This window comes from Enterococcus sp. DIV0774 (assembly GCF_050539095.1).
Lineage (GTDB): Bacteria > Bacillota > Bacilli > Lactobacillales > Enterococcaceae > Enterococcus > Enterococcus faecalis.
The window spans coordinates 1,389,215-1,850,587 of the sequence record NZ_CP172923.1 but is presented as its reverse complement, the minus strand read 5'-3'; the positions used below and the strand labels follow the sequence as shown (position 1 = coordinate 1,850,587).

The following is a 461,373-nucleotide window of genomic DNA, read 5'->3' as shown; positions in this document are numbered from 1 at the left end:
CTGCCTTATACGCAGCGCAAAAATTAGGCGTGCCAATGATCTTCGCTCGTAAGGCAAAAAGTTTAACCATGGATGAAGAGCTTTTAACGGCTTCAGTTTATTCATTTACAAAACAAGTGACAAGTCAAATTTCCATTTCAAGAAAATTTTTATCTGATGCTGATAAAGTGTTGATTATTGATGACTTTTTAGCTAACGGACAAGCTGCTAAAGGATTGGTAGAATTATGCCAACAGGCTGGTGCAAAGGTTGAAGGAATTGGTATCGTAATTGAAAAATCATTCCAAGATGGTCGTCAGTTATTAGAAGACATGGGCTTAAATGTAGTCTCTTTAGCACGTATTGCTTCATTAAGTGAAGGAACGGTGACGTTTTTAGAGGAGGATGCATAATCTTGGAAACAAAACAATTGAATACACCACAACAGACGGAAACACCAAATGGGAAAGCCGCCGTTTTAGGATTGCAACATTTATTAGCGATGTATGCTGGAGCAGTTGCCGTACCTTTATTAATCGGAACCGGCTTGAATTTTGATTCGCAACAAATGACGTATTTGATTTCAATCGATATTTTTATGTGCGGCGTTGCGACACTTTTACAATTAACGGTGAATAAGTTTTTTGGGATTGGTTTGCCAGTCGTTTTAGGTTGTGCCATTCAAGCAGTTGCGCCTTTAATCATGATTGGTACGAACAAAGGGGTTGGGGCAATTTACGGTTCAATTATTGCTTCGGGCATTTTTGTCGTTCTTATTGCAGGATTTTTCTCAAAAATTAAACGTCTATTTCCGCCTTTAGTCACCGGCACAGTCATTACAGTTATTGGTTTGACCTTAATTCCTGTTGCTGTTGAAAAAATGGGTGGCGGCTTAGCAACGGACAAAAGTTTTGGTGATCCTAAAAACTTGCTCCTCGCATTTGTAACAATTGCCTTAATCATTGTTGTGCAAGTTTGGGGACGTGGCTTTATCAAGTCAATTGCCGTGTTAATCGGCCTAGTCGGCGGCACAATTTTAGCTGCGTTTCTGGGATTAGTGGATTTATCTCCTGTTGGTCAAGCTACGTGGTTTCATTTTCCACAGCCATTTTATTTTGGCAAACCAACGTTTGATCTTTCTTCTATTGTGTTGATGATTATTATTTCAATTGTTAGTATGGTTGAATCAACAGGTGTTTATTTTGCCTTAGGAGATATTACAGGGAAGAAAATTGGCGAAGATGATTTACGTCGTGGGTATCATGCAGAAGGTTTAGCCGTCATTTTAGGGGGGATTTTTAATACGTTTCCTTATACAGGTTTCTCTCAAAATGTCGGGTTAGTTCAATTATCTGGGATCAAAACACGTCGACCAATTTATTTTTCTGCTTTTTTCTTAATTATTTTAGGCTTATTACCAAAAATTGGTGCGATGGCCCAAATTATCCCAGAGCCAGTTTTAGGCGGCGGAATGCTGGTTATGTTTGGAATGGTGGCTGTCCAAGGAATGCGCATGTTGTCAAAAGTTGACTACTCAAATGACAAAAATTTATTAATTATTGCCATCTCAATTGGCTTTGGTTTAGGCTTTAATATTATGCCGACGCTCTTTAATAAAGTACCAGAAACTGTTAGCATGTTTACTGGTAATGGAATTGTCATGAGCAGCATTACCGCAATTATTTTAAATCTTTTATTCAATGGTTTAAAAGAAACCTCAGAAAGTAACGAATAGTTTCAAAAAAGTATGATAGATAAGGTCAGGTGGCTTTTCTTTCATACTTTTTTGACCTCATCATCGTTTAGAAAAATTTAATGTTTTCATCAATCTGAAGAGAAAAAGAGAAAAAAGCTTGGTTACAAAGAGACGAGTAGTAAGTTACCGCTGTTTTATCCTAAAGTATGTTAATAAATTCTGATGAGAAAACCTAAGGGAAACACTGCTGGCACTTGAAGTTGAGCCTTTTTCCTTGTATCATGTAAAAAGAGCACTCTTAAAGGCTAGACTGCGACGAGAAACCGCAGAAGGATTTTAAGGATAAAACTGTGATGGAAAGTTGTGATGAACTTGGATAAACCACTATTACCTGGTCAAGTGATTGGTATCATTGGTGGCGGACATTTAGCAAAAATGATGGCCCTTAGTGCAAGAGAAATGGGGTTTCGAGTGGGTGTGCTAGATCCACAAATTGATTGTCCTGCTGCACAAGTTGCCGATTGGCAATTATTAGGAGCATATAATGATCCTGAAGCGTTAGAGAAATTGGCAAAACGTGCCCAAGTGATTACGTATGAATTTGAACATGCAGATGTTGATGCGTTAACAGCGATTCAACATTTAGCGAATATACCACAAGGAACAGACATTTTAGCGATTACGCAAGATCGCTTAATGGAAAAAAGTTTCTTGGAAGATAATAATATTGTGATTGCACCTTATGCAACGATTGTTAGTCCGACTGATATTCAAGAAGCAATTGATGGCATTGGTTATCCGTGTATCTTGAAGAATACGCGAGGGGAAGGTCGTTATGTACTACATAGTACTTCAGACTTAGCGCCATCCATGAATCTTCTGAGAGAAGGAACCTGTGTCTTGGAAGCTTGGATTCCTTACGAAAAAGAATTATCTGTTCTGATTTCTGGTAATGGTCGTGGCGAATTTGCGACATTTCCAGTTGTGGAAACAATTAAAAAAGAGCGTAAGCTACATGAAACGATTGCACCAGCCCGAATTGATGACGAAGTCAGTGGTGAGTTGCAACGAATTGCTAAGGTGATTGCTAAAGCAGTTGGTTTAGTCGGCACCCTTTCAATTGAAATGTTTTATACAGAAACAGGCGGGATTTATGTAAATAAAATTTTACCTCGTCCAGAAGATGCTGGGAATTTTTCAATAGATGCTTGTTCTTTTAGCCAATATGATACGCATATTCGTGGTTTATGTAATTGGCCAATGCCAACGATTCAACTGTTGTCTGAAGCGATCACGGTCAATGTACTTGGGAATGAAGCCTATGAAACGATGGACATTATTAATGAACATCCAGATTGGCATTTCCACTATTATGGCCACAGTGAAGCAAAAGCGCAACGAGCGATGGGGCATATTACTATATTAACCAAAGAAATCGATGAAACACTGGAAGAAATTAAAGAAACAAAGATTTGGTCGTAATTATTTTTCAAAAATTGAGGAGTAAAGAGGGGATAAGGCACAATGATTGATCGTTATACAAGACCCGAAATGGGCGCAATTTGGACAGATGAAAACCGTTACAAGGCATGGCTAGAAGTTGAAATTTTGGCGGATGAAGCTTGGGCAGAACTTGGCGAGATTCCTAAAGAAGATGTACAAAAAATCCGAGAAAATGCATCATTTGATGTTGCACGTATTTTAGAAATTGAAGCAGAAACCCGTCATGATGTTGTCGCTTTTACTCGTGCCGTTTCAGAAACGCTTGGTGAAGAGCGAAAATGGGTGCACTATGGCTTAACCAGCACAGATGTTGTGGATACTGCCTATGGTTATCTATTGAAACAGGCGAATGATATTTTACGGAAAGATTTACAAACATTTACGGAGATTATCGGAGCCAAAGCTAAAGAGTATAAACATACGGTCATGATGGGAAGAACGCATGGTGTTCATGCAGAACCGACTACATTTGGTTTGAAATTAGCGTTGTGGTACTCTGAAATGAAACGCAATATTGAACGTTTTGAACATGCAGCCAAAGGTGTCGAAGCAGGTAAAATCAGTGGAGCCGTAGGTACCTTTGCCAATATTTCACCATTTGTTGAAGAATATGTTTGCGAACATTTGGGGATCCGTGCTCAAGAGATTTCGACACAAGTTTTACCACGTGATTTACATGCAGAATATGTTTCTGCCATGGCATTAATTGCGACAAGTATTGAAAAATTTGCAACAGAAATTCGTGGTCTACAAAAATCAGAAACACGTGAAGTAGAAGAATTTTTTGCAAAAGGACAAAAAGGATCTTCGGCAATGCCGCATAAACGGAATCCAATTGGTTCTGAAAATATGACTGGTTTGGCACGTGTGATTCGTGGTCATGTCATTACTGCCTTTGAAAATGTGAGTTTATGGCATGAACGAGATATTTCTCACTCGTCTGCTGAACGGATTATTATTCCCGATACGACGATTTTACTAAATTACATGTTGAATCGTTTTGGTAATATTGTCAAAAACTTAACGGTCTTCCCAGAAAATATGAAGCGTAACATGGATGCGACCTATGGACTAATTTATAGCCAACGTGTCTTGTTAAAATTGATTGACCATGGCATGACACGTGAAGAAGCGTATGATCTGGTCCAACCAAAAACAGCTTACGCATGGGATCATCAAACGGCGTTCCGTCCGTTGCTAGATGCGGATGAAAAAATTACTTCTGTCTTATCAAAAGAAGAGCTAGATGATGCCTTTGATTATCATTATCATTTAAAAAATGTTGACACGATTTTTGAACGTGTTGGTTTAGGATAAAAAAGAGCGTTCAGGAAAAAACAGTTTCTTCCTGAGCGCTTTTTTTGTTTTCAGAAAAAAAGTTGAAAAGTTATTTAGTAGAAATGAGAAGAAAAAGTATTAATTTTTAGCGAGCAAACGTCAAAAGGTATAATTCATTTATTTACCTTTTGACGTTTGCTCGCTATTTGTTTGGTTTTTCTTTAGATTATAAAGGAGATATTTTCAAAAAAAGATGGAATTTAGGTGTTTTCATAGGTGTAAAGCGCTATCAAACCCTTATAGGATAAGCATATATCATTTTTTAATTATGGGTTTAAAAATTCAAAATTTTTTTTTGTGTATCTTTAGCTATAATGAGTCTATTAACGATAATTATTAAAAGAATGGAGGGAAAGTTGATTGTAATGAAATTGTCACAAGTCCCAAATAAAACGACGGGGAATGGAATAAAAATATTCTGTTATCTCTGTTTTATAGTTAGCTGTTATCTAATCTTTTTACGCTTCGAAGTTGCTTTATCCCAACAACCAGAGCCACAGCCACTGGCGGGTTTCACAGTTGAAAGTGTGATACCAGATAATCAGCTAGATAAGAACCAAACTTATTTTTATTTAGGTGTTCAGCCAAGTAATCAGCAGATTATTCAAGTGAAAATCAGAAGTTTGCAAAAAGAGCCCGTAACTGTCGCTTTAAGTATTCATGATGCAGTGAACGGAACGGAAGGACAGATTGACTATACGCAGACGAGCCCCAAACTAGATTCTAGTTTGACAAATTCCATCACACAAATTGTTCATTTGCAAAATAAGGAAGCTACGGTCACTGTAAAAAACTTTGAAGAAAAAATAGTGAATTATGAAATCAAAATACCCAAAGAGCCATTTTCTGGAGTTAAATTAGGCGCATTACGGTTTATTAAACAATTAGAGGATGAATCATTAACAAGTAATCAGTTTACATCAACCTATGCGTATACTATTTCCGTCATGTTGACAGAAGATAAACAACCATTTGATGAAGGAGCAGAATTGCAACTAAAAAAAGTTGGTACAACGATCAGTGCTGGCCAACCTGTGGTTCAAGTAACATACCAAAATCGGCAACCAAAAGTTATGAAAGAAGCAACAATTACCAATTGGTTAACCAAAAAAGGTCAGACAAAAGAGTTACTAAAAAAAGTACAAGCAGATGTGACAGTGGCACCTAATTCGCTATTAGCTATGGATCTGCCATTGAATGACGTTGTCCTGCCAGCGGGAACTTATACTGTTCACAGCCAAGTAAGCGCTGGTAATCGCGAATGGCAGTGGCGAAAAGATTTTACAATTACACAAACGCAAATAAAACAATGGTCGACGAATACACCTTCAGCAAAAAGGCAACCGTTTTTGTTAGTGGGGAGTAGTGCAATGGTCCTCGTTGTAGTTAGCATTTATTTTTACCTTAAAAAGAGTAGAACTAAATAGTAAAGAAATAAAAAGGAAAAGCAGGTGTTGGTTATGAACAAGAAAATGACTAATCTAATCTGTGTCATATTATTAGGCACGATGATTTTACCAATTAATGGCTTAGCTGAGAGGACTGAGTCAACAACAGTAACGAGTGAAATGCAACAAATTATTGAAGATTCATTACCTAAGCTATCAGAACCGTCCAAGCAAACGATAGAAACAACTGAAACAACCGATTCTTCAATTGAAAAAACTCAAGCAACTGAAGCAACGAAAGAAGTAGAAACTGTTTCCTTTACTTGGTCACAACAAGAATCAGAACGTCAAGTAACTGCCGGAGCGGATTTTTATCTAAAAATAACTAGTAATGTAACTTGGGCGGAAATCCAATTGCCTCAGGAAATTCAATATAATCCCCAAAAGAACCAACAATTGCAGGAGTATAGTTCTTATAATCAAGAACAACATAGCTTGGTTTTAAGAGACTTAGCCCAGTTGGGGGAGAGTTACTTGCTGTTAACGACAACAAAAGCAGGAACCTTTACCTTGTCAGTCAAAGATAAAAACCAAGAAACGTTGGCTAATAATTTAGACGTGACGATTGTGAAAGAGCAAGTAGTAGTGCCACAAGAGACCCAGAAGAGTGGTGAGCAGAAGCAAACAAAGGAAAATGAAAAAAGCAACCCTGTCGTTAAGTCTAAAAACATTGCCGCTAAAGCGAATGGGATTACGGTCGGTTTGACTGCACCAGCCACTTATCGTACATATACTGACCCTGCGACAGGAACAGCACCAGATTACTTAACTGTTTCTTTACCAGTTTCCATCAGCCAAGCGGGCCTCACTGGTACTTCGATTGAGCTTCCTTATGGCTTTTATCCAAGTAAAAGTGACCCGATTTTTAAAGACTTTGATAGTACAGCACCGATATTTTCGTTGGTGACACCTAGTACACCTAGTGCTAACTCCATTGTGGCTTCGTATGTAAACGATACGGCCAATAAAAAATTAATTATTCGCTTGAAAGAAACCAAGACAACTTTAGAGACGATTAATTTACGTTTTAAATTTAATAATGTCTATGATGCCAAAATCCCACCTGAACAAATTGTGTGGAATAATCTCCAAGCGAAGGTGTTTGATAATACGGGGACACAAATAGCAAGTTCAGCGGCAAATAAAGTGTTAAAAACTGATGTGGCTGTTTCTAGTGCTTCATATGTGCTTTCTGGTTACGCAGTTCCTAGTGATGACAATTATTTTGATGGTGATATTGTTGTGACAAACTCTTATCGGTTTAATTATTTAGCTAGAGCGAATTTAGACACTAGTTATGAGCATCAAGTGTATGTTGAAATTCCCACAGGAGCTACATTAACGGGAACTTTAGCTAATGCGTTATTAAAAACTGGGGTCACAAATGCACAAGACCCTAGTGTGCCAGCGGGTTTTACTCGGTACTATCAGAAATTAGTAACTCTCTCACCAAATATTTTAGAAAACCCAGCAACTCGAATTGATTTAGCCTATACTAACACAAGGGTTACTTTGAATAAAACGTATGCAGAAGGGAGTACTTTTTCTGTCAATTTTGGAATGAAGGTAAAATTCCTAAATGGGAAAATAAATACGCTTACCACTACGAAACGTTATGTAAAACGTTCTCGGCCAGATTTTCAATTGTCAGGAACAGGCTATCATTCGACTGTCACAGGTTCTACTAACACAGTTAATAACTTAGACAATTTAGCGACAGCTGGAACTTTTTACACTTTTGGCTATGGTTCATTTAGCCGCTCTGCTACTATTAAGAATACTGGCGCTAAACCAATTCAAGGAGTGACATACAAATTACAAGAATTAACTGCAGGCTCAGCTAAGGGAAATTTTGATAATCTCTATATTTATGGTGTTACTGATGGAGTGAGTACCCCCGCCTATTATCGGCCTTTGTATCATATTAAAAATGCCGTAACTGGAACGAGTCGTTCTAGTTGGAGCAGTACGCCCGCTACTACTGGCTATTTTAGCCCTGCTTTGCCAATTTTAGCAACCAATGAGTATATTTCAACCATTGATATTATTCCTATGGGAACCGATGGTACAACCGCCAATTCGTTACCTCCAGGGAACGGAATGATTTTTCGATATGGCATTAAAAGTTGGCCAAATGGGCGGTGGCCAGATGGGACAGTACTTTCTAAGATGACTAATCCAATCACCTTTGGAGCCACAATGCAGTACCAAGATGCAACGGGGACTCCTACAGAGCTTAAATTAAACAATAATGTAGTATATTATAATAAAGGCGTGGCCTTACGTGTTTCTGCTAGACTTACCAGTGTTAATAGTGAAAATAAACTGCCTGGGGACACGATTAACTATGAAATAAGCGGGAGAAATAGTGGCTACTATACAGATACTTCTTCTGGGGATTGGGAGAATCCCATTATTACAATTAAAGTTCCCAAACAGTTACGTTTAAAAGCGACTACGAAAAAAGATTTTATTGATGAGAGTAATCAAGTGACCTATCCAGCTTCGGTGACCGTTGAAACCTTAGCTACAAATGATACAACTTACAATTATTATCGTTTTAAGACGTCCAGCACGGCTTATAAATCTAAAATAACGGGAGAGGCTAGTTTTTTTCGGATTCCTTTAGAATTTGTAGTGGATAGTTCAGCTGCTTCTGGAAGCTATCAAATTCCTTATATCGCCTATAGTAGCCCTAAGCCAACTGATTTCTTTCATGGTGTACTTACTCAATTATCCGCTGCAGAGGCTAAAAAAATCGGTGTAGACAACACGAAAGAAAATAGCTACGAGATCAACTCATCTCCTTTTAATGTCGGCTTTTCTGTTGTGGATTCTTCTAAGTTAGACAGCGCTACTAATGCTCGTGGCTCCGCGACGCAAGCTTGGTCAAATACGAATATCTTTGCGGTAGATCGCAAAGGCACCCCGCAAATGCAAACGGTCATTAAAAATTCTGGAAATACAAACTTCAATAACGTTCGCTTGTATAATATTTTACCTTCTTCTAGTGATGGTCGTGGTTCAACAGGCAGCATCGGGTTTACAAACTTGACCAGTAATAATGGGACAGCCAAAACTTACTATACAACTAAGCCTGTCTCACAATTGCCTAGTTATGCTAACAATGATTTGCAAGCGTGGAATGCCACTAAACTAACCAGTTTAGGGTTCACTACAACTAAACCCGCTAATTCAGCTTTAATCACAGCAATCTATGTCGATTTTGGCGCAACGACAATCAAACCAAGTGAGACATTAGATGCGATTATGAGTTTTTTAGTGCCAGATGCAGAGAATCAAAAAGCAATTAACCAATTTCAATATTCTGCTAAAGAAGCTAAGGCAGGAGCCACTTTAACAGCAGTTAGTGATGAAATTACCTTTAGCACAGAGTTTGCTCAAGTAGCCTATGAACAAAATTTACCGAGTATTACAGTTCCTGGAAGTGGAGTGAAAGATTTACCTTCTCCGCAAACAATCCAGTTAGATGTGAATGATGCCGGCAAAATTGTCATTCCAACAGCCAAACCAACGCTTAGTGGTTATACTTTTGTAGAATGGCAAGATGTTGAAACACCAACCAAAAAATATCAACCTGGAGCAACGATTAGCTTTACGTCTACGTCAACTACCACAAAAATAACTCTGAAAGCTATTTGGAAACCAATCTCAGTGAATGTGACTTTTAGTGCCAATGGGGGCTCGGGTGGTACGGCTGCTAAAGCCTATACTTTTGGGACAGTAGTTAATTTAAGCACGGTTGTGAAGCCAACAAGAACAGGCTATATTTTTCAAGGTTGGGCTACAACAGCCAGTGCCACAACACCAGATATTACAACAAACCCTCTCGTTAATTATGCCTCAGCTAAGACCTATTATGCTGTTTGGAAGGGGAACGCTTATACCGTAAAGTTTGATGCGAATGGGGGAACTGGTACTATGCCTAACGCTAGTTTTATTTATGGAACAGGCAAGCCATTACCAGCCAACACCTTTACGAAAGAGAGTAATACGTTCCTTGGTTGGTCAAGGACACGGACAAGTGCAGTTGTCTATACGGATAAACAAATAATTTCGACATTAACTGCTACTAATAATGGGACTGTAACTTTATATGCGAAATGGAGTGGGCAACGACCTGTATTGATGGGGACACCAAGTACGTTTGATTTTGGCAAACAAACGATTTCGCCAACGGCAAAAAGTTATGGACTAAATTCAGCTAGCTATGTAGGAAGTCCCGAATTACAACAAGCTGGTTTTATGTTACGTCTAGAAGATAATCGACCAACTAGCACAGGTTGGAAATTAAACGTTAGTTTATCTGAATTTAAAGATAAAACTGGTAAATCTTTACCACAAGGAGAAGGAATTACCTTGAACTTTGCGGACACTCAACTTCAAAAAGTTCAATATGCTAATACAGCCGAGGAATCAGTAACGACTGGTTTTACCAATGGACCGATGTTAGGTTCTCAAGCTTTTCGATCGGGTGCAACAGCCCAATCAATAATCACAGCAACTGGAGCACAAGGAAGTGGAACTTGGCAACTATATTTTCCTTTTGAAGAGATAAAATTAACTGTGCCTGCAAATGTAGGAGAAATATCAAAAGTATATCAATCGACAGTAACCTGGTCATTGGACGATGTAGTCTAATCTTAGTATGTTTCACTTGAAAGGAAAGTTAATTGTATTAAGAAAAAATATAAGTTTTATAGTAATATTAAAAAACAAACGTATTGTTAAATACGTTTGTTTTTTTCTATACTTTTTTCGATTTATCCTTTATAATGTAACTTAAATAGTTACATTAACTATTTAATGCAAACAAAGGAGGAGAAGTATGGATAAACAACAGCGAGGCATTCAAGTGATTAGAATTTGGCTAGGGGCGACGATGTTAATTCATGGAGTGATGAAAGTAACGTCATTGGAAGATACTTTAGCGTTTTTTGCTAGTATTGGTTTGCCAAGCCTTTTCGTGTATGGTGTAGCGGCAATTGAATTAATTGGTGGATTATTTATGATTATTGGCTTTTTAATTCCATTGGTATCAGTAGGATTCATAGCAGTTTTAGTCGGAGCTATTTTTTCTTTTGGTTTGGCAAGTGGTTTTAGTGGTTATGAGTACGAATTATTTTTAGCAATAACCAGTTTGGCTATTTTGGTTAGCCATGCCGATAAAAAGTATCTTACGTTAAAACTTTATTTTTAATAAATCAATGTAATAAAGAGTTGGTCAAACTAGTTGTTATTGCGAAAAAAGCCCTAAAACAGTGATATTTAACTGTTTTAGGTTTTTTTTTATCAAAAAGGTCAAAAAAGGTCAATTTATTTATTGACCTTTACTGACCAATAGGGTATAATAAATTTATAAGGTTTACGAATACCTTAACTTTTGAAGAAATCCATCAAAAGTCGGATAATAATAATTGTAAAGAATGTTAAAATAAAAAAAGACAAAACAATAAACGGGAGGGATCGTTTATGAATATTGAAAAAATGACAACAACGCTACAAGAGGCGATTGCTGAAGCTCAAAAAGTTGCGGTGACACGGCAACATCAAGAAATTGATATTGCACATTTATGGAAAATTTTTCTTCAACCAAACCATTTTGGGCGTAATTTTTACACAGATGCTGGTTTAGATGTTGATGCATTTGAACGAGAAGTAGATAACGCGTTAGATGAATATCCAAGTGTGGCAGGCGGTAATGTGCAATATGGTCAAAATTTAAGTCAAAATTTGTTCCATTTATTGCAAGAAGCTGATTCACTTCGAGAAGAATTCCAAGATGAATTTTTATCAACCGAAATTGTACTTTTAGCTTTAATGAAATTGAAAAATTATCGTTTAACAAAATATTTAATGCAACAAGGCATTACAGAAAAAGAGTTAAGAAAAAATATTGAAGAGATGAGAGGAGGAGATCGTGTGACTTCTCAAAACCAGGAAGAACAATATAAAGCACTAGAAAAATACGGTGTTGACTTAGTACAACAAGTAAAAGCAGGAAAACAAGATCCAATCATTGGTCGTGACGAAGAAATTCGTGACGTTATTCGGATTTTATCAAGAAAAACTAAAAATAATCCAGTCTTAATTGGTGAACCAGGTGTTGGTAAAACAGCGATTGTTGAAGGATTAGCACAACGAATCGTTCGTAAAGATGTTCCCGAAAACTTAAAAGATAAAACTATTTTTTCTTTAGATATGGGCGCCTTAATTGCGGGAGCAAAATTCCGTGGCGAATTTGAAGAACGGTTAAAAGCTGTTTTAAAAGAAGTGAAAAAAAGTGATGGCAAAATCATTTTATTCATTGATGAAATTCATAATATCGTCGGAGCTGGTAAAACTGAAGGCAGTATGGACGCCGGGAATTTATTAAAACCGATGCTAGCACGTGGTGAATTGCATTTAATCGGTGCCACAACGCTTGATGAATATCGCCAATATATGGAAAAAGATAAAGCCTTAGAACGTCGTTTCCAAAAAGTATTAGTCAAAGAACCAACAGTAGAAGATACCATTTCTATTTTGCGTGGCTTAAAAGAACGATTTGAAATTCACCACGGCGTGAATATTCATGACAATGCTTTAGTTGCTGCCGCTACTTTATCCGATCGCTATATTACTGATCGTTTCTTACCAGATAAAGCGATTGACTTAGTCGATGAAGCAAGCGCAACGATTCGAGTGGAAATGAATTCGATGCCTACAGAGCTCGATCAAGTAACACGTCGGTTAATGCAACTAGAAATTGAAGAAGCGGCCTTGAAAAAAGAATCAGATGATGCAAGTAAAAAACGGTTAGCCAACTTGCAAGAAGAATTAGCAGATTTGCGTGAAGAAGCCAACTCAATGAAAATGCAATGGGAAACGGAAAAAGAAGAAGTTAATGCGGTTTCCAACAAACGTGCAGAGATTGATAAAGCAAAACACGAATTAGAAGATGCTGAAAATAATTATGATTTAGAACGAGCGGCTGTTTTGCGTCATGGAACAATTCCACAATTAGAACATGAATTGAAAGAATTGGAAGAAAAGAACGCTAAAGATAACGTCAAAATGGTACAAGAATCGGTTACTGAAAACGAAATTGCGCAAGTGGTCGGTCGTTTAACCGGCATTCCTGTGACAAAATTAGTTGAAGGCGAACGAGAAAAATTAATGAAACTGAATGAAACATTACACAAACGTGTGATTGGTCAAGATGAAGCCGTCGATGCTGTTAGTGATGCGGTGATTCGTTCAAGAGCAGGCTTACAAGATCCAAATCGCCCACTCGGTTCGTTCCTTTTCCTAGGACCAACTGGTGTTGGTAAAACAGAACTTGCTAAAGCTTTAGCTGAAGATTTGTTTGATTCTGAAGATCATATGGTACGGATTGACATGAGTGAATACATGGAAAAACATGCCGTGTCTCGTTTGGTTGGTGCCCCTCCAGGCTATATTGGTTATGAAGAAGGTGGCCAGTTAACAGAAGCTGTTCGTCGAAACCCTTATACAATTGTCTTATTAGACGAAATTGAAAAAGCGCACCCAGATGTCTTTAATATCTTATTACAAGTTTTAGATGATGGTCGTTTGACAGATTCTAAAGGTCGGGTCGTTGATTTTAAAAATACGGTTTTAATTATGACAAGTAACATCGGCTCTCAGCTTTTATTGGAAGGTGTGACACCTGAAGGAACAATTCCAGAAGAAGTTGAAAATCAAGTCATGAATATTCTAAAAGGACACTTTAAACCAGAGTTCTTAAACAGAATTGATGATACCATTTTATTCACACCATTGAGCTTGGATAATGTGAAAGGAATCATTGGTAAAATGACCGCACAACTTGCTCATCGTTTAGAGCAACAAGAAATTGTGTTGGAAATCACTGATGAAGCTAAAACATGGATTGCTGAAAATGGGTATGAGCCAGCTTATGGAGCTCGTCCGTTAAAACGTTTCATTACTCGCGAAGTCGAAACACCATTAGCAAAAGAAATTGTTTCTGGACGAGTAATGCCAAAAACAAAAGTCACGATTAGTCTATTAGACAATCAATTAGTTTTTGAAAATGAACCAATAGAAGAAGTATAAAAAAAGAACGAGCGAATTCGCTCGTTCTTTTTTATTATGACAATCGTTGCTTAATTTCTTCCAACAAATCCTCTTCTGAAGAAACAACCCGACCATTCAATTTAATCAAACCAACTGTGTAAAGGTTTAAATAATGGAATTGATTTTCAGCGACTTCGTTCAAAGCATCCAGCTTTTGGTGATTATCAGCACCTTGTTGGCGGCTGTCTGTGTAAAGGGCAACTACCGGGATTCCTTTGGCATAAGCAACACCAATTTCGGAAGCTACGCCCGCATCAATGGTTGGGCCGTCTAATAAAGCAACCAATAAGTCGCTAGCAAGGACGTTTTCTGTATCTGCTAAGGCAATCATTTTACTATCGGCATAAGCAGATTTGTCGTTAATCGCCGCATTTTCTTGTGGTAAATAAAGATCGATTGTTTTATCCAATTGTCGAATTTGTTCGACTAAATAGGCATTATAACGTAAGTCAGCTTGCGAAAATAAAGGTCCTGCAAAATAAATTTTTGTCATTTGTCTGTCTCCAATCCAAGGGTTTAGAAATAATCACTGAAATAAGCTTCTTGGTCAGGAAAAATCCGTTCCAAAGAATTTAAAGTTTCTTTATCTGTATCAATGCGCTCAATTCGATGTAAGTACGAAGGGCGTCGGTAATTCATGACTAAACAAGTTAGTGTTTGAATATCTAAGTGAACGGCGGTGCCTAAAGGTTCATCCGTAATGGTCACTTGATCATTTTCATCCCAAATTAAGCCAAAAATACCATTATTCCACTCAGCCACAGGATCTTTAACGACAAAATGGAAGGGCTTAGCCGTACTTTCAAAAGGAAAATTTTCTAAAAAGGCTTTGACATCAACAATTCGAGCCATATAATAGGGCTCAATGCTTTCTTTAATTTGGCTGTCTTCTAAAAGAAAGGCTAGTGGTTCATTTTTATAGATATCGCCCTTGACCCAATAAACCATCGAAAAATGCGCAGTAATAAAATTCCACAAGCCATTTCGGGCTTCTTGGTTCAAGTAAAACATTTCCTTAATATGAAATACCTCATCGGCCACCCAATAGAAAAGTACTCCTAAAGGTTCTTGATTGGCACCATAATAGACAGCAGCAGTCCGCTCTTCCTCGTTTTCGAAACGCCAATATTCTTCCCAGTTGAAGGCACTACGAATGAGCGCGCCGTGATTTTGACGAGCGAATCGCGCATAGACATCAAAGACATCTGGGTGATCGACAGCTAACCGTTCAATCATTCCCGGAACAGGAACGGTTTTTGGTAATTGCGTATCCCGAATTTTAAAAGATAACTTGTCGGACATGATTTCCCAACCTTTACGTCGGTAATAAGGAATGTTGTAAGGGAAAAGATAAGAAATCCACTGTTTATCTTGGCGCATTTCTTCTAATGCCGTTTGAATCAAGTCTTTCATTAAACCGTGGTTGGCATATTCAGGATAGGTACCGACACCAGTAACGCCGCCCATTTTATACAAAGCACCATGGATATTGACTTCGCATGGATAGATAGCAATTTGTGAAATTAATTGATTTTCGTGAAACCAGCCAAATACTTTTGAAAGTTCTAAAATCGGTTGTTTTGATTTGATAAATGCGCGTTTGTTTTCAAAACCACTTTCTTCAATATCTGCTTCAGTTACTTGAAAAACATAGGAAAGAAGTTCATTAAATTGATCAATGTGTCCTTCCTCAACAGGCTTTAAGGTCAGTTGCTTTCGAAATTCTTGTTCATCCATTTTTCCATCTCCAATAAATTTACTGTTTTTAGTATACCAAATTTTTCGAAACTCTGTTAGCCTTTCGAAACCAAAAGAATAAAAGGGAAGTGCTTTAAATCTTCTTCAAAAATTGGTATAATGAAAAGTGCTGATTATCCTAGACCTTTAAACATGATAATTTGATAAAAAAGGCAACTAAAATATAACAATTGATTGATGAAGCTAGCAGGGAGCTAGCTTTTCTTAAAAGAAATGAGGCAAAAAATGAACAATAAAGAAATGAAAGCAAGACAAGAGAAAATTCGTAATTTCTCGATCATTGCCCACATTGACCATGGGAAGTCAACTTTAGCCGACCGGATTTTGGAAAAAACAAATACAGTTAGCAGTCGAGAAATGCAAGATCAATTACTTGATTCAATGGATTTAGAGAGAGAACGCGGCATTACCATCAAATTAAACGCAATTGAATTAAACTATACAGCCAAAGATGGTGAAACCTATACTTTCCATTTGATTGACACACCAGGGCACGTCGATTTCACCTATGAAGTTTCTCGTAGCTTGGCAGCTTGTGAAGGGGCTGTTCTAGTTGTTGATGCGGCGCAAGGAATTGAAGCGCAAACGCTAGCAAATGTCTATTTGGCATTGGATAATGACTTAGAAATTTTACCTGTTATTAATAAAATTGATTTACCCGCCGCTGATCCAGAGCGTGTTCGGACAGAGATTGAAGACGTAATTGGAATTGATGCATCGGAAGCTGTTTTAGCAAGTGCCAAAGCAGGGATTGGTATTGAAGATATTTTAGAACAAGTGGTGGAGTATGTACCAGCTCCATCAGGCGATATTGAGGCTCCTTTAAAGGCTTTGATTTTTGACTCTATTTACGATAGTTATCGGGGGGTCGTTTTAAACATCCGTGTAATTGACGGTGTCGTTCGTCCTGGGGATAAAATCCAAATGATGAGTAACGGTAAAACGTTTGATGTAACAGAAGTCGGCGTTTTTTCACCGAAACCAATTGCTCGTGATTATTTAATGGTTGGTGATGTGGGCTATATCACCGCTAGCATTAAAACGGTTCAAGATACACGGGTCGGGGATACAGTGACTTTGGCCGACAATCCAGCAGCAGAAGCACTACCAGGCTATCGCAAAATGAATCCAATGGTTTATTGTGGTTTATATCCAATTGATACGTCGCGCTACAATGATTTACGGGAAGCATTAGAAAAATTACAATTAAATGATGCGGCGTTACAATTTGAACCGGAAACATCGCAAGCCTTAGGGTTTGGTTTCCGTTGTGGTTTCTTAGGTTTGCTACACATGGATGTTGTTCAGGAACGTTTGGAACGAGAATTTAATTTAGAGTTAATTACAACAGCACCGTCTGTAATCTATCACGTTAATAAAACTGACGGAACAACCGTTGTTGTTGACAACCCAGCTGAATTTCCAGAACCAGTAACGATTGAATCTGTGGAAGAACCTTATGTTAAAGCGCAAATCATGGTGCCAAACGATTATGTAGGAGCAGTAATGGAATTATCACAACGTAAACGTGGCGAATTCATTACAATGGATTACTTAGACGATTATCGTGTAAACGTAGTTTATGAAATTCCGTTATCTGAAATCGTGTTTGACTTTTTCGATAAATTGAAATCAAGTACAAAAGGCTATGCATCCTTAGATTACGAAATGGCTGGCTATCGTACTAGCCGCCTAGTGAAAATGGATATTCTATTAAATGCTGAAAAAGTGGATGCGTTAAGCTTTATTGTTCACCGAGATTTCGCATTTGAGCGTGGTAAAGCGATTGTTGAGAAACTGAAAAAACTAATTCCACGTCAACAGTTTGAAGTCCCAGTTCAAGCGGCAATTGGTCAAAAAATTGTGGCTCGTTCAGATATTAAAGCCTTACGCAAAAACGTACTGGCTAAATGCTATGGTGGCGATGTTTCTCGTAAACGTAAATTGTTAGAGAAACAAAAAGAAGGGAAGAAACGGATGAAACAAATTGGATCCGTGGAAGTTCCTCAAGAAGCCTTTATGGCGGTTCTGAAAATGGATGAAGATGATCAGAAAAAATAACTTATCAAAAAAGTACCTCAGTCTGAGCTGAGGTGCTTTTTTTGAAAATATAAATTAAAGTAAACTACATTTTAAAATAAAACACGCAAAATTGCGTGCTTTTTTATATTGTGATAGAATATACATACAAAAGCTTATAAATAATCAAAATAATTTTGCAAATCAAGTAAATAAGGAGAGAACAAATGGCTGGAACAATAAAAGAAATTGCTGAAAAAGCAGGAGTATCTAGGGGAACTGTGGATCGAGCATTGAATAATCGCGGCCGAATCAATCCTGAGGTTGCTGAAAAAATTAAAACAATAGCGAAAGAAATGAACTATGTTCCGAAGAAAAAAAAGATGGCCAAAGAAGAACCAATCAAATTAGGTGTTGTGACACAATTGGCAAAATCTTCTTTTATGATTCCAATTCGATCAGGTTTACAAGCAGTTATAGGTGATCTAAAAAAAAGAAATATCGATTGCTTTTTAGAGGAAATAGACGGGGTCGATGAAGCGGCGCAGTTACAGGCACTTGAACGCTTGTTAGAACTTGGTGTAAAAGGAATTGCCATCATGCCAGTTGATAGTGTGGCGATTAGGGAAAAAATCAATCAGCTTACGGAACAAGGCATTAAGGTCATCACATTCAATTCGGACATTGTTGGTAGTAAACGTCAATGCTTTGTCGGAATGGATAACTTTAAAAGCGGGAAGACAGCTGCTGGATTATTAGGAATGTTGACAAAAGGAGAGGGAGATGTCCTAGCTATTACTGGATATTTTGGAAATAGTGTGAATAGTTTACGAGTTGCTGGTTTTGTTGAAGAATTGAAACAGTCATTTCCACAATTGAAATTAACAGGTGTTCAAAGCAGTTTTGATTCGAGCGATGAAGTCGAAAAGATTTTAAGTGATACATTAGAGAACTACACTAATTTAAAAGGTGTCGTTGTGTTTTCAGGAGGTCAAGCAGGAATTGCTCGTGTGTTGAAAAAAAGGGCAGGGAAAGACAGACCGTATGTGATTATCTATGATTTAACTGAGAAAAATATCGAGATGCTGAAAAAAAATCAAGTTGATTTTCTAATTGATCAAGATGGTTTTACGCAAGGCTATCGTTCTTTACTATTATTAGCGAATCAACTACAGAATAATAAATTTATGACAGAAGAGATGTTATTTACAGATATCATTATTAAAACAAAATATAATCTTTAACAGAAGTGTGAAGCTTGCTGTAAAGCAATTCATGCTTCTTTTTTTGCGTTCTTTTAAAATGCACGCAAAATAATGTGCTAATTTAATGTTGCACGCATTTTGAAAGCGTGCTATAATTCGTTTGTAAATAATAGAAGAACGAAGAAGAGGTGGATCTATGAGTTATATTAGCTTTGATCAATCAAAAGAATTTGATCTAGTTCTTTTAGGTAGAGTGGCTATCGATTTTAACCCTGCCTATAATGAGCAAGTTAAAGAAGAATTTAAGCCTTTAAAAGATGTTCATATGTTTGAAAAGTTTGTGGGAGGTTCTCCTGCAAATATTTCCGTGGGTATCACCAAACATGGGATGAAAGCTGGCTTCATTGGGAAAGTATCCGATGACCAGTTTGGAGAATATGTTATTGATTATTTTAATGAGCAAGGCATTGATACTTCTCAGATAAGTAAAGCGCAGCATGGCGAAAAGTTGGGTCTGACTTTTACAGAAATGCTATCACCTAAAGAAAGTAGTATTTTAATGTATCGGAACCAAGCTGCGGATTTACAACTAAGTGTCGAAGATATCGATGAAGATTATTTGAAACGTTCAAAAGCCTTATTAATTTCAGGGACTGCTTTGGCGGAAAGCCCTTCAAGAGAAGCCGTGTTAAAAGCTGTGATGTTAGCGAAAAAAAACAACGTCAAAATTATTTTTGATATAGACTATCGAGAATACAATTGGAAAAATGTGGATGAAATCGCTATTTATTATTCAATAGTTGCGAAAGAATCAGATATTATTATGGGCTCGAGAGAAGAATTTGATTTAACTGAAAGATTGATTCAACCAAATATGACAGATAATGAAAGCGCTGTTTTTTGGCATAATTGTGGCGCTCAAATAGTCGTTATTAAACACGGGATGAAAGGCTCAACAGCTTATACAGCAGATCAACAACAGTTTTCAATTAAACCATTTCCAGTGGAGGCACGCAAGGGATTTGGTGGCGGTGATGGCTATGCAGCTGGATTTTTATATGGTTTATTTGAAGGTTGGGAAATTATCGATTGCTTGGAGTTTGGCTCAGCGGAAGCTTCGATGATGGTCAAAAGTAACAATTGCTCAGATTCTTTACCAACGACGCAAGAAGTAAAAGAGTTCATTAAACTGGAGAAGGAAATATACGGCGAAATGATCGCTAGGATTTAAGGTGGATAAAATGGAAAAGACGATTCGTTTAACGACAGCACAAGCATTATTAAAATTTTTGAATCAACAATATATTAGCATTGATGGAAAAGAAACACCTTATGTGGAAGGAATCTTTCATGTATATGGTCATGGGAATGTTTTAGGGATTGGTCAAGCGTTGGAACAAGATCCGGGACATTTAAAAAGTTACAGTGGAAAAAACGAACAAGGGATGGCTCATGCTGCTATCGCTTTTGCTAGACAAAGTTTACGTAAGAAAATATTCGCAGTTTCAGCGTCTGCTGGTCCAGGTTCAGCTAATTTATTGACTGCTGCTGGAACCGCCTTCGCTAATAATATACCTGTATTGTTTCTGCCAGCAGATACGTTTGCTACTCGGCAACCAGATCCCGTATTACAGCAGTTGGAACATGAATCAAGTGTAACTTTTTCTACCAACGATGCTTTCCAAGCAGTTTCTCGCTATTGGGATCGTATTAATCGGCCAGAACAACTGATGTCAGCATTGCTACGGGCATTTGAAGTTATGACCAATCCTGCAACTACAGGACCTGCCACCATTTGTTTGCCACAAGATGTTGAGTCAGAAGCCTATGATTATCCAGTAGAGTTTTTTAGAAAAAGAGTTCATTATATCGATCGACGGATGCCGACAATTCGTGAGCTTGAAACAGCTAGTCACTTGATAAAGGATAGTAAACACCCAGTAATTATTGTGGGGGGCGGTTGCAAGTATTCAGAAGCAGGTGAGAGCCTTCAGAAAATTTCTCAAGTTCATCAGATACCTTTGGTTGAAACACATGCTGGTAAATCAACTGTTTCATGGAAATTTGAAAATAATCTTGGAGGCTTGGGAATTTTAGGTACCTCAGCTGCTAATAAAGCTGTTCAGCAAGCGGATTTGATTATTGGAATTGGCACGCGTTATACGGATTTTACCACTGCATCAAAAAGTATTTTTAATTTTGAACAATCAAAAATGATAAATATTAACGTAAGTCGACCACAGACTTACAAAATGGAAGCGTTTCAAATTGTGGGAGATGCTCGAGCAACCTTAGAAGGAATTCTGCCAATGATAGAAGGATATCGAACGGCTTATGGTGAAAAAATCACTGAACTGAAGAACGAATGGGTGAAAGAGCGGGAGCGATTAAAAACAACTCATTTTAAACGGAAAGATTTTGATCCGGAAATCAAAAACCACTTTACACAGGATATTTTAAATGATTATGCTGATTCTTTGAATACAACTCTGACACAAACAGAGGTTTTCGTTCATTTGAATGATTTTGTCGAAGATGATGCGATTGTGATTGGTTCGGCAGGGTCATTACCAGGAGATATGCAACGATTGTGGAATCCTGTAAAGGAAAATACCTATCATTTAGAGTATGGCTATTCTTGTATGGGCTATGAAATTGCTGGTGCAATGGGGGTACGTCTTGCTAATCCTGATCAAGAGGTTTACGCATTAGTCGGTGACGGTAGTTTTTTGATGTTGCATAGCGAACTGGTCTCTGCATTACAATATGACAAAAAAATCAATATTGTTCTGTTCAATAATTCTGGGTTCGGATGCATTAATAATCTGCAAATGGAGAATGGCGGCATAAGTCAAGGGACGGAATTTAGAAATACAAAAGGCGAAATTATGAATATCAATTATGCTAAAATCGCTGAAGGATATGGTGCCAAAGCGTATCAAGTCCATTCGATTGAAGAACTAAAACAGGCGATTGTCGACGCGAAAAACCAAACGCAATCGACATTGATTGAAATAAATGTTCTTCCTAAAACGATGACTGCTGGTTACGATGGTAGTTGGTGGAATGTCGGTGTTGCTGAAGTATCAGAAAAACCAGCGATTCAAGAAGCATACCAAGTTAAAAAAGAAAAACTTGCAACTGCTAGAAAATATTAGGTATTCGTCATACAACCAAAAAGTTAGGAGCGAATGAATTGAAAAAAACATTGAAACATCAACCGTTGATAAAAGAACTAGCTCCCGGTGTTCGACAAGTTCAAAATATTCGAAAAAACAACACTGATTTACAGTATATTGAGTTTCAAGTTCTTGAATTAGATAATGGAGCAATGTATCAAGAAGCTGGTAATGAACTGGAAGTTTGTATCGTCGTATTAACTGGCAAAATCAATGTTAAGGTGAGCGATAAATGGTACGAGAATTTAGGTAAACGAACCTCTGTTTTTGAAAAAATTCCGACAGATAGTATCTATATCCCAGCAAAAACGTCGTTTGAACTAATAGCAACTTCTGACACTGTTCGTTTGGCCCTTTGTTATTCGCCAGCTAAAAAAACGTTGCCAGTGCACGTGATTACCGCTGAGGAAAATACGGTTGAAAAACGAGGGATATATCAGAATAAACGACTAGTGCATAACATTTTACCAGACAATGTTGATACTGCCAGTAGTTTGTTGGTGGTTGAAGTCTACACTGAAGGTGGTAACTTTTCTAGCTATCCACCACACAAACATGACCAAGAAAATTTACCTGACGAATCTTATTTAGAAGAGACGTATTATCATGAGCTGAATCCAGAGCAAGGCTTTGTTTTTCAACGAGTATATACAGAGGATGGTTCTATAGATGAAACGATGACTGTAGAGCATCAAAATGTTGTGGAGGTACCTAAGGGATATCATCCTGTCGGCGTGCCAGATGGTTACACCTCTTATTATTTAAATGTGATGGCAGGACCTGAACGAATTTGGAAGTTTCATAACGAGAAAAAACACGAGTGGATTTTAAATCGGAACGAATTGACTAACAATTAGAAATAAAAAAATAAGTAGACTTTTTTAGGAGGAAAATAAATGACTCGATTTTTAAAGAATTATATAGGTGGCCGCTGGGTAACAAGTGCAGCCACTGAATTTGAAGAAGTGGTCAATCCGGCAACAGAAGAAGCATTAGTAAATGTTCCATTATCTAGTGAAGCAGAAACTGCAGAAGCAATCAGAGTAGCGGATGAGGCTTTTCAAACATGGAAAAAAGTAAGTGTTCCAGTTCGTGGCCGCTATCTTTTCAAATTGCATCATTTATTGATGACGAATAAAGAAGAGCTAGCACGATTAATTACGCTTGAAAATGGAAAATCTTTGTCAGAATCATTAGGTGAGGTTCAGCGAGGGATTGAAAATGTCGAGCATGCATCGGGCATTACGAATTTAATAATGGGTGATTCTCTATCCACAGCGGCTACAGATATTGAAATTACCAATTACCGTTATCCCATCGGTGTTGTTGGGGGAATTACTCCTTTCAATTTTCCGATGATGGTACCGTTTTGGATTTTCCCAATGGCGTTAGCAGCAGGGAATACGGTGGTGCTGAAGCCTTCCGAAAAAACGCCATTATTGATGGAAAAAATTGTTGAATTAATAGAAGAAGCAGGATTTCCAAGTGGCGTCTTTAATGTTGTCTATGGGGCACACGATGTTGTTAATACTTTATTGCGTGATCCATTAGTAAAAGGAATTAGCTTTGTGGGCTCAAAAAATGTTGGTGAATATGTCTATAAAGAAGGAACAAAAAATCTGAAACGAGTCCAGGCATTAACTGGCGCAAAAAATCATGTTATCGTTTTAAAAGATGCCAACCTTGATCGTGCAGTAAAAGACATTATCGGTGGCTCTTTTGGATCAGCGGGTGAACGCTGTATGGCTGCTTCGGTGATCGTTGTAGAAGAAACTATTGCAGATCAATTCGTTGAAAAATTTAAGGCTGCAGCACAGACGATAAAAATTGGAAATGGTCTGGAAGAAGGAGTCTTTTTAGGCCCCGTGATTCGAAAAGAGGCGCAGCAACGAACATTTGATTACATTCAAAAAGGTATTGATGAAGGAGCGGACTTATTGTTAGATGGCCGTGAAAATATTCCTGAAAAAGGCTACTTCGTGGGACCTACGATCTTTGATCGTGTCACGATGGACATGAAGATTTGGCAAGATGAAATTTTTGCACCCGTTGCCTCAATTGTTCGTGTGAAAAATCTAGAAGCAGCAGTTACACTGACCAATCAATCAGAATTTGCTAACGGTTCATGCCTCTATACGAGTAATGCTTCAGCTATCCGTTACTTTAGAGAGAATGTTGATGCAGGAATGTTAGGCATCAACTTAGGTGTACCAGCACCAATGGCTTGGTTTGCTTTTTCCGGTTGGAAACACTCTTTCTATGGTGACTTACACGCCAATGGAAAAGACAGTGTAGAATTTTATACACATCGAAAAGTTGTGACCGCTCGATACGCTCCTAGCGAAATAAACTAGTTTTACTTCGAAGCTCTGTCAAAGGAGCTTCGAGGATTCTATGATTAAAGCGGTGAAAGTATCTTTTGTTAGTACAAATGTAAGACAGGACTTTCTGAAAATAATGATTGACTGAATTGAATTGTAAGCGTATACATAATGCGCATAAAATAAAGAAATCGGAGGACAAATAATTGAAAGTAAAAGTAGGCGTAATTGGTACAGGGGCGATTGGAATCGAACATATTAACAGAATTAATCACAAGACACAAGGCGCTTTTGTAACAGCAGTATCAGATATTAATGTTGAAGCGGCAAGTAAAATTGCTGAGGAGATTGGGGCTCAATTTTTCAAAACAGGCGAAGAATTAATTGCTTCTGAAGAAGTGGAAGTTGTTGTTGTTACTTCCTGGGACCCAACACACGAAAAATATGTCTTGGAAGCAATCAAGCATGGAAAATACGTATTCTGCGAAAAACCATTAGCAATGGATGCCGCAGGATGTCGCCGAATTGTAGATGCAGAAGTCGCTTATGGTAAAAAATTGGTACAGGTGGGCTTCATGCGTCGATACGATCGTGGCTACATTGAGTTGAAAGAAGCAATTGAATCAAAACAGTATGGTGAAGCTCTGATGCTCCATTGTGCGCATAGAAATCCAAGCGCTGATGAAAATTATAAGACGCCAATGGCAATCAGTAATACTGCAATCCATGAAATTGATGTTCTTCGTTGGCTATTAGCCGAAGATTATGCCTCAGTGCAAATGATTTTACCAAAGAAAACCAGTCATACACATGCAGATTTACATGATCCTCAATTACTGATTTTCCAGACGAAATCAGGTGTAACAATTGATTTAGAAATTTTTGTTAATTGTCGTTTTGGCTACGACATTAAGTGTGACGTGGTTTTTGAAACGGCAGAAGTCGGAATGACGGATCCAGCCTATACCAAAATTAAAGCTGCGGAGAAAAATTACACACCAATTTCGCCCGACTGGCAAACGCGTTTTTTAGATGCGTATGATTACGAATTTAAGTTATGGGTTGATTCAATTAAAAACGATAAACTTGTTGGTCCAACTGCTTGGGATGGCTACGTGGCAGCAATCACAATGATGGCTTGTCATGAATCTCGTGAGTCAGGGGAAAAAGTAATGATTGAAATAGATGAACAACCAGCGTTATATACCAAATAATTCTTAAAAAAAGGAGGGGTTTTGTGGAAAATATTAGAGTAGGAATCGTAGGACTAGGTAGATTAGGCAAGGTACACGCAAAAAATTTATCTTCTGCTGTTAGTGGCTGTGAGCTTACGGCCGCCTGTAGTTTAGTTGAATCAGAATTAGCATTTGCACAGAAGGAGTTAGGTGTTAAGTATACGTTTTCTAGTTATGAAAAAATGGTTCAAAGCGCTGTAATTGATGCCGTTTTTATTGTTTCACCTTCAGGATTCCACTGTGAACAAGTCCGTTTAGCTATGGAAAATGGGAAACACGTATTTACTGAAAAACCATTGGGAATTGAAATTGAGGACATAAAAAAGACACAAGAGGTTATTGGAAAATATCCCGAGCAAGTATTTATGTTAGGTTTCATGCGCCGTTACGATGAATCTTATCAGTATGCCAAAAAAATGGTAGAAGATGGGGAAATCGGGGAAGTCACGTTAATCCGTTGTTATGGAATTGATCCGAGTGATGGGCTGGAAAGCTTCGTTAAGTTTGCAATGAACAATGATAGTGGCGGTTTATTTCTAGATATGGCGATTCACGATATTGATTTGGTTCGTTGGTTTACTGGTCAAGAGGTAGAACAAGTTTGGGCAATTGGTAAAAATGCTGCATATCCAGAATTAGATCAAGTCGGTGAATTGGAAACCGGAGCAGCTATGATGAGTCTTAAAGATAAAACAATGGCTTTACTAGTTGCTGGAAGAAATGCTGCACATGGTTACCATGTCGAAACAGAAATTATGGGCACCAAAGGGATGTTACGAGTAGCGCAAGTACCTGAAAAAAATTTAGTGACTGTTATGAATAATCAAGGGGTTGTGCGACCTTGCTCTCAAAACTTTCCAGAAAGATTTAGAGAAGCGTTCATTCGAGAAGCACAAGAATTTATTTCCTGTATTCAAGAAAAACGTCAACCAGCAGTTAATGCAGAAGATGGTCTACAATCAACAAAAATTGCATTAGCTTGTCAAGAATCATTTGATACGAATCGTTTGGTACAACTATAAATGAAGTAGGAGAGTGACATAATGGCGAAACAAATTCAACTAGCTATTGCGCCGATTGCATGGACAAATGATGATATGCCAGAGCTAGGAAGCGAAAATACGTTTGAACAATGCGTTAGTGAGATGGCGCTAGCTGGATTCAAAGGTACGGAGATTGGCAACAAGTATCCAAAAGATCCACAGGTTTTAAAACAATATTTAGATATTCGTGGACTAAAAGTAGCGAGTGCCTGGTTTAGTACATTTTTAACAACAAAACCTTTCGAAGAAACCGCGGAAGACTTCAAAAAACATCGAGATTTCTTACATGCAATGGATGCTAAGGTTATTGTTGTGGCTGAACAAGGACACAGCATACAAGGAATTATGACGGCTCCTGTTTTTAATGAAAAACCAATTTTTTCTGATGAAGAGTGGCAAAAACTAGCTGAAGGATTAGAAAAACTAGGAGACTTGGCACATGAAAAAGGTATGGAGATTGTTTACCATCACCATATGGGGACAGGAGTCCAAACGACTGAAGAAATCGATCGATTAATGAAAATGACGGATCCGACAAAAGTTAAATTATTGTTTGACACTGGCCATCTTGTCTTCTCAGGAGAAGATCCAATCGCAATCTATCAGCGCTATCAAGACCGGATTAAACACATTCACTTCAAAGATATTCGCCAACAAATGGCAGAGAAAGTTAGAACAGAAGAAGATAGCTTCTTAAAGGCCGTGAAAAAAGGCGTCTTTACAGTCCCTGGGGATGGTATGATTGATTTCAAACCAATTTGGTCAGCAATCGAAGAGAGTGGCTATGAAGGTTGGATTGTGGTTGAAGCGGAACAAGATCCGGCCAAAGCCAATCCGTTTGAATATGCCGTCAAAGCACGAAACTATATCCGAAAGGTCACCGATCTTTAATCTAATCGAGAAGGAGCTAGACAATGAATCTATTTTCAATAATCAGTTTCCTAGTAATTGTCATCTGCGTATGGATTTTTGCCTATTCTCGATCCAGAAGTGTAGATACTTCTGGATCAGAAGGTTTCTTCATGGGTGGCCGAAGCTTAACAGCCTTACCGATTGCTGGGACAATTATTATGACCAACCTATCCACAGAGCAAATTGTTGGACAAAACGGTCAAAGCTATCATGCAGGAATGGAAGTTATGGCTTGGGAAGTAACTGCTGCAATTGCAATTGTCGCATTGGCAGTCATTTTTTTACCAAAATATTTTAAATACGGTATTAATACGGTTTCAGATTTCATTGAAATTCGTTATGATACAGTTACAAAACGAATTATTTCAATCTTGTTTATTGTTACCTATATGATTTCTTTTTTACCAGTAGTTCTTTATTCTGGGTCACTAGTATTCAATAAGATTTTTCATATTGATGAGCTGCTGGGTGTCGAACCTATTGTCGCAATCATTCTTGTGGCGATGGTGATTGGTATTGTTGGGATTCTTTATCTGCTGATTGGTGGCCTATCTTTAAGTGCCAATAGCGATTCGATTTATGGCGTTGGTTTATTGGTTTGTGGTTTGTTGGTTCCAATACTAGGTTTAATGAAACTGGGTGATGGCAGTTTTATTGGTGGGATTGAACAGGTTGTTGAAAACACACCATGGTTACTGAACTCTGTAGGTGCAATTGATTCTGCTGTTGTACCATGGCCAACATTATTTACAGGGATGTTGTTTAATAATTTGTATTTCTGGTGTACCAATCAGATGATTGTTCAAAAAGCACTTTCAGGAAAAAATTTAGCAGAAGCACAAAAAGGGGCTTTTTTAGTGGGGATTTTCAAAGTGTTTGGTGCTTTATTCTTAGTATTTCCAGGAATTGTTGCAAGAAATCTTTTTGGGAATGCGTTGATGTCCAATCCTGATAACGCATATCCATATTTAGTAACTGAAGTTTTACCAAAAATGCTTTTCGGCATTTTTGCTGCAGTTATTTTTGGAGCAATTTTATCTTCCTTTGCGGGGGCTTTAAATGCAACCTCCACTCTATTTTCGCTAGATTTTTACAAACCAATTATCAATAAGAAAGCAGATGACAAACAAATTGCTCGTGCGGGAAAAACAGTTACAGTTATTGTAGGGATTATTTCGATTATCGTTGCACCGTTTATTTCTTTTGCACCAGCTGGATTGTATCAATTTGTTCAAGAGTTTAATGGATTATACAATATGCCATTGTTAGTGATTATACTTTTTGCATTTTATTCCAAAAAAGCAACTGCTTTTGGAGCAAAAATGACAATTGCTATCCATATTGTTTTGTATGCGCTATCAAAAGTATTTTTGAAAGATATCCATTTTTTATATGTCTTAAGCCTGCTCTTCTTCTTAGACATTCTTATTTTAATAGTAGTTTCTAAAATAAAACCAGATGGCGAATTTGTTTTAAATTCTTTTGATACGAAAGTAAATATTGAACCTTGGAAATATACAAAACTTGTCGCAAGTATATTAGTTGTCGTGGTTATCCTAACCTATGCAGCATTTTCACCAATCGGATTTGCTAGATAAAAATATTTCATGAATGAGGAGAGGTTTATGAGCAAAAACATATTGATTATTTGTGAGACAGGAATTAGTGCATCGCTGTTAGTTTCAAAATTACTTGAAGCAATTAGGGAAAAAGAGTTATCTTATGATTTAGATTATGCACCTGTTTGTCGGATTGAGGAAAAACTTGGTTATAAAGAGTATGATGTGTTAATGTTGACCCCACAAGTCGCTCGTGTCAAAGAAAAAGTGGAAAAATATTTAGAAGGCTGTCAGGGGCAGGTTGTTTTTATCGATCAAGAAGATTTTCGTTATATGAACACAGAGAAGATACTCGCAAGTATCGAAAAGTAAGATTTAGAGAGTGGGACATCAGTCAACTTTGGTTGATGTCTTGCTTTTTTATTGTGTTCAAAAAGAGCAGAATCAAAATCTTACGTTTTATAGTGAATATCAAATGCTTTTATAGAAATAAAGCTAAAGTCATTATTTTAGTAAAAAATAGATTAATTTACTAAAATAATATATAATAAAGGTAAAACTAGGAGGGAAGCATATGACGTGTATTTCATTATCGATTTTAAATCAAGAACAAGAAGTTAGAAAAGCTAAGATAGATGATTCAGATTCTTTGAAAGAGTTAACTATTACAGGAAAAGATTTTGTTTGTTTAGCTGCTCGGGATTGTCAATTACAAGACGGCGATGTGATTCAAGTTTGTTTAGATACGCCCAATACTTATTTAATGGTGAAGTTAGATGCTACGCTTGATAGCAGTTTGATTTATGTTCCAGAACAAAAATGGACGTTTCCAATCATAAAAAATGAAAACGCTATCGAAGCGCGAGCAGCGTATCGTTTTGAAACCAAGAAACCTTATATAAGTGTGCGTATTGCCACTAAAGAAGAAATTAAGAGTTATCGTAATTGGGCGTTAAATCCACATGATTTACAACATTTTACTGGTGCGTATCCTCATGCATCTGCCAACGTGGAAACGCGAAATGATGCCACTTTTTTTGCTTGCAATGCGATTGACGGTACCTTTGCTAATCTTTATCATGGGCCGTATCCTTATCAATCATGGGGGATTAATCAGCAATTAGATGCCGCATTAAAAATTGAATTTGGGCGTGAAGTCTTGTTGGATAAAGTGATCTTAACATTACGAGCGGACTTTCCCCATGATAATTATTGGCAACAAGTGACTTTAAAATTTTCCGACGGTACACATGAAGTTTTTAAAACTGTTAAGACTGAGCAACGCCAGAGCTTTACCTTTGCGAAACGGGCAGCGGAGTGGGTGATACTAACAGAGTTAATTCAAGCAGATGAACCATCACCATTTCCAGCATTAACACAAATTGAATTATTTGGTCAAAACAAATAAAAAATAAGGACGGTTCCTTTATAGGAGCGGTCCTTATTTTTTATTTCTGGCGTGGGCTAGTTGTCGATTGGCGGACAACCAATTCTGTGTTTAACAGGACTCTACGAGGAATGCTAGGCATTTGAATTCGTTTGTGCAATAAATTAATGCCTGTCTCGCCCATTTCTTCAGTAAAGGCATGGACAGAGGATAGCGGTGGTGAGACATATTGAGAAATAGAGATATCATTGATCCCCATGACACTAATTTCTTCAGGAACCTTTATACCGTGTGCGGCTAACGTATGTATCACACCGATTGCAAAGGCGTCATTATAAGCAAGAATCGCAGTAGGTAAATCATTTCCCCATTTCTCTAACGCTTCTTCTGTCAATTGTTCCCCCGTTTTGACATCCAACATGCCATTTTCTTTTAAGATAAAATAATCTTCGTTAAACAAGCGATAATGCTGCATAATGTCAAGATAAGCGTTGGTTGTCGGTGTTTTATAGCGACGGAAACCATACATATTTTCGCTTTCTTCGGCACCAATAAAGGCAATTTTTTCGTGGCCCAATTCCAAAAGATGGGTTAAGGCAATCTCGGTTGCTTGATAAAAATCAGTATTTACAGAATCAAATTCTTCCAGTGGGAAATTACTGCCAATTACACAAAGGTTTGGATGCAGTTGCTGCAACTCTTGTAACGTCTTTTGAGTGAATTTGCCAATTGCCAAAATGCCATCAATCCCTTGAAGGTTATGTTGTTCCAATTGAGAAACTTTTAGAATATTGTAACCTAACTCTTCGGCCCGTTTTTCAGCGCCTAAACGAATCGACATATAGTAAATATCCGTTAGTTCTTCGTCATCTGAACGCCACTGAACGACGGCAATCGAAGGCTCTTGCGGAGCTGTTTGTACGGAAAGGTTAGGTGTCAGTTGCTCCTGCTGTTTGTTTTTATTTTTAGTTTTATATTTCGTATAATTCAGGGTTTCTGCTGCTTCAAAAATTTTTCGCTTGGTTTCCTCTGTAACGGATAAGTTTGGATCATAGTTCAGAACTCGCGATACAGTTGAAATTGAAACATTCGCGACTTTTGCGATATCTGTGATAGTTGCCATTCTAAATGCCTCCTTCTCAAGTACTATTATAGCATATAGTATATTTCTTTTTAGTAAAAAAAAGCAAGAAAAAGCTTTTTTTACTTTTTTTTAGCAAAAACTATTGATTTTTTGACTAAAAAAATATACTATAAAGTCAAAGAAAGCGCTTTAATTCGATGGAGAAGGTGGTTTAGTGAAAAGATTTTCACTTTTTTTACTAATTTTACTTGCTTTAACAGGTTGTAAATCCGGTGAAAAAGAATTTGATGAAGAATCTCTTCAAAATCTAAAGGAAACGGCACAGTCTTATTCAGAAACAGAATTACAAAATGGTGACGTTCGTTTAAATGAATATATTTCTTTGAAAGGGGAGATTGTTGAGAGCGACAGTCGTTCCAGTTTAATAAAAAAAGGTGATCGTTTTATTTTGAAAAGTGGTTCTAGTAAATATCAAGTTTTTAATGAGCAAAAGAAAAAATTGAAAATTGGTGACGAAGTGACAGTTTACGGAGAATATTACGGCTTTTTGAAAGGGACATTAATTGAAAGTGAGGAGAATCATGATTCAGCCACGAATTAGACAGAATCCTTTTGAAACATACGAAGAAGTTGCAGAAGGATTTGAAGATTTATTAGCGCCACTGGAATTGTTTTTTGATCGAGAATATCAAGGTCATCTGGATTTAGGGACACACGGGACAGTTTATTCTAAAGGAACACGTGATGCGGAGGCATTTTTACGACCATTATGGGGACTAGGTCCTTATGTAACGCAAAATGAAAGTGAGTATTTGAATGACTTTCTAACGGGAATTATCGAAGGCACCGATCCTGAGAGTTCATCTTATTGGGGAAAAACAAAAGATTATGATCAATTGATTGTTGAGATGGCAGCATTAAGTACATTTCTTTTGTTAAACAAAGAAAAAACGTGGGACCAGCTAACAAAAGAACAGCAAAATAATTTACACAGTTGGCTGATACAAGCCAATGAAAACATTATTCCGCCAAATAATTGGCATTTCTTTAGAGTGTTGCTGAATTTAGCGATGAAACATTGTGAAATGCCGTATTCAAAAGAACAGATCGCTGTTGATTTGGCTGTAATTGATCGTTTTTATGTCGGTAATGGTTGGTATTATGACGGAGTCGAGACACAAGTTGATTATTATGTTTCTTTCGCTATTCATTATTATAGTTTATTGTATTGTCGTTTTGCCCCGGAAGATACCGCAAGAGTGGCTATTATGAAGGAACGAGCAACTTTGTTCGCGCAAGAGTTTAAATATTGGTTTACTCAGCCAGGAGAAGCGATTCCCTTTGGACGTAGCTTAACGTATCGTTTTGCTCAAGTGTCATTTTTTAGTGCCTTAGTTTTTGCAGATGTTGAAGCATTGCCGTGGGGTGAGATCAAAGGTCTAATCAGCCGACATCTTCATCAATGGATGAACAAAGATATTTTTACAACAGATGGATTATTGTCGGTAGGTTATGATTATCAAAATATGGTCTTTGCCGAAGGCTATAATGGTCCTGGTTCACCTTATTGGGCCTTTAAAACATTCATTTTGTTAGCGGTTCCAAAAGATCATCCTTATTGGCAAGCAGAAACACAGCCTATTAGCTTTCCAGAAAAACACTTACCTTCACCAGAAAGTCGGAACTACTATCAAGTAAATGATGCAGGGACACATGGTTTAATGTTTCCAGCGGGACAATTTATTAATTATCAAGCTCATGCGCATGATAAATATAGTAAATTTGTTTATTCTTCCCATTTTGGTTTCAGTACTATAAAGAGTGATTATTGGTATTACGAAGGTGCTTATGATAATTGCTTGGCTTTAGCTGAAGACGACCATTATTTCCGCACGAAAGGATTAGATGATCAGTACGAAATTCTTGATGATCGTATCATTCATCAATGGCATCCTTGGTCCGATGTAGCAATCAAAACGACAATTGTACCATTAGAAGGCCAACATTTACGGATCCACGAAATTGAGACACAACGTGCATTAGTGGCTTATGAAGGTGGCTTCTCAATCCCGCTCTTCGATGAAAAGGTCACTTGCGTTTCTGATCAAATGGCTGAGGTAAAAAATGCAAAAGGTGTGTCAAAAGTAGAAAATATCAACGGCTTTTCTGAAGCTGCGATTATTCGAACAGAACCGAATACAAATTTACTTTATCCGTTAACGGAGTTGCCATATTTGAAAGCAAACTTGTCGAAAGGGAAACATCTTTTAATTTCATTGGTGACAGGCGTACTACCGAATGAACAAATTGAGCCAGTTAAAGTTAGGTTAAAAGAAAATCAGCTTTTAGTTGAAGAGAAAGTTGTAATTTTGGGGAATTAGGGGGAGAAATACACAATGACAGAAAATGGACAGATTGAGTGGTTGCCGAAGCAAATCAGTTTTGCTTTAAACAAAGTTAGAGGAAATTTAGAGACATTTAAAGAATTAGTTCCACCCGCGGCAAGTTTAAATCAAATTTATTATCCTGAAGAAAATATTGACTGGACGGCCAGCTTTTGGCCAGGAATGTTATTTTTAGCAAAGGAATTAACAAATTCAACAGAGTTCGATGAGGTGATTGCCACACAGATGGCTTCTTTTCAACATCGCTTGGATGAACAAATTGAGCTGGAAACACATGATATAGGCTTTTTGTATATTTTAACAGCCATTGCTGATTATCAAGTCAATGGTCATGAGGCCTCAAAAGAAATGGCCTTGCAAGCTGCGGACTTATTAATGAAACGTTATTCACCAAAAGCCAAGATTATTCAAGCTTGGGGGAATTTAGACGATCCAGAGCAACGAGGTAGAATGATTATTGATTGTTTAATGAACTTACCATTATTATACTTTGCAGCAAAAATGACTGGCAAGCAAGAGTATTATGAAGCTGCCTACAATCATGCGAAACAAACACAAAAATATATTGTGCGAGAAAATCACACCACGTTCCATACGTATTATTTTGATACGGAAACAGGCGAAGCTTTATACGGTAAGACGCAGCAAGGATACTCAGACGATTCTTGTTGGGCTCGCGGCCAAGCCTGGGGAATTTACGGCTTTACGTTAAGTTATTTATATACAGGAGATAGTAGTTTTCTGGAAACAGCCAAAAATGTTGCTGATTACTTTATTCAAGAATTACCAGAGGACAAAATCTGTTACTGGGATTTAATTTTCAATGAAGGGAGTGAAGAAGAACGTGATAGCTCATCTGCTGCAATTGCTGCATGTGGCTTACTAGAATTATCTCGTCAGCTTCCATTAAATGATGAAAAACATGGCTATTATGAAAAGGTTGCGCTAGAACTATTACAAGCATTAGCGGAAAAGTATACAACGGTTTTACGACCAGAGTCGAACGGCCTATTGCTTCATGGTGTCTATGATAAAAAAACAAATACAGGAGTCGATGAATGCATGATTTGGGGCGACTACTTTTATTTGGAAGCGTTAACTCGTTTAGCGAAAAGCTGGTATTCTTTTTGGTAATTCATGGAGGAAAACTCCTAAAAAATAATAAATAGCGGAGGTAGTACAAATGAAATTTTGGAAAAAAGGCTTAACAGCGGCAGCGTTGTTAGCAGTGGCGGCAGTAACTTTAACAGCATGTGGTGGTTCAAGTGAAAAGAAAGCAACTGAAAAGAGTGAAGATGGCAAAACAAAATTAACAGTAACTACTTGGAATTATGACACGACCCCAGAATTTGAGAAATTATTCAGAGCTTTTGAAGCGGAAAATCCTGATATCACTATTGAACCGGTGGACATTGCTTCAGATGATTATGACACAAAAGTAACAACGATGCTTTCATCAGGAGATACGACGGATATTTTAACCATGAAAAACTTACTTTCATATTCTAATTACGCGCTACGCAATCAATTGGTGGATTTAACCGATCACGTTAAAGATTTAGATATCGAACCTGCCAAAGCAAGTTACGAGATGTATGAAATCGATGGTAAAACCTATGCTCAGCCTTACCGTACAGATTTCTGGGTATTGTATTACAATAAAAAAATGTTTGATGAAGCCGGAATTGCCTATCCCGATAACTTAACTTGGGACGAATATGAAGCGTTAGCGAAAAAATTATCTAAACCAGAAGAACAAGTATATGGTGCCTATCAACATACTTGGCGCTCAACCGTTCAAGCGATTGCTGCTGCTCAAAATAATGCCAATTTGATTGAACCGAAATACAATTATATGGAAACTTATTATGATCGCGCATTGAGAATGCAAAAAGATCAATCACAAATGGATTTTGGAACAGCAAAATCAACAAAAGTAACGTATCAATCACAATTTGAAAATTCAAAAGCGGCGATGATGTACATGGGTAGCTGGTACATGGGGACTTTATTAACCAACATTGATGATGGCAAAACAAATGTCGAATGGGGGATTGCCGAAATACCACAACAAGAAAAAGGCAAAGCAACTACCTTTGGCTCACCGACAAGTTTTGCAATTAATAAAAACAGTAAAAAACAAAAAGCTGCTCAAAAATTCTTAGACTTTGCTTCAGGTAAAGAAGGTGCAAAACTTTTAGCAGAAGTAGGGGTGGTTCCTTCTTATAAAACAGATGAAATTGATAAAATCTACTTTGCAAGAAAAGGAATGCCTTCAGATGAAGTCTCACAAAAAGCCTTTAACCCAGATACAATTAATTTAGAATTCCCATCTGATAAAAACGGTGCCGCAATTGATAAAGTATTACAAGAAGAACATGATTTAATTATGGTCGGCGACGAAAAACCAAAAGATGGTATTGTTAACATGGAAAAACGTGTCAAAGCAGAGATAGACTAATTATTATTTCCAGCAAAAACACAAAAGATTGATGAAAAAAATAAGCTGAAATGAGTAACCTACAATGAATTTCAGCTTATTTTTTTAAATAAAGAATGTAGCTTGAGTTTGGAAGGAGGGCCTGTTAAGTTCACTTAACAGAATACAATTATGGAAATTACTTCAAAAACAAAAACAGCAAATAAATTGAGACGAAAAAATACGTGGACTGCGTTATCTTTTATCGCACCAAACTTTATTGGCTTTTTCCTCTTCACTTTAATCCCGGTTATCTGTTCACTGATTTTAGCTTTTATGAGTTGGGATTCTTTTTCAACTCCTGAATTTGTCGGAATGAAAAATTTCACCAAAATGATTCATGATGATACGTTTTGGATTTCGTTAAAACAAACGTTTATCTATACGATTGGTGTTGTTCCGTTAACATTGATTTGCTCATTAGGACTAGCGATTTTGTTGAATCGTAAAATTAGAGGGATGAAATTTTTTAGAACGGCTTTTTTCTTTCCTTATGTAACGTCATTAGTTGCGATTGCGGTCGTTTGGAATATGCTATTTCATCCAACGATGGGACCAATTAATCAATTTTTGAAATTATTTATTGAAAATCCTCCTGGCTGGACATCTAGTTCTACTTGGGCTTTACCAGCAATTATCATCGTTAGTGTGTGGCGCTTTATGGGGTATTATATGATTTTGTATTTAGCTGGTTTACAAAGTGTGCCAAGAGAATTATATGAAGCAGCGTCAATGGATGGCGCGGGTAAATGGAATCAATTTTTAAATGTTACCTTACCTTCACTACGACCAACGACCTTTTTCGTGACTATCATGCTTGTAATTAACTGTTTCAAAGTGTTTGACTTAGTTCAAGTTATGACTGGTGGTGGACCAGGACGTGCAACGAATGTGTTAGTTTACGAAATTTACAATGAAGCCTTTGTCAAATTTAATTTTGGTTATGCATCAGCCATTGCGATGGTCTTATTCATCATCGTTCTAGCGATTACTGTGGCTCAATTTAAATGGAATCAACATCAAGAGAAAGTTTAGGAGGAGAAAAGATGGAAGCAACTTTTTCAAAAAAAGAAAATACTCGAAAAGCAAAAACGAAAAAAGCAGAAAAAGTCACACCTGGTGGGATCCTTGTAATCATTCTCTTAACTTTACTTGCGTTAATTACTTTGGTGCCTTTCATTTGGATGGTTTCAGCATCATTTAAAACAAACAATGAAGTTTTCACCATTCCAATTCAATGGATTCCTAAAAGTTGGCATCCAGAAAACTATTCCGTTATTTGGGAACGCATTCCATTGTTAACTTTCTTTAAAAATACGTTATTTTTAAGTATTGTGATTACGATTATTCAACTATTTACTTCAAGCTTTGCAGCATATGGCTTTTCAAAAATGAATTTTAGAGGAAGAGATACACTTTTTATTACGTACATCGCAACAATTGCTATTCCTTGGCAATCGTATATGATTCCACAATTTATTATGATGCGTCAATTAGGTTTGACTGACACGTTATGGTCACTTGTTTTATTACAAGCATTTAATGCATTTGGGGTCTTTTTACTGAAACAATATTACAGCAGTATTCCAGATTCACTATGTGAAAGCGCGCGGATTGATGGGTTAAGTGAGTGGGGAATTTATTGGAAAATTATTTTACCATTAACCAAACCAGCTTTAGCCAGTCTCACGATTATTACTTTTGTGAATACATGGAATGACTATATGGGACCTTTCATTTATTTATCTTCTACTGAGAATAAAACGATTCAGTTAGGTTTGAAAATGTTCGTCGGTTTATTTGATGCTGAATATGCCTTAATCATGGCCGCATCAGTGGTTTCTATTTTACCAGTAGGGATTGTCTTTTTAGCAATGCAAAAATACTTTGTTGAAGGTATTGCTACATCTGGAATGAAGAATTAGGAGGAAGTTTGAATGTTTACTAAGCAAACCTTTGATAATAATATCTATATGAAAATTTTTCGCTGGCTTTACATTTTATTTATCGGTAATCTAGGGCTTCTCTTAGTGAACATTCCTTTTTTCATAGCGGTGATTAGCTTAGACATTGATCCACGAAACCTCCCACTTTTTGTAGTAACGTTGCTGCCGATGGGGGCAGGGATGATTGCACTTTTAGGTTTAATCGATACTTTTAAAGAAGAAAAAGAGCTGGATCCGTTTAAAACTTTTTTCCAAAAGTTTCGTCAGTTTGGGTTAAGAGGCTTTCTTATCAGCTTGCTAGGCTTAGGAAGTAGCATCATCAGTGTGACAGATATATTCTTTTTTGCCAAAACAACGATTGGTAAATGGTTTATTCCATTGATGGTCCTTCTGTTAATTTTTGGGTTAGCTATTATGCTGAATGCTTGGTATTTTCAAGTACGAAACCCGCAAGCTTCTTTTAAAGATGTGTTTCGGATTTCAATTTACTATGGACTGCGGAAATGGTATGTCAGCTGTCTAAATGTTTTTTTACTATTCTCAATGTTTGCAATGATGTTTTTGAAGCCACAGTTTGGGTTTGTTGTAACCCCTGTCCTGTTCCTAGGGATTATTTATTTAAATACTGGGAAATTGCATGAAAAGCAAAAAAAGAATAAATAATTTTTACCTAATAAGTAATCTCGATTTTCAGGAAAATGAATGAAGGTGGGATTGCTTATTTTGTTCTTGCCTTGTTTATTAAAGTGGAGGGAGCGAACGAATGAAGAAAAAAATAATTATTTTAAGTAGCTTTTTGATAGGTGCTATTTTTGTGCTCGTTATTTTTACTACCAGCCAGCAAAGTATGATTAATAACGAAGCAATCCAAGTCGAAGAATTGATTGTTTATGGTGATAAAAATATGAATCGTGTAGCGAAGCAATTCTCTGATCAGAATAATTTAACTTCGTTTGGGAAAAATTTCTGGCGCAAAACGTATAACGGAAAATCACCCACTCAGGAACTACTGAAGGTTGCAACGAAGGATTTAGTACAACATAAAATGATTAAACAGCTGGCGACGGAGTTAGAAATAGCCCACTCACAAACATTTGGGCAAGAAAAAAAAGAATGGCAAGACCAAAAGAGCAGTTTAACGCTCTGGCAATTTCTAGATGCAAAAGATCAACAATTACAGGACCAAATAAAAGAGAAATTAATGGAGAAAGAAAAGCCAACGCAAAAAGAATTGCGGCAGGCCTTTGAGCAATTGGAGGATAAATATAAAAAGACCGATTACTTTATTGAAGCAATTGAAATTCCAACTTTTTCAGGTAAGCAAGCAGAATTAGAAAAAATAGCCGAAGCAATCTCTCCGAATCTATCTTATGAGGAGACGTTATTGGAGTGGCAAAATAAATTACCTAATCTTGTTATTGCATCGTATCAATTGAAGAGTGCAGAAATCCAAAAAGAGGATATTTATTCGTTGTCTGTTGGGGAGATTCTTAGTGAAAAAGCTGTTGGTACCGTGGTGAAAGGATACCACGAAAACCAATACTTTTATATTTTTAATAAGGAAGGAGGGCAACTTTTACAGTTTGAAGAAGCACCACAATTTGGCAAAAATGCCTATATCAACACATGCTACAAAGAGAAATTAGCTACGTATCAACAAGCAACCAAAGTAGACTTGTTGGAGAAAGACAGAGAAAAGTTTTTTCAAAATTATCAAAATAAAAACAGTTAAGGAGCAGAAAATGAGAAAAAAAGCGTATTTTAAAAGTGTAACCATTTTCCTTTCTATTTTGCTTGTTTTTTCCCAGCTTCAATTATTTAGTCTTCCTGCTTATGGGGAAACAGTGAGTGATCAACCGTTACTTTTTCGTTCAGTAGGTGTCGCTCAAAATGGAACGACCTACTATGTGGATGGGGAAGGAGGAAATAATGCCAATGATGGGCAGTCTCCAGCCAGTGCTTGGCGTGATTTTGAAAAAGTGAATCAGACGGAGTTTCAGCCAGGCGACCATCTTTTGCTGAATGCGCAAAGTACCTGGAATAACCAATTGTTGCATCCAAAAGGGAATGGGACAGCGGCACAAAAGATTGTCATTGATTTTTATGATACGAATGACAAAGGAGAAACCATTTTTGAAACAACACGGCGTCCGATTATTAACGGTGGTGGCACCTACAGCACAGGGACTTTCAAACGTGCAATCTCAGGGGCCGTGCAGTTAGTGAACCAAGAATATTGGGATATTTCAAACTTAGAAGTGACAAATACACCAGAGCTAGATAATCTCGAAGGCTATAAGAAACCAGGAGATGCTCAAAGAGCGGGGATATTAGTCCTAGGATATGAACAAAATCGAACGTTCAATAGTGTCACGATAAGGAATAACTATGTTCATGATGTTCAAACAGAATATTATTTGAATCTAAGTGGGAATACTGCAACCAAACGATTAAAAGCGGTAGGTGGAATTATTGTTTTAGGAAGTTGGTTTGATGAGAATGGCAATGTAGTAACGGCAGCTAATGATCATCGAACAACGACTGGATTTAATGATATTTTGATTGAAAATAATGTGATTCAGCGAGTGGGACTTGAAGGAATTAGAACAAAAGCTGATTCAGATACCTCAAGAGGCAACACTTTCTACAAAACGTTTTCTAATATTACGATTCGTAATAACTATTTAGAAGATATTGCTGGCGACGGAATTGTCTTGTCAGAAGCCAAAAGTGGCGGTGTCGTCGAAGGAAATGTTGCTGTCCGAATGTGCAATGCCGATTATGGTACACAAAATTACGCGGGCGTTTGGGCAATGTCTGTAGATGACGGACTGTTCCAATATAACGAAGTATACGGAATCAAATATGGATTTAACGATGCCGAAGCTTATGATGTGGACATGCAGTCAAACAATGTTATTTATCAATATAACTATTCACATCATAATACTGGCGGCTTTTTATTGCTTATGTCTGATCAAAAAAATTCGGTTATTCGTTACAATATCTCAGCTAATGACGGCGGTGGTAACCGAGGAACAGGTAAAGACAATCCAGGCGGAGCTGGTGGCTACAATTATAAAGAACAAAGCATTTTCCATTATTGGGTAAAAAATGATGGAGCGGCAATGCCAACTATCCACAATAATACGATTTATGTTGGCGACGGCATTTCAACGTCATTATTTGGTGAAGGAAATAGTTCTGACAACAGTGGTACAGTAGCCAATTTTTACAATAATATTTTATACAAAGAAGGTACCGGACAATTAAAATTCTTATCTAATTATCCAACAAATGGGACACAACCAATTGAACGTAAAATGGTCGATAATCCAGAAAAATATTTCAAAAATAATGTTATTTGGCCAAAAGAAATTGCTACAGAAAAAAGTGGTGCAACTGTTGCAAAATTAGTATCAAGTGGAAACATTTTTGAAAAACCACAATTAGAAATCACAGATAACCCTGAAAAAGTGAAAGAGTTGGCAGAGCAAGAATTTACGACATTGAAACCAACAAAAGATAATGTGGTTGAATTTACTTCCAAAGAACGCTTACGTCAGCGAGCACAAATGTTCCAATTAAAAGAAACCTCGCCAGCGATTGGTAAAGGCTTGTCGGAAGTGAACAGTGCGGCCGAAGACTTCTTTGGAAATAGCTTGAAAAATAAAGTTTTAGATATTGGTGCGCAACAAGCATCCACAATTGAAAAAAGTATTCGTTATCAAAATCAAGTGTTAGAAATTAGTTCGGCAACAGGTGTGTATCCTAATTTGCCAGAGCAAGTTGAACTAACGTACGAAGAAGTCGTTAATGAGGAAGTGGTTGCGACAGGCAAAAAAGAATTTAAGTTACAATGGGAAGCAATCCCTCAAGAAAAAATTAATACAGCAGGTACAGTTGAAGTTGCAGCAACAGTTATCGGCTTACCGATAGATGCTGTCAAAGTAACAGCCAAGGTCTCTTTTGAGGGTGAACTTGGTGAAGGAAAAGACACCGTTAAACTAAAAACAGCTCAAACTGCCTATGTTCAAAAGAGTGATGGTAACCGAGCATACTCTGCTATAGCAGGCGGTACCGCTGCCATTAGTTCAGGAGACGCCTATAAATATCCTTATGGAGTAAACTATACGGGCAATTACGCATTAAAATTAAAAAATGCTAGTTCTGCGGGGTATAATCGCCGGATTTACGTTGAAATTGATACACAAGAATTGAAGAACTATCAATCACTAAAAAGTGCCAATTTAGAACTAAATGTGATGCGTTATGATGTGTGGAATGGTGCTGGCAATACAAATGATGAACGTTTGAAAAATACGCAGTTCCAAGTAGATGTTTATGGAACAGATACTAATTGGATGAGTAACACCATTACTTGGAATAATGGTCCAAATAATTTAAATGTACCAAATGAAGAAGTTATTGCTCGACAATCTTTTACAAATAGTTCAATTATGAATAATCAAAATACAATCTCTATTGATATTAGTAACTATCTACGGAAGCTAATTCAAAGTGGTGAGACAATTCCAGCCAAGTTAAGTTTCTTATTAGCGATTACAGACAGTCGTTTGCCTGGTTATGATTCTGATAATGCTGGGTTTGATGCTTTTTCAAAAGAAGGCGCACAAAAGGCCTATCAAGACTTTTTAGCAGGCAAATTGACCTTGCCAACTGGTCAACAGCTAACAGAGGATAGTTTAGCTCCTAAAATTGTTTTATCGAATGTTTTCGAAGTCAAACATGAGTCGATTGAGGTTGCGACAGAAGCGGGTCAAGCCCCTAAACTACCAGAAAAAACAACTATTTTTTATTCGGATGGTTCACAACGAGAAGTGACTGTCAATTGGTCAGAAGTTCCAGCATCTTCTTATCAAAAAGAAGGAACATTCACTGTTGTAGGACGAGCAGCAGGTGTCTCAATGCCAATTATTGCCAATGTAAAAGTCACCGCTAAACATATTGTTGGATTCAAGGAATTGCCTACGCTGGATCGACTAACAGGCACCTCGCGAGGCGAACTGAATTTGCCAACTGAAGTAATTGCAAAATTAGATGATGGTAGCGAAACGAAATTGAAGGTTATTTCTTGGGATGACGATGTTAGTAATTATTCGCCAAGTAGCCCGCCAGGTACTTACCAGTTCCCTGCTGCAGTAGAAGAAAAAATAGGAATTGCGAATCCTGATGAACGAAAAATCTTCCAAGTCGTGCAAACTCATGCGATTCCTGAAAGAGTTCAATTTGCTACAGAAACAGCCACTATAAAATCAGGCGAAAATTATCAAATTCAATCTAAAGTGATTGGTCAAGCGCCGCACACAGAAACGGATGCTTGGAGCTCGCAAGTAACGTATGAGTTGGTTACACCAGATGCTGGCAATACAGTAAGTGTAGATGAGAACGGTCTGATTAGGACAGAAGCAACGACTGCTGCAGGAAATTATCAAATCAAAGTAACAAGCAAAGTTTTACCGGTAGTGACTGCACAATTTTCAATTAAAGTCACAAAATAAATAAACTGTTTGAAGAGACTGGAACAAGAATTGCTGTAGCTTGCAATCTTTCTAGTCTCTTCGATTATCTAGAATCAATAAATATTCTATTGCCTACTATTCATTCTTTTTAAAACAAGGTAAAATAATAAATGAAAGTAAACGATAAAGGTGTGTAGACAATGAATACTATCTTAACAGGTGATCGTCCAACTGGTAAATTGCACCTAGGACATTACGTAGGTTCCTTAAAAAAACGAGTAGAAATGCAAGCAGACCCTACAAATCAATTATTTGTCATGATTGCAGATTTACAAGCATTGACAGATAATGCAAAAAATCCCGAAAAAGTTTCAGCCAATGTTTTAGAAGTTGCTTTGGACTATTTAGCAGTTGGTTTAGACCCTACGAAAACAACAATTTTTATCCAATCGCAAATTCCACAGTTAGCTGAATTAACAATGTACTATCTAAATTTAGTGACCACGTCACGTGTACGTCGGAATCCAACGGTCAAAGCAGAAATTGAGCAAAAAAAATTTGGGGAAGGTGTTCCGACAGGATTCTTTATTTATCCCGTTTCACAAGCTGCTGATATTACTGCCTTTCAAGCGAACTTAGTCCCAGTTGGGGAAGACCAAAAACCAATGTTGGAACAAGCGCAAGAAATTGTGCATAGTTTTAATCAGACGTACGGTGAAGTTTTAGTTAGACCGGAAGCTGTGTTACCACCAAAAGGCATGGGACGCTTGCCAGGAATTGATGGAAACGGAAAAATGAGTAAGTCTTTAGGCAATGGTATTTATCTTTCAGATCCAGCTGAAGTGGTACAGAAAAAAGTAATGAGTATGTATACCGATCCAAATCATATTCGTATAGAGGACCCAGGACAAGTTGAAGGAAATATGGTCTTTACTTACTTGGATGTCTTTGGGAAAGAGAAAGAATATATTGAAGAATTAAAAGAGCACTATCGTCATGGCGGTTTAGGAGATGTGAAAATTAAACGTTACTTAATTGATGTCCTAGAAGAAGAACTCGCACCGATTCGTCGACGTCGTGAAGAGCTGGCTAAAAATCCAGAAGCGATTATGGAAATGTTGCATAAAGGAAGTCTTGCTGCTGAAAAAGTGGCAGCACAAACCTTAACAGAAGTCAAAAAAGCGATGGGAATTCAATATTTCTAAGCAATAAAAGAACTGGAACAAGTCAAAAGAAGAATGACTTGTTCCAGTTCTTTTTAAGTGGTTTGAAATTGACTATTATATAAGCTGGCGTAAAGAGTCGGAGCTTGTAATAGTTCCTGATGCGTTCCTTTTTCAATAATATCGCCATTTTTCATCACTAAAATTAAATCAGCATTTTCAATCGTAGATAATCGATGAGCGATAACGAAGCTTGTTCGATTTTCTGTGACAGTTTCCATCGCTTTTTGAATATGGGCTTCTGTTCGTGTGTCCACACTCGAAGTTGCTTCATCGAGAATAACAACGGGCGGATTTGCTAAAATGATTCGGGCGATGGTTAATAACTGTTGTTGCCCTTGTGATAATGCACCATTTTCGCTAGAAATAATTGTGTCATATCCTTGAGGAAGGGTCCGAATAAAATGATCACATTGAGCAATTTTAGCTGCTTCAATTATTTCTTCACGAGAAGCATCTTTTTTTCCATAGGCAATATTATCTGCTACGGTTCCTTCAAATAGCCAAGTGTTTTGTAAAACCATGCCAAATAAATTTCTTAGATTTTGTCGAGAAAGTTTCGTAATATCAATCCCATCAAAAGTAATGGCGCCTTGATTTATTTCATAGAAACGCATTAATAAGTTAACTAATGTTGTTTTACCAGCGCCGGTGGGTCCCACAATGGCCACTGTTTTTTTCGGTTGAACAGAAAAATCAACATTTTTCATTAAAATTTTTTCTGGTGTGTAGCCAAATTGAACATTTTTAAATTCAATGGCTCCTTTAGGAGAAGAAATAGTTTCTAAATGAGTTGCTTCTGGCTGTTCATCAGCTTCATCTAAGATAACAAAAATCCGATCAATGGAAGCCATCGCTGCTTGAATTGAGTTAATGACATAAGAAGCGGTAGAAATCGGCTCAGAAATTTGGTTGATATATTGCAAATATGCTTGCAAGAAACCAATCGTAATACCACCAGATAAAACGAGCATTGCGCCTAAGATAGCACTAATAATAAAAGCCAACTGATTGATAAAACGAATAGCTGGATAAATCGCAAAATTTAGAAACTGTGCTTTTTTAAAGGCACGATAATGTTGTTGATTAACAGCATCAATTGTTTTTTCAGCATTTTGCTGTTGATTAAAGGTTTTTGTGACCAAATTTCCTGCTAAATATTCTTCCATCTTATTATTTAATTGACCTAATTCAGCTTGACTTTGATCAGCAAACACCTTGTTTTTATTCGCGATTTTTGTCGTCATGAAAGTACTGCCGCCAATTAGGAGCAACACTAAAATGGTTAATTTTGCATCAATATAGAACAACATGATTCCTGCAAAAAGGATAGTCACGACGGAAGTGAAAAATTGGTTGATGCCTGTTAAAAGAACTTGTGACAATTGGTTTAAGCCAGTTGTTGAACGACTAATGATATCGCCCACTTGGTGATTGTCAAAGAAGGCCATTGGTAAAGTTTTAAACTTTTTTGTCACTTCTTTTCTAATTCTTAAAGTAACCCGTTCGCTTAAAGAAGCCATTGCTCGTTCCTGAATAAAAGAAGTGATACTACTAATGATTGAAAAGAGAATTAAAAGTAAGACGGGACCTAAGAGCGCTTCTTCAACTAAAGGAAGTGTCATACCTTTGAGCCCGACACGCTTGATAGCTTCTAAGAGGTTATCAATCCCGATTGCCATAATATAGGTCATGGCAACAATTAATAAGTTTCCAATTAAACTGCAGATCATTAGACCATAAAAGATTGGATGCTCAGGTTTAATCATTTTCCAGAAACGTTTAAAGCTTTGAAGATTCATTGTTTTTTTCATTGTATGGCTTGAAAAGAAAACTTTCTTTCAAGCAGTCACATCCTTTCTTTAGTTACTTGGGTAAGATACCTTGCGATTTAGCAAAGTCTTGGTAATAGCTATTAGTGGTAAGTAAATCAGCGTGGGTGCCTTGACCAACAATCCTTCCTTCATCTAGGACGATAATATTGTCAGCGTTCATGATTGTACTTAACCGTTGAGCAACAATGAGTAAAGTTTTGTCCGACATTTGTGCATGTAAAGCGGCACGTAGAGCGGCGTCAGTTTTGTAATCTAATGCGGAAAAGCTATCATCGAAAATATAAACGTCTGCCGGTTTGATTAAGGCTCGTGCAATACACATTCTTTGTTTTTGACCACCAGAATAGTTGGACCCGCCTTGTGCTACGAAACTTTCAATCCCTTGTGGTAAGGAATCGATAAATTCAGAAGATTGTGAAATTTCTAGTGCCGTTCTTATTTCTTCTGTAGTTGCTTTGGCATTTCCCATTAATAAGTTTGATAAGATTGTCCCACTGAAAAGAAAGGCTTTTTGTGGCACATAACTGATGACTTGGCGAATCGTTTGCTGAGATAATGAGCGGATATCTGTGCCAGAATAGCTAATCGTGCCGGCTGTGACCTCATTTATTCGTAAAAGTAACTTAACTAAAGTACTTTTACCAGCGCCAGTTGCCCCAACAATCGCCGTTGTTTTTCCTTTAGGGATGACAAAACTAACATTTTCTAAAACAGGATCAGCTGTTTCTGTGTATTGAAACGTGACGTGATCGAAGCAAATCAAGGCTTTCTCAGGATGATAAGCAATGGTTGCTTCAGTATGAGGATCGCTAATTTCAATTTCTTCTGACAAAACTTCTTGCAAGCGATTCAAGGAAGCAACGGACCGTGGAATGACAACTAATACCATAGCCGCAATCATTAAGTAGGCCAAAGTTAGAAGCGTATATTCAATCACAGCTGTAACGGTGCCAATTTGTAGGGTGCCTACTGCAACTAAATTACCGCCAAACCACAAAATAGAGGCGTACACAACGCCCATTAATAAAAAGGCAACGGGAGTAATCCAAGCAAAGATTTGATTCACTTTACTCATGCGTTCAGCATAATTTTTAAATGTTTGATTGGTTCGCTGCTCTTCAAAGTCTTGATTATTGAACGCACGAATCATATTAATTCCAGTAAAGAACTCTCGTAAAGTCGTAGTAATTCGATCCATTTTTGGTTGAATTTTTAAAGATAAAGGGGTACCTTTTTTCATTAAAAAATAAACAACGACTAAGTAAAATACGATGGAAGCCAATGTTACCCAAGCGAGTGAAACTGAATAAGAAAATGTCATCACTAAGGCAAATAAACTAATAATAGGCGCTGGAAAGATTAATTGGCAAAACAGCACAATCATTGTTTGAACATTGTCTACATCGTTGGTCATTCTAGTTAGCAAAGAATTTGAACCAAATTTATCAACATTTTTCATCGAGAATTGTTGAAATTTTTTAAAGAACAATCCTCTAACTTGAAAACCAAACTTAGCAGCTACTAAAGCAGACAAATAGCTAGAAATAATTGCGGCAATTGTTCCAATGAATGCCACAAGAAACATTTGTATGCCAATCGTTTTAATTACTTGTTGGTCACCGCTAACGATGCCCACATCAATCAACTTGCCAACTAATTTAGGGACGCCAAGGGTTCCTGCGATTTGCAAACAGATGGTTAAAGTTGTCGCAAGAACAATCCATTTATTTTCTTTAATAAACTCTTTCATTAATTTCATGAAATTTCCTCCTTAAACAATACCGTTTTAGCTGTTACAAAGAGTCATTGTACACGTTCAAGTAACTTGAATGTCAACAGTAGAAATGCTAAACTTTTTGATGGAGGGAACAGTATGGAAAAAAATTACACAATAAAAGATGTTTCTGAGTTGTTAAATATCCCTAAGTCCACGATTCGTTATTGGGACGAGCAAGGGTTGATTAGTACAACACGCAATGAAGAAAACGGATATCGAACCTTTGATTTAGAAGATTTGTTCAAAATATATGATATTGATTTTTATCGAAAAATGGGGATTCCTATCAAAGATATGTTGAATTTATATAAAAAGACTCCTACCGATCTCTATGCCACCATGGAAGCAACAGAAGAACAACTGGGGCAAGAAATAAAAAGGCTTCAGCATAAATACAAAGAAATCAAGAAAAGAAAATTACATTTACATGCGTTAATTGATTTAGAAACATTGGTTTTTTCAGATGAACCAATTCCTTTTGATAAAATTGTTGTTGTTGATATTGAGGATCCAGAAGAGATGAAAGTTTACATGGAACACATTTCAACTTTAGGTATTTACGGGGATTTAAGTGAATCCAATGAATTGACGTATGGGATTTGTTTGGCAAATCATGTGAATAAAAAAAGTTTAGACAAAGTGATTTGGCTCAAAGAACCAAGTAGCCAATACAAAGGCTTTATTTTAAAAGTCAATACACAAGATACCCGTTTGAATAATATCGAAGAAGTAAAAAAGCGTTTAGCAAAACAAGGATTTGAAACAGGCATCGTTGTCGGGGAGCATATCTTGACACAACTAGAAGAGGAAAATCAATATATTGAATATTATTATGGTTGGATTGAAATTTTAGGGGAAAAGTAAAACAATTAAAAAAAGGAACTAGCAATAGCAAATGTAGCTAAGCTAGTTTCTTTTTTTATTTATAACAAGAAACCCAACATATTGTGTGTGCATAAAGTCAAATAGAAAAATAGTAGTGAAATAGCTAGTAATAATAAAGAACCAGCTTGCATTAAAACTGCAAAAAAATAAACTACAATTAAACGAATTGCTCTAGTGTTTTTACGGATAAAATTCAAAAATAGTCCTCCTCAAAAATAATTAGAGGATAACCTTTGTGAAACTATCAAGTTCTCAGGTTTTATAAAACAAATACACACTAGCAAAATCGCTTTATGAGTGAGGCTTATCCAATTATTTTTAAGGTTCTTAAACAGTTGTAAAAAAAATATCAGATAAACGTTTTCACAAAGAACAGTCAATTCGGCAAATTTTTACCTTAAATGACACAAAATCTATAATTTGTTTCTCAAATCCTATAATTTGTTCCTTAAAAAGATATTATGAAAACGCTATTATATTTATGAAAGGAGCGAAACGAATGAAGAAGAAAAACGGGTTTTTTCAAAATGTATGGCGTTATAAGGCCTTAATCCTTATGGCGTTACCAGGATTTATCTGGTTTATATTTTTCTTCTATATACCAGTCTTAGCCAATGTGGTCGCATTTAAAGATTTTCATATTTCACCAGATGGTTTCTTAGCTAGTCTAAGAGAAAGTCCTTGGGTTGGTTTTGAAAACTTTAAATTTTTATTTGCGTCAAAAGATGCTTGGTTAATTACTAGAAACACCATTTTGTACAATGTCGTCTTTTTAGCCTTTAACTTATTCTTTGCGATTGCTTTTGCTATTATTATGAGTGAATTAAGAAATCGTCGCTTGGTTAAAGTTTATCACACGATGTCATTGCTACCATATTTCTTATCTTGGATGGTTATTAACTATTTTGTTTATGCCTTTTTAAGTCCAGATAAAGGGATTTTGAATCAATGGATTACTGGTAATGGCGGCACAATGATTAACTGGTATGCAGATCCACGTTGGTGGCCAGTAATTTTTGTCTTCCTAAATGTTTGGAAGAGTCTAGGCTACAACAGTATTATCTACTATGCTTCTGTGATGGGGATTGATCCGACATACTATGAAGCAGCGATGGTAGATGGTGCCAACAAATGGCAACAAATAAAAAATGTTACGATTCCACAAATTTTACCAATGATGTCTGTTTTATTAATTTTAAACATCGGCGGTATCTTCAGAGCAGACTTTGGTTTGTTCTACATCGTACCAAGAAACTCAGGTGCGCTTTACAACGTGACAAGTGTGTTAGATACCTATATTTACAATGGCTTAACGGCTACTGGTGATGTAGGCATGACGGCAGCTGCAGCGTTATATCAATCTGTCGTTGGGGCATGTTTGTTATTAATTGCGAATTTAGTTGTTCGTCGAATTGAACCAGATTCAGCACTATTTTAGGAGGAAGGATTATGAAAAAGAAAAAAGTCACTAGCGTTAACGTTCGATCCTTCAACCCGACAGCGAATTTGATTTTCAATATTGTCATTGCGATTTTTGCTATTTCCTGTGTGGTTCCGTTTTTCTTTGTTATTATGATTTCATTGACAAGTGAAGGATCATTAGCAGCAAACGGCTACCGGTTTTGGCCAAAAGAATTTTCATTGGAGGCCTATCGTTACATTTTCCAAGGGGCAATGAGTCAACGCATTATTCATGCCTTAGGAGTAACGGTCTTCATTACGGTGACAGGGACGATTGTCAATGCAACAATGACGTCATTATATGCCTATGTCATTTCTCGTTCCAACTTTCCATTTAAAAAATTCTTTACATTGTTTGCTTTAATTACAATGTTATTTTCACCAGGGATGGTTGCGAACTATTTAGTAATGACAAACTTATTGCAATTGAAAGATACAATTTGGGCGTTAATTTTGCCTTTAGCTTTAGGACCATTTAATATTTTAGTGATGCGAACGTTTTTCAAGAAAACCGTGCCTGACAGTATTATTGAATCGGCACGTATTGATGGCGCAAGTGAAATGCGCATTTTTGTCAGCATTGTGTTACCACTAGCCGTTCCAGGGATTGCCACAATTAGTTTGTTTGCGGCTTTGGGTTATTGGAACGATTGGTTCAATGCGTTACTTTACATTCAAAAAGATACCTTGGTACCATTACAGTATTTATTGATGAAAATTCAAAACAACTTAGAGTTCTTATCAAGAAGTACGGATATGGGTGCAGCAGCACAAGAAGGCTTAGGCGTTCTACCAAGTGAATCGGCTCGAATGGCGATTGTTGTCTTATCTACGTTACCAATTGCGTTAACTTACCCATTCTTCCAAAAATATTTCGTGGGTGGTTTAACAATCGGCGGCGTGAAAGAATAAAATTGTACAGGAGGAAATAAGGAATGAAAAAATGGCAAAAAGGATTAGCCGTAGCTGGCGCAGCAGCTTTAGCTGTAGGATTAAGCGCGTGCGGTAAATCTTCAAAAGATGCAGCGTCAAAAGGTGATGATAGTACACCAACGTTATTAATGTATCGTGTTGGGGACAAACCAGATAATTATGACCAATTAATCGATAATGCGAATAAAATTATCGAGAAAAAAATTGGGGCAAAATTAAAAATGGAATTTGTTGGTTGGGGCGATTGGGACCAAAAAATGTCAACAATCGTTGCTTCTGGTGAAAGCTATGATATTTCATTAGCACAAAATTATGCAACGAATGCACAAAAAGGCGCCTATGCTGATTTAACTGATTTAGCACCTAAATATGCCAAAGAAGCCTATGATCAATTACCAGATAACTATATTAAAGGAAATACGATCAATGGAAAACTGTATGCGTTCCCAATTTTAGGTAACTCTTACGGTCAACAAGTTTTAACTTTTAATAAAGAATATGTTGATAAATACAATTTAGATATTAGTAAAGTTGATGGTAGTTATGAAAGTGCAACCGAAGTTCTAAAAGAATTCCATAAAAAAGAGCCAAATATTGCTGCTTTTGCTATCGGCCAAACATTCTTTGCAACAGGTAATTATGACTTCCCTATTGGTAACCAATATCCATTTGCAGTAAAAACAACTGATACTGGCTCACCAAAAATTATTAACCAATATGCCGACAAAGACATGATTAATAACTTAAAAGTCTTACATCAATGGTATAAAGATGGCTTGATTCCAACAGATGCTGCTACAAGTACAACGCCATATGACTTAAATACCAATACTTGGTTCATGCGTCAAGAAACACAAGGACCTATGGATTATGGTGATACAATCTTAACACAAGCTGCTGGCAAACCACTTGTTTCTCGTCCACTAACAGAACCATTAAAAACAACAGCTCAAGCGCAAATGGCTAACTATGTTGTTGCAAATACGTCTAAAAACAAAGAAAAATCTGTTGAATTGCTAGGCTTATTAAACAGCAATCCAGAATTGTTAAACGGACTTGTTTATGGTGAAGAAGGCAAACAATATGAAAAAGTTGGCGATGATCGTGTGAAATTATTGAAAGATTACACACCAACAACTCACTTGAGTGCTTGGAACACAGGAAATAACTTAATCATTTGGCCAGAAGAATCTGTCACTGAAGACATGGTTAAAGAACGTGATAAGAGCATCGAAGAAGCAAAAGATTCACCAATTCTTGGTTTTACTTTTGTAAATGATAAAGTGAAAACTGAAATCACTAACGTTGCTACAGTTATGAATCGTTACGCAGCAAGCTTAAATACAGGAACTGTTGATCCAGAAGAAACACTTCCAAAATTAATGGATGACCTAAAAACAGCTGGCTGGGATAAAGTTCAAAAAGAAATGCAAACACAATTAGACGAATATATCCAATCTCAAAAATAATCACAGGAGGCTGAGGCATTAGCTGAGCGCTTTTGGCTCAGCCTTTTACATAATAGAAAGGAAGAGGAAGATGGAAAGTACAGGGATTCAACGGTTGTTTTACCTTTCCTGGACAGTAATCAAACTAAATTTACTGTTTGTTTTATTTAGTTTAGCTGGAGGGATTATTTTTGGTGTTGGCCCAGCACTCCAAATGATGACTGATTTCATTTTGGAAGAGGGCATGAATTATCAAGCAATCACCGTTAAACGAGCATTTGAATCATGGAAAGCACATTTTAAAAGAAGTAACTGTTATTTTTTACTTTTTCTCTTCACTTTAGGATTTGTTTTTTATAATATTTATTTAGCCGTTCAATTTACCGGAATAATGTGGTTAATTATTACATTTATTTTATTTTTTGTTTCCCTAATACTCGTTATTTTTTACATTTATATGCTACTATATGAAGGAAGCTATTTTATCTCAACTATTGATTTAATGAAGCTTTCATTTATCAGTATCTTTTTAAACCTCGGTGTATTTTTTAAAGTCTTATTCGGTGTAATTAGTATCGTTGCTTTAACTTGGAAAATGAAAGGACTGCTACTATTTGCTTCGTTTGCCTTAATTATGATGTGGTGTGCCTATGTCACGCGCAAAAATCGCCAGTTTATTGATGGAAAGTTGGAACAAAATGAAGCGAATCTTCAAAAAACTGTTTAAAAAAAAATATTTATTAAATCGATTAGTACAAAAATACAGTCTACTGTTAACAAGTATTATTTTGTTAACGGTGGCTGCTTTGTGCGTTTATGTTACTTATACAATTAACTTATCAATTGATTCACAAAAAAATAACGCCGTTTCCCAAATTGACAGCTATGTAACGAATAAAAATAATGCGGCGACAAATATGATTAATGAATTAGCTGGCTCTGCAAGTAAAATTGAAAACATGCGAAAATATATGGAACTTTCTCCTCCTGAGTATTTTGACTATACTTACAGTCAATGGTCGGAAGATCGGGTCAGTACCCACTTTGGAAATAATTTAAGTACATTATTTAGCACCTTTCCTGACTTAGAAGAAGTGATTATTCGCTTAGATGAATTTGATCAGGTTTTGTTCGCCAATCGCACAGCTACAAATGGGAAAAAAATGGATATGTCATCAATTAAAAAACATGGCTTTCAACTAATGCGAATTATCTCCGATCCTTATACAGGACAACCGCTGGGAGAATTGTACACTGTGTTTTCAAGTCAAGAGTTGCTAGGCAACCAAGCAGACTTATTGAAAAAATCAGGTATTAATGCGTTTATCTATGATAGTGCTGGAAATCAAATTTTTTCTGAAAAAGCGCAATTTACCAAAGAAGAAGAGCGGCAACTAGATAAAAGAATGCACACCGATAGTGACATTCAACAGGTTTTTCATAATCGCTACGATATTACGGAAATAGAAAGCAGTGGCCGGAGTACCATTCTCTTATTAACAAGCCGCCGAGTCTTATTTCAGCAATTGTTTATGAATTATACGGCCATTTTAGGGATTGGGTTACTTTTGATTGTTATTTTATTAGTGGGCTTAAACCGCCTATTTAAACGCTATTCTCAACAAGTCCAATTAATTTTAGAAGCGACACGAGCCATTGGCGATGGCAATTTAAAAGAACGAATTGACACGAATCAAGTTCAGGAAGAGTTGAATGATATTGCTTCCGCGATTAATTTTATGGTAGACAGTTTAGATCAATACATTCACGATATTTATACTTTAGAAATTAAGCAACGCGATGCTCACATGAGAGCGTTACAGTCGCAAATTAATCCTCATTTTCTTTATAATACGTTGGAATATATTCGTATGTATGCCTTGAGTCGGCAACAAGAAGAACTAGCTGATGTTGTCTATGCTTTTTCAACGTTACTTAGGAATAATATTAACCAAGAAAAAACCACGACCTTGGCAGAGGAAATCTCATTTTGCGAAAAATATGTGTATTTGTATCAAATGCGTTATCCCGATCAATTTGCCTATAAGTTCGAAATAGAAGAAACAATTGCTGATGTTGAAATTCCTAAGTTCATCATTCAGCCGCTTGTCGAAAATTATTTTGTGCATGGAATTGACTATCAACGACAAGACAATGCTATTAAGGTCCACGCCTACCGAGAAGGCGAAAAAATTATTGTGGCTGTTGTGGATAATGGAAAAGGAATCACCGCCAATCGGTTAGAGGAAATTCGCGCACGTTTAAATCAAACAGAAATAGAAACGGAACAATCCATTGGATTAAGAAATGTTCATGAACGTTTACAACGCTTTTTTGGGGAGAGTTATGGTTTAACCATTGAAGGGAAAGAAGGAGAAGGGACGACAATTCGTCTTTCGTTTGTAGCATAAGGGGTGAAAAGATGTATCGAGTGATGTTTGTTGATGATGAATATATGATTTTAGAAGGCTTAAAATGGATTATTCCTTGGCAAGAGTTAGGCTTTGAAATTGTTAAAACAGCGCGTAGTGCGCAAGAAGCATTGGCTTTTTTAGAAACAGAATCCATTGATGTTTTATTAACAGATATTACGATGCCAGAAATGAGTGGGATCGAATTAATTGAGCAAGCAAAGAAAAAAGGACATCAATTTATTAGTTTAATTTTATCAGGTTATCAAGAGTTTGATTACGTCAAAAAAGGCATGGCTTTGCAGGTCCAAGATTATCTTTTGAAACCAGTCAATAAGCAAGAACTATTAGCCAATATCCAAAGAATCAAAACAGAATTGGACCAACAAAAAAAATCCCATGCTCGCGTGCGTCTATATTTAGAAAATGGCTTGATGCGTTGGCTTAATGATGAAATCAGCGAAGGGGAATACGAAGAGTTAATGCAGCAATTTACGACTATAAAACCAGGTGATTTTACCGTTTTATTGGTTGAAGCTGAGATGCCATTTTTAGAAACAATCAAGGAACTATTTATGAAAAAAGGTCAACTGTTATTCATTGAAAGTTGGATGAGTACGTACCACCAATTGTTACTTATCTATAAAGGGGCCAGACAAGAAGCGTTCTTATTTATTCGTGAAATTGAAGCGATTCTAGCTGGTCAAGGTCAGATTTTTGTAGGGGAATCTGTCAATGAATGGGAAACGGTTTATGAAAGTTATGAGAAAGTAAAACAGTTGCAAGCAATTGAAACGTTCTATCAAGAATTTCTGCCAAATAATCAAAAAGAACAAATGAATCGTTCGGCAGAAGATTTTACTTTTCTAGCGTTTAACCAAGCCTTGATGATTGGGGATATGCAGACCATTCAACGGGAATTAGATGCCATTTTCAATCAGTTAAGTCAACAACACGCTACACCAGAATATGTACGCTATGTAGTCTTTTTACTTTTTTCAGATATTTCCCGTCAGTATCCAACTGTGTTAGAAGAAAACTATGAAAAAATCGTGGAAGAAATTCGAGCCAGCAACAATCTTAATACACTGTATGCGTTAATGCAGCAAGTCTTGGCAGAAGTGAAAAATAAACCTAAAATAAAAAAATATTCAGAAAGTGTTAGCCAAGCTGTAGAAAGAATTGAACAAGGCTATTTAGAAGAATTAAACTTAAAAACGGTGGCGGATGAGCTTCATTTGAATCCTAGTTATTTAGGCCAAATTTTCAAAAAAGAAACCAAGCGGAGTTTTTCTCAATATTTGAATCAAGTGCGTACCAAGCATGCCCAGAAATTATTATTGTACACGGATGATACAATCAACGAAATTTCAGAAAAAGTAGGATTTAACAATACCAACTATTTTTCAAAAATGTTTAAAAAATTAAATGGAATTACGCCAAAAGAATTTCGAGAGCAATACCAATCAAATTACGCAGGTGTCGAAGAATAAAAAGAAAGATGTTCAATTTTTATGAACATCTTTCTTTTTATTATTTTTCCGTACTTAATGAAAACGGTCGTTCTGCTGTGTTTTGTGGATTCGGGACGATCCCTAATTGATAATCTAAAGTCCCGCCATTTAATAGTTCTTGATGAGTAAAATAAGGCGCAGTATGTTTTTCTTGGTTTAACTGAATTTCATGAATAAATTGTTGTTGGACTTTGTTTGGTGATGTCTGAATGGTTAACTGTTTACCATTTGATAGTTTTACTTCCGCCGTCTGGACTAAAGGCATCCCGATTACATATTCACCAGTTCCTGGTGTGACGGGATAAAAGCCTAAGCTATTAAAAATATACCAAGCAGACATGCTACCATTGTCTTCATCACCTGGATAGCCAGTTGGTGAAGCATCAAATGTTTGCATTAGTTGTTTTAAAAGTGGTTGAGCCATCTCTGGTTTGCCGATGTAGCTGAATAGAAACGGATAATGGAAACTTGGTTGATTTGAGATGGCTAATTGACCAAAATCAATTGCGGCCATTTCACTCATTTCATGAATTTCAAAACCATAGCCTTCAACGTTAAAGTTAGGCGCTTGATTGCAGAGCTGAATTAATTTTTTTTCGAAAGCTAACTCGCTACCATATAGCTTAATCAAACCTGCAAAATCTTGATAAACCGCAAAACTTGATTGCCAAGCACTTCCTTCGGCGTAATCTTTGCCCCAACGAATATCTAAAAAGTCAGGACGGAAATTGCCTTCAGTATCCTTGGCTTGCATAAAGCCAGTTTCAGGATTAAAAAGTTGTTGATAATTCAAGGCTTGTTGACGATAAAACGTTGCGGTCTCTGAATCATTCAGTGTTTTTGCAACTTGTGAAATGCAGAAATCGCTGTACGCATAATCTAAGGTATGATTGACAGATTCATGATAGGTTGAAGGAACATAGCCATATTTTAGATAATCCAGAGTTCCTTGACGTCCATAATTTTCTCGTTCGCTTTGTTGTGTGGCGCCTTTTTTCATCGCTTCTAGGAACTGAGGCATCAAGTCAGGACGAATCTTTTTCACGGCGGCATCAGCAATGACAGCATCAATCAAGGTGCCGGGCATTAAACCACGCTCATCTGGAGATAACCATTTTGGCAAGAAACCTGTTTCGTTGTAACTATTTAAAAAGCCTTCTAGCATCTCTTCGTATTTTTCTTGAGCAATGAGTGAGAACAATGGGTAGACCGTTTTGTAAGTATCCCAAAAGCCATTATTGGTATATAGTACACCAGGACGAACCGTTTGCGAGAACGTATCATAATGAATCGGCTGCTGATTTTCGTCCAATTCATAAAAGGTTTGCGGAAATAGGAATGTTCGATACAGTGTATGATAAAACGTTTTAGTATGTTCAGGGTTTTCATGCGTTACTTTAAGGCGATCGAAATAATTATGCCAATCTGCGATTCCTTGTTGCAGCATCTCAGTAGAATGCAAAGAGATTTCTCGCGCTAAATTTAACTGCGCTTGTTTTTCAGAAATAAATGAACTACTAAAATGAACAACTTGTTGAGCAATATTTCCAAAAGAAAGAAGGATTTTGCCATCTTCACCTGAAGAAGGGGCAAACCATTTGGTTAAAGGCTGTTCAAAATGAAGCACGAAATAAAAACTAAAATCTGGATCTTCACAACCAGAATAGTTGATGACTTTTACAGCCACTTGATGGTCATCTAATTGTTTTACTTGATAACGTCCAGGCAGAGTTAGTAGTAAGTGATTATCTTTTTGTTGATAATCAATGGTTAAGATACCACCGTACATGCTTGGGATTAATTGAGAAGTTATTTGATAGCGTAATTGAGTTAAGTTAATTTCGACAGGAGAAAAAAGGCTTTCTTCTGGACGATAAGAACTTTGGGCATGGAATAAAGAAAGTTCCGACAATGAACCACTGACAGGGGTCATTAATAAATGGCTAAAATCACCCATCCAAGGACTTGGTTGATGCGTTACTCGATAGCCTTGAAATGTTCGATCTTCTGGATGAAACCACCAGCTGCCTTTTTGGTCAGTTGTTTGCGGGGCGTAAAAGTTCATCCCAAATGGCACGCCAGTATAGGGTAGACAATTCCCATTTGAAAAACTATGTTGGTTGGCAGTTCCGTGTCGCGTATCAATCGCTTGAATATTCATGAAAGTAGCTCCTTTGTTTTAAATGATATATCATATAGGCTGATTATAGCACAAAAAACGAGAAATGAAAGCGTATTTATTCGCTTTTTTATTTATTTTTAACGAATTGGTATATTCAATTTGGAGAGGGAATTGACAAGCATGTTACAATGGATAAGGAATCGATATTGGAGTGATTGTTATTTATTTTTTTAGTACAAAAAGTCAGCAATTTTTTGCGTATGTTTGGGCCATTTTCCCAGTCATCGCCTTTTTTTTGGTTAGTTTTTATACATTGGATTTTTTATTTTCCCCAAGCTATTTAATTATGGTGCCTGTATTTACTATTATGTTTAAAATTAACTATAAAAAAGATTATTCGTTTGTAGCGCTGCTCAAAATGAGTATCAGGCAATTTGTGATCAGTTTTTTAGCATTTATAGCTAGTAGTTCCTTTAGCTGGTCTATTATTTTAAATAGTAGTGTGACATTTTTAATTGTTTATTTATTTTATTCATCTGCGACACCCATGCGGTATCATAGTTATTTGATGATGTTTACGTTTTGTCAGTTAATCCAGGTTAAAGGAAATACATTTTTGATGCAATCTCAAGTTGTGGCCTTTTTAATTGGTCTTTTTTTATTGGCTGTAACATTAAACGCTTGGTGGCAAACAGGATTAAGTCAGTTAACCAGCTTAAAGAGTAGAGGCCATAAAAGCATTCAATTAAATATGAAACAACAAAAATTGGCGGTTGTTAATTTCTGGCACGACTTACAACAGACTTTTTTTGGGATCACAAGTTTCAAACAATTTTTAGAAAGTCCTGACGAAAGGGTGCAACGATTTCGTTTAGCTATTCGTATGAGTTTCACCATTACGCTGAGTTTTATTTTAATGTGGAGTGTAGGAGGCATTAAAATAATTTGGATTCCGATGAATGTTTTTCTACTCTTGCATCCAGTGAAAGCAGAAATGAACACGCGTATTAAGACACGTTTTTGGGGGACTCTTTTAGGATGTTTCCTTAGTCTGTTTGTTGTCAATTGGCTTCAATTGCCACTGACACACCTCGTTGTTTCTAGTTTGATTGGCATTTTTGTTTATTCCCTAAAACCAGGAACCGTGTTACAAGTGACAATGGCAACGATTTTTGGGTTATGTTTGGCAACAATTAGTTTACGAGGGATGTACGCCGCAGAGTTGCGGGTCTCTTTTGTATTATTGGCAATTTTTGTTGTTTGCTTAATTGATTTAGGTTTATTTGTTTATCAGCGTATTTTACGTTTTTAAAAAGTGTGGCACAGAGGGTGATTTACCCGTTGTGCCACACTTTTTAATTTTCTAAATTCGTTAATTTTTCTAAGTAATGATTTTCTATTTGCGGAAAATCTATTTTTTCTGGTGCTGCATCAGGGGTTTCAAGTACTTGCTTCAAGCGGTTGAGAACAATTGACCAACCAGCGATATCTTTATGGCGAGGTGTTGTAAAATTTTCTGGGAGAGATTCTGAGAAGACTAACAGGGTCTGATGAGGTGCTTGTTCTTTTAAGTCAAAATAGATGATACCAGTATCCCAAGTCACGCCCAGATATTTTTCCTCTGCATAATCAGTGAAAGGCATCGTTTCTTCAAAATCGGGCAGAATAAACCGCCAAAACCCGTTAACACCTAATTCACCAATTTCTAATTCTGGAAACCATTGTTTTAGCTTGTCTGTCTCAGTCAGGTAGCGCCAAATCGTTTGAGGGCTGGCTGAAATTGCTCGTTCTGTACCAAAATAAATCGTCTGGTTTTCTAAGCGAAAGGTATCTTTCATTTTGTTTCTCTCCTTTATTTATTATTCATGAAGTTCTAAAGGTAGTCCATCTGGATCAAAAAAGAAGGTCATTTTTTCACCCGTAAAATCATCTACTCGTAGCGGTTCTGTTTCAATTCCTTGCTCATTTAAAAAAGCAATCACTTCTTCAATATGTTCAACTTTAAAAGCTAAATGACGTAATCCTAAAGCTTCAGGATAAGAGGGGCGAGCGGGAAATTGATCAGAAATAAAAATTTCCAATTCTTGGCTGCCTAATTTTAAATCTAATTTAATATCGTTTTTTTCGGGACGATGATTTTCGCGAAGAACTTCAAAGCCCAACTTTTCGACATAAAAATTTTTAGTTACTTGATAATTTGAGGCATTGATTGCCACATGATGAATTTCTTTAAAAAACATTTTTCATACTCCTTTTCGTTTTTTCCCTCTGTAGTATAGCAATAAAGAAGCAGCTAAAAAAGCGTTCTGTTTGACTCTTTAAGAAAAGACAAGGGATTTGTAAAAAAATAAAATTATTTTTTTGGAAGAAAGCGCTTGCCAAAAAAAGAATAATCAAGTATGATGTATATACAACTTAATTGTATATACAAGTTTGAGAGGAGAATGTAAAATGGGTAAGTTTCAAAGCGATGCACAACAGTTGTTGAAAGCAGTAGGAGGCAAAGAAAATATTTCAGCTGTTTCTCATTGTGCAACTCGAATGCGTTTTGTATTAAAAGATCCAAAAAAAGCGGATGTACCTGTGATTGAAGATATTCCTTCTGTAAAAGGAACCTTTACCAATGCTGGACAGTTTCAAGTAATTATTGGGAATGAAGTCCCACAATTTTATAATGATTTTTCTGCAATTTCCGGTTTAGAAGGGGTTTCAAAAGAAGAAGGGAAAGCAGCTGCCAAAAGTAATTTGAGTCCTGTTCAACGAGTTGTTTCTGTTTTAGCTGAGATTTTTACACCATTAATTCCTGCACTTGTTATCGGGGGATTGATTTTAGGATTCCGCAATATTTTGGAAGGGGTTCCATTTGGCTTTCTTGATGGTCAAACAATCGTGGAAGTTTCTCAATTTTGGAATGGAGTCAATTCATTCTTATGGTTAATCGGCGAAGCAATTTTCCACTTCTTGCCAGTTGGGATTACGTGGAGTATTACGAAGAAAATGGGAACCACACAAATTTTGGGGATTGTCCTAGGGATTACATTAGTCTCACCACAACTTCTGAATGCTTATTCAGTTGCGACGACTAAAGCAGCAGAAATTCCTTTCTGGGATTTTGGGTTTGCTCAAGTTAACATGATTGGTTATCAAGCGCAAGTTATCCCAGCTATGTTAGCCGGCTTCTTGCTTGCCTATCTTGAAATTTTCTTTAGAAAAGTGATTCCTCAAGCAATTTCAATGATTTTTGTCCCATTGTTTGCTTTAGTACCAACAGTATTGGCTGCACATGTCATTTTAGGACCAATCGGTTGGACGATTGGTAGTTGGGTTTCTGATATTGTGAATGCAGGATTAACGTCAACATTTAATTGGTTATTTGGTGCCGTCTTTGGCTTTATGTACGCACCATTAGTCATCACTGGGTTGCATCATATGAGTAATGCGATTGATTTACAGTTGATTGCTGACTTTCAGTCAACCAACTTATGGCCAATGATTGCTTTATCAAACATTGCACAAGGTTCAGCGGTTTTAGCAGTTATCTTTATGCATCGTGGAAACAAAAAAGAAGAACAAGTTTCGATTCCAGCAATGATTTCTTGTTACCTAGGTGTGACTGAACCAGCGATGTTTGGGATTAACTTAAAATATGTTTATCCATTTGTTGCGGGCATGATTGGTTCGGCAATGGCCGGAATGTTTGCCACTTTAATGGGCGTTCGTGCGACAAGTATCGGCGTCGGTGGCTTGCCAGGAATTTTATCTATTGTGCCACAATATTACTTGCCATTTTTAGGCGCAATGGTGATTGCCATTATCGTACCAATGGGCTTAACTTATATTTTCAGAAAGAAAGGCATCTTTAATAAAGTTGATCCAGTTGATGAAGCAACAGGGATGTTATACAGCGAAGAAGGGTAATCGCTTTTTGAAGTAAAGAAGAATTCGTAGACATTTTTCTACGAATTCTTCTTCTTTTTATAGAAACTATTGGCTTTTTTCTCTCTTTCAGTTAGACTAAAAAGGTTGAGAAAAGGAGAGCGTAAAAATGGATATTTATTTAAAAAAAGCAATTTTACACATTATTGATCGAGAAACTGGGACGCCGGTTTTTTCTGAAAAGGAACTAGATTTAACGACCGAGTATATTCGAACGTATTTAACTGCAAAAATTTCAAAACTTTCGACTGCACAAACAAAGACTGGAACATTGGCGGAAAATAGTTCCTTTGTTGACACGTTACGTGGGATTCCTAGTGATTTTGTGAAGAAAAGCCAAGAAGTTACCCAACATTGGTATGATGTTTATTCAGGAAGCGAAGATGCGCCTAGTGCTGATATTTTGTTCATTTTATATGAATTAGATACGGTGTTACATGTCGCAATGATTAAATTAAACTATAAAGAAAGTTACACGCATTACGTCGACTATGAGGAAGAATCCGTTTATAACAAACTGATTATCAATCGAGCAATTTTGTCTTCAAAATCACAAAAACCAGATGAAGGAATTACGGTTGACTTAGATACATTAGCATTTGAATTACTAGAGAAAAGATATGAATTTTCAGGAGAAAAAATCTGGTATTTCTCTGAAAAAGTGATTGAGACGCAAGCGGCACCTTCCATGGAAGAAAATATCAAAGAAATTAAAAAGGCAGTCAAACGCATTGGAAAGAAATTTAACGAAGATGAGTTTGAACTAATGGCTTCGGTAAAAGAAGCGGTATATGATAGCATTGAGGAAACGGGAACGATTGACAATGAGCAAATTGCTGAGCAAGTGTTTAAAGAAAATGTATCAGCTAAATTAGCTTACCAAGAAGAAGTGAATGAGTCGAAGTTTGTCGACAAAACACCGCCAGTCAGAGAATCTCGCGAAATTTCTGAAAAGAAATTTGGCAAACAAAAGTTAAAAATGGATAACGGTATTGAATTAATTGTTCCGTTAGATGTTTACCGCAATGGCGATTTAATTGAATTCGTCAATAATCCAGATGGCACAGTGTCCATTATGCTAAAAAATATCGAAAAAATTAGTAATCAATTATAAAGAAAAAACCGTTGGTCGTTTGCCAACGGTTTTTTCTTTATTTTAATTTTTCTAAAGCTTTTTCAGGGACTTCTTTTTCTGTCACTTCATTCCAACTAATCACGCCTTTACGGGGATTGACTTTCAATTTTAGATAGGCTTTCATACGTAAAGGTTGATCACGGTATTCATTTAATTCCACGGTCTTTTCTTCGCCGTTTTTATTAAACGCAGGTTGTTGATAGTAATACATGGTCGTCGGTTCACCAGAATCTGATTTTTCATCTTTCTTTTCACCAGATGTTGTGATTTGTGTATAATAGGCTTCTCCGCCGTAATAGTAATTATAAACGCCCCAGCTACCACCGGCTAAAATGACTAAGGGGATTAATATTTTTAGTAATGTTTTCATTTTCCTCACCTCAAGGAATAGTATGCCTTTTTTTTGGGAAATTTGCCATATTTTTTTCCGTTAATTGAGTGACACTTTTGTTAGTTTTGGTACTTTCTTGAAAAATTCATCATTTTTTTAAACAAAAGACAACGTTTGTCGCTCCCTTTTTTTCACTATCATGCTACAATAAAGAAAAAAAGATGGAGGTAGAGGACAATGATGCCCTTTTATTTTGGAATCGATCCAACCTATATATTGGTAATTATTGGAATTGCGATTTCTGGTGCGGCCTCCGCATATGTTAACAGTACCTTTCGTAAATATGATCAAGTACGAAGCAGTAAACATGTTACAGGCACGCAGGCAGCACAATATATTTTACAAAAAGAACAAATTAATGATGTTGGAGTTCAGCAAATTGCGGGTGATTTAACCGACAATTATAATTCTGGAAACAAAATGTTGAGCTTATCCGAAGCCACTGCTCAATCGACATCGGTCGCGGCTATTGGCGTGGCGGCTCATGAATGCGGACATGCGGTACAAGATCATACGAACTATGTGCCTTTACGTATTCGTGCAGCCATTGTTCCAGTTGCCAACATTGGCTCAACCATCTCCTTTCCACTAATTTTGATTGGTGTTTTATTTAGTTGGAATCAAACATTAATCAACATTGGAATTTTGGCTTTTTCATTAGCCTTGATTTTTCAATTGGTGACTTTACCGGTGGAGTTTAATGCGTCTAGACGTGCATTAAGTATTCTTTCTGAAGGTGGGTTATTAACAGAAGAAGAAGTCCCAATGGCCAGAAAAGTTCTTTTTGCAGCTGCACTTACCTACGTAGCAGCGGCGCTTTCGACCTTTTTACAACTTTTACGTTTGGTTATTTTATTTGGTGGTAACAACCGACGAGACTAAGTGCTAGTAAAGGTCTTTCTATTACGCATAAAAGTAATAATATGTTATGATTAAAGTAGAAAATAACAGAGGAGCTGAAGGAAATGAAAGCATCAACAAAAATTGGTATCGGTTTAAGCATTGCTGCAGTTGCAAGTGTCTCTGTTGCAGTCATCGCTTCTGAAAAAATTATTAAGAAGGTATCTCATGTTTCCAATCGTTATAAAGTTAAAAAGTTTGTAGACGATAAATTTGATGGAAACCAAAAATTATTATCGATTGTCGATGATTTATCCGATGATGAATTAGATTCTGTTTTAAATGTTGTTGATCGTGTGAAAGATGGCGGTTCAAAATTAGCTGAATATGGCGAAAAAGTTAAAGACAATACAGATTCTTTAAAAGAACGCTTTTTCACATTTATTGAAGATGCAATGAAGTAAAAAAGATGGCCTAGGCCATCTTTTTTTTATAAAAATAATTCTTTTGTTTCAACATAATAGCCTCTGCCACCAACTAGAACTTGATCAATTGTCTTTTGGGATGTAGTGTTCAAACGCACTAAGACTTCTGAAGGAGCGTTTAAGGTATAACCTTGGGCAAAGGTGTAATTGGTTTTTTGTAAAATTTGGTGATGGTGCAGATAACAAGCTAACGCACCATTTGATGTACCAGTAGCGGCTTCTTCATCGATATCATAAAGGGGTGCAAAATTCCTACAAATGATATTTTCTTCAGACAAAGCAAAAAGATGCATCCCGATAACTCCATACTTTTGACTAAGTAACTTAATTTTTTCAAAGTTTGGTTGTAAATCCTGTAATAATTGCGCATTTTTAATGGGAACCAAAATATCTTTTAGGCCCGTTGACACAATCTGGATAGGAAAAGCAGTTGCCACTGCGTTTAAATCAAAGCATCCGCTCAATTCTTCTAAAGTGAGCGTATCATAAAAAGTTGGGACAGTTTGTTCCATAAATAGTTGTTCACCGTTCGCCGTGATTGCGAGCAAACCGCTGTTCGTTTCGATTGTATATTCTGTTTGCAATAATTTATTTAAGTGCTTCATAATGGTGAAAGCGCCAATTGTCGCGTGGCCACATAAGTCGACTTCTTCTTTTGGTGTAAAATATTCAAGGCGGAAATCAGCAATCTTTGAGTCTGAAATAAAAGCAGTTTCTGCAAATCCTAGTTCTTTGGCGATGGCCATTTTTTGGGTTCTCGTTAAGGGCTGTGTCATAAAAACAACGCCTGCTTTGTTGCCACCTTCGTGGTTTTTACTAAATGCACTAGTGACATATGCGGTAATTTTCATTGGAACGCCTACTTTCTAATTGGGAATAAAAAACATACGAGTACAAAATGGACGTACTACTTTCTTAATAACAAATAACAAAAGATTAAATCATCCATTTTTTTTAAAGATAAGCCAGTTTGTTCAAAAAACTTTTCCAACCGATAGTGTAAAGTATTTCGATGCATAAATAAATCTTTTGCAGTGGAGCTGATATTGCCTTGATTTTTCCACAAAGCGCTGATGATTGGCTGAATATCGGTGTCTTTATTTAATAAACGACGATAATACTCAACAAGTATATTTTGACTCATGGCTTCCTTGGTAAAATAGTGGAGGGCGACATCGGTTAAACTAAAAACAGTCGTCCGACTAGAGGAATTAAGTTCTTCTGAAAAAATACGTTGTTCTTCATGGAAACAACGCCGGAGAATGTCTTCAGAGGAATAAAAATTGCCAACAAATACAGCACTAGTGCAATCAAAGTCTGTATCTAATGTTAAAAAGATCCCTTGAATTTCTTCTTGTTGAAAGGTATTTTTTGACTGTTCTTCAACTAAAATATACATATTATTACTTGGACTGAAACAATCAACTGTATCTGGAAACATCTTTGTTAAATTAAATTGCCATTCAGCTTGTAATTCTTTTGGGACATTCGTTTGAATTTGCAACATACGAAAGGTCCCTTCGGCAGGTAATTTTGCCTGTTGAAATAAGTAACTGAACCAAGGATGGTTACCAGTAATTGTTGGGTTTTCAGAAATCGGGAAAAGCGCTTCCAACAAATGTTGTTCTTTAATACTTAAGAAAGCTTTATTCACAATGAAAAATTGGTCGTCAACAGGAATTGAATAGGTGGCTTCGGAACCAATTGTTTTTGATAAATAGCCTTTGGGATAAAGCTGAGATAAATTTTCAATAATCATAGACACACCTCACTGATTTATTGTACCATGAAGCAAGACAGAAGTTTAGTGGGAAAAAGCCGAAAGGTGGAAATTAATTGGGAAAAAAAGAAACAACGTTAACACAAGAAGAAAAAGAATTTTTTATGCGAGAAGCCATTGCAGAAGCGAAAAAAGCAGAAGGTTTGGCTGAGGTGCCTATTGGAGCTGTAATTGTTCGGCAAGGGGAAATTATTGGCCGCGGGCATAATCTGAGAGAAGCACGGCAAGAAGCAACGGCGCATGCAGAAATGTATGCAATCCAAGAAGCGTGTCGCGGGATAGAAAATTGGCGTCTAGAAGAAACCCAATTATTTGTAACTTTAGAGCCTTGTCCAATGTGTAGTGGGGCGATGCTTTTAGCACGAATTCCAGAAGTTTATTATGGCGCAACTGATCCTAAAGCAGGCACTGCTGGGACTTTGATGAATTTATTAGAAGATGAACGCTTCAATCATGTGGCCTATGTCGAAGCAGGCGTTTTAGAAGAAGAGTGTCGCTTATTGTTAGTTCAGTTCTTTAAAAAGTTACGGGCAAAGAAAAAAGAAGAGAAACTTTTAAAAAATCAAAAGAAAGACTAGTCAAAAGAATAAAAATACGTTATACTAGGTTTTGCCGAAAGGCTAGGACAATGGCGGGCTAGTGAATTGTGTCAGATCCGGAAGGAAGCAGCACTAAGCAAGTGCCGCCATGTGTCTGATTGAATAAGGAACGTATCAAGGCTGAGAAGCCTTTTTTTATTTGAAATAAAAAGAAGCAAGCCGTAAAAAATAACGGCTTGCTTCTTTTTAAATTTATGCCCAATCGCCATTTCTAAAAACTGGAACAATCGTCCCGTCTTCCTTAATGCCGTCAATATTCATTTTGTCAGATCCTACCATAAAGTCCACATGTGTTTGGCTACGATTTAAACCAGCTGCAGCTAATTCTTCTTCGCTCATCTCCGTGCCGCCTTGTAAGTTGAAGGCATAGGCCGAACCAAAGGCTAAATGATTAGAGGCATTTTCATCAAACAATGTATTATAAAAAATCAAACCGGATTGTGAAATTGGTGAAGGGTCTGGTACTAAAGCAACTTCTCCTAAGTGTTTGGCACCTTCATCAATAGCTAAGAGATTTTTCAATGCTTCTTCGCCTTGTTCAGCTGAGAAGTCAACAACTTTTCCATCTTTAAATGTAAATTTCATTCCCGAAATGATTGTGCCAGCATAACTTAGTGGTTTTGTACTAGAAACATAACCATCAACGCGGCGACTATCTGGGGCGGTGAAAACTTCTTCTGTTGGCATATTAGCCATAAATTCTTCCCCACGAGCGTTATAACTACCAGCGCCTTCCCATAAATGGTTTTTAGGCAAACCAATCGTTAAATCTGTCCCAGGAGCTGTGTAGTGTAAAGCAGTAAATTGTTGTTCGTTTAATTCAGCCGCTTTTTCTTGTAATTTTTTATCATGGATATCCCAAGCAATAACTGGGTTTTCTTCATAAATTCGTGTTGTTTTGAAAATTTCATTCCAAAGTGCATCAACTTGTTCTTCACTTGTTGCTAATTCTGGAAAAACTTTAGCTGCCCAGCCTTCACTAGCAGCAGCTACAACAGTCCAACTTACTTTGTTGGCTTGTGTTGCTTTTCGTAGGTTGACCAATGCTTTCCCATTAGCCGCTTGGAAAGCTGCTACACGTTGTGCATCCACGCCAGCTAATGCATCAGGATTAGAAGAAACCACGCTAATTCGGCTTGCGCCTTTGGCAATCCAATCATCGGTTTGATCAATTTTATATTGAGGAACATTTTCAATACGATCAGTTGCAGCATGAGCTAAAAATTCACGTTGAATGGTTTCGTCACTCCATTGAACAATTACTTCGGCCGCACCTAAGCGATAAGCTTCTTCCGTAATTAAGCGGGCAAGGGGCGCTTGATCGACACTGATTTGTAAAACAACCGTATGATTGTCCTGAACATTGACACCCGTTTCAGCAATTAAACGTGCATATTTCTTTAGATTTTCATTAAAATTCTCTAAGGTCATTCGTGATTCCTCCTTCATTTTGATGGGTAATGACTGCTCATATCATAACACGGAAGAGCAGGGAACTCAACGAAATAAAGCCTTTATCAACTGTTATTTTAAGTTGGGGTAAAAGTTGTCGTGCTCCCGCTCAGTGAACTTTTGTACAAAGAGTTGTTCTAATTTTGCATAATAGAAAAATCGTGTTACAATAACCATAAGCATTTATTTGGAAGCGTTGTATATGAATGAATAAAGGGGATAGGGAATTATGGCAAGAAAAAAAACCATTACGAAAGAGCAGATTTTAACAGCTGCCTATGAAGTAGTCGCCACTGAAGGATTTTCGAAGTTCACTGCACGTAATATTGCTAATAAAATGAAATGTTCCACCCAACCGATTTATTTGGAATTTAAAAACATGGATGATTTACGCGATGCTTTATTCCAAAAAATTCATAAATACTTAGCGAAAGAAGTATTTCCAGTAAAACATACTGGGAATACAATTGTTGATTTGGCTTTAAACTATATTCATTTTGCGACAAGTGAAAGTAAGTTATACCGTGCGCTTTATTTAGAAGAATATGGCGGCGGCAAAAAAATGCAAGAATTCTCTTATCACTATTTTACTGAAGCGGTAAAAGCTGATCCTGAGTATGCTAATTTAAACGATGTTCAAATTGACTCTTTACACATGGGAACATGGGTGGTCGCTACTGGTGTGGCTGCATTGATGACTTCTGGAATTATCCATCCTTCAGAAGAACAAATCATTCATTTAATGAAAGATAGTATTGAAGCAATTCTTGAACGAGATGAACCAATTGATATTGACCTATAAAAATTAAAAAAAAGTGTAACCTCATGCTGATAACTTCTGTGAGGTTACAGCAAAAGACTGTTTCTTAAAAGAACGGTCTTTTTTTGTTAAGTGTATTAATGGTAGATTATTCGCAACCATGCTACAGTAAAGAAGAGAAATAGAAAGGGGCAAAAAACATGAACCGAGTGAAAGATAAGCGTTTATGGCTAAGTATTGTAGGAATTACCGGACTAGGGCTCTTGTCGGGCTTATTTTCAGTAAATGCGAGAGAATATTATCAAGCGTTGAGATTACCAAGTTTTGCTCCGCCAGGCTGGTTATTTGGACCGGTGTGGTTGGTGTTGTATATTTTTATGGGCATTACTTTTTATTTCATCTTAGTTCATCCAAATAAACAACAGAAAAAACGGATGATTACGCTATTTATTTTACAATTTATTGCAAACTTTTTCTGGACATTTTTCTTTTTTTCTTTACAAAATAATTTATTATCTGTGATTGATATCTCATTGTTATGGCTATTATTAATAGTTCAACAGTGGGACTACTTGCGTTATAAATTAATAACGCGTGGCTGGTTGATGATTCCTTATATTCTTTGGGTTACTTTTGCGGCAGCTTTAAATTACAGTATTTTATTTTTAAATTAGGAATATCAAAACACCAGAGAAAAATGGGAACTAGCCATTTTTTTCTGGTGTTTATTTTATTTATTTCAACGTAGTTATTCTGCGGCAGTTGCTAATTTTTTCGCAAATTCTTCTAAACGTTGGATGTCGTCTTCTTCAGCGGCTAAATCAACTTTAACGCTGTCGGCGCCTTTTTTTGCCCCAATTTGAGTAAAGACTGCTTCGAAGTCGTCCACCGATTTACAAAAATCATCATAAAACGTGTCTCCTGAACCACAAACGCCGAAGATTTTTCCTGATAAATCAATCTCTTGTAAGTCTTCATAAAAGTCGACAATTTCATCAGGTAAATCGCCATCGCCATACGTATATGTAGCTACTACACAGATATCGGCCTCTTCAAAATCAGCGGCATCGACTTGCGTACACTCATCAATTTCGACCTCTAATTCTAAATCTTCAAATGCTTCTGCAACAATGTCGGCAATTTCTTCTGTATTCCCAGTCATGCTTGCATACACAATTTTAGCTAACGTCATAAACTTTCTTCCCCCTCATACAATTCTGTCACTTATTATAGCAGATGCGCATTTCTTATAAAAGACTAGCGAGTGCTTTTATTAAGGGACTTTTTGAAAATTGGTGTTTGAACAATCTTTTTTGCAAAAAATGTGATAAAATAATTTGAATGAAACAAGTTTAGGAGAGATAGTATGATTACATTAAAATCACCACGAGAAATTGAAATGATGGATGAATCAGGGGAATTATTAGCGGATGTTCACCGTCATTTACGGACGTTTATTAAACCTGGCATTACAAGCTGGGATATTGAAGTATTTGTGAGAGACTTTATTGAAAGTCATGGTGGCGTGGCGGCTCAAATTGGCTATGAAGGTTACAAATATGCTACCTGTTGTAGTATCAACGACGAAATTTGCCACGGATTTCCTCGTAAAAAAGTATTAAAAGATGGCGACCTAATCAAAGTAGATATGTGTGTCGACTTAAAGGGCGCAATCTCTGATTCATGCTGGTCTTATGTCGTGGGTGAATCAACACCTGAAATTGACCGCTTGATGGAAGTAACCAAAAAAGCGCTATATCTTGGGATTGAACAAGCACAAGTAGGAAATAGAATTGGCGACATTGGTCATGCAATTCAAACGTATGTAGAAGGAGAAGGCTACGGGGTAGTTCGCGATTTTGTAGGCCACGGCATTGGCCCAACTATCCATGAAAGTCCAATGATTCCTCACTATGGTGAAGCAGGTAAAGGACTACGTTTAAAAGAGGGAATGGTTATTACCATTGAGCCAATGGTTAACACAGGAACTTGGCGCATGAAAATGGACCCAAATGGTTGGACTGCTTATACTGAAGATGGCGGTCTAAGTTGTCAATATGAACATTCATTAGCGATTACGAAAGAAGGTCCAAGAATCTTAACGTCACAAGGCGAAGAATTGACTTATTAATAAGGAGAGTGTGTGATGAAGTTTCTCGACAACATCAAAAAGAATCAATCTTTGATGCGTTTTATTGAGACAACGCAAAGTCACATGGTCACAGCCGAAATAGGCAACAGCTCAGTGGTTGTTGCCTATTATTTATTACTCTCGCTGTTTCCATTACTGATTGCGGTAGGTAATGTCTTACCTTATTTAAGAATCGACCCTAATTCTGTGTTGCCTTATATTGCAGAGGCCATTCCGAAAGATGTTTATATGAACTTAGAACCAGCGATTCGTTCACTATTGACTCAACGTTCAGGCGGGTTGCTTTCTGTTTCCGCTTTAGCAGCATTTTGGAGTGCCAGTCAAAGCATTAATGCACTACAAAATGCGATGAATAAAGCTTTTGGTGTCGAACAAAGGAAAAATTTTATTCTCGTAAGAGTGGTCTCATTTTTAGTTATTTTGTTATTTATGGTAGCGATTGTTGGTGTAGTAGTAATTTTAGGTTTGGGTCAGTACATTATTGAATTACTGCAACCAATTTTCCACTACTCAACATCTGTGATCGATACTTTCCAAGCGTTAAAATGGCCGTTAACGACCGTTGTTTTATTAGTGATTATGTGTTTGATTTATGCGGTCGTTCCTAATCGGAAATTATCGTTACGTTCTATTTTGCCAGGGGCTATTTTTTCGACAGTCGGTTGGATGCTATTATCACAAATTTTTGGTTTGTACGTAAAATATTTTAGTTCTAGAATCGCAAGTTATCAAATCATCGGGAGTTTTATCATCTTGATGTTATGGCTGAATTTTGCTGCCACGATTATTATTTTAGGAGCAATTGTCAACGCTGTCGTTGATGAATACTTATCTGGAGATAAAGAAAAAAAACAACCAAGTTTTGAACAACGCTTGTTTAGATGGTTTAAAAAGAAAAAATAAATGGATTTCTTTAAAAAAGTCTAAACCGTTGCCAGAACACATGTTTCAGCTTGTAAATGCTTCAGTTTACGGTATAATATACCCTGAACGAGAAGAAAGTGGGTTCGACTATGTCACTATTTATTTATGAAGTTTTGATACGTTTATTTATGACATTTATCTTATCTTTGCTATTAACACCACTTGTTAAGCTTCTAGCGTTTCGGATTGGCGCCTATGATGCACCAGGAGAGCGACGAATCAATACCAAAAATATGCCTACAGCAGGAGGACTTGCAATCTATATTGCTTTTGCTAGTTCATGTTTATTGATTTTTCGTTCGATTATCCCACAAGATTATATTTGGCCGATTATTTTGGCTGGTGGAATGGTTGTTTTGACAGGCCTCATTGATGATATTAAAGAGATTACTCCAATGAAAAAAACAATCGGTATTTTGTTAGCAGCATTAGTTATTTATTTTGTTGCTGGAATTCGGATAGATTTTGTGACGTTGCCAGTCGTTGGAATGATTGATTTGCGCTGGTTTAGTTTACCACTAACTTTATTGTGGATTTTAGCGATTACGAATGCAGTAAATTTAATTGATGGTTTGGATGGTTTAGCATCAGGCGTATCCATTATTGGATTAACCACGATTGGTATTACAGGGTATTTTTTCCTACATGCTAAAACGGTCTATATCCCAATTGTTATTTTTATTTTAGTTGCGAGCATTGCGGGATTTTTCCCATACAATTTTTATCCGGCTAAAATATTTCTAGGAGATACCGGGGCGTTATTCCTCGGGTTTATGATTGCAGTAATGTCGTTACAGGGCTTGAAAAATGCTACGTTTATTACGGTAATTACGCCAATGGTGATTTTAGGTGTGCCAATTACGGATACGGTTTATGCAATTATTCGACGGCTGTTGAACAAGAAGCCCATTTCCTCAGCAGATAAAATGCATTTGCATCACCGCTTGTTATCTTTAGGTTTTACCCATAAAGGGGCGGTCATGACTATTTATGCATTAGCGTTAGTTTTTTCCTTTGTCTCTTTATTGTTCAGCTATTCAAGTACAGTAGCATCAATTTTATTAATTGTCTTTTGTTTAATTGGCTTAGAACTATTCATTGAACTAATCGGTCTAGTTGGCGAAGGACATCAACCGTTGATGTATTTGTTACGGATTTTAGGGAATCGTGAATATCGTCAGGAGCAAATGAAAAAGCGACTTGGCAAGCATTCTAAGAGAAAGTAAAGAAATCTTTAGGTTGCTTTGCGAGAGCGTAAACCTATGATATAATTCCATTAAACTTAAAAAAGTATATGTGTGAAACATATGCTTTTTTTTTAAGACGATGTTTCAGTAGTAAGGAGAAATGAGCATGCAAGAAATGGTAACAATCTCGATTGTCACTTATAATAGTCGTTACATTTTTAATGTACTAGACCAATTAAAAGCTGAACTAGGTACTGATAGTATTTATGATATTCATATCTATGACAATCATTCTGAAACAGCGTATCTTGAAAAATTAACAACATATGAACCATTTATTACTATCCATCGCGCTGAAGAAAATCAAGGGTTTGGTCATGGTCATAATCAAGTGTTATTCAATGCTTCGACAAAATATGCAATTATTTTTAATCCCGATGTTTTGGTTACTAAAGACGTGCTTGATCGTCTATTAGACCGTATCAAAATAGATAAGAACATTGCAGTCGTTAGCCCTAAAGTGTTAAATGAAGATGGCACGACGCAATATTTAGTTCGTCAAAAATTAGATGTCTTCGATTATATGTTACGTTTTATTCCCTTTCAATTTGTAAAGAAAATTTTTGATAAACGTTTGAGTATTTATGAATGTCGCGATTTGTCGGATACAGAAACAACGGATATTAAAATGGGCTCAGGCTGTTTTATGTTGATTGATCGTGAAAAATTCGTTGAAATTGGTGGGTTCGATGAACGTTTCTTCATGTACTTTGAAGACAACGATTTATGTTTACGTTTTGGCAAAGCAGGCTATCGGATTCTCTATACGCCTTTTGAAACGGTTGTTCACATGTATGAAAAGGGCGCCCATAAAAGTCGAAAATTGTTTAAAATCTTTATGCAATCAATGGGGAAATTTTTTAACAAATGGGGCTGGAGGTTCTTTTAATGAGTCAAAGATTAGCGGTTGTCATCGTCTTATATCAAATGAAAATGGCTGATACGCCGAATTATTTGTTATTAAAAGAAGTGGTAAATCATCCCGAATTGCACTTATTTATTTATGACAACAGCCCACTTCCTCAAGAAGATGCATTATTTTTACAACAAAATGTTACTTATCGACATAATCCTGATAATCCAGGCCTAGCGACCGCTTATAATGAAGCGATTGCTTTTAGTCAAGCGAATCAATGTGAATTATTGTTGCTCCTTGACCAAGACACAGAAGTGCCAGCCTCTTATTTTGATACGTTGATCATCATGCCATTAGATCCGACTGTGGCAGTCTATGTTCCAATTGTAGAAGCAAATGGACAACAAATTTCGCCAGTATATAGTGATCAATACGTTGGGCTTAAAGGAGCAAAGCCAGCAGCAGGGATAGCCAACCAACCGTTGATGGCTATCAATTCTGGTACAGTTATTACGGCAGAAACGCTACGCTGGTTGGAAGGATTTTCGGAAGAATTTCCTTTGGACTATTTAGACCATTGGTTCTTTTATCAATTAAATCAAGCCAATAAAAAGATTGAAGTCTTACCAATCCACCTAAAACAAGAATTGTCTGTTTTAGATTATCGTACAATGAGTCCTCAACGTTATCGCTCTATTATTGAAGCAGAAACGTTATTTTATCGTCGATATGATCAAGAAAAGTTTTCCCATCATCGACGCCATTTATTTTTACGCAGTAGTAAGCAATTTTTAACTGTCAAAAATCGCCAAATTTGGCGGCAAACATTGGCAGAATTTCTCAAGTTAATGAAAGGATAATCTATGATCTCAGTTTGTATTGCGACATATAATGGAGAAAAATATCTCGCGGAACAATTAGATAGTATTCTTTTACAAGTCAGTGAAGAAGATGAACTAATTATTTCAGATGATGGTTCTACTGATCATACGTTGGAAATTTTGAGGACGTATGCAGCGAATTATCCCCAAATTCAATTGTTACAAGGTCCAGGGCAAGGAGTGATTGCTAATTTTGCATTTGCGCTTACGCATACGAAAGGCGAAGTAATATTTTTAGCAGATCAAGATGACGTTTGGTTGCCAAATAAAGTAACGACGGTGACAGAATATTTTGAAACGCACCCTGACATCCAAGTGGTTATTAGTGACTTGAAAATTGTTGATGCGGATTTACAAGTTACCAATCCCTCTTATTTTAAGTTTCGAAAAGTCAAACCAGGATTTTGGCGAAATGCGATAAAAAGTGGCTATATTGGGGCAGGTATGGCCTTTCGTCAAGAGATGAAAAACGTCATTTTACCCATTCCGCCAGAAGTTCCTATGCATGATATGTGGATTGGCTTATTAGCTGCACGGAAGAAGCAAACGGGTCTCATTAAAGAACCACTAGTGCTTTACCGAAGACATGGAGCGAATGTCAGCCCCATTATTACCAAAACAAGTTTCCAACAAAAATTAAATTGGCGTGTGAATTTATTAAAAGCTTTACATCAGCGTTTAAAGGAACAACGCTAAACTTTTACAGATTTGTAAAATTTACGTAAAAAACATGACAAACCCTATGCTTAATGCGATAATAGGGAAGGATATTTGGTTTTATAGAAACTAAAAATAGAAGTATTTAAGGAGATTGTTCATGAAAGGAATTATTTTAGCAGGCGGAAGCGGGACACGCTTATATCCGCTAACAAAAGCAACATCAAAACAATTAATGCCAATTTACGACAAACCAATGATTTATTACCCAATGTCAACGTTAATGTTGGCGGGAATTAATGAAATTTTGATTATCTCTACACCAGAAGATACACCACGTTTTGAAAGCTTATTCGGCGATGGCCATGATTTAGGCATTCATATCGAATACGCGGTACAAGAAAGCCCAGATGGTTTGGCGCAAGCATTTATTATTGGTGAAGAATTTATTGGTGATGATAGTGTCTGCTTAGTTTTAGGGGACAATATTTATTATGGTGGCGGCTTATCAAAAATGTTGCAACGAGCGGCTTCTAAAGAGTCAGGGGCAACAGTCTTTGGCTACCATGTAAATGATCCAGAACGTTTCGGCGTGGTAGAATTTGATGAAGAGATGCGGGCGCTTTCTATTGAAGAAAAACCAGCACAACCGAAGTCAAATTACGCAGTGACAGGTTTGTATTTTTACGACAATGAAGTGGTTGAAATTGCGAAAGGGATCAAACCGTCAGAACGTGGGGAATTAGAAATAACAGACGTTAATAAAGTCTACCTTGAAAAAAATAAACTTTCTGTTGAGGTAATGGGCCGTGGCTTTGCTTGGTTGGATACAGGCACACACGAATCCTTATTAGAAGCGTCAACATTTATTGAAACAATTGAAAAACGTCAAAATTTAAAAGTCGCTTGTTTGGAAGAAATTGCTTATCGAATGGGCTATATTACAAAAGAACAATTGGTAGAATTGGCACAACCATTGAAGAAAAATGGCTACGGCCAATACTTGCTACGTTTAGCAGCAGAATAGGAGCGAAGAAACGTGAAAGTTATTGATACAAAATTACAAGATGTCAAAATTATCGAAATGGATGTTTTCGGTGATCATCGTGGCTTTTTTACAGAAAGTTATTCCAAAGCTAAATTTGCAGAACATGGATTAGACTTTGATTTTGTCCAAGATAATCATTCATTATCAACAGAAGCAGGTGTCTTGCGTGGATTGCATTTTCAAAAAGGCGAAGCTGCGCAAACAAAACTAATTCGCGTTGTAACAGGTGCGGTATTAGATGTGATTGTTGATATTCGTAAAGGGAGTCCAACCTATGGTCAATGGGAAGGCTACATTTTATCAGAACATAATCACCGTCAGCTTTTAGTACCAAAAGGTTTTGCCCATGGTTTTGTCACTTTGACACCGAACGTGAACTTTATGTACAAGTGTGACAATTACTATAATGCGGCAGCAGACGGCGGTATTGCTTTTAACGATCCAGCGTTAGCTATTGATTGGCCAATTGCGCCAGAAAAAGCGATTACGTCAGAAAAGGATCAAAAACATCCAACCTTAAAAGAATTTGAAGCGGAAAATCCGTTTATCTATGGCGAAATTTAAGAAAAAAGTAGGAGAGTTTCAATTATGAAAAAAATCATCGTAACAGGTGGAGCTGGTTTTATCGGCTCAAATTTTGTTCATTATGTTGTAAAGAATCATCCAGAAGTTCATGTAACTGTATTAGATAAATTAACGTATGCAGGAAATGAAAAAAATCTTGAAGGTCTACCAAGTGATCGTGTGGAATTAGTCGTAGGAGATATCGCTGATGCTGAATTAGTTAATCGTTTAGTCGCTGAAACAGATGCGGTCGTTCACTATGCTGCTGAATCGCATAACGACAACTCATTAAACGACCCATTCCCATTTGTACAAACCAATCTGATTGGGACGTACACATTGATCGAAGCTTGCCGTAAAAACAATGTTCGTTACCACCATGTATCGACTGATGAAGTTTATGGCGATTTACCTTTAAGAGAAGATTTACCAGGACATGGAGAAGGCGAAGGGGAAAAATTCACTGCCGAAACGCCTTACAATCCTTCAAGTCCTTATTCTTCAACAAAAGCAGGATCTGACTTGTTAGTCAAAGCGTGGGTTCGTTCTTTCAACTTACAAGCAACAATTTCAAATTGTTCAAATAACTATGGTCCATATCAACATATTGAAAAATTTATTCCTCGTCAAATTACCAATGTCTTAAGCGGCATTACACCAAAACTTTATGGTGCTGGTAAAAACGTTCGTGACTGGATTCATACAAACGACCATTCTTCGGCTGTTTGGGCAATTTTAACAAAAGGGCAAATTGGCGAAACATATTTAATCGGAGCCGATGGTGAAGAAGACAATAAAACAGTGATGGAATTAATTTTAGAATTAATGGGACAACCTGTTGATGCCTATGAGCATGTCAACGATCGTGCAGGACATGACTTACGTTATGCGATTGATTCAACCAGATTACGCGAAGAATTAGGTTGGGAACCAGAATTCACGAATTTCCGTGAAGGCTTGGCAGAAACAATCAAGTGGTATACAGAAAATGAAGACTGGTGGCGTGCAGATAAAGAAGCTGTTGAAGCAAAATATGCACAAAATGGTCAGTAATTTTTTCTGACATGTGAGATAACAGTCGAAAGGCGATGGCAAAGTACAAAAGCTACTTTGCCCTGCCTTTTTTTCAAGAAGGAGCGAAAAAAATGATTTTAATTACTGGTGGAAATGGCCAATTGGGCACAGAATTACGTCACCTATTAGACGAACAAGGAATTGAGTATGTTTCAACGGATTCCACAGAATTAGATATTACTGATGCGGATAGTACGTTGGCAAAAGTGAAAGAAATTCAACCAAGCGTCATTTATCATTGTGCTGCTTATACAGCTGTTGATAAAGCAGAAGACGAAGGCAAGGAATTAGATGAAAAAGTGAATGTAGATGGCACACGTCATGTTGCAGAAGCTGCTAAAGCAGTGGGGGCGACACTTGTTTACGTAAGTACAGATTATATTTTTGATGGAACTAAAAAAGAAGGCGTCTATGCGATTGATGATCAACCGAATCCTTTAAATGAGTATGGTCGGACGAAGTTATTAGGTGAACAAGCGGTACAAGAAATCCTGGACGACTATTATATTATTCGAACATCATGGGTATTTGGTCAATACGGTCATAACTTTGTCTTTACCATGCAAAAATTAGCGGAAACAAGAGACCAACTAACGGTAGTGGACGATCAGTTTGGCCGCCCAACTTGGACAAGAACGTTAGCCGAATTTATGGCATTTGTTATTGCAGAAAAAGCGCCATTTGGTGTTTATCATTTGTCTAATGAAAACAGCTGTAGCTGGTATCAGTTTGCTAAAGAAATTTTAAAAGATACTGAAGTGGAAGTACTGCCAGTGGATTCAACTCAATTTCCACAAAAGGCGCAAAGACCACAATATTCTGTCATGGATTTAAGTAAAACAGAAGCGTTAGGCTTTAAAATTCCTACTTGGCAAGAAGCCTTAGCACAAATGTTAGAAAATGTTCAACAATAAATTGTTTTGTGTAAGTGAGGGGTTTTGTTAGAGAAAAAGTGGAAAGGTGTTTCTCTTTATGAAGGTACTTTTAATCATTCCTGCTTACAATGAGGAAGAAAACATTTTGCGGACGATTGCTTCCATTGAAACATTTAAACAGGAAGTTACGCATTTTCAACATGAATTGGATTATGTGGTAATTAATGATGGCTCGACAGATGGAACCAAACAAATTTTAGAAGCCAACCAAATTAATGCCATTCATTTAGTGTTGAATTTAGGTATTGGCGGGGCGGTACAGACCGGCTATAAATATGCCTTAGAAAATGAGTATGATGTGGCGGTTCAGTTTGATGGTGATGGTCAACATGATATCAATAGTTTACCTATTTTACTGGAACCATTAGCAGAGGGTAAATGTGATTTTTCGATTGGCTCTCGTTTCATTCCTGGAAACGAAGCGTCTTTTCAAAGTACGAAAATGCGCCGTTTTGGTATTCGTTTGTTATCTTTTTGCATTCGAATGGCTTCTGGTAAAACAATTTATGATGTGACTTCTGGTTATCGAGCGGGAAATCGGAAAGTGATTGCTTTTTTTGCAAAGCGTTATCCGACAAATTATCCTGAGCCAGAATCGATTGTTCACTTAATAAAAAAACACTTTGTGATTGTTGAAAGACCTGTCAATATGATGGAACGGCTTGGTGGTGTTTCTTCGATTCGTGCATTGGCTTCTGTGAAGTATATGCTGGAAGTCGGCTCAGCAATTCTGATTGCTGCCTTTATGAAGGAGGGAGATTAATGCTACCAACCGTGTTATGGCTAGCTTTATTTTTATTTGCAATTGGCTTTTTCTTATACATTATTCGAGGAATTAATAAAAATATTTTTCTCCTAAAAAATGCTTTGATTTGGTTATTAATCTCAATTGTCTTAATTATTTTTGCTATTTTCCCGCATGTGGCAGAATGGTTAGCAATGGCCTTTGGGTTTGAAACAACATCAAACTTCTTATTATCAGCTGCGGTGATTGTCCTTTTAATCATGGAAATTAAAAATTCTGTGTTGATTTCAAAACACGAAAATCGCATTAAAACATTATTGCAAGAATTATCTATCATGAAATCTGAAGAAAATAAAAAAGATCGCTAATGTGTAGTGACCCTTAAAAGTTGGACCTGAAAGTCTAATATTTAAGGGTCAGCTCAATGAATAGCGATCTTTTTTATTTAAGATTCATAATCACAATGCCGACAATAATAACCACAGCACCAATAAGGGCATTCGTTGTAATCGTCTCTTTTAGAATCAGATTTGAAGCAATTAAAATAGCGATGTTTGTACAGGCAACGCCTAAAGGAACAATGTAAGAAACATCGGAACGACTAATAATTAACATCCATAAAATAAAACTAATTAAATAACAAAATAAACCTAATAAAGAAATAAGTGAGATATTCATTGAAAAGATTGTTTGTTGGAGTTGGATGTTCAAACTGCTAGAACCTAGTTTAAATAAGACCAGACCAGCAGAAGACAGAAATACGTAAATAATAAAAAGAACCATAATTTCCCTTCTCTCAAAAATAGTTTCCGTGCAAAAAATGCAAGACCTCCATTATTGTAGCATAATCTCCTAAAAATTGGACAAGATTTTTTAATATAGCGAAATCAGTTAAATTTTTCTTTATAAAAAGGGGTCTACTATTGAAAAGCTAGGCGTTTATCGATAAAATAGAAATGTTGTTTAAAATGGCATTTTTGTATCCAAAAATTTTAGATAAAAATAGTTTATTACGGAAGGAATAAGTATATGTTTAAAGAAACATTTTCAATTTTCAAGAATATTTTTCAGAACAAAAAATTGTTATTACAATTTTCATTTAATGATTTTAAGGCCAAGTATGCTGGTTCAGCACTAGGAATTGTCTGGGCGTTTTTAACGCCATTAGTAACTGTTTTGACGTATTGGTTTGTCTTTTCTGTAGGCCTTCGTTCTAGAGCTGGCGACAATATGCCATTCATTGTCTATTTAGTAACAGGGATGGTACCTTGGTTCTTCTTTTCAGATTCGTTATTATCAGCCACGAATGTGTTTCGTGAATATAGTTATTTAGTTAAAAAAGTCGTGTTTAATGTACAAATTTTACCAACGTCTAAAATTTTATCGAACTTGTACACCCACTTGTTTTTCATTCTAATTGGTTTTGTAATTACTACAGCTAACGGTTATTATCCAAGTTTGTACAGTTTGCAATTAATTTACTACTTAGCTTGTTTATTAGTCTTTTTAACAGCAATTACGTGGATTACTGCTTCAACACAACCATTTTTACCTGATATTATGCAATTTATCAATATCATTATGCAAACAGTTATGTGGACATTGCCAATTTTATGGCAACCAACTGGAATGATTGCGACAATCTTAAAAATCAATCCATTATATTATATTGTTCAAGGATACCGCGAATCTTATTTAGGCGGTGCATGGTTCTGGGAACATTGGCAATATAGCTTATATTTCTGGGGAGTTACTATTGTTTTACTATTAATTGGCTCAACCGTGTTTAGACGCTTAAAACCACATTTTTCAGATGTACTATAAGGAGAGAACGACATGTCAGAATATGCAATCGATATCCAACATATTACCAAAACATACAACATGTATAAAAAGCCGTCCGATCGGTTTAAAGAAGCGCTTAGTCCAACCAAAAAATCTTACCACGATTTGTTTTATGCGTTAGACGATGTCACGATGCAAATTAAAAAAGGCGAGATGATTGGCTTTGTCGGCGAAAATGGTTCTGGAAAATCAACCATGTTAAAAATTATTACAGGAGTATTAACGCCAACCTCCGGGTCCATGGTGATTAATGGGAAAATTTCAGCGTTGCTTGAATTAGGTTCAGGTTTTAACCCTGAATATTCAGGATATGAAAATATTTTCTTAAATGGAATGGTCTTGGGTTTTTCCCGAGAAGAGATGGAAGAGCGTGTCCAAGATGTCATTGATTTTGCTGACATCGGCGATCATTTGTATCAACCAGTTAAGACATACTCTAGTGGTATGTTTGTCCGCTTGGCTTTTGCGGTAGCCATTAACGTGGATCCCGATATTTTAATTGTCGATGAAGCGTTGGCTGTCGGGGATTTAGAGTTTCAATTAAAATGTATGGAAAAATTTACAGAAATTAAAAATTCTGGTAAAACAATTTTATTTGTTTCTCACGATGTAAACTCCATCCGTCGTTTTTGTGATAGAACTTTTTGGTTGCAACACGGGAAAGTCGTTGAATATGGAGATACGATGGACGTAACTACCAACTACGAAAACTTTTTGAAAAAGAAATCAATTAAAACGGTTGACCGCGAAGCAACCATGAAAGATGAAACCCCAACGCCAGATATTATTGAAGTGGATCATGCGGAACTTTTAAACGCGGATTATGAACCCTTAGAAATGGTAACGCAAGATGAAAAAGTGATTGTAAAAATTGAATATACTGTCAAAAACGACCAAATTAAGAAGCCTGTTTGTGGGGTCGCTATTCGAACAGTGGACAATCATTATGTCTGTGGCTTAAATACGTTATTAGATGGCGTGCAAATTCCTTGGAAAAAAGGACGGAATGTTTTTTATTTAGAATATGAAAAAATGTCATTATTAACAGGTGAATATTATTTTGATATTGCTTTCTTTGAGGAACATGCAACAGTCCCATTAGTCTACAAAACAAAATACGTGACGATGTTTATTACCGGTCGCTATGCCGGAGAAGGAATTGTCATCTTAGATCATAAATGGAAGGATACGACAAAAGATGAAGTATGATTTTGAAATGGAAACAGACGAGAGTACCAGTGTTGGGAAAATCGTAGCACAAATCAAAGAAAATAGTGATGTCTTGGAATTTGGTCCAGGTAATGGGCGAATGACTAGCTATTTGATGGAAGAAAAAAAGTGCCAGGTCTCAATTGTTGAATTAGACAAAGAACTTTATGATCATGTCAGTCAATTTTCAACAGATGCCTTTTATGGCAATATTGATGAAAATGATTGGGTCGAATACTTTGCTGGTAAGACGTTTGATTATATCGTTTTTGCGGATGTGTTGGAACATTTAATGAATCCTCAAAGCGCCTTAGCAAAAGTCAAACCATTTTTAAAACCAGGCGGTCAAATTTTAATCACTTTCCCTAATTTGGCACATAATTCTGTCTTAATTGATTTATTTAATAATCGTTTAACGTGGAATGAAACTGGGCTATTGGATGCTACGCATAAATCATTCTATTTACAAGAAGGATTTGAAAAAGTTTTTGCAGAAGTTGGTTTATACATTGCCAAAGAAGATTTTACATTTAATCAAGTTGGCTACAACGAAATTCCTACGACATATGAAGCGTTACCTGCAGAAGTGCAAGCAGCTTTTAAAGCGCGTCCCTTTGGTGAAGTGTATCAGTACTTTTTTGCCTTGACTGCTGAACCAGTAGAACAGCCAGAGCGAGTGACACCAGTAAATTCATACAATGAAAAAAACGTTCATATTTTAATTAATTGCGGCGAAGAAAAAGAGACTGAGTTGGATCAACCGGTTGATTTACAAAAACCTGAAACAAAACAGTTCCAACTGAAGATACCAGAAGACGTCCAACTGATAAAATTATTCCCAAGTTTAACGGGGGCAATTATTAAATTATCCATGACGATAGACGGCGAGACAGTCCCAGTCGCAGCCACGAATGCTTTTCTGGTACAAGAGAATATCTATTATTTCTTAGATACGCAAGTACCTGTAATCGAAGTAACCGATGCACAAATGGCAGGCAAAGACCTGACAGTAGACATTGATTATTTCTTTGAAGGCAACTATTCAGAACGTGAAAATACCTTTATTCATGCACTGTTAGATGAAAGAAATCAATTTTTAGAAGAAATGAATAAACAGACGGAGACTGCCCCTATGCCTACTGGAAAATATAAACGAATCACGTTAACTAAATTTGAAAAAATGATTAATTTAACCATCGACGATATTGCTCGCGATGTAGAAAATAACGTTTCTGTTATCAGAGGGTGGGCGTATGACAAACAAACAAATTATCCGCTAAGATTCAGCATTGCAGAAGCTAGTGAATCAGTCACTTATACGGTGGAAACAGAATATCGTCGTGATGTTATTGATATGTTTGAATTAGAAGGCGATCAAGATTATGGTTTTGTCATTACGATTAAAGATCCAGAAGATTTACCAGCCTACACGTTAAACATTGACACCAAATCAGGTCAGAAGGTTCAATACGTGGTGGAGCGTCCAAACATGGTTCAACCAGGTACGAAATTTGATCGAGCATGGCGTTCGATTCAAACACGTGGTTTGATGGGCTCAGTGAAGTGGTACTTTAAACGACAAGAAAAAGCAGAAGCCCCTGTTGACGTGGAGGCAGTTTTAGCGGAAATTAAAACGTTCCAATTCCAGCCTAAAATTTCTGTCGCTGTGCCTGTTTATAATGTCGAAGAAAAATGGCTTGCAGCATGTGTCTCTTCTTTACAAAATCAGTACTATGAAAATTGGGAGTTATGTTTAGCAGATGATGCATCGCCAAGCGAACATATTAAGCCCATGCTAGAAAAATATAAAGAACTAGATCAACGAATCAAAGTTATTTATCGCGAAGAAAACGGACATATTTCAGAAGCAACTAACTCAGCTTTGTCGATTGCTACTGGCGATTTTATTGGTTTCATGGATAACGATGATGAATTAGCGCCACAAGCATTATATGAAGTGGTTAAAGCTTTAAATACAGATCCAACGATTGATTTTCTTTATACTGATGAAGATAAAATTACAGAAAATGGTCGTCGCTTCAACGCGTTTTACAAATCGGACTGGAATCCAGAACTGATTTTAAATCATAATTACATTACACACTTTGTTGTTGTGAAACGTGATTTATTAGAAAAAGTAGGCGGATTGAACTCAGCATATAACGGTGCTCAAGACTATGATTTCGTATTACGAGCAACGGAACAAGCAACGAAAATCAAGCATATTCCTGGTATGATGTATCATTGGCGTGCCATTGAATCATCGACTGCTCTAAACCCTGAAAGCAAAGGTTACGCCTATGTAGCTGGTCAAAAAGCGGTCCAAGCGGCAACGGAACGCCGTGGCTTAAAAGCACAAGTAGAGATTGCCGAATTTTATGGTTCCTATAAAATTAACTATCTTTATGATCATGTGCCGATGGTATCATTGATTATTACGAATGATACAGAGAATATGAGTAGTTACTTACGTCAATTATTAGAAAAAACTGCCTATACAAATTATGAAATTCTATTGCCTGCACGCTTCGAGAATCAAATAAATATCCAAAATGACCGTCTTCGTTATGTTTCAACAGAAACTCGTCATGGCATGATTCAAGCTGCTAAGGGAGAATATGTGGCTTTATTAAATGCTGGATTGGTACCAACGAAAAATGATTGGTTAAAAGAGTTAATGAACATTGGTCAACAAGAGACCTCTGGTTTAGTGACTGGCCGCGTAGTTGACGCACGCTATCGCGTGGAAACAGTGGGAGTATCAGTTGATACAGACAAAGGTCGATTACTTTATCCTGAAAAAGGCACCCCTGGTAAAAGCTTAGGTTACTATTACAGAATTGCTTTACCAAGAAATATTCAAGCAGCAACTGAAGACTGCTTACTATTCAACAAACAACTTTACCTAAATTTAGAAGGAATTAACGAAAGCTTAGGAAAAGAATGGATGGGTGTCGATTTATCGTTACAATTTGCTAGCGCTGGTAAACGAAATGTATATGTGTCCTATGCAATTTTGAAAGCAGACGAAAAAATGCAAAACCATGATAAAAAAGGATCTTATAAAGAACTTGCGGAAAAATGGACCGCGGAAGCTTTAGTTGATCCCTACCGAAATCCGAAACATCTATAAGGAGAATGCACATGAATGAAGACATTAAGGTGATCTTTGATAGTATCTATCGCGACAAAACAACAAATAATTTAACCATTACAGGTTGGGCGTTGGATACAATCACTAAAGAAAGCCCAACTTTCACAATTAATAATGAAAACCAAGTGTCCGCTTATAACATTCAGCGCGTTTTACGTGAAGATGTTAATCAAATTTATCAAACAGAGCCTGCGATTGAAGCTGGCTTTGTTGTTACACTTGAAGGAATTAAACAAAAAAAAGTACTCCCTTTTCATTTTCAATCATCAGCACATGTTGTAACGGTGGATTTTCCCTTGAATAAAAAATATCCAGTGATTCCAGGGACAGAAGATAAAGTGACTCGTCTCTGGATAAAAGCCAAAAAAGGATTTAAGTATATGGCTAAAAATGGTATTTCTCATACCATTCAACGAGCGAAAATTGAGAAACTAAGAAATCAAGCTTCGTATCCTAACTGGTTAGCTAGAAATGAAGTACTAGACATAGAAGCGATGACGCAAGAAATCGCAACATTTCATTATCAACCTAAAATTTCCATTGCGATGCCAGTGTATAATGTTGAAGAAAAATGGCTTCGGTTGTGCATTGATTCTATTTTGAATCAAGTCTATACTAATTGGGAATTATGTATGGCCGATGACGCCTCAACAGATCCCAATGTCAAAAAGATTTTAACAGAGTACCAACAATTGGATGAGCGAATTCGGGTCGTCTTTCGTGAACAAAATGGTCATATTTCCGAAGCGACCAACTCTGCTTTAGCGATTGCTACCGGAGAATTTGTCGCCTTACTAGACAATGATGATGAATTAGCAATCAATGCTTTTTATGAAGTGGTTAAAGTGCTGAATGAAAACCCAGAACTGGACTTAATTTATAGTGATGAAGATAAGATTGACATGGATGGAAATCGTTCTGATCCAGCCTTTAAACCAGATTGGTCACCTGATTTACTTTTAGGAACGAATTACATTTCGCATTTAGGCGTGTATCGTCGGAGTATTCTAGAAGAAATTGGTGGCTTTCGAAAAGGTTACGAAGGTTCTCAAGACTACGATTTAGTTTTAAGATTTACTGAAAAAACGACAAAAGAACGCATCAAACATATTCCAAAAGTTCTTTACTATTGGCGGATGCTGCCAACCTCAACAGCAGTGGATCAGGGCTCAAAAGGTTATGCTTTTGAAGCGGGGCTAAGGGCCGTGCAAGATGCGCTCGTTCGTCGAGGAATGAATGGCCATGCAACGCACGGGGCGGCGAATGGCTTATACGATGTTTATTATGACATTGAATCTGAAAAGTTAGTCTCAATTATTATTCCAACTAAAAATGGCTATAAAGACGTACAACGTTGTGTTTCATCGATTATTGAAAAAACAACCTACCAAAATTACGAGATTATTATGGCTGATAATGGAAGTACAGATCCAAAAATGCACGAATTATATGCAGAATTTGAACAACAATTACCTGGTCGCTTTTTCGTTGAATCAATCGATATTCCATTCAATTTCTCAACTATTAACAATCGTGCAGCGAAAAAAGCGCACGGAGAGTATTTATTATTTTTAAATAATGATACCGAAGTGATTACAGAGAATTGGTTAACCTTGATGGTTTCATTTGCTCAGCAAGAACGGATTGGCTGTGTAGGTGCGAAATTATTGTATCCAAATAATACGGTCCAACACGCAGGCGTTATTTTAGGATTAGGTGGTGTCGCTGGACATGGTCATTATGGTTATCCCCATGGTGACTTAGGCTATTTTGGTCGGTTAGCTATTAATGTTAATTATTCAGCAGTAACTGCCGCATGCTTACTTATGAAAAAAGCAGATTTTGATGCAGTTGGTGGTTTTGAAGAAGCGTTTACCGTAGCTTTCAATGATGTTGATTTATGCCTGAAAGTCCAAGCTTTAGGACGTGACAACGTCTGGCTTCATGAAGCAGAGCTTTATCATTTTGAATCTCAAACTCGTGGATATGATGATAAAGGCAAAAAGAAAAAACGTTTTGAACAAGAAAAAGTGATGATGGAAGAAAAATGGGGACCTTCAATTGAAAATGATCCATTTTATAATCCTAATCTGACAAGGGATATTCCCAACTTTTCATTACGAATTGACTAGATGCAATTGCGGATGACGAAATGGAGCGAAAAGATGGAACAACAACTAACTACAAGAAAAGAAAAACAACCATTACGCAACCAAGCTGAGCAGAGCGCTCGCTTGGTTGATCATTTGTTACGCTGGCGCTATCTGCTAGCGGCAGTCATTTTTATTTTACTGGTCGCCTTTAAAGTCCATGGTAGTTCATTAAACATGTGGGATGCGTATGTTTCTGAATATGCGGATGGCCAAAAAAGTTCATTAATTGCTGGTGAACCAAGAGGTGTTCGCTCGGATGAATGGCTCGTTCAAACCCCATTTAGCCTCTCACAAACACAAACAGGTTTGAAAACACATAATGATGTGATTACGTTAAATGGGCAAGACATGGTGGTAGGCTATAATTCACCAGCGTGGAATCTGGCCACGTTAGCGAAACCTTTTACGTGGGGCTATGTACTATTAGGCAAAGAATATGGCTTATCATGGTATTGGAATCTTAAATTAATTGGCTTAATTTTATTTTCTTTTGAAATTGGCTTGATCGTCACACGGCGGAATAAATATTTAGCTTTGTTAGCAAGTGTTTGGATTCCGTTTTCTTCGGCCCTTCAATGGTGGTTTGTCTCGCCAGTTGGAGATTTAGTATTTTTTGGCTTAGGTTTTTTAGTGGGAATTTATAATTATTTCTATTATCATAGTAGTGTTCGACGTCGTGTCATTTGTGCGATAACGGCTGTTATTATGGCCTCAGGATTTGTTTTAGTTATTTATCCTGCGTTACAAGTACCACTTGGTTATTTGATTTTATTATTTTTAATTTTATTCTTTTTAGAATTTCGTAAAAAAATTAAGTTGGATAAGTGGGATGGGGTCCTGATAGGTGGGGCACTCTTGATGACGGCGATTATTGTTGGCGGATCGCTATATGGCTCATTGGATTCCTTAAAAGCAGTAATGGATACCGCTTATCCAGGAAAACGGGTAAGTTTAGGTGGCGATATGCCTAAACGCGATATTTTGTTATTTTTAACAAATTGGAAAATGCCGTTTCAAGATGTTCCATATTCCAATAATTCGGAAATCAGTAGTTTTTATCAATTATTTTTTGTTATTTTGCCGCTCTCACCATTTATTTTTTATAAAAAAATCAAAGAAAACATTTACGGTTTTGTCTTATTCGTGTATTGTTTATTTAACTTAGTTTGGATGAGCGTGCAATTTCCAACAATTTTTGCTAAGTTGACATTGTGGTCTTATGTGCCAGAACAACGGGCGATGTTATCCTTTGGGTTTGCCGCTGTGTTATTGAGTTTATGGTTCATCGATTATTTATGGAATCGCCAAGCAAAAATTCCAATGATGGCCTGGTTAGGGGCGCTAGGATTAAATGTTGTTCTGTATTTCTTTGTTTTATATACGGGCAATTTACGGTTATATGTTACACGAATGGACATCATTGGTGTCTTGGTTGTCGCTACCGTTTTAATTGTTGCTTTATTTAAACGTTGGCGCACGTTATTTGTCCTTGTCTTATTAGGAATCATTATGGTTTCTGGAGCCTTTGTAAATCCAATTTCTCGTGGCGTTTCTGCTGTCTATGGAAAAAAATTAGCGGTAGAAGTGGAAGAAATTAACAAAAAAGACCCCAACCAATTGTGGGTGGGCGAACGCTTGATGTATGGCTATTTGCCAATGTTAGGTGTGCATACATTTAACGGTGTCGCTTTTACACCTGACTTAGAGGCTTGGAAACCATTAGATCCAAAAGGAAAAGACACATTTATTTATAATCGCTATGCGCACATCAATGTTGAAGTAGGAAATCAGACTCCTGTTTTAGAGTTGATGCAAAAAGATGCGATTATTGCTCGTTTATCTCCAGAAAAATTAAAAGAATATGGGATTAAATATGCGGTCGTTTATAAACCATTAGAACCGTTAGACACACCAACGATTCATTTTGAAAAATTATATGGACCTGATCAGAACGGGGCATATATTTATCGAATAAACGACTAGTGATTCATTCATGGAATGAGGTTTGAATATGGGAAAAGTATTGAATAGAATCGGTCGACTTATTTTATTAGTTACAATGATCGGCTCGTATACGATGTGGGTCGTAGGAATTGATGCGCCAGTCACAAAATATATGTATGCCAATAGTTCAATTTTATTATTAATAGCAGTAATACTTGTATTGCTATTAAATTGTACGAAATTAAAATTTATTGACTGGCTGACCGTAGCGTTGGCGCTAGCCACCTGGCTCTTGTTTCACTTTACGGAATCAATCCGTCATAGCACAATGCAAACAGATACAATGATTCCTTTAATTATTTTGTTGGTCCTTTGTTTTAAAGTTTGTGTCTTTGATCGTTTGGATCAAACGCTTTTATTAATTGTCTCTTTAGTTGCTTTGAGCGCGACTTTGTATCGGATGTCCGTGGAGTTGCCTCAGTTGATTCCAGCAGACGAAATTTTTAAAGAATCAAATAAACTCGAAAGTATTTGGATTAATACCAATACGATTGGTGCAACGTTGATGTTTTCAACAATGATGGCCAGTAGTTTGATCAAAGCATATAGAAATAAGGTTTTTAACCTGCTGCTTTTACCTGTATACATTGGTGGTGTTTTAGGTACATGGGTCAGTCAATCCAAAACCTCTTTTGCCATTTTAGTTGGTTTTATTCTGGTGGATAATCTTTTACCAAAACGTTTCTTGCAACGTTCGAAAGTTTGGCTGTTTGGTTTTGTCGGAGTAGCTGCATTGGGACCATTGTTATTTTACTTATGTGCGGAATCGGATACTGTGGATTTATTTACAGGAAGAGAACGAATTTGGCATGAGTTTTTTGCTAAATGGTTATCTGATCCTCAACATATTAAAGTCGGTATGGAGCCTTTTGTGGCCTCATGGAAACCGCTGGGGACACATAATGCTTTTCTATTTACGTTAAGTAATTTTGGTGTCATTGGCTATCTGATTTTATTTGGTTTTTTAGTCAGTATGATTTTATTGATTGGTTTCCGCAAAAAAACATTGGATCGTTTGCAAGTTAGTTTACTTTTAGGCTTCCTTTTAATCTGGATTCATTCATTTATGGAAGATATTTTATTAGCGCCTCATTGGATGCCGATAGTTTATAGTTTCCTTGGGCTAGCCTTCTACTTCCGGCCAGAGAAAAAACGAGGAAGACATGAAAGACCAACGACACCTAAAAGAAGAAAACGAGTGAAACAAACAAGTCCTGTTAGCAATGAAGAGCGCCCGATAGCACCTGTTGACGAAGAGGGCTGGGACCAACCTGAAGAATTAAGTCGTGTCCAAAGACATCGCAGATAATTTTCATCCTATAGAACTTTCTTGTCCGCTGACATTATGGTAATATAGGGGTTGCATGTTATTACAAATAATGTAATTACTGGAAGTGAAGAGAGGAAGTTTTTAATGACATCAAAAAGTGAATGGAGTAATGCAAGACGAATTGTAATTATTTTAGCAGACGTTTTGCTCTATAATTTATCAATCATCTTAGGGTTTATGGTGAAATTTGGCCGAGAAATTCCTTCATTTAACTTTGTGGCTTATGAAAAATCTGCAATTTACATTTCAATCTTTTTTATCTTTTTGAATTTGTTGTTAGGTGCGTATATTTTTTATAATCGCAAAATTAGTGACATCATTTTTGTCACGGTGATTGGTCAAATTTTAATGACTTTAACGATTATGATTGTGACATTTGCCGGACGTTGGTTTACGTTCCCACGTTCTGTTTTAGGATATTCCTTTATAATCGGAATTATTGTTCTAAGTCTTTGGCGAATTCTTGTTTATTATCTTTACTTAAAGGTCAGCAATGAGCGAAAAGTTGTTTTACTAGGTAAAGAAAATCAAGTTATGCGGTCAATTCAAAACTTTATGTCTGATAAAAATAACAAGCATAAAGTAACGAGTGTTGTTGTCAGCAATTACTATGAAAACTTAAAAAAAATTATCGATGAAATCGATATTGTTTATATTTCAAGTAATGTTGATGAGAACGAAAAAGTAAAATTGTATCAATTAATTGTCAAACACAAGAAAAAAATCTTTTTAGATACAAGTTTTGAAAATCTAATTATGTTAAAACCAAACATGATGAACTTTGAAGATGAAAGTATTATCGAAGTCTCAAATTTTGAAATTCAACCAGAAGAGAATTTTATTAAACGTTTATTCGATATTTTAGTCTCTGTTTGCCTATTTGTGATTACCTCCCCCTTAATGCTTATTGCAGCAATTTTAGTCAAAGCAACCTCACCGGGACCAGTGATTTACAAACAAACTCGGATTACATTAGATCAACGTGAGTTCTCGATTTTAAAATTTAGAACGATGTCGGCAACAGCGGAAGCAAAATCAGGTCCAGTCTTATCTACAAGTAACGACAGTCGCGTCACTACAGTTGGTAAATACTTGCGTGCTTTACGTATTGATGAGTTGCCACAACTAATCAATGTTATTCGCGGGGATATGTCCATTGTCGGACCACGTCCTGAACGACCATTCTTTGTTGATCAATTTAATCAGGAAAACCCGAATTACTATTTACGTCACAATGTACGTGCGGGGATTACTGGCTATGCCCAAGTTTATGGGAAGTATGCTTCTGACTACAATAGTAAATTGAACTTTGATTTACTGTACATCAAGAATTATTCATTACTGTTGGATATGAAAATTCTGCTTCAAACCATCAAAATTCTCTTTGATAAAGTATCATCAAGAGGATTGGATGAGTCTGAAGAACGTGAAGAATTGACGATGGATTATTGTAAAGAGAATGCTATTAGAATTTACCGTTAAAAGTTTGAGACATAAGTTATTTAAGCTTATGTCTCAAACTTTTTTTGGAAACAAGGAACGTTGAAATAATAAAAGAGCTATGCGATAATATAAACTGTTACATTCTTACATAAAATGCAACGAGGAGTGAACAAATGGAAACAGCACTTGTTTCAATTATTATGCCCATGTACAATGCTGGCAAATTTTTATCAAAATCTATTGAAAGCGTTCTGGAACAAACCTACCAGAAGTGGGAATTATTACTCATTGATGATGGAAGTAAAGATGATTCTATTGATATTGCACTTGCCTTTATGGAAAAAGATTCAAGAATCTTTTTACTGAAAAATGAACAGAACATGGGCATTGCAAAGACCAGAAATAAAGGAATTGAAGCTTCAAAGGGACAATATATTGCCTTTTTAGATAGTGATGATTTATGGCTTCCTAATAAATTAGAAGTTCAAATCAAGTGGATGGAAGAAAAAAAACTTTTATTTACATGTAGTTCTTATTTTGTATGTAATGAAAATGGCAACATTACTCATGAGCGTAATTTTAGTGGGGGACCACAAACCTATCAAGATCTTTTAAAAACAAATACTATCGGCTGCTTAACGGTCGTAGTCGAATCTAAGCTGCTTAAACGCCATTTAATGCCGGATTTAAAACATGAAGACTATGCTACTTGGTTAAACATTTTGAAAGAAATAAATACGGTTTATTTTATTAACGAAAAATTAGCCATTTATCGTAAGCTAACCACCTCTACATCTTCTAACAAATGGAATACAATCAGTTGGGTTTGGAAAATTTTGCGTCAAAATGAACAGTTTTCAGTTATTAAGAGTTCATTCTACTTAATGCGTTTTTTATTCTATACAACATTTAAATATGCAAAGAATGAATAATGAATAGGGAGGAAAAATGCCAATACCAGTGGGCTACAAGCGCTACTTAACACAGGTTTTTGGGAATTATATGCAATTGCCACCAGAGGAAGATCGTCAACCTCATCATGAAGCGCTAATTGTTGATACTAAAAAATCGTATATAGAATATCTTAAAAAATAAATAAAAGATGAAAACAATCGATTAAAGATCTGTTTTCATCTTTTTACCATTTAAAAGTAAAAAATTGATATAGGAATGTTAAAAAAGCGTAATTGAATTTGAAATAAAGGTATGAGATAATAATTGGTGTTAGTTTTAAAATGTGAAAACAATTAGTTGAAGGTTATAGGATGCACATTTTTTGAGAGTGAATGGCAAGTGTTTAAGGAAAGATACATATTATTAAATATATAAGGAGAGTTTCATGAAAAAAATCATTTCAGGTATGTTAATTTGTACCGTATTATTAAATAGTTTTAGTTTGATTGCATCAGGAGAAGAGCTTGTAAAAACAGAAACAACGGGGGAGACTGGCTTGGTCACTCAAGCTACGTCAGAAACACCGACTAATTCAACGGAGGATACATCTTCTGTTACAGAAGAAAATACCTCTGAAAGAGATAGTTCTACTTCAAGCATAAAAGAAGAGTCTCTTGATTCTTCAACAAATAGTACAACCGAAGAACATTCTTCTGTTTCAGAAACAAACACAACAGATAGTAAAACAGAAGCCTCACAAAGTTCTGAAGTAGAAAAAAAGACCATTGACCAAGATGAAGCGGATTATCAAGAAGCAGCACGTGAAGGAACGAACCATAAAAAAGGAACATATGCTATGAAAAACGGCATTTCTTCTAGGGTAGCGCGAGCAACAGTTGCGAACGTCTATGCGAATGATCCTAATTTGCCTGGCAAGAATTTTATTGACGTTTCTAGTTGGAATGGAGACATTTCAGTAGCTGAGTATCAAAAAATTAAAAGCTATGGTGTAACAGGTGTCTCGGTTAAATTAACAGAAGGAACTTGGTATGTTAATCCATATGCTGCTGGCCAAATTAGAAATGCCAAAGCTGCTGGCTTAAAAGTTTCAGCATATCACTATAGTATGTATGTCTCTGCTGCGACAGCACAAGATGAAGCAAGATATTTCGCTCAGGCGGCGGCTAACTCTGGCTTAGATAAAAATACCATAATGTTTAATGATGCGGAAGATCCAACGCTTACAAACAATGGGCGAAACGCCCATGCTAATTCTGTTGCGTTTAACCAGCAATTAAAGGCACTAGGGTATAAAAATGATGCGTTGTATGTTGGCAAATGGTGGTTAACAAATGGCTATATCGACACCTCCGCCTTCGGAAGAGACAGAGTATGGGTAGCGCAATATCCATATACTCCAGATAGTTCCATGCAGTGGAATAATGACCATGGTGCTTGGCAATGGTCTTCGCAAATGTATTTCCCTGGTTTAGCTAATTATGAAGGGCGTCCGTTTGATATTTCCATGACCTATAGTAATTTTTTAGATATGGGTAATAATAGTAGCGGACCTGACTTAAGTAAGTATTACACAACTAATCCAGGTCGAGTAGTAGTAATGAAAGATGAAACGTTTTATAACAACGCCGATTTTACAAGCAAAGGTGCCGCAGTGAAAAAGAATACACTAGTAGAAGTACAAGGAATTGAATATTCATCAACTGGGTACCCTCGGTTAGTGACACCTCAAGGATATTTGACAGCGAGAAAAGATATCGTTTTAGCAGCAATTAGTAATATTGATAAGTATTACACAGCTAATCCAGGTCGAGTAGTAGTAATGAAAGATGAAACATTTTATAACAATGTCGATTTTACAAGCAAAGGTGCCGCAGTGAAAAAGAATACACTAGTAGAAGTACAAGGAATTGAATATTCATCAACTGGGTACCCTCGGTTAGTGACACCTCAAGGATATTTGACAGCGAGAAAAGATATCGTTTTAGCAGCAATTAGTAATATTGATAAGTATTACACAGCTAATCCAGGTCGAGTAGTAGTAATGAAAGATGAAACATTTTATAACAATGTCGATTTTACAAGCAAAGGTGCCGCAGTGAAAAAGAATACACTAGTAGAAGTGCAAGGAATTGAATATTCATCAACTGGGTACCCCCGTTTGGTAACACCTCAAGGATATTTAACGGCAAGAAAAGATATCGTTTCAGCAGCAATTAGTAATATTGATAGCTACTATACAAGTAATCCGAATAGCGTTAAACTTTTAGTAAACGATTATTATTATAAAGATTTAGAATTTAAAGTTAGTGATGGTGCGATAAAAAGAGGGTCAGTTGTTAATGTACAGGCAATTGAATATAGTTCCACAGGATTTCCTAGGTTGAAAACGGAGAAAGGCTATATAACTGCAAATAAAACTTATGTAGATAAAGTTAACTGAAGAACATCTATATTTTTATGAGTAATATAGATTTATAAGGAAGTAATGTATACCATACCGTGAGCTTTTGGTCTGCGTTACTTTTTTAATTAATGCTTATTAAACACATCTGTATAAACTAAGATTTAGCATAAGTTGAAGATATTGTGTTGGGTAAAAAAATAATAATTCTATTAAACTGATTGAAACTATTTAATACTTATGAGAAAATTGGGAGAGTGCCTAGTATTAGGTGTTTATGTATTGGATTTTAAGATAGGAGATTTTTATGGATAATCGAATAAAATTAAATAAACTGACAATGTGCCAAATAATATGTATTATTGTTTCAGTACCAATATTTATTTACGGAAAGATAAATATTCAGTTTAATACGCAATTAGTTGCGATAATGTTAGTTTGGCTGAGCAATTTACTTTTCAGTATTAATAAATTTAGGGAGCGTACAGTTTTTTTCTTTTTTAATATTACAATTTTTGTTTTTTTATTGAGTAATCCATTTATTACTATGTTTAGAACATGGGGTTGGTGGGTTTGGGGAAATGAATCAGCAGAATTTACTATGAATGTTATGTATATGACATTAATTTCTCTAGTAATAGGTGCGAATATCGCTAATTATTTAATTAATAAATTTTATGTGAGCAAATTAGTGATTCCTAAAAATTTAAGGTACCGAAAAGTCTTAGTATATGTGAGTGGTTTAGCTTATTTACTTTCATTTTCTATGAATATATTAACTGAACTTGAAAAATTAAAATTTGTAAAAGGAACTAATTATGAAAGTTTTTATTCATCATTTAATTCTGAATTACCTTTTTTTGTACGGTTAATTAGTTCTATGAATCCTTATTTATTATGTATATTTTTAGCATGTATGCCTAAAAAAATATATGGTTACATTGCTCTTTCTCTATCTATTATTGGTTCAATTCCGTTACTATTAATGGGCCAAAGAGGTCCGTTTATGTTAAAAGTTCTGTTTGCCCTTATATATTTCATCATTCGTGATTACTTGGAGGATGAAAAAAAATGGATTGGTAGAATAGAAAAAGTCCTAATAATAGTCTCAGCCCCATCTGTGATTATTTTAATGGGAGCATATAATTATATTAGAGCGCAGACCAATTTAGAAACTAAAGGTTTCGTATCGTTAATAGTAGATTTCTTTTATAAGCAAGGAACAACTTTTGATACTCTAGGTTTTGGATATAACATGTTACCTAAACTTCCATTTGTAGAAATAAAAAACTACACATTTGGTGGATTTATTGATTTTTTTAAATATAGTATTATTGGTAAAATATTTTTTAATGGAACTACAATCCCTACTAACAATAGTCCTGAACAAGGTATGATGACAAATAGTATGGCTCACAATTTGGCTTATGTTTATAGAAAAAATGAGTATTTAAATGGGAATGGAAATGGATCTTCATATTTATTAGAATTATTTGCAGATTATAATTATCTTGGAGTTATTATTGGAAGTATTTTATTGGGAATTATATTAGTTTATTTAGTCTTCTTAATGAAGAGAAATAATGCGTTTCTTTCTTCTTTGATTTTAATTTCAATCTCTAATATATTTTTTGTGCCAAGATCTGAAGCTACTGGCTGGATACAATTTATAATTAAGCCAAGATTTATTTTATCTATGGGTATTTGCTTTATAGGGGCATATTTAATATCAAAAATTTTAAGAAAATGTTATTCAGGAGGTAAGCTATGAAAAAGTTATTGCTAACTCTTGGTTTTTGCTCATTATTAGGGATGTTGACTGCGTGTAAAAATGATCCATATCCGATTATTGAATTGGATAGCTCTATTTTTCAAGCTACGAAAGATGGTAATGTTGAAATAAAAGGCAAGTTAATTCCTACTGATGGAGGATTTTTAAATAGTAATATAAATAGAGAAAATAAGAAATTGTTAGTAAATAAAAAAAATGGCGAATTCTCATTTATATATCATATGAATGAGGTAAATGACGATAAAGTTTATTTAGGTATCGAAAATAATGATAGTAGAATTGCTGTATCAACAGCGCAAATTGATACAGCAATTCTACAAGAAGAAATTGAAAAATTTGAAACTATTACATCTGATGATATTGTTAGATCTTTTGATAACTCAAACATTCCTTATGAAAGTGTTGAGGCTATAAAGAAAGGATCGCTAGAAGGATTAAAAGAAGGAATTGTATTTGATTTTGACAAAAGAATTGATGGATCCTCAATTAAAGCTGGATTTTTAATTTTTGATGAAGAAAAATATAAAGATAACGGAATACAATTTCCTCTGAATGTTTGGTGGAAAGACAATGTTGTTCAAAGTAATTATAAAAATCCTCTTGTTAACGAAAGTTATAATGTCTTTGCAGAACCGACGGTATATGAATTAATTGATAAAATGCTTTTTAAACAATCTGATTTTAAAAATCCAAATGACTTCGTCTGGGTTTTAAAACCAAAAAAATTAAACGTAGTATTAGTTTTGGATTCAGACATGTCTATCGATTTAAAAAGAAACATTACTTTTGCATCTCAAAATTTATTTTCTCAAAAGGTATTTGATTTTAGTCATAAAGATATAGATAAATCATAACAAAATTTATAAATTATTGGTGATTTTTTTGGAGTACATTTAGTGTATACAAAATAAAGGTTCAATCTTTCGTAAACAATACAATGTTGTATCAGAGTCACTGTAGAATATTTACATGAATTGAAATGATTAATGTAATCTGAACTTTGTTTTGCACTTTGTAACAGTTAGTAGTGTAACCTAATAAGAATTTGTTAAGTTAGAAATATCTTGTATAAGAAAATATATCCAATTTTCGTTGATTTCTTTTAGGAACAGAATACAAGCATACTTGTTAAAGCATAAAGTAGAGGCTTTAACAAGTATGTATAGTCACAAAATCTCATTCGGCTAATCAATCTTTAAATAAAAGTTTCTCTAGCGATTTAGAATTTCTAATTTTCTTGAGTTTTTAGTTGTTTTCTTTGACTTTTTCCAATTAAACTTGAAAGTTTTGGCAGGTTGTTTATTCAATTGATTAGATGATTTCAAAAAGTTCAGTCGATATGCGGTATAATTTATCAAAGGTGAAGGACAACTTTATTTTAGGGAACACACTCTCACTAGATAATCAATCATAGAAGTGTGTATGCTAATGTCGATAATATGATTACTTATTGCACAGACGGATAAAAATCACTAAAATAACATCTAATTAAGAATGTTGTTGGCTCTCGATGATATTGAATAAATTTCTTGTTTGTTCATTTGATTTAAGTGTTTTTTCAATTGTGAGTTAGTAGATTGTTTGACTGAGTGACTAGTAAACAATGTTTTTCTAAATGCATTTTTCAGCAATAAATGAGTGTTAGCACTTCTGATATTTACACTTTTTTTAGCTATGTTTTGAATATTGTGGCTAGATTTTAACTAATAACCAAACAGATGTGATTCATAAACGGATGGATACAGGGATAACTTTTATGACATTTACAGAAAGCTGGATATTGAGTTAATTTTTTTTGTAGACTTTGTAAATTTGTTTGTTTATTTTTTGATAAGTTAACTATCAGATATCTTAGTTCCTTTTTAGAATGGGCACAGCGACTTTAATTTTTCGGAACGCCAAGTTTTTTTGAAGCCATAAAAAGATGTTAGCAAATATACCAACATTAGAAATCATAGAAGTAGGTTCTTATCGAAACACTTTTAGATAAGTAGATGGTCTACATTCATAAACGGAAGCAGACATAACTAATGAATTCTGATTCACTAATTATAAAAATTATATAGAGTTTAATACTAGGAACACTTTTATATAAATTGAAAACTATCTATAGTTATATGGACGGACGCCTTATTAAATAAAAAAGATTTGAATTACGTTAATAAATTAAGTTTAGAGATGTATTTCAAAATAGATTATGATAGAATACATAGAGGATTATTGTTGAAATAGTTGAGATGTATTAATGAAATATAAAATTGTATTAGTACATAATACTATGAGTAAATTTGTTGGAAAATAAATATTAATTTTACAAAGGAAGGATTTTCATGAAAAAAGCATTAGTAGTTGGGGGTAGCAACGGGATTGGTTTGGCTATTGTCAACAATTTCATTGAGTTAGGGTATGAAGAAATCACAATTATGGATAAAAGAGAACCAGCGTTGACTTTGGATGGAAAAATAAATTATATACCAATGGATTTAACATTGGATGATTTTGATATATTTGATGAATATGTTTTTAAAATTGATACACTAATGATTACAGCGGGATATGGTCGTGTTGCACCTTTTGCTACTTTTGAAGATAGAGAAATTTATAATAACTTAAATGTGAATGGAGTAGCCCCTATTCGGATTTTAAATAAATTTTATCCTCAACTTGAAGGGGAAAATGATTTTTATTGTGGAGTAATGGGGAGTATTGCCGGGTTTATTAGTTCCCCTATGTTTTCGGTATATGGTGCGGGAAAAGCTGCTATTGATAAATTGATTGAAAGTGTCAATATAGAATTAGAAAAATCTGGAACAAAAAATCGGATTTTAAATGTATCTCCTGGTTCAATTAGAGGAACTAGTTTTTCTGGAGGCCAAACAGACACGAAAGTAATTGACACATTGTCTAAAAATATTATTAAAGAAATGCAAAAGAAAAATACATTGTATATCCCTGATTTAGAGATATATGGTAATGTACTTGCTAGATATCACAGGAATCCTTATAAGTTTGGCTTAGAAAGTTATGATTATAAATTATCTGGTGGTCGTATCAATACAAGACCACAATTGAAAATTGGTTATTTAAGTGGTACTTTTGATTTGTTTCATATTGGACACTTGAATTTACTAAGAAGAGCGAAGCAATATTGTGACTATTTAATTGTCGGTGTACATCAGGATGCATCACATAAAGGAAAAGAAACATTTATTTCTTTTGAAGAACGAATGGAGATTTTGAAAAGTAATCGCTATGTAGACAAAGTGGTTCCTTCTCAACCAGAAGATATTACAATCTGGAATGAAATTTATTACGATTATTTGTTTGTTGGTAGTGATTATAAAGGCACAGAACGTTTTAAATATTATGAAGATTTTTTTAAAGACAAAGATACTGAAATTATTTACTTTGACTACACACAAGGGACAAGTAGTTCTAAGTTAAGGATGTTAATTGATAAGAGCATAGAAGGAAAGGAAAAATAGAGTTTGAAAAATAAGTCTTTGAAAATGAGTATCATTATTCCTGTATATAACGTAATTAATACTCTGGAAAGAGCTGTCGAAAGCGTTATTGATCAAGGAATAAATGAGGATTACGAAATACTTTTAATTAATGATGGTTCAACAGATAGTAGTGGAGACCTTGCAGAGAGATTATCAGAGAAATATACACAGGTACATGTTTTTCATAAAGAGAATGGTGGTTTGGCATCTGCACGAAATTATGGACTAGATAAGGCGAAGGGAGAACTGATTTCTTTTTTAGATAGTGATGATTATTTTTTACCAGGTATTCTTAAAAAAGTATTACAAGCTTTCGAGGACTTAAAAACAGATATTGTGGTTTTTGGTTTAATAAAAGGTAACGAAGAAAAAGAAATTTCCTTAGTCCCAAGAGAACAAGTGATTTCAGAAAAAAAAGAGATAATACGTTTGCCTTTTATTGATAAAGGGGTAGATTTTTATGCTTGGAATAAAGTGTATTACCATACTCTTTTTAAAGAAATTCGTTTCCCAGAGGGAAAACTATATGAGGATATAATGCCTACATATGAAGTTATGAAGTTGGCTAAGCAAGTAAATTATTTATCAGTAGCAGGTATTTATTATTATCAGAATCATACTAGTATTGTTCACCAAGAATTTAGTGAAAGGCAGTATGATAATATAACGCAACGGGAACTTTTGCTAAAAGACATAGAGAATTCATTTCCAATTCTAACAAACTTAGCGGCCGATAAATTATTGGATGGATATTTATCAACTGGATTTAAAATAACAAGTAAACATTCAGGGAAAACTAATAAAAAATACTTATATTTTTCAAGAAAGCAAATTAGAAAGAATTTTAGCCAACTAATTAAAAATTCTGAAACCAGTATAGCCAAAAAAATAGGTTTGATTTTATATTTAGCGAATGGTTCCTTGTATAATTTTATGTATAGAAAAATTTTAGGAAAATAAGGAGTTCAACATGCCAGAAATTAGTATAATTGTTCCTGTTTATAATGTAGAAAAATATTTAGAAAAATGTGTTAAAACAATACTTTCGCAAAGTTTTACTAATTTTGAATTACTTTTAGTAGATGATGGTTCTACTGATACATCTGGTGTTATATGTGATAAATTAAAAGAATTAGATAGTCGAATAAAAGTGATTCATAAAGAAAATGGTGGCCTTAGCTCTGCTCGTAACGCAGGCATTGATATAGCAAAGGGGGAGTATTTAACTTTTATTGATAGTGATGATTTTATTTCGGATAGAATGATAGAATATCTGTATAAAAATATAAAGAATGAACATGCAGATTTATCAATTACGGGTGTAGAAAGTATTTATTCGGGTAAAGAACCAGAAGTTACTAAATCAGAGATATTTATATTGGATCAAAAAGAAGCAATTGAAATGATTTTAATTGGCAAAAAAATTCCTGTCTATGCAGTTGCTAAACTTTATAAAAAAACAATTTTTAAAGAATTGAGATTTCCTGTAGGAAAGGCTCACGAGGATGTTTATATTATTATGGATGTGCTTAAGCAGTGTAATAAAGTTGTTGCAGATACTTCCAAACAATATTTTTACGTCCATAGAAAAGGTAGTATTACTTCAGCTAAATTCTCTACTAGAGATTTAGATAGTATTGATTCTTGGGAACAAGTTTATAAAGTTATTCAGAATATTATGCCTGAATATAAAGACTTAGCATTTAAGCGTGTGTGCGCTGCAAACTTTTATGTGTTAGATAAAATCATGAAATCTGATAGCGAAAATGATTATTCTGAAGTTACTAAAAAAATAATCAAATTCCTTAAAGAAAATCAAAAGTTCATTTATGCTAACCCATATTTTACAAAAAATCGCAAGTTAGGACTAACATTTCTTAAAATTCACCCAATCTTTTATAAACCTTTTCCTAAACTACAACAAAAATATTTAAGAAAAATCAATCAATAAATATACCGAAGGACGAATAGAAGATGATAGAGAAAATTAGAAGAAATTGGAGATATGTAAGGACACGACTTTTATCTAGATTAATAGCTATAAGTATATTTTATTTACTATATCCTTTTTTGTATGCTATACCAATAAAAAAAAATAAGATTGTAGTTAGTAATTTTAATGGTAAAGGATATGGTGATAACGCAAAGTATATATGTAACTATTTAATTGAGACTAATGCACCTGTAGAGATTGTATGGTTGATAGATAAAAATTGGGTGGAAGGAAATGGAGGATGTCCAGAAGCGGTTAAGACAGTTTCTGCTAGATCTTTTAGGGCGTTATTTGAACTTTATACTGCTAAAATATGGATAGATAATTGTAGAAAAAGCTTTTATCCTCCCAAAAGAAAATATCAGTTTTACATTCAAACTTGGCACGCAGGGTTTTCATTGAAACAAATCGAACGGAATGTTGAAGCAAAGTTAACCAAACAATATGTTAAGTGTGCCAAAAAAGATTCAAAAATGTGTGATTTGTTGTTATTTGAAAGTTCTGATATGGTTGAAAACGTATCTTATACTTTCTGGTATGAAGGTGAAATATTCAGAAATGGCTTACCTAGAAATGATTTATTAATAAATTATGATCAGGCAATCATTGATAAAGTTTATACACATTTTAATATAAAACCTTATAAAAAAATTGTAATGTACGCGCCTACGTTTAGGCAAGAGTATGATTTAGAAATAGAACAAGGTTTCCTAGAAGAAGTATTACAAACTTTTAATAAAAGCTTTTCAGATGATTTTGTTTTATTGGTAAGACTACATCCAAATGATACAAAAAATAAACAAAAAATTTTAGGAAATAAACTATCAGATGGTTTTATTGATGGTTCTTCTTATGACGATATGCAAGAATTACTTTGTGCAATTGATACTCTGATAACTGATTATTCATCTTCTATGGGGGAAATGATGATTACAGAAAAAAAATGTTTTTTGTACGCTTATGATTATGAAGAGTATATAAAAGATCGTGGATTATTAATGGATTTAACTGAATTACCATTCCCGTTTTCTTTAAACAAACAAGATTTGTTAAGACAAATTAAATTTTTTTCCGAAGAGAATTATATTAGCAATTTGAGAGCCTTTAAAACAATTCATAATATATATGAAACAGGCAAAGCGAGTGAAGAGATTGGTAATCTGATTATTAAAGAGATGAATTTATCATATTATTTGTAAATAATAGTAGTTTAGTATGAAGTGTATCTCTAAAGTTAGACTAAAGAATATATTTTTTTGTCAAATATGGAAGTATTTTCCTTCAAACATGTAGTAATAGTCTAATTGATATATTGACTAATGAAACAGTGTTTTTCTGCAATGTTTGTATCCGTAACAACTGAACAGTTATCATTTCTCAGTGAATAATAGTGGAATGAGTTTTACAATGTTCACAGTTATCTGGAGAATAGGTTAATTTTTCTGCATAAACTTTACAAATTTGTCCGTTTTTTTCTTTTTGTAAACAATTTTCTTCGAAAGTAACATTTAGGTCTAGAATATTTAGGGTTTCTTTGATAAGTTCAGTATAGGACATCTTGATTCCTTCTTAGAACGGGTTTAGTGACTTTAATTTTACTGATTCCAATGTGTGTCTTTTTGTGAAGCAAATTAAAACCACCCGTTCATACGGGTGGTTTGTTCTGTACCTATAAGACTCTATTACCAGCTTAAGACTAAAAGGCTTACCGAAAAAGCTCCCTTACGCACCACATTTACTCACAGGTCCTTAGTTGATTACGAATATATTCTTCTAGCTGCTTTTGATTTCTTCTTACTGTATCCACTTATTAATCGTGACATCAGAATTTTTTATTTCCATAACGATTTTAATTCCTCATGCCTAGCAAATATCAAGCTGCTCTTTCATTTTAAATAACCAATGAATTGGGAGATTTAGAGGAATATTTACTAGCATATGAATATGATTTATACATGCATTTGCCTCTATTATCTCTACGTTTTTCCTTTCTCATAATTCTCAAATTTTTTTCAATACTCTCTTTATACTTTCTATAGACAATTTGTCGACGATATTTTAGTGCAAAAATAATATGATACTTACATTTCCATCTTGTGTGTGATAAACTTTTTATATGTCCTTTTTCATAAGGACTACCCCCTAAACTTTTGATGCGGTGATCGGGAAACCAACTTTATCTTAACAGTTTGGGAGGCTTTTTAATACATACTTTCTGATGTTGGTGAAAATAACAACATCAGAAAGTATAGAGCCAAAATTATCCATAATAAAGAGAAACTTCTATCGTCGATTGGATTATAGGAACTTTTTTTGTTTATATAATGGTGATTGAATTAATTTCTATTTTTAAATTTAACGATAAGTTTGTTAAAAATACTCATAACAAATTTAAATTCCTCTGTGCGATAAAATAAAATGACGAAGACTATCGCCCCAATCAAAATGCCAGCTAAGGATCTTAAAATGATCTCTAAGAGAGTTGTAGCTGATATTAAACTAAATAAGGGATAAGTTGTTAGAATACCTAGTGCTAAAGCTATGCAATACTTTAATGTAGTAAGCAAATACTTACTAAATTTATCATGTATACCATATTTTAAAACTACATAAGGTTCATACCAAGAAACTGAGGTTAAAGTAGATAAGATAGTGGCTAAAATAACTCCAGCTATCCCCATATCAAAAATTAATAAAAAAATTAAAGAAAATACAATATTTAAAATGGATTCCACAACAGATTTCCATCTTTGAATCCAAGCTAAACCATATGCAGCTATGAAGACTTGTGCAGAATTTCTAAAAACACCAATAACAAAGTTTAAGATGATTAAAGTGAAAATGAAATTATCTAGTTGGTAAGAAGAGCCTACCCACCAAGATATGAATGGTTGTATAGATAAAAACATGACAATCGTTGCAAAGTAAATCAAAATAAAATTTATAAAATAGTGTCTAAAAAATATTTGGCGACCATTTTCTCTGTCATCTGAGACAGCGACGCTCCCAATGCTAGCTGTTATAGAATTAGTAAACTGGTTAAAAATGCCTTTAATACTATTTACAATTAACACATAGTTGGAATAGCGTCCTACCGCAGCTAAACTAACAAATATGGAAATTAGGATATTATCTGTGCTCAAAACAACGACAGAACCAATTTTATTAGAGAGATTTCCGATGGTATTTTGTTTTAAAATCGTCACAGTCTCTCTATCTAGTTTTTTTATTTCAGGATATTGAAATACGTGTTTGTACCTTTTCTTTACTCGAAGAGAAATATCAATGTTTGAAATTACTGTACAAATAATTTGGATAAGTAAATAAAGTGCGTAGTTGCCAGTCATATATAATGTGAATATTTGAATAACTGTAGCAACAACTAAATAAGCAAACGTGTTAATCACATTTAGATATCCAAGCTGATCTGCATTAAGCAATGAGCGATTATAAGTAAAGAAATAGCTGAAAACAGAGTTTGCTAAGAATAATAAATATAAGAGTTGGATGTTCGGAATACTTACATCTTCACCAACTATCATAGGTAAAAAAGGAACAAGTAAACAACCTATAACACCTATTGCTACACCAATTCTATTATAAATTTTTTTGTATAGATGCATTAAAGATTTGATAATTGCGGTGTCCTTTTGCTGCAATGGTTTATATAGTGAGAAAATGATTGAGGTTCCAATACCTAATTCTGCTAATGATAACATACTAAGTATATTTGAAAATAATCCATTTAGTCCTAAGTATTCAATCCCTAAGAAACGAATGAATATCGTTCTAGAAATAAATTGAATCCCTATGGTCAAAATAAATATTATTGTTGAAATACTAGAATTAATGATAGAATATTCTAAACGTGATTTTTTTTCCATAATGTTCTGTTCTCCTTATTAAAATGGGTCTATTCAGGTAAATAAAGCTTTATTCAGTTGCAATCATAACTTAATGAAGGAAGAATATCAATCATCTAAGGGATTTTTTCGTAATATATTAATAATTTTTATTCACTAAGAATCGATGTGCTATGGTTAGAAATATGATAAAATATAATAGATTAATCATTTTAGAAAGTGGGGGTAAAGTGAAATCATTCTTAATCACAGGCGGCGCCGGCTTTATCGGCTCAACCTTAGCAAATTATTATAGTAAAGACAATCAAGTTGTGGTCATTGATGATTTATCAATGGGCCAAACTGAAAATTTAAACACATCTGAAAATATCACGTTCATTGAAGGTAGCGTGATTGATCAACAATTAATGGAAAAAGTACTGCAAGAGTATCAGTTCGATTACATTTTTCACTTAGCCGCGATTGCTAGTGTAGCAGATTCAGTAGCACGTCCAGTGGAAACACACCAAGTGAATTTTGAGAGTGTGTTACAATTACTGGAATTAATTCGGAAATACCAGAAAGATTTAAAACGTTTGGTGTTTGCTTCTTCTGCAGCGGTTTACGGCGATGAGCCAACTTTACCAAAACAGGAAGAATCAGTAATTCGTCCATTAACGCCTTATGCAGTGGATAAATTTGCTTCTGAAAAATATGTGTTAAACTATTGTCATTTATATGATGTTCCAACAAGCGCTGTTCGCTTCTTTAACGTTTACGGGCCAAACCAAAATCCTAATTCCCCTTATTCTGGCGTTATTTCGATTGTGATGGACTCTTACAAACGCTTATTAGCCAATCAAGAAGTGACATTCAATATCTTTGGCGATGGAAAACAATCCCGTGATTTTGTCTTTGTTGAGGACGTGGTTCAAGCGTTGAATCTTGTCGCTCATTCTGACCAATCACTTGGGGAAGTGTATAATGTCGGAACAGGGAAAGCAACCGATTTAAATGAGTTAATTTCTTCTTTAAATGATATTATGAAAGTCACTTTGCCAGTTGAATACAAAGAAGCACGAGCTGGGGACATCAAAGATTCCTTAGCGGATATATCTAAATTACGTGCCATTGGTTATGAACCAAAATATAGTATTCAGTCCGGTTTGGATAAATATGTTAATTATGAATTAAAAGAATAAATAAAACTTCTTGAGAACTATCAGCTCTCAAGAAGTTTTCAAGTAATTTGTACGAAGTAGTCATAGATAAAAAAAGTTTAATATGGTATGCTAAAATTTGTATGCAAGTATTAAATTTGGGGGATTTAACCTGTGGAAAAAAAAATTTTAATTTCAATACCCGCGTATAATGAAGCAAATAATATACGTCCTCTATATAAAAAATTAAATGAAACTTTAGAAAAAAAAAGAAACGAAGTTGATTTTGAAATATTATTTATTAATGATGGAAGCAAAGATAACACTGTGAGTGAAGTTTTATCATTAATTGAACAAACGGATAATGTTTCTTTAATTGATTTGTCCAGAAATTATGGAAAAGAGATAGCAATGAGTGCGGGCTTTGATTATTCTACACATGATGCTGTTATTACAATGGACGCTGATTTACAACATCCGCCAGCTACAATTATTGATATGATTGATCTTTGGCAGCAAGGTTATGAAGATGTCTATGCTAAAAGAAATCAACGCAAAGGGGAGTCATGGTTCAAAAAAACATCCTCTAAATGGTTTTATAAAGTATTAGGAAAACTAGCCAATACGCCTGTTTTACCAGATGCAGGAGATTACCGGTTACTTGATCGTAAGGTAGTAGAGGCGCTGAAGCAAATGAGAGAATCTCAACGTTATACGAAGGGGTTATATAATTGGGTAGGCTTCAAAAAGGTTGCGATTGAATTTGATGCGGATGAAAGATTACATGGTGAAACAAAATGGAGTTTTGGCGCATTATTGAAATTGGCAATTGAAGGAATTACTTCTTATACAACGGCTCCTTTAAAGATTTCAATGTATTTTGGCTTTTTAGTTTCTTTTGTTGCGTTTATTTACATGATATATGTATTAATTAAAACATTGATATTTGGAGCGGACACCTCAGGCTTCCCTTCGCTAATGATTATGATATTATTTTTAGGTGGCTGCCAATTGATTTCTGTAGGGATTTTAGGGGAGTATGTTGGCCGTGTATTTTTAGAGACTAAGAAACGTCCCTTGTATTTTGTAGAAAATATATACAGTTTACCAAAGAAAAATGAGACTAAAGAATCAGAGTTAAAAGAGATTGATTAATGAATATATTCATTTTACTTATAAAAAACGAGGTAGTAGTCGAATGACTGTATCTCGTTTTTTATATATTTGAACCCACCTCACTCCAATGGTACAATAAACAAGATTGGAGTGAGAGCATGACAGATATTATTGCACATCGAGGAAGTAAAGGCACCCATCCTGAAAATACGTGTATTGCTTTCAGAGAGGCTGTTCGTGTTGGTGCTGAAGGAATTGAATTAGACGTTCACTTATCTAAAGATGGTTATTTAATCGTTATGCACGATGAAACGGTGGATCGTACGACAGATGGTCATGGTGAAATCCAACAGTTAACATTAAACGAATTAAAACAACTAGATGCTGGAAGCTGGTTTCAGAAAAATCCTTCTGTTCAATGTGTTCCAACATTGGAAGATGTTTTAAATTGTCTTGTAGAAGAACAATTCAATGGTTTTTTGAATATTGAACTTAAAACGGACATTATCCATTATGAAGGAATTGAGAAAAAAGTCGTCCAACAAATGAAGCAAAAAAACTGGCCGTTTCGTTATTTATATTCCAGTTTTTATTTTCCAAGTTTAGTTAAATTAAAAAAAGCTGATCCTAAGACAGAAATTGCCTTTATTTATGAATCTGCAGAGGATTTAAGTCAAGCGGGACCGGCATTCGCGCTTGTCGATAGTTTACATCCAAAAATGTCTTGGGTGTTGGCTCATGAAAAAGAACTTATCGCAATTGGCAAACCGCTGCGGCCGTGGACTGTTAATCGGATGGAAGAAATGGAAAATTGTTTTCAGCTAAAATTGGCAGGCGTTCATACAGATTTTCCTGAGGAAGCAAAATTTGCTCGTCAAAATTGGCAAGAAGAAGGAGAAACATAATTGGAGAAAGTATTAGTTATTGTAGGACCCACTGCGGTGGGGAAAACAGCATTAAGTATTGCTTTAGCAAAAAAATTTAATGGTGAAATTATTAGCGGTGACTCCATGCAAGTTTATCGCTCGTTAGACATTGGCACCGCTAAAGTCACAGAAACAGAAAAAGAAGGAATTCCTCACTATTTAATTGATTGCCGTGAAGTCAGCGAAACATATTCTGCCGCTGATTTTCAGAAAGAGGGTCGTCAAAAAATCAAAGAAATTACTGAAAAAGGGAAACTACCAATTATCGTTGGAGGAACAGGTTTGTATATTCAATCACTCCTTTATGATTTTCAACTAGGAAGTCGTGAGATAGATGACTCGCCTGAAATTAGAGAAACGTACAATTTATTTGCGGAAGAAAAAGGGAATCAAACCTTATGGCAGTTATTACAACAAAAGGATCCTCTAGCGGCTGACAGCATTCATTTTAATAATCGCAAAAAAGTGATTCGTGCGTTAGAGGTCTTTGATAAAACCGGTTATAGTATTTTGACCCCGAAGGAAAAACCAGCTCGTCTCTATGATTATTATTTGTTAGGTTTGGAAACAGATCGCGCTTTATTATATGAACGTATTAATCAGCGGGTGGATCAAATGATGACAGAAGGGCTGTTGGAAGAAGCAAAACAGATGTTTCAGCAACCACATGCACAAGCAGCTCAAGGTATTGGCTATAAAGAATTTTTCCCGTATTTTTCCGGTGAACAATCATTAGAGATGGCGGTTGAAACAGTCAAACAGCAATCGCGGAGATATGCCAAACGTCAATTGACTTGGTTTAGAAATCGAATGACTGCGCATTGGTGGAATTTGGTTCAGCAGCCAACAGATTTGCCCAAGTTGGAAAAAGAAGTAGCAGAATGGCTACAACAGAAGGAGAGTGAGTAGGCGATGACCACTCATGAAAAAGTGATTCTAGTAGGAGTTGAAACGGAAAAAAATTATCAGACATTTTCTGCATCAATGGAAGAACTGGCGAATTTAACGGAAACTGCTAATGGAGAAGTGGTGTTTGTTTTAACGCAAAAACGACCACAAGTTGATCGACAAACCGTAATCGGTAAGGGAAAATTGGAAGAATTAATTCAATTAACAGATGCCTATGAAGCGGATCTTGTGATTTTTAATCACGAGCTCACACCGCGTCAAAATCAACTGTTATCTGAAGCGTTAGCTGTGCGAGTAATTGATCGTGTACAATTAATTTTGGATATCTTTGCTTTGCGTGCGCGCTCCAAAGAAGGAAAGTTACAAGTTGAATTAGCACAATTGGATTATTTATTGCCTCGCTTGGCTGGTCAAGGAAAACAGTTGTCCCGACTTGGAGGAGGTATTGGGACGCGTGGGCCTGGTGAAACGAAATTAGAGTCGGACCGCCGACACATTCGGAATAAAATCTTAGGCATCCGTCGTGAGTTAAAAGAAGTCACTGCTCATCGTGAACGAAGCCGCCAAAAAAGACAAAATTCAGAACTATTTCAAATTGGCTTGATTGGTTATACCAATGCTGGCAAATCAACCATTCTCAACATGTTGACAACAGCAGGAACTTATTCAGAGGATCAATTGTTTGCAACGTTAGATCCTTTAACCAAAAAATGGCAATTGCCTCAAGGCATGGAAGTTACTCTGACAGATACGGTTGGCTTCATTCAAGATTTACCAACACAACTGATTGAAGCCTTTCAATCGACATTGGAAGAAAGTCTGACGATGGATTTACTGCTCCATGTGGTGGATGCAAGTGCGCCAGATCGGTTACAACATGAACGCACAGTTCAAACATTGATGAAAGAATTAGCGTTGGAAAATATTCCATGCTTGACGGTTTATAATAAAAGAGATCAAGTGGACAGCAAAGAATTTGTCCCAACCTTATTTCCCAATGTATTGATCTCAACTAAAATTTCTGAAGATAAAGAACGACTGGTTCAAGCTATCCGTGCCCAAATGATGGAATTACTCGAGCCTTATCAATTAGAAATTAGCCCAACTGACGGACAAATATTAAGTGAACTTCGCCGGATGACACTAATGATTTCAGAAGAATATGCTGAAAATGAAAATCGGTATATCGTGAAAGGCTTTGCGAAAAAAGAGTCTAAATGGTTGGCTGAATCCGAAAAAGAATAAAAAATGGTAAGTTGATTAGAAATGATTTGTAAAAACAAATCATTTCTATTTTTTTGGTTAGCAGGAGAAAATCAGCCATGAAAAGATGGAAAAGTCCATATTTATCAGGTTTTTTGTTTTATGTTAGAAAATCTAACATAAGTTCTTGACAATTTGTCATTCTATTGTTATTCTAAGAAATAACTAAGAGAGGAGGATGGAGATGAGAGAAAAAGAGTTACGCCGTTCCATGTCAGTTTTTCCAATTGGTACAGTTATGAAACTAACGGATTTGACCGCTCGACAAATTCGCTACTATGAAGAACAGGGATTGATTCATCCAGAACGTAGTGAGGGCAACCGACGCATGTATTCTTTAAATGATATTGATGTTTTGTTAGAAATTAAAGATTATTTATCTGATGGATTGAACATGGCAGGGATTAAGCGTGTGTATGAAATGAAATTAGAGGAACAAAAAAACACCGCCGAGGCGACTCGTCCGTTAACCGATGCAGATGTTCGTCAGATTTTATACGACGAAATCCTTTCGCAAGGAGGACTTACTCAGCAAAATCCGTTCCAATCGAATGTACCAAGGCTTTAACGTTTCAGCAGCCAATAAAAATGAAGGATGGGGATCAGACCGATGACAAGAAAAGCCAAAACGGCAGAAGAGATTAAACATATTGCAGAAGAAGAAAACGTACGTTTTTTACGACTAATGTTTACCGACATTATGGGAACAATTAAAAATGTTGAAGTTCCTGTGAGTCAGCTAGATAAAGTATTAGATAATAAAATGATGTTTGATGGGTCATCCATTGAAGGATTCGTTCGTATCGAAGAAAGTGACATGTATTTATACCCTGATCTATCTACATGGATGATTTTTCCGTGGGAAAGCGACCATGGAAAAGTTGCGCGCTTAATTTGTGATATTTACAATCCTGATGGTACCCCTTTTGCCGGAGATCCCCGCGGTAATTTAAAACGTGCCTTAGCAGATATGAAAGAATTAGGCTTTACTTCGTTTAACTTAGGACCAGAACCAGAATTTTTCCTATTTAAATTAGATGAGAATGGTGAAATTACCACTGACTTGAATGATAAAGGTGGCTATTTTGATTTTGCGCCAACCGATTTAGGTGAAAATTGTCGCCGTGATATTGTTTTAGAGTTAGAAAGTTTAGGCTTTGAAGTGGAAGCTTCGCATCATGAAGTAGCACCTGGTCAACATGAAATTGACTTTAAATATGCTGATGTAGTTGATGCTTGTGACAATATTCAAACGTTTAAGTTAGTTGTGAAAACTATTGCACGCAAACATGGTTTGCATGCAACATTTATGCCAAAACCTTTGTTTGGAATTAATGGTTCTGGTATGCACTGCAATATGTCATTATTTAATGAAGAAGGTAATGTTTTTTATGACGAGTCAGGAGAGATGGGCTTAAGCCAAACTGCTTATCATTTCTTAGGTGGTTTATTAAAACATGCCCGTGCCTATACTGCGGTATGTAACCCAACAGTGAACTCTTATAAACGCTTGGTACCAGGTTATGAAGCACCTGTTTATGTAGCTTGGAGCGGCAGAAATCGTTCACCACTCATTCGAGTTCCTGAATCTCGTGGCTTATCGACTCGTTTAGAATTACGTTCTGTCGATCCTTCAGCGAATCCGTATTTAACAATGGCTGTCTTATTACAAGCAGGTTTGGATGGTATTCGTAATGAACTTACACCACCGCCAGCAGTTGATCGTAACATTTATGTGATGAATGAGGAAGAACGTCAACATGCACAAATTGAAGATTTGCCATCAACCTTACACAATGCCATCAAAGAATTACGTAAAGATCAAGTAATGATTGATGCATTAGGTCGTCATATTTTTGCCAATTTTGTAGAAGCGAAACGAATGGAATGGGCAGCCTTCCGTCAAACCGTTTCTGAATGGGAAAGAGAACAATATTTGGAGTTGTACTAAAAAAAGAGCCCTAGGGCTCTTTTTTTATTTTTTTTCCATCGGTACGAATGTAATCGTTATTTCTTGCGGAATGTTATAAAATGTTTTGTAACGGCGCATCCAATATTCTGAGGTTGTTCCTTTCTCCCAAAAGTATTCTCCATTTGGTAATAAAGGTAATTTTACGGAAGTTTCTTTATTAGCGATTGCCTCGTCAATAATTTCTTTTCTTTGTTGTTCTACCCTGTAGGTGTATGCAAACATCAAGGTATAAAAGATTAATAAGACAAGAATTCCTTGTTTAAGAATTTTCGTTATAAACAGTATTTCATGGTTGTTTTCTTCTTCACTTTGTAAATTAAAATAATAAGCGATAAATTGCAGAATAAGTATAATCCAAAAAACGTACGTAATATAAAATGACCGGGGACCGATAGGCTCAGCAATGAAAAGAGGCCCAGCTGTACATACGATAGATAAGAACAAGAAAAGTAGTTTTGCTTTTAAATTACCTTTAAATTGAATGAGTATAAATATAAATATTGAAAGGTAGTATAGTAAAGCTAATAGTGCAGTGAAATCTTGACTGCGATTATAGGATATTGTGAAATAAGGATAAATAAAGACAGAGAAAACCGTATAAGTACTTATAAAAAATAGAGCTCCTTTATTTATCAGTTGCGTTGCCTTTGATTGTAAAATATCTTTATCTTGTTTTTTAGAGATTAATAAAGTTAACGTTGCTATACAAAGATTAATGAAACGATTTTGATGAAAAATATTTTCTGCCATCGGTCCAATTGTTTTATAGTAAAAATATGAAAGCGATAAATTAATTTTTTTATAGCCATCAGTATTATTGGCAGCATTTAAGTAAGCTGGATTAATTAGCATAATAATCAAACTAAGGAAACTTGTAACTAGAAAAGCAAGTAAGAACGAATCAATCATCTTTCTGGTTTTCCAAGAATAAATACATAAAGCAATTGCAAGGAATGTGATATAAACGCTGATGTTTTCAGAAAAAAATTGAGTCCCTAAACTTAAAACAATACCTGTTAGAACAGGGTGTTTTAAATTAGCTGTTTCATTAGTAAATAAGTAATTCACTATTATGAAAAAAACCACTAAACTAATGACAGGAGGAACGAAGTTCACAAAAGCTGCCGGCCATCCATAAGTTTGTTGAAAAAGTTTTGTGGGAATTAATATAAGTAGAGCTAAGCCAAAAATCAAAAGAAATTTTTTATTTGCAGTTGTTTTTCTATCTAAACTTAGGTTAGTGAATTTTGTTAGTACTGTAAGTAATAATAGAATCGTGCCGCTCATGAACAAGCTTTTAATTAAAACACTACGAGTAATAATTAAAGCGAAGATATTTCCAAAGTAGCGTCCATTGTATCCTTGAAAGCCGTTTTTTAATAAATCAAGCCCTTCTTGACTTCCCCACATCCATTCATCGTGAGCGTAAGGGATAAAATAAAAAATAATGGTTAGTAGTAAAAAAGCAAGGATAATAAATTTATTTTTTTGAAGAGTTTTCAACATATTCTCCCTTTCTGTAGATCGTTATTTTCAGTTGTTATTATAAACTAATTATATATAAAAACATAGAGACAATTTGTAACTGGAAAAGGAAACTCTAAAGAACGTTTGTGAAAAATGTTTCAAATGTTTGGTTTTTACGCTATAATAAACAAGAATATGCGTGCAACTATTCTATTTTTTAGATATAAAGGATGAGAAAAACATGCGGAAAATGAAAACAATGGATGGGAATGCAGCAGCAGCTTATATTTCCTATGCTTTTACAGAATTAGCAGCCATTTATCCAATAACACCAAGTTCAACGATGGCTGAACTTGTTGATCAGTGGTCGGCCGAAGGTAAGAAAAATATCTTTGGTCAACCTGTGAAAGTAGTCGAAATGCAATCGGAAGCTGGTGCTGCCGGCGTGGTCCATGGCTCTTTAAAAACAGGCGCGCTTACCACGACCTATACGGCTTCACAAGGGTTACTTTTAATGATTCCTAATATGTACAAAATAGCTGGAGAACTATTACCATCTGTTTTTCATGTGGCGAGCCGAGCTTTAACTACGAATGCTTTAAATATTTTTGGTGATCAAGGAGACGTAATGGCCGCACGCCAAACAGGCTTTGCTATGTTGTCAGAAAGCAGTGTGCAAGAAGTGATGGATTTGGCACCAGTGGCTCACTTGGCTTCGATTGAAGCGAGTGTTCCATTTATGAACTTTTTTGATGGCTTTAGAACAAGTCATGAAATTCAAAAAGTGGCAGTTCTTGACTATGAAGAATTAGCACCCTTAGTAAATCAAGAGAAATTAGCCGAATTCCATCGTCGGAGCATGAATCCGAATCACCCTTCCGTTAGTGGAATGAACCAAAATCCAGATATTCACTTTCAACAACGAGAAACAATAAATCCTTATTATGAAAAATTACCTGGTATTGTTCAAAAATATATGACAGAAATTAACCGGTTACGGGGAACCAATTATGATTTAGTGACGTATTATGGCGCAGAAGATGCAGAAGAAGTGATCGTTACAATGGGTTCAGTTGCGCAAACAATTGAACAGACTGTTGATTATTTACAACAACAAGGAAGAAAAGTTGGCTTTCTTAATGTCCATCTCTATCGACCATTTCCAATTGAAACATTTCTCGAAAAAGTACCTCAATCAGTTAAAGCAATTGCTGTCTTGGATCGGACGAAAGAGCCCGGTGCTGGTGGTGAACCGTTATTATTGGATGTCCAAAGTGCGATGTATGAAGCGGACATTCGCCCAACAATTATTGGTGGGCGCTATGGGTTAGGTTCTAAAGATGTACTGCCAAATCAAATTGTTGCGGTTTTTGATGAATTAATGAAAGAACGTTCTGCCATGAAGAAGCGCTTTACAATTGGGATTGATGATGATTTAACTTATACTTCATTAGAAGTTGGCAAACCACTTGATTTGACGAATCCGAAAACCTATCAAGCTAAATTTTGGGGCTTTGGTTCTGATGGGACAGTAGGGGCGAACAAGTCAGCGATTAAGATTATCGGTGATCATACAGACAAGTATGCTCAAGGCTTTTTCTATTATGATTCAAAAAAATCAGGCGGGTTGACCGTTTCTCATTTACGTTTTGGCGAGACACCCATTCGTTCAACGTACCTCATTGAACATTCTGATTTTGTGGCCTGTCATACAGCCGCTTATTTGCATACCTATGATTTAGTAAAAGGGTTAAAAAAGGGCGGTACTTTCCTCTTAAATACCATTTGGAATGATGAACAACTAGCACGATTTTTACCAAATCAATTAAAACGGTATCTAGCTGAAAATGAGATTCAGTTTTATACAATCAATGCAGTGAAATTAGCTAGTGAAGTCGGACTAGGTGGGCGAATTAATACCGCGATGGAAACAGCTTTCTTCAAATTAGCGGAAATTATGCCTTTTGAGCAAGTGTTGCCAATTTTAAAAGAAGAAGCACTGAAAAGTTATGGTCATAAGTCCATGAAAGTTGTCGAAAAAAATATTCAAGCAATCGATAAGACCGTTGAATTGTTGCATCAGGTACCTGTTCCAGCAGAGTGGAGAACGCTTGAAGTTCAACCGCGAAAACGTTCAGAAAATGTTAGTGATTTTGTTCATGAAATTGTTGAACCGATTAATCGTCAAGAAGGGAATGCGTTATCTGTTGCGACACTAGCGAAAAATGGGATGACAGATGGGCGGATGCCTTTGGGAACTGCGGCAGTTGAAAAACGTGGAGTTGCATTAGAAGTACCTGAGTGGATTAGCGATCGATGTACTATGTGTAATGAGTGTGCCTTTGTATGTCCTCATGCGGCGATACGACCATTCTTAGCCGATGAAGAAGAAATGACTGAAGCGCCAGAAGGATTCATTGTGCGTGATTTACGTGGTGCCGACGGCTTGAAGTATCGTATCCAAGTCTCAGTCAAAGATTGTACTGGCTGTGGTCTTTGTGTTGAAGCCTGTCCAGCTAAAGGGAAAGCTTTAGTAATGAAACCTTATGAAGAAGAAAAAGAGCAGGCTATGAACTGGGCGTTTGCTATGACGTTACGTCAAAAGGAAAACCCAGCAAAACCGAATACTGTTTTAGGTTCGCAATTTAATAAACCTTTATTAGAGTTTTCTGGTGCTTGTTCTGGTTGCGGCGAAACGCCTTATGTTAAATTATTGACGCAAATGTTTGGTGACCGAATGCTGATTGCTAATGCAACAGGTTGCTCATCGATTTGGGGTGCTGCAGCGGGTGTGACACCTTACACTACTAATGAACAAGGACAAGGTCCAGCTTGGTCAAATTCTCTTTTAGAGGATAATGCCGAGTTTGGTTACGGCATGTTGTTAGCAACGCAAGCGCGTCGCGAACGTTTAGCTAGTAAAATGACCAAAGCTTTTTCTGTAGCCAGTGATTCTTTACGTTTATTGATGGAAGATTGGATAGCACATCTGTCCGAAAGTGAAGGTACGCAACAACGTGCAGCTAAATTACGTGCAGCTTTGCTTGAAGAAAAAACGAATCAACCTTTATTGGAAGCAATTTATGACGATCAAGATCTTTTTGTTAAACCAAGTCAGTGGATGATTGGTGGAGACGGCTGGGCTTACGATATTGGCTACGGCGGTATTGACCACGTGTTAGCTAGTGGCGCGGATGTAAATATGTTAGTTCTAGATAATGAAGTCTATTCCAATACAGGTGGCCAAACTTCCAAAGCAACTCCGGCATCAGCGATTGCGAAATTTGCTGCCAGTGGGAAGTATGCCTCTAAAAAAGATTTAGGGATGATGGCAATGACTTATGAAAATGTCTATGTCGCTCAAATTGCCTCAGGTGCAAACCAAATGCAGACGATTAAAGCTTTTGAAGAAGCAGAAAAATTCCCTGGACCATCGATTATTATTGCTTATACACCATGTATTACACATGGTTTAGCAGGTGGGATGAGTCAAACGTTGAAAGAAGCGAAAGACGCGGTTCATTCAGGTTACTGGTCTTTATATCGCTATAATCCATTATTGCGAGAAAAAGGCAAAGAACCAATGATATTGGATTTCAAAAAACCAGATTTTTCATTAATGAAAGAGTTTATGCGCCAACAAGTTCGCTTTGCGTCCTTAGAATCCAGTCAACCAGATACAGCGGAATTGTTATTTAATAAAACAATTAATGATGCTAAGAGACGGTTCTATAATTATGCTCGTTTAGCTGGTCAAGAAGAAAAAATTCGAGCAAAACTTGAAAAACAAAGTGAACCAGAAATAAATACGCCAGAGAACGAGAAGCCACGAGTGAAAAAAGAACGCGTAGTTGATCCGGAAGCGGAAGCAAGAAGGGCTGCCCGCCGCGCAGAACGAGCAGCCAAGAGAAAACAACGTGAGCAAGATTAAATAGAAGTCAAAAAAACGTGTCTGAGCTTTTTGCTTAGACACGTTTTTTAGTTAGAAATGCGATTTTTTGATGAAAAATTTCAAGTTATTTGAAAAAGTTCCTAAATTTTTTTGATGTTTCCGCTTGCGTTCTGTGATGAAAGAAAATAATGTGGTATACTTGTTAGGAAATCTTGAGAGAGAAGTGAGGGGTATGATGTCGTTTCAATTGAATCAATTATTAGATTTGAATTATTGGCAGCAAGTCATCTCAACGGATTTCTTATCTAAGGATTTTGTTATCAATATCATAGATATCCTAGTCGTATGGTACCTCGTTTACAAATTAATCATGCTTGTTCGTGGAACAAAAGCAGTCCAACTATTAAAAGGTGTCGCTGTTTTTATCATTATCCGCATTCTAAGTGAGATAATTGGTCTACATACATTATCTTGGTTAATGAATCAAGTCATCATGTATGGTGTAATCGCCGCGGTTGTTATTTTTCAACCAGAAGTGCGAAGAGGGCTGGAACATCTAGGGAGAAGTTCGTTTTTCCGCCCGAATAAAGGTGCGCAACAAGAAGATGAGCGTATTATTCAGGCCTTTGACAAAGCCATTCAGTACATGTCAAAACGGAAAATTGGTGCTTTGATAACCATTGAACGCAATACCGGTTTAGATGAATACATTGAGACAGGTATTGATTTGGATGCCGATATTACTGGTGAATTACTGATTAATATTTTCATTCCAAATACACCACTACATGATGGTGCAGTGATTATCAAAAATGAAAAAATTGCTGTTGCTAGTGCGTATTTACCGCTATCAGAAAGCAATTTAATTCCAAAAGAATTTGGAACGCGCCATAGAGCCGCAGTCGGTATCAGTGAAGTCAGTGACGCCATTACGATTGTTGTTTCTGAAGAAACTGGTGACGTTAGTTTGACATTGAACAATGAATTAATTCCTGGTCTAACGCAAGAAGAGTATTTAACAATTTTGCGTAAGGAGTTAATTTCGGAATCATCGGAAGATAAAAAAAGTGCTTTGCAGCATTTTATCGATGATGTAACAAAGGGGGTTAAACGCAAATGAGAAAAGCCTCCCAAAAAAGCTGGTTTAATGGTTTGCTTTCATTGCTGTTTGCATTGTTGTTATTTTTTAATGCCAATGCAACAGGCAATAATCCCTCCAATTCAGGTTCAAGCCAAACGTATAGTGAGACATTGAATAATATTCCTGTCCAAGTCCAATACGATAAAGACAAATATTATGTCTCTGGATTTGAAGAGAGTGTAAATGTTCATTTACGTAGTGCGAACCGCATTCAATTAAACATGGAATCAAATGCTGACACACGAAATTTCCAAGTGGTCGCAGACTTAACCAAATTGCCATTAGGAACTTCAGAAGTGCCTTTGACAGTTCGGGGACTAAGTTCTGCTGTTACAGCTGAAATTGAACCGAAAACAGTGACTGTAACGATTGAAAAGAGAGTAACAAAAAAATTCGATGTAGAAGCACAACTTTCTGATAACATTGAAAAAGAAGGCTACAAAGTAAAAAATATTTCTGTAGATCCAAAAACTGTAGAAGTAACAACTGGAGAAGAAACAGCGAAAGCAATTGACAAAGTGATTGCGCCAGTCTCAAGTGCCAAACAAACAATTGATACGATTAAACAAACGGTAAATGTCCAAGCGCTAGATGCCAAAGGTCAAGTCCTAAGTATCGAAAATCCAGCACCACAAGTCAAAGTAACAGTAGGCTTAACTGCGCCAACGAAAGATGTACCACTGAATGTTAGTATGACAGGTACGCCACCTGCTGGGATCGCTCATTACAATTATAGTTTATCAACGTACCAAGTTAGGGTCAGTGGCCCGCAATCAATTTTAGATACGCTAGAATCAATTGAGGTACCGGTAGATATTTCTGATATTCGCAAAGAAACAAAACAATCAGTGACTATTCCCGTTAATGGAGAATACGTAGTTACACCAGATGAGGTTGACGTTTCTTTGAGCCCCGTGTACAATCAACAACAGTCATCAAATACAAATGAAACTTCAGGGGAACCTGCAAGTTCAACAACGGTTGGCTCAGGTAGCCAAGCAGTACAACCAAGTACATCCAGTCAAGTAGAATCAAATACTTCTGAAACAACAAGTGAGGGATCAACAGTAGAAAGTACAACTGCTGGTTCAACTGAAAATACAGAGAATCAAGTGACTAAGGAGAATCAAAATGGGTAAATATTTTGGAACAGATGGTGTAAGAGGAATTGCAAATAAGGAGTTAACACCTGAATTAGCTTTTAAATTAGGACGTTACGGTGGTTATGTGTTGAGTCAACATGAAGATAGTTCAAGAAAACCTCGTGTTCTAGTAGGCCGCGATACACGTATTTCAGGTGAGATGTTGGAACAAGCATTGATTGCTGGATTATTATCAGTCGGAATTGAAGTTTTCCAATTAGGGGTGATTTCAACACCTGGTGTAGCATATCTTACTCGTTTACAAAAAGCATCCGCTGGCGTAATGATTTCAGCTTCACATAATCCTGCGGAAGACAATGGGATTAAGTTTTTTGGGGCAGATGGCTTCAAATTAGTAGACGATCAGGAAGCAGAAATTGAAGCATTGTTAGATGCAGAAGAAGACACCTTACCAAGACCTTCTGCAGAAGGCTTAGGCTCGTTAGATGAATTTCCAGAAGGCTTACTAAAATATTCGCAATTTTTAGTTCAAAGTATTCCTGGCGATTTAGCGGATATGACTGTTTGTTTAGATGCTGCCAACGGAGCAACCGCAACAGCAGTCAATCGTGTCTTCGCGGATTTAGAGACAGATTTCTATACAATGGGAACAAGTCCTAATGGATTGAATATCAATGATGGTGTGGGTTCCACTCATCCTGAAGCTTTGGCAGAAATGGTTGTTGAAAAAGGCGCAGATGCTGGTTTGGCTTTCGATGGCGACGGTGATAGAATTATTGCAGTCGATGAATTAGGACGAATTATCGATGGTGATAAAATCATGTATATTTGTGCCAAATATTTAGCTGAGAAAAAACGTTTGAAAAAAGATACAATTGTTACAACAGTGATGAGTAATCTAGGTTTCCATAAAGCTGTAGAAGAAATTGGCTTAAAAGATGTGGTAACGCAAGTGGGTGATCGCTATGTTGTAGAAGAAATGCGTAAAAATGATTACAATTTTGGTGGCGAACAATCTGGTCACATGATCTTTTTAGATTACAACACAACAGGTGATGGCATGCTTTCAGGGATTCAATTGTTGAATGTTATGAAGCAAACGGGCAAAAAATTATCTGAATTAGCGGATGAAGTGACGATTTATCCACAAAAATTAGTCAATATTCGTGTCACAGATAAAAATGGTGCAATGGAAGTTCCAGCAATCAAAGCAGTTGTCGAACAAGCAGAAACAGAAATGAATGGCGAAGGTCGTATTTTAGTTCGTCCTTCTGGAACAGAACCATTGTTACGTGTGATGGCTGAAGCGCCAACACAAGAAAAAGTTGATTATTACGTTGATAAAATTGCCGAAGTAGTACGTGCAGAAATCGGCGTTGAATAAGAAGAAATTAGAAACCAGACACTTAATGCTAGCTTGCGTTAAGTGTCTGGTTTCTTTGTTGAAAATCAAAAAAAGAAAATAGCTAATAAGCTCCGTCTATCATTGACATAGAGCGGTTAAAAGGGTACTATTTTAGAAGTAAGATGCACCGCGTATCTTCTTTTTTTATTTGATAAAATCAAGAAGGGAGCGGCTGTAAATCAATAGAGTTATAGAATGGAGGAGCGAAATGAAAGAAAAAATGTCCGTCAAGACAATTGTAGCAATTGGAATTGGCTCTGCAGTTTTTGTTATTTTAGGTCGATTCGTTGTGATTCCAACTGGGATTCCTAATACGAACTTAGAAACGTCGTATCCATTTCTTGCTTTAATGTCAGTTGTTTTTGGACCAGTAGCTGGAGGGCTAATTGGTTTGATTGGTCACACATTAAAAGATTTTACCACGTATGGTAGCGCTTGGTGGAGCTGGATTATTTGTTCAGGAATTATTGGTATTATTTTTGGCTTCGCTGGTCGTAAAATGGATCTTCAACATGGTGAATTTACAACAAATGACATGGTGCGTTTCAATATTTTCCAAGCCTTTGGTAATATCGTCGTTTGGGGCTTAATCGCGCCTAGTTTGGATATTTTGATTTATAGTGAACCCGCAAGTAAAGTGTTTACACAAGGAGTATTCGCGACTGTTTCAAATATTGTCGCTGTGGGGATTATTGGAACATTGTTGATGAAAGCTTATGCATCAACAAGAACAAAGAAAGGCAGTTTATCAAAAGATTAAGAAGCTGTCGAAATAATTTAAATGGTTAAGGGTCTGCCCTAGTAATTACTTTGCTAATGCTCAGACCCTTTCTTTTATGGAGAAACTGAGGTGAGGCCGAATGAAAAAACCAATCATTACTTTTAATAATTTTTCCTTTCAATATCATAGCCAATCTGAACCGACATTAAAGGGGATTCAATTAACCATCTATGAAGGAGAAAAGGTTTTAATCGTTGGGCCTAGTGGTAGTGGTAAATCAACATTGGCGCAATGTATCAACGGGTTAATTCCCAATATTTATGAAGGTGAGATTCAAGGAACAGCTACGGTTGCTGGTAAAAATATCCAAGAAACAAGTCTATTTGATTTGTCTTTTGATGTAGGAACTGTTTTGCAAGATACCGATGGGCAGTTTATCGGTTTAACGGTTGCTGAGGATATTGCTTTTGCTTTAGAAAACGATGCAGTTGAACAAGCAGAAATGAAAAAAGCGGTCCACAAATGGTCCGAGATTGTTGAGCTGAATCAGTTATTGCAACACCGTCCACAAGATTTGTCAGGTGGTCAAAAACAACGTGTATCTATGGCGGGCGTTCTAATTAACCAATCAAAAATTTTACTTTTTGATGAACCTTTGGCTAATCTTGACCCACGAGCGGGACAAGAAACAATGACTTTGATTGACACCATTCAACAAGAAACAAAAGCAACTGTTTTAATAATAGAACATCGCTTAGAGGACGTTCTTTGCGAATCAGTTGATCGAATTATTGTCATGAATGAGGGCGCAATTATTTCTGATACAACGCCAGATGAATTGTTACGTCAAGATACGTTGACCCAGCAAGGGATTCGTGAACCTTTGTACGTTACAGCCATGAAATATGCTGGGATTGATTTAACACAAGTTAGTCATTTAGACAAATTAGCCGAAGTATCAGGCGAAACGGTTTTGCCCAAAATGACACAGTGGTCTGTCCAACCTAGTTCAGTTAGTGCGGTCAAAGGAGCTGAACTATTACGTTTGGAACAAGTGTCCTATCAATATGATCGTCACGGTGAAAAAGTGTTAGATGACTTCTCAGTAACTATTCATCATGGAGAAATGATTAGCATTGTAGGAAAAAATGGTGCCGGGAAGTCTACACTTTCTAAAATAATTTGCGGGTTCATCACGCCTCAATCGGGCAAGATTTTATGGGAGGGACAGGATTTTTCCAATTATTCAATCAAAGAACGTGCAGATAAAATTGGTTATGTGATGCAAAACCCCAATCAAATGATTTCTAAAAAAATGATTTTTGAAGAAGTAGCTTTAGGATTAGTTTTACGAGATGTGCCACAAGCAGAAATTGAGGAACGTGTGACGAATATTTTACATATTTGTGGGCTGTATCCCTTCCGGAACTGGCCGATTTCCGCATTGAGTTTTGGGCAGAAAAAACGGGTAACTATTGCATCGATCTTAGTTTTAGAACCTGAATTATTAATTTTAGATGAACCAACAGCTGGGCAAGATTTTAAACATTATACAGAAATGATGACATTTTTAGAAGAATTGAACCGCTTAGGTGTGACTATTTTAATGATCACTCACGATATGCATTTAATGTTGGAATATACAACACGTGCGTTAGTAGTTTGTGATGGACGTTTACTAGCAGATGCGACTCCAGTTGCTGTTTTAACAGATGAAAAATTAATTCAAGCGGCTTCTTTAAAAGAAACGAGCTTGTTTACCTTTGCTAAAGCGTTAGGCTTGGAAAATCCCTTGCTATTTACGGAAAAATTTGTTGCTTACGATCGTGAGGTGCGTTTTGGATGAGTGAACGACAAATGTTAGGCTATCATCCTGATTCAACCTGGATTCATCGCTTAAACGGCACAAGCAAATTAGTCTTTTTAATCGTTGTCTCTGTGGCTTGTATGACCACGTATGATACTCGTTATCTGTTAGGAATGTCTGTGGTTTCGCTTGTTTTGTTAAAATTATCAAATATTAAATGGCATCAAATATCTTTTGTTATTAAATTTATTGCTATTTTTTCTTTGTTAAATATCTTAACGGTTTACCTTTTCGCACCTGAATATGGGGTTGATTTATATCAATCACGTACCGTGATTTGGGAAGGAATCGGACGGTTTACTTTGACACAAGAAGAATTATTTTATGAATTTAATTTAGTTTTAAAATATTTCTGTACGATTCCGTTGGCATTAATCTTTTTATTAACAACAAATCCTAGTGAATTTGCCTCCAGCTTGAATCGAATTGGTGTGAGTTATCGGATTAGTTATGCAGTAGCGCTGGCTATTCGTTATATTCCCGATATCCAAGAAGATTTTTTTAATATTTCTTTAGCACAACAAGCGCGAGGCTATGAGATGTCTAAAAAGGGACGGTTAGGCCAACGAATCAAAGGCGTAGCACAAATCGTTTTACCCTTAATCCTATCTAGTTTAGATCGAATTGAAACTGTGAGTACCGCTATGGAATTAAGGCGTTTTGGTCAAAAGAAAAATCGAACGTGGTATGCGCAACAACCTTTTCATCTGCGTGATTTTTCGGTAATGTTACTTGCCTTATGCTTATTAGGAATCAGTTTCTGGTTGTTCCATGTGAATGGTGGCCGGTTTTATAATCCATTCCAATAAATAACAAATTGATAAGGTTCTATAAATAGAACGGATATTTTTTTATTATTAAGAATCTAGTACTTTCTCTTACTATGAGTGTACTAGATTCTTTTTTTACAACTTTAAAGAACTAGACCAATTTTCGTTTTTTAGATTTTTGTTGACAAGTACCTACTTTTAATTGTATGATTGTTTATGTTTCTACGGAATATATTTACAAAGGAGGTATATAGACCAATATCGGATAGCGCCAGACCTGAACGTTCAGGTGACGAGGAGAGAGCTTATCGAAGATTCGGCGGGTGGCTCTAGGGACTGCACTCTACAGATAACAAAGAAAAACTAATTGTGAAGTTAGAACAAAGCGGTTATCACGCAGGTAGAAACATATAATGGGATTTGCTAGTTAAACAGGACCTAGTAAATACAGAATTTCAATTGGAAAGTAGGAATTAGCATTATGTGTGGAATTGTCGGAATGATTGGAAAAGAAAATGTCACGGAAAGTTTGATTCAAGGATTAACAAAATTGGAATATAGAGGTTATGATTCTGCTGGGATTTGTGTGAATGATCAAAGCCAACAGCCCCATGTAGTTAAGGCAGTTGGAGGCATTGCCGATTTAGCAGCAAAATTAACGCCAGAAATTGATGGAACAGTTGGTATTGGTCATACTCGTTGGGCCACTCATGGCGAACCAACTGTCGCCAATGCACATCCCCATGTTTCAAGCGATCAACGCTTTGCATTAGTGCATAATGGTGTCATTGAAAACTTTGAAGAATTAAAAGAACAATTTTTAAGTGGTGCTCACTTAATTGGTGATACAGATACTGAAATCGTCGTTCAATTAATTGCTCATTTTGCTGAAAATGGTTTTTCAACAAAAGATGCTTTTAAAGCGGCTTTAGCCGAAATTAAAGGTTCATACGCTTTTGCATTAATGGATAAAATGGACCCCAATACTATCTACGTAGCGAAAAATAAAAGCCCGTTACTTATCGGTCTAGGTGAAGGCTTTAATGTTATTTGTAGTGACGCGATGGCGATGATTAAAGAAACCAATCAATTTGTTGAGATTGTTGATGGTGAAATTGTAACTGTTACAGCGGACAAAGTAGTAATCGAAACGCCAGAAGGACAAGTAATCAACCGAGAACCTTTTGAAGCGCAATTAGATTTAAATGACATTGAAAAAGGAACATATCCGTTTTATATGCTCAAAGAAATTGATGAACAACCTGCAGTGATGCGCAAAATTGTTCAAGCGTATACTCAAGGTGAAAAAGTGACCTTAGATGAGGCGTTACTTGAAAAAATTAATCAATGTGACCGAATTTACATTATTGCTTGTGGAACAAGTTATAATGCAGGTTGGGTCGGAAAATCTTTAATTGAAACGATTGCCAGTATTCCTGTGGAAGTTCATTTATCAAGCGAATTTGGCTACAACATGCCTATTTTATCTGAAAAACCGTTCTTCATTTTCTTAAGTCAAAGTGGTGAAACGGCGGATAGTCGTCAAGTACTGGTACAGGTTAATGAATTAGGGCATCCATCACTTACATTAACAAATGTTGCTGGCTCAACATTATCACGTGAAGCGGACGATACCTTGTTATTACACGCAGGACCAGAAATTGCTGTCGCTTCCACCAAAGCTTATACTGCTCAAATCGCTGTCTTAGCTATTTTAGCAAAAGCAATTGGCGAAGAACGCCAAACATTAGCAGCCGTCTCATTTGATGTGGCTCACGAATTGAGCGTGGTAGCAGCTGTCATGGAAACCTTGATTGATGAAAAACAACAAATGAAAGCCTTGGTGGAAGATTATCTGACGTATACTCGAAATGCCTTCTATATCGGGCGAGGAGTCGACTATTATGTGTCGATGGAAGCGGCCTTGAAGTTGAAAGAAATTTCCTACATTCAAGCAGAAGGCTTTGCGGCAGGTGAATTGAAGCATGGAACGATTGCCTTAATTGAAGAAGGAACACCTGTGATTGGGATTGTGACAGATGCCAAAGTCGCAGCCCATACAAGAGGCAATTTAAAGGAAGTCGAAAGTCGTGGAGCAAGAAATATTGTGATTGCCTTGGAATCCTTGGCAAAACCACAGGACCAACTGATTATTCCAGATGTGCATCCGTTACTTTCTGCCTTAGTTAGTATTGTTCCAGGCCAATTATTAGCGTACTATGCAACCTTACAAAGAGGCTACGATGTTGATAAACCAAGGAACTTAGCCAAAAGTGTAACTGTTGAGTAAATCAAGAACCTGAGAGAAAGATGTTCAACGGGTTTTCATAAGTTTTAATATCTGAGGTCGGGACAGAAGCGTTTAACTCCGAGAAACGCGTAGTGTTGCTTCTGTTCCCGCCGTTTATAAGTTTTTGAGCGTGGAGCAAAAATCCAAAGTGATTTTTGTCCCACGCTCAGATATTTTTTATAAAAGAAAGATATTCAGTCAAAAATGAAAGATTCCAAAGAAATTCTTTTTTTCCGTTGAAAACTGTTTGCATTTTAGCAAAATTAGATATAATTAATAAGAACCGAAAAATAAGAATTAGCCAGTGAGGTAACTTTGTTTGAAAGAAAGCAAAAAGTAGGTTAAGCTGAAAAGTGCTAATTTATTTAACAAAAAAAGATTGTGAGTTGTTTGATATGGATCAGTTTAGTACATTAACTGAACAAGAATTTACTACCTTTGCAATGACACATCCTGCAGGTAACTTTTTAGAAACACCCGAAATGAAACATTTATTGGAACGACGTGGCTGGCATTGTGAATACGTTGGCGTCAAACGAGAAGGCCAACTAATTGCTGCGTGTATCCTAAGCAAGAAAAAAGTCAAAATTGGTTATGCTTTCGACATTGACGGCGGAATTTTGATGGATTATACAGATAAAAAATGTGTAGAAGCCTTTTTCACAGGCTTAAAAAAATATGTGAAAAAAAATGATGGCCTTTATTTAACCTTTACTCCAAATAAACAAATTTGTTTACGTGATTTTAATGGCGGTGAAGTTGAAAAGGTCAATCAAGAAACATTTGACTATTTCACATCAATTGGTTTTGAACACCAAGGATTTGATGTGCACAATTTTGATGGCGCGCCACGTTGGCTGTTTGTCAAAGATATGGCTGGATTAACAGAAGAAGAGCTTTGGAAATCTTATGGAAAAGATGCTAAATATGACATCAAGAAAACATGGGAATATGGCGTAACAACCCGAGAACTTCGTTACGAAGAGTTACCTCTCTTTAAGAAATTAACGGAAGAAACAAGTGCACGGCGTAATTTTGAAGATAAGGATTTAGCTTATTACCAAGCTGTTTATGAAGAGTTTGGCGAACGAGCGAAATTTATGGTGGCGGAACTAAACTTTGCTACTTATTTAGAAAATCTTCATGAGAAATTACGCAAATTACAAGAGACGCTCAACGAAGTCAATGAAGCGTTAATTGCCAATCCTAAAAGCCGTAAAAAAAATAACCAGAAACGTGAATTTGAAGATGAAGTTCGTACCGTGCGCAAACGGATTGACGAGGCTAAAGAAATGAAAACATCAGATGAACCTGAAATTTTAGCAGGTGCCTTATTCATTGTTCATCCACAAGAAGTTGTTTACTTGTTTAGTGGTACGTATGAAAAATATAAACAATACTATGCACCGTATTTAATTCAACATAAAATGTTAACTTACACAGTAGAAAATAACATTCCCAAATATAATTTTTATGGCGTTGACGGTGTCTTTGATGGAAGTGATGGGGTTCTTAAATTCAAACAATCCTTTGGCGGTCATGTCGAAGAATTAATGGGCAATTTCCAATGGAAAGCCAAACCAATGAAATATGCCTTATATCACGCATTAAAAACAATTAAAGAAAAAGTCTAAAATTAAAACCTAATCCTTAAAAGGAATGGACGAAGTGAGGCGTTTAAATGGAAAATCAAGTCGAGGTTATGACGTATGCACAGTTAAAAGAAATTATGCAGGCGTTAGAAGCAAACGAAGCGATTACAGAAGATACAAAGGTCTTTATTGATACAGGCTGGGATAGCGTGCAAGAAGTAGCCCCAGATGCGGTCAGTATTGAAAAAGTTGCTAAATTTACAGTAGCAGATGTTTTAACAAACGAAAGTTTTGCTGGGTATAGTTTAGAAGAAAAGGCGGAGAAGATGAACGCTGAGGGCGACCTAGAAACGGCAATTATTATTCGTAATCTTTACTAAAAAAGTCCGTTTGAATAGTTAAAATCGAGGTCGGGACAGAAGTGTATAGCTCCGAGCAACGCATAGTGTTGGTTCTGTTCCCGCCGGTTATCAGGTTTTGAGCCTGGAGCAAAAATCCAAAGTGATTTTTGTCCCAGGCTCATCTGCTTTAAATAAGAAATAAAGGAGGTTAGATATGAGTACCATTCATGAATTTCCAAAAAACTATGAACGTTTTATTGCACAAGGAGAAGAAGCACTTGTAGAACATAATCAGATCGCCGCTTTAGAAAATTTTCAACAAGCCTATCAGCTACAACAAACGCCGCCAGTAAACCAAAAAATTGTCCAATTATTGTTGGAAATGGGTGAAGCTGACGAAGCACTAGCATTGGCAGAAGCGTTCCAAGAGTCTTATTTTGAGAACCTTGAAACAGCGGCAATTTATATGCAAATTTATAGTCAAAGTCGTCGCTTTATTGAAGGGTATATTTTATTGAAGCAATTACTTCAAACTAAAAAAATAACGCTAGCACAACAAAAAACGTTAGAACAGCAATTAATGCAAGTGGAAGAGGCGTATCAACAATTAGAAACGCAGCAAATTCAAGCAATTAAAAGGAACTTGTTAGTAAGCGATCAATTGCCCGTTTATCAACAATTAGCGAACATTAAAACCAGTTTATATTTGCCTAAACCAGTATTTGTGGAAGTCGCAAAAGATTTAGTTATGAACCAAGCACTTAGTTATTTTGCTCGGGAATGGTTTATTGAAGAATTAGCACTGTTGCAATTTTCAGAACCACTGACTTTTCTTTGGTATGACAATCAGCCTCAGACAGTCTTACTAGAAGGAAAAACTGGACCGTTAAATACGCCAATCTATTCCGAAATTTATACTGAACTTAGGAATCGTTTAGAAAATGATGATCCAATTATGCTGCAGCATTTGGAAGAAGAAATTCGGTTGCATCTTACCTATTTGTATCCATTAGCAGAGACGGTTATTTCAGATCCAACTATCTGGGTCTTGGGTTATTTGGCAACCTACTATCCTGAATATATTGAAAAAGAATTGACTGAAGCAAAAGGCCATCAAATCGCTGCTGTTCAAAATGTTCAACAGGCGATACGAACAGCTTTTACACAAATAATGCTTTAAAAAATGGCACGTCCTAAAAGCGAGGACGTGCCATTTTTTCGGTTTCAGAAATTTGCTGAATCTGCTCTAATTGCTTTTCTTGACTGATTATTGCGGATAATAGAAAAAAGCAAGACAGAAATAAGTAAAAAGGATTCCTTGAATCAAGCAAATCACAACGAACAATGGCGTTGCTCCTGGAAAAGAATCAGAAATCCGTGTAATTAAAAATTCAACTAACCACAAAATCATTGAAAATAAAAATAATTTTTTCTGACGAGTTCTCATAGTCCGCAACAACCTTTCTGGTGATTTTCACTTCTCTATCATAACATAGAAAACGAGCTGTTTTTTCTCAAAAATTTTGTTACTTCATAAGAAAAATGGGAAATAAACAAGTTTCAGGAAGTAATAAATGTACCCGAAAAGAATACTTAATCCATCTTAATCAAACCATACAGTCACGTTTATTGCAAAAGAAGTGTTTTTGGATGGAACAAATTATTTCATAAACACAAATATTTCTTTGTTGTTTGTATAAATGTCATAAAAGTGATTACTTACTACTTTTTGATTTTTAGACATATCCGTATCTTTCAGTGGTGCCATCTCTACTCCTAAATTCGATGAAGTATTGAACCAAACGTAATTAGGGAAGTATAGACCGTCATTTGGTGGCACGATTTTTGAAAGAATTGGGTAGTTTCGACTTGTATTAGCATAAACAGTTGAATTTTTGAAAAACGTATTTAAATAAACTTTTTTTCGTTCGTTTGTTACAACATTTTTTAAATCATCTGTTAAAACAGCTGCTTGGCGATTGAATGCTTCTTTTTGATAGTTTAATGTGGAAGAATACACCAAAACAAACGATAAAATATAATAAGATAACAAGCTGGCCACAAGTAACGAAGTTAGATAAATTGCTTTCACTTGTTGATTGTTAAATAAACTTAACATGCTGATTGTAACGAAAACAGCAAATCCGTAAATATAGCGAGGCGCATCACCTGCGATATTTCTTGAATAGACAATAAAAATACCAAAACTTAAGAGAGAAGCAAGTCCTAAATACAAGATACAATAAAGGAAACTTAAGCCCAAGTTGATTTTGCTATTTGATAGATGACTAATAAAAAATAAAACAAGCAGTAGGAGCAGTAATAAAAGCCATAAACGATTACTCTGGTTCAATAGCTCTGAAAAATAATGGTAACTATTTTGATAAGCCACACTGGGAATATCGTGGAAACTTGGTAAGGCCTGACTGCCCCCAATGTTGTTTGTTGCGGAAGGTACAAATTTTAACTCGATAAGGTAGCTGACTATAGAAAGTAGATAAGCGATAGCAGCAAGTGCGACTTTTTTACAAAGAGCAATGAAATTTTCTCCAGCAAGTAACTGCTTGAAAGTAAGGAATAAGACGATAACTATATAAATTCCTGACGAGGCTTGGTAAGTATTAAACATAACAAACAGTGAAAAGACAGAAACCAAGAAAAACGTAAAAGAATTACGCTGCCACCAATAAAAAGGAAGAAACGAACAAAAAATACTCAATGCCATATAGGGACTATCAAACCTGAAACTAAGACATTGGAGGAACCAAGGATTGAGGCCAATTAAAGTAGCTACTAAAGAGGAACCCCAGCTAATTTTTTGGTCATTGATGATATAAATTGCCAGTATGCTTGTGAGAGATAAGATAAGACCTGTTAGAATCGGTGTGGTCAAGCCCAGATCTGTCAAATGACGACTTCCTTGAACAAACCATGAGAGAAATTCACTGCCCCAACGTGCGTAAGTCGTACCAAAATCTGTCATTCCAGCGACTTGGCGAGCATTATCATCTAAGTAAGGGAAATTGATAATGCCGATGGATAAAACTGCCACTTGATAAATTAAAATGATCAATAGAAGATAGGCTTTATTTTCAATACACCAATTCTTTAAATCAATTTTTTTTGATTCTGTAGGTAATTGTTTCATCATTGTACTCCACTCCAATAATTATTTAACAATTAAAATATACCATAACGAGTGGAATGAAGAAATTGCTTTTGTTATTTTCTCATCTTGACAGAACACTAAGGATAGGCAAAACAAAAAAATCCCAACTCTTTATTAAAGAGTTGGGATTTTACCAAAAAGCCACCTGCCGGGCTTGAACCGGCGACCCCCACCTTACCATGGTGGTGCTCTACCAACTGAGCTAAGGCGGCACTTTCAAAGGCTAAACTAACTCGAGGATTGCAACGAAGTGAAACCCATAGAGTTCACTTTCAAAGGCTACACTGCGACGAGTAATCGTCAAAGTTCCTTTTGAAAAATCGTACAAATCTCGTGCACAAGAAATAGAATAACGTATAGACGAAAGTTTGTCAATTGCTCTTTCGTAAAAAAAGAAAAATGATTTTTTTCTGAGAAAAACTGTTGACAATCTCTTTTTTCTCTAGTAAAGTGTAAATCAACATCACAGATAACTATTCATTCGTTGAAGAGAAGAGTAAATTTTGATGACCTTCAAAAGAGAGTCCTGATTGGTGAAAAGGGACAAGGTTCAGAAAAGTTGAAGATGGCCTCTGAGAATAAATTGCTGATAAGTAAGCAATTTCGGCTAAGCACCCGTTACCATGTGCACCAAGTTAATAAAGACTTGGATAAGAGATGAGATATAAAGAATCAGTTATATTTCGAAAAAAGGTGGTACCGCGAATTATTCGCCCTTTACTAGCAAAATGCTAGTGAAGGGCTTTTTGCTGTGAATCACTACGACTGGCGCGAAGCGACAGAGTAGATGATGAACAGTACAAGATGACCGGAGGGCAGGTTGTGTCATTTGCACGAAAGTGTTCCTACGATTCTCGCCACAGTCAAATCCTGTTGGGCACTACGACTGATGCAAAGAGAGAGAGCAGCTATTATCTGCGATTACTCGATGCTTGAAGGGGTAGGAACTCTAGTCTGTTTGATTTTGAAAATAAACGAAAATCAGTTTAGAATGAATAGAAATAAAAAAGCAGTGATATAGTAAGTACAAGACTTGATTTGTCTAACAGAGAGCCTAGGTAGCTGAGAATAGGTGACAAAGACGTTTTGGAAAATGGCTATTGAGCAAGCGCTCCGAGTGTTAAACACAAGGCGGCGACGGGGGCTCCCGTTATCGAGCTAGGGTATCGAACATATTGTTCCGTACTTGAAAAGGGAATTTGTGTGAGCAAATTCTGAACATGAGGTGGTAACACGCAAAAAAGCGTCCTCAACGATACAACTCGAGTTGTGTCGTTGAGGATGCTTTTTTCTTTTTTATGAAAAAATGCAGGTTGGTAAGAATGAAGGGGGATAAAGAATGATTGAACTAAAAAATATTAGTGTGACATTTCAACAAAAAAAACAAGAAATTCAGGCTGTCCAAGATGTTTCTTTGACGATTGATAAAGGGGATATCTACGGAATCGTTGGGTATTCCGGTGCTGGAAAAAGTACGTTAGTACGGGTAATTAATTTATTACAACGACCAACAGCGGGCACCGTTATTATTAACAAAGAAAATATTTTAACTTTTTCTAAAAAGGAATTACGACAACAACGAAAAAAGATTGGAATGATTTTTCAACATTTTAATTTGATGAAAGAGCGGACTATATTTAGTAATATCGATTTTTCATTAAAATATTCTGGGCTAAGTAAAAGTGAACGGCGTCAAAAAATCAGCCATTTATTAGAGCTAGTTGGACTAAGTGAAAAACGGGACGCTTACCCCAGTCAACTATCAGGAGGGCAAAAACAGCGGGTTGCGATTGCCCGCGCTTTAGCAAATGATCCTGAAATTTTACTTTGTGATGAAGCGACGAGTGCGTTAGATCCAAAAACAACGGGACAGATTTTAGCCTTGTTAAAAAAGTTAAATCAAGAACTGAACTTGACGATTGTCTTAATCACCCATGAAATGCAAGTGGTTAAAGAAATTTGTAATAAAGTCGCGGTGATGGAAAATGGCTGCGTTGTCGAATCAAACGATATTGTTTCGATTTTTAGTCAACCCCAACAACCTTTAACCAAAGATTTTATTCGGACAGCAACTCATATTGATCAAGCATTAACCACGATTCTTGAACATCCTAAATTAGCTGATTTAGATAAAAATCAAGAATTAATTGAGTTTTCTTATGTGGGAGATCAAACGAACGAGCCATTAATTGCACAATTGTATAGCCAATATCAGGTGTATACGAATATCCTTTATGGCAATGTCGAAATTGTTCAAAACGTTCCTATTGGCCATTTAATTGTGGTGCTTTCTGGTGATGAGGCCCAGCGTCAACAAGCCCTTACTTATTTAGCGAAACAAGGCGTGCGAACCAATGTTTTGAAAACCTATCAGCAAACGAAGCAAAAGCAGAATTTACAGGTGATTTAAAAAAGGAGTGAACTGAGAATGTATCAATTATTTGAGAAATATTTTCCGAATGTTGTCCAATTAAAACAAGAGTTTCTTCAAAGTACATGGGAAACAGTATACATGGTTTTTTGGACAGCCTTGATTGCTGGCGTGTTAGGAGTCTTATTGGGTGTCGTGCTTGTCAGTACTGGCCCCAGTGGTGTTTTGAAAAATCCACCCCTGTATAGTGTCTTAGAAAAAATTATTAATGTTTGCCGCTCTATTCCTTTCATCATTATGCTCGCACTGATTCAACCGTTAACACGAATTTTGGCAGGAACAACAATTGGTACAACCGCAGCGTTAGTCCCATTAGTTATTGGCGTAATCCCGTTCTTCGCGCGCCAAATTGAAAATGCGTTATTAGAAGTGGATCCTGGCGTTATTGAAGCGGCAGAAGCCATGGGGACGAGTCCCTTAGGGATTATTTTTCGGGTTTATCTAATTGAAGGGTTACCAAGTATTATTCGTGTTTCAGCAGTGACAATTATTAATTTAATTGGATTAACAGCCATGGCAGGAGCGATTGGAGCCGGTGGTCTGGGCAACTTAGCGATTACTCGAGGATACAATCGGTTTCAAACCGATGTGACATTTATGGCCACGTTAATTATTTTAATTATGGTATTTATCAGTCAAGCCATTAGTAATCAATTAATCAAAAAAACATCACATTAGAAAAAAGGAGAAATGACAAATGAAAAAATTTAGTAAATTAATTGGACTTATTGGGGTATTAGCTTTTACGATTGCAGGTTGTGCATCGGGGTCTGCGAAGGATACTAAGACAGAAACCGTTAAACTAGGGGTTGTAGGAACAAAAAATGATGAATGGGAATCGGTCAAAGACCGTTTGAAAAAGAAAAATATTGATCTACAATTGGTAGAATTTACAGACTATACGCAACCAAACGCAGCATTAGCAGAAAAAGAAATTGATTTAAATGCCTTTCAGCATCAAATCTTTTTAGACAATTACAATAAAGAACATGGGACGAAATTAGTATCAATTGGCAATACAGTCAATGCACCATTGGGAATTTACGCTAATAAATTGAAAGATATCACGAAAATTAAAGACGGCGGAGAAATTGCTATTCCTAATGACCCAACGAATGGTGGGCGGGCGTTAATTTTATTACAAACTGCAGGACTGATAAAAGTAGATCCTGCGAAACAGCAACTACCGACTGTCAGTGATATTACTGAAAATAAACGCCAATTGAAAATAACTGAATTAGATGCTACGCAAACAGCGCGTGCTTTACAAGATGTCGATGCTTCAGTGATTAATAGCGGCATGGCTGTCGATGCTGGGTATACACCAGATAAAGATGCTATTTTCTTAGAACCTGTAAACGAAAAAGCGAAACCTTATGTGAACATTGTCGTGGCCCGAGAAGAAGATCAAGAGAATAAACTTTATCAAAAAGTTGTAGAAGAATATCAACAAGAAGAAACGAAAAAGGTCATTGCAGAAACATCAAAAGGCGCCAATGTTCCAGCCTGGGAAACATTTGGTAAAAAATAAAGGAGGCATTTATAATGAGTACAACAACGATTCAAACAATCCAAGAAGCTATTGCTACAGAAAAGGAATGGATAATCCATTTAAGACGTCATTTTCATCAATACCCTGAAGCAAGTTTAAAAGAATATGAAACGATTAAGCGAATTAAAGAAGAACTACTAGCCTTAGCTATTCCTTTTGTAGAAGTAGGGGAAACGGGTGTTTTAGCAACCATTGAAGGAGGTCTTGGCGCTGGCAAAACGATTTTGTTACGTGCAGATATTGATGCGTTGGAATTGCCAGATGCAACAGGTGCTGCCTATGCTTCTAAAAATCCAGGACTCAATCATGCTTGTGGACACGATGGTCATGCGGCAGCATTGCTAGGTGCAGCTAAAGTGCTCAAAAAACATCAGGATACCTTTTCAGGAACGGTTAAACTGGCCTTCCAGCCAGCTGAAGAAATTGGTGCAGGCGCTCGACAATTTGTGGAAGGAAATTATTTAGAAGCAATCGACCAAGTGTTTGGGATTCATTTAGATTCTAGTGTGCCGGTCGGGAAATTAGTCGCTACCAAAGGCGCCACCAACGCCTCTTGTGATATTTTTAAAATTGAAGTCAGTGGTCAAAGTAGTCACGTCGCCCAACCACAGAATGGCCGAGATGCTGTTTTAGCAGCGGCCAGTATCGTTGTGGAATTACAAAAAATTGTAGCTCGCGAGATTGATCCTTTAGATTCTGTCGTAGTAGGAATTGGCGTTTTACAAGCAGGAACACGCTATAATATTGTAGCAAACCAGGCAACCATTGAAGGTACTGTTCGAACATTTAGTCAGGAAACGCGCCAATTTGTTTTACAACGAGTCGAAGAAATTGCCCATGAAATTGCCCAGTCTCATCGCACAGAAATTGCTGATTTTTCTGTTTATGCAGCAGCGAATCCATTAATTAATGAAGAACAAGCAACCATCCGTGCACAGCAGGTAGCCAGTGAAATTGTTGGTTTTGAAAATGTTGTGACCGATCATCCTAAAAGTTTAGGGGCGGATGATTTTGCTGATTACTTAGCGGTAATTCCTGGTATCTATGGACGGGTCGGTTCACGAAACCCTGAAAATCCTGCTACTCATTTTGGACACCATCATGAACAATTTGATATTGATGAACGTGCCTTACTTTTAGCAGCAGAGTACCACGTACGCTATGCATTAAATTATTTATCAGAATAATAGGGATAGGGAGCCGACAAAATGATGGTTTTTGGGCTCCTTTCGTTATAAACCAACGTGGCTTGCTTTCTTGTCATTCTATGGTAGAATACAAGCATAAGAAAGGTGATTCACATGTTTTTTGTTTTAACTGATAAATTAACAAGAAAAGTAGCTCCCGATAGTTTAAGAACAGATGAAGCACTGTTGTGGAGCCGAGCAATTAATTTCTTCATCGCTTGATAGGACATTTTTTGACTAGAAAAGCTAGTCTTATTTGAGTGTACGTACAAGCGGTTGTCGGGATTTCTGTCAGGATGGACGACGTGCAGACGTGGTTCTTTTTTTGTTGTCCCAAAATAATCAGTTAACAAGAAAGAAGTGACGAAAATGAGTATTTTAACTATTGAACATTTAACGCATCGATTTGGCGAAAAGGTCTTGTATGAAGAGGCTTCATTGCAAGTGAATAAAGGGGATCATTTAGGCTTAACTGGCCAAAATGGGGTCGGCAAATCCACCTTAATTAAAATTTTAACGGGGGAAGTATTGCCAGACGAAGGAACGATTCAGTGGCAAAAAAATTGCAAGATTGGGTACTTGGATCAGCACGTTTCTGTAGAACAATCACTAACGATGGTTGATTTTTTGAAACAAGCCTTTCAAGAACTTTTTGATAAAGAAGCGAAACTGACAAAGCTTTATGAAGAATACAGTCAAACGGCTTCGGAAAAACTTTTAGAACAAGCAGGCAAGTTACAAACAGATTTAGATGAAAGTAATTTTTACCAAATCGACACGATTATTCAGGATTTAGCCAATGGGTTAGGACTACAAGCAATTGGTTTGGATAAAAAGTTAGGGGAGCTAAGCGGTGGTCAACGTTCAAAAGTGATTTTAGCAAAATTATTGTTAGAGGCCCCTGATGTGTTACTTTTAGATGAACCCACCAACTATTTAGATGATACACATATTCAATGGCTTGTTCGCTATCTGAATAATTTTGAAGGAAGCTTTCTATTAGTCTCCCATGATTATCAATTTTTAAATGAAGTGACGAATTGCATCGCAGATATTGAGTTTGGCAAATTAACCAAATATACTGGAAATGTAGAAAAATCTTTTGCACAAAAAGAGCAGAATAAACAAACCTATTTGAAACAGTATCAGGCCCAACAAGAAAAAATTGAAAAAATGGAAGCCTATATTCGTAAATACAAAGCTGGAAATCGAGCAACGATGGCTAAAAGTCGACAAAAACAATTGGACCGGTTGGAACGATTGACTCCGCCAGGTTCCTTGACTAAGCCAGCGATTGAATTTCCTTATCAAGGGTTAGTTGCAACGCAAGCACTAACGACCCAGAAGTTAGTTGTCGGCTATCGGGAACCTTTGTTAGAACCGTTAGATTTAATGGTTCATGTCGGTGAAAAAGTCGCATTGAAAGGCTTTAATGGGATTGGCAAATCAACATTAATTAAAACATTGACGAAAGTGATTCCTTCATTAGATGGAGAATTTCATTATCCGCTGAATACAAAAATTGCTTATTTTACCCAAGACTTAGCGTGGCCTAATGAGCAGTTAACGCCGCTAGACTATTTATCAGATCGTTTTCCAGATACAACGATTAAAGAGCGAAGAAGTCATTTGGCTAGGGCAGGTTTACCAGATAAGCTAGCAATGCAGTCGTTAGCCCTGTTAAGTGGTGGTGAGCAAACAAAAGTAAAACTAGCGGAACTAATGATGCAAACAAGTAATTTGTTATTTTTAGATGAGCCAACCAATCATATTGATGAAGCGGCCAAAAAAAGTTTACAAGAAGCAATTCACGTTTACCCAGGAACGGTTTTTCTGGTTTCCCATGAAGCAGATTTTTATGAGGAAATTGTGGATCGAGTAATTGATATTGAGGAATTAGTTAAATAAAGAAGAAAGAACCAAGTTGAGGGGGAGTCAACTTGGTTCTTTCTTCTTTATTATTTATTTACTCATTAAGCCATCATGGATTTTTGTTAAATTCCAGTTCATCATGCTGTAGTACGTATCGCCTTCTGTTCCTTCTTTGGCAAGAGAGTCTGTGAAAAGTGTATCGTAAATTGGTCGTTTCACTTCTTTTGAGACCCGTTCCATACTACGTTTATCGACACTGGTTTCAACAAATAACACAGGTGCTTTTGATTTCTTAATGGTATCAATAATCGTGGTCATTTGTTCAGGTGTTCCTTGACTTTCTGTGTTAATTTCCCAAATATAAGCGGCATTTAAATCATAAGCTTTGGAGAAATATTTAAAGGCACCTTCACTTGTAACTAATAATTTTTTATCATCAGGAATATCAGCAAATTTAGCTTTGGCTTCCTCATGTAGTTTGCTAAGTTTTTCGGTATAATTTTTCGCGTTTTCTGTATAGAAATCTTTATTTTTTGGATCTTTTTCTACTAACACGTCACGAATGTTTTCTACATATTTAATGCCATTTTCAATGTCTAACCAAGCATGCGGATCTTCTGTTTGTTCTTGACCGGCACTTGTTAAATATTGTGGCGTAACATTTTTGCTTGTAGAAAAGTAATCTTTATTCTCAACTTTTTTGGCCGTTTTCATTAATTTGTTAAACCAGCCATTTCCGCCTGTTTCTAAGTTCAAGCCGTTAAAGAATAAAATGTCCGCTTCAGAAGCTTTCGCAATGTCTTCTGGTAACGGTTCATATTCGTGAGGGTCTGTCCCAATTGGCACAATACTATGCAGCTCAATTTTGTCTTGCCCAACATTTTTCACTAAATCAGATAGGATCGAGTTCGTTGTCACAATTGCTAATTTTTCTTTCTTTTCAGCTGCTTGATTCCCGCAAGCAGCTAACGTTAACCCTGCTAAAAGTGTTAAAAAAAATAAACTAAATTTTTTCATTCGTTGATTCCTCCATTTCTTTCTCACGGTTTACAAATACTAGGCCTTTCTTTGGTGAGAAAAAGAAAGCCAATAAAAAGAATAAGGCGGCGGTTAAAACAATCGTCGCACCAGAAGCTAAGTTATAAGAATAACTGAAGAATAGGCCAATCACTGAACTTAAAATCCCAAAAGTAGAGGCTAAGCCAATCATTGTCGGTAAGTGATTTGTTAATAGATAAGCTGTTGCTGCTGGCGTAATCAGCATGGCAATGACTAAAATAGTTCCGACGGTTTGTAAAGAAGAAACAGCGACTAGTGTTAGTAAAAACATCAATGCATAGTGGAAAAATTGAATATTTAAACCATAAGCCTGAGCCATTGTGGGATCAAAAGAAGTGAGTTGCAACTCTTTATAAAACAATGCCACAAAAATCAAAACAATCACGCCGACGACACAAGTAATTAAAATATCGGTATCTGCGACCGCTAATACATTTCCAAACAGAATATGATATAAATCGGTGGAACTTTTTGCAAAAGAGATAAAAATAATCCCTAAAGCAAAAAAAGAACTAAAGACAACACCAATGGCAGTATCATTTTTTAGTGGACTTTTTTGGGTAATAAAGCCGATTGATAATGCAGCTAATAAGCCAAAAATAGAAGCGCCAAAAATATAATTGAAACCAAACATATAAGAAACAGCGACTCCTGGTAAAACGGCATGGGAAATCGCATCACCCATCAAAGACATCCCACGTAAAATAATGAATGAACCAATTACCCCTGAAATGAGTCCGACAATTACAGACGTCAAAAGGGCATTTTGTAAAAATTGATAACGGAATAAACCATCAATAAATGCAGCAATCATTTTGCAACCCCCTGTATTAATAAATCACCTAACAAATCACCGTATGCTTCTTGGAGCGTTTCTGCAGTAAATGTTTGTTCAACAGGACCCGCAGCAATTAGCCGGTTTTTCAAAACGATTAATTCATCAAAATAGTGGGACACTTTGTGCAAATCATGGTGAACAATGATAATCATTTTACCTTGATTTTTTAATGATTTGAGAATATCCATAATCACTTTTTCACTAGACATATCAATGCCGACGAAAGGTTCATCTAAAAAAATCACCTCAGCACCTTGGGCCAAAACACGGGCGATAAACACACGTTGTAATTGGCCACCAGAAAGTTCGCCAATCTGGCGTTGCGCATAGTCTTCTAATTGCACCATTTTTAATGCAGCCATGGCTGCTTGCTTTTCTTTCTTTCCTGGGCGTTTTAATAGTCCCAAGTTTGGATAGGTTCCTAGCAAGACCGTTTCAAAAACGCAAATGGGGAAACTAAGATCCAAGGCGCTACGTTGTTCTACATAGGCAATGGTTGTTTTTTGTTGGTCAATCGCTTGATTATTTAACAAAACATCACGTTCCTTTGTTTTAATCAAGCCTAATAACCCTTTAATAAATGTTGACTTTCCAGCACCATTTGGTCCGATAATTCCAGTAATTTTACCGGAGGGAATAGTAACGTGGATATTATTTAAAGCGGTCCGTCCTTGATATTGAACGGTTAACGCTTGAACAGCTAAGTTAAAGCTTTTTCTCATGAAATTCCTCCTTTTTAGGTTTGCCTTAAAATCAGTATAAGGGATAGTTTAAGAAAATGCAAATAATTTTTAGGCACGCCTAAATACAAGCGCTTTTTTCACAAAGAAAACCGTTTCTTTCAATAAATTAAGGAGGATCCCATGATTTTTATGACAAAAAATGGTAGAATATGAATGAAAACGACTATTATTTTATATTGACGGAGGATATCATGACCGAAAACTATCAAGATGACACCTTACGCATCTTCAGTTTAAATGCAAATCGACCACTTGCTGAAAAAATCGCAGCATCAGTAGGAACAGAATTAGGAAAAAGCACCGTGCGCCAATTTAGTGATGGCGAAATTCAAATTAATATTGAAGAAAGTATTCGTGGCGATCATGTCTACATCATCCAAGCAACGAATGCCCCTGTAAATGATCATTTGATGGAATTGCTTATTTTAATTGATGCATTAAAACGTGCTAGCGCAAAAACAATTAATGTTATTTTGCCTTACTATGGTTATGCTCGCCAAGACCGCACAGCGAAACCAAGAGAGCCCATTACTGCGAAATTAGTTGCTAATATGTTAGTAGAGGCAGGCGCAACACGTTTGTTAACATTAGACTTGCATACTGTTCAAGTCCAAGGATTTTTTGATATCCCAGTAGATAATTTATTTACAATGCCTTTGTTTGCTCATTATTATCGTCAACAAGCATTAGTAGGGGAAGAAATTGTGATTGTTTCGCCTAAAAACAGTGGCGTTCAACGCGCACGTAGTTTATCGGAGTACTTAGATGCGACCTTAGCAATTGTCGACCATGAAGAGATTGATGGGGTGCGCCAAGAAGGTTACGTTATTGGGAATGTCGCTGGGAAAAAATGTATTCTTGTTGATGACATTTTGAATACTGGTCAAACGTTAGCCACAGCGGCGGAAGTTTTAATGAAAAATGGTGCGCAAGAAGTGTATGCTTGCGCCTCGCATGGTTTGTTATCAGAAGGCGCAAAAGCAACCTTAGAAAATGCGCCGATTAAGGAAATTAGTATTACTGACTCTGTTTATACGACAGCAGACCGCCAACCAGCAACCTTGAATATTATTTCTTGCGCTGAGTTAATGGGGGAAGCGTTACTTCGTATTCATGAAAATAAACCAATGAGTCCATTATTCCGTTTAGAACCAAAAGGAGAATAAGTGATTCCTTAAACTAGAAATAGGTCTAACAACTTTAATAGTGTTGGGCCTATTTTTCTTATCTCTTTTATAAATAGAAGAGAAAGTATTCTGATTTTGTGTTTTAAGCTTTTTATGCTAGAATAACGCCAGAACATAAGGAAAGGGACGAGTCATTTGGAACCCATTTATTTAGATCATGCGGCAACAACACCGCTTCATCCAACGGTCATTCAAGCGATGACTGAAAATATGCAAACGACTTTTGGCAATCCATCAAGTATTCATCAGTTTGGACGAAAGGCACACGGTCTTCTGGAAGAAGTGCGTCAAACGATTGCCGAGAGCTTACAAGCCAAACCCCACGAAATTATTTTTAATAGTGGTGGCACAGAAGGGGATAACACAGCCATCTTGGCAGTTGCTTTTTCTCGTCAAAAGGAAGGAAAACATATTATTACTACGGCAATTGAACATCCCGCTGTGTTACGAACGATGGAATACTTAGAAACGTTAGGCTTTGAAGTGACTTACTTGCCTGTGAATGAAAATGGTCAGATTTCAATGGATCAATTCAAAAAGTCTTTACGCGAAGAAACGATCTTGGTTTCAATGATGTATGGCAATAATGAAATTGGAAATCGATTACCGATTGCTGAAGTTGGTGCAATTCTTAAAAATCATTCGGCGATTTTTCATACAGATGCCGTCCAAGCTTATGGAAGTGAAGTCATTTTACCTCATGAATTAGGGATCGACTTATTAAGTATTTCCGCTCATAAAATCAATGGTCCAAAAGGCGTAGGTTTTTTATTTAAAAGCGATGCAATCCAATTACCACCTCTTTTACATGGTGGGGAACAAGAAGAAAAACGACGTGCGGGCACGGAAAACTTAGCTGGAATTATTGGCATGGGTACTGCCGTTTCATTACTAACTTCTGCAGAAAAGCAAGCAAGAAAAACAGCCTATCAAAGTTTTCAAACGATTATTTTAAAAGCGTTAGAAGAAGCCAATATTGATTTTTCAATTAATGGTGAACCAACCAATCGTTTAGCGCATGTCTTAAATCTTCATTTAAAAGGAATTCCCAGTGATTTGCTCTTAATGCATTTGGACTTAAGAGGTATTGCGATTTCAACAGGCTCGGCTTGTACAGCGGGAACTGTGGATCCTTCGCACGTGTTGACAGCGATGTATGGAGAAAATTCCTCGGCTATTAAAGAATCAATCCGGATTAGTTTTGGCTACGGGAACACACCAGAAGAAATTGCGACTTTTTCTGAAGTACTAGTTGCAGTGATTCAACAATTGAAAAAATAATCTGATTGCGGCAGCTACAGGTTTTCGCTATAATGAAGATAACAATGAAAATAATGAGGTGGAACCCATGGCATTTACAACAACGGCTGCTGTTGAAGGCTCAACAGTTTTTTACAAAGTACATCCTAGTGCAAAACGCTATACATTAAAAGATAACGGCTTTACTGAAACAAAATCAGGGAACTTTCAATTGATTCGTTCCTTAGATCCAACGCCTCAGAGAAATGAAGGCTTCAAATTAAAAATTACGATCACTGCTGATCTAAAAGAGTTGAAAATGTCCATTACAACGGCAAATGGTTTAAAACCAATGAATATTTTCAAGAATGAACAACATGAAATGAGTAAAGAAAAATACTTTTTCTTAATGGATGGCTTAATTAGCCGTGGTGTATTAGAGAAAGTAGAATAACTTAGAGAAACCTGAAGAAACAAGTGAAAGTAGCTTGTTCCTTCAGGTTTTCTGTTTATTTGAAAGCAACAGCTTGTTGGCTGTGTCTTTGTTCCAAGTATTTTCTCATTATACGCCCGGCTTGCTTTACTTATTTCAAAAAAATAGTATAATGAAAAGCACTGAAAAGTTACGACCTTCAAATCGTGGATGATTTCAGAATCTAATTGAAATGATGGTGATAAAATGGCAGATAACAGCAAAACGCGTGTCGTGGTAGGCATGAGTGGCGGTGTCGATTCATCTGTCACAGCGTTGCTTTTAAAAGAGCAAGGCTATGATGTAATTGGGATCTTTATGAAAAATTGGGACGATACAGACGAAAATGGTGTCTGTACCGCAACTGAGGACTATAAAGATGTCGCAAAAGTAGCGGATCAAATTGGGATTCCGTATTATTCGGTCAATTTTGAAAAAGAATATTGGGACCGTGTGTTTGAATATTTTTTAGCAGAATATCGGTTAGGACGGACACCAAATCCAGATGTCATGTGTAATAAAGAAATTAAATTTAAAGCATTCCTAGATTATGCTATGCAACTAGGCGCTGACTATGTTGCAACTGGCCACTATGCGCAAGTAGAAACGGATGAAAATGGCGTAGTGCATATGTTACGTGGAATTGACAATAATAAAGACCAAACCTATTTTTTAAGCCAATTATCACAAGCCCAATTGGCAAAAACAATGTTTCCATTGGGTGGCATGGAAAAATCAGAAGTTCGTGCAATTGCTGAACGTGCTGGATTAGCCACAGCCAAGAAAAAAGACTCAACGGGCGTTTGTTTTATTGGTGAAAAGAATTTCAAAGAATTTTTGAGTAATTATTTACCAGCTAAAAAAGGCAACATGGTGACAGAAGATGGCGAAATCAAAGGACAACATGATGGTCTGATGTATTATACTATCGGTCAACGCCAAGGCTTAGGAATTGGTGGCGGCGGTAAAACACAAGAACCATGGTTTGTAATTGGGAAAGATTTAACCACCAATACATTATATGTGGGACAAGGATTTCACCATGAAAAACTATATGCAACACATTTAGAAGCTAGTGAGGTTCATTTTACTGTTGATACACCAATGCCAAAAGAGTTTGACTGTACGGCTAAATTCCGTTATCGTCAAGCAGATATCCCAGTGCATGTTTCCTTATCTGAAGATGGCACAAAAGCAACCGTTACGTTTAAGGAACCAGCGCGCGCAGTCACTCCAGGTCAAGCTGTTGTTTTTTATGATGGGATGGAATGCTTAGGGGGCGGCTTAATTGATCGCGCCTACCAAGATGAAAAAGAACTACAATACGTCTGAAAAGTTTCACGAGTTGTGAAACAAAAAGGATGAAGTTAACCAAAAGAAAAGCGGATATGCTGGTTATAAAACCAGTAAATATCCGCTTTTCTTTTTTGTTTTATATGCCTATTTTTTTTAAAATAAGAAAAAGAGAAAAATTAAAAATTCAAATTGTGGATAACTTTTCTGTGTATAACTTAGTCATCATTTTTCTCTTTTTTTAATTCGGCGGTGCTTCGACGAACCCATAGAAGGTTAATGAGAACCAGACAAGAAGTGGAAATAAAGACCCCACGATAACCGAAAGCGGCAGATACGCTTGAACCAATCATAGGACCAATCACATTTCCTGTCGCTTGGAAAGATTGATTGTAACTGAAAATACGACCTGCAGCGTCACTTGGGGAATAACGAGTGATCAACGTTTGAACAGCTGGTAGTAAACAGGCATCGGAAATCCCAACTAAGAAACGAAGCATGGCAAGTTGCCAGACATTTTGAACAAAGGCCATTGGTAGGTAAACGAAAATGGCTAAAATTAAGCCAATTGTCAAGATACGTTCACTGCCAATACGATCGCCTAAGCGGCCGAAACGTGGGGCGGCTATTAACGTTGCAATCCCTGGAATAGAAGCAATGACTCCGCTAATTAAGGTGACATTTCCGTGACCACCCAACAATTGTTGAATATATAAACTGATGATGGGACTAATTGAATTATTGGAAGCTTGAATGATTAATGTCGTAATAAACATTCCAAGAATCACGTGGGGATGTTCTAGTTTTTTTAAAATTTGTTTCCCAGATGCGGCTTGATTTTTTTCAATTGGCACAAACTCTTCATGGACAAAGACGAGACTCAAAACAAAGACGAGTAATAAAATCGTACCAGTAATGAAAAAGGTTGGCCGATAACCGAAAATAGACGCAGTGACACCGCCCAAAAGAGGACCAAGCAACGTGCCGGTAACAGAACCAGTGGCTAAAGTACCAAGCACTTGACCGCTTTTTTCCTTAGGTGTGCCTGTAGCAACTAACGCAGTCGCATTACTGATATAACCAGAAAAAACACCTTGTAATAAGCGTAAGCCAATCAATTGATAAACACTTGTGACTGCGCCCATTAAACTAATGACGATAGCCATCCCTAATGAAGCGCGTAATAACATTAACTTGCGTCCTTTTCGGTCGGCTAAACGGCCCCACCAAGGTGAAACAATGGTCGTGACTAAAAAAGTGGAGGAGAACGTGATTCCGCTCCAAAAATTCAATTGTTGGTGGGTAAAAGTACCTAATGTGTTGATATAAAGAGGCATAAATGGCATCACTAAGCTAAAGCCAATACCAGCCATAAATGTGCCAAACCATAAAACAAGCAGATTTTTTTCCCAAGGTTGTCTTGGACGGAAAATTTTACTTTTAATTAATTCATACATTCTATTTCCTCACTTTCTAGTAAAGAAATTCAAATTTGGCTTTGGCGAGTCGTTGATCATTCAATGCTTGATGCAATTCATTCGCAAAAAAGCCTTCTTTTAAATTTAGTGGATTTTTTGTAGCGTATACATATAACGTATAGGTGTGCACACCAGAGCGAGGACTTAACCCCAGATAACGTTCGGTTAACTCAGGTAACGTTTCAGTGGCAAGCGCTGGAATCATCTGTTTCCCCAAAGGAGAAGCAAGACTATTTTTTCCTTGAATGGTAGGCTTGAGTGCTGTTCGACTAAAGTCTTCAGGAATCTCATTGGTTACAGGAACATTGGCAGCTAACCAATGAATAAAAGGGAAACCGATTAGAGGAATCGTGTCATAATCAATTAATTCCCAGGATAAATAGCGGGCTTCTTTAGGAATGGCCGCTAAAGAAATAGGAAAAGATAAAATAGGACGTTCGTGTAATAAAAATTCTGCACTGGTTCGTTTGCCATAACGATCGGCCAAATGAGAACGGTTGGTAATATGCATGCCAAACAGCCTTCTTTCAAAAATGATGTTTACAAATTATTATTATAAACTATAATTTATAGTTTAAAAAGAGTCAATAGATATGATAAACTAATACTTGTCCAAAATTTAAGAATTGGAGGCGTCAGAAAGATGGCAAAAAAACGGAATTTAACGAAAGCCAAAATCCTTGAAAGTGCCCGCAACCTAGCGGAAGAATTGGGCGTTCAACAATTAACCTTTCAAAATTTAGCCGTTGATTTAGGCATCAAGTATCCTTCACTCTATAATCACTTTAAAAATATTGCTGAAGTAAAAAATGCTCTAGTGGACTTGTTAATTCAAGAATTAAATGATGCATTGCGAAGAGCCTTAGTGGGTAAGAGTGGCGCAGAAGCAATTCGGATATATGCTGAAACGTACCAACAATTTGCTTTTGAAAATTCTGCAGTCTATGAATTACTTATCAGTGTGCCGAAAACGCAAAACCAACAATTAATTGAAGGCATCCATGAAACCAATCAAATTATCTTACAACTTTTAGCTTTTTATCCATTTAATAATGAAGAACGACTGCACAAAAGTCGAGAATTACGTAGTTTAATCCATGGCTATATTACCTTACGTTTTTTAGGTTATTTTCAACGCGAAGAAGCCACGCCGGAAGAAAGTTATCGTCGCATGATTGAAGATTTTATTGCTTCTTTAGAAGTAGCAGGATAAAATAAATTTCAAAAATTTCTCAGTCCGAAACCAAATCCTTGCAACTTTTTCAGAAAGTGACTATGATACCTACAGTAGCAAAAAAAGGAGCGGTTCAATGTATCAAGTAATTACAATGTATGGCGACAATGAACCTTGGTGGTTTTTTGATGATTGGCAAGAGGACATTGTTCAAGAAAAAACCTTCGATAACTTGACCGATGCAGAGACATATTATGTGGAAGTTTGGCAAAAACTTTCTCAGAATTATACATACGTCAACACAAAGCCTAATTATTTAACGGCTTTCTGGAATGATGGGGAAGAACGCTGGTGTGAAGAATGCGATGAAGATTTACAACAATACTTCGGTTTAGCATTACTAGAAAATCATCATGCAGTTACTTTTGAAAATAAAGCTGAGTTTACCACAATATCCAATCATTTTGGCAAAACAAAATTCTGCAAACGGAAAGTTATTTGAAACGCATGAGTTTAAAGAAAAACCTCAGGGAATTTTCTTTAAACTCTTTTTCTATTCTCGGAATTTAGAGAAAATCGAACCAATATTTGGTATAATACGAAAAGATAGCACTCAAAAAGGAGCGAAACTAGTGGTTGCAAAACAATTAATTATTGCTGAAAAACCTAGCGTAGCAAAAGATTTAAGCCGCGTTTTAGGAGCAAATCAAAAAAATAAGAATTATTATGAAGGACCCAACGTGATTGTCACCTGGGCTTTAGGCCATCTCTTAGGACTAAAAATGCCAGAAGATTTAAACAAAGAATGGCAAACGTGGCAAATGGAAACTTTACCGATGATTCCTAAGAATTTAGGGATTAAACCGTTACCGAAAACGGGACATCAATTAAAAGCGATTAAACAATTAGCTAATCGTAAAGATGTTTCTGAAGCCGTGATTGCCACTGATGCTGGTCGTGAAGGTGAATTAGTGGCCCGCTGGATTTTAGAATATGTCCGTTTTAACAAACCAGTCAAACGCTTATGGATTTCATCTCAAACAGACAAAGCCATTAAAGACGGGTTTAAGAAAATTCGCCCAGCGAAAGACTACGATAATTTGTATTACTCTGCCTTGGCGCGCGCAAAAGCTGACTGGTTAGTTGGGCTAAACGTCACACGGGCCTTGACAGTGAAATATCAAGATAACTTATCCGCAGGTCGTGTTCAAACACCAACTTTAGCAATGGTACGCCAACAAGAAAAAACGATTGAACAATTTAAGCCTCAAACTTATTTTACTATCTCGTTAACTGTTGAATCAGAAAAAGCAAAGATGACCCAAAAAAATCCATACGCTTTAAAAGAACGGCAGGAAGCAGAACAATTAGTCAAAGAACTCTCAAAACAAAAGGGCTTAGTTACCGATATCCAAGAAAAAGTTAAAACAGAAAATGCGCCGTTACCGTATGATTTAACCGAAATCCAGCGTGAAGCCAACCAGCGATTCCAATTTTCTGCAAAGAAAACGTTGTCTCTTGTACAAAGTTTATACGAAACCCATAAAATTGTTTCCTATCCTCGAACTGACAGCAAATATCTAACGACGGATATGAAAGGAACGATGAAAGAGCGCCTTCAAGCTATTGCTGATTTTTCACCAGAAGTGAAAGGCTACCTTAAAAATGGGGCCGTTGTTAAACAACAAAAAGTTTTCCAAAATGCAAAAGTCACAGATCACCATGGGTTGATTCCAACTGAACAACGTCCTCGTTATGAAAAGCTAAGTAATGATGAACAAAAAATCTATCAAATGATTGTTCAACGATTCTTAGGTTTGTTTGCTGAGCCAAATCAAACCAAACAAACAAAAGTTACAGTCGCTTTTGGAAAAGAAACATTTGTCTTTCATCAAAATAAAGTAGTTGTTGCTGGCTGGAAAACAACAGCCGAACAGCCGCTATCCACTGTCCAATGGCAAAAAGGCATGACCGTTGCGCCAAACTTTACCATTAACAAAGAATTAACGTCGCCGCCAAAACCATTAACCGAAGGAACGTTGTTAGGAAAAATGGAGAAACACAGTTTAGGCACACCGGCAACGCGAGCTGAAATTATTGAAAAACTGATTAAATCAGAATTGATGGAACGAACCAATAGCGGTTTAAGTGTCTCTGCCAAAGGAAAGCAACTATTAGACTTGGTGAATCCATCACTTGTGACACCTGAACTAACGGAAAAATGGGAAAAGTCGCTCGAAGCAATCGCTTCGGGTCAACAAAAGAGTCAACTTTTCTTAAAGGATATTGAAGAGGATACGAAAAAATTAGTCCGTGAAATTAAACAAAGCGAGAAAAAATATCAAGATTTTTCCATTACGCACAAAAAATGTCCAGATTGTGGCTCAAACTTACGGGAAAAAAATACAAAAGATGGGAAGATTTACGTTTGTACAAACCAAGAATGTTCTTATCGTCGGCGAAAAGATCCTAAAGTATCCAATCACCGTTGCCCACAATGCCATAAAAAAATGGTCATCATAGAAGGAAAAAATGGTCGTTCTTTCAAATGTAAATTCTGTTCGATTACTGAAAAAATTCCCGATAAAAAAGAACGAAAACAAAAAATGACTAAACATGAAGAACGTCGTTTGATGAAAAAATATTCACAACCAGACGAACCAGAAGAAAGTGCTTTAGCACAGGCCTTAAAAGCCGCTATGAAACAAGAGTAGCGATTTGACGAATGTTGGCTCTAAATAATCAAGTCATCCTTGTTGGTCTTTAGTAAACTTTCAAATAGAAAGAGAGGGACACGGATGCTCGCAAATTTAAATCAAGCAATGGATTATATTGAAGAACATTTAACGGAAGAAGTATCCTTCGATGAATTGGCAAAAAAGACAGGGATTTCTGTTTACCATTTTAAACGAACTTTTTCGTTTATTGCGGGAATGAGTCTGGCTGAGTATATTAAAAAGAGACGTTTGGCAGAAGCAAATTTAGCATTACTTGCTGGTGAAAAAGTGACAGATGTAGCTTTTAAATATGGTTATCAAAGTATTGAAGGATTCTCAAGAGCTTTTCGCGATTGGTCAGGACAAGCCCCTTCTGAAGTAATGAAAACACAAATCCAAAAAACGTTTCCTAAATTCTCTTTCTATATTGATATTAAAGGAGGACAATCAATGGATGTTAAATTGATTGAAAAACCAGCGTTTCAAATAGTCGGAGTTAGTCAGAAGGTTCCCTTGCAGTATCAAGGGGAAAATCAAGCAATCATGGAATTAGCACAGCGCATTACACCACAACAACGAGCGGAAATGCATACATTTGATGACATATATCCTCATCAAGTAGTAAATGCTTCTTTTGACTTTCAAGAGGGACGAACAACAGAAGGTGGAGAAATGACACACATGATTGGCTTTGCCACTTTGCAAGAAAATACCTATGAAGATTTGGAGCAACTAAGCGTACCTGCTCATACATGGGCGGTTTTTCCAAATGAAGGTCCTTTCCCACAAACTTTACAAGAAACCTGGGCAAGGATATTCTCCGAATGGTTGCCTTCATCTGGTTACCAAGTCGTTGCAGCACCAGAAATTTCGTTTACGCAATATCAAGGACCAGCAGAAGCTAAGTACAGTGAAATCTGGCTCGCTGTTACAGCTACTAAATAAAGAAAACCCACCATTGAAAAATGGTGGGTTTTTCCGCCAAGAAGGAAAAAGTTTGGTATAATAAACGTGAAGAAAAAAATTAGACCTTCTAAACTGAAATCTAGCTATGGATAAGTGATGCGAATACGGAATCATGGAGAAAAAATAATTCTCCGAGGTTTTAGAGTCATGTTGTTTAGAATGGTACCAAAACTTCATCAATGCTATCGAGTTTACAAATAAAGTTTTAGAGTCATGTTGTTTAGAATGGTACCAAAACTGATTGCAATGTGGCAATATATTGTGCATCGTTTTAGAGTCATGTTGTTTAGAATGGTACCAAAACTTACCCAATCTTCGTAGCGCGCATCTATTTGTTTTAGAGTCATGTTGTTTAGAATGGTACCAAAACCGCCAAAGAAATATGGAACACCTTACCAAAGTTTTAGAGTCATGTTGTTTAGAATGGTACCAAAACAAAGATCAGTGGCTAGTTACGAAGAAATAAGTTTTAGAGTCATGTTGTTTAGAATGGTACCAAAACATAGTTTTGAAGGAATGAAAAAGCTAGGTGGTTTTAGAGTCATGTTGTTTAGAATGGTACCAAAACGCCTACTTATTTTTTTGATTTGAGATTACAGTTTTAGAGTCATGTTGTTTAGAATGGTACCAAAACAACGTAGCATTATTTTTTACCCATATGCATGTTTTAGAGTCATGTTGTTTAGAATGGTACCAAAACGGATATTTTGAATTTATGTTATAATTATTGGTTTTAGAGTCATGTTGTTATCTTCGAATGAAGAAGAGGAGTGCTAAAAGGTTACTGTTTCCAGTAGCCTTTTTTGTTATTTTTATTTCTTTCATTAAAAAAGTTTAGTAAAATGAAAGTATCTTAAATTTTAAGTGAAATAAATTTAATAAAGGAGAACAATGATGGAAGGAAAGATTGTTTCAAGTACGAGTTCAGCCCAAAGTGCTGTCTCAAAGTTGACTGGTATCAACGAGCGTTTAGAAGCCCCAAAGGTAACCTTTTCAGGAAGTACAGTTTCAGGAATGACCAAAGGCAAACAAGTGAATGCTCAAGTTTTAACAAACTTAACGGATTTAGCCAATTGTGTCTGGAAACAAGCCGAGAAATTCCCTCAAATTGCAGAAAAAATTGCTTATCGTGACCAACAATCTGCGGAACAATTCTCAGGAGGTGGGCGTTAAGTATGAGTGAAAAAGAGAGAAACGATGAACTCCACGCCACAATCACAAGCCAAATTGCCCAAGTTGAAGAACAGGAAGAGACGTTACGCCGTGAAGAACGGAAGCAAATGGAACAATTAGCGAGCACGGTTCAAGAATTAAAAAGAGAAGAAGCTAGATACACGGATATTTTTCAACAACTACATTCATTAGGTGATGAAGATGCTCAGAAAACGAGCAGTTTGTTGCAAGCGGTTACTCGTGATGTCAGAAATTCCTGTCAGAGTCAGCAACAGACACTTGCTCAACACTATCGTTCACTCAAACGGAAATTAGACGATGACCGTGAAGCATTGTTCAGAGAGCGAGGGCAGATTCCATGGTAAGATATGTTCGAGCAGATTCTCAAGCGCTGGTTTCAAGTATGAAAACCACGATTCAGCAAGCACGGGAATTGACCAGCAAGTTAAATCAAGGCAGTCAACATTTGGTTCAGTCAGTGGATGGCAAACAACTTTCAGGAGCTGTTTATACCGCTGGCAAAGGACTTTTTGAACAAGTCATTATTCCCACAATCAAACGAGCTGATCAAGCCATTCAATCGTTAGAACAGGATTTAGCAAGATACCGTCATGCTGAAATGGCGGTGGAACGCTGGTCGCTGATTGACTCAGAACTGCAACAAGAATTGATTCGTTCGCTACAACGTCAGCTTCGAACCATTGATTATCAAATTGACATGGCGAGACAATTGGAATCTTCTTTGATTGGCGAACTGGCGAAACCGCTTCTTCACGCCATTCACATGGACACACAACGTCTCCATAATGCCAAAGTTGCCTTACTGGACAAGTTGAGAGAAGCCGAACAAAAGCTAAATGGACTCAAACAATTTGACCATCAAACTGCTTTGCTTTTTGAAAATAGTTTACAACAATTGAAAATCGTGACACAATCCATTCAAATACTTAATGGTACCAAAGTGGATTCAGCCACAGGAAAGTATACATTACCAGTTGGTTTTGATCATTCTTGGTTTACTTCCGTGAAAAAACAAAGTGTTACTGATGAAAAGAAACAAATTGCGTTAACCAAAGGCATGGTCCAGCTGAACTTGCCTGTGGAAGCGCAGAAATATTATCAAGAAATTATGCAGGAAGCGTTAAAAAACGTTCCTGTGAAGCAATGGGACAAAGTCATTCAAGAGCTAAATCAGCTGTTGTTATTTGATGAAAAAGGGAATATTTTACGTGTCCTGCCTGCGAATTTTGGAGCAGGCAATGGTGTTATTATTTTAAAAAATGGTAAAAATGACAAAGAACTGACCGAGCAAGCCAACAAAGAACTAGACAAAAAACAATGGGAAGCCTTGAATGACTCATTGTTGCAATTGGCAACAGGTGTGGTGACTGCTTTAACTGGTTTAGGAATTACCGGTTTGGACTTTGCAGGAACGTATTTCTCTGGAGGAACGCTGGCAGCTGTTGGTGTTAGCCAAGCAGGCATGGTGGCAGGCGCAACAACCATGGGTGCTGGTGCGGTTGCTGTCACAGATGCCATTCGGAAAATGGGCGTGGCGACTTCTTCGGTGAATTACAGCTTTGCACGGAATTATGGACACCAGCATAAAGATTTGAAACCAAATAATGAATATCAATCTGGAGAACATGATTATGGGTATAAGACAGATGAGTTGGGAAGGGTTTCAAATGCAGATGCTAACTTGAAACTCAAGACACATCAAGGTAGAAAACGACACAATCCGAATACACTAGATAAACAACCTGATGACCATGCGGGACATATTTTTGCAGATATGTTTGGCGGTTCTCCAGAATTAAACAATCTATTGTCGCAAGCTAAAAACGTAAATTTGAAAGAATATGGACGATTAGAACGAATCTGGAAGAAGGCTCTCCAGGAAGGAAAAGAAGTATTTGTAAAAGTGAAAATTAATTATGAAGGGAATTCTTTACGACCTAATTCGTTTGATGTGAATTATACTATTGATGGTTTAAGGAAATCTACAACAATTCAGAATGTAAATTAAGAAAGGAATAGATATATGACAAAAGTATTCGAAGATGAATTTATGGAATGGCAGATTGATATGCTTGAGATTGCCAATGATTATGTTGAGGGTAGGGCTGAAAAGATTTATATTTATGGTTCTATCGAAAATGGGGCGTATTTTTTTAATTTATTTTTTGAAATGAAAAATAAAATATTATTTATGCATCAAGTTAACACTGTGGTAGGTGAAAATGAATCTTTAATTGATGTGTCGCCAGAAGAACAAGATATAGTACTTCGTACAGGTGTAGAAGATTTGTTAAAAATTGCAGAGGTGTGTCAAAAATATCAAAAACCTGTCCCTACACAATTTAAGTTATTTTATGACATGACAAAAGAAAAATTAGACACAAAATACCAATATGATTTGCAATACTCTAATACAGAGGACTTATATACCGATGATATTTTCATGTCTTGGTACGAAGAAGTAAAAAATGCTGTAGAAAATCCCCAAGAATTTGGCTTTTAGTAACTCGTTGGTGTATATAATATGACAAAAGTATTTGAAGATGAGTTTATGGATTGGCAAGCAGATATGGTTGCCAATGCAAGAGAATATATTGACGATCGAGCAGAAAAAATTTATTTATATGGTTCAATAGAAGGTGGTAGCTATTCATTTAACCTATTTTTTAAAATTAACAATAAGATTGTTACCATGAATGAAGTAAATTCTGCTTTAAAACCTGGGGAAAAAAAGTATAATACTTCTGAAGAGCGACGATGGGAAGTTTTGGATGTAGGAATGGATGACTTATTAGAAATAGATGAAGTCTGTAAAAAGTATTCCAAACCTGTGCCGACACAATTTAAATTGTTTTATGATGTTAAAGAAAACAGTCTTAAAGCGAAGTATAAATATGATCTTTTTTATTCGAATTCTGATGATTTATCTAGCTATGATATCTTCATGTCTTGGTTCGAAGAAGTAAAAAGTGCTGTAGAAAATCCCCAAGAATTTGGATTTTAATAACTTGTTGGAGAAAGTTAGATGACAAAAGTATTTGAAGATGAGTTTATGAAATGGCAAGAAGATATGGTAGCCGTTGCGAACGATTTCATTGAAGGTAGAGCAGAAAAAATTTATTTATATAGTTCTATAGAAGAAGGTGGCTACTTTTTTAATATATTTTTTCAAATTAATGGTAAAGTTGTAACGATGGGGAAAGTAAACGCTGTATTAAATTCAGGAGAAGAACTATACGATGTTTCAGAGGATAGACGTTTTGCTGTGTTAGACATGGGGTTAGAAGATTTAATGAAAATAGAAGAAGTTTGTAAGGAATATAAAAAACCAATACCAACAGAATTTAAATTAATCTATAACGTTGAAACAACAAGCTTTAATACAAAGTATAAATATGACCTTCAATATTCCAATAACGATGCTTTAACTGATTATGATCTCTTTATGTCGTGGTATGAAGAAGTTAAGAAAGAGGTAGAAAATCCACCATTGTAATTTGGATTTTAATAAATTTTCATTTTTTCTATTTATTCGAACAAAAAAATGGCTCTTTGTCAAATAATGTTGGTAAAGAGAAAGTTTGGTATAATGAAAGAGTAGAAACGAATCAATACATTCTAAACTGAAATCTAGCTATGGATAAGTGATGCGAATACGGAATCATGGAGAAAAAATAATTCTCCGAGGTTTTAGAGTCATGTTGTTTAGAATGGTACCAAAACCGTTCTTAATTTTTTACAAACTGAATTACAGTTTTAGAGTCATGTTGTTTAGAATGGTACCAAAACATATGGTAAATTAGTAGTGTGAGAAGTGTAGTTTTAGAGTCATGTTGTTTAGAATGGTACCAAAACTTATCTGTTAACTTGTCAAAAATGAGAGAGGTTTTAGAGTCATGTTGTTTAGAATGGTACCAAAACTTACGTATATGTTTCGTCTGTTATGTGAAAGTTTTAGAGTCATGTTGTTTAGAATGGTACCAAAACTATCCTGAGCGAACACCACCAACACCAAAAGTTTTAGAGTCATGTTGTTTAGAATGGTACCAAAACTATTTATGGCGTGCGCGTTCGGTTTGACAAGTTTTAGAGTCATGTTGTTTAGAATGGTACCAAAACATTTCAAATGGATTATGCTTGGAACCATGAGTTTTAGAGCCATGTTGTTAAAAAACAAACTATCACCTCAAGCAATCCGTAATTTTCATCACAAGATTAGAATTTTTATCATCAAAGACGAGCTGCTTCAATTTTCAAAAACTAATCAAGTGATAAGTCAAAATGTTGATAGATTGAGATTAGTTCTTCCTTTTTTTAGGAAGGGCTTTTTTTATTGATAGAAGAAAGGGAAGAAATCTTGGGAGCACCTAAAAAAATTGTGAGAAATGCTTCTGTATTGTTTGGTTTCTGCCTCAGAAAGTTGTATACTTAGATTGGAATTATTCTATATTACATGCATTTTCACACTTTTTGGAAAAGTTCACTTGAATTTTCTTTTAGTTTCGTAGATAAAAGGAGTCATCGCTAATGGAAATGAACAATTCAGGTAAGCTTGTTTCTTTGTGTGGAGGCAAATCAGGGAGGAAATAATATGTTTGATATTGTAACATTGGCGAGAATCCAATTTGCGATGACAACAGTTTTCCACTTTTTCTTCGTACCGTTTTCAATAGGATTAGCACTTGTTGTAGCAATTATGGAAACAATGTACGTTGTGAAAAAAGAGGAACGTTATCGTAAAATGGCCAAGTTTTGGGGAAATATATTCCTATTAAGCTTCGCTGTTGGGGTTGTAACCGGGATTATTCAAGAATTTCAGTTTGGGATGAACTGGTCTGACTATTCTCGATTCGTCGGAGATATTTTTGGGGCACCGTTGGCGGTAGAAGCGCTCTTAGCTTTCTTCTTAGAGTCAACATTCTTAGGTTTGTGGATCTTTACTTGGGATAAAATGAATCCAAAAGTTCACGTAACCTTTATCTGGTTAGTCGTATTCGGTTCAATGATGTCTGCTTTCTGGATTTTAGTTGCCAATAGTTTTATGCAACATCCAGTAGGTTATGTCATCAATAATGGCCGTGCTGAAATGGTGGACTTTGTAGCTGTCATCAGCAATCCAAAAGTTTGGTATGAATTTTCACACGTTATCATGGGCGCCTTTACATTGGGCGGCATGGCAGTAGCTGGTATGGCTGCTTTCCAATTGTTGAAAAAACGGGATATTTCATTCCACAAAGCATCTATGCGCATTGGCTTATGGGTTACTTTGTTCGGTTCAATCGGCGTTTTATTAGCTGGCGACTTGCAAATGAAAGCTCTAATTGAAGGACAACCAATGAAATTTGCGGCGATGGAAGGGGCCTATGAAGACTCTGATGATCCTGCTGCTTGGACATTGATTGCTTGGGCAGATGAACGGGAACATAAACAAGTTTTTGGTATCGATATTCCGTATATGCTAAGTATTTTATCGTATAATAAATTATCAGGTTCGGTTGATGGGATGGATACAGTCAACAAGCGTTTGGTAGAAAAATATGGGGATGATAAAAATTATTATCCACCAGTTAACACTTTATTCTGGAGCTTCCGTATCATGGCTGGTTTTGGTGCCTTAATGTTATTGGTTGCTGCCTTAGGACTATTCTTTACAAGGAAGAAAAAACCATCGCTGTACGAGAAGAAATGGATGCTGTGGATTGTTGCTTTATGTACATTCGCACCATTCCTTGCCAATACAACAGGTTGGTTAGTCACTGAATTAGGTCGTTATCCGTGGACTGTCTATGGATTATTTACGATTGAACAAAGTGTTTCACCAAATGTATCGGTTGCTTCATTAATTACGTCAAATGTCATTTATTTCTTATTATTTGCTGGTTTAGGTAGTGTCATGGTTTACTTGGTCATTTTAGAATTACGTAAAGGACCAGACTATGAAGCGAAAAAATTAGCGAAAGAAAATGAACCAGCGTTGGATCCATTTGATAAGGGGGTATTTGGCGAATGAGTACACTACAATTATTATGGTTTGTCCTTATCGGCGTCTTGTTCTCAGGTTTCTTCTTCTTAGAAGGATTTGACTTTGGTGTTGGAATGGCCGTTCAAACGTTGGCACACAATGACGACGAAAAAGATCAAGTCGTTGCAACAATTGGACCTGTTTGGGATGGAAATGAAGTTTGGCTATTAACAGCGGGCGGCGCAATGTTTGCCTCTTTCCCATATTGGTATGCTTCATTATTTAGTGGCTACTATTTAATTCTATTTACGATTTTATTTGGCTTAATTATTCGCGGAGTTTCCTTTGAATTCCGCCACAACATGCCGGAAGGTAAACGTCGTCGGATGTGGAACTGGACGCTATCAATTGGTAGTTTCCTTGTACCGTTCTTCTTTGGTATTTTGTTTATCAGCTTAGTCCAAGGAATGCCTTTAGATGCAAACGGCAATATGCATGCGCAATTTACGGATTATTTTAATCTGTTTTCAATTGTTGGTGGAGTAGCCTTAACATTACTTTGCTACTTACACGGCATGAACTATATTGCTTTAAAAACAGAAGGCCCAATTCGCGAACGTGCTCGAAATTATGCAGAAATCTTATACGGCGTTTTATATGTCGGTTTAGTTGTTTTTGCAGTGTTGATGTACTTCAAAACGGACTTTTATGAAAAGAACTTTGCGGTCACTTTAATTTTAACGTTAGCAATTGTGGTCTTAACGGTCATTGCTAATGTTGGGGTGTTTAAACGCAAAGAGATGTTAGCTTTTCTAGCGAGTGGTTTAACATTAGTTGTACTAGTTGCTCTCTTGTTCAGTGGCTTGTTCCCACGTGTTATGATTGGTAGTGAAGGTTTTGATTTGTTGATTAAAGATGCAACAAGCACACCATATACACTAAAAATTATGACGTGGATTTCTTTAAGTATTTTACCATTCGTGTTAGCTTATACTGCTTGGTCCTATTATATTTTCAGAAAACGTATTTCACAGACAGCCGTACCAGAGGGGTATTAAATCTATGATTGATAAAGACATCTTACAGATGCCTAAAATCAAAAAAATTCTTGTCTTGCTTGCAGGTTTTTCTTTCCTGCAAGCAGTCTTTATAATTGGGCAAGCTTTTTTTCTTTCAAAAGCCATTGTCGGCCTTTGGAGTGGCGGGCATCTTAACCAACAACTACAGAGTATTTTACTCTTTTTTATTTTTTATCTTGGTCGACATGTTATTACGTATTTTCGTGAGAGAATGCTCGATACATTTAGTTATGAACGCTCGAAAGAATTACGCGAACAATTATTAACCAAAATTTTCCGTTTGGGGCCAAATGTTGTTCAAAAAAATGGAACTGGAAATATGGTTACCATGGCTTTAGAAGGCATCAGTCAAACCGAAAATTATTTACAATTGATTTTGACAAAAATGATGAATATGATGATTATTCCTTGGATTATTTTGGCCTTTGTTTTTACACAAGATATTCGTTCAGGCGTAACATTGCTGATTGTTTTTCCGATTATTATTATTTTTATGATTGTGTTAGGTTATGCAGCACAAAGTAAAGCGGACAAGCAATATGCGGCGTTTCAAATGCTTTCCAATCATTTTATTGATTCCTTGCGAGGGATTGACACACTGAAACTGTTTGGGTTGAGTAAAAAATATGCTGGGAGTATTTACCATACAAGTGAACGATTCAGAAAAGCGACCATGAGTACGTTGAAAATTGCTATTTTATCAACTTTTGCGTTAGACTTTTTTACGACATTATCGGTAGCTGTTGTGGCAGTTTTCCTTGGATTAAGTTTATTAAACGGCACGATTTTATTATTTCCTGCCTTGGTTACTTTAATTTTAGCACCCGAGTTCTTTTTACCGATTCGTGATTTTTCAAGTGATTATCACGCAACCTTAGATGGAAAAAACTCTTTTCAAGCGATCCAAGCGGTATTAGCATTGCCAGAAGCAGAACAGACCGATGTGCTCACGTTAGATGATTGGCATCAAGAAAGTCAGTTGTCAGTCACCGCGTTAAATTTTTCCTATGAAGATGCAACGCAAGAAGCAATTCAATCGTTGCAATTCTCTGTTGATGGTCGCAAAAAGATTGGAATTATCGGGGCGAGTGGTTCTGGTAAGTCAACGTTAATTAATTTATTAAGTGGCTTTTTATTACCAACAGAAGAAACGAGTCAATTGGCGATAAATGGTCAAACGATTCCACATTTTTTACAAAAAGACTGGCAAAAGCAAATCCTTTATATTCCGCAAGCGCCATATATTTTCCAAGATACTTTGGCAAACAATATTCGCTTTTATACACCTGAAGCAACAGATGAGGCGATTCAGCAAGCGATTCAGTTAGTTGGCTTAGACGAGCTGGTTAAAGATCTTCCCGAAGGAATTCATACCTTGATTGGGGAAAGCGGTCGAATGTTAAGTGGGGGACAAGCGCAACGAGTAGCGTTGGCCCGCGCCTTTGTTGATCAAAAACGCCACGTCTTGCTGTTTGATGAGCCGACAGCGCATTTGGATATTGAAACAGAAGTTGAAATGAAAGAGCGCATGTTGCCATTAATGAACAATCATCTTGTCTTCTTTGCGACACATCGTCTGCATTGGATGGAAGAAATGGATTACATTTTAGTGATGGAAAAAGGTCAATTAGTGGAACAAGGAACGCTAGCAGAGTTGATTGAAAAAGATGGCTACTATGTTCAATTAATGAAGCAAATGAGAGGAGGACGCCAATGATGGAAAAACAGCCGACAACGAAAGACGTTTGGAAAAACGATCAATGGGTTCGTCCTTTTTTAAAACGCTATAAAAAAACCTTGTATTTTGCCTTACTTTTAGGCTTCTTGACGTTCTTTAGCGCAGGGGCATTAATGTTTACGTCTGGTTACTTAATCAGTCGTGCGGCTTCCTTACCAGAGAATATTTTATTAATTTATATTCCCATTGTTTTAACAAGAGCATTTGGGATTGGCCGTCCTGTTTTTCGTTATGTGGAGCGTCTAACGAGTCATAACTGGGTGTTAAAAATGACCTCTGATCTGCGCTTGAAACTTTATAATGTGCTAGAAAAAGATGCGATTTTCTTTAAGACAAAATATCGCACTGGGGATATCTTAGGTTTGCTTTCGGAGGATATTAATCATATCCAAAACTTGTATTTACGAACGATTTTCCCAACTGTTATTGCTTGGATTTTGTATATCTTTTTAGTGATTGCGTTAGGTTTCTTTTCTTGGTGGTTTGCTTTATGCATGTTACTGATGTTAGGAGTGGTTGTTTTTCTATTACCACTTGTTTCAGTTCTAGTGAATGGTGCGCGTCAAGAAAAACATAAATATGCCAAAAATGAGTTATATCAAACACTAACCGACAATATTCTAGGTGTGTCTGATTGGGTGTTTAGCCAACGAGGTGCTGAATTCGTTGCTCGTTATGAAACAGATGAAGCAAACGTTCGTGCATTAGATGAAAAAATGAAGCAATTTAACCGTGGCCGAGACTTTGTTTTACAACTTCTGTTCGGTGTGATTGCGATTGCTGTCTTAGCTTGGACTAGTGTGCGGTTTCCAGGTAATCATGGGGGCGCAGCCAATTGGATTGGTGCCTTTGTTTTAACCGTGTTTCCGTTAATTGATGCTTTTGCTCCGCTTCCTGCTGCAGCACAGGAAACAACGATTTATAAGGATTCCATTCGTCGTTTTAATGAGCTTCCTGAAGGGGAAGATGACTCAACAGAAGCGCCTGTTCAGCCAAATGGCACCAGTTTATCGATAGAACATTTGTCTTTTGCATATGAAAATCAAGAGAAAAAGGTATTAAATGACTTATCGTTAACAATTCCTGAAAAACAAAAATTAGCGATTTTAGGGCGCAGTGGTTCCGGAAAGAGTACGTTGGCTTCGCTCATTCGTGGTGATTTACGACCTACTTCGGGAGAAATCCTTTTAGGAAACATCCCAACTGAGGCATTTGGTGAGACGATGACTGAATATATTGGGGTTATGCACCAAGCGCCGTACCTATTTCGAACAACCATTTTAAATAATATTCGGATTGGTAGAGAAGAAGCGAGCGAAGCAGAAGTTTGGGCGGTTTTAGAAAAAGTTGGCTTAAAAGAAATGGTTGCCCAATTACCAGAAGGTTTACAAACAATGGTGGATGAAGCAGGTTTGCGTTTCTCTGGTGGCGAACGACATCGCTTGGCGCTAGCACGGATTCTTTTGCAAGATACACCAATTGTGTTATTAGACGAACCAACTACTGGTTTAGATCCAATTACAGAACAGCAATTGCTGGAAACCTTTTTTGAGGCATTAAAAGATAAAACCGTCATCTGGATTACCCACCATTTGCAAGGCGTAACTTTGATGGATCAAGTGATCTTTATTGAAGATGGCCAATTAGAGATGAGTGGTACACCAGAAGAATTACTTGCAACCAATGCGCATTATCAAAAACTTTACCGAATTGATCGTGGCATTAGTTCTTTCGAGGAATAAAAAAACGACTGGTTGTTGATTAAAGCAAACAATCAGTCGTTTTTCTATTTCAATTAATGGCAATTCTTCCATAAAACGTTTAAAATGAACGATGTAATAAGAGCTCAGTTAAGGAAAGTAAGGTTTCTTTTGCTGTGCCATCAGGCAATTGTTGAATATCAGTGATTGCTTTGTTGGTTACTTTTTTAGCAAAAGCTTGTGCTTCTGTAACGCCATGATAGTCGTTGACTAGCGCCGCAACTTCAGCTGCTTCTTCTAAGGTAATGGCGCGTCCTTTATCCAAATAAGGGCTGAATACGTCAGGTGCTGCTTGGTAAGCGAAGAGAAGGGGTAACGTATAAACACCTTGTGACAAGTCTTCTAAAGCGGGCTTTTTCAAGGTTTCCGTGTCGGCAGTATAATCTAAAATATCGTCATAGACTTGAAAAGCAATGCCAATATGACGGCCAATTCGTTTAGCTAAACGTTGGACTTCTTTTGAACTATGACCGAAATAGGCCCCTTCAAGACAGCTTAGTGAAAAAAGTTCGGCTGTTTTGCCGTTGACACTTCTTAAATAAGCAGGAATCGACATGCGGCGGTCAAATCGATGACTCATTTGATCGAGTTCACCAAGTAATAACCGTTTCATTCCTTGTGCGTTGATTTTCATAAATTCAGAGCCATTCATGGCATCTGCAATCAAAGTAAAGAATTCAGTGAATAGTAAATCACCTGTGTAAACAGCCACGTCTTTACCATATTGTGATTGAATAGTCACAGCGCCTCGGCGCAATGGAGAATCGTCAATAATGTCATCGTGAATCAACGTAGCCATATGTAGGATTTCCAAAGATGCAGCTATTTTTAATAGTTGTTGTTTCTCTTGTTTTTCTTCATCACCCAGTTGAGCAAAAAGAAAGAAAAAAGCGGGGCGTAATAATTTGCCGCCAGAACGAGCCAAAGATACTAAGGCTTCTTCAATGTCTTCGTTGCGCGTATGCAACGTTTGTTCAATTAATTCACATGTTTCCGTTAAAGAACGTTCAACGTCAGGAAACGACTTCCAAAATGTGTTCATAAATATACTACGATCCTTTCAGTGGTTCAATACTATTTGATTGTATACGAATTGGCGACAGAAATACAGTAATTAAGTTTTAAAAGTAACAAAGTTTGTAAAAAAGTAGCGGAGGGATAGTTTGAATCGAGAAATATTTTTTGAATTAGTAGAATTAAAAGCAAAAACAGCTAGTGTTTTGCCATTTTTGTTAGGAATTTGTTTTAGTTGGTACCAATATGGGCGGCTCCATGTTGGTTATGTTTTAATTTTTTTCATTGCGATGTTTATTTTTAATATGGCGGTCGATATTTTAGATAATTATAATGATTACCATCATGCCACAGAAGTTCATGATTATAAGGAAAAAACGAATATTATCGGTCGAGAAAATTTATCTTTGCCATTAATACGCAAAATGATTTTTTGGATGATTCTCGTTTCTGCTTTAATGGGGATTGGGTTGTCATTTATTGTCGGCTGGCCGTTATTAATTATGGGTCTTTATTGTTACTTAATTGGTATTTTTTATTCATCAGGACCGAAACCTTTATCTAGTCTACCATTAGGGGAAGTTTTCTCAGGATTTACAATGGGGTTCATGATTACTCTTATTTGTGTCTACATTAATACGTTTGAAGTTTTCAATTGGTCAGCAGCTAATTTATGGGGGATTTTCTTAGTCGCCTTACCTAACACTTGTTACATTGCTAACTTAATGTTAGCAAATAATATCTGTGACTTAGAGGAAGATGAAAATAACAAGAGATATACATTAGTTCATTACCTTGGCAAAGCAAGTTCTTTGAAATTATTCGTCGGATTAAATACAATAGCAATGTTAGCCATTTTGTTAGCTGTCGGTTTAGGATTAACCCCGCCAACAATGTTACTCATGCTTTTAACTTTACCTTTTGTACGGAAACAAACCCAAGCCTTACTGAAGGAACAAGTGAAGAGTAAAACATTTGTTTGTGCTGTGAAGATCTTAGCTGTGGGAGCAACTGCACAAGTGCTATTTTTTGCCATAGGTTTGTGGTGGCTGTAAATTTTTTATAGAGTGGAAGGGAATCAAAATGAATAAGAAACATGTTGTTATTTTAGGTGCTGGTTACGCAGGCTTAAAAACATTACGCGAATTACAAAAAGGCGCCAAAGACGTCGAAATTACTTTAGTGGATCGTAATAACTATCACTACGAAGCAACGGACTTGCATGAAGTTGCTGCTGGAACACAACCAGCTGAAAAAATCACATACAATATTATGGATGTTGTCGATGAAAAAATGACAACCTTTATCCAAGGAACAGTTAAAACAATTGATGCTGCAACACAAACAGTTGCTTTAGAAGATGGCCAAACAATCAATTATGATTACTTAGTTGTTTCTCTTGGGTTTGAATCAGAATCATTTGGTATCCCTGGTGTGCAAGAACATGCTCTACAAATGGTAGATGTGAAAACGGCTTTAAACGTGTATGAACATATCCAAGAACAAATGCGTCAATACAAAGCAACTCAAAACGAAGAATTCTTAAAAATTGTTGTCTGCGGAGCAGGCTTTACAGGGATTGAATTATTAGGTTCTCTTGTTGAAAATAAACCAAAATTTGCTGAAATCGCAGGTGTCTCAGCAGATCAAATCCAAATTTATTGTGTCGAAGCAGTTACTCGCCTATTGCCGATGTTTAACGAAAAACTTGCGAACTATGGTGTGCAATTATTAAAAGATTCAGCTATTCATTTATTATTAGGTAAACCGATTAAAGAAATCAAACCAGGCGCAGTTGTTTATCAAGATAACGAAGCAGGCGACTTGGCAGAACTTTCTGCTAAAACAATTATTTGGACAACGGGTGTTAGTGGAAGCCACGTTGTAGGCGATTCTGGATTTGAAGCTCGTCGTGGTCGTGTCATGGTTCAACCAGATTTAACAGATGCGAACCATAGCAACGTCTATATTATTGGTGACTGCTCAGCAGTTATGGATACAGAAACTAATCGACCTTACCCAACGACAGCACAAATCGCCTTGAAGATGGGCGCTCATGCTGCTAAAAATATTCAAGCACAATTGAAAGGGGAAGCAACTAAACCTTTCAGCTTTAAATCACAAGGTTCTGTTTGTTCTGTCGGAAATACACGTGCTTTAGGAATTGTTGGTAAAACAGACATTAAAGGATACCCAGCTTCATTCATGAAAAAAATTATCATGAACAAAGCGCTCTTTGAAACAGGTGGTACCAAAGAAATGATGGCTAAAGGTCGTTTCGACTTATACCATTAAGAATCAGCAAAATAAGAAATAATGAGGTCGGGACAGAACCGTTTAGCTCCGAGAAATAAGAAGAAATTTCCGAAAATTGCTCTTTAATTTTTGGAGAATTTCGGCTTATTTCCGAAGGAGTTGGTTCTGTTCCCGCCGTTTATCAGTTTTTGAGCGTGGAGCAAAAATCCAAAGTGATTTTTGTCCCACGCTCATTTTTCTTAAATGAAAGTTTTTAAAAAATTTCCATGATTTTTCAAGTAAAATGAGGTGGGCACTTTTGTTCGATTCCATTTTTATGTATAATGAGAAGTGATGGAAAGAGGGAAGTTAAATGGCACAAAAAAGAGCAACAAATAAGAAAAAAAGTACGACAAAGAAAAAGACCAAAAAACAACAGCAACAACAAGAACGTTTAAATTATATGTTTCTTGGCCTGATTTTTATTTTATTCGGTGTCTTTGGACTCTTTCGCTTAGGGTTTTTAGGCACGTTATTAGCGAATTGTTTACGCTTAGTTGTAGGTAATACCTTTCCATTTGCAGCGATTTTACTAATCCTGTATGGCTTATTAGTCATGATTTATGGGAAAGATTTTCCGTTAAAAAGAGGGCGCCCTATTTTTGGGGCTGTTCTGATTTATATTAGTGTTTTGTTATTTTTCCATGCCTTTATGTTTCGAAATGTTAGTGGCAGTCAACCTGATATTTTAGGTAACACTTGGGAATTTTTGCAAAGCGATTTAAAAGCCAACCAAGTGACGCAAAACGTAGGGGGCGGTATGATTGGCGCGCTGCTTTATCAAGGAACGTACTTTTTGGTGGCACAATTTGGCAGCTATTTAATTGCCACATTGCTACTGTTAGCGGGTATTTTCTTGATGAGTATGTGGGATTTTCAGCAAATTGTTGATCATTTCCAAAGTATTCAAGATCGCCTAAGTCATGTTTCGGCAAAATCACAGGCGCGACAAGAAGAAAAAGAGGCGAAGCGAGCAGCGAAGAAAGAAGCCAAAGCTGCAGAACGCCAAGCAAAAATTGAAGCCGCTGCCCAACAAAAATTACAAGAGCGGGAACGCATGGAACAAGCGGCAGCCGAGCGCTTAACAAAAACACCAGTTGAAACCCACCAACCAATGGTGGAAGAACCGACTGCACCAACGCCTGTTCAAATTGATTCGTTTCAACAGCAAAATCAGGCGATGCCTGTACCACCAATCGCAGCAACAAAACCGCAACGAGAGCAGGAAGAAGAGGCGGCAGATGAAGCTGGTGTTCTCGAATTTGAAATTTCTGAAGAAGCGGAAGATCGTGATTATCAACTACCACCAACTGATTTGTTAGATACAATTCAAGCAACGGATCAAAGTGGTGAATATGAAAAAATCGAAAAAAATATTGGCGTCTTAGAACAAACCTTCAAGAGTTTTGGTGTTGATGCTAAAGTAGTCAAAGCTAGTTTAGGACCATCTGTCACAAAATTTGAAGTTCAACCCGCTGTTGGGGTAAAAGTTAGCAAAATTGTTAACTTGACGGATGACATTGCTTTAGCGCTTGCGGCCAAAGATGTTCGTATGGAGGCCCCAATCCCTGGCAAATCACTAATCGGGATTGAAGTTCCTAATAGTGCAATTAGTACAGTATCCTTTAGAGATATTGTTGAGGCACAACCAAGTCATCCAGATAAACTATTAGAAGTACCTTTAGGTCGAGATATTTCAGGGATGGTTCAAACTGCGGATCTATCAAAAATGCCGCATTTATTAATTGCGGGATCGACAGGGAGTGGGAAATCGGTTGCTATCAATGGCATCATCACAGGTATTTTGATGCAAGCGAAACCCCATGAAGTAAAATTAATGATGATTGACCCGAAAATGGTAGAATTGAATGTGTATAACGGGATTCCTCATTTATTAACGCCAGTGGTTACTAATCCGAGAAAAGCGGCCCAAGCCCTGCAAAAAGTAGTTCAAGAAATGGAATTTCGTTATGAAAAATTTGCAGCAACAGGCGTCCGAAATATCACTGGTTACAATCAACTAATTCAACAGAAAAATGCGGAAGATGGCGAAAATCGTCCGATTCTGCCATTTATTGTTGTCATTGTTGATGAGTTAGCTGATTTAATGATGGTGGCAAGTAACGAAGTAGAAGATGCGATTATCCGCTTAGCCCAAATGGCACGGGCAGCGGGCATTCATATGATTTTAGCGACACAACGGCCAAGTGTGGATGTCATTACAGGAATCATCAAAGCAAATGTCCCTTCTCGAATGGCTTTTGCAGTCTCAAGTGGGACAGACTCGCGTACCATTATTGATACTAACGGGGCGGAGAAACTATTAGGTCGAGGCGATATGCTCTTCTTACCAATGGGAGAAAATAAACCAATTCGTATCCAAGGGGCCTTTATCTCTGATCAAGAAGTCGAACGAGTGGTTGCGTTTGTAACGGACCAACAAGAAGCTGAATATCAAGAAAGCATGATGCCAACAGATGAACCGACCACTTCAGGCGGTGGCGAAGCTCCTCAAGATGAGTTGTTTGAAGAAGCGAAAAACTTGGTGGTTGAAATGCAGACAGCTAGTATTTCGTTGCTACAAAGACGTTTTAGAATTGGCTATAATCGTGCGGCTCGCTTAGTAGATGAATTGGAAGCACACGGAGTTATTGGACCATCAGAAGGTAGTAAACCAAGAAAAGTCTTTCTACAAGCGGAATCAGAAGAGGCAGCACCTGAGACGCCAGAACAATAAACAAAAAGAACAAAAATAGATAAATTTATCTATTTTTGTTCTTTTTTTATAATTTCAGCAAAGCATCATGTTATAATCATCATTTTCTGGTAAAATAGAAAGGAATAGTGCGGTTGGGAGGGAGCGTATCATGAGAAGAAAGAGCGTGCTTTATTTAGAAGTAGCAGATCAGATTAAAGAAGATATTTTGAGTGGCAAGTATCCAGTAGGAACGTTTTTACCAACAGAAACAGAATTGGAAGAGATGTTTAACGTTAGTAAAATTACGATTCGGCGGGCAATCGAAATGTTAGCAACAGAAGAATTTGTTGAGAAAAAAAGTGGCCGAGGCACAACTGTGTTAAGCAATCGTCCCTATAATAAACTATCAAAAGCAGGGACATTCACTGAATTTTTGAATGAATCAGGTCAGAAAGTCACTAAAAAAGTTTTACAAGTTGAAAACTTGACGTTGTCAAAAGAGATGCCGGCTTATCAATTTTTAGGAGAAGAAGTGGTTCACCTTTCACGGTTATATCTAATCGATGAACAACCCTATATTTATTTTAATTACTATTTGCCAGCTGCCATGAAAGACGTATCATTGACTGAATACAAAGAAGAATCCTTGTATCGTTTGATGGATCGACATGCCATTGAAATTTATAAATTTGAAGACCGTTTTGAAGTTGCAACTTTGACAGAAGCAGAGCAAAAAATGTTGCAAACAACTGAAACAACGGGCTTAAAAAGAATTCGGCGTTCGTTAAGCCCAACAGGTCGTTGCGTAGAATATTCAGAAGCTATTTATAATACGAAGATTCATCCTTATGTGATTGAATATGAAGCATAACTTTTAAAAGAATAACAGTGCACTTACAGTAATGTAAGTTCATTGTTATTCTTTTCTATTGTCGTTTTTTTTCGTTTTCGATACACTAAATGAGTGAGAAGAATAGGAGTGGAAAATATGTTAGAAGTACAAAATTTGAAAAAAGTTTACGGAAACGAAATTAAATATGAAGCTTTAAAAGGGATTAATTTAACTGTCCAAGATGGTGAATTTATTGGTATTATGGGACCTTCTGGAAGTGGGAAAAGTACACTTTTAAATTTGTTGGCAACAATCGATAGTCCAACAGACGGTGAAATACTTTTAAATGGAAAAAATCCAAACAATTTGAATCAAGAACAAATTGCTAAATTCCGTCGTACAGAATTAGGATTTGTTTTTCAAAGCTTTAATTTAATGCCAACATTAACTGTTGAAGAAAATATTATTTTGCCATTGACGCTTGATGGAGAAAAAGTCTCTGTAATGAAACGACAATTAGCAGAATTAAGTGAGCGTTTAGGTATCAATCATCTGTTGAAAAAACGAATTGCAGAAATTTCTGGTGGACAAGCACAACGGGTCGCCGTTGCTCGGGCAATGATTCATCATCCACAATTATTATTGGCTGATGAACCAACAGGAAACTTAGATACGAAATCATCTAAGGATGTGATGGGCTTGTTACAACAATTAAACGAAGAAGAAGCGGCGACTATTTTAATGGTGACCCATGATCCGCTAGCCGCAAGTTATTGCAAGCGCATTGTCTTTATTAAAGATGGTGAATTAATTGATGAAATTATCCAAAACGGCAACCAAAAAGAATTCTACGATTTAATCATGGTGAAACTGGCTGAGATTGAAGGTGTCGATAATGAATTTTAATCAGTTTGTTATAAGAAACACGATTCGAAATAAGCATTTATACTTGGCTTATTTCCTAAGTACAATGTTTTCTGTGATGATCTTTTTTACGTTCACTGGTTTTGTCTTTCACCCAGCCTTAGCTAATGGTTTAAATCCTAAAGCACAAATGGGAATGACGGCTGCGGCAATTATAATCTATGGTTTTTCTTTCTTATTCGTTTTATACTCGATGGATGTCTTTATCCAATCTCGGAAAAAAGAGTTTGGAACCTTGATGATTCAAGGGATGAGTCCAAAACAGTTAAAGAAAATGATTTTTATTGAAAACTTAGTGATTGGTTTCTTTGCTACAATTTTTGGTAGCATTTTAGGTGTTGGATTTTCACAGTTTATTTTATGGATTAGCAATTTATTGATGCATCTAGGTTTAGGTTTTTATTTGCCAGTGATGCCGTTTATCATTACTGTCATTTCATTTGCGGTCTTGTTCTTAGTAATTTCTTTCTTTATTCAATTCCGCTTGCCAAAAGCGACACTTCAAGAGCTATTAAAAGCAGGGGAAATGGGTAAAGGTGAAATCAAAAGCTCTAAAGTTAAATCTTTCTTAGCCGTGTTGCTTTTAGTTGTCGGTTATGGAATTGCTTTAGTTGCTAAGGGACAGTTAGTTTTAATGGTGATGTTCCCAGTAATTTTCTTAGTTATTTTAGGGACAAAATTCTTATTTGACCAATTGAGTGTTTCTGTCATTGAACGTTTAAAACGGAAACCAAAAATCTTTTGGAAAAAAACCAATATGGTCGTTTTATCAGATTTAGCATTCCGCATGAAAGATAATGCACGTTCGTTCTTCTTGGTTTCGGTGATATCAACGGTTGCTTTTGCTGCCATTGGAACGTTATACGGCGTGAACGAGATGATTTTTAAAGGAATAAGTTCTGTACCGTACGAACTGACATTGTCTGATTCGACCAACCCAGAAAATCAAGAAATGAAACAATTTGCGACAAAAACATTCCAAGAAAAAAATATTCAGTTTGATGAAGTGGAGTATCCACAATTTACAACAAATGAAGGTATCCGCTTAATTCAAGCATCAGAATATAATAAGTTAGCAAAAATGATTGACGAACCAACGATTGATGGGAATAGCGTTGTTAATTTAAAACAAGAAAATGTTCCTTCAGATATGTTTGTGGACGTAAAAACAGTTAGTTTAGCTAACAATCAAACTTTAAAAGTCGATAAAATCTCTAAAACCAATGTTTTGCCAACAGCTGGAGGGATTTTAGTTGTTCCTGATACAACACCGTTAGACGGAGTTAAAAGTGAAATAAATACCATTTGGCAGCCCAAAGCAGGAACTGATCGTGAAGAATTGATAAAAGCAGAAAATATCATTGGTGACAAGTACCCGATGTTACTAGGAACAGCTGCAATGTCGGCAGCCATTACGCAATTTTATACGCCAGTTCTTTTTGTCGGACTATTTATCGGTATCGTGTTCTTTGTTTCGGCGGGTAGTTTCTTATACTTCCGTTTATACAGTGATATGAATACGGATGTTGAAAAATTCAAGATGATTTACAAACTTGGCTTGACGAAAAAAGAATTGAAGAAAATGATTTACCAACAAGTAGGTATTTTATTCTTTACCCCAATTGTTGTTTCATTTATTCATGGAGCTGTTGCTTTGAAAGCAATGTATGCTGTCTTAGATCAGCCAATGCAATTAGCTGGCTGGGAAGTTTTAGGTGTTTTCTTATTGATTCAGGTCGTTTACTATTTAATTGCTAGAACGTTCTACTTCAAAAAAGTTTATCACTTAGTGAAAGATTAATTATAAAAAATCGTTAAGCATGCACGCTTAACGATTTTTTTTGATGTTCTTCGTGATATTGCATTCAAAGTGAGAATACGTTATAGTTATGAAGCGAATGTAATAGCAGAAATGAGGAAAAGAAATGCAGAAAGAATCCATTTATGGACTGACGAGAGAACAGCTTGTGGACTGGTTTTTAGCCCATGGCGAGAAGAAATTTCGCGCAACACAAGTGTGGGAATGGTTGTATACAAAACGTGTTGCTTCATTTAGTGAAATGTCGAACATTTCTAAATCGTTGATGACTTTATTAGAAGAAAATTTTTCATTAAATCCATTAAAACAAGTCATTGTGCAAGAAGCACAAGATGGTACCGTAAAATATTTATTTGAATTACCAGATAAAAATATGATTGAAACAGTCTTGATGCGTCAAGAATATGGATTATCTGTTTGTGTGACCACTCAAGTTGGTTGCAATATTGGGTGTACATTTTGTGCTAGTGGGCTATTAAAAAAACAAAGAGATTTAACTGCTGGCGAGATTGTTGCCCAAATTATGTGGGTGCAACATTATTTCGATGAACGTGGGTTGGATGAACGTGTTAGCCATGTCGTTGTGATGGGAATTGGTGAACCATTTGATAATTATGCCAATGTCATGAACTTTTTACGAACGATTAATGATGATAAAGGCTTGGCTATTGGTGCCCGTCATATTACAGTTTCAACAAGTGGTTTAGTGCCAAAAATTCGTGAATTTGCAGACAGTGGACTACAAGTAAACTTAGCAATCTCATTACATGCTCCTAACAACGAAGTCCGTACATCAATTATGCGGATTAATCGTAGTTTTCCAATTGAAAAATTAATGGCAGCAATTGATGAATACATTGAAAAAACCAACCGACGTGTTACATTTGAATATATTATGTTGAGTCAAGTGAACGACCGACCAGAACATGCTCAACAATTAGCAGATTTACTACGGAATAAGAAAAAACTTTCTTATGTTAATCTGATTCCGTATAACCCAGTGAGTGAACACGATCAATATAGCAGAAGCTCTAAAGAAGCGGTTTTAAAATTTTATGATGTACTCAAAAAGAATGGCATCAATTGTGTTATTCGTAAAGAACACGGAACAGATATTGATGCGGCTTGCGGACAATTACGCAGTAAACAAATGAAAAAAGAAAAAGTCAAAAACCAATAACATAGTTAAAATCGGATCAGAAAGGTTTCTTTTTGATTCGATTTTTCGTTTATTTAATAAAAAATCGTCGGTTTTTCAATTCTTTTTTATAAACAAAAGATGAATGCTCTAAAACTTTTATGACAAATTTTCTTTTTGTGGTTTTCAAACTTGAAATTCTAAAAGAAATAGCTATACTGAAAAGAGATCGTCACAGAATTTTTCATGAAAACAGCTATTATTTTCGTTATCTTTTCAAGAAAGTGAAATTTTGTTACGCTTGTTTAGTTTAAATGAAATGAGGGAGTCTATGGAGAAAAAGCAATTAAAAAGAGAGATAACAACGTTTGGTGCGTTATCCACGGTAATGGGTACGGTGATTGGCGCTGGTGTTTTCTTTAAAGCTGCGAGTGTCGTTGGACACGCACAGTCAGCTAGTTTAGCTATCTTTGCTTGGGTGTTAGGTGGTGCCTTAACCATTTGTGCAGGATTAACCAGCGCCGAACTTGCTACAGCAATCCCTGAAACAGGTGGCGCAGTGAAGTATATTGAATATACATATGGTAAATTAGCTGGTTTTCTTTTAGGGTGGGCACAAAGTATCATTTATTATCCTGCCAACATTTCGGCGTTATCCATTATTTTTAGTACACAACTAATCAATTTGTTTCATTTATCGGCAAATTTATTGATTCCAATTGCCATTCTTGCGGGAACCAGTATCACGATAATTAATTTATTAGGAACAAAAATTGCTTCTTTGGTCCAATCAACAACATTGGTGGTAAAACTGATTCCAATTGCCTTGATTTCTTTAGTAGGATTATTTACCCCAGGACAGGTAGCTGTTTCACTTTTTCCTGTTGAAACAACAGCGAATACTGGCTTTTTAGTTGCTTTTAGTGGCGCCTTAGTCGCCACCATGTTTGCTTATGATGGCTGGCTAGGTGTGGGTAACGTGGCTGGTGAAATGAAGCGACCAGAAAGAGACTTGCCTAAAGCCATTATTTTTGGTTTGTTATTGATTACTTTAATTTATGCTTTAATTAATTTTGTATTTCTAAAAACATTACCAATTGAGCAAATCGCTGGGAATTTGAATGCAGCTTCGGATGCTTCTGTGGCTATTTTTGGACCAATTGGCGGCAAAATCGTAACTATTGGGATTTTAATCTCTGTATATGGTGCGTTAAACGGCTACACAATGACAGGGATTCGGATTCCTTATGCCTTAGCCTTAGATAATCTGATGCCTTTTAGTCGTCAGTTTCAAAAGTTGTCTAAACGCTTTGTTGTTCCTTACGTTGCTGGAATTTTCCAGTTAGCTGTAGCCATTATCATGATGTTTTTCGGGACCTTCGATTTATTGACGGATATGTTAGTTTTTGTTATGTGGCTGTTTAATCTATTAATTTTCTTAGCCGTTTTTATTTTAAGAAAACGAGAACCTGAATTAAAACGACCGTATAAGGTTCCTGGCTATCCAATTATTCCAATTATCGCAAGTCTAGGTGGTATCTTCATCTTGGTTACAACGAGTATTACACAGCCTATTCTAGCATTGATTGGTATAGGAATTACGCTTCTAGGAATTCCAGTTTATTTAGTTAATAAACAAAAAACGAAGCCAAAAACGTAAACGATCCAATCGGATTATCATAGTTTTTCTCAAAAATTTTGTGATTCAGAGAAATTTTTGAAAACTAAACGCAAGATTTTTTTAGTATAATACTAAGTGTCTAGGAGTTCCACTATTTTGGGGAAGATAGATGGACAGCGCAAACTTCAAAAAAAGAACCTTCATCTTACTGGTGAAGGTTCTTTTTTTTGCTGAAATCATAAAATAAATGCGTAGTTTATTAGTGAGAGGAGGAAATGAATGACTGAAAATGTAAAAAAATTAGCTCATCAATTAATTGAATGGGGCGTCCTTCATGGGGCGCAAGACGTTTATTTTTTACCCAATGATACTGAAATAGCCATCTCTTTTCGGACAGGGATGCAACGGACACCTTACACACAAGTTTCCGCAGAAATAGGCGAAAAGTTAATTTTCCACTTTAAATTTATCGGCGGCATGGATGTCGGAGAAAGACGAAAAGCACAATTAGGCGCGACAACTTATCTAATTGGCGAGACGAAGCAACGCTTGCGTTTATCATCTGTGGGAGATTTTCAGAATCGAGAGAGCTTGGTAATTCGTTTTTTGCACCGATTTGGTGAACAAGCTGAACATTTTTTCTTTCCCCACCAGCTGAATGAAATTGAAGCATCTTGTCAGAAACGAGGACTTTATTTATTCAGTGGGCCAGTTGGTTCTGGGAAAACAACAACCATGTATCGTGTGGCTAAACAAAGAAGTGGCGAACAACAAGTGATAGCGATTGAGGATCCTGTTGAAATTGAGGAAAAGCAGTTTTTACAGTTGCAAACAAATGAAAAAATTCAGTTAACGTACGAAGCCTTGATCAAAGTTTGCTTGCGCCATCATCCTGATATTTTGATTATTGGTGAAATTCGTGATGGCGAGACGGCTCAAGCAGTTATTCGAGCCGCCTTAACGGGTCATACTATTTTTGCGACAATTCACGCCCGTAACTTATTGGGGGTGCAACGGCGTTTGATAGAATTAGGTGGCCCAGAGCATGAATTGGCTGAATGCTTGCAAGGTATCATTTATCAACAGATTTTGACAACCACGATTAATAAGGAACAAGCAACGGGAATTCTTTATGATTATTTCTTCTTTAAGGAAGCCGTTATAAAGAGTAGTTGGCAAAAGAATCTAAGAAAGGCGTGGGCGTATGGGTTTATTACAGAAAAAACGTATTTTCAAGCCATCGAATAAACTAACGAAAAAACAACAGCAGCTTTTTCTGAAACTATTAGCGGATTTACTTGCCAATGGTTTTAATATACAAGAAAGTTTTTCCTTCATGAAAAAATCAAACGCCTTACCTCAGCACAGTATAACTTTTTTAGTTGAAGGCTTTTCCTCAGGCATTGCCTTACAAGCTTTAGTCGAAGAATTAGGATTTTCAACAATGGTCTCGGCACAATTGTCGTTTGCTACTGCACACGGGGATTTGGTAGGGACACTACAAGCGATTTCCGAACATTTTTTTCAAACGGAAAAATATCGGCAACAGTTCTATAAAATAATTAGTTACCCGCTGCTCCTGATTGTTTTTTTGATTCTCGTCATTGTTGGTATCCGGCAATTTTTATTGCCCCAATTAATGGAAAATGATGCCAATAGTTATTCTAAAAATATTGGGATTCTTCTGATTGTTTACAGTCCATACATTCTGGTTACCTTAGTTTTTGTCCTCTCATTTAGTTTCTTCATTTTAAACCGTTATTTGAAGCATCAGTCTGCTATTCAGCGGGCCTTCGTATATCTGAAACTGCCAATTATCCGTGGCCTTTATCGGGAATACGTCAGTGCTTTTTTTGCACTAGAATGGGGGAAGTTGCTTGCACAAGGATTAGAAATGAAAGAGGTCATCGATTTGATGCGCCATACAACCAATTACCCCTTAATGAAAGAATTAGCTGGAGCAATTAGCGAAGGTCTGCTAGTTGGTGAAACCTTACATAGACAATTAACTGCTTATCCTTTTTTTACAAAAGCATTGGGTTTAATGATTCAACAAGGGGAAGTAAAAGGAAAATTAGGCAAGGAGTTGATGGTTTATAGTAATGTCTGTTTCCAAGGTTTTTTCAAAAAAATTGAACGAGTCATTACTCTCGTTCAACCACTTATTTTTATCATAATTGCTTGTTTAATTATCGGTGTTTATGGGGCAATGTTGCTGCCTATTTATGGCAATATGGAAGGAGTTTTATAATGAAAAAGAAACAAAAATACGCAGGGTTTACATTATTAGAAATGTTGATTGTCTTATTGATTATTTCCGTATTGATTTTACTTTTTGTCCCTAACTTAGCGAAACATAAAGAAACAGTTGACAAAAAAGGCAATGAAGCAATCGTAAAAATTGTAGAATCACAAATCGAGCTCTACACACTAGAAAAAAATAAGACGCCTTCCTTAAATGAATTAGTCAACGAAGGCTACATTACTAAAGAGCAGTTAGATAAATATACAGCAGAAAAGCAATGAACAAGTCAGCAGGATTCACATTAATGGAAACACTTGCTAGTTTAACGATTGTTTGCTTTATGACTATGCTCCCAACACTCGCTATTCACCGCTGGCAAGAAACGTTAAAAATTGAACAGTTTCTTGCTACGGTAGAAAAACAACTTCGTTTTACGCAACAGCAAGCAATTGTTTTAGAGGAAACACAAGAAGTTTGGTTTTTTGAAGAACAACAAAGCTTTTCATTTCCTGATAAATTGAACCAATCAGCTCGGAGGACTTTACTAGCTGTACCTGAAAAAATGACAGTGAGTGGCCCAAGCAAACTCAGTTTTCTTCATTCGTCAGGGAACAATGGCCGTTTAGTGAAATATATTTTTACTTGGACTGAAAAGAAACAGCAACTTATTTTACAATTTCAGATGGGGAGTGGCAAATATACGAAGAAAATTAACTATTTATAGCGGTTTTATTTTATTAGAGAGTCTCGTTAGTTTTAGTATTGTATGTGTGATAGCAGGGATATTCTCCCTGACTATTACACAATTAATTCAGCAAAATTATCAACGGGAGCAAGAATTAACGCGCACTCGTCTAGGATACGAAGCAATTTTATTTTTAGAGCAGACGGGTGATTTACGTTTCAAAGAGCGGATATATCAAGGAGAAACTTACCGATTTTCTTTGATGGAGAACGAGGGAAGAAGGATACTAAAAGTCACAGATTCAAGAGGAGCGATTTTGATTGGTGAATAAAAAATATGCGGGTTTTACGATGTTAGAGTGTTTAGTAGCACTAGTCGTTTTAAGTTGTATGTGTCAATTGTTTCAGTTGATGATTCAACAAAGTTTTATCGGAAATCAATATTTGAAAAACAATGATTCGAAATCCTGGCATATTTTTTTAATTCAATTAGAAAAAGAATGTCAAAAGCTCGTTTTTCAAACAGGCTCTGCTCAAGAGATTTCTTTCCTCGACTCAGAAACAAACAAGACTATTTCAATTCAAATCAAAGAAGATAAAATTATTAAGCGAGTCAATGGTAAAGGCTATCAACCGCTGTTAATTGGTATCAAAAATGGACAGTTTAAAAATGAAGGACAATCGTTTACTTTGGAAGTTACTTTTACTTCTGAAAAAACATTTGATAGTTTTTTTCCGATAAAGGGAGAATTTTAATGAGGCAAAAATATTCAGGAAACTTATTGTTCACGGCCATGGCCTTTGTTTATTTGATGAGTTTTCTCGCCCTTCAGTTACTAGAAGAACGTCAGTTAACACAAAAATTTACGCAAGCTACCCAGGAATACTATGCAGGGAAAAGTATCCTTCATTTATTTCTTGCAGATGTTAAACAAAATAGACGAAAGTTAAAAACAGAAGAAAAGCTCATGTACGAGCAAGTAACCCTCGATTATACATATAAAAATGAACAATTAAGAATAACTGTTTTATTAAACAAATCTGGTCGAAAATACCAATATCAAGAGAGAGTTTCTCATCAAAAAAAAGCGGAAACAATGCTGGAATAGCGTTGTTTTTCTACAAATTATTAGATTTTAGAAGAAAGACAGTAAAGGCATTGATTATTCTTTCTTTTTTCGTTAAAATAAAACAGGTATGGAAGTTGTTACATTTTGAATAGAATAGAGGTGCTAATTTGTTCCCAGAAAAAATTGAAGAGGCTTTCGAGCCAATGGAACAAGCAATCCAGTTATTGCAACAGTCATTGGATACTTCTTTTTTAGATGCGTATATTGAAAATGGTGAAAATATTTTAGATGATTTTCAAGTACGAGTACTTGACGGAGTACCTAATCCAGAGACAGTGAAACAATTAGAAACGCTGTATCATACGATTAAAAAAATTGATTTAGCTCCTGAAGATGTGCGACGCTTGTCCCAATTACTTTTGTTAAAAGGAACGAGAAAAGAGCAGCTTCAAGCAAATCATCAATTGACGCCAGACGGTATTGGCTTTTTGTTTGTTTATTTAGTAGAACAATTAACAAATAAATCAGAGCCATTAAAAATTTTAGATCCTGCTTCAGGAATGGGAAATTTACTGTTAACGGTTCTGCTGAACCTTGAAACAGCTGGTTACAAAGTTTCTGGTTATGGTGTGGATATCGATGAAACACTTTTGGCAGTATCTTCTGTGAACAATGCTTGGTCACAAGCCAATATTCAGTTGTTCCATCAAGACGGATTGCAAGATTTGTTATTGGATCCAGTTGATTTAGCATTAAGTGACTTGCCGATTGGCTATTATCCAAATGATGAGCGAGCAAAGGGATTTGCTGCTGCTGCGGAGGAAGGCCATAGTTATGCGCATCATTTATTAATGGAGCAAGCTATGAAATACGTGAAGCCAGCAGGGTTTGGCTTATTCTTAATCCCGACCAATATTTTAGAGACTGAGCAAAGTGAATTCTTTAAAAATTGGTTGACAAAAAATGTCTATTTACAAGGAATGATACAGTTACCTGATGAATTGTTTAAGTCAGAACAATCACGTAAAAGTATCTTGCTTGTTCAAAACAAGGGTGCAGATGCTGAGCAAGTGAAGGAAGTTTTGTTAGCAAAACTTGCCTCTTTGAAAGATATCAATAAAGTAACGGAGTTCTTTAAACAATTTGAAGCTTGGAAAGCTTCAAATTTAAAATAAAATAGTAACGAAGAGGAGAAAATTATGTCTAAAACAATTGCAATTAATGCAGGTAGTTCAAGTTTAAAATGGCAATTATACCAAATGCCAAATGAAGAAGTGATCGCTAAAGGAATCGTTGAACGTATTGGCTTAAAAGATTCTATCTTCACAATTAAATATGGTGAAGGACAAAAATATGAAGTAATTGTTGATATTGATAACCATGAAGTGGCTGTAAAAATGTTACTAGACCAATTAATCGACTTAAACATTTTAGGTTCTTATGATGAAATTACTGGTGTTGGTCACCGTGTAGTTGCTGGTGGAGAAGAATTTAAAGATTCTGTTGTTATTACAGACGAAGTATTAGAAAAAATTGAAGCTTTATCTGAATTAGCACCTTTACACAACCCAGCGAATGCAATGGGAATTAAAGCATTTAAACATATCTTACCAGAAATCATTAGCGTGGCAGTCTTTGATACGTCGTTCCACACAACAATGCCAGAACACAACTATTTATATAGTGTACCGCGTGAATACTATGAAAAATTTGCTGCACGTAAATATGGGGCACATGGAACAAGTCATCGTTATGTCTCTCAACGTGCTGCAGAAATGTTAGGTCGTCCAATTGAAGACTTGAAAATTATCACTTGTCACTTAGGAAATGGTGCTTCAATCACTGCAGTTGATGGTGGTAAATCAGTTGATACATCGATGGGCTTCACTCCTCTTGCTGGCGTTACAATGGGGACTCGTTCAGGGGATGTTGATGCGTCACTATTGCCTTATTTAATGACAAAACTTGGCTTGACTGATGTACAAGACATGGTTGATATTTTAAACAAAAAATCTGGTTTATTAGGTTTAACAAATGGTTTATCAAGCGACATGCGCGATATTCAATCAAACTTAGATAAACCTGAAGTTCAAACAGCATACAACATTTTTATCGATCGTATTCGTAAATACATTGGTAGCTATGTCACTGTTATGAATGGCGTTGATGCGATTGTCTTTACTGCTGGAATCGGTGAAAATGCAGTGGGCGTTCGTAAAGATATTATTGATGGCATGACTTGGTTTGGTTGTGAAATCGATGATGACAAAAATAATGTACACGGTGAAGAAGCAGTTATCTCAACTGATGATTCAAAAATCAAGCTTCTATTAGTACCAACTGACGAAGAGTTAATGATTGCCCGTGACGTAGAACGTCTAAAATAATTAAACGAACACACCTTGTGAGATGCTCTCACAAGGTGTGCTTAATAGGTAATAAGAAAAAACTGAGCCAACTATCAAAAGTGATAGTTGGCTCAGTTTTTTCTTATTTTTTATTTTTCTTCATTTTTTGGTAATTTGTTGTCTAAATCCGTCCGTACAACGAGAACATCGCAGCTAGCGTTACGGATAACTGATTCAGAGACAGAGCCAATAAATAAACGCTCAACGGCATTTAATCCAGTTGCTCCTAACATAATTAAATCAATGTTGTATTCTTTTGGTAATTCTTTGGCAATGATATTCTTAGGAGAACCATAGGCTAGAACGCTAGAGACTTTTGTTTGTCCCATATCCACCGCTTGTTGTTGGTAGGTGTCTAAGGTTTCTTTTGCCATTGACATTGCTTCTTCTGCTAGCGCACCATCAAAAGAGGACACTGATTGGAAAGAGCGCGTATCAACAACATGTGCTAATAGTAATTCAGCATCGTTTCGTTTAGCGACGTTGACCGCTTTTTTAAAGGCTAAGTCTGCTTCGTCAGAACCATCGATTGCTATCATAATTTTTTGATATTGTTGTAACATAATAACCGCTCCTTTCAGCGTAAAAAAATCATTAATTGTTTCTATAATAATTGTAAAACAAACAAAGAAAAAAAGAAACTGAAACCGCTTCTTTTTTTCTGAATATTGGCATTTTTTTGTAAAAAAAACTTCGTTCAAAAAAATCTTTTTGAACGAAGTTTTAAATTCATCGTCTTTTATGACATTTTTTTTGCAAAAGTTAAACTAAACAACGTTGAAAGTAATAAAACAAAAAAGATAAAACCAATTGACAATAACGGGCGATTAAAAATAGCCGCTAGAACACCTAGAATGGCGATAATCAAGTAATAACGCCCAAAACGTTCGATAAACTGTTGACTTTCTGTTGCAGTTTCTTTTTTTAAGAGTGGTAAAAAAGCTGCACTTTTCTTCATCAAATAATAACTGGCTACGCCTGTGACAACGGCGAGTAATAGTACGAGTATACGAATCATCTTGTCCTCCAAAAAAAAACAACTTGCCAGAGCAAATTGTTTAGAAATCTACATAAAAATGGTAAAATCCGTCGATGCCGGTAATCGTCCTAGAGTATTGAACCCGCAAGATAAGCAGGTGGGTTCCTCGATCGCAGTATTGAACTACCAAAAGAAAAGGCATGTTACCAACTTTGATACAAGCAGGATCCCTAGATATCAATAAAAATGTTCGGTCAACACAGTGAAAGGACAACGCGTACATCACAGATTTACCATCTTTATAATAGCATACTCTCTCAAAATCGGCAACGAGATTGTTTCTTTTTTTGAAAGCGTATTATTTTGTTATTTTTTCTGTTTCCATTCTTGGATACGCTTGAGTTGCTGATGTAAGGCTTGTTCATATTTACCAATATCAATCGGTTCGTAATAACGTGCCTCTTTTAATTTGTCAGGTAAGTATTGCTGATCGACCCAACCGTTTTCAAAATTATGTGGGTATTGATAACCAATACCACGGTTTAATTCTTTGGCTCCAGCATAGTGGGCATCACGCAAATGATCAGGAACATCTCCCACAGAGCCTTGTCGAATATCTGCCAAAGCAGCATCAATCGCTGTGACTGCAGAATTTGATTTTGGCGATAAACATAAATCAATGACGACACTAGCTAGAGGAATCCTAGCTTCTGGAAACCCTAGCTTTTCGGCGGCTTGAACAGCGGTGACCGTCCGAGCGGCGGCCGCAGGATTCCCAAGACCGATATCCTCGTAAGCAATGACCATTAAACGACGACAAATAATCGGTAAATCACCTGCTTCAACTAAGCGACCCAAATAATGAAGTGCAGCATCTACATCGCTTCCTCGAATCGACTTTTGGAAAGCGGAAATCACGTCATAATGGGCATCGCCATCTTTATCATGCGTTAAGGCTTTTCGTTGCACGCACTCTTCAATAATCGGTAAGGTGATCTTAATTTCGCCTTGTTCATTTTTGGGTGTTGATTTAACAGCTAATTCTAGTCCATTTAGCGCACTACGTAAGTCACCGTTCGTTGCGCGTGTCAAATGTTGTAATGCTTTTTCTTCTAAGTGGACAGGATAATCGCCTAAGCCACGTGTGCTATCGGTTAAGGCTTCTTGAATCGCTTGCTGAATGTCTGTTTCCGTTAAGGGCTTTACTTCAAAGATTTGCGTACGACTACGAATCGCAGGATTAATTGTGATATATGGATTTTCGGTAGTGGCTCCAATCATAATAATTCGTCCGTTTTCTAAATGAGGGAGCAAAAAATCTTGTTTTGTTTTATCTAATCGGTGAATTTCATCAAGCAGTAAAATCACTGTGCCACTCATTTTGGCTTCTTCAGCAACGATTTGTAAATCTTTTTTGGTGTCTGTGGCCGCGTTCAACATGCGAAAGGCATAATTTGTTGAACCAGCGATTGCGCTGGCAATACTGGTTTTTCCAGTGCCAGGCGGCCCATAAAGAATCATCGATGAAAGCATTTTGGCTTCGACCATCCGACGAATAATTTTACCAGGGCCGACTAAATGTTGTTGACCAACTACTTCGTCTAAGTGACGAGGTCGCATTCGATAGGCTAAAGGTTGTTGCATAAAAGGACCTCCTTTTTCATAATCATCTTATTATAACATAAAGAACGTACATTCGCTTTTTGGTGGTTTTTTGGGTTTTAGATGGATATAGCGGAAGGTTTCGTGTATGATAGGGAGTGGTGAAAGAAATGAAAGAAACGATAAATATCTTTAACACAAAAACAACTGAAGAAGTGGCACAATACTTGTTAGGGATGTATTTAGAGCACGAAACAGCAACAGGTGTTTTAGGTGGGTACATTGTGGATGCAGAAGCTTATTTAGGTCCTGATGATGAGGCGGCCCATAGCTTTGGCTTGAGAAAAACGCCACGCTTACAAGCCATGTATGACAAACCAGGCACGATTTATTTATATACTATGCACACGCATTTAATTTTAAATATGGTGACACAAGAACAAGGCAAACCACAAGGGGTGATGATCCGCGCGATTGAACCTGTTGAAGGTGTCGATAAAATGATTGAAAATCGCCAAGGACGTCAAGGCGTGGAATTGACCAATGGACCAGGTAAATTAGTTGCAGCCTTAGGAATTGATAAGCAATTATATGGGCAGTCGATTTTTTCTAGTTCGTTACGGCTCGTGCCAGAAAAACGAAAATTTCCGAAAAAAATTGAGGCACTACCACGAATTGGAATTCCCAATAAAGGTCGTTGGACAGAGTTGCCTTTAAGATACGTCGTGGCTGGCAATCCATATATTTCTAAACAAAAAAGAACAGCAGTAGACCAAATAGATTTTGGCTGGAAGGATGAAGAAAATGAAAAAAGCAACAATGCTCACATACTTAGAGGAACAACTTGAAAAACACTTAGCAGATTACGAAGTAGGCCTTGATTGGGATCGCAAAAACCATACCATCGAAGTCATTGTTCGTTTATATGCAGAAAACAATGAACAAGTGGCGATTGATGATGTTGACGGTACGCTTTCAGAAGAAGAATTCATTGAATTTGAAGATGGCTTGTTATTTTATAATCCGCAAAAGTCAGTCGTTGATGATGAAGAGTATTTAGTCACAATTCCTTATGAAGGAAAAAAAGGGCTACGCAAAGCAGTTTTAGACGGATTCATTCACTATTTAAAAGTGGTTTTAGATGAAGGGCAAAGTGATTTGTTAGACTTTTTATCAGATGAAACAGCGGAAGTTTTTGAATTGCATTGGGAGCCAGCAGATTTTGAAGCGATGATTAAAAAAGTGGCAGAAACAGAAAAAGAACAATGGATTGCGTATCCAAGTTATTAATTTAGAGGTGAGAACATGAAGTGGACAGAAGTAAAAGTAGAAACGGCTAGCGAAGCAGTTGAAGCAATTTCAAACATTATGATGGAAGCTGGCGCAAGTGGCGTGGCCATTGAAGATGCGTTGGACATTGAAAATTTTGAAAGTGATCTGTATGGGGAAATTTTAGATAAAGAGCAATTCACCCACATTAAAGAAGGGGCGATTGTGATGGCTTATTTTCCTGAAACAACCTTCTTACCAGAAATTTTACCATTTATGAAAGAAAATATTTTACGCTTGCCTGAGTACGGCTTATCCATTGGTAAAAACGAAATGACAATTAGTGAAGTAGCAGAAAGCGACTGGGCAACTGCTTGGAAAAAATATTATCATCCTGTCCGTGTCACACGATTCTTAACGATTGTGCCAAGTTGGGAAGCCTATCATGCACAAGATGAAGCAGAAAAAATTATCACATTGGATCCGGGCATGGCTTTCGGTACAGGCACGCATCCAACGACTCGTTTAACCTTGCAAGCTTTAGAAACTGTTTTACGTGGTGGCGAAACAGTTCTAGATGTAGGAACGGGTTCTGGTGTTTTGAGTATTGCCAGTCGCTATTTAGGGGCTAAAGACGTCTACGCATATGATTTAGATGAAGTAGCAGTTGCAGCGGCAAAAGAAAATATGGATTTAAATCCCATTGCGGCCGATGTTCATGTGTCAGCCAATGATTTACTAAAAGGGATTGACCATTCTGCTGATGTAATCGTCGCAAATATTTTGGCAGATATTATTGTGTTAATGATTGAAGATGCTTGGCGTTTGCTAAAACAAGACGGTACCTTCATTATTTCTGGAATTATTGAAGATAAAAAAGCAATGGTTTTAGAAGCACTAACGAAAGTCGGTTTTGTGGTGGACCAACTCTTTAATCAAGGCGACTGGTATGCGATTATCTTGAAGAAACCAGAGGAAGAGTAAAATGCAACGGTATTTCATGAAAGAAGATTATCAAGAAAAAGATTTGTATAAAGTCGCAGATGAAAACTATCATCATATTGTGCGGGTTATGCGAATGACGCCGAATGATCGTTGTTATTTAGTATTTCAAAATAAAACTGCCATTTTAGCTGAGATTGTGGAAATTGATCCAACGTCTGTTTACTTTAAAGAAATTAGTAAAGAAGAAATGGACAAAGAATTGCCAATTGAAGTGACGATTGCGTGTGGGTTACCAAAAGGGGACAAGTTAGAATGGATTGTTCAAAAAGGCACGGAGCTAGGTGGCAATCAGTTTATCGGCTTTCCTGCGAAAACTTCCGTTGTCAAATGGGACCACAAAAAAAGAGCAGCCAAAGAAAAAAGATTACAAAAAATTGCCACAGAAGCGGCGGAGCAATCGCATCGGCAGCAGACACCAAATGTTTCTTTGGTGGAAAAAACACAAGAAATCATTGCGCAATTTGACTCATATGACACAGTCTTGGTTGCGTATGAAGAATCAGCAAAACAAGGAGAAAAAAGTCAGTTAGCACAAGTATTATCCACTTGCCAGCCAGGCGCACGTTTGTGTGTGCTCTTTGGACCTGAAGGTGGCTTTGCGCCGCAAGAAATTGAACAATTTCTGCAGGCTGGGGCGAAACTTTGCGGGTTGGGTCCGAGAATTTTACGAGCAGAAACAGCACCGTTGTATCTTTTAAGTGCGGTTAGCTACCAAATGGAACTTTTAAATTAAACGAAAGCCCGCCTGTAAAATTCTTGTAGGCATTCTCTTTGAATAAACAGAGAGTAAAAAAGCGACAGTGATTGAAATTTAAGGGAAATTTAGTATAATAGAGTTGTTGAAAGTGCTACTGTTTCAAGTGGTACTTTTCTTTTTTATTAAAATAGATAAAACGTGAACGAAGTGTTCTTTATCCAAAGGTCACCTTCATAGAGGAGTGAATACCATGCCAAAAGAAGAAATACTGACAGGCCCAGCGGTCATCAAAATTGTAAGTACCTATATGGGACCAGAACATGTTGAGTTGGTTCAAAAAGCATTAACTTATGCTGAAAAAGCACACGAAGGTCAAGTCCGACAATCAGGTGAACCTTACATCATCCATCCGATTCAAGTGGCAGGCATTCTGGCTGAATTACATATGGATCCCCATACTGTAGCAACAGGATTTTTACATGATGTTGTCGAAGATACGGACGTAACACTGGACGATTTAAAAGAAGAATTTGGCGAAGACATCGCAATGTTAGTCGATGGCGTAACGAAACTAGGAAAAATTAAATATAAATCTCATGAAGAACAATTAGCTGAAAATCATCGAAAAATGTTATTGGCAATGGCGCAAGATTTACGGGTTATTATGGTGAAACTAGCCGATCGTTTGCACAATATGCGCACATTAAAACATTTACGTGAAGATAAGCAACGACGGATTGCACAAGAAACTTTAGAAATTTATGCACCTTTAGCACATCGCTTAGGGATTAGTCGAATTAAATGGGAATTAGAAGATACGGCCTTACGTTATATTAACCCCAACCAATACTATCGAATTGTTAATTTGATGCAAAGTAAACGCGATGAACGTGAAGCTTATGTGGCAGAAGCAGTCGAAGATATTCGTTTAGCTACGGAAGATTTAGAAATTTACGCAGAAATATATGGTCGACCAAAACATATTTATTCAATCTATCGTAAAATGAAGGACCAAAAGAAACAATTTAATGAAATCTATGACTTATTAGCGATTCGTGTTATTGTCGATTCCATTAAAGATTGCTATGCCGTGTTAGGGGCGATTCATACACGTTGGACACCAATGCCAGGTCGCTTTAAAGATTATATTGCTATGCCAAAAGCGAATATGTATCAGTCTATCCATACGACAGTTATTGGGCCAAAAGGGAATCCAGTAGAGGTCCAAATTCGGACCCATGAGATGCACCAAATCGCCGAATTTGGGGTGGCGGCTCACTGGGCCTATAAAGAAGGCAAAGCGGAAAAAATTGAAACAGATGAACTGACGAAGCAAGTCGATTGGTTCCATGAAATTATTGAATTACAAGATGAAAGCTACGATGCTTCTGAATTTATGCAAGGTGTGAAAGAAGACATTTTTAGCGACAAAGTCTATGTCTTTACGCCAAGTGGAGATGTAACCGAACTGCCAAAAGGCTCCGGACCACTAGATTTTGCCTACAGCATTCATACTGAAATTGGGAATAAAACAACCGGTGCGAAGGTCAACGGCAAAATGGTACAGTTAGACTATGTCCTAAAAAATGGGGATATTATTGAAGTCCTAACATCACCGAATTCTTTCGGACCTAGTCGCGACTGGCTGAAAATGGTTAAAACAAGTAAAGCCAAAAATAAAATCAAACGTTTCTTTAAAGAACAAGACCGTGAAGATAACATTATTAAAGGGCATGATGCTGTCATTAAATACATGACAGAAATCGGCTTTACACCGAAAGAATTTTTAACGAAGAATAAAATGGCGGAAGTGCTAGATAAATTTAAATTTCAAACGGAAGATGATTTATTTGCGGCAGTAGGTTATGGCGAAGTAAGTGCGCAAGTAGTGTGCAATCGTTTAACAGAAAAAGAACGCCGCGAACAAGAGTTGGAACGTCAACGCCAAGAAGCAGAAGAGTTGTTAAATCAGCCAGCTAAAAAAGAATCAGAAAAAATGAAAGTTCGTCATGAAGGCGGCATCGTGATTCAAGGGGTGGACAACCTATTGATTCGTTTAAGCCGCTGTTGTAATCCAGTGCCTGGTGATGAAATCGTTGGTTACATTACCAAAGGACGGGGCGTTTCAATTCATCGTGCGGACTGTCCTAACGTACAACATCAAGAAGAATTAGCACAACGTCTAATTGAAGTTGAGTGGGAAGATACCGAGCACAGTCGCAAAGAATACGCTGCCGATTTGGAGATTTACGGCTATGATCGTAGTGGCTTACTGAGTGATGTTTTACAAGTCATTAGTTCGATGACAAAAAATTTAGTCGGCGTTGAAGCTCGTCCATCCAAAGATAAGATGGCCCAGATTCATGTCACTGTGAAAATTCAAAACCTTTCTCATTTAAAAACCATCGTTGACAAAATTAAAAGTGTACCAGATGTTTATAGTGTTCGTCGAACCAATGGGTAAGTGTTAAAAGTGAGGCAAAAAAGATGAAAGTAGTTATTCAAAGAGTCAGTCAAGCACAAGTTGCGATAGAAGAGCAGATAGTGGGACAAATCAAACAAGGCTTCATGGTGCTGGTGGGCATTCATCAAGAAGACACGCCAGAAGATGTGGCTTATGTTGTTGGCAAAATCAGTAAATTACGTGTTTTTGAAGATGACGAAGGAAAAATGAATCGCAGTATTCAAGAGATTGAAGGATCAATTTTGAGTATCTCTCAATTTACCCTCTATGCAAAAACTAAAAAAGGCAATCGTCCCAGTTTTATTGAAGCGGCTCGTCCAGATGTGGCGATTCCTTTGTATGAATTATTTAATCAACAATTAGAAGCAGAAGGAATAGCGGTAGCCACAGGAGAATTTGGCGCAGATATGCAAGTGTCGTTGACCAATGATGGTCCAGTGACCATTGTGATTGATACACGAGAAAAATAATTGATTTTCCTGTCGGAACCCCTTGACTTTCTAAGAGAACTTTAGTAGTTTATAGATAATATTAAAAATCTACGAAGGAACGAGTAAGTTTCATCTGTCTGCGAAGAGAGAGTTGCCGTGGCTGAGAGCAACTTCAACAGTGAAAGTGAAAGACATTCTGGAGATGGACGGAAGAAAAGCCGTCCCGTTACGAGCGTTAATCGTTGAGGAAAGAGTCAAATCTTTCAAAACTAGGTGGTACCGTGTAAAAGAGACTTTTACGCCCTTGTATGTTCAACATACAAGGGCTTTTTTCATTTTTAGAAAAAAGAAAATGGCGCACACATTTTTGTGGAATGATAGAAGGAGAGAAAGACGATGAGTTATCAAAAACCAAAAGGAACAAACGATATTTTGCCAGGAACTTCTGAAAAATGGCAATTTGTGGAAGAAACAGCTCGTTTGATTTTTAAAGATTATCAATACCAAGAAATCAGAACCCCGATTTTTGAACATTATGAAGTGATATCTCGCAGTGTTGGCGATACTACAGATATTGTTTCAAAAGAAATGTATGATTTTTATGATAAAGGAGACCGTCACGTGACGCTACGTCCTGAGGGGACAGCGCCAATTGTTCGGGCCTTCGTTGAAAATAAATTATATGGTCCGGAATATACGAAACCATATAAAACCTATTACATGGGGCCGATGTTCCGCTATGAACGCCCACAAGCTGGTCGTTTGCGTCAATTCCATCAAATTGGTGTGGAAGCATTTGGTAGTGAAAACCCAGCATTGGATGTTGAAATTATGGCTATGGCTTTGGACTTCTTCAAACAATTAGGCATCCAACAAATCAAATTAGTTATTAATTCCTTAGGGGATAAAGAAACACGTGCTACGTACCGTCAAGCATTAATCGATTATTTAGAGCCCCATATGGCAGAATTAAGCGAGGATTCACAACGTCGCTTACACGAAAATCCATTGCGGGTGTTAGACAGCAAAGATAAAAAAGACAAGGTGATCGTCGCAGAAGCGCCCTCCATTTTAGATTATTTAAATGAACCATCTAAAGCACATTTTGAAGCAGTAACTGATATGTTAGATTTACTAGAAATTCCTTATGAAATTGATAGTAATATGGTTCGCGGCCTGGATTATTACACACACACAATTTTTGAAATTATGAGTGAAGCGCCTAAAATGGGTGCGCAATCAACTATTTGTGCAGGAGGCCGATACAATGGTTTAGTTGAAGAATTAGGCGGCCCAGACACACCAGGTTTTGGTTTTGGTATGGGCATTGAGCGAGTGTTGTTAACAATGGAAGCTGAAGAAGTTGTGATTCCAGCGTTATCTGAATTAGACGCATATGTGGTTGGGATTGGTTCAGAAACCAACGTCGCAGCTTTGCAACTTGTTCAAAGCATTCGTAACTTTGGTTTCTCAGCTGATCGTGATTACATGAATCGCAAACCAAAAGCGCAATTTAAAACGGCCGATAAATTACAAGCAAAATTAGTTTTAACAATCGGTGAAAATGAATTGAATGAAGGCATTGTCAACGTAAAATCAATGGCAACACGCGAAGAAAAAGCCTTCCCGTTAAGTGCTATTCATGATTCATTTGATGAAGTGTATGACGAAATGATGACAAAAATGATTGAAGAATAAAAAGGAGAGATTGAGAAATGGCAAAACGCACAACCTATTGCGGCAATGTATCTGCCGAATTTATTGAAAAAGAAGTTGTATTAAAAGGATGGGTTCAAAAACGTCGTGACTTAGGAGGCGTTATCTTTATTGATTTACGTGACCGTGAAGGAATCGTCCAAGTGGTCTTTAACCCAGAAAAGTCAAAAGAAGCATGGGAAATTGCTGATAAATGTCGTAGTGAATACGTCATCGAAGTTAAAGGTCAAGTCGTTTATCGTGATAAAGAAGCGATTAATCCCAAAATGAAAACTGGCGAGTTTGAAGTGATGGCGACTGACATTACGATTTTAAATACTGCGAAAACAACGCCATTTACCATTGAAGATGATAATAACGTTAATGACGAATTGCGCATGAAATATCGTTATTTAGATTTACGTCGTCCATCAATGACAAACAACATTAAATTACGTCACCAAGTAACGAAAACAATCCGTCACTATTTAGATAATCATGACTTTTTAGACATTGAAACTCCTTATTTAGGCAAATCAACACCAGAAGGCGCTCGAGATTATTTGGTTCCTTCTCGTGTCCATGCCGGTCATTTTTATGCTTTGCCACAATCACCACAACTCTTTAAACAATTATTAATGGGGGCAGGCTTCGATCGCTATTACCAAATCGTTCGTTGTTTCCGTGATGAAGATTTACGAGGCGACCGTCAACCAGAATTTACACAAATCGATATCGAAACGACCTTTTTAACACCAGAAGAAATTCAAACATATACAGAAAATATGTTGGCTGAAGTGATGAAAGAGACAAAAGGAATTGAGATTTCTGTTCCGTTTCCACGAATGAGCTATGACGAAGCGATGGCACGCTATGGTAGCGATAAACCCGACACTCGTTTTGCTATGGAATTAATTGATGTTGCAGATGTAGTGAAAGACGTAGACTTCAAAGTTTTCCAAGCAGCGTTGGAAAATGGTGGACATGTGAAGGCTTTGAATGCAAAAGGCGCCGCAGATAAGTATTCTCGTAAAGATATGGATAACTTAGGTAAGTATGTGAGTCAATTTGGTGCAAAAGGCTTAGCTTGGTTAAAAGTTGAAGAAGATGGCTTAAAAGGACCAATTGCTAAATTCTTAACAGAAGTTAGTGATGAATTAATTGCTGCTACCAATGCAGAAGTCGGTGATATTTTAATGTTTGGTGCCGATAAACCTGAAATCGTAGCCGCTGCTTTAGGTGCGGTACGTACACGTTTAGGTAAAGAATTAGGTTTAATTGATGAATCGAAATTCAATTTCTTATGGATTGTGGATTGGCCGTTGTTTGAATATGATGAAGAAGCTGGCCGCTATGTTTCTGCTCATCATCCATTTACACAACCAAAAGCAGAGGATGTGGCCCGCTTAGCAACAGACCCAGCCTCTGTGTATGCTGAAGCTTACGATGTTGTCTTAAACGGCTACGAATTAGGCGGTGGCTCATTACGGATCCATACACGAGAATTACAAGAAAAAATGTTTGAAACGTTAGGTTTTACAAAAGAAGAAGCACAAGACCAATTTGGTTTCTTGCTAGACGCATTAGATTACGGCTTCCCGCCACATGGAGGGATTGCTTTAGGGCTAGACCGCTTAGCAATGCTATTGGCTGGGGAAGAAAATATTCGTGAAGTGATTGCCTTCCCTAAAAACGGGAAAGCAATTGACCCAATGAACAACGCACCAAGTTTAGTTTCTCCATTACAATTGTTTGAATTAAACATTGATGTAACAGCCATTGACGAATAAATGTTAAATCTAAAGAAAGAGTGACTTCATTGACGGATGAGGTCACTCTTTCTTTGGGAAGGAAAAGGATAACAAAATAAAAAGTGGCTGAGCTAAAAATCTGCCAATTGGCTGTTTTTTCTTTTTAGAAAACTTTGTATGATAACTGAGTGTATAAAGGAGCGAAACAAATGACAAAAATAATTTTAACAATTGGCGGTTCCGATCCTTTTTCAGGTGGCGGGATTCAAACAGATTTAAAAACGTTTGAAAATCATCAAGTCTTTGGCTTATCAACTTTAACTTGCCTTGCTACAGCCCCCAAGAATCATTTTCAGATTCATGACCTGGAGACTTCTTTGGTGAAAGAGCAACTCGCTTCCATACCTGCCGGGAGTTTAGACGGCATCAAGATTGGCTTGATTCACAGTGAAGAAAGTATGCTACAAATTGCAACCTTTTTGAAAAAGCACGCAGGTCTGCCGGTGGTGTTGGATCCTGTCTTGGCTTTTAAAGAAACGACTTCAGTTTATGAAAAAAGATACATGCAGTTATTGATTGAAAAACTTTTTCCATTCGCAACGATTATAACGCCTAATTTAAAAGAAGCAGAATTACTCATTGGCAGAAAATTAACAACCGTCGAAGAAGTTCAACAAGCGGCGGAAGAGTTAAACTCTTTAGGAGCGGCAACGGTGGTGATTAAAGGTGGTAATCGTTGGCTTGGCCAAGAAGCACGTGACTTTTTTTATGATGGACAACAACATATTCAATTGGTCAAAGAAAAAGTAATGGCCCACACCATTGATGGCGCTGGTTGTTCCTTTGCCTCTGCAATTGGTGCGAATTTAGTTAAAGGATATCCGTTAATTGAAGCAGTTGATTTAGCAAAAACATACGTTCATGAAGCCATTGTTTCTGGGGTCCAGCTAAATGCAGCTTTTGGAAGTGTGTGGCATGAAGGATTACTAGCAGGAGGTGTGGCGGATAATGACAAGAAAAATTAGTCTATATGCAGTAATTACCGCTTTAACAGTGGCTGTGTCAATGGTCTTTATTATCCCCGTCCCAGCAACAAATGGCTTTGTTACATTGGCGGATGCAGGGATTTACATTGCTAGTTTACTTTTTGGTCCGATTGGTGGCTTGACAGTCGGAGCTTTAAGCGGTGGTTTAATTGATTTATTGTCAGGCTATCCACAATGGTTCGTTTTTTCGTTATTGATTCATGGCGGACAAGGTTGGTTAGCAGGGCACTTCTTTAATAAAAATAAAAAGATGCAAACGCTAGGATTACTTTTAGCCAGTCTCCTCATGATTAGCGGGTATGCTTTAGCGACTAGCTGGCTTTATGGCGTGGGTGCGGGGATTGCCTCATTACCAGGGAATATCATTCAATCCTTATTTGGGGTGATTGTAGCATTGCCTCTTAGTCAAACATTAAAACGTGTGTTACCAAAAAATGGTCGTTTAGAAGAAAGAAGGATGAACAAATGACTATCGATGAAAAAATGTTAAAAGAACAGTTAGTGACAATTACAGAAGAAGTCATTACAGCAGGAAATTTACAAAAAGGGGACCTATTTGTTTTAGGTTGTACCACTAGCGAGGTAGTAGGTGGCGTCATTGGTAAAAATTCCAGTGCCGAAGTAGGACAATGGATTGTCTCAACCTTAATTGAACAATTAGATAAAAAAGGCATCTCTTTGGCTGTCCAAGGATGCGAACATATTAATCGTGCTTTAGCGATGGAACGTCGTGTGGCTGAAGAAAAAGGCTTTGAAATTGTCTCGGTAGTACCACAATTACATGCTGGCGGTTCTTGTTCAGTGGCTGCCTTTGAAAAATTTGATGAACCTGTGGAAGTGGAGCATATTGTTGCTCAAGCAGGGATTGACATTGGCGATACATCTATCGGTATGCATGTAAAACATGTGCAAGTTCCTCTTCGCTTGAGCATTCGAACGTTAGGTGCGGCCCATGTTACAGCATTATATTCTCGTCCTAAATATATTGGTGGACCAAGAGCCCATTATGAAACAACCCAAGAACGAAATCGTTAAGATTTCGTTCTTTTTTCATTTCTATAAACATTTGATGAATCTTCCGTAATTATTATAGGAATCTCTTTTTTTCTCTCGGTAAACCACGTATAATATGAAAAGAAATGTAATTTATTGAAAACCTGAAACGAGGCTATTATTTATGAAAAAAATTTATGACGGACTGCCAGTTCATGACTATACAACAAAATTTTCCGTGTCGATTGTCTATGCTATTCTTGCATCAATTGCCATGAACTTTTTCTATCAACCAGGAAATATTTATTCCAGTGGCTTAACAGGCTTGGCACAAATTTTAACAACCCTCTCAACAAAAATTGTCGGTTTTAATGTGCCTGTCTCCATTACATTGTATCTTTTAAACGTGCCGTTATTCTTTATTGCGTGGAAAAAAATAGGTAAGAAGTTTACAATTTTTACTTTCATTACCGTGACTTTAACTTCATTATTTATGCATATTGTTCCGCAAACGGTGATGACTCAAGATCCAATTATCTGTGCTATTTTTGGTGGGGCGATTTCTGGATCAGGAATTGGTTTTGTTTTAAAAAACGGGGTTTCTTCTGGGGGCTTAGATATTCTAAGCATTACCATTCGGAAAAAAACGGGGCGTTCCGTTGGCTCGATTTCAATTTATTTTAACGCACTAATTGTCTTCGTTGCAGGTTATTTATTTGGCTGGCAGTACATGTTCTACAGTGCGTTATCAATTTTTGTAAGTGGGAAGGTCACAGATGCCGTTTATACTAAGCAAAAGAAAATGCAAGTTATGATTGTCACTAAAAACCCAGATCGAGTCGTGGATGAGATTCAAAAGAAAATGCGCCGCGGTATTACAATTATTCATGAAGCGGAAGGGGCGTATCGCCACGATCGCCAAACTGTTTTGCTAACTATTGTGACACGCTTTGAGTTGCCAAGTTTAGAAGCAGCCATGAAAGAAAGTGATCCGAATGCCTTTGTCAGCATCTCAGATAATGTTAAAATTTTAGGACGTTTTTACGAAGAAGATTACAAATAAAAGGATATGAAGCAACGAGAGAATGGCTGTGTCTATTCTTTCGTTGCTTTTTTTGAAAAATAAGTAAAAAAATGCTTTGTGTGAGGACCTGAAATTCCCATTTAAACAAGAAGTTAATTGAAAGACGTTCGTGAATTCCTTTGCTTTTGGTTTAATTAAATCTAATTATTCGGAAATAAGTCGCTATTGTTTCTCGCAAACGAATGCTTTGTTTGGATTTGAAAGAAAACGATGAAAAAAGAATCATTTTTATTGAAAAGACCCAAAAAAACTGGTACACTAAGTGTGTAATTGATAAGTACTTTTAATACTGTTATGAATAAATAGTAGGAAAAACGAACATCAATTCTATTTTTTTAAAGTTCATAGGTCGTTTTCAGTCTTACTTGGACATATTTCGACCCACAAAAGGAGCGCATCATGTTAAAAGAATTTAAAATGATTGAAGCAGTTGCTCCAGATATGCTCGATGTATTACAAGAAAGATTCCAAATTCTTCGCAATATTTATTGGATGCAACCTATTGGACGTAGAAGTTTATCAGAAACGATGGGAATTACAGAGCGAGTCTTGCGTACAGAAACAGATGTTTTGAAGCAGCTCAACCTGATTGAACCTTCAAAAAGCGGAATGACATTAACAGAACGCGGTTTGGAAGTCTACCAAGGCTTAGAATTAGTCATGAATCAATTGCTTGGCATGCACCAAATCGAAAAAGAAATGACACAGTACTTTGGCATTCAACGTTGTATCGTTGTTGCAGGAGATAGTGATATCCAAAAGAAAGTTCTTTCGGACTTTGGAGATGTCTTAACCAATACGCTGAATTTACTCTTACCAAATGGTGAGAATACAATTGCGGTTATGGGTGGGACAACAATGGCCATGGTGGCCGAAAATATGGGATCACTAGAAACTGAAAAACGTCATAATTTGTTTGTTCCAGCCAGAGGAGGGATTGGTGAAGCAGTTTCTGTCCAAGCCAATTCAATTAGTGCTGTAATGGCCAACAAAACGGGTGGTAACTACCGGGCGTTATATGTCCCAGAACAATTGAGTCGTGAAACGTATAATAGTTTATTACAAGAACCCTCGATTCAAGAAGTTCTTACGTTAATTAGTCATGCCAACTGTGTGGTGCACAGTATTGGTCGAGCGTTGCACATGGCGGCACGCCGAAAAATGTCTGATGACGAAATGGTTATGCTCAAACAAAAAAATGCCGTGGCAGAATCGTTCGGTTATTTCTTTGATGAAGAAGGAAAAGTGGTCTATAAAATTCCACGAATTGGTCTTCAATTAAAAAACTTACAAGAAATTCCCTATGTCGTCGCAATTGCGGGCGGCAAAACGAAAGCCAAAGCCATTCGCGCATATATGAAAAATGCACCAAAACAAACGTGGCTCATCACAGATGAAGCTGCTGCAAACGAGATTTTAAAAGGGGTAACCCTTTAAAATAAAAAATTTTTGATTTTCATAAGGAGGAAATCTTTAATGACAGTTAAAGTAGGTATTAATGGATTTGGACGTATCGGACGCTTAGCTTTCCGTCGTATCCAAGATGTAGAAGGAATCGAAGTAGTTGCAATCAACGACTTAACAGATGCTAAAATGTTAGCACACTTGTTAAAATATGACACAACTCAAGGCCGTTTCAACGGTACAGTTGAAGTTCACGAAGGTTCATTCAACGTTAACGGCAAAGAAATCAAAGTTTTAGCTAACCGTAACCCTGAAGAATTACCATGGGGCGAATTAGGCGTAGACATCGTTTTAGAATGTACTGGTTTCTTTACTTCTAAAGAAGCTGCTGAAAAACATTTAACTGCTGGTGCAAAACGTGTAGTTATTTCAGCTCCTGGTGGTAACGATGTACCAACAATCGTTTACAACACAAACCATGAAACATTAACTGGAGAAGAAACTGTAATTTCAGGCGCTTCTTGTACTACAAACTGCTTAGCTCCAATGGCTAAAGCTTTACATGACAACTTTGGTGTTGTTGAAGGTTTAATGACAACTATCCACGCTTACACAGGTGACCAAATGACATTAGACGGACCACATCCTAAAGGCGACTTCCGTCGTGCGCGCGCTGCTGCTGCAAACATCGTACCTAACTCAACTGGTGCTGCTAAAGCAATCGGCTTAGTAATCCCAGAATTGAACGGTAAATTAGATGGCGCTGCTCAACGTGTTCCTGTAGCTACTGGTTCATTAACTGAATTAGTTACTGTATTAGACAAAGAAGTTACTGTTGATGAAGTGAATGCAGTAATGGAAAAAGCTGCTAACGAATCTTATGGTTATAACACAGACGAAATCGTTTCTTCTGATATCGTAGGTATGACTTACGGTTCATTATTCGATGCAACTCAAACAAAAGTTATGACAGTTGGCGACAAACAATTAGTTAAAACTGTTGCTTGGTATGACAACGAAATGTCATACACTGCTCAATTAGTTCGTACTTTAGAATACTTCGCTAACTTATAAGATTTATTCTTATCATTAGTGAAATTTGAACAATTGTGAAATAATAAGCGGGGAAGCAACGCGCTTCTCCGCTTTCTTTTTTTAAAAAAGAAAAATCCTAAAATTGACAATACAGGAGGTCTACTCATGGCTAAAAAGACAATTAAAGATGTAGATTTAAAAGACAAAAAAGTCCTTGTCCGTGTTGACTTTAACGTTCCGTTAAAAGATGGCGTGATCACAAACGATAATCGTATCGTAGCGGCTTTACCAACAATCAAATACGTGATTGAAAATGGCGGAAAAGCAATTCTTTTCTCTCATTTAGGTCGTGTAAAAACAGAAGAAGACAAAGCTGGCAAATCATTAAAACCAGTGGCTGAACGTTTAAGCGAATTACTAGGTCAACCAGTTACTTTTGTTCCAGAAACACGTGGTAAAGAATTAGAAGACGCTGTTAACAATATGAAAGACGGCGACGTTTTAGTATTTGAAAACACTCGTTTTGAAGATGTTGACGGCAAAAAAGAAAGCGGCAATGACGCTGAATTGGGTAAATACTGGGCTTCTTTAGGCGATGTATTTGTCAATGATGCTTTTGGTACTGCACACCGTGCACATGCCTCAAACGTTGGAATTGCTTCAACTGGTATCCCAACAGTTGCTGGTTTCTTAATGGAAAAAGAAATTAAATTCATCGGCGAAGCTGTTGAAAATCCAAAACGTCCATTCGTAGCAATCTTGGGTGGCGCAAAAGTTTCTGACAAAATCGCTGTCATTGAAAACCTAATTGAAAAAGCCGACAAAATTTTAATCGGTGGCGGTATGGCTTACACATTCATGAAAGCACAAGGCTATAGTGTTGGTTTATCTTTACTTGAAGAAGATAAAGTGGACTTAGCGAAAAGCTTAATGGAAAAAGCTGGCGACAAATTAGTTTTACCGGTTGATACAGTTGTCTCTAAAGAGTTCAGCAATGACGCTCCTTTCCACACGGTTCCTTCAACTGAAATCCCAGATGATGAAGAAGGCTTGGATATCGGTGAAAAAACAATTGAATTATTCGCTAACGAATTACAAGGTGCGAAAACAGTTGTTTGGAATGGACCAATGGGCGTATTTGAAATGAGTAACTTTGCCAAAGGAACAATTGGTGTTTGTGAAGCGATTGCTAATTTAGAAGACGCAACAACAATCATCGGTGGTGGGGACTCTGCTGCTGCAGCAATTCAATTAGGCTACGAAAACAAATTCTCTCACATCTCAACAGGTGGCGGAGCAAGTTTAGAATTATTAGAAGGCAAAACTTTACCAGGTTTAGCTTCTATTAACGATAAATAATCAGTTTAAAAGACAATATTTTTAAAAAAAGAAAAGGATGTGCTTTTCATGCGCAAACCAATTATCGCTGGTAACTGGAAAATGAACAAAACTTTAAGCGAAGCACAAAGCTTTGCAGAAGCAGTAAAAAATGCTGTTCCATCAAACGACGTTGTTGACGCTGTGATTGGATCTCCAGCATTATTCTTAGCTCCTTTAGCTTGGAACCTAAAAGATTCTGAAGTGAAATTAGCTGCACAAAACTGCTACTGGGAAAACGCTGGTGCCTTCACTGGTGAAAACTCACCAGCTGCAATTGCCGATTTAGGTGTAAACTATGTGATTATCGGACACTCTGAACGTCGCGAATATTTCCACGAAACAGATGAAGATATCAATAAAAAAGCCAAAGCAATCTTTGCAAATGGTATGACACCAATCTTCTGTTGTGGTGAAACTTTAGAAACGTATGAAGCTGGTAAAACAGCGGAATGGATCGAAGGTCAAATCACTAACGGCTTAGTTGGTTTATCAAACGAACAAGTTGCTTCAATGGTTATCGCTTACGAACCAATCTGGGCAATCGGAACTGGTAAATCTGCAGATGCTAATATTGCAGATGAAATCTGTGGTGTTGTTCGTTCAACAGTTGAAAAATTATACGGCAAAGAAGTTTCTGAAGCTGTTCGTATTCAATACGGTGGTTCTGTTAAACCAGAAAACATCGCTGAATATATGGCAAAAGAAAACGTTGACGGTGCTTTAGTCGGCGGCGCAAGCTTAGAAGCAGATTCATTCTTAGCTTTATTAGATGCTGTAAAATAAGAAATCACTAACGGTAACGTTTTCTCAATGACTTTTGCAAAAAAATGTTTGCATAGTTTGCGAGAATTAACTACAATCATACATGAGGGAATCCCCTTAGTATAAATACAAACTCAAAGGAGAGACAAAACATGTCAATTATTACTGATATTTACGCACGCGAAGTCTTAGACTCACGCGGTAACCCAACAATCGAAGTAGAAGTTTACACTGAAAGCGGAGCTTTCGGCCGTGGAATGGTTCCTTCAGGAGCTTCAACTGGTGAATACGAAGCAGTTGAATTACGTGATGGCGACAAAGCTCGTTACTTAGGTAAAGGTGTTACTAAAGCTGTAGATAACGTAAACAACATCATTGCTGAAGCAATCATCGGTTACGATGTACGCGATCAAATGGCTATCGATAAAGCAATGATCGATTTAGATGGAACTCCTAACAAAGGTAAATTAGGTGCTAACGCTATTCTTGGTGTGTCTATCGCCGTAGCTCGTGCTGCTGCTGATTACCTAGAAGTGCCTTTATATCACTACTTAGGCGGATTCAATACAAAAGTATTACCAACTCCAATGATGAACATCATCAACGGTGGATCACATGCTGACAACAGTATTGACTTCCAAGAATTCATGATCATGCCTGTAGGTGCGCCTACATTCAAAGAAGCTTTACGTATGGGTGCAGAAGTATTCCACGCATTAGCTTCAATCTTAAAAGGTCGCGGCTTAGCTACTTCAGTAGGTGACGAAGGTGGTTTCGCTCCTAACTTAGGTTCAAACGAAGAAGGTTTCGAAGTAATCATCGAAGCTATCGAAAAAGCTGGCTATGTTCCTGGTAAAGACGTTGTTCTTGCTATGGATGCTGCTTCTTCAGAATTCTACGACAAAGAAAAAGGCGTTTACGTTTTAGCTGACTCAGGAGAAGGCGAAAAAACAACTGAAGAAATGATCGCGTTCTACGAAGAATTAGTTTCTAAATACCCAATCATTTCAATCGAAGACGGCTTAGACGAAAACGACTGGGACGGATTCAAAAAATTAACTGAAGTATTAGGCGACAAAGTTCAATTAGTTGGTGACGATTTATTCGTAACAAACACAACTAAATTAGCTGAAGGTATCGAAAAAGGTATCGCTAATTCAATCCTAATCAAAGTTAACCAAATCGGTACTTTAACTGAAACATTTGAAGCAATCGAAATGGCTAAAGAAGCTGGCTACACTGCAGTTGTATCTCACCGTTCTGGTGAAACAGAAGATTCAACAATCTCTGATATCGCTGTTGCAACAAACGCTGGCCAAATCAAAACTGGTTCATTAAGCCGTACTGACCGTATTGCTAAATACAACCAATTATTACGTATTGAAGATCAATTAGGCGATGTAGCTGAATACAAAGGCTTAAAATCTTTCTACAACTTAAAAAACAAATAATTCATTTAATGAATAACGCTTAAAGGGACAATTGGTTAATGAACCAATTCTCCTTATACTCGGACGTAAAAACACGCCTTTCTGCAAAGAAAGGCGTGTTTTTTTATATTTATAAAAATATTGAAAAAATAGATTAGAAATAACTTCAACCGTACATCGCTCTATAATCACTTGTTTAAAAATAACAAAACATTAACAAAACAACATTATATAAAAATTTAATAAAACAAAATAATTGTTATTTTATAATTTTAGTATTGACTGGTTTCAGATAACGCTGTACGCTTAAAGAAATAGTATAGAATTTCACAAAAAAATGAAAACACAAATTTAACTTGGAGGATGTTGAGTAGTGAGCAACGGGAAAAAGATTTTTATTAGTCATAGTTCAAAGGATCAAGAATATGTGGATGCGTTTATCCAATTGTTGAAAAAGTTTGGGTTTCGAACACAGGATATTTTTTATAGTTCCGCTATTGAAACAGGTGTACAGCCAGGAGAATTAATTTTTGACACGATTAAAAGGGAGCTAACCAATCAACCTGTCATGCTGTATTTTTTATCTGATCATTATTATCAGAGTATTCCATGTTTAAACGAAATGGGTGCTTCTTGGATGCTATCAGATAAACACTATCCAATTGCGTTAAATAATTTTTCTATGAAAGATATGAAAGGTATTATTAGTAGTGAGCGTTTGGCGATTGCGTTTAATGATAAGACAAGTACTAATGAAATAAACTGCTTATTAAAAAAGTTATCTCATGACACAGATGTACAAGCTGAGCCAGATTTTGAACTAAACGTTGAGAAAAATATTCAGCCATTCCAAAATAAACTGACACAACTGATTCGGCAAGCAAGTTATTTAAAACCTGATGAAAAGGGATATTTTGAAACGACTCTTAGCACTCATCGTCCTGTGTATGGCACAGCAAAAGGGGTGTATGACTGTTTCAAATTACCTAGCTTAATTGAGCCTAAAAGCTTAGGGTTAGACAGGCTATCAGAGGATGAAAGCCATTGGCTATTCTTTTTTCTTACGTGGGGAACTTTTCAAGAAGGCGAAAAAGTGCGGTTTAAATTGAAAAAGGATAAGGCGTATAACAATAGGGAATTCAGTGATATTGGTAAATGTAAAAATATTTACGTCTCTTATTTAGAGAAGGTAGAGTAATTGGAGGAGGTAATAAATGAAAATGAATTGGCGTCAGTTGGTTGGTACATATCGCATTTCTGATAATGGCAAACAATATCAAAATGACTGGTTAAATAAGCAAGTTGATTTAGCCACAGAACTTCGTAAATCTTTTGATAGTGACTATCGTAGAGTAATTAAAAGTGATGCATTTAGACGCTTACAAGATAAAACACAAGTTTTTCCTTTAGAACGTAATGATTTTGTAAGAACACGTTTAACACATAGCTTAGAAGTGGCAATGCATAGCAGGGATATACTTAGATTAGTTATTTCACAGTTGAACGAACGAAACATTGAGGTTATGGAATTATCAGAATGCTATCGGTTGTTAGAAACAGCTGCATTAATCCATGATATTGGCAATCCCCCTTTTGGACATTTTGGGGAAGAAGCCATTCGTATTTGGTTTGAAAAAAATGGTCCTTTGTATGCTTGTTGGTCTGATTTTTCAAAGCAACAACAAAATGATTTTCTTAACTTTGAAGGAAACGCTCAAACCATCCGACTTTTAACAAAACTGCATCATGATAATGGGACTTCTAAAGCAGGAATGAAACTAACTGCCACGACATTAGATACAGTTATCAAATATACGGCATCTTCAGATCAATTAAATAAGCAACAGCTTTTGTCTAAAAAAGTTGGCTATTTTTACTCGGAAAAACAAGTGTTTAACGCCATTAAATTTGCGACAGGAACACAAAATAAGCGACACCCATTAGTCTTTTTGCTAGAAGCCTCAGATGATATCGCCTATACTTTTTCAGATATCGAAGATGCCTATAATTATGGTTTATACAGCTATCAAGATTTAAAGCAGTTTGTTGATGGGCAAACAGGAACAAAAAAATTTTTAATGTTAGAAAAAGATAAAACAGAAGAAGCTACCTTACAAGAATTTTTGAGAAAGACACAAAGAGCTGTTTGTCAAAGCGTAGCGAAAAATTTTGCTAATCATTATGACTTAATTATGAGAGGTATCTATCATAATGAAATTATCATTGAAGATTGTGATGAAGTGAAATGCTTTCAGGCATTAAAAAACTTTTCTAGAGTCTATGTTTTTCAAACAAAAACAATTTTGGATCAAGAGGTATTGGGCTTCAATATCATCAATCGTTTACTAGATGAATTTGTTCCAGTCGTACTGAAATATGAAAAAGTTTCCATGAATAAGTATGAGGAGCGAATCTTTAATAATATTTCGGAAAGCGCGAAAGCGTTGTATAGAAGAGAAGCAAAGAACGCTACAGAAGCAGAAAAAGACTATTATCGTTTGAAAATGGCGGTGGACTTTGTATGTAATATGACGGATGGATATGCCAAAAAAGTTTATGATACATTATTCACTTAAAATTTGAGAAAAAGCTTCTCAGCGGTTGCCGCCGCTGAAGAAAACTAGTTCATTGCACAGGCTGATCGTTTCAGTAAAAATTTTAAAGATGCTAGTAATTTCACTGAAAATCGGGTACACTAAAATTAGCTAGTGTAACTAGCAAAAAAGGCAACTGGAATAGATAGGTTGTGCTGTCTATGAAGGGCTTTGTTTGTCAGGTGGTGCTGACATGCAAAGTGCCTTTTTTCTTTTTCTCAACATTTTAAGGACAAAAAACGATTGCAACATGTCACAATCGCTAACCTCGGAGAAAAAGGAATTTTTCTCCAATGGCCATTTCGATAACCTGTTGTGTGTTTCGAAACATTCAGAACGGTGGTGCGTTCTTTCAGTGCCTAATTATCCAATTCGTTTCTTGTTCCTCTATTTACAGTATACTGAATGAAAGCCTATTCTGCAATGATAGAATCAGGTTCCTGTGATTAAATAACATAAAAAATGGGCTCCTTATATAAAGAAAAATAACAAAAGAAATTTTTACTAGAAGAGTCAATTTTACTGCTTTTTAAAATTTTTTACGGCACTTATTCTTTTAACATGTATTAAAGTTTAAATTTAAGAGAAGTATAGTATAATGAGAAGGAGTTATTTTTTCAGAAAGTAGGAAAACCAATGACAAAACCGAAAATCTATACAATGACCTTTGCCAGTGTTTACCCGCTATATATCCAAAAAGCAGAACGTAAAAATCGAACGCAAGCGGAGGTTGACGAAATTATTTATTGGTTAACTGGTTATGATGAAAAAGGCTTGCAACAACAATTGGCTCAAAAAGTAACGATGGAAACATTTTTTGAAGAAGCACCCAATTTTAATGAAAATGCCCAATTGATCAAAGGCGTAATTTGTGGCTATCGCGTGGAAGAAATTGAAGATCCTTTAATGCAAAAAATCCGTTATCTAGATAAATTAATCGACGAATTGGCCAAGGGAAAAGCGATGGAAAAAATTTTAAGAACATGAAGAGGTCGGGACAGAAGTGTTTAACTCCGAGAACCAAGTAGGTACTGTTTAACATCTATTTGCTTTGCAAATAGTGTTTCTCAGCAATAAGAAGGAATTTCCGAAAATTGTTCTTTAATTTTTGGAGAATTTTGGCTTATTTCCGAAGGAGTTGCTTCTGTTCCCGCCGTTTATCAGTTTTTGAGCGTGGGACAAAAATTCAAAGTGATTTTTGTCCCACGCTCTTCATGTTTTCTTGTACACGGAATTTAACTATTTCCTGTATTAATGAAAGAGGTAACTCTTGCGTGTAGGGAAATTGAATGGCACCTTTCGAGGTTTTAAAAGGGCGTAATTCTTTGCTGAAACGTTGGATGGCTGATGGCATAGGATAGAAACCTAAATGTTGCTTGGCCGCCGCAAAATGCACTAAATTGCCATTTAAGTAAAAGGTCGGCATTCCATAAGCGATTTTTTCAGTAGTCTCCTGAGGAACAACCGCTAAAATTGCTTGATAGATTTCTGTTAACTGTGTTTGATGTTGGGGTTGCTGGCGAATATAGTTTGCAATGATGGTCATATAAAAACACCTCCGTTTGTTTCAGTATACTATGTAAAAAATAAAAGGCGAAGAAGATACAAAAAAACCGTCTAGTATTTTTTCTTTACTAAACGGCTTTTAGCTTAAATAACTACCTAAAGGGTCTTGCATGGAAATGTTTGTCACTCCTTAGTTTAATTGTTTTAAGTGTGCAATTGCTTCTTCAATTGTGTGACCAGTTGCTGTTTTACTTTCATTTTTTGCATCAAAAACAATGAAAATATTTTTGTCTGTGTCTAATTGAATACGGTATTGAATGTTTTTTACTTTGTAAGTCATAGTTATTCTCCTTTCATAAAGTACTCTAAAAAGGCGACGATAACTGATAACGAAATTCCATTGTTACTATACCACTGGAAAATTATTTTTGCAACAAATAACATTTTTTCTTTACCATTCCTTAGACTTCTTTGCTAGCTACTTCTTTACATTCTTTTTCAAGAAGCATAAAATAAATACATTACTAGTTTTTGAATAGGAGATTGATGTGAAAAAGAGAGTTGAGAAATTTAGACGATGGCCCTACCGCTACCTTTTGTATGGAATCGGGTTCATCTTATTAATTATTTTTAGTAATTTATATTTGCAATGGTGTCAGAATAACTTGTCTGTTGATTTAGCCTTCAAGTTTGCTTTTTCGTGGCATACGGAAAAGTTTTTCTTAGGTTGTTTTGTGCTAAGCGTTTTTTTACTTTTTTTATGTAGTTTGGCAGGTTCATTAGGAGTTGGCGCTCTTTTATATAGTGTCATAATAGGTGTTTTAGGATTTGCGGACTATCAAAAGATGTTTTATCGTGTCGAACCTATTTATCCAGACGACTTAAAAATGATCACAGAAGTTAGTTTATTAAAAGAAATGGTTGGTTTATGGCCGTTTATTTTTGTGGTTGCGTTAGGTTGTGTAGCACTTTTTTTCTTAGGAAAAGCCTTTTATAAAAGTTTCTTTTTATCGAAGAAAAAACAAACAATTCGTGTGTTAAGTCTTGTTCTTTCGATTGGTCTATTTTCATATATTGGTGATTTTAACAATCCGCAAAATTTGTTACGTAAAGCCTATAATAAAACCGCGTTATGGATTCCTTACAGCCAAAAAATGAATTACTACAATACAGGATTTATTGGTGGTTTTCTATATAATTTAAAAGTAGAGGCTATGGACCAACCAAAGGGTTATTCAAAAGAAGCTATTTCAGAAATTACTCAGAAATATCAAAAGTTGGCCGAGGCGAAAACAGTGCCGAGCAATGAGCAACCCAATATTGTGTTTGTCATGAGTGAAAGTTTTTCAAATCCAGATCATCTGAAAGGCTTGTCCATTATTGGTAATCCTTTAGCTGATTATCAGCAAATCGCTGATAAAACTTACAGTGGCCAGATGCTTTCACAAAACTACGGGGGCGGAACTGCGAATATTGAATTTGAAGCCCTAACAAGTTTTTCGATGGAATTAATGAATGCCCAAATGACTACACCTTATACAATGATGATTCCTAAGATGACGGAATTGCCTTCCATTGTTTCATTACTTAAGGAACAAAAGTACCAAACAACGGCTATTCATCCGTACAATACATCTATGTATAAACGAAAAGATGTGTATAAAATTTTAGGTTTTGATCAATTTATCAATGAAAAAACAATGAACTATACGGATAAACTAGAAAATAATCCTTACATTTCAGATCAAGCAGCGTATCAGGAAGTGACGACACTGCTTAAAGAAAAAGAGCAACCGCAATTCATTCATTTAGTTACTATGCAAACACATATGCCCTATGAAAATAAATACACAACGTCCAATTATTTTTCTCAAGGAAACGGCAATCAAGTCGCGCTCAATAATTACTTGCAAGATATTGCCTACAGTAGCGAAGCTTTGAAAAATTTCCTACAAGAAATCGAAAAAATGCCCAAACGCACATTAGTCGTTTTTTGGGGAGATCACTTACCAAGTATTTATGATGAAAACATTCAAGCGTTGAATGAAGGGGCAGCCCTTCACCAGACAGAATTTCTAATGTATGATACGGCGAACCAGTTAACAGAAAAAAATCAGCATCAAGCAACTATTAGTCCATTTTATTTTGCTCCCTCACTTTTCCAACAAAGCGGCTTACCGCAATCGGGATTTTACGCTATGCTAAATGAGGTACAAGAACAATTGCCTGCTTTTGAAAAGGGGAATTACTATCTCGGTGGGGAATGGAAAAAAACAGTAGAAATGAATAAAAAGCAAGAACAACTATATGAGGAATACCGACTGATTCAATATGACATTGTTTCAGGGAAGCAATATAGTTTAGAAAATCAATTTTTTAGCTAAAAAAAACACACGAAATATTCGTGTGTTTTTTGATTTTTATTTTAAAGTTTTACAATAAACAATGACATAATAGCTGAAAGCTAACAGGCAGGCAAAACTTAAAAAGTAAAGCGGTAAGACCCAAATGGTGCCATTGTGAAAGTAACTAATCAAATAGGTAAAGAAACTAACAAACAAGTAATAGACAAAACTAAAAATCCCACTGGCAGTACCAATTACAGATTCATAGCCTTTTAAGGCCATACTTAAGGCATTGGGCAAAGTAATATTAATCCCTAAGAAAAAGAGAAAAATAAACAAAATAAGACCAATGATTGATTCAAATTGTGTCATTATTAATAAACAGCAAGCCGCAAAGATACTTAGCAGCAAACCAGCAAAGGCAATTTTTTCCGCTGACCAATATCCTAGCAACCAATTGATAAGAACTGCAGCAAGAATACTAGACACAGCTAAAACTAAACCAAGAAAGCCATATTGGACACTGCTAAAGCCAAAGTGATTGATGAAAATAAACGGAGCTTCTGCATAGTAGCTAAACAATAAACCATTAATGCCCCCAATCAATAAGCCGTAGCACCAAACTTTCGAATCGAAGGAAAGGCGTTTCGCCACGGACCAAAAAGGCGCTTTCGTTAAGGTATTTCCTAAGTGAAAGGTTTCTGGTAAACGATAAAAACTATAGAAAAGTAATAGAACAGCCATGACAATTAAGGTGCTAAAGACATGCTGATAGCCAAAATAGGTTTGAACAAGTCCGCCGACTAAGGGTCCGATGGCAGGAGATAGCGATAGGGCAGCGCTTGTTTGAGCAAAAATTTTCCCTCTTTGAAGATCGTTAAAGCTTTCCCGCATCATCGATTGGGTAATAACAGAACCAACGCTTGCACCAAATGCTTGAATTAAACGGAAGAATAACAGCCAAGGAAACGTCGGACTCAAAAAAAGGCCAATATTTCCAATTAAATAGCATAAAATTCCTAATAACATAGCTGGGCGACGTCCAATCGTATCGGATAGAATTCCCCAGAATAAAACGCCAACGGCAAAGGCAACAAAATAAATACTCATGGTTAATTGTGCCACGCTATCGTGAATGTTAAAAGCAGAACTAAGCGCTGGCAAAATGGGTGTGAAAATCGACTCGCTGATTTGTGGAAATCCCACAAGCAAAATAATAATTAGTAATGATGGGACGGTGTTTCGGGTGTTTTTCATGATTTTTCTCCTTAAAAGTTTAATCTAATCAAAAACACCCATTGTCTTTTACAACCGCCAAATTTAAAATAAGTAAAATAATGTCACCAACTTTCCTTGAAATTTTTTATTATACAAAGTCTAAATGAAGAAGCGCTTCTTCTTGACTAAATTCATAAGTGTAGCGACCGGATAAACCGGCAAGCTCACCTGATGCTTGAAATAGTTCACCTGGGCAGTCTAAAAGACCCTGTGTAAACGTCCCTTTTTCGCAAGCAGTAAAGGTGCCTTTTTTTCCTAAATAAGTTCCTTCGAAATGTAGGAAACCGACCACTTGAGCCACAGCTTCAAGCCCATCTGCCATTGAAGAGCCTTGATAAGTCATTAAGTATTCCACAGAAGCTGTCCCAGATAAGGCCCCTGACAATTGATAAGTAGCGCTCGCTTGATTCACTGGGAAATTTTCATTAAGATTGTCAATCGGTTGTTCTTGCCAACTAGATACAGTAAATGATGCTTGCTCCATTGCTGTCCCTTCTTTCTTATTAATAAGAATAGGGTAGCGGGAAGCGCACTATTTGTCAACAATCCACCACTTTAACTCTTCATTTTTTGCACAAAAGAATGTAACGCTAAGCGGTTGATGTGATAAGCAGTTCCTTGTTTTTGAATAAAGCCGCGCTCTCGAAATTGTTTGAAGGTATAAATAAGATGGCGATAACTAACCCCTAAGTATTCGGCAATCTCAGTATGTTTTTCTTTATAAACATCTTCGTGATTAGCGGCAACCAATAGCAATTCCGCTAGCCGATAACTTAGTTCATAGGTCTGATTCGTTGTAAAGTGGTCCACCCGTTGGAGCATTTTTTTCCCTAGATAATGGCTGAGTTGCTGCATAAAAAGCACCTTGTTTTTTAAAACAGTTTCTGCGTAAGCTAAAGGTACAGCCAAACAACAGGTTTCACCTAAGGCGATAACGTCCTTGGTTATCGTTTCCGCTTGAACTAATGTTAAATCGCCAATTAAATCACCTGTCGTTAAAAACTGAACAATGGATTGGCGGCCATTGCGTTCTGTTTTTAAAATTTTCGCTTTTCCTTTGATTAAATAAAAAAGATAATTTAATGGCTCTGCTTGATGATGAATGAATTCTTGATTTTCAAAATCGATAATAAAACTGTGTTTTAAATCAGTTTTATTAAAAAAAGGCGTATTTTTAGCTAATTCTTGTTTCGGTGATTGTTGGTAGGCTGTTTTAAGCATTTTTTCTCCTTATAATAGGAGATATCTCCTATTTGTTTCTTCTATTGTAGCACATAATAGACGTATCAAGAGTAGAGGAGTTTTTATAATGTGGAAGAAAAAAATTGTACTATCGTTTCTTTTTTATTTAATTAGTGCATTGGGCATCAGTTTGACAATTCAAGCAGGCATCGGGGTTAGCAGTTTTAATGCGTTTAATGTGACCTTTGCAACACTTACTCATTTAAAAGTCGGAACTGTTACCACAGCTATTAATTTCGCTTTTTTAGGCACGTGTTGGTTGTTAGATCAGCAGCGTAAAATTCAGAACTATTTGATTATTTTGGTGGCGTTAATTGGCTTTGGTTTTGTCATTAATTTTTTCTTATATCAATTATTTGGTTCGCTTGTTTTTCAAAATTATTTGGTTAAAATTGTTCTATTTATTTTAGGGACAATCATAGCAGGAATCGGGACAGGACAGGTAGTTGCGCTAGGTGTTTTGCAATTTCCTATTGAAAAATTTTGTACACTTATTTCTGAAAGAACGCGCTATAGTTTTCAGTTTTATCGTTATTTAGTTGATATTTTTTGTGTCAGTTTAGCACTAGGATTGTCCATTAGTTATCATTTGCCGATTTTTGTTCGTGAAGGAACCGTGATTAGTCTTTTCTTACTTTCTTGGGTTATTAGTTGGTCGAGAAAGCGGGGACAACAGCGTATTTTACGAATACAAATCAAGAAACTGGAATCCGAATGAAAGGATTTCAGTTTTTTTCAAATGAGCAGAACTTTTATTTGAAAAAAAGAGTGGAAAACGGTATACTAATTAAGTAATTATTCATAACATTGGTTCTCCAATCAATGTTAAATAGTTTTTTCATGAGGGAGTAACTGACAGTATTTATGCTGTGACAACATCACCAACTCCGAAAGCAATTTCTGGTGTTGTCTTAAACGGTGAGACTTATGTATGTTCGACGAAGTAGCATACACAAGTCTATTTTTTTTCATTTATTTTTGATGAAATGTAAAATAGAACTTGGAGGATGCTGCAAAAAATAGAGGAGGAAGAACATGTCAGAAGAAAAGAAAACACAATTGTCTGAAGCGTTTTACGCACAAGACGACACAGTTGTTTTGGAGAAAATGAACACAACAACTGATGGATTAAGTGCACAGGAGGCTCAAAAGCGTTTAGAAACGTACGGGGAAAATGTGCTAGATGAAGGGAAGAAAAAATCACTTGCCGTGAAATTCTTTGAGCAATTCAAAGATTTTATGATTATTGTTTTATTAGCGGCAGCGGTCATTTCAGCCGTCTTTTCCCATGATGTGGTAGACTCGATTATCATCTTAGTGGTTGTTATCTTGAACGCCATCTTTGGGGTCATCCAAGAAGCCAAAGCGGAACAAGCCATTGAAGCATTAAAAGAAATGTCTTCACCAAATGCGAATGTTCGCCGTGATGGACACGTCATTACTGTTAAAAGTGATGAATTAGTGCCAGGTGACATTGTTTTATTAGAAGCAGGGGATGTCGTTCCAGCCGATTTACGTTTATTGGAAGCGAATAGCTTAAAAATTGAAGAAGCAGCGTTAACCGGTGAATCTGTTCCAGTTGAAAAAGAAGTAACCATCTTAGAGGGAACCGATATTGGTATCGGTGACCGAATCAATATGGCTTATTCCAATAGTAATGTGACGTATGGACGTGGTCTTGGCGTTGTGGTTGGCACAGGAATGAATACAGAAGTCGGTAAAATTGCTGGCATGCTAGCAAGCGAACAAGAAACGGAAACGCCTTTAAAACAAAACTTAAACCAATTGGGTAAAATGTTAACAATTGCCATTTTAGTCATTGCAGCGGTGATGTTTGTGGTAGGAATGATGAATGGTCGTTCATGGATTGACATGTTATTAACGTCAATTTCGTTAGCTGTAGCGGCAATTCCAGAAGGATTACCAGCGATTGTCACAATTATTTTGGCTTTAGGGACCCAAAAAATGGCCAAGAAAAATGCGATTGTCCGTAAGTTACCAGCCGTTGAAACATTAGGAAGTACAGACATTATCTGTTCAGATAAAACAGGTACGTTAACCTTAAATCAAATGACCGTTGAAGCGTTGTATACAGATGGTCAAGTTTTATCTGCTTCCACAGAAATCCCTACCGATAATATGGCTTTAAAAATCATGAACTTTACGAATGATACAAAAATCGCTCAAGATGGTTCATTAATTGGTGACCCAACAGAAACTGCCTTAGTACAATTTGGTTTAGATCATGCGTTTAACGTAACCGAAAAAGTAGCAGCTGAACCTCGTGTGGCAGAGATTCCTTTTGACTCTGATCGTAAATTAATGACTACTGTTCATGAATTAAAAACAGGTGGCTTCCTAGTTTCTGTCAAAGGTGCACCAGATGAATTATTGAAACGTTGTACAGAAATCTTATCAAATGGAGAAACAAGTCCATTAGATGAAACAAAACGTCAAGAAATTTTGAAAACAAACACCTCATTAGCGAAACAAGCCTTACGTGTTTTAGGAATGGCTTATAAATATGTTGAGACGATTCCAGCCGAAATGAGTTCTGAACTTGTGGAAAAAGATTTAACATTTGCTGGTTTAGTCGGTATGATTGACCCAGAAAGAAAAGAAGCTGCAGATGCTGTAAAAGTCGCGAAAGAAGCGGGTATTCGTCCAATTATGATTACGGGTGACCACCGTGATACAGCAGAAGCAATTGCGGCACGTTTAGGCATCATCAAAGAAGGCGACGACGATGCAGTCATTACAGGCGCTGAATTAAATGAATTGTCAGATGAAAAATTCTCACAAGTCGTGGGAAACTACTCTGTCTATGCTCGTGTTTCACCAGAACACAAGGTTCGGATTGTTAAAGCGTGGCAACAAGAAGGAAAAGTGGTTGCGATGACTGGTGATGGCGTAAATGATGCCCCAGCCTTAAAAGCTGCTGACATCGGCATTGGTATGGGGATTACCGGAACAGAAGTATCAAAAGGTGCTTCAGATATGGTCCTTGCCGATGATAACTTTTCAACAATTATTGTGGCAGTAGAAGAAGGACGTAAAGTTTTCTCAAATATCCAAAAAACGATTCAATATTTACTTTCAGCTAACTTAGGGGAAGTATTAACCTTGTTTATTGCAACAATGCTCAATTGGGATACCTTGTTACCTGTTCACTTATTGTGGATTAACTTAGTAACGGATACTTTCCCAGCGATTGCGTTAGGTGTGGAACCAGCAGAACGTGATGTGATGAGCCATGAACCTCGTGGTAAAAAATCGAACTTCTTCTCTGGCGGCGTTTTAAGCAGTGTTGTTTATCAAGGGATTACGCAAGGGGCATTGACTTTGATTGTGTATAAAATGTCAATTATGTTCCCAGCACATACCGCAGCTAACACAAACTTATCGGCGCAAGCGTTGTATGATTTACAACACGGCGATGCTTTAACCATGGCCTTTGCTACTTTGGGATTAATTCAATTGTTCCATGCCTTTAATGTGAAGTCGATTTATCAATCAATTTTCAAAGTTGGCTTATTCCGCAACAAATCATTTAACTATGGGATTCTTGTTTCGTTCTTGCTATTAGCTGCAACGATTGTTATTCCAGGATTTAATGATTTATTCAGCGTTACACATTTAGATGCATATCAATGGGCAATTGTAGCAGGTACTTCTTTTGCTATCATCCCAATTGTGGAAATTGTGAAGTTCTTCCAACGTAAAGCAGGTAAAGGTGCTTAATAAATAAAAAAAGAAAATTGGCTGGTACTTAAACCAGTCAATTTTTCTTTATGTAAGGAGTGAAAGGGCTTGAAACGGAAAATTATTTTCGAAACACAACGACTTATTGTCAGAGAATGGCAGTCGGAAGATGAAGTGGAATTGAAAAAATTTTTGCAAGATGAAAATGTGATGTATGCCTATGAACACGCTTTTTCTGATGAAGAGGTCGCAAACTGGCTAAAGTGGAACTTACAGTCCTATCAAGAATACGGCTACGGCTTATGGGCGTTAGAGAAGAAGCGAACAGGCGAAGTCATCGGCGAGTGTGGTCTCACCAATCAATTAGTAAAAGGTAAGAGCTATCCAGAAATTGGTTATCATTTATGTGTGAAAGAATGGCACAAAGGGTATGCGATTGAAGCTGCCGCAGCGACAAAACAGTACGCATTCGATGTATTAAATTTTCCAGAAGTTATTTCAACGATTCGTGATACGAACTTAGCCTCTATGAATGTCGCTATTCGAAACCAGATGCTTGTTAGGGATCGATACATTAAAACATACCGTGGCAAAACGATGCCTCACTATGTTTTCTCTGTTAAAAATCAAAAGAATAAAGACTGAAAAAGTGCCACTTGTCAGATGGAATAGAAAAAGTGTAAAATGGAGTGAAAGAGAAAAGGGAAAAGAGGGATGGTTATGAGACCAAATTTAGGATTTTACGTTCAAACAATTAATGATATCGTTAAAACAACAGAAGATATTGGCGAAGTCATGAATCCATATTACGAAGAAGTTCGTCAAGCGATCGATAAGAATAAAGTGAATGATTTAACAGCCGAACGAATTGCAGAAATTCAAGCAAAATTTAAAGAAGGTACTGAAAAATATGAATTAATGCTCAAAAAAGTCGGAACATTAAAACCAACACCACAAGTACTTGGCATTCACAAAAAATTTCAACATGCTTATACAGAATATGTAGCAGGATGCAATGAAATGATTTTAGCAACAGATCCAGAAACAGGCATTGATGCAGATTTATTTAATGCTTCAGAGGAAAAGCAGGATCAAGCAACGGATGAATTAACCTTTGCCATTACGCGAATGAGCAACATTCTTTTGAAAAAATAAAAAACTAATAAAAATAACTAACGAATTTAATATTTTTTTCATGTCTTTTTTATGGACAAAAGAGAAAGTGTATTGTATTATTAATTCATACCAACAACAACCTTTTTATTTTTCATTTTACTCTTATTGAGTAAATACTCCTTTTCCATCGGCAAAACTGCCGGTGGTTTTTTTTGTTATTTTTTTTATTTAATAATAAAACAACCTTTGATTTTATTAAAATCAAAGGTTGTTTTAGCTTGTTAATTTTCAACATTTCGCACATAATCATCAAAGTATTGAATTAACTCTTTCTTGATTTGTTGATAATCTGCTTCAGAATAGTTCTTTTCTTCTAGCGTACCATTAAAAAATGGCAAATTTAGTTCTTCTTTTAAACGTTCAATCACTTCTTCTTGCTTCATAAGGACCCCTTCTCAACGAATTGTTCTCTTCTATTATAGAACATTGTAGTCATCCGTCAATTGTTCAAAGGCAATTTTCATTTCCTCTAGACGTTCATTCAATTGATTGGTTTCATCTTCTTCATTGAAAAAATGTTGTTTTAATTCAAAATAAAAATTTTCGAAGGCTTGGAAAAAAGGCTCAGACTTGTTGTTTTCAAGAGCAGGAACACTTGTGTAGAGAACACGAGCGCTATGGTAGTAAGTGAAAACCTCGTTAATATTTAATAAAATACGCGCTTCTTCTGGGCGTGGTCGACTTGTAACTAAGTCATGTAAAGATAAACTTTTTGTATGGGTTTCAGATAAATAAAATAAAAATAGTTCCAATTGCTCTTTCGTTGCAGACATGAAAACTCCTCCTCAAACAGTAGTAACATTTATTATAAATGAAAATGAAAGTGCTTGAAAAGCAATGCGCTCAGCAAAAATAATTATTTTAAGGGAAAACTATAGTTGTTGCTTTAGCATTCTTTTTAATCATGATAAACTGAGAGAAGTATAATAGGTCCTGACAGAGGAGGAAACAAATGAAAATTGTGATTATTGGTGCATCATTCGCAGGTATTTCCGCAGCAATTGCTTCAAGGAAAAAATATCCCCAAGCAGAAATTTCTTTAATTGACAAACAAGCAACAGTGGGGTATTTATCTGGTGGCTTAAGTGCGTATTTTAATCATACCATCAATGAATTACACGAAGCACGTTACATAACGGAAGAGGAATTACGTCGTCAAAAGATTCAGTTGCTTTTAAATAGAGAAGTCGTGGCAATGGATGTTGAGAACCAATTGATTGCTTGGGCACAAAAGGAAGAGCAACAGTGGTATTCTTATGATAAATTGATTTTAGCGACAGGCGCGAGCCAGTTTTCCACGCAAATTCGTGGTAGTCAAACAGAAAAATTACTCAAATATAAATTTTTATCAGGTGCTTTAGCGGCTGTTCCATTACTGGAAAAGAGCCAGACAGTAGCCGTCATTGGTGCAGGACCCATTGGAATGGAAGCTATTGATTTTCTTGTGAAAATGAAGAAAACGGTCCATGTCTTTGAAAGTTTAGAAAATCTATTGCCTAAATATTTTGATAAAGAAATGGTTGCAGATGTTCAAAAATCTTTGGAAAAACAAGCAGTAATTTTCCATTTTGAAGAAACGGTCCTAGGAATTGAAGAAACAGCAAATGGTATTGTTCTTGAAACAAGCGAGCAGGAAATTTTTTGTGACAGTGGGATTTTTGCTTTAAACTTACATCCTCAATTAGCCTATTTGGATAAAAAAATTCAACGAAATCTGGATCAGACAATCGCGGTGGATCCTTATTTACAAACTTCAGTGCCGAATGTTTTTGCCATCGGAGATTGCATTTCAGTTATGAATGAACCAGTCGCGGAAACTTTTTATGCTCCGTTAGTGAACAATGCGGTACGAACTGGCTTAGTAGTCGCCAACAATTTAGAAGAAAAAACACACCGATTCATTGGCTCTTTGCGAACAATGGGAACAAAAGTGGGGGACTATTACCTTGCTAGTACAGGTCTAACCGAAACGGAAGGTTTATTTTTTCCGCAAACACTTGCTTCCGTAATTGTTAGACAGCCAGCGCCGCCTCTACAACATGGGACAGAAATTTTAGGCAAATTAATCTATGATAAAGTGACACAACGGGTCCTTGGGGCACAGCTTTGTTCAAAAAACAATTGTTTAGAAAAAATAAATACGTTAGCATTAAGTATCCAAACAGGTCAGACACTGACAGACCTATTACAAAAAGATTATTTTTATCAACCTTCCTTAACCAATATTTATGATATTACAAATTTGATGGGTGCTTCGGCTTATTGGAGAGAGAACGATGAAAGTTGAGACGTTATTGGAAAAGAAAGCGATGCGACAATTATTAACGGTGCAACAAACCATCTTAGCAGGCGGTACCTGCTCAGTCTCTGATTTAACAGCATTTTTAGCGGTCACAAAAGCCTCCTTTGAAAAAGACTTAGAGGATTTACATTATTTTTTGAAACCTTTTGGACAGGATTGTCAGCTTACTTATGATGGCCAACAGCTATCAATCACCTTATCGGATTTTTTTTCGTTGAATCATTTAATTGAAGCATTTGTAAAAGAGTCTCTTAAATTTCAACTTTTAGATTATTTATATCGTAATAAAGAGTTTTCTATTGTTCAATTAACGACTAAATTTATGATTAGTGAGTCTTCTTTATTTCGAAAGATTAAGGAACTCAATCAATTGTTAGCCGCCTTTGATTTGCAAATAAAAAATGGACAACTACAGGGAGAAGAATTGCAGATTCGTTACTTTTACTTTCAGTTGTATTGGTATATTACTCCCTATGAAACACACCAGAAAAAAACGATGTCCCCGTTAAATAAACGGATAATTGAAGGGATTGAAACTGGCTTAGGTTTTACTTTTAATGAACATAATGCGTTAAAAGTTAGCCTTTGGTTGAGTATTACGAAAAAGCGCCTAGCGGTTACTTCAAAAAAATATCAACAATTGAGAAAGAAAATGATTGATTTTAAAGAAGATCCGTTATTTAAGCAAGTTCGACAATTGTTTTTCCGTTTTTCTAGTCGCTATTCATTAGAATTAGACGAAGGAGAAAGCATGATTCATTTTGTTTTTCTAATCACAATGTCGGTCTTACCAGAATCAGCTTTTGATGAATATTCCTTAATTCGGGGACGTCGTTCCGCTGTTTCTTTAGCTGATACGTTTATCTTGGAAAATGTGGTCTTGTATTATCGGCCCCATAAATTTGAACCTACTCTTGAGAAAACCATGGCTTACTATTTTTCACAAATTCATGGAAAACTCTATTTTTTTAAAGGAGAATTGGAAGTTTTTGATCGGGCCCATATCTGGGAAAAAGAACAGCAATTATCTAGTCGGGAATTAGCTTCTTTTTCAACAACGTTATTAGAAAAAGCTTTAGCTTGTTTTGATGAAACGTATCAACCAGGAGATAGTTTGCATGAACTTTCTCTGGTCAAATATTTAAGCGTGTTGGCATTAATTGAATTTAAAATGATTGGTGAAATAAAAATTGGAATTCATTTAGCAATGGATGCTCTTTATCAAGCGGCGTTAACACAAGTATTAATGCTTAGTCTTAAAAATATGAATGGCACGCTGGTGGAGAGGTATCAGCCTGAACAAACATATGATTTAATTGTGACCAATTATCAGCAAACGAGTTATCAAGGAACACCGGAAGTCTATGTTTTGTCAGAATTAAGTTCGACCTATGATGTGCAACAATTAAAAAAGAAAATACGCACCTTGCGGGAGAAATAAACAAAAGGTTGGTGTGACGGAAATTGTCTGATCCTCGCACCAGCCTTTTTACAACTAAAAGTCGAAAATTAGGCTTTTTTAAACAAAAATGTTTCTTTTTATTGAAAAATTAGAGATAATAAAAGTATTATTGAAAGCGTTGTCTTTGTTGGTTTTAGTAGAAATCCTTTCAATTTTTTTAAAATAAAAAAAGTTTTTGACATGTTTAGTTAGTCTTTTGTTTGTAAGATAGGGACATAAAGAAAACGATTTCAAAAACGTTTAGGAGGAATTATCATGGCAGAAGAAAAATACATTATGGCGATTGATCAAGGAACGACTAGTTCTCGTGCAATTATTTTTGATAAAAAAGGAAACAAAATTGGTAGTTCACAAAAGGAATTTACTCAATATTTTCCTAATGCAGGCTGGGTGGAACATAATGCCAATGAAATTTGGAATTCTGTTCAATCCGTTATTGCAGGTTCTTTAATTGAGTCAGGAGTGAAACCTACAGATATTGCCGGAATTGGGATTACAAACCAACGGGAAACAACCGTTGTTTGGGACAAAGCAACTGGGTTACCCATTTATAACGCAATTGTTTGGCAATCACGCCAAACGACACCTATTGCTGATCAACTAAAAGAAGATGGCTACAGCGAAATGATTCATGAAAAAACTGGGTTAATCATTGATGCTTATTTCTCAGCAACAAAGGTTCGTTGGATCTTAGATCACGTAGAAGGTGCGCAAGAACGTGCAGAAAATGGAGAATTGATGTTTGGAACAATTGACACTTGGCTCGTTTGGAAATTAACGGGAGATACTCATGTCACTGATTATTCAAATGCAAGTCGGACGATGTTGTTTAATATCCATGATTTAGATTGGGATCAAGAAATTTTGGATCTTTTAAATATCCCACGAGTGATGTTACCGAAAGTCGTTTCGAACTCTGAAGTGTATGGATTAACAAAAAATTACCATTTTTACGGAAGTGAAGTACCTATCGCTGGGATGGCTGGTGACCAACAAGCCGCTTTATTTGGTCAAATGGCCTTTGAACCTGGGATGGTTAAAAATACCTATGGAACAGGCTCATTTATTGTCATGAACACTGGCGAAGAACCTCAACTTTCTAAAAATAATCTGCTTACCACTATTGGCTATGGCATTAACGGCAAAGTATATTATGCCTTGGAAGGAAGTATCTTCGTGGCTGGTTCAGCGATTCAATGGTTACGAGATGGCTTAAAAATGTTGCAAACGGCTGCTGAATCTGAAGCAGTAGCCAAAGCGTCAACAGGGCACAATGAAGTTTATGTGGTTCCGGCATTCACTGGTTTGGGCGCACCATATTGGGATTCACAAGCGCGTGGGGCTGTCTTTGGATTAACACGCGGTACCACGAGAGAAGATTTTGTCAAAGCGACACTTCAAGCAGTTGCGTATCAAGTTCGTGACATTATTGACACGATGAAAGAAGATACAGGCATAGACATTCCTGTCTTAAAAGTAGACGGTGGAGCAGCAAACAATGATTTCTTGATGCAATTCCAAGCAGATATTTTAAACACTGCTGTTCAAAGAGCCCATAACTTAGAAACAACGGCCTTAGGCGCAGCTTTCTTGGCGGGCTTAGCGGTTGGCTTCTGGAAAGACTTAGAAGAAATCAAAGCATTCCAAGAAGAAGGACAACAATTTGAACCAATTATGGCGGAAGAAGAACGAGAAGATTTATATGAAGGTTGGCAACAAGCAGTAGCAGCTACCCAACAATTCAAACGTAAAAATAAGTAAATGGAAAAGGGGAATTTTCTATGACTTTCTCAATAGAAACACGCCGACAATCAATCGACGCTTTAAAAACACAACACTTAGATGTCTTAATTATTGGTGGTGGCATTACTGGCGCAGGGGTTGCCCTGCAAGCCAGTGCCGCTAAAATGAAGACAGGGTTAATTGAAATGCAGGATTTCGCAGAGGGCACCTCTTCACGATCAACCAAATTAGTTCATGGTGGTATCCGCTATTTGAAAACGTTTGACGTGGAGGTGGTAGCAGATACAGTGAAAGAACGAGCCGTCGTTCAATCCATTGCGCCACACATCCCTAAAGCGGATCCCATGTTATTGCCGATTTATGATGAGCCAAATGCAACATTTAATCTATTTTCTGTCAAAATAGCAATGGATTTATATGATCAGTTAGCTGATGTAACAGGTACCAAGTACGCCAACTATCTGTTAACAAAAGACGAGGTTTTGGCACGTGAGCCACAACTAAAAAGTGAAGGTCTACAAGGTGGCGGTGTTTATTTAGATTACCGAAATAATGATGCTCGTTTAGTTATTGAAAATATTAAACAAGCAGTAGCTGACGGGGCGCATGCTGTGAGTCGGGTTCAAGCGGTGGGCTTTTTATACAATGATGAAGGGAAAATTACTGGCATTCAAGCAAAGGACCTACTAACTGACGAACAGTTTGAGATTCACGCAGATGTTGTGATTAATACTACTGGTCCTTGGTCAGATAAATTAAGAGGCTTAGACAAAAACGATTCATTTACACCACAAATGCGTCCAACCAAAGGGGTTCATTTAGTTGTCGACAAAAGCCGTTTAAATGTTCCTCAACCAACGTATTTTGATACAGGTAAACAAGATGGCCGCATGGTCTTCGTTGTTCCAAGAGAAGAAAAAACATATTTTGGGACGACGGATACAGATTACCATGGAGACTTTCAACATCCAACAGTAGAACAAAGTGATGTGGATTACCTATTGGAAGTAGTCAATAATCGTTATCCAGAGGTACAATTGACAATTGATGATATTGAAGCCAGCTGGGCTGGCTTGCGACCTTTAATTTCTGCTAACGGTGGCTCAGATTATAACGGGGGAAACAATGGCAAACTTTCAGATAAAAGTATTGATGAAGTCATTGATGTCGTTGACAGATACCAAAAAAACCAAACAGATAAACGAGAAATTGAAGAAGTCCTAAACCATCTGGAAGACAGTTTGGTGGAAAATAAAGTCAATCCTTCAGCTGTCTCTCGAGGCAGCTCATTGGAAAGATCAGCGGATGGCTTGCTCACTTTGGCTGGTGGGAAATTAACAGATTATCGTAAAATGGCAGAAGGTGCGATGAAAATGATTCAAACCATCTTAGCAGAAGAATACCAGAAAGAATTCACCTTAATTGATTCTAAAAACTATCCAGTTTCAGGCGGGAAATTGAACCCTGCAACGGTAGACGAAGAATTAGAAGCGTTGGCAAAACATGGCGTGTCTAAAGGGTTAAGTGAAAAGGATGCATTATACTTAGCTCATTTATATGGCTCCAACGTACCAACTGTTTTTGAAATGATTGATGATGCCAAAGTAATTCCTGGTTTAACCTTAACAGAAACTGTCTCTTTAAACTATGCGATGGAAGAAGAAATGGCTTTAACACCCGTCGACTTTTTATTACGACGGACCAACCACTTATTATTTATGCGTGATCGCTTGGACCAAGTGAAAGCGGGAGTCATTGAAGAAATGGCACAGCATTATCAATGGACAGCGGAAGAAAGAGCACGACACATTGAAACATTAGAAAAAGTAATTGAAGAATCAGATTTAAAAAATTTGAAAGTAGGGTGAAGAAAAAATGGGAACTTCGATGATGACACAATTATTCGGTGAATTTTTCGGAACGATGATTTTAGTTTTACTAGGGGATGGCGTCTGTGCCGCAGTTAACTTGAAGAAAAGCAAAGCCTTTGCTTCTGGTTGGGTCGTTATTGCTTTAGGTTGGGGCGCTGCTGTTACATTAGCTGTTTACATGTCTGGGTATATGAGTCCAGCGCATTTAAATCCTGCTGTAACAGTTGCGATGGCAATTACTGGAAACTTTGAATGGGGCATGGTTTTACCTTATATCGTAGCTCAAGTCCTAGGCGGTTTTATTGGTGGTTTAGTTGTCTGGTTAGCTTATTTACCCCATTGGAACATTACAGAAGACAAAGGTGCTATTTTAGGAACCTTCGCCACTGGTCCAGCTGTCCGTAACTATCCAGCCAATGTTTTAACAGAAATTATCGGCACATTTGTCTTGGTTTTTGGTTTACTAGCCTTTTCTCAAAACGACTTAGCGGCTGGCATTAACCCAATGCTTGTTGGGATTTTGGTCTTAGGACTAGGTCTATCATTAGGCGGACCTACAGGTTATGCAATTAACCCTGCACGTGATTTAGGACCTCGTTTAGCGCACCAAATTATTCCTGTGAAAACAAAAGGTGATTCCGATTGGGCTTATTCTTGGGTGCCAATTGTGGGACCTATCTTAGGTGCTTCATTAGCTGCAGTAATTTATTTATTCACTATTTAATAAAATGAAATGTAAATAGTTGTTTTAGACAATAAAAAACGCTTGTGAGAAGTAATCAATTCTTGCAAGTGTTTTTTGCTACATATTAAACAAAAAAAGATTCCCTTAGACATTTAGACAATTTGTCCAAATGCGGAACAGAACAATTTTCCTATATGATACAATAAAAGTGCACAAGTAATTGGGGGAGTAACATTTCATACTTATTTGTCAATTTTAAGCTGGACAGTGTGTTATTCAGTAATATATACTAATTTAAAAAGGAGTACATGATTTGAATGGGATAATGGTTTTGTTAGTGGGGACTGGGTACATTGGTTGGGTTACTTATAGAAATGGTCGTACGTATTTCCGTTATAAAAAAAATCTAAAAAAATATCAAACGACGCACCATCTAACGGACAGTGACCTAGAGATGTACCAAAGAATTATGGACGAATTAAAAAAACAAATTATTTATTTAAACGAACTAACGAATAAGTCACGAAATTTAAAAAAAATTGAACAAGTAGAACTGGGTGTTGCTTCCGCTAAGGGCATCTTTAAACACTTAGTGAAGTATCCAGAAGCAATTACTCATTTTAGTGATTTTTTATATCATAAGGTACCAGAGATTTTACGAGCATCAGAACGGTTTTTAAGCATTAAAGAAGATAAATTGTCAACAGAAGAAATAACACTTGCAACCAATGGTATCTTAAGTACCATACGAGTGTTGTCGGAAAGTATCACAGATGATTACGAAAAATTAGTCTCCGAAGCATCTGAGGAAATTGCCTTATCAAAAAAATTAGTGGAGAGAAAAAATGGCTAAACAAAAGAATTTTTATGATACATATGATGCACTTTTTCAAAAGCCAAAATGGTCGTTTTTTCCTGTCACAAGAACAGAAACAGCAAAGCAACTTCCTAACCCCAATAAAAAAGTGGTAAAACCACAGACGAAAAAAAAGAAAAAACAAAAAAAGAACAAAAAAATTGTTTGGATAGGCATTGCTGTAGCAATTGGCTTTATAGTATATATTGATCTTGCGGAGAAAGATGATTATTGGGATTACTCCGCTTCATCAGAAGATGTTTATCCTTTAAAAGAAGCTGGACTTACCACAACTGGACCTGTTGATTTAGAAAAACCACTAAAAGTCACAATAGAACAAAATAAACTTTTATTTAATCAAGGCTACCAAATAGAAATTATCGGCGATGCCGATATTGAAACCAGTGGCGGAAAGAACTTTTTAATTTTACCTTCTACAGAGGAGTATCCAGATACAAAATATCTAGGCAATATCAGTTTTTATGAAAAAAGAGACTATTATACATCGGCAGGTATGTACCTTTCTGGCAATCTTGTCAACAGTCTTTCTGATTATTTGGATACAAGTAAAGAGTTTATCAAAGCATATCCAATTGATAAAATTGCTGATGTACAAACCGGCTATATTTTAAAACGGAATCAAGGATATACAGACATCTCAAAATATTATCTCTTTAAAGATGGGACAGGATTTGAATTAGAAGTCTCTGTTGACCAATTGGAAAAGGTCAAAGATCCCAAAGACTATTCTTCTTTTGTAAAAACATACGCAAAAGAAGTCGCTTTTATAGAAAAAAGTTTTAAATTTGAGTCTACTGATGAGGAATCTCGATAGAGAAACTAGTTTTCAGCTTCAAGTAGCGCCTAGCAATACCTTTGTTGAAAAAATGTAAGAGCCTGAGACAAAAAACACTTTGGATCTTCGTCTCAGGCTTAAAAACTGATCAGCGGTGGAACCGTAGCACTTTAAGGACTGAAGTACGTTACTAGATTGTCTTTGAAGGTAACATAGAAAAGAACAGTAATATACAAGCGACCTACAAACTATTTTCTGTCAGACTAAAACTGGCAGAAGTGGTTTGTAGGTCGCTTGTTTTCATTATGGTTGGTGAGACAAGTTAGCGCTTGATGTTTGTTTTAATATTGCAAATCAAAAATGGCGATACTTATTTTACTGAAAATTAGTTCCCAATCTTCTCGGGTTAATTCTTCTTCTAAAATGTAAATTCGGTCAATTTCTTTTGGTAAATCAAATAAGGGATAGTCAGTAATCACAATATCACAACTAGAAAAATCGGTTCGTTCAAAAATAATATCCTCACTAAATGCTTGCTTGATTTTCATCATAATAAAGCTAGCAATGTAAAAATCGCGAGAATAGGCAACACCAATTTTAATTTTTTTGCGGGGACTATAGTGCTTATAAATTCGTAACAACAATTCACATGTCCAAATTGGGTTCTCCTGATCCTTAAATCTTAACTGATAAGAGGAATGCGCTGAAAAATTTTGATAAAAAGCATAAATTTCTTTCTGTAAATCTTTTTGATAAGTACTATTTTTATTGACTAAAAAATCTAGAATTGCGGTATTTGGTTGCTGTGAAATAAATAATTGGTTATAGATAATATTTTTAAATAAAATAAGTAAGAAGTAATGACGATCAAATTCACGCATTTTTGGAATTTGAAAAACTTCGCAAAAATTGGTTAATAAAGAATCAACGTAGAAATATTCTGGGCAAGAAATTTCATTTAGAGCAGCCAGTAAATCTTTGGCTCGTTTTGCTGAATCAAAATTATCAATGGCAATGGGTGCAATGATATCTACAACCCGCTGTTGATCTTCTGAAAAATTTGATTGGGAACAAAAAATAGTTTGTTTTGAGTCTGAGAAAAGCCTTAAATAAGGATGCTCTTCAAATTCTTTTTGGAGATCATCTTCACAAGTATATGGAAAGCGATATTTTGCGATGTGCAAAAGTAAATTTAATTTTAGTAGAGAAGCGTGTTCCAAGCGTTCAAGAATTTCTGGTTTAATATGTTGCGTCAGTATATCTTCAAAATAAGTAGAGGTATAACGTGGTAAGGCTAAGGTATTTAAAAAGATGGTCCAGTAGACATCAAGAAAAGCATATAGGACTTGAAATTCAGAACCTGTAATCACTTTACTCGCGGAGGGGGAAAAATGGACGGAAATTCCATACAAACCAAATAGTTTATTAATGTTATTTAACCGTTTGTAAATGTAAGATGAGCTAAAATTAGTTTCTTGACTCACTTTCCAGACAGAATTGTTTTCTTTTTTGATAATTGCTTGAAAAAGAATGAAGTCAGTAGAATGGACACAGTAATAATTAAATAATAAAAAATAGTGGGAAAGAAAATCATTGGAAGTCGTATGTAATGAAATTTTTCCGTGATGGATCTGAATCTCTAAGGTATTTTCAGGAAGGGTTGCTAAGTCTTCTTGAATTTCACGAAGATAAATTGATAAATTTTTAGTAGAAAGATCGAATTTTCGGGCAACACTAGATAAAGCAAGGTTCGTTTGTTTTGCTAAGTATAAAAAGACAGCCAATTTTTTTTGTGTTTTCTTTGAAAGTAAAAATGTTTTTATGGCATCTTGTGTTTTGATGAGACTCACTCCTTAGTAATAACTTCTCTTTTATTATAATAGTTCGCCTAATAAATTGTAATAAAAAAGAACAATTCTCATTGGTTTATGAGAAAATAACAAGATATTCAGCAGGAAAACACCTGTGTCAGTCGACACAGGTGTTACGATGAGCAAAAAGAGCGGGTTCTTTTTTTATCAAATAATTTTCCAAAGTGACGTGATCAACTAAAGAATCAATCACCCCTTCTTTAGAAACTGAAAATCCTGCAGCCTGAATTGCTATTTGAATGGCTGCTTCAGTCGGATAACCTTTCGAAAGATAGGAGGCGAGCGCGCTGATAAAGCTGTCACTGGCACCAGTACTATCTACAGCTATATTTTCTGTTGCAGGGAAATAGTGGCACGCTTGGGGTGTTTTTAATAACACGCCTTTTTTTCCTAAAGTAACAATGACATTTTTTACGCCCATTTCTAAGAAGTACGCCGCTTTCTCTTCTAATGTACCAGTATCTGGTTGAAGTTCCAATAATTCATCTTCATTGGGAATGAAAAAATCAACCTTTTCTAGTATATTCACTGGAATATGATGAATAGCAGCTGGTTTTAAAATAATCGGTACCCCTGAATGTTGGGCGATTTCACAAGCTTTCTCTACAGCAGACAAAGGAATTTCTGTTTGAATGAGACAAAAACTGGCATCCATAAATAGGTGTTTTTGCTGTGCGATTTTTTTAGGTGTAAGCGCTGTGTTTGCACCAGGTAAGATTGAAATCATGGAGTCGCCGCTTGTCTCAACATAAATATAAGCTTGACCAGTCTCAGCATCTTGAATACGTGTGACACCATCTGTCGTAACGTGGTATTTTTCTAATTCTTTATATAAGTAATTCGCATCTGTGTCTGAGCCTAAACAACCAATTAAGGTGGCCTGATGCCCCAGTTTGGTTAAGCCAACAGCTTGATTTAATCCTTTTCCGCCGGGGAATTTAGCATAGCTAGACAAAAAATTTGTTTTGCCGTTATGTGGTAAATTTGTTGAATACAGATAATTATCAACGTTTAAACTACCTACTACAATCATTTTGCTATGTGGATTAACACTAGACATGCCTAATGTATTTTTGTGATCTAGCACCAATTTTTCAGTCTCATTAATCAAGGCTGTTTTTTCTTTGCGTTTGTTAAGCAATGATAAGGCTAACTGGCTGCCAAACGTCTCTGTATCTAATAAGACGGAAGAAATATGATCAGGTAAAAATGAACGATCAATTTTTCGCTTAATTGCGAGTAAAGAGTAATTATCGGGGGTTCGCAAACCGCTCTGCTTTAAAAGCTGTTCCAAAAAAACAGCCTGGGTATAGTCATCGGTAAGGATACCCGTAATCCCATCTGTGATAAGCTGATTACTGAAATCAGCAGGGATAGTAGTTAAAATATTTTCTTTACTAAAGGGTAAATTGACATCAAACAAGGCTTTTTTATAGCCTGCAATAATTGCTTCTTTATATTTTGGGTTAGTGACGAAATAACTAATTTTTTTATGGTTATTCTGTAATAATTCTTGGGTTAAAACATAACTAGCTTCTTCATAAAGCCCCGCTAGAGAAGGCAATTCGTTAGTTGAGTGATTGACGAAATAGTAAGGAATCGTTAATTCTTCTATAAATTTCGCGTATTGTTTACTGTTTTCATTGATTGGGTCCCAAATAATGCCACTGGCTTGTTTTAAAGTTGGCGAGGTAATATTTTTCAGTTCTTGTTCTAAACTACCGTGACTATTTAAAATCAAGCAGTTATAGCCATTTTCTTGAGCTTTATCAATAAAGCTCGTAACCCAAGCCTCAAAAGTTTCATGGCTATTTAATAATAACACGAAGGTTTTTGTAGTACTATTTGTGACGAGATTTGCTGAGTAAGGTGTGTAGTTGTAATCTCGAACGATTTTTAAGACACGCTCACGGGTTTCTTTACTAATAGTTTGATCTTTATTATTTATAATTTTGGATACAGTTGAAGCGGAAACGCCAGCTAATTTTGCAATATCTTTAATATTCATCATTTTCGTCCTTTCACTGAACTCTTTTTTATAGTAAGCATTCTAAAAGCAGAAAGTCAAGAAAAAGCCTAATTATTTATTATTTAGAAATTCTGCTTGACTTTTAATGAAAGCGCTGTTAATCTCAAATTAAGAAAACGTTTCCGGAAATGTTTTTCCTAAATGTGAATGGAGGAAGAAAAATGGATACAAAGAAAAGACCAATCATTATTGATACGGACCCAGGAATTGATGATGCTGTAGCTTTAGCGATTGCACTGAATCATCCTAACCTAGAAGTTCGCTTAATAACGACGGTTGCAGGGAATGTAGATGTAGAAAAAACAACAAATAATGCCTTGAAACTTGTCGATTTTTTTGGGAAAAAGGTTCCTGTAGCCAAGGGGTGTAATTGTCCGTTACTTATTCAATTGGAAGATTCTGCTGAGATTCATGGGGAGACTGGCATGGATGGCTTTGAGTTTCCGCAACCTATCTCTACGTGTTTAGATATTCATGCAGTGGAAGCTATGCGAAAAGAAATTCTGTCTAGTGATGTTCCTTTGACCATTGTTCCAATTGCTGCATTAACGAATATTGCTTTGTTACTGACCCTCTATCCAGAAGTCAAAGAAAATATTGCAGAAATCGTCATGATGGGTGGCTCATTAGCAAGGGGAAATACAAATACAAGTGCCGAATTTAATACGTATGTCGATCCACACGCTGCACAAATTGTTTTCCAATCAGGTGTCCCGCTAACAATGGTAGGATTAGATGTTACAAGTCAAGCTGTGTTAACGAATCATGAAGTAACAGCCATCAGAGCGCTTGGTAGAGTTGGGGAAATGTTTTATGGTCTTTTCCGTCATTATAGAGGCGGCAGTCTAACTACAGGTTTGAAAATGCATGATGTCTGTGCGATTGCCTATTTAACTTCACCAGAATTATTTGAGACAACTGAAACGTTCATTGAAGTTGCTTTGGAAGGTCCAGCTGCGGGAGCTACTGTTGCGGATTTAAAAATGAAGTATCATAAAAACACGAATGCCGTTGCCTGTATAGATGTAAATGTTGAAGCTTTTCAAAAATGGGTTGTCGAAAAAATGAAAGCGGTTAATTAACTGAAGGAGGATAAGTATGATTGAAAGTTTATTGGTATTGGTCGTTTTAGTTGTTGTAGCCTATTTGATTGTAAAAAATTATCATCCCGCACTCAGCTTAATTATTGGTGCGCTTGTTCTACTTGCATGTGCATGGATGTTAGGACATCCCATTTATCCTGCAGGGGAAGGAACCGGTTTTGGATTATTTGATATTTTCTTGAAGTTTAAAGATACAATTATTGCACAAGTGAGTTCAGCAGGAATTGTAATTATGATTCTTTTTGGTTATTCAGGATATATGAATGCAATCGGGGCCAATCAGATGGCTGTCAACTTTTTGGTGAAACCATTAATGAAGATTAAACGTAAATCGTTATTTGTCCCTGTGGTCTTTTTAATTGGAAATTTAATGTCACTAGTAGTTCCTAGTGCATCAAGCTTAGCGATTATTTTAATGTCTATATTATATCCGATGCTAGCCAGCATGGGGATTTCATCATTAACTGCTGCAGGTGTGATTGCAATGACGGCAACTATCATGCCAACACCTTTAGGCGCGGATAACGTAATCGCCGCAAATACCCTTGGTTATGATGTGTTAAATTATGTTGTATGGAATGCCAAAATTTCGCTGCCATCGTTATTAATCATTGCGGTTGCACAGTACTTCTGGCAAAAATACTGCGATAAAAAAGAAGGTGAGGCTGCCTATGTTTCATTAAATGAAGAAGGCTTAAGCAAACAAAAAGAATTTGATGTTCCTAAATTTTATGCAATATTGCCAATATTACCGCTATTATTAATTGTTGGAGTGGGAATCGCAGGAATGTTTATTAAAGGAATAACGATGGATATTTTTGTTCTTACATTTATTTCTTTCTTCATTGCTGTATTGGTTGAGACGCTTCGCTTGAAATCTTTTAAAAAGGTTCAAGATACGGCTGTCGAGATGTTTAAAGGAATGGGGCAAGGGTTTAGTCAAGTTGTGATGCTTGTCGTAGGCGGTTCATTGTTCACGTCTGCGATTCAAACGTTAGGAATTATTGATAGTATTATGGCATCTGTCGAAGCGTCAAGTTCAGCAGGAATCGTTACGACCTTAATTTTCAGCGGTGCAACGACCCTTTTTGGAATTTTAAGCGGTGGTGGACTGGCAATGTTTTATGCGGTTATCGAACTAATCCCTGGGATTGCCGAAAAAGCTGGGATTGATGGTATTTTAATTTCCTTGCCAATGCAGATGATCGCGAATTTAACTAGAACGATTTCTCCTGTAGCAGCAGTTGTCATGATTGTCGCATCAACAGTAGGAGTTAGTCCCATCAGAATTTTAAAGCGGACGAGTGTACCGACCATCATTGGCATTATTAGTGTGATTGTCTTGTCGATTCTATTGTTACCTTATTAAGAGAATAAACAATGAAAATTAGAGTGGCTGATGAGAAAGAGTTACCAATGATTCTTCAATTTTTAACAGAAGTAAAGGCATACATGGATGTTGTGGGCATTACACAGTGGACAAAGGACTACCCTTCTCAAGAAGATATCCAAGAAGACATTACAAAAAAACGGTTGTATTTGCTAGTGCACGAAGAAATGATTTTTTCAATGGCAACGTTCTGTATGGAGCAGGAACAAGATTTTGTTTGGTTAAAGCGCTTTGCAACTTCGCCTAATTATATTGCCAAGGGTTATGGCAGTTTATTGTTCCATGAATTGGAGAAACGGGCAGTCTGGGAAGGAAGACGTAAAATGTATGCTCAAACTAATCATACTAACCATAGAATGATTCGATTTTTCGAAAGTAAAGGGTTCACAAAAATTCATGAATCTTTACAAATGAATCGCTTAGACTTTGGCTCTTTTTATCTATACGTTAAAGAATTGGAGAACCAATCCATCGTTTAAAATAAGAAAACAGGGAGCGTGGGACAAAAATCACTTTGGATTTTTGCTCCACGCTCAAAAACTGATAAACGGCGGGAACAAAAGCAACTCCTTCGGAAATAAGCCGAAATTCTCCAAAAATTAAAGAACAATTTTCGGAAATTCCTTCTTATTTCTCGGAGTTAAACACTTCTGTCCCGACCTCCTGTTATTTTCCAAGGAAATAGTCAACTTAATTATACAAATAAAACACAAACACATTCGGGAACAGCAACATCTTTTTGAATCATTTCTAATAAGCCTGTTTCTTGGTTCCGACGATAAAGTGTTAAGTTATCAGAGTCTTGATTAGCGACAACGATGAAATCTTCAGAAGGATTTAAATCAAAATCTCTCGGAATATCGCCTTCTGTTGAAATTAATTGAATTCGTTCAATCGCTTCGCCATTTTCTGAAACAGCATAGACAGCAATTGAGTTATGGCCACGGTTTGAAGCATAAAGGAAACGGCCATCAGAAGAAATACGAATCGCAGCGCCACCATTAAACGCATCATAATCAGCAGGTAAAGTAGAAACTTTTTGTAATTCAGTGAAAGAACCATCTGTCTCATCATATGAAAGAACTGAAACAGTGCTATCTAATTCACCAAATAAGTAAGCCAATGATTTTGTTGGGTGGAACACTAAATGACGTGGACCAGTCCCTGGCTCAGTCACGAATTGAGCGATTTCAGAAAGCTTTCCATCTAAGCTAACATTATACGTATACACACGATCGGTTCCTAGATCACAGACGACTAAGCGTTGATCAGGCGTTAAATCTGTGTAATGAACATGGGCATTGTTTTGGTTTTCATGAGGACCAGTTGGCTCTGTATGAATCACTTTGTCAGCATCTTCCAAAGAACCATCTTCTAAGATACGATACACGTGAACGATACCTTGGTGATAATTTGCTGCATAGACAAGTTGTCGGTTTTCGTCAACAGCTACATAACATGGCGGCGCACCTTCCTCAGTTACTTTATTCAATAAGTTAAAATGGTCCATTTCTGGTTGATAAGCGGCAGTGCCACCTTCACCGTCAACACTAGTGACGCTAAAAAGTTCGCCCTTTTGACTCAGAGCAAGATAGGTAGGACTCGTTTCTTCTAACAAAAGTGTCGCTTCTGTTAAACGACCTTGTGTCGTATCTAATGCAATTTTATAAATGCCTTGGCTGGCTCTTCGAGTATAGGTACCTAGTAAAATTTGTTCTAACATCACAATTCCTCCAATTTGTTTCAACACAATCACTTTTTATGAAAGTGCTTTTATATAATGTAGTATACCATAAGAAGTCTAAGAACAATAAAAATTTCTATCTGAGATGTTCGCATTTTAAAGTGGTTTGTGCTATTATGATGAGAGACTGTGATGACAGTCATTTTTTGATTTTTAGAGGGGTGACGAACATGTACGACAATACGGATAATAACGGGACCGTTCGTTGTTCATTTTGTGGGAAAACACAAGAAGAAGTAAAAAAAATTGTTGCTGGTCCGGGTGTCTATATTTGTAATGAATGTATTGATCTATGTAAAGAGATTATTGATGAAGAATTTTATGATGAAGCAGTCCGAGAATTAACGGATGTGCCAAAACCCCAAGAAATTTTAAATGTTTTAAATGAATATGTTATTGGACAAGAACGTGCAAAACGCACACTTTCTGTTGCTGTTTACAATCACTATAAACGTGTAAATCAATCAGAAACAGCTGCAACTCAAGATGACGTTGAATTGCAAAAAAGTAACATTTGTTTAATTGGACCAACAGGTTCAGGTAAAACTTTCTTGGCTCAAACGTTAGCAAAAACATTAAATGTACCTTTTGCAATCGCTGATGCGACCAGTTTAACAGAAGCAGGTTATGTAGGGGAAGATGTTGAAAACATCCTTTTAAAATTACTACAATCTGCTGACTATAATGTTGAACGCGCGGAAAAGGGCATTATCTATATTGATGAGATTGATAAAATTGCCCGTAAGAGTGAAAATGTTTCGATTACTCGAGATGTTTCAGGTGAGGGTGTTCAACAAGCCTTACTAAAAATTCTTGAAGGAACAGTTGCAAGTGTACCACCACAAGGGGGCCGCAAACATCCACATCAAGAATTTATCCAAATTGACACAACGAATGTTCTCTTCATCGTTGGTGGAGCATTTGATGGAATTGAAACCATTGTTAAAAACCGCTTAGGCGAAAAAACTATTGGTTTTGGTAAAACTAATTCTGCTTTAAATGAAGAAGAAAGCATCATGCAACATATTATTCCAGAAGATTTATTGAAATTTGGTTTAATTCCAGAATTTATTGGACGCTTACCTGTAATGGCTGCGCTTGATAAATTAACGAATGATGATTTAGTTCGAATTTTAACAGAACCGAAGAATGCCTTGGTGAAACAATATCAAAAATTATTGTCTCTTGATGACACTAAATTAGAATTTGAACCAGAAGCATTAAAAGCCATCGCAGCCAAAGCCATTGAACGTAATACTGGCGCACGCGGACTTCGTTCAATCATTGAAGAAATTATGATGGACGTAATGTTTGATGTTCCTTCAGATGAAAGCATTGAAAAAGTTATCATTACTAAAATGGCCGCTGAAGGTACCGGTAAACCAACAATTATTTATAACAAAAAAGATAAAGAAGCTGTATAAGATTGAAGCTGAAAACAGCTCTTTCGGCGGATCTCCGAAAGAGCTGTTTTTGTTAAGCTTTTGAATGAAAGACTGAATAGAAGAACGGAGGAAAACAATGAACGTACATAATGCAGAAATCGTGATTAGTGCGGTATCCCCTAAACAATATCCTGAATCTCAATTACCGGAGATTGCTTTAGCTGGACGTTCGAACGTTGGGAAATCATCTTTTATTAATACCTTGATTAATCGTAAAAATTTAGCAAGAACTTCAGGCAAACCTGGTAAAACGCAAACGCTAAACTTTTATTTAATTGAGGACGCCTTACACTTTGTGGATGTTCCTGGCTATGGTTATGCCAAAGTTTCTAAAACAGAACGTGCGAAGTGGGGAAAAATGATTGAAACGTATATCACGCAACGTGAGCAATTACGTGCAGTCGTTTCTTTAATTGATTTACGTCATCCGCCGACCCAAGATGATATCCAAATGTATGAATTTTTGAAATACTATGATTTGCCAGTTATTATTGTGGCAACTAAGGCAGACAAAATTCCGCGGGGCAAATGGAACAAACATGAGAGTGTCATCAAAAAAGCCTTGAATTTTGATAAACAAGATGACTTTATTATTTTCTCTTCTGAAACAAAAGAAGGAAAAGAAGCAGCTTGGACAGCAATTGAAAAATTTCTATAGAAAAAAACAAGCAAAATTACTCTTTTGCTTGTTTTTTTGCTTCTTCTTTTTTTGCTTCTTGTCGTTGTTTTGCCAGTTCTTCAAGAGGTACTTCTTTCTTTAATGGATCAACGGCGAAAGAATCGAAGAGTTTATCTAAGTCATTGGAACGTTCAAATTTTAATCCCATTTACTAAGCCTCCATTCCTTTTTTTATAGTGTAGCACGTTTTTTTTCATTTGGATAGCAACAGAAATGTAAGAATTCGTCATAGGTGCACCTGGTGTGATTTCTCGTAACTAGGACTTGCCAAACATGAAAAAACAAGCTATTCTTTAGTAAGAATTAGTTAGAAAGAAGGCACTTTATGAAAAATCCGTTAATCGGCGGTGTTCGTTTTTATCAACGATTTATTTCTCCAGGATTGCCTGCACGTTGTCGCTATTACCCAACGTGTTCACAATATATGATTGATGCAATTCATACACATGGAAGTGTCAAAGGAACAACGATGGGGGTAGCACGGATTTTACGATGTCATCCTTTTGTTAAAGGCGGCATTGACTATGTTCCGTTGAAATTTCGCTTGACGAAAAATCCTGATGAGACCTATCATGGACCGTATACGTATCGAAGAAATAAGAAAACAGAAGTAGAAAAGGATGGATAAATATGGCAATTTTAGCATTTGATCTTGGCGGTTCTTCCGTGAAATACGGCGTTTGGACAGGCAAAGAATTAACAAATCAAGGGAGCTTTCCAACACCTGGCTCTTGGGAAGAAATGAAAGCGCATTTATATTCGGTTTATGCAGACAAAAGAAATGAGTCGATTAGTGGTGTCGCTTTTAGTTCACCTGGAGTAGTTGACGAAAAAAGTCAACAGATTTTAGGGATTTCCGCCATTCCATATATTCATCATTTTAACATTTATGAAGAATTAGAAGCGTTGTTTGGCTTACCAGTGACTATCGAAAATGATGCGAATTGTGCTGGTTTAGCTGAGATATATGAAGGCGCAGCGAAAGGGAAAAAAGAAGTGCTTTTTGTCGTTATTGGGACAGGAATTGGCGGAGCGATTTTTCGCAATGGTGAATTGTACAAAGGCGCTCATTTATATGGAGGCGAGTTTGGACTGAACTTTTTAAGTAATGGCCAAACATTCAGTGAAATTGGCACAGCTGTCAAAATGGCTCAGCGCTATTGTGAACGAATTGGAGTCGAAAAACAGGCGGTGACAGGAGAAGAAGTTTTTGAACTGGCACAACGAGGGGATGAGATTGCTCGCGAAGAAGTCAATAATTTTTATGATTATTTAACACAAGGATTATTCGGCTTACAGTTTTCTTATGATCCTGAAATGATTGTACTCGGAGGCGGTGTTTCTGCTAAAGAAGGCTTATTAGCAGAGATTAATCGCCGGATGCTAACGCATTTACAGACCTTTGAATTAAAAGATTTTGTTCCAGAAATCGTGACCTGCCATTATCAAAATGATGCCAACTTGATTGGCGCAGCCGCCAACTTTCAAGCAAAAACGAATTGGGAACTATAAAGAAACAGCCGATTGTTATTCTCTTCAATCGGCTGTTTCTTTATTTATTTGCCTTGTCATCAGTGTTTTCTTCTGCAGCAATCCGCGCTTGAACTTGTTGGCGTAAAGCTTCTAGTTCTTTTTCTTTCTTTTCTAATTCAGCTAAATCTTCAGAAATTTCATGGGCTTCTTCTGCTGGCTTAGGTTGTAAAAAGACGTTTAAACCAATCGCTATAAAGGTCCCAATGAATGTATCCAACACACGTTCCATTGCATATTGAAAGGAATCGCTTTGCGGAATACTTAAAGAAATCATTAAAAGTGTCGCAGTTGCAGAAATGATCCCAGCATTGTTATTAATCCCATCAGAAACAACGATGACGATAATGACTAAAAGTGGTAGTAGCAGTAATTCTACTAAGTGTTGATTAGGAAAATAATCTTGTGCTAATACATAAAGCAAAGCTAAAAAGCCACCCAATGTGTTTCCAATAATGCGCGATTTTCCAAAAGACAAACTGGTATTTAAATCTTGTCTTAGCGAAAAAACAGCTGCTAAACAGGCAATCATAGGTGAGCCACGATGGAAAAATTGAAATAAAAGAATACACAGCATGACAGCAATTGCTGTTTTTAACGTTCGCATGCCTAAACGAAATCGACCCACTATCATAAATATTCGCTCCTAAATAACTTTTCTCTTTAATGATAACCGAAATAGAGGTAAAATTACTAGAGAAAAGTGAAGAATTATTATTTTTTAAGGGGAGTATGCATGAAAATTGGTTTACGAACAGTCAAGACAGCCATTAGCGCTGCATTAGCAATGATTATTGCGGAAAAACTGGGATTACTTTATGCCCCTTCGGCAGGGATTATTTCGGTTTTAAGTGTTACTAGCACGAAAAAAACATCTGTCATGACAGGAATTTATCGTTTGTTATCCTTAGCTTTAGCAACTATTTTAGCGTATATTTGTTTTACTTTTTTGGGTTTTACAGCGATTGCTTTTGGTATTTTTTTGTTATTATTTATTCCAGCAGCTGTGTATTTTCAATTATCTGATGGTATTGTTGTGAGTTCCGTTTTGGTAACTCATTATTTAGTCGAAAAAAATCTTTCTTGGGCGATTATTGGAAATGAATTTTTATTAATGAGTATTGGTGTGGGACTAGCGTTATTAGCTAATTCTTATATGCCTGATACAGAAAAACGTTTAAGAGAAGACCAAGAAGTCATTGAAACAATGTTTCGTAAAATTTTAAGGGAAATGGCGCTACATTTAAACAACGCTGCAGGAGAGCGAAATTTGGTCATGCATTGTGCAGATTTAAAAACCTTTATTCGCACAGGCGAGACGTGGGCCAAAAATCATGCCGAGAATCAATTGCTGTCTACCAATACGTACTATTTAGAGTACTTTGCGATGAGAAAAATGCAAAGTAATATTCTAAAAAACATGTTGGAATTATTAGAAGATATTACTGTTGATGCGCAACAAGTTCGCTATATTCAACAATTATTGGAATATACGGCAGAAACATTTGCAGAGAATAATGATGGACAAGAAATTATGAATCGAATTAAGACCGTTTATGAAACCTATCGCACAAAACCATTGCCGCAAACAAGAAGTGAATTTGAAAATCGGGCGCGGCTCTTTCAGTTTTTACAATTATTTCAGTCATTCATTCAAGTCAAAGCGGACTTTGCCAAACTACAACTAGATAAATAAAAAAAGAAACCTTTTTAAACGGAGGTTTCTTTTTTGTTCTCTTAAAAATTCAGGCAAGTTCTTTAGTATTCATTGAGAATGTGTTAAACTAATGAGAAAGAAAAATAAAAGGAATGACCGCAATGGATAATGCTCAAGTGAAGAGAAAACATTTCCGTTTTCCAGCGTATGATGATGAACAGGGCGTAAAATTACCAACAGATAATGAACGTAACTTATTTCAAGATGATCTGATTGGTAAAGCAATGTCTGGTAGCAGAAGAACTGCAACATCTGCCGAAGATACTAGACAAAGCACACCATCCGTCCAACAACCAACAACGAATCAATCAACTACAAATAAACAAACACAACAATTAACGGCAGCACAACAAGAGCAATTAGCACGTCATCGTTCTAATTTGCCAGACTACACAAAACATGCTAGTAAAGCAACGAAAAATAAACAAGCAACGAAAAAAAATAATAGCCTTTTTGGGACGCCAAAAGGAAATGGCTGGACACAAACGTATAAAAAAAAAGAAGTCGTAGCGAAACCAAGTAGACCTGCCGCATCACCATTAGTGCAGAAAACGACACCTTCTTATTTTGTTCCTAAATATATCCCGGCTTCTGTGATTCCTGAGGAACAGGAACCTAGTTTTACTGAAGAAGAGTTGCTAAAAGCAATGAAAAAAGATCGTCGTTCATATGTGATTCTTGATGATGAACCAACGGCTTTTCAAGTGAAAGATACGGAAGAAGATCCAACGGTGCGGAAATTTAATATTCCAACCTCAGAACCTGAGATTCCTTTAACTAGACGACAATATCAACAAATCAAACCAGACTTAGAACGTTTTGGCGAAGATGCGTTAGATTTACGTTCGCGTTCCCGTTTGAATGCCGCAAAGAAAAATGCTAAAAGTCAAACTGCTTATGGGAAAAAATTAGCTAAAGCGAATGCTCAAGTGGAGCCGGAAGCACCTGTGACAGAAGAGAAGAAAAAGGGCATCTTGGATAAACCATTAAGTGGGATGCTAGAAGATTCAAGTTCTGTATTAGAAAACAGTAAATATTTTAGTTAAGAGATGAAACTTGCATGTGGATTTGAAACATGTAAGTTTTTTATTCTGTTTTAATAGTTGATTATTTTTTTGTTTTATACGATAATGAATCTCGTATGATTGAAATTTTTTTAAAAAAGGTATGTTTTATATAGTGACAGAGAAGAGGATTATAATGGGAAATCAAGAGAACAAATTATACCATTTTGTCGGAATTAAAGGTTCTGGCATGAGCTCATTAGCGTTGGTCTTACACCAAAAAGGCTACAACGTTCAAGGATCAGACGTAGAAGAGTATTTCTTTACACAACGGGATCTTGAAAAATCAGGTGTCCCTATTTTACCATTTAATGCAGATAATATTGATAAAGACATGATTGTTATTGCTGGAAATGCTTTTCCAGATACCCATGAGGAAATCGCCCGCGCCATCGAATTAGGCGCAGAAGTAATTCGTTACCACGATTTCATTGCTCGTTTTATCGAACCCTATACAAGCATTGCTGTAACAGGGTCACATGGGAAAACAAGTACGACTGGTTTGCTAGCACATGTATTAAGTGGTATCAATCCAACTAGTTATTTAATAGGTGATGGCACTGGCCACGGCGAACCAGATGCTGATTTCTTTGCATTTGAAGCGTGTGAGTATCGCCGTCATTTCTTGGCCTATTCACCAGATTATGCGATTATGACGAATATCGATTTTGATCATCCAGATTACTACAAGAGCATTGAGGACGTTTTTTCAGCGTTCCAAACAATGGCTCATCAAGTCAAAAAAGGAATTTTTGCTTATGGTGATGATAAGTATCTTCGCCAGTTAGAATCAGAAGTGCCAGTTTATTATTATGGCGTCAGTGAAGAGGATGATATCCAAGCCCGAAATATTCAACGAACAACGGAAGGCTCATCTTTTGATGTTTATCACAAGGATGATTTTGTAGGTCATTTTGTCTTACCAGCATTTGGCCATCACAATATCATGAATGCGCTAGGTGTGATTGCTGTGGCTTATTTTGAAAAACTTGATATGCAAAAAGTCGCAGAAGAAATGCTAAGTTTTAAAGGTGTGAAACGTCGTTTTAGCGAGAAAAAAGTCAGTGACATGATTATTGTTGATGATTATGCGCACCATCCAGCTGAAATTAAAGCAACGATTGATGGCGCTCGTCAAAAATATCCTGACAAAGAAATTATTGCTGTCTTCCAGCCACATACATTTACACGAACAATTGCCTTAATGGATGAATTTGCTGAAGCACTGGATTTAGCAGATGAAGTATTCTTATGTAATATTTTTGGCTCTGCGCGTGAAACACAAGGCGAGGTACGCATTGAAGATTTAGGTGAAAAAATTCAAAAAGGTGGACAAGTAATTACCGAAGATAATGTGTCGCCTTTACTAGATTTTGAAAATGCAGTGGTTGTCTTTATGGGCGCTGGCGATGTTCAGAAATTTGAACAAGCTTACGAAACATTACTAAGTAACACAACTAGAAACGTTTTATAATAAAAAGAAACAAAATCGGGACAGGGGTATCTGGCTTCAAAAAATAAGAAGCTGCTCCTGTTCCGTTGTTTGTTTTTAAAATCTAGCATGGTAGATAAGTTGGTTTTGTTTAAACATCCTTTAAAGACTACTTTTTAACTTGCCTTTTAAGTACATTTTGGTACAATTATCTTATCAATAACGGAGGTGTACTAATTTGAATATCGGAAAACCGAGAAAATTAGGCAAAACCATCGAAGATATCGAAGAGGGAGATTCGTTGTCCTTGACAGAGTCAATTGAAGACAAGGACTTATTACTTTACTTGGGCTTGACCAATGATGCGAATCCTTTATATATCCAACATGATTATGCCCAAAAAACAGAATATGAAAAACCAATCGTACCATCAATTATGCTGATGGGAATTATCACTAGTGCGATTTCAAAACATTTACCAGGACCAGGTTCACATGTTGTGAATTTCTCTGTGAACTTTGTGGAACCCGTTTTTCATTACGAAACATTGACTTTCCAATTAGAAGTAATCAAAGTCGACAAAATGAAAGATGTGATTACCATTTCAGTTGAGGCTGTTAATGAGCAAGAAAATCGCGTGTTAGATGCAGTGGTGATGGTTCAACCACCCCAAGTGACGATTGATGAACTAACAGAGAAAGAAGGGACTTTAACTTATGAATAATCAAGAGTATATCCAAACTGGCACAGGTTTGAATAAATTTTATGCCAAAATTTACGGATTTTTAGCGTTAGGAATTGGTATTAGCGCAATCATGGCTTATGCAATGACAACTGTCTTTTTACCCGTTCTAGCTACTTTATTCCAATCAAGCTTAGCTTTTTGGATGATTTGGCTTGTTGAAATTGGCTTAGTTTTATATCTAGGCGCAAAAGCACAGAAGAATCCAACCATTGCGATTGCAGGATTTGTTGCGTATGCATTATTAAATGGTGTCACTTTATCCGTGACGTTATTAATGTATACTGGTGGAACAGTGGCCGGCGCATTTTTAAGTGCAGCAGCTACCTTTGGCGCGATGTCATTAGTAGGTGTCTTTACGAAGAAAGACCTATCAGCAGTTGGTCATGCCGCTTATAGTGCCTTAATCGGAATCATCATTGCGATGTTGCTAAATATGTTCCTTTTACACAGTAATGCTGTAGAATTCTTTATTTCCATTTTAATGGTCCTAATTTTCTCAGGGATTACGGCTTATGATAACCAACGTATACGCCAAGTCTATGCGCAAACAGGTGATCAAGCAGGTACTGGGATGGCCGTTTTCTTCGCATTACAATTATACCTTGACTTCATCAACTTATTCTTAGCTTTCTTAAGAATTTTTGGTAAAAACAACTAACATGAACGTAAAAGAGCCAATCTGCTCAGCAGATTGGCTCTTTTTTTAACCCATTCCAATAGCGAAATTCAACAGTTTATCGGAGTATGTTGGATTTTCTAAATCGGTTTTCATTGTTTCGTTCAGTAGACTGAGCTGATCGGTAATGATGCCATCGACGCCATAAAAAATCATTCGTGTCATAACATCTTCATCATTTGCTGTCCAAGCATAAACCTTTTTCCCATCATGATGAGCGGCATTTACAAAGTTACGATTCATTGTACTGTATTCCATAGTAAAAAAGTCAACTGGCATTTTAGGCGGTCCCACAATGTTGAAAGGAATAACGTAGCCTACATAAAAGCGTGGTTCTTCTTTCTTTAAGGCCATCGCCGTATCATAGGTTAAGGTATGAAGGATATGGCCGTTTTCTAAAATATTTTCGCGGTATTGTTTGACAAAGCGCTGCACTAAATCAGGGCTATCCTGAGGCGTGGTTTTGATTTCAATTAATAAACGTTGTTTTAATTGATTGGCTTTGGCTAAATAATCATCGAAAGAAACCATTTTAGCAGTTTGACCATTTTCTGTGACATTCATATTCGTTAATTCTTTAAGTGTTAATTGATTTGGTCGTTTATTAACACCCGTTAACGCCCGTAAATTAAAATCGTGCATGACAATAAATTGATGGTCTTTGGTTTCTTGAATATCCATTTCAACATAATCAGGTTTTGCCTTATTGGTCTCGATTAAAGAGTCCAAGGTGTTTTGAACGCCATTGTTACCATTAACACCACGATGGGAGATGGTAACCGGTTTTCGGTCAGGTGTATGACTTAGGTAATTCGTATTATAGGTGCCTACACCAATTCCGAAGATGATTGCAATCAAACAAAAAAGAACGACTCTGAAGGTGGTCCATTCTACCCGAACCTCTGATTTCGGGGTGAACCATTCTGGCGTGTCAGGCAAAATCCCTTCATCCTCCATATCATCAACAATAATGTAAAAAATAGCAACACTAGACAACACCAAGTTTAAGAGCATCATAACCTGAAGGAGCGTCATAGCGATGACAGCGCTAGGTAAAGACCACTCAGGTTTAAACGTTTCGACTGCGGTTTGACCTAAAAATATCAAGAAATAGCCAGCCGTAAAAATCCCTAAAACAGTTCCACCAATGATAATAAATTGTCCTAAAATCTGGAAAAAGCGTCGCTTTGTAATTTGCCAACTACGTTTTAAAGACTCACGAAAACCAACATCACGTAAAATCAACTCTGGAAGGGCAAAAGCAAGTCGAATCGCTAAATATAAGATAATCAGTTCTAACAATACGAAACCAATAATAATAATGACGCGATTTGCAAAAATAAAATCTAAGATAAAGGCTGGAATCTTAACTCTTGTTAATAAATAAGAGCGGAAGGTTAACCCACTTAATGGTAAAATCAAAAAGAAATATGCCAGGAAAAACAGAAAGGTAATTCCTCGAACTTTTTTGATCTGAAGCAAGGTGCCGTGCAATAATTGCGTTAGAGTAATTGGTTGCTTTTTCTTAATAAAATAAACACTAAGCAATAAAAAGGTAAATTCAAAAAAGAGCGCCAGTAAAATTAACAGCCCAATTAGTAGAAAAGTCAAAAGGACATAGGGATGTTGCGTAGCAATTGCCCCTAAGTTATCGTAGGAAATATAATCAATCCCACCTTCTTTGAGTACCAAATTGGACAAACTTGTCAATAAAGGCAATAGAACGAATAACATAAATCCGTGCATCAAGAGCACATCGCGAAAATACGCCGTTGTCCCTTTAAGAAAATCTAGCGTATTCACAATACTATTTTTAAAATAACTAAACATCAAAAGTCCCCCAGTTTCTACCAAAATTCCATAATAAAAGGACTAAATCAAACTGACACAGGCAGAGTTTTGATTTAGTCCGTTCGCTTTTTTATTTATTTTACATTCCCAGTAAGCTAGTTAAAAATGTACCGCCATAAATTAACGCAAGACTATATAAATAGATAGAAGCAGGTTTTGCTAATAAAATAATCAGAGTAAATTTTTTCACAGACATTTTTGTTAAACCGGCCATTAAACAAAGCGCATCATCCGGTGCAATTGGGAAGAAAATTGCTAAAGCAAACAATCGTTCAAAACGTTTTTCATTGTCTAACCAACCGATATACTTGTTATATGTTTTATCACTGACAAGGCTCATAATGAATGGTTTCCCATAATTACGACCTAATAAGAAAATAATAATAGAGCCAAGTGCAATACCAACGTAATTATAGACGAAGCCCATTGTTGGCCCGAAAATCAAGACCCCTGCAGCACAGCTAACACCACCAGGAATAATCGGAATAACCACTTGAATAATCTGAATTAACATGAAAATAATCGGACCGAGAATGACAGATTGCCCTACTAGTCCTCTTAGTGCATTGATGTCCTTGAAGACACCTAATCGGATAAAATAGATGGTTGCAATTATGGTTGCAACAATGCCCAAAATGGAAATAATATTAACAATTTTTCTAGATAGGGTAACACTCACATTTCTCATCTCCTTTAGTTATACTCATCGTACTTTTAGTATATAACTTTTTATCAATAAAAAACATCGTTTGTTCTTTCTGCAAACGAACAAAGTTGTAAGATACACATCATTTGATAAGTTTATTATACAAAAAAAGAGACAGAAAAGACATCCTACTTAAGACCCATTCTGCACTGATCTTTCGAAAGAGAGTAAAAGAAACGAAAGTGGCGCATTTTTTAGTAATATTATAGAGGGGCAAAGAGTGAAATTAAATTTGCATCCACGTCTTTAATGATTGCGTATCGTTGGCCCCAAGGTGCATTCCAAGGTTCTTTAAAAACAATGTAACCAGCTTGGCTCATTTTTTTCACGGTGTTATCAACTTCTGCGGCCGTTTCACAAAGAAAAGCAAGTTCGATTTTATCGCCTTGCTGGCTAGGCGCAAACCCATAGACACCAGTAATCATTTGTAGTGAATTTAAAGAAATCCTGACGCCATTGTTTTGTAATTCTGTGTAATCGGGCGAAGCTTCTCCCAGCACGTTAAAACCTAGCGTTTGGTAAAAAGAGAGTGCTTGTGTCATATCGTTGACGATAATACCGACCATATCTAACTTCATCCTCATAACCTCCGATCTATGATAAAATAAGTGTAAGGGATTTTTTGGTAAAAACCAAACGATTTATAGCGAAAGTGCTTAAAAAATTAGAATGTAACAGTTTACAACGAAGAATAAGAAGACTATAATTATGTTAACTAGTTTTAGGTGTACCTAAAAGTGAAATGTGTGAACAAGATAGATTGAGGGATGTTGGATGAAAGAAAAGAAAACGGAAAAAATGCTTAATTATGCAAATGGACCTAGTTTAGAAGAGATAAATAATACCGTCGAGGTACCTAAAAACGCAAGCTTTTGGCGAACTTTGTTAGCCTATAGCGGACCTGGCGCTTTAGTGGCTGTTGGTTATATGGATCCAGGAAATTGGATTACGTCAATTGCTGGCGGAGCGGAATATAAGTACACGTTACTTAGTGTGATTTTACTTTCTAGTTTAGTTGCCATGTTACTACAAAGTATGGCTGCACGCTTAGGAATCGTGACAGGAATGGATTTAGCTCAAGCGACTAGAGAGCATACAAGTAAACGAACGGGCGTTGCCTTGTGGGTGGTGACGGAGTTAGCCATAATGGCAACAGATATCGCTGAGGTAATTGGTGGTGCCGTTGCTTTGCAATTATTATTTGGTTTTCCATTATTAATTGGTGTGTTGATAACAACGTTTGATGTTTTATTACTTTTGCTACTGACAAAGTTAGGCTTTCGCAAAATCGAAGCAATTGTTTCTTGTTTAATTGCAGTCATCTTTTTTGTTTTTGCTTATGAAGTGGCATTAGCAGATCCAAATGTTGGTGAAGTATTACGAGGTTTTATTCCAGACACAAAAATAGCGACAGATAAATCCATGTTATTTTTAGCCTTGGGGATCGTTGGAGCGACAGTCATGCCTCATAACTTATATTTGCATTCTTCCATTGCGCAAGCACGGAAATTTGATCGTAACGATGATGCTGAAAAAGCCAAAGCAATTCGTTTCACTACTTGGGATTCAAATATTCAATTAACTGTCGCTTTTGTCGTAAATTGTTTGTTGTTAATTTTAGGAGGAGCATTATTTTATGGAACCAACAGTGAATTAGGTAAATTTGTTGATTTATTTGATGCTCTGAAAAATCCAGATATTGTTGGTAATATTGCTAGCCCAGTGTTAAGTATTCTTTTTGCAATTGCTTTACTGGCTTCGGGTCAAAATTCAACGATTACAGGTACGCTGTCAGGACAAATTGTAATGGAAGGCTTTATCCATTTAAAAATGCCGTTATGGGCACGACGAGTGTTAACTCGTTTGTTAGCAATTGTGCCAGTCATTATCTGTGTTATTATTTATGGCGGTAGCGAAACGGCTGTTGAAGACTTGTTGCTTTATACGCAAGTTTTCCTAAGTATTGCTTTGCCAGTGTCGATTATTCCTTTAACGATGTATACAAGTGATAAAAAATTAATGGGCCAATTTGCGAATCCAGCGTGGGTGAAATTTTTAGCTTGGATTATTGCAATTGCCTTGACGTTATTGAATTTATTTTTAATTTATGGCACATTAACTGGTTTAACGAATTAATAAAAACAAAGGCTGACTGGAAAAGTTGGCCTTTGTTTTTTCATAGAATTTGCGCGTAAGAAATGGTAGAATAGGAAAGATGAAATACAAGGAAGAGAGGCTTTCACGTGACAGATTATTTAAATGTAGGAAAAATTGTGAACACACAAGGAATCAAAGGAGAAGTTCGGGTCATTTCGAAAACGGATTTTCCAGAAGAACGTTATCAAAAAGGGGCAACGTTACTGCTATTTCAAGAGAAAAAAGCACCAATTGAATTGGTCGTGAAGTCCCACCGCAAGCATAAGAATTTTGACATTTTAAGCTTTGAAGGACATCCAAATATCAACGATGTTGAAAAATATCGTGACGGTATTTTAAAAGTTGCAAAAGACAATCTCGCTGAATTGGCAGAGGACGAATTTTATTATCACCAAATCATTGGTGCCACTGTTTATGATGAAACCGGTAGTGATCTGGGAAAAATTAAAGAAATTTTATCTCCTGGTGCGAATGATGTGTGGGTCGTCCAACGACCAAAGAAAAAAGATTTACTTTTACCGTATATTGAAGGCGTTGTTACAAAAGTCGATGTCGAAAATCAACGGATTGATGTGGACATTCCAGAAGGATTGATTGACGATGAGAATTGATGTATTAACTCTTTTTCCTAGAATGTTTGAAGGACCAATGGGGGAATCAATTATTGGGAAAGCTCGGGAAAAGCAGTTATTAGAATTGAATGTCTCTAATTTTCGCGATTTTTCAGATAACAAACACCAAACGGTCGATGATTATCCATATGGCGGTGGCGCGGGGATGCTTTTAAAAGTACAACCGATCTATGATAACCTAAAGGCAATTGAAGAAGAGACAAACCAGCAGCCAAAACGGGTCATCTTATTAGATCCAGCAGGAAAACCGTTTAATCAAAAAATGGCCGAGGAATTTTCACAAGAAGAACATTTAGTTTTTATTTGTGGACATTATGAAGGCTATGATGAGCGAATTCGCACGATGGTCACAGATGAAGTTTCATTGGGGGATTACGTTTTAACTGGGGGCGAATTAGGCGCAATGGTCATGATTGATGCGACAGTCCGTTTATTACCTGATGTCTTAGGTAACAATCTTTCTGCACAAACGGATTCACATTCCACTGGCCTATTAGAGCATCCACAATATACCAGACCTGCTATTTTCAATAATATGGAAGTCCCTGCCGTGCTAACGAATGGGAACCATAAATTAATTGCAGAATGGCAACTAAAAGAATCATTACGACGGACCTTTTTGCGTCGACCTGACATGTTGGAATCAGTAGAAATGACGCCTGAAATGTTGAAGTTATTAGAGGAAATTAAACAAGAAGAGCAAAAATAAGGGAACTTTCAAGAAAATTCTCTTTACAGCTTATTTTGTCTGTGGTAAACTAATTTGGTGAGTGCAATGCGCTCTAACTATTACAATATTCCGCTGTGGCAGAAGTGACCATAAGAATATTTGGGAATAAGGAGAAGGATAAAATGAATCCATTAATTCAAGAATTAACACAAGAACAATTACGTACGGATATTCCTGCGTTCCGCCCTGGTGACACTGTTCGCGTTCATGCGAAAGTAGTCGAAGGTACTCGTGAACGTATCCAGTTATTCGAAGGTGTTGTAATTAAACGCCGTGGTGCTGGAATCAGCGAAACTTATACAGTACGTAAAGTTTCAAATGGTGTTGGTGTGGAACGTACATTCCCATTACACACACCACGTGTTGCTCAAATTGAAGTGGTTCGCTACGGTAAAGTACGTCGTGCAAAACTTTACTACTTACGCGCATTACACGGAAAAGCAGCTCGTATCAAAGAAATCAGAAGATAAGAAAGTCTCTGACTGTCTATCAAATTTCGAATGTGAAAAGTCCTTGTCTATCAAGGGCTTTTTCTATTTGTCTTTATTCCTAAATTTCGTAAAAAAAGGTGTTTTAGTCTGTAATTGTCCTAGATTGTCCCATTTTGACGACATAGGTAGTCAAAAGTGGGCTAAATTTAACGATTACGCTGACGACAAAAGTCATCCGAAAATACCAATACGAACCTCCGAATTTAGCAAGGTTGAGGTTGACTTGCTAAGAAGGGAGACATAAGCCGACGCGTACCTAGCGGTTGCTAAAAAGGATGATAGAACTATATTCTCTATAATATAGTTAAGGAGACATCTATTATGAAAAATGATGATAAGAGAGTAATTTGGAAGCATGAAAGTGATTTGAAACTAATGCAGGTTATTTCGGAATTTATTGAAAAACATCACATTGATTCCGTAAGAAAATATCAGCAAAAATTAAAAGAATTTCCTAAAGAAGTTCCTAGTTTGTGGTTTATCAAAGAACGCTTTGGATCTTGGGATAAATTACTGATTCAATTAGGTGAAAATAGATTAGAGAGATATTGTTGGTCGAAAATACCCAATGATGAATTGAAAGAAATTGTTGTAACATTTATTAAAGAAGAAGGAGTACGTTCTCAAAGATCTTACGAGAGAAGCACTGTTGGAAATAAAGCTGTTCCTTCTCTAGATACTTTGAAAAAACGATTTGATGATATTAAACCTTTCTTTAAAAGAGAAGCAGAAGAATCATTCTCAAATTTTGAACTTCTTTTTGAGTTAAGAAATGAGATTATTCGATTAGGTTTGGAAGAGAGTTTATCAATGAACGAGTTTAGAAACAGAGCGAATTCAGAATATTTACCATCAGTGGATACAATTATGAGGAAAACTGGGAAGTCTTGGGAAGAATTGATGAAAGAGATTGGTTTTGATTATAGAGAAATCAAGATTGAGAAATTAATTAGGAATTTCAAGTAAAGAATTTTCAATGACAAAAAAGCATTCTCAAATGAGGATGCTTTTCTATTTGAGCTAATTGACTTCTATTCTGGTATTTTGGGATGATAAAGCTCAATAATTTCTTGTTGATTTTCGGACCATCTATGTTTCAGTGATGCATTTTCACTGTCATTAATAACAATCCCATAAATTTTTTTCAAATTTTTATTATTAACGCTTTTTATATCTATATTATGTTTCTTCATTTGAATCGATTGATACACAATATTTAAACTCTTTACATCGGATGGATGGAAAAAAAATGTTGAATAAAGTTTATCCTTAGTTTCATTTTGAATAACTTTGTTTTTGTTGATTTTTAGTTTATAACTATCCCAACCTTCAAGTTTTATCAATAAAATTTTGATTACATCTTCTAGATACTTATTATCTTTAGAGCTATTTAAGTATTGTGAAATGAGTCTTGGGACAACCGTCAAACATGAATAATATATAGAGTTTATATTAAAATCAAATAGCAGATGGTAGATTGTCACATAGTCTTTTCTTAAAATAGCTTCATGAAGAAGTAAGCCTAAAGGGATACCAACTAACTCTAAATCTCCATCTAAATTTTCTCTTTCTTTTTCCAATATACTGTAGTAGTGAGAATTTATACTATGAAAGTTATAGTGGAAAGGGCTGTCAATTTCATATGAGAACATTCTAATATTTTCGATTAGTTCATATGTCATTTTTCTTTTTTTAGTTTTTGAAAGCTCGCTGCTTTCCCATATAATTTGATAGTATTCTTTATAAAAATTTGCATTCGTTCCGAACATATGGATGAGATTATGTTTTCCGAGTCTAGTGTAAGAAAAATCATTATTCAATTTAAAGTATGTGTACCGAATAGTTAAATTCATTGCTCTGTAGAGTTGATCTTCAAGGTGCACAAACTCCTCTATATTAGAATTATTCTTGAAGTGTTTTAAAATTCTACTGAGTATTCCATTCAGCTCATGGCTCTCTAAAAATACACTGTTATTTATAAGGATAATTAGAATTTCGCAATACTGTTTTATAGCTGGAGCCAAAAGATTACAATCAATTAGAACTGAAATTTGTCTGATCCAAATAGTGGTAATGTCGTCCTTTTTTCTATACTTCTCTGTATAATTTTCTTGGACTTTCTTTCTGTAGTTTCTTAAAGTTAGGTTACTCAACTGTGAATAAATTTGAAAATTAATAATATACTCAATGTCATTTTTCCGAATCTTTCGTTCAGTATCTTCGATTAGGTCAAAGATAATTTGAGGTGTTTGGTAAGTCTTATTATGTTCGATGAAGTTATGCTTAACTATACGAATGTTTTTCGTGTAGTAAAGCGTACTTATTTTGTTAATAGATTTTTTCTGATTATTCGTGAAAATAATAATTTTTAAGATGTATACAGATAATAAGATCATAGTTACTAAAAAATTGTAAGGAATCACAGCAGATTTAGGATCGTTAAAATAGATTAAAATGTTTGCAAATAATAAGCTGAAAACTGCTCCAGATAACATTGTTAGATTTCCAAATATTGAATAAGAAAAAATGATACGATAGATAGAAGTGCCTAAAATTTTGTCTTTTTTTAAATTAGTTAGGAAAGATAATAAAGATAAAATTAAGAATGATAGGCTTACTTGAGAAAAGACAATCTGTCTTGCTAATTGTTCGTCTTTCAAATCGATTAACTTAGTAAATTTGTCTAGTAGAGGATAATCAAAAACGTCAATAATATTAAAAAAAACTAAGACTAGTATCATTACGAAAGCAATTTCTAGTAATAGACCTAATCTATATCGTATTAACAGTAGTGGATATTTCATTTTGGCTTCTTTAGCGTAGTATTTAATCAATATCTGTCTTTTTAATTTGCCAATTTTATATTTTAAATTATTCAGTTTAAGTCACCTCGTTATATTTCTAACTCTATGATAACAGTATACTGAATAGATATTCGTTAAACAATAAGGATTTTTATGATAAATAAAAATATATTATCCTAGTCATTTCTAGATTGGAAAAGGAGAGAATGAAAAATAAAATAAGATCACCACCGAAAACAAAAACAATGCTATATATTAATTAGGAGGAAAACAAATGAATAAGAAAAAACGTCAAGCAATCTCGCTAGTGGGTGTTCTCACAGTGATGATTGCTTTTTTTATTACCCCTATTACGGCTTTTGCAGCTACTGTTAATTATGAGAAGATTGGAAATTACGTTTCAACTTGGCATATTGCATCTTTAGGTGGTCAGCACTGGACAGATAATGGTGTGCACATGATTAAGGTAGATAATCAATCTGCTTTTTGTATTGAACACGGTGTTCTACTGAATGGTGGATCAGGATTTGAACCTTCTGAGCTAAATAGTGCAGAAAAAGAACGGCTATCTTTGATTTCCTATTATGGCTATCAAATTAGCCCTACAATGGAAAATTATGGGATTACTCAAAACATCATTTGGGAAGAGTTTGGTGATACATTATTGAGCACTCAGCTTCCAAACTATGCCAATCGAAAAAATGAAATTCTAAAAAAGGTAGTCAACCATAAAATTAAGCCAAGTTTTGCGAATCAGAACCTCACCTTAAATGTTGGTGAGTCTATTACGCTAAAAGATACAAATAATGTTTTATCAAAATATGGGAATCTTTTAGAAAATTCAGCAAATCTACAAGTTGAAAAGAGTGGAAATACGTTAAAATTAACTGCTACGGCTAGTTCTAGAGAGTCTGGGAAGCTTCAGTACAGTATGGTGCCAAAAGATCAAGTGGGGCAAAGCTTCATCTATAAGAAACCCGGTGAACAGACTGTAGCCACATTTAAATTATCCAATGCTGGAGAAATGAATCTAGCAATCAAAGTGAACTTAAATGGGAATATAAAATTAAAAAAAGTGGATGAAGATACTGGGAAAGCTGTGCCTAATACGAAAATGAAATTTGAGTATAATGGACAGACAAAAGAATTGGTGACTGATATGGATGGTCTTGCTCAAATTGATGGATTAAAAGCAGGTACGAAAGTAAAAATTACGGAGGTTACTGCTAGTAATGGGTTCGTGAATAAGGGGGAATCAAAAGAAATCACAATTGAACCGAATAAAACAATCGAAGTGGTGTTTGGAAACAAAGCTCAACAAGGATTATTAAAATTGAAAAAGACAGGTCAGAAAGCAACCACTGTTACTACTAAGGATTCTGACTATGGACAGCTACATGATATTACCTTTAATTATGTTCCTCTAGCCGATGTAACGTTTATGATTAAAGCTCGTGAAGACATTAAAGTAGGTGATTATGTTCATGCTAAAAAAGGAAGTGTTGTTGCAACTGTCAAAACAGATACAAATGGTGAATTAATCAATATGCCTAAGCTATATTTAGGAAAATATGAAGCTATTGAAACCGAAGCGCCTGCTGGCTATCTGATCAATAAAGCACCGTTACCTTTTGAATTTACCTATGAAGGGCAAAATGTTGAGCTCGTTTCTCAATCACTTGAAGCAAAGAATGACTTTCAACAGTTAAAAATCACTGTTCATAAAAATGAAGAACAGATTCAGGAGTGGGAGGGAAGTAAGCCAGTATTAGAGGAAGTGAAAGCGAATGACAAAGTATTTGGCTTATTTACGAACCAAGAATATACCATGACTGACAACACCACTGTGCCAGCTAATGCTTTATTAGCATTTGGAACGGTTAATGGAGGGGAGCTTGTTTTTTCTAATCGTCAACTGATGGAAGGCAAGTATTATATTCAAGAATTGGATGCTGGAGAAACCCATGAGATTGATACCACGCATCATGAATTTGAGTTTACGGCAGCGGATCATGAAACAGAAAAAGTGATTGATATTTATGCATCGAAAGACAATCAGGAGGATGAATCACTACCACTGTTAAATAAACTTCATTTTAATCAGTTTTCATTAAAGAAAGTAAATGAAGAAGCAATGTTAGAAGAAAAAAATGGCTATAATTTTACCTTCACTGGAAATGGCAAGGGTGCTATTTTTACTCTGGAAACGGAAGACAAGGAAGTGATTCAAACAGTCACAGTCAATAAGGATTCTTTAGCTACGTTCACGAATGTACCTGTAGGAACGTTCTATTTGAAAGAGAAGCGACCATCTTCTGAGGATTATGTAGGTTCTTCTGAAACCTATCAAATTATCTCTACACTAAAAGGCGTTCAAGCCTATGATAGTAAAGGTAAACTTTTTGGTGAAACAATGAATGAAGAAACAAGTGAAGAAGAGGAAAGTATTGAGCAGACCGAAGAGCCAGATTCTAAGAAACCTACAAAAGATGAGCCAATCGTGTTACTGGAGCTTAAAAACCACTTGGTTAAAGGGAATGCAGAATTAACAAAAACAGACGTATCGGATGGAAAAACTCTACCAAATACTGGTATTCGTATTCTCGATAAAGATAAAAAAGTAGTGATTGAAGGGAAAACAGACAACCAAGGTCAATTTACCTTTGAAAAATTACCAAAAGGTGTGTACTATTTCCAAGAATTTGATGCCCCATCAGGTTATCAATTAGACGAAACACCGATTCAATTTGAAATAAAGGAAGAAGGTGAGATCGTCAAATGTACCATGACCAATCAACTCATTCAAAACGAAAAAGGAAGTTTACCGCAAACAGGTGAAACAACGTCTATTTTAGGAATTGTGCTAGGAAGCTTGCTACTGCTTGGTGTTGCTAGCTATTACTTTTATGAAAAGAAAAAACAGGGAAATAAAACAAAATAAGAATGAAAGAAGGAATCAATTATGTCCAATCGTGTCACGAGTATTGCATTAAAGGATCAACAACTTGGTACTAAAATCAAAGCTACAGTGAAAGAAGAACGAGAAATTTATGTCGAAGGAAAACGAATCCCTTGTCGCATTTTCACTGCTTCATCTGCACTGCATCCAGATTTTGAGATTATTATACCAAATTTAAGAAACTCACAGCGGTTTGATGGAAGAAAAGAAGTGGAATTAAAGGATGCAACACTGGTTCCTAGTGCCAAAAGAAATAACATTGGAACTGCCAGTCGAACGTTAGAATTACAAGTCTTTGCCAAACAGCTAATTACACTAAACTAGAAAAGAGGAAAAACAAATGAGTTTAAAATTTGAAGAAAATACGATTAAGGATTTTGATATCAGTAAAACATTTGGAACCTGTTATTATTTAAGCGCTCAGTCCATCTATGAAAATGATAGTGAAGGCAACCGAACAGAAATGGTGAGGGAACAGCGTGTGACGGTCTATTCAGAAGCAAAAAATGACCAAATTGATATTGCACTACCAGAAGCTGCCGACTTAACATCATTCTCTTATGATGATGAAATTGAACTAACAGGTGAGGTGACTGCTTTAGCTTGGTTATCTTCTTATGCAGGGTACAATGATTCAATTCAATCAGAACAAGCCTTTAAAATTCGAGCTGGTGGAATTAAAAAGGTAGCAGCACTACATCAGAAACCTGAAAAACAAAAGCCAGCTGGAACGGCACAAGGGTAATAAGAGATGAAATTTCTAAACTACAGAGGCATCAGAATCCGTCCGTATCACTTGAATCTGTACTGTTATTACTTGTTGGGTATGTGGTCTCCAGCGCTTTTTGCTAGTTCTGCATATGGCTATTTCAGACTATATCCATTTGTAACTAAATTTTCTGAAAAACAACCAATAGATTATGCTGCTCTCCTTCTTCCAGTTGGAGGGCTTTTTTTATTGCTCTTACTTCCGTTGTTCATTTGTTTATGGGGGAGAAGACAATCTTTTCTCAAAGGTGGGTTCTTTTATCGAGCCTATCAACGTCAGATGTTAGCGCGGATGCTAAAAAGCAATGGCTTGTATGACAAAAAAGAACGAAAATCAAATGAAAAAACCACAGAAAAGATGATTTTCCCTAAAGTCTACTATCGGAATACCAAGGAAATTCTTTATTTAACGGTTCCGACAGATGGAATGAAATGGCATGATCGGTTTGAAAAGATTGCGAAAACCTTTGAAGAAATGTACATTGCTGATTTTATCAATGTACAGAAAGAAATGGGCTTTACAACCTATTCCTTGATGATTGATGTCATTAGTAAACGAATTACCATTTCGGATTGTGTTGTCACAAATGGTCAACTCAAATTGATGGATGGTGTGGTTTGGGATTATGCAGAAGTGCCGCATATGTTGATTACAGGAGGCACCGGTGGAGGCAAGACCTACCTGATTTTGACATTGATTCAAGCGTTAGTGAAGGTGGGAACTGTTGATATTTGTGATCCAAAAGAAGCTGATTTAAAGGATTTACAAGACCTTAAATTATTCAAGGGGCATATCTTTACTGGCACAAAATGGATCACTCGTTGTTTAAAAAATGCTGTGGCAGAAATGAATCGCCGTTATGTTTACATGAAGCTTCTTCCAACCTATACAACAGGTAAGAATTTTGCTTATTACGATATTCCACCTTATTTCATCATCGTTGATGAGTGGGCGGCGTTTTTTGGAACCCTAAATTATAAAGAGCAGGATGAAATTTTAGGGTATATCAAAGAATTGGTATTGAAGGCTCGTCAAGCAGGTGTTTTCTTAATTCTTGCAACACAACGCCCTGATGCAGAGAACTTTGGTGGAGGGATTCGAGATAATATTCTGTTTCGAGTGAGTGTTGGAAAGCTTCAAGAACAGGGATATTACATGACTTTTGGATCGGATCAAAAAAATAAAGCGTTCATCAATAAACCAATAAAAGGAAGAGGGTATGTGGATGATGGTTCAGCTGTACCGAGAGAATTCTATGCGCCATTTGTTCCTAAAGGCTATAACTTTTTAAAAGAATTTGAAAAGATTGAATCGATGAAACTATTAGATACCAGAGAGGTTGATCCGACTGAGGAGGAAATTGAAGAAGCGCAAGAAGCCTTTGAGGTAAAGAACTCAGAGTAACTACCTAAAAGTATATTGAGAAACAGTAACCAATAAAGTATATGGGAAACCAACACATTTCAATGAAAAAAGGGAAAGGAAAAGAAGTGTGTTTCGTTTTCCTTTTTTCGTTGCCTCAGCGGATGGAAGGAGCTGATATGGACTACTTCGTCTATGAACAAGGTTTCCTTGTGAAAGCCACTCGTCTTAACGGGTGGCGGTAGAACGAAAAGGAACAGGCAGGTGTCCTGTCTGTGACTGTGTAGTGGTTAGGGCGAGCAACGCTCGCTCTAACCTGTTACCCCCGCTTAATAACATGGGGGTAACTTTTTAAAAATATGGATACAAAATCATCAGAAATCCTTATGTAACCTAGCTTGAATGGATAGTTAAACTTGTGAACGATTTGGATTGATTTTGTGAACTACAAGAAAGGTAAGAGGCTAAAAATGACCAATCAAGAAATCAGACAATTACGCAATCGACTAGGGTTATCCCAACAGCAATTTGCAGACAAGCTTCACTGGAGTAAATCTTATTTATCCATGATTGAAACAGGGAAACGCACCATAAACAAAACTGCTATTGAACGAATCAACCAAACATTTTGTTTAGAAGGTGGGATTCTTCCAATGCAGGCGAAAATTGATTTTCTTCGGATTCGATTTAAGATTCATGCCCCAGATCAAGTCATTGAAAAGGTATTACGAATGAATCCAGAGGTATTTATTTATAAAAATTATGGGTTTAACCACTATACAGAAACCTATTGTTTTAGTGAAATATTTGTGTTCGCTAATCCTGAAAACTTAGACATGGGTGTCATGATTGAATTACGAGGTCGAGGGTGTCGTGAGTATGAGCTAGTGTTGGAAGAGCAACAAGAAACATGGACAGAGTTCTTTTGGCGACTATATGAGACGAATCTTTTTGATAATCATCGGATGATTGATACAAAAATCACTAGAATAGATTTGGCACTGGATGAGCAGGTTTCATTGCTATATCCAAGCTATGATTTATTTGAACTGAAAGCAAAATACGAACAAGGATTAGTGGACACAACGTTTCGTAACTTCGATTTTACTGGGGGAATTGTTGTGAAAAATGGGCAACGTTCAAATAAAGGTCTGTCTCTATATTTTGGCTCACGTCAATCACCATTCTATTTGAATTTCTATCAAAAAGATTACGAATTAGCGAAAAAAGAAGAAATATCTGTAGAAATGGCTCGTCAAAAGTATGGCATTAAGAATCGTTATGAGATCCGATTAGCGGATGAAAAAGCCTATCTCTTTGTTGAATATTTATTATCTACTGGTGAAACACTGGAATGGGTTGGCAAAGAACTAATTGATACTGCAATCAAAGTTTACGACTGTGATGAAGCTGGGTTGCGTACTCAATACAGCGCCAACTGGCGAATGGTCATTGAAAGTATGCAAGAACTGAAGCTGACCATGAAAGGAGAGAAACCGAGTTATGAAAAGTCATTACGTTGGCTCTCCAATTATCTTGCCCCAACGTTAAAGAAAATTTGGATTATGGACCAAACCTTTGGTACAGATGAATTAATGACTCGGATTAAACAAGCAGAATTGAAAGAAAAAGATCAAGAGGAGTTGGCAAAGCTAACCACAACGATTAAAGAGTTGTTAATACAAGAAGAGGAAGAAGTTGTATCCTCTAAAACTGTATCTGTTACACAACAAGAAGTGGAACAATTGCTAGCTCAATTTTTATTTGAATAAGAGGTGAATGAAATGATTGAATTATATATTGAAAATCTCCACGCTAATAAAGGACGATGGTTTGAATTACCCATTGACTGGGAAGAAGTGAAAGAAAAAATCGGCTTAGATGATGGGCAAGAACATTTGATAACGGACTATATGGCACCTTTTACAATTCCTCATTATGAAAATTTTAATGAAATGAATGAAGTTGCTGAACAATTGGATGAACACAATGGACACCCTGCGATTAACTATTTAGGTGAACTGGTTGATTATGGGTTTTTCAATGATATTTTAAATGCTTTTGAACAGATTGATGAAATTCAAGTCTATTCTGATTGTTATTCTTACAAGGATTATGCGGAACAATTAATGGATGATCTTGGTTATCTCTCTGGCGTACCCGATATTATCAAATGGAATATTGACTATGAAGGGATTGGAGAAGATTTACGTCAAGATGGCAGGCTCTATCAAGCAAGTGACAATACCATTATTGAGGTTATGACATGAACCAGAAACAATTAGCCGAGGAATTGAAACATTATGGATTTATTTGCTTGGAAGGGAAAATCCCTGAGCGACAAGCCCGACAATTTCTTACCGTTAAGAAAATGACACAACAAGAGAATTTAGTGTTTCAGCCTAAAAGGGAACTGTGTTTTGAACGAATGTTGTCAAAGAATACGAGTCTTTATATTGAAGGATTGGAGCGCTTTAGTGAGACTGGTTTATATCGTGGCTTTTCCTACGATTTTTACAAAGCAACCTATCTGTTTAGCTCCCAACCTAGTCGTTTGAAAATTTACGGGATTCAGCTTTCTACAAGAGAACTTCTTTATTTATTAAAGGGGTTCTCTTTTTTACATTAAAAAAGGAGTGACTCCATGAACTTTATAAAAGAGAAAAAACAACCAAAGCCAGTTGTTCCAAAAGAAGAAAAAGCGGCAAATATCCGAACTGTTCGTCTGAGTGTTCTGATCCTGACACTTTTTTTAGTAGTAAGTGGTCCAATTGCGTTGTTTCAGTCTTTCAAGATCCAAGGAAGGATAAAAAGTGAACAAACAGCATTAACCAAAACTATCCAAGAAGAACTGTCGAAAAATACGAGTACGCCTGTTGTATCTGAATTATATAAGCAGTTCTTACATCCTTTTATTACTACTTATATCTCGATTCCAGCTGATCAAAAAGCATTTGAAGAAAGACTTAATACGTTACAGGATACCTATTTTAACTTTGAGCAGGAAGAAGAGAAAAATACAGGGCTTGAGAGAAAATTACTTTCTGCTGATTTTTATGATTTGGTAAGTGAGCAGGGACAAACGATTGCAAAATATAAGATTGCTTATGAAATTATAACACCCATCACAAAAGAACGAGAAGTGAAGAAAAAAGAAGGTGACAAAGAAGTAACAGTCAAAGAAAAATACATCGATTACGAGAAAAGTGAAGTAAAAACGTTACTCAATATTCCTTTTGTTCAATTAGACAATCAATCGTTTAAAGTTACTGCGTATCCTTATTTTTCAAAGGAACCTTCGTTAACATCTGGAAAGGCACTTCAAGCAATAATTGATCGATCTCAGTACCAACGACTAGAGAATAAAGAAGAAAAAGCAATTACCAGTTTTGTGCAAGCTTTTCTTGAAAAATATGTTTCAGATTCGATAGAAGACATGAGCTTTTTGATGAAAGAGCCAGAGTTATTGACTAGTGATTATCAAATTACAGATGCAGCGATTGAACCCTTGATAAAAGAGAAACAGATTGTCGTCTTTGTTACGTTCAAACTAGTGGATGGACAGACCAAAAGTAATCATATAGAAACGATGACATTAGGACTAAAACACCGAGACAATACGTATTTTATTGAAAAATTACGACACTATTTAGGAGGAATTTAAATGAATCAACTTTATTCTAAAAAACAGATTTTGAAAATGAAACTCACTGCTATTTGTAATGCAGTTTTCTTATTCTTTTCAACTGCATCTTCGGCTTATGCCGATGCGAACGCAAAAGAAGCCAGCAACTACATTTTAAATGATTGGATTGCTCCCATTTTCGGTGTCGTTGTTGTTTATTTAGTCATTAAAGAATTTATGAATTCAAAATGGATACAAGGCTTTGCGATTCTGTTTTTTGGTGGCATTATTTATGCCGTGATTAAAGACCCTGCAAGTATTCTAAACTCATTGTCTAATCTAAAAAGCTATTTTGGGTTATAACCATGTACAGAGAGAAACAGATTTTAGATTATCGTGAACCGTTTAATGCCCCTTATATGATTCGAGAAATTGCCAAAAATGTCAATTTACCATTTGTGGTCTATGCGCAAGATTTTACTGTCGCTACTGTGAGCTTTGGGCTGGTTTTCAGCTGCTTATTGCTTTTATTTGGAATGAATCAGCTAGTGATTATGGTCTCTATTGCGATTCCTTATGGGTTGGTTCAATTGTTTAATCGTGTAGAACCAGATGGTAAACGAGCCGACATTTTCTTAAAAGATTACCTGAGCTATTTTGTGATATATGTCCTGAAACATCAGGTGTTATACCATGAGCAGCTCCAAACAATGAAACAAGATAAAATTATTTATCACCGTTGTACGGTGAGTCAATTAATGATAAAGGAGGAAGCAAAAACTATGAGTACGGTAACCGTTGATCAAGTGAAACAAGAAATAAAAGAAGTCATTGTTCCAGAACTCATCCATGAATTTGAGTCGATACAGGCAAGAGAAGAAGGATTCTATGAATTATTTGAAACAGATGATGAGGTATTACTTATGAAAAAGACCCTTCATCGACAATATGTGGATGGATTGCTTCCACTGACAGAGGTACCCAAGTTGAAAGAGCAATATCAATCAGTAATCAAGCAATCCATACGTAAACGAATCACTCGATTATTGTAAGAGGAGGAAAAGTATGAAATTAAAACAGCCTTTTCATAAAGTTTATCAGAATGTGTTAATTACGACAGAAAATGAGGTATGGGCATATTTTACGTGTCCTAGTGAGTATGTCATTGGTCAGAATAAAGAAGTACAAGAAAAACATAAACGGAAGTGGAGCCAGTTTCTTCAAAGTCTGTGGCGTTTTGAAGATTTTGAGTTATTTCTTAATCCCCATTCGTATAATCTTAATGAGCGATTATCTGCTTTTTCTAAAAGCTTTGATGAACAAGCTCAAGACATGGGGAATGCCTTAATTGATCGCACTTTGTCTGAATTAGAAAGTCAGTTACGAGTGATTACAACAGAGAAATTTTATATAGGTGTGAAGCTGTCTAGTCTGTCGTCTGCCACTTCCCTTAAAGGCAAAATAATGGAATTGGTGGATTATTATGCAGGCAAACTTTTAGCAATTATGCAGTATCATATGACCATTGACGAGGATTTTTTGGCACGCTATCGTATCATTGAAACAGAAGTCTTTCAGTTAGTTGGGGCGATTAATGGTCGGAGATTAACTGAAAAAGAAGTATTACAAGTTTGTCGCTATCCCTATGTTCGTGGGATGAATACCTCTTTTGATAGTGATTTTATTGAAAAAGAGGGGTATTCACTAACTGATACGATTCTTGATCCTACAGAGGAACAAGGCTTGTTGAAGTTACGAAGTTTAGAAGGAACTAGCTACATTGCGCTATTACCAATTCATAAATTTGCGCCGAATTTGGCATTTAATCATGTGGCAGAGCTAATTCAAAGCCTGCCTTTTCCAGTAGAGTTTCGGTTGAAGGCACATTTTGAGCCCTTGAAAGGAGGCAAAGGATTAAAAGGAAAATCTTCTAGAGCATCCAAACGCTTAAAGAATAGTGCAAAAGAAACCCTATCCATGGGTGATGCTGAAATGAAATCCAGTCGGTTTAATCGGTATGCTCTGACTGATTTAAATAATAAAATTGATTTACGAGTCCCGGTCATTAAATGGTTGGGACTTTTTGGTGTCTTTGGGCAAACGCCAGAAGAGTGTCGCAGTCGAATTCGTACGGTACTCTCTCTTTGCCAGTCTCGCAATGTGGATGTTGTCAAAGGGTTAGCAGATCAAGTTTTTCTGTTTCATCAATTCTTGTCTGGGAATAAGTTAGGACCCGAAAAAAATTGGATTCATTACACCACAGTAGAGGGAATCAGTGAATTAATGCTAGGGGTAGAAAATAGAATTGGGGACAATGTAGGCATTCCAATTGGTATGGTTTCAGAATTGAAAAATACACGGAATTTAACGCCTAAAGAAATTGCAAAAACCAGTCGAAAGCCAGTATTCTTTAATCCATCTATTGGCAATCAAAGCGATATCGCTGATAAAAAGGCGAATAGTCCACACATTGCTATTACAGGACCCACAGGAAATGGGAAATCTTATTTGGCTAAGTTTGTGTTCTTTCTCTCCGTATTGATGAAAGGAAAAGGACTATATGTTGATCCAAAATCAGAATTCTTTGATTGGATTATGGAAGTGATCAATGACCCAATTTATCAGAAAAAATACCCTGAGACGTGTGCATTCGTTCAGCAACATTTTCACCAAGTCCGCCTTGATCCAGATAAAGAGAGTAATAAGGGAGTTCTTGATCCTATTTGTTTTATTCCGAACCGAGTTGCCGCAAAAGATATGGCACAAGATTTATTTGAAGAACTGTACGACTTTACTAGTGCTAGAGAGAAGAAATCTCGTCTAGCCATGTTAGAAGGCATTGAAGTTGTTTTGAAGAAACGAGATCATGGAGAACGAGTGGGTCTTCTTAATGTGGTTGATTTCATGTTAGAAAATGACAATGAGGAAGTCCGAGATACTGCTAATTTAATCAAAAAATCCGTTCAAGGGTCTATTTTGGAATTGGCATTTAGTTATGGTGAAAATGAAGGCTTAAATCTTCATAACAAAGTGACTGTACTGGAAGTGTTAGGATTAGAAATGCCTAGAGCAGAAACACCAAGTAGTGATTATAGTGCTACCCAAAGAAAATCGATCATGTTAATGATATGTATTGGAAAGTTCTGTGAATTGTTTGGTTTGCGAGATCGAGAAGAAAGCACTGTGGTACTTTTTGATGAAAGCTGGATTTTTAACACATCAAAAAATGGGCGAGCGATTATTAAATCCATGCGTCGAGTCGGTCGAAGCTTTAACAATACTTTAATAATTGTGACACAGTCTGTGAAAGATACCGCAGAAGAAGATGATACAGGGAATTTTGGTCGTATTTTTGCCTATGATGATAAAGATGAACGAGAAGAAATTCTTCGCCATTTAGGGTTAGAAGTGAGTGAAGAGAACATCGAGTGGTTAAAGAATTTACCTAAATATCATTGCCTTTATTTAGATTTAAGAGGACGTGTTGGGAAAATGTTGGTCTATTGCCCCTATGAAGAATTACATCAAATGTTACAAACTGTGAAGAAAAATTCAAGTGCAGATGTGGAAACTGCCTTTAGTGCATAGAAGGGAGTGAGCCTATTGTTAAAAGATGTCTTCGATATTGATTCCTTCCAGTCTTTCTTTGAAAAGGGAGGCTGGTTTAGTATTAATGAGAATTTGCAAGGTGTTCTAAACGCCTTAATTAACCTTGCCTTCGGACTGATTAAGTATGTGGTTCTTGCGCTTGATTATGTCATTGAACAATTATTTAGTTTAAATCTTTTGGAGGGAGTATTGCCAGATTTATTCTCTACAGCTAGTTCTATCTATAATCAGCTGTTTAGCGTGTTAGGGATCTTACTTTTTACTTTTGTGATTGTCATATCAGTGAAGGACTTCTTTGAAAAAGGAATTACAAAAGCTTTGATTCGTTTTGGTATCTTTACATTGATTTATGCTGGGAGCTTGGTGTTTTTTTCAGATGGTGCAGCCAAAGTCCAAGAGGTCAATACGATTTCACAGAACGTTCAAGGGCAACTAGTAGATTTAACGAGCGGTAGCCTAAACAGCAGTAATCAAAGCACAACAGAAAAACTGGTTGGTGGTGGGCAGCAGCTAGATGGCACGAGTAATATTCGTAACCTGATTTTTGATGAATTTATCATTAAGCCATATGCATTACTCAATTTTGGAAAAACAGATATTACAAAGAAACAATTTGAGCTATATTTAGTCAAAAAAGGAGATTCTTTTGACAAAGAAAAAACGAAAGAAATTGAGAAAAAAATCAAGCAAGATTCCGAAAAAAATTCTTACCTGACTTCGGATCGTATGACAGAAAAAGTCGCTGTATTACTGAATACTTTTGTGATGTTACTTGTGATAGGGGTTGCAGTGTTACTAATAGGTGTTGCCAACATTTTGATTCAGCTGTTGATTTACGGGATTGTTTTTCTCTTTCCATCCCTACTATTTTTAGCACTAATTCCCAATATGCACCATTTAATAAAAAATGGCTTTATGATGCTGGGGACGTTGTTTGCCTCAAAAGTTGGGATAGGCTTTGGCTTTGGGTTACTTTTTTCTACTATCAATCTATTGGATTCTTTCTTTGTCGTCACAAATATTGTTACTATGTTAGTGGGGCTATTTGTCAAAGTTTTATTGGGTCTATTTATCTGGAAAAATAAAGGACAGATTGTTCGTTCTCTGACAAAAGGGAAAACAGAGTTACGAGATTTTACTTTTCCTAAAAGTCCAACTAGTAAACGACAACAAAAGAGAGAACAACGAGAAGATCACCAGAATCGATTGGCTGAGCAAGCTTATAAGACCCAAACCGCAGAAAATGATTATCTTCGTTCTGGGGTAGAGTTAGATCGTGCCTATCAACAGAATGATTTCAAGGATAATCTATTGGTTCAAGCTGGAAATGAAGCTTCCTCTCCTGGATCAGTTTCATTCGATACAGAAGCAGCAAAACCTACAACTGAATCAGTGAACGACTCAGTTAAGACAGAAGAATCAAGTAATCTTGATAGCGAAGATGAGGTGCTTTCTTACAGCGAATCCGAATTGGATACGGTGTCAATATCGCCAAGTGAAGAGCAAGAAACAATCCTAACAGTAGAAGAAATGGATGATAGTTTCCGTCAACAGCAAGCTGTTTCTGAGCAAGATGAACAGCAGCTGGTATACCAAAATGAAGAGAATAGTGACGATCAAATGGAAACACCTCGTTTTACTTCTGAACCCCAGCATCAACCAATACCTGTAGAACTAGAAGAAGCCAAAGAATTAGCAAAAGAAATGGGTGAACTCAGACAAGAAACCTATGAGGAAATAGAAACTATTGAGGAATCAGCCTATGAAGCTATTTAAGAGTATGCCTTTACTAGGGTTCTTTTTTATCTTCATTTTACTGATTGGGGGCGCAAGTTCATCGACTAATGTTACTGGTACGGAAGAGGAACAAAATCTTCCAGAAGTGGTGCTTCGTTGGAAAGAAAAAGTAACAAAAGAAGCGGTTAAAAATGAGATATCCGAAGCGGTGCCTTATCTATTAGGAATTATCATGGTAGAGTCAGGTGGGAATTCTGAAAAATATCCCGATATTATGCAGTGTAGTGAAAGCCAAGGAAGACCACCGAATTCCATAACAGATCCCGATGAATCAATAGAAGTCGGGGTAAAATACTTTGCGAATATGTGGAAAGGGCATCGAGAGTATGAGATTTTAAACATTGTACAGGCTTACAATTTTGGAGGTGACTTTTTGAGTCATTCTGGTAAAAGCTACTCACTAGAGAGTGCTATTCAGTTTTCCAAGAGTCAGGCAAATGGACAGACCATTACCTACAAAAATCCAGTAGCAATTAGCTTGGGCTATGATTATCGCTATGCGTATGGCAACATGTTTTATAGTCAAATTGTGAAGCAGTATATTTCTTCAACCTCTGACAACAATAGTAGTGGTGGAAATTCTGCGCTTGCCAAAGGAGCATTAAACGAATTGTCGGAAGGTATACATGAAGGTGGCGAAAAATATTGGCGTTGGTATGGCTTTAATAGTCGTGTAGAATGGTGTGCAACGTTTGTTTCATATGTAGCAGAAAAAGCGAACGTAAAGATGGAGCGATTTGCTTATTGTCCCACTGGAATAAATAATTTTAAAGCGAATAATCAGTGGCAAGACAGAGGTGTTGAGCCAAAAAGTGGGGCAATTGTTTTCTTTGATTGGGATGGTGATGGGGTTAGTGATCATGTGGGGATTGTGGAGAAGTTTGAAAATAACACTGTCCATACCATTGAAGGAAATTCTGGAGATATTATTGCAAAAAGAAATTATGAAATGAATACTCCCTATATTTTAGGATATGGAATACTATAGTTAAACGTTATCATAAAATAGATTTGTAATTTTTTTATGATAAAATAGTTTTAAATTCTTTAGTCTTAATATTAGGATGATTAGAGATGATAGTGTTTTAAAAATTAAAAAAATTAGTTATAACAAATAAATTATAAGAAGAATAAAAAGATAAAGAATAGCGCCTTGAAATTTTTTGTGTATTTTTAATTCATTTTAGAAGTCAGGAGTGTTGCAGAATGAAACAAATTGAAGAATATAATATTGACTTTTCATCTACTAGTTTAGATATTCAGGTCCAAGAATTCTTTCAATATTATGACATGCCACAAATTGCTGTTCATTCTTTTGAAGTTGCCAATGAAGCAAAAAAAATAGCTGAAATTTATAAAGTATCTACAAAGAAAGCATATATCGCTGGTTTGTTGCATGATATAAGTGCTGTGATTCCTAACGGTGAACGAATAGAAATACACAAGAAGTTAGGAGAACAAATTTATCCTGAAGAAAAGCAGTTGCCTATGTTGCTTCATCAAAAACAGTCTGTTTGGATTGCAAAGGAGTTTTTTTATGTAAAAGATTGTGATGTTCTATGTGCTATAGGGTGCCATACAACTTTAAAGAAGAATGCATCTGAATTGGATAAAGTAGTATACCTTGCGGATAAAATAAAGTGGGACAGAGGCTATACTCCACCATATCTAAACGAGTTAACTGTTAATCTTAAGGAGTCTTTAGACGCAGCCTGTAGGGTATATATTAAATGGGCTTTATCAGATGTTGTTGTTCTCCATCCTTATTTAAAAGATGCAATAAATGACTTAAAATTTATTGAGTAACACTCTTTTTTTGGAAATTATTCTAAAGATGGAATGATCACTTTCCGCGCACGGTATTTATCGCAGATAACATTTCTCGAATAGTATCAACAGTAGAAAAAAATTGTTCAACAAAAGAATCAAAAAAAGCGTATCATAATCCATATGTTGTATTAAGTTGTATTTATGTGAAAGTATCATTCATTTTCCACTGATCGTGAGTCAATTTTATGCTATCTAGAATTTTTTTCTAAATTAATTAACAAATCGGATTCTAATTGTTGGTGAAAAATCGTATAAGGAATTAACTGGAAAAATTATTGATTATTTTACGTCATTAAAAAATAATAATAAAAAAATTGTAATTTCATTAACATTAAAGATAGCAGAACAAGTACAATCGTTAATATGAAAAATATACTTGGAGGGATTTAATGAACGCAAAGTATTACTAAGAATGTTTTTAAATTGCTATCTCAATAAGTAGGAAAAGCTGTTAGAGAAAAGAGAAAGGAATGATTAAATGAAAAAATGTTTTTCTAGAGTATTTATTAAAGATGATTCAGGAGACATACTTGTGTTAAGAGATAGAAAAGGGGGCTGGAATCTACCAGGAGGCAAGCAAGAGGCGTGGGAAAGCCCAATAGATTGTGCTATTCGTGAGGTGAAAGAAGAAACAGCGTTAGAAATTTCAAATCTTGAAGAAGTTTATAGTAACGTTTTAATTTTTGATGACATAAAATGGACAGCACATTTTTATTTTGCTAATGTGTCTAAAGGAAAACCAGTGTTGAATGAAAGAAATAAAATTAAGGGGATACAGTTTATTGATGATTTGAATATCGTAAACTTTTCTGTTGGCTTGGATCCGCTATTTGCTCACTTAAAGAAGACTAAAATTTTGGAAAATAAAATCACTAAGTGGAAATAAATTATTAGAAATAAATAATAATAAAAAAGGAAGGAGTGTTACTAAAGAGAAAACTTATTCAAAATATGATTTTGAAAAGTCCTTAGAATAGGTGGTTATTTGTAATAGATTAAAGACTCAAAAGCTTATTTAACAGTAACCCTGTTAACTTTTTTCATTTCAAAATATCGAGGAGTCAGTATATACCAGTTTTGGATAGAATTCGGCTGATCATTTCGTATATAATCTTCTCGCACATAAATAGAAAAAATTTAAGGAGTGTACCCTTATTGAGGAACACTCCTCTTTTGGCAATTATTCTAAAGATGAAATGTACACTTTCCACGCACGGTATTTATCGCAGATAATATTTCTCGAATAGTATCAACAGTAGCAAAAAAATTGTTCAACAAAAGAATCAAAAAAGCATATCATAATCCAAATGTTGTATTCATGTGAAAGTATCATTCATTTTTCACTGATTATGAGTCAAGTTTATGTAAATATTTTTATGTTGTCTAGATTTTTTTCTGAATTAATTAACATATCGAATTCTAATTGTTGGTGAAAAATCGTATAAGGAATTAACTGGAAAAATTATTGATTATTTTACGTCATTAAAAAATATTAAAAAAAAATTTGTGATTTCATTAACATTTAGGATAACAGAACGAGTACAATCGTTAATATGAAAAATATACTTGGAGGGATTTAATGAACGCAAAGTATTACTGGGATTTTGAGTTACAAGATATTGAAAATAGAACAATGAATAAAAATCTTTTAGAATATTTTAGCAGGAAAAAATCTGAAGCTGAATCAATTATTAAAGATGTTTGTAGGATGCCACTTACTGAAGTAGTAGCTAAACTCAATGTCATTGATGAACAATTACGACTATTTTTCTTTTATTGCTTTGAAGATGTTGGCTCTATTTGTGATGCTGAGATGATTCTTGAACTTATACAAAGTGAATACAAACAGACATTTTTAGAAGAAACAATAGAGTTACAAAATGAAAATGATAAATTATCATTCATATATTTAATTGACAATTCATTTCCTAAAAGGCCACTATGGGAATTAAATATTATAGAAATATTATCTAAAGCACTAGGGAACATCGAATCTATTAATTTGAATGATTGGAAAATCATTGCAGAATACTTCCAATATTTACAAGGTTCTGCAAAATTGATATTGAAGGATTTAGCCACAGAAACATTTAACTATCAATTTCCTAAGCTATTACTAATCGATACTAAATGTAGAAATATAGTCGATATGTTAGGAAATATTGATGTTTTAAATTGGAAAGAAATTGAATTTGTTCTCACTATTGAGAATCAAGCGAAGCAATATTTGGAGGAGTCCTTTATTTACAAAAAGAGTGGATTCTCTAGATATTCTTTTAGAAGACAAGTTGGATAACCCGGATTTAATGTAATGTCTGCTGAGAATGAAACCAGCAGTTAGAGGTGGATTATGGAGAGAAGGCTTTCAATTTGGTTGAAGCCTAGCATAAAATAGGAAAAAAAGTTAAAAATGAACAAGAACAGTATTTAACATCAAACAGAGTTCATAGTAAATCAAACTTATATGATCTGATAAATCAGTGAATAATATTGGTAGTGTATAGGTAGCGATTATGTTAGGAAAATTTAATAGATATAGTATCGTTTGAATTGAGAAAGGAGTCCAGAAATGTTTGTTAAATTTCTGGTTATTCATCTTTTATTACGTATATTACCTATTCTAATTCCATTTGTAGTTGGGCTTATTCAGCTAGGGATTGAAATAGTGTTATCTTACGTTTTAAAAGAAATAAAAGTTTCATGGTTAAATGCAAATCGTCGAAATATAGGTGTTCTTATTACAGTTGGTTTAATAACAGTCGTGGTTAGCCAAGCAGTTCAGTTTTATCTTTTAAATGGAGGGTTCTTTTGGTTGGCTTTACTTAGCTTTGGACTCTATCTTCTCTATTTTTTATGTCCTTATTTAAGTTTACTTATTTTTTGGAAACCTACTACATTTATATCAAAAATAGGTGTGGGATTTCTTAGCATATGGACTATTTTGATTTTAAAGGCAGAGCCAATTATTTATTTAGATGAAGGAGGAGTTTCATATCGAGAAGCGAATATATACCTAAAAATACTATCTGTTATTTTAGGTATAGGATTGTATCTTTGCTTAACAGTCCTCCAAACGCTACTTATTCGGCATGAAGTAACTAAAAAATCAACGCCAATAATTCCAGAAGTTACTGTATTGAATAAAATGAAGAAATATATCCTATCTTTATTTAAGAGTATATATTTTGTATTCAAAAAAAGTTGGTTTAGTAGTTTAATTGTGATTGTTACTGCACTTTTTCCTATGCTGTTAGTTTTTATTGGTTGGAAGTTAGAAGTGATACTTACGGATAGTTTACCATTCTTTTTGGGGATTACATTCATTGTTTTGCTAATGAGTATATCTAATTTATTGTCTATTCGTAATCGCTGGGTAAATATAATTCGTTATTTTCTGTACTTTTCCATGTATTTATTACTAATTAAAATTTTATCTCCAATAGAGATATCTGAAATGAATAGATTTAGTGTACTGCTCTTTTGGTTCCCACTTTCTGTACATTTAGCATTCATTGTTCCGTTGATAATAAATAGTTTGAAAAAATATCTTAAATAGAATGTATGGAATTACTATTTTTTTTAGGATTTATGAAAAAAGTTTAGTAAAGTGCATTATATATATCATTAGAAAAGGAGAACTTGCGTCATGGGAGAAGCGAAAAATAGGAAAATTTTTAAAATTCAAAATGAGAACTATTATGGTAATTTTTTATTAAATTTATTCATGAGGGGGAAACCAGTGATTGAAATATCTCCTGAAGGCGTTAGAAGAAATTATTCACGGAAAACTATTTTTATTCCTTGGACAGAAATAGTGACAATTTTTGATGATTTTATTCTTGTGCCAAAAAGTTTTTCAGATCATGATGTAATTGGTATAACTGTTACAAATCAATATGCTATAGATAACTATCAAAAATTTTTTTCAATTAAAGAAGTTATTCGAAAAGAGAAACCTTCTAGATTTTCTGATGGTCTATCAAAGACAACAGGCAATATAAAAATAAAGCATGATTTTGAAAATGAAAAGGTTATTCTCTGCATCTATTATAAGCAGCATCTGAAAAATAAGGGCAAGGGTTTATTTACTAGCTTAGAATCAAATTTAGAAATAAGTAAGTTGGGTTACTCATATAAGAGATGATGGCAAAGGATGCTAAGTATATTATTTATTAACTTATACCGTTATTTTGATTGAACCAACAGAGGGTGTAAGTAGAAACTAAAGAATAAGTAAAGTTATTTTAGAGATGAATTATTGGAGGTAGCTTAATTGGAAGATAGCTCAGAGGTTTATGTAATGAGCCAATGGAAATTTAAATTTGTAGTATTTTTATGGTGTGCTTTTCAGTTTATTCTGTGGTTTTTGTATATGAATTTTTTTGGCAAATATACAGTATGTTTCCTGTTTACTTTTGTTATTTGGCAGATTTTAACTGAGACAGGATATTATCTTGCGTTTAAATTAGGATATCATTCAACACCAGAAGGGAAAACAATATCAAATGGTCGTGGAGGTCGTTTACAGTTTCCAGATTTTGTAAAGAATGATCAAGAGTATCTCATTCGAAGAAGAAACCTTACAAGAAAAGAAAAAAGAATTCGTTTAATATTTTCAATGACATGTGCAGCAATTTTGAGTATTTTTTTAATTGGTTCACTAGGTTTGTTTACGACACTTAGCTCAGCTAATAATTTTTTATCATTGATAATTTTTGTATTAATTTTATTGGCGGTTTTTGGTATTTGGAAAGGCTATCAAGTTCTATTTAGACGGGTATATAACTTGGAAATCGCATGGAAAGAAAATAATCGGCCTGTCTTCAAATATAAGAAATAAACATTTGTTTTTCGTAATGATTGTTATTTGTTTAGTAGCTATGGTGATAAATAATAAGTAGTAAAAGAGGTGGTAAAATGGGAATAATCGTACAACATGATGAAATCATTTCAGTATTAAAGCAATTAGATATATATAATGAGGATGAGCTTATCATATATGCTACGCTAAAAACTAGTCAGCCGTTATATACTCGAATGAATGAACTTGATTTACGTAATTATATTGTTGAAGGTGTATGGTTAGCCGTTAGCAAAAATGATGTAAAGATTTTACCTGTTAATCAGCTAGGAAAATTACAAGAAGTAGTTACTGTTATTTCCAAAAAGGATCTTGATAGTTTAAGTATTGAGAGAAATTTATTTCTATATACTATTACAATGAAAGATTTGAAAGGAAATAGTGCTATCTTTAAAGTTTCAAGCAGAATTGTAGGAAACCGAAATCATCATTTAGATTTTATAAAATTAGTTGAACATTTGGATAAATCTGATTAGTTTTATTGATTATTAAACTTAAAAAATTGGAGAGAAGTGAAGTATATAGTGAAAATTTTTTTGTATTGAAGACAGATCTGAAGATATTGAAAATACAATTGAGTCTGATTGGGGTTCGATTAAAAGCGATTTCGATTGGTGATAAGATATGCTTGGCATAAAGCATTCTTCAGTACAAGGATATGTGGTTCTCTATTTCAAGGAGAAAGTGTATCTAGTTAATACTATTGATATGTCTCTATTTAGCTTATCTAAGTCGCCAGAACAAGTAGTTTTTGATGCTTATTTGCTCGACCAACAAGCAGTATCATATTTTGAAGCAGGAAATAATAAAAAAATGAGCTCCGTTTCGGCAGTACTCTTAACACAGTCGCTTGTAGCGGTAATATATAATTTAGGAAAGTATACATTTCAGAACTTTGAGGTTAGTTACTCCGTAGCAATTAAAGCACTGTTGTTGTTTATTTCCATATTTATAACTCTACTGTCTAGTAAGATCTATTTGAAACCACTAAAAAAGAAAATACCGAATCATATTGTAACACCAAATAACCACTTTTCTTTGAGGACTTACAAGCCTAAAGATAAAATTTGTAAAAGAAATTTTTTCAAAGATGGATTAGGCTTTCTACTTATGATAGTACTGGTAGGAACACCTCTTTATTTATATTTTAAAATAAATAACGGAGGGGAAAGCATATTATTGATGGTGGTATCTGCTATAGTTTTCATTCTATATGTTTCAACCAAAATGAGTCCAATTGCAGCCCCTGCTTATAAAGATTACGATTTTATAATTACAAAAAATGATAATTAGCAGGTAGTACAACATTTATAGAATATTTTTTAAAGGAATAAGTGAAATTAGGATATTTAAGCCAGTTACCTTTTTCTTTATCGCTTAAATTCAAAAGAGATATGGGTGGAGAATCACTTAAAATATTAGGGATTCACATACTTAATCTTAGTAATGTTGTTCTAACAAATGTTTTTGTAGGAAAATAGATTGATGGATTATTTACTAGATAGGTAAGATGATTAAAACTTTGTTAAAAGGTCTATGTTTAATTATTTAAAGGAGATCAAAAAATTTATTAATGAAAAAAATTATTTATATTGGTGAATGTAAAGACGCAATTATTTATTACGATACAAAAAATAATAAACCACTGAAAGCTATCAAAAGTAAACGCTCAAAGACTAAAAAGACAAGAAAAAATTATAGACAGATTTGTGTCATTGTTAGCGTCATATTCTTAATTAAAGAGTTAAGTATACTTTCTCCGTTTGGGAGTTCCTTTAGTGGGAGGTATACAATGTCTACAGTTTTATTTTTAAGTTTATTATGGACACTAGAATTTATCTCGCTTACAGCAGTTGTTTATAAAGTTTTATACAAAAATGTAGAACAAGCAGTACCTACTAACAGCAAGGAATTTGGCTATGCTATTAAAAGTAATGATTTATGGAATATCTTTAATAATAAAAAAGTTACGATATATAAAAAGTTGAGTATGTTTGTTTTAACAACTGTGGTAGGTCTTTTAACTATCAGCATTGTTCCTATGCTTTATATGATAAACATTCAAGGGGATTTTATTGGAACTAAGGTAGGTTCTGAAATTATTGGCATCTGTTTACTTGGAGTAATGCCGTTTTTAAGTGTGTTGCTAGTATGGTTAAATAATCCAGTACGTTGGTTAAATACGGTAGAAAAATATCAAAAAAAGAAAATAAAGTATGATTAAGAAAGTAGGCTTATCTTGGAAATAAATAAACAGAAATTTATATATGTTTTAAGTTACGTAGTAACAATGATTGGTCTATTCTTGTGGAATGGTCCGATGTACATTTTTTTTAGTATATTTGGTCTAGGTCTTCCGTTAGTTCCAATGATATTACCAATAGTCGGTATGGTAATGTTGCTAAAAAGTATATCAAAAAAAGGAGTGATATTAGGGTTCGTGCTAACTTTACCAATATTAGGGGTATTAGTGGCCACAATTTTATCATTGCCTTTAAGAACAAACATAGATACGTATTCTGGGATGAAACAGCTTACTCCCATTTACGTTACACTTATGATTTTGATAGGGGGAAGCCTATTTTTTATTATGTCGATATATTTGCTGAAAAACCAGCTAGTTATAATTGAAAAGGAGGCAGATAAACCCAAAATGAAAGGAGGGAAATGATTATGGTGCTACCCTTAACTAAAATGTGGTTTGTAGCAGATTATTGGGGAAAATCAGAACTCTCTGGTACTAACATATTTGCAGAATATGACATATTAGGAAAAAAAGTTGTCTGGAAAAAATTTTCTAAACAGGATATGGAAAATCAAAATCATAAGGTAAAAAAACTTCTCTATTTTTTACCTTTTACTTCTCTATTTATCATTGTACCTTTCACTGTTTTCTTAGGAAACTATACAAAAAAGCAAGCAACTCCTTTGGATAGGCTGGGGAGTTTTGGAATGTTTGCTCCTTTGTTAACAGGGGGTTTATTGTTTCTGATACTTGAATACCTTATGCTTTATAGAAGAAGGTATTCGGAAGTAATAGATGCTCCAGCAAAGTATAATCAATATACGTATTTTGAAGAGTTGTATGAACGTTCGGTGAAAAATAATGATGCGGTTGGAAAATATAAAACTCCCTATTTAGTGAGTGGTTTGTCTATTCTATTTTTAAGCGTTGTAGTAATTCCGATAATGTTTTGGCTTTATAATATGAAAGGAACATTTTTTGAATTTTTCGTGAAATTCATATTATTATCATTTTTATGTTCGATAGTACTATCAACTATATGGAATGGCATTATTAAAAGTGTTATTACAAAAAAAATAATAAATAAACTAGCTGAGGAACTAGAGATATAAATAGAATGAAATTTAATTATTGTACTAAGTATCTGTTAATTTCAACATGGTTCTATGATAGGCTCTAAAGAAATAATATTTAAATTTAAAATTTTGAATAGAGTTCTAGAAAATGAAAAATAACTTATGTATTCTGTCAAATTAAAAGAAACATGATGATTTTACATGCAAAAGCAGATTGCACTTTTATATTGGATTTCTCGAAAGTGGTCAAAGAAGTAACTTTGTATTTTCACAGCTACTATATGCTACAGGTTAGATATTAATTTGAATAGTGATCTTTTGAATTAAGTATGAGAAATATCATTATGTCTATGGTATGTGGAAAACAGAATAGTTTATTTCAATTTTTATAAAACGGGCAAAGAATGGAGTAACCGATGAAAAAATTTTTAATTGTAAGTATTTTAATTGTAAGTATCTTTTTTTCAGGATGTACTAAAAATTCAATAAACACTATGGAAAATAAGAGAAGCTCTTCTACAGAAAATAAAGAAGTAAAATATAACACCGTGAAAAATCAAAAAGAGTTATTAAATAGTATCAAAGAAGTAGCTGTTGATAAGGACGAAAAAATGTGGAATAAATATTCTAGTGAGCACGAACTTAGAACTTCCGATAATGGTGTAAAAAAAATTAGTAGGTTTGGATGGCAAAAATGAGTTAGTGGGTTATAAAACATATAAAATAATAGATTCTTGGATGTTGGAAAGTTCTCTTACTAAAGATAAAGAAAAAGATGCTGTTTGGGAAATTATTGGTAGGAATGACTTGAATTCTTATGTTGAAGTCTACATGTTACCAGTCTATACAGGAGATGTTGCTAATTTGGGTGGTGAAAGATTGTCAGAAGATGATTTGGATGATATTTTAGCAAATGATGGTGCTAAATTTGTCCAAACTGGGATGACTCAAATTGAAGGGGAAAATTGGCATATTGGTCTAGAAATGGGTGATGATAACAATGCCATAAGAACTACATTTTATCAAATGGAAGCTGCTAAAGGGAGTTTCAATGAATCTGTTCTGGTAGCGCAAGTAATGGTACCGTTAAATAAAGTTATGCAATCAAGGGAAAATAAACAAGAATTCTTAGAACAAATTTCTCAAGTCAAAAAAATGTTAACAACTTTTAGTGAAACAAAAGAAAAAGAAGTGTCTGTTTCTTAATCTAAAGTAAATTTAGATCAGTTGAATTAAGTATGAGAAATTTCATTATATTAATAGTATACGGAATAGGAGAAATTTATGTTTAAATACAATCACCCCATTTTATTTGTTATAGGAGTGCTAATCATGTATGGTTATTGGACAATTTCTTATCACTTTTTTAGTTTTTTAGTTAAACATATCGGTGTAGCTTGGCTGAAAAGAATACGTCATTTGTCAATTATTTTTGCATGGGGTATTATGTTAACCGCATGGTGGGTAAATGATATTATGGATATTATAATTGGCACTTTCACTTTTGGACTAGTCATTATATTAGCAACCATGTTTGCTTTGACTTCTAATACAATCAAATACGTTATGAAAAAGCAATGAACTTTTTTTCATTGGTTAGGTGAAAAATAGGATAACAATAATCATATGGATTTTTGTTCATTATGCAAAGAAGTTGGAGGATATATTAATGTATTTTTATATTTTGTTATTTTTACTTATTGTTACATTGGCATTAACAGCCTTTGATATTATGAAACGCTACAAATTGAAAGTAGCACAAACAACTGCTATCCGTCAATTTCAAGAAACTAATGAAATGAGTGTCGGTGATTTACAAATTTTTAAAGAGACGATGGGTGACGCAAAGAAGTTAATCATCGAAGCAGAATATTCATCGAGTCAATTAAAGGATATGCCGGAAGAAGTGACACAAGCATTACAGGCAAGTAAAGAAATTTTTAGTAATTTAATGGTCAAACCTAAAGATTTGATTTTGTATGGTGATTTTTTATACCGGACGTTACCAGCATTTACGAGTGCTTTGGAACGAGCAAACAAAATGAATGAGATGCAGTTAAATAGTATGGAGTACAAGCAGAATAAAGAAGAAGTAACTCGATTTTTAATTGATTTGAGTGCGAACATATTGGAAGATTATGGGCAATATATGAATGAAGAGTTTGAAGAGACCAAAATTGCACATGAAATTACGCAGTAATGGATAGAGGTGAATGGTAATGGAAGAAAAAGAAGTGACGTTTTATGAAAAATATGATCAATTATTTGAAAAACCTAAGTTAAAAGGGGTAGACGATCGAAAGAGAAAAATTCTTATTTTAGGAGGAATTATCTCGATTGCTTTAGCAGCAGTTATTCCGTATGTGTCAACTATTATTGTGATACGTAGTAGTGAGAGAATTATTGCCAAAAGTCAAAAACGATTAGATGAACTCAAAGCATCAGATGAATTTACAGAAGTTCCAATTTTAAAACAAAATATGACTGTAAAATATCCGCCAAATTATAAAACAGTGAAACCTTACAACTTAAAATTTGATGGTCATATACTAAATTTTGGGAATGGTTACCAGTTAGAAATAAATGGTTTTAGCACTATTGAAAATGATATTGATAAGTATTCTGTGAAGCCTGCTGAAAACTATGATACGGTCAACATTTTATTACAAGGTGAAGGTGAAAGACTAAGTTATCAAACCACGAATGATGGGAAAACTCATTTTTACGACAAAAATAACCCGTACGAGATTTCGACTTTTGTTCCCTTGCAGGCATCAGGAAATTTATTGGATAGCTTAGATTTTTCAAAAATGAAAGAAAAAGGGTCATTTTTGTCGCTCTTTCAACAACAAGATATCGGTGAGATGAAAACTGGTGTAGTTGTTAATGCATCACCTTCTCATGGGGTGTCAGATGAGTTAGGTAATATTAAACAAACAAATCTTTCCTTTACGAAATACTGGTTATTCCCAGATGGTGTTGGTCTGATTGCAAATATTAGTAGTGTCTACTTAGATGATTTTTCGAAAATAGATGACTTCAATCAGTTGAACGGCGAAAAGATGAAAAAATTAGATGAATTGACTAATGGAGATTATAGTTGGCTGCTTTCTCATTTTGAAATGACTCAAGTTGCACAGTAAGGATGGATTTTAGATGAAAAAAAATGCTATGTTGACAGTAGGGACGAGCTGTTCTTTTGGATGCTTAACAGTAATACTATTTTTAACAGGACTTATCGTTACCAGTTGTCATGTGCCTAATAAAATCTATGGTCCCTACGAAAAAGATGGTAGAGAGTATTATCAGAAGGTACTCGGTATTGATGTAACATTTTCTCATTCTTTTTTGTATACGACAGAAGCAGGACACTTTGATATTACAGCAAATTTTAAACAATCTCAAAAGACAAATGAGCTGTTTTCTCTGTATATAAACTCACAAGAAGATAAGAAAAGTTATTCATTCATGGCAACCTCTCCAGAAGCGAATGTTGTCGGTTTATCTAAAAAAGAAACACATCTTTTAGAAAAATCAAACACATTCTCAGAATTTAACCGCCCTGTTTCTGATCTATTACAAGATTTATTGCATCCCACGGATATTGGAACGATAAATCGACTGGCAAATGGGGCAAGTGTGTCATTCTATTCGACAGATCTATCCTTTTGGAAAAATTTTTTGAAAAATTATGATAAATTAAACAAACAGACATACGCTGATTGTTTAGCGTGGCTTACAAAACAAGTAAATAATGATAGCTATTTTTATGTGAGAAGATCATTTAGTTCAGAAGACTTGCCGGTATCCGTTCTTCACGACACGGTCATAGGTAATTTGACTCAAATGGAAAACAAATTAAAAGAGGAAGCGTTTCCTGAAGAAATCGTCAAAAATTTCCCACCTGGCACACTATTTAAAGTAGATTGGGATTTTGCAGATTCCACTCATATCTATGAATCAGATCAATCAGGGCACTTAGTAGATAGCCGATATAAGTATCCTGTTTCCTATTAATTGAGAAGGAAGAGCTAAATGTAGAGCTCCTCAAACTTAGAACTTTGGTATTCTTTTTCATTTTGAAAAATGTAAGCGGCGTTTATCTTTGCAGACGGACAATTAGTGCAAAAAATATTAGTAGAAGAAGGACTAGCACATGTCGCTTAAACAAATCTTACCAAAAGTGACTATTTAAACGAATTGAATGAAGTACAAGAGCAAGCAAAACAAAGAAAAAAAGGAATCTGGGGCCTAGAGGACTATGTAACGCACAAAGAATTTAGAGTATAGGATTTGAAAAGGCTCATTAAACTTTGCAAAAATAGGAGGAGTGGCATTTGGAACAAGTATTTTTAATTATTGGTAGTACAGTTATAGGGGGAATCAGTGTTTTTATAATAGTTTTTTTTATAATAAAACTCAATCTCAATACTAGAGGTGTTTACCAGTTGTATTGGACTACTCAAACAAATTTATTTTCTATCAAAGTTTTTAAGGGGCAATTTAGAATCAAAGCAAATAACTTAAATTCAGCAGAACAAATAGGTGTTAAAAAGCTACAAGAAAAATATCAAGATAAAGAATGGTTTAAGGATATTAAATTTACTGTTAGAGGTGGAGGAGAGAAAAGCGTTTTTGAAAGAGAAGATTGGATACTTTTGAGAAACATATTATGAGTAAAATTGATTATGCACGAGTGAGTAGTAAAGAACAAAATCTAGATAGGCAATTAGAAGCATTACAGAGCGTTTCTAAAGTCTTTTCAGATAAGGTGTTTAGCAGACAATCTACTGAATAGCCATACTGGTTCAATAGAGTTAAGTCGTGATATTTTTATTTGTTTTTTTTCTATTTGAAGAAAAACAAATAAAATTAGACAGAACTCCTAGTTTTATTTCTAATTAACTTTATTATAATTATTGTTAATCAAAGCAATTCTTTAAGTATCTTATTAGTCATATGCTATTATATAGTCCAGGTTACGTTGGAAAAATTTAATATTTAATGAGATAGGAGGAAAGTTATTGGATATTTTTAAGCTACTTGATGAAGATCAACGCTATCAATTATTTATAATTCGTTTTTTAGACGTAACGAAGGACGAGTACATCACAATTTCGAAGATAGTGGAGATAACTGGGCAGTCTAAGTTTAAAGTTATTAACTTTATTCACGCATTAAATTATGACATACGTAAGTTTAAAGAGAATTGTAAAATAGCTATACAAGATGACCTTATAATCACAGAGAACGTAGACTTGACAATAATCAAGCTCTTGCAGATTGATTATTTTAAGACAAGTCAAACTTTTCTTTTATTAATTTATCTGCTTGAAGAAGGAGGAACCATTGAAAAATATGCAACAGATAATTTTTTGAGTACATCAAAAGCTTATGCAACAAGACGTCAGTTAATAAATTTCTTAAAGTCATTAGGAATAAAGGTGAAAAAAAATCGACTTGTTGGAGAAGAATTTGCTATTCGGAATATACTTGGCACATTAATATTTGAAGCGTTAAATGGCTATTATTCTCCCTTTTCGAACGAAATAACTATATTTGTAAAGAAGATTAGAGAGCTTTTAACTTACTTTTACAATCTTCGTTTGACACCCACGCAAGTAAAAAAAATGGAAGTATTAATAGCTATTAGTTTAATACGTTGTAAAAATGGCAATACTATTAATAACTCATTCATTACTGACTTAGATAAGTTTTTTCGTGATATAAAAAACGAAATTTATCATATTTCAAACTATATTTTTGTGGATCAAAACACATTGATGAATGAGTTTTCTTATAATTCAATGTTCTTATTTACTGAAGGCGTATTGGAAAAAGAGTTTAATGATAAATTTAACCTCAGTTACTTTGAAGAATTAGATAATAACAGTGGTAGAATAAGTGAAAAAATTATCCATAAACTTGAGGATAGTTACAATACAAAATTTTCTATAGAAATTCAAAAATTTTATACTCAACGTTTAAAACAAGCAAATAGAAGAAAATCAATTTTTAGTTTTGAAACTTCTAGTTTTGCTACAAATAATCAAGTACAGTCCGTAAGGGAGTTATATCCAATTTATTCTGAAATTGTCTGGCAGGTGATTGAAGAAGAATACATTGATGTATCAAAAGATGATTTGAGCAGATACTTTTATGATTATTTGTTTATTTTAATTGATGTAATTCCTCCTGCTAAAGTTGAACGACCTATATATGTTTGTGTTGATTTTTCTCAAGGAATCGAGTATACCAATTTTATTATTAAACAAATTGAAGGTTTTAAGGATCTTAATCTTATTATTGAATACAGATTAACATCACATACCAATATATTAATATCAAATTGTGTATGGGAGAACTTTAATGGTACACAAATAGTTTGGAAAAACCCACCTATGCCAAGTGATTGGGAATATTTTGGGAATGCTGTAATCAGAGCTAAAAGGAAGTTGTTATATGAGGATATTTCTTTTAATAAAGGAGAGGGAGAGATGAAATGAAACGTTACTTAGGTATTTTAGGCGCATATCTAATTGTTCAACCAAGCCTCTTCACAGGAATGTTAGGAAGAATAGATCAAAATGATAAGGATAAAACTGCAGAATTCAGAAAATTATCTGCTACAGTTGAATATCAAAATGATCAAGTTGTTATTACGAAAGCTAATCAGAGGAAAAAAGATAATTCAACAAAGAAAACAGATAGCATGCACTTAAATAAGTTAGAGAATTATCTTATGATATTAGAAAATGAGCCTAAGCTAAATGAAGGCACACCAAGTTCAACTCAGTTAGGGCAAAAAATGAAACATTTATCAAAAACATTTCTGTTTACTGGTTGAGAAAAAAAGAGGGAGAGATTTAATTGAAAAAAAGAGCGATTAAATTGTTTTATATATTTACAAGTTTAATTATGGTGATTGGTCAATTAGGAATAGCAGAGGTATTTGCTGAAACCGTTAGCAATGATAATTCACCAAGAGAAGAAAATCGGATTTACCATGACTATGGAGACTATCAACAAGCATTAAAGGAGTACAATAAAGAGTATGCCCAATATGAAAAAGATTTAGATGAATACAATGAGAAAAAACAAGAACATGATGATGCACAAGAGGAAGCCAATCGAATTGAAAAAGAAAATGCAGAAAAGAAAGCTGCATATGAAAAAGCATTAGAACAGTATCAAAAAGATTTAGAGGAATATAAGAAAAAACAAGATGAAATCAATGATCATAGCTCGAAAGGTCAGTATATAGGACCAAATATTTATTCAGTATATTCTCAATTACAATCTTATCTAGTAAACTATTCTGCTATGGTACAAATGTCCAATTCAGGATTATCTTTAAGTGGCGATACTCTAATTTCTGTAATTAAGAATAATATGGCGACAGATCCAATCACTGGTAGTTCTGAAGTTGAATCAAATGTTCAAAAAGTAATTGACCAATGGAATATTTTTGCAGAATTTGAAAAATCAATTTATGGAGATGCTCCATCTATGAATATTAGTGGAGTGTTTCCTGGGGCAATTAATGGCGCTTACTATGATGGATTCAAAGGTGTGGAGTTTTATCATACATTCACTAGTAATACGGGGCAAACATCAGATAATGTTCCAGTTTTTTTAGATCATCCAACAGAAGATAATATTAAGCAGGCTTTGACGGATTTATTCATCAAAACTGGTGGATCAGCATTTGATGCTGCGAATCAATCAATGGATAAAAATACATTCATGGTAGACCAAAGTATGGTCGATAAATGGTCTTCAGCATTAGAAGAGGCAAAAGCGCAAGGGTTAAATTTATATTCGACAGCAATCGAACAATACATTGAAGCTTTTAAGAAATATAATAGTTCTAATTATGAGACGGATGATTACAATAACTTCATGAATGAAATAAGTGGAGCAACTGAAACTCAGAAAAAAGCAATGAATTTAATTGGGGGAATGAATGGTGCTACATTAGAAGATGAGAATAATAGTGCTCCTTTCTATAATGATTTAAAAAATTTGTCTGTTTCTGATATGGTTAATAAATATGGGTATCTTAAACTATTAAGTAATATGGCTAGTGAAGCAACATATGGTTACTTTCACTTACTGACACCTCAGGCTGGAGAAGTGATTGTTGTAGCGACGGCTAGTTCATGGTCAAACAGTTATTATACATTTGGAAAAAGCAAGGATAATTATGAACCCAATTTAACTCCCCCAAGTGAACCTACACCACCAATGTATGAAATAGTACCAAATGTTCCTGACGAACCTGTACCACCCGTTCCACCCGTTAAACCAGTTTATGAACCATTAAATACAGTTAACTTACTTAAAGTGGATAAGGATACAAGAGAACCTTTAGCTAAAGCAAAATTTCAACTGATTAATATAACAACTAATGAAATTATAGGAACTTTCAGTAGTGACAATGACGGGCTTATAATAATTAATAATCTTAATCCTGGAAATTACTCACTTACAGAGATTGAAGCCCCAGAAGGATATATATTAGATAATACTCCAATTTCATTTATTGTTCATGGAACAGAAAATGAAAAAATTCAATTAGAAAAATCTAATACTGCTACAACTGGAAGTGTAGAGTTAATTAAAACAGATGAAAAAACCAAAGAGCGACTTCAAGGAGCAGTTTTTGAAATTAGAAATTCTAGCGGTGAGATTGTTCGTTCAGCGTTACAAACTAATTTAGAAGGAAAAATAGTAGTTGATGGATTAAAAGCAGGAGAATACTCCTTTATAGAAACTAAAGCACCAACAGGTTACGTACTAGACAATACTCCGATAAAATTTATGATTAAAAAAGATCAAACAGAAGCAGTACAAGTATCAATGTCGAACAAGTTGACACCAGGAGGTGTGGTTTTAAGTAAATCGGATGCCAAAACAGGTGAAACATTACAAGGGGCAGTATTCGAACTGCAAGACAAAAATGGAAAAGTGTTACAAAGTGGACTTAAAACGGATGCATCTGGAAAACTAGCAGTTGAAGAATTAGAACCAGGGGACTATCAATTTATAGAAACCCAAGCACCAACAGGCTATGATTTAGACCAAACGCCAGTGAAATTTGCAATTGAAAAAGGCCAAACAGAAGCAGTACAGGTTTCAATGACAAACAAGCTGACACCAGGAGGTGTGGTTTTAAGTAAAACGGACGCTAAAACAGGTGAAGTATTACAAGGGGCAGTATTCGAACTAAAAGACAAGAATGGAAAAGTGTTACAAAGTGGACTTAAAACAGATATATCTGGAAAACTAGCAGTTGAAGGATTAGAGCCAGGAGACTATCAATTTGTAGAAACCCAAGCACCAACAGGCTATGATTTAGACCAAACGCCAGTGAAATTTGCAATTGAAAAAGGCCAAACAGAAGCAGTACAGGTTTCAATGACAAACAAGCTGACACCAGGAGGTGTGGTTTTAAGTAAAACGGACGCTAAAACAGGTGAAGTATTACAAGGGGCAGTATTCGAACTAAAAGACAAGAATGGAAAAGTGTTACAAAGTGGACTTAAAACAGATATATCTGGAAAACTAGCAGTTGAAGGATTAGAGCCAGGAGACTATCAATTTGTAGAAACCCAAGCACCAACAGGCTATGATTTAGACCAAACGCCAGTGAAATTTGCTATTGAAAAAGGCCAAACAGAAGCAGTGCAAGTATCAATGACGAACAAACCTACTGTTGGTTCTGTAGTACTAAATAAAATTGATTCTGAAACTGGTGATAAATTAGCAGGAGCGGTATTTGAATTACGAGATAGCAACGGAAATATAATTTTAGAAGATTTAAAAACAGATAATAATGGAAAACTCGCTATTAATGATTTGAAACCAGGAACTTATGAATTAGTAGAAACGAAAGCGCCAGATGGATATATTTTGGATGGTACACCAGTTGAATTTACTATAAAAAGCAATACATCTATACAAAAAAAGGTAACTAAAACAAATAAAGGTAAAATCACTTCAGTGAGACTTGAAAAAAGAGATTCACGTACAAATGAAATGTTAGCAGGTGCAAGATTCAGACTGCTAAATTTTGAAGGGAAAATCATTAAAGATGATTTAGTTACAAATGAAGACGGAGTATTAACCATTGATGGATTAAAAGTAGGAAATTATCAGTTGATTGAAATGCAAGCTCCTACAGGATATATTTTGGATAATGCAGCTATTAACTTTACAATTAACAAGGACTCTTCTCTAATTAAACTAACCAAGCTCAATGCTCAAGAAAGTAATTTTTTAAATCATCAAAATTCGAGAGATTCTTCGAACTCAGGATATAGTCCAAATACGTATTCATTTAAAAGTTTACCTAAAACTGGTGAGAAAAATAGTATTTGGTTAGTCATTTTGGGAGTGATTATAATGGGCATTATTGCTATAACTTGGTTTTCAAAACGAAGAAAATAGACGCATAACAAAGTGATGGAGAAATCTCATTAAAGTACATTATCAAATTATGTTAGTAGATGCTGATACTATGTTAATCTCTATCGGTTGTATATTAAATAATTTTCAAAGTGTAAAAACGTGTAATTCTAATGGTAAATTTTGGTGATAAATTAAGTGAATATATGACAAATACTTTTACAATGTAAGAGATAGGGGTTACAAAAAATGAAAAAAATATGTATTATTTTAGGATTCTTCTCAATGATACTGATATGTAGTACAAATGTAAATGCTGAAGAAATAGATGGAACTGTTGCTGAGCCAAATCAAGAAACAATTATCTCTAATGCAAATACAGTTTCTCCGGGTGTTAATGAGGGGATAATTAATTCTACATGGGGGACTTCTCCTGTGGAATTTAATAAATCCGATGGACGACTTATTGTAAAGAAAGGAATAATTTCAACTTATACCTATATCACATCTTATGTAGACGAAGATCAAAAAATTAATAAGAGTGATGTAAAAAGTGTTGTGTTTGAAGATGGAGTACAAGCGCATGGTTTTGGTGGAGTGCTATTTGCTGCAATAAATAATTGGATCAAACTTGAAAGCATTACGGGGAGTCTAGATACATCTGGCATAAATGATATGCATTCTATGTTTTTTAATCCTACTTTGTCAAATATTGAGTTAAATAACTTTAATACATCAAATGTAACTAATATGTCCAATATGTTTGCTGGATCGCGAGTTAGTGAGCTGAATTTGAAAGATTTTGAAACATCTAATGTAACAGATATGACTGCAATGTTTCAAAATATGCCTAATCTAAGTAATTTAGATGTGAGTAACTTTGACACGTCAAGTGTAACAAAAATGAGTATGATGTTCGATACTATTCCTAACTTACAGACTTTAAATTTAGATAATTTCGATACATCAAAAGTGAGAGATATGAGTTATATGTTTAGGAGAGATTATGGTATATCAAACCTAATATTAAATACATTTGATACGTCAAATGTATTTAATATGACTAGTATGTTTGAAATGATGTCTAATCTTGAAGTTTTAGATATAAGTTCTTTTGATGTATCAAATACAGGACAAATGTACAGTATTTTTTATCAAGATTACAAGTTAAAAAACATAACATTAGGAGAAAAGTTTAAATTTAAATCTGTATCAAGTTTACCAGAAATAGATCAAAATAATGGGAACTATACGGGAAGATGGATTAAAAATAATCCAATAAAGCCACTTAGCATATATAATAGTAGTGCGTTATTTGAGGAAAATTATGATGGAAAATTACCTGGAACATATGAGTGGGAATTGTCTAACATGAAGTCAACAGGAGCAATAATCACAAGATATGTTGATGAAGATGGTAATGATATAAGCGAACCATTAATTTATGATCCTCTTGGAAGTGTTGGAGATCCATATGAAACCCAACCTATTGAGATAGAACACTGGAAATTAAAAGAAATACCTGATAATGCTAAAGGACAGTTGACAGAGAAAGAGCAAGTTGTAACTTATGTATATGAACGAGAAGATGGTGCAGCAGTAACTGTAAAATATGTAGATGAAAAGGAAAACGAGCTTTCAAAAGCTATGATCCTTCAAGGAAAGTATGGGACAGAGTATGAAAGTCAACCAGCTACAATAAAAGGTTGGAAGTTAAAACAAACACCTACTAATGCTTCGGGAACATTCACAGAAGAAGAACAAACTGTAACATATGTGTATGAACAAAAAGATGGAGCATCCGTAACAGTGAAATATGTAGATGAAAAGGGAAATGAGCTTTCAAAAACTGTGATCCTTCAAGGAAAGTATGGGACAAAATATGAAAGTCAACCAGCTACAATAAAAGGTTGGAAGTTAAAACAAACATCTACTAATGCTTCAGGAATATTCACAGAAGAAGAGCAAACTGTAACGTATGTATATGTAAAAGAGAAGAAGGCAACACCAACAACATCAACAGCACCTTCAAGCGCTTCTAAAGAAACAGCTAAAGATAGTGTAAAATTACCACAAACTGGTGAAAATACTACATTCAATACATCGTTAATGATGTTAGGTGTGTTAATTTTAGGCTTGAGTGGCTTATTAACTTATAAGTATAAATTGAAATGAATATTTGATGTAAAATAATCTGTTTTTGGACTACAAGCAAGTATAAAGATGGTAAATACACTTTGGAAAAAGTTGGTAGCACCAGTTTTATATTTAATAATAATTAACCATATTTTTAAAGAAAAGTGGTTTCAAAACTTTGAATCCTTCCTATTTACCTTATAGGAGGGATTTTTTATGTTAGATAAGCAAGAAGAGAAAAAGATTATTTATGAATTAATGAAAGAATTAATGGTAGAAAGGAGAGCATTAAGCCAACAGTATTATGAATTGAAACAGTATTTAGATTCTCTTAATCAGCTTCCTGTGGAGCCTTCAAAAAAAGAATTCAATAGAAACAATACACTTTTAGAAAAAGAAAAAATACGAAGCAAAGATGAATTCTACAAAAAAAATAAGTCTTCAAATCATATTCCATTTGACCGTATATCTAAAAATATTTTATCGATTTTAAAACAAAGCTCTGTACCACAAAGTAATAAGCAGATTTTAAAAAGGCTTAATACAGAGTATGAGCTTCATGTAACATACTCAAATTTGACGAATAATATTCTACCCAAAATGCTAAACGAATATTCTCTTCCAATCGAAAGAGCTTATCGTGGGTATTGGCAATATCGTTTGAAAAATTCATAAGGGGGAGCGTAATTGAAGGCAGAATTAGAAATTACCTATATCTTTATTAGCTACCTCACTGTTACTCTCCAACGACAAGCCAGTGCATTTTATAAAAAAAAGTTTAGAATAAATTCCTACGAATCTAAAGAATTAATTGATGAAGAAATTGATTTAACAACTGAAAATTTTAATTCCTTTGAAAAAATAGACTTTCAATTTCAATTAGAAGAATTACTTGATAACTTTCATCTTTTGACTAAAATAGAAAGGTTTATATTACTGGAAAAACATGTAAAGCAGCGTTCTGATGCTGATATTGGAAAAGCGTTACACATTAGTGGACAAATGGTCTCAAAAAAAAAGCGGAAAGCGTATGCAAAATTAAGAAAGATTTTTTCTTTTCAATAAAAGAAAAACGTATACGATCGCCTCCTTATTAATCTTAGCATCTGCTAATTAGTAGTAGCTACATCACTTTTAAGGTGGAGATAATTATGGAGATAAAAAATCTAGTTCCATTGATTCGTCTAGCTCAAAATGGAGATGAAGCAGCCATGCTGGAATTATTTTTAATGTTTGAACCATTTATTATTAAACAAGCACGTCGTTATACAAAGTATGTAGATGAAGATTGTTATCAGGAATTAGCTGTTCAATTTGTTGTTGCGGTCAATTCTTTTGATCTTAAAAAATATACAGATGAATAAATAATAAGCAGATACTTTGAAACTTTAGGTTTCAAAGTATCTGTTTTTCACTATTTATTTAGTGAAGGCATAAAAAAGCCGTTTGTTCCTTGAAAATTTAATAAGGTACTTTTAAATTACGTTCCTTGTGACCAGAGCTACAGTATAACCACGCCAAGACACTTAGTGAGCGATATATGGTTAATACCAAACTTGATGTAGGTAATCAAGTTGTGATGACGGTAACAGAATATAATGATACTTCCGCAAGGCTCCCGTAGACTGAGGAGAGGTGAAATTCCTATGTGCTTTACCTAGAGCGATTTAAAAGTGAGTAGATTTAAAGTGTTTCTGATTGACTGACTAGTAAATTAGTAGAAAAATATACGATGTCAAAAAGTCATGAAGTTTTTTTTATGGACATGGAGGGATTGAAATTAATTTAGAATCTATCGAGAAACAGTTAATTAATACATTAATTCCTTTTCTAGAGAGCTACACAACAACACTATTAAAAATAAATAGGTTACCATTGGTTTTAACTAATGATGATTTGAAAAGAGAATTTCAAATTAGTGATAGTACATTAAATCGATTAATCAAGTTAACCGATTTTCCGAGCTGTTGGTATGGTATTCGAGGTCATTATTCAAGAGATCAGATAATGAGTTGGTATAAAAAAAATGACTATGAAAACTTTAGAGAAAAAATGAAGTTATTACGTTCAATATAACCTTCAAATTTAAAAGGAAGTGCACTATAATGGTAGGTATAGAGAATATAGTAATTCAGATTTGGCTTTCCAACCTCCTTCAAATTGAGGAGGAAATGTAAGAATGGTAACAAAAGATCGATTTAAAAAGCATACTAGTGCTACTGGTGTTGTTACCTGGTACTTTCAAGCATTTAGAACAACACGAAGAGGATTCAAAACAAAAAGAGAGGCACAATTAGCATTTCTTGAGCTAAAGAAAAATCGACAAAATAAAAAGAAGTTTGTTAATTCAAATGAAAAGTTTTCAGTTGTCGCAGATCAGTGGTTTAAGTACTACAAATCTTTGAGAGAACAAAAGGCCAGCACATATGACAAGCGTCAGGACTTGATTGTTGTTCTTAAACGATGGATTGGTGAAAAGAAACTAGTTGAATTAACCCCTGATTTTTTAGAAGAGTTGATGTTTTCTTTGAAAGAAAAAGGAATTGATGGTATTTCTCAAGGGTATTCAAAAAACTCTTTGTATTCATTAAGACAGACATTGAACATGATTTTCAAGTACTGTTTGAAACGAGAGATATTAAATGCTAACCCATTGACGAATATTCGCATGCCTAAGTATCAAAAGAGTGTAAGTGAATTGAAAGAGACGTTGAATACTTTGGATCAGAAATATCTAACGATTGAAGAGCTTAGGACATTGTTGAATTATTCTATTATCCATGAGGAGTTACCGCTATCGACACTTTTTCATGTTCTGTTTTATACAGGATGTCGGATAAGTGAGGCACTGGCTTTACAAGTCGAAGACATCGATTTTGAAAACAATGAAATTCTTTTTTACAAGCAAACATCTGTAAGAGGGAAGCAAATGGATTTTAAAATTGAAACGACAAAATCAATCAGTTCAGTAAGAAGAGTAGTAGTAACCGATTTAGTGATGGAGAAACTTCAACAGCTTATCACAGCACTTGATGGTATGAGATCACAGTTTGTTTTTCGATCAAAAGAGAACTACCTTTTTGTTTATCTAGCTCCGTTTAAAAGAGGAATCCCATATCGTAGAGACTACGTAAATAATCACATCAAACGTTGCGTTGAACGTTGTGGAATCAATAAACCTTTTCATACACATCTTACCAGACATACAATGGCGAGTTTAGTTGCCGAGCATTGTAGTTGGGAAGTTTTGAAAGGAAGACTGGGCCACGCAGATAAGTCAACTTCGGAGATTTATCGCCATCTTACGTCGGATGAAAAATTGAAATCATTAAAGGCATTTGAAGCGTTGGAAAATTAGAAAAAACCACCGTTTTACTGTCGTCACGGTGTAGTCAACACAAAATAAAAGGCTTTATACCAATAAAAAAGTGACTTTTCATTAGAACAAAGAAATCCGTCGTTAATCTTTACTATTCGACAAACGAACACCCTCTTGCTCAGCAAGAGGGTGTTTTTGTGTGTAATTAAGTGGAAAATCAACATTGACTAAGACCAGAAATACTTTCTATAGTTGTTCCTAGTTGCTCTAATATAAGACACCAAATTGATAACCATTTGCTTGATAAAACTCTATTAATTGTGGCAATGCTTGTTTTGTTAATTCCTTATCTACTGAATCATGCATTAAGACTACTCTAATATTATAATCTGGATAAACCTCAAGTGAATGTTGATGGAAAGCAAGCATTTCTGCGACTGTAGTAGGCTGTCTGTCTAACGGCTCCGCATCCCCAACCATCGCATTCCAGTCAATCCAATGGATGCCAAGTTGTTTGAATAATTCATCAGATTTTTCTGTACCTCCCCATGACATATGACCTCCTGGGTATCGCCAGAGAGTTGTTTGAAATGTTTCGCCCAATATTTTTTTAAGAGAGTTCTCCATGTCCGCTATTTCCGCTTGTATTTCTTCAATGTTGACAATCCCGTTTGGATATAACGTTGCATAATCATGAGTTGAACTATGAAAGCCTATTGAATGTCCTTCTGCAACTTCGCGTGTCACTATCTTTTGATTTTCGGAAGTTAGGGTATTTCCTACAAGAAAAAAAGTTGCGTGGACGTTATACTTTTTTAATGTATCTAGGACTTGTGGGGTTATTTGATTATTAACGCCATCATCAAAGGTTAAGAATACTAATTTTTCACCTTTGTAAGGTTGTTCTCCAGTTATATATTTTCTGATTTTGTCTGCTGAGTAAGCATATTTTTTTGATGAAATAGTCATGTGTGTTGATTCCTTTTCTAACTTGGTCGGGGAATCTTTTTTTGCAGTTGAATTTTTAGTCGATGTCTGCGTAGTATCATCATTTTTACTTGTTATCTTGGGTTGAGTTAATAGGAACGTTTGAATGAAAACAAGAACAATGAGGATTAACGCACCAAATAATACATACTCGTTTATTTTGAATTTTCTTTTCTTATGTCGCATACTTTCACTCCTCTTTGGTTAATGAAAAAGTTAAAAAATACACCTCCACGTTATACAAAATTGAACGTCCTATTAGTTATAGACGAATTTGAGGACCAAAAAGTTTCAATTTTTTCAATTTAGTTAGTTGTTTATTTAATAAAAAATAAAAGGTTGCTAGAGGATGAAAGGAGTATAATTTATTTATCTAGAAGAGTAATCGGAATGAGAAAGGGCTGTGGAAATGGATCATCAACAGGTGTTGAAAAATGAAATTAAACAATATTTAGTGAGTAAAAACTGTGAGAAGACGTATTATCATTGTATGGAAGTTGGAGAGTATGCCTATCAACTTGGTGAAAAATATTTAACTAGTCCAGAAAAAGTAAGTATTGCAGGATATTTACATGATATCTCTGCGGTTTATCCAAATAATCAGAGAATTAGTGTCGCACAAAAATATGGGATTGAATTAAACGAAGCAGAAATGGCCTTTCCAATGATAATTCATCAAAAAATTTCTAAGTCTATTGCGAAAATGGATTTTGGTATTGAAGACAATGAAATTTTATCAGCTATTGAATGCCATACAACATTGAAGAAAAACTATTCGGACATAGATTTAGTTTTGTTTGTCGCTGATAAAATAAAGTGGGATCAAGAAGGTAAACCACCATACTTAGATGGTTTATTACAAGCTTTAAATTGTTCTTTAGAAAATGCCGCATATTTCTATATCGATTATATTTTGAAACACGATATTAAAGTTGTGCATCCTTGGTTATGGGATGCTTACAATCAACTTAATTTGACAATTAAATAACAAATAAATATAGCCGTTTTTAGTCGAGTTTTGCTGGTGAGAAAAGGGGAAAAGTAGTACAGTATTCTTGTCAGAAAGAAGGGATTCCCAATGAAAAAAATAATCTTGATAGGTCTTTTATTGAGTATTTTATCAGGATGTTCTTCCAACAAAAATGGTGACAGCACTGCAAGCAAGCCGACAGCAACATCAGAAATGAAAGCACCTGTTACCGTTAACAACAGCCAAGCGAGTCAAATGAGCACGGAGTCAAAATCTAGTACGACTCAAAGTAATTCTTCTGCTTCTAGTAAAGCTGAAAATCAGTTGTGGTCTGCGCAAAAAAAGCACAGTTACAACAATTTATGGCTGATTGGGGGCAACGGATGAACCAAACGTATAAAGAATATACACCAGGAAATTCAATCAATTTTAATGGCGTCCAAGCGCCTGATGGTCTAGTAGGAAATGTTACTATGCAACCAGCGATTGATCAGCATCCCATTTATTTAGAATGGTCTGAAAATGGACAAGTGAAGGATGGATATGCGTTAGTTGCTGTTTACTCTGATGCAGAAACGCAACCAGAAATGCAAAAGCATTTGTATTTATTCACCATCGTTAACAACCAGCCCTTAGTTTTAGTGACGATGCAAAATCAAGGAGATCCTTATGGCTATCTGTATTTTGGAGCAACAGATAATGCAGAGTTGAGGGCTGGGTTTGAAAAAATTGTAGGTGCCCCGTCAATTACTAAAGAACAAATCCCAAATATTTCAGTCAATCCGTGGTCTTCAAAAGAGGAAGCGATTGATTTTTACGAAGGAATGTATAAAAACACGGCAAACGAAATTTCAACTCAAATTGACTGGCATAACTATCAGCGGGCAAATTGGCGCGAGGTAGAAACAAAAGGCGACACTATGACATTACATTTTGCCAACGTGGGCGGTGCTGGGGGCTCATATACACAATTCACGAAAGTTGGTACGAATACTATTGTTGTATCGTTTGATGGCAATGCTTCTTATCCCGATAACCCAAGTAGCGTTTTACTCGTGCAAAACAGTGATTATAAAGTTTTAAGGACTTTGAATCAGTAATAGGGGAAATACATCGTTTACTTAAACATAGGCAAAGGCGGGTTGCTTACCTTTTTATAAGTAACCTGTCTTTGCCTATGTGCTATTTTTTTGGATAGAGGTGCTCAGAGTAGGGGATGTTTTTCTGGGAAGTTTTTATGCTAGATCTCTATTTGACTAGGCTCAAATAGATCTGAATCAATCGTTGAAGTGATATCTGTTTATATAAAGATAGGCTAAATTGTCATTTTTTTACGAATCGTCGTTCATGTTAAAATAAATGGAGAAATGTTTTAGTATTCATAGTAAGTATTTTATCGTAGAATAAAAGATATACTAACAATGGAGCGATGAAAATGCTAAAAGAAGAAAGATTAAATGCGATAGTCTCTCTAGTAGATCAAAAAGGGGCAATCAAAGTTACTGAAATTATGGAACGATTAAATGTTTCGGATATGACTGTTCGTAGAGATTTGACAGAATTAGAAGCAGCGGGGCGTTTAAAACGAGTACATGGAGGAGCTAGCAGTTTAAATACATATCGTCCACATGAACTGTCTCATGATGATAAACAAATTATTAATAGTGTTGAAAAAAAAGAAATTGTCCAAAAAGCATTAAGTTTAATTCACGAAGAAGAAACTATCTTCCTAGGACCAGGAACAACTATTGAACTTTTGGCCGAGGCAATGGAATTTAAACATTTAAGAGTAGTAACAAACTGTTTGCCTGTGTTTGAAACGTTAAGTAAAAAAAAGAATGCGTTGACCATTTATTTGGTTGGTGGAGAAATGCGACTTTTAACTAAATCTTTTTTTGGTGAAATCGCTAATAAAGCATTAGAAGAAATGCATTTTCATAAAGCATTTTTTAGTTGCAATGCGTTAAAAGATAATAAAATTATGACAGCGACTATTGAAGAAGGACAAACACAAGCAATTGCATTAGATAACTCAATAGAAAAATATTTGTTAATGGATACTTCTAAAGTAGAGAAACAGGATTTTTATTCTTTTTATCAATTAGAAGAAGTGACAGCGGTAGTTACAAATAAAGATAAATTTGACACATCTAAAGTATTGGAAAAAGTTGTCAGGGTGATCTACTAAAAAGAAGAGGTGCATCTGCACCTCTTCTTTTTAGTTTCCCTTATTGAGCTTTTTGAGCATAAATAATATTTCGCTTCTTCATTTGTTTTGCATACCAAATGAAAATCAGTAGATAGGCGACTAGCGCCAGACATGCGTATAAAATAAATTCTAGTTGACCTTGTGATGCATTGCCGACTAAGTATCCTAAGAATTTTTCCATTGGCCCTTCCATGGTAGTATGTGAAATTAAAGTATTATTATTTAGACCCGCTGGGAAAGCACCAACTTTTTTTGCGGTTTCGGTAACGAACGGTGCAATTAGGGTACCAGACCATAAGAACAAAGGTAATTCGATTGCTCCAATGATAATCATTCGGATGAGTTTACCTCTTGTTACTACTAGTAGAGCAGGGGTTACACCCATTGCAATAATTCCGCCAAGTGGTAAAAGTTTGTTGCCAGGTAGGACAATGGCTTCTAATAGCATAATTGGAGCCAATACGTTAGCTGCTGCCCAGATTTCAGCACGACCAGCTAAGAAAGGCCAATCTAAACCAATATTAAGTGTACGTCCTTTTAATTTATTCGAAGCAAAATCAGTGATACCTTGTGATAAAGGCTCAACTGCAGCGATAAACCAAGTTCCAATTAAAGAGAATAGTTCCAAACAGACTGCAGCCGTAAAGGATAGAGAAAAAATTTGCGTGGGTGTTTGGCCAGCTAAAAGACCCACAAAAATCCCTAAGTAAATCCCGATGGCAAATTTTGATCCCCAAAAGCCAATTTTACTATTCAATTTGGCAGCGTCAAAATCGTATTTATCTAACCAAGGGAAAAGCTTATCAAAAATTTTATCAAAAACCATAATGATTGGGTTCATCATATAGTTCATATGCGTGGTAGTCATAGGATTGGTATCTGGGGCGTTAAGTAAATCGTTAAACGTTGGTTTCATTAAGTCAGAATTGATAATTTTTAAAACACCTATGAAAATAACTAAGATTGTTGCAATTATTAAGTTTGCGCCACAAAAAATAGCAAATAAACCAACAATCGATAGATGCCAAATGTCGAAAATATCCACATCTAATGTGTTCGTTTTATTTAGAATTAACATAATGACATTGACAATCACCATAATTAAAAGAAAGTAAAGGGTGTAAGGAGATCCCCAAGTGATGGTGGCCAAAGGTGCCCAACCAACATCGGTAATATTTAAAGAAATTCCTGTACGTTCTACGAAAGAGGCCATTGCATCTGAGAAAGCAGTAGTTAAAATTCCTATAATAGCACTGATACCAGTTAAAGCAATTCCTAGTTTAAGACCACCTTCTAATGCGCGAGTGGGTTTTACCTTAAAACAAAGGGCAATCAGTGTTAAAACAATAGTCATTAAAGGAGCAGCACCTAAATCAATTAAAGGTTTAAAAATTGTATTTGCTAGGTCAATAATCGTATTCATTTATTTTCTCCTTCATAAGCTAAGATAACAAAATTTTTATCTTAGTTTTGTTATTGTTGACAATGAAGCGTAAGTAATTAGTCTAAAAAGGAAATCATTTGTTTAAAGAGTGAATGATACTTTCCATTTGTTGATAAACAGGTTCAGCCATTGCTGGAATTCGATAAAGAATTGCGCCTGCATCAACTACAGGAATCGTGATTGGGAAACCTAAATCTGTTTTGGCGATTTGGGCGAAAATATCATAATGGGATAGCATCTCTTGATTGATATCTTTAATCATTACGGCATCGCAAGAAACTTGGTAGCCTCTTTTAGATAATTCTGTTTCTAATGCAGATTTGATTTGATGGCTAGAGTTTACCCCAGCCCCACATGCAGCTAAAATTTTAATCATGTTAAATCTCTCCTTTAAAATTTTTTTGTAAAAAACGATAAACTTCTTCTTTATCTTCACATTGAAAAAAAGCCAATAGTGATGAACGGTCTGTCGTGTTAATAAAATCCATGATAGTCGCTAAAAGACCCGTTTGTTCAATACCGTTTTCATTTAAAATCATGAAAAGAAAGGAAACAGAGAGCGTTTCATCTGGGATAATCATGTTATGAAATGATAAGGATTGTTTCAATTTAATCGGGATAATTCTTGTCGTCCGTACAAAGGTACTTTCGGTATGCGGAATGGCGATATTCGGTAGTGCAGGATCAATCGGTGTTAAACTTAAACCAGTCGGATAGTTATGTTCTCGTTCCAATAAATTAGTTAGAAAATCAGGTGTAACTAATTTCTTTTTTAACAAGTCTAAATAAACTTCTTCAAAAACTTCTTCTTGTGTTTTTTTGTTTGAAATATAGGTAGTATCTAATGAAAAAATCGATGTTTTAATAACCATAGAACCCCTCGTTTCTTTAATATATTATTATTTATTTACAAGTATAATATAAAACGCTTTCAAAAAGATGTCAACACAATATTAAACAACAATAAACAAAAAAAGAAAATAAATGTTGAATAAAGTTCGATATTGTTTTATTATGTTTTCGAGAAGGGGATTTGAGTTTAAAGAAAGGGACAGAATTTTAATAGTAGATACACGAGGTAAGGAGGAAAACAAAATGCGTGTCATACTTGGTTCAGATTTAGATGGAATAAAATTAAAAGCAGAAATGAAACAATACTTATTGCAAGAAAAAGTTGAGGTAATCGATAAAAGTGAAAGTGCTTCGGAAGACTTTATAGAAGCAACGCTTGCTGTGGCTCATGAAGTTTTAAAGGATACTGAAAGTTTAGGAATCGTTTTTGATGGTTATGGGGCAGGTAGTTTTATGACTGCTGCTAAAATTAAAGGAATGATTGTCGCTGAATTGTCAGATGAGCGTTCTGCATATATGGCGCGAGAACACAACAATGCTCGGATGATCACGGTGGGCGCAAAAATTGTTGGAACGGAACTAGCCAAAAACATAATAAAAGAATTCTTAACAGGTCATTATGCAGGCGGGCGTCATCAAATACGTGTAGATATGTTAAATAAAATGGCTTAACAAATAATAGAAAGGAAGCGTTTTTATGAGAATTGCCATTGGTTGTGATCATATTGTGACGGATACCAAAATAGCAGTTTCTGATTTTTTGAAAGCAAAGGGATATGAAATTTTAGATGTAGGCACGTATGATTTTACTCGAACTCACTATCCTATTTTCGGAAAAAAAGTGGGAGAAGCCGTAATGAGCAATCAGGCTGATTTGGGTATATGTATTTGCGGAACAGGCGTTGGAATTAACAATGCGGTTAACAAAGTGCCGGGTATCCGTTCTGCTTTAGTTCGCGATATGACTACAGCGTTGTATGCGAAAGAGGAATTGAACGCAAATGTTATTGGTTTCGGTGGGAAAATAACAGGAGAATTCTTGATCTGTGATATCGCTGCTGCCTTTATTGAAGCACACTATCATCCAACAGAAGACAACGAACAACTAATTGAAAAAATTAATCAAGTTGAAAAACAACATCCAGAACAACAAGATGCGCACTTTTTCGATGAATTTTTAGATAAATGGCAACGAGGAGCCTATCATGATTAGTACGTAATCAATGAGGGTTACTTAAGAAAGCGGTCTTAAATAATAATCATTGGTATTTGAGTTAAATTCCCCTTCATTAATTTTTATTGCTGTTTTAACGTAGCACTGTAAAGAGCATTATTAATAAAAAGTAGTAACAAAGGAACAAATTGAAGGCTATACAGGTAACCATAAAAAGTACACGAGTTCTTTTCTCGTGTACTTTTTATGGTTTCACTGCTTGTTTTATTTTAGTAATTATTTTTCTATAAAAATAGTCCCAGAATTATTAAAATAATCCCGATAACTAAACTGCCGATGCCAGAAGCCGTACCATATTTTTTACTTAGATGTATATCAGTAGTATTTTTAGGAATCAAGTTTGAGAAAAAATAAAATTTTTTTACCAAGATTAGATATGCAACAAGTAAAAGTAATAATCCTAAGAGAAGATAACTAAGATTTTCAGCTAATAAATCTAGATGAGCTAATAACAATATCCCCAAAAAGAGGCCTACCAATCCATATTTCATCGTTTTTTCTTTTGCTGACATATAAATATCCCTACTTTACTTTTTAATTTATTAAGAGCATAAAACCATAGATTCGATATAAGTTCATTTTGTTGTATCCAAAAGAGCATGACCTGGAATGACCTATATAATTAGAAAATTGGAGTGATATATAGTTATTTTACCATAGCTTAAATGAGTTGATTAACTCCGAATAATGTACAACTATGTACACCTATTGTGGGTGGAATGTGTGTTGGGACTTTGCTAACCTAATAGTTGAAAAAATGAATCAATAAATTTAGAAAAGGGACTATTCAAAAGCAACTTTTTTGGGAATTGCTATATTATTTATTTTTTTAAGCGTAATCAACTAAATGTTTTTATGGATAAAGAAAGTCATTGTTCCTTGTCATCAAGCTACAACAGCCAAATTCATTAGAACTTTTTTAGTGAATGACTTTAATTTTAGAAAGGTACTGTTGTTAAACATTCATGCTATCAAAGGAGTGTGAGGCGAACGAAGCAAGTATTTTCATTTTATAAAAGTTGTATTATGGACTCTTAAAAAGAGGTGATTTAAAAAATTTTGAAGTGGAAATGTTAAGAAAGGAGAGAGGAAATGACTTATTTAGTTCTGGTCAGTCATGGCGATTTTGCTAGAGGATTAAAAAATTCATTAGGAATGTTTGCTGGCGATGATATAGAGACAGTCGGAGTGTTTGGCTTACAACCTGGTGAATCTACCGATAATTTTGGTAAGCGGTTTCTTTGTGAAGTTGAAAAATTACCGCAGGAAACGAGGCTAATCGTTTTGGCTGATATTGTAGGCGGGAGTCCACTTGCTACTATTTGTAAAGTATTAGATAAGCAAAAAATGCTAGAAAATTCTCTGATTGTTGGAGGAGTGAATTTTCCAATGGCTTTAAATGCACTTTTATTGAAAGAAACTAGTGAATTATCTGATTTGAAAAAAATGATAGTAGCAGATGCTTGTCATGGCATTAGAGAGTTAACTATAACTGAGGACGATGTAACTGAAAACGATATAACTGAAGAGGATATCTAAAGGAGAAGATGAACATGTCAATTTCTTTTGTTCGAATCGATGATCGAATGATTCATGGCTTAATTACTTTACGTTGGACTAAAGAAATGCCTTGTGATGGCATTATAGCTGTGAATGACAAAGCAGCAAGTAACCCTATTTTAAAGGAAGCTTATAAAGCAGCTGCACAAGATAAAAAAACCTTTATTTGGACAATGGCGCATTTTTTTGATGTAAAGGATAAAGTATTAGCGTCTAAGTCAAAATACTTTTTGATTACAAAGAGCCCTTTGGATATGAAAAAAATTTTGGTGGATTGGCATTTTGTTCCAAGTGAAGTAAAAATGATTAATGTTGGACCGGGGAATGATCGCGAAGGGACAATTAAATTAGGGGATAACCAATCCTTTACAGCAGAAGAAGCAGCGGCTTTTGAAGAAATTGAAAAGGCTGGTTACAAAGTGGATTTTGCCTTGTTACCTGATCAACGAATTGGTTCTTGGGCGCATTTTAAAGCTAAATTTGGTTACTGATTCTAGAAGTTTTGAAAAGAGGAGAGTAGTATTATGACAATCAACTGGATACAAGCGGCTATTTTAGGCCTATTTGCTTGTCTGTGTTCAAATTCTTGTATGGCTGGACAAGCGGTGGGAAATTATACGATTGGGCGTCCTTTAGTCGGCGGATTAGTTTGTGGCATTATTTTAGGAGATTTAAAATTAGGAATCGCTTGTGGCGTAGCAATGCAATTAGTTTACATTGCTTTGGTCACACCTGGAGGCACAGTGTCTGCTGATGTGCGGGCAATTTCATATATCGGGATTCCTTTGGCGATGGTGGCGATTTCGACCAAAGGGTTAGATCCACTTGGCGGCTCTGCAGCCGACCTGGCTAAATCGGTCGGCACATTAGTTGGAACGATCGGAACGGTATTATTTTATTCTGTTGCTGCGTTAAATTTAGTTTGGCAATCGTTTGGTTGGAAAGATATAAAAAAAGGCAAGCTTGATCATTTATATGCCATTAATTTTGGTTGGCCGTGGATTTCTCATCTACTTTTTTCCTTTTTGCCAACCGTGATTTTAACCTATTTTGGGGCTACGGCTGTTACAGCAATGAGAGATGCATTACCTATGGATGGTCTTGCAATGAAAACGCTTTTTACTGTAGGTGGCATGCTTCCGTGTGTGGGAATTGCAATTTTGTTACGTCAAATTGTTAATAAGAACATTGATTTTGTACCTTTTTTTGTAGGGTTCACATTAGCTGCTTCATTAAAACTCAATTTAGTCTCAATAACGATTATTGCGCTTCTTTTTGCTGTAATTTTTTATAAAATTGCTTTGATTAAAAACAATACTAAACTGGTTGATTCAACAGGAAGTCTGACGAATGATGATGAAGAGGAGGACATATGAGATGGAAGAGTTGAAAGCAAATAAATTAGACCAAAAAACGTTAAAGCATTCTTTTCATTTATGGTTTTGGGGAGCGTTAACTTGTTTTTCACAACAGCATATGCAAACCTTCGGCTATCTTTCTTCAATGCTTCCTATTATCAAAAAACTTTATCCAAAACATGAAGACCAAGTGAAAGCCATTCAAGCATATACAGCTTTTTTTAACACAAATCCAATGCTTGGAACGGTCATTGTTGGTGTGACTGCTAGTATGGAAGAGGCTAGAGCAAGTAAGAATGAAATTGATGGAGAAACCATTAATGATATGAGGGCAGGATTAATGGGGCCAATTGCAGGGATTGGTGATTCATTAGTTGATGGTACCTTAATTCCTATCTTGTTAGGAATTTCCTTAGGAATGTCCACGGGCGGTTCGCCAATTGGTGCCATATTTTATATTATTGTTTGGACGTTAATTTCCTATTTTGGCCAACGCTTTTTGTATTTTAGAGGCTATCATTTTGGCGATAAAGCAGTAAGTTTCTTAGTTGGGAAAGAAGGAGCCGCCGTTAGAGTTGCTATCGGAGTTATCGGTAGTATGGTTGTTGGTGGGGTCCTTGCATCTTGGGTAAATGTAACTACTTCTCTTAAATTAATAGGTGCTGATGGAAAAGTTTTCCTTAAACTGCAAGATAAAATTGACAGTATTTATCCAGGATTATTAACGATACTTGTTACCTTGTTTTGTTGGTGGTTAATGTCCAAAAAACATGTTTCCGCTATTTGGACGATGCTTATTTTAGTTGTTATTTCTCTCGTTGGCGTTTTATTAGGTGTTTTCAATCCAGGATTAACTTACTGAACAATCACCAAAAAGGACTCTAAGTGTTAGAGCAAACTGGCTTTTGTAGAAAATCGATGACGAAAAAGCTAATAAATTAAATTCTTACTCTCTAAGACACAGAAAAAATCTTGTGATTAAAATAAAAATATATAAAATAGAAGAAATTTAGAGGCTAGCTTCTATTTTATATATTTTTTTGTTTTAGAAATTTAGTTGGTTTATTAGAATTTTAGGAAAAATTTTACGAAAAGTGTCGCAAAAATGGCTCCTAAAAACGGTGCAGTTCCGGGAACAATCAACCCATATTGCCAATCATTATTGGTTTTATTTTTGATTGGTAAAAGTTGATAGGCGATACGAGGACCTAAATCACGTGCTTGATTCATTGCGAATCCTGTAGTACCACCTAGCCCCATGCCGATTGCCCAAACAAGCAAGCCAACAGCAATGGGTAGTTGTGTTTCGTAGGAATGTGCAATCGCTAAAATAGATGTTAAAAAAATGAATGTTGCAAAAGTTTCAACAAAATAGTTTCTTGGTAAATTTCGTTGGTTCGGATTTGTAGAAAAAATATTACGAATGGCGATTGGATCGACACTATCGGCGGATAGCTTGAAATGATCAGCATACATAATATAAACAATGACGGCGCCACAAATGCCGCCTAACATTTCAGCGATGACATAGGGAATGAAGTAAGACCATGGAATCATTCCTAAAATAGCTTGAGCGAGGGCCATTGCTGGATTAATACAGACTCCGCCAAAGACGAACAGAACAACAGAGATTCCAAAAGCCCAAGTAGTGATTGCAAACATGTGACCAGAACCAGCGTATTTTGTTCGTTTTAGGACATCGTCGCAGTGAACACCTACCCCAAATACGATCATTAATGCAGTTCCCATAAATTCTGATAAGATATGATGAAACATAAGATAAAGCTCCTTTAATCAATAGTTTTGTTATTTAATGTTTGGACGAGGCGATAGACTTCCTCGATTGTAAAATTATATTGTTTAGCAATTCGTTCACAATCTTGGTATTCAATAGACTCTTTCAATAGGCCATGATAATGATTTTTTTTAATATGGACCTTACCAAAAGGTGTTTCCAAGATTTTGAAAGAACGGTCCATCACACTACGTTCCATTGTTTGAAAACGCATACCAATTGTAGAAGTATGTTTAAAGAGTAGTTCTGTAAAATATTCTTTTTCCTCTGTTGTTGTTAAAACCGTTAATAGAATGGCACTTCGGTTTTTTTTCATATGAATGGGCGTGAAAAAAACATCTAGAGCACCATGTTCCAATAATAGATCCATTACGTAACCTAACTGTTCAGGAGTTTGATTGTCTATATTTGTTTCAATTTTTAAGACTTGGTCATGGTGTTCTGTCCTCTTTTTTTTACTATGTGTTTCAGTAAAGATTGATCCTCTGAGGGCATTGAACTTGCCTGTTTCCCGTTTGCCAAATCCGTAACCTATTTTTTCAATTAATCGTTGTTCTGGTGCGACAAATAGAGGATTAAGTTCTTTAAAAATAGCTAAGCCAGTCGGTGTGACAAGTTCAGTTTTTATCTCAAAGTCTTGTTGAATGATTAAATTCGTTTCTTTACGTAATTCCATCACCGCAGGAACTGGTATTGGCATGACTCCATGGGCAATTGTGATAGTACCACTTCCATCTGTAATTGGCGTTGAATAGACTTGTTCAATCTCTAACTGTTCCCATAGGATAAAAAAGCCAACGATGTCAACAATTGAATCAATTGCTCCGACTTCATGAAAATGAATAGTGTCAATTGTTTGTTGATGAACAGCAGCTTCAGCTTTTGCAATGTCATAGAAAACATTTTTACTATGTTTTTTTACAAAATTGGACAAGTCGCTTTTTTCAATTAATGTATAAATATCTTTTAAATTTCTAGAATGGCTATGATGATGTGCATGTTCTTTCGTTTCATGATGTTCATTTTCGTGGTGAGGAGAGAGACTGTGTTTTATACCGTAATCCTTTTTTCCATGTTGTAGGAGAACATCGAAATCTGTTCCGTAAATACAACTTTTAGCAATTCGTTGGGCTTGAATGGTGAACCCATCGATGGGAAGTTTTTTTAATTCGATTAACAGTTTGTTTAAATCCCCGCCTAAGTCAAGCAACAATCCATTTAACATATCACCACTAAGACCAGAAAATGGTTCTAAAAATAAGCTTTTCATAGTGAAGACTCCTTTATTTGATTAATCATACTTGCATTATAAGCGGCACCAAACCCGTTATCTATGTTGACTACACTAACGCCAGAGGAACAACTATTTAGCATTCCTAAAAGAGCAGTCAGCCCTTGGAAATTGCTGCCGTAGCCTATGCTAGTAGGGACGGCAATCACTGGCACGCTAACTAGTCCGCCTAACACGGACACCAGTGCGCCTTCCATGCCTGCAATCACAATAACCACCGAAGCCTGTTGAATCTCATCTAGGTGAGCGAACAAACGATGAATGCCAGAAACGCCTACATCATAGATACGTTTTATTTGATTCCCGAAAGTTTCTGCAGTGATTGCTGCTTCTTCAGCAACGGACATGTCTGACGTTCCAGCAGTAACTATCGCAATATAGTTTTTTGTTGTAGTCTCCATTTGGTTGATAACGAAACAACGTGCAAGTTCATAGTAGGTTCCATGAGGAAAGTTCGACTCTAAAGGTTGGGCTTTTTGTTGTGAAACGCGAGTAACTAAGATTGTATTGTTTTCTTTTCTTAAGCTATTGATAATTTTGATGAGTTGTTCAATTGTTTTCCCTTCCCCATAAACGACTTCTGGATACCCAGTTCTTTCTTTACGCTGCGTATCAATTTTTGCAAAGTCTAATTCGCAAAAGCCATTTAATTTGTTTGTTGCTTCTTCTAAAGATAATTTTCCCTCTTTAAAAGCTCCTAAAATTTCTTTCGGTTGCATAATACAACGCTCCTTATTCCTGATTTCTCAAGGATCATTATTCTACAATGACAGACAAGCCATCTCGAATCACAGTCACTTTTGCATTTAGACCTTCTCTTTCAAATGCTCGCTCTAACGCTTCATCAAACGTTTTTGCTATTTCCATATGCATCGAAGTGATAAGCTCAGGATCAACAAGATCTGAAACAAAAATTATATGATGATGAACTAAAATTCGCGCTAAAATTTGCGAAGTCCATTGATCTGGCACGGTTTCTAATCGTGGTGTATGGATGGCTGCTTCTAAAAATTCGTTTGGATTTTTAACATTGGCAATATTTTCATAAAAACCTTCACCACCGTGACCATCACGACAACCAGCGACCATAATAATGACACCGCCGTCTTTATTGGTTGCTTCTGCAGCGGTCATCCCTTTAACTGCTTGATAAATGTTTTGATCAAGTGGAAATCCGCCATTCGTTGAAACCGCAATGTCGCAAGGTATTTTTTTGACACGGGCAATTTCTTTTACAAAGTTACAACCAACTTTATGCGCTTCAACCATATCGCCTGCAAAGGAACCAATAATTTTTTTGTCACCATCTAAAACGACATTAACAATAAAAGCTAGATTCGCTTTAGCGGCAGCGTAGACCATATCATTATGAATCGGATTATCCGTTAAATTTCCTGTCCGTGAGTTGGAGGAATCAATAAATTCTCCAGAATGGTTAGCCATGATGGTTTTATAAGAAGCAATTCCAGGTAAAACAGATTTACGTCCACCAGAAAATCCTGCAAAAAAGTGTGATTCAATAAACCCTTCGGCCAGCAGTAAATCTGCTTCTGCTGCAATGCGATTAATGATACAATCGCCCCCTGAAGGTAGTTGACCGATTTTGACCATTGAGGAATCATCAGTAGAGATATGCATAACGATTTCTTCATTCTCTACGATCTCTTTACCATATTTGCTAATCAGTTCTTCTCGTGTAGAAGGGCGATGAAAGCCTGTAGCAACTAAAATCCGGATTCTAGCTGTTTTGTTCACTGAACGAATTCTACGCAAAATAATTGGGGTGATAATATGTGAAGGAACGGGACGTGTGTGATCGGAACTAATGAGGACAATGTCTTTTTTACCCTTAGCTAATTCTTCTAATGGAAGGCTTCCAATAGGATTGTCCAGCGATTTTTCGACTGTTTCTTTCTCAGTATATGGATTTGAAAAATGTTCAGCTTTTGATTCGAGAAGCCCAATAAAATTTTTATCGGGAATTCTTGCAGTAATCATTTTCTTGTCATAAGGTAGGTTAATTTCTACCATAGCAATCATCTCCTAAGTAATATTTTACGAGACTAAGTATAATGAAATTTAGGAATCACACAGTCCTTATTGTGGGTAACATTTGCTAACAAAAGGTTGGTGAGAGTGTTTATAATAGTTAACGAATCAAACAGAAACTTAGTCAAAGGAGTGACAATTATGGAGTCAGATTATCTTACAGCTTTCTTAGATAGAAAGAAGACGCCGATTATCAAAAAAAAACGCCATACTTATCTCGCTTATCATGGATTGGAGGAAGCGTACACCTATGTATTAAAGAAAGGGGTCGTTAAGACGAGTATTATTTTAAAGGATGGACGAGAATTTAATCTGTCGTATATTGTGTCTCCTGACATTATTTCATTGTTACGTGATGAAGTATCAAATTATACATCTGCTCCTTTTAATATCCGCATTGAGTCGGAAGAGGCTAGCTTTTATCGGATACCAAGGACTGTATTTTGGGAATATGTTAAAGAAGATGCTGTTCTTCAAGATTATGTACGGGATTACTACCGTGCAAAATTATCAGAGAGTATTAGTTCCTTACAGAATATGACAATGAATGGTAAGAAAGGGGCTGTTTGTACTTTTATTTACCAATTAATTGATTTGTTTGGTGTACAGACAGAGGAAGGAATATTAATTGATTTTCAAGTAACTAATGAGGATATTGCGGGGTTTTGCGGGATTTCAACGAGAAATAGCGTAAACCGAATTATCCATGATTTAAAAGAGGAAAAAGTCATCGATATCAAAAAACAAAAAATTGTGATTTACGATCAAAGTTATTTAGCTGATTATATTGATCGATAAGATAGGAGTCTGACGAACATGCATATTCCAGAAAATTATTTAAGCCCACAAACTTGCGCAGTGATGGGCGCGATTATGGTACCTATCTGGTACCGCGCGGTAAAAAAAGTTGACGTTCAAATTAAATTAAAAAAAGATACAGGGACCATGTTAGGGATTTCCTCCTCCTTGTCATTTTTAATAATGATGTTTAATTTGCCAGTACCTGGTGGAACAACTGCGCACGCTGTTGGGGCTGTTCTCATCGCATTATTGATGGGACCTTGGGCCGCGACGCTGTCTGTTTCGGTGGCTTTACTATTACAGGCTTGTTTATTTGGTGATGGTGGTATATTAGCTTTTGGTGCAAACGCCTTTTCTATGGCGTTTGTGATGCCATTCGTGGGATATGGAGTTTATAAGCTAGTTACGCGTATAAAAAAATTTGAAACAATGGGTCTTTTCTTAGCTGGGTATCTTGGTGTAAATGTTGCGGCACTTTCTACTTCTGTATTATTAGGTATCCAACCATTACTATTCCATGAAGCGAATGGTACGCCACTTTATAGCCCATATGGTCTTTCTATAACTATACCAGCAATGATGAGTGTCCATCTGTTAGTAATAGGAATTGTTGAAGGTCTCTTCACCGTGTGTGTCTATAATTTTGTAAAAAGTGTGTCAAAAGATGCAATTTTTATCGAAGAAAAGAAGAAAAGGACTCCGTTGTTGCGATTAAAGAGACTGTTATTGGTTATGGTAATTTTATGTCCATTAGGTTTGATTGATCATGCCACTGCTTGGGGTGAATGGGATTTATCTGAATTAGTCAAGAATTTAAAACAGAATCATTTACCTGCAGTACAACCAAAAGGTATGGTGAATGGTTTTTCATTTCATGCACTTTTCAGTGATTACTTTATTCCAGGACTGCCATTAGCACTTGGGTATATTTTAAGTGGCGTAACAGCCATAATCGTTTTTTTACTCATTTTTCGTTTATTTAATGGAAGAAGGCAAAGTTGATGCCTGAATGGATGAAAGAATCTTCCACGTCCTTTGAACCTAATAAAAAAGAAACCTTTATGCTTAAAAATCGAAAAGGAATCCTTTTTTTATTAAATAAATTTCAGGTGAGTGGGAAACGCAATAAGACTATTCTCAGTGATATACACCCAGCAATTCAACTGATCAGTACTTTTTTACTAATTGTTTTAATCAGCACAACACAAAAAGTTCTTGTTTTGTGGCTCTTAGGCATCTACCTAGGCATGTTACTTTTAGTTGAAAAACCAACTATTCTACGAAACATTGTCAAAAAATCTAGTATCCTCATTTTGATGCCGCTGATTATCTATTTACCGATCTTTTTTTTAGGTCAATTTAGTTTATTATTTATTGTTCATTTGTTTTTTTTAGCCATAGCGATTAGTCAATATATGGAAACAACCAACATGAATCAATTTATAGCAGCATTAAAAATCTTTCATTTTCCGAATATAATACTTTTACAATTAGATATTACGATTAAATATATCTTTTTCTTTGGAAATCTCTTAATCCAACTGCTTGCCGCTGTAGAAGCTAGAGCAGTTGGTGGGAATATCCAGTTGAGTACGGGTAGTAATTTAATCAGTCTTATTTCTTTAAAATCTTTTACGTATGGGAAAAAGTTGGATATGGTGATGGAAGCAAGAGGATATACTGGTCAATATTATCGAGTAAAGCAACCATTAAAAACGAAAGATTTTTTGGTTAGTATTGCCTATCTTTTATTTTTCGGGGGGTTGCTTTATTTAGGGAGGAACTAATATGTATCGAGTAAATCATTTGGTTTATCGCTATCAAACGAAGCCTGTTTTTTCGCCTTGTAATTTGGAAATAGCCAGAGGAGAATATCTGGTTTTGATGGGAGATAACGGCAGTGGAAAATCCACTTTTTTAAATTTGCTCGCAGGTTTTTTAAAACCTTCCGAGGGAACGATTTATTTTATGGAACAATCATTAACGGCCTGGAAAAAAGACCCTATTCATAAAAAGAAGTATTATGCTCATTTGGGTATATTATTTCAAGAGACGGACACACAATTATTTAATGCAACAGTTTATGACGAATTGGCATTTGGCCCTAGACAGCTCCAACTATCCGAGCATGAAACAGCAAAAAGAATTAATGATTGTTTGAATTTATTAAAAATTACCCATTTAAGCAATCAAGTGCCTTATCAATTATCGGGAGGAGAAAAGAAAAAAGTGGCTTTTGCTAGTCTGTTAGTAATGAATCCAGACGTGTATTTATTAGATGAGCCGTTTACTGGGTTGACAAAAGAATCGGAAAAATTATTTAAAAAGATAATAAAAAATCTGCATCAACTTGGTAAAACAATTATCCTTTCCGCCCATGACTATTTGAGTATTTGCGAGGAAGCTGATTCCATTATATTGTTTGATTCGGCTGTTACAAGGTACTCAAAGGAAGAGATAGAAGCCAATGCTAACTTGTTACAACATTTAAAACGGTATTAAGTGTACAAATATTGACAATAATTGATACTATGAATCGTGATTTTTTCTAATGTGGAGATGTCTATAATTAATTATGTAAAAGAAAATCAATAGGAGATGGTTTAAATGTCTGTCATGAAAACGAAAGAACAAAATTTAGTTCGCGAATTACAAAAAATGGATAAGTTGGCTGTTGCATATTCAGGTGGAATTGATAGCTCTTACTTGCTAAAAAAAGCTTTGGACACTTTAGGTGCTGAAAATGTACTTGCGGTTGTTGTAAATTCAGAATTATTTTCTGATGATGAGTTTGATAAAGCGGTCGATTTAGCTAATGGATTGGGAGCAAATGTGTTAGGCCTTGAAATGAGCGAATTAGCGGATGATAGAATTGTTGCAAATAACCCTAATAGCTGGTTCTACAGTAAAAAATTATTATATAAAACTATTCGTTCGGCTATTCAGAAAGAGGGATTTGATGTTCTGGCCGATGGGATGATTATGGATGATAATACTGACTTTCGTCCTGGATTAAGAGCAAGAGATCAAGAAGGGGTCATCAGTCCGCTACAACAAGCTAAATTATATAAAATCGAAATACGTCAACTTTCTAAAGACGCAGGTATTTCCAATTGGAGTAAAGTTGCCTCATGTAGCATTGCTTCAAGAATTCCTTATGGCATTAAGTTAACACGCTCAGCTATTGATCAAGTATTTGCTAGTGAAAAATATTTACGGGAAATAGGTTTTCCAATTGTCCGTGTCAGAGCACATCATGATTTAGCACGGATTGAAATTCCAGAAGACAAACTTTCTCTGTTATTAGAAAACAGAGAAAAAATTGCAGATTATCTTAAAAAACAAGGATTTAATTATGTAACTTTTGACTTAGAAGGATTTAAATCTGGCCGAATGAATGATATCCTCACAGAAACTGAAAAAAAGTTTTTTGTGAATGTTAGACAGATAAGTTTATAAAATTGAGTCGGTGTAACGGAGTCAGGACAGGGGCATTCCGTTACAAAAACCAAGTTTTCTGCTCGATTAGGTCGGTTGTTTTCATTGATTACTCTGCCAGTAGTTTATCAACTTTTAAGCCTAGGAAAAATTCCCTTTGGATTTTTCCTAGGCTTTTTGTCTATTTAATCATTTGATATTTGCTAAAAAGAAATTAGCTGTAGAATTTTTTAAGATTACCAGTGATTGTTCAATTTGAGGAAAATAAATGGATTGTTTGGACTGGTTGATTAGTCGATTATTTTGGGGATTCGTGAGTGAAAGTATTTGCTGTGAATAGTTAAATAACTCAGTGTTTAGTGTGTCTGGCCTAACTGGCGTTAATTTTTTTAAGTAGTATTGTGTTTTCATAAGTTCTAAAAGAAGCTCTTCCATAGCAGTTTGCATTTCCAACAGTTGATCATTTAGTTGTTTTTGTTGCATTAAGCTTTCAGCAGAGGCATCGTTACTATAAATAGGAGATTCAAGAACAATTTCTTGAATAGAATAGTTTACTCTACGTTGTACCCGATAAGCTAGTACCCAAGCATCACTTGGTAACGTGGTCTCTTCATTGATTAACGCTAGCAAAATAGAGCTGATCGTTTTTGACCAACTATTGATATTTTTACGTAATACTTGACTATGCCATGTTGGGAAAATAAAAAACATAACAAAAGCAATCAGCGCACCAATAATTACATCAAAAACTCTTGTATAGCCTGCAGAACTACCACCTAATGTGAAAGTTAACCAAGTGGTCACACTTAGCATTAGAAATGCTTGACTTAATTTACGGACGGTTTCATACAATATAACTAGCAAACAAGACAATAGCATTGGCCATAAAGGATTTAGGTTTGTTAAGTTAGCAATTAATTGAGACAAAAAAATGCCTAAACAACCACCTAAAATAGAACCAATAGTTCTTGAAGTGATTTTACCGAGTGTACCATGATAACCTGGCATAACCATTAAACAACCAGAAATAACTACCCAGAATTCGTGATTAGCTAAAGGCAAAGGGTACATGTAATTAAGAATAAGCGAACAAAAATGACACACTAAACCTGTTAAAGCTAAACGAATTGCGAATCTAGCAGAGCTGCCTTTGTAAGAATGAAGGATCTCTTTGGCTTCTGCAAGTCCTTCTTTTGTGGGTAAGAAAGATTTAAATGAGATTTTTTTAAAGGATTGTTCGTTTTGTATCAAAAGGATTGCTGATTTTATTTCGGTGTTTGCTGAAGCAAATTCTTGAAGAGGCAGGGTTAATTGTTCTCCTTTTAAAAAGAGTAGAATTGCTTTTAAAGCAGGAAGATTTTCAGCTGCATTGGTTGAATCTAACGAGCCTGCAATTGCATCTGCTTGTGAAACCAAGGGATAAATCCATGGTGTTTTTTGATGATTGACCCATGGCATCGTTTCAACAGATTCGCGTACTTTTATTCTGAAATGGACATAGCGTGCGGGTTTTCCTTGTGCTAATAAATATAATTGTTCATATAAATCGGCTACTAATTTTCGTGCTTCATTATTTTGCGGCTTAGAATAAAGACAATAGATTAAACAAAGGATGGACATACCTAAAATTATTGCACCCAGACCTTCAAAAGTTTGACCAATAGACAAATTGCCTTTTAATTGCGCACCAGCTAGTAAAGAAATGGTCCCAAAGAGACATCGAATATACAGACCAATACTAAAGTTTCTTACAATCCCCGAAAAATACAAACCAAGGACGAATAATAAAATAATGAATATACTTGACGACTGTAAAAGTATCCCCAGACTGGCACCAAGAAAAATCATTAAAATACCATCTATGGCACTTCTTTGTGGAGAGCTATGTCGTGGTAAGACACAAATTACAGTGCCCAAAAAGCTACCAACATTTACTAAAACAAAAGCGAAAGGAAAGACTATTGTTAGAACAGCACCAACAGCATTTGCAATAATGATACTAAGAACAAGGGCAAACCAGTTCTGTCTTGTATCAAAAGTTAGTATAGGGCGACTATACGCCCAAGACGATTCTAAGAAGACCTCAAAAAAATTTTTGATAGATAATTTCACAAAACATTCCTTCTTTAAAAATTTATTAAAAGCTAAAAAATTATTCCTCTGCTAGTATACACCTCTAAATTTTTTTTTCAAATTTGCTCTTTTTAAGAAAACTCACAATTATAGTCCAACATTAAGTTTAGCCATATATTTTTGTTGAATAAATTCTGTAAGCTCATGCCAACTTTCTTCATTTTCAATGGAATCTAAGTAGAAAATATCTTGATTAGAAGTAGCTTTTTCGAAGGAATCTGTGATGATGATATCCGCATTTGTGAAGTCTTCGGTAATAGAGATTGCGTTTGTATTATATAAGGAGGATAACCGTGTTTTAATAAAATAACTTGCATAAAAATCTTTGATAATTTGTAAATAGATTCTCACTTGTACTTTTTTTTCGGACACAGACAATGTGTAAAGCAGTTGACTGAGTAACTCTAAATGCGTTTCTTGGTGAACTAATTTTGCCACCGTTCGTTTTATTCGATTAAAGTATGCCACATCTGACGGAGTACAAATTTCTGGCTGCGGTAAATAAAGTGTTAAAAAAGTATAATAATTGCCCTCCGTTAAAAAGTACCAAGCATTAAAAATAGAAAGATAGTAAACGTATTGATAATCATGCTGATTTGTCAGTAAGTAGGCTACTTGCTTAAATAATTTTTTTGATAAGACACAATAAGGATGGTTAGATTCTATAAATAATTTTTCTATTTGTTTCGTTTGCTTTTCCGAAAAGATATAAGGGATAAAAATGCGAGATAAAAAATTAAAGTATAAAATTTCAGTTTTTCTTGTTTCGCATTGAATGTCAGCGAAGGAGTGTTCAAGAAAAAATAAAGTCACATGACTGTATTGATTGATCAGAATAAAAAAAGAATGCAGGTTTTTAGAGTGCGGCATCTTTAAGAAGTTTTGTGCACTTGTTCTAGTTTTAAATATCGCATATAAAATATAAAACGCTCTTTTCTTCATTCGGACATTTTTATAGGATCGTTCAAGAAGTTCATCGGGTAGACTTTTTTTTATTTCTTCAAGACTTATTTTAGAAAAAGGCCAAGCCAATTCTTGAAAGGAATCTTGTAGGAAAATGAAAGAAAACACTCGAATCGATAATTCATTGCCAGTTAATTGATAAATACCCTTAATACTAACGATCACTATATCAAAAATTTTAAAAAAGTTATTCAGTTGTTTCGTGATTTTTACCAGATAATGTTCAGAAATATATAAAACTTTAATTAATTCGTTTTTATCAATGGAAGAATGTGTGACCAATTGTACGCAATAATTAAATTGTACATTGTTTTTTAAAAGATTAAGTTTTAACGTGTAGGCGTATTCGACCGCGCTTTTTCGGTACGCTGGATTTACACAAACAATGCCATTATTGTTAGAGACAATAAAATGTTGGATTTGATAAGTATCCTCGAATTCTTGATTTATTTTTATCAGATTTTCTTTGACCGTTCTTTTTGAAATTTTTAAATTGGAAGAAATTTCATTTAATGATGTATGAGCTCGCTTGACTATATAAAATAAAATTTCTAGCTCATTCGTTAGGTAGGATGGAAACATGTTATGGACCTCCAAAAGTAAAATTTAGGTTCATTGTAGTCTACTTTCTTTAAATTTTTGTATTGATATGTTAACACAAGCACAATAAGAAGCGGCCATCACAATTAATGTACAGCCTTATACATTAATTGTGTGTGGCAAAGCAATTTCAATGTTGATAAGCTAGCAGTAGTTAGAATAATTATTATTTAGTTTCTAATTCCAAAAAAGGTCAAGGTGAGTAAGCAATGAAAAAAATCAACGAACAATTAAAAATGAAAATGCCAACCTACAAAAGAAAAAAAAGCATTGCTTATTTCTTTTACTCTTGTCTACTATTGGTATCGATTTCTTGTTTTTTGAGCGTGCATTTTCAAGAATGCGAGGCAGCTTCGCTCTATCAAGCGGGAGGGATAGCCATTGATTTGAGAACTGATTTACCTTATGGAATGGAGATAAGCCATGACGGTGGTGGTGGTCCTGATGGATCATTTGGAGGAAAATTACACGTAAAATTATACGGAACAGTGGACACTTCTCATACAGAAGCATTGAAGTTTCTTTCTTTTGGTACTGTAGGAATGCAATATGGACTGATGTTTCATTTGCCAGAAAATATAAGTGCAGATAATTTTAAAGCGGCTTATGACAAGGCTTTTGCGGATAATCCAGAAAATTTTTATTCAATTAGTGGACAAAAACACACACAAATACCAATTGTTAACACAAAAGGAATGCGGACGTTTAACGGTTCTTCAGAAGATGGTTCACCGGGATGGGGTGATCCTGATCAAGATTATAGCGGAATTGATACTGAGCATCAGGTGATGTTTTGTGAACGGGGGGACACTATTAATTTTTCTTTTACTAAACTTTATGAAATTTGGCGACATGAACCTGACAAATCGGCCATAAAATTTGAACTTCATTTTGATTTAGATGTTGCTACTTTAATGAAGGATGGCGATTCAAAGGATTATTCCCTCAATAAAAATTTAACGAAACATCGCTTACCAGTATCAAATGTTTTGTCAGATGGTACTGAAAGTGATCAATTTTCGTTGTCGGCAGATTTTTTTGGTCGAACTTACGAATCAGATACAACGAATACGGTTAATCATAATTGGCTATTGTTTAGTTCGGATATGTGGTTACGTGCGACAAGTTTAGCGGCAGCAGCAAAGCAAGATCCAAATAATTTGAATCATCAAATTATCACTGGAATCACTGGGAAAGTGGCTACTTGGTCTTCTTATATCTCGCCATGGGACAGCGGCGATAAAGACAATCCATTATCCAATTACAATACCCAAGATGCCTCTGAATATCCTGAAATACCTGAAAGCAAAACGATGTTACCAGGGGATTTTTTATCACCAAAGTTTACGATGAACCAAAGACAAGACAATCCGCTTAATTGGACAGATGGGTATGTTGCTCAACGGTTTGCGCGCGTAGTTAATTTTCATACTCACACAGTTGATCCTAAGGCCAATGTGAATGTCTCTTCACAACAACAAAACGGGTTAACAACCTATTTATTTAGTGGCAAAGATGGTTGTGGGCTGCCGTTAGTCAATCCGCCAGGAACGGATTCTTCAGAGCCCACAGATAAAACATATATGCGCATCACAATAGATCCATACCAAGTGCCAAGTTTAGAAAAGGCAGCTTTTGTTAAAGGTCAAACAACATTTCACCCGCAACAAAAGATACCAGTAGAACTAACCGTTAAGGCTCCGACAACTAGAAAAGTTCAGATTGAAGAAAAAATTTCAGGTGCTGCCCAAACTGATTTTCATAAAATTGGGGAGCAAGATTTAAAAAATTTACCAGTCACAGATGATTGCGTTAGTTTTAACTGTTTAGCAGATGCTTTACCAACTTCAGGAGATTACACATTAACATTTAGAATTCTTGATGTTGATGATACATCTAAAAGCTACTCAAATGAGAAAAGTTTAGCTGTACACATTGATCAAGCGCAAATTAAAGTTAAATCTCAAGATACGGTTTATCAATATACTCAATGGCAACCAGAAAGTGAAGTGACTAGCCTACAAACACCAGATGGTAAAAAAGGTGATTTTCGAGACGTAAGTGTCACCATATATAAACTGGACGGAGAGCAAAAGGTCCCAGTAGATGCGGTGGATACAAAAGTGGTTGGTAAATATGAAATTGATTATAACTACCTAGGATTAGAGGCGCAGACTGCACTAGAAGTCATTCCCTCTTCAGCTCATATTGGTGCACATAACGGCAGCTTTTCTGTAGGGACGCCCTTCGATCCAAAACGTCTTTTTGATAGTGCAACAGATAATGATGGACAGTCCATTCCTTATAGTAAGATAACGATTCGCTATACGCCTAAGCAGGTAAACGATGAAGTAGCGGGCATCTATAGAATTACTTATGATATCTCTAAAATAGTAGGTTTTAGTAAAAGTGTTACTGTTGATTGGACCTACTATTACTCTAATCGTCTAGACTTTTATCACTTATCTGAACAACTAATGCCTTTTGAGAACGTAAAATTTAATGGCCAAGATCAAACACAGACATTAAAAAGTTGTGAGATGAACATTGAAGATACGGGGGATCCTAATCGGACAACTGGCTGGCAGCTTGAAGTAGCCTATAATTTAAATGATCAGAAAACACAAGCGTGGAAAGACGCAGGGCTTGATCTCACGCTAAATCCAAAGTCAGTCGATTATGTAACAACTGAGCAAAATATTATGGTTAACGATGAGCAACAATTAGTAGCTGATGTAAGTAACCAATCTATCAAAAATAAAAAAGTTTTGACGAAATTACAATTATTGCCCACATTAACTATTTCAAAAGTCACACCTGCTGATAAATATGAAGCTCAGTTAATTTGGAACTTAGAAGCAACACCGTAAGGGAAGAGGGAATAGCTGTGAAATGGTTTATCTATGATTTATTGTTTGTTGCCTTTATTCTTGGTTTGCCAATTCAAGCACAAGCTGAAGACAAGACAACTGACGCACAAGCTGGCACAAAAGTCATGGTAATAGTGAAAGAGAGTGAGGATATTGTTCCACATCCCAATGAGCTTATACCTCAGACTAACGATATGCCAACTTCACGAGGACAACCTAATTTTTTACCAAAAACAAACGAGATTACGTCTCAAGAGACGCTTTTAGGAATCGTGGTACTCGGAGGTACATTAATCGTCGGACTTTATAAAGAAAAGAGGAAAAATAATGAATAAAAAAATAATTGGTTTAACTGTCACTTTAGGAACGGGAATCTTTTTAATTGGACAACAAACTGTGAATGCGGCTGATAATACCAATACCACAGCGAATGTGTCGGTTTTAGGTGGCGGATTAACCATTACACCATTAGCACAAATTAACTTTGGGACGGTGACAAAAGACGGCCAAGATCATACGCAACCAGATCAAAGCAAGTCGCAACTTATCATTAATGATAATCGTGGGACAACGAATACAGGTTGGTATCTGACAGCGAATTTAGAAGATAAAGGAAAAGGTGTTACTGGCTTAGACGGAATGACACTTCATTTAGACACTAAAAAACCTGACGGATCTTCTGAAAAAGGTACCTTTACGGGCGTTGATTTAACCACAGATGCTTCAACCATTATTTCGCTAGATAAAAGTGATATCCGTTTATCAGACACTGTCACGACAGCCGATTTAAATGCAACGCTAAATATACCTAAAAGTATTGCTGCAAATACCTACTCTGGGACCATCGTCTGGAATGCCATCGATGGAGCACCCGCCTAAGAATTTAACATAAAACGATGTAAGAAAACGAGGCAGATAAATTGAAAAGAATTTTAAAGATACTTTTTATATTGACTATTTTCTGTTTAGGTGGAGCGATGCGTGCCTGGGCAGAGCCGTCTAATACCAATAGTTCAGCAACAATTGACAATGCGAATGCGTATACAGTCACACCCGTTTTCGGAGCAACTCAAAATAACAAAACCAGTAATTTTTTTGATATGACATTAACTCCGAAACAAAAAGATACATTCAAATTAACGATAACCAATACTACGCCGAACCCTCAAAAATTTAAAGTTCAGGTAAATACAGCAACAACAAATAGTAATGGGATAGTTGACTATACAAAAAGTAGCTTTGAAAAAGATCCATCGATGAGTTTGGTACTTAGTGATTTGATTAGTCCCAATAGGAAGGACATTATTGTTCCTGGTAAACAATCACAAACGATTGATTTTCAAATAACGATGCCAGAAAAGTTATTCTCAGGAATTTTATTAGGTGGAGTGACGATTCGACCTGTAGAGATAGCTGGGGACCAAAGCAAGGGTGGGATTCAAAATGTTTATATGCATACGATTGCTATTCGGGTGAATGAAACAGCAGAGACCATACCTGCAAAATTGGAAAGTGGTTCTGTTAAAATTGGGCAAATTAACCGCCACAATACTGTTTCGATGGAAATTAAAAATCCACAGCGGAAGTTATTGTCAAAAGTCGAAGGAGATTTTTTTGTTAAAGAAAAAGGAACAAACAAAACGATCATTCACGAAAAGAAAAATAATCTTAGTTTTGCACCAAACACAAGGTTTGACCTACCTATTTTACTGAAAGATTCGTTTAAACCTGGAGACTATACCTATACCATTAAGTTGAAAAACCATGAGGGGAGCTGGACGTTCTCAAAAGATTTCACGATAAACAAAAAGCAAGCTGATCAGTATAATAAGCGTTCTGTTGATCATAAAGCCAAAAACCTTCACTGGCTTAAGTACCTCATGGCCTTTTTAATTCTAGTTATTTTAGGTGCCGTCTGCTATATCTTAGGAAAAAAGAAGGGAAAAATGAAGTTGTAAAACCTGCCTTTAAAATAGTTGACAATTATGCAGAAAAAATCATGCCAGTATGAATTATCTATGACATAAGGGAAGAATAGCTGTCTAGCAAGGATAAATTGTCAAATTAGCGTTAATTTACGCAAGTCATTGGTGTTCCTTATTTTGGAAAGTAGTATTATACTATTATTGTTCAATGATTCACAATAGAAACAAGGGGGAAAGAACCATGTATAAAGCAATTGTCGCAGCAAAAGGAAAAACAACAAAAATTGTTGAAAAAGAATCGCGTCCATTGAAAGATAATGAAGCGCGGTTGAAAATGGAAGTCTGTGGTGTCTGTCATACGGATTTACACGTTAAGAATGCAGATTTTGGTGATGTTAGCGGTTGTACCTTAGGTCACGAAGGAATTGGGATTGTGACGGAGGTTGGAAAAGACGTTACTAGTTTAAAGATTGGTGATCGTGCATCTGTTGCATGGTTTTATGAAGGCTGCGGGCATTGCGAATATTGTACTTCTGGTCGAGAAACGCTTTGTCGTTCAGTAAAAAATGCTGGATATACAGTTGATGGTGCCATGGCCGAAGAATGCATCGTCACAGACGGTTATGCGGTGAAAGTACCAGAAAATTTAGCATCAGAGCCAGCTTCCTCTATTACTTGTGCAGGGGTAACAACCTACAAAGCGATAAAAGAATCTGGGATTCGTCCAGGTCAATGGCTAATGATTTCAGGATTAGGTGGGCTAGGTAATCTAGCTTTACAATATGCCAAACATGTCTTTAATGCCAAAGTAGTAGCTGTTGATGTGAATGATAATCAGTTAGCTTTTGCGAAAGAAATGGGTGCTGATCTTTTAATTAATCCAGTTAAAGATCCTGATTTTGCTGCACAACTTCAAAAAGAAATTGGCGGTGTCCATGCAGCAGTAGTCACTGCGGTAGCTAAATCAGCATTTAATGGCGCAGTCGATGCAGTCCGTGCGGGAGGAACGGTTGTCGCCGTTGGATTGCCTGTTGAGACAATGGATTTATCTATTCCACGTCTTGTTCTTGATGGCATTCACGTAGTCGGATCGTTAGTTGGAACCCGTCAAGATTTAAGCGAAGCTTTCCAATTCGGTGCAGAAGGAAAAGTTGTTCCTGTTTGTCAAACACGTCAACCAGAAGAAATTAATGCTATTTTTGAAGAAATGGAACAAGGAAAAATTCGCGGGCGAATGGTCATTGATTTTCGCAGTTAATTTAGTTTTTTAGTGATTCGTTGATTTAATCTGAAAACCATGAAAGGATGGATGGAATGTTTGCGAATCTTACTCTCCGTGAGAGACGACTGCTTAAGCAAGCACAAGTGGGAGCCACAATTAGCTTTATTCTTTTGTTTGTACCAATTCTGACAATCAGTCTTTTGCATACCAGTGATTTATTAGCAAAATGGCTAGGTATAGTTGGGGTAATTATGGTTTTACCATTGTTGTATTTTGCGTGGCAGATTTTAAAGATAGCCTATAAAGATCAAAAAGATAATCCAACGCCTCCTTTATGGGTTCCGAAAGTTTATGGGATTGGGCTTTCGATCAATCCCTATCACCGGTTTGGAAAGTTAATTTTTATATTGCTAGCGGTACTGATAGTTGGCATCATCATTAGTTTGCTTTTCACACCAGCAAGTCAAATCAATCACTAAAAACAATTATTAAACACCCTCTTGCTGAGCAGGAGGGTGTTGATTATTTTTAAATAGACTAGATTTGAGCAACAGGTATTAGATTTTTGAAAAAAGTCTTTCTTTTTCTGATGTGGATATTTTCGCAATAAAATCATCATTATAAGTGAATTAACAGGTTTATCAAGGGTTAATACTTGTTAATGGTGGCTGCTATAATTAACCGTTGACAAACACAAAAAAACCATCATACGATAATTATGTTATTAAAAAAGTGAAAAATTGGTAGTCAACAAATGAAAACGCATTCATTAGGAAATTGTGATTCTGTACTAAAATTTTTATATAAGATGAAAATGGATTGTTTTCATTTAATATTTTATTGAAAGGATGTGTTTAGGAAGGGTTTACTGAAACTGACTTGCTTACAGTCTCAGTAAACTAAGAAAATCGTTATGACTTTTCATCTGGATAAAACTTTGTTGGGTTTTGGATTTTGTGAGTAATTGTGTCGGAACTATTCTATGGGGAGCAATTTTAAGGAGGAAAAAATGAACAAAGAGTATCAGGGTAAAAAAATTTACGGTAAAAAGCACTGGTTGACATTTTTATTAGTGAGTTCGTCTGTATTGGCGTTCCATTCGTTTGTTACGATGGATTCTCAAGTGGTTGATGCGCAAGAGCAAACAGCAAAAGAAGACGTAGCTGATTCAGCAACGTCAGTCGGAGCAATTGTGTCGATTGAAAAAGCGGAGAAAAACTTTGTCATTACGTATGCTTCTGGCAAAAAAGCACAAATTAGTATTTTAAACGACCATCTTTTTCGCTATCATCTAGATCCAACTGGTAAATTTGAAGAATATCCAACGCCAAATGATCCAAAGCATGTTGCGAAAATTACGGCTAAAACAATGGCCGACTATGGCACACAAGCCTTTGAGCAAACGAACATCACAGATTCAGGAAACCAATTTATTCTAGAAAATAATGGTTTAAAAATTATATTCGAAAAAGAAAGCGCTTTAATGAAGGTTCTAGACAAGAAAAAGAATCAAGTTATTTTAGAAGAAACCGCTCCGCTATCCTTTAAAAATGATAAAGCTACACAAACGTTAAAACAAAGTAGTCAAGAAAATTATTTTGGCGGAGGAACTCAAAATGGTCGATTTACGCATAAAGGAACAGCTATCCAGATTGTCAATACGAACAATTGGGTAGATGGCGGAGTAGCATCGCCTAACCCATTTTATTGGTCAACTGCAGGGTATGGCGTTGTTCGAAATACATGGAAACCTGGCAACTATGATTTTGGAAGTCATGATCCACAGACAACCACAACAACGCACGAAGGAACAGATTTTGATGCCTTTTATTTCTTTAATGATTCCTCAGCAGGTATTTTAAAAGATTACTATGAATTAACCGGGAAACCAGCTTTGATGCCAGAATACGGGTTCTATGAAGCGCATTTAAACGCATATAATCGGGACTATTGGGTGAAAGTAGCAGAAGGAACCGCGGGAGCAGTTAAGTTTGAAGATGGTAATTTTTACAAAGAATACCAACCAGGCGATCTAGGAAACTTAAATGGCACGCTAGAATCTTTAAATGGAGAAAAAGAGAATTATCAATTTTCTGCACGCGCAGTTATTGATCGATATAAGAAAAACGATATGCCGTTAGGGTGGTTCTTGCCAAATGACGGTTACGGTGCTGGCTATGGCCAAACAGATTCATTGGACGGCGATGTACAAAACTTAAAAGAATTTACAGAGTATGCTCAAGCCAATGGTGTTGAAGTGGGGCTGTGGACCCAATCTAATCTCCATCCAGCGGATCCTAAAAATCCTAAAAAAGGAGAACGGGATATTGCGAAAGAAGTTAGTGTCGCTGGTGTTAAAGCCCTCAAAACTGACGTGGCGTGGGTTGGGTATGGGTATTCCTTTGGCTTAAATGGTGTAGAAGATGCTGCAAATGTTTTTGTAAAAGAAACAGACGGCGCAGTTCGTCCGATGATTGTCTCATTAGATGGTTGGGCCGGAACCCAACGGCACGCTGGTATTTGGACAGGCGATCAAACGGGTGGTCAATGGGAATATATTCGCTTCCATATCCCAACATATATCGGGACTTCATTGTCTGGCCAACCAAATGTTGGTTCAGATATGGATGGAATTTTTGGTGGAAAAAATAAAGAGGTCAACATACGTGATTTCCAATGGAAAACTTTTACACCAGTGCAGCTAAATATGGACGGCTGGGGCTCCAATCCAAAAACGCCATTTGCTTTTGATCAAGAAGCCACAGATTTGAACCGAGCGTATCTAAAATTAAAATCAATGATGATGCCTTATAACTACAGTATTGCCAAGGAATCAGTTGATGGACTACCAATGGTACGGGCCATGGCTTTAGAATTTCCTAATGAAGGAACAGCATATACAAAAGATTCTCAATACCAATATATGTGGGGACCCAATTTACTCGTTGCCCCAATTTATAATGGCAATCAAGATGAGGCAGGAAATTCAATCCGTGATGGAATCTACTTACCAGATGAAAAACAAGTCTGGGTTGACTTATTTACAGGCGAAAAATATCAAGGTGGCCGTGTCTTAAATGGAGTAAAAACACCGCTGTGGAAGGTGCCCGTTTTCGTCAAAGATGGTAGTATTATCCCAATGACGAATCCAAACAACAATCCAAAGGAAATCCAACGGGATCAACGATCTTTCTTGATTTATCCAAATGGCGCCACTTCTTTTAATATGTATGAAGATGACGGAATTTCAACTAGTTATGAAGCTGGGCAATCAGCTACGACTAAAATAAATAGTCAAGGCCCTAAATCAAACGAAAAAGGGGATCTGACCGTTACTATCGAACCGACAAAAGGAAGTTACAAAGGCTTTGTTGATGAACGAAGCACCACGCTTGATTTGCTAGCTTCAGAAGCGCCCGAAAGCGTAACAGCAATGGTGGGGGGAACAGAAGTAACCTTGAAACAAGCAGCTAATAAAGAAGAATTTTTAGCTGGCACAAATCTATATTATTTTGATAAAGAATTCCAAGTGAATCAGTATCTTTCTGAAGCTTCAGGAGAAAAACTGAACCAATCAGCGTTATCAGTAAAACTAGCGAAACAATCTGTGACCGCCAAAGATGTTCAAATAACTGTCAAAGGTTTCATTAATAAAGGAACGGTTGACGGAGGAAATACAACGGTCGATGACCAGTTAACTATTCCGGCAAATGTCGCAATCAATGAAGAAAAAACAACGCCATCTTCTTTGACTCTTCAATGGGATCAAGTAACTGAGGCAACAAGCTATGAAGTAGAGCGTGACGGGACTGTTTTCGGAAATATTCAAACGAATACAGCAACATTTGATGGATTTTCCTTCCTAAGCGAACATACTTTTCGAGTTCGAGCTGTTGGAAAAAACGGGGTCTCTGAATGGAGTGAACCGATTAAAGGGAAAACACAAGATGATCCCTATAAAGAAACAATTAATCAAGTCAAAGCAACAAGTAATTTACCAGAACAACCGGGTGCAGAATTGAAGAAATTAACAGATAAAGATTTAAGTACAGGTTGGCATACGAACTGGTCAACCGGCATCGCTAATCCAAGTGATGGAAATTTCTTGTCTTTAAAATTTGATCTTGGTGCGGAGTATCAAATGGATAAAATTGAATACTTGCCAAGAGACAATGCCGGCAACGGAAATATTTTGCAACTCCAGTATCGGACGTCGAAAGATGGAGCTAATTGGACAGAGTTTTCAGAACCTATTAACTGGAAGCAAGATGCTTTGACAAAAACCATTGAAACGAAGGACCAAGCGTATCGTTTTGTTGAAATGAAGGTATTAAAATCGGTGGGTAATTTTGGCTCTGGTCGTGAGATGCTCTTTTACAAACAACCAGGAACAGAAGGAATCTTACATGGAGACATTACTAACGATGGAACGATTGATGAAAATGATGCAATGAGTTATCGAAACTATACAGGCTTAGAATCGGTGGACAGTGACTTTAATGGCTATGTTGAAAAAGGTGATTTAAATAAAAATGGGGTAATTGATGCTTATGATATCAGTTATGTTTTACGACAATTAGATGGTGGGATTGAGATACCTGATGTCGAAGAAATTGCGGGCGGTTTATCCCTTGCTGTGGTTAATGAAAATGGCAAGGATACCTATCTTCCTGGCGATACATTAACCTTTACACTTAAAGGTCAAGACTTAAAAAACATTAATGCGTTAAGCACAAAAATGTCCTTTGATTCTAGCAAATTTGAACTTGTCGGTCAGCCTGCAACCACGAATAATACAAAACAAATGGAAAATTATTCTAAATATCGGAAACATTCAAATGATGTGGAGAATCTATATTTAGTTCTTAGTAATCAAGGAAATAAACAATTGTTAAATGGTTCAATGGACTTAGTTACCTTTAAAGTTAAAGTAAAAGAAACAACTCGCGTAAAACGTGCGACAACTGTTGAGCAGCCATTACAATTTGATATGAGTCAAGGCTTATTAGTAGGCCAAGGATTCCAACAAGCCACACTTTCAGATTTTTCTGTAACAGTGAAGCCCACAGAGCTAGTAGATAAAGAGTTATTACAAGCGCTAATTACGCTAAATCAAGCACGTGTCGAAAAAGAATATACGCCTGAAACTTGGGCAATTTTTAAACCAATCTTAGATGAGGCAGTAGCTGTTCTAGCCAATGAACAAGCCACACAGACAGACGTTTCTGCTGCCGCGGAAAACCTAGAAAAGGCTGCAAGTCAGTTGGAAAAAATGCCTGATGTAGCGAATAAAGCTGATTTAGAAAAAGCAATTCAAGAGGGGCTAGCGAAGAAACCAAGTGATGGGCAAGAATTCACCGAAGAAACTAAAAAAGTTCTTGAAGAGTCATTAGCAGCAGCTCAAAAAGTATTTGCTCAAGAAAAAGTTACCCAAGAAGAAATAGACCAAGCGACTAAAACATTGCGTGAAGCAATTGCACAATTAAAAGAACAACCCGTCGCCGTTGATAAGGAAACCTTAAAAGAGCAAATCGCTCAAGCCCGAGGAAGAAAGCCGGAAGAAGGATACCAATTTACAAAAGAAACAGAAAAACAATTGCAAGAAGCAATTCAAGCGGCTGAAGCAATCGTAGCGAAAGAAACGGCGACAAAAGAAGAAGTCTCAGCGGCTCTAAACGCATTGGAAACTGCAATGGCTCAATTAAAAGAAGTACCACTTGTAAATAAAGACCAATTACAAGAAGTTGTCAAACGAGCGCAGCAAGTCACTCCAAGTGAAGGGCACCAATTTACTGCCTCCTCGTTACAAGATTTACAAAAAGCGCTTTTAGCAGCTAAAAACACATTGGAAAACCCAGCAGCTAATCAAAAAATGATTGATGAAGCGGTTGCTGAATTAACTAGTGCCATCGATGGGTTACAAGAAGAAGCGTTAGTTACAGATAAAAAAGCCTTAGAGGCAATGATAGCCAAAGCAAAAGCAATCAAACCATCTGCCGGAAAAGAATTTACCAGCGAGTCTAAAGCGCGCTTAACTGAAGCAATTGACCAAGCGGAAGGGATTTTAGCTGATAAAAATGCTCGGCAAGAACAAATTGATACTGCTGAAAAAAATGTAAAAACTGCTTTGGATAGTTTAGAGGAACAAGTCCTTCAAGCGGATAAAACAAAGTTGAGAGAACTGCTTCAAAAAGCAGAAACCTTGAAACCTAAAGCAGCAAAACAATTTACAAAAGCATCGCAAGAAGCTTTAGCTGAAGCAATTAAACAAGCAAAAGCACTTGTTGAGGACCCAAATGCGACGCAAGAAGCTGTGGACAAATGTTTAAGTATTTTAGCACAAGCCATTGAAGCAATGGCAGAAGAGCCAATCAGTAGCAACTCTACAGGCAACAATGGAAATCATGGCACGGTTAGCGGGACTGGTGGTGTAACCAGTCCAGGAAAGGGCACAGCAGCAGGTGGAACGACAACAAAAACCACCACTTCTGGTACTTTGCCAAAAGCAAATGAAGTTGTTTCGCCAATCTGGTCAATCAGTGGTTTTCTATTGATAGTAAGTATTGGTTTAGGAAAATTATTCTTCAAAAATAAAAAAGACCAAAATTAGCGTATCATTAACTTACAAGGCGCATTTGTACAAAAACAGTGTGCAAATGCGCAAGTAAGTAATAGGAGAGGATTTTTACGAATGAAAAGAAAGAAAATCAAGAATCAACTACTTGTTTTAACAAGTATTCTCGTTCTTCTGAGTTTGGAAGTCGCTCCAGTTGTTACGTTGGCTGCAGAATTACCAAGTAGCTCGCTACAAACAGCTCTGTCCTCGGAAACGACAATTACTTCGGAAGAAAAAGTAATTGAAACAACCGAAACAACTGTTGCTACATCGACAACGTCCACTAGTAGTTCGTCATCTGAATCAAGTAGTTTTACCGATACGACTACCGAATCAACGAGTCAGTCAACGACAGAAACGACAACCACAAATACTAGTTCTGAAACAAAAAAAGAACCTACAGAGCCAACGGTATCATCAGAAATCACGCAGCCTGTTGAACAATCGCAACCACCACAAGTTCCTGTGACCAAGCAAGAACCTGAAGAACCTATTCAAGTTCCTGAAGCCACCAATAACGTTGTTGAAGAAAATCAGGCTGTATCGTTAAATCCGTCCCTCAAAGTAGATGAAATAGCTTCTTCAAATTTAAAAGGCTACGAACTTCCACTGTTGTCGTCTTTTGGCGAAAAGAAACGGGCAGTCGTGGTGGCTGAAGCATTAAGACACGTTGGGAAAACAAAAAAAGAATTTAATTTGACGGAGCAAGTATTGACCAGTAGTTTCCTTGCCCAAAAAATTTACCAACAATTATTTAAAATAGACATTGGCAGTACGCCGCAAGAACAAATGACATTTGGTAAAGTTCGTTCTATAGAGGAGGCAGAACCTGGTGATCTGATTTTTTGGCAAACAGCTGAAGGAAAAACGCTTCAAAATGGTGTTTATCTTGGCCAAGGAAAATATTTAATTGCCGCAGCGGAAGCGGATTCTAAAGAGAAACCAGAAGTAATCGCTCAGTTAGAGAATATCTATACTGCCAAACAACAACCAGACTCAAAAGAGGAAAAACGCTTGGTAGTGACTAATCCTTTTAAGGAGTTCACATTAACGGAGTATGGTAAAGAAGTTTTAGCAACATATGGTGCGTCATTTGAAATGCAGAAGTCAGAACAAACCACAGCGTTTATTAAAAAAATTGGTGAGACAGCCAGAGAACTTGGCGAAAAATACGATGTTTTTGCATCAGTGATGATAGCTCAGGCCATTTTAGAAAGTGGCTCTGGCGAAAGTCAACTAGCCAAAGAACCTTATTATAATCTCTTTGGCGTGAAAGGTTCGTTCCAAGGAAATAGTGTTAGCTTTTCAACAAAAGAGGCTGATCAGAGGGGCCAACTTTATACAATTTCCGCTGGGTTTCGCGATTACGGTGGCTATAATGACTCACTGCAAGATTATGTTCAATTACTCCGACAAGGGATTGACGGAAATCAAGATTTTTATAAACCAGCGTGGCGTTCGGAAGCCAAAAACTACCTTCAAGCAACGCGTTTTTTAACAGGTAAATATGCAACAGACAAGCAATACGATAATAAATTAAATTCGTTAATTGCGGTTTATAACTTAACGCAATTTGATTTACCAAAAACAGTGGACGGTTTGATTATCCAATCTAAAAATGAGCTGTCGGAAGCGGAACAGCAACAAATGCATTTTCCAGTCTATGATGGGATCAATTATAATCGAAGTGGTAGCTATCCCGTGGGCCAATGTACGTGGTATGTCTATAATCGTTTCAAACAGTTGGGCACTTCTGTGGATGAATTTATGGGAAATGGCAGTGACTGGGGAAGAAAAGGACGTGCATTAGGCTATCAAGTTAGTTCATTGCCTAAAGCTGGTCGTGCGATTAGTTTCCAACCAGGAGTTGCTGGCGCAGATAATCAATATGGACATGTTGCTTTTGTTGAAGCGGTCACTTCTGATGGAATCATTATTTCTGAAAGCAATGTCATCAATGATCAAACGATTTCGTATCGTGTCTTACCTAATGTAATTGCTTATAGTAGTGGCGTGACCTACATTGGCGCTTAATCGACTCATTCAACAGGAAGAACTGTGGATGTTTAAGTAAAAAATTAGCACAATGATCCATGTGTGAACTAACAAATTAAAATAACCAGAATCGACCAATGAATTGATTTTGTCATGTATAAAATGACAAGAACAGTTTGGCGGTTGATTCTTTGTTTTTCATCAACGAAGAGACAATAGTCCTCATGATTCGTTAGCAAAAGATGAATAGTCCAAAGTACTCTTTCTTGATGCTTTGTTATTTTATGTTTTTGTTTGCAGGAAACTACTGAAATCGCTATACTAAATTTATGTGAATATACTAACAGACAATCAATTTTTTATCTCTTTTATTGGTGTATAAATTGATTGAACATTATAATCATTTGTCTTTTGTTGTGTAATTTTATATCTTCTTGAGAAAGGGATGAGTGAACAAATGGCTATTTATATATTAGAAGACCAAATTATTCAAGCAAAAGCGTTAGAAGCATTGGTAACAAATATCCTACATGCAAGAAATATTTATAATGAAACAATCCATTTATTTTCACGTTCAGATGAATTATTACAAGTGGCACACCAGGACGCCCAACTAAATATCTTTTTCCTAGATATTCAAATGAACAATCATATCCAGGCAGGATTTGAGGTTGCCAAAGAAATCAGAAAAACAGACAGTGAAAGTCTGATTGTATTTATTTCTACTCACACAGAATTAGTTTTAACTTCCTACAAATATATGGTTTCAGCTCTTCAATTTATTCAAAAGAACGTGGATTTTCTAGATTTCCAAAAAGAGGTTGAAACATGTGTCGATGCATATATTCAACAAAAAGAAAATATAAAGACAAAAAGTGAATATATTATCATTAACTTAAAAGCGTCTTCTATAAAAATGGATATTAATGATATTTATTTCTTTCAAACGGAATACGATCATCGTGTGTCAATGGTTGGTAAAAATTTTAAAAGAGAATTTTATGGAACGTTATCAAAAATTGAACAACTGCATCCAGATTTGATTAGAGTCCATCAATCAATCATCATCAATAAAAAATATGCGTCAAAATTAAATTATAAAACGCATCTTTTAACTATGAGAGACGGAACGGAAGTACCAGTCTCAAGAAGATATTATACTCAGGTCAAGGCACTATTTCTTACTTAGGGAGGGATAATGACTAATTAAGGAATTATCTATCTATTAGTCGCTATATTCGTTATAATTTAGTGCAATACTTGAAGAGGAGGGCGATATGCTAATCGATTGGATTCTAAAAAATATTATGGATATGGATCAGGAAGATCAATCAGGAAAAACACAATGGACAAAGTATTATCTAACCGTTTATTTTTCTGGCTTATTTAATTTTCTGATGATTCTGATTTTATCAGTTTTATTTGGGACGTTAAGCGAAACCTTTATTGTATACGTCGTACTGATTTTTTTACGGCCTGTCGCAGGTGGCTGGCATGCAAAAACTAAATGGCTCTGTCGTCTAGAAAGCATTGTTATCTATGTCGCCATACCATTTGTATTGAAAAATTCTTCTGTGAGCTTACCGTTTATTTATAAAATTCTATTGATTTGCCTCTTAGTTGTATTATTTTATTGGTATGCGCCACAAGGAACAGCAATTGAACCTGTTCAACCATCTGATTTAAACGTGCTCAAAAAGCAAAGCCTTATAAGGGTGTGTTTACTTATTTTATGTAGTCTGTTTGTCAAAGAAAAGATTGCTTCAGTAATACTCTACGGTCTCGTCATCCAAGGTCTGATGATACTCCCTGTAACAAAAAATTTAATTGAAGGAAGTGTTTTTATGAAATTTGGTAAAAAAATAATTAAAAATGTTATTGAAAAAAGAGTTGCAAAAGTCAGTGATGGTGTGGGAACTAAGCCTAGATTAAATCAAAATTCGCCCAATATATTTGGACAATGGATGGGACAAACTGAAAAACCTAAAAAGAATATTGAAAAATGATTTTGTTGTTATTAGCTACTAACGTTTTGCTTGTATCTAGCTTTATCGTTTTTGTCTTTTTACGAGTAACATTGATCAAGATTGAATGTAAAATACCGTTACTTTCATTGCTTATTGTCATTAATCTTTGTTCGTTTGCGGCATTAATGTTGGGCTACTCTTGGTTGATTTATGCGCTGACAGTCGTTATTTTTACAGGATTTTTACTCATTCACAAAAAGAGGTTCTCAATTTTTAAAGCGATATTTTTATCCGTTTTTACATTGCTTATGGTTTCGTTTATCAATTACACGGAGCAAACGATTTTAAGTGTTTTTTTTCAACAGATTTATCAAAATAAATTATTATGGATTGCCTCAAATGTTCTTCTGTTGCTTATAAATATCTGGATTGTTTTAAAAATTCCCAATAGTGTTTTTTTAAGATTAAATCGTGTGTTAGAAAATAGCCGAATTTTTTTTGGTTGTTTAATTTTATTGTTGATTCTGTTGTTACTTTTTGTGTTTTTGATTTCGCCAGAGATTTCACCTGACTTTATGCGAGGATTTGTCACGGTAAATAGTTCTAAATTGGAGTTATTAATAAGTGTAGGTTTATTTTTAATTCTGATTGGCTTAGTCATTGAAGCTTATTTGGAAGAACAACGTATCAACACTCAATTATTGAATAATTTAACGATTTATACTGAAAAAATAGAATCCATTAACGAAGAGCTAGCGATGTTTCGTCATGATTATAAAAATTTATTGTATAGTTTACAAATTGCTATTTCATACGAAGATATTCTGGAAATCAAAAGAATTTATGAAGAAACGATTGCACCAACCAAAAAAATTATTGATAATGAAGAATTTGAACTTATGAAGTTAAATCGTTTGAAAAATATGGAACTTAAGGCACTCATAAGTATGAAAATTAATACCGCAAAGCAAGCAAAACTAAAAGTGATTGTTGATGTGCCAGAAGTATTTATTCTTGATACATCAATCGACTTAGTGGTTGTGATTCGTTTGTTGGCTATTCTATTAGATAACGCGATTGAAAACAGTGCAAAATCAGAATTGAAAATGTTCGCTATCTCAATTTTCAATAAAAATGAAACACAAGAGTTTGTGATAACAAATAGTGTCCAAGCCGAATTTGATTTTAAGGTTATGAAGAAAACCAAATTTAGTTCTAAAAGTAACCCAGAAGAGCACGGTTGGGGATTGTTATATGTAAAAGAAATTGTTGATTTTTCAGATCAATTTGATTTGCAAACGTCCTTCAATGAAGGAGCGGTCACTCAACATTTAATTATTGAAAAAAATCATAATAGTAAAAAAGTTGTTAACGAATGAATTTGTTAACAACTTTTTTGCTATGGTATTGAGATATGAGGGGCAATACAGGGAAAAATGTCGGCTAATTAAGGAATTTAGATAGTGCCGGTTAGGTAGTTATCTATAATGAAAATAGCAACAAAATATTCACGCAGGGAAAGGGGCGGTCGTTTAACGGGAAAGATTAGGGAAGATAAAGCAATACTTTTGTTGGGAAAAGAAATAAAAGGAAACTGGGGAAGGAGTTAATCGTTTGATGAAGGGAAATAAAATTTTATACATTTTAGGTACAGGCATCTTTGTTGGAAGTTCATGTCTATTTTCTTCACTTTTTGTAGCAGCAGAAGAACAAGTTTATTCAGAAAGTGAAGTTTCAACAGTTTTATCGAAGTTGGAAAAGGAGGCAATTTCTGAGGCAGCTGCTGAACAATATACGGTTGTAGATCGAAAAGAAGATGCGTGGGGGATGAAGCATCTTAAGTTAGAAAAGCAAACGGAAGGCGTTACTGTTGATTCAGATAATGTGATTATTCATTTAGATAAAAACGGTGCAGTAACAAGTGTTACAGGAAATCCAGTTGATCAAGTAGTGAAAATTCAATCGGTTGATGCAATCGGTGAAGAAGGAGTTAAAAAAATTATTGCTTCTGATAATCCAGAAACTAAAGATCTTGTCTTTTTAGCTATTGACAAACGTGTAAATAATGAAGGGCAATTATTTTATAAAGTCAGAGTAACTTCTTCACCAACTGGTGACCCCGTATCATTGGTTTATAAAGTGAACGCTACAGATGGAACAATTATGGAAAAACAAGATTTAACGGAACATATCGGTAGTGAAGTAACGTTAAAAAACTCTTTTCAAGTAACGTTTAATGTACCAGTTGAAAAAAGCAATACGGGAATTGCTTTACACGGAACGGATAACACAGGGGTTTACCATGCAGTAGTTGATGGCAAAAATAATTATTCTATTATTCAAGCGCCATCACTAGCGACATTAAATCAGAATGCTGTTGACGCCTATACGCATGGAAAATTTGTGAAAACATATTATGAAGATCATTTCCAACGACACAGTATTGATGATCGAGGGATGCCCATCTTGTCAGTTGTTGATGAACAACATCCAGATGCTTATGACAATGCTTTTTGGGATGGAAAAGCAATGCGTTATGGTGAAACAAGTACACCAACAGGAAAAACGTATGCTTCCTCTTTAGATGTAGTTGGTCATGAAATGACACATGGTGTGACGGAACATACTGCCGGTTTAGAATATTTAGGACAATCAGGTGCGTTGAATGAATCTTATTCTGATTTGATGGGTTATATTATTTCGGGTGCATCTAATCCAGAAATTGGTGCGGATACTCAGAGTGTTGACCGAAAAACAGGTATTCGAAATTTACAAACGCCAAGTAAACACGGACAACCAGAAACCATGGCTCAATACGACGATCGAGCACGGTATAAAGGAACGCCTTATTATGATCAAGGCGGTGTTCATTATAATAGTGGAATTATTAATCGGATTGGTTACACCATTATCCAGAATTTAGGCATTGAAAAAGCACAGACTATTTTCTACAGCTCATTAGTAAATTACTTAACACCTAAAGCACAATTCAGTGATGCTCGTGATGCGATGCTTGCTGCTGCAAAAGTTCAATATGGCGATGAAGCAGCTTCAGTGGTGTCAGCAGCCTTTAACTCTGCTGGAATCGGAGCTAAAGAGGATATTCAAGTAAACCAACCAAGTGAATCTGTTCTGGTCAATGAATGAAAAAAATTCCCCAATTAAATAAAAATGGAAAAGGAGTGGCATAATCTTATGAAAAAGTTCTCCATACGAAAAATTAGTGCTGGTTTTTTGTTTCTGATTTTAGTAACTTTGATAGCCGGTTTTAGCTTGTCTGCAAATGCAGAAGAGTATATCGTTCCTGCCGAAAGTCATTCACGACAAAAAAGATCGTTACTGGACCCTGAAGACAGAAGACAAGAAGTGGCAGATACAACCGAAGCGCCTTTTGCGTCAATCGGAAGAATCATTTCCCCTGCCAGTAAACCAGGCTATATTTCTTTAGGAACAGGCTTTGTTGTTGGAACCAATACAATTGTCACCAATAATCATGTGGCTGAAAGTTTTAAGAATGCCAAAGTATTAAATCCGAATGCCAAAGATGATGCTTGGTTTTATCCAGGTCGAGATGGCAGTGCGACACCATTTGGCAAATTCAAAGTGATTGATGTAGCTTTTTCCCCGAATGCGGATATTGCGGTCGTGACTGTCGGCAAACAAAACGATCGTCCAGATGGCCCAGAGTTGGGAGAAATTTTAACGCCATTTGTTTTGAAAAAGTTTGAATCTTCAGATGCCCATGTAACAATATCAGGCTATCCAGGTGAGAAAAACCACACACAATGGTCTCATGAAAATGATTTGTTCACATCTAACTTTACAGACTTAGAAAATCCATTACTATTTTATGATATCGATACAACCGGTGGTCAATCTGGTTCACCAATCTATAATGCTCAGTTTGAAGTAGTTGGTGTTCATTCCAATGGCGGCATTAAGCAAACAGGAAACCATGGTCAAAGACTAAATGAAGTGAATTATAACTTTATTGTCAATCGAGTGAATGAAGAAGAAAATAAACGTTTATCCGCTGTGCCAGCAGCGTAAAGAACCATAAAAATACTCGGAATTTCCAGAATCACAGGAAATTTCGAGTATTTTTGTTTTTTAAGATAGTGTAAGTTACGATAAAAGTACCTTGTAATTATCGGTTAAAAGCATATAATAGTGCTGAAAAGAAGGCAAATAATCCGATTAAGTTAGTATTTCTAAACCATCATAACTCGTAATGATTTCATGCTTTTGAGATAAAGCCGCCATCTCCGCATAAGACAAGCCGCCATTGTGAGAAAAATGGTTGGCAACGTAAATCGTTTTATCTGTGACGAGTTTTCTTTCTTTTAATTCTGCAATTAATTTTAAATTTTCTTCCCAATTCATATGACTATTGCCAGTTTCGTTTGTTTGACTAGTACAATCTAAAGAAACAATACTAAGAAGTAAGTGGCTCTTTTCAAGATATTCAAACATTTCTGACGTAAAGTAACCTGTATCATGGGTGGATAAAAAAGCATCTTTACCATCGTCTATAACGAAAATAAAACAATCTTCACTGAAATTTCCATGTTGTGCAGGAAGGGGATAAATCGTATAGTTCGCAATAGTAAAACATTTGTAGGGCTGAATAACCTGATAATGTAATCGGGTATCGTCTTGACGACCTTCTAAATCAAAGGCGCGCTGATAAAACGTCTTAACTGCTTCATTTCCGTAAACAGTTAAACGATTGGGAATATCTAATGCATAACCAGACATTCGATAAGCCAAATCCTCGCCGTAAAAATGATCGGAATGCCAATGAGAGATTAGTAAAGAGTCAAAGTCTGCAAAACACAAGTCATACTGCAACAAGTGTAAATAAGAATCCCCTGGAAAATCAATCAGCAGGACATCATCAATAATTAATTGAGTTTGTGTACGAATTTCTCGTCCTTTTTTCTCTCGAGCGTACTTACATAATTTACAATTACAAAAAATTCCTGGAATCCGTTCTGCTGCACCCGTACCTAAATAGTTGATTTTCATTGGGAGTACCTAACCTTTCTTTGACATTCTTCATACTTAGTAGATAACGCTGAACCTTAAAGTAAATGGGCATGGAAACTGAAGCATTTGTTGTGTCCATCTTACCTTTTTTAGAAAAGAATTGAAATGGAATTTCTTAAGTAAATTTGCGTAAAATAGAAAAAGCTAGACGCCTTTGTTAATAAGCTGAATTTACTGCGAATGCTCGTACTGTTTCCGAAAAAAAGTTTTACCAAAGGCACTTTCATATCCATCTGCTATTAGTTATAGAAAAATAACAAGATGGACATAGCTTATTAGAGCAAAAATAACTACGCTATTGATAAAGAGTGAGGCGTGTTTTGAACAGGTTACGTGGGCAAATGAATTTGAATAAAAGGGATGACAAAAGATGACTATTGAAAAATTAGAATATTTTTATACCATTGCAAAATATAATAGTATTTCCAAAGCAGCCTCTGAACTCCATGTTAGTAAATCAACCTTAAGTGCGTCATTAAAAGATTTGGAAAGTGAATTGGGCCATTTACTTTTTGACCGTAACGGGAATTCTTTGACGTTAAATTCCTATGGTGATAAAATCGTCCAATCTGTATATATCATTTTAAACGAGGCTAAGAAAATGAAACTTAATTTGCATGAAATGATTGAGAATCCAGTGATGCGTTTAGGTTTTGGAAATACGTCCTTGATGTATAAAGTGACAGAAAATGAGGATCAACTGAATCGTTTTTGGGAATGTTACCATGGTTCATCGTTTGAGTTATTGAATAAATTGGAGAATCATGAGTTGGATTTTGTGATTACTTCTGCAGATGTGAATAGTCCAGTTTTAAAGAAAGAACAATTAATTGAACTAAAAATGTATCTTTGTGTTTCAAGAGAAATTAAACAAGAAATTGAGGAAGAAGGCTTCACCTGTTTGACCAACTATCCATTTCTATTTTTGCCGCATCACTTAGATCATTTAGAAGCTACCAAGAGTGTGCTAGAAATGTTGCAATTAACAAGTCCGCTTGTTTGTTGCTACGATACGTTGATGCTTACTCGTCTCATTGAAAAAAGTAAAGGAGTTTATGCGGTGATCTCTCTTCGGAAAGAACAACTGCAGGAAATTGATTCTAAACTCTTCTTTTTACCGATTGAACGAAAACAAAAATTTTATTTATACCGAAATGTTTCCAGTTCGGTTTTTGTCCAACCTGGTCAAATCAAGGCAACTTTACAAAAGTTGCTAGAGACTTAGCCATTAAAATTACTTTGGAATAGTTACCAAAAATAGCTTTATTCGCTTAGATTTACTTCTGCTGCGGATAAGGCTATTTTTGATGTTCATTGTTTAAAAGAGATGCTCAATTATGGGGCTGTTCGATATTTCTGAACAGAATGTTCAATTATTTAATAACTTAAGAATCGATAAATCGTATCTATTACGGTTCAATTTAAAGGGGTTCTGGTGTATAGTTTGGCTATCTAAAGATTTACTTTTTTAAATATAAAATAACTAAATGGCAAGGAATATAAAGAACTGTTGATACGTGAGTACTTGCGATAACTGTGTCGTTAGAAGTTTAAGTGTCATTGTTGCTTTTCCTGTTTTATGTAGTTGCTAGAAAGGACTGTTTTTATGATCGATAGAAAAAAAGTTATTTTGTATACTTGTTGCATGAGTTTGTTTGTAGTGACCATGGATGTTACGGTTGTCAATGTGGCGTTACCATCCATTCAAAGTGATTTTCACACGAATCTGTCTACATTACAGTGGGTAACAGATGGCTACACTTTAATGGTAGCATCCTTATTATTGTTGTCTGGGTCTACAGCAGATCGAATTGGCCGTAAACGAGTCCTTCAATTGGGCTTAGCCTGTTTTGGTTTAGCGTCTTTCCTATGTGGGATTTCGCAAACCCCAGGGCAATTGATCGCGTTTCGCATGTTGCAAGGGATTGGTGGTTCTATGTTAAATCCGGTAGCAATGTCTATTATTACACAGGTATTTACCGAAAAGTTAGAAAGAGCGAAAGCAATTGGCTTGTGGGGCTCTGTTACAGGGATTTCCTTAGGCATGGGCCCGATTATTGGTGGACTGATTGTTTCTTATTTTAGCTGGCGGTATGTCTTTTTTGTAAATGTACCGATCATTGCTGCGGCAATCATCCTTACACAAAAGTTTGTACCTGAGTCAAAAGTAGAGAAAACGGTGAAAAATGATTTTGTTGGTCAAGCATTGATGATTCTTTTTCTATTTAGTTCTATCTATTCCATTATCGGACTACCTAGAAAAGGGCTTTTCGCGCCAGATATTTTAAGTACTGGGATAATCGGCTGCTTAGCCATTGTCATTTTCTTTATTTATGAATATAACATTGACAATCCGTTAATCAACCCGCGTTTCTTTTTATCTATTCCATTTACATCGGCTTCTTTTTTAGCTATTTTTGGCTTTATCATATATAACGGCTATTTATTTTTAAACACGCTATATTTGCAAGAGATGAGAGGCTTCAGCCCGTTGGAAGCTGGCTTATCAACCATTCCTTTGGCTTTTGTTAGTTTTCTTGTTGCCCCGAGAGCCGGCGAAATGGTAGGGAGAATAGGGACGAAACGTCCTATTATGCTTTGTGGTATTTCAATGTTGGCTGTTAGCTTTTTACAATTATTTGTAACTAAAACAACGCCTATGATTATTTTATTTATTATTTATATCTTTTTAGGCATTGGGTTTGGGATGTTAAATTCGCCGATTACCATTACAGCGATTGAAGGAATGCCACTTTCTCAGTCAGGAACGGCAGCAGCCATTGCGGTGACATGTAAGCAAATTGGCAATTCTTTAGGGGTTGCGCTACCAAGTCTTTTAATTACAAAGCCTATTACTAGTTCGCTTACTCGAACACCTTTTACAAACGTATGGCTTTTATTTGGATGTTGCGCCATTGCGATTATCTTTTTAAGTTATTTATCCAATTCTCCGCTAGCGAAAAAGTCATTGCGCAGAGTTAGGTTTTATTTTTAACAAATCAAGATTTTTTTGAAGGGAAAGGAAGACAAACTTAGATGAAAAAAATAAATAACCGATTAGGACTCTTTTTATTTTTTGTTTTACTCTTTTGGGCAAAAACGATTCTGGCGTATTACCTAGATTTCTCATTAGGCGTTAAGGGCAGTCTCCAGCGAGAAATTTTATGGTTCAATCCAGTTGCTACTACGCTGTTATTATTTGGCTTTAGTTTGTATTTTAAAAAGCATAAAACATTTATGCTTAGCTTAACTCTTTTAAATGTTTTAAATACATTAATTTTATATTTGAATATTATTTTTTATCGTGAATTCACTGACTTTATTACCATCCAATCTGTTTTTGGCTTTTCAAAAGTTTCAGAAGGAATTTCTGGTGATTTACTTGCTTTAATGAGAGTCCACGATGTCTTTTATTGGCTAGATACTTTAGTGCTGCTCGTTTTGGTATTTTACTCTTTTAAACAGCGACGGAATCATCAAGTCTTTGTGACCAAACCTATCAACAGAAGATTGGCGATCTCAATTAGTTGTTTAAGTGTCTTGCTCTTTTCGGTTAACTTATTTTTAAGTGAAACCGATCGTCCTCAATTGCTTCAAAGAATTTTTGACCGTAATTATATTGTAAAATATCTTGGCTTGGATGCATTCACAGCCATCGATGGTGTCAAAACAGCCATGTCAAATGAGGTAAGAGCAGAAGCTAGTTCAAACGAATTACCTGAAATCATGAAATTTACCAAGCAAAACAATTTACCGCTTAATCCGCAGTATGCCGGGATTGCCAAAGGGAAAAATGTATTTGTGATTCATTTAGAAAGTTTTCAACAATTTTTGATTAATATGAAAGTCCAAGGCCAAGAGGTTACACCGTTTTTAAATCAGCTCTATCAAAACAAAGCGACAATCAGTTTTGATAATTTCTTTCATGAAGTAGGGCAAGGAAAAACGAGTGATGCGGAGAACATGTTAGAAACAGGAACATTCGGCCTCCCGCAAGGCTCTCTTTTTACACAATTAGGATCAGACAATACTTTCGAAGCGGCTCCCGCTGTTTTAGGACAAAAAGGCTATACAACCGCTGTTTTCCATGGGAATGTGGGGAGTTTTTGGAATCGGGACCATGTGTATAAAAACTTAGGTTATCAATACTTTTTTGATCGGTCATATTTTTCAAAAGATGACAAAATGCTAGGTTACGGTATTTTAGATAAACAATTGTTGCGTGAATCAGCTAGTGAGCTTGAGCATTTACAGCAGCCATTCTATGCGAAGTTTTTAACTGTGACCAATCATACCCCTTATTATACGGATGACCAAAACTTCCCGTTTCCTAAATTGAACACAGGCAATTCGATTGTGGATGATTATGTTCGAACAGCGCACTATTTGGATCAATCGCTAGAACAATTTTTCCATTACTTGCAAACAACAAGTTTATACAATCATTCTATTTTTGTTATTTATGGTGACCACTTCGGTATTTCAGATGCAAACAACAAGGACTTATGTAAAGCTTTCAACCGCGATCCAAAAACGTGGACAAACTATGACAATGCGCAATTGCAAAGAGTACCTTTGATGTTTTACATGCCAGGCTATACGCAAGGGAAAATCATGCACGAATATGGTGGGGAAATTGACGTTTTACCGACACTGTACCATCTTTTAGGTGTCGATGATAAAAATTATATCCATTTTGGCACGGACCTTTTATCTCCTCAATATAAACAAGTGGTTCCTTTTAGAAATGGCGATTTTGTAACGCCTCAATTTTCTTATCTAGGTGGGGAAATCTACAATAATCAAGGGAAAAAATTAGACCAAGTTCCAGCAGATTTAAAAGCAGAAGTCACGAAAGATAACGATTGGGTGAAAAAATCGTTAAGTTTATCTGACAAATTAAATCAGGAAAACCTTTTACGTTTTTATAAACCACAAGGATTCCAAGAAGTGCAACCAAAGGACTACAACTATGATGTGGCTTTTGAAAAAAACAAAGTCTTAGAAGTAGAAAAACAAAAAAATGCACAATCAACTAGCTTGTTTAGTCAAAATGGCAATCAAACGACAGTCCAAAATTATCCGACTACGCCATAGATCATTTAAGAAGGATAATTTTTGGAAGGGAAAGAGAATCATATATGAAGTGAAGGAGGTCAGAACAGATCCGTTTATTTTCGAAGGAATTGGTTCTGTTCCCGCCATTTATCCGGTTTTGAGCCTGGAACAAAAATCCAAAGTGATTTTTGTCCCAGGCTCTTTCGCTCTTTTATTGAGTAAGAAGTCAGTTTAGAATTTATATTAAGTTTCGCTGTACATTTTAAAATTATCATCAACAGAAAATACAACAGGCGGATTTTTAGATAAAAAAATTAGTAAAACAAGTATTAAATAAATAGTATTTTTGAGGATAAAGTAAGAGAAATGTTGTTTTTTTAATAGTTATTAACGGAAAACAAAATTATTTTATAGCCATAAAATATATTTTTATTATAATTATATTATAAAATAATGAGCATATGATTTGCAGATAAGTTTTTCAGGGCCTATTCTGAATAGGAACTTAGCTATAAAAATAAAAGAGGAGAGTGGTTTTGATGAGAAAAACTCAGAAGATTGTGCCAATTGTGACAGCTTCAGACGAAAATTATGCTCCTTATTTGAATGTAATGATGACAACTGTTTTAGAAAATTGTCATGCGGAGAGACCTGTTCATTTTTATGTGATTGATGATGGGCTGTCGCTATCTAGCAAAAAAGCACTCCGAGAAACGGTTAGTAGTAACTCACAAAGTGCGACTGTTGAATTTCTAACAGCAGACAAAGAAGTTTATCAAAATTTTTTAGTGAGTGATCATATTACAACGACCGCTTACTTACGCATTTCTTTACCGTCACTTTTACAAAAATATAGCTATAAAAAGGTTCTTTATTTAGATGCAGATACGCTTGTTTTAGATGATATTGTCCAGTTGTATGATACGCCATTAGTGAACCAAACGATTGGCGCGGTTATTGATCCTGGGCAAGCATATGCCTTGAAACGTTTGGGCATCGATTCCTCCGATTATTATTTTAATTCAGGAGTTATGATTATTGATATTGACCGATGGAACGAGAAAGCAATCACGCAAAAAACAATTCAGTATCTAGAAGAAAATGGGGACCGCATAGTTTATCATGATCAAGATGCTTTAAACGCTGTTCTTTATGAAGATTGGCTAGCTCTAGAACCAAGATGGAATATGCAGACGTCTTTAGTTTTTAATCGTCATGAAGCGCCTAATGAAGCCTATCAAAAATTATATACAGCGGGAAATCAAGAGCCAGCGATTATTCATTTTACTGGACACGATAAACCTTGGAATACGTTAGAAAATCATCCTTATACAGCTCTTTATCTAAACAAGTTAAAGAAAGTAGGTGCAAGAAATGGAAAATAGAAAAGAATTAGCGATTGTCTCCTGTTGCAATACCAACTTTGTACCGCATCTTGCTGCTATGTTTGTTTCAATTTTAGAAAATAGTCCTTCAGCGGCAGCTGTTCATTTTTATGTGATTGATGACAATATCAATTTTGAAAGCAAGCAACTACTGTATTTTACGATTAAACATACCCAACTCAATGCAGAGTTAACATTTTTAAAAATCAACCCCCATTTTTTCAAAAATGTTGTAACCAGTGAACGAATTCCCAAAACAGCTTACTACAGGATTGCTATTCCAGAGTTGTTTAGAGGAAGCCAGATCGAACGGCTGTTGTATATGGATTGTGACATGATTGCCTTAGATGATGTCGCAAAATTATGGACAGTTGATTTAGGTGAAAATATCATCGCCGCTGTTGAAGATGCAGGGTTCCATCAACGTTTGGAAAAAATGGCGATTCCTGCAGAATCTATGTGTTATTTTAACTCAGGCTTGTTGCTAATCGATGTTAAAAAATGGTTGAATTTAGATGTAACCACTAAAGTCTTAAGATTTATTGAAGAAAATCCAGATAAATTACGTTTCCATGATCAAGATGCATTGAATGCGGTTTTACACGACCGTTGGACCCTGTTGCATCCTAAGTGGAACGCCCAAGGTTATATTCTGTCAAAAGCGAAAGAACATCCAACTATTTATGGAGAAAAACAATATGAAGAAACGAGAAGAGCACCATCCATTATCCACTTTACTGGCCATGTCAAACCTTGGACGAAAGAATTTCAGTGGTATACCAAGCGTTATTATGATCAATATGCGAATAGGACGGCCTTTCGTTGTGTCAACACATTCAATCAATATTTATCTTATACGAAAATTAGCAGAAGGATTGAATATGCTCAATAATGAATATTGTCATGGATTTCGTAAAATCAGTTACTTGTTAGTTGTTGCCAGAACCAAACAATAGAAACGAAGAAGTCGGGATAGAACTGTTTTTCAGATTTTGAGTATGAGACAAAAATCTAAAGTGATTTTTGTCTCATACTCTTTTCTGTCTATTTAAAATAAAGCCAGCAACTGGTATCATATTTAAGGATGGTTTTTTATAAAAAAATGATTTCTTGAGGAAAAAAATATTACAATAAAGAAAAATAAAAAAATGTAAACGTTATCATTTCAAGGTTATAGCGGTATGAAGATATTTATTAATACTTTTTATTGACAAAATAAAAAAAACCACCGTACTATTGGTTTGTGGTTATAACCAGTTAGGGTAAAGGAGAAAGTTATGGAAAATGCCTTTAAAAACAAAGCTTTGTATCATCAACTTGTTGATTTGCTGCAGGAACGAATCGAAACATGCATGATTCCTCATGACAAGTTGCCCTCTGAACGTGAATTGACTGCACAATATGGAGTGAGTCGGACGACGGTCCGGTTAGCGCTACAAGAACTAGAAAATAGAGGTTCCATCTATCGTCGTCATGGCAAAGGAACATTTGTTTCAGATATAAAAAAAGAGGCCGCTGATTTAGCTGGCGCATATAGTTTTACAGAACAAATGAAAGGGCTGGGTCGAAAACCACATACCCGTATATTATCCTTCGAAAAATTGGAAGCGGATAAATTTATTTGTCAGCATTTGAATCTTTCGTTAGGAGAGGCAGTTTTTAAATTAAGTCGGTTGCGGATTGCTGATAACGAGCCATTAATGGTTGAAGACACATACTTGCCTGTGAAATTTTTCTTATCACTCACGGATCAATTACTACGTAGCAAGCCATTATATGATCTATTTTCGGAAGATTTTAAGCAAACCGTTCGTTTAGCTGATGAAGAATTATACGCTAGCATTGCGTCAAAAGAAGATGCCAAATTATTGATGATTCCGGAAGGAGCGCCAGTCCTTCATTTAGCACGCCAGACATATAACATGAAAAATGAAATTATTGAATTTACGTTGAGTGTGGCGCGAGCAGATCAATTTCATTATCAGATACGCCATATTCGGAATAGTTAGGAGAGTTAAGTATGTTTACAGCAGAAAAAGAAGAACTAGAACAACTAGGAGCGGAAATCACGACACGTGAAATTCGTCAGCAACCTGAGCTTTGGCAAGAAACCGTGACACTTTATTATGAAAATCAAACAGCTTTGGAAAACTTTTTAAAAGAAGTCCAAGCCAAAGCGCAAGGAAAACGCACAAGAGTAATTTTTACAGGAGCAGGGACTTCACAATATGTCGGTGATACGGTTGTACCTTATCTCCGAGCACACGGCGACACACAAGCTTTTTCATTCGAAAGTATTGGGACAACGGATATTGTGGCCAAACCAGAAGATTATCTGATTAAAGACGAACCAACATTGTTAGTTTCGTTTGCAAGAAGTGGAAATAGTCCTGAAAGTTTAGCGGCAGTTGAAGTAGCTAATCAAGTGGTTGAAACAATTCATCATTTAGCGATTACTTGTGCCGAAGAAGGACAACTGGCACAAATAAGCCAAAAAGAAGAAAACAGCTTTTTATTCTTAATGCCAACACGTTCCAATGATGGTGGTTTTGCGATGACTGGTAGCTTTTCTTGCATGACCTTGGGTACATTACTACTCTTTGATCAAACAGCTTTTGAGCAAAAACAAGATTATGTAACCGCTCTAATTAAATTAGGTGAAGAAGTGCTATCCCGTGAAGAAGAATTAAATGAAATTGTTAACCTTGATTTTGAACGAATTGTTTATGTTGGTTCTGGAAGTTTAGCTGGTTTGACAAGAGAAGCGCAATTAAAAATCTTAGAACTAACAGCCGGTAAAGTTGCCACAATTTTTGACTCTTCTATGGGCTTCCGTCATGGACCAAAATCATTTATTAATGAAAAAACAATAATGTTTGGTTTTGTTAATAATACACCATACACAAGAGATTATGACTTGGATATCTTAGAAGAAGTTCACGGTGACGAAATTGCGGCGGGTGTTTTTGCGATTGCTCAACCTGGCAAACGTAATTTCTCAGGTTCAACTATTGAATATTCCGCAGAAACTGCTCTATTACCTGATGGCTATTTAGCATTAGCAGATATCATGGTAGCCCAAACAGTCGCACTTTTAACATCTATTAAAGTTGGAAATAAACCGGATACCCCTTCACCGACAGGTACAGTGAATCGTGTGGTTAAAGGTGTAACGATTTATGACTATAAATAATACAACATTTGGAGGAGGAACTATGCTTACGTTAACAGCTGGAAAAAAAGCGGCAATGGATCGTTTGTCAACCCAAGAAGGAATCATTAGCGCATTAGCCATTGATCAACGAGGTGCCTTGAAAAAAATGATCAAAGCGCTAGATGTAGAGCCAACTGATGCACAAATTGAAACGTTTAAAGAATTAGTCTCGAAAGAATTGACACCTTATGCGTCCGCCATTTTATTGGATCCAGAATATGGATTGCCTGCTGCAAAAGCACGCGATACCGAGGCTGGATTGTTACTCGCTTATGAAAAAACGGGCTATGATGCAACAACTCCGGGACGATTGCCTGATTTACTAGCAGATTGGTCTGTTTTACGCTTGAAAGAAGAAGGCGCAGATGCGATTAAATTTTTACTCTACTATGATGTGGATGAGGATCCAGAAATCAATCATCAAAAACATGTATTTATTGAACGCTTAGGGAGTGAATGTGCAGAAGAAGACCTACCATTTTACTTAGAATTAGTTTCTTATGATGCACAAATAGCAGATGCAACTTCTTTAGAATATGCAAAAGTTAAACCGCATAAAGTGAATGAAATGATGAAAGAATTTTCTAAACCCCAATATAAAGTAGATGTATTGAAAGTGGAAGTTCCAGTTAATATGAATTTTGTAGAAGGTTTTGCGCCGGCTGAAACAGCGTATACAAAAGAGGAAGCGGCGAATTATTTCTTAGAACAAAGTCAAGCCACTGATTTACCATTTATCTTTTTAAGTGCCGGTGTCTCAACAGAGCTATTCCAAGAAACACTACGTTTCGCTAAAGAAGCTGGTTCAACATTTAATGGTGTTTTATGTGGCCGTGCTACGTGGAAAAATGGCGTGAAACCTTTCGTTGAAGCAGGAGAAACTGCGGCTTGTGATTGGTTAAAAACAGAAGGCCGAGAAAACATTGAAAGTTTAAATGAAGTCATCGCGGCAACCGCCAGCTCTTGGCATACGAAAGTTCAAGTAAACGAAGGGTAATTGGGAGGCATAGCTGTGATAGTAACAGTAACAATGAATCCGTCAATTGACATCTCCTACCTATTAGATCATCTAAAGCTTGATACCGTTAATCGGACCAGTCAGGTGACCAAAACCCCTGGTGGCAAAGGACTAAATGTCACTCGCGTTATTCATGATTTAGGTGGAGATGTTATCGCTACCGGCGTTCTTGGTGGTTTTCATGGGGCGTTTATTGCAAATGAGTTAAAGAAAGCAAACATCCCCCAAGCATTTACGTCAATCAAAGAAGAAACACGTGATTCGATTGCGATTTTGCACGAAGGGAATCAAACTGAAATTTTAGAAGCTGGACCGACTGTTTCCCCAGAAGAAATCAGTAACTTCCTTGAAAATTTCGATCAATTAATTAAGCAAGCAGAAATTGTCACAATTTCTGGCAGTTTAGCGAAAGGATTACCATCAAATTTTTATCAAGAATTAGTTCAAAAAGCTCACGCACAAGAGGTTAAAGTACTACTAGATACTTCTGGTGATAGTTTAAGGCAAGTTCTTCAAGGATCATGGAAACCGTATTTAATTAAACCTAATTTAGAGGAACTAGAAGGATTGCTAGAGCAAGATTTTTCAGAAAATCCATTAACAGCTGTACAAACAGCTTTAACAAAACCAATGTTTGCGGGAATTGAATGGATTGTCATATCTTTAGGAAAAGATGGTGCAATTGCCAAACATCACGATCAATTCTATCGTGTAAAAATTCCAACGATTCAAGCTAAAAATCCTGTTGGTTCAGGAGATGCAACCATTGCTGGTCTTGCCTATGGACTAGCCAAGGATGCCCCAGCTGCCGAACTGCTAAAATGGGGCATGGCGGCTGGAATGGCTAATGCCCAAGAAAGAATGACTGGGCATGTAGACGTAGAGAACGTGAAGAAACATCTTATGAACATCCAAGTAGTTGAAATTGCTAAATAAAGAGCTTTCTTTATTTAGCAATTATCCAGTAATTGAAAGCGTTTACTAGAAAGGGTGGCAATGTGGACAGATTTGAAATTAAAGAGGAGTTTCTTTTAAATGGTCAACCATTTAAAATTTTATCAGGCGCCATTCATTATTTTCGTGTAGATCCCTCAGATTGGTATCATTCACTTTATAACTTGAAAGCTTTAGGCTTCAATACAGTTGAGACCTATGTGCCATGGAATTTACATGAACCGCAAAAAGGAACATTTCATTTTGAGGGAATATTAGATTTGGAGCGCTTTTTAAAATTAGCACAAGAACTTGGACTATATGCGATTGTGCGGCCGTCTCCTTATATTTGTGCAGAATGGGAGTTTGGCGGTTTTCCAGCCTGGCTATTAAATGAACCAGGACGGATGCGTTCGAATAATCCAACCTATCTAAAGCATGTTGCGGAATATTATGATGTTTTAATGGAAAAAATTGTTCCGCATCAACTTGCTAACGGTGGCAATATTTTAATGATTCAAATCGAAAACGAATATGGTTCATTTGGCGAAGAAAAAGCGTATTTACGGGCGATTCGCGATTTGATGATTGCACGCGGCGTGACAGCACCATTTTTTACTTCTGACGGGCCATGGCGCGCAACATTGCGGGCAGGCAGCATGATTGAAGATGATATTTTAGTAACCGGAAATTTTGGCTCAAAAGCCAAAGAAAATTTCGGTATGATGCAAGCCTTTTTTGAAGAACATGGTAAAAAATGGCCGCTAATGTGTATGGAATTTTGGGATGGCTGGTTTAATCGTTGGAAAGAGCCAATTATTAAACGAGATCCGCAAGAATTGGCTGAATCAGTTAGAGAAGCATTAGCATTAGGCAGTATCAACTTATATATGTTTCATGGCGGCACCAATTTTGGGTTTATGAATGGCTGCTCCGCACGAGGAACCATTGATTTACCACAAATCACTTCCTATGATTATGATGCGCCTCTTGATGAACAAGGGAACCCAACCGAAAAGTATTTTGCGTTACAAAAAATGCTTCACGAAGAGTACCCTGCGTTACCACAAGCTGAACCATTAGTAAAAGATTCTTTTGCGCAAACAGCAATTCCTTTAACCAACAAAGTGAGTTTGTTTGCGACTTTAGAAACGATTAGTCAGCCAGTGGTCAGCGTTTATCCGCAAACCATGGAACAATTAGGACAAAATACCGGCTATCTTCTTTACCGAACAAGCATTGAAAAAGATGCTGCAGAAGAAAAGCTAAGAGTGATTGACGGTCGTGATCGTCTGCAATTATTTGTCAATCAGGTACATCAAGCAACGCAATATCAAACGGAAATTGGCGAAGATATTTACGTTACACTGCCGCAAGAGAATAATCAAATCGATATTTTAATGGAAAATATGGGTCGTGTCAATTACGGGCATAAACTATTTGCAGATACTCAGAAAAAAGGGATTCGAACGGGTGTCATGGCAGATTTACATTTTATGACGCAATGGCAACAATATTGTTTACCTATGACAAGCTGTGAACAGGTAGACTATTCAAGAGAATGGCAGCCTGATCAACCAAGCTTTTACCAGTATCATGTGGAGTTAGCAGAAGTGAAAGATACATTTATTGATGTTTCTAAATTCGGCAAAGGAATTGTTTTTGTTAACCAAACCAATCTTGGTCGTTTCTGGAATGTTGGTCCGACGCTTTCCTTATATATTCCCAAAGGATTATTAAAAGAAGGGCAAAATGAGATCGTCATTTTTGAAACGGAAGGAACGTACCAACCAGAAATTCAGTTAGTAAAAGAACCACTATATAAAGAAATGAAAGAGGGATTACAATGAGTATTATTGGCGTAAGAATTGATGGACGTTTGATTCATGGACAAGTGGCAAATTTATGGGCGACAAAATTAAATATTTCCAGAATTATGGTCGTTGATGATGAGGTTGCAGGGAATGCCATTGAAAAAAGTGGCTTGAAATTAGCAACACCAGCTGGCGTGAAACTAAGCGTGTTACCAGTTGAAAAAGCTGCTCAAAATATTTTAGCAGGAAAATACGACTCACAACGTTTACTAATTGTGGTACGGAAACCAGATCGTTTATTAAAACTAGTAGAACTTGGGGTGCCGATTAAAGAAATCAATGTTGGGAACATGTCTCAAACAAACGAAACACGGTCGATTACTAAGTCAATCAATGTGGTCGATCAAGATATTGAGGTTTTTAAAGAGTTAAATGCTAAAGGTGTCCATCTGATTGCTCAAATGGTGCCAAGTGACAAAGCGGAAGACTTTATGAGTTTGATAACAAAATAGGAGGGAACAAAAAATGAATATCTTATGGTGGCAGATCTTATTATTAACATTATACGCAGGATACCAAATTTTAGATGAATTACAAATTTATTCTTCATTAAGTGCGCCAGTGTTTGCAGGTCTTTTTGCAGGATTAGTGATGGGGGATATTAAAGCAGGACTTATTATTGGTGGAAGTATGCAATTAACTGTATTAGGAGTTGGGACTTTCGGGGGTGCCTCCAAAATTGATGCTAACTCAGGTACGATTCTTGCCACAGCATTTTCTGTGTCTTTAGGAATGAACCCTGAACAAGCAATCGCTGCTATTGCAGTACCAGTTGCTAGTTTAATGATTCAATTAGACATTTTGGCTCGTTTTGCGAATACCTACTTTGCACATCGAATTGATAAAATGGTCGAAGATATGAACTACAAAGGAATTGAACGTAACTTCTTAATGGGTGCCTTACCTTGGTCTCTTTCTCGAATGATTCCAGTCTTCTTAGCACTTGCTTTTGGTGGTGGTTTAGTACAAAAAGTTGTATCTGTCCTAAATGGCGATTTGAAATGGTTAGGTGATGGCTTGTCTGTTGCTGGGGCGGTCTTACCAGCGGTCGGTTTTGCAATTTTACTACGTTACTTACCAGTGAAAAAACATTTCCCTTATTTAATTCTTGGTTTCACTGTAACTGCTTTACTAGGAACAATCTTTACAAACATGCAACTTTTAGGAACATCTGTTGCGAGCGTTGTGAAAGACTTCAGTGGTGTATTTAACGCACTACCAATGTTAGCAGTCGCTTTAATTGGTTTCGCTTTAGCCGCAATTAGCTACAAAAATGGTCAAATGATTCCGAGTGGGCCAGCAGCCAAAAAAGAACATGCAGCGAATGATTCAGACGAAGGAGAGATTGAAGATGACGAAATCTAATTATAAATTGACGAAAGAAGATTTTAAACAAATTAATCGCAGAAGCTTGTTTACTTTCCAATTAGGTTGGAACTACGAAAGAATGCAAGGATCAGGTTACTTGTATACGATTTTGCCACAATTGCGTAAAATTTATGGGGATGATACGCCTGAATTAAAAGAAGTGATGAAAACACACACGCAATTTTTCAATACTTCAAACTTCTTTAATACGATTATTACAGGGATCGATTTGGCCATTGAAGAAAAAGAAGGCATTGCTGGAAAACAAACAGTTTCAGGTTTGAAAACTGGTTTAATGGGACCGTTTGCAGCAATTGGGGATTCAATTTTCGCAGCTTTAATTCCAACTATTTTTGGGGCGCTAGCTGCTAACATGGCGATTAATGGTAACCCAACTGGTATCTTTATCTGGATTGTTGCTCAAATTGCCGTGATGGTCTTCCGTTGGAAACAATTGGAATTTGCGTATCGCGAAGGAATTTCTTTGGTAACAACTATGCAACACCGCTTAACTGCCTTAACAGATGCTGCAACTTTACTAGGGGTCTTCATGGTTGGCGCTTTAGTGGCAACGATGGTTAATGTGAAACTATCATGGGCACCAAGTATTGGGGATGTAACACTTAACATGCAAAATAACTTGGATATGATTTTACCACGTCTACTTCCTGCAGGAATTGTCGGTGGCGTTTATTGGATGCTAGGTAAAAAGAATATGACGTCTACTAAAGCCATTTTTATCGTATTAATTGTCTGTGTCGCATTGTCTGCGTTAGGTGTTATTTCAAAATAAGTAAGACAGGAGAAAATCGATGAGTGAACATTTAGTTTTAGTAAGTCATGGCCGTTTTTGCGAGGAATTGAAAAAAAGTGCGGAGATGATTATGGGACCGCAAGAAACAATTTCCACTGTTGCTTTATTACCAGAAGAAGGTGAAGCTGACTTTTTAGAAAAATTTGAAGCGATTACGGAATCGTTAGAAGATTTTGTTGTCTTTGCTGATCTATTAGGGGGGACACCTTGTAATATATTATCTAAAAAAATTATGCAAGGTGCTTCGTTTGACTTATATACTGGAATGAATTTACCGATGGTTATCAGCTATGTAAATGCAAGTTTATTAGCGATTGAAGGTGACTATGTTAAGGAATCAGCAGAAAGTATTGTGAAAGTCAACGAATTGCTGCTAAATGTTGCAGTAGATGACGAGGATGAATAATTCTGACTTGTTGTCGTAAGTAATCAAAGTTTTTAAGAGAATGATTTAGAGATGGACGTTCCAAAAATAAAAGAATTTATTTTTGGAACGCCCCTTTAATTGTTAATAATGAAAGCGTGTTCAAAAAATGTTAGGGGGCTGATTTATCAGATGAAACATGGAAAAATAAAACGATTTAGTACATTGACACTATTGGCAAGCGCAACGATTTTAGTACCATTAAGTACGTCTGCAGAAGAAACAACAAACAGCAGCACTGAAACAAGCTCATCAATGGTGGAACCTGCCGCAACAGAAGAAAAATTGTGGCAATCTGATTTTCCAGGAGGGAAAATTGGTGAGTGGCAAGATGTGATTGGTAAAACAAATCGAGAATTAGCAGGAGAGTCATTGGCGATTTCACGAGATGCAGCAGCAGGTAATAATGCCGTATCTTTAAATTTAGATTCCCCTAAATTAGCTGATGGTGAAGTAGAAACAAAGTTTAAATACACTACTGGAAGCGGTCGGACGGGTGTGATTATTCGTGGTAATACCAAAGATAGCTGGGTTTTTGTAGGCTATAACGCGAATGGCAAATGGTTAGTTGAAAGCCCTAATTCGTGGAATGATTCAATTTCTGGGCCAACGTTAAATGAAGATACGAATTATTTGTTGAAAGTACGTTATGTTGGTGAAAAAATTACTATCTGGCTTAACACCACGTTGATTTACGAAGGAGAACCTGTTTTGGCCAATGGAGACAAAATTCCAACAGAAGCCGGACATGTGGGTGTCCGTTTGTGGTACGACAAAAAAATTGTCAATTATGACTATTTTAAAAATGGCCCCGTAGATAGCATTCCAGAAATTGTGCCAGAAGTGACACAAATTGCGCCAGTCAAAGTTTTTACAAAAATTGGTGTTGCACCAAAATTACCGAAACAAGTAAAAGTGACCTATAATACTGGTAAAGAAGCCAATGAAGCAGTCCGTTGGGATGAAATCGATCCTGATGCATACAAAGAACCAGGAACTTTTGAAGTCGACGGTACTTTGGAAAATACAAACATCAAAGCAAAAGCCAGCATTGTTGTTGCTAAAGACAATGAAGCTGAAAAAGGCGACAAAATCTCTTCTGCAGATTTAACAGCCGTGGTTGATCCACAATTTCCACGAATTATTCGCTACGAAGACCCTCAGAGTAATCAAGTGATTTTTAATGGCCAACACGAGAAAGTTGACCAAGTAATGATTGATGGCAAAGCATATAAAGCAACTGCTGAAAAACAGAAGAGTGAAGCAAATCAAGCCGTTTATAACGTAGCTGTCCCAGAAATTGGTCTGCGTTTCACAACGACATTGACTGTTTCCGAAGGCCAAGAATTAGCTATGAAACTCTCAGATATTCGTGAAGAAGGAACCAAAATACACACAATTTCAATTCCGAATCAAGGCTTGATTTCTGTCAATAGTACAGATGAAGGGGCGACTTTTGCTGGCGTTGTGATGAATACTGGGACAAATGCAAATAACGGAAATAAAAATGGTGATACTATCCAAGATTTAACTACAACTAGTCAAGAAGAAACGAAAAAATATATGTATGGTTTCTTAAATACGGCGAATTATGCTGCAAGTTTTTGGACGAACGCCTATGGAGACGGCTCTGTCGATGGTAGTGACAACAATCGAATCCATAAACAAACAAAAGAAGCGGCGACTGGTTTTGTAACAACCTTGTCAAGTGGGGCATGGACCTATCGACCATTCGATGCACCGGAAGATTACACAACTGGAGAAACGCCAGAAGTGAAAGTTAAATTCTCAAAAGATAGCAACGACGACAAGCGGGTGGATTGGCAAGATGCGGCAATTGGGTTCCGTTCAATTATGAATAACCCAATGGGCGCGGAAAAAGTCCCTGAATTAGTCAACCAACGGATTCCTTTTAACTTTGCTAGTCAGGCGACAAATCCATTCTTAGTGACGTTAGACGAATCAAAACGTATTTACAATTTAACAGATGGATTAGGACAAATGAATTTACTAAAAGGGTATCAAAATGAAGGACATGATTCTGCGCATCCAGATTACGGTGCTATTGGTCAGCGACCTGGTGGGGAACAAGCGTTGAATCAATTAATTGATGAAGGCCATAAATTAAATGCCGTTTTCGGTGTGCATATTAATGACACCGAGTCTTACCCAGAAGCAAAAGGATTTAATGAGGAATTAGTTGATCCAACGAAGCGTGGCTGGGATTGGTTAGATCCGTCTTATTTTATTAAACAAAGACCCGATGCATTGAGTGGTCGTCGTTATGAGCGCTTTAAAGAATTAAAACAAAAAGCACCGAATCTAGATTATATTTATGTTGATGTTTGGGGCAACCAAGGCGAATCAGGTTGGGCAAGTCGTCAACTAAGTAAAGAAATTAATTCACTCGGTTGGTTTACAACCAATGAATTTCCGAATGCTTTAGAGTATGACTCGGTTTGGAACCATTGGTCTGCAGAAAAAGATTACGGCGGTACAACAACGAAAGGCTTTAACAGTACAATCGTTCGTTTTATTCGGAATCATCAAAAAGACACTTGGATTATTTCGGACAACCCTTTGTTAGGTGGAGCTGAATTTGAAGCCTATGAAGGTTGGGTGGGTAAAACCAATTTTAATACCTATCGCCAAAAAACTTTTGCCATTAATGTCCCAACTAAGTTCTTACAACATTACCAAATTACAAACTGGGAAACTACAACAGCAGCAGATGGTCAAATCTATGGCACGATTAAATTAGCGAACGGTGCTGAAAAAGTGACCGTTACTCAAGCAGATGCTAATTCGCCAAGAAGCATTACGTTAAATGAGACAGAAGTTCTAAAAGGTGATGCGTATCTACTGCCTTGGAATGTCAATGGTCAAGACAAACTATATCACTGGAATCCAAAAGGCGGTACCAGCACTTGGTCATTGGATAAGAAAATGCAAGGAAAAACGAATTTACATTTATATGAATTAACAGATCAAGGGCGTATTGACAAAGGCGCAATTGCCACTACAAATAACCAAGTGACCATCCAAGCCGAGGCTAATACACCGTATGTCATTGCTGAACCTGACAGTATTGAACCGATGACATTTGGAACAGGAACACCATTTAAAGATCCTGGATTTAATGAAGCCAATACCTTGAAAAATAACTGGAAAGTTTTCCGAGGTGATGGAGAGGTTAAAAAAGATGCTAACGGTGATTATGTCTTTAGTTCAGAAAAAGAAAGAACCGAAATCAAACAAGACATCAATCTTCCTAAACCAGGAAAATATAGTTTGTATCTAAACACAGAAACACATGATCGCAAAGCCACAGTAACTGTTAAAATTGGTGGTAAAAAATATACGCGGACAGTGAATAATTCGGTTGCCCAAAACTATATTCAGGCAGATATTAACCATACAAGCAGGAAAAATCCGCAGTATATGCAAAATATGCGAATTGATTTTGAAATCCCAGATAATGCGAAAAAAGGCTCGGTGACGTTAGCGGTTGATAAAGGCAATTCCGTTACAAAATTTGATGATTTACGAATTGTTGAGCGTCAAACGGATATCATGAATCCAGACAAACAAACAGTTATTAAGCAAGATTTTGAAGACACACAAGCAGTTGGGTTATATCCGTTTGTTAAAGGCTCAGCTGGTGGTGTAGAAGATCCACGGATTCATTTATCAGAAAGAAATGAACCTTACACACAATATGGTTGGAATGGAAACCTTGTTTCAGATGTATTAGAAGGCAACTGGTCCTTGAAAGCCCATAAACAAGGAGCAGGATTGATGCTTCAAACAATTCCGCAAAATATTAAATTTGAACCGAACAAGAAATATACGGTCCAATTTGATTATCAAACTGATGGTGAAAATGTCTTTACTGCTGGGACCATTAATGGAGAGTTGAAAAATAACAATGACTTTAAGCCAGTCGGTGAGTTGACTTCGACAGCAGCAGATGGTCAAACCAAGCATTATGAAGCAGAAATAATTGGGGATGCTTCAGGAAACACTACGTTTGGTATTTTTACAACAGGTGCCGATAAAGATTTCATTATGGATAACTTTACGGTCACAGTGGAATCAAAAAAATAAATTTAGTCTATCTAGAAGAGGTCGGGACAGAAGTGCTTAACTCCGAGAACCAAGTAGGTACTGTTCAACATCTATTTGCTTTGCAAATAGTGTTTCTCAGCAATAAGAAGAAATTTCCGAAAATTGTCATAAAACACAACGAGGAACGAGTTGATGTTGCATGATACCTACCCGGTGTTCTATAATTTTTGGAGACCAAGTAGGTATTGTTCATCATCGAATCACTACGTTCTTCGTGATTCTCAACAATTTCGGCTTATTTCCGAAGGACCTTCACCAAGTAGGTACGATGATTTCATCTGTTCATGCTTCACAGTGAAACATCGCAACTCTTAGAGCTGTAGCTCTTTTGAAGGCTGTACTGTGACGAGACGCATGTCGAGAAAACACCTTAGAAGTTGTTGAGATCGGAGCAACGCGTAGTGTTGCTTCTGTTCCCGCCGTTTATCAGTTTTTGAGCGTGAAGCAAAAATCCAAAGTGATTTTTGTCCCACGCTCTGCTTCTTTTATGAAAAGAAGAAAGGCCTAGTGCCTCATTTTTATACTGCAGAATAAACAGACACATTTTTAAAGTGTCAGGCTTCTTTGTGTATTTCATCAAGAACGAATGGACAAACTTGCCTTTTGCCACAAATCGTTTACAATTACAATGATAGGCATAATTTATTTAGAGGTGAAGTGATTGAAGAAATACAATGTTGATTGGAATTACTGGGTTGTCCGCTTTTTATTTGTAATGGCGCTGATTGTTGGCTATTTATTAATCACGAATTATCAGCACTTTGTCCATAGTGTTTCGGGTTTGTTAGGCATCTTATCCCCATTCATTACTGGGTTCGTGATTGCTTATTTATTGAGTGGAAGTCAGAAAAAAATCGAGGGATTACTAGAAAGAGTACCTTTACCAGTCGTTAAAAAAGCGAAACACGGCTTGAGTGTACTCCTTTTATACCTGATTATTTTGTTTATTTTTGTCTTGACATTAAACTATATCGTTCCGCTACTCATTAGTAATTTAGTAGATTTAGCAAACTCTTTACCCACTTTTTATGATCACATGGTTCAGTTTGTGATGAGTTTAGAAGATAAAGGGATTTTAAAAACAGCCGCGATTGAAAAATATTTAAATAGTGTCCTTAAAGATTTGTCGCCGGAACGTTTTTTAAATCAATGGACACAAGCGTTATTTTCATTAGGAACGTTGACTAAAAATGTTTCCTCATTCTTTTTAAATGCATTTTTAACGTTGATTATCTCAATCTATGCGCTGGTATTTAAGCAATCTATTTTGACATTTGTTGAAAAGGCTGCCCACAAATTGCTGTCTGAAAAAGTGTACAAGCAAACACAAACCTGGTTAAATACAACGAATAAAATTTTCTATAAATTTATCAGTTGCCAATTTCTTGATGCCTGTATAATTGGCGTTTCATCAACGATTTTGTTAAGTATTTTAAATGTGAAATTTGCTGTGACTTTAGGAATTTTATTAGGTATTTGTAATATGATTCCTTATTTTGGTTCGATTTTTGCGTCAATTGTTGCTGGTGTGATTACGCTTTTCACAGGTGGTGTTACTCAAGCCATTACGGTGTTACTAGTTTTATTAATTTTACAACAAATTGACGGCAATATTATTGGTCCTCGAATTATGGGAGATGCCCTAAATGTCAATCCGATTTTAATTATTGTTTCAATCACGATTGGGGGAGCGTACTTCGGCGTCTTAGGGATGTTTTTAGCAGTTCCTGTTGCTGCAATCATTAAAATTATTGTCTCGGAGTGGCTAAATGAATCAAAAGAAAATGATAAGATTGTAGATTCTATTGAATCCTAAAGTAAAACTTTTCGTCTCGCGTTGACGAAAAGTTTTTTAGTTGAAAAGAAAGTTTCATTATTTGGAATTTTTGATATGCTATACTTAAAGTAAATAGAAAATCAAAATTGAGGTGAATAAATGCAGTTTTTAAAAAAATATGGCGGCTATTTTTTAGTTTTAGGGGTCTTACTTGATTTTTTTACACCTTATTATGTCGGATTCAAAGATCAAGGTTACAATCAATTGACAGAAGTAATTAGCTTATTAGGTGATGTGAATAGTCCAGTTAGGGAAACCTTTGATCATTTAACTATCATTGCGGGAATGTTGATGTTAGCAAGTTTACCTAGGATATATGCTATTTTTTCCAGAAAAACGAAAAAAGGTGCTTGGTTAGTAGTGGCAATGATTGGCGCTTATGGTTTATTTGATTGTATTTTCAGTGGGCTCTTCAGCGTAGACACTTCAAGCGCTGGCACAGTTGCTACCGCGCTTCATAACGGAGGATCAGCAGTCGGTTATACAGGCTTTTTGTTGTTATCAGGCGTCTTAACCATTATCTATAGTAAAGACGGTTCGCAAAAAAATAAAAACCTTTTTGGCTTTTTGTTTATTTTATGTATGCTTGCAGCCGGCTTATATGGCTTAGCAAGGATTCCACAGCTACAACAGGTAAAACCATTTAATTATTTAGGCTTATGGCAAAGAGTGAGTTCATTTTGTAATTATCTACCAATGATGGCACTGTGTTTACAAACTAAAACCAATGACAAATTTGATTGAACATTTGTCATTGGTTTTTTACTAGTTAAAATTGTCTGGTAATAACTTAATTATTGGCTACGGTGACTTCACCAGTAACAGTGGCACCATCTTTTTCTAAGTCAGCAGAATCTTTGTATTCTTGTTTATCAAAAGTAATATTGCCATTAACTTTGGTACCATTTAAAGTAAAGCCATTTGCTTTCACCTCAATATCACCTTTGACAGTCCCGTGAACGATGTTGAAATTTTCAGAAGAAACGATTAGCTTAGGAACTGTGATTTCATATTCAGCAGTTACTTTTTTATTATCATCTTGAGAATAAAGCGCTAATTTACGATAGACATCGTTGGAATCTTTCCCCTTATCATGGAAAGTACCAGCAACTGTTACCTCTTTATCAAAAGTGACATTGTCAGTAGCTGCGACAATCCAATTTCCTTTATCACTTAACGCCATTTCGAGCTCTTCAGGCTTGGCACTAATTGAAGCACCAGAGACTACTTCTGTACTTGAATTAGCTGTTTCTTTGCTACTAGAACTACTATCTGTTTTTTTATCAGATGAACAAGCACTAAGCAGCACAAGAGCAGCAGTTGCCGTCAAAACAGTGGTGAGTACTTTAGACATTTTCATGAAAATCCCTCCAAAAAATTTATTTATTTCTTCCTTTATCATAACTGATTCAAAGGGAAATGAGTAATCATACACTCAAAGATTGAGAAGTTTGGCTAATGGGAAATTAGGCTTATTCTCTCAAGAAGGTTCAGGAAATATTCAAAGTAATCATTTCTTTTTCAAATGTTCCTTTTCTGTAGTAAGCTAGTAATAGACAGAATTTAAGGAGGAGATTTTGATGCCTTGGAATATGAATGATTATCCTACATCAATGAAAAATTTAGCACCTTTGATTCGGAAAAAAGCGATAGATATTGGCAATGCGTTGCTTGCGGATGGCTACCCTGATGATCGCGCCATTCCAATTGCGATTAGTCAAGCGGAGAAATGGTATCAAGAGGCAAGTGCAGCAGACAAAAAGGCATTTGAACAAGAAGCAAATCCTACGAAACAAGGTTCGCATAAACAGGATAAACATGCGGGAAAATTATTAACGGCGGCTGTCAACGTTAAATATAAAGACGGCCAATGGTTGGTGATTTCAGACAGCGCTGAAAAAGCAAGTAATACATTTACCCACAAACAAGAGGCGATTGAACGAGCCCAAGAAATTGCTCGGAATAAGCAAACAAAGCTGAAAATCTATAAGCAAGATGGTACGTTACAAGAAACCAAAGAGTATACTGAATAATTTTTCGAAACCTTGATATTCCGTTGCAATTCAAGAAACGGTTATCAAGGTTTTTTTGCGAGGGAGAAATGGACAAGTAAGAAAAAATAACAAAAGTTAAGAATGAGAATAAGACTTGCTTTTCTAGTTTTTGGTGGGTACAATTACACTAATTAAGATAAAAAATCAAAATAATTGAGGTGCTACGACAATGGAAAAAGCCAATCTTGATTGGAATAATTTAGGATTTTCTTACATTAAAACGCCCTTTCGTTATATTAGTTATTGGCGAGATGGCAAGTGGGAAGAAGGCACGCTAACAGATAACAATCAGTTAACGATTAGTGAAGGTTCGCCTGCTCTACATTATGGCCAACAATGTTTTGAAGGATTAAAAGCGTATCAATGTGCAGATGGTTCTGTCAATTTGTTTCGTCCAGATGAAAATGCCAAACGGCTACAAAAAAGTTGTGCGCGTCTACTGATGCCACAAGTGCCAGTAGAAACCTTTGTTTCTGCATGCCAAGAAGTGGTGAAAGCCAACCTTGCTTATTTACCGCCATATGGAACGGGCGGTACGTTGTATCTTCGCCCTTATATGATTGGTGTCGGCGATAATATTGGCGTAGCACCTGCCAAAGAATACATTTTTTCTATTTTTTGCGTGCCGGTTGGTTCGTATTTTAAAAATGGTTTAGCACCAACCAACTTTATCGTTTCTGAATATGATCGAGCAGCGGGTCGAGGAACTGGGGCAGCTAAAGTGGGGGGCAATTATGCAGCTAGTCTTTTACCAGGTGCAGAAGCACATGAGAAAGAATTTAGTGATTGCATTTATTTAGATCCGTATACGCATACGAAAATTGAAGAAGTTGGTGCAGCCAATTTCTTTGGCATAACCAAAGATGGTACTTTTATTACGCCGAAATCAGCGTCTATTTTGCCAAGTATTACTAAATATTCATTATTGACGCTAGCAAAAGAACGTTTAGGGATGACGGCGCTTGAAGGAGACGTTTACATTGATCGATTAGCGGACTTCTCCGAAGCAGGTGCTTGTGGCACAGCGGCGATTATTTCTCCTATCGGTGGGATTCAAAATGGCACAGATTTCCATGTATTTTATAGTGAAACGGAAGTTGGACCAGTGACTAAGCAACTGTATGATGAACTGGTTGGTATACAGTTTGGTGACAAAGAAGCGCCAGAAGGCTGGATTGTAAAAGTTTAAAGAGATAAAAAAGAGAGAATTCATGCTCTCTTTTTTTTGTGTAGAATATTCAGAATTTTCTATAAAAAGATTGACTTTGATTCTATTTAAAGGAATAATGGAAGATACAAGATTTAAAAAAGGAGGGAAAGCTATTGCTTATTAAATCAGCAGAATCAGAAGAAATGACGATTTTTTTTGATAAAGAAAACCAACCAAATACACAAGTTCAAATGGGCATTATTACATTACAACCTGGTGAAAAACGGCCTTTAGCTGGATATGCTCGCCATGAACAAGATGAATATTCTTATGTGATTTCTGGCGAAGCACATACGATTTTAGAAGATGGTCAAGACTTAGTCGGAAAAGCTGGACAAGCCCAATTAATTGAAGCTGGTGAAGGTCACATTAATTATAATGATGGGGTGGAGCCAGCGGTCGTTGTCTGGATGCTTGTGGAAAGGACAAAATAAAAGGGGAGCTGTCTTTTTGTAAGTAAGAGCATAAAAAAATGAAGAGTTATAGGAGAAAGAAGATGAAAAAGTATTTAAAAATCACAATGGTTTGTATTTTATTGGTAGGATTTTTAGCTGGGTGTACCAATAAAAATGAAAATAAAAAGAAACAGAAAAATACCAAAGAAGCCGTTCAACTGATGTCACCCTCGGAATTAACAACGCTCAACACCTCTGTATTATTGGATTTCCCAGATGCTATTGTCCAAACAGCAGCGTTTGAAGGGTTATATAGTTTAGATGAACAAGACCAATTGGTACCAGCCGTAGCAAAAGCATTGCCGACGATTTCAGAAGATGGAAAAACCTACACGATTTCTTTGAGAAAAGAAGCGGTTTGGAGTAACGATGATCCTGTCACAGCGCATGATTTTGAATATGCTTGGAAAAAAATGATTGATCCTAAAAACGGCTTTGTTTATAGCTTCCTCATCGTTGAAACAATTCAAAATGGTGCAGAAATCTCAGCTGGGAAATTAGCACCCAATGAACTAGGTGTCACAGCTGTGGATGATTATACATTAAAAGTGACGCTCAAAGAGCCAAAACCGTACTTTACGTCCTTGTTAGCTTTTCCTACATTTTTTCCGCAAAATCAAAAAGTAGTCGAACAATTTGGTGCGGACTATGGAACTGCTAGCGATAAAGTCGTCTATAATGGCCCGTTTGTGGTAAAAGATTGGCAGCAAACAAAGATGGACTGGCAACTAGCAAAGAATAATCGCTATTGGGATCGCCAGAACGTGCGCTCAGACATTATCAATTATACGGTTATCAAAGAAACATCTACTGCATTGAATCTTTTTGAAGATGGACAATTAGATGTGGCTACACTAAGTGGTGAACTGGCGCAACAGAATAAAAATAATATGCTGTATCATTCGTACCCAACAGCGACAATGAACTACTTACGCTTAAATCAAAAACGGAAAGGGCAAGCAACGCCGCTTGCAAACGAAAACCTGCGTAAAGCATTGGCTTTAGGAATAGATAAAGAAAATCTAGTCAATAATATTATTGCAGATGGTTCTAAAGCGCTACATGGTGCGATTACGGAAGGCTTTGTGGTGAATCCCACAACGGGTCTCGATTTTCGTCAAGAAGCAGGTAATTTAATGGTTTATAACAAAGAAAAAGCGCAAAGTTATTGGAAAAAAGCACAAGCAGAATTAGGAGAAAAGGTTAACGTTGAATTGATGGTAACAGATGATGGTTCTTACAAAAAAATTGGTGAAAGTTTGCAAGGCTCGCTACAAGAACTGTTTCCTGGTTTGACAATAGAGCTAACCGCATTGCCAACGGAAGCTGCATTGAATTTTGGGCGAGAAAGCGACTATGATTTATTCTTAATTTACTGGACACCAGACTATCAAGATCCTATTTCTACCCTGATGACTTTATACAAGGGCAATGATCGCAATTATCAGAACCCTGTCTATGACAAATTATTAGATGAAGCAGCCACAACCTATGCCTTAGAGCCAGAAAAAAGATGGGCGACACTGATTGCAGCTGAAAAAGAAGTGATTGAAACGACTGCTGGCATGATTCCACTTAGCCAAAATGAACAAACAGTCCTGCAAAATGATAAAGTCAAAGGCTTGAATTTTCATACCTTTGGCGCTCCATTAACGTTAAAAAATGTTTATAAGGAAAAATAAAAAGAGAGCCTGGGCTGAAAATCGCTTTTGATTTTCGGCCCAGGCTTAAATCCTGCTTTTTAACCCAAAATTTGTCACCATTTAGCCTTTTCGGGTTTTATCTCGAACGCTTCTGTTCTAATAGTTCAGAATCAGGTGCAGTGTGGGGCTGGGCATATTTTTTCATATATGTCGGCAAGGCTTGACTAATCTTCGTAGGTAAAACAACATAGTCAGTTTTGGCCAAATCATCACCAATGAGACTGTGTAAGTAGACGGCGCCAGCAACGGTTTCAATTGTCGGCTTAAACTGAGCTAAAAAACCAGCAATGATGCCAGCCAAGGTATCCCCAGTTCCGCCAGTAGCCATCCCAGGGTTGCCGCCTGTATTTTGAAAAGGTTCTCCTGCGTGGAAAATTGTTGTGCGATGACTTTTTAAAACAATCGTACTGCCTAATTTTGCTTGTTGGCGCTGGTTATTTGCCAGTGTTTGTTGCTCAATAGGTAAGTGACTCAAACGTTGCCATTCCATTTGATGAGGTGTGAAAACAACTTTTTCAGGATAGGTAAGGGAAAAATTGCCTTGGCTAAACAGGGTAATCGCTGAGCCATCGATAATTAACCATTGTTGTTTTTGATGTTGGGCGAGTACCATCTTTAATATTTGTTGTGCAGTAGCATCTAAGCCTAAACCTGGACCAATTAAAATAACCTCCGCTTGCTCTACGACGTCCGTCAGAAGGACTGTTTCTTCAAAGCCCACGACCATCGCTTCTGGGCATCTTGCATGTAAAGGCCCGTGATTTTTAACATCAGTAATCACAGTGGTGAGACCAGCGCCACTATTGATACACGCTTCGGTACTCATGATGATGGCTCCGCCGTATTGACGGTTCCCTCCGATTAATACGACACGCCCAAAATTGCTTTTATAAGAGTCGGAGGGGCGTTGAGTGATGACTTCCTCTAAAATGTCCTTGCTTAAATAGCGCATTCTATCACTCCTTTTCTTGGGATTTCTTTGTTCTCAGTATACTACAAGAGCACCGAAAAAATCAGTTTATTTAATGTTAAAAGTTACTCTATTGAAGGCAATGAGGTGTATAATAAGGACCAGATAAATGAGTTAGGAGAGTGAAATAGATGGAAGAGAAAAAAACATTTTATATGAGTGGCTACGTAGGAATTGCGAGCTTATTAGTTATTTTAATTGCGGGAATTGGTTTATTTATTTATGGAGCGAGTCATACTAATGGTGTTCTTGTTGTTTTAGGTATTATTTTGTTAGTTGGGGCTATTTTATTTTTAAGTTCCTTAACTATTGTTAGTCCCAACCAGGCGAAAGCTATTTTATTTTTTGGTCGTTACTTAGGTACGATTAAAGAAAATGGGTTGTTTATTACCATTCCATTTACGCAAAAAATGAACATTTCTTTGAAAGTACGAAATTTCAATAGTTCTCTATTAAAAGTCAATGACTCTGACGGGAATCCAATCGAAATCTCTGCGGTCATCGTTTTTCGGGTAGTCGATACAGCTAAGGCGTTATTTAATGTCGATTATTATCAAGACTTTGTGGAAATTCAAAGCGAAACGGCAATCCGGCATGTAGCAACACAATATCCTTATGACACTTTTTCAGATAATGATGTAACTCTGCGAGGAAATACCGAACAAATTTCCGAGGAGTTAACCAAAGAATTGCAAGAACGCTTAGCAGTGGCTGGTGTAGAGGTTATCGAAACACGGTTGAATCATTTAGCTTATGCAACTGAAATAGCTAGCTCCATGTTGCAAAGACAGCAAGCAAAAGCAATCTTAGCGGCTCGACAAACAATTGTTGAAGGTGCGGTAAGCATGACACAAATGGCCTTAGAACAGATTGAAGAAGGGCAAGAAATTAATTTTACCGATGAACGAAAAGTACAACTTATTAATAATTTACTAGTCTCAATCATTACTGATAAGGGCACACAACCAGTTATTAATACAGGCGACGTTTCTTCTTAAAGAGGAAGCAACGCTAAAAATATCAAAAAAGAGTCATCTTTCCGATGGCTCTTTTTTGATAAACACGAACATTATATAATTTTAATCTATAATATTTCGGTTTTTCTTTGACATCTCTTTTTCTCATTGTTAGAATAACAGTGAAAAAAGGCGGAAGGAGTTATTACATTCATGAAACCATTAGTCGCTGTGATTATGGGAAGTACCTCAGACTGGGCAACGATGAAAGCTGCTTGTCTTGTGTTGGAAGAGTTGGAAATTCCTTATGAAAAACGAGTGATATCAGCACATAGGACCCCTGATTTGATGTTTCGTTTTGCAGAGGAATCACGAACAAAAGGATTGAAGGTTATTATCGCTGGCGCTGGTGGAGCGGCCCATTTACCAGGGATGGTAGCTGCAAAGACAACCTTACCTGTCATTGGTGTTCCAGTTAAAACACGAACATTAAACGGTATTGATTCACTGTTGTCTATTGTGCAGATGCCAGGGGGAGTTCCTGTAGCAACAACTGCGATTGGCACAGCAGGTGCTACCAACGCTGGGTTATTAGCTGCAGAAATACTAAGTATTGATGATTTACAGTTAGCAGAAAGAATCCAAGCAAGACGACAATCATTGGAAAAAGCGGTTATGGAAAGTGGGGAACAACTTGAATAAACCTTTAAAAGTAGGAGCAACTATTGGCATTATAGGTGGGGGACAGTTAGGGCGAATGCTAGTCATGAGTGGTAAAAAAATGGGTTTCCAAATGATTGTGTTGGACCCAACGCTCAATAGTCCAGCTGGTCAAGTAGCTGACCGTCAAATTGTGGCAGCCTTTGATCAGATATCTGCTTTAACTGAACTAGCAGAGTTATGCGATGTGATCACCTATGAATTTGAAAATATTGAAGTGGCCTCCCTAGAAAAGGCCATTCCACTAGAAAAGTTGCCACAAGGAACAGAATTGTTAAAAATTACTCAAAATCGATTGCTTGAAAAAACGTTTCTTCAATCGATTGGCTGTAAGATTGCCCCTTTTGCGGAAGTGAAAAGTCAGAAAGAGCTGCCACAAGCAACAGAAAAGATTGGTTTTCCATGTGTCTTAAAAACTATTCAAGGGGGATACGATGGAAAAGGACAGGTCGTCTTAAAATGCGAAGAGGATTTCTCCCAAGCGACTGAATTATTAGCTAACGCTACTTGTGAATTAGAAAAGTGGGTGCCTTTCACTAAAGAACTTTCAATCATCGTTGCAGGGAATAAGCATGGTTACCAAAGCTTTCCTGCATCTGAAAACATTCATCGAAAGAATATCTTGCATGAATCAATTGTGCCAGCTCGAATTTCTGAGAATGTGCAACAAAAAGCAGCGGAATTGGCGCAACACATTGCTGAGGAATTAAATTTATCTGGGGTTTTAGCTATCGAACTGTTTTTAACGGATTCAGAAGAGTTGTACGTCAATGAATTAGCGCCACGGCCTCATAACTCAGGTCATTACTCTATTGAAGCTTGCTCATTTAGTCAATTTGATGCGCATATTCGAGGGATTAGCAATTGGGGCATTGGGTTACCCCAGTTACTTCAACCAGTGGTTATGGTGAATCTCTTAGGTGAACACTTAGAAAAAAGCTACCAGTTATGCACGTCAAAACCCACTTGGCAAGTCCATTACTATGGAAAAGCCGAATCAAAAGTTGGCAGAAAAATGGGCCACGTCACCATTACAACCCCTTGTTTATCAGAAACGTTAAAGGAAATTGAGACTGTTGGTATTTGGAACGTAACTTAATAAATGCTTGCTCCAAGCAAGTTTTTTATTTTTACATTCAACAAACACGAACGATTGTTGTTTTTTTGTAACTAATGTAAGTTTTTAACTGATGTGAATCAGCTGACTTAGAAAGAATAGCGTTCATGAAGCTAACGAGAAGAGGGAAAGAATGGAAAAGAAAGCACTTGTGTATACAGGAAAAGCGAAGAAGTTGTATCAAACAGAAAATGCAGCGGTTCTTTTTGTGGAATATCTTGATCAAGCAACAGCTTTAAACGGTCAAAAAAAAGACAAAGTTCTTGGGAAAGGCGCTTTAAATAATCAAATCACTAGTCTAATTTTTGAACATTTACAGCAACAGAAGATTCCCAATCATTTTATCAAAAAAGTATCTGAACACGAACAATTAATTCAGGCCGTAGAAATGATTCCTTTGGAAGTTGTCGTACGTAATTATGCGGCAGGAAGTTTTTCAAAGCGTTTAGCGATTGAAGAGGGCACTAAATTAGTGACGCCCATTATTGAATTTTATTACAAAGAAGATCGTCTGGATGATCCTTTTATTAACGAAGACCATATTCAATTTCTAAAAGTAGCCACTCCTGCTGAAATTGTGGAGATTAAAGCATTGGCTTTACAAATTAATCAGGCGCTTAGTCAACTCTTTCAACGCCTCAATATTTGTTTGATCGATTTTAAAATCGAGATTGGTCGGACGAAGGCCAATCAATTGTTACTGGCAGATGAAATTTCTCCAGACACCTGTCGTCTATGGGATTTAAACACAAACGAACATCTGGATAAAGATGTTTATCGCCGTGAATTAGGAGAAATAGTTCCTGTATATGAAGAAGTTTTACAACGTTTACTAACAGCTAATTGAGGAGGAAGCGCGTATGTATTTTGTCAAAGTCTATGTTACGTATAAAGAATCAATTTTGGATCCCCAAGGTGAAGCGGTTAAGGAAGCAGTCCATCGGCTTGGTTTTACAGAAGTAGCCGAAATCCGTGTCGGTAAGTATTTTGAAATGCACGTCCAGCAGACAGAAGCAATTGAAGAGAAAATTGAACAAATTTGTGATCAACTATTAGCCAATGTAAATATGGAATCCTATCGTTTTGAAATTTTATCTTTGGAGGAAATTTAAATGAAATTGGCAGTGATTGTTTTTCCAGGATCTAATTGTGATGCAGACTTATTGTGGGCTGTCAAAGAGGTGATGGGCGTCGATGCAGAATTTGTCCGACACGATGCCACTTCTTTAGCAAAATTTGATGGCGTGTTATTGCCGGGCGGTTTTTCTTATGGCGATTACTTACGTTGTGGTGCAATTGCTCGGTTTTCGCCAATTATCAATGAGGTGATTCGCTTTGCTACAGAAGGCAAAATGGTTTTTGGTACTTGTAATGGCTTTCAAATTTTAACAGAAATTGGCTTGCTTCCTGGTACGTTGTTAAGAAATGATTCGCTTCGTTTTATTTGTAAAAGTGTCCCATTGAAAGTGAATACGCACACAAAGTTTACAAGCGAGTATCCTGAAAATGTTTCGATACATTTACCAGTAGCGCATGGCGAAGGGAATTACTATTGTGATGAAAAAACGTTGAAAGAGCTGAAAGAAAAGAACCAAATTGTTTTTACGTATCAAGAAAAGGTGAACGGTAGTCTTGAGAATATTGCTGGTATTTGTAATGAACAGGGCAATGTTCTAGGAATGATGCCTCATCCGGAACGAGCGATGGAAGAATTGTTAGGTTCAACAGATGGACGCAGCTTTTTTGCTTCAATCATTAAAAACTTTGGAAAGGAATTAAGCCAATGATGAATGAACCAACACCAAAAGAAATCAAGGAGACACGGTTGTATGCAGAATGGGGACTAACAGATGAAGAATATCATCAGATTGAGACCATTTTGCAAAGAGAACCTAATTATACAGAAACTGGCTTATTCTCCGTGATGTGGAGTGAACATTGCTCTTACAAAAATTCCAAGCCCGTTTTAAAAAAGTTTCCGACGGAAGGGCCACAAGTGCTTCAAGGCCCTGGTGAAGGAGCTGGGATTGTCGATATTGGTGACGGATTAGCTGTTGTTTTTAAAGCAGAGAGCCATAATCATCCTTCTGCAGTAGAACCTTACGAAGGAGCAGCTACAGGCGTTGGTGGAATTATTCGCGATATTTTCAGTATGGGGGCGCGGCCGATTGCTTTACTGGATTCGCTAAGATTTGGCGAACTGACGGATGCACGAACACGTTATTTGTTTCAAGAAGTTGTGGCGGGGATTAGCGGTTATGGAAATTGTATTGGTATTCCAACCGTTGGCGGTGAAATTGCTTTTGAGCCATGTTATCAAGGAAACCCACTTGTTAATGCTATGTGTGTGGGATTGATTCGTCATGATGAGATTCAAAAAGGCCAAGCAAAAGGCGTCGGAAATAGCATTCTTTACGTAGGTGCGAAAACAGGACGAGATGGAATTCACGGTGCGACCTTTGCTTCAGAAGAATTTAGTGAAGGTGAAGAACAGCAACGATCTGCGGTACAAGTAGGTGATCCGTTTATGGAAAAATTATTATTGGAAGCTTGTCTTGATTTAATCAAAAATCATCAAGATATTTTAATCGGCATCCAAGATATGGGGGCGGCTGGCTTGGTTTCTTCAAGTGCTGAAATGGCATCAAAAGCAGGTTCAGGCTTGATTCTAGAGCTGGATAAAGTTCCGCAGAGAGAGACGCAGATGAGCCCCTATGAAATGCTCTTGTCTGAGTCCCAAGAACGGATGTTAATCTGTGTGGAAAAAGGAGCAGAACAGCAAGTTTGTGAATTGTTTCAAACGTATGACTTAGAAGCGGTAGCGATTGGCTCCGTAACAGATGATGGACAGTATCGTGTCTTTCACGGTGGCAAAATAGTCGCAGATGTACCAGTAGATGCTTTGGCAGAAGAAGCCCCTGTCTACCAGAAAGCCTATCAAGAACCAGAGCGGATGCGTGCTTTTAAAAAATTAGCGCCCTTCATTCCAGAAATTACGAATAGCACGGAATTATTAAAACGCCTATTGCAACAGCCAACGATTGCATCGAAAAAATCAGTTTACGAAACCTATGATAGTCAAGTACAAACGAATACAGTGGTGCAACCAGGAAGTGATGCAGCTGTTTTAAGAGTGCGGGGCACCAATAAAGCCTTAGCGATGACAACAGATTGTAATAGCCGTTATTTGTATTTAAATCCTGAAATTGGTGGGCAAATTGCGGTTGCAGAAGCAGCCCGTAATATTGTAGCAAGTGGAGCACAACCTTTGGCTATCACTGATTGTTTGAATTATGGTTCCCCTGATAAACCAGAAAGTTTTTGGGAATTATGGACGTCGGCGGATGGAATCGCCGCAGCCTGCCGTCAGCTAGGAACACCCGTGATTTCAGGGAACGTCTCTCTTTACAATGAAACAGATGGTCAAGCCATTTACCCTACGCCGATGATTGGCATGGTGGGCGTGATTGAAGATGTTTCACAAATTACCACACAAGCGTTTAAACAAGTTGATGACTTAATTTATCTCATCGGTGAAACCCACGCAGATTTTAACGGCTCAGAAATTCAAAAAATGCAACTGGGTCGAATTGAAGGGCAATTACGCTCATTTGATTTAAAAGAGGAAAAAGCAAACCAAGAATTAGTTTTAAAAGCAATTCAAGCAGGCCTAGTTGCTAGCGCGCATGATTGCGCTGAAGGCGGCATTGCCGTTGCTTTAGCCGAGTCGGCTTTTGCCAACGAACTGGGGCTACAAGTGACACTGCCATTAAAAAAAGAATATCTATTTGCGGAGACGCAATCCCGTTTTATTCTTTCAGTTAGTCCCCAGCATCAAGAAGCATTTGAAACACTTATCGGAAAAAAAGCCCAACATATTGGGAAAGTGACTGAAACTGGTTTGGTCATTCATGCGTTAGATGATGTGATCAATTGTTCAACAAAAGATGCCAAAGCCTTATGGGAGGATGCGATTCCATGTCTTATGAAGCAAAAAGCTTAAATGAAGAGTGTGGTATTTTTGGTATTTGGGGTCATCCTGATGCGGCACACGTGACCTATTTTGGTTTACACAGCTTACAGCATCGAGGCCAAGAAGGCGCAGGAATTGTGGCGAACAATTCTGGGAAATTAGATGGCCACCGTGATTTAGGTTTATTAGCAGAAGTATTCCAAAAGCAAGAACAACTGAATGCGTTAGAAGGAACGGCGGCTATTGGTCATGTACGCTATGCAACCGCTGGTACGGGTAGCGTGGATAATATTCAGCCATTTTTATTTAAATTTTATGATAGTCAAATTGGGTTAGCACACAATGGCAATTTGACAAATGCCAAGCGTTTACGAAAACAACTAGAAAGAGAAGGCGCTATTTTTCATTCCAATTCAGACACTGAAATTTTAATGCACTTGATTCGAAAAAGCACTGCTGCCTCGTTTCTCGATAAATTAAAAGAGAGCTTGAATTTGGTTAAGGGTGGCTTTGCTTATCTTTTATTAACAGAAACGATGATGATTGCTGCACTGGATCCCAACGGCTTTCGCCCTCTCTCCATCGGACAAATGAACAATGGGGCGTACGTTGTGGCATCCGAAACGTGTGCATTAGAAACAGTTGGGGCTCGCTTTATTCAAGATGTGGCGCCTGGTGAAGTAGTCATCATTTCTGATGAAGGCTTGAAAATAGAGGTTTTCACTACGGAAGTCCAACCGGCAATTTGTGCAATGGAATATATTTATTTTGCACGACCAGATTCAAATATTGCTGGAGTTAATGTGCATACAGCTCGTAAAAGAATGGGGAAGAACTTGGCAATCGAAAGTCCAGTCGCAGCTGATATGGTAATTGGTGTACCGAACTCGTCATTGTCTGCAGCTAGCGGCTATGCAGAAGAAGCACAGATACCTTACGAACTAGGTTTAGTAAAAAATCAATATGTCGCTCGAACATTCATCCAGCCGACACAAGAATTAAGAGAACAAGGTGTCCGTATGAAACTATCGGCAGTTCGTGGCGTGGTCAAAGGAAAAAAAGTCATTTTAGTAGATGATTCGATTGTTCGCGGGACCACTATTCGGCGCATTATTCATTTATTAAAAGAAGCAGAAGCGCAAGAAGTTCATGTCAGAATTGCTTCACCGCCATTAAAATATCCGTGTTTTTATGGCATTGATATACAGACGAGGGACGAACTAATTGCGGCAAACTATTCAATTGAAGAGATCAAAGAGCAGATTGGCGCAGATTCGCTGGCTTTTTTGAGTGAAGCAGGGCTGATTGATGGGATTCAATTAAATTATGATGCTCCTTATTCTGGGCTGTGTATGGCTTACTTTAATGGAGACTATCCAACGCCTTTGTATGATTATGAAGAACAATATCAAGCATCCTTGAAAAAAGAAACTAGGAGGAATTGACATGGAAAATGCCTATTCAAAAGCTGGCGTAAATGTTGAGGCAGGATACGAAGTAGTGGAACGAATTCAAAAGCATAGCCAAAAGACACAACGGACGGGAACGTTGGGCATGCTTGGTGGTTTTGGTGGTTGTTTTGATTTAAGTAGTTACAAGCTTAAAGAACCAGTTTTGGTATCAGGAACGGATGGCGTAGGCACAAAGTTACTCTTGGCAATTGAAGAACAGAGACACGAGACAATCGGAATTGATTGTGTAGCAATGTGTGTCAATGATGTCGTCGCACAAGGCGCCGAACCGTTATATTTTTTAGATTATTTAGCGTTAGGGACCGTTAATCCAGCTAAAGTTGAAGCAATTGTTGCGGGTGTTGCGGCTGGCTGTTGTGAGGCGAATGCAGCCTTAATTGGGGGCGAAACAGCTGAAATGCCTGATATGTATGAAGCAGATGCTTATGACGTGGCTGGTTTTGCCGTGGGTATTGCTGAGAAAAGTCAACTCTTGACTCCAAGTAACGTAAAAGAAGGCGATTTCTTGATTGGTCTTCCTTCAAGTGGTCTTCATTCTAATGGTTACTCTTTAGTAAGAAATGTTTTTTTTAAGAAACATTCGTTTAAAACAACGGACGAGCTTCCAGAATTGGCACCCAAAACGTTAGGGGAAGAATTATTAACACCAACAAAAATTTATGTGAAGGAATTATTGCCATTGTTAAAAGCAGGACTCGTGCATGGGGCTGCGCATATTACTGGCGGCGGGTTTTTAGAAAATCTACCAAGAATGTTTTCTTCCGCATTAGCTGCAGAGATTCAATTAAATAGTTGGCCAGTGCTACCAATTTTTAAATTGCTTCAAAAATACGGTGAAATTCCACCTGAAGAAATGTATGAAATTTTCAATATGGGCTTAGGAATGATTTTAGCGGTGAGTCCAGAGCATGTTGAAAAAGTTCAGGAGCTTTTGCCAGAAGCTTTTGAAATTGGTCGTTTGGTACCTAGGAAAACGAAAGCCGTTATTTTTAAGGAAGCCTTATGAAGATAGCTGTTTTTGCATCTGGCAATGGTAGCAATTTTGAGGCGATTGCTGCAGCTTTTTCCCAGAAAAAAATCGCAGGGCAGTTGAGCTTAGTCTTTTGTGACCAGCCTGAAGCCCATGTATTGACCCGTGCCCAAAAGCGCAAGATTCCCGTTGTTTGCTTTTCGCCATCTGATTTTCCATCTCGTGGGCAGTATGAAGAACAAGTATTGAAACATTTAAAAGAGCATCAGATCGATTTAATCGTGTTAGCTGGTTATTTGAGAATTATCGGCAAGACTTTACTGGAGACTTATCCAAAGAGAATCGTCAATATTCATCCTTCTCTGTTACCTAGTTTTCCAGGTCTTCACGGAATTGAAGAGGCATTTCATTATGGAGTGAAAATAACAGGAATCACTATCCATTATGTTGACTCTGGGGTTGATACAGGACCGATTATTTTCCAAACAACCACCAAGATTGATACTGAAGATACATTGGACACATTAACAGAGAAAATTCATGCTCTTGAGCACGAATGGTACCCAAAAATAATTTCACAAATTGTAAAGGAGACAATGAAATGACCAAAAGAGCATTGATTAGCGTTTCAGACAAAACAGGAGTGACAACATTTGCAGCAGGCTTAGTTGCAAATGGCTTTGAAGTTATCTCCACTGGGGGAACAAGGACTGTCTTAGAAGAAGCGGGGGTACCGACACTTGCTATTGACGACATCACTGGCTTTCCAGAAATGTTAGATGGTCGTGTCAAAACGTTACATCCGAATATCCATGGCGGACTTTTGGCAAAAAGGGGAAACCAAGCGCATCAAAAAGCACTGACTGAACAAGGCATTCATTTTATTGACCTTGTAGTAGTGAATCTTTATCCATTTAAAGAAACAATTTTAAAACCAGCAATCTCTGAAGCAGAAGCGATTGAAATGATTGATATTGGCGGTCCTAGCATGTTACGTTCAGCGGCAAAAAATTATCAAGACGTAACAGCAGTGGTTGATCCTAGTGATTATGAACAGGTATTAAGTGAAATTAGCAGCACTGGAACTAGCCAGTTAGCCACTAGAAAAAGATTAGCAGCAAAAGTCTTTCGTCATACCGCTGCTTATGACGCGCTTATCGCTGACTATTTAACGACGCAAGTGGGTGAAACTGAACCAGAGAAACAGACGCTTACTTATGAACGTAAGCAAACATTGCGTTATGGCGAAAATAGCCATCAACAAGCCACCTTTTATCAATCCGTTGTACCTGTATCATTATCCATTGCTTCCGCTCGACAACTTCATGGCAAAGAACTGTCATATAACAACATTCGAGATGCTGATGCAGCACTCCGGATTGCTAGCGAGTTTACAGAACCTACGGTCGTCGCTGTTAAACATATGAACCCATGTGGAATTGGAACAGGAAAAACGATTTTGGCAGCCTATCGTCAGGCATTTGAAGCAGATCCAGTTTCAATTTTTGGTGGCATTGTTGTTTTGAATCGTCCAGTGGACCAAGCGACTGCGGCTGAAATGCATCAAATCTTTTTAGAGATAATTATTGCGCCTAGTTTTGAGGAAGAAGCTTTGGCACTGTTATCTCAGAAAAAGAATCTTCGTTTGTTAACGTTAGATTTTCATGCTCAAGAAAAAAAAGCGGTGGAATTAGTTTCTGTTATGGGCGGGTTATTAATTCAAGAACAGGATACAGTTGTTGAAAATGACCAAGCATGGCAAGTTGTTACAGAGCGCCAACCCACACCAGCTGAAAGAGACGCATTGAACTTTGCTTGGAAAGCAGTCAAGCATGTAAAATCAAATGCTATTGTTTTAGCCAATGAAAGCCAAACGGTGGGGATTGGCGCTGGTCAAATGAATCGAATTGGGTCAGTAAAAATTGCAGTTGATCAAGCCCAAGCAGCTGGAAAATTACAAGGGGCCGTCTTAGCAAGTGATGCCTTTTTCCCCATGGCAGATAGCGTGGAATATGCTGCACAACATGGTATTCAAGCAATTATTCAGCCAGGCGGGAGCATTAAAGATCAAGCATCAATTGATCTAGCGAATCATTATGGTATTGCGATGATTTTTACTGGGACTCGTCATTTCAAACATTAATTTTTAAAGGAGAAACCGATGAATATATTAGTGATTGGGCGTGGTGGTCGTGAACATGCAATCGCCAAAAAATTACAGCGAGAAGACAAAGTCAAGACTGTTTATTGTGCACCAGGTAATCCTGGTATGAGTGGTGATAATATTCGGACCGTACCTATCAGTGAAGAGCAGCAAACGGAACTAATTCAATTTGCGAAGGATAATCAGATTGATTGGACATTCGTCGGACCAGAAACGCCATTAATTGAAGGGATTGTAGACGCCTTTCAAGCAGCGGGATTACTGATTTTTGGCCCGACGAAAGCAGCTGCAATAATTGAAGGTTCAAAAAGTTTTGCGAAAGATTTTATGCAAAAATACCAGATTCCAACGGCGGAATATCGGGTCTTTCGACGTTTGGCACCTGCCTTAGAATATATTGAACAGCAAGGAGTACCAATTGTTATTAAGGCAGATGGTTTGGCAGCTGGAAAAGGAGTAGTAGTTGCCGAAACAAAAGCAGCCGCAAAACGGGCGCTAGTTGCGATGATGGAGGACCAACAATTTGGAGCAAGCGGTCAAACGGTTGTAATCGAAGAATTTTTGCAAGGAGAAGAATTTTCCTTAATGGCTTTTGTTTCTAATGAGAAGGTATATCCGATGGTGATTGCTCAAGATCATAAGCGGATTTTCGATGGGGATGCTGGTCCGAATACAGGGGGGATGGGCGCTTATACACCAGTGCCTCAGGTCCCAGAAGAAGCGGTTCAGCAAGCCATTAGCCAAGTCCTGAAACCGACTGCTAAAGGAATGGTGGCTGAAAAACGTCCGTTTCAAGGGATTTTATATGCTGGTTTAATCCAAACAGCAACTGGCCCCAAGGTTATTGAATTTAATGCTCGATTTGGGGATCCAGAAACACAAGTTGTGTTGGCACGTTTAGAGAGTCCCCTTTCAGAAATAATTTCTTCATTGCTGGTGAAAGAGCAACCAACGATTGCATGGAATGAGTTAGCGAGTGTTGGTGTTGTTGTAGCAGCAGAAGGCTATCCTAATCAATATAAGACAAATCTACCATTGCCAGAAATGTCTGGTGCAACCATCTATTATGCAGGGGTAACTCGTTCAGAACAGGCTCTGGTTTCGGCTGGCGGACGAATCTTTTTAGCAGAAGCAACTGCTTCGACTCTTGAAGAAGCCCGCAAAAAAGTTTATCAAACATTGGATAATTACTCATTTCCTGGAATGTACTACCGAAAAGATATAGGTGTGAAAGGCTTGATTTAGGATTTTCAAAAACAGAGGCAAGGACATTTAATCGAATGTTTCCTTGTCTTTTTTTTATTGCAAATTCAGATAGGGAGGCATAAACTGAAAGTATATCCATCATTAAACTAAAGGAGAAAGCTAAGATAATGAGAAACAAGCAGATTGAAAAAGTTAGTCAGGGGTTGTTTATTGTTACAAGTGTCTTGGCAGTCTGTTTACTGTTATTAAGTGCGGTGGTTTATCCTGATTTACCAGCTCATGTGCCCATTCATGTGAATTTTTGGGGCGAGGGGAATTCGTTTGGCCCAAGATCTAGTATATTTATGTGGCCAGCGGTCCTGTTTGGCTTGAGTATTTATCAACGAAGTTATCAATCAGTACAACCATATGGCAGATGGCTGAAGGTATTATTAATCATTGTTAATCTTGGCGCTTTGTTTAGTATTCTGCGTCTATTTATTCATTTGTTGATTTGAAGGGGTCGAAAGGTGAGAAAATTAGAAAGTTAATTTTAGTTTTTGTGGGTTGTGCCATGGCCTTTTGTTTATGGCCTAATCAAGCGGCGGCTGTAGCTGGTGGCTATGGCGGCGGGCGTGTAGAAAGTCCTAGCGGAGGTAATCCCTCGAATGGTTTTTCGCCAAGCGGTGATGGATCAAGAAGTTATGTTCATCATAACGAGACCGGGACCAGCAACACAACGCCACTGGAAGGCTTAATTTCAACAGTGTTTTTTGTTCTTTTTGGGGGCACGATGATTTGGCAAAGACGCCGTAGAAATCAACCAGTCGATGAAGGAGCTTTTCAAGAAATGTGGGCAGCATTACCTGGAACATCAAAAGAAAAAAAGGCACTCTTAAAAGAAATACAACAAACGTTTTTAGAAATACAACAAGCGTGGGATCAAGAAAACTTGTCTGTGGTCAAAGATAACTATACAGAAAAACTTTATCAAAAACATCTTGCAGTATTACAAGCAAATCAACAAGTGGGCATCAGAAATCATGTGAAAAAAGTGAAAGTAGCGCCAGCTTCGAATTATCATCATATTAGTGAAACGAGTTTTTCACTGATGCTTCATTTTTCTTGTATTGACTACGAGGAAGATACTCAAAGCGGTCGTGTTTTATCGGGATACAAGCATCAAAAACAATATTTTTCACAACTTTGGTATTTTGATTACAATCCATCTCTTGGAAAATGGCAAGCAGACTTCATTCAACCTAAAGGATAGTGCTAAAAAGCGCTTGGGGTTTAAATCCCAAGCGCTTTTTTATTCTTCGATGCGTTTTACAAGCTGTATTTTTTTATTTAATACGTAAATCAGGATACCGCCGACGGTCATTGAAAGAAGTTCACCAAGTCCAACGGTCAACCATGTGTACCAAAAAGGTAACTGATAAAAGAACGTTAAGGGTCCGGCGACAGTGAACATGGACAAAGCAAAAAGAATGGCCGTCAGCATTAGTTTAATCAATAAATTTTGCTGATTTTTTGTCGCAAAATAGGCAATCCATAAGACTGCGCACGTTCCAGCACTACCGATGACTATATCGATGATACCAAGAGGCGAAGCGGTGTTGGCAATCGCAACCCCTAACGTAATGGACCAGATATATCGCTTGTTAAAAACGCCTAAATAATTAAATAATTCGGCAAGACGAAGCTGTATCGGACCAAAACTAAGCGGAGCGAGAAGTACAGTGACAACGACATACAAAGCGGTAACTAGCGCCATTTTAGCCAAAGCCGTAGCTGACCACGTACTGGTTTGTGGATTTGATGAATGATTCATTTAAGATTCTCCTTTATAAAACAACGACGTGTTTTAGTGATAACCATAACCAAAGGAAGGGCAGTAAAGCCAACTGAAGTGTTATGGTGTGAGTTGCCTCACTGTGTTACATGTTACTGAAGAACAGACACTCTGTAAAGTCTTTTTATTTCATGGTCCAACCACCATCGATGGTCATAACTGTGCCATGGATATAATCAGAGTCATCACTAGCTAGAAATAATGAAAGTTTTGCTACTTCTTGTGGCTGTGCCCAACGGCCCGCGGGTGTTTCACGTGCTACCCAAGTAGCCATTTCGCCTTCTCCTGCAAAATCAGCTGCGTTCATGGGTGTTTGGATGGCACCTGGCGCAATCGCATTTGCTCGAATGCCTAATTTGGCATAATCGTAGGAAAGTTGTTTTGTATACCCGATGATTGCGTGTTTGGAGGCAGTGTACGCTGCGCCGCCGCCCCCAGCTACTAAGCCAGCGATAGATGCCATATTAACGATTACTCCTTTTTTTTGTTGGAGGAAATAAGGTAATAGAGCATTGGTCACTAAAAAGACACTTTTTAAATTGGTTGCTAAAATTTGATCCCATAAAGCTTCCGAAGTTTCTAGAGAAGGACGATAATCATCTAAAATACCTGCCGTATTTAATAAAATATCAATTTGGCCGTTGTTTTTCACAATTTGTTTCATCGTGGCTTGCACAAATGAGGGAGAAGACACATCACCGACAAAATAAGTAAATGGCTTAGTAGAATCTGGGTTAACCAGTGCGGCTGTCTGCTTTAACCCCGTTTCGTCTAGGTCGATGCCAATAACTTCAGCACCTTGCTCGGCAAAGGCAATTGCTTGTGCTTGGCCAATCCCTGAAGCTGCACCAGTTACAAGCACCCGTTTTGTTTCAAATTCTTTTGGCATAAGAAAAACTCCTTTAAACATTTAAAAATTAAGGTCTGGAAGAACGAGCAATCGCCGTAATCTGCCAGACCTTATGTGTGTAGTTATGCTTCAACAATCACCCAATCTTCTGCTAAGACATCACAAGGTGTTGGTGAAAACATGCTGTAGCCTTCATCAGAAGTTTTGATTAAAAAATACGGGGTAACTTGTAAAAATTCACCTTCGGAGGTGCCAATTTCATCACGTAATTCAATAAAAAGTTCAAAACCGCTCCAGCCTTTACGTACGACTTTTTTTCCTGCTTTAATCTGTGGCAATACTTCTTCAAATGTCATTTGATTGTGCTCCTTTTTCGTTAAATGGTAGTTCGTGATAGCTCGTTGCGCCTTTTTCAATTGTCAACTGACCGTTAAGTAGATCCGTCATTTCAGCTATAAATGTTTCTGTTGCTTGTTCATCTACTAAACAAATTAACTGAATAGACTCTGTGTAAATAGTTTCTTTAAGCGTGTAGGGACTATGTTCCAAAAAGGCTTGGGCTTTTCCTAATAAAGGATAGGCGATCGTAATCAATAGTTCTTGTTGCAATTTGCCAATGACTAAACCAATTTCATCTAAAGTGTGGGAAAGAGCATGACTATATGCTCGGATTAAACCGCCAGCGCCTAATTTTATTCCGCCAAAATAACGAGTGACAACAGCCACTACGTTGATTAACTCTTTTTTCTTTAAGACTTCTAGCATTGGAACACCAGCAGTGCCACTAGGTTCGCCGTCATCGCTGCTCCGCTGAATGTCATTTTTTTCGCCGATCACAAAAGCACTACAATTATGATTGGCTTTCCAATGTTCTTTTTTTATTGCGGCGATAAAGGCTTTTGCTTCTTCTTCTGATGTTACGCGCTTTACAGAACAGATAAACCGCGATTTCTTGATTTCAATCTCGCTGAAACCATCTTGTTTGACTGTAATATAGCTTTCTAACATATGGGCATCCTTTTCTCTCGTAATAAAGTCAGTATAAAAAAGAATCAACTGAATAGCAACTTTTTCTCTCATCTTTTTTGTGAGATTTTTGGAAAAAAACGTTATAATAAGGTATGATAGAGAAAAGGGAGGCGCTGGAAAATGGTACATACACGACAGAAAAAATATGATACAATTACTCATTATTTGAAAACGAATGGCGGTTCCCAAGTTACTTTGACCTTTACTCAGTTTGATGAATTGTTATTCCCTCATTCTGGTTTACCAAAAACTGCTAAGACAGATGTCGATTGGTGGGCGAACGATTATAAGCATCCAGAAAAGGGCGCTTATGGTTGGTTGAATGCGAGTTACCAAGCAGTTCAAGTGAATTTGGAAAAAGAATATGTGGTATTTAATAAATTGCTGAAGTCAGCATGGTACGTTTAAACCAAGATTGTATCCGCTTTAAAAAACAAGAATGATTGACAAAAATTAACTTTACACTATAATATTTTTAATAGATAATGTTGAAAATTGAAAAAGGCAATGGTAAAAGGGGCTGTTAAAATGTCAAAAAAAACAATTATGTTAGTTTGCTCCGCTGGAATGAGTACTAGTTTACTTGTTACAAAAATGCAAAAAGCAGCATTTAATCAAGGCTTAGATGCCCATATATTTGCGGCTTCTGCATCGGAAGCAGAAACGAATTTAGAAAATAATCCAGTCGATGTGTTATTGTTAGGTCCACAAGTTCGTTATATGAAGAGTGATTTTGAAAAGCGTCTATCACCAAAAGGTATCCCAACAGATGTCATTAGCATGTCTGATTACGGCTTAATGAACGGGGAAAAAGTGTTGGAACAAGCCTTGGGTTTGTTAGCACAAGCAGATAAAAAAGAGTAAAAACAAGTTGTTTTTTCGAGAATTTTCGAAAAAGCAACTTGTCTTTTTTTATGACTTTAGTTAATTGGAATTGAGCTGAAACAGTCATTCTAGTTTATCAGTTCCATAAATTATAGAGCCGAAATTAGTCCTGTGAGCTAGAGAAAGACAACTGTCTTTAATTTTTTACTTTAATCTAGATACTAAAAAAACATACTTAACAATCTATTTTCTGAATAATGAACGCCTTTTTCCGTAGTCTGAAAGTTGTAATTCAAAGAATGATTAACAATATTTTTATATACGAGTCATTATAGTATGGCATAAGCATTTCGAATAACAGACTTATTCAGCAAATAAATGAGAGAGAATTCTGTTTTTGTTGTTTAAAAATAATGAGGTTATTTCATAAGGCATACTTTCTTCATACGTGATTTCTAAAGGACTATCTTTATCAAAAGAAATAATTTGTGAGTCAGGCATTGCTAGTAATATAGGTGAATGAGAGACAATAATAAACTGAGACCCCTCATCAATTAGTTTTTTTATAGATATCATTAAGGCTAGTTGGCGTTGAGGTGAGAGAGCCGCTTCAGGTTCATCTAACAGGTACAGACCATTTCCTCTAAACCGATGGTTCACCAGATTCAAAAAACTTTCGCCGTGTGATTGATGATGTAGGGATTTATCGCCATATTCAGAAAAATCTAAGTCTATATTTTCTGCATATGTAGCAACATTGTAGAAACTTTCAGCTCTTAAAAAGAAGCCATCCGTAGCACGCTTTACACTTTTTGCAACAGTTAAATAATTATGTAAATCCAAGTGAGTATCGTTTGTAGAGAAATTAAAATTAATACTACCGCCTTCAGGATTAAATCCCCAATTGACTGCGATTGCTTCTAGTAAAGTGGATTTTCCAGTTCCATTTTCACCTGAAAAAAAAGTAATAGGTTTTTTAAAATTTAGTGAATTAAATTTATTCAGCCCTTCAATTTTTGAAAAAACAGAATCTTCTTCAAAAGCTTTGAGTTCTAGTCTTTTTAAAAAAATATTTTCCATGATAAAGCTTGCTCCTCTCTAGTCTTTTCAAATTAAAGCTTGAATTACTAGATATACTTTAACATTAATTTTTCTTTAAAGGTAGATAAATTTGTTTATAAAAAATCTGCATATAGGTAAGTCGAAAGTAGAAGATTCGTGTAAACAATAAAGCGTATCAAGAGTTTGTTTAGTAGGTAACGACTAGATAAGAATAGAAAGATAACGGTGGGAGATCTCCTTTTTCGTAAAAAAGCTAGAGAAATGCGTATTTTATAAATGAGGTGGTTAACATGGAAGATTTGCATGGACGTAAAATAATTCTTGAAGAAACAGAACGTTCAATACAGACAAAACTGGTTTATTTACCAACAATGTTAGAGCGTTCACCCCTAACAATTCAATGTCAGCGGTGCGGGGAAGTCGTATCCAAAAAAGAAAACAGACTGGCGACAAATGTATACTACTGTCATGCATGCATTCAATTAGGCCGTGTGACTTCTTGTCAAAAATTTTGTCATTTACCAGAAAGGCCCAATAGCCCAAGAACTGTCTTTTTTGAGTGGTCTGGACAATTAACAAAGGGACAGCAAGCGATCTCAGTTGAACTTTGTGAGACGGTAAAAATAAGGGAGAATCGCTTAGTGTGGGCAGTTACAGGTGCAGGCAAAACAGAAATGTTATTTGCTGTTTTGCACCAAACCTTACAAGAAGGGGGACGAATTGCGCTGGCTTCGCCGCGTGTCGATGTTTGCTTAGAACTGTTTCCCAGAATCCAAGCGGTTTTTCCTCACGAAGCAATTGCTTTACTTCACGGAAACAGTCAAGAACCGTATCGTTATACGAAACTAGTGATTTGCACCACCCATCAATTATTGAAATTCCATCAAGCATTTGATTTACTTATCGTTGATGAAGTCGACTCTTTTCCTTTTGTTAATAACGAGCATCTTTATTATGGAGTGCGTAACGCACGAAAAAAAAGAAGTAGTTTGGTGTACTTAACAGCAACCCCTACGAAAGAATTACGGAAGCTTTTACAGCAAAAGAAGTTAGCAGCCAGTATTTTGCCAGCAAGATATCATCGTAGGCCATTACCTGTGCCACGCCGATTTTGGGTTCAGTCGTGGCAACGTCTTTCTAGCAAAAATATTAAAATCATTGCACATCATTTGAAACGTTTATTGGTGCGTAATTCAGTTTTACTATTTTGCCCAAGCATTTCATTAATTCACCAATTGCATGCATTAATAGCTGAGCGATTTTCCGACAAAGAAGTTGTCGCCGTTTATGGTAGTGATGAGCTTCGCCTGGAAAAAGTTCAAGCAATGCGTCAGCAGAAAACGGATATTTTGATCACTACAACCATTTTAGAACGTGGTGTGACTTTTGATGCAGTCTCAGTTATTGTTTATGGTGCCAATCATCGAGTCTTCACTTCTTCAACACTTGTCCAAATTGCGGGCCGAGTCGATCGAAGACAAGAATTCAATTACGGCGAAGTTTTATTTTTACATGATGGGGAAACAAGAGACATGAAAGAGGCAATTCGGCAAATAAAGCAAATGAATCGCTTGGCTAGCAAACGAGGGATGTTAGATGGATTGTAAAAATTGCGCAAGCCCCATTCGTTTGGAGATAACATTAAAAATGCTCTTACGTTTTAAAAAATGGGCGAGGCCTTCACTTTGCCAGCACTGCCAAGCAAAGTTCCAGAAACTGCCAATGACAGGGACTTGTTTTGGCTGTAGCCGAGTCAGCCAAGAGCATTATTGTTTTGATTGTCAAAGGTGGCAGCTGCTTTATCCAGAGTATTCTTTTCATAATACAGCGTTGTTTCATTATGATGAAGGAATGCAAGAGTGGATGGAGCGCTATAAATTTCAAGGAGACTATCGCTTAAGAACGTGTTTTAATGAGGAAATCAACTTTTACTTTCGGCAACAATCTGTGGACTATATTATTCCGGTGCCCTTATCCGAAAAGCGAATGCAAGAACGAGGCTTCAACCAAGTAATTGGCTTACTAGAAGCGGCTGATGTTCCGTACAGCCCTTTTTTAATTAGAAAAGAGGAAAATGTTCCGCAATCTAAGAAAACTAGAAAGGAAAGGATGCAGTTGCAACAACCATTTGCCATCCAAAAAGAAAACCAAAAAAAATTAAAAAATTGTTCTGTTATTTTGGTGGATGACATCTATACCACTGGACGAACTCTTTTCCACGCAGCTGCTGTTATCAATGACTGTTATCCTAAAAGTTTGAATACGTTTACTCTCGCGCGGTAAAAAGAAAAGAATTCATAAATTTGATGACTATTTTGTTGGCAAAACCCAGATTATTCGATATAATGAAATTAAGAAGAAGGGAATTAAAGAGTGGTCCTTTAATCTTTTCTTTACTGGTAGATGAAAGGGGTAATTGTTATGTTTAGATATAATGTACGTGGAGAAAATATCGAGGTAACCGAAGCGATTCGAGACTATGTTGAGAAAAAAGTCGGTAAATTAGAAAGATATTTCAGCGATTCACCTGAAGCAACGGTTCACGTGAATTTGAAAGTGTACACTGAAAAAACAGCCAAAGTCGAGGTTACTATTCCTCTTCCTTATCTAGTTTTACGAGCTGAAGAAACGTCACCTGATTTATACGCAAGTATTGATTTGGTTGTCGATAAATTAGAACGACAAATTCGTAAATTTAAAACAAAAATCAACAGAAAATCTCGTGAAACAGGACGTAACAATACAAAAGCCGCTGTCTTCTTAGTTGGTGAAGAAACAGAAGAAACACCTTCAGAATTAGACATCGTTCGTACAAAACGTCTATCATTAAAACCGATGGACAGTGAAGAAGCTGTTTTACAAATGAACATGTTAGGACACAACTTCTTTATTTTTGAAGATGCTGAAACAAATGGAACAAGCATTGTTTACCGTCGTAAAGATGGCAAATATGGCTTGATTGAAACAGACTAAAGCTTAAAATAAGAGCTGAAATGCCTTCGTGCATTTCAGCTCTTTAAACATCTTTAAAGCACGGAGTAAAGAAAAAATAAAGAAATACATAAAATAACTTTAAAAGTTCCTCTTTTAAAGGAAAATGTCTGCAAAATAGAGAGAAATGGTTTTCTTTCTCGTCAAGTAATGATAAAATAAAACGGATAGATTGTGCTTCTTGTACAAAAAGGATACAAAAATAAAAAGAGGTAATTGAAAGGAACACAGATACCAATGGCAAATTTTTTGAAAAAAATGATCGAAAACGATAAAAAAGAATTAAGACGATTAGAAAAAATCGCCGATAAAATTGATGCACATGCAAGTGCAATGGAACAACTAAGCGATGAACAATTACGTGAAAAAACAGATGAATTTAAAGCCCGTTATCAAAAAGGGGAAACCTTAGACGAACTATTACCAGAAGCATTTGCGGTTGTCCGTGAAGCTGCTAAACGAGTACTAGGTTTATTCCCATACCGTGTCCAATTAATGGGTGGGATTGTGCTTCATGACGGGAACATTCCTGAAATGAGAACAGGTGAAGGGAAAACCTTGACTGCCACAATGCCTGTATACTTGAATGCACTATCTGGCGAAGGAGTACACGTTGTTACAGTTAATGAATACTTAGCAACCCGTGACTCTAACGAAATGGGAGAATTATATAATTTCTTAGGCTTAAGCGTTGGCTTAAACATTAACTCTAAATCTTCTGATGAAAAACGTGAAGCATATAACTGTGATATCACTTATAGTACAAATAACGAATTAGGATTTGACTATTTGCGTGATAACATGGTTGTTTATCGCAGCCAAATGGTTCAACGTCCATTAAACTATGCAATTGTCGATGAAGTGGATTCAATCTTAATTGATGAAGCAAGAACCCCATTAATTATTTCTGGACAAGCTGAAAAATCGACAGCACTCTATACGCGTGCCGATAATTTTGTCAAACGCTTAAAAGAAGACGAAGATTACAAAATTGATATTCAGTCTAAAACAATTGGTTTAACAGAAGCAGGGATTGAAAAAGCTGAAGAAACTTTCGGATTGGATAACCTTTACGATATTGAAAATACAGCATTAACGCACCATTTAGATCAAGCGTTACGGGCAAACTATATCATGTTATTAGACATTGATTACGTGGTGCAAGACAATAAAGTCTTAATTGTTGACCAATTTACTGGTCGTATCATGGATGGTCGTCGTTATTCTGATGGCTTACATCAAGCGATTGAAGCAAAAGAAGGCGTCGAAATTGAAGATGAAACAAAAACAATGGCGACGATTACGTTCCAAAACTACTTCCGGATGTACAAAAAACTAGCCGGGATGACTGGTACTGCTAAAACAGAAGAAGAAGAATTCCGTGAAATTTACAATATTCAAGTCATTCAAATCCCAACCAATCGTCCAATTATCCGTGACGATCGTCCAGATTTACTTTATCCAACCTTGGAAAGTAAATTTAACGCAGTAGTGGAAGATATTAAAGAACGTTACCACAAAGGGCAACCAGTGTTGGTAGGGACTGTTGCGGTAGAAACATCAGAATTACTTTCTGATAAATTAAACGCAGCTAAAATTCCTCATGAAGTATTGAATGCGAAAAATCACTTTAAAGAAGCCGAAATCATTATGAACGCCGGTCAAAAAGGCGCAGTTACAATTGCAACAAATATGGCTGGTCGTGGAACGGATATTAAACTTGGTTTAGGTGTACTTGAACTAGGTGGTCTAGCGGTTATCGGGACAGAACGTCATGAGTCACGTCGTATTGATAATCAGTTGCGTGGACGTGCAGGACGTCAAGGGGATCCAGGGGTTTCACAATTTTATTTATCTTTAGAAGATGACTTAATGAAACGCTTTGGTTCAGAACGAATTAAAACATTCTTAGAACGAATGAATGTGCAAGAAGAAGATGCAGTTATTCAAAGTAAAATGTTTACTCGCCAAGTAGAGTCTGCTCAAAAACGTGTGGAAGGAAATAACTATGACACACGTAAAAATGTCTTACAATACGATGACGTGATGCGCGAGCAACGTGAAGTTATTTATGCGCAACGACAAGAAGTAATTATGGAAGAAAATGACTTGTCTGATGTATTGATGGGCATGGTAAAACGGACGATTGGCCGAGTGGTGGATAGCCATACACAATTAGAAAAAGAAGAATGGAATTTAGATGGGATTGTCGATTTTGCAGCCTCAACACTTGTCCATGAAGATACGATTTCTAAAAAAGATTTAGAAAATAAATCAGCTGAAGAAATCAAAGACTACTTAGTGGCACGTGCGCAAGAAGTATTTGAAGAAAAATCTCAACAATTGAATGGCCAAGAACAATTGCTAGAATTTGAAAAAGTAGTCATCTTGCGTGTTGTCGATACTAAATGGACAGATCACATTGATGCAATGGATCAATTACGCCAATCTGTCGGCTTACGTGCGTACGGTCAAAACAACCCATTAGTAGAATATCAAACAGAAGGTTATTCTATGTATAACAATATGGTGGGTTCAATCGAATATGAAGTAACACGTTTATTCATGAAATCGGAAATTCGCCAAAATGTCCAACGTGAGCAAGTAGCTCAAGGACAAGCGGAACATCCAGAAACAGAACAAGATGCAGCTGCACAAAGCAACACAAGTGCGAAGCGTCAACCTGTGCGTGTAGATAAAAAAGTGGGCCGTAATGATTTATGCCCATGCGGAAGTGGCAAAAAATTCAAAAATTGTCATGGAAGAAACGCTTAATTAAAGAAAAAACGCAGGGTGGGGCATTTTGTCCCGCCTTTGCTCTTTTTACAATAAAGAGAAAGAAGGAATCATTTTGGAAAACCCAGAAATTCGTACATTATTAGACGAAATGACACAAAAAATTACTAGCTTCAGGAGGTCTCTTTGACTTAGACCAGTTAGAAGAAGACATTGCCGAGGCGGAAAATCGGATGGGAGAACCTGGTTTTTGGGACAACACAGAAACGGCTCAAAAGCTAATTAACGAAACCAATAGTTTGAAAGAAAAATATCAACAATTTCATCAGCTCTCTGAGGAACTGGACGAATTAACGGTGATGTTTGAATTACAACAAGAAGAATATGATGCAGAGATTCAAGAAGAATTGGAAGAAAGAATTCATCTCTTGCAAGAACGTTTAACAACGTATGAGCTATCCTTACTACTAAATGAGCCATATGATCATAATAACGCCCTAATTGAATTACACCCTGGTGCCGGTGGTACTGAATCACAAGATTGGGGAAGTATGCTTTTACGAATGTATACACGTTGGGCAGAAAGTCACGGTTTCCAAGTTGAAACGTTGGATTACCAAGCTGGAGATGAAGCAGGGATTAAAAGTGTCACCTTATTAATCAAAGGTTACAATGCTTATGGCTACCTAAAATCTGAAAAAGGTGTCCATCGTCTTGTGCGGATTTCGCCCTTTGATTCCGCCAAACGCCGTCATACTTCGTTTTGTTCAGTTGATGTAATGCCTGAATTAGACGATACAATAGAGATTGCGATCAATCCAGATGACTTAAAAATTGATACCTATCGAGCAAGTGGTGCCGGTGGTCAGCATATTAATAAAACAGAATCGGCTGTTCGAATCACACATATTCCAACAGGTACCGTTGTCGCAAGCCAAGCACAACGTTCTCAATTAAAAAACCGTGAGCAAGCAATGAGTATGTTAAAAGCCAAATTATATCAATTGGAAATGGAAAAGAAAGCCCAAGAAGCAGCAAGTTTACGTGGTGAACAAATGGAAATTGGCTGGGGCTCACAAATCCGTTCTTACGTGTTCCATCCGTATTCAATGGTCAAAGACCATCGGACAAATTACGAAACCGGCAATGTACAAGCTGTGATGGATGGAGACCTTGATGGTTTCATTGATGCCTACTTAAAACAGCGCTTAAGTTAAGCTCTTCATTAAATTGAAATAAAAATGTAACTTAATGCAAGAAGTTTGCAATATTGACATGTTATAATGAGTAGGATTGAAGAAAAAAGAGATGGAGAGAACGCCATGATTGAAATGAAAGATGTAATGAAGAAATATTCGAATGGCACAACAGCGATTCGGAATATTTCAGTAGAGATTGACCAAGGCGAGTTCGTCTATGTGGTTGGTCCCTCAGGTGCAGGGAAATCAACCTTTATTAGATTAATGTATCGTGAAGAAAAAGCAACAAAAGGTAATTTGACAGTTGCAGGTCATGATTTAATGAAAATAAAAAATAAAGAAGTTCCTTATTTACGTCGTGAAATCGGCATCGTTTTCCAAGACTATAAACTATTACCAAAGAAAACTGTGTATGAGAACGTGGCCTATGCGATGCAAGTTATCGGACGACGTCCTCGCGAAATCAAAAAACGCGTGATGGAAGTTTTAGATTTAGTCGGTCTAAAACATAAGGTACGTGTTTTTCCAAGCGAACTTTCTGGTGGGGAACAGCAACGGGTATCCATTGCACGAGCAATTGTAAATACACCGAAAGTTTTAATTGCCGATGAACCAACTGGGAACTTAGATCCAGAGAATTCATGGGAAATCATGAAATTGTTGGACCGGATTAACGCACAAGGAACAACAGTCGTGATGGCAACGCATAATAGTACAATTGTAAATACGATTCGTCACCGTGTTATTGCCATTGAAAATGGTCGCATTATCCGTGACCAAGTGGAAGGAGAATACGGCTACGATGATTAGAACATTCTTTTCTCATTTATTTGAAAGTATCAAAAGTTTAAAACGGAACGGTTGGATGACTGTTGCCTCAGCAAGTGCGGTTACAATTACATTAGTTTTAGTTGGTATTTTTATGGGCGTTATTTTTAATGCAACGAAACTTGCTGATGATGTCGAAAAAAACGTGACAGTGTCAGTTTTTGTCGATATTGGTACAAAACAAAATGAAATGAAAACATTAGAAAAACAACTTAAAGGATTAGACAATGTTGAAGATATTTCTTATTCAAACAAAGATCAACAATTGAAAAAAATCCAAGAACAAATGGGGGATGCCTGGAATCTTTTCGAAGGCGACAGTAACCCATTATACGATGTGTATTATGTCCGTGCAAAAACACCAGAAGACACGAAAGATATTGCGAAACAAGCAGCTAAATTCCCAAGTGTTTTTAAAGCCGATTACGGTGGTGTAAACTCAGACAAAATCTTTAAAATCGCTCAAACTGTTCGAACTTGGGGCTTAGCAGCTGCTGCATTACTTTTATTCGTTGCAGTGTTCTTAATTTCCAATACCATTCGGATTACGATTTTATCTCGTCAAAAAGAAATCCAAATTATGCGTCTTGTAGGAGCGAAAAACAGTTTCATTCGTTGGCCGTTCTTCTTAGAAGGTGCTTGGATTGGGTTGATTGGCGCAATCGTGCCAGTCATTATTATGACGTTAGGCTACCATCAAGTTTATAACATGTTTAACCCGCAGTTATTGCGTTCGAATTATTCATTAATTCGTCCAGAAGATTTTATCTGGAAAGTCAATCTATTAATGATTGCAACAGGAATGATTATTGGATCACTAGGTTCAGTTATTTCAATGCGTCGTTTCTTGAAAATTTAAACGAAAAAAAGCTCTCCATTTTGGAGAGTTTTTTTGTTTTAGTTTTAAAATACTTGTTATTTAATTTAAGAGTTTTCTCAGTTGTACCAACAAATTGATAACTTATAATTTTCAAGTCCTACATATAATGGTAAAATAGAATAGATTGAAATTAATTGGAGGAATAATGAATCGATGAAAAAAAGATTGCTATTATTTATTGGTTTGGCAAGTATACTTACTTTAACAGGATGTGCAAAATGGATTGATCGTGGTGAATCCATCACAGCGGTAGGCTCATCAGCTTTACAACCATTAGTAGAGACAGCGAGTGAGGAATATCAAAGTCAAAATCCAGGAAGATTTATTAATGTCCAAGGTGGCGGAAGCGGAACAGGTTTGAGTCAAGTCCAATCTGGCGCGGTAGACATTGGTAATTCTGATTTATTTGCAGAAGAGAAAAAGGGCATCAAAGCGGAAGACTTAATTGATCATAAAGTTGCTGTCGTTGGGATTACACCAATCGTTAACAAAAATGTCGGTGTCAAAGATATCTCAATGGAAAATTTAAAGAAAATCTTTTTAGGTGAAGTAACAAACTGGAAAGAACTTGGCGGGAAAGACCAAAAAATTGTTATTTTGAATAGAGCGGCCGGTAGTGGTACGCGCGCTACTTTTGAAAAGTGGGTCTTGGGAGATAAAACAGCCATTCGTGCGCAAGAACAAGATTCCAGCGGCATGGTTCGTTCCATTGTTTCTGATACACCAGGAGCGATTAGTTATACCGCATTTTCATATGTTACTGATGAAGTAGCTACGTTAAGCATTGATGGTGTTCAGCCAACAGATGAAAATGTAATGAACAATAAATGGATTATTTGGTCTTATGAACACATGTACACTCGTAAAAATCCAAGTGATTTAACCAAAGAGTTTTTAGATTTTATGTTGTCAGATGATATCCAAGAACGTGTGATTGGTCAATTAGGGTATATTCCTGTTTCGAAAATGGAAATTGAACGGGATTGGCAAGGAAATGTCATTAAATAATTCTCTTAACACAAAATTTACAAACTTAACATAAAATTTACATGTTATTAAAAACAAATTGATGTAAAAAAGGTACACTATTTTTATCTGTAAAAGTTGGATTGTTTGAGGAGGAAATATTCTTGGAAGATGTACAGAAAAAATTATTAACAAAATCGAAAAGAGCCAAGATGGAGCAACGAGGGAAATTTATTAGTTTCCTATGTATTGCCTTAATTGTAGCAGTGGTTGTTTCAATTTTCTATTTTGTTGCAAGTAAAGGACTTGCTACATTCTTTAAAGATAAGATTAATGTGTTTGATTTCTTATTTGGAACAAACTGGAACCCAAGTGATATCGGCGCAGACGGTAAACCCATGGTTGGGGCTTTACCAATGATTGCGGGTTCCTTTATTGTAACGTTTTTGTCAGCGATTGTTGCGACGCCATTTGCGATTGGAGCGGCTGTTTTTATGACAGAAATTTCACCTAAAAAAGGAGCGAAATTTTTACAACCAGTTATTGAATTACTTGTAGGGATTCCCTCTGTTGTTTATGGATTTATTGGTTTATCTGTCATTGTTCCTTTTGTCCGTTCAATCTTTGGCGGAACTGGCTTCGGTATTTTAGCTGGTACGTTTGTGCTATTTGTTATGATTTTACCAACGGTTACTACGATGACCGTAGATGCATTAAAAGCTGTGCCTCGACATTATCGTGAAGCGTCGTTGGCGCTTGGTGCTACGCGTTGGCAAACGATTTATAAAGTTGTCTTGCGGGCAGCTGTGCCTGGTATTTTAACTGCGGTTGTCTTTGGTATGGCTCGTGCGTTTGGTGAAGCCTTAGCAATCCAAATGGTAATCGGAAATGCAGCTGTGATGCCAACTAGTTTGACAACACCAGCTTCGACACTAACAAGTATTTTGACAATGGGGATTGGGAATACAATTATGGGAACAGTTGAAAACAACGTTCTTTGGTCTTTAGCTTTGATTCTATTGTTGATGTCTTTACTATTCAACATTGTTATCCGAATTATCGGTAAGAGAGGAGCCTTAAAATAATGAATGCAAAAAAAGCAGATAAAATCGCAACAGGTATCTTATATGCCGTATCTGGCGTCATTGTTTTAATTTTGGCGGCCTTACTGATTTACATTTTAGCTAGAGGAATTCCTCATATTTCGTGGGAATTTTTAACACAACCATCCAGAGCCTATCAAGTTGGTGGTGGGATTGGTATTCAGCTTTTCAACTCACTATATTTACTATTGATTACAATGATTATTAGTATTCCAATTTCATTGGGTGCTGGAATTTACTTATCGGAATATGCGAAAAAGAATTGGTTAACTGATTTAATTCGTACCTCGATTGAAATTTTAAGTTCATTGCCTTCCGTTGTTGTCGGGCTGTTCGGCTTCTTGATTTTCGTTGTACAAATCGGATATGGCTTTTCAATCTTATCAGGTGCGTTAGCATTAACATTTTTTAACTTACCATTATTGACTAGAAATGTTGAGGAATCTTTGAAAGCCATTCATTATACACAGCGTGAAGCGGGGTTAGCCTTAGGTCTTTCACGTTGGGAAACAGTTAAAAAAGTTATTTTGCCAGAAGCGTTACCAGGAATTTTGACAGGTGTTATTTTGAGTTCTGGTCGGATTTTCGGTGAAGCCGCTGCGCTAATTTATACAGCAGGACAAAGCGCACCTGCCTTAGATTTCAGTAATTGGAATCCATTGAGCGTTTCAAGTCCAATTAGTATTTTCCGTCAAGCGGAAACGTTGGCTGTGCATATTTGGAAAATTAATACCGAAGGAACGATGCCAGATGGCGCTGCGGTCTCAGCAGGTGCCTCCGCTGTGTTAATTTTAGTAGTTTTACTTTTCAATTTCGGCGCTCGTTTTATCGGCAACCGTCTTTATAAGAGAATGACATCAGCTTAATGTTAGGGGAATTAGCATGAAAGAATACAATTTAAATGATACCCATTTACTTCAACTAGATAGCCAAAAAGACCCGATTGCGTTACACACGGAAGACTTACATGTCTTTTACGGGGACAATGAAGCTATCAAAGGTGTTGATTTACAATTTGAAAAGAACAAAATAACCGCCTTAATTGGACCTTCTGGTTGCGGTAAATCCACGTATTTACGTTCGCTAAATCGTATGAACGATGGCATTGCCAATTCACGTGTTACTGGAAAAATCATGTATAAAGATGTCGATGTCAATACGAAAGAAGTTGACGTCTACGAAATGAGAAAACGCATTGGCATGGTTTTTCAGCGGCCCAATCCATTTAGTAAATCTATCTATGAAAATATCACATTCGCATTGAAACAGCATGGTGAAAAGGATAAGAAAAAATTAGATGAAATCGTTGAAACAAGTTTGAAGCAAGCCGCACTTTGGGATCAAGTGAAAGATAACTTAAACAAAAGCGCCTTAGCTCTGTCTGGTGGGCAACAACAACGTTTGTGTATCGCTCGGGCAATTGCGATGAAACCAGATATTTTATTGTTAGATGAACCGGCAAGCGCGTTAGATCCGATTTCAACAGGAACGGTTGAAGAAACGTTAGTGAATTTAAAAGATGATTACACGATCATCATTGTGACACATAACATGCAACAAGCGGCGCGGATTAGTGACTATACAGCTTTCTTCTATATGGGCAAAGTCATTGAATACGACCATACAAGAAAAATCTTTACACGACCAAAAATTCAAGCAACGGAAGACTACGTTTCAGGACATTTTGGTTAGGAGGAGCAAGATGGGCAAAGAAATTATTTCATCAAAAGATTTACATTTATATTACGGGAAAAAAGAAGCATTGAAAGGCATTGATTTAACTTTTAATCAAGGAGAATTAACTGCCATGATTGGTCCTTCTGGTTGCGGGAAGTCAACGTATTTACGTTGCTTGAATCGTATGAATGATTTAATCCCAGACGTAACTATTACTGGAAGTGTTGTCTATAAAGGAAAAGATATTTATGGACCGAAAACAGATAACGTTGAATTACGTAAAGAAATTGGCATGGTTTTCCAACAACCTAATCCATTTCCATTTTCAGTTTATGAAAATGTGATTTATGGCTTGCGCCTAAAAGGAGTCAAAGACAAGCAAGTCTTAGATGAAGCAGTTGAAACCAGTTTGAAAGCTGCTGCCGTTTGGGAGGATGTCAAAGATAAACTTCACAAAAGTGCACTTTCACTTTCTGGTGGACAACAACAGCGGGTTTGTATCGCTCGTGTTTTAGCTGTGGAACCGGATATTATTTTATTAGATGAACCAACTAGCGCCTTGGACCCAGTTTCTAGTGGTAAAATTGAAAACATGCTGTTAACATTAAAAGAGAAATATACCATGATTATGGTGACACATAATATGTCACAAGCATCACGGATCTCTGATAAAACGGCCTTCTTTTTACAAGGTGATTTAATTGAATTTAATGACACGAAAAAAGTATTTTTAAATCCAAAAGAAAAACAAACAGAAGATTACATTTCTGGTAAATTTGGTTAAAAGGGGGAAAAAGAATGTTACGGACACAATTTGAAGAAGAACTATTAAATCTGCACAATCAATTTTATGAAATGGGTATGATGGTTAGTAGTGCCGTCCATAAATCCGTGAAGGCATATATTAATCATGATAAAAAATTGGCTCAAGAAGTGATTGATCGCGATATTGAAATTAATGATATGGAAGTCAAACTTGAGAAAAAGAGTTTTGAAATGATTGCGTTACAACAACCAGTGACAACAGACTTACGTATGATTATTACTGTTATGAAAGCTAGTTCGGATTTAGAAAGAATGGCTGACCATGCCGTTTCAATTGCTAAATCAACGATTCGCTTAAAAGGAGAAACACGTATTCCTGAAATCGAAAAAGAAATTTCAGATATGTCTGATTATGTGAAAAAAATGGTGGATAATGTTTTAATCGCCTATGTTAAAACGGATCAAAAAGATGCACGAATGATTGCACAAATGGATGATCGTACTAATGAATATTTCGATAGTATTTACAAACATGCCGTAGAAGCAATGAAAGCTAATCCAGAAACGGTCATTAGCGGAACTGATTATCTACATGTGGCACAATACTTGGAAAGAATTGGCGACTATGTCACAAATATTTGTGAGTGGATTGTTTACTTGGCAACTGGTAAAATTACCGAATTGAATAGTAATCGTGATGAACAATTTTAAGAAAAACAAATAAAAAAACTAGGAGACGGCCTTTTTTAGACCAATTCCTAGTTTTTTTAGCGTAAAATGAGCTTATTTTATAAAACTAGTCCTTACTAATGAGAAGAAATCGTTCTTAAGTCCTATGACAAATGATCAAAAACAAGGCATAATAATGCATGTAAGGAAAACACTATTGAGTGAAAAATTTGCTAAGGAGGCAATATCCATGAAAGAAAGAGAACGCGTATTAGAATTAGTGAAAAAAGGTATTCTAACGTCAGAAGAAGCGTTAATTTTATTAGAAAATATGGCAACTGAAAAAGATGAAAAACAAATCGAAAAAGCTGCTGAAAAAGTTGATACACAAAATATTGGAACAACAAATAAAGAAGATCAAGTCGCAGATTTAATGGATGCATTAGAAAAAGGCGAATCAGAAGGACCTACTGTTGATTCGTTTGAAGAAAATACACAGGACAGTGCAGAAAAAGATCGTGAAAACTTAGAAAGAATTCTTGATGAGTTAGCAACAAAAGCCAATCGTGCTTCGGCTGAATTGGACGAAGTCAACGCAGAAATTGCCGGCATCAAAGAAGAAATTAAAGAAGTCGCAGAAGAAATTGGAACATTAGATACAAAAGAAGAGTTAGATGCATTAACAGAAGATGAACAAGTTCAACGAAAAGACTTGCACGTTTTACTTGCACAATTAGAAGAAAAATTAACGACTCAAAGTACTGAAAAAACAGCACTGGAAGAAGAACTAAAAAACATTCGTAAAGAACAATGGAAAGGTCAATGGAATGATACAAAAGAAAAAGTTTCTTCTCAATTCTCTGAAGAGTGGAAAGATCAAGCAACAGACACCTTTAACCAAGTCGGCGGCAAAGTTGCCGAAGTTGGCGGCCAAGTGGGAGAATTCTTGAAAAAAACATTTAATTCTTTCAGTGATACCATGAATGATAATGTGGAATGGAAAGACATTAAAATGAAAGTTCCTGGTGTGGCAACAACTAAGTTTGAACATGAATTTAACTATCCAAATCCACAAGCAAGTTTAATTGATGTCAAGGTAGCAAATGGTACCGTGGTTTTCAAAACTTGGGATCAAGAAGATGTGAAAGTCGAAGCAAAAATCAAATTATATGGTAAAATGGCAGGAGATTCACCAATGGAAGCTTTCTTAGAACGAAGTGACATTGATGTGGATGATGAAACGATTTCTTTCCAAGTGCCAAACAAACGGGTGAAAGCAGATTTAACGTTCTATTTACCAAAACGCACTTACGATCATGTATCTGTTAAATTATTAAACGGAAATGTCTTAGTAGAAGAGTTAACAGCGAAAGATGTTTACACAAAATCAACGAATGGGACGATTACGTTTAAAAAAATTGATGCAACTATGTTAGAAATTGAAGGCGTGAATGGTGAAATTAAAGTCCTAGAAGGAACGATTTTAGATAACATTATTGAAACAGTCAATGGTGATGTGTCTATTTCCGCGGCACCAGAAAGTCTAAGTGTTTCTCTGATTAATGGAGATATCCGCATTACAGCTAAAGAAAAAACGCTTCGCCGTGTTGAAGCAAGCTCTGCAAATGGGAATATCAAGTTGGCCTTGCCAAATGACTTAGGCGTTGAAGGGCAAGTGAAAACGAATTTAGGTAGTATTAACAGCCGTTTAACAGATATTGAAGTTGTTCGTGAAAAGAAAGATCGCGGCAATCAACAATTACATTTTAGACGTGTACTGGAAGAATCAATGGCTCAAATTAATGCTTCTACAACAACGGGAAGTATTTTCCTAAAAGATACGGATAAATAATTAACAATTTTAAGCTAGATGGGCTGACGAATCAGCCTTTCTAGTGTAAAATTTAGTAGACGAGGTGAAAACATATGAAAAGAAAACTAACAAAATCTCCGAATAACGTGGTTTTAACAGGAAGCTTAGCTGGGATTGCTGATTGGCTAGGAATTGACCCAACAATTATTCGTGTCGTTTATGTCTTGCTCAGCTTTTTCTCAGCAGGATTTCCAGGCATTCTCTTATACATTGCCTTAGCAGTCTTGATCCCTTCTGGAAGAACAGGAAGCGATCGCGGCTACGGCCATCAAAATCCTTATAATAGAAATGTTCGCAATGAAAATCCTTATGCTGCCAATAAAAAGCAACGTAAAGAAGCGGAAAAAATTGATGATGACGAATGGAGTGACTTTTAATGACATATTTTCAGCGATTGGTTGTTAATACACTGACATTCATTTCTTTATCAGTTGTTTTTCCTGGCATGATTCATGTGAGAGGCATAATGCCTGCAATTATTGCCGCCTTTGTTCTCTCAATCCTAAATATGTTGGTGAAACCAGTCTTAACAATCTTGTCGCTCCCATTTACTTTATTAACGTTTGGTCTATTTAGCTTTGTTGTCAATGCAGCGATTTTACAAATGACCTCGTTTTTTGTGGGGGAAATGAACTTTGGCTTCTCAAGTTTTTGGGCAGCGGTGCTAATGGCTGTAATTATGTCAATTGTCAATACGATCGTTACGGATCACAATTTATCTAAATATGAATAAAAAAGCCTGAAGAACGTAGCATAAAATGCGTTCTTCAGGCTTTTTCGATGGTTAAATTTTCTAGGTGACATTCTGGATGGCGGCTGATATAGCCATATAAAATGTTTAAAAAATCAACTTGTTGCTTCGAATAATGTTCGATTGTTTTCGGTGGTTTTTTGGGCATGATTTTTTTTGCTAGTTCAAGCGATGAATATTTTTGAAACGTTTGTTTAGTTACAACACGTGTTGCTACCACCAAGCCTTGGTAAATTAAATAGTATTTGATTTTTTTCTGACAAGGTAACCACATCAGTTGCCAATCTCGTTGGTTAGCTTGACTAATTCGTTGATTTTGGTTTGCAAAGCGCGTCAGAAAGAGCCAATCTTCTTTGAGTTTTGCCGCTTTTTCGAAGGCTTGTTTTTCAGCAGCTTCTTGCATTTGTTGAGCAATTCGTTTGATTGGTTCTCGTCCTTGATTATGGAAAAAGTCGAACAATTCTTGTTGAAATAGTTCGGTCGGAATGGCACTCTCTTTTTGAAAGGTTTGATGCCAATAGTTGGTTGGGACGAGATCGTAGATACTATCCAAAATTATTTTTAAACGGTTTAATTTTCGGCGAATCGAATAAGGACCAAAACAGTTCTCTTTAGTGGGAATATTTAAGAGTTTAATCTCTAATTGCCGCTCATTAACGGCTACCGATACATAAGAATATTGTTCATAAGCATTCATTTGGCGATTGTAGCGCGGCCGATACTGTTGAATCAGTTGACATTCTAGGAGGAGTGCATCCAATTCTGTGTCAGTATGGAGAACATCGAAGTCTATAATTTGTTTGACTAAACGCATCGTCTTTCGAGAATGTTGATGACTATTAATAAAATAGCTCGACACGCGATTTTTTAATTTTTTGGCTTTACCCACATAAATAATTGTGTCGGTTGCGTCTTTCATTAAATAAACACCCGGTGTTAACGGTAATTGATGGGCTTTTTCCTTTAAATATTCTTTCATAAGTTTCCTCTTTTCTTAAAAGGATCGGCTTCAAGTATACAAAGTTTTCTGAAATAGTCAAGTAACAGAAATAGCATAGGTAATTTCACTGAAAAATAGTTTCATTTTTTTGAAATATGATAATTCTAGGAATTATCTAGTGAATAGCTAGAAACTTGTATTTTTAAATGATAAAATATAACAAGTAGCAGAAAGGACTGACATTCGATATGACAGAAGTGGTAAAGATTTATCAACTGGTAGAAAATCTTTCTTTAGAAGTAGTATACGGAGATGAAGAAAGCTTAAATAGAACAATTAAAACTGGTGAAATTTCCCGGCCAGGTTTAGAATTAACTGGGTATTTTAATTATTATTCCCATGACCGTTTACAATTATTTGGGAGCAAAGAAATTACCTTTGCAGAACGAATGATGCCTGAAGAGCGTTTATTAGTGATGCGCCGTTTATGTGCGAAAGATACTCCAGCCTTTATAGTATCCAGAGGACTAGAAATCCCCGAAGAATTAATTACAGCAGCAAAAGAAAATGGGGTTTCTGTATTACGTTCACCGATTTCAACTTCCCGTTTACTAGGGGAACTATCCAGTTATTTAGATGGCCGTTTAGCTGTTCGGACAAGTGTCCATGGGGTTTTAGTTGATGTTTATGGACTTGGTGTTTTGATTCAAGGAGATAGCGGTATTGGTAAAAGTGAAACAGCTTTAGAGCTTATTAAACGTGGACATCGGCTAATCGCAGACGATCGTGTCGATGTTTATCAGCAAGATGAATTAACCGTGGTTGGAGAGCCACCAAAAATTTTGCAGCATTTAATTGAAATTCGTGGTATCGGGATTATTGACGTCATGAACCTGTTTGGAGCTAGTGCGGTCCGTGGCTTTATGCAAGTTCAACTGGTTGTTTATTTAGAGGCATGGGAAAAAGACAAGAAATATGATCGTCTTGGTAGTGATGATGCAATGGTTGAAATAGCTAACGTTGATGTCCCTCAGATTCGTATTCCTGTTAAGACCGGCCGAAATGTGGCCATTATCATTGAAGTAGCAGCAATGAACTTCCGCGCGAAAACAATGGGCTATGATGCAACAAAAACGTTCGAAGAGCGCTTAACCCGTTTGATTGAAGAAAATTCAGGAGAATAGAAGGAGAAGATGTGATGATGTTAGCTCAAGTAAATTCAATTGCATTTCGCCTTTTCGGTATTCCCGTCTATTGGTATGCAATTATTATTGTTTCAGGGATTGCTTTAGCTGTTTGGCTAAGTAGTCGTGAAGCCGTTCGTGTTGGTTTAAAAGAAGATGATGTCTTTGACTTTATGCTCTGGGGATTACCTGCAGCAATTGTTGGCGCGCGCTTGTATTACGTCGCTTTTCAATGGCAAGATTATGTAGACAATCCGATTGAAATTTTCTTTACTCGAAATGGTGGCTTAGCGATTTATGGTGGTCTTATTGGTGGGGGACTGGCGCTGTTTTTCTTTACGCGTCATCGTTTCATTTCTACATGGACTTTTTTAGATATTGCCGCACCAAGTGTGATTTTAGCGCAAGCAATTGGTCGCTGGGGCAATTTTATGAATCATGAAGCCTATGGGCCAGCGACCACCAGACAATTTTTAGAAAATCTCCATTTACCAACGTTTATCATTGATAACATGAATATCAACGGAACGTATCATCAACCAACATTTTTATATGAATCTGTCTGGAATGTTTTAGGCTTTATCGTTTTAGTGTTATTACGCAAAAAGCCACACTTTTTAAAAGAAGGCGAAGTCTTTTTAGGTTATATAATATGGTATTCTTTCGGCCGTTTCTTCATCGAAGGCTTACGGATGGACAGTTTGTATGCGTTTAGTAACATTCGTGTCTCACAATTGTTGTCTTTAGTGATGTTCGTGGCAGCAATTGTTATTGTGATCGTTCGTAGAAGAAATCCCAATTTGAAATTTTACAATCGGGAGAAACAAAAGAAAAAAATAACAACTTCTTAATCCAACTTGATCGAAGAATATGGTAAACTAAAGAAGTAACGTTGTTTAGCGAAAGGAGAGTTTCACCGATGAAACAAAAAGTCGCTGTTTTAGGTCCAGGTTCCTGGGGGACAGCTTTAGCTCAAGTATTAGCCGAAAATGGACACGAGGTCTGTATTTGGGGAAATAAACCAGAGCAAATCGATGAAATAAATACAAAACATACCAACAAACATTATTTACCAGAATTAATCTTACCTACTTCAATTCAGGCAACCACTGATTTAGCCACTGCTTTAGTAGATGTGGATGCGGTACTGTTTGTGGTACCAACTAAAGCCATTCGTTCAGTAGCACAAGAAGTGGCCCAACATTTAAAAACAAAACCAATTATTATTCATGCAAGTAAAGGGCTCGAACAAGGTACACATAAGCGAATTTCAGAAGTGATAGCGGAAGAGATTCCAGCAGAAAAACGGCAAGGGATTGTGGTTTTATCTGGTCCAAGCCATGCAGAAGAAGTCGCTGTTCATGATATTACAACCATTACAGCAGCAAGCGAAAATTTAGCAGACGCTGTGTATGTGCAAGAGTTGTTTATGAATGATTACTTTAGAATTTATACGAATGATGATGTGATTGGTGTAGAAACAGGGGCGGCCTTAAAAAATATTATTGCTTTGGGCGCTGGAGCGATTCATGGCTTAGGCTTTGGTGATAACGCCAAAGCGGCAATTATGACTCGTGGTTTAGCAGAAATTAGTCGTTTAGGGGTTGCGATGGGAGCAAACCCATTAACATTTATTGGTTTAAGTGGTGTTGGGGATTTAATTGTTACTTGTACAAGTGTCCATTCTCGAAATTGGCGTGCGGGTAATTTATTAGGAAAAGGCCATAAGTTAGATGAAGTCTTAGAAAACATGGGCATGATTGTGGAAGGTGTTTCAACAACTAAAGCAGCCTATGAATTGGCACAACAACTAGAAGTCGAAATGCCAATCACAGAAACAATCTACAATGTCTTGTACAATGACGAAGATGTACAACAAGCAGCAAAAGAAATCATGTTGCGCGATGGCAAAACCGAAAACGAATTTACACTTGATTTTTAGGAGGAAAAAAGATGAAAGTTAAAAAGGCAGTTATTCCAGCAGCTGGGTTAGGAACACGTTTCTTGCCGGCTACCAAAGCGATGGCAAAAGAAATGTTACCGATTGTTGATAAACCAACGATTCAATTTATTGTAGAAGAAGCACTAGCTTCAGGAATCGAAGATATTTTAATTGTGACAGGCAAAGCCAAACGTCCGATTGAAGATCATTTCGATTCAAATGTTGAACTAGAAAATAATTTAAAAGAAAAAAATAAAACCGATTTATTGAAATTAGTCGAAGAAACAACGGATGTTAATTTACATTTTATTCGTCAATCCCACCCGAAAGGCTTAGGTCACGCTGTTTTACAAGCGAAAGCATTTGTTGGCAATGAACCTTTTGTCGTGATGTTAGGCGACGATTTAATGGAAGATAAAGTGCCATTAACGAAACAATTAATGGATGATTACGAAGAAACACATGCTTCGACGATTGCGGTAATGAAAGTACCCCATGAAGATACTTCAAAATATGGTATTATCAATCCAGAAAAAGAAATCGAAAAAGGACTATACAATGTCGAGAACTTTGTTGAAAAACCAAAACCCGAGGAAGCACCAAGTGATTTAGCGATTATCGGCCGTTATTTATTAACCCCTGAAATTTTTGATGTACTTGAAAATCAAAAACCAGGCGCTGGTAACGAAATTCAGTTAACAGATGCGATTGACACTTTAAATAAAACACAACGCGTTTTTGCTCGTGAGTTTAAAGGAGAACGTTACGACGTTGGCGATAAATTTGGGTTTATGAAAACAAGCATTGAATATGGTTTGACTCATCCAGAAGTAAAAGATAATTTACGAGAATACATTATTAATTTAGGTGCTCAATTAGCGAAAAAAGAGCAACCAAAAGAAAAATAAATAAAAATAAGCGTAAAATTTCAATTCGTTAGAAGGAAATTTTACGCTTATTTTCTTAAAGAAAAGGGCATGAGAATTTTATAAAATAAATTGTCATTCTTAGCTTTATGAGTTGTGAAAAATATAAGTTGGTGTTATCCTAAGATTATAAATAAAATTTCAGAGGGGAGTAATGATATGTCAGGTGGGGAAATTGCTGCCTTAATTGCAGCGGTAGCATTTGTTGTTTTAGTCATCTTTTTAGTACTTGTGTTATATAAAGTTTCTCAAGTTGTTTCAAAAATTGAAGATACAATTGATGAAACAAATACAACAATCAAAGTCGTGACTAGCGATGTGAATGTATTGAGTCGCCAAGTGGAAGGCTTGCTTGTTAAAAGTAATGAACTATTGACAGATGTGAATCAAAAAGTGGCAACGATTGATCCGTTGTTTACGGCCGTTGCTGATTTAAGCGAAAGTGTCTCTGAATTGAACACCTCAAGTAAACATTTGATTACGAAGGTAGGAACCGTAGGGAAAGGCACAGCGAAAGCTGGTTTAGTGAGTAAAGTAGGCGGTTCTGCTTTTAGAGCAATGCGTTCAAAAAATAAAAAAACAAATAACTAATTGGAGGAGATTTTTATGGCTAAAAAAGGCGGATTTTTCTTAGGAGCAGTAATTGGTGGAACAGCAGCAGCCGTTGCCGCATTATTACTTGCACCAAAATCAGGTAAAGAATTACGTGATGATTTATCAAATCAAACAGATGATTTAAAAAACAAAGCGCAAGATTACACAGATTATGCTGTTCAAAAAGGAACAGAATTAACAGAAATCGCAAAACAAAAAGCCGGCGTTTTATCAGATCAAGCCTCTGATTTGGCAGGTTCTGTCAAAGAAAAAACAAAAGATTCATTGGATAAAGCACAAGGTGTTTCTGGCGACATGCTTGATAACTTTAAAAAACAAACAGGTGATTTATCTGATCAATTTAAAAAAGCAGCTGACGATGCTCAAGATCACGCAGAAGATTTAGGTGAAATTGCCGAAGATGCAGCAGAAGATATCTATATTGACGTTAAAGATTCTGCGGCAGCGGCCAAAGAAACTGTTTCTGCTGGTGTCGATGAAGCAAAAGAAACCACCAAAGATGTTCCTGAAAAAGCTGCAGAAGCAAAAGAAGATGTTAAAGATGCAGCGAAAGACGTGAAAAAAGAATTTAAAGGGTAATAAGCGTTTAGCTCATGAAAGCTAGCAACATATCGCGCTGCTTTTGTTCAGCGGCTTACCTTAAAATTTAGAAATGAGGCCATCAGTCCGGTTGACTGATGGCCTCATTTTATTTTTATGCTATTGGATAATTTGCAATTCTTTGGTTGTCTTAGTGAATGGTTCGGAGCCTGTTTTCGTTACGTGTAAACAATCTTCAATACGAACGCCTACTTTTCCAGGAATGTAAATACCGGGCTCAATAGAGAAACACATACCTTCTTCAATAACTAAATCATTGCCATGAACCAGCGATGGGTATTCATGGACAGTGGTTCCAATGCCATGGCCTAAGCGATGGTTAAAATATTCACCATAACCAGCTTTTGTAATTACACCTCGGGCAATATCATCTAATTCGCCTGCTGTAACACCAGGTTTCACCGCTTCAGTTGCTGCTAATTGTGCTTCTAAAACAATTCCATAAATTTCTTTTTGGAAATCAGAAGGTTCCAAGTAGCCGACTGTTCGTGTGGCATCACTACAATAGCCATTATGAACGACACCTAAATCAAATAACACTAAGTCATGGGGCTCAATTTTTGTTTCGCCAGGTACCCCGTGAGGACTAGCTCCGTTTTTTCCTGTTAAGACTAACGTATCAAAACTCATTGAGCGAATACCTTGACGTTTTAATTGATACTCGATTTCTGCAACAATTTCTTGTTCCGCAACGCCTGCTTGAATTGCTTTGAAGCCAATCTCAAAAGCGACATCCGCCCAACTACCAGCTTCTAGTAAACGTTGAATTTCAGGTTCTGTTTTAATTAATTGAAGTTTTTCAATTAAAGGCGTAACATCATGCGAAAAATCGCTAGCTGGGAAATAGGTTTTCAATTGATCGAAACGAGCTAAAGAAAGAGCTTGTTTTTCTAAAGCAAAGCGTGGTGTGCCTTGTGTTCGTTTATTTAATAAAGCCGCAATTTTTTCCCAAGGATTTTCGCTATCTAAATAACCATAAACGGGATAAGTCCAACTACTATTTTCGGCATCTTCGACTTCTAATGCAGGTGTAAATAAAAATGATTGGTCGTCCGCAGCGATAAACAAAGCTAACACGCGTTCATGAGGTTCGCTTTCGTAACCAGAAAAGTAAGCGATATGACCAGGATCACTAATATAAGTGAAGTCAATCTTTTCTTGGTGCATCCAATTTTTTAAATCGGCAATTTTTTCTTGATTCATAAAACATCCTTCTTTCTTTTATTCTGAAGTGAATCACAGTACTATCATAACATGAAATGACAAAAAGTTCCTTTTGAAATGGAAAGTAAATTTTCATGAAAAAACGATAAAACGGTTGCAAAAATAGAAGAATTTTGATATTCTAGGCTAGGAAAGAAATGTAAACAGTGTTTTCAGAAAATGAGAACAAATTCATATTTATAGGAGAAGAAACATGGAAAAACAAACAATTACAATTTATGATGTTGCTAGAGAGGCAAATGTATCTATGGCTACTGTTTCTCGTGTTGTCAATGGTAATCCCAATGTAAAACCAGCAACGCGTAAAAAAGTCTTAGAAGTGATTGATCGCTTAGATTACCGTCCTAACGCAGTCGCACGTGGTTTAGCAAGTAAAAAAACGACAACAGTGGGTGTTATTATTCCAGATGTTAGTAATGCATTTTTTGCTTCATTAGCACGTGGCATTGACGATGTGGCTACAATGTATAAATATAATATCATTTTAGCTAATTCAGATGGAGACGATCAAAAAGAAGTTACTGTATTGAACAATTTACTTGCCAAGCAAGTAGATGGGATTATCTTTATGGGTCATCGCATTACAGATGATATTCGTGGTGAATTTTCACGTTCAAAAACACCTGTTGTCTTAGCAGGTTCAATTGATCCAGATGAACAAGTTGGTAGCGTAAATATTGATTACACAGAAGCAACGAAAGATGCAACAGCGACTTTAGCGAAAAATGGGAACAAAAAAATTGCTTTTGTTAGTGGTGCATTAATCGATCCAATTAATGGTCAAAACCGAATGAAAGGCTACAAAGAAGCCTTAGCGGAAAATGGCTTGTCTTATAATGAAGGCTTAGTTTTTGAATCTGAATATAAATTTAAAGCAGGCATTAATTTGGCTGAGCGTGTCCGTAATAGTGGGGCAACTGCTGCCTTTGTTACAGATGATGAGCTAGCAATTGGTTTATTAGATGGGATGCTAGATGCTGGTGTGAAAGTTCCAGAAGAATTTGAAATCATTACAAGCAATAACTCGTTGCTTACAGAAGTCTCTCGTCCACGTCTATCAAGTATTACACAACCTTTATATGATATCGGTGCCGTGTCAATGCGCTTATTAACAAAACTAATGAACAAAGAAGAAATTGAAGAAAAAACAGTTGTTTTACCTTATGGAATTGATCAAAAAGGTTCAACAAAATAAATTGAATTAAACGGCTAAACTAAGAGCGTTAACTCTTAGTTTAGCCGTTTTTTGATACCTAAAAATGAGCCAGAAAACGTATTTTTCTGGCTCATTTTAGCGAGTTAATTATTGTTCTTTTTATTATCGTTGTTTTTATTGTTGTTATTATTTGTAGTGGCACGTGGAGCAAGAGTTCCCCAGTAAGAAGCGTAATTGCTGTCTGTTCCACCGATCCCAAATTTATAGGTACTTTGTGGTGCACCATCTTTGGCATAGTATGAAGTCGTTGTTTTGCCAGGTGTGTTGAACTTGGCACCATTATAGGTAATTGAGCCAGGTTTTTCACCAGTAAATTCAGAAACTTTTGATTTAATAACGCTTGGATCTAATTCAAATTTTTGACCAATGCCAAACAATTCTGGATTCGCATAGTACAGCGCGTTGGCTAAGTTCGCCATATAATTCCCGTTATTGTCGCCGCTGGTCGTCGTCATTGGCGCTGGTAGATCATGTCCTGACCAAGAACTTAGTGTCACAGTCGGGGTAGAGACAATCAGCCATGAATCTTTATAGTCATTAGTTGTCCCAGTTTTTCCGACCCAATCAGCACTGGCTAAATGAGGATTCAAGCCAGCTAATGTTGGTTTGAATTTTGTCGTATTCGCAGAATCCACCACTGAGCGCAACAAGTCATTCATAATAGAAGCGGTCGCCGGTGAATAAACTTGCGTTCCTTCATCTTTGTGTTCGTAGACCACATGTCCGCTATTGTCTGTGATTTTTTCAATCATGTAGGCTTTTTGATATTTACCTTTGTTAGCAAGCGCTTGGAAGCCGTTTGTTTGTGTTACAACATTTGTTTCTACTGAACCCAATGGCGCAGATTCGTAAGCCCAAGCATCTGAAGCTGGATAGTTCATTTTACTTAAGTAGTGATTGTAAGAGAAATTATCATCACCCATTTTTTTCCTTAGCTCATTATTAACATGAACGACAGGGATATTGAAAGACCAATTCAAGGCATTTCGAACAGTCACGAATTGATTTAAATCCACATTTGTGGAATTAACAAATTCTGTACCATCAGCATAAGTCGTTGGGTAGTTGGCCAGACGACTTTCAGAACCAATGAGTCCTTGATCAATCGCAGGGCCATAGACAGAAATTGGTTTAATCGTAGAACCAACTTGACGATCGGCATTAAATGCATGGTTGTTTTGATTAATATCGAAGTTTCTGCCGCCGATAAAACCGAGGATACGACCAGTAGCGTTATCCATTAAAATATTGCCAGTTTCAATCATTGTATTCCCATTGACATCTGCAGTGCCATCATCAAGCAAATAACCATAATTTGCGACAGCGGTTTGCATCGTGTTGTAAATATTCTGATCAATGGTCGATTGGATTGTATAGCCTTGCGACTGGATTTCGCGACGTGCTTGTTCTTTATATTGATTTAAACCAACTTGATCTAAATCATCACGATTAACTTTAGCTTTCTTCATATCTAAATCCATGACAATCTCAACTGCTTTATCTAACACCGTGTAGTATAGATAGCCTTCTGTATTGACATTGGCCTGCTCAGTTGGTAAAAAGTCTTTTTTCAAGTCGTAAGCTTTGGCTTCTTCATATTCCTTTTGCGAAATAGCTTTTTCTCGGTACATACTGAAAAGAACAAAATCTTTTCTCTTCATTCCTAAAGACAAATCGTCTTTCAAGGCACCAGTGTTAGTATAGGGCGTGTAAACAATGGGACTTTGGGGAAGTCCTGCGATAAAGGCCGCTTGAGGAAGATTCAAGTCCTTGGCACTTTTACCAAAGAGTCCTTTGGCTGCTTCTTCCACGCCTGCAATATTTTCACCTTTGTTATTACGACCAAAAGGGGAGACATTTAGATAAGTTGTCACGATTTCGTCCTTAGAAAAGTATTTTTCAATACGTAAAGCTAATAAAATTTCGTTGGCTTTCCGTTTAAAAGTCGTTTCGTCAGTTAAAATCTGTTGTTTTACCAATTGCTGAGTCAATGTTGAACCACCAGAAGAACCGCCGATACCTGTCGCATCAGAAATCAACGCTCGAACTAGCGCTTTTGGTACTACCCCATGATGTTCTTCAAAATATTCATCTTCTGTTGAAATAATGGCTTTTTTTAGCAATGGAGACATTTGATCGCCATTAATTCGTGTCCGAATTAAATCTGATTTGATGTTAGCAATCGGGGTACCGTCTGCGTAAGTCATTTTTGACACTTCGGTAATATCACTGATTTCTTTTTGCAATTCTTCCTTCGTTGGGGGCTGTGTATCTTCAACTAGAAAAGCAAAATAGCCCATTCCGATACCTAAGCCAAGAGAGCCACCTAAGACAATCAGAATAACCCCAAAAACCACTAATGACTGAAAAACGCGAATAATGACATTTAAAATAAGTAAAAAGACATTGCCGCCAGAAGAGGTCGTTGGTTTTTGCTTATTGTTACTTGAATTATTTTTCAAAAGCTTCACCTCAATAAAATGATACATTCTGTGTTATTATAGCAAAAAAAAGCTTCTATGAATAGTTTCTACACCAATTGCCATTTTTTGTTGAAAAAACTTAAGAGAAAATAGGGAAATCTCATTTTTTGACTTTTCAAGTGTGACAGAATCGGTTACTATGAATAGGGGAATTTGATCTATTATTATGTTTTACTATAGGAGGAAAATCATGAATTCAGCTTTTTTTGAAGAATTAAAAGCCCGTGGGTTGGTCTACCAAGTCACAGATGAAGAAGCCTTACAAAAACAATTAAATGAAGAATCTGTTAAATTATATATCGGCTTTGATCCAACGGCAGACAGTTTACACATCGGGCATCTACTGCCAATTCTTATGTTACGTCATTTCCAACAAAATGGCCATGTGCCCATTGCTTTAGTTGGTGGCGGAACTGGCATGATTGGTGATCCATCATTCAAAGATGCAGAACGTAGTTTAAACACACTTGATACAGTGAAAGCTTGGTCTGAAAGTATTAAAGGCCAGTTGTCACGTTTTATCGATTTTGAAGATGAAAAAAATCCAGCGATTCTAGCAAATAACTATGATTGGCTTGGAGAGCTTTCATTAATTGATTTCTTACGTGATGTTGGAAAAAACTTTACAATTAACTATATGATGAGTAAAGAAAGCGTGAAACGCCGAATCGAAACAGGAATTTCTTATACTGAATTTGCGTATCAATTATTACAAGCGTATGATTTCTTGAAATTGTACGAAACAGAAGGTTGTTTATTGCAATTAGGCGGCAGTGATCAATGGGGAAACATTACTTCAGGGATTGAATTATTACGCCGAGAACAAGAAGTTCAAGGATTTGGCTTAACTATGCCTTTAATTACAAAAGCAGATGGTACCAAATTTGGTAAAACAGAAGGAAACGCAGTTTGGTTAGATGCGGAAAAAACTTCGCCATATGAATTTTATCAATTCTGGATTAACACAGATGATCGTGATGTCGTGAAATTCTTGAAATACTTTACTTTCTTAACATTGGATGAAATTGCAACAATTGAAGAAGAATTTACAGCGAACCCAGGTCAACGTGCTGCGCAAAAAGCGTTAGCCAAAGAAGTGACTACTTTAGTCCACGGTGAAGCAGCCTATCATCAAGCGGTTAAAATTTCAGAAGCTTTATTCAGCGGGGATATCCAAAGCTTAACAGCAGAAGAAATTAAACAAGGCTTTAAAGATGTACCAACGTACGAGGTGCAACCAGAGGATCAATTAAGTTTAGTCGACTTATTAGTTACCTCAAAAATAGAACCATCCAAACGTCAAGCCCGTGAAGATGTTCAAAATGGAGCGATTTACGTCAATGGAGAACGTAGACAAGATTTAGCAGCTGAATTGACAGAAACTGATAAAATTGAAGGACAATTTACTGTGATTCGTCGCGGGAAGAAAAAATATTTCTTGTTAAAATACTAAAAAAATGAAAGCTTGGGACGAAGGTCGTTTAGACAACAGGTTCCAAGCTTTCGCTTTTAAAAAAGATAAATTGGGATTAATTCTGTTACAAAAAACTCTTTTTTACTATTGGGCATATTCAATTACAGATAACTTGTGCTATGCTAGAATAAAAAGTACAGTCGCTATAAGGAGTAGGTTATGAAATCAATTGTCGAAAAGTTAAACTTAACGAAGTATCAGCAACTAGTTATTTTAAATAGACCACAGGGAGAGTATCTATCTGAATTTGCTTCAGCCGCGCAGCAATTACCCTCAGAACCAGTTGAGCTGATTTTTGCATTTGTGAAAACGATGGCGGAATTTCAAGAGATTGTTTCAATGGTGATTGAAGGTCAACATTTAGTAGAAAATGGGTTGTTATATGTGGCTTATCCGAAAAAAGGCAATAAAATCTATCCAACCTTTGTCCACCGAGATGAAATTTTTCCAACATTACAAGTAAACGAGGCAGATGGGTATATTAAAGGCTCAACCTTAAAATTTAATCGCATGGTTAGTTTAGATGAGACTTTTACGGTTGTCGGCATGAAGAATGTTCTTAAAAAGCCAGCGAAGAATCAGACCAGTTCTGCTGTTGGGGATTATGTTCAATATTTACCAGAAATTGAAGCGTTGGTACAAACAGAACCAGCTGCTGCAGCGACATTCGCTGCATTAACGCCTGGTTATCAAAAAGAGTGGGCGCGGTATGTATTTAGTGCAAAGCGAGCGGAGACACGGAAAAAGCGGCAAACTGAAATGTTAGTCATTTTAAAAGAAGGCTATAAAACCAAAGCGCTTTATCAGCAAAGGAAGAAATAATGGCGCAGTCAATTGAAACAGTTACAGCATATATCGAAACAGTTGAACCAAACTGGCGAATTGCTTATCAGCAAGTATTAGATGTCGTTTCGCAAAATTTGCCAGCAGGATTTGAATTAACAATGCAATATGGCATGCCAACCTTTGTTGTACCGCTTTCAGTATTTCCGGAAGGCTATCTCAACCGTGGTGATGAACCGTTACCATTTATCAGTTTAGGCGCTACTAAAAGGCAAGTAGCTTTATATCACATGGGATTAATGGGAAATGAAGCCGTCCGAAGTTGGTTTCAAGAAGCCTATCAGGAACAAGTGTCAACAAAGCTAAACATGGGGAAAAGTTGTCTTCGCTTCACTAATCCTAAGCGAATACCCTATGAACTAATTGGCGAATTAGTAACAAAAATCACGCTTGAAGAATGGCTGCAACAGTATCAACACTACCAAAAGAAAAAGAAGAATTATTAGGAGGAACCACATGTTATTAGGATCACACGTTAGTATGAGTGGCAAGAAAATGCTATTAGGCTCTGCCGAGGAAGCGGCTAGTTATGGCTCAACAACCTTTATGATTTATACAGGTGCGCCACAAAACACGCGCCGGAAACCGATTGAAGAAATGAATATTGAAGCTGGGCAAGCGTTTATGAAGGAACACAATTTGAGTAATATCGTCGTTCATGCCCCGTATATTATTAATTTAGGCAATACAATCAAAACGGAAAATTTCGGTTTTGCCGTAGACTTTTTGCGACAAGAAATTGAGCGAGCACAAGCGTTGGGAGCAACGCAAATCACGTTACACCCAGGTGCGCATGTTGGCGCAGGTTCAGAAGCCGGCATCAAACAAATTGTTAAAGGTCTAAACGAAGTCTTGTGGAAAGAGCAAATCCCTCAAATCGCTTTAGAAACAATGGCTGGTAAAGGAACCGAAATCGGCCGTACGTTTGATGAACTAGCTGCGATTATTGACGGAGTTACGCTAAATGATAAACTTTCTGTCACTCTGGATACTTGCCACATTAATGATGCAGGGTATAATGTAAAAGATGATTTTGATGGCGTATTAGTTGAATTTGATAAAATTATCGGATTGGATCGTTTAAAAGTTATTCATGTGAATGATTCTAAAAATCCTATGGGCTCACATAAAGATCGTCATGCCAATATTGGCTTTGGCACTATTGGTTTTGAAGCTTTAAACGGTGTGGTTCACCATGAAAAATTAACTGCTTTACCAAAAATTTTAGAAACACCTTATGTCGGAGAAGACAAAAAAAATAAAAAGGCCCCTTACGGCTTTGAAATTGCGATGTTAAAAAATCAAACATTTGATCCAGAATTATTAGAAAAAATTCAAGGACAAAACTAAAGCAACAATCGCTTTTAAAGGTCCTATTGACATTTAAGAGCGTATATTTTTGACTTTTAATCACTATTTTGCAAAAAAATCAGACTTTTTTCATTATTTAAGAGAAATCCCGCAAAAAGAACTTTTCTTTTTTTGCTATTTCTAGTAAAATAATTCATTGAGAGCAAAACTATACGGAGAGGAGAGAGTTTCAATGGCAACAGGTTGGGTAGTATTAATCGCAGTAATCGCTTTATTAGTAGGCGCTGCAGGGGGCTTTTTCCTTGCACGCAAATATATGCAAGATTATTTCAAAAAAAATCCTCCCGTTAATGAGGATATGTTACGCATGATGATGGCATCAATGGGTCAAAAACCGTCAGAGAAAAAGGTTAGACAAATGATGCAACAAATGAAAAACCAAGGAAAATAGTAAAGGTTATTCAGGTAATCATGAATAAGTGTAAAAACGGGCTGATTTTCAGTCCGTTTTTTTGTTGTTTTGCGGGAGAATAGGATAATCTAGGAGGAAAAGAGCGAAACGTTTAATCAAAAACAACAATAACGAAGAAACCTTCTAGCTCGAAAGTAGTCTTCGTAGAACAACAAAGTAAAGGAGGGACAACTGAATGTCCATATTCAAAAAATTAGGCTGGTTTTTTAAGCAAGAGAAAAAAAGTTATATTATTGGGGTTTTCTCATTAATGATGGTCGCTCTTGTTCAATTAGTCCCGCCCAAAGTTATTGGCGTCGTTGTAGATGAAATCGTTAACAAAGAAATTCGCTTAACGAAAATTATCGTGTGGGTTGCACTCTTGGTTGGTGCTGGGCTTGCCCAATATCTTTTTCGCTATATTTGGCGGATGCATATTTGGGGGAGTGCCGCTCGTTTGGAAAAAGAGCTACGGACTCAATTATTTCATCATTTCACAAAAATGGATAGCATCTTTTATCAGAAATATCGGACAGGTGACTTGATGGCGCATGCAACCAATGATTTAAATGCCATCCAAAATGTGGCTGGAGCTGGGATTTTAACATTTGCTGACTCTGTGATTACGGGAGGAACAACGATTATCGCAATGGTTCTATTTGTCGATTGGCGCTTAACATTAATTGCTTTATTACCGCTGCCTTTATTAGCGGTCACCTCACGAGTTCTAGGTTCTAAGTTGCATGATGCCTTTCGAGATTCACAAGCTGCTTTTTCAGCGATTAATGATAAAACACAAGAAAGTATCACTGGAATTAAAGTCATTAAAACATTTGGGCAAGAAAAAGAAGATCTTGCTGATTTTACAGAGAAAATTGATGATGCTATCGTCAAAAATAAACGAACGAACTTTTTAGATGCACTATTTGATCCGTTTATTACGCTGATTATTGGTATTTCTTATGTTTTGACAATTATTATTGGTGGTCGTTTCATCATGGAAGGAACGATTAGTTTAGGTCAGTTGGTCTCTTTCATTGCCTATATTGGGATGCTAGTTTGGCCAATGTTTGCGATTGGGCGCTTATTTAATGTGTTAGAACGTGGGAATGCTAGTTACGATCGTGTGAACGAATTATTACATGAAAAAACGCATATTATCGAACGAAAAGATGCCATCAAAACAATGGCGCAAGGGACAATTTCAATGAAGATTGATTCTTTTTCTTATCCAAAAGAAGAGACGGTGGCTTTGGAAAATATCCAATTTTCGTTGCAAGAAGGAGAAACCTTGGGGATTGTTGGCAAAACAGGCGCTGGTAAAACCACTATTTTGAAATTGTTGATGCGTGAATATGACCAATACCAAGGAACGATTTTCTTTGGAAAACATAACATTAAAAATTACACATTAGATGCATTGATGGGTGCAATGGGGTACGTGCCACAGGACCATTTTCTCTTTTCCATGACGGTACGAGATAACATTCGTTTTGCTAAACCAGACTTGGAACAAGCAGCAGTTGAACAAGCGGCAGCATTAGCATTTATTAACCAAGAAATTAAAGCATTCCCTGAAGGCTATGACACAATGGTTGGGGAACGTGGCGTTTCGCTTTCTGGAGGACAAAAACAACGGATTTCTATTGCACGGGCCTTGATTGTTGAACCAGAATTGTTAATTTTAGACGATGCCTTATCTGCAGTCGATGCGAAGACTGAAGAGGCGATTTTATCAAATCTAAAAGAAACGCGCCAAGAAAAAACCACTATTATTACAGCGCATCGTTTAAGTAGTGTCATGCATGCAAAAGAAATCTTAGTGTTGGATGAAGGGAAAATTATTGAACGGGGGACGCATCAAGAGTTACTGGCTCAGAAGGGTTGGTATCAGCGGATGTGGGAAAAACAGCAATTAGAAGCGAAAATTGAAGGGAGTGAGAGTTAATGGAAGAAAAGTATCAATCCGAATGGTCCAGAGAATTACCGATGAAAGAACAATTAACGATTGTTCAGCGTTTGTTTCGTTTTGCCAAGCCATTTCAACGCATGTTTTACACAGCTATTCTCTTTGCATTTGGCTTATCAATTATCAATATTCTTTTGCCTAGAGTCATTCAAGTTTTTATGGATAATTATTTAACGCCTAAAACTGCTACAATGCAAGTGATTCTAACTTTTGCTGCTATTTATTTTTTTGGTGTCATTGTCAAAAGTATTGTTTGGTTTTTCCAATGGTATTTGTATTCGATGGCTTCTTTAAAAACGTATCAATATATACGAGTGAAATTATTTGAAAAATTACACACTTTAGGTATGCGTTATTTTGATCAAACACCAGCGGGTTCGACGGTGTCTCGTGTTACCAACGATACAGAAACATTGTTTGAATTCTGGTATGTATTCCTAATGGTGATTACAGGAATTTTTGCCGTAATCTCGTCATTTTTTGCAATGTTTCAACTCAGTCCAGAAATTTCATTTTATTGTCTAATTTTCTTGCCAATTTTATTAGTTGTAATTTGGTATTACCAAAAATTTAGTTCAAAATTATATCGCAGTATGCGGGAAAAATTAAGTCAATTAAACACCAAACTAAATGAATACATCTCTGGTATGCAAATCATTCAACAATTTCGCCAAGAAAAACGTTTGGAAAAAGAATTTGAAGAAACCAATGATGACTATTTAAAAACACGAGTAGCAATGATTCGTATGAATTCGTTATTATTAAGTCCCATCATTAATTTGTTGTATACGTTGGCGATTGCATTGGCCTTAACTATGTTTGGCATCGATGCTTTACATTCTCCTGTAGAAGCGGGAATGATTTATGCTTTTGTAACGTATGTCCAAGCTTTTTTTAATCCGATGACACAAATGATGGACTTCCTAAGTATCTTTACAGATGGGATTGTCGCAGGTAGTCGTATTTTAAAAATTATGGATACGGAAGAATTAACACCGCAACAATCAGTAGGTGCGAATGGGGAAATTATTCGCGGGAAAATTGAATTTCGTAATGTTACTTTTTCTTATGACGGCAAAAACGAAGTATTGAAAAATATTAGCTTTGTTGCAAATCCCGGGGAAACCGTCGCTTTAGTCGGTCATACTGGAAGTGGTAAAAGTTCAATTATTAATGTACTCATGCGTTTCTATGAATTTTATGAAGGGCAGATTTTAATTGATGATCGTGACATTCGTGATTTTCCCATGACAGAATTACGGGAAAAGATGGGCTTGGTATTACAGGATGCTTTCATGTTTTATGGAGATATTGCTGGAAATATCCGTTTACTGAATCCAAACATCACAGATGAACAAATTAAACAGGCTGCGGAATTTGTTCAGGCGGATAAATTTATTCACACGTTACCCAATACCTATCATGCGAAAGTCATTGAACGAGGAGCGAGTTATTCTAGCGGACAACGTCAATTAATTTCGTTTGCACGAACAATTGTAACTGATCCCAAAATTTTAGTTTTAGATGAAGCAACCGCTAATATTGATACAGAAACAGAAGGATTGATTCAAGAAGGATTAGCCAAAATGCGACAAGGAAGAACGACAATTGCGATTGCGCATCGCCTTTCGACGATTCGTGATGCAAACTTGATTTTAGTTTTAGACAAAGGGCAGATTGTAGAACGAGGAACGCACGAAACGTTACTGGCAGAAGGGGGCCTTTATGCGGATATGTATCAGTTACAAAGTACGGAAGTTTAACGTAACAACAGAAAGAGTTAAATAACCCAAACAAAGACATTTAGTGTTAGGAAATTCCTAATTCTAGGTGTCTTTGTAGCTCTTTAAATTGCAAAAAAGAAGAGAAATGGTATGATATGAAGAGAGAAAAATAAACGAGGAAGTTAGGTGGAACTGTGAAGCCAGTTATAGTCAAAAATGTGCGAATAGGTGAAGGCAATCCCAAAATTGTGGTGCCCATTGTTGCTCGAACAGCCGAGGATATTTTGGCCGAAGCAACGGCGAGCCAAACACTAGATTGTGATTTGGTGGAATGGCGTTTAGACTATTATGAAAATGTCGCTGATTTTTCCGATGTATGTAATCTTTCACAACAAGTAATGGAACGGTTGGGGCAAAAACCGTTATTGTTAACTTTTCGTACACAAAAAGAAGGCGGCGAAATGGCTTTTTCCGAGGAAAATTATTTTGCTTTGTATCATGAATTAGTGAAAAAGGGTGCGTTGGATTTATTAGATATTGAATTATTTGCGAATCCGCTGGCGGCAGATACGTTAATTCACGAAGCTAAAAAGGCGGGGATTAAAATTGTTCTCTGTAATCACGACTTTCAGAAAACACCATCGCAAGAGGAGATTGTCGCGCGGTTACGCCAAATGCAAATGCGTCAGGCAGATATTTGTAAAATAGCTGTGATGCCACAAGATGCGACAGATGTACTTACGTTACTTTCAGCAACCAATGAAATGTACACCCATTATGCATCCGTTCCAATCGTTACTATGTCAATGGGACAGTTAGGGATGATTAGTCGCGTAACAGGTCAACTGTTCGGATCGGCACTAACTTTTGGCTCAGCCCAGCAAGCGTCTGCACCAGGCCAACTATCCGTACAAGTATTAAGAAATTATTTAAAGACATTCGAACAAAACAAGTGATTCAGAAGGTGAAAAAAGTGGCAAAGAAAAAAACACAACAAAAAACGAATGCGATGCGCATGGTGGAACAACATAAAGTACCATATAAAGAATATGAATTCGCTTGGAGCGAAGATCATTTAAGTGCAGAAAGTGTCGCTGAAAGTTTAGATATTGACAAAGGACGAATTTTTAAAACCTTGGTTACAGTAGGTAATAAAACAGGTCCAGTCGTGGCTGTCATTCCTGGTAATCAAGAATTAGATTTGAAAAAATTAGCGAAAGCTAGTGGCAACAAAAAGGTAGAAATGCTTCACTTAAAAGATTTAGAAGCAACCACAGGCTATATTCGTGGGGGCTGTTCACCAATTGGGATGAAAAAACAATTTCCCACCTATTTAGCTGAAGAAGCTCAACAATATTCTGCAATTATTGTTTCTGCAGGCAAACGTGGCATGCAAATTGAATTAGCACCTGAAGCAATCCTTTCGCTAACCAATGGGCAATTAGCGGAAATAACGACAGAAGAATAAGTGGGCTATAAGAAGAAGTCGAGACAGAACCGTTTATCTGTTTTTAAGCGTGGAGCAAAAATCCCAAGTGATTTTTGCTCCACGTGTTTAATTATCAAATTAATAAAGGAAAAGCATTAAGTAAACAGTGCTACTTTTTATTGGGATAAAATTTTTGTAATGCTTGCCGTGCGAGCATATCGGCCGCTTTGTTTTGACTTTCAGGTAGCCATTTGATTAAGAGCAAAGGAAAATTCTTTTCTAGTTGTTGATATTCTGCTAAATAAGGCTGGTACTTTTCATTTTTAGCATAGTTTTTTTCAATTGTTTGGACAACAATTTTACTATCTGAGTGGAGAAGAACGGTTTGTTGATTGTCTTCATTGGCAATCGCTTGTTTTAAAGCTTCAATCAGCACTTTAAATTCGGCTTCGTGATTACTAACAATGCCTAAAGGCACATGCAATTGTTGCCGCGATTGGTCGGTGAGGTAAACGATACCGCCGCCAGATTCACCTGGATTGCCTTTTGTTGCAGCATCTACATAAATTCTTAACATAAAATTACTCCTAATTTCTTTTTGTTCTTAAAAAAAGTATGTTACTATTATAACATATTTAAATTTAGCGGCGTTGATCCAGAAGTAGTGAGGGCACTTTATGAAAAAACAGAAATTCTATTGGCAGCCAGAATTAGCATCAACAATTATTTACTGGTCTTGCACATTTTGTATATTATTTATTAGTTTAATTTTAGCATTGGAAAATAATGGTCCTTACTTGATTAGTAATCTGGTGATGGTTCCATTTTTTGTGTTTGCTTATCTAGGAATTGCGCGGTCTTTTAATATGACAGAAACATCTTTAATTGTCAGAGATGTTTTGTGGTTTCGCAAAAAAGCACTTCCGCTTTCTCAGATAGAAAAAGTAACCTACAATGAAAAAAGCATCGAAATTTTTTCCTCAGAATTTAAGGAAGGCTCAAAAGTCTTTTTAATGAAAAAGAAAACGATTCCGTTATTTCTTGAGGCACTTAAGGTAAAAAAGCCTGAATTGAAGGTAGCAGAAGATCATTCTTTGGGCCTTCATAAAAAAGAAGAAAAAAACAAGAGTGAGTCATAAGTCGAAACGACTGGTGACCCACTCTCAAAATCTTAAAATAATCAGCTGAAACAAACGCTACGTTTACTTACTTTTTGGAGCAAAGCGTTGTTGGTTCAGCTTTTTTAGTTATCTATTTTTTTGACATGTGCTGCTTGTAGCCCACGATTGCCTTCCATTATCTCGAACTCTACAGATTGATTCTCATCAAGTGATTTGAATCCGTCACCTTCTATAGCAGTGAAGTGGACAAAAATCTCATCTTCTTCGTTGTAAACGATAAAACCATAACCTTTTCTGTTATCGAACCATTTGACAATTCCTTTTTGCATCCAATTCACGCTCCTTTTAGATTTGTAAAGACACTTTCATTATACGAGAAAAGGCTACCAAACGTCAATGGTTGGGTTGTTTAAAAAAGGTTATTCTAGCCATTCTATTCAATACAAGCTATAATTTAAAAGAAACAATGTGTCACAAAGACGATAAAGAATTGAAAAGGGGTCCGTTATGAAGACAGATATTAACATTGCACAAGCAGCAACATTAAAACCTATTCAAGAGATTGCCGAAACAATCGGTCTTTCAGAAGATTCGCTCGAACTTTATGGAAAATACAAAGCGAAAATAGATTTTCCAACGCTTCAATCCTTAGAAGCGAAGCCAGAAGGTAAATTAATCCTCGTTACGTCGATTAATCCAACACCAGCAGGAGAAGGAAAATCAACCGTGACCATTGGTTTAGGAGATGCATTAAATCAAATCAATAAAAAAACAGTTATTGCCCTAAGAGAACCATCATTAGGTCCTGTGATGGGGATTAAAGGTGGCGCAACAGGTGGCGGTTACGCACAAGTATTACCAATGGAAGAAATCAATTTGCATTTTACTGGTGATATGCATGCGATTACGACAGCCAATAATGCCTTAGCTGCGTTACTAGATAATCATTTACAGCAAGGAAATGAATTAAAGATTGATTCTCGACGGGTGATTTGGAAACGGGCAGTGGATCTAAATGATCGTGCGCTTAGACAGGTCGTTGTTGGTTTAGGCGGTCCTTTCCAAGGTGTACCAAGAGAAGACGGTTTCGATATTACTGTGGCAAGCGAAATTATGGCGATTCTTTGTTTAGCGCAAAATTTAACGGACTTAAAAGAACGCTTAAGTCGGATTATTGTCGCCTATAATGACCAAAGAGAGCCGGTGACGGTTAAAGATTTAAACGTGGCAGGTGCCCTGACTTTATTATTAAAAGACGCCTTAAAACCTAATTTAGTTCAAACGATTGAAGGAACTCCAGCTTTTGTTCACGGTGGTCCTTTTGCCAATATCGCTCATGGATGTAACAGTATTTTAGCGACAAAAACGGCTTTGCATCTAGGGGATTATGTCGTAACAGAAGCGGGTTTTGGTGGTGACTTAGGTGGCGAAAAATTTTTAGATATTAAAGTACCTTCTTTAGGAAAAGCACCCGATGCCGTTGTGATTGTGGCAACGATTCGCGCGTTGAAAATGCATGGCGGTTTGGCGAAAGATCAGTTAGCAGAAGAAAATTTACCAGCGTTACAAAAAGGCTTTGCCAACTTAGAAAAACATATTCAAAACATGCAACGTTATGATGTACCAGTAGTTGTTGCAATTAATGAGTTTACACAGGATACAGAAAAAGAAATTCAACTATTGAAAGAAGCCTGCCAAGCGTTAGGCGTGCCCGTCGAGTTAACAAGTGTTTGGGCGCAAGGTGGCGCAGGTGGCACGAATCTAGCGAAAACAGTAGTAGCAGAGATTGAAGCCAATACAAAACAGTTTCAACCTTTATATAATCCTCGCCAAACTATTGAAGAAAAAATTCAAGCCATTGTACAAACGATTTACGGCGGGGAACAGGCGATTTTTTCTCCGAAAGCGCAAAAACAAATCGCAGATTTTACAAAAAATGGTTGGGATCAATTACCAATTTGCATGGCGAAGACACAGTATTCACTTTCTGACGATCCTCAAAAATTAGGACGGCCAGAAGGATTTACGATTACGATTCGTGAGCTAGTTCCAAAAATCGGTGCGGGGTTTATCGTGGCGTTAACGGGTGACATTTTAACGATGCCTGGCTTGCCGAAGGTTCCTGCTGCGTTAAATATGGATGTGGACGAAACGGGTCAAGCGAGCGGTCTCTTTTAAAGCCGCTCTTTCCTGAGACCTATTTTTAGTATATACTTGAAAGTAGCTCAATAAAAAATAATGACGGAAATTTATTGCGTAGTTTATTATAAGGAGCAACGACTATGGGGGAACGAGCAGATACATTTTTAGCACACTTTAATCGCATTGAAAAGTGGATGAGAGAGAGACTGAACAATCCTGTCAATATGGGATTCAGTGAAATGACAAGACGTCTTTCCCGAAAAGAAAAAGGACAGATTGCTCAATTTGAAGAGGATTTGCTTCAAATGGCTCAGTTAAGAAATGCCATCGTTCATGAGCGAATTGCTGATGATTTTGTAATTGCAGAGCCAAACGAATGGGCAGTTCAACGAATTGAAACGATTGAACAAGCTTTAACAAAACCAGAAAAAGTAGTGCCTAAATTTGCGAAACGTGTTACAGCTTTTGAAATCACCACTTCTTTAGAAACGTTATTAACGATTATTGCAAAAAAACAATATTCTCAATTTCCGATTTATGAAAAAGGTGTATTTAAAGGATTAATCACGGTTCGAGGGATTGGTGTATGGTTTGCCATTGAGAGCACCAAAGGCGAAGTTCACATTGCCAACCGAACGGTGCGAGAATTGTTGGCATCAAATTATAAACGCAGCAACTATCAATTTGTTTCAATTGAAGCAACCGTTTTTGAAGTTGAACAAATGTTTCGGGAGCAGCCACGCTTAGAAGCTGTGCTTATTAGTAAAAGTGGCCATCCTAATGGTGAGTTAGTAGGCATTGTTCGACCAAGAGATTTAGCAAGTATTCATAGAGAAAAGGAATGACGCGATTGTTAGTAGTATATTTTTTAATCAGTGCTTTATTAGTAGGGCTTGACCAATGGAGCAAATATTTGACGGTCCAAAACATTTCTTTGGGTGAAACAAAAGAATTCATTCCTGGATTTTTGTCGCTGACCCATTTAAGAAATACCGGAGCTGCTTGGAGCTTATTAGAAGGAAAGATGATATTCTTTTATGTCATCACAGTAATTGTTAGTGTCGTGATTATTTATTTATTAATTAAGAATTATAAAAAAAGTGTCTGGTATTCTGTAGGTTTATCTTTTGTCTTAGCAGGTGCCATTGGAAATTTTATTGATCGTGTACGTTTAGGCTACGTGGTGGACATGCTCCAAACGGATTTTATGAATTTTCCTATTTTTAATGTTGCAGATAGTACGTTAGTGGTCGGCGTTATTTGTATATTTATTTATTTGATTTTAGATGAAAAAGCAGCAAAGGAAGGCAAAAATGGAACAAATTAACGTAACGATTCAAACAGAAAAAGGCCGGATTGATAAAGTATTAAGTGAACATTTACCCAATCATTCCCGCTCGCAAATTCAACAATGGTTAAAAGAAAAACACGTAACAGTTAATGGTGAAACGGTCCGCGCAAATTACAAAGTTACAGCAGGCGATGAAATTGTTGTAACAATTCCTGAACCAGAAGTTCTAGATATGGTAGCAGAGGATATTCCTTTGACCATTGTTTATGAAGACAATGATGTGATTGTTGTCAACAAACCTCAAGGCATGGTCGTTCATCCTTCGGCAGGGCATCCCAAGGGTACATTAGTGAACGCGTTACTTCATCATGCGGATCACTTATCGGCGATTAATGATGTGGTGCGACCGGGAATTGTTCATCGAATTGATAAAGATACTTCGGGGCTATTGATGGTGGCTAAAAATGATCAAGCCCATGAATCATTAGCGAAACAGCTAAAAGAAAAAACATCGTTACGTAAATACGTTGCCTTGGTCCACGGTGTTATTCCTCACGATAAGGGAGAGATAAATGCGCCTATTGGTCGTTCCAAGGTTGACCGCAAAATGCAAGCGGTCATTGAAGGCGGTAAAGAAGCAGTCACGCATTTTACTGTTTTAGAGCGTTTTGATGCATTTACCTTAGTTGAATTACAACTAGAAACAGGCCGGACACATCAAATCCGTGTTCACATGAAATATATCGGTTATCCATTAGCTGGAGATCCATTATATGGACCGAAAAAAACATTGCCTGGCAATGGACAATTTTTACATGCGAAGTTATTAGGCTTTACACATCCTACTACAGGTGAACAATTAGTCTTTGAAGCACCTTTACCAGAAGTTTTTGAAAAAACTTTACACCAATTAAGAAATAATCATTGATTTTTTTCTGAAGAAGAGGTAAACTCTTTTTTAAGAAGAAAAATAACTAAATAACTGTAACCTTTAAGTTTAGTCCCGTGAGGCTAAGAAGGAATCATGCAAAAGAACACTAGGTGCGCTTAGTTAGTAAGTTGTGTGGGCTACATGGTACCCTTGTACCTTTTTAAACTGTAACCAACATCCTCCTATCCTCATACGGGTAGGAGGATTTTTTGTTGGAAAAAATAACAGGACAATTTCAATAAAAATCCACTTATTTTTCAGCTGCTCAATTGAAGGAAGAATCGCTGACCCCAAGACAGCGAGGACGTAGATAAAAAAGAAATGAGGAGGAAATTATTATGCCAAAGAAAGAAGTTGTTGACGCAGTCACAATGAAACGAGCGCTTACTCGAATCTCGTATGAAATTATTGAAAGAAACAAAGGAATTCAAGACATTGTTTTAGTAGGAATTAAAACGCGTGGGATATACATTGCACAACGTCTAGCCGAACGCTTAAAACAATTAGAAGATATTGACGTGCCAGTTGGTGAATTAGATATTACTTTGTATCGTGATGATGTGAAAGATATGGAGGAACCTGAATTACATTCTTCTGACGTACCAGTCTCAATTGAAGGTAAAGAAGTTATTTTAGTGGATGATGTCTTGTACACGGGCCGGACCATTCGTGCTGCGATGGACGCTGTTATGGATTTAGGTCGTCCAAGAAAAATCTCTTTAGCAGTCTTAGTAGATCGTGGGCATCGGGAACTACCGATTCGTGCCGATTATGTAGGAAAAAATATTCCAACATCAAAAACTGAGGAAATTATTGTGGAAATGGAAGAGCGTGACGGCGCAGATCGTATTATGATTAGTAAAGGAAACGAATAAAAAGGAGTGAACAACGTTGTCAGAAAAAGAATTTCGAAATGAAGATGCAGTCTTAGATATTAAAGACAGACCGCAAGCTTTTCACTGGGTTGGCCTAAGTTTACAACATTTATTTACGATGTTTGGCGCAACGGTTTTAGTACCAATCTTAGTGGGAATTGACCCAGGGATTGCGTTAGTCAGTTCAGGATTAGGAACAATGGTCTATCTGATTACTACAAAAGGAAAAATCCCCGCTTATCTTGGCAGTAGCTTTGCTTTTATTGCAGCGATGCAGATGTTAATGAAGAGTGATGGTTATCCAGCCATTGCCCAAGGTGCTATGACAACCGGCTTGGTATACCTAATCGTTTCATTAATCATTAAAAAAATTGGTTCCGACTGGTTGGATAAAATTTTACCGCCTATCGTTGTAGGACCTGTCGTGATGGTTATCGGTTTAGGCTTGGCAGCTAATGCCGCAAATAACGCAATGTATAACAACAACGTTTATGATTTTAAATATATTGCCGTAGCCTTGATTACTTTAGGCTTAACCATTTTTTACAACATGTTTTTCAAAGGCTTCTTAGGATTAATTCCAATTCTTTTGGGAATTGTCAGTGGGTACCTAGTCGCTTTAGCTTTCGGAATTATTGACTTAACCCCTATTAAAGAAGCTGCTTGGTTTGCTTTACCGAATTTTGAAGTACCTTTTGTTCAATATGAACCGAAATTGTATTTAAATGCCATTACAACAATGGCACCAATTGCTTTTGTAACAATGACAGAACATATTGGTCATTTAATGGTCTTGAATAAATTAACCAAGCGCAACTTTTTCCAAGACCCAGGCTTATCTAAAACTTTAATGGGAGATGGCTTAGCGCAAATTGTAGCAGGTTTTGTTGGTGGACCGCCAGTTACAAGTTATGGTGAAAATATCGGCGTGCTGGCAATTACAAGAGTACACAGTGTCTTCGTGATTGGTGGAGCCGCGGTGTTCGCTGTAGCTTTAGGATTTGTTGGAAAATTAAGTGCCTTGATTCTAAGTATCCCAGGACCAGTTATTTCAGGAATTAGTTTCGTCTTGTTCGGTGTGATTGCCGCAAGTGGTTTGAAAATCTTAATCGATAATAAGATTAATTTTGATAAGAAAAAGAATTTATTGATTGCTTCAGTAATTTTAGTCATCGGCATTGGTGGCTTAGTCTTCAAAGTAGGAACCTTTGAATTGTCTTCAATGGCATTAGCAACCGTCTTAGGAATTGTTTTGAATTTAATTTTACCGGAAAACGCACGTAGCGAAGAACAGTAGGAGGACTGGACGAATGATTATTACATCTGAACGAATTAGTTTAAAACATCTTTTAACTGCTGAGGCTTTAACCGACCGTGAAGTCATGGGGTTAATCCGTCGCGCAGGAGAATTTAAACAGGGGGCAAAATGGCACCCAGAAGAACGTCAATATTTTGCAACAAACTTGTTTTTTGAAAATAGTACTCGAACACATAAAAGTTTTGAGGTAGCTGAGAAAAAATTAGGCTTAGAAGTGATTGAGTTTGAAGCAAGTAGAAGTTCTGTTCAAAAAGGAGAAACGTTATACGATACAGTACTAACGATGTCGGCAATTGGTGTAGATGTAGCAGTCATTCGTCATGGTAAAGAAAATTATTACGATGAATTGATTCAAAGTAAAACGATTCAATGTTCTATTATTAACGGTGGGGACGGGAGTGGACAACACCCTACACAATGTTTATTGGATCTGATGACCATTTATGAAGAATTTGGTGGATTTGAAGGCTTGAAAGTGGCGATTGTGGGAGATATTACACATTCTCGCGTTGCTAAATCAAATATGCAGTTATTAAACCGTTTAGGCGCTGAAATTTATTTTTCAGGTCCAGAAGAGTGGTACGATCATCAGTTTGATGTCTATGGACAATATGTGCCATTAGATGAAATTGTTGAAAAAGTCGATGTGATGATGTTGCTTCGCGTGCAGCACGAACGTCATGATGGTAAGGAAAGTTTTTCAAAAGAAGGCTATCATTTGGAATATGGTTTAACCAACGAACGGGCAACTCGTTTACAGAAACACGCAATTATTATGCATCCAGCGCCAGTCAATCGGGATGTTGAACTGGCAGATGAATTAGTGGAAAGTCTGCAATCAAGAATCGTCGCGCAAATGAGTAATGGAGTCTTTATGCGCATGGCAATTTTAGAAGCAATTTTACATGGAAAGGCCTAGGTGGAGAAATGAAGACGTTAATTAAGAATGGGAAAATCATCAAAAAAGAGAATCAATTGATTGAGGCAGCACTTTGGCTAGAAAATGGTGTGATTCACGCAATCGGGGAATCGTTTGACGAAGCAGATTTTGAGCAAGTGTTTGATGCGAACGGGCAACTAATCACGCCAGGCTTGGTCGATGTGCATGTTCACTTTAGAGAACCAGGCTTTACGTATAAAGAAACGATTAAAACGGGCAGTAAAGCTGCTGCTCGCGGTGGTTTTACTACGGTTTGCGCAATGCCCAATTTGAATCCAGTACCAGATACGGCTGAAAAATTAAGTGAGGTTTACGACTTAATTCAAAAAGATGCAGTCGTGAAAGTTTTACAATATGCCCCCATTACAGAAGAGCTACGGAGTGAAGTTTTAACCAATCAGAAGGCCTTAAAAGAAGCGGGCGCCTTTGCATTTACGAATGATGGTGTTGGTGTCCAAACGGCAGGAACGATGTACTTAGCCATGAAAGAAGCGGCTGCATTAAATATGGCGCTTGTTGCGCACACGGAAGATGAATCTTTATTATTTGGTGGTGTGATGCATGAAGGCGAAGTTTCTAAGAAATTAGGCCTACCAGGGATTTTAAGTGCAACGGAAGCTTCACAAATTGCTCGGGATATTACTTTAGCAAAAGAAACAGGCGTTCATTATCATGTTTGTCATGTTTCAACAGAAGAAAGCGTGCGCGTTATTCGGGATGCTAAAAAAGCAGGGATTCACGTAACAGCCGAAGTTTCGCCACACCATTTAATTTTAGTCGATGAGGATATTCCTGGTGACGAAGGGTTTTGGAAAATGAACCCGCCATTACGTGGTTTAGCAGATCGACAAGCATTGATTGACGGTTTGTTAGATGGCACGATTGATTGTATTGCTACCGACCATGCGCCCCATGGTTTAGAAGAAAAACAACAATCATTTTTAAACGCACCTTTTGGTATTGTCGGTAGTGAAACGGCCTTCCAATTGATTTATACGAACTTTGTCGAAACAGGCATTTTCACATTAGAACAAGTGATTGATTGGATGGCAGAGAAACCAGCAGAAATTTTTGGATTAAACGCAGGAACACTAACAATTGGTGCACCAGCAGATATTGCAGTTTTTGACTTAGCAACAGCTGCACCAATTGATGCAGAAGCATTTGAATCAATGGCTGTCAATACACCATTTACAGGGTGGACAGTCAAAGGAAAGACACTTATGACATTTGTTGACGGAGCATTAGCTTGGTCGGAGGAGGCGCAGTAGGTTTGAAAAGGTTATTGATTTTAGAAGACGGAACAGTATTTGAAGGAAAAGCGTTTGGTGCAGAAGGCAATGTAGTAGGAGAAGTTGTTTTTACTACTGGCATGACAGGTTACCAAGAAGCAATTACTGACCAAAGTTTTAATGGACAAATGATTACTTTTACGTATCCATTAGTTGGAAATTACGGGGTCAACCGAGATGATTATGAATCCATTGCACCAACCTGTAAAGGTGTCATTGTTAAAGAGCATGCGCGGGTTGCTTCAAATTGGCGTCAACAAATGACCTTGGATGAATTTTTAAAGCGCAAAGGGATTCCGGGAATTTCAGGAATTGATACGCGTGCGCTGACTCGTAAGTTACGATCAGCTGGAACAATGAAAGGGAGCATCATTGATGCCGTGGATGATTTGCCGCATGCGTTTGATCAATTAAAAGCGACAGTCATGCCGAAAAATCAAGTGGCACAAGTCTCCACCACTAAGCCTTATCCGAGTCCAGGTATTGGGCGTAATGTGGTCGTCGTTGATTTTGGGTTGAAACATAGTATTTTGCGAGAATTATCAAAACGGCAATGCAACTTAACCGTGTTGCCTTATAATACAACGGCCGAAGAGATTTTAGAATTAAGTCCCGATGGTGTCATGTTGACAAATGGGCCTGGAGATCCCAAAGATGTACCTGAAGCTATTGAAATGATTCAAACAATCCAAGGAAAAGTTCCAATTTTCGGCATCTGCTTAGGTCATCAGTTATTTTCATTAGCGAATGGTGCGGATACGTATAAGATGAAGTTTGGACATCGTGGTTTGAATCATCCTGTACGAGAAATTGCAACAGGACGCATTGATTTCACTTCACAAAATCACGGATATGCCGTGGATGAAGCAACAATTGATCCAGAAAAATTACTTGTGACCCACGTGGAAGTCAATGATGGAACGGTTGAAGGCGTACGTCATCGAGATTATCCTGCTTTTACTGTGCAATATCACCCAGATGCGGCTCCAGGACCGCACGATGGTCTTCATTTATTTGACGAATTTATGGAATTAATGGATGCATGGAAGGAGCAAAACTAATGCCAAAACGAACGGACATTAAGAAAATCATGGTGATTGGTTCAGGACCAATCATTATTGGACAAGCAGCAGAATTTGACTATGCAGGCACACAAGCCTGTTTAGCGCTAAAAGAAGAAGGGTATGAAGTTGTTTTAGTAAACTCAAATCCAGCGACCATCATGACCGATAAAGAAATCGCGGATCATGTTTATATTGAACCGATTACTTTAGAATTTGTTTCAAGAATTTTGCGAAAAGAACGTCCTGATGCTCTTCTACCAACATTAGGTGGTCAAACTGGATTAAATATGGCGATGGAATTATCGGAATCAGGAATTTTAGATGAGCTAAATGTAGAATTGCTAGGAACAAAGCTCAGTGCGATTGACCAAGCGGAAGACCGTGATTTATTTAAACAATTGATGGAAGAATTAGAACAACCGATTCCAGAAAGTGAAATTGTCAATACGGTGGAACAAGCCGTGGCTTTTGCCAAACAAATTGGCTATCCAATTATCGTTCGTCCCGCATTTACCTTAGGTGGAACAGGCGGCGGCATGTGTGATACGGAAGAAGAACTCCGTCAGATTGCCGAAAACGGTCTGAAATTATCACCAGTTACACAATGTTTAATTGAAAAAAGTATTGCTGGTTTTAAAGAAATTGAATATGAAGTGATGCGTGATTCGGCTGATAATGCGATTGTGGTTTGTAACATGGAAAACTTTGATCCTGTCGGCATTCACACTGGGGATTCGATTGTTTTTGCTCCGAGTCAAACTTTATCAGATTATGAATACCAAATGTTACGAGATGCGTCTTTGAAAATTATTCGTGCATTAAAAATTGAAGGTGGCTGTAATGTTCAATTAGCTTTGGACCCGCATAGCTTTAATTATTATGTGATTGAAGTGAATCCTCGTGTTTCTCGCTCATCTGCACTTGCTAGTAAAGCCACAGGGTATCCCATTGCGAAGTTAGCTGCAAAAATTGCTGTTGGTTTAACATTAGATGAAATGAAAAATCCAGTTACTGGAACCACTTATGCCGAATTTGAACCGGCTTTGGACTATGTTGTTTCCAAAATTCCTCGTTGGCCTTTTGACAAATTTGAAAAAGGTGCTCGAGAACTAGGAACGCAAATGAAAGCAACCGGGGAAGTCATGGCAATTGGCCGCAATATTGAAGAATCCTTATTAAAAGCAGTTCGTTCTTTAGAAATTGGTGCTTATCACAACGAGTTAGCAGAACTAAGTCATGTCAGTGATTTAGAATTAACGAAGAAAATGGTCCATGCGCAAGATGATCGATTGTTCTACTTATCAGAAGCCATTCGTAGAGGATATAGCATCGAAGAATTACAAAGTTTAACGAAAATTGATTTATTCTTCTTGGATAAACTTTTACACATTATCGAAATTGAAACGACCCTTGAAAGTCACGTGGACAACGTAGCTGTCTTGAAAGAAGCCAAACAAAATGGTTTTTCTGATCGGAAAATTGCGGCACTTTGGGGACAAACAGAACAAGCCATTGCTGACTTCCGCAGAGCCAATCAAATTGTGCCCGTCTATAAAATGGTCGATACGTGTGCTGCAGAGTTTGAATCACACACGCCTTATTTTTATAGCACGTATGAAGTGGAAAACGAAAGCAATGTTTCGAAAAAGCCTTCTGTACTAGTATTAGGTTCTGGTCCCATTCGCATTGGTCAAGGGGTCGAGTTTGATTATGCAACGGTTCATTCTGTCAAAGCGATCCAAGCGGCTGGTTATGAAGCAATTATTATGAATAGTAATCCTGAAACAGTTTCAACAGATTTCTCTGTTTCTGATAAATTATACTTTGAGCCATTAACTTTAGAAGACGTCATGAATGTGATTGATTTAGAAAATCCGATTGGCGTGATCGTCCAATTTGGTGGACAAACAGCGATTAATTTAGCTGAGCCGCTCACAAAACAAGGCGTTAAAATTCTTGGAACAACGATTGAAGATTTAGATCGTGCGGAAAATCGTGATTTATTTGAACAAGCTTTGCAAGAGTTAGCGATTCCTCAACCACCAGGAGATACGGCCACAAGTGCAGAAGAAGCAGTCGTGATTGCTGATCGTATCGGCTATCCCGTTTTAGTTCGTCCAAGTTATGTTTTAGGTGGTCGTGCAATGGAAATTGTCGAAAATCAAAAGGATTTGGAAGATTATATGCGACATGCAGTCAAAGCTTCTCCAGAACATCCTGTCTTGGTTGATAGCTATTTATTGGGACAAGAATGTGAAGTTGATGCCATTTGTGATGGTGAAACAGTACTAATTCCAGGGATTATGGAACATATTGAACGAGCTGGCGTTCATTCTGGTGATTCAATGGCGGTTTATCCACCGCAGTATCTTTCTCAAGAAATTCAAGCAACGATTGCCGATTATACAAAAAAACTGGCACTTGGTTTAAACTGTGTAGGTATGATGAATATTCAATTTGTTATTCATGAAAATCGTGTTTATGTGATTGAAGTGAATCCTCGTGCGAGTCGAACAGTTCCTTTCTTAAGTAAAATCACAGGGATTCCGATGGCCCAAGTTGCTACAAAAGCGATTCTTGGTGAGAAACTGACTGACCTAGGATATCAAGATGGATTATATCCTGAAAGTAAACAAGTTCATGTGAAAGCCCCTGTGTTCTCCTTTACGAAACTACAAAAAGTAGATACGTACTTAGGGCCTGAAATGAAATCAACTGGGGAAGTTATGGGTAGTGATTATTATTTAGAAAAAGCCTTGTATAAAGCCTTTGAAGCATCTGGCTTGCATTTGCCAAGTTATGGGGCTGTACTTTTCACCATTGCTGATGAAACAAAAGAAGAGGCTTTAGAAATTGCTAAGCGTTTTTCAGCAATTGGCTATAGTTTAGTCGCAACGGAAGGAACCGCTGACTTTTTAGCGAAGCATCAGTTGCCTGTTAAGAAAGTGACGAAAATTTCTAATCCTGAAGGGGAAACCGTGCTGGATGTCATTCGTAATGGGAATGCACAAGTGGTAATCAATACCATGGATAAAAATCGTTCCAGTGCCAACCAAGATGGTTTTTCAATCCGTCGGGAAGCAGTCGAACATGGGATTCCATTGTTTACCTCACTTGACACAGCGAATGCGATTTTAAAAGTTTTAGAATCAAGAGCCTTTACGACAGAAGCCATTTAAGCAAAAATCTGGAACAATCGTCTGAGGAGGACTGTTCCAGATTCTTTTACGAAGAAATAGAAAATCATTTATAGGGGAATCAGAGAATAAAGGAGTGAAGGATACTGATGCAGAGAAAGCAAGAAATGATGACCATTGTAGCTCAAAAACAGTTAGCGCCACGGATTTATCAGTTAGACTTACAAGGCGAGTTAGTGAAAGAGATGACACGACCTGGACAGTTTGTGCATATCAAGGTTCCGCGTGCAGATTTACTTTTGCGGCGACCGATTAGCATCAACCAAATTGATCATTCGAACGAAACCTGTCGTTTGATTTATCGAGTCGAAGGCGCTGGAACGGAAGTGTTTGCCACAATGAAGGCTGGTGAACAATTAGATATTTTAGGTCCTTTAGGAAACGGCTTTGATATAACTACCGTAGCAGCTGGTCAGACTGCTTTTATCGTTGGCGGAGGAATCGGGATTCCCCCATTGTATGAATTATCAAAACAACTCAATGAAAAAGGCGTGAAAGTGATTCATTTTCTTGGTTATGCATCAAAAGAGGTTGCTTATTACCAACAAGAATTTATGGCATTAGGAGAAACACATTTTGCCACAGATGACGGCTCGTTTGGCGCTCATGGCAACGTGGGCCGTTTATTGTCAGAAGCGTTAGCAAAAGGACGGATCCCTGATGCAGTTTATGCTTGTGGTGCGAATGGTATGTTAAAAGCAATTGATTCTTTATTTCCAACACATCCACACGTTTACCTTTCTTTAGAAGAACGGATGGCCTGTGGAATTGGGGCTTGCTATGCCTGCGTTTGCCATAAAAAAGGAGACACTACTGGAGCAAAAAGTGTCAAGGTCTGTGATGAAGGTCCGATTTTTAAAGCAAGTGAGGTTATCTTATGATGAAAAATCCTTTAGCCGTTTCAATTCCAGGTTTAACATTAAAAAATCCAATTATTCCCGCCAGTGGTTGCTTTGGGTTCGGGGAAGAATATGCTAACTATTATGACCTTGATCAATTAGGTTCAATTATGATTAAGGCAACAACGCCCCAAGCACGATATGGAAATCCCACGCCACGTGTAGCTGAAACACCTAGTGGTATGCTAAATGCCATTGGATTGCAGAATCCAGGTTTAGAAGTGGTTATGCAAGAAAAATTACCGAAATTAGAAAAATACCCTAACTTACCGATTATCGCAAATGTTGCAGGTGCTTGCGAAGAGGACTATGTGGCTGTTTGCACAAAAATTGGGCAAGCGCCTAACGTCAAAGCAATTGAACTGAATATTTCCTGTCCTAATGTGAAACATGGCGGCATAGCTTTTGGTACAGATCCAGACATTGCTTTTCAATTAACACAAGCAGTCAAAAAAGTCGCCTCTGTTCCGATTTATGTTAAACTATCACCAAACGTAACGGACATTGTGCCGATCGCCCAAGCAATTGAAGCAGGGGGCGCAGACGGTTTTTCTATGATTAATACATTGCTAGGGATGCGCATTGATTTAAGAACGAGAAAACCTATTTTAGCCAATCAAACTGGTGGACTATCTGGCCCAGCCATTAAACCTGTTGCTATTCGCTTAATCCGACAAGTCGCCAGTGTTTCTCAGTTGCCAATTATTGGAATGGGTGGTGTTCAAACAGTGGATGATGTCTTGGAAATGTTCATGGCAGGTGCTAGCGCTGTCGGGGTTGGTACGGCCAACTTTACAGATCCATACATTTGTCCGAAGTTGATTGACGGATTACCTAAGCGAATGGAAGAGTTAGGTATTGAATCGTTGGAACAATTAATTAAAGAAGTGAGAGAGGGGCAGCAAAATGCACGATAGACCAATTATTGCGTTAGATTTTCCCACGCAAAAAGAAGTGGCTGTTTTTTTAGAAAAATTCCCTAAGGAAGAAGCCTTGTTTGTTAAAGTGGGGATGGAACTTTTTTACGCAGAAGGACCAGCGATTGTTCGCTGGCTTAAAGAACAAGGGCACGATGTTTTCTTGGATTTAAAATTACATGATATTCCGAATACTGTGGAAAAAGCGATGACAAATTTAGCAAAATTAGGCGTTGCCATTACTAATGTCCATGCAGCAGGGGGCGTTCGAATGATGCAAGCAGCTAAGGAAGGTCTAATCAAAGGGACTCAGCCAGGCGCTAAGGTTCCTGAGTTAATTGCTGTAACCCAGTTGACTTCTACTAGTGAAGAAGAGATGCACCATGATCAATTAATCAACGTTCCTTTAGAGACAAGTGTCATTCATTATGCTAAATGTGCGGAAAAAGCGGGTCTGGATGGCGTGGTTTGTTCAGCATTAGAAGCACGTGGTATTCAAGAAGCAACCAAGCAGACGTTTATTTGCTTAACACCTGGTATTCGTCCAGCAGGAAGTGCAGTAGGTGACCAACAACGGGTCGTTACGCCGCAACATGCTCGCGAAATTGGGTCCACATATATCGTTGTTGGCCGACCTATTACCCAAGCAGAAAATCCTTATGAAGCCTATCAAGAAATCAAAAAAGACTGGAGCGAAAAGTAACATGACAAAAGTAGCAAAAAAGATTGCCAAAGATTTATTAGATATTGAAGCGGTATTTTTAAACCCTAATGAGCCGTTTACCTGGGCAAGTGGCATAAAAAGCCCGATTTATTGTGATAACCGTATCACGATGAGTTATCCTGCTGTGCGTAAAGAAATTGCAGAAGGCTTAGCGGCAAAAATTAAAGAGACTTTCCCAGAAGTCGAAGTGATTGCTGGGACAGCTACCGCAGGGATTCCACATGCGGCATGGGTAGCCGATATTTTAGGATTACCAATGGTTTATATCCGCAGTAAAGCCAAAGATCACGGCAAAGGGAATCAAATTGAAGGCCGAATTTCTGAAGGACAAAAAATGGTAGTTATCGAGGATTTAATTTCAACAGGCGGTAGCGTGTTAGAAGCGGCAGAAGCGGCGGAACGTGAAGGAGCAACGGTTTTAGGCGTTGCGGCAATCTTCACTTATGAGTTACCCAAAGGAACGGCAAATTTTGCAGATAAACAGATGACGTTACTAACGTTAACCAATTATTCAACTTTAATTGATGCTGCATTAGAAGCAAATTATATCGAAGAAAAAGATGTTACCTTATTACAAGAATGGAAAAAAGATCCTGAAAACTGGGGCAAATAACCGTTGAACTAAAGAAGGTTCTTGTCGTCTGATTTTTAGTGTCATTTTCAGTAACCAGATTTAACGGTAGGAGAACTTAGGTCATTTGCCGAGGCGCGTAATGATCTAAGTTCTTTTGTTTGACGTAGAAAAGATGTTAGGATAGAGTTTTAACATGAGTTTTACCTGATTACTATGTGGAAATGAAGGAAGAGTGTATGAAAAAAATAAAAAATATGGACGTTGAATGGAGCTATACAGGCAACGATGGACCAGAACATTGGCATACGCTATGTGACTGGTTTGCAGAAGGTGCTAAGTTTGCTTATCAATCGCCAATTGCTTTAGAAAAAGAAAGTGCTGAGACAATAAATTCTCAGATTACGTTTCATTATAAAAAAGAAGAATTCACTGAAAAGGAATTCAAAAATACGTTTCATTTTGTACCACCAAATACGGAAAGTTACGTAATGTTTGAAAATGTTGCGTATCATTTAACCGATATCCATTTTCATATGCCTAGCGAACATTTGCTGTCGGGAAAGCAGTATCCGCTAGAATTCCATTTGGTTCATATGAATGATGCTGGCGAAAATTTAGTTGTCGGTTGCCTGTTTACCATCACAGAGGAAGAAAATCGTTTTTCAGAAGCGAATCATCCGATGGACTGGGAAAACGGCACGCACCAACAATGGTTTAATCCGTCAATCTTTTTACCAGAGGAGCGTCTACACTACCATTATGTAGGCTCGTTAACAACACCGCCAACTAAGGGTCCAGTGAAATGGTTTGTATTTGACACCATTCAAAAAATGGATCAAGCCTTTTTAAATAAGATTAAGGAAGGTATGTTGGCCTTTAACAATCGGCCCCTTCAGCCGTTGAATGGGCGTAAGATTTATTTTTCAAATGATTAGTGTGTGGAGGAAAAAGTGTTGAATATTCAACAAATGAAGTATGTTGCTGCCATAGCTAACAATGGGAGTTTTCGGGAAGCAGCCAAAAAACTATTTATTACACAACCTAGCTTGTCAAATAGTATTCGGGAATTAGAAGAAGAACTAGGAATTTCCCTCTTTTTACGTACCAATAAGGGCGCTTTTTTAACAGAAGAAGGAATGGTTTTTTTAGAACAAGCAGAGAAAGTCTTAGTTCAAATGGAGTTATTGGAAAATCGCTATCGCGAGACAGTGACCAGCGAACGATTCTCCATCTCTTCACAACATTACGATTTTTTAGGTGAGGTAATTGCCAAAGTTCTTAAAAAGTATGGGGATCAATATAAAGATTTTCGTGTCTTTGAAACCACGACCTTAAAAGTAATTGAAGATGTCAAAGGATTTCACAGTGAGTTGGGGATTATTTATTTAAATGAACAAAATAGTGTCAGTATTGAACGGTATTTAGAACAAGCTAATCTAGCCTACGAGGTAATTAGTACTTTTAATACACACATTTTTTTAGGAAATCATCATCCTTTAGCCAAGCAAAAAGAAATTCATTTAGAGGAATTAGTTCCCTATCCACAAGTTCGCTTTAATCAAGAAGGAAGCAATTTTTCCTATTTTTCTGAAGATTTAGTTGAAATTCCTGAACAGGAATCGGTCATTCATACGACAGATCGTGGAACCTTGATGAATTTGTTGGTAGAAACCAATGCTTATGCTTCTGGTTCAGGAGTCGTAACGGGTTTTACGAAGAAAGAAATTCGGTTAGTACCATTGGCGCCAGCCTTGGAAAATCGTATTTGTTTACTCTTTCCCAAAAATCGGGAAATCAGTCCGATTGGTCGCTACTTTATCAAAGAACTAAAAGCGTTGTTTAAAAAAGAGGTAGATACCAAAACATTTAGCACTAAGGAATAAAAAGAAGAGGTCGGGACAGAAGTGTTTAACTCCGAGAAATAAGAAGGAATTTCCGAAAATTGTTCTTTAATTTTTGGAGAATTTCGGCTTATTTCCGAAGGAGTTGCTTCTGTCCCGCCGTTTATTAGTTTTTGAGCGTGGAGCAAAAATCCAAAGTGATTTTTGTCCCACGCTCTTCTTTTTTGGCTCATTTTGAAACAGTAGAAATGGTTTCTCTTTCAATTAATGTGACAGGTACTTGAATGTCTTCTATGATTTGAAGGTCTTGTTGCATCGTTTGTAATAACACTTCGCCAGCTAGTTTTCCCATTTCTTTAAAGTCTTGCGCCATGGTTGTTAATGGCGGTTCGACAAATGCTGCTGCTTGAATATCGTCAAAACCAATAATCGATAATTCTTTTGGCACATGAATACCTAGGTTTTTACAGTTTCGTAAACAATGTAACGCGCTGAAGTCATTATCGCAGACCACGGCTGTGAGTTGGTGCGCCTCAAAATACTGTTTAAAGTTGTGTTCATCTAAGAGATTGGTTTCTGTGATTGCTGTATGGAACGCCAGATTGGCTTCTTTTAAAGCTTGGAGATAACCTAAATAACGTTGCCGAACGGATTGTAGGGCCGGACTTCCTGAAAGGATATATCCAATTTTTGTATGTCCTAAGCCAATTAAGCGTTCGGTTGCTGTTTTACCACCAGCAAAGTTGTCTGATTGAATGGTTGCAAAAGGCAAATCATGGATCTTTTTATCCAAGACAACGACTGGAAAATTCATCAAAGCCAACTCGAACAGTAAGTCGAGGTAGTCATTACTAGTAGCAGCATAATAGACAAGCCCGGCAAACTCATTCACAATGTCCGCAGCATTTTTCTCTCTCAAAAAATTAGGCGAGGTCATAAAGACTTCTAAACCAGCTGCTTGAATAGTAGGAGCCAAACCGCTATAGAAATTTCCTACTGATAAATCGTCTGCAAAAGGCAATAAAAAAAGAACTTTATTTAAAGAGGTATGAAGAGGATGCTTTTGTGCTTGAACAAAACTTCCTTTTCCTTGGTGACGTTGGATTACGCCTTGCGTTTCCAACTCAGTTAGCGCTCGTTTGGACGTAATTCTACTGACGTTAAACTGAGCCGATAATTCTTTTTCGGTAGGCACTTGCGCACCAACAGGCAATCGCCCTGAATCGATTTCATTTTGTAAATAATCAATAATTTGTTGATATAATGGTTGCTTCATTCATTTCACCTCACAATAAGATATATCTTATTTATAGTTTACCATAAATTAATTGGTTTTAAAATGAAAAAAATGATTGAAATCACTAGACAAAGTGAAATGTAAACGCTATAATTCAATTGTAAAATGATATATCAAATTTAAGAGGTGACGAGAATGGTTTATACAGAAGTTCCAAAATCCGTAGCAACATTTATGGAGACAATTACAGAAAAATGCGGTGAAGCACATCAAGATTGGGCAAAAAACTTTCAGGCGGCCTTTGCCAATACTTTACTAACAACAGTGAAACGTCAAGAAGATGGTACTACCTTTTTATTAACAGGCGATATTCCAGCAATGTGGTTGAGAGACTCAACAGCACAAGTTCGTCCCTATTTAGTGATTGCGAAAGAAGACGAAGACCTTGCTCAAATGATTGCTGGTTTGGTTAAACGCCAGTTTCGTTATATTTGCATTGATCCTTATGCCAATGCGTTTAATGAAACAGATAATCATGCAGGCCATCAAACTGATAAGACAGAAATGAATGGCTGGATTTGGGAACGGAAATATGAAATTGATTCATTATGTTACCCGGTCCAATTAGCCTATTTACTTTATAAAAATACTGGGATGACCGAACAATTTAATTCAGATTTTGTGGAAGGTGTCAAAAAAATTCTCAACGTTTTTACAACAGAACAAGATCACGCACAGTCACCTTATTTATTTGAACGAGATACGTGGCGTCAAGAAGATACGTTGGTTGAAGCAGGGAAAGGAACACCAGTTGGCAAAACAGGGATGACATGGTCAGGCTTCCGTCCTAGTGATGATGCCTGCCAATATGGTTACTTAGTTCCTTCTAATATGTTTGCAGTCGTAATTTTAGGCTATATTCAAGAAATTTTCTCTGATGTTTTAGAAGATGCTACGATTGTGGCGATTGCTAAAAAATTACAAGAAGAGATTGAAGAAGGCATCCAAACATTTGGACGAACAAAAAATCAAAATAACGAAACGATTTATGCGTATGAAGTAGATGGCTTAGGCAATGCAAGCGTGATGGATGACAGTAATGTTCCCAATTTAGTAGCAGCCCCTTATCTGGGTTATTGTTCAACAGAGGATGAACAATATTTAACAACCCGTCAAACCTTATTAAGTAAAGAAAATCCTTACTTCTATGAAGGTAAATACGCGAAAGGGATTGGTAGCTCGCATACACCAGAAAATTACGTGTGGCCGATTGCTTTAGCAATGGAAGGAATGACAACCAAAGATAAAGCTGAAAAAGAACGAATTTTAGATTTATTAGTTGCCACAGATGCGGGGACTCATTTGATGCATGAAGGTTTTGACGTAGATAATCCTGAAAATTATACAAGAGAATGGTTTTCATGGGCTAATATGATGTTTTGTGAATTAGTTATGGATTATTTTGACATCCGAGTGGAAAAATAGGAGGAAAAGTGATGACAAAGAAAAAAGTCTATATTGTTTCCCATAGTCATTGGGATCGTGAATGGTATCTTCCTTATGAAGAACATCATATGCGCTTAATTGAATTAGTGGATAATGTATTAGATTTAATTGAAAATGATCCAGAGTTTAACAGTTTCCATTTAGATGGACAAACGATTATCTTAGACGACTATTTACAAGTTCGCCCAGAGAAAAAAGAAGCCGTGAAAAAAGCTGTCCAAGCAGGCAAACTAAAAATCGGACCATTTTATATTTTACAAGATGACTTTTTAATTAGCTCTGAATCCAATGTTCGAAACATGCTGATTGGGCATTTAGAAAGTCAAAAATGGGGAGCACCAGTTCAATTAGGTTACTTCCCGGATACATTTGGTAACATGGGTCAAACGCCTCAAATGATGCAATTAGCAAATCTGCCTGCGGCTGCCTTTGGACGTGGGGTGAAACCGATTGGCTTTGATAATCAAGTCTTAGAAAGCGACTATAGCTCACAATATTCTGAAATGTGGTGGGAAGGTCCGGACCAAACCAAAATTTTCGGCTTGCTTTTTGCAAACTGGTATAGTAACGGGAACGAAATTCCTTCAGAAAAAGAAGCAGCAATCGCTTTTTGGAAACAAAAATTGGCTGATGTGGAACGTTACGCTTCCACAGACCATTTATTGATGATGAATGGGGTCGACCACCAACCTGTACAAAGAGATATTACTAAGGCCATCGCTTTAGCCAATGAACTATTCCCAGAATATGAATTTATTCATTCCAATTTCGATGACTATTTGAAAGCTGTTCAAGAGGAGTTACCAGAAGATTTAGGAACAGTAACAGGTGAATTAACGAGTCAAGAAACGGATGGCTGGTACACATTAGCCAATACTTCTTCTGCTCGCGTCTATTTAAAACAGTGGAACACAAAAGTCCAACGCCAATTAGAAAATATCGCAGAACCTTTAGCAGCAATGGCTTACGAAGTAACTGGTGACTACCCACATGACCAATTTGATTATGCTTGGAAAACATTGCTTCAAAACCATCCGCACGATAGTATTTGTGGCTGTTCTGTCGACGAGGTTCACCGAGGCATGATGACTCGCTTTGAAAATGCCAATGATGTCGGGCATTTCTTAGCAGATGAAGCAACACGACAATTAACAGAAGCAATTGATACAAGTGTTTTCCCAGAAAAAGCGCACCCGTTTGTTTTATTTAATACTAGTGGCTATCAGAAAACGGAGGTTGTCACTGTGGAAGTGGAGATTGAACGATTGCCATTTTATACAGGAAAACCTGAAGATCTTTATCATGAATTAAAACAAAAAGCCACCCCAGATTATCAAGTGATTGATCCAACTGGAAAAGCCGTTGCAAGCCGTATTGTCAAAGAAGATGTTCGTTTTGGTTACGATTTACCTAAAGATGCTTTCCGTCAACCGTACATGGCTAAATACTTAACGGTCGAATTATCTGTCAAAGAAATGGCGCCATTCTCTTGGGATAGCTTTGCATTGATTCAAGGAGAAACGAAAGCTTTTGAAGGAAGTCTTTTGGCTCAACCAGCAACAAATGAAATGGAAAACGAATTTATTCAAGTGAAAATTGAAAACAATGGTAGCTTAACCATTGCTGACAAAAAAACAGGAGAAACATTTTCAAAATTATTAACATTTGAAGATACTGGCGACATTGGGAATGAATATATCTTTTTCAAACCGACCAAAGACCAAGGAATTACAACCGAAAATGTAACGGCTGAAATTACGAATAAAGAAAATTCCCCTGTAAAAGCAAGTTATCAAATTAAACAAACCGTCATGTTACCAGTTTCAGCAGATGAACGATTAGAAGAAGAACAAAAGGCTGTTCGTGAGTTTAGAGAACGCCAAGCACAACGTTCAACGACGCTTCGCCCGTTCGAAATAACGACAGTGGTTACAATGATCAAAGAAAGTAACCAATTGTTCTTTGAAACAACCATTAATAATCAAATCAAAGATCATCGTTTACGCGTGCTTTTCCCAACTGGCATGGTCACAGAAACACACGAAGCGGATAGTATTTATGAAGTCGTGACACGACCAAATCAAGTAAGCGACACATGGGAAAATCCAACAAACCCGCAGCACCAACAAGCGTTTGTGAATGTTCATGACCAAAACAAAGGCGTGACTATCTTCAATGAAGGCTTAAATGAGTATGAAGTTTTAGCAGATGGAACCATTGCGGTCACATTAATTCGTTGTGTTGGGGAACTAGGTGATTGGGGCTATTTTGCGACACCAGAAGCACAATGCCAAGGAGAATATACCTTTAAATATGGTTTGTCATTGCATGGAAAACCAGAAGAACGCTTTGCTACGTATCAACAAGCCTATAGTGCACAAATTCCTTTTACTGCAGCTACTACTGCGCGTCATGAAGGTAAACTAGCACCGAACCATGTTTATTTGACAACGGCAGAAGGACCGATTGGTTGGACAGCCGTTAAACGTCAAGAGCAAACGAATCATTTAGTCGTTCGTGGCTTTAATCTAACAGCGCAAAATATTCCTTGTGAACTTCACAAAGAGACACAACCAGCGACTTGTTTAACAAATGTATTAGAAGAACCGTTGACACCAGCGATAGAAGTTGATGCACCATTACGTCCGTTTGAAATTCGGACATGGCGTTTCGAAAAATAAATAAATAGGAGAACTTTGTTGAAAAGGACAAAGTTCTCCTATTTTCTTCTCTGCCGTTTTTTTGAGATATTTATAATAAAAATCTAGCGAAACAATGAGAAAATCATTCATTTTACGGTCAATTTGTGCTACTATAACGTCAACTGAAGGAGTGAAGCTAAATGGATTTAACCAATCGTTTTAATCGTCAAGTAAATAAAATTGCTGTTTCTTTAATTCGTCAATTTGACGAACAAGTCTCAGGAATTGAAGGTATTTTAAAATTAACGCTAGGAGAGCCGGATTTTAACACACCTGAGCATGTCAAAAAAGCAGCCAAAGAAGCAATTGATGCGAATTTTTCTCATTATACAGGGATGTCTGGTTTATTAGATGTCCGTGAAGCAGCCGCTTATTTTATGAAAGAAAAGTACCATTTGACTTACCAGCCTGCGACAGAAATTTTAGTAACAGTTGGAGCAACAGAAGCGATTTCAGCTTCGTTATTAGCAATTTTAGAACAAGGTGACAAAGTGCTATTGCCAGCACCTATTTACCCAGGGTATGAACCAATTATTACATTGGCGGGGGCGGAGCCGGTATATTTGGATACACGAGACAACGATTTTGTCTTGACCCCTGAAATGATTGAAGCGGCAATGGCCGAGCATGGGGAACAAGTCAAAGCAATTATTTTAAATTATCCTAGCAACCCAACTGGTGTCACCTATAACCGCCAAGAGTTGCAAGCAATTGCTGATGTTCTAAAAAAATACGACATTTTTGTGATTAGCGATGAAATTTATAGTGAGTTAACTTATGATGAGAGTCATGTTTCGATTGCTGAAATGTTACGTGACCAAACGATTTTAATTAACGGTTTGTCGAAATCACATGCTATGACAGGCTGGCGGATTGGCTTTATTTTTGCACCAGCGATTTTAACAGCGGAGATCATTAAAGTTCATCAGTATTTAGTTACTGCGGCTGCAACTGTGTCTCAAAAAGCGGCTGTTCGTGCCTTAATCGAAGGAATGCATGATGCTGAAATTATGAAAGAAGAGTATCGGAAACGGCGCGATTTTGTTTATGAACAGATGACTCAATTGGGGTTTGAGGTTGCACGTCCAAATGGCGCCTTTTATATTTTTGCTAAGATTCCTACTGGTTATGAACAAGATTCTATGAAATTTTGTATTGATTTAGCGCAAAAAGAAGCAGTAGCGTTGATTCCAGGTATTTCTTTTGGTCCAGAAGCAGAAGGATACGTCCGAATTAGTTATGCGTCCGATATGGATAAATTAACAACGGCCATGGAACGAATCGCACATTACATGGCGACACAACGCGTAACGCACTAGCCTTTATAGATTCTTTACACACCTTTACCTTTTATTTACATTTAATTGAAACAGAATTAACAGAGTCTTGGTAGACTAAACTTGTAACTAATTGAAAAGGAAGTGCAAAGATGAAAAAACGTGTAATTGCAGCAACTATGCTGAGTCTAGGGTTATTATTAACTGGGTGCGGAGCTCAAGGAGGCACAACTGAAAAATCCAGCGAAGCGGATAGTAACAAACCAGTTAAAATTGTCGCTGTTGGTTCCACCGCTTTACAACCGTTAGTAGATGCTGCGAAAGATCAATTTACACAAGAACATCCCAATTATACAGTTTCTGTCCAAGGTGGCGGCAGCGGAACAGGACTTTCGCAAGTTGCAGATGGCGCAGTGACCATTGGAAATTCCGATGTGTTTGCCGAAGAGAAAGATGGCGTGGATGCCTCTAAATTAGTTGATCATCGGGTGGCCGTGGTTGGTATGGGACCAGTGGTCAACAAAGAAGTCGGCGTGAAGAATTTAACGAAGCAACAATTGATTGATGTCTTTACTGGCAAAGTCAAAAACTGGAAAGAAGTGGGCGGCAAAGATCAAGAAATCGTCGTAATAAACCGCGCAAACGGAAGTGGCACCCGAGCAACATTTGAAAAATGGGGCTTAGATGGAGCTAAACCAGTTCAATCACAAGAACAAGATTCTTCGGGAACAGTTCGTAAAATTGTTGAACAAACACCAGGAGCAATCAGCTATTTAGCTTTTTCTTATATGGATGATTCCACCGTTGCCTTAAGCATTGATGGTGTTGAACCAAAAGAAGAACACGTGAAAGACAATTCATGGAAAATCTGGTCTTATGAACATATGTATACAAAAGGGGAGCCTAATAAAGATGTAAAATCCTTCTTAGACTATATGGTCACCGATGATGTTCAAAAAACAATTGTCAAAGACTTAGGTTATTTAGCCATCACAGATATGCAAGTAGAACGTGATGTAAATGGAAAAGTAACTGAAAAATAAACAAAAAAACTCAGCCAATAAACAGGATTGGCTGAGTTTTTTTAGGCTTCTTTTTTTGTTAAAGGCAAGGTGATTGTAAAAGTGGTCCCTAAGCCTAAGTGACTATCAATGGCGATTTTACCGCCTAATAATTCTGTGTAATTTTGGACAATAGCTAGACCTAGACCGGTGCCACCAGAATGACGGCTACGTGCTTTATCGACACGATAGAACCGTTCAAAGATCCGTTCTTGGTCTTTTTGACTAATGCCAATGCCAGTATCTTGAACAGATAAACGTAATTGCTGATTTTCTATAGCATAAGAAATAGTAATCTGACCATTTTCTTGGGAATACTGAATGGCATTTTCAATTAGATTCTTCACGATTGGATAAAACAATTCGTATTTGGTGAAAAACTGGCTCTCTGGCAGACCATGAACGACTGTTTTCAGCTGTTTTGCTACCAATTGTTGCTGATAAGAGCCGAGAATTTCTGTAATAAATTTTTCTAAAGTAATTTCTTGTTCTGCATAAGGAATTGTTGCGCTGCCCCGAGAAAGTTCTAAAATTTCTTGAATTAATTGTTGCAGACGCTGGGCATCTTTTTGCATGATGTGCAAAAATTGATCAAGGACTTCCGGATCTTCTTTGGCACCGTCTATGAGTGTCTCGGTAAAGCCCAAAAGAGAAGTGACAGGCGTTTTTAATTCATGAGACACGTTTGATACAAAATCTTTTTGCATTTTTTCTAGTTGGCGAACGCGCGTTAAATCATAGGCAATTCCTAACACTTGATAATCATTGGCGCTTTGATCATCCAAGTAACGAAGAGAAAGATCTAAGCGTAAAGGTGTGGGTCCTTGTGTCACAGTGATTTCTTGATGTAAACTGTTTTTTTCAGCAACGACTTGATGGATTAAATGAATCAAATCGGCGTCTTGAATCACTTCAAGATAATTGCTTTGCATATTTTTAGCAGAGAGTCCTAACATTTCCTGCATTTTAGGGTTCAACAGACGAAGCCGTCCTTGCGTATCAATGATAAAGACACCAATCATCAACTCATCTAAAAGTTCGTGAAATTGCTCATCCGCAGACGTATACGCTTTATACGTTTGACTTACTTGTTGACTCAGTAAGTTAATAGTTTCGTAAAGTTCATTCCATTCAGAAGATTGCTGGATAATGGATCGATTTTCATCTGGATGTTTAAGCATTCGTTTAAGAATCGGTAAGACAGTCACTAGCGGTTGATTTTTTTGCCGTAACAATAAAAAGATAAACAAGGTAATTAGTAGGAACAAGATGCCAAATGTAAAGATAATATAGCGACGAAAAGATTGGATATTTTTAGAAAATAGCGCGGTTTGTTCCGAAATCCGAATAATGCCAACGATTTCTCCTGATTTTAAAACAGGCGTGGCAACGTACAGAAGTTCTTTATTTAACGTTTTACTCTTTCGTAAAGCTGAACCATAGGCAGCTCCTGATAGAACCGCAGCGATTTCAGGTCGTTTTTTGTGCGACTCTAGCGGTTCATTTTGGCTGCTGTCAAAAAAGACGGTACCATTTTTTTGCAACAAAGTTACCCGTTCTTCTGCATCATCTAACGCATGGGTGACAAGGAGTTGTTGTTGGTTTGTCAGTTGCCCTTTTTCGAAAACGGAAGGGGGCAACTGGTCTGTTAAAAGGGTATTTTTTCTTCTTAAATAGGTTTCTTGCTGAGCAACCATTTCTTTTTGAAAGAAAAAATTGGTCGCTGCAATACTCCCGACAAATAATAAAAGCATGACTGCCGCAACTAAAAAATATTCAATCCGCAGTCTCTTTTTCATCGTTTTGGCTCCTGAAAACGGTAGCCAAAGCCACGGACAGTTACTAAGTAAACGGGCCGTTTAGGATCGGGCTCGATTTTATCACGTAAATGACTAATGTGGACATCGACGATGCGACTTTGTCCAGCGAAGTCATATTGCCAAATTCGTTCCAACAAGGTTTCCCGATTAATGACCCGATCTTTGCGTTTCATAAAGTAAACGAGTAATTCAAATTCTTTCGGTGTTAGTTCAATGGGCTGATTGCGCACAAAAACTTCATAATTTTGTTCATCCACACGAATCTCGCCAATCACAAGCGGAGCTTTAGGTGTGTCCTCTTGAAGCGGTTCGGTCGTGGTAGGTTTTAAACGACGAAAAATAGCTTTCATGCGTGCTAGGACTTCTCTGGGACTAAAAGGTTTTGTTAAATAATCATCTGCCCCAATTTCTAAGCCGATGATTTTATCTACTTGTTCATCTTTGGCAGTTAAAATCAAAATAGGCGTGTCAATTTTTTCTCGACGAAGTGCTTTGGTAATTTCTAAGCCATCCATACCAGGAAGCATTACATCTAAAATTATAAAATCATATTGATTAGACAAAGCTAATTCGAAGCCGTTTTTACCATCTTCGGAAGTAGTCACCTGATAGCCTTCTTTTTCCAAATTAAAGGTTAACAAAGTTAAAATCGATGGTTCATCATCGACGACAAGAACTTTTTTCATTTACATAACTCCTTCAAGAAATTTCTGAAAATAAGTGTATATTTCACTATTGTTAGTTTAACATATTTTTAGAGGAAGAACGTACTTTAAAGTAAGCGAGAATGCTACTTTTGAGAAAAGTCAACTCATGGTATAATAGAGAAATGAAATGAGGAGAAGCGAATGATTGGTATTAGTAGTTGCTTAGGTGGGATTTGTTGCCGTTACGATGGAAAATCTCAAGAACAAGAAGCGTTAAAACAACTTGTAACTAATGGAAAAGCAATAATGATTTGTCCCGAAGTTTTAGGAGAGTTGCCCATTCCACGTCCGCCAGCAGAAATCATTGGCGGGGACGGCTTTGATGTTTGGGCGAATACTGCTTATGTATATACGGATAATGGGGAAGATGTCACTGAGGCGTTTAAAGCAGGGGCACAGCGCGCGTATCAAAAATTAAAAACTCAACAAATTACAACCTTGATCTTGAAAGAAAAAAGTCCCAGCTGTGGCAGCCAGCTGATTTATGATGGACAATTTTCTGGCATTAAAAAAGCTGGAGTTGGAGTCGCAACTGCTTATTTTATTCAACAAGGAATGACCGTTTATTCTGAAGAAACATGGCAACTTGCGGACATTTCTTTTTAAAAGGTAAAAACTTAGTAAAAAAAGATTGACTATTCCCTATGAAATCGGTAACCTATAAGGGATTGAAGATGGGAGCACGGCTCATGGAAATGGAAAAAACAAACCGCATGAATGCGTTATTTGAATTTTATTCGACATTATTAACGGAAAAGCAGATGAATTATATGGAGCTTTACTATGCTGATGACTTTTCTTTAGGAGAAATTGCGGAAGAATATGAGGTTAGTCGCCAAGCGGTTTATGATAACATTAAACGAACCGAAAAAATTTTAGAAGAATACGAAAAAAAGTTACATCTTTATTCAAACTATGTTGTACGGAAAGAATATCTTGAACAGCTACAGCAGTATGTTCAAGAAACTTATCCCAAAGATAGTGAAATCAAAAAATATATTGAACAAATTCAAGAAATAGAGGAATGAAACTATGGCTTTTGAGAGTTTAACAAACCGCCTACAACAGGCAATGAGTAAAATCCGTCGTAAGGGAAAAGTTTCCGAAGCCGACGTAAAAGAAATGATGCGAGAAATCCGTTTGGCTTTATTAGAAGCCGACGTTAATTTACAAGTGGTCAAAGATTTCACAAAACGCGTCAGAGAACGGGCAGTAGGAGTCGAAGTATTAGAAAGCTTATCACCAGCCCAACAAATTGTAAAAATTGTTGATGAAGAATTAACGAAAACGTTAGGTTCAGAAACGGTTGAACTGAATAAATCTCCAAAAATCCCGACAGTGATTATGATGACAGGGTTACAAGGGGCTGGTAAAACAACTTTTACTGGTAAATTAGCCAAACACTTAATGAAAACTGAAAACGCTCGTCCGCTTTTAATCGCTGGTGACGTTTATCGTCCAGCAGCGATTGATCAGTTGAAGGTTTTAGGTCAACAATTAGAAGTTCCCGTTTTTGATATGGGAACCGATGCTAATCCAGTGGAAATTGTTCGTCAAGGGTTAGCGTTAGCAAAAGAAAAGAAAAATGATTATGTCTTAATTGATACGGCCGGCCGTTTACACATTGATGAAGCTTTAATGGACGAATTGAAACAAATTAAAGAGTTGGCTAATCCCAATGAAATTCTGTTAGTTGTTGATGCGATGACGGGGCAAGATGCTGTCAACGTTGCAGATAGTTTTAATGAACAGCTTGGAATTACTGGGGTTGTTATTACCAAAATGGACGGCGATACTCGTGGGGGGGCTGCGCTGTCAATTCGGGCAGTAACGGGCGCTCCGATTAAATTTGTCGGTTCTGGTGAAAAATTAACCGATTTAGAAATTTTCCATCCCGATCGTATGTCGAGTCGTATCCTAGGTATGGGGGACATGTTGACGCTAATTGAAAAAGCGCAACAAGATTACGATGAGAAAAAAGCAGAAGAACTTGCTCAAAAAATGAAAGAAAACAGTTTTGACTTTAACGATTTCATTGAGCAATTGGATCAAGTTATGGGCATGGGACCGATTGAAGACTTATTAAAAATGATCCCTGGGATGAGTAACATGCCTGGTATTGAAAATGTCAAAGTCGATCCAAAAGATGTGGCACGGAAACGGGCGATGGTCTTATCAATGACCCCTGCAGAACGTGAAAATCCTGATCTATTAAATCCTAGTCGCCGCCGCAGAATTGCAGCTGGTTCAGGAAATAGTGTGGTTGAAGTCAATCGTATGATTAAACAATTTAAAGAATCCAAAAAAATGATGCAACAAATGTCCAAAGGGGATATGAACATTCCTGGTATGGATCAAATGCTAGGTGGCGGCGTTAAAGGCAAGCTAGGTAAAATGGCCATGAATCGTATGATGAAGAAAAACAAAAAGAAGAAAAAGAAAAAAAGATAAACAGGCTTTAGTTAATTATTGGAAGAAACAGAAAGTGCGCCATCAGTCGAAGAGACTAATGGCGCACTTTCTGTTTAAGCGTAGTTTTGGATAATTGCGTTTAACGCTTCGGCAAAACCAGCGCCGTGTTGTTCATAATATGACGTAAATCGTTCATCGCCAACATACATAAGGCCTAACCCTTTGTGTGCTTCTGGCGAATAGCTTGACCAAGAGTACATTAACCAATCTTTGTGTAATTGGAAAATTTCTTGCGCAAGTTGACTAGTCAACTTGGGTGATTTTTGATACATGGCTAACTTAGAAAATAAATCTTTTTCCACGTTCTGCATTGCTTGCATGTCTTTTTCCGTCAAGTTTAAATATTTTTTGTTGGCTTGTTCAATCGTTTCGTTGCCATATTTTTCCCGAATCTCTTTACCATATTTTTCTTCGTTTTCTTGAACTCGTTGTTGTTTGAATGCTTCGAATTTTTGCTGATCTGACATGTTTATCTCTCCTTTGTAATGGTGTAAGGTTTGTTGAACAGAGGCTAAAAGACAATCAATTTCATTGCGCTTTTCCAATAGTTTTTGTTGATGCTCGTATAAAGCCTGTTCAACATTAAAGTCAGGTTGCTCCAAAATTTCTTTAATTTCATCTAGTTTCAGATCCAATTCACGGTAAAAAAGAATTTGTTGCAAACGATTCACCTCGGCTTGCCCGTAAATTCGATAACCAGAAGAATTAATTCTGGCTGGTTGAAGAAGACCAATTTCATCATAATATCGTAACGTCCGTGCACTGACGCCAGATAGTGAAGCCATTTTTTTAATTGTATATTCCATCATTCATTCCTCCTGACAAAATCTATCATAAACCTTTACGTAACGAGAGGGTCAAGTAAAAAAATAAAAAAAGTGAGACAACCTGTAAAAAGTTGCCTCACTTTTTCTCGATTGATTCAATTAGGCAGTTAAGCGATTAAAGAAATCCACGTAAGCATCTACAATTGATTGTAAGAAGCCAACAGTGCCATCAATAATTTTACCATCTTCACCAATTAAGTTCGTAATACCGCCAATATAGGCTTCAGGTTGTTGTAAAGTTGGAACATTTAAGAAGACTAATGATTGTCTTAAATGATGGTTCGCACCAAATCCGCTAATTGCACCTGGTGAAACACTCACCACAAGTCCTGGTTTTTTATCCCAAACGCTTTCGCCATACGGACGTGAACCGACATCCAATGCATTTTTTAAAACAGCTGGTACTGAACGGTTATATTCTGGTGTTACAAACATCACACCATCTACTTGTTTGACTTCTTCACGGAATGTTGTCCAAGCTTCGGTGGGGGTTCCTTCATCATCCAAATCTTGATTGTATAATTCTAAATCACCAATGTTAATAAAAACAGGTTCGAAATCAGCTGGAAATAAGTCCGCCATTGTTTTTGCTACCAATTTGTTAAATGAATCTTTTCTTAAACTCCCTACAAAAATACCAATTTTTTTTGTCATGTAAATCCCTCCATTTTTCTTTTACTTACTTTATGATAGTACTTTTTCGAAAAAAGCGCAAACGTTTTATCCTTGTACATTGTTGAACTTCGTAACTTCACGTATAATAGCTAGTAAAAGGATGATTAAAGGAGCAACTGCTTGAATAAAAAAATAAATTGGCGCCGACAGTTAACACCGTTGGAGAAACAAACATTGACTGAATTAAGAAACAAGGAAATGATTAAACAAGGAACTTTTTATAAATTGGAACAAACATTTCCTGAGGAATCAGCTTATACTTATTATGGTTTATACAGGAAGGAACAAACCATTCAAGCATATATCGTAGGGTA

The 461,373-nt window shown here is 36.5% G+C and carries 412 protein-coding genes, 1 tRNA gene, 2 other RNA genes, 5 pseudogenes, 2 CRISPR repeat arrays and 2 other annotated features (2 of these 424 only partly in view); of the genes and pseudogenes, 345 read left to right on the top strand and 75 right to left on the bottom strand.

Features of this window, described 5'->3' with window-relative positions:
- From IGL86_RS08885 to clpB, 8 genes are all read left to right on the top strand, one after another.
- Window positions 1–392, top strand: partial view of a xanthine phosphoribosyltransferase gene (locus tag IGL86_RS08885; RefSeq protein ID WP_002356804.1) — the 3' portion only. 190 nt of this gene lie to the left of the window's left edge; 392 of the gene's 582 nt are visible here — the last part of the coding sequence; the start codon falls outside the window, past its left edge; its stop codon occupies window positions 390–392.
- A 2-nt stretch (window positions 393–394) separates the two neighbouring features.
- Complete coding sequence (locus tag IGL86_RS08880) at window positions 395–1,714, top strand: nucleobase:cation symporter-2 family protein (RefSeq protein WP_002382793.1); 1,320 nt, start codon at window positions 395–397, stop codon at window positions 1,712–1,714.
- 327 nt (window positions 1,715–2,041) lie between these two features.
- A complete protein-coding gene (purK, locus tag IGL86_RS08875; RefSeq protein ID WP_010713224.1) occupies window positions 2,042–3,157 on the top strand; it encodes a 5-(carboxyamino)imidazole ribonucleotide synthase in 1,116 nt (371 codons plus the stop codon).
- 42 nt (window positions 3,158–3,199) lie between these two features.
- Window positions 3,200–4,495: an adenylosuccinate lyase gene (purB, locus tag IGL86_RS08870; RefSeq protein WP_033625876.1), complete on the top strand. Its 1,296-nt coding sequence runs from the start codon at window positions 3,200–3,202 to the stop codon at window positions 4,493–4,495.
- 386 nt (window positions 4,496–4,881) lie between these two features.
- Complete coding sequence (locus IGL86_RS08865) at window positions 4,882–5,943, top strand: DUF916 and DUF3324 domain-containing protein (protein WP_029677175.1); 1,062 nt, start codon at window positions 4,882–4,884, stop codon at window positions 5,941–5,943.
- Between the two features lie 33 nt (window positions 5,944–5,976).
- Window positions 5,977–10,626, top strand: a complete 4,650-nt coding sequence (locus IGL86_RS08860) for a WxL domain-containing protein (RefSeq protein ID WP_430605596.1) — start codon at window positions 5,977–5,979, stop codon at window positions 10,624–10,626.
- Between the two features lie 187 nt (window positions 10,627–10,813).
- On the top strand, window positions 10,814–11,185 hold the full coding sequence (locus IGL86_RS08855) for a DoxX family protein (protein ID WP_010713227.1): 372 nt from the start codon (window positions 10,814–10,816) through the stop codon (window positions 11,183–11,185).
- A 272-nt stretch (window positions 11,186–11,457) separates the two neighbouring features.
- Entirely contained in the window at window positions 11,458–14,064 is a 2,607-nt protein-coding gene (gene clpB / locus IGL86_RS08850; RefSeq protein WP_002362158.1) for an ATP-dependent chaperone ClpB, read from the top strand.
- A gap of 34 nt (window positions 14,065–14,098) precedes the next feature.
- Here clpB and IGL86_RS08845 read toward each other — a convergent pair whose 3' ends face one another.
- Both IGL86_RS08845 and IGL86_RS08840 read right to left on the bottom strand, forming a co-directional pair.
- A complete protein-coding gene (locus IGL86_RS08845; protein ID WP_002362157.1) occupies window positions 14,099–14,578 on the bottom strand; it encodes a nucleoside 2-deoxyribosyltransferase in 480 nt (159 codons plus the stop codon).
- Between the two features lie 23 nt (window positions 14,579–14,601).
- Window positions 14,602–15,822, bottom strand: a complete 1,221-nt coding sequence (locus IGL86_RS08840) for a GNAT family N-acetyltransferase (protein ID WP_002366990.1) — start codon at window positions 15,820–15,822, stop codon at window positions 14,602–14,604.
- Window positions 15,823–16,068: 246 nt separating this feature from the next.
- On the opposite strand from IGL86_RS08840, the gene lepA reads away from it, so the two are divergent.
- From lepA to IGL86_RS08780, 12 genes are all read left to right on the top strand, one after another.
- On the top strand, window positions 16,069–17,904 hold the full coding sequence (gene lepA / locus IGL86_RS08835; RefSeq protein ID WP_002362155.1) for a translation elongation factor 4: 1,836 nt from the start codon (window positions 16,069–16,071) through the stop codon (window positions 17,902–17,904).
- A gap of 185 nt (window positions 17,905–18,089) precedes the next feature.
- A complete protein-coding gene (locus tag IGL86_RS08830) occupies window positions 18,090–19,106 on the top strand; it encodes a LacI family DNA-binding transcriptional regulator (protein WP_010775993.1) in 1,017 nt (338 codons plus the stop codon).
- 157 nt (window positions 19,107–19,263) lie between these two features.
- Window positions 19,264–20,298, top strand: a complete 1,035-nt coding sequence (gene iolC, locus IGL86_RS08825; RefSeq protein ID WP_010823830.1) for a 5-dehydro-2-deoxygluconokinase — start codon at window positions 19,264–19,266, stop codon at window positions 20,296–20,298.
- A gap of 10 nt (window positions 20,299–20,308) precedes the next feature.
- Complete coding sequence (gene iolD, locus IGL86_RS08820; RefSeq protein ID WP_033625874.1) at window positions 20,309–22,225, top strand: 3D-(3,5/4)-trihydroxycyclohexane-1,2-dione acylhydrolase (decyclizing); 1,917 nt, start codon at window positions 20,309–20,311, stop codon at window positions 22,223–22,225.
- Window positions 22,226–22,263: 38 nt separating this feature from the next.
- Window positions 22,264–23,103 carry a 5-deoxy-glucuronate isomerase gene (gene iolB, locus IGL86_RS08815; protein ID WP_002372122.1) on the top strand — a complete coding sequence of 280 codons (840 nt, stop codon included), beginning with the start codon at window positions 22,264–22,266 and terminating at the stop codon, window positions 23,101–23,103.
- 39 nt (window positions 23,104–23,142) lie between these two features.
- Complete coding sequence (locus tag IGL86_RS08810; RefSeq protein WP_010823828.1) at window positions 23,143–24,600, top strand: CoA-acylating methylmalonate-semialdehyde dehydrogenase; 1,458 nt, start codon at window positions 23,143–23,145, stop codon at window positions 24,598–24,600.
- A 173-nt stretch (window positions 24,601–24,773) separates the two neighbouring features.
- Window positions 24,774–25,781: a Gfo/Idh/MocA family protein gene (locus IGL86_RS08805; RefSeq protein ID WP_002364407.1), complete on the top strand. Its 1,008-nt coding sequence runs from the start codon at window positions 24,774–24,776 to the stop codon at window positions 25,779–25,781.
- Between the two features lie 23 nt (window positions 25,782–25,804).
- On the top strand, window positions 25,805–26,824 hold the full coding sequence (gene iolG / locus IGL86_RS08800) for an inositol 2-dehydrogenase (RefSeq protein WP_002374396.1): 1,020 nt from the start codon (window positions 25,805–25,807) through the stop codon (window positions 26,822–26,824).
- 21 nt (window positions 26,825–26,845) lie between these two features.
- Window positions 26,846–27,736, top strand: a complete 891-nt coding sequence (gene iolE / locus IGL86_RS08795) for a myo-inosose-2 dehydratase (RefSeq protein ID WP_033625873.1) — start codon at window positions 26,846–26,848, stop codon at window positions 27,734–27,736.
- A gap of 23 nt (window positions 27,737–27,759) precedes the next feature.
- On the top strand, window positions 27,760–29,355 hold the full coding sequence (locus tag IGL86_RS08790) for a solute:sodium symporter family transporter (protein WP_080280140.1): 1,596 nt from the start codon (window positions 27,760–27,762) through the stop codon (window positions 29,353–29,355).
- Between the two features lie 9 nt (window positions 29,356–29,364).
- The gene (locus IGL86_RS08785) at window positions 29,365–29,688 is read left to right on the top strand and encodes a PTS sugar transporter subunit IIB (RefSeq protein ID WP_002374407.1); all 324 of its coding nucleotides are present in this window, start codon (window positions 29,365–29,367) and stop codon (window positions 29,686–29,688) included.
- A 202-nt stretch (window positions 29,689–29,890) separates the two neighbouring features.
- Window positions 29,891–30,724, top strand: a complete 834-nt coding sequence (locus IGL86_RS08780) for a hypothetical protein (protein WP_002369000.1) — start codon at window positions 29,891–29,893, stop codon at window positions 30,722–30,724.
- A gap of 40 nt (window positions 30,725–30,764) precedes the next feature.
- Here the strand turns inward: IGL86_RS08780 and IGL86_RS08775 are convergent, their stop codons facing one another.
- Complete coding sequence (locus IGL86_RS08775) at window positions 30,765–31,826, bottom strand: LacI family DNA-binding transcriptional regulator (protein ID WP_033625871.1); 1,062 nt, start codon at window positions 31,824–31,826, stop codon at window positions 30,765–30,767.
- Window positions 31,827–32,001: 175 nt separating this feature from the next.
- On the opposite strand from IGL86_RS08775, the gene IGL86_RS08770 reads away from it, so the two are divergent.
- The 10 genes from IGL86_RS08770 to trpS all read left to right on the top strand — a co-directional run bounded on the left by IGL86_RS08770 (window position 32,002) and on the right by trpS (window position 45,305).
- Window positions 32,002–32,388, top strand: a complete 387-nt coding sequence (locus tag IGL86_RS08770) for a hypothetical protein (RefSeq protein ID WP_002356835.1) — start codon at window positions 32,002–32,004, stop codon at window positions 32,386–32,388.
- Complete coding sequence (locus IGL86_RS08765; protein ID WP_002359866.1) at window positions 32,369–34,168, top strand: DUF2264 domain-containing protein; 1,800 nt, start codon at window positions 32,369–32,371, stop codon at window positions 34,166–34,168. The genes IGL86_RS08770 and IGL86_RS08765 overlap by 20 nt, the downstream gene beginning before the upstream one ends.
- 15 nt (window positions 34,169–34,183) lie before the next feature.
- A complete protein-coding gene (locus IGL86_RS08760; RefSeq protein ID WP_002362143.1) occupies window positions 34,184–35,326 on the top strand; it encodes a glycoside hydrolase family 88 protein in 1,143 nt (380 codons plus the stop codon).
- Window positions 35,327–35,375: 49 nt separating this feature from the next.
- Window positions 35,376–36,653, top strand: coding sequence for an ABC transporter substrate-binding protein (locus IGL86_RS08755; RefSeq protein WP_033625870.1), 1,278 nt, complete (start codon window positions 35,376–35,378; stop codon window positions 36,651–36,653).
- A 150-nt stretch (window positions 36,654–36,803) separates the two neighbouring features.
- Window positions 36,804–37,706 (top strand): carbohydrate ABC transporter permease, encoded by a 903-nt coding sequence (locus IGL86_RS08750; protein WP_002356840.1) that lies wholly within the window; start codon window positions 36,804–36,806, stop codon window positions 37,704–37,706.
- Window positions 37,679–38,596, top strand: coding sequence for a carbohydrate ABC transporter permease (locus tag IGL86_RS08745; RefSeq protein WP_002383582.1), 918 nt, complete (start codon window positions 37,679–37,681; stop codon window positions 38,594–38,596). The genes IGL86_RS08750 and IGL86_RS08745 overlap by 28 nt, the downstream gene beginning before the upstream one ends.
- Before the next feature lie 12 nt (window positions 38,597–38,608).
- Entirely contained in the window at window positions 38,609–39,280 is a 672-nt protein-coding gene (locus tag IGL86_RS08740; RefSeq protein WP_002389950.1) for a hypothetical protein, read from the top strand.
- Between the two features lie 100 nt (window positions 39,281–39,380).
- Window positions 39,381–40,349, top strand: coding sequence for a hypothetical protein (locus tag IGL86_RS08735; RefSeq protein ID WP_033625869.1), 969 nt, complete (start codon window positions 39,381–39,383; stop codon window positions 40,347–40,349).
- Between the two features lie 10 nt (window positions 40,350–40,359).
- Complete coding sequence (locus tag IGL86_RS08730) at window positions 40,360–44,139, top strand: Ig-like domain-containing protein (protein WP_033625868.1); 3,780 nt, start codon at window positions 40,360–40,362, stop codon at window positions 44,137–44,139.
- Between the two features lie 161 nt (window positions 44,140–44,300).
- A complete protein-coding gene (trpS, locus tag IGL86_RS08725; protein WP_002356846.1) occupies window positions 44,301–45,305 on the top strand; it encodes a tryptophan--tRNA ligase in 1,005 nt (334 codons plus the stop codon).
- Between the two features lie 53 nt (window positions 45,306–45,358).
- Here the strand turns inward: trpS and IGL86_RS08720 are convergent, their stop codons facing one another.
- Window positions 45,359–47,137 (bottom strand): ABC transporter ATP-binding protein, encoded by a 1,779-nt coding sequence (locus tag IGL86_RS08720; RefSeq protein WP_002374418.1) that lies wholly within the window; start codon window positions 47,135–47,137, stop codon window positions 45,359–45,361.
- A gap of 52 nt (window positions 47,138–47,189) precedes the next feature.
- The gene (locus IGL86_RS08715) at window positions 47,190–48,917 is read right to left on the bottom strand and encodes an ABC transporter ATP-binding protein (protein WP_002359874.1); all 1,728 of its coding nucleotides are present in this window, start codon (window positions 48,915–48,917) and stop codon (window positions 47,190–47,192) included.
- 66 nt (window positions 48,918–48,983) lie between these two features.
- Between IGL86_RS08715 and IGL86_RS08710 the strand changes: the two genes are divergently transcribed.
- The 7 genes from IGL86_RS08710 (at window position 48,984) to IGL86_RS08680 (ending at window position 57,566) form a co-directional block, all read left to right on the top strand.
- Entirely contained in the window at window positions 48,984–49,799 is an 816-nt protein-coding gene (locus IGL86_RS08710; RefSeq protein ID WP_002395516.1) for a MerR family transcriptional regulator, read from the top strand.
- Between the two features lie 502 nt (window positions 49,800–50,301).
- Window positions 50,302–51,258 carry an ABC transporter permease gene (locus IGL86_RS08705; RefSeq protein WP_002356852.1) on the top strand — a complete coding sequence of 319 codons (957 nt, stop codon included), beginning with the start codon at window positions 50,302–50,304 and terminating at the stop codon, window positions 51,256–51,258.
- An 11-nt stretch (window positions 51,259–51,269) separates the two neighbouring features.
- Complete coding sequence (locus IGL86_RS08700) at window positions 51,270–52,193, top strand: carbohydrate ABC transporter permease (protein WP_002359877.1); 924 nt, start codon at window positions 51,270–51,272, stop codon at window positions 52,191–52,193.
- A 23-nt stretch (window positions 52,194–52,216) separates the two neighbouring features.
- Window positions 52,217–53,683, top strand: a complete 1,467-nt coding sequence (locus IGL86_RS08695) for an ABC transporter substrate-binding protein (protein ID WP_002384284.1) — start codon at window positions 52,217–52,219, stop codon at window positions 53,681–53,683.
- Window positions 53,684–53,753: 70 nt separating this feature from the next.
- Window positions 53,754–54,389: a YesL family protein gene (locus tag IGL86_RS08690; RefSeq protein ID WP_002362905.1), complete on the top strand. Its 636-nt coding sequence runs from the start codon at window positions 53,754–53,756 to the stop codon at window positions 54,387–54,389.
- On the top strand, window positions 54,343–56,073 hold the full coding sequence (locus IGL86_RS08685; RefSeq protein ID WP_049798603.1) for a sensor histidine kinase: 1,731 nt from the start codon (window positions 54,343–54,345) through the stop codon (window positions 56,071–56,073). Before IGL86_RS08690 ends, IGL86_RS08685 begins: the two co-directional genes overlap by 47 nt.
- Window positions 56,074–56,084: 11 nt before the next feature.
- Window positions 56,085–57,566 (top strand): response regulator transcription factor, encoded by a 1,482-nt coding sequence (locus IGL86_RS08680; RefSeq protein WP_002356858.1) that lies wholly within the window; start codon window positions 56,085–56,087, stop codon window positions 57,564–57,566.
- Between the two features lie 40 nt (window positions 57,567–57,606).
- On the opposite strand, the gene IGL86_RS08675 is transcribed toward IGL86_RS08680, so the two are convergent.
- Window positions 57,607–59,748, bottom strand: a complete 2,142-nt coding sequence (locus IGL86_RS08675) for a GH92 family glycosyl hydrolase (protein ID WP_010713244.1) — start codon at window positions 59,746–59,748, stop codon at window positions 57,607–57,609.
- Between the two features lie 172 nt (window positions 59,749–59,920).
- On the opposite strand from IGL86_RS08675, the gene IGL86_RS08670 reads away from it, so the two are divergent.
- Complete coding sequence (locus IGL86_RS08670; RefSeq protein ID WP_033625867.1) at window positions 59,921–61,021, top strand: FUSC family protein; 1,101 nt, start codon at window positions 59,921–59,923, stop codon at window positions 61,019–61,021.
- Window positions 61,022–61,064: 43 nt separating this feature from the next.
- Here IGL86_RS08670 and IGL86_RS08665 read toward each other — a convergent pair whose 3' ends face one another.
- Together IGL86_RS08665 and gloA2 are read right to left on the bottom strand one after the other, a co-directional pair.
- Complete coding sequence (locus IGL86_RS08665; protein WP_010713246.1) at window positions 61,065–61,547, bottom strand: SRPBCC family protein; 483 nt, start codon at window positions 61,545–61,547, stop codon at window positions 61,065–61,067.
- A 21-nt stretch (window positions 61,548–61,568) separates the two neighbouring features.
- Window positions 61,569–61,949 (bottom strand): SMU1112c/YaeR family gloxylase I-like metalloprotein, encoded by a 381-nt coding sequence (gloA2, locus tag IGL86_RS08660; protein WP_002366964.1) that lies wholly within the window; start codon window positions 61,947–61,949, stop codon window positions 61,569–61,571.
- 211 nt (window positions 61,950–62,160) lie between these two features.
- Here gloA2 and treP point away from each other — a divergent pair, with 211 nt between their 5' ends.
- The gene (treP, locus tag IGL86_RS08655) at window positions 62,161–63,627 is read left to right on the top strand and encodes a PTS system trehalose-specific EIIBC component (protein ID WP_002383776.1); all 1,467 of its coding nucleotides are present in this window, start codon (window positions 62,161–62,163) and stop codon (window positions 63,625–63,627) included.
- Window positions 63,628–63,754: 127 nt separating this feature from the next.
- On the top strand, window positions 63,755–64,759 hold the full coding sequence (locus IGL86_RS08650) for a nucleoid-associated protein (protein ID WP_002356866.1): 1,005 nt from the start codon (window positions 63,755–63,757) through the stop codon (window positions 64,757–64,759).
- A 37-nt stretch (window positions 64,760–64,796) separates the two neighbouring features.
- Here the strand turns inward: IGL86_RS08650 and IGL86_RS08645 are convergent, their stop codons facing one another.
- Window positions 64,797–65,150: a YxeA family protein gene (locus IGL86_RS08645; RefSeq protein WP_002398569.1), complete on the bottom strand. Its 354-nt coding sequence runs from the start codon at window positions 65,148–65,150 to the stop codon at window positions 64,797–64,799.
- Between the two features lie 198 nt (window positions 65,151–65,348).
- Here IGL86_RS08645 and IGL86_RS08640 point away from each other — a divergent pair, with 198 nt between their 5' ends.
- Complete coding sequence (locus IGL86_RS08640) at window positions 65,349–66,053, top strand: zinc metallopeptidase (RefSeq protein ID WP_033625866.1); 705 nt, start codon at window positions 65,349–65,351, stop codon at window positions 66,051–66,053.
- Window positions 66,054–66,136: 83 nt separating this feature from the next.
- Entirely contained in the window at window positions 66,137–66,475 is a 339-nt protein-coding gene (locus IGL86_RS08635; protein ID WP_002356871.1) for a hypothetical protein, read from the top strand.
- Between the two features lie 26 nt (window positions 66,476–66,501).
- On the opposite strand, the gene IGL86_RS08630 is transcribed toward IGL86_RS08635, so the two are convergent.
- Complete coding sequence (locus IGL86_RS08630) at window positions 66,502–67,347, bottom strand: PhzF family phenazine biosynthesis protein (protein WP_033625865.1); 846 nt, start codon at window positions 67,345–67,347, stop codon at window positions 66,502–66,504.
- A gap of 56 nt (window positions 67,348–67,403) precedes the next feature.
- The gene (locus IGL86_RS08625) at window positions 67,404–68,255 is read right to left on the bottom strand and encodes a PucR family transcriptional regulator (RefSeq protein WP_002400602.1); all 852 of its coding nucleotides are present in this window, start codon (window positions 68,253–68,255) and stop codon (window positions 67,404–67,406) included.
- Window positions 68,256–68,332: 77 nt separating this feature from the next.
- Between IGL86_RS08625 and tadA the strand changes: the two genes are divergently transcribed.
- Both tadA and ffs read left to right on the top strand, forming a co-directional pair.
- A complete protein-coding gene (tadA, locus tag IGL86_RS08620) occupies window positions 68,333–68,854 on the top strand; it encodes a tRNA adenosine(34) deaminase TadA (protein ID WP_002362126.1) in 522 nt (173 codons plus the stop codon).
- A 39-nt stretch (window positions 68,855–68,893) separates the two neighbouring features.
- An RNA gene (gene ffs, locus IGL86_RS08615) (signal recognition particle sRNA small type) lies at window positions 68,894–68,980 on the top strand.
- Window positions 68,981–69,067: 87 nt separating this feature from the next.
- On the opposite strand, the gene IGL86_RS08610 is transcribed toward ffs, so the two are convergent.
- On the bottom strand, window positions 69,068–70,306 hold the full coding sequence (locus IGL86_RS08610) for an aminopeptidase (RefSeq protein WP_010713248.1): 1,239 nt from the start codon (window positions 70,304–70,306) through the stop codon (window positions 69,068–69,070).
- Between the two features lie 250 nt (window positions 70,307–70,556).
- Here IGL86_RS08610 and IGL86_RS08605 point away from each other — a divergent pair, with 250 nt between their 5' ends.
- Both IGL86_RS08605 and IGL86_RS08600 read left to right on the top strand, forming a co-directional pair.
- Window positions 70,557–71,129 carry a TetR/AcrR family transcriptional regulator gene (locus tag IGL86_RS08605; protein WP_002356883.1) on the top strand — a complete coding sequence of 191 codons (573 nt, stop codon included), beginning with the start codon at window positions 70,557–70,559 and terminating at the stop codon, window positions 71,127–71,129.
- A 158-nt stretch (window positions 71,130–71,287) separates the two neighbouring features.
- The gene (locus IGL86_RS08600) at window positions 71,288–71,761 is read left to right on the top strand and encodes a TspO/MBR family protein (protein WP_002356884.1); all 474 of its coding nucleotides are present in this window, start codon (window positions 71,288–71,290) and stop codon (window positions 71,759–71,761) included.
- Between the two features lie 74 nt (window positions 71,762–71,835).
- Here IGL86_RS08600 and IGL86_RS08595 read toward each other — a convergent pair whose 3' ends face one another.
- Entirely contained in the window at window positions 71,836–72,279 is a 444-nt protein-coding gene (locus tag IGL86_RS08595; protein WP_002356885.1) for a flavodoxin, read from the bottom strand.
- 174 nt (window positions 72,280–72,453) lie between these two features.
- Between IGL86_RS08595 and map the strand changes: the two genes are divergently transcribed.
- The 12 genes from map (at window position 72,454) to IGL86_RS08535 (ending at window position 82,538) form a co-directional block, all read left to right on the top strand.
- Window positions 72,454–73,218 (top strand): type I methionyl aminopeptidase, encoded by a 765-nt coding sequence (gene map, locus IGL86_RS08590; protein WP_002356886.1) that lies wholly within the window; start codon window positions 72,454–72,456, stop codon window positions 73,216–73,218.
- A gap of 15 nt (window positions 73,219–73,233) precedes the next feature.
- On the top strand, window positions 73,234–74,142 hold the full coding sequence (locus IGL86_RS08585; RefSeq protein WP_002419751.1) for a YihY/virulence factor BrkB family protein: 909 nt from the start codon (window positions 73,234–73,236) through the stop codon (window positions 74,140–74,142).
- A 110-nt stretch (window positions 74,143–74,252) separates the two neighbouring features.
- Complete coding sequence (locus IGL86_RS08580; protein WP_002366956.1) at window positions 74,253–75,389, top strand: MraY family glycosyltransferase; 1,137 nt, start codon at window positions 74,253–74,255, stop codon at window positions 75,387–75,389.
- Window positions 75,390–75,510: 121 nt separating this feature from the next.
- On the top strand, window positions 75,511–76,299 hold the full coding sequence (locus IGL86_RS08575) for a glycosyltransferase family 2 protein (RefSeq protein ID WP_002359892.1): 789 nt from the start codon (window positions 75,511–75,513) through the stop codon (window positions 76,297–76,299).
- Complete coding sequence (locus IGL86_RS08570) at window positions 76,299–77,126, top strand: glycosyltransferase (RefSeq protein ID WP_010713251.1); 828 nt, start codon at window positions 76,299–76,301, stop codon at window positions 77,124–77,126. Before IGL86_RS08575 ends, IGL86_RS08570 begins: the two co-directional genes overlap by 1 nt.
- Before the next feature lie 3 nt (window positions 77,127–77,129).
- On the top strand, window positions 77,130–77,843 hold the full coding sequence (locus IGL86_RS08565; protein WP_002362119.1) for a glycosyltransferase family 2 protein: 714 nt from the start codon (window positions 77,130–77,132) through the stop codon (window positions 77,841–77,843).
- Window positions 77,844–77,964: 121 nt separating this feature from the next.
- Window positions 77,965–78,831: a glucose-1-phosphate thymidylyltransferase RfbA gene (gene rfbA / locus IGL86_RS08560; protein ID WP_002364387.1), complete on the top strand. Its 867-nt coding sequence runs from the start codon at window positions 77,965–77,967 to the stop codon at window positions 78,829–78,831.
- A gap of 12 nt (window positions 78,832–78,843) precedes the next feature.
- Window positions 78,844–79,416 carry a dTDP-4-dehydrorhamnose 3,5-epimerase gene (gene rfbC, locus IGL86_RS08555; RefSeq protein WP_002356893.1) on the top strand — a complete coding sequence of 191 codons (573 nt, stop codon included), beginning with the start codon at window positions 78,844–78,846 and terminating at the stop codon, window positions 79,414–79,416.
- A 24-nt stretch (window positions 79,417–79,440) separates the two neighbouring features.
- Entirely contained in the window at window positions 79,441–80,469 is a 1,029-nt protein-coding gene (rfbB, locus tag IGL86_RS08550; protein WP_002359895.1) for a dTDP-glucose 4,6-dehydratase, read from the top strand.
- Between the two features lie 92 nt (window positions 80,470–80,561).
- Entirely contained in the window at window positions 80,562–81,404 is an 843-nt protein-coding gene (gene rfbD / locus IGL86_RS08545; protein WP_002356895.1) for a dTDP-4-dehydrorhamnose reductase, read from the top strand.
- A gap of 58 nt (window positions 81,405–81,462) precedes the next feature.
- Complete coding sequence (locus IGL86_RS08540) at window positions 81,463–82,188, top strand: glycosyltransferase family 2 protein (RefSeq protein WP_033625633.1); 726 nt, start codon at window positions 81,463–81,465, stop codon at window positions 82,186–82,188.
- A complete protein-coding gene (locus IGL86_RS08535) occupies window positions 82,188–82,538 on the top strand; it encodes a DUF2304 domain-containing protein (RefSeq protein WP_002356898.1) in 351 nt (116 codons plus the stop codon). Before IGL86_RS08540 ends, IGL86_RS08535 begins: the two co-directional genes overlap by 1 nt.
- Window positions 82,539–82,611: 73 nt before the next feature.
- Here IGL86_RS08535 and IGL86_RS08530 read toward each other — a convergent pair whose 3' ends face one another.
- Entirely contained in the window at window positions 82,612–82,953 is a 342-nt protein-coding gene (locus IGL86_RS08530) for an EamA family transporter (RefSeq protein WP_002356899.1), read from the bottom strand.
- Between the two features lie 246 nt (window positions 82,954–83,199).
- Between IGL86_RS08530 and IGL86_RS08525 the strand changes: the two genes are divergently transcribed.
- The 16 genes and pseudogenes from IGL86_RS08525 (at window position 83,200) to IGL86_RS08450 (ending at window position 107,114) form a co-directional block, all read left to right on the top strand.
- Window positions 83,200–83,994 carry an ABC transporter permease gene (locus tag IGL86_RS08525; protein ID WP_002356900.1) on the top strand — a complete coding sequence of 265 codons (795 nt, stop codon included), beginning with the start codon at window positions 83,200–83,202 and terminating at the stop codon, window positions 83,992–83,994.
- A gap of 12 nt (window positions 83,995–84,006) precedes the next feature.
- Entirely contained in the window at window positions 84,007–85,224 is a 1,218-nt protein-coding gene (locus IGL86_RS08520; RefSeq protein ID WP_002356901.1) for an ABC transporter ATP-binding protein, read from the top strand.
- Window positions 85,214–88,357: a glycosyltransferase gene (locus IGL86_RS08515; protein ID WP_033625632.1), complete on the top strand. Its 3,144-nt coding sequence runs from the start codon at window positions 85,214–85,216 to the stop codon at window positions 88,355–88,357. Before IGL86_RS08520 ends, IGL86_RS08515 begins: the two co-directional genes overlap by 11 nt.
- Window positions 88,358–88,368: 11 nt before the next feature.
- The gene (locus IGL86_RS08510) at window positions 88,369–90,510 is read left to right on the top strand and encodes a glycosyltransferase family 2 protein (RefSeq protein WP_033625631.1); all 2,142 of its coding nucleotides are present in this window, start codon (window positions 88,369–88,371) and stop codon (window positions 90,508–90,510) included.
- Window positions 90,511–92,514, top strand: coding sequence for a DUF7657 domain-containing protein (locus tag IGL86_RS08505; RefSeq protein ID WP_002383759.1), 2,004 nt, complete (start codon window positions 90,511–90,513; stop codon window positions 92,512–92,514).
- Between the two features lie 28 nt (window positions 92,515–92,542).
- Window positions 92,543–93,844 carry an EpaQ family protein gene (locus tag IGL86_RS08500; protein ID WP_002383757.1) on the top strand — a complete coding sequence of 434 codons (1,302 nt, stop codon included), beginning with the start codon at window positions 92,543–92,545 and terminating at the stop codon, window positions 93,842–93,844.
- A 105-nt stretch (window positions 93,845–93,949) separates the two neighbouring features.
- Entirely contained in the window at window positions 93,950–95,347 is a 1,398-nt protein-coding gene (locus IGL86_RS08495; protein ID WP_002356909.1) for a sugar transferase, read from the top strand.
- A gap of 134 nt (window positions 95,348–95,481) precedes the next feature.
- Complete coding sequence (locus IGL86_RS08490) at window positions 95,482–96,240, top strand: glycosyltransferase family 2 protein (protein WP_033625630.1); 759 nt, start codon at window positions 95,482–95,484, stop codon at window positions 96,238–96,240.
- 13 nt (window positions 96,241–96,253) lie between these two features.
- Window positions 96,254–96,403, top strand: a pseudogene (locus IGL86_RS08485) (LicD family protein); the annotation flags it as partial.
- Window positions 96,404–96,647: 244 nt separating this feature from the next.
- Window positions 96,648–98,663 carry a DUF5776 domain-containing protein gene (locus tag IGL86_RS08480; RefSeq protein ID WP_430605595.1) on the top strand — a complete coding sequence of 672 codons (2,016 nt, stop codon included), beginning with the start codon at window positions 96,648–96,650 and terminating at the stop codon, window positions 98,661–98,663.
- Between the two features lie 268 nt (window positions 98,664–98,931).
- Window positions 98,932–100,395 (top strand): O-antigen polysaccharide polymerase Wzy family protein, encoded by a 1,464-nt coding sequence (locus IGL86_RS08475; RefSeq protein ID WP_033625784.1) that lies wholly within the window; start codon window positions 98,932–98,934, stop codon window positions 100,393–100,395.
- Entirely contained in the window at window positions 100,392–101,270 is an 879-nt protein-coding gene (locus tag IGL86_RS08470; protein ID WP_033625785.1) for a hypothetical protein, read from the top strand. The genes IGL86_RS08475 and IGL86_RS08470 overlap by 4 nt, the downstream gene beginning before the upstream one ends.
- A 1,476-nt stretch (window positions 101,271–102,746) precedes the next feature.
- Entirely contained in the window at window positions 102,747–103,901 is a 1,155-nt protein-coding gene (locus tag IGL86_RS08465) for an SDR family NAD(P)-dependent oxidoreductase (protein ID WP_033625786.1), read from the top strand.
- 24 nt (window positions 103,902–103,925) lie between these two features.
- Window positions 103,926–104,882 (top strand): glycosyltransferase family 2 protein, encoded by a 957-nt coding sequence (locus IGL86_RS08460; RefSeq protein ID WP_033625803.1) that lies wholly within the window; start codon window positions 103,926–103,928, stop codon window positions 104,880–104,882.
- A 10-nt stretch (window positions 104,883–104,892) separates the two neighbouring features.
- Window positions 104,893–105,873, top strand: coding sequence for a glycosyltransferase family 2 protein (locus IGL86_RS08455; RefSeq protein WP_033625789.1), 981 nt, complete (start codon window positions 104,893–104,895; stop codon window positions 105,871–105,873).
- A gap of 23 nt (window positions 105,874–105,896) precedes the next feature.
- Window positions 105,897–107,114: a CDP-glycerol glycerophosphotransferase family protein gene (locus IGL86_RS08450; RefSeq protein ID WP_033625791.1), complete on the top strand. Its 1,218-nt coding sequence runs from the start codon at window positions 105,897–105,899 to the stop codon at window positions 107,112–107,114.
- A 548-nt stretch (window positions 107,115–107,662) separates the two neighbouring features.
- Here the strand turns inward: IGL86_RS08450 and tnpA are convergent.
- Both tnpA and IGL86_RS08440 read right to left on the bottom strand, forming a co-directional pair.
- A pseudogene (gene tnpA / locus IGL86_RS08445) lies at window positions 107,663–108,031 on the bottom strand (IS200/IS605 family transposase); the annotation flags it as partial.
- A 220-nt stretch (window positions 108,032–108,251) separates the two neighbouring features.
- The gene (locus IGL86_RS08440) at window positions 108,252–109,799 is read right to left on the bottom strand and encodes an oligosaccharide flippase family protein (RefSeq protein WP_033625795.1); all 1,548 of its coding nucleotides are present in this window, start codon (window positions 109,797–109,799) and stop codon (window positions 108,252–108,254) included.
- Between the two features lie 164 nt (window positions 109,800–109,963).
- On the opposite strand from IGL86_RS08440, the gene IGL86_RS08435 reads away from it, so the two are divergent.
- The 7 genes from IGL86_RS08435 to glnA all read left to right on the top strand — a co-directional run bounded on the left by IGL86_RS08435 (window position 109,964) and on the right by glnA (window position 117,082).
- Complete coding sequence (locus tag IGL86_RS08435; RefSeq protein ID WP_080280135.1) at window positions 109,964–110,959, top strand: GDP-mannose 4,6-dehydratase; 996 nt, start codon at window positions 109,964–109,966, stop codon at window positions 110,957–110,959.
- A gap of 132 nt (window positions 110,960–111,091) precedes the next feature.
- Window positions 111,092–112,072, top strand: coding sequence for a glycosyltransferase family 2 protein (locus IGL86_RS08430; RefSeq protein ID WP_033625796.1), 981 nt, complete (start codon window positions 111,092–111,094; stop codon window positions 112,070–112,072).
- Window positions 112,073–112,191: 119 nt separating this feature from the next.
- Window positions 112,192–112,938 (top strand): glycerophosphodiester phosphodiesterase, encoded by a 747-nt coding sequence (locus IGL86_RS08425; RefSeq protein WP_002362094.1) that lies wholly within the window; start codon window positions 112,192–112,194, stop codon window positions 112,936–112,938.
- Window positions 112,939–113,868: a tRNA (adenosine(37)-N6)-dimethylallyltransferase MiaA gene (miaA, locus tag IGL86_RS08420; protein WP_033625797.1), complete on the top strand. Its 930-nt coding sequence runs from the start codon at window positions 112,939–112,941 to the stop codon at window positions 113,866–113,868. It begins immediately after the preceding gene.
- A gap of 3 nt (window positions 113,869–113,871) precedes the next feature.
- Window positions 113,872–115,113: a GTPase HflX gene (gene hflX / locus IGL86_RS08415; protein ID WP_033625799.1), complete on the top strand. Its 1,242-nt coding sequence runs from the start codon at window positions 113,872–113,874 to the stop codon at window positions 115,111–115,113.
- Between the two features lie 202 nt (window positions 115,114–115,315).
- Window positions 115,316–115,699 carry a MerR family transcriptional regulator gene (locus IGL86_RS08410; protein WP_002388239.1) on the top strand — a complete coding sequence of 128 codons (384 nt, stop codon included), beginning with the start codon at window positions 115,316–115,318 and terminating at the stop codon, window positions 115,697–115,699.
- Window positions 115,700–115,741: 42 nt separating this feature from the next.
- Window positions 115,742–117,082: a type I glutamate--ammonia ligase gene (gene glnA / locus IGL86_RS08405; protein WP_002356929.1), complete on the top strand. Its 1,341-nt coding sequence runs from the start codon at window positions 115,742–115,744 to the stop codon at window positions 117,080–117,082.
- Window positions 117,083–117,106: 24 nt separating this feature from the next.
- Here glnA and IGL86_RS08400 read toward each other — a convergent pair whose 3' ends face one another.
- Window positions 117,107–118,609, bottom strand: a complete 1,503-nt coding sequence (locus IGL86_RS08400) for a DUF6056 family protein (RefSeq protein ID WP_033625800.1) — start codon at window positions 118,607–118,609, stop codon at window positions 117,107–117,109.
- A gap of 160 nt (window positions 118,610–118,769) precedes the next feature.
- On the opposite strand from IGL86_RS08400, the gene nifJ reads away from it, so the two are divergent.
- From nifJ to IGL86_RS08345, 11 genes are all read left to right on the top strand, one after another.
- Window positions 118,770–122,501: a pyruvate:ferredoxin (flavodoxin) oxidoreductase gene (nifJ, locus tag IGL86_RS08395; protein ID WP_002383743.1), complete on the top strand. Its 3,732-nt coding sequence runs from the start codon at window positions 118,770–118,772 to the stop codon at window positions 122,499–122,501.
- Between the two features lie 196 nt (window positions 122,502–122,697).
- Window positions 122,698–123,582: a diadenylate cyclase CdaA gene (cdaA, locus tag IGL86_RS08390; protein WP_002389035.1), complete on the top strand. Its 885-nt coding sequence runs from the start codon at window positions 122,698–122,700 to the stop codon at window positions 123,580–123,582.
- A complete protein-coding gene (locus IGL86_RS08385) occupies window positions 123,579–124,742 on the top strand; it encodes a CdaR family protein (protein ID WP_002374494.1) in 1,164 nt (387 codons plus the stop codon). The genes cdaA and IGL86_RS08385 overlap by 4 nt, the downstream gene beginning before the upstream one ends.
- Window positions 124,735–126,090: a phosphoglucosamine mutase gene (gene glmM, locus IGL86_RS08380; protein WP_033625801.1), complete on the top strand. Its 1,356-nt coding sequence runs from the start codon at window positions 124,735–124,737 to the stop codon at window positions 126,088–126,090. Before IGL86_RS08385 ends, glmM begins: the two co-directional genes overlap by 8 nt.
- A 229-nt stretch (window positions 126,091–126,319) precedes the next feature.
- Complete coding sequence (locus IGL86_RS08375; protein WP_002356937.1) at window positions 126,320–126,871, top strand: ECF-type riboflavin transporter substrate-binding protein; 552 nt, start codon at window positions 126,320–126,322, stop codon at window positions 126,869–126,871.
- A 100-nt stretch (window positions 126,872–126,971) separates the two neighbouring features.
- On the top strand, window positions 126,972–128,678 hold the full coding sequence (locus IGL86_RS08370) for an ABC transporter ATP-binding protein (protein ID WP_002356938.1): 1,707 nt from the start codon (window positions 126,972–126,974) through the stop codon (window positions 128,676–128,678).
- A complete protein-coding gene (locus IGL86_RS08365) occupies window positions 128,675–129,508 on the top strand; it encodes an energy-coupling factor transporter transmembrane component T family protein (RefSeq protein WP_002359933.1) in 834 nt (277 codons plus the stop codon). Before IGL86_RS08370 ends, IGL86_RS08365 begins: the two co-directional genes overlap by 4 nt.
- Before the next feature lie 442 nt (window positions 129,509–129,950).
- Window positions 129,951–131,759 carry a glutamine--fructose-6-phosphate transaminase (isomerizing) gene (glmS, locus tag IGL86_RS08360; protein WP_002356940.1) on the top strand — a complete coding sequence of 603 codons (1,809 nt, stop codon included), beginning with the start codon at window positions 129,951–129,953 and terminating at the stop codon, window positions 131,757–131,759.
- A 395-nt stretch (window positions 131,760–132,154) separates the two neighbouring features.
- On the top strand, window positions 132,155–133,393 hold the full coding sequence (locus IGL86_RS08355) for an aminoacyltransferase (RefSeq protein ID WP_002362084.1): 1,239 nt from the start codon (window positions 132,155–132,157) through the stop codon (window positions 133,391–133,393).
- Between the two features lie 47 nt (window positions 133,394–133,440).
- Window positions 133,441–133,731 (top strand): hypothetical protein, encoded by a 291-nt coding sequence (locus IGL86_RS08350; protein ID WP_002359936.1) that lies wholly within the window; start codon window positions 133,441–133,443, stop codon window positions 133,729–133,731.
- Window positions 133,732–133,906: 175 nt separating this feature from the next.
- Complete coding sequence (locus tag IGL86_RS08345) at window positions 133,907–134,872, top strand: hypothetical protein (protein WP_010713266.1); 966 nt, start codon at window positions 133,907–133,909, stop codon at window positions 134,870–134,872.
- Between the two features lie 87 nt (window positions 134,873–134,959).
- Here IGL86_RS08345 and IGL86_RS08340 read toward each other — a convergent pair whose 3' ends face one another.
- From IGL86_RS08340 to IGL86_RS08330, 3 genes are all read right to left on the bottom strand, one after another.
- Window positions 134,960–135,139, bottom strand: coding sequence for a hypothetical protein (locus tag IGL86_RS08340; protein ID WP_002383739.1), 180 nt, complete (start codon window positions 135,137–135,139; stop codon window positions 134,960–134,962).
- Between the two features lie 213 nt (window positions 135,140–135,352).
- The gene (locus IGL86_RS08335) at window positions 135,353–136,843 is read right to left on the bottom strand and encodes a glucosyltransferase domain-containing protein (RefSeq protein ID WP_033625379.1); all 1,491 of its coding nucleotides are present in this window, start codon (window positions 136,841–136,843) and stop codon (window positions 135,353–135,355) included.
- Between the two features lie 157 nt (window positions 136,844–137,000).
- Window positions 137,001–137,073, bottom strand: a tRNA-Thr gene (locus IGL86_RS08330).
- A gap of 263 nt (window positions 137,074–137,336) precedes the next feature.
- Window positions 137,337–137,582 (top strand) — a binding site (T-box leader).
- A 282-nt stretch (window positions 137,583–137,864) separates the two neighbouring features.
- Window positions 137,865–138,115 (top strand) — a binding site (T-box leader).
- Between the two features lie 85 nt (window positions 138,116–138,200).
- Between IGL86_RS08330 and IGL86_RS08325 the strand changes: the two genes are divergently transcribed.
- The 5 genes from IGL86_RS08325 (at window position 138,201) to IGL86_RS08305 (ending at window position 143,939) form a co-directional block, all read left to right on the top strand.
- Window positions 138,201–139,271 carry a methionine ABC transporter ATP-binding protein gene (locus IGL86_RS08325; protein WP_002356948.1) on the top strand — a complete coding sequence of 357 codons (1,071 nt, stop codon included), beginning with the start codon at window positions 138,201–138,203 and terminating at the stop codon, window positions 139,269–139,271.
- 18 nt (window positions 139,272–139,289) lie between these two features.
- Window positions 139,290–139,970, top strand: coding sequence for a methionine ABC transporter permease (locus IGL86_RS08320; protein WP_002366918.1), 681 nt, complete (start codon window positions 139,290–139,292; stop codon window positions 139,968–139,970).
- Window positions 139,971–139,989: 19 nt separating this feature from the next.
- Window positions 139,990–140,823: a MetQ/NlpA family ABC transporter substrate-binding protein gene (locus tag IGL86_RS08315; protein WP_002366917.1), complete on the top strand. Its 834-nt coding sequence runs from the start codon at window positions 139,990–139,992 to the stop codon at window positions 140,821–140,823.
- A gap of 14 nt (window positions 140,824–140,837) precedes the next feature.
- A complete protein-coding gene (locus tag IGL86_RS08310) occupies window positions 140,838–142,031 on the top strand; it encodes an amidohydrolase (protein ID WP_033625997.1) in 1,194 nt (397 codons plus the stop codon).
- A 369-nt stretch (window positions 142,032–142,400) separates the two neighbouring features.
- Window positions 142,401–143,939 carry an ABC-F family ATP-binding cassette domain-containing protein gene (locus IGL86_RS08305; RefSeq protein ID WP_002362078.1) on the top strand — a complete coding sequence of 513 codons (1,539 nt, stop codon included), beginning with the start codon at window positions 142,401–142,403 and terminating at the stop codon, window positions 143,937–143,939.
- Between the two features lie 54 nt (window positions 143,940–143,993).
- Here IGL86_RS08305 and IGL86_RS08300 read toward each other — a convergent pair whose 3' ends face one another.
- From IGL86_RS08300 to IGL86_RS08290, 3 genes are read right to left on the bottom strand one after another with little or no spacing between them, the layout of a single operon-like run.
- Entirely contained in the window at window positions 143,994–144,920 is a 927-nt protein-coding gene (locus tag IGL86_RS08300; protein WP_002356954.1) for a metal ABC transporter substrate-binding protein, read from the bottom strand.
- Window positions 144,907–145,776 (bottom strand): metal ABC transporter permease, encoded by an 870-nt coding sequence (locus IGL86_RS08295; RefSeq protein WP_002369145.1) that lies wholly within the window; start codon window positions 145,774–145,776, stop codon window positions 144,907–144,909. The genes IGL86_RS08300 and IGL86_RS08295 overlap by 14 nt, the downstream gene beginning before the upstream one ends.
- A complete protein-coding gene (locus IGL86_RS08290) occupies window positions 145,773–146,522 on the bottom strand; it encodes a metal ABC transporter ATP-binding protein (protein WP_033625996.1) in 750 nt (249 codons plus the stop codon). The genes IGL86_RS08295 and IGL86_RS08290 overlap by 4 nt, the downstream gene beginning before the upstream one ends.
- 212 nt (window positions 146,523–146,734) lie before the next feature.
- Here IGL86_RS08290 and IGL86_RS08285 point away from each other — a divergent pair, with 212 nt between their 5' ends.
- The 4 genes from IGL86_RS08285 to mnmA all read left to right on the top strand — a co-directional run bounded on the left by IGL86_RS08285 (window position 146,735) and on the right by mnmA (window position 150,773).
- Window positions 146,735–147,709, top strand: coding sequence for a ribose-phosphate diphosphokinase (locus IGL86_RS08285; RefSeq protein ID WP_002362076.1), 975 nt, complete (start codon window positions 146,735–146,737; stop codon window positions 147,707–147,709).
- Window positions 147,710–147,865: 156 nt separating this feature from the next.
- Window positions 147,866–149,011, top strand: coding sequence for a cysteine desulfurase family protein (locus tag IGL86_RS08280; RefSeq protein ID WP_002360007.1), 1,146 nt, complete (start codon window positions 147,866–147,868; stop codon window positions 149,009–149,011).
- Between the two features lie 67 nt (window positions 149,012–149,078).
- Window positions 149,079–149,423, top strand: a complete 345-nt coding sequence (locus IGL86_RS08275) for a DUF1831 domain-containing protein (protein ID WP_002356959.1) — start codon at window positions 149,079–149,081, stop codon at window positions 149,421–149,423.
- Window positions 149,424–149,648: 225 nt separating this feature from the next.
- Entirely contained in the window at window positions 149,649–150,773 is a 1,125-nt protein-coding gene (gene mnmA, locus IGL86_RS08270) for a tRNA 2-thiouridine(34) synthase MnmA (protein WP_002362075.1), read from the top strand.
- Window positions 150,774–150,952: 179 nt separating this feature from the next.
- Here the strand turns inward: mnmA and IGL86_RS08265 are convergent, their stop codons facing one another.
- Window positions 150,953–152,191 (bottom strand): multidrug efflux MFS transporter, encoded by a 1,239-nt coding sequence (locus tag IGL86_RS08265; protein ID WP_002356962.1) that lies wholly within the window; start codon window positions 152,189–152,191, stop codon window positions 150,953–150,955.
- Between the two features lie 16 nt (window positions 152,192–152,207).
- Window positions 152,208–152,723, bottom strand: a complete 516-nt coding sequence (locus IGL86_RS08260) for a YbhB/YbcL family Raf kinase inhibitor-like protein (protein WP_002362073.1) — start codon at window positions 152,721–152,723, stop codon at window positions 152,208–152,210.
- Window positions 152,724–152,855: 132 nt separating this feature from the next.
- On the opposite strand from IGL86_RS08260, the gene IGL86_RS08255 reads away from it, so the two are divergent.
- From IGL86_RS08255 to cydC, 14 genes are all read left to right on the top strand, one after another.
- Entirely contained in the window at window positions 152,856–153,425 is a 570-nt protein-coding gene (locus IGL86_RS08255; RefSeq protein ID WP_002356965.1) for a TetR/AcrR family transcriptional regulator, read from the top strand.
- A 97-nt stretch (window positions 153,426–153,522) separates the two neighbouring features.
- Entirely contained in the window at window positions 153,523–153,888 is a 366-nt protein-coding gene (locus tag IGL86_RS08250) for a DUF1033 family protein (RefSeq protein WP_002356966.1), read from the top strand.
- Window positions 153,889–154,018: 130 nt separating this feature from the next.
- The gene (locus tag IGL86_RS08245) at window positions 154,019–156,100 is read left to right on the top strand and encodes a DNA topoisomerase III (RefSeq protein WP_033625995.1); all 2,082 of its coding nucleotides are present in this window, start codon (window positions 154,019–154,021) and stop codon (window positions 156,098–156,100) included.
- 84 nt (window positions 156,101–156,184) lie between these two features.
- On the top strand, window positions 156,185–157,048 hold the full coding sequence (locus IGL86_RS08240; RefSeq protein WP_010775958.1) for an AraC family transcriptional regulator: 864 nt from the start codon (window positions 156,185–156,187) through the stop codon (window positions 157,046–157,048).
- A 157-nt stretch (window positions 157,049–157,205) separates the two neighbouring features.
- Window positions 157,206–157,769: direct repeats of the CRISPR family, unit length 36 nt; unit sequence GTTTTAGAGTCATGTTGTTTAGAATGGTACCAAAAC.
- 191 nt (window positions 157,770–157,960) lie between these two features.
- Window positions 157,961–158,242, top strand: a complete 282-nt coding sequence (locus IGL86_RS08235) for a hypothetical protein (protein ID WP_430605594.1) — start codon at window positions 157,961–157,963, stop codon at window positions 158,240–158,242.
- A gap of 2 nt (window positions 158,243–158,244) precedes the next feature.
- On the top strand, window positions 158,245–158,607 hold the full coding sequence (locus IGL86_RS08230; protein WP_430605593.1) for a hypothetical protein: 363 nt from the start codon (window positions 158,245–158,247) through the stop codon (window positions 158,605–158,607).
- Window positions 158,601–160,271 (top strand): DNA/RNA non-specific endonuclease, encoded by a 1,671-nt coding sequence (locus tag IGL86_RS08225; RefSeq protein ID WP_430605592.1) that lies wholly within the window; start codon window positions 158,601–158,603, stop codon window positions 160,269–160,271. Before IGL86_RS08230 ends, IGL86_RS08225 begins: the two co-directional genes overlap by 7 nt.
- A 15-nt stretch (window positions 160,272–160,286) precedes the next feature.
- Window positions 160,287–160,766 carry a hypothetical protein gene (locus tag IGL86_RS08220; protein ID WP_002401313.1) on the top strand — a complete coding sequence of 160 codons (480 nt, stop codon included), beginning with the start codon at window positions 160,287–160,289 and terminating at the stop codon, window positions 160,764–160,766.
- A 21-nt stretch (window positions 160,767–160,787) separates the two neighbouring features.
- Complete coding sequence (locus IGL86_RS08215; RefSeq protein ID WP_002401314.1) at window positions 160,788–161,267, top strand: hypothetical protein; 480 nt, start codon at window positions 160,788–160,790, stop codon at window positions 161,265–161,267.
- A gap of 21 nt (window positions 161,268–161,288) precedes the next feature.
- Window positions 161,289–161,759, top strand: a complete 471-nt coding sequence (locus IGL86_RS08210) for a hypothetical protein (RefSeq protein WP_033626049.1) — start codon at window positions 161,289–161,291, stop codon at window positions 161,757–161,759.
- A gap of 191 nt (window positions 161,760–161,950) precedes the next feature.
- Window positions 161,951–162,382: direct repeats of the CRISPR family, unit length 36 nt; unit sequence GTTTTAGAGTCATGTTGTTTAGAATGGTACCAAAAC.
- Between the two features lie 472 nt (window positions 162,383–162,854).
- Window positions 162,855–164,273 (top strand): cytochrome ubiquinol oxidase subunit I, encoded by a 1,419-nt coding sequence (locus tag IGL86_RS08205; protein ID WP_002356974.1) that lies wholly within the window; start codon window positions 162,855–162,857, stop codon window positions 164,271–164,273.
- Window positions 164,270–165,283 carry a cytochrome d ubiquinol oxidase subunit II gene (gene cydB / locus IGL86_RS08200; protein WP_002356976.1) on the top strand — a complete coding sequence of 338 codons (1,014 nt, stop codon included), beginning with the start codon at window positions 164,270–164,272 and terminating at the stop codon, window positions 165,281–165,283. Before IGL86_RS08205 ends, cydB begins: the two co-directional genes overlap by 4 nt.
- 4 nt (window positions 165,284–165,287) lie before the next feature.
- A complete protein-coding gene (gene cydD, locus IGL86_RS08195) occupies window positions 165,288–167,021 on the top strand; it encodes a thiol reductant ABC exporter subunit CydD (protein WP_002364369.1) in 1,734 nt (577 codons plus the stop codon).
- Window positions 167,018–168,784, top strand: a complete 1,767-nt coding sequence (gene cydC, locus IGL86_RS08190; protein WP_002411395.1) for a thiol reductant ABC exporter subunit CydC — start codon at window positions 167,018–167,020, stop codon at window positions 168,782–168,784. The genes cydD and cydC overlap by 4 nt, the downstream gene beginning before the upstream one ends.
- A 79-nt stretch (window positions 168,785–168,863) precedes the next feature.
- Here the strand turns inward: cydC and IGL86_RS08185 are convergent, their stop codons facing one another.
- On the bottom strand, window positions 168,864–169,844 hold the full coding sequence (locus IGL86_RS08185; RefSeq protein WP_002409792.1) for a polyprenyl synthetase family protein: 981 nt from the start codon (window positions 169,842–169,844) through the stop codon (window positions 168,864–168,866).
- Between the two features lie 121 nt (window positions 169,845–169,965).
- Here IGL86_RS08185 and IGL86_RS08180 point away from each other — a divergent pair, with 121 nt between their 5' ends.
- The 17 genes from IGL86_RS08180 (at window position 169,966) to IGL86_RS08100 (ending at window position 187,529) form a co-directional block, all read left to right on the top strand.
- Window positions 169,966–170,871, top strand: a complete 906-nt coding sequence (locus IGL86_RS08180; RefSeq protein WP_002360016.1) for a prenyltransferase — start codon at window positions 169,966–169,968, stop codon at window positions 170,869–170,871.
- A 28-nt stretch (window positions 170,872–170,899) separates the two neighbouring features.
- Window positions 170,900–172,111: an NAD(P)/FAD-dependent oxidoreductase gene (locus tag IGL86_RS08175; protein ID WP_002360017.1), complete on the top strand. Its 1,212-nt coding sequence runs from the start codon at window positions 170,900–170,902 to the stop codon at window positions 172,109–172,111.
- Between the two features lie 313 nt (window positions 172,112–172,424).
- Complete coding sequence (locus IGL86_RS08170; RefSeq protein ID WP_010823794.1) at window positions 172,425–174,848, top strand: DNA translocase FtsK; 2,424 nt, start codon at window positions 172,425–172,427, stop codon at window positions 174,846–174,848.
- A 130-nt stretch (window positions 174,849–174,978) separates the two neighbouring features.
- Window positions 174,979–175,680, top strand: coding sequence for a GntR family transcriptional regulator (locus IGL86_RS08165; protein ID WP_002356983.1), 702 nt, complete (start codon window positions 174,979–174,981; stop codon window positions 175,678–175,680).
- Window positions 175,681–175,797: 117 nt separating this feature from the next.
- Complete coding sequence (locus IGL86_RS08160; RefSeq protein ID WP_002384339.1) at window positions 175,798–176,547, top strand: ABC transporter ATP-binding protein; 750 nt, start codon at window positions 175,798–175,800, stop codon at window positions 176,545–176,547.
- Window positions 176,537–178,366: an ABC transporter permease gene (locus tag IGL86_RS08155; protein WP_010713274.1), complete on the top strand. Its 1,830-nt coding sequence runs from the start codon at window positions 176,537–176,539 to the stop codon at window positions 178,364–178,366. The genes IGL86_RS08160 and IGL86_RS08155 overlap by 11 nt, the downstream gene beginning before the upstream one ends.
- Window positions 178,367–178,490: 124 nt before the next feature.
- Window positions 178,491–179,564, top strand: a complete 1,074-nt coding sequence (rlmN, locus tag IGL86_RS08150) for a 23S rRNA (adenine(2503)-C(2))-methyltransferase RlmN (RefSeq protein ID WP_002356987.1) — start codon at window positions 178,491–178,493, stop codon at window positions 179,562–179,564.
- A 289-nt stretch (window positions 179,565–179,853) separates the two neighbouring features.
- A complete protein-coding gene (locus tag IGL86_RS08145; protein WP_002362058.1) occupies window positions 179,854–181,182 on the top strand; it encodes an APC family permease in 1,329 nt (442 codons plus the stop codon).
- Window positions 181,183–181,422: 240 nt separating this feature from the next.
- Window positions 181,423–182,391 carry a competence type IV pilus ATPase ComGA gene (gene comGA / locus IGL86_RS08140; protein WP_033625039.1) on the top strand — a complete coding sequence of 323 codons (969 nt, stop codon included), beginning with the start codon at window positions 181,423–181,425 and terminating at the stop codon, window positions 182,389–182,391.
- Entirely contained in the window at window positions 182,348–183,394 is a 1,047-nt protein-coding gene (gene comGB, locus IGL86_RS08135; protein WP_033626053.1) for a competence type IV pilus assembly protein ComGB, read from the top strand. Before comGA ends, comGB begins: the two co-directional genes overlap by 44 nt.
- Window positions 183,394–183,669: a competence type IV pilus major pilin ComGC gene (gene comGC, locus IGL86_RS08130; RefSeq protein WP_002356991.1), complete on the top strand. Its 276-nt coding sequence runs from the start codon at window positions 183,394–183,396 to the stop codon at window positions 183,667–183,669. The genes comGB and comGC overlap by 1 nt, the downstream gene beginning before the upstream one ends.
- Entirely contained in the window at window positions 183,666–184,112 is a 447-nt protein-coding gene (gene comGD / locus IGL86_RS08125) for a competence type IV pilus minor pilin ComGD (RefSeq protein ID WP_033626054.1), read from the top strand. Before comGC ends, comGD begins: the two co-directional genes overlap by 4 nt.
- The gene (locus IGL86_RS08120) at window positions 184,078–184,404 is read left to right on the top strand and encodes a type II secretion system protein (protein WP_014525029.1); all 327 of its coding nucleotides are present in this window, start codon (window positions 184,078–184,080) and stop codon (window positions 184,402–184,404) included. Before comGD ends, IGL86_RS08120 begins: the two co-directional genes overlap by 35 nt.
- Complete coding sequence (comGF, locus tag IGL86_RS08115) at window positions 184,394–184,828, top strand: competence type IV pilus minor pilin ComGF (RefSeq protein WP_002362055.1); 435 nt, start codon at window positions 184,394–184,396, stop codon at window positions 184,826–184,828. Before IGL86_RS08120 ends, comGF begins: the two co-directional genes overlap by 11 nt.
- Window positions 184,828–185,181, top strand: coding sequence for a competence type IV pilus minor pilin ComGG (comGG, locus tag IGL86_RS08110; protein WP_002362054.1), 354 nt, complete (start codon window positions 184,828–184,830; stop codon window positions 185,179–185,181). The genes comGF and comGG overlap by 1 nt, the downstream gene beginning before the upstream one ends.
- Before the next feature lie 128 nt (window positions 185,182–185,309).
- On the top strand, window positions 185,310–186,317 hold the full coding sequence (locus IGL86_RS08105; protein WP_002357063.1) for a class I SAM-dependent methyltransferase: 1,008 nt from the start codon (window positions 185,310–185,312) through the stop codon (window positions 186,315–186,317).
- A 24-nt stretch (window positions 186,318–186,341) separates the two neighbouring features.
- Window positions 186,342–187,529, top strand: a complete 1,188-nt coding sequence (locus IGL86_RS08100) for an acetate/propionate family kinase (RefSeq protein WP_002357064.1) — start codon at window positions 186,342–186,344, stop codon at window positions 187,527–187,529.
- A gap of 110 nt (window positions 187,530–187,639) precedes the next feature.
- Here IGL86_RS08100 and IGL86_RS08095 read toward each other — a convergent pair whose 3' ends face one another.
- The 4 genes from IGL86_RS08095 to IGL86_RS08080 all read right to left on the bottom strand — a co-directional run bounded on the left by IGL86_RS08095 (window position 187,640) and on the right by IGL86_RS08080 (window position 190,173).
- Window positions 187,640–188,113 carry a universal stress protein gene (locus tag IGL86_RS08095; protein ID WP_002357065.1) on the bottom strand — a complete coding sequence of 158 codons (474 nt, stop codon included), beginning with the start codon at window positions 188,111–188,113 and terminating at the stop codon, window positions 187,640–187,642.
- Window positions 188,114–188,289: 176 nt separating this feature from the next.
- Window positions 188,290–188,568, bottom strand: coding sequence for a hypothetical protein (locus IGL86_RS08090; protein WP_002380425.1), 279 nt, complete (start codon window positions 188,566–188,568; stop codon window positions 188,290–188,292).
- Window positions 188,569–188,629: 61 nt separating this feature from the next.
- Window positions 188,630–188,823, bottom strand: a non-coding RNA gene (gene ssrS, locus IGL86_RS08085) — 6S RNA.
- 72 nt (window positions 188,824–188,895) lie between these two features.
- Window positions 188,896–190,173, bottom strand: coding sequence for a replication-associated recombination protein A (locus IGL86_RS08080; protein ID WP_010713277.1), 1,278 nt, complete (start codon window positions 190,171–190,173; stop codon window positions 188,896–188,898).
- A gap of 128 nt (window positions 190,174–190,301) precedes the next feature.
- Between IGL86_RS08080 and IGL86_RS08075 the strand changes: the two genes are divergently transcribed.
- From IGL86_RS08075 to IGL86_RS07970, 22 genes are all read left to right on the top strand, one after another.
- On the top strand, window positions 190,302–190,979 hold the full coding sequence (locus IGL86_RS08075; protein ID WP_002364174.1) for a DNA-3-methyladenine glycosylase: 678 nt from the start codon (window positions 190,302–190,304) through the stop codon (window positions 190,977–190,979).
- A complete protein-coding gene (locus IGL86_RS08070) occupies window positions 190,936–191,421 on the top strand; it encodes a DUF3013 family protein (protein WP_010713278.1) in 486 nt (161 codons plus the stop codon). The genes IGL86_RS08075 and IGL86_RS08070 overlap by 44 nt, the downstream gene beginning before the upstream one ends.
- A 15-nt stretch (window positions 191,422–191,436) precedes the next feature.
- On the top strand, window positions 191,437–192,384 hold the full coding sequence (gene prmA / locus IGL86_RS08065) for a 50S ribosomal protein L11 methyltransferase (RefSeq protein WP_002357075.1): 948 nt from the start codon (window positions 191,437–191,439) through the stop codon (window positions 192,382–192,384).
- 1 nt (window position 192,385) lies between these two features.
- Window positions 192,386–193,138 (top strand): 16S rRNA (uracil(1498)-N(3))-methyltransferase, encoded by a 753-nt coding sequence (locus tag IGL86_RS08060; protein ID WP_010713279.1) that lies wholly within the window; start codon window positions 192,386–192,388, stop codon window positions 193,136–193,138.
- A 214-nt stretch (window positions 193,139–193,352) separates the two neighbouring features.
- Entirely contained in the window at window positions 193,353–195,566 is a 2,214-nt protein-coding gene (locus tag IGL86_RS08055) for a RelA/SpoT family protein (protein WP_002357079.1), read from the top strand.
- 23 nt (window positions 195,567–195,589) lie between these two features.
- Window positions 195,590–196,036 carry a D-aminoacyl-tRNA deacylase gene (gene dtd / locus IGL86_RS08050; protein ID WP_002357080.1) on the top strand — a complete coding sequence of 149 codons (447 nt, stop codon included), beginning with the start codon at window positions 195,590–195,592 and terminating at the stop codon, window positions 196,034–196,036.
- Between the two features lie 139 nt (window positions 196,037–196,175).
- Window positions 196,176–196,397, top strand: a complete 222-nt coding sequence (locus tag IGL86_RS08045) for a hypothetical protein (RefSeq protein WP_033626055.1) — start codon at window positions 196,176–196,178, stop codon at window positions 196,395–196,397.
- Complete coding sequence (gene hisS / locus IGL86_RS08040) at window positions 196,394–197,695, top strand: histidine--tRNA ligase (RefSeq protein WP_002362049.1); 1,302 nt, start codon at window positions 196,394–196,396, stop codon at window positions 197,693–197,695. Before IGL86_RS08045 ends, hisS begins: the two co-directional genes overlap by 4 nt.
- A 17-nt stretch (window positions 197,696–197,712) precedes the next feature.
- On the top strand, window positions 197,713–199,482 hold the full coding sequence (gene aspS / locus IGL86_RS08035; protein WP_002360034.1) for an aspartate--tRNA ligase: 1,770 nt from the start codon (window positions 197,713–197,715) through the stop codon (window positions 199,480–199,482).
- Window positions 199,483–199,631: 149 nt separating this feature from the next.
- Window positions 199,632–200,468, top strand: coding sequence for a bifunctional hydroxymethylpyrimidine kinase/phosphomethylpyrimidine kinase (locus IGL86_RS08030; RefSeq protein ID WP_002385835.1), 837 nt, complete (start codon window positions 199,632–199,634; stop codon window positions 200,466–200,468).
- Window positions 200,452–200,958: an ECF transporter S component gene (locus IGL86_RS08025; protein WP_002357086.1), complete on the top strand. Its 507-nt coding sequence runs from the start codon at window positions 200,452–200,454 to the stop codon at window positions 200,956–200,958. The genes IGL86_RS08030 and IGL86_RS08025 overlap by 17 nt, the downstream gene beginning before the upstream one ends.
- Window positions 200,955–201,524, top strand: a complete 570-nt coding sequence (locus IGL86_RS08020) for a TIGR01440 family protein (protein WP_002365825.1) — start codon at window positions 200,955–200,957, stop codon at window positions 201,522–201,524. Before IGL86_RS08025 ends, IGL86_RS08020 begins: the two co-directional genes overlap by 4 nt.
- Window positions 201,525–201,666: 142 nt before the next feature.
- Complete coding sequence (locus IGL86_RS08015; protein WP_002357090.1) at window positions 201,667–202,545, top strand: YitT family protein; 879 nt, start codon at window positions 201,667–201,669, stop codon at window positions 202,543–202,545.
- A gap of 420 nt (window positions 202,546–202,965) precedes the next feature.
- On the top strand, window positions 202,966–204,003 hold the full coding sequence (locus IGL86_RS08010; RefSeq protein WP_002357092.1) for a sugar-binding transcriptional regulator: 1,038 nt from the start codon (window positions 202,966–202,968) through the stop codon (window positions 204,001–204,003).
- 39 nt (window positions 204,004–204,042) lie between these two features.
- Window positions 204,043–205,044 carry a type I glyceraldehyde-3-phosphate dehydrogenase gene (gap, locus tag IGL86_RS08005; RefSeq protein ID WP_002357093.1) on the top strand — a complete coding sequence of 334 codons (1,002 nt, stop codon included), beginning with the start codon at window positions 204,043–204,045 and terminating at the stop codon, window positions 205,042–205,044.
- A 126-nt stretch (window positions 205,045–205,170) separates the two neighbouring features.
- Entirely contained in the window at window positions 205,171–206,364 is a 1,194-nt protein-coding gene (locus IGL86_RS08000) for a phosphoglycerate kinase (RefSeq protein WP_002357094.1), read from the top strand.
- A gap of 48 nt (window positions 206,365–206,412) precedes the next feature.
- A complete protein-coding gene (gene tpiA / locus IGL86_RS07995) occupies window positions 206,413–207,168 on the top strand; it encodes a triose-phosphate isomerase (protein WP_002362045.1) in 756 nt (251 codons plus the stop codon).
- 131 nt (window positions 207,169–207,299) lie between these two features.
- Window positions 207,300–208,598, top strand: a complete 1,299-nt coding sequence (gene eno / locus IGL86_RS07990) for a phosphopyruvate hydratase (protein ID WP_002357098.1) — start codon at window positions 207,300–207,302, stop codon at window positions 208,596–208,598.
- 352 nt (window positions 208,599–208,950) lie between these two features.
- Window positions 208,951–209,775: a toll/interleukin-1 receptor domain-containing protein gene (locus IGL86_RS07985; protein WP_033625693.1), complete on the top strand. Its 825-nt coding sequence runs from the start codon at window positions 208,951–208,953 to the stop codon at window positions 209,773–209,775.
- Window positions 209,776–209,791: 16 nt separating this feature from the next.
- The gene (locus IGL86_RS07980) at window positions 209,792–211,153 is read left to right on the top strand and encodes a deoxyguanosinetriphosphate triphosphohydrolase (RefSeq protein WP_033625694.1); all 1,362 of its coding nucleotides are present in this window, start codon (window positions 209,792–209,794) and stop codon (window positions 211,151–211,153) included.
- Window positions 211,154–211,364: 211 nt separating this feature from the next.
- Window positions 211,365–211,580 (top strand): hypothetical protein, encoded by a 216-nt coding sequence (locus IGL86_RS07975; RefSeq protein ID WP_002357102.1) that lies wholly within the window; start codon window positions 211,365–211,367, stop codon window positions 211,578–211,580.
- A 227-nt stretch (window positions 211,581–211,807) separates the two neighbouring features.
- Complete coding sequence (locus IGL86_RS07970; RefSeq protein ID WP_002360043.1) at window positions 211,808–212,158, top strand: DUF2200 domain-containing protein; 351 nt, start codon at window positions 211,808–211,810, stop codon at window positions 212,156–212,158.
- 199 nt (window positions 212,159–212,357) lie between these two features.
- Here IGL86_RS07970 and IGL86_RS07965 read toward each other — a convergent pair whose 3' ends face one another.
- Together IGL86_RS07965 and IGL86_RS07960 are read right to left on the bottom strand one after the other, a co-directional pair.
- Window positions 212,358–212,717, bottom strand: a complete 360-nt coding sequence (locus IGL86_RS07965) for an iron chaperone (protein ID WP_033625516.1) — start codon at window positions 212,715–212,717, stop codon at window positions 212,358–212,360.
- A gap of 150 nt (window positions 212,718–212,867) precedes the next feature.
- The gene (locus IGL86_RS07960; protein WP_002357118.1) at window positions 212,868–213,017 is read right to left on the bottom strand and encodes a hypothetical protein; all 150 of its coding nucleotides are present in this window, start codon (window positions 213,015–213,017) and stop codon (window positions 212,868–212,870) included.
- Between the two features lie 208 nt (window positions 213,018–213,225).
- Here IGL86_RS07960 and IGL86_RS07955 point away from each other — a divergent pair, with 208 nt between their 5' ends.
- Window positions 213,226–215,061, top strand: coding sequence for an LTA synthase family protein (locus IGL86_RS07955; RefSeq protein WP_002357120.1), 1,836 nt, complete (start codon window positions 213,226–213,228; stop codon window positions 215,059–215,061).
- A 36-nt stretch (window positions 215,062–215,097) separates the two neighbouring features.
- Here the strand turns inward: IGL86_RS07955 and IGL86_RS07950 are convergent, their stop codons facing one another.
- The 3 genes from IGL86_RS07950 to yeiL form a co-directional block, all read right to left on the bottom strand.
- Window positions 215,098–216,279 (bottom strand): multidrug effflux MFS transporter, encoded by a 1,182-nt coding sequence (locus IGL86_RS07950; protein ID WP_033625517.1) that lies wholly within the window; start codon window positions 216,277–216,279, stop codon window positions 215,098–215,100.
- A gap of 109 nt (window positions 216,280–216,388) precedes the next feature.
- Complete coding sequence (locus IGL86_RS07945) at window positions 216,389–216,784, bottom strand: DUF3224 domain-containing protein (protein WP_002362038.1); 396 nt, start codon at window positions 216,782–216,784, stop codon at window positions 216,389–216,391.
- 71 nt (window positions 216,785–216,855) lie between these two features.
- Window positions 216,856–217,521, bottom strand: coding sequence for a transcriptional regulator YeiL (gene yeiL / locus IGL86_RS07940; protein ID WP_033625518.1), 666 nt, complete (start codon window positions 217,519–217,521; stop codon window positions 216,856–216,858).
- A gap of 88 nt (window positions 217,522–217,609) precedes the next feature.
- On the opposite strand from yeiL, the gene IGL86_RS07935 reads away from it, so the two are divergent.
- The 4 genes from IGL86_RS07935 to IGL86_RS07920 all read left to right on the top strand — a co-directional run bounded on the left by IGL86_RS07935 (window position 217,610) and on the right by IGL86_RS07920 (window position 222,399).
- On the top strand, window positions 217,610–218,260 hold the full coding sequence (locus IGL86_RS07935) for a YczE/YyaS/YitT family protein (RefSeq protein WP_010713287.1): 651 nt from the start codon (window positions 217,610–217,612) through the stop codon (window positions 218,258–218,260).
- A gap of 317 nt (window positions 218,261–218,577) precedes the next feature.
- Complete coding sequence (locus tag IGL86_RS07930; RefSeq protein ID WP_033625519.1) at window positions 218,578–221,283, top strand: cation-translocating P-type ATPase; 2,706 nt, start codon at window positions 218,578–218,580, stop codon at window positions 221,281–221,283.
- A gap of 69 nt (window positions 221,284–221,352) precedes the next feature.
- The gene (locus IGL86_RS07925) at window positions 221,353–221,889 is read left to right on the top strand and encodes a GNAT family N-acetyltransferase (protein ID WP_002409761.1); all 537 of its coding nucleotides are present in this window, start codon (window positions 221,353–221,355) and stop codon (window positions 221,887–221,889) included.
- Between the two features lie 69 nt (window positions 221,890–221,958).
- A complete protein-coding gene (locus IGL86_RS07920; RefSeq protein WP_002385841.1) occupies window positions 221,959–222,399 on the top strand; it encodes a hypothetical protein in 441 nt (146 codons plus the stop codon).
- A 242-nt stretch (window positions 222,400–222,641) separates the two neighbouring features.
- Here the strand turns inward: IGL86_RS07920 and IGL86_RS07915 are convergent, their stop codons facing one another.
- Together IGL86_RS07915 and IGL86_RS07910 are read right to left on the bottom strand one after the other, a co-directional pair.
- Window positions 222,642–222,803 (bottom strand): hypothetical protein, encoded by a 162-nt coding sequence (locus IGL86_RS07915; protein WP_002357133.1) that lies wholly within the window; start codon window positions 222,801–222,803, stop codon window positions 222,642–222,644.
- A 33-nt stretch (window positions 222,804–222,836) separates the two neighbouring features.
- Complete coding sequence (locus IGL86_RS07910; protein WP_002357135.1) at window positions 222,837–223,193, bottom strand: hypothetical protein; 357 nt, start codon at window positions 223,191–223,193, stop codon at window positions 222,837–222,839.
- Between the two features lie 179 nt (window positions 223,194–223,372).
- Here IGL86_RS07910 and IGL86_RS07905 point away from each other — a divergent pair, with 179 nt between their 5' ends.
- The 7 genes from IGL86_RS07905 (at window position 223,373) to IGL86_RS07875 (ending at window position 232,174) form a co-directional block, all read left to right on the top strand.
- Entirely contained in the window at window positions 223,373–224,707 is a 1,335-nt protein-coding gene (locus IGL86_RS07905) for an FAD-dependent oxidoreductase (RefSeq protein WP_010713292.1), read from the top strand.
- The gene (locus IGL86_RS07900; protein WP_002385844.1) at window positions 224,697–226,163 is read left to right on the top strand and encodes a helix-turn-helix domain-containing protein; all 1,467 of its coding nucleotides are present in this window, start codon (window positions 224,697–224,699) and stop codon (window positions 226,161–226,163) included. The genes IGL86_RS07905 and IGL86_RS07900 overlap by 11 nt, the downstream gene beginning before the upstream one ends.
- 276 nt (window positions 226,164–226,439) lie before the next feature.
- Window positions 226,440–227,945 carry a glycerol kinase GlpK gene (gene glpK / locus IGL86_RS07895; protein WP_002357138.1) on the top strand — a complete coding sequence of 502 codons (1,506 nt, stop codon included), beginning with the start codon at window positions 226,440–226,442 and terminating at the stop codon, window positions 227,943–227,945.
- Between the two features lie 20 nt (window positions 227,946–227,965).
- Window positions 227,966–229,795: a type 1 glycerol-3-phosphate oxidase gene (glpO, locus tag IGL86_RS07890; protein WP_002379559.1), complete on the top strand. Its 1,830-nt coding sequence runs from the start codon at window positions 227,966–227,968 to the stop codon at window positions 229,793–229,795.
- Window positions 229,796–229,802: 7 nt separating this feature from the next.
- Window positions 229,803–230,522 (top strand): MIP/aquaporin family protein, encoded by a 720-nt coding sequence (locus IGL86_RS07885; protein ID WP_002357140.1) that lies wholly within the window; start codon window positions 229,803–229,805, stop codon window positions 230,520–230,522.
- 286 nt (window positions 230,523–230,808) lie between these two features.
- Complete coding sequence (locus IGL86_RS07880; RefSeq protein WP_033625525.1) at window positions 230,809–231,336, top strand: 5-bromo-4-chloroindolyl phosphate hydrolysis family protein; 528 nt, start codon at window positions 230,809–230,811, stop codon at window positions 231,334–231,336.
- Entirely contained in the window at window positions 231,329–232,174 is an 846-nt protein-coding gene (locus IGL86_RS07875) for a hypothetical protein (protein WP_033625520.1), read from the top strand. The genes IGL86_RS07880 and IGL86_RS07875 overlap by 8 nt, the downstream gene beginning before the upstream one ends.
- 302 nt (window positions 232,175–232,476) lie before the next feature.
- On the opposite strand, the gene IGL86_RS07870 is transcribed toward IGL86_RS07875, so the two are convergent.
- Both IGL86_RS07870 and IGL86_RS07865 read right to left on the bottom strand, forming a co-directional pair.
- Complete coding sequence (locus IGL86_RS07870) at window positions 232,477–233,985, bottom strand: helix-turn-helix domain-containing protein (protein WP_033625521.1); 1,509 nt, start codon at window positions 233,983–233,985, stop codon at window positions 232,477–232,479.
- 118 nt (window positions 233,986–234,103) lie between these two features.
- Window positions 234,104–236,017, bottom strand: coding sequence for a PfkB family carbohydrate kinase (locus IGL86_RS07865; RefSeq protein ID WP_033625522.1), 1,914 nt, complete (start codon window positions 236,015–236,017; stop codon window positions 234,104–234,106).
- A 146-nt stretch (window positions 236,018–236,163) separates the two neighbouring features.
- Between IGL86_RS07865 and rihC the strand changes: the two genes are divergently transcribed.
- From rihC to IGL86_RS07850, 3 genes are read left to right on the top strand one after another with little or no spacing between them, the layout of a single operon-like run.
- On the top strand, window positions 236,164–237,117 hold the full coding sequence (gene rihC / locus IGL86_RS07860; protein ID WP_002383111.1) for a ribonucleoside hydrolase RihC: 954 nt from the start codon (window positions 236,164–236,166) through the stop codon (window positions 237,115–237,117).
- 16 nt (window positions 237,118–237,133) lie between these two features.
- The gene (dcuC, locus tag IGL86_RS07855; RefSeq protein ID WP_002360057.1) at window positions 237,134–238,507 is read left to right on the top strand and encodes a C4-dicarboxylate transporter DcuC; all 1,374 of its coding nucleotides are present in this window, start codon (window positions 237,134–237,136) and stop codon (window positions 238,505–238,507) included.
- Between the two features lie 11 nt (window positions 238,508–238,518).
- Window positions 238,519–239,007: a GNAT family N-acetyltransferase gene (locus IGL86_RS07850; RefSeq protein WP_033625524.1), complete on the top strand. Its 489-nt coding sequence runs from the start codon at window positions 238,519–238,521 to the stop codon at window positions 239,005–239,007.
- A 215-nt stretch (window positions 239,008–239,222) separates the two neighbouring features.
- On the opposite strand, the gene IGL86_RS07845 is transcribed toward IGL86_RS07850, so the two are convergent.
- The gene (locus tag IGL86_RS07845; protein WP_033626016.1) at window positions 239,223–240,251 is read right to left on the bottom strand and encodes a lactonase family protein; all 1,029 of its coding nucleotides are present in this window, start codon (window positions 240,249–240,251) and stop codon (window positions 239,223–239,225) included.
- Between the two features lie 191 nt (window positions 240,252–240,442).
- Between IGL86_RS07845 and clpX the strand changes: the two genes are divergently transcribed.
- Together clpX and yihA are read left to right on the top strand one after the other, a co-directional pair.
- A complete protein-coding gene (gene clpX, locus IGL86_RS07840; RefSeq protein ID WP_002357154.1) occupies window positions 240,443–241,696 on the top strand; it encodes an ATP-dependent Clp protease ATP-binding subunit ClpX in 1,254 nt (417 codons plus the stop codon).
- A 97-nt stretch (window positions 241,697–241,793) separates the two neighbouring features.
- Complete coding sequence (gene yihA, locus IGL86_RS07835; protein WP_002357155.1) at window positions 241,794–242,375, top strand: ribosome biogenesis GTP-binding protein YihA/YsxC; 582 nt, start codon at window positions 241,794–241,796, stop codon at window positions 242,373–242,375.
- Window positions 242,376–242,391: 16 nt separating this feature from the next.
- Here the strand turns inward: yihA and IGL86_RS07830 are convergent, their stop codons facing one another.
- Window positions 242,392–242,544 carry an SPJ_0845 family protein gene (locus IGL86_RS07830; protein WP_002362024.1) on the bottom strand — a complete coding sequence of 51 codons (153 nt, stop codon included), beginning with the start codon at window positions 242,542–242,544 and terminating at the stop codon, window positions 242,392–242,394.
- 177 nt (window positions 242,545–242,721) lie between these two features.
- On the opposite strand from IGL86_RS07830, the gene yidD reads away from it, so the two are divergent.
- Together yidD and IGL86_RS07820 are read left to right on the top strand one after the other, a co-directional pair.
- A complete protein-coding gene (gene yidD / locus IGL86_RS07825; RefSeq protein ID WP_002357157.1) occupies window positions 242,722–243,024 on the top strand; it encodes a membrane protein insertion efficiency factor YidD in 303 nt (100 codons plus the stop codon).
- A 2-nt stretch (window positions 243,025–243,026) separates the two neighbouring features.
- Window positions 243,027–243,908 carry an ROK family protein gene (locus IGL86_RS07820; RefSeq protein WP_002360061.1) on the top strand — a complete coding sequence of 294 codons (882 nt, stop codon included), beginning with the start codon at window positions 243,027–243,029 and terminating at the stop codon, window positions 243,906–243,908.
- A gap of 40 nt (window positions 243,909–243,948) precedes the next feature.
- Here the strand turns inward: IGL86_RS07820 and IGL86_RS07815 are convergent, their stop codons facing one another.
- Window positions 243,949–244,560, bottom strand: a complete 612-nt coding sequence (locus IGL86_RS07815; protein ID WP_002365791.1) for an FUSC family protein — start codon at window positions 244,558–244,560, stop codon at window positions 243,949–243,951.
- Window positions 244,561–244,662: 102 nt separating this feature from the next.
- Between IGL86_RS07815 and IGL86_RS07810 the strand changes: the two genes are divergently transcribed.
- From IGL86_RS07810 to IGL86_RS07790, 5 genes are all read left to right on the top strand, one after another.
- Window positions 244,663–245,622: an aromatic acid exporter family protein gene (locus IGL86_RS07810; protein ID WP_002360063.1), complete on the top strand. Its 960-nt coding sequence runs from the start codon at window positions 244,663–244,665 to the stop codon at window positions 245,620–245,622.
- A gap of 113 nt (window positions 245,623–245,735) precedes the next feature.
- Window positions 245,736–246,689, top strand: coding sequence for a hypothetical protein (locus tag IGL86_RS07805; protein WP_002360064.1), 954 nt, complete (start codon window positions 245,736–245,738; stop codon window positions 246,687–246,689).
- A 154-nt stretch (window positions 246,690–246,843) separates the two neighbouring features.
- Window positions 246,844–248,181, top strand: a complete 1,338-nt coding sequence (gene murC / locus IGL86_RS07800) for a UDP-N-acetylmuramate--L-alanine ligase (RefSeq protein ID WP_002357163.1) — start codon at window positions 246,844–246,846, stop codon at window positions 248,179–248,181.
- Window positions 248,182–248,377: 196 nt separating this feature from the next.
- Window positions 248,378–248,863 carry a MaoC/PaaZ C-terminal domain-containing protein gene (locus IGL86_RS07795; RefSeq protein ID WP_002357164.1) on the top strand — a complete coding sequence of 162 codons (486 nt, stop codon included), beginning with the start codon at window positions 248,378–248,380 and terminating at the stop codon, window positions 248,861–248,863.
- On the top strand, window positions 248,856–249,542 hold the full coding sequence (locus tag IGL86_RS07790; RefSeq protein ID WP_002357165.1) for a Bax inhibitor-1/YccA family protein: 687 nt from the start codon (window positions 248,856–248,858) through the stop codon (window positions 249,540–249,542). The genes IGL86_RS07795 and IGL86_RS07790 overlap by 8 nt, the downstream gene beginning before the upstream one ends.
- A gap of 45 nt (window positions 249,543–249,587) precedes the next feature.
- Here the strand turns inward: IGL86_RS07790 and IGL86_RS07785 are convergent, their stop codons facing one another.
- From IGL86_RS07785 to IGL86_RS07775, 3 genes are all read right to left on the bottom strand, one after another.
- Complete coding sequence (locus IGL86_RS07785) at window positions 249,588–251,390, bottom strand: glycerophosphoryl diester phosphodiesterase membrane domain-containing protein (protein ID WP_033626014.1); 1,803 nt, start codon at window positions 251,388–251,390, stop codon at window positions 249,588–249,590.
- A 100-nt stretch (window positions 251,391–251,490) separates the two neighbouring features.
- The gene (locus tag IGL86_RS07780) at window positions 251,491–252,099 is read right to left on the bottom strand and encodes a TVP38/TMEM64 family protein (protein WP_002383106.1); all 609 of its coding nucleotides are present in this window, start codon (window positions 252,097–252,099) and stop codon (window positions 251,491–251,493) included.
- Window positions 252,100–252,320: 221 nt separating this feature from the next.
- Window positions 252,321–252,695 (bottom strand): VOC family protein, encoded by a 375-nt coding sequence (locus IGL86_RS07775; RefSeq protein WP_002381774.1) that lies wholly within the window; start codon window positions 252,693–252,695, stop codon window positions 252,321–252,323.
- Window positions 252,696–252,891: 196 nt separating this feature from the next.
- Between IGL86_RS07775 and IGL86_RS07770 the strand changes: the two genes are divergently transcribed.
- From IGL86_RS07770 to IGL86_RS07750, 5 genes are all read left to right on the top strand, one after another.
- Window positions 252,892–254,253, top strand: coding sequence for an Nramp family divalent metal transporter (locus IGL86_RS07770; RefSeq protein WP_002360069.1), 1,362 nt, complete (start codon window positions 252,892–252,894; stop codon window positions 254,251–254,253).
- 107 nt (window positions 254,254–254,360) lie between these two features.
- Complete coding sequence (gene rimM / locus IGL86_RS07765; RefSeq protein WP_010713301.1) at window positions 254,361–254,885, top strand: ribosome maturation factor RimM; 525 nt, start codon at window positions 254,361–254,363, stop codon at window positions 254,883–254,885.
- Window positions 254,875–255,615 (top strand): tRNA (guanosine(37)-N1)-methyltransferase TrmD, encoded by a 741-nt coding sequence (gene trmD, locus IGL86_RS07760; RefSeq protein WP_002391322.1) that lies wholly within the window; start codon window positions 254,875–254,877, stop codon window positions 255,613–255,615. The genes rimM and trmD overlap by 11 nt, the downstream gene beginning before the upstream one ends.
- A gap of 143 nt (window positions 255,616–255,758) precedes the next feature.
- Window positions 255,759–256,106 carry a 50S ribosomal protein L19 gene (rplS, locus tag IGL86_RS07755; protein ID WP_002357176.1) on the top strand — a complete coding sequence of 116 codons (348 nt, stop codon included), beginning with the start codon at window positions 255,759–255,761 and terminating at the stop codon, window positions 256,104–256,106.
- Between the two features lie 342 nt (window positions 256,107–256,448).
- Window positions 256,449–257,093, top strand: coding sequence for a hypothetical protein (locus IGL86_RS07750; protein ID WP_104671114.1), 645 nt, complete (start codon window positions 256,449–256,451; stop codon window positions 257,091–257,093).
- Window positions 257,094–257,158: 65 nt separating this feature from the next.
- Here the strand turns inward: IGL86_RS07750 and IGL86_RS07745 are convergent, their stop codons facing one another.
- Window positions 257,159–258,931 carry a hypothetical protein gene (locus tag IGL86_RS07745; protein ID WP_104671115.1) on the bottom strand — a complete coding sequence of 591 codons (1,773 nt, stop codon included), beginning with the start codon at window positions 258,929–258,931 and terminating at the stop codon, window positions 257,159–257,161.
- A gap of 274 nt (window positions 258,932–259,205) precedes the next feature.
- Between IGL86_RS07745 and IGL86_RS07740 the strand changes: the two genes are divergently transcribed.
- The 40 genes and pseudogenes from IGL86_RS07740 (at window position 259,206) to IGL86_RS07545 (ending at window position 298,968) form a co-directional block, all read left to right on the top strand.
- Window positions 259,206–261,872 (top strand): SpaA isopeptide-forming pilin-related protein, encoded by a 2,667-nt coding sequence (locus tag IGL86_RS07740; RefSeq protein ID WP_104671116.1) that lies wholly within the window; start codon window positions 259,206–259,208, stop codon window positions 261,870–261,872.
- Between the two features lie 21 nt (window positions 261,873–261,893).
- The gene (locus IGL86_RS07735; RefSeq protein WP_104671117.1) at window positions 261,894–262,214 is read left to right on the top strand and encodes a hypothetical protein; all 321 of its coding nucleotides are present in this window, start codon (window positions 261,894–261,896) and stop codon (window positions 262,212–262,214) included.
- 16 nt (window positions 262,215–262,230) lie between these two features.
- Window positions 262,231–262,635: a DUF961 family protein gene (locus IGL86_RS07730; protein WP_104671118.1), complete on the top strand. Its 405-nt coding sequence runs from the start codon at window positions 262,231–262,233 to the stop codon at window positions 262,633–262,635.
- A gap of 315 nt (window positions 262,636–262,950) precedes the next feature.
- Entirely contained in the window at window positions 262,951–264,063 is a 1,113-nt protein-coding gene (locus IGL86_RS07725; RefSeq protein WP_430605590.1) for an FtsK/SpoIIIE domain-containing protein, read from the top strand.
- 428 nt (window positions 264,064–264,491) lie between these two features.
- Entirely contained in the window at window positions 264,492–265,793 is a 1,302-nt protein-coding gene (locus IGL86_RS07720) for an XRE family transcriptional regulator (RefSeq protein ID WP_104671120.1), read from the top strand.
- 12 nt (window positions 265,794–265,805) lie between these two features.
- Window positions 265,806–266,291: an antirestriction protein ArdA gene (locus tag IGL86_RS07715; protein WP_104671121.1), complete on the top strand. Its 486-nt coding sequence runs from the start codon at window positions 265,806–265,808 to the stop codon at window positions 266,289–266,291.
- A complete protein-coding gene (locus IGL86_RS07710; RefSeq protein ID WP_104671122.1) occupies window positions 266,288–266,650 on the top strand; it encodes a hypothetical protein in 363 nt (120 codons plus the stop codon). Before IGL86_RS07715 ends, IGL86_RS07710 begins: the two co-directional genes overlap by 4 nt.
- Window positions 266,651–266,665: 15 nt before the next feature.
- A complete protein-coding gene (locus IGL86_RS07705) occupies window positions 266,666–267,685 on the top strand; it encodes a conjugal transfer protein (RefSeq protein ID WP_104671123.1) in 1,020 nt (339 codons plus the stop codon).
- Window positions 267,686–268,009, top strand: a complete 324-nt coding sequence (locus tag IGL86_RS07700; RefSeq protein WP_104671124.1) for a TcpD family membrane protein — start codon at window positions 267,686–267,688, stop codon at window positions 268,007–268,009.
- A gap of 2 nt (window positions 268,010–268,011) precedes the next feature.
- Entirely contained in the window at window positions 268,012–268,698 is a 687-nt protein-coding gene (locus IGL86_RS07695; RefSeq protein ID WP_104842591.1) for a TcpE family conjugal transfer membrane protein, read from the top strand.
- Window positions 268,699–268,711: 13 nt separating this feature from the next.
- Entirely contained in the window at window positions 268,712–271,234 is a 2,523-nt protein-coding gene (locus IGL86_RS07690) for an ATP-binding protein (protein ID WP_430605589.1), read from the top strand.
- A gap of 6 nt (window positions 271,235–271,240) precedes the next feature.
- Window positions 271,241–273,031 carry a CD3337/EF1877 family mobilome membrane protein gene (locus IGL86_RS07685; RefSeq protein ID WP_104671127.1) on the top strand — a complete coding sequence of 597 codons (1,791 nt, stop codon included), beginning with the start codon at window positions 271,241–271,243 and terminating at the stop codon, window positions 273,029–273,031.
- Complete coding sequence (locus IGL86_RS07680) at window positions 273,018–274,040, top strand: lysozyme family protein (RefSeq protein ID WP_104842593.1); 1,023 nt, start codon at window positions 273,018–273,020, stop codon at window positions 274,038–274,040. Before IGL86_RS07685 ends, IGL86_RS07680 begins: the two co-directional genes overlap by 14 nt.
- 218 nt (window positions 274,041–274,258) lie before the next feature.
- Complete coding sequence (yqeK, locus tag IGL86_RS07675) at window positions 274,259–274,858, top strand: bis(5'-nucleosyl)-tetraphosphatase (symmetrical) YqeK (protein WP_104671129.1); 600 nt, start codon at window positions 274,259–274,261, stop codon at window positions 274,856–274,858.
- Between the two features lie 502 nt (window positions 274,859–275,360).
- A complete protein-coding gene (locus IGL86_RS07670) occupies window positions 275,361–275,768 on the top strand; it encodes an NUDIX hydrolase (RefSeq protein ID WP_104671130.1) in 408 nt (135 codons plus the stop codon).
- Window positions 275,769–276,461: 693 nt separating this feature from the next.
- Window positions 276,462–277,178 carry a DUF7006 family protein gene (locus IGL86_RS07665; RefSeq protein WP_104671131.1) on the top strand — a complete coding sequence of 239 codons (717 nt, stop codon included), beginning with the start codon at window positions 276,462–276,464 and terminating at the stop codon, window positions 277,176–277,178.
- A 273-nt stretch (window positions 277,179–277,451) separates the two neighbouring features.
- The gene (locus IGL86_RS07660) at window positions 277,452–278,438 is read left to right on the top strand and encodes a hypothetical protein (protein ID WP_104671132.1); all 987 of its coding nucleotides are present in this window, start codon (window positions 277,452–277,454) and stop codon (window positions 278,436–278,438) included.
- Between the two features lie 90 nt (window positions 278,439–278,528).
- Window positions 278,529–279,026, top strand: a complete 498-nt coding sequence (locus IGL86_RS07655) for a hypothetical protein (protein ID WP_104671133.1) — start codon at window positions 278,529–278,531, stop codon at window positions 279,024–279,026.
- Window positions 279,027–279,155: 129 nt separating this feature from the next.
- Entirely contained in the window at window positions 279,156–279,722 is a 567-nt protein-coding gene (locus IGL86_RS07650) for a hypothetical protein (RefSeq protein WP_430605588.1), read from the top strand.
- 77 nt (window positions 279,723–279,799) lie between these two features.
- Complete coding sequence (locus IGL86_RS07645; protein ID WP_104671134.1) at window positions 279,800–280,219, top strand: hypothetical protein; 420 nt, start codon at window positions 279,800–279,802, stop codon at window positions 280,217–280,219.
- Window positions 280,220–280,367: 148 nt separating this feature from the next.
- The gene (locus IGL86_RS07640) at window positions 280,368–281,036 is read left to right on the top strand and encodes a hypothetical protein (RefSeq protein ID WP_016626523.1); all 669 of its coding nucleotides are present in this window, start codon (window positions 280,368–280,370) and stop codon (window positions 281,034–281,036) included.
- A gap of 499 nt (window positions 281,037–281,535) precedes the next feature.
- A complete protein-coding gene (locus tag IGL86_RS07635; protein ID WP_159157008.1) occupies window positions 281,536–281,967 on the top strand; it encodes a hypothetical protein in 432 nt (143 codons plus the stop codon).
- Between the two features lie 449 nt (window positions 281,968–282,416).
- Window positions 282,417–283,100, top strand: a complete 684-nt coding sequence (locus tag IGL86_RS07630) for a hypothetical protein (protein ID WP_104671137.1) — start codon at window positions 282,417–282,419, stop codon at window positions 283,098–283,100.
- Window positions 283,101–283,480: 380 nt separating this feature from the next.
- The gene (locus tag IGL86_RS07625; RefSeq protein WP_430605587.1) at window positions 283,481–283,762 is read left to right on the top strand and encodes a hypothetical protein; all 282 of its coding nucleotides are present in this window, start codon (window positions 283,481–283,483) and stop codon (window positions 283,760–283,762) included.
- The gene (locus IGL86_RS07620; RefSeq protein ID WP_430605586.1) at window positions 283,746–284,270 is read left to right on the top strand and encodes a hypothetical protein; all 525 of its coding nucleotides are present in this window, start codon (window positions 283,746–283,748) and stop codon (window positions 284,268–284,270) included. The genes IGL86_RS07625 and IGL86_RS07620 overlap by 17 nt, the downstream gene beginning before the upstream one ends.
- Window positions 284,271–284,396: 126 nt before the next feature.
- Complete coding sequence (locus IGL86_RS07615; protein WP_104842594.1) at window positions 284,397–284,645, top strand: hypothetical protein; 249 nt, start codon at window positions 284,397–284,399, stop codon at window positions 284,643–284,645.
- Between the two features lie 19 nt (window positions 284,646–284,664).
- On the top strand, window positions 284,665–285,264 hold the full coding sequence (locus IGL86_RS07610; protein WP_104671140.1) for a 5-bromo-4-chloroindolyl phosphate hydrolysis family protein: 600 nt from the start codon (window positions 284,665–284,667) through the stop codon (window positions 285,262–285,264).
- A 19-nt stretch (window positions 285,265–285,283) separates the two neighbouring features.
- Window positions 285,284–286,207 carry a hypothetical protein gene (locus IGL86_RS07605; protein WP_228070338.1) on the top strand — a complete coding sequence of 308 codons (924 nt, stop codon included), beginning with the start codon at window positions 285,284–285,286 and terminating at the stop codon, window positions 286,205–286,207.
- A 13-nt stretch (window positions 286,208–286,220) separates the two neighbouring features.
- On the top strand, window positions 286,221–287,081 hold the full coding sequence (locus tag IGL86_RS07600) for a hypothetical protein (protein WP_430605585.1): 861 nt from the start codon (window positions 286,221–286,223) through the stop codon (window positions 287,079–287,081).
- A gap of 320 nt (window positions 287,082–287,401) precedes the next feature.
- On the top strand, window positions 287,402–287,740 hold the full coding sequence (locus tag IGL86_RS07595; protein WP_104671143.1) for a hypothetical protein: 339 nt from the start codon (window positions 287,402–287,404) through the stop codon (window positions 287,738–287,740).
- Window positions 287,737–287,859: pseudogene (locus tag IGL86_RS07590) on the top strand (recombinase family protein); the annotation flags it as partial. The gene IGL86_RS07595 and the pseudogene IGL86_RS07590, both read left to right, overlap by 4 nt.
- A 229-nt stretch (window positions 287,860–288,088) precedes the next feature.
- The gene (locus IGL86_RS07585; RefSeq protein WP_104671144.1) at window positions 288,089–289,570 is read left to right on the top strand and encodes a helix-turn-helix domain-containing protein; all 1,482 of its coding nucleotides are present in this window, start codon (window positions 288,089–288,091) and stop codon (window positions 289,568–289,570) included.
- Window positions 289,567–289,911 carry a hypothetical protein gene (locus IGL86_RS07580; RefSeq protein ID WP_104842596.1) on the top strand — a complete coding sequence of 115 codons (345 nt, stop codon included), beginning with the start codon at window positions 289,567–289,569 and terminating at the stop codon, window positions 289,909–289,911. Before IGL86_RS07585 ends, IGL86_RS07580 begins: the two co-directional genes overlap by 4 nt.
- Before the next feature lie 23 nt (window positions 289,912–289,934).
- On the top strand, window positions 289,935–293,516 hold the full coding sequence (locus IGL86_RS07575; RefSeq protein WP_231607600.1) for a SpaA isopeptide-forming pilin-related protein: 3,582 nt from the start codon (window positions 289,935–289,937) through the stop codon (window positions 293,514–293,516).
- 207 nt (window positions 293,517–293,723) lie between these two features.
- The gene (locus tag IGL86_RS07570) at window positions 293,724–295,649 is read left to right on the top strand and encodes a MucBP domain-containing protein (protein WP_104671146.1); all 1,926 of its coding nucleotides are present in this window, start codon (window positions 293,724–293,726) and stop codon (window positions 295,647–295,649) included.
- Window positions 295,650–295,826: 177 nt separating this feature from the next.
- Window positions 295,827–296,285, top strand: a complete 459-nt coding sequence (locus IGL86_RS07565) for a hypothetical protein (RefSeq protein ID WP_104671147.1) — start codon at window positions 295,827–295,829, stop codon at window positions 296,283–296,285.
- 12 nt (window positions 296,286–296,297) lie between these two features.
- Window positions 296,298–296,675: a sigma-70 family RNA polymerase sigma factor gene (locus IGL86_RS07560; RefSeq protein ID WP_104671148.1), complete on the top strand. Its 378-nt coding sequence runs from the start codon at window positions 296,298–296,300 to the stop codon at window positions 296,673–296,675.
- Window positions 296,676–296,761: 86 nt separating this feature from the next.
- Window positions 296,762–296,974 carry a helix-turn-helix domain-containing protein gene (locus IGL86_RS07555; RefSeq protein WP_104671149.1) on the top strand — a complete coding sequence of 71 codons (213 nt, stop codon included), beginning with the start codon at window positions 296,762–296,764 and terminating at the stop codon, window positions 296,972–296,974.
- 409 nt (window positions 296,975–297,383) lie between these two features.
- Window positions 297,384–297,686: a DNA-binding protein gene (locus IGL86_RS07550; protein ID WP_104671150.1), complete on the top strand. Its 303-nt coding sequence runs from the start codon at window positions 297,384–297,386 to the stop codon at window positions 297,684–297,686.
- Between the two features lie 103 nt (window positions 297,687–297,789).
- Window positions 297,790–298,968 (top strand): tyrosine-type recombinase/integrase, encoded by a 1,179-nt coding sequence (locus tag IGL86_RS07545; RefSeq protein ID WP_430605584.1) that lies wholly within the window; start codon window positions 297,790–297,792, stop codon window positions 298,966–298,968.
- A 228-nt stretch (window positions 298,969–299,196) separates the two neighbouring features.
- On the opposite strand, the gene IGL86_RS07540 is transcribed toward IGL86_RS07545, so the two are convergent.
- Entirely contained in the window at window positions 299,197–300,102 is a 906-nt protein-coding gene (locus tag IGL86_RS07540) for a polysaccharide deacetylase family protein (RefSeq protein WP_010713302.1), read from the bottom strand.
- A gap of 223 nt (window positions 300,103–300,325) precedes the next feature.
- Between IGL86_RS07540 and yqeK (IGL86_RS07535) the strand changes: the two genes are divergently transcribed.
- The 3 genes and pseudogenes from yqeK (IGL86_RS07535) (at window position 300,326) to IGL86_RS07525 (ending at window position 303,074) form a co-directional block, all read left to right on the top strand.
- Window positions 300,326–300,904 (top strand): bis(5'-nucleosyl)-tetraphosphatase (symmetrical) YqeK, encoded by a 579-nt coding sequence (gene yqeK, locus IGL86_RS07535; RefSeq protein WP_010713303.1) that lies wholly within the window; start codon window positions 300,326–300,328, stop codon window positions 300,902–300,904.
- Window positions 300,905–300,994: 90 nt separating this feature from the next.
- A pseudogene (locus IGL86_RS07530) lies at window positions 300,995–301,986 on the top strand (DUF4767 domain-containing protein).
- 335 nt (window positions 301,987–302,321) lie between these two features.
- Window positions 302,322–303,074 carry a DeoR/GlpR family DNA-binding transcription regulator gene (locus IGL86_RS07525; RefSeq protein ID WP_002362011.1) on the top strand — a complete coding sequence of 251 codons (753 nt, stop codon included), beginning with the start codon at window positions 302,322–302,324 and terminating at the stop codon, window positions 303,072–303,074.
- A gap of 40 nt (window positions 303,075–303,114) precedes the next feature.
- On the opposite strand, the gene IGL86_RS07520 is transcribed toward IGL86_RS07525, so the two are convergent.
- From IGL86_RS07520 to IGL86_RS07510, 3 genes are all read right to left on the bottom strand, one after another.
- Window positions 303,115–304,518 (bottom strand): PTS galactitol transporter subunit IIC, encoded by a 1,404-nt coding sequence (locus tag IGL86_RS07520; protein ID WP_002357183.1) that lies wholly within the window; start codon window positions 304,516–304,518, stop codon window positions 303,115–303,117.
- Between the two features lie 94 nt (window positions 304,519–304,612).
- A complete protein-coding gene (locus tag IGL86_RS07515) occupies window positions 304,613–304,915 on the bottom strand; it encodes a PTS fructose transporter subunit IIB (RefSeq protein WP_002357185.1) in 303 nt (100 codons plus the stop codon).
- 1 nt (window position 304,916) lies between these two features.
- A complete protein-coding gene (locus IGL86_RS07510; protein ID WP_002357187.1) occupies window positions 304,917–305,411 on the bottom strand; it encodes a PTS sugar transporter subunit IIA in 495 nt (164 codons plus the stop codon).
- A gap of 223 nt (window positions 305,412–305,634) precedes the next feature.
- Here IGL86_RS07510 and lacA point away from each other — a divergent pair, with 223 nt between their 5' ends.
- Together lacA and lacB are read left to right on the top strand one after the other, a co-directional pair.
- Window positions 305,635–306,063, top strand: a complete 429-nt coding sequence (gene lacA / locus IGL86_RS07505) for a galactose-6-phosphate isomerase subunit LacA (RefSeq protein WP_002357188.1) — start codon at window positions 305,635–305,637, stop codon at window positions 306,061–306,063.
- Between the two features lie 25 nt (window positions 306,064–306,088).
- On the top strand, window positions 306,089–306,604 hold the full coding sequence (lacB, locus tag IGL86_RS07500) for a galactose-6-phosphate isomerase subunit LacB (RefSeq protein ID WP_033626013.1): 516 nt from the start codon (window positions 306,089–306,091) through the stop codon (window positions 306,602–306,604).
- A gap of 245 nt (window positions 306,605–306,849) precedes the next feature.
- Here lacB and IGL86_RS07495 read toward each other — a convergent pair whose 3' ends face one another.
- The gene (locus IGL86_RS07495) at window positions 306,850–307,137 is read right to left on the bottom strand and encodes a hypothetical protein (protein ID WP_002357190.1); all 288 of its coding nucleotides are present in this window, start codon (window positions 307,135–307,137) and stop codon (window positions 306,850–306,852) included.
- A 580-nt stretch (window positions 307,138–307,717) separates the two neighbouring features.
- Here IGL86_RS07495 and IGL86_RS07490 point away from each other — a divergent pair.
- Genes IGL86_RS07490 through IGL86_RS07475 form a run of 4 tightly spaced genes read left to right on the top strand, consistent with a single transcriptional unit; the run spans window position 307,718 to window position 310,405 of the window.
- The gene (locus tag IGL86_RS07490) at window positions 307,718–308,164 is read left to right on the top strand and encodes a PTS sugar transporter subunit IIA (RefSeq protein ID WP_033626010.1); all 447 of its coding nucleotides are present in this window, start codon (window positions 307,718–307,720) and stop codon (window positions 308,162–308,164) included.
- 14 nt (window positions 308,165–308,178) lie between these two features.
- Window positions 308,179–308,676 carry a PTS system mannose/fructose/N-acetylgalactosamine-transporter subunit IIB gene (locus IGL86_RS07485; RefSeq protein WP_002357192.1) on the top strand — a complete coding sequence of 166 codons (498 nt, stop codon included), beginning with the start codon at window positions 308,179–308,181 and terminating at the stop codon, window positions 308,674–308,676.
- A 33-nt stretch (window positions 308,677–308,709) separates the two neighbouring features.
- The gene (locus tag IGL86_RS07480; protein ID WP_002357194.1) at window positions 308,710–309,561 is read left to right on the top strand and encodes a PTS mannose/fructose/sorbose/N-acetylgalactosamine transporter subunit IIC; all 852 of its coding nucleotides are present in this window, start codon (window positions 308,710–308,712) and stop codon (window positions 309,559–309,561) included.
- Complete coding sequence (locus IGL86_RS07475) at window positions 309,536–310,405, top strand: PTS system mannose/fructose/sorbose family transporter subunit IID (RefSeq protein ID WP_002394543.1); 870 nt, start codon at window positions 309,536–309,538, stop codon at window positions 310,403–310,405. Before IGL86_RS07480 ends, IGL86_RS07475 begins: the two co-directional genes overlap by 26 nt.
- Before the next feature lie 203 nt (window positions 310,406–310,608).
- Here IGL86_RS07475 and larD read toward each other — a convergent pair whose 3' ends face one another.
- The 4 genes from larD to larA are packed head-to-tail and all read right to left on the bottom strand — an operon-like array spanning window position 310,609 to window position 314,660.
- Window positions 310,609–311,319, bottom strand: coding sequence for a D/L-lactic acid transporter LarD (gene larD / locus IGL86_RS07470; RefSeq protein ID WP_002357197.1), 711 nt, complete (start codon window positions 311,317–311,319; stop codon window positions 310,609–310,611).
- Between the two features lie 14 nt (window positions 311,320–311,333).
- Entirely contained in the window at window positions 311,334–312,608 is a 1,275-nt protein-coding gene (gene larC / locus IGL86_RS07465) for a nickel pincer cofactor biosynthesis protein LarC (RefSeq protein WP_002374601.1), read from the bottom strand.
- Window positions 312,605–313,348 (bottom strand): nickel pincer cofactor biosynthesis protein LarB, encoded by a 744-nt coding sequence (gene larB / locus IGL86_RS07460; RefSeq protein ID WP_002379543.1) that lies wholly within the window; start codon window positions 313,346–313,348, stop codon window positions 312,605–312,607. The genes larC and larB overlap by 4 nt, the downstream gene beginning before the upstream one ends.
- A 37-nt stretch (window positions 313,349–313,385) precedes the next feature.
- On the bottom strand, window positions 313,386–314,660 hold the full coding sequence (larA, locus tag IGL86_RS07455) for a nickel-dependent lactate racemase (protein ID WP_002357200.1): 1,275 nt from the start codon (window positions 314,658–314,660) through the stop codon (window positions 313,386–313,388).
- 159 nt (window positions 314,661–314,819) lie between these two features.
- On the opposite strand from larA, the gene IGL86_RS07450 reads away from it, so the two are divergent.
- The 5 genes and pseudogenes from IGL86_RS07450 (at window position 314,820) to larE (ending at window position 318,922) form a co-directional block, all read left to right on the top strand.
- Window positions 314,820–315,476, top strand: a complete 657-nt coding sequence (locus IGL86_RS07450; protein WP_010710262.1) for a Crp/Fnr family transcriptional regulator — start codon at window positions 314,820–314,822, stop codon at window positions 315,474–315,476.
- Window positions 315,477–315,494: 18 nt separating this feature from the next.
- On the top strand, window positions 315,495–316,481 hold the full coding sequence (gene cbiM / locus IGL86_RS07445) for a cobalt transporter CbiM (RefSeq protein ID WP_033625850.1): 987 nt from the start codon (window positions 315,495–315,497) through the stop codon (window positions 316,479–316,481).
- Window positions 316,481–317,266 (top strand): energy-coupling factor transporter transmembrane component T family protein, encoded by a 786-nt coding sequence (locus tag IGL86_RS07440; protein WP_033625848.1) that lies wholly within the window; start codon window positions 316,481–316,483, stop codon window positions 317,264–317,266. Before cbiM ends, IGL86_RS07440 begins: the two co-directional genes overlap by 1 nt.
- A gap of 1 nt (window position 317,267) precedes the next feature.
- A complete protein-coding gene (locus tag IGL86_RS07435) occupies window positions 317,268–317,981 on the top strand; it encodes an ABC transporter ATP-binding protein (protein ID WP_033625846.1) in 714 nt (237 codons plus the stop codon).
- A 105-nt stretch (window positions 317,982–318,086) separates the two neighbouring features.
- Window positions 318,087–318,922, top strand: a pseudogene (gene larE, locus IGL86_RS07430) (ATP-dependent sacrificial sulfur transferase LarE).
- A gap of 184 nt (window positions 318,923–319,106) precedes the next feature.
- Here larE and IGL86_RS07425 read toward each other — a convergent pair.
- Both IGL86_RS07425 and IGL86_RS07420 read right to left on the bottom strand, forming a co-directional pair.
- Entirely contained in the window at window positions 319,107–321,029 is a 1,923-nt protein-coding gene (locus IGL86_RS07425) for an FUSC family protein (RefSeq protein WP_033625842.1), read from the bottom strand.
- A gap of 108 nt (window positions 321,030–321,137) precedes the next feature.
- Window positions 321,138–322,595 carry a helix-turn-helix domain-containing protein gene (locus IGL86_RS07420; RefSeq protein WP_010710266.1) on the bottom strand — a complete coding sequence of 486 codons (1,458 nt, stop codon included), beginning with the start codon at window positions 322,593–322,595 and terminating at the stop codon, window positions 321,138–321,140.
- A 227-nt stretch (window positions 322,596–322,822) separates the two neighbouring features.
- On the opposite strand from IGL86_RS07420, the gene IGL86_RS07415 reads away from it, so the two are divergent.
- The 13 genes from IGL86_RS07415 (at window position 322,823) to sprE (ending at window position 343,258) form a co-directional block, all read left to right on the top strand.
- Entirely contained in the window at window positions 322,823–325,483 is a 2,661-nt protein-coding gene (locus IGL86_RS07415) for a bacterial Ig-like domain-containing protein (protein WP_033625839.1), read from the top strand.
- Window positions 325,459–325,818, top strand: coding sequence for an LPXTG cell wall anchor domain-containing protein (locus tag IGL86_RS07410; protein ID WP_016618298.1), 360 nt, complete (start codon window positions 325,459–325,461; stop codon window positions 325,816–325,818). The genes IGL86_RS07415 and IGL86_RS07410 overlap by 25 nt, the downstream gene beginning before the upstream one ends.
- Window positions 325,811–326,362 (top strand): hypothetical protein, encoded by a 552-nt coding sequence (locus tag IGL86_RS07405; protein ID WP_002357217.1) that lies wholly within the window; start codon window positions 325,811–325,813, stop codon window positions 326,360–326,362. The genes IGL86_RS07410 and IGL86_RS07405 overlap by 8 nt, the downstream gene beginning before the upstream one ends.
- Before the next feature lie 98 nt (window positions 326,363–326,460).
- Entirely contained in the window at window positions 326,461–327,441 is a 981-nt protein-coding gene (locus IGL86_RS07400) for a DUF916 and DUF3324 domain-containing protein (RefSeq protein ID WP_033625837.1), read from the top strand.
- Between the two features lie 208 nt (window positions 327,442–327,649).
- Entirely contained in the window at window positions 327,650–328,666 is a 1,017-nt protein-coding gene (adhP, locus tag IGL86_RS07395) for an alcohol dehydrogenase AdhP (protein ID WP_010817394.1), read from the top strand.
- Between the two features lie 47 nt (window positions 328,667–328,713).
- Window positions 328,714–329,109, top strand: a complete 396-nt coding sequence (locus tag IGL86_RS07390; RefSeq protein WP_002361986.1) for a hypothetical protein — start codon at window positions 328,714–328,716, stop codon at window positions 329,107–329,109.
- Window positions 329,110–329,612: 503 nt separating this feature from the next.
- Window positions 329,613–335,240, top strand: coding sequence for a TIM-barrel domain-containing protein (locus IGL86_RS07385; RefSeq protein ID WP_033625835.1), 5,628 nt, complete (start codon window positions 329,613–329,615; stop codon window positions 335,238–335,240).
- Between the two features lie 81 nt (window positions 335,241–335,321).
- Complete coding sequence (locus IGL86_RS07380; RefSeq protein ID WP_033625833.1) at window positions 335,322–337,280, top strand: amidase domain-containing protein; 1,959 nt, start codon at window positions 335,322–335,324, stop codon at window positions 337,278–337,280.
- 418 nt (window positions 337,281–337,698) lie between these two features.
- On the top strand, window positions 337,699–338,430 hold the full coding sequence (fsrA, locus tag IGL86_RS07375) for a response regulator FsrA (protein ID WP_075578546.1): 732 nt from the start codon (window positions 337,699–337,701) through the stop codon (window positions 338,428–338,430).
- An 88-nt stretch (window positions 338,431–338,518) separates the two neighbouring features.
- Window positions 338,519–339,247: an accessory gene regulator AgrB gene (locus tag IGL86_RS07370; RefSeq protein WP_002377181.1), complete on the top strand. Its 729-nt coding sequence runs from the start codon at window positions 338,519–338,521 to the stop codon at window positions 339,245–339,247.
- Window positions 339,244–340,587 carry a sensor histidine kinase FsrC gene (gene fsrC, locus IGL86_RS07365; protein ID WP_033625831.1) on the top strand — a complete coding sequence of 448 codons (1,344 nt, stop codon included), beginning with the start codon at window positions 339,244–339,246 and terminating at the stop codon, window positions 340,585–340,587. The genes IGL86_RS07370 and fsrC overlap by 4 nt, the downstream gene beginning before the upstream one ends.
- A gap of 235 nt (window positions 340,588–340,822) precedes the next feature.
- Window positions 340,823–342,355 carry a M4 family metallopeptidase coccolysin gene (gene gelE / locus IGL86_RS07360; RefSeq protein WP_080280138.1) on the top strand — a complete coding sequence of 511 codons (1,533 nt, stop codon included), beginning with the start codon at window positions 340,823–340,825 and terminating at the stop codon, window positions 342,353–342,355.
- Window positions 342,356–342,403: 48 nt separating this feature from the next.
- Window positions 342,404–343,258: a serine proteinase SprE gene (gene sprE, locus IGL86_RS07355; protein ID WP_080280137.1), complete on the top strand. Its 855-nt coding sequence runs from the start codon at window positions 342,404–342,406 to the stop codon at window positions 343,256–343,258.
- A gap of 147 nt (window positions 343,259–343,405) precedes the next feature.
- Here sprE and IGL86_RS07350 read toward each other — a convergent pair whose 3' ends face one another.
- Entirely contained in the window at window positions 343,406–344,236 is an 831-nt protein-coding gene (locus IGL86_RS07350; RefSeq protein ID WP_002369253.1) for an MBL fold metallo-hydrolase, read from the bottom strand.
- A 391-nt stretch (window positions 344,237–344,627) separates the two neighbouring features.
- Between IGL86_RS07350 and IGL86_RS07345 the strand changes: the two genes are divergently transcribed.
- From IGL86_RS07345 to IGL86_RS07265, 17 genes are all read left to right on the top strand, one after another.
- Window positions 344,628–345,482 carry a LysR family transcriptional regulator gene (locus IGL86_RS07345; protein ID WP_002357233.1) on the top strand — a complete coding sequence of 285 codons (855 nt, stop codon included), beginning with the start codon at window positions 344,628–344,630 and terminating at the stop codon, window positions 345,480–345,482.
- 381 nt (window positions 345,483–345,863) lie between these two features.
- Window positions 345,864–347,252, top strand: a complete 1,389-nt coding sequence (locus IGL86_RS07340; RefSeq protein ID WP_002382423.1) for an MFS transporter — start codon at window positions 345,864–345,866, stop codon at window positions 347,250–347,252.
- A gap of 41 nt (window positions 347,253–347,293) precedes the next feature.
- Window positions 347,294–349,354 carry an LTA synthase family protein gene (locus tag IGL86_RS07335; RefSeq protein ID WP_002361977.1) on the top strand — a complete coding sequence of 687 codons (2,061 nt, stop codon included), beginning with the start codon at window positions 347,294–347,296 and terminating at the stop codon, window positions 349,352–349,354.
- Window positions 349,355–349,854: 500 nt separating this feature from the next.
- Window positions 349,855–350,700: a glycosyltransferase family 8 protein gene (locus tag IGL86_RS07330; protein WP_025187274.1), complete on the top strand. Its 846-nt coding sequence runs from the start codon at window positions 349,855–349,857 to the stop codon at window positions 350,698–350,700.
- Window positions 350,690–351,592, top strand: a complete 903-nt coding sequence (locus IGL86_RS07325) for a glycosyltransferase family 8 protein (protein WP_033625826.1) — start codon at window positions 350,690–350,692, stop codon at window positions 351,590–351,592. Before IGL86_RS07330 ends, IGL86_RS07325 begins: the two co-directional genes overlap by 11 nt.
- A gap of 385 nt (window positions 351,593–351,977) precedes the next feature.
- Window positions 351,978–352,709, top strand: coding sequence for a GntR family transcriptional regulator (locus tag IGL86_RS07320; protein WP_002360115.1), 732 nt, complete (start codon window positions 351,978–351,980; stop codon window positions 352,707–352,709).
- 11 nt (window positions 352,710–352,720) lie between these two features.
- Window positions 352,721–353,893, top strand: coding sequence for an SIS domain-containing protein (gene agaS, locus IGL86_RS07315; protein ID WP_010707482.1), 1,173 nt, complete (start codon window positions 352,721–352,723; stop codon window positions 353,891–353,893).
- A gap of 22 nt (window positions 353,894–353,915) precedes the next feature.
- Window positions 353,916–354,911: a tagatose-bisphosphate aldolase gene (lacD, locus tag IGL86_RS07310; RefSeq protein WP_033625512.1), complete on the top strand. Its 996-nt coding sequence runs from the start codon at window positions 353,916–353,918 to the stop codon at window positions 354,909–354,911.
- 15 nt (window positions 354,912–354,926) lie between these two features.
- A complete protein-coding gene (locus IGL86_RS07305) occupies window positions 354,927–355,868 on the top strand; it encodes a hexose kinase (protein WP_078126751.1) in 942 nt (313 codons plus the stop codon).
- Window positions 355,869–355,900: 32 nt separating this feature from the next.
- Complete coding sequence (locus tag IGL86_RS07300) at window positions 355,901–357,715, top strand: glycoside hydrolase family 35 protein (protein WP_025188927.1); 1,815 nt, start codon at window positions 355,901–355,903, stop codon at window positions 357,713–357,715.
- On the top strand, window positions 357,712–358,191 hold the full coding sequence (locus IGL86_RS07295) for a PTS system mannose/fructose/N-acetylgalactosamine-transporter subunit IIB (protein ID WP_002361968.1): 480 nt from the start codon (window positions 357,712–357,714) through the stop codon (window positions 358,189–358,191). Before IGL86_RS07300 ends, IGL86_RS07295 begins: the two co-directional genes overlap by 4 nt.
- Before the next feature lie 13 nt (window positions 358,192–358,204).
- The gene (locus IGL86_RS07290; protein ID WP_002357253.1) at window positions 358,205–359,104 is read left to right on the top strand and encodes a PTS mannose/fructose/sorbose/N-acetylgalactosamine transporter subunit IIC; all 900 of its coding nucleotides are present in this window, start codon (window positions 358,205–358,207) and stop codon (window positions 359,102–359,104) included.
- The gene (locus tag IGL86_RS07285) at window positions 359,091–359,900 is read left to right on the top strand and encodes a PTS system mannose/fructose/sorbose family transporter subunit IID (RefSeq protein WP_002357254.1); all 810 of its coding nucleotides are present in this window, start codon (window positions 359,091–359,093) and stop codon (window positions 359,898–359,900) included. The genes IGL86_RS07290 and IGL86_RS07285 overlap by 14 nt, the downstream gene beginning before the upstream one ends.
- Window positions 359,901–359,919: 19 nt before the next feature.
- Window positions 359,920–360,327, top strand: coding sequence for a PTS sugar transporter subunit IIA (locus IGL86_RS07280; RefSeq protein WP_002361967.1), 408 nt, complete (start codon window positions 359,920–359,922; stop codon window positions 360,325–360,327).
- A gap of 150 nt (window positions 360,328–360,477) precedes the next feature.
- On the top strand, window positions 360,478–364,452 hold the full coding sequence (locus IGL86_RS07275; RefSeq protein WP_033625514.1) for an endo-alpha-N-acetylgalactosaminidase family protein: 3,975 nt from the start codon (window positions 360,478–360,480) through the stop codon (window positions 364,450–364,452).
- Between the two features lie 682 nt (window positions 364,453–365,134).
- A complete protein-coding gene (locus tag IGL86_RS07270; RefSeq protein WP_002386882.1) occupies window positions 365,135–366,289 on the top strand; it encodes an AI-2E family transporter in 1,155 nt (384 codons plus the stop codon).
- Window positions 366,290–366,409: 120 nt separating this feature from the next.
- Window positions 366,410–367,054, top strand: a complete 645-nt coding sequence (locus IGL86_RS07265) for a DUF998 domain-containing protein (protein ID WP_033625767.1) — start codon at window positions 366,410–366,412, stop codon at window positions 367,052–367,054.
- 46 nt (window positions 367,055–367,100) lie between these two features.
- Here the strand turns inward: IGL86_RS07265 and IGL86_RS07260 are convergent, their stop codons facing one another.
- A complete protein-coding gene (locus IGL86_RS07260; RefSeq protein ID WP_002382413.1) occupies window positions 367,101–367,712 on the bottom strand; it encodes a lipoprotein in 612 nt (203 codons plus the stop codon).
- A 178-nt stretch (window positions 367,713–367,890) separates the two neighbouring features.
- On the opposite strand from IGL86_RS07260, the gene IGL86_RS07255 reads away from it, so the two are divergent.
- The 4 genes from IGL86_RS07255 (at window position 367,891) to IGL86_RS07240 (ending at window position 371,711) form a co-directional block, all read left to right on the top strand.
- On the top strand, window positions 367,891–368,343 hold the full coding sequence (locus IGL86_RS07255; RefSeq protein WP_033625766.1) for a DUF2188 domain-containing protein: 453 nt from the start codon (window positions 367,891–367,893) through the stop codon (window positions 368,341–368,343).
- 190 nt (window positions 368,344–368,533) lie between these two features.
- Complete coding sequence (locus tag IGL86_RS07250) at window positions 368,534–369,553, top strand: branched-chain amino acid aminotransferase (protein WP_002369265.1); 1,020 nt, start codon at window positions 368,534–368,536, stop codon at window positions 369,551–369,553.
- 134 nt (window positions 369,554–369,687) lie between these two features.
- Window positions 369,688–370,008 carry a cupin domain-containing protein gene (locus tag IGL86_RS07245; protein WP_033625764.1) on the top strand — a complete coding sequence of 107 codons (321 nt, stop codon included), beginning with the start codon at window positions 369,688–369,690 and terminating at the stop codon, window positions 370,006–370,008.
- Window positions 370,009–370,070: 62 nt separating this feature from the next.
- The gene (locus IGL86_RS07240) at window positions 370,071–371,711 is read left to right on the top strand and encodes a peptide ABC transporter substrate-binding protein (RefSeq protein WP_033625762.1); all 1,641 of its coding nucleotides are present in this window, start codon (window positions 370,071–370,073) and stop codon (window positions 371,709–371,711) included.
- Between the two features lie 97 nt (window positions 371,712–371,808).
- On the opposite strand, the gene IGL86_RS07235 is transcribed toward IGL86_RS07240, so the two are convergent.
- Window positions 371,809–372,684, bottom strand: coding sequence for an NAD(P)H-hydrate dehydratase (locus tag IGL86_RS07235; protein ID WP_016616894.1), 876 nt, complete (start codon window positions 372,682–372,684; stop codon window positions 371,809–371,811).
- Between the two features lie 149 nt (window positions 372,685–372,833).
- Between IGL86_RS07235 and IGL86_RS07230 the strand changes: the two genes are divergently transcribed.
- The 14 genes from IGL86_RS07230 to IGL86_RS07165 all read left to right on the top strand — a co-directional run bounded on the left by IGL86_RS07230 (window position 372,834) and on the right by IGL86_RS07165 (window position 386,532).
- Window positions 372,834–373,700, top strand: coding sequence for an SPFH domain-containing protein (locus IGL86_RS07230; protein WP_002357267.1), 867 nt, complete (start codon window positions 372,834–372,836; stop codon window positions 373,698–373,700).
- A gap of 171 nt (window positions 373,701–373,871) precedes the next feature.
- Entirely contained in the window at window positions 373,872–374,360 is a 489-nt protein-coding gene (purE, locus tag IGL86_RS07225; RefSeq protein WP_016616893.1) for a 5-(carboxyamino)imidazole ribonucleotide mutase, read from the top strand.
- Window positions 374,353–375,477, top strand: a complete 1,125-nt coding sequence (purK, locus tag IGL86_RS07220; protein ID WP_010707495.1) for a 5-(carboxyamino)imidazole ribonucleotide synthase — start codon at window positions 374,353–374,355, stop codon at window positions 375,475–375,477. The genes purE and purK (IGL86_RS07220) overlap by 8 nt, the downstream gene beginning before the upstream one ends.
- 151 nt (window positions 375,478–375,628) lie before the next feature.
- Window positions 375,629–376,342 carry a phosphoribosylaminoimidazolesuccinocarboxamide synthase gene (gene purC, locus IGL86_RS07215; protein ID WP_002357270.1) on the top strand — a complete coding sequence of 238 codons (714 nt, stop codon included), beginning with the start codon at window positions 375,629–375,631 and terminating at the stop codon, window positions 376,340–376,342.
- Between the two features lie 13 nt (window positions 376,343–376,355).
- Window positions 376,356–376,607 carry a phosphoribosylformylglycinamidine synthase subunit PurS gene (gene purS / locus IGL86_RS07210; protein ID WP_002357271.1) on the top strand — a complete coding sequence of 84 codons (252 nt, stop codon included), beginning with the start codon at window positions 376,356–376,358 and terminating at the stop codon, window positions 376,605–376,607.
- Window positions 376,608–377,282, top strand: a complete 675-nt coding sequence (gene purQ / locus IGL86_RS07205; protein ID WP_033625010.1) for a phosphoribosylformylglycinamidine synthase subunit PurQ — start codon at window positions 376,608–376,610, stop codon at window positions 377,280–377,282.
- Entirely contained in the window at window positions 377,279–379,498 is a 2,220-nt protein-coding gene (gene purL / locus IGL86_RS07200) for a phosphoribosylformylglycinamidine synthase subunit PurL (RefSeq protein WP_016616891.1), read from the top strand. Before purQ ends, purL begins: the two co-directional genes overlap by 4 nt.
- A complete protein-coding gene (purF, locus tag IGL86_RS07195; protein ID WP_016616890.1) occupies window positions 379,474–380,913 on the top strand; it encodes an amidophosphoribosyltransferase in 1,440 nt (479 codons plus the stop codon). Before purL ends, purF begins: the two co-directional genes overlap by 25 nt.
- Before the next feature lies 1 nt (window position 380,914).
- Window positions 380,915–381,946: a phosphoribosylformylglycinamidine cyclo-ligase gene (gene purM, locus IGL86_RS07190; RefSeq protein ID WP_016616889.1), complete on the top strand. Its 1,032-nt coding sequence runs from the start codon at window positions 380,915–380,917 to the stop codon at window positions 381,944–381,946.
- Window positions 381,943–382,515: a phosphoribosylglycinamide formyltransferase gene (gene purN, locus IGL86_RS07185; protein ID WP_016616888.1), complete on the top strand. Its 573-nt coding sequence runs from the start codon at window positions 381,943–381,945 to the stop codon at window positions 382,513–382,515. Before purM ends, purN begins: the two co-directional genes overlap by 4 nt.
- Window positions 382,467–384,053: a bifunctional phosphoribosylaminoimidazolecarboxamide formyltransferase/IMP cyclohydrolase gene (purH, locus tag IGL86_RS07180; protein WP_016616887.1), complete on the top strand. Its 1,587-nt coding sequence runs from the start codon at window positions 382,467–382,469 to the stop codon at window positions 384,051–384,053. The genes purN and purH overlap by 49 nt, the downstream gene beginning before the upstream one ends.
- A gap of 18 nt (window positions 384,054–384,071) precedes the next feature.
- On the top strand, window positions 384,072–385,319 hold the full coding sequence (gene purD / locus IGL86_RS07175; RefSeq protein ID WP_033625760.1) for a phosphoribosylamine--glycine ligase: 1,248 nt from the start codon (window positions 384,072–384,074) through the stop codon (window positions 385,317–385,319).
- 128 nt (window positions 385,320–385,447) lie between these two features.
- Window positions 385,448–385,777 (top strand): DUF1648 domain-containing protein, encoded by a 330-nt coding sequence (locus IGL86_RS07170; protein WP_002369279.1) that lies wholly within the window; start codon window positions 385,448–385,450, stop codon window positions 385,775–385,777.
- Window positions 385,774–386,532 (top strand): TIM44-like domain-containing protein, encoded by a 759-nt coding sequence (locus IGL86_RS07165; RefSeq protein WP_033625758.1) that lies wholly within the window; start codon window positions 385,774–385,776, stop codon window positions 386,530–386,532. Before IGL86_RS07170 ends, IGL86_RS07165 begins: the two co-directional genes overlap by 4 nt.
- Before the next feature lie 39 nt (window positions 386,533–386,571).
- Here the strand turns inward: IGL86_RS07165 and IGL86_RS07160 are convergent, their stop codons facing one another.
- The 4 genes from IGL86_RS07160 to IGL86_RS07145 form a co-directional block, all read right to left on the bottom strand.
- A complete protein-coding gene (locus IGL86_RS07160) occupies window positions 386,572–387,093 on the bottom strand; it encodes a QueT transporter family protein (protein ID WP_002385866.1) in 522 nt (173 codons plus the stop codon).
- Between the two features lie 145 nt (window positions 387,094–387,238).
- Complete coding sequence (locus IGL86_RS07155) at window positions 387,239–388,024, bottom strand: 3-oxoacyl-ACP reductase (protein ID WP_025188830.1); 786 nt, start codon at window positions 388,022–388,024, stop codon at window positions 387,239–387,241.
- A gap of 62 nt (window positions 388,025–388,086) precedes the next feature.
- Window positions 388,087–388,320: a DUF2829 domain-containing protein gene (locus tag IGL86_RS07150; protein ID WP_002374694.1), complete on the bottom strand. Its 234-nt coding sequence runs from the start codon at window positions 388,318–388,320 to the stop codon at window positions 388,087–388,089.
- Window positions 388,310–389,044 (bottom strand): YigZ family protein, encoded by a 735-nt coding sequence (locus IGL86_RS07145; protein WP_016616883.1) that lies wholly within the window; start codon window positions 389,042–389,044, stop codon window positions 388,310–388,312. The genes IGL86_RS07150 and IGL86_RS07145 overlap by 11 nt, the downstream gene beginning before the upstream one ends.
- A gap of 69 nt (window positions 389,045–389,113) precedes the next feature.
- Between IGL86_RS07145 and IGL86_RS07140 the strand changes: the two genes are divergently transcribed.
- Both IGL86_RS07140 and IGL86_RS07135 read left to right on the top strand, forming a co-directional pair.
- Complete coding sequence (locus tag IGL86_RS07140) at window positions 389,114–389,401, top strand: DUF7662 domain-containing protein (protein ID WP_430605583.1); 288 nt, start codon at window positions 389,114–389,116, stop codon at window positions 389,399–389,401.
- A gap of 120 nt (window positions 389,402–389,521) precedes the next feature.
- On the top strand, window positions 389,522–389,857 hold the full coding sequence (locus IGL86_RS07135; RefSeq protein WP_002360150.1) for a PTS sugar transporter subunit IIB: 336 nt from the start codon (window positions 389,522–389,524) through the stop codon (window positions 389,855–389,857).
- A 324-nt stretch (window positions 389,858–390,181) separates the two neighbouring features.
- On the opposite strand, the gene IGL86_RS07130 is transcribed toward IGL86_RS07135, so the two are convergent.
- On the bottom strand, window positions 390,182–390,898 hold the full coding sequence (locus tag IGL86_RS07130; protein ID WP_010712529.1) for an AAA family ATPase: 717 nt from the start codon (window positions 390,896–390,898) through the stop codon (window positions 390,182–390,184).
- 272 nt (window positions 390,899–391,170) lie between these two features.
- On the opposite strand from IGL86_RS07130, the gene IGL86_RS07125 reads away from it, so the two are divergent.
- The 16 genes from IGL86_RS07125 (at window position 391,171) to IGL86_RS07050 (ending at window position 407,300) form a co-directional block, all read left to right on the top strand.
- Entirely contained in the window at window positions 391,171–392,487 is a 1,317-nt protein-coding gene (locus IGL86_RS07125; RefSeq protein WP_033625757.1) for a DEAD/DEAH box helicase, read from the top strand.
- Window positions 392,477–393,163 (top strand): ComF family protein, encoded by a 687-nt coding sequence (locus IGL86_RS07120; RefSeq protein ID WP_033625755.1) that lies wholly within the window; start codon window positions 392,477–392,479, stop codon window positions 393,161–393,163. The genes IGL86_RS07125 and IGL86_RS07120 overlap by 11 nt, the downstream gene beginning before the upstream one ends.
- Window positions 393,164–393,301: 138 nt before the next feature.
- Window positions 393,302–393,853 carry a ribosome hibernation-promoting factor, HPF/YfiA family gene (gene hpf, locus IGL86_RS07115; protein ID WP_002357293.1) on the top strand — a complete coding sequence of 184 codons (552 nt, stop codon included), beginning with the start codon at window positions 393,302–393,304 and terminating at the stop codon, window positions 393,851–393,853.
- Between the two features lie 255 nt (window positions 393,854–394,108).
- Complete coding sequence (gene secA / locus IGL86_RS07110; protein ID WP_002420121.1) at window positions 394,109–396,646, top strand: preprotein translocase subunit SecA; 2,538 nt, start codon at window positions 394,109–394,111, stop codon at window positions 396,644–396,646.
- A 76-nt stretch (window positions 396,647–396,722) separates the two neighbouring features.
- Window positions 396,723–397,824, top strand: a protein-coding gene (gene prfB, locus IGL86_RS07105) for a peptide chain release factor 2 (protein ID WP_111997025.1) whose coding sequence is annotated in 2 segments (ribosomal slippage) — window positions 396,723–396,794 and window positions 396,796–397,824 — 1,101 coding nt in all. Because the reading frame shifts where the segments join, the coding sequence is not laid out codon by codon here.
- 105 nt (window positions 397,825–397,929) lie between these two features.
- Window positions 397,930–398,616 (top strand): cell division ATP-binding protein FtsE, encoded by a 687-nt coding sequence (gene ftsE / locus IGL86_RS07100; protein ID WP_002361935.1) that lies wholly within the window; start codon window positions 397,930–397,932, stop codon window positions 398,614–398,616.
- Window positions 398,609–399,493: a permease-like cell division protein FtsX gene (ftsX, locus tag IGL86_RS07095; RefSeq protein ID WP_002360154.1), complete on the top strand. Its 885-nt coding sequence runs from the start codon at window positions 398,609–398,611 to the stop codon at window positions 399,491–399,493. Before ftsE ends, ftsX begins: the two co-directional genes overlap by 8 nt.
- A gap of 174 nt (window positions 399,494–399,667) precedes the next feature.
- On the top strand, window positions 399,668–400,522 hold the full coding sequence (locus IGL86_RS07090; RefSeq protein WP_002357298.1) for a phosphate ABC transporter substrate-binding protein PstS: 855 nt from the start codon (window positions 399,668–399,670) through the stop codon (window positions 400,520–400,522).
- Between the two features lie 122 nt (window positions 400,523–400,644).
- Complete coding sequence (pstC, locus tag IGL86_RS07085; protein ID WP_002357299.1) at window positions 400,645–401,565, top strand: phosphate ABC transporter permease subunit PstC; 921 nt, start codon at window positions 400,645–400,647, stop codon at window positions 401,563–401,565.
- Window positions 401,565–402,449, top strand: coding sequence for a phosphate ABC transporter permease PstA (gene pstA / locus IGL86_RS07080; RefSeq protein ID WP_002357300.1), 885 nt, complete (start codon window positions 401,565–401,567; stop codon window positions 402,447–402,449). The genes pstC and pstA overlap by 1 nt, the downstream gene beginning before the upstream one ends.
- Before the next feature lie 16 nt (window positions 402,450–402,465).
- Complete coding sequence (gene pstB, locus IGL86_RS07075) at window positions 402,466–403,275, top strand: phosphate ABC transporter ATP-binding protein PstB (protein ID WP_002357302.1); 810 nt, start codon at window positions 402,466–402,468, stop codon at window positions 403,273–403,275.
- A 10-nt stretch (window positions 403,276–403,285) separates the two neighbouring features.
- Window positions 403,286–404,044, top strand: coding sequence for a phosphate ABC transporter ATP-binding protein PstB (gene pstB, locus IGL86_RS07070; protein WP_002357303.1), 759 nt, complete (start codon window positions 403,286–403,288; stop codon window positions 404,042–404,044).
- A 14-nt stretch (window positions 404,045–404,058) separates the two neighbouring features.
- On the top strand, window positions 404,059–404,736 hold the full coding sequence (gene phoU / locus IGL86_RS07065) for a phosphate signaling complex protein PhoU (RefSeq protein ID WP_002357304.1): 678 nt from the start codon (window positions 404,059–404,061) through the stop codon (window positions 404,734–404,736).
- 208 nt (window positions 404,737–404,944) lie between these two features.
- Window positions 404,945–406,546: a daptomycin-sensing surface protein LiaX gene (gene liaX, locus IGL86_RS07060; RefSeq protein WP_033625753.1), complete on the top strand. Its 1,602-nt coding sequence runs from the start codon at window positions 404,945–404,947 to the stop codon at window positions 406,544–406,546.
- Between the two features lie 74 nt (window positions 406,547–406,620).
- Window positions 406,621–406,944 carry a PspC domain-containing protein gene (locus IGL86_RS07055; protein WP_002357306.1) on the top strand — a complete coding sequence of 108 codons (324 nt, stop codon included), beginning with the start codon at window positions 406,621–406,623 and terminating at the stop codon, window positions 406,942–406,944.
- Window positions 406,944–407,300 (top strand): phage holin family protein, encoded by a 357-nt coding sequence (locus IGL86_RS07050; RefSeq protein ID WP_002357307.1) that lies wholly within the window; start codon window positions 406,944–406,946, stop codon window positions 407,298–407,300. The genes IGL86_RS07055 and IGL86_RS07050 overlap by 1 nt, the downstream gene beginning before the upstream one ends.
- A gap of 34 nt (window positions 407,301–407,334) precedes the next feature.
- Here IGL86_RS07050 and IGL86_RS07045 read toward each other — a convergent pair whose 3' ends face one another.
- Window positions 407,335–408,297: a GIY-YIG nuclease family protein gene (locus IGL86_RS07045; RefSeq protein WP_002374708.1), complete on the bottom strand. Its 963-nt coding sequence runs from the start codon at window positions 408,295–408,297 to the stop codon at window positions 407,335–407,337.
- Between the two features lie 209 nt (window positions 408,298–408,506).
- Here IGL86_RS07045 and hprK point away from each other — a divergent pair, with 209 nt between their 5' ends.
- The 6 genes from hprK (at window position 408,507) to IGL86_RS07015 (ending at window position 413,504) form a co-directional block, all read left to right on the top strand.
- Entirely contained in the window at window positions 408,507–409,442 is a 936-nt protein-coding gene (gene hprK / locus IGL86_RS07040; RefSeq protein WP_002357309.1) for an HPr(Ser) kinase/phosphatase, read from the top strand.
- 17 nt (window positions 409,443–409,459) lie between these two features.
- On the top strand, window positions 409,460–410,293 hold the full coding sequence (lgt, locus tag IGL86_RS07035) for a prolipoprotein diacylglyceryl transferase (protein ID WP_002381830.1): 834 nt from the start codon (window positions 409,460–409,462) through the stop codon (window positions 410,291–410,293).
- Window positions 410,294–410,361: 68 nt separating this feature from the next.
- On the top strand, window positions 410,362–411,384 hold the full coding sequence (locus tag IGL86_RS07030; protein ID WP_002357312.1) for an NAD(P)H-dependent glycerol-3-phosphate dehydrogenase: 1,023 nt from the start codon (window positions 410,362–410,364) through the stop codon (window positions 411,382–411,384).
- Between the two features lie 11 nt (window positions 411,385–411,395).
- A complete protein-coding gene (gene galU / locus IGL86_RS07025; RefSeq protein WP_002360159.1) occupies window positions 411,396–412,292 on the top strand; it encodes a UTP--glucose-1-phosphate uridylyltransferase GalU in 897 nt (298 codons plus the stop codon).
- Window positions 412,293–412,469: 177 nt separating this feature from the next.
- Window positions 412,470–412,901, top strand: a complete 432-nt coding sequence (locus IGL86_RS07020; RefSeq protein WP_002357316.1) for a DUF948 domain-containing protein — start codon at window positions 412,470–412,472, stop codon at window positions 412,899–412,901.
- Window positions 412,902–412,916: 15 nt separating this feature from the next.
- Window positions 412,917–413,504: a YtxH domain-containing protein gene (locus tag IGL86_RS07015; protein WP_002381831.1), complete on the top strand. Its 588-nt coding sequence runs from the start codon at window positions 412,917–412,919 to the stop codon at window positions 413,502–413,504.
- Between the two features lie 120 nt (window positions 413,505–413,624).
- Here the strand turns inward: IGL86_RS07015 and IGL86_RS07010 are convergent, their stop codons facing one another.
- A complete protein-coding gene (locus IGL86_RS07010) occupies window positions 413,625–414,728 on the bottom strand; it encodes an aminopeptidase P family protein (RefSeq protein WP_033625749.1) in 1,104 nt (367 codons plus the stop codon).
- A gap of 214 nt (window positions 414,729–414,942) precedes the next feature.
- On the opposite strand from IGL86_RS07010, the gene ccpA reads away from it, so the two are divergent.
- The gene (gene ccpA / locus IGL86_RS07005) at window positions 414,943–415,944 is read left to right on the top strand and encodes a catabolite control protein A (protein WP_002357319.1); all 1,002 of its coding nucleotides are present in this window, start codon (window positions 414,943–414,945) and stop codon (window positions 415,942–415,944) included.
- Between the two features lie 104 nt (window positions 415,945–416,048).
- On the opposite strand, the gene IGL86_RS07000 is transcribed toward ccpA, so the two are convergent.
- Window positions 416,049–418,454 (bottom strand): transglycosylase domain-containing protein, encoded by a 2,406-nt coding sequence (locus IGL86_RS07000; RefSeq protein WP_033625747.1) that lies wholly within the window; start codon window positions 418,452–418,454, stop codon window positions 416,049–416,051.
- Between the two features lie 184 nt (window positions 418,455–418,638).
- Between IGL86_RS07000 and tyrS the strand changes: the two genes are divergently transcribed.
- From tyrS to ybaK, 10 genes are all read left to right on the top strand, one after another.
- Window positions 418,639–419,901, top strand: coding sequence for a tyrosine--tRNA ligase (gene tyrS, locus IGL86_RS06995; protein ID WP_430605582.1), 1,263 nt, complete (start codon window positions 418,639–418,641; stop codon window positions 419,899–419,901).
- 4 nt (window positions 419,902–419,905) lie between these two features.
- Window positions 419,906–420,085, top strand: a complete 180-nt coding sequence (locus IGL86_RS06990; protein WP_016615162.1) for a hypothetical protein — start codon at window positions 419,906–419,908, stop codon at window positions 420,083–420,085.
- Window positions 420,082–420,744 (top strand): YdeI/OmpD-associated family protein, encoded by a 663-nt coding sequence (locus tag IGL86_RS06985; protein WP_033625745.1) that lies wholly within the window; start codon window positions 420,082–420,084, stop codon window positions 420,742–420,744. The genes IGL86_RS06990 and IGL86_RS06985 overlap by 4 nt, the downstream gene beginning before the upstream one ends.
- On the top strand, window positions 420,744–421,211 hold the full coding sequence (locus IGL86_RS06980; protein ID WP_002369299.1) for a DUF1801 domain-containing protein: 468 nt from the start codon (window positions 420,744–420,746) through the stop codon (window positions 421,209–421,211). The genes IGL86_RS06985 and IGL86_RS06980 overlap by 1 nt, the downstream gene beginning before the upstream one ends.
- Before the next feature lie 10 nt (window positions 421,212–421,221).
- Entirely contained in the window at window positions 421,222–422,115 is an 894-nt protein-coding gene (locus IGL86_RS06975; protein WP_010715252.1) for a deoxyribonuclease IV, read from the top strand.
- 193 nt (window positions 422,116–422,308) lie between these two features.
- Entirely contained in the window at window positions 422,309–422,527 is a 219-nt protein-coding gene (locus tag IGL86_RS06970; protein ID WP_002357397.1) for a YneF family protein, read from the top strand.
- Window positions 422,528–422,723: 196 nt separating this feature from the next.
- Window positions 422,724–424,475, top strand: coding sequence for an ABC transporter ATP-binding protein (locus tag IGL86_RS06965; RefSeq protein ID WP_033625743.1), 1,752 nt, complete (start codon window positions 422,724–422,726; stop codon window positions 424,473–424,475).
- Complete coding sequence (locus tag IGL86_RS06960) at window positions 424,475–426,259, top strand: ABC transporter ATP-binding protein (RefSeq protein WP_010823724.1); 1,785 nt, start codon at window positions 424,475–424,477, stop codon at window positions 426,257–426,259. The genes IGL86_RS06965 and IGL86_RS06960 overlap by 1 nt, the downstream gene beginning before the upstream one ends.
- Before the next feature lie 155 nt (window positions 426,260–426,414).
- Window positions 426,415–427,176 carry a type I 3-dehydroquinate dehydratase gene (aroD, locus tag IGL86_RS06955; protein WP_010712514.1) on the top strand — a complete coding sequence of 254 codons (762 nt, stop codon included), beginning with the start codon at window positions 426,415–426,417 and terminating at the stop codon, window positions 427,174–427,176.
- The gene (gene ybaK / locus IGL86_RS06950; RefSeq protein ID WP_033625742.1) at window positions 427,173–427,688 is read left to right on the top strand and encodes a Cys-tRNA(Pro) deacylase; all 516 of its coding nucleotides are present in this window, start codon (window positions 427,173–427,175) and stop codon (window positions 427,686–427,688) included. The genes aroD and ybaK overlap by 4 nt, the downstream gene beginning before the upstream one ends.
- A gap of 130 nt (window positions 427,689–427,818) precedes the next feature.
- Here the strand turns inward: ybaK and IGL86_RS06945 are convergent, their stop codons facing one another.
- Complete coding sequence (locus IGL86_RS06945; protein ID WP_002357402.1) at window positions 427,819–428,226, bottom strand: ribonuclease HI family protein; 408 nt, start codon at window positions 428,224–428,226, stop codon at window positions 427,819–427,821.
- A gap of 100 nt (window positions 428,227–428,326) precedes the next feature.
- Between IGL86_RS06945 and IGL86_RS06940 the strand changes: the two genes are divergently transcribed.
- Complete coding sequence (locus tag IGL86_RS06940) at window positions 428,327–428,788, top strand: EbsA family protein (protein ID WP_002357403.1); 462 nt, start codon at window positions 428,327–428,329, stop codon at window positions 428,786–428,788.
- Between the two features lie 104 nt (window positions 428,789–428,892).
- On the opposite strand, the gene IGL86_RS06935 is transcribed toward IGL86_RS06940, so the two are convergent.
- Window positions 428,893–429,099 (bottom strand): cold-shock protein, encoded by a 207-nt coding sequence (locus IGL86_RS06935; RefSeq protein WP_002357404.1) that lies wholly within the window; start codon window positions 429,097–429,099, stop codon window positions 428,893–428,895.
- 178 nt (window positions 429,100–429,277) lie between these two features.
- On the opposite strand from IGL86_RS06935, the gene IGL86_RS06930 reads away from it, so the two are divergent.
- The 16 genes from IGL86_RS06930 to IGL86_RS06855 all read left to right on the top strand — a co-directional run bounded on the left by IGL86_RS06930 (window position 429,278) and on the right by IGL86_RS06855 (window position 446,817).
- Window positions 429,278–430,948, top strand: a complete 1,671-nt coding sequence (locus IGL86_RS06930; RefSeq protein ID WP_002371060.1) for a formate--tetrahydrofolate ligase — start codon at window positions 429,278–429,280, stop codon at window positions 430,946–430,948.
- A 104-nt stretch (window positions 430,949–431,052) separates the two neighbouring features.
- A complete protein-coding gene (locus IGL86_RS06925; protein ID WP_002360173.1) occupies window positions 431,053–431,757 on the top strand; it encodes a CBS domain-containing protein in 705 nt (234 codons plus the stop codon).
- 5 nt (window positions 431,758–431,762) lie between these two features.
- Entirely contained in the window at window positions 431,763–432,239 is a 477-nt protein-coding gene (lspA, locus tag IGL86_RS06920; RefSeq protein WP_002366774.1) for a signal peptidase II, read from the top strand.
- Complete coding sequence (locus tag IGL86_RS06915; RefSeq protein ID WP_002357408.1) at window positions 432,226–433,131, top strand: RluA family pseudouridine synthase; 906 nt, start codon at window positions 432,226–432,228, stop codon at window positions 433,129–433,131. The genes lspA and IGL86_RS06915 overlap by 14 nt, the downstream gene beginning before the upstream one ends.
- A gap of 338 nt (window positions 433,132–433,469) precedes the next feature.
- The gene (gene pyrR / locus IGL86_RS06910; RefSeq protein ID WP_301280621.1) at window positions 433,470–434,009 is read left to right on the top strand and encodes a bifunctional pyr operon transcriptional regulator/uracil phosphoribosyltransferase PyrR; all 540 of its coding nucleotides are present in this window, start codon (window positions 433,470–433,472) and stop codon (window positions 434,007–434,009) included.
- Between the two features lie 16 nt (window positions 434,010–434,025).
- Window positions 434,026–435,306, top strand: a complete 1,281-nt coding sequence (locus IGL86_RS06905) for a solute carrier family 23 protein (RefSeq protein WP_002357410.1) — start codon at window positions 434,026–434,028, stop codon at window positions 435,304–435,306.
- A 13-nt stretch (window positions 435,307–435,319) separates the two neighbouring features.
- Window positions 435,320–436,246: an aspartate carbamoyltransferase catalytic subunit gene (locus IGL86_RS06900; RefSeq protein WP_002357411.1), complete on the top strand. Its 927-nt coding sequence runs from the start codon at window positions 435,320–435,322 to the stop codon at window positions 436,244–436,246.
- A gap of 8 nt (window positions 436,247–436,254) precedes the next feature.
- On the top strand, window positions 436,255–437,538 hold the full coding sequence (locus IGL86_RS06895) for a dihydroorotase (RefSeq protein ID WP_033625714.1): 1,284 nt from the start codon (window positions 436,255–436,257) through the stop codon (window positions 437,536–437,538).
- Window positions 437,539–437,540: 2 nt separating this feature from the next.
- Window positions 437,541–438,620: a carbamoyl phosphate synthase small subunit gene (locus IGL86_RS06890; RefSeq protein WP_025190545.1), complete on the top strand. Its 1,080-nt coding sequence runs from the start codon at window positions 437,541–437,543 to the stop codon at window positions 438,618–438,620.
- Window positions 438,620–441,802, top strand: a complete 3,183-nt coding sequence (carB, locus tag IGL86_RS06885; protein WP_033625713.1) for a carbamoyl-phosphate synthase large subunit — start codon at window positions 438,620–438,622, stop codon at window positions 441,800–441,802. Before IGL86_RS06890 ends, carB begins: the two co-directional genes overlap by 1 nt.
- 107 nt (window positions 441,803–441,909) lie before the next feature.
- On the top strand, window positions 441,910–442,701 hold the full coding sequence (locus tag IGL86_RS06880; protein WP_002365731.1) for a dihydroorotate dehydrogenase electron transfer subunit: 792 nt from the start codon (window positions 441,910–441,912) through the stop codon (window positions 442,699–442,701).
- Window positions 442,698–443,636: a dihydroorotate dehydrogenase gene (locus IGL86_RS06875; protein WP_025192687.1), complete on the top strand. Its 939-nt coding sequence runs from the start codon at window positions 442,698–442,700 to the stop codon at window positions 443,634–443,636. The genes IGL86_RS06880 and IGL86_RS06875 overlap by 4 nt, the downstream gene beginning before the upstream one ends.
- The gene (gene pyrF / locus IGL86_RS06870) at window positions 443,626–444,339 is read left to right on the top strand and encodes an orotidine-5'-phosphate decarboxylase (protein WP_002369313.1); all 714 of its coding nucleotides are present in this window, start codon (window positions 443,626–443,628) and stop codon (window positions 444,337–444,339) included. Before IGL86_RS06875 ends, pyrF begins: the two co-directional genes overlap by 11 nt.
- Window position 444,340: 1 nt before the next feature.
- Window positions 444,341–444,973 (top strand): orotate phosphoribosyltransferase, encoded by a 633-nt coding sequence (gene pyrE, locus IGL86_RS06865; protein ID WP_002357418.1) that lies wholly within the window; start codon window positions 444,341–444,343, stop codon window positions 444,971–444,973.
- A 182-nt stretch (window positions 444,974–445,155) separates the two neighbouring features.
- Window positions 445,156–445,869: a carbonic anhydrase gene (locus IGL86_RS06860; RefSeq protein ID WP_002394492.1), complete on the top strand. Its 714-nt coding sequence runs from the start codon at window positions 445,156–445,158 to the stop codon at window positions 445,867–445,869.
- A gap of 18 nt (window positions 445,870–445,887) precedes the next feature.
- Complete coding sequence (locus IGL86_RS06855) at window positions 445,888–446,817, top strand: LysR family transcriptional regulator (protein ID WP_002361904.1); 930 nt, start codon at window positions 445,888–445,890, stop codon at window positions 446,815–446,817.
- 187 nt (window positions 446,818–447,004) lie between these two features.
- Here IGL86_RS06855 and IGL86_RS06850 read toward each other — a convergent pair whose 3' ends face one another.
- On the bottom strand, window positions 447,005–448,051 hold the full coding sequence (locus tag IGL86_RS06850; protein ID WP_010819413.1) for a GntR family transcriptional regulator: 1,047 nt from the start codon (window positions 448,049–448,051) through the stop codon (window positions 447,005–447,007).
- A gap of 156 nt (window positions 448,052–448,207) precedes the next feature.
- Here IGL86_RS06850 and IGL86_RS06845 point away from each other — a divergent pair, with 156 nt between their 5' ends.
- The 4 genes from IGL86_RS06845 to IGL86_RS06830 all read left to right on the top strand — a co-directional run bounded on the left by IGL86_RS06845 (window position 448,208) and on the right by IGL86_RS06830 (window position 454,540).
- Complete coding sequence (locus tag IGL86_RS06845; RefSeq protein WP_002357422.1) at window positions 448,208–449,497, top strand: glycoside hydrolase family 125 protein; 1,290 nt, start codon at window positions 448,208–448,210, stop codon at window positions 449,495–449,497.
- 11 nt (window positions 449,498–449,508) lie between these two features.
- The gene (locus IGL86_RS06840; RefSeq protein WP_033625546.1) at window positions 449,509–452,199 is read left to right on the top strand and encodes an alpha-mannosidase; all 2,691 of its coding nucleotides are present in this window, start codon (window positions 449,509–449,511) and stop codon (window positions 452,197–452,199) included.
- 161 nt (window positions 452,200–452,360) lie between these two features.
- On the top strand, window positions 452,361–453,539 hold the full coding sequence (locus IGL86_RS06835) for a pyridoxal phosphate-dependent aminotransferase (RefSeq protein WP_002365726.1): 1,179 nt from the start codon (window positions 452,361–452,363) through the stop codon (window positions 453,537–453,539).
- Between the two features lie 110 nt (window positions 453,540–453,649).
- A complete protein-coding gene (locus IGL86_RS06830; RefSeq protein WP_033625545.1) occupies window positions 453,650–454,540 on the top strand; it encodes a phosphate ABC transporter substrate-binding protein PstS family protein in 891 nt (296 codons plus the stop codon).
- A gap of 41 nt (window positions 454,541–454,581) precedes the next feature.
- On the opposite strand, the gene pnpS is transcribed toward IGL86_RS06830, so the two are convergent.
- Window positions 454,582–456,357: a two-component system histidine kinase PnpS gene (gene pnpS / locus IGL86_RS06825; protein ID WP_010713362.1), complete on the bottom strand. Its 1,776-nt coding sequence runs from the start codon at window positions 456,355–456,357 to the stop codon at window positions 454,582–454,584.
- Window positions 456,354–457,064, bottom strand: a complete 711-nt coding sequence (locus tag IGL86_RS06820; RefSeq protein ID WP_002360193.1) for a response regulator transcription factor — start codon at window positions 457,062–457,064, stop codon at window positions 456,354–456,356. Before IGL86_RS06820 ends, pnpS begins: the two co-directional genes overlap by 4 nt.
- A gap of 162 nt (window positions 457,065–457,226) precedes the next feature.
- Here IGL86_RS06820 and IGL86_RS06815 point away from each other — a divergent pair, with 162 nt between their 5' ends.
- The 3 genes from IGL86_RS06815 (at window position 457,227) to ffh (ending at window position 459,536) form a co-directional block, all read left to right on the top strand.
- On the top strand, window positions 457,227–457,691 hold the full coding sequence (locus tag IGL86_RS06815; RefSeq protein WP_002357428.1) for a DUF523 domain-containing protein: 465 nt from the start codon (window positions 457,227–457,229) through the stop codon (window positions 457,689–457,691).
- An 83-nt stretch (window positions 457,692–457,774) separates the two neighbouring features.
- Window positions 457,775–458,113, top strand: a complete 339-nt coding sequence (locus IGL86_RS06810) for a putative DNA-binding protein (RefSeq protein ID WP_002357429.1) — start codon at window positions 457,775–457,777, stop codon at window positions 458,111–458,113.
- 4 nt (window positions 458,114–458,117) lie between these two features.
- Entirely contained in the window at window positions 458,118–459,536 is a 1,419-nt protein-coding gene (gene ffh / locus IGL86_RS06805) for a signal recognition particle protein (protein WP_002360194.1), read from the top strand.
- A 74-nt stretch (window positions 459,537–459,610) separates the two neighbouring features.
- On the opposite strand, the gene IGL86_RS06800 is transcribed toward ffh, so the two are convergent.
- Window positions 459,611–460,366: a MerR family transcriptional regulator gene (locus IGL86_RS06800; RefSeq protein WP_161633948.1), complete on the bottom strand. Its 756-nt coding sequence runs from the start codon at window positions 460,364–460,366 to the stop codon at window positions 459,611–459,613.
- A gap of 117 nt (window positions 460,367–460,483) precedes the next feature.
- Entirely contained in the window at window positions 460,484–461,038 is a 555-nt protein-coding gene (locus IGL86_RS06795; protein ID WP_002357432.1) for an NADPH-dependent FMN reductase, read from the bottom strand.
- A gap of 141 nt (window positions 461,039–461,179) precedes the next feature.
- On the opposite strand from IGL86_RS06795, the gene IGL86_RS06790 reads away from it, so the two are divergent.
- Window positions 461,180–461,373 carry the beginning of a GNAT family N-acetyltransferase gene (locus tag IGL86_RS06790; protein ID WP_010707536.1) on the top strand. Its footprint extends 610 nt past the window's final position, so the window shows 194 of its 804 coding nt (coding positions 1–194); it begins with the start codon at window positions 461,180–461,182; its stop codon lies beyond the right edge, outside the window.

What these genes read in the sequence shown, in the direction of transcription:
- IGL86_RS08645 (WP_002398569.1), bottom strand. Translation starts at nt 65,150, where the DNA reads ATGAAAACATTACTAAAAATATTAATCCCCTTAGTCATTTTAGCCGGT.
- IGL86_RS08860 (WP_430605596.1), top strand. Translation starts at nt 5,977, where the DNA reads ATGAACAAGAAAATGACTAATCTAATCTGTGTCATATTATTAGGCACG.
- IGL86_RS08315 (WP_002366917.1), top strand. Translation starts at nt 139,990, where the DNA reads ATGAAAAAATTTAGTAAATTAATTGGACTTATTGGGGTATTAGCTTTT.
- IGL86_RS07910 (WP_002357135.1), bottom strand. Translation starts at nt 223,193, where the DNA reads ATGTCTGCAACGAAAGAGCAATTGGAACTATTTTTATTTTATTTATCT.
- IGL86_RS08690 (WP_002362905.1), top strand. Translation starts at nt 53,754, where the DNA reads ATGGAAAGTACAGGGATTCAACGGTTGTTTTACCTTTCCTGGACAGTA.
- IGL86_RS08260 (WP_002362073.1), bottom strand. Translation starts at nt 152,723, where the DNA reads ATGCATATTACCAACCGTTCTCATTTGGCCGATCGTTATGGCAAACGA.
- IGL86_RS07945 (WP_002362038.1), bottom strand. Translation starts at nt 216,784, where the DNA reads ATGGAGCAAGCATCATTTACTGTATCTAGTTGGCAAGAACAACCGATT.
- phoU (WP_002357304.1), top strand. Translation starts at nt 404,059, where the DNA reads ATGTTACGGACACAATTTGAAGAAGAACTATTAAATCTGCACAATCAA.
- lgt (WP_002381830.1), top strand. Translation starts at nt 409,460, where the DNA reads ATGTTAGCTCAAGTAAATTCAATTGCATTTCGCCTTTTCGGTATTCCC.
- glmS (WP_002356940.1), top strand. Translation starts at nt 129,951, where the DNA reads ATGTGTGGAATTGTCGGAATGATTGGAAAAGAAAATGTCACGGAAAGT.
- IGL86_RS08755 (WP_033625870.1), top strand. Translation starts at nt 35,376, where the DNA reads ATGAAATTTTGGAAAAAAGGCTTAACAGCGGCAGCGTTGTTAGCAGTG.
- IGL86_RS07750 (WP_104671114.1), top strand. Translation starts at nt 256,449, where the DNA reads ATGAAAAATGATGATAAGAGAGTAATTTGGAAGCATGAAAGTGATTTG.
- IGL86_RS07020 (WP_002357316.1), top strand. Translation starts at nt 412,470, where the DNA reads ATGTCAGGTGGGGAAATTGCTGCCTTAATTGCAGCGGTAGCATTTGTT.
- IGL86_RS07615 (WP_104842594.1), top strand. Translation starts at nt 284,397, where the DNA reads ATGTATGGTTATTGGACAATTTCTTATCACTTTTTTAGTTTTTTAGTT.
- ccpA (WP_002357319.1), top strand. Translation starts at nt 414,943, where the DNA reads ATGGAAAAACAAACAATTACAATTTATGATGTTGCTAGAGAGGCAAAT.
- IGL86_RS08060 (WP_010713279.1), top strand. Translation starts at nt 192,386, where the DNA reads ATGCAACGGTATTTCATGAAAGAAGATTATCAAGAAAAAGATTTGTAT.
- IGL86_RS08810 (WP_010823828.1), top strand. Translation starts at nt 23,143, where the DNA reads ATGACTCGATTTTTAAAGAATTATATAGGTGGCCGCTGGGTAACAAGT.
- IGL86_RS07265 (WP_033625767.1), top strand. Translation starts at nt 366,410, where the DNA reads ATGCAGTTTTTAAAAAAATATGGCGGCTATTTTTTAGTTTTAGGGGTC.
- IGL86_RS07555 (WP_104671149.1), top strand. Translation starts at nt 296,762, where the DNA reads ATGGAGATAAAAAATCTAGTTCCATTGATTCGTCTAGCTCAAAATGGA.
- IGL86_RS07885 (WP_002357140.1), top strand. Translation starts at nt 229,803, where the DNA reads ATGGGAACTTCGATGATGACACAATTATTCGGTGAATTTTTCGGAACG.
- fsrA (WP_075578546.1), top strand. Translation starts at nt 337,699, where the DNA reads ATGGCTATTTATATATTAGAAGACCAAATTATTCAAGCAAAAGCGTTA.
- iolC (WP_010823830.1), top strand. Translation starts at nt 19,264, where the DNA reads ATGAGTTATATTAGCTTTGATCAATCAAAAGAATTTGATCTAGTTCTT.
- galU (WP_002360159.1), top strand. Translation starts at nt 411,396, where the DNA reads ATGAAAGTTAAAAAGGCAGTTATTCCAGCAGCTGGGTTAGGAACACGT.
- IGL86_RS07480 (WP_002357194.1), top strand. Translation starts at nt 308,710, where the DNA reads ATGACAATCAACTGGATACAAGCGGCTATTTTAGGCCTATTTGCTTGT.
- glmM (WP_033625801.1), top strand. Translation starts at nt 124,735, where the DNA reads ATGGGTAAATATTTTGGAACAGATGGTGTAAGAGGAATTGCAAATAAG.
- IGL86_RS06835 (WP_002365726.1), top strand. Translation starts at nt 452,361, where the DNA reads ATGGATTTAACCAATCGTTTTAATCGTCAAGTAAATAAAATTGCTGTT.
- ffh (WP_002360194.1), top strand. Translation starts at nt 458,118, where the DNA reads ATGGCTTTTGAGAGTTTAACAAACCGCCTACAACAGGCAATGAGTAAA.
- IGL86_RS07370 (WP_002377181.1), top strand. Translation starts at nt 338,519, where the DNA reads ATGCTAATCGATTGGATTCTAAAAAATATTATGGATATGGATCAGGAA.
- IGL86_RS07915 (WP_002357133.1), bottom strand. Translation starts at nt 222,803, where the DNA reads ATGAAGCAAGAAGAAGTGATTGAACGTTTAAAAGAAGAACTAAATTTG.
- IGL86_RS08720 (WP_002374418.1), bottom strand. Translation starts at nt 47,137, where the DNA reads ATGAAAAAAACAATGAATCTTCAAAGCTTTAAACGTTTCTGGAAAATG.
- IGL86_RS07045 (WP_002374708.1), bottom strand. Translation starts at nt 408,297, where the DNA reads ATGAAAGAATATTTAAAGGAAAAAGCCCATCAATTACCGTTAACACCG.
- purB (WP_033625876.1), top strand. Translation starts at nt 3,200, where the DNA reads ATGATTGATCGTTATACAAGACCCGAAATGGGCGCAATTTGGACAGAT.
- IGL86_RS08740 (WP_002389950.1), top strand. Translation starts at nt 38,609, where the DNA reads ATGTTTACTAAGCAAACCTTTGATAATAATATCTATATGAAAATTTTT.
- tyrS (WP_430605582.1), top strand. Translation starts at nt 418,639, where the DNA reads ATGAATTCAGCTTTTTTTGAAGAATTAAAAGCCCGTGGGTTGGTCTAC.
- IGL86_RS07135 (WP_002360150.1), top strand. Translation starts at nt 389,522, where the DNA reads ATGTCAAAAAAAACAATTATGTTAGTTTGCTCCGCTGGAATGAGTACT.
- IGL86_RS07405 (WP_002357217.1), top strand. Translation starts at nt 325,811, where the DNA reads ATGAATAAAAAAATAATTGGTTTAACTGTCACTTTAGGAACGGGAATC.
- IGL86_RS07130 (WP_010712529.1), bottom strand. Translation starts at nt 390,898, where the DNA reads ATGGAAAATATTTTTTTAAAAAGACTAGAACTCAAAGCTTTTGAAGAA.
- comGA (WP_033625039.1), top strand. Translation starts at nt 181,423, where the DNA reads ATGACTGAAAATGTAAAAAAATTAGCTCATCAATTAATTGAATGGGGC.
- rfbA (WP_002364387.1), top strand. Translation starts at nt 77,965, where the DNA reads ATGAAAGGAATTATTTTAGCAGGCGGAAGCGGGACACGCTTATATCCG.
- hflX (WP_033625799.1), top strand. Translation starts at nt 113,872, where the DNA reads ATGACCACTCATGAAAAAGTGATTCTAGTAGGAGTTGAAACGGAAAAA.
- IGL86_RS06810 (WP_002357429.1), top strand. Translation starts at nt 457,775, where the DNA reads ATGGAAATGGAAAAAACAAACCGCATGAATGCGTTATTTGAATTTTAT.
- IGL86_RS07920 (WP_002385841.1), top strand. Translation starts at nt 221,959, where the DNA reads ATGGTTATGAGACCAAATTTAGGATTTTACGTTCAAACAATTAATGAT.
- purF (WP_016616890.1), top strand. Translation starts at nt 379,474, where the DNA reads ATGTCTTATGAAGCAAAAAGCTTAAATGAAGAGTGTGGTATTTTTGGT.
- IGL86_RS08310 (WP_033625997.1), top strand. Translation starts at nt 140,838, where the DNA reads ATGAGTACAACAACGATTCAAACAATCCAAGAAGCTATTGCTACAGAA.
- larA (WP_002357200.1), bottom strand. Translation starts at nt 314,660, where the DNA reads ATGGTAGAAATTAACCTACCTTATGACAAGAAAATGATTACTGCAAGA.
- IGL86_RS06960 (WP_010823724.1), top strand. Translation starts at nt 424,475, where the DNA reads ATGGAAGAAAAGTATCAATCCGAATGGTCCAGAGAATTACCGATGAAA.
- IGL86_RS08090 (WP_002380425.1), bottom strand. Translation starts at nt 188,568, where the DNA reads ATGATTCGTATACTCGTACTATTACTCGCCGTTGTCACAGGCGTAGCC.
- IGL86_RS08775 (WP_033625871.1), bottom strand. Translation starts at nt 31,826, where the DNA reads ATGGCAACTATCACAGATATCGCAAAAGTCGCGAATGTTTCAATTTCA.
- IGL86_RS07830 (WP_002362024.1), bottom strand. Translation starts at nt 242,544, where the DNA reads ATGGGATTAAAATTTGAACGTTCCAATGACTTAGATAAACTCTTCGAT.
- IGL86_RS08505 (WP_002383759.1), top strand. Translation starts at nt 90,511, where the DNA reads ATGCAATTGCGGATGACGAAATGGAGCGAAAAGATGGAACAACAACTA.
- IGL86_RS07545 (WP_430605584.1), top strand. Translation starts at nt 297,790, where the DNA reads ATGGTAACAAAAGATCGATTTAAAAAGCATACTAGTGCTACTGGTGTT.
- IGL86_RS07170 (WP_002369279.1), top strand. Translation starts at nt 385,448, where the DNA reads ATGAGAAACAAGCAGATTGAAAAAGTTAGTCAGGGGTTGTTTATTGTT.
- lepA (WP_002362155.1), top strand. Translation starts at nt 16,069, where the DNA reads ATGAACAATAAAGAAATGAAAGCAAGACAAGAGAAAATTCGTAATTTC.
- IGL86_RS07950 (WP_033625517.1), bottom strand. Translation starts at nt 216,279, where the DNA reads ATGAAAAACACCCGAAACACCGTCCCATCATTACTAATTATTATTTTG.
- hprK (WP_002357309.1), top strand. Translation starts at nt 408,507, where the DNA reads ATGACAGAAGTGGTAAAGATTTATCAACTGGTAGAAAATCTTTCTTTA.
- IGL86_RS07680 (WP_104842593.1), top strand. Translation starts at nt 273,018, where the DNA reads ATGAAGCTATTTAAGAGTATGCCTTTACTAGGGTTCTTTTTTATCTTC.
- IGL86_RS08780 (WP_002369000.1), top strand. Translation starts at nt 29,891, where the DNA reads ATGACGTGTATTTCATTATCGATTTTAAATCAAGAACAAGAAGTTAGA.
- IGL86_RS08235 (WP_430605594.1), top strand. Translation starts at nt 157,961, where the DNA reads ATGATGGAAGGAAAGATTGTTTCAAGTACGAGTTCAGCCCAAAGTGCT.
- tpiA (WP_002362045.1), top strand. Translation starts at nt 206,413, where the DNA reads ATGCGCAAACCAATTATCGCTGGTAACTGGAAAATGAACAAAACTTTA.
- IGL86_RS08375 (WP_002356937.1), top strand. Translation starts at nt 126,320, where the DNA reads ATGAAAGAAAAAATGTCCGTCAAGACAATTGTAGCAATTGGAATTGGC.
- IGL86_RS07730 (WP_104671118.1), top strand. Translation starts at nt 262,231, where the DNA reads ATGAGTTTAAAATTTGAAGAAAATACGATTAAGGATTTTGATATCAGT.
- IGL86_RS08600 (WP_002356884.1), top strand. Translation starts at nt 71,288, where the DNA reads ATGAACCGAGTGAAAGATAAGCGTTTATGGCTAAGTATTGTAGGAATT.
- IGL86_RS08455 (WP_033625789.1), top strand. Translation starts at nt 104,893, where the DNA reads ATGCCAGAAATTAGTATAATTGTTCCTGTTTATAATGTAGAAAAATAT.
- IGL86_RS07400 (WP_033625837.1), top strand. Translation starts at nt 326,461, where the DNA reads ATGCGTGCCTGGGCAGAGCCGTCTAATACCAATAGTTCAGCAACAATT.
- IGL86_RS07725 (WP_430605590.1), top strand. Translation starts at nt 262,951, where the DNA reads ATGCTAAAAAGCAATGGCTTGTATGACAAAAAAGAACGAAAATCAAAT.
- IGL86_RS07570 (WP_104671146.1), top strand. Translation starts at nt 293,724, where the DNA reads ATGAAAAAAATATGTATTATTTTAGGATTCTTCTCAATGATACTGATA.
- IGL86_RS08715 (WP_002359874.1), bottom strand. Translation starts at nt 48,917, where the DNA reads ATGAAATTAATGAAAGAGTTTATTAAAGAAAATAAATGGATTGTTCTT.
- IGL86_RS07665 (WP_104671131.1), top strand. Translation starts at nt 276,462, where the DNA reads ATGAACGCAAAGTATTACTGGGATTTTGAGTTACAAGATATTGAAAAT.
- IGL86_RS07625 (WP_430605587.1), top strand. Translation starts at nt 283,481, where the DNA reads ATGAAAAAATTTTTAATTGTAAGTATTTTAATTGTAAGTATCTTTTTT.
- IGL86_RS08480 (WP_430605595.1), top strand. Translation starts at nt 96,648, where the DNA reads ATGAAAAAAATCATTTCAGGTATGTTAATTTGTACCGTATTATTAAAT.
- trpS (WP_002356846.1), top strand. Translation starts at nt 44,301, where the DNA reads ATGAATACTATCTTAACAGGTGATCGTCCAACTGGTAAATTGCACCTA.
- IGL86_RS08225 (WP_430605592.1), top strand. Translation starts at nt 158,601, where the DNA reads ATGGTAAGATATGTTCGAGCAGATTCTCAAGCGCTGGTTTCAAGTATG.
- IGL86_RS08575 (WP_002359892.1), top strand. Translation starts at nt 75,511, where the DNA reads ATGAGCATGCAAGAAATGGTAACAATCTCGATTGTCACTTATAATAGT.
- IGL86_RS08450 (WP_033625791.1), top strand. Translation starts at nt 105,897, where the DNA reads ATGATAGAGAAAATTAGAAGAAATTGGAGATATGTAAGGACACGACTT.
- IGL86_RS07645 (WP_104671134.1), top strand. Translation starts at nt 279,800, where the DNA reads ATGGGAATAATCGTACAACATGATGAAATCATTTCAGTATTAAAGCAA.
- IGL86_RS08440 (WP_033625795.1), bottom strand. Translation starts at nt 109,799, where the DNA reads ATGGAAAAAAAATCACGTTTAGAATATTCTATCATTAATTCTAGTATT.
- IGL86_RS06975 (WP_010715252.1), top strand. Translation starts at nt 421,222, where the DNA reads ATGTTATTAGGATCACACGTTAGTATGAGTGGCAAGAAAATGCTATTA.
- IGL86_RS08295 (WP_002369145.1), bottom strand. Translation starts at nt 145,776, where the DNA reads ATGATTGCTGCATTTATTGATGGTTTATTCCGTTATCAATTTTTACAA.
- IGL86_RS07280 (WP_002361967.1), top strand. Translation starts at nt 359,920, where the DNA reads ATGAGTGAACATTTAGTTTTAGTAAGTCATGGCCGTTTTTGCGAGGAA.
- IGL86_RS07230 (WP_002357267.1), top strand. Translation starts at nt 372,834, where the DNA reads ATGGAAGAGAAAAAAACATTTTATATGAGTGGCTACGTAGGAATTGCG.
- IGL86_RS08680 (WP_002356858.1), top strand. Translation starts at nt 56,085, where the DNA reads ATGTATCGAGTGATGTTTGTTGATGATGAATATATGATTTTAGAAGGC.
- IGL86_RS08565 (WP_002362119.1), top strand. Translation starts at nt 77,130, where the DNA reads ATGATCTCAGTTTGTATTGCGACATATAATGGAGAAAAATATCTCGCG.
- IGL86_RS06895 (WP_033625714.1), top strand. Translation starts at nt 436,255, where the DNA reads ATGAAGACGTTAATTAAGAATGGGAAAATCATCAAAAAAGAGAATCAA.
- iolE (WP_033625873.1), top strand. Translation starts at nt 26,846, where the DNA reads ATGGCGAAACAAATTCAACTAGCTATTGCGCCGATTGCATGGACAAAT.
- IGL86_RS08215 (WP_002401314.1), top strand. Translation starts at nt 160,788, where the DNA reads ATGACAAAAGTATTTGAAGATGAGTTTATGGATTGGCAAGCAGATATG.
- IGL86_RS06915 (WP_002357408.1), top strand. Translation starts at nt 432,226, where the DNA reads ATGGAACAAATTAACGTAACGATTCAAACAGAAAAAGGCCGGATTGAT.
- IGL86_RS08355 (WP_002362084.1), top strand. Translation starts at nt 132,155, where the DNA reads ATGGATCAGTTTAGTACATTAACTGAACAAGAATTTACTACCTTTGCA.
- IGL86_RS08570 (WP_010713251.1), top strand. Translation starts at nt 76,299, where the DNA reads ATGAGTCAAAGATTAGCGGTTGTCATCGTCTTATATCAAATGAAAATG.
- cbiM (WP_033625850.1), top strand. Translation starts at nt 315,495, where the DNA reads ATGCATATTCCAGAAAATTATTTAAGCCCACAAACTTGCGCAGTGATG.
- IGL86_RS07240 (WP_033625762.1), top strand. Translation starts at nt 370,071, where the DNA reads ATGAAAAAGTATTTAAAAATCACAATGGTTTGTATTTTATTGGTAGGA.
- IGL86_RS07780 (WP_002383106.1), bottom strand. Translation starts at nt 252,099, where the DNA reads ATGAGAAATGTGAGTGTTACCCTATCTAGAAAAATTGTTAATATTATT.
- IGL86_RS08335 (WP_033625379.1), bottom strand. Translation starts at nt 136,843, where the DNA reads ATGATGAAACAATTACCTACAGAATCAAAAAAAATTGATTTAAAGAAT.
- IGL86_RS07015 (WP_002381831.1), top strand. Translation starts at nt 412,917, where the DNA reads ATGGCTAAAAAAGGCGGATTTTTCTTAGGAGCAGTAATTGGTGGAACA.
- IGL86_RS07695 (WP_104842591.1), top strand. Translation starts at nt 268,012, where the DNA reads ATGTACAGAGAGAAACAGATTTTAGATTATCGTGAACCGTTTAATGCC.
- IGL86_RS07785 (WP_033626014.1), bottom strand. Translation starts at nt 251,390, where the DNA reads ATGTTTAGTTATTTTAAAAATAGTATTGTGAATACGCTAGATTTTCTT.
- rlmN (WP_002356987.1), top strand. Translation starts at nt 178,491, where the DNA reads ATGCAGAAAGAATCCATTTATGGACTGACGAGAGAACAGCTTGTGGAC.
- IGL86_RS07875 (WP_033625520.1), top strand. Translation starts at nt 231,329, where the DNA reads ATGGCTAAACAAAAGAATTTTTATGATACATATGATGCACTTTTTCAA.
- clpX (WP_002357154.1), top strand. Translation starts at nt 240,443, where the DNA reads ATGTACGACAATACGGATAATAACGGGACCGTTCGTTGTTCATTTTGT.
- purL (WP_016616891.1), top strand. Translation starts at nt 377,279, where the DNA reads ATGATGAATGAACCAACACCAAAAGAAATCAAGGAGACACGGTTGTAT.
- rfbD (WP_002356895.1), top strand. Translation starts at nt 80,562, where the DNA reads ATGATTTTAATTACTGGTGGAAATGGCCAATTGGGCACAGAATTACGT.
- IGL86_RS07660 (WP_104671132.1), top strand. Translation starts at nt 277,452, where the DNA reads ATGTTTGTTAAATTTCTGGTTATTCATCTTTTATTACGTATATTACCT.
- IGL86_RS06925 (WP_002360173.1), top strand. Translation starts at nt 431,053, where the DNA reads ATGGGGGAACGAGCAGATACATTTTTAGCACACTTTAATCGCATTGAA.
- IGL86_RS07435 (WP_033625846.1), top strand. Translation starts at nt 317,268, where the DNA reads ATGTATCGAGTAAATCATTTGGTTTATCGCTATCAAACGAAGCCTGTT.
- IGL86_RS08020 (WP_002365825.1), top strand. Translation starts at nt 200,955, where the DNA reads ATGACTATCGATGAAAAAATGTTAAAAGAACAGTTAGTGACAATTACA.
- IGL86_RS08460 (WP_033625803.1), top strand. Translation starts at nt 103,926, where the DNA reads ATGAGTATCATTATTCCTGTATATAACGTAATTAATACTCTGGAAAGA.
- purS (WP_002357271.1), top strand. Translation starts at nt 376,356, where the DNA reads ATGTATTTTGTCAAAGTCTATGTTACGTATAAAGAATCAATTTTGGAT.
- pyrF (WP_002369313.1), top strand. Translation starts at nt 443,626, where the DNA reads ATGCACGATAGACCAATTATTGCGTTAGATTTTCCCACGCAAAAAGAA.
- IGL86_RS07745 (WP_104671115.1), bottom strand. Translation starts at nt 258,931, where the DNA reads ATGAAATATCCACTACTGTTAATACGATATAGATTAGGTCTATTACTA.
- IGL86_RS08595 (WP_002356885.1), bottom strand. Translation starts at nt 72,279, where the DNA reads ATGACGTTAGCTAAAATTGTGTATGCAAGCATGACTGGGAATACAGAA.
- IGL86_RS07690 (WP_430605589.1), top strand. Translation starts at nt 268,712, where the DNA reads ATGAAATTAAAACAGCCTTTTCATAAAGTTTATCAGAATGTGTTAATT.
- adhP (WP_010817394.1), top strand. Translation starts at nt 327,650, where the DNA reads ATGTATAAAGCAATTGTCGCAGCAAAAGGAAAAACAACAAAAATTGTT.
- pstB (WP_002357302.1), top strand. Translation starts at nt 402,466, where the DNA reads ATGAAAGAATACAATTTAAATGATACCCATTTACTTCAACTAGATAGC.
- iolD (WP_033625874.1), top strand. Translation starts at nt 20,309, where the DNA reads ATGGAAAAGACGATTCGTTTAACGACAGCACAAGCATTATTAAAATTT.
- eno (WP_002357098.1), top strand. Translation starts at nt 207,300, where the DNA reads ATGTCAATTATTACTGATATTTACGCACGCGAAGTCTTAGACTCACGC.
- IGL86_RS08530 (WP_002356899.1), bottom strand. Translation starts at nt 82,953, where the DNA reads ATGGTTCTTTTTATTATTTACGTATTTCTGTCTTCTGCTGGTCTGGTC.
- IGL86_RS07930 (WP_033625519.1), top strand. Translation starts at nt 218,578, where the DNA reads ATGTCAGAAGAAAAGAAAACACAATTGTCTGAAGCGTTTTACGCACAA.
- gap (WP_002357093.1), top strand. Translation starts at nt 204,043, where the DNA reads ATGACAGTTAAAGTAGGTATTAATGGATTTGGACGTATCGGACGCTTA.
- purC (WP_002357270.1), top strand. Translation starts at nt 375,629, where the DNA reads ATGGAAAAGAAAGCACTTGTGTATACAGGAAAAGCGAAGAAGTTGTAT.
- hisS (WP_002362049.1), top strand. Translation starts at nt 196,394, where the DNA reads ATGAGTTATCAAAAACCAAAAGGAACAAACGATATTTTGCCAGGAACT.
- IGL86_RS07905 (WP_010713292.1), top strand. Translation starts at nt 223,373, where the DNA reads ATGAAAATTGTGATTATTGGTGCATCATTCGCAGGTATTTCCGCAGCA.
- IGL86_RS08610 (WP_010713248.1), bottom strand. Translation starts at nt 70,306, where the DNA reads ATGACCTTAGAGAATTTTAATGAAAATCTAAAGAAATATGCACGTTTA.
- IGL86_RS07820 (WP_002360061.1), top strand. Translation starts at nt 243,027, where the DNA reads ATGGCAATTTTAGCATTTGATCTTGGCGGTTCTTCCGTGAAATACGGC.
- cydD (WP_002364369.1), top strand. Translation starts at nt 165,288, where the DNA reads ATGATTGATAAAGACATCTTACAGATGCCTAAAATCAAAAAAATTCTT.
- rfbB (WP_002359895.1), top strand. Translation starts at nt 79,441, where the DNA reads ATGAAAAAAATCATCGTAACAGGTGGAGCTGGTTTTATCGGCTCAAAT.
- IGL86_RS08435 (WP_080280135.1), top strand. Translation starts at nt 109,964, where the DNA reads ATGATAAAATATAATAGATTAATCATTTTAGAAAGTGGGGGTAAAGTG.
- IGL86_RS08175 (WP_002360017.1), top strand. Translation starts at nt 170,900, where the DNA reads ATGAATAAGAAACATGTTGTTATTTTAGGTGCTGGTTACGCAGGCTTA.
- IGL86_RS07485 (WP_002357192.1), top strand. Translation starts at nt 308,179, where the DNA reads ATGTCAATTTCTTTTGTTCGAATCGATGATCGAATGATTCATGGCTTA.
- IGL86_RS08170 (WP_010823794.1), top strand. Translation starts at nt 172,425, where the DNA reads ATGGCACAAAAAAGAGCAACAAATAAGAAAAAAAGTACGACAAAGAAA.
- murC (WP_002357163.1), top strand. Translation starts at nt 246,844, where the DNA reads ATGGGAAATCAAGAGAACAAATTATACCATTTTGTCGGAATTAAAGGT.
- IGL86_RS08695 (WP_002384284.1), top strand. Translation starts at nt 52,217, where the DNA reads ATGAAAAAATGGCAAAAAGGATTAGCCGTAGCTGGCGCAGCAGCTTTA.
- IGL86_RS08705 (WP_002356852.1), top strand. Translation starts at nt 50,302, where the DNA reads ATGAAAGGAGCGAAACGAATGAAGAAGAAAAACGGGTTTTTTCAAAAT.
- IGL86_RS07260 (WP_002382413.1), bottom strand. Translation starts at nt 367,712, where the DNA reads ATGATAAAGGAAGAAATAAATAAATTTTTTGGAGGGATTTTCATGAAA.
- IGL86_RS07050 (WP_002357307.1), top strand. Translation starts at nt 406,944, where the DNA reads ATGACATATTTTCAGCGATTGGTTGTTAATACACTGACATTCATTTCT.
- IGL86_RS06815 (WP_002357428.1), top strand. Translation starts at nt 457,227, where the DNA reads ATGATTGGTATTAGTAGTTGCTTAGGTGGGATTTGTTGCCGTTACGAT.
- IGL86_RS07475 (WP_002394543.1), top strand. Translation starts at nt 309,536, where the DNA reads ATGATGATGAAGAGGAGGACATATGAGATGGAAGAGTTGAAAGCAAAT.
- IGL86_RS07880 (WP_033625525.1), top strand. Translation starts at nt 230,809, where the DNA reads ATGGTTTTGTTAGTGGGGACTGGGTACATTGGTTGGGTTACTTATAGA.
- IGL86_RS06875 (WP_025192687.1), top strand. Translation starts at nt 442,698, where the DNA reads ATGATGAAAAATCCTTTAGCCGTTTCAATTCCAGGTTTAACATTAAAA.
- IGL86_RS08205 (WP_002356974.1), top strand. Translation starts at nt 162,855, where the DNA reads ATGTTTGATATTGTAACATTGGCGAGAATCCAATTTGCGATGACAACA.
- IGL86_RS08220 (WP_002401313.1), top strand. Translation starts at nt 160,287, where the DNA reads ATGACAAAAGTATTCGAAGATGAATTTATGGAATGGCAGATTGATATG.
- IGL86_RS07705 (WP_104671123.1), top strand. Translation starts at nt 266,666, where the DNA reads ATGAACTTTATAAAAGAGAAAAAACAACCAAAGCCAGTTGTTCCAAAA.
- IGL86_RS08165 (WP_002356983.1), top strand. Translation starts at nt 174,979, where the DNA reads ATGAGAAGAAAGAGCGTGCTTTATTTAGAAGTAGCAGATCAGATTAAA.
- lacB (WP_033626013.1), top strand. Translation starts at nt 306,089, where the DNA reads ATGAGAATTGCCATTGGTTGTGATCATATTGTGACGGATACCAAAATA.
- carB (WP_033625713.1), top strand. Translation starts at nt 438,620, where the DNA reads ATGCCAAAACGAACGGACATTAAGAAAATCATGGTGATTGGTTCAGGA.
- IGL86_RS07865 (WP_033625522.1), bottom strand. Translation starts at nt 236,017, where the DNA reads ATGATGAATATTAAAGATATTGCAAAATTAGCTGGCGTTTCCGCTTCA.
- IGL86_RS07805 (WP_002360064.1), top strand. Translation starts at nt 245,736, where the DNA reads ATGACCGCAATGGATAATGCTCAAGTGAAGAGAAAACATTTCCGTTTT.
- IGL86_RS08385 (WP_002374494.1), top strand. Translation starts at nt 123,579, where the DNA reads ATGAGAAAAGCCTCCCAAAAAAGCTGGTTTAATGGTTTGCTTTCATTG.
- IGL86_RS07250 (WP_002369265.1), top strand. Translation starts at nt 368,534, where the DNA reads ATGGAAAAAGCCAATCTTGATTGGAATAATTTAGGATTTTCTTACATT.
- larB (WP_002379543.1), bottom strand. Translation starts at nt 313,348, where the DNA reads ATGCAACCGAAAGAAATTTTAGGAGCTTTTAAAGAGGGAAAATTATCT.
- IGL86_RS08515 (WP_033625632.1), top strand. Translation starts at nt 85,214, where the DNA reads ATGAAGTATGATTTTGAAATGGAAACAGACGAGAGTACCAGTGTTGGG.
- IGL86_RS08365 (WP_002359933.1), top strand. Translation starts at nt 128,675, where the DNA reads ATGAGTGAACGACAAATGTTAGGCTATCATCCTGATTCAACCTGGATT.
- IGL86_RS07845 (WP_033626016.1), bottom strand. Translation starts at nt 240,251, where the DNA reads ATGTTAGAACAAATTTTACTAGGTACCTATACTCGAAGAGCCAGCCAA.
- lacD (WP_033625512.1), top strand. Translation starts at nt 353,916, where the DNA reads ATGCTTACGTTAACAGCTGGAAAAAAAGCGGCAATGGATCGTTTGTCA.
- larD (WP_002357197.1), bottom strand. Translation starts at nt 311,319, where the DNA reads ATGTTTCATCATATCTTATCAGAATTTATGGGAACTGCATTAATGATC.
- aspS (WP_002360034.1), top strand. Translation starts at nt 197,713, where the DNA reads ATGGCAAAACGCACAACCTATTGCGGCAATGTATCTGCCGAATTTATT.
- IGL86_RS08700 (WP_002359877.1), top strand. Translation starts at nt 51,270, where the DNA reads ATGAAAAAGAAAAAAGTCACTAGCGTTAACGTTCGATCCTTCAACCCG.
- IGL86_RS07740 (WP_104671116.1), top strand. Translation starts at nt 259,206, where the DNA reads ATGAATAAGAAAAAACGTCAAGCAATCTCGCTAGTGGGTGTTCTCACA.
- IGL86_RS08275 (WP_002356959.1), top strand. Translation starts at nt 149,079, where the DNA reads ATGGCATTTACAACAACGGCTGCTGTTGAAGGCTCAACAGTTTTTTAC.
- IGL86_RS08500 (WP_002383757.1), top strand. Translation starts at nt 92,543, where the DNA reads ATGGGAAAAGTATTGAATAGAATCGGTCGACTTATTTTATTAGTTACA.
- IGL86_RS08760 (WP_002362143.1), top strand. Translation starts at nt 34,184, where the DNA reads ATGACAGAAAATGGACAGATTGAGTGGTTGCCGAAGCAAATCAGTTTT.
- IGL86_RS08605 (WP_002356883.1), top strand. Translation starts at nt 70,557, where the DNA reads ATGGCAAGAAAAAAAACCATTACGAAAGAGCAGATTTTAACAGCTGCC.
- secA (WP_002420121.1), top strand. Translation starts at nt 394,109, where the DNA reads ATGGCAAATTTTTTGAAAAAAATGATCGAAAACGATAAAAAAGAATTA.
- IGL86_RS07565 (WP_104671147.1), top strand. Translation starts at nt 295,827, where the DNA reads ATGTTAGATAAGCAAGAAGAGAAAAAGATTATTTATGAATTAATGAAA.
- IGL86_RS08240 (WP_010775958.1), top strand. Translation starts at nt 156,185, where the DNA reads ATGCTCGCAAATTTAAATCAAGCAATGGATTATATTGAAGAACATTTA.
- ftsE (WP_002361935.1), top strand. Translation starts at nt 397,930, where the DNA reads ATGATTGAAATGAAAGATGTAATGAAGAAATATTCGAATGGCACAACA.
- IGL86_RS08585 (WP_002419751.1), top strand. Translation starts at nt 73,234, where the DNA reads ATGAAGTTTCTCGACAACATCAAAAAGAATCAATCTTTGATGCGTTTT.
- IGL86_RS08790 (WP_080280140.1), top strand. Translation starts at nt 27,760, where the DNA reads ATGAATCTATTTTCAATAATCAGTTTCCTAGTAATTGTCATCTGCGTA.
- cdaA (WP_002389035.1), top strand. Translation starts at nt 122,698, where the DNA reads ATGTCGTTTCAATTGAATCAATTATTAGATTTGAATTATTGGCAGCAA.
- IGL86_RS07150 (WP_002374694.1), bottom strand. Translation starts at nt 388,320, where the DNA reads ATGACATTTGAAGAAGTATTGCCACAGATTAAAGCAGGAAAAAAAGTC.
- IGL86_RS07635 (WP_159157008.1), top strand. Translation starts at nt 281,536, where the DNA reads ATGTCTACAGTTTTATTTTTAAGTTTATTATGGACACTAGAATTTATC.
- IGL86_RS07155 (WP_025188830.1), bottom strand. Translation starts at nt 388,024, where the DNA reads ATGTTTAAAGGAGTTTTTCTTATGCCAAAAGAATTTGAAACAAAACGG.
- IGL86_RS06980 (WP_002369299.1), top strand. Translation starts at nt 420,744, where the DNA reads ATGGCGCAGTCAATTGAAACAGTTACAGCATATATCGAAACAGTTGAA.
- IGL86_RS07715 (WP_104671121.1), top strand. Translation starts at nt 265,806, where the DNA reads ATGATTGAATTATATATTGAAAATCTCCACGCTAATAAAGGACGATGG.
- IGL86_RS08055 (WP_002357079.1), top strand. Translation starts at nt 193,353, where the DNA reads ATGCCAAAAGAAGAAATACTGACAGGCCCAGCGGTCATCAAAATTGTA.
- dcuC (WP_002360057.1), top strand. Translation starts at nt 237,134, where the DNA reads ATGATTGAAAGTTTATTGGTATTGGTCGTTTTAGTTGTTGTAGCCTAT.
- IGL86_RS07420 (WP_010710266.1), bottom strand. Translation starts at nt 322,595, where the DNA reads ATGTTTCCATCCTACCTAACGAATGAGCTAGAAATTTTATTTTATATA.
- IGL86_RS06845 (WP_002357422.1), top strand. Translation starts at nt 448,208, where the DNA reads ATGGTTTATACAGAAGTTCCAAAATCCGTAGCAACATTTATGGAGACA.
- IGL86_RS07815 (WP_002365791.1), bottom strand. Translation starts at nt 244,560, where the DNA reads ATGATAGTGGGTCGATTTCGTTTAGGCATGCGAACGTTAAAAACAGCA.
- IGL86_RS07125 (WP_033625757.1), top strand. Translation starts at nt 391,171, where the DNA reads ATGGAAGATTTGCATGGACGTAAAATAATTCTTGAAGAAACAGAACGT.
- IGL86_RS08730 (WP_033625868.1), top strand. Translation starts at nt 40,360, where the DNA reads ATGAGAAAAAAAGCGTATTTTAAAAGTGTAACCATTTTCCTTTCTATT.
- fsrC (WP_033625831.1), top strand. Translation starts at nt 339,244, where the DNA reads ATGATTTTGTTGTTATTAGCTACTAACGTTTTGCTTGTATCTAGCTTT.
- IGL86_RS07850 (WP_033625524.1), top strand. Translation starts at nt 238,519, where the DNA reads ATGAAAATTAGAGTGGCTGATGAGAAAGAGTTACCAATGATTCTTCAA.
- IGL86_RS07630 (WP_104671137.1), top strand. Translation starts at nt 282,417, where the DNA reads ATGGTGCTACCCTTAACTAAAATGTGGTTTGTAGCAGATTATTGGGGA.
- IGL86_RS07090 (WP_002357298.1), top strand. Translation starts at nt 399,668, where the DNA reads ATGAAAAAAAGATTGCTATTATTTATTGGTTTGGCAAGTATACTTACT.
- IGL86_RS07520 (WP_002357183.1), bottom strand. Translation starts at nt 304,518, where the DNA reads ATGAATACGATTATTGACCTAGCAAATACAATTTTTAAACCTTTAATT.
- IGL86_RS06880 (WP_002365731.1), top strand. Translation starts at nt 441,910, where the DNA reads ATGCAGAGAAAGCAAGAAATGATGACCATTGTAGCTCAAAAACAGTTA.
- comGG (WP_002362054.1), top strand. Translation starts at nt 184,828, where the DNA reads ATGAGGCAAAAATATTCAGGAAACTTATTGTTCACGGCCATGGCCTTT.
- IGL86_RS07720 (WP_104671120.1), top strand. Translation starts at nt 264,492, where the DNA reads ATGACCAATCAAGAAATCAGACAATTACGCAATCGACTAGGGTTATCC.
- IGL86_RS07710 (WP_104671122.1), top strand. Translation starts at nt 266,288, where the DNA reads ATGAACCAGAAACAATTAGCCGAGGAATTGAAACATTATGGATTTATT.
- IGL86_RS06850 (WP_010819413.1), bottom strand. Translation starts at nt 448,051, where the DNA reads ATGAAGCAACCATTATATCAACAAATTATTGATTATTTACAAAATGAA.
- IGL86_RS07495 (WP_002357190.1), bottom strand. Translation starts at nt 307,137, where the DNA reads ATGTCAGCAAAAGAAAAAACGATGAAATATGGATTGGTAGGCCTCTTT.
- IGL86_RS08305 (WP_002362078.1), top strand. Translation starts at nt 142,401, where the DNA reads ATGAGTATTTTAACTATTGAACATTTAACGCATCGATTTGGCGAAAAG.
- IGL86_RS08675 (WP_010713244.1), bottom strand. Translation starts at nt 59,748, where the DNA reads ATGAATATTCAAGCGATTGATACGCGACACGGAACTGCCAACCAACAT.
- IGL86_RS07970 (WP_002360043.1), top strand. Translation starts at nt 211,808, where the DNA reads ATGACAAAACCGAAAATCTATACAATGACCTTTGCCAGTGTTTACCCG.
- IGL86_RS07030 (WP_002357312.1), top strand. Translation starts at nt 410,362, where the DNA reads ATGAAACAAAAAGTCGCTGTTTTAGGTCCAGGTTCCTGGGGGACAGCT.
- purN (WP_016616888.1), top strand. Translation starts at nt 381,943, where the DNA reads ATGAAGATAGCTGTTTTTGCATCTGGCAATGGTAGCAATTTTGAGGCG.
- IGL86_RS07775 (WP_002381774.1), bottom strand. Translation starts at nt 252,695, where the DNA reads ATGAAGTTAGATATGGTCGGTATTATCGTCAACGATATGACACAAGCA.
- clpB (WP_002362158.1), top strand. Translation starts at nt 11,458, where the DNA reads ATGAATATTGAAAAAATGACAACAACGCTACAAGAGGCGATTGCTGAA.
- IGL86_RS07385 (WP_033625835.1), top strand. Translation starts at nt 329,613, where the DNA reads ATGGGGAGCAATTTTAAGGAGGAAAAAATGAACAAAGAGTATCAGGGT.
- IGL86_RS07380 (WP_033625833.1), top strand. Translation starts at nt 335,322, where the DNA reads ATGAAAAGAAAGAAAATCAAGAATCAACTACTTGTTTTAACAAGTATT.
- cydB (WP_002356976.1), top strand. Translation starts at nt 164,270, where the DNA reads ATGAGTACACTACAATTATTATGGTTTGTCCTTATCGGCGTCTTGTTC.
- IGL86_RS08630 (WP_033625865.1), bottom strand. Translation starts at nt 67,347, where the DNA reads ATGAAAATTACCGCATATGTCACTAGTGCATTTAGTAAAAACCACGAA.
- IGL86_RS08100 (WP_002357064.1), top strand. Translation starts at nt 186,342, where the DNA reads ATGTCTAAAACAATTGCAATTAATGCAGGTAGTTCAAGTTTAAAATGG.
- IGL86_RS06935 (WP_002357404.1), bottom strand. Translation starts at nt 429,099, where the DNA reads ATGCAAAAAGGAATTGTCAAATGGTTCGATAACAGAAAAGGTTATGGT.
- IGL86_RS08865 (WP_029677175.1), top strand. Translation starts at nt 4,882, where the DNA reads ATGAAATTGTCACAAGTCCCAAATAAAACGACGGGGAATGGAATAAAA.
- IGL86_RS07700 (WP_104671124.1), top strand. Translation starts at nt 267,686, where the DNA reads ATGAATCAACTTTATTCTAAAAAACAGATTTTGAAAATGAAACTCACT.
- IGL86_RS08285 (WP_002362076.1), top strand. Translation starts at nt 146,735, where the DNA reads ATGACCGAAAACTATCAAGATGACACCTTACGCATCTTCAGTTTAAAT.
- IGL86_RS07935 (WP_010713287.1), top strand. Translation starts at nt 217,610, where the DNA reads ATGTGGAAGAAAAAAATTGTACTATCGTTTCTTTTTTATTTAATTAGT.
- IGL86_RS08750 (WP_002356840.1), top strand. Translation starts at nt 36,804, where the DNA reads ATGGAAATTACTTCAAAAACAAAAACAGCAAATAAATTGAGACGAAAA.
- IGL86_RS08095 (WP_002357065.1), bottom strand. Translation starts at nt 188,113, where the DNA reads ATGTTACAACAATATCAAAAAATTATGATAGCAATCGATGGTTCTGAC.
- IGL86_RS07790 (WP_002357165.1), top strand. Translation starts at nt 248,856, where the DNA reads ATGAATAATCAAGAGTATATCCAAACTGGCACAGGTTTGAATAAATTT.
- IGL86_RS08300 (WP_002356954.1), bottom strand. Translation starts at nt 144,920, where the DNA reads ATGAAAAAATTTAGTTTATTTTTTTTAACACTTTTAGCAGGGTTAACG.
- IGL86_RS08070 (WP_010713278.1), top strand. Translation starts at nt 190,936, where the DNA reads ATGAAAAAAGCAACAATGCTCACATACTTAGAGGAACAACTTGAAAAA.
- purE (WP_016616893.1), top strand. Translation starts at nt 373,872, where the DNA reads ATGAAACCATTAGTCGCTGTGATTATGGGAAGTACCTCAGACTGGGCA.
- IGL86_RS07010 (WP_033625749.1), bottom strand. Translation starts at nt 414,728, where the DNA reads ATGAATCAAGAAAAAATTGCCGATTTAAAAAATTGGATGCACCAAGAA.
- IGL86_RS07980 (WP_033625694.1), top strand. Translation starts at nt 209,792, where the DNA reads ATGAAAATGAATTGGCGTCAGTTGGTTGGTACATATCGCATTTCTGAT.
- IGL86_RS08855 (WP_010713227.1), top strand. Translation starts at nt 10,814, where the DNA reads ATGGATAAACAACAGCGAGGCATTCAAGTGATTAGAATTTGGCTAGGG.
- larC (WP_002374601.1), bottom strand. Translation starts at nt 312,608, where the DNA reads ATGAAAAGCTTATTTTTAGAACCATTTTCTGGTCTTAGTGGTGATATG.
- IGL86_RS06860 (WP_002394492.1), top strand. Translation starts at nt 445,156, where the DNA reads ATGAAGGAAGAGTGTATGAAAAAAATAAAAAATATGGACGTTGAATGG.
- IGL86_RS06795 (WP_002357432.1), bottom strand. Translation starts at nt 461,038, where the DNA reads ATGACAAAAAAAATTGGTATTTTTGTAGGGAGTTTAAGAAAAGATTCA.
- IGL86_RS07415 (WP_033625839.1), top strand. Translation starts at nt 322,823, where the DNA reads ATGAAAAAAATCAACGAACAATTAAAAATGAAAATGCCAACCTACAAA.
- IGL86_RS06800 (WP_161633948.1), bottom strand. Translation starts at nt 460,366, where the DNA reads ATGATGGAATATACAATTAAAAAAATGGCTTCACTATCTGGCGTCAGT.
- gloA2 (WP_002366964.1), bottom strand. Translation starts at nt 61,949, where the DNA reads ATGTTTTTTAAAGAAATTCATCATGTGGCAATCAATGCCTCAAATTAT.
- IGL86_RS08000 (WP_002357094.1), top strand. Translation starts at nt 205,171, where the DNA reads ATGGCTAAAAAGACAATTAAAGATGTAGATTTAAAAGACAAAAAAGTC.
- IGL86_RS06820 (WP_002360193.1), bottom strand. Translation starts at nt 457,064, where the DNA reads ATGAAAAAAGTTCTTGTCGTCGATGATGAACCATCGATTTTAACTTTG.
- treP (WP_002383776.1), top strand. Translation starts at nt 62,161, where the DNA reads ATGGGTAAGTTTCAAAGCGATGCACAACAGTTGTTGAAAGCAGTAGGA.
- IGL86_RS08410 (WP_002388239.1), top strand. Translation starts at nt 115,316, where the DNA reads ATGAGAGAAAAAGAGTTACGCCGTTCCATGTCAGTTTTTCCAATTGGT.
- IGL86_RS08400 (WP_033625800.1), bottom strand. Translation starts at nt 118,609, where the DNA reads ATGTTGAAAACTCTTCAAAAAAATAAATTTATTATCCTTGCTTTTTTA.
- IGL86_RS08325 (WP_002356948.1), top strand. Translation starts at nt 138,201, where the DNA reads ATGATTGAACTAAAAAATATTAGTGTGACATTTCAACAAAAAAAACAA.
- IGL86_RS07900 (WP_002385844.1), top strand. Translation starts at nt 224,697, where the DNA reads ATGAAAGTTGAGACGTTATTGGAAAAGAAAGCGATGCGACAATTATTA.
- IGL86_RS07325 (WP_033625826.1), top strand. Translation starts at nt 350,690, where the DNA reads ATGGAAAATAGAAAAGAATTAGCGATTGTCTCCTGTTGCAATACCAAC.
- glnA (WP_002356929.1), top strand. Translation starts at nt 115,742, where the DNA reads ATGACAAGAAAAGCCAAAACGGCAGAAGAGATTAAACATATTGCAGAA.
- yeiL (WP_033625518.1), bottom strand. Translation starts at nt 217,521, where the DNA reads ATGCTTAAAACAGCCTACCAACAATCACCGAAACAAGAATTAGCTAAA.
- IGL86_RS08230 (WP_430605593.1), top strand. Translation starts at nt 158,245, where the DNA reads ATGAGTGAAAAAGAGAGAAACGATGAACTCCACGCCACAATCACAAGC.
- prmA (WP_002357075.1), top strand. Translation starts at nt 191,437, where the DNA reads ATGAAGTGGACAGAAGTAAAAGTAGAAACGGCTAGCGAAGCAGTTGAA.
- comGC (WP_002356991.1), top strand. Translation starts at nt 183,394, where the DNA reads ATGAAAAAGAAACAAAAATACGCAGGGTTTACATTATTAGAAATGTTG.
- yidD (WP_002357157.1), top strand. Translation starts at nt 242,722, where the DNA reads ATGAAAAATCCGTTAATCGGCGGTGTTCGTTTTTATCAACGATTTATT.
- IGL86_RS07345 (WP_002357233.1), top strand. Translation starts at nt 344,628, where the DNA reads ATGACTATTGAAAAATTAGAATATTTTTATACCATTGCAAAATATAAT.
- IGL86_RS07965 (WP_033625516.1), bottom strand. Translation starts at nt 212,717, where the DNA reads ATGACCATCATTGCAAACTATATTCGCCAGCAACCCCAACATCAAACA.
- IGL86_RS07735 (WP_104671117.1), top strand. Translation starts at nt 261,894, where the DNA reads ATGTCCAATCGTGTCACGAGTATTGCATTAAAGGATCAACAACTTGGT.
- IGL86_RS08340 (WP_002383739.1), bottom strand. Translation starts at nt 135,139, where the DNA reads ATGAGAACTCGTCAGAAAAAATTATTTTTATTTTCAATGATTTTGTGG.
- IGL86_RS08765 (WP_002359866.1), top strand. Translation starts at nt 32,369, where the DNA reads ATGATTCAGCCACGAATTAGACAGAATCCTTTTGAAACATACGAAGAA.
- trmD (WP_002391322.1), top strand. Translation starts at nt 254,875, where the DNA reads ATGAGAATTGATGTATTAACTCTTTTTCCTAGAATGTTTGAAGGACCA.
- liaX (WP_033625753.1), top strand. Translation starts at nt 404,945, where the DNA reads ATGAAAGAAAGAGAACGCGTATTAGAATTAGTGAAAAAAGGTATTCTA.
- IGL86_RS08490 (WP_033625630.1), top strand. Translation starts at nt 95,482, where the DNA reads ATGGAAACAGCACTTGTTTCAATTATTATGCCCATGTACAATGCTGGC.
- IGL86_RS08640 (WP_033625866.1), top strand. Translation starts at nt 65,349, where the DNA reads ATGATGCCCTTTTATTTTGGAATCGATCCAACCTATATATTGGTAATT.
- IGL86_RS07510 (WP_002357187.1), bottom strand. Translation starts at nt 305,411, where the DNA reads ATGGTTATTAAAACATCGATTTTTTCATTAGATACTACCTATATTTCA.
- IGL86_RS07810 (WP_002360063.1), top strand. Translation starts at nt 244,663, where the DNA reads ATGAAAATTGGTTTACGAACAGTCAAGACAGCCATTAGCGCTGCATTA.
- IGL86_RS07605 (WP_228070338.1), top strand. Translation starts at nt 285,284, where the DNA reads ATGGAAGAAAAAGAAGTGACGTTTTATGAAAAATATGATCAATTATTT.
- dtd (WP_002357080.1), top strand. Translation starts at nt 195,590, where the DNA reads ATGAAAGTAGTTATTCAAAGAGTCAGTCAAGCACAAGTTGCGATAGAA.
- IGL86_RS06900 (WP_002357411.1), top strand. Translation starts at nt 435,320, where the DNA reads ATGATTATTACATCTGAACGAATTAGTTTAAAACATCTTTTAACTGCT.
- IGL86_RS07255 (WP_033625766.1), top strand. Translation starts at nt 367,891, where the DNA reads ATGCCTTGGAATATGAATGATTATCCTACATCAATGAAAAATTTAGCA.
- cydC (WP_002411395.1), top strand. Translation starts at nt 167,018, where the DNA reads ATGATGGAAAAACAGCCGACAACGAAAGACGTTTGGAAAAACGATCAA.
- glpK (WP_002357138.1), top strand. Translation starts at nt 226,440, where the DNA reads ATGGCAGAAGAAAAATACATTATGGCGATTGATCAAGGAACGACTAGT.
- agaS (WP_010707482.1), top strand. Translation starts at nt 352,721, where the DNA reads ATGTTTACAGCAGAAAAAGAAGAACTAGAACAACTAGGAGCGGAAATC.
- purM (WP_016616889.1), top strand. Translation starts at nt 380,915, where the DNA reads ATGGAAAATGCCTATTCAAAAGCTGGCGTAAATGTTGAGGCAGGATAC.
- IGL86_RS08145 (WP_002362058.1), top strand. Translation starts at nt 179,854, where the DNA reads ATGGAGAAAAAGCAATTAAAAAGAGAGATAACAACGTTTGGTGCGTTA.
- IGL86_RS07580 (WP_104842596.1), top strand. Translation starts at nt 289,567, where the DNA reads ATGAAACGTTACTTAGGTATTTTAGGCGCATATCTAATTGTTCAACCA.
- IGL86_RS08495 (WP_002356909.1), top strand. Translation starts at nt 93,950, where the DNA reads ATGACATCAAAAAGTGAATGGAGTAATGCAAGACGAATTGTAATTATT.
- pstA (WP_002357300.1), top strand. Translation starts at nt 401,565, where the DNA reads ATGAATGCAAAAAAAGCAGATAAAATCGCAACAGGTATCTTATATGCC.
- IGL86_RS08845 (WP_002362157.1), bottom strand. Translation starts at nt 14,578, where the DNA reads ATGACAAAAATTTATTTTGCAGGACCTTTATTTTCGCAAGCTGACTTA.
- IGL86_RS08015 (WP_002357090.1), top strand. Translation starts at nt 201,667, where the DNA reads ATGAAAAAAATTTATGACGGACTGCCAGTTCATGACTATACAACAAAA.
- IGL86_RS08345 (WP_010713266.1), top strand. Translation starts at nt 133,907, where the DNA reads ATGAGTACCATTCATGAATTTCCAAAAAACTATGAACGTTTTATTGCA.
- IGL86_RS08160 (WP_002384339.1), top strand. Translation starts at nt 175,798, where the DNA reads ATGTTAGAAGTACAAAATTTGAAAAAAGTTTACGGAAACGAAATTAAA.
- IGL86_RS07285 (WP_002357254.1), top strand. Translation starts at nt 359,091, where the DNA reads ATGACGAAATCTAATTATAAATTGACGAAAGAAGATTTTAAACAAATT.
- IGL86_RS08520 (WP_002356901.1), top strand. Translation starts at nt 84,007, where the DNA reads ATGTCAGAATATGCAATCGATATCCAACATATTACCAAAACATACAAC.
- IGL86_RS08830 (WP_010775993.1), top strand. Translation starts at nt 18,090, where the DNA reads ATGGCTGGAACAATAAAAGAAATTGCTGAAAAAGCAGGAGTATCTAGG.
- yqeK (WP_104671129.1), top strand. Translation starts at nt 274,259, where the DNA reads ATGAAACAAATTGAAGAATATAATATTGACTTTTCATCTACTAGTTTA.
- IGL86_RS07160 (WP_002385866.1), bottom strand. Translation starts at nt 387,093, where the DNA reads ATGAATCATTCATCAAATCCACAAACCAGTACGTGGTCAGCTACGGCT.
- purD (WP_033625760.1), top strand. Translation starts at nt 384,072, where the DNA reads ATGAATATATTAGTGATTGGGCGTGGTGGTCGTGAACATGCAATCGCC.
- IGL86_RS07275 (WP_033625514.1), top strand. Translation starts at nt 360,478, where the DNA reads ATGAAACATGGAAAAATAAAACGATTTAGTACATTGACACTATTGGCA.
- IGL86_RS08290 (WP_033625996.1), bottom strand. Translation starts at nt 146,522, where the DNA reads ATGAGAAAAAGCTTTAACTTAGCTGTTCAAGCGTTAACCGTTCAATAT.
- IGL86_RS07235 (WP_016616894.1), bottom strand. Translation starts at nt 372,684, where the DNA reads ATGCGCTATTTAAGCAAGGACATTTTAGAGGAAGTCATCACTCAACGC.
- IGL86_RS07390 (WP_002361986.1), top strand. Translation starts at nt 328,714, where the DNA reads ATGGATGGAATGTTTGCGAATCTTACTCTCCGTGAGAGACGACTGCTT.
- IGL86_RS06930 (WP_002371060.1), top strand. Translation starts at nt 429,278, where the DNA reads ATGAAGACAGATATTAACATTGCACAAGCAGCAACATTAAAACCTATT.
- purQ (WP_033625010.1), top strand. Translation starts at nt 376,608, where the DNA reads ATGAAATTGGCAGTGATTGTTTTTCCAGGATCTAATTGTGATGCAGAC.
- IGL86_RS07770 (WP_002360069.1), top strand. Translation starts at nt 252,892, where the DNA reads ATGAAAGAAAAGAAAACGGAAAAAATGCTTAATTATGCAAATGGACCT.
- IGL86_RS07490 (WP_033626010.1), top strand. Translation starts at nt 307,718, where the DNA reads ATGACTTATTTAGTTCTGGTCAGTCATGGCGATTTTGCTAGAGGATTA.
- IGL86_RS08535 (WP_002356898.1), top strand. Translation starts at nt 82,188, where the DNA reads ATGCTACCAACCGTGTTATGGCTAGCTTTATTTTTATTTGCAATTGGC.
- IGL86_RS08255 (WP_002356965.1), top strand. Translation starts at nt 152,856, where the DNA reads ATGGCAAAAAAACGGAATTTAACGAAAGCCAAAATCCTTGAAAGTGCC.
- IGL86_RS08080 (WP_010713277.1), bottom strand. Translation starts at nt 190,173, where the DNA reads ATGCAACAACCTTTAGCCTATCGAATGCGACCTCGTCACTTAGACGAA.
- IGL86_RS07340 (WP_002382423.1), top strand. Translation starts at nt 345,864, where the DNA reads ATGATCGATAGAAAAAAAGTTATTTTGTATACTTGTTGCATGAGTTTG.
- IGL86_RS08075 (WP_002364174.1), top strand. Translation starts at nt 190,302, where the DNA reads ATGAAAGAAACGATAAATATCTTTAACACAAAAACAACTGAAGAAGTG.
- IGL86_RS08625 (WP_002400602.1), bottom strand. Translation starts at nt 68,255, where the DNA reads ATGATTATTGAAAATTTATCTCAGCTTTATCCCAAAGGCTATTTATCA.
- pstB (WP_002357303.1), top strand. Translation starts at nt 403,286, where the DNA reads ATGGGCAAAGAAATTATTTCATCAAAAGATTTACATTTATATTACGGG.
- ftsX (WP_002360154.1), top strand. Translation starts at nt 398,609, where the DNA reads ATGATTAGAACATTCTTTTCTCATTTATTTGAAAGTATCAAAAGTTTA.
- IGL86_RS08265 (WP_002356962.1), bottom strand. Translation starts at nt 152,191, where the DNA reads ATGTATGAATTAATTAAAAGTAAAATTTTCCGTCCAAGACAACCTTGG.
- IGL86_RS07055 (WP_002357306.1), top strand. Translation starts at nt 406,621, where the DNA reads ATGAAAAGAAAACTAACAAAATCTCCGAATAACGTGGTTTTAACAGGA.
- comGD (WP_033626054.1), top strand. Translation starts at nt 183,666, where the DNA reads ATGAACAAGTCAGCAGGATTCACATTAATGGAAACACTTGCTAGTTTA.
- IGL86_RS07515 (WP_002357185.1), bottom strand. Translation starts at nt 304,915, where the DNA reads ATGATTAAAATTTTAGCTGCATGTGGGGCTGGGGTAAACTCTAGCCAT.
- IGL86_RS08635 (WP_002356871.1), top strand. Translation starts at nt 66,137, where the DNA reads ATGAAAGCATCAACAAAAATTGGTATCGGTTTAAGCATTGCTGCAGTT.
- IGL86_RS07655 (WP_104671133.1), top strand. Translation starts at nt 278,529, where the DNA reads ATGGGAGAAGCGAAAAATAGGAAAATTTTTAAAATTCAAAATGAGAAC.
- IGL86_RS07540 (WP_010713302.1), bottom strand. Translation starts at nt 300,102, where the DNA reads ATGCGACATAAGAAAAGAAAATTCAAAATAAACGAGTATGTATTATTT.
- hpf (WP_002357293.1), top strand. Translation starts at nt 393,302, where the DNA reads ATGTTTAGATATAATGTACGTGGAGAAAATATCGAGGTAACCGAAGCG.
- yihA (WP_002357155.1), top strand. Translation starts at nt 241,794, where the DNA reads ATGAACGTACATAATGCAGAAATCGTGATTAGTGCGGTATCCCCTAAA.
- IGL86_RS07145 (WP_016616883.1), bottom strand. Translation starts at nt 389,044, where the DNA reads ATGAGAGAAAAAGTTGCTATTCAGTTGATTCTTTTTTATACTGACTTT.
- IGL86_RS08350 (WP_002359936.1), top strand. Translation starts at nt 133,441, where the DNA reads ATGGAAAATCAAGTCGAGGTTATGACGTATGCACAGTTAAAAGAAATT.
- IGL86_RS08320 (WP_002366918.1), top strand. Translation starts at nt 139,290, where the DNA reads ATGTATCAATTATTTGAGAAATATTTTCCGAATGTTGTCCAATTAAAA.
- IGL86_RS07450 (WP_010710262.1), top strand. Translation starts at nt 314,820, where the DNA reads ATGGAGTCAGATTATCTTACAGCTTTCTTAGATAGAAAGAAGACGCCG.
- IGL86_RS08745 (WP_002383582.1), top strand. Translation starts at nt 37,679, where the DNA reads ATGGAATCAACATCAAGAGAAAGTTTAGGAGGAGAAAAGATGGAAGCA.
- purK (WP_010713224.1), top strand. Translation starts at nt 2,042, where the DNA reads ATGAACTTGGATAAACCACTATTACCTGGTCAAGTGATTGGTATCATT.
- IGL86_RS08785 (WP_002374407.1), top strand. Translation starts at nt 29,365, where the DNA reads ATGAATGAGGAGAGGTTTATGAGCAAAAACATATTGATTATTTGTGAG.
- IGL86_RS07960 (WP_002357118.1), bottom strand. Translation starts at nt 213,017, where the DNA reads ATGACTTACAAAGTAAAAAACATTCAATACCGTATTCAATTAGACACA.
- IGL86_RS08155 (WP_010713274.1), top strand. Translation starts at nt 176,537, where the DNA reads ATGAATTTTAATCAGTTTGTTATAAGAAACACGATTCGAAATAAGCAT.
- IGL86_RS08370 (WP_002356938.1), top strand. Translation starts at nt 126,972, where the DNA reads ATGAAAAAACCAATCATTACTTTTAATAATTTTTCCTTTCAATATCAT.
- IGL86_RS08735 (WP_033625869.1), top strand. Translation starts at nt 39,381, where the DNA reads ATGAAGAAAAAAATAATTATTTTAAGTAGCTTTTTGATAGGTGCTATT.
- glpO (WP_002379559.1), top strand. Translation starts at nt 227,966, where the DNA reads ATGACTTTCTCAATAGAAACACGCCGACAATCAATCGACGCTTTAAAA.
- IGL86_RS08510 (WP_033625631.1), top strand. Translation starts at nt 88,369, where the DNA reads ATGAATGAAGACATTAAGGTGATCTTTGATAGTATCTATCGCGACAAA.
- IGL86_RS06985 (WP_033625745.1), top strand. Translation starts at nt 420,082, where the DNA reads ATGAAATCAATTGTCGAAAAGTTAAACTTAACGAAGTATCAGCAACTA.
- IGL86_RS07330 (WP_025187274.1), top strand. Translation starts at nt 349,855, where the DNA reads ATGAGAAAAACTCAGAAGATTGTGCCAATTGTGACAGCTTCAGACGAA.
- IGL86_RS07000 (WP_033625747.1), bottom strand. Translation starts at nt 418,454, where the DNA reads ATGTATCATTTTATTGAGGTGAAGCTTTTGAAAAATAATTCAAGTAAC.
- IGL86_RS06970 (WP_002357397.1), top strand. Translation starts at nt 422,309, where the DNA reads ATGGCAACAGGTTGGGTAGTATTAATCGCAGTAATCGCTTTATTAGTA.
- yqeK (WP_010713303.1), top strand. Translation starts at nt 300,326, where the DNA reads ATGGATCATCAACAGGTGTTGAAAAATGAAATTAAACAATATTTAGTG.
- IGL86_RS07525 (WP_002362011.1), top strand. Translation starts at nt 302,322, where the DNA reads ATGCTAAAAGAAGAAAGATTAAATGCGATAGTCTCTCTAGTAGATCAA.
- pyrE (WP_002357418.1), top strand. Translation starts at nt 444,341, where the DNA reads ATGACAAAAGTAGCAAAAAAGATTGCCAAAGATTTATTAGATATTGAA.
- IGL86_RS08685 (WP_049798603.1), top strand. Translation starts at nt 54,343, where the DNA reads ATGGAAAGTTGGAACAAAATGAAGCGAATCTTCAAAAAACTGTTTAAA.
- IGL86_RS07670 (WP_104671130.1), top strand. Translation starts at nt 275,361, where the DNA reads ATGAAAAAATGTTTTTCTAGAGTATTTATTAAAGATGATTCAGGAGAC.
- rihC (WP_002383111.1), top strand. Translation starts at nt 236,164, where the DNA reads ATGTTTTTCCTAAATGTGAATGGAGGAAGAAAAATGGATACAAAGAAA.
- IGL86_RS08840 (WP_002366990.1), bottom strand. Translation starts at nt 15,822, where the DNA reads ATGGATGAACAAGAATTTCGAAAGCAACTGACCTTAAAGCCTGTTGAG.
- IGL86_RS08425 (WP_002362094.1), top strand. Translation starts at nt 112,192, where the DNA reads ATGACAGATATTATTGCACATCGAGGAAGTAAAGGCACCCATCCTGAA.
- pnpS (WP_010713362.1), bottom strand. Translation starts at nt 456,357, where the DNA reads ATGAAAAAGAGACTGCGGATTGAATATTTTTTAGTTGCGGCAGTCATG.
- comGB (WP_033626053.1), top strand. Translation starts at nt 182,348, where the DNA reads ATGGGTTTATTACAGAAAAAACGTATTTTCAAGCCATCGAATAAACTA.
- IGL86_RS08540 (WP_033625633.1), top strand. Translation starts at nt 81,463, where the DNA reads ATGAAGGTACTTTTAATCATTCCTGCTTACAATGAGGAAGAAAACATT.
- IGL86_RS07120 (WP_033625755.1), top strand. Translation starts at nt 392,477, where the DNA reads ATGGATTGTAAAAATTGCGCAAGCCCCATTCGTTTGGAGATAACATTA.
- IGL86_RS07350 (WP_002369253.1), bottom strand. Translation starts at nt 344,236, where the DNA reads ATGAAAATCAACTATTTAGGTACGGGTGCAGCAGAACGGATTCCAGGA.
- IGL86_RS08650 (WP_002356866.1), top strand. Translation starts at nt 63,755, where the DNA reads ATGGATATTTATTTAAAAAAAGCAATTTTACACATTATTGATCGAGAA.
- IGL86_RS06940 (WP_002357403.1), top strand. Translation starts at nt 428,327, where the DNA reads ATGAAAAAACAGAAATTCTATTGGCAGCCAGAATTAGCATCAACAATT.
- IGL86_RS07295 (WP_002361968.1), top strand. Translation starts at nt 357,712, where the DNA reads ATGAGTATTATTGGCGTAAGAATTGATGGACGTTTGATTCATGGACAA.
- IGL86_RS08185 (WP_002409792.1), bottom strand. Translation starts at nt 169,844, where the DNA reads ATGAACACATTTTGGAAGTCGTTTCCTGACGTTGAACGTTCTTTAACG.
- IGL86_RS07975 (WP_002357102.1), top strand. Translation starts at nt 211,365, where the DNA reads ATGCAAAGTGCCTTTTTTCTTTTTCTCAACATTTTAAGGACAAAAAAC.
- IGL86_RS08210 (WP_033626049.1), top strand. Translation starts at nt 161,289, where the DNA reads ATGACAAAAGTATTTGAAGATGAGTTTATGAAATGGCAAGAAGATATG.
- IGL86_RS06965 (WP_033625743.1), top strand. Translation starts at nt 422,724, where the DNA reads ATGTCCATATTCAAAAAATTAGGCTGGTTTTTTAAGCAAGAGAAAAAA.
- IGL86_RS06945 (WP_002357402.1), bottom strand. Translation starts at nt 428,226, where the DNA reads ATGTTAAGAATTTATGTAGATGCTGCAACAAAAGGCAATCCAGGTGAA.
- mnmA (WP_002362075.1), top strand. Translation starts at nt 149,649, where the DNA reads ATGGCAGATAACAGCAAAACGCGTGTCGTGGTAGGCATGAGTGGCGGT.
- map (WP_002356886.1), top strand. Translation starts at nt 72,454, where the DNA reads ATGATTACATTAAAATCACCACGAGAAATTGAAATGATGGATGAATCA.
- IGL86_RS07140 (WP_430605583.1), top strand. Translation starts at nt 389,114, where the DNA reads ATGGTACATACACGACAGAAAAAATATGATACAATTACTCATTATTTG.
- IGL86_RS07320 (WP_002360115.1), top strand. Translation starts at nt 351,978, where the DNA reads ATGGAAAATGCCTTTAAAAACAAAGCTTTGTATCATCAACTTGTTGAT.
- IGL86_RS07335 (WP_002361977.1), top strand. Translation starts at nt 347,294, where the DNA reads ATGAAAAAAATAAATAACCGATTAGGACTCTTTTTATTTTTTGTTTTA.
- IGL86_RS08525 (WP_002356900.1), top strand. Translation starts at nt 83,200, where the DNA reads ATGTTTAAAGAAACATTTTCAATTTTCAAGAATATTTTTCAGAACAAA.
- IGL86_RS07600 (WP_430605585.1), top strand. Translation starts at nt 286,221, where the DNA reads ATGAAAAAAAATGCTATGTTGACAGTAGGGACGAGCTGTTCTTTTGGA.
- sprE (WP_080280137.1), top strand. Translation starts at nt 342,404, where the DNA reads ATGAAAAAGTTCTCCATACGAAAAATTAGTGCTGGTTTTTTGTTTCTG.
- IGL86_RS07440 (WP_033625848.1), top strand. Translation starts at nt 316,481, where the DNA reads ATGCCTGAATGGATGAAAGAATCTTCCACGTCCTTTGAACCTAATAAA.
- lacA (WP_002357188.1), top strand. Translation starts at nt 305,635, where the DNA reads ATGCGTGTCATACTTGGTTCAGATTTAGATGGAATAAAATTAAAAGCA.
- IGL86_RS08250 (WP_002356966.1), top strand. Translation starts at nt 153,523, where the DNA reads ATGTATCAAGTAATTACAATGTATGGCGACAATGAACCTTGGTGGTTT.
- rplS (WP_002357176.1), top strand. Translation starts at nt 255,759, where the DNA reads ATGAATCCATTAATTCAAGAATTAACACAAGAACAATTACGTACGGAT.
- IGL86_RS07290 (WP_002357253.1), top strand. Translation starts at nt 358,205, where the DNA reads ATGAATATCTTATGGTGGCAGATCTTATTATTAACATTATACGCAGGA.
- IGL86_RS08580 (WP_002366956.1), top strand. Translation starts at nt 74,253, where the DNA reads ATGTCACTATTTATTTATGAAGTTTTGATACGTTTATTTATGACATTT.
- IGL86_RS08470 (WP_033625785.1), top strand. Translation starts at nt 100,392, where the DNA reads ATGAAAAAGTTATTGCTAACTCTTGGTTTTTGCTCATTATTAGGGATG.
- IGL86_RS06840 (WP_033625546.1), top strand. Translation starts at nt 449,509, where the DNA reads ATGACAAAGAAAAAAGTCTATATTGTTTCCCATAGTCATTGGGATCGT.
- IGL86_RS08465 (WP_033625786.1), top strand. Translation starts at nt 102,747, where the DNA reads ATGAAAAAAGCATTAGTAGTTGGGGGTAGCAACGGGATTGGTTTGGCT.
- IGL86_RS06830 (WP_033625545.1), top strand. Translation starts at nt 453,650, where the DNA reads ATGAAAAAACGTGTAATTGCAGCAACTATGCTGAGTCTAGGGTTATTA.
- purH (WP_016616887.1), top strand. Translation starts at nt 382,467, where the DNA reads ATGGTACCCAAAAATAATTTCACAAATTGTAAAGGAGACAATGAAATG.
- IGL86_RS07640 (WP_016626523.1), top strand. Translation starts at nt 280,368, where the DNA reads ATGCTTGGCATAAAGCATTCTTCAGTACAAGGATATGTGGTTCTCTAT.
- IGL86_RS06990 (WP_016615162.1), top strand. Translation starts at nt 419,906, where the DNA reads ATGAAAGCTTGGGACGAAGGTCGTTTAGACAACAGGTTCCAAGCTTTC.
- IGL86_RS08475 (WP_033625784.1), top strand. Translation starts at nt 98,932, where the DNA reads ATGGATAATCGAATAAAATTAAATAAACTGACAATGTGCCAAATAATA.
- IGL86_RS08010 (WP_002357092.1), top strand. Translation starts at nt 202,966, where the DNA reads ATGTTAAAAGAATTTAAAATGATTGAAGCAGTTGCTCCAGATATGCTC.
- IGL86_RS08025 (WP_002357086.1), top strand. Translation starts at nt 200,452, where the DNA reads ATGACAAGAAAAATTAGTCTATATGCAGTAATTACCGCTTTAACAGTG.
- IGL86_RS08665 (WP_010713246.1), bottom strand. Translation starts at nt 61,547, where the DNA reads ATGAAAGATACCTTTCGCTTAGAAAACCAGACGATTTATTTTGGTACA.